Origin of the sequence: Curtobacterium sp. Leaf261, assembly GCF_001422205.1 — a bacterium.
Classification (GTDB): Bacteria; Actinomycetota; Actinomycetes; order Actinomycetales; family Microbacteriaceae; genus Curtobacterium.
Genome location: NZ_LMMJ01000009.1, coordinates 1 through 461373 on the forward strand (window position 1 = coordinate 1; position 461373 = coordinate 461373).

Here is a 461373-nt window from a genome sequence, read left to right on the forward strand (position 1 = left end):
ACGACTCCCCCAACCGAAAAGATCAGGATCATCGCACGAGGTCAATAAATTGGCATTGACAATGTGCACGCTGTTGAGTTCTCAAGGACCAGACGCGCTCGGTCTTCCACCCGAAGGTTTCCAACCGAGGCTGAGTTCCGTCATCCCTGTCCGCCCCGTCACCGGGTCAGACTCTGAGATGGTCCCGCTTGAGGGTCCGACGGGGGTCTGGACTGCACCTGATGCGAACATCAGACCGTCTCAGCCGCTCCGCCGCCCTGTGGGGTGACGAGGGATTACTTTACGCAGGCCGACGCCGACGTGCCAAACCAGGCGACCGCCGGGCGTGTCGCGGTCTGCGAGACGGGAGCACCGCCTCCAGTCCGTCGGCGACCGTGATGTCCGGCGGACGGTTCGCGCTCGTCCGCCGGATGCAGCAGCAGCCCGGCTCCCTGGGGAACCGGGCCGCACGACGCCGACGTCATCGACGTGCAAGCACCGGGTTTGTGAGGGAGCCGATCCCCGTGACGTTGACCTCGACGACCTCGCCGTCGTGGATCTCGCCGACACCCGCGGGGGTCCCCGTGAGGATGACGTCTCCGGGGAGCAGGGTCCAGATGGAGGACGCGAACTCGATGAGCGTCGGGATGTCGTGGATCATCTCCGAGGTCGATGCGGCCTGACGGAGTTCGCCATCGACGCGGGTCTCGATCCGGACGTCCGACGGATCGAGATCGGTCTCGATGACCGGCCCGAGCGGGCAGAACGTGTCGAACCCCTTGGCCCGCGCCCACTGACCGTCCCGCTGCTGCAGATCGCGCGCGGTCACGTCGTTCGCGATCGTGTAGCCGAGGATGACGTCCGCGAAGTCCTCACGCCGCACGTTCTTCGCGATCGAGCCGATGACGACCGCCAGCTCCCCCTCGAAGTCGACCCGCCCGACGTCCTGCGGGATGCGGATCGGGTCACCGGGACCGACGACCGCGGTGTTCGGCTTCAGGAACAGCACCGGGTCGTCGGTGGTGGCCTCGTCCATCTCGGCGACGTGGTCCGAGTAGTTGAGTCCGACGCCCACGACCTTGGACCGCGGGATCACCGGGGCGAGCAGCGTGACCCCCCGGCGGTCGACGCGCTCCCCGGTGGGTTCGAAGCCCTGGTAGAGCGGATCGCCCGCGAGCACCACGATGCCCTGGTCGTCGAGGATGCCGTAGCGGGGGTCTTCGCCCTGGGAACTGAACCGTGCGATCTTCACCGTCCGAGCCTAGCGACCGAGCGCGGCGTCGCTCGCGCCTGAGTCCGCTGCGATACCCGCGTCCGCGTCTGCGTCCAGCGCGGTCGTCGGATCGGCATCGGTCAGCTGCACCATCCAGCCGTGCGGATCGGGCCGACGGCCGTACTGGATGTCGGTCAGCTCGTTCCGGAGCGACATCGTCAGCTCTCCCGGGCCCGCTGTCGGTGAACCGATCGTGAAGCCCTCACCGCGGAGCTCCGCGATCGGGGTGACCACGGCCGCGGTCCCGCAGGCGAAGGCCTCGACGATCGAGCCGTCCGCGACACCGTCACGCCACTCGTCGAGCGTCACGCGGCGCTTCTCGACGCGGAGGCCCCGGTCCTCGGCGAGCTGCAGGATCGAGTCCCGGGTGATCCCCTCGAGGATGCTGTCCGAGTCCGGGGTGACGAGGGTGCCGTCGGAGCGGACGAGCACCACGTTCATGCCGCCGAGCTCCTCGAGGTACCGGCCCTCGACCGGGTCGAGGAACATCACCTGCTGGCACCCGTGCTCGTATGCCTCCTGCTGCGGCAGGAGCGACGCGGCGTAGTTGCCGCCCGTCTTCGCGGCGCCGGTACCGCCCTTGCCCGCGCGGCCGTACTCGGTCGACAACCAGATCGACACCGGCTGTGGTCCTGACGAGAAGTACGCGCCCGCCGGGCTCGCGATGACGTGGAACGCTGCCTCGTGCGCGGCACGCACCCCGAGGAACGACTCCGTCGCGATCATGAACGGGCGGAGGTAGAGGCTCGTCTCGTCGGCGCTCGGGACCCAGGCCACGTCGGTGCCGACGAGCTGCCGGATCGCCTCGACGAATATCTCCGTCGGGAGTTCCGGGAGCGCCAGCCGACGGGCGGAACGCTGGAACCGTGCGGCGTTCGACTCCGGACGGAACGTCCACACCGAGCCGTCGCCGTGCCGGTACGCCTTCAGGCCCTCGAAGATCTCCTGCGCGTAGTGCAACACGCTCGCGCTCGGCTGGAGTGTGATCGGACCGTACGGGTGGATCGACGCGTCGTGCCACCCGGCGTCGATCGACCACGACACGGTGGCCATGTGGTCGGTGAAGTACTTGCCGAACCCCGGGTCGCTCAGGATCGTCTCGCGCTCGGCCTCCGCGCGGAGCTCCTGCGACGGCGTCGTGGTGAAGCCCGCGCCGAACGCGGTCGTGCTGTCAGTGGTGGTCACTGCTGGACTCCTGTCGAACGATGACGGTCTGGCCGTCCCTCGAGGGAACGGCCCGGTGCGGGAACGGTCCCGGTGGGGCGGTGGGGCGGTGGGGCGACGGGCCCGGTGCGGCGACGGCCCCATGGTGCGGGGACGTCTTCCTGGAGAGCCTACGACCCCGACCCGGAACGGACCGCGGCAGCGATCGCGTCGCCGATCTCCGCCGTGCTCCGCGAGGTGGCTCCCCGACCCGCGAGGTCCGCCTCCACCGCGCGAGTGACCATCGCTGCCTCGGCACGCCGACCGCGGGAGTCGAGGAGCAGGGCCACGGACAGGATCGCGGCCGTCGGATCGGCCTTCTGCTGACCCGCGATGTCCGGCGCGGACCCGTGCACCGGCTCGAACATGCTCGGGAAGGTGCCGTCCGGGTTGATGTTGCCCGAGGCCGCCAGACCGATGCCGCCGCTGATCGCGCCGGCGAGGTCGGTGATGATGTCGCCGAAGAGGTTGTCCGTGACGATGACGTCGAACACACCCGGGTTCCGCACCATGTGGATGGTCACGGCGTCGACGTGCTGGTAGTCGACCTGCACCTCCGGGTAGTCGGCCCCGACGCTCGCGACGATCCGCTGCCAGAGGTCGCCGGCATGTACGAGGACGTTGCTCTTGTGCACGAGTGTCAGACGCCGCCTCGGCCGCGTGCGAGCGAGGTCGAACGCGTACCGCACGACGCGTTCCACGCCGAACGCGGTGTTCAGCGAGACCTCGGTCGCGATCTCGTGGGGGGTGCCCTTCCGGATGACGCCGCCGTTCCCGACGTACGGGCCCTCGGTGCCCTCGCGGACGACGATGAAGTCGACCTCCCCGGGATCGGCGAGCGGGGACCGGACGTCGGGGTACACCCGCGTCGGTCGGAGGTTGACGTAGTGGTCGAAGGCGAAGCGGAGCTTCAGGAGCAGGCCGCGCTCGATGATGCCGCCGGCGAGCCGGGGGTCGCGCGGGTCGCCCCCGACGGCGCCGAGGAGGATCGCGTCGTGCCCGGCGATCGACGCCATGTCGTCGTCGGTCAGGATGTCGCCGGTCTCGAGGTACCGACCGGCGCCCAGTGTGTAGTCGGTCGTCGTGACGGTCAGGTCGCCGGAGGACGTCGCGGCGTGGAGCACCTTCAGCGCCTCGTCGACGACCTCTGGGCCGATGCCGTCGCCGCGGATGACCGCGAGGTCGAGCGTGGAACCGAGATCAGCGCTCGAGACGTCTTCCGTGCGTGCAGCGTCCGTGCCCGCAGCGTCCGTGGTCACAGCGTCACGTCGATCTCGCGGAGGGACTCGGCGTCGATCGAGGACCGGACCTTCTCGAGCAGCTCGGAGGGTGCCGGCGAGTCGACGGTCAGGACGCTGAGCGCCTGACCACCGGCGGCACGACGGGCGATCTGCATGGCGGCGATGTTGATGCCGGCGTCGCCGAACTCACGACCGTAGACCGCCACGATCCCCGGACGGTCCGTGTAGACCATCACGATGTGGTGCCGGTCGAGCGGGACCTCGACGTCGTAGCCGTTGATCTCGACGATCTTCTCGACCTGCTTCGGCCCGGTGAGCGTACCGGAGACGCTGATCGTCGGCCCGTCCGACTGTGCGCCGCGGATCCTCAGTACGTTCCGGTACTCGGGGCTCTCGTCGTCGCTGATGAGCCGCACCGTGACCCCGCGCTGCTCGGCGAGGAGCGGCGCGTTGACGTAGCTGACCTGCTCGCTCACCACGTCCGTGAACAGGCCCTTGAGCGCCGCGAGCTTCAGCACGCTGACGTCGTACCTGCTCAGCTCGCCGTGCACCTCGACGTCGACGTTCGTCACCGACGACTCGGCGAGGGACGCGAACACCTGGCCGAGCTTCTCCATGAGCGGGATGCCGGGACGGACGTACGGGTCGATGACCCCACCGGCGACGTTCACCGCGTCCGGCACGAGCTCGCCGCCGAGCGCCAACCGGACGCTCTTGGCGACCGAGACACCGGCCTTCTCCTGCGCCTCGTCCGTCGAGGCACCGAGGTGCGGGGTCACGACGACGTTCGGCAGGCTGGTGAGCGCGTCGGAGGTCGGCGGCTCGGACACGAAGACGTCGAGTCCCGCGCCCGCGATCTCGCCCGACCGCAGCGCCCGGGCGAGGGCGTCCTCGTCGATCAGTCCACCGCGGGCGACGTTGACGATGAACGCGGTCGGCTTCATGATCGCGAACTGGTCGTCGGAGATCATCCCGAGCGTCTCCGGGGTCTTCGGCATGTGGATCGTCACGAAGTCCGCGCGGCGGAGCAGGTCGTCGAGGGAGACGAGCTCGACCCCGAGCTGCTGCGCGCGGGCCGGCGTGACGTAGGGGTCGTAGGCCACGACCTTGACCCCGAAGGCCTGCAGGCGCGCCGTGATGAGCGCACCGATGCGACCGAGCCCGATGATGCCGAGCGTCTTCTCGTAGAGCTCGACACCGGTGTACTGCGATCGCTTCCACGCGCCGGCCGCGAGTGATGCGTGCGCGGCCGGGATGTGCCTGGCGAGGCTCAGGATGTGGCCGACGGTCAGCTCCGCGGCGGAGATGATGTTCGACGTCGGCGCGTTGACGACCATGACCCCGGCGGTCGTCGCGGCCTTGATGTCGACGTTGTCGAGGCCGACACCCGCGCGGGCGATGACCTGGAGCGACGGGGCGGCGGCGATCGCCTCGGCGTCGACCTTCGTCGCGGACCGGACGAGGATCGCGTTCGCCTCGGACAGCGCGGCGAGGAGCGCCGGCCGGTCGGTCCCGTCCACGTTCCGGACGTCGAAGTCCGGCCCGAGGGCGTCGACGGTCGCGGGTGAGAGTTCTTCGGCGATCAGGACGACCGGCTTGGCCACAGGTGGGGTTCCTAACGAGAGGGGTCACGAGACCCGACCATGCTACCGACGCGACGGGTCGCGTTACGGCGCGCGACCGCGATGCGGACGGGAGGCACGGGGCGGCCTGGCACCGTGCCTCCTGTCCGTCTCCTACAGGTTCAGCAGGGTCGGCACGTAGAGCTGGAGGTCGAGCCACACGACGCCCGCGGCTGCGAACGCGACGAAGAAGACGCCGACGGTCCGACCGAGCGACAGCCGGCGCGTCAGGAGCCACGCGACGGCGAACGTGAGCGGCGCGACCAGGACGTCGAGCACGAGCCACGTCCACGGCACGCTCCGGGTGAGTGCCGCTCCCCCGTTCGTCGCCACGAAGTCGTTGAACGCGTGCACGCTCTGGACCACGGAGACGAGGTTGCCGATGCTCTGCCACAGGACGTAGGCGCTGAGGAGGCCGAAGACCGCCCACACGACCGACCGTCCGACGAGGTCGTCCCGACGCGCGACACCGGGCTCGCCCGATGCCGACGGATCCGCCGCGCTCACCCGAAGCTCCTCGTCATGATGAAGGGCCACGGGATGAGCACGACGAGCCCGAGGAGGAGCCAGAGGAACCGCGTCCTGGTCCGGCTGGTGGCACCGACCCAGAGCGTGACGAGGAACCATGCGGCCGGAGCGACGATGGCGATGATCCGGAGGACGTCCACCGCCACGGTCAGCAGGCCGTTCGCACCCGTGACGTACTGGGTCGAGGCGGTGATGAGCCACGCCACCGTGTAGAGCAGGTAGACGGCGCCGATCACGCCCATGCCGACGAGCGACCCGGACCCGGTGGGGGCGTCCGGGTCCCGCTCCCGGCGCGCTCTGGTCGTGACGGCGTTCTCGGACGCATCGACGTACGTCGCGTCGTGCTCGTCGCCCCACGACAGGGCGGCATCGTCGGCGTCGTGCCGGCCGTCCGCGTCGTGCCGGCCGTCCGCGTCGTGCCGGCCGTCCGCGTCGTGCTCGGCCTCCGGCGGGGACGCTGCGTCGTTCACGCCGGACATGCTGTGGTCCTCATCGCTCCAGTGTAGAAGCGACGACCGTGCGGACCGCCGGGAACAGCGGGTGGCTCTCCATGAGCCCGGTGAGGATCTCGGTGAGCGCGTGCGCCGTGGCACCGGAGCGGAGCAGCGCGTGCAGCTCGAACGACTCGGGGTCGTCCTGGTCGTCGAACTCGAGTGCGACGCGGACCGCGCCGAGGAGGTGGTCGACGGGGAGCCCGCGCTCGGCGAGCTGCGCTGCGGGTCCGATGAACCGCTCGCGGCGGCCGAGCTTCCGGAGGGGGTTCCGCCCGACCCGCGCTGTCGTGTCCGGCAGCAGCGGGTTCGCGATCCGGGCGAGGTTCGCCTCGACGTACCGCGCGTGCTCCTGTGGATCGAAGCCGTGCTTCGCGACGAGGAGCGCCGTGGTCTCGGCGAGCACGCCGTCGACCTCGGGGCGGACGTTCTCGTCCTCGAGGGCTTCGCGGATGAGCCGGATGCCGCGGACGAAGCCGTGGTACGCCGCGGTGGCGTGCGCCGTGTTCACGGTGTAGAGCTTCCGCTCGACGAACGGCTGCAGGTCGTCGACCCAGGTCACGCCGTCGATCTCCGGGTGCTCGAGACCGACGCGCAGGAACGGGGTGCGCTCGATGACCCACTCGTAGAACGGCTCGAGGACGACGTCGAGGCCGTTCGCCTGCCCGATGACGCCGATCTGCTCCGGCACGATCCGGTCGATCGCGCAGTTCGCGAAGACCGCCTCGATCTCACGGTCCTCGAGGATCGGAGCCCGGCGGATGCTCGCGTGCAGTGCATCCGTGGCGTTCAGCGCGTTCTCGCAGGCGACGATCGTGACGAGTCCGGCGTCCGCAGACCTGGCGGCGAGCCCCTCGGCGATGACGGGCGCGACGAGCGGCAGCGTCCTGGCACCGACGGCCGTCGTGACGACGTCGGCCTCCGCGATCGCACGGATCACGTTCTGCCGGTCGGTCTTGCTGTTCCTGGCGCGGAACCCGGAGACGATGTGGTCGACCGGGACGTCCCCGACCTCGTGGACGACGAAACGTCCCGCGTCGTTCAGCGCGCTGACCACGCGGTCGTCGACGTCGACGAAGGTGAGGTCGTACCCGCTCGCCGCGAGGAACTGGCCCACGAATCCGCGGCCGATCTTGCCGGCGCCGATGTGGACCGCTCGTCTCCCTACCGCCATTCGACGATCCTCCCACGGCCCGAGGGCCGCTCCGGACGTCCCGGGGCCGTCGCGCATCGCGACACTGCGCGCGGTTCGGACATCGCGCGCGACCGGGTCGCCGAAGTCGCCGTGGACACGGGCATCACGGCGTCGAGGAGCGTTCGGTTCTGCTGCATAACGTTCGGGTCACATCGCGAAGCGGCGGTGCGGGTGCACCGCCGCTTCGTCATCGAAGGGTGACTGTGACTCTAGCGGGCCGCGGAACCGTCGACGTAGTCCGAGTCGGTCTGCTTCCATGCGAAGAGCTTGCGCAGCTCACGGCCGGTGGCCTCGATCGGGTGGCCCTCGCCCTTCTCGCGAAGTGCCGTGAACTCGGGTGCTCCGGCGTCCTGGTCGTCGATGAAGCGCTTCGCGAACGCACCCGACTGGATGTCGTCGAGGACGGCCTTCATGTTGTCCTTGACATGCGGGTCGATGACGCGCGGGCCGGAGACGTAGTCACCGAACTCGGCCGTGTCGGAGATCGACCAGCGCTGCTTGGTGAGGCCACCCTCCCAGATCAGGTCGACGATGAGCTTCAGCTCGTGCAGGACCTCGAAGTAGGCGATCTGCGGCTGGTACCCCGCCTCGACGAGGGTCTCGAAGCCGTACTGGATGAGCTGCGAGGTCCCGCCGCAGAGCACGGCCTGCTCGCCGAACAGGTCGGTCTCGGTCTCCTCGGTGAAGGTGGTCTTGATGCCACCGGAACGGAGGCCGCCGATCGCCTTGGAGTAGCTCCATGCGAGGTCCCAGGCGCTGCCTGAGGCATCGACCTCGACCGCGACGATGACGGGCACGCCACGGCCGGCCTCGTACTCGCGACGGACCGTGTGGCCGGGGCCCTTCGGCGCGACGAGCACGACGTCGACGCCCTCCGGGGCCTCGATGTAGCCGAAGCGGATGTTGAAGCCGTGCCCGAAGACGAGCGCCTTGCCCTCGCCGATGTTCGGCTGGATCTCGTCCTTGTAGACGTGGCGCTGGACCTGGTCCGGCGTGAGGATGACGATGACGTCGGCCCACGCGGTGGCCTCGGCGGGGGTCTGGACGGTGAAGCCCGCCTCCTCTGCCTTGACGCGGCTCTTCGAACCCTCCTGGAGCCCGACGACGACCTCGACACCGGAGTCACGGAGGTTCAGCGCGTGCGCGTGGCCCTGCGAGCCGTAGCCGATGACGGCGACCTTCTTGCCCTGGATGATCGACAGGTCGGCGTCGGCGTCGTACACGATGTCAGTCACGGTGGTGGTTCTCCTTGGTTGTTCGTTGTCTTGTGCGTGTTCGGATCGAGCCCTGCCTGGTCAGCGGGACACCCGGTCTCTCAGCGAGTTGCTGCGGATCGAGCCCCGCCCTGTCAGCGGGACACTCTGTCCGTGATGCTCTTCGGGCCACGGCCCATGCCGAGGAGTCCCGCACGTGCGAGCTCCTTGACGCCGTAGGGTTCGAGGACCCGGAGGATGGCCTGGATCTTGCCGGGGTCGCCGGTGACCTCGACGATGAGCGAGTCCGACGCGACGTCGACGACGCTCGCGCGGAACAGGTTCACCGCCTCGAGCACCTGGGACCTGGTCTGGTTGTCGACGCGCACCTTGATGAGCATGTGCTCGCGCTGCACCGACTGGGAGAAGTCGAGCTCGACGATCTTGATGACGTTGATCAGCTTGTTCAGCTGCTTCGTCACCTGCTCGAGCGGCAGGTCCTCGACGTCGACGACGACCGTGATCCGGGACAGGCCCTCGACCTCGGTCGTCCCGACGGCGAGCGACTCGATGTTGAAGCCGCGACGGGCGAAGAGCCCGGCGACGCGGGTCAGCAGACCCGGCTTGTCCTCGACGAGGAGGGACAGGACGTGGCTCATGCGGGCCTCCCGGTCATGTCGGCGTCCTCGTCGTCCCAGCTGGGGGCGAGGGCGCGGGCGTGCTGGATCGCGGAGTTCGAGACACCCTGCGGGACCATCGGCCAGACCATCGAGTCGCGGCTCACCACGAAGTCGATGACGACGGGCCGGTCGTTCGTGGCGAGGGCCAGGTTGATCGCGTCGTCGATCTCGGACTCCTTCGTGACGCGGATGCCGAGTGCCCCGTACGCGTCGGCGAGCTTCACGAAGTCCGGGACCATCCGGGAGCCGTGTCCGGTGTTCAGGTCGGTGAACGAATGGCGGCCGTCGTAGAACAGCGTCTGCCACTGGCGCACCATGCCGAGCGAGGAGTTGTTGATGATCGCGACCTTGATCGGGATGTCGTTGATGACGCAGGTCGCGAGCTCCTGGTTCGTCATCTGGAAACAGCCGTCGCCGTCGATCGCCCAGACCACGCGGTCGGGCTGCCCGACCTTCGCCCCCATCGCCGCCGGGACCGAGTACCCCATGGTGCCCGCGCCGCCGGAGTTCAACCATGCGTTCGGTCGCTCGTACTTGATGAACTGCGCCGACCACATCTGGTGCTGGCCGACCCCGGACGCGTACACGCCCTCGGGCCCCGTGAGCTCGCCGATGCGCTTGATGACGGCCTGCGGCGCGAGGAGTCCGTCGTCGGGCTCCGCGTACCCGAGCGGGAACTCCTCGCGGATGCCGTTCAACCGGGCCCACCACTCGGAGGTGTCGGCGCGGTCGGCGGCGGGGATGTCCGTCCACGCCGCGACGAGGTCGGTGATGACCTCTTTCGCGTCGCCGACGATCGGGACGTCGGCGAACCGGATCTTGGAGATCTCGGCCGGGTCGATGTCGACGTGGACGACCTTGGCGTCCGGCGCGAACTCGTCGACCTTGCCCGTCACCCGGTCGTCGAACCGCGCCCCGATCGCGACGATGAGGTCGCTCTCCTGGAGGCCGAGGACCGCCGGGACGGTGCCGTGCATCCCGGGCATCCCGAGGTGCTGCTGGTGCGAGTCGGGGAACGCCCCGCGCGCCATGAGCGTCGTGACGACGGGGACGCCGGTGGCCTCGGCGAGGCGGAGGAGCTCCGCCGACGCACCGGATCGGATGACGCCGCCGCCGACGTAGAAGACCGGGCGCTCGGCGTCTGCCAGGAGCTGCGCGGCCGCGGTGATCTGCTTGCCGTGCGCCTTGGTCACCGGGCGGTACCCGGGGAGGTCGACCTTCGGTGGCCACGAGAACGGCGCCGACTTCTGCTGTGCGTCCTTGGTGATGTCGACGAGCACGGGGCCGGGGCGGCCGGTCGTCGCGATCTGGTATGCCGCCGCCAGGGTCGCGGGGACCTCCGCCGGGTCGGTGACCAGGAACGAGTGCTTGGTGATCGGCATCGTGATGCCGACGATGTCCGCCTCTTGGAAGGCGTCCGTGCCCATGAGCGTCGAGAACACCTGACCGGTGATCGCGATGAACGGCACCGAGTCCATGTACGCGTCGGCGATCGCGGTGACGAGGTTCGTCGCACCGGGACCCGACGTGGCGATCGCGACCCCGACGCGGCCGGACGCTGCCGCGTAGCCCTCGGCTGCGTGGCCGGCGCCCTGCTCGTGTCGGACCAGGATGTGCCGGATGGTGGTCGACGCCATCAGTTCGTCGTAGAACGGGATGATCGCACCGCCCGGGAGCCCGAAGACGTCGGTGATCCCGAGGTGTTCGAGCGAGCGCAGGACGGCGCCGGACCCGGTGAGGATCTCGGGAGCGCGCCTGGCACCCGCGGCGGACAGCGGAGTTGCTTCCGGAGGCATGGGGTTCCTAGCCGTAGATGGTGGATCGAGCCGGACCCGTGCGGACACGGATCCCGGACCGCTCAGCTTGTGACCGCTCAGCTCGAGACAGCCCAGCTCGAGACAGCTCAGCCTGTGACTGCGCCGTTGGCGGCGGACTGCACGAGCTTCGCGTACTTCGCGAGGACTCCGCGGGTGTACCGCGGGGGCAGCGGAGCCCAGCCGGTACGGCGGGCTTCCAGCTCGGCCGGGTCGACCAGTAGGTCGAGCGTGCGAGCGGCGATGTCGACCCGAATCTGGTCACCATCGCGCACGAAGGCGACTGGACCTGCGTCCACTGCCTCCGGTGCTATGTGGCCGATGCACAGGCCGGTTGTGCCGCCTGAGAATCGTCCGTCGGTCAAGAGTAGTACATCCTTGCCGAGGCCGGCGCCCTTGATGGCCGCCGTGATCGCGAGCATCTCGCGCATGCCCGGCCCGCCCTTCGGGCCCTCGTACCGGATGACCACGACGTCGCCCTTCTGGACGCGCCCCTCGGTCAGGGCGTCCATGGCGGCGCGCTCGCGGTCGAAGACCCGGGCCGGACCCTGGAACACCTCGGCGTCGAACCCGGCGGTCTTGACGACGGCGCCCTCCGGCGCGAACGTCCCCTGCAGGATCGTGAGCCCGCCGGTGGCGTGGATCGGGTCGTCGAGCTTCCGCATGACCTTGCCGTCGAGCTCCGGCGGATCGATCGCCGCGAGGTTCTCGGCGACGGTCCCGCCGGTGACCGTCAGGCAGTCGCCGTGCAGGAGCCCGGCGTCGAGGAGCGCCTTCATGACGACGGGGATGCCGCCGTTCCGGTCCACGTCGACCATGACGTACTGCCCGAACGGCTTCATGTCGGCGATGTGCGGGACTTTCGAGCCGATGCGGTTGAAGTCGTCGAGGGTGAGCTCGACCTCTGCTTCGTGCGCGATCGCGAGCAGGTGCAGCACCGCGTTCGTGGAACCGCCGAGGGCCATGAGAACGGTGATCGCGTTCTCGAAGGCCTCCCGCGTGAGGATCTGGCGCGCGGTGATGCCCTTGCGGAGCATGTTCACCACGGCCTCGCCGGAGCGGTGCGCGTAGTAGTCGCGGCGACGGTCCGCCGACGGCGGGGCCGCCGAGCCCGGGAGGCTCATGCCGAGGGCCTCCGCGAGGGACGCCATCGTGTTCGCGGTGTACATGCCGCCGCAGGCACCTTCGCCCGGGACGATCGCACACTCGATCTTCTTGAGCTCCTCCTCGGTCATCGTGCCCGCCTTGCAGGCACCCACGCCCTCGAACGAGTCGATGATCGTGACCTGCTTCTCGGTGCCGTCCGGCTGCTTGACGTAGCCGGGCATCACCGAGCCGGCGTAGAGGAACACGCTCGCGAGGTCGAGCCGCGCGGCCGCCATGAGCATGCCCGGCAGCGACTTGTCACACCCGGCGAGGAGCACGGAGCCGTCGAGGCGCTCGGCCATCATCACGGTCTCGACGCTGTCGGCGATGACCTCGCGCGAGACGAGCGAGAAGTGCATGCCCTCGTGGCCCATCGAGATGCCGTCGGACACGGAGATCGTGCCGAACTGGAGGGGGTACCCCCCGCCGGAGTGCACGCCCTCCTTCGCGCCCTGTGCGAGGCGGTCGAGCGACAGGTTGCACGGCGTGATCTCGTTCCACGACGACGCGATGCCGATCTGCGGCTTGTCCCAGTCCTCGTCGCCCATGCCGACGGCACGGAGCATTCCTCGGGAGGTGGTCGCTTCGATCCCGTCGGTGACGACTCGTGACCGGGGCTTGACGTCGATATCAGGCATGCGCCGAGTCTACGACGAAGTGGGATACCAGCCACGCACCTTCATGCGAACGCATCTTCAGCGGGTGGCCCGGAGGCGCGCCAGGGCCTTGAGCACGTCCGTGAGTCCGGCCGGGTCCTCGACCCGGTACCGCGCCGCGGTGTCCCCGGGACCCACCTTGACGCCGAGGTCGGCGGCGTCCTGGTCGAGGACGGCGAAGCCGTCCTCGTCGGTCGTGTCGTCGCCGGCGAACACCACGGCGTCGGCCTGGAGGATCGTCCGCAGTCGCGAGATCGCGTCGCCCTTCGTGACGTGGCGGATCGAGAACTCGAGGATGTCCTTGCCGGCGCGGACGTGCACGTCCGGGTGGGCGGCGGACACCGAGGCGCGCGCGTCGTCGTCTGCCGCGCGTGCGGCATCAGCGGACACCCTGCGCGTGTGCACGCCGTGACCGGCGGGCTTGTGCTCGATGACGACACCGGGGTGCCGCGCACCGACCTCGTCGAGGATCGCACCGACGGCGTCGACCGCGGCGCGCTCGTCGTCGGACAGCGCCTCGGACGGCTGACCGTCGACGCGCCACTCGACCCCGTGCGACCCGACGAGGGACATGCTCGGCGGTGCCTGCGTGACGCGCTCGAGGCTCTCCAGCGAGCGCCCGGAGACGAGGACGACGTGGGTGTCCCGAGCCCGGTCGAGCGTCAGCACCGCGGCCCATGATCCCGGGAGCGCCCCGACCTGTCCCGGGTCGTCGGCGAAGGGTGCGAGGGTGCCGTCGAAGTCGAGCGCGACGAGGAGCGTGTCCGCCGCGGCGGTCCGCGCCACCGCGGCGGTGATCGCGGTCTCGTCGTCGGTCGTTCCGCCGACCACGTCGGTTCCGGTGCCGGTCTGCTCGGCCATGTCGTTCCTCCAGTGCGATGCGGATGATGCGCGGGTCGGGACGTGTCCCGGTCACTCAGGCGTCGCGTGCCTCGACGGAGACGGTGTCCGACTGGTCGGCCGCGTGCTCGTCGCCGGGGTCGACCGACTCCGGGTCGATCCCCGGACCCGTCGTGTGCCGGTCGAGCGCCTCGATGAAGAGCCGCGACCAGCGCGCGACGTCGTTGTCCTTGACGCGCTTCCGGAGCGCGCGCATGCGGGTCGAGCGCTCTCGCCGGGGCATCTCCATGCCGCGGGTGATCGTGACCTTGAGCGCCTCGATGTCGTGCGGGTTGATGAGGAGCGCCTGCCGGAGCTCGTCGGCCGCGCCCGCGAACTCGGAGAGGACGAGGACGCCGTCGTTGTCGAACCGGCTCGCGACGTACTCCTTCGCGACGAGGTTCATGCCGTCGCGGAGTGCCGTCACGAGCATGATGTCCGCCGCGAGGTAGAGCGCGACCATCTCCTCGCGCGGGTAGCCGTGGTGGAGGTACGCGATCGGCTGGTGGCTGATGGTGCCGAGGTCGCCGTTGATCCGACCGACCATCAGCTCGATGTCGTCGCGGAGGGTCATGTAGGTGTCGACGCGCTCCCGGCTCGGGCTCGCGACCTGCACGAGGGTGGCGTCCTCGACGTCGACGGTGCCGTCCTCGATGAGCTCGCCGAACGCCTTGATCCGGTGCCGGATGCCCTTGGTGTAGTCCAGCCGGTCCACCCCGAGCAGCACCGTGTCCGGGTTGCCGAGGCCCTCGCGGATCTCCCGGGCGCGGGCCTGGACCTCCGGACGGCGCGCGATCTCCTCGTAGCTGTCGGCGTCGATCGAGATCGGGAAGTGTCTCGCCTCCACCTGCCGGACCGAGATCCCCCGACGGCTGCGCGGTGCGTCCGGGTCGTCGACCGGGACGTTCACCATGCTGCCCTTGGTCGTGTAGCCCTTGATGTGCCGGACGGCCCGCAGGAAGTTCGAGGCGTCGTCATGCCGTTGGAAGCCGATGACGTCGGCCCCGAGCAGCCCGTCGATGATCTGCGCGCGCCACGGGAGCTGCGCGTAGATGCCGACCGCCGGGAACGGGATGTGGTTGAAGAAGCCGATCGTGACGTCCGGGCGGAGCTCGCGGATCAGTCGGGGCACGAGCTGCAGCTGGTAGTCCTGCACCCAGACGACGCCGTTCTCCTCGGTGACGGCCGCCGCGGCCTCCGCGAAGCGCTGGTTCACCCGCTTGTACGCGTTCCACCAGTCCCGGTGGTAGGTCGGCTGCTCGATGACGTCGTGGTAGAGCGGCCAGAGCGTGTCGTTGCTGAAACCCTCGTAGTAGTCGCGCAGCTCGTCCTCGGACAGCGGGACGGGCACGATGTGGATGCCGTCGTTGTCGAACGGGTCGACGCTGACGTCCGCCTGCCCTGCCCACCCGACCCACGCGCCGTCGTTGGCACGCATGACGGGTTCGAGCGCGGTGACGAGCCCGCCGGGTGAGTGGCGCCACCCCTCGGTGCCGTCGTCGGCGACGACGCGGTCGACCGGGAGTCGGTTCGAGACGACCACGAAGCCGTACTGCTCGCGATCCGCGGTCGTCGTCGGGGTGTCCGTGGTGGGCTGTGCCGGTGCGTCTTCGGGCATGTGGTGCGGGTTCTCCGATCGGTCGCCGACGCGATCCGAGGAGGTCTCGCGAGGCGGGGCCAGGCTACCAGCGGCCTGACGGGGCGGCCTCGTCATGTGTGGGCGCGTGCGCCTGCCGTCCGGAGGCGGGCGCGTGCGCCTGCCGACCGGGAGGCACGGGTAGCGTTCCGGGAATGGCTCGCACCCGCATGTGGCAGAACGGTTCGATCGGCGCTGAGGACTTCCCGGTCGAGGACGTCTCCGACCACCTGGCCGAGCCGGACCGCGTCGTCTGGGTCGACTTCACCGATCCGACCGCGGCGGACCTCGCGCTGGTCGAGGACGAGCTCGGCGTGCACGAGCTCGCGAGCGAGGACGCGCTCGAACCCGGGCAGCGCGCGAAGCTCGACCGGTACCGGCACGGGATGTTCCTCGTCGTCTGGGACATCACCTGTCCCGGGGGTGGGAGCGAGCTCGTCACGCACGAGGTCAAGGCGTTCATCACCAAGCAGGCGATCGTCACCATGCACGGCACCGACTTCGACATGTCCGAGATCGTGACGCGGTGGGACGCGAACCCGGAACTCGCGTCGCACGGGGTGCCGTTCCTCATGTGGGGGCTGTTCGACGTGGTCGCCGACCATGCGACGGCCACCACGGAGCGGATCGAGGAGCTCATCGACACGCTCGAGGAGGACCTGTTCGACGCCGACGAGGGCACCGGGTCCGGCTCGGGGTCGGGGTCCGGCTCGGGATCGGGGTCCGGGTCCGGCTCGCGCTCCGGGTCGGGGTCCATCCAGCGCCGGTCGTTCGCCCTGCGGAAGTCGCTCGGCACCATCCGCCGGCTCGTCGTCCCCATGCGCGACGTCGTGCAGTCGATCCTCCGCGGGGACGCCGCCGACGTGTCCGACGGCATCCGCCCCTACTTCCGCGACGTCGCAGACCACGTCAACAGCGTCGCCGACCAGTCCGACTCGCTCCGGGACGCCGTGTCGAGCGTGCTCGAGACGAACCTCAACCTGGCCTCGAACCGGCAGAACCTCGTGATGAAGAAGGTGACGAGCTGGGCCGCCATCATCGCGATCCCGACGGCGATCACGGGGTTCTTCGGTCAGAACGTGAAGTTCCCGGGCGAGGGCGCGTGGACGGGCCTCCTCGCGAGCCTGGTGCTCATCGTGGCGACGAGCACCGTGCTCTACGGGGTGTTCAAGCGGCGCGACTGGCTGTAGCGCGCGGGCGGGAGCGCGATCGGCAGCGGTTCATGCTCGCGCATCGGGCGACATGTCCTCGCGGATGCGACGTCGCTCCCGCCCGGTGATGTCGCACGATGCACGCGCACATGATGCGTGCGCATGGTGCGACACCCGCACCGGTTCACGACGTCGCTCCCGCCCGGTGATGTCGCACGATGCACGTGCATGGACCGACGCCGACCGCTCCCGGACGGCCAGCCGACGCCGCCGGGTACACGCGACACGCGCCAGGGGCGGTCGGACCGCACCGGACGGGAGGTGCGGTGCCAGGCCGACCCGTGCCTCCCGGCCGGTGGGTGGGCGCGTCCGACGGCTTGCGGCCAAACCGACTGGACCACGCCGAACACCCCGTGATTCTGTCGCTTCGCGGCCGAACCGACAGCCGCGCCAGGCCGACCCGTGCCTCCCGGCCGGTGGGCCGGTGGGTGGGCGCGCCCGACGGCTTGCGGCCAAACCGACCGGACAGCGCCGAACATCTCGCGATCCTGTCGCTTTGCGGCCGAACCGACAGCCGCGCGAGGCCGCAGGCACCCACACCCGCACCCGCACCCGCCTGCAGCCGCGCACCCGCGCCCGCCTGCACCCGCGCACGCCCGCACCCGCGCGCCCGCCCTAGAGCAGCAGCGCCGCCACACCCGCCACGACCGTGAGCGGCGCGACGATGCACCCGAGCAGCATGTAGCGCCCCCAGGAGAGCTCCACGCCCTCGGCCCGGAGCCGCGCGTGCCAGAGCAGCGTCGCCAGCGAGGCCCACGGCGTGATGAGGCAGCCGGCGTTCACCCCGACGAGGAGCGCCGCGTACCGCAGAGGCTCCCCCGCAGCCGCGGGCTCGAGCACCAGGTACGCCGGCAGGTTGTCGATCGCGTTCGAGGCCACCCCGCCGGCACCGCCGAGGGCGAGCAGGTCCCCGAACGACGTCCCGCCGGAGCCGCCGCCCCGGATCGCGGACACCAGCGGGTCGGTCAGCCCCGTCGCGTGCAGGGTCTCGACGACCACGAACAGCCCCGCGGCGAGCAGGAGCGGCTGCCACGGCACCCGGCTCACCCGGAGCGAGGACGGCTGGCGGACCGCCGCGACGGCCACGAGCACCACCGCGGCGGCGATCGCGGCGATCCACACCGTGACGCCGGCCGTGAGCGCGACGACGAGCGCGAGCAGGACGACGACGGCCGCCAGGAAGAACCCGCGGTCCGCCGGGACCCGGATCCCCGACGGCTCGTACCGCCCGAACAGCTGCTTCCGGAACACCACGAGGAGCACCGCGCACGGCACGACCACCCCGGCGAGCGCCGCCCAGACCATGAGGCCGGCGAACGGCAGGGGGCCGTCGAGCCCGATCTTCGTCACCGCGAGGAGGTTGGTCAGGTTGGACACCGGCAGCAGGAGCGACGCGGTGTTCGCGAGCCACACCGTCGTGAGCGCGAACGGCATGGGCGGCAGCCCGACGCGCCGCGCGAGCGTGATCACGATCGGGGTGAGGAGCACGGCGGTCGTGTCGATCGACAGGAACACCGTGCAGAGGACCGCGAGGACCACGACGGCACCCCACAGCCCGATCGTCCGCCCGCCGCCCACCCGCGCGGCGAGGTCGGCGAGCCGGTCGAAGACCCCGGCGTCGGACGCGAGCTCGGCGACGATGGTCAGCCCGAGGACGAACGCGAGGACCGGGATGACACGGTCGGCGAGCTCGACGAGGGTCGGGACGGGGAGCAGTCCCGTGGCGACGGCGATCCCGCCGAGCACGAGCAGTCCTGCACCGATGGCGGCTTGACGCACGGGTCCTCCTCGACCGCGACGGACCGACGGAGGGGCCGGCCCGGACCGAACCGGTGGGGGAACCGGTCCGTGACGGCGGTCCGACAGGGAGATCGGCCCGCACCGTGCGCGCTGCGACCGGCGCTCCAATGTACCCGCGGGTACGGTTGCCCACGAACGACATCAGGAGGCACAGTGCGCAAGTTCTTGTTCAACGGAGCGGTGTTGAGCTCCATCTTCAGCGGGTACAGCGTCCTGCAGACCACCAGGAGGGGGCCCCGCGACTGGCGGCTCACCCTGACGTGGGTGGCCTGGCTCGCGACGACCATCGTCGCGATCGGGACGGTCGTCGAGGACGACCGGCACATCAAGGCCAAGCAGTAGCGTCGCGACCCGTCACGACGCAACCACCGGTCTGGAGGGACGGTGCAGGTGATCCTGCACCGTCCCTCCCGTCTGTGGGGACGTCCGGAGCGTGTGACCATCCTGTTACGGATCGCGCCCCTCGTGCGGGGGTCATCGCCTCTGGGCGGATTCACATGTAGCGTGTCGCGAATGACAGCCCAGGACGAAGCCGGTGTGGGAACGAAACCGGCGAACGACTTCTCTCATGAGCAGGAGGGCTTCCAGCACGGACTGAAGCCCCGCCAGCTCCAGATGATCGCGATCGGTGGTGCGATCGGGACAGGTCTGTTCCTCGGCGCCGGTGGGCGTCTGCACTCTGCGGGGCCGGCGCTCGCCGTCGTCTACCTGATCGCCGGCATCTTCGCGTTCTTCATCCTCCGCGCACTCGGCGAGCTCGTGCTGCACCGTCCGTCCTCGGGGTCGTTCATCTCGTACGCCCGCGAGTTCTACGGCGAGAAGTTCGCCTACGCCGCGGGGTGGATGTACTTCCTGAACTGGGCGATGACGTCCATCGTCGACACGACGGCCGTCGCGCTGTACCTGCACTACTGGGCCGGTACGCGGGCGATCCCGCAGTGGGCCCTCGCCCTCGCGGCGCTGCTCGTGGTCCTCGCGGCGAACCTCGTCGCCGTCAAGGTGTTCGGCGAGCTCGAGTTCTGGTTCGCGATCATCAAGGTCGCCGCACTCGTCGGGTTCCTCGTCGTCGCGCTCATCTGGCTCTTCTTCGCCTTCCCCGTGGAGTCCGGCGGGCAGACGGTGCAGACCGGGTTCTCGATCTGGGCGGACAACGGCGGCATCCTGCCGACCGGCATCCTGCCGGCGGTCCTCGTCGTGCAGGGCGTCGTGTTCGCGTACGCGGCGATCGAGCTCGTCGGCACCGCGTCCGGCGAGACGCAGAACGCCGAGAAGGTCGTCCCCCGCGCGATCAACTCCGTCGTCCTCCGCATCGCGGTGTTCTACGTCGGCAGTGTCGTGCTCCTCTCGCTGCTGCTCCCCTACACGTCGTACAAGGACGGTGTCAGCCCGTTCGTGACCTTCTTCTCGTCGATCGGCAACCCCGCGGTCGGCCAGATCATGGGCTCGGTGATGAACTTCGTCGTCCTGACGGCGGCGCTCTCCTCGCTGAACGCCGGGCTCTACTCCACCGGCCGTGCCCTGCACTCGATGGGCATGAACGGCTCGGCCCCGAAGTGGACGACGCGCATGTCCAAGGGCGGCGTCCCGTTCATGGGCATCCTGCTCACGGCGTGCTTCACGCTCCTCGGCGTGGTGCTCAACCTGTTCGTCCCCGCGCAGGCGTTCGAGATCGTCCTGAACGTCGCGGCACTCGGCATCGTGACCGCCTGGGGCACGATCATGCTCTGCCAGATGCGGCTGCGGTCCTGGGCGAAGAAGGGCCTCGCGAAGGAGCCGACGTTCAAGCTCCCCGGTGCGCCGGTCACCTCGTGGCTGACGCTCGCGTTCCTGGTGTCGGTGCTCGTGCTCATGGCGATCGACTGGCCGATCGGCACCCTGACGATCGCCTCGCTCGTGATCATCATCCCGCTGCTCGTCGTCGGGTGGTTCCTGCAGCGTGACCGCATCCTCCGCATCGCCTCCCTCCGCGAGGGCGTCACCGGGCCGTACCCGATCACCGGTCGCGACCCCGCGAACCAGGTGCGTCGCGGCGACCACGACGGGGACGACACCCCGTAGCGGAGCGCCCCGACGCAGATCTGTCCGCGGACCGCACTCCTCGACACCCCGGTGTCGGGGGGTGCGTTCTGCGTCTGGACCGGCCGGTACGATCGCTGGGTGCCAGACCCCACACTCGATCTGCAACTCACCTGGCGTGGCACCTTCGGCCGCGTCCGGGTCTTCGCCGACCACGTGCAGGCGGAGACGAGCTACGAACGGTCCGAGCTGACCACCGTGCCGATGGACACCGTCCGCGGCTGGCGGATGGAACCGTGCGACTTCGATGCGGTGTGCGTCGAGTTCGTGACGCCCGACGACACCTTCCGGGTGCTCCTCGACACCTCGGACGAGGGTGTCACGCACCACGCGCTCGTCCGGGTGCTCGGCGACCCGCTGCCCAGCCAGTCCTGAGCGCCTGCGGGGCCCACGGCGGGCCCGGCACTGCTCGACCGTGCGGGGTGGCGGACGCCACCCCGTTCGGACTGGAGGGACGGTGCGGGCTGGCACCGTCCCTCCAGTCCGGCGGTCGGCGGGTCAGCGACCCGCGAGCTCGTACGCCTTCGCCGGGATCTGGGTCGCGAGCTTGCCTCCGCTGACGTCGACGAGCGCGCCGGTGATGTAGGACGCACGGTCGCTCGCCAGGAAGCACAGCAGGTCGGCGACGTCGTCGGGGGTCTCCCACCGGCGGAGCGACAGCATGTCGAGGAGCAGGTCCTGTGCGGGCTGGTCCATCGTCGCGAAGCCGTTCATCGCCGTCGGCACCATGCCGGGCGCGTAGGCGTTCACGGTGATCCCCCACGGCCCGAGCTCGCTCGCGAGGACCCGGGTGAGCTGCACCACGGCTGCCTTGGACGACGCGTAGGCCGCACTGCCGACGCTCGGGACGATCGCGGCGAAGGACGCTGCGTTGATGATCCGGTGTCCGTCGGTGCCGGAGGCCTTCATGACCTCGGCCACGGCCTTGGACATCAGGAAGACCCCGCCGACGTTGACGTCGAAGCAGCGCTGCCAGCTCCGCCAGTCGAGGTCGGACACCGGTCCGTCGACGTTGATGCCCGCGTTGTTGACGAGGACGTCCACTGTGCCGAACCGCCCGACGACCGCATCGACGGCCGCCTGGACGGAGTCCGGGTCACTGACGTCGCACGGGAACTCCTCGAGCGTGCCGACCCGAGCGGTGCCCGTCGGGTCAGCCGCCTCGTCCACATCCGGGTCCGCATCCGGGTCCGCATCCGGGAACGCGAGGTCGAGCGCTGCGACACGGCAGCCCTCGGCCACGAACCGCTCCGCGAGGGTCCGTCCGATCCCCCGTGCCGCCCCGGTCACGATCACCACACGGTCTCGCAGGTCGATCTCCATCGTCTGTCCCTCCTCGTTGAGCCACACTCGCAATGAACATACTATTGGCGCCATGAGTGCGACGGAGCAGCGAGTCCTGTGGGTGACCGGTGGTGGGAGCGGCATGGGGGCCGCGGTGGCGAGGAGCGCCGCGGCCGCCGGATGGGCCGTGGTGGTGAGCGGTCGTCGCGCCGATGCGCTGGACTCCGTGGTGTCCGATGTCGAGGCGGGTGGCGGCACCGCACTCGCGCTGCCGCTCGACGTGCAGGACGGCGGAGCGGTCGCCACGGCACGGGCCGCGGTCGTGGAGCGGTTCGGTCGGATCGACGGCCTCGTGCTCGCCGCGGGTCGGAACACGCCCGAGCGACGATGGGCCGACCAGGACGTCGACGTGTTCGACGACGTCGTGTCGACGAACCTCGTCGCGACGGTCCGGGTGCTCGATGCGGCGCTCCCGGACCTCCGGGGCAGCGGCGGGGTCGTCGTCGTGATCTCGTCCTACGCGGGCTGGTCGTACCAGCCCGGTGCCGGTGTGGCCTACAGCGCGAGCAAGACGGCACTCGGCTCGGTGGTCAGGACGCTCAACGACCAGGAGGCCGGGTCCGGCGTCCGGGCCTGCCACCTCTGTCCCGGCGACGTCGCGACGGACTTCCTCGCCCAGCGGCCGACCGTGCCCGACGCGGCGGCACGCGCGGTGATGCTGACGGCGGAGGACATCGCCTCGGCCGTGCAGTTCGTCCTCGACGCGCCGACGCACATGCGCGTCGACGAGCTCGTCGTGTCGCCGGTGTCCCAGCGGTGACCGTCGGGACCCGGACGGCCGTGTCGGCGTTCGACCGGGTGCTCGACGACATCGGCACCGCGATCGTCCGGAGCGAGCTGCCGGCCGGTCACCGCGACACCGTCGAGGGACTGGAACGCCGCACCGGCACCTCCCGCAGCATCGTCCGCGAGGCGATCCGCGTCCTGACGGCGCTCGGGATGCTGAGTGCCGGACGCCGGGTCGGCCTCCGGGTGCTCCCCCGCGACTCGTGGAACGTCCTCGACCCGCTCGTCATCCACTGGCGGCTCGCGAGTGCGGACCGGCCCGCGCAGCTCGAGGAGCTCCGCGCACTCCGGCTCGCCGTGGAACCGGAGGCCGCGCGGCTGGCGGCCGAGCGGATCGACCGGGAGGGACGGATCGCCCTGGCAGGAACGGCACACGACCTCGATGCGGCCGGGACGGAACGGGCTTGGGCGGACGCGGACCGCGCGCTGCACGGTCTCGTCCTCCGCCTGTCCGGGAACGCGATGTTCATCCGCCTGGAGTCGGTGGTCGACGCCGCGCTGCACGAGCGGGAGTCCCTGCCGGTCGACCCGCACGCACTCGCACAGCACCGTGGGGTCGCGACGGCGATCGGTGCCGGCGACGGCGACCGGGCGGCATCGCTCATGCGGCGGATCGTCGCGGACACGCACGCCTGAGCCGCGGCACGCGCCGGTCTCGGCACGGCCGGCGCCGGTCTCGGCACGGCCGGCGCCGGTCAGATCCCGCGGACCGTCAGGTGCACCGCGTAGAGCGACATGCTGGCCGCCATGAACAGCCTCGTGCCGGCGCGCCCGCCGAAGGTCACGTTGGCACACGGCTCGGGCAGGTCGATCGCACCGAGCGGCGTGCCGTCGTCGGCGAAGACCCGGACACCGTGCGCGTCGGGCTCGTACCCGTTCCACCCGCACCACAGGTTGCCGTGCTCGTCGATCCGGAAGCCGTCCGGACCGCCGTCCACACCGTCCACGAGGAGCCGTCGTCGACCGAGTCCGGTGCCGTTCGCGACGACGTCGAGCACCCAGATCGCGGGGTTCGCGCGGCCGTCCGGTCCCTCGGCCCCGGTGGACTCGACGACGTACAGCAGCGAGCCGTCGGGCGAGAACGCGAGTCCGTTCGGGTCGTTGAACTCGCTCGACACCACGCTGACCGCGCCCGAGCCGGGGTCGATGCGGTAGACGTCGGGGTGCGTCTCCGGCGTGGCACGGTGGCCCTCGTAGTCGCTGAGGATGCCGAACCGCGGGTCCGTGAACCAGACGGCACCGTCTGGTGCGATCGCGACGTCGTTCGGGGAGTTCAACCGGGGGCCGGACGCACCCCCGGCACGGTCGGCGAGCACCGTGATCGTGCCGTCGTGCTCGGTCCTCGTGACGCGCCGAGCGCCGTGCTCGCACGTGACGAGTCGCCCCTGGTGGTCGCGCGTGTTGCCGTTCGCGAACCCGGACGGTTCGCGGAACACCGACGTCGTGCCGGTCTGCTCGTCCCAGCGGAGCATCCGGTCGTTCGGGATGTCGCTCCACACGAGCTGCCGGTGGTCACCGAACCACACCGGACCCTCCGCCCAGCGGCAGCCGCCCGCCAGACGTTCGACGGCGGCGTTGAACGGGACGTACGACGCGAAGCGCGGGTCGAACGTGCGGATCCGCGGATCGGGGTAGACCGTCGAGAGGGGGCCGGAACGGAACAGGGGACCGTCGACGTCGTTGTGCGCTGGCATGCCCTCGATCATGCCGCAGGCGGTGCCGGACCGCGTGCCCGGACCCGCACGCGAGTCTGTCGCTTTGGCGGGGAAGCGACCGATCGGCCGGGATACGCGCGCGATTCTGTCGCTTTGGCGGGGAAGCGACCGATCCGCGCGAGTACGCCCGCAGCGCGAACGCGTGCCCGGACCCGCACGCGAGTCTGTCGTTTTGGCCGCACAGCGACCGATCGGCCGGGATACGCGCGCGATTCTGTCGCTCAGGCGGGGAAGCGACCGATCCGCGCGAGTACGCCCGCAGCGCGAACGCGTGCCCGGACCCGCACGCGAGTCTGTCGCGTTGGCCGCAGAGCGACCGATCGGCGGGAATACGCGCGCGAGTCGGTCGCTCAGGCGGGGAAGCGACTGATCCGCGCGATGACGCGCGTGATACCGGCGGTGTTGCGGGAGCGCGACTGGCGCACGCGCGCACCCGCCGGCCGGGAGGCGCGGGGCGGCCTGGCACCGTGCCTCCCGTCCGATGCGGTGCGGTGCGGTGCGGTGCGGCGCGGTGCGGCGGTCCGGTCCGGTCCGGTCCGGTCGGGCGGGCGGGCGCGCGCGCAGCGGACCGTGTCAGGCGTGTCGCGCGCGGCGACGCGTGATCGCGACGGCGGTGACATCCTGGTCGACCGAACGCCGCGTCGCCTGCTCCGCGACCTGCGCGAAGAACGCACCGAAGTCCCCGACCGAGTGCAGCCGACGCCCGGCCATCACCAGGGTCTCGAGCGAGTCGTCGTGCAGCCGGAGCAGGCCGTCACTGCCGATGAGCAGGGACTCCCCCGGCGCGAGCTCGACGGCGTCCGACACGAAGGGCTCGTCCGTCGGCTGCAGCCCGAACGGCAGGTTCCGACCGCGGACCACGCGCTGGTCGCCGTCGTTCGTCGCGTGCACCACGAGCCCGAGCCCGGCGTCGACGAACTCGACGCGGCCGCTCCCCTCCTCGACCCTGGCGGTGAACACCCGTGCGTGGGCGGACGTGGCCGCGAGCTCCGGCACCACCTGGGCCGCGACGTCCCGCACCGCCTCGCCCAGCGGCCGGTCGGCACGGGCACGGAGGGCGCTCCGCAGACTGGCCGCGAGCACGGTGGCGCCGGCGGACGAGCCGCTGACCCCGGCCACCGTGACGACCACGCCCGTGGGGGTGCGGTGCCAGTCGTGGAACCGTCCGGCGACCTCGTCCGGCCGTGTCGTCGCACCGTCGATCGACCACCCGGGGATCGTCAGCGCCCCGGGCCGGAAGGCACCGGCGACGGCGCGGACGTCATCGGCACGCCGACCCTCCGCGAGCACCCGCTCCGCCCACCGCGCGAGGTCGGCGAGGAGCTCCAGCTCGCGGTCGTCGAACTCGCGCGGCTCGGAGTCCATGATGCAGAGGGTGCCGACCGTGGTCCCGCCGGGGGTGGTGATCGGCGCGCCGGCGTAGAACCGCACGCGTGCCTCGCCGACGACCGGCGGGAGTGTCCGGAACCGCGCGTCCTCGAGCGTGTCCCGCACGACGAGCGGCGTGCCGGTCGCGATCGGGACCTTGCAGAACGCGTCGGCGAGGGGGATCGACCGCGCCGGGTCCGACGCCGGCGACACCGCGTGGAGGTCAGCCGCGTCCGCGAGGTTGAGGTACGACAGCGAGACCCCGAACAGGTCCGTCGCCATGCGCGTGATCCGGTCGAAGCGCTCCTGGGGCGGTCCGCCGACGATGCTCAGCGCACCGATGACCGCCGATCTGCGGTGTGCGCTGCGATCGTCCGTGACGCCGAGGTCCGTCGCCCCGCTGGTGTCGCCGATGTCCGTGGTGGGGTCGTGCATGGTCCTGATCTCCCTCTCGCGTCCGGGTCCCTGTTCCCGGACGTCGCAGGCGTCGCGGGGTGGTGAGTCCCGGTGAGCGTCCGCCGACAACGCTACGGGCCGTCCTGCCGCACGGCCAAGGAGGAACGCACCCCCCTTCCGGGGCCGCGGGCGCCCACCGGGGCCGAGCCGTGCCTCCAGGCCGACCGGCGGGTCCCGGATCGCGAGACGGCGCATCTGCGACGCCTCGATCTCCGAGGGCCGCGGATGCGCCGTCTGGGCACGCCAGGCCTGCGAGTCAGGCCGCGCTGGGTCAGAACCCGCGGTCCACGCGGTGCCAGACCTGCTGTGCGCGCACCTGCTCGCGGAAGCCGGCGGTGGTGGTCGCGCCGTCGATGACCAGGAACTCCGTGCCGATCATCGTCGCGAAGCGCTCCACGACGTCGAGCCCGACCGCGTTCGTCATGACGGTGTGGTGCGCTGCGCCCGCGGTCAGCCAGGCCTCGGCGGCGACCGCGAACGACGGCCGCGGCTCCCACACCGCGCGACCGACCGGCAGCTTCGGGAGCGGTGCGTCCGGCGCGACGACGTCGACGACGTTCGCGGTGAGCCGGAAGCCGTCGCGCACGTCGGACAGCGCGACGACGACCGCCTCGCCGGGGTCGGCCGTGAACACCAGGCGCACCGGGTCGTCCTTGCCGCCGATGCCGAGCGGGTGGATCTCGAGCGTCGGCGTCGTGGCGGTCAGGGTCGGGGACACCTCGAGCATGTGCGCGCCGAGGATCTTCTCGTTCCCGGGCGTCAGGTCGTAGGTGTAGTCCTCCATGAGCGACGCACCGCCAGGGAGCCCCGCGCCGGCGACGTTCATCGCCCGGACGAGGACCGCCGTCTTCCAGTCGCCCTCGGCGCCGAAGCCGTAGCCGTCGGCCATCAGACGCTGCACGGCGAGTCCGGGGAGCTGCCTCAGGGACCCGAGGTCCTCGAAGTTCGTCGTGAACGCGCCGAAGCCGCCCTCCTCGAGGAACGAGCGGAGCCCGAGCTCGATCGCCGCGCCGTCACGGAGGGACTGGTGCCGCTCGCCACCGGCCCGGAGCTCCGGCGCGACGTCGTACTGCTCCTCGTAGACCCGGACGAGCGCGTCGACGCTCGCCGTGTCCGTGGCCGCGGTGTCGACCGCATCCGCGAGCTCGTTGACACCCCAGGTGTTGACCTGCACGCCGAGCTCGATCTCCGCCTCGGTCTTGTCGCCCTCGGTGACGGCGACGAAGCGCATGTTGTCGCCGAAGCGCGCGAGCTTCAGGGACCGCACCGCAGCCGCGGCGGCCGCGGCGCGCACCCACGACGCCACGGATGCCACGACCCGGTCGTCCGAGACGTGCCCGATCGTGGTCGCGTGCCGGACCCCGAGCCGGCTCAGGATGTACCCGAACTCCCGGTCGCCGTGGGCGGCCTGGTTGAGGTTCATGAAGTCGAAGTCGATCTCGGCGTACGGCAGTGCGACGTTCGCCTGCGTGTGCAGGTGCAGGAGGGGCTTCGTGAGTGCCTGGAGGCCGCCGATCCACATCTTCGCGGGGCTGAACGTGTGCATCCACGTCGTGACGCCGATCACGCGGTCGTCCGCGGAGGCGTCCACGAGCGCACGACGGATGCCGTCCGGCTCGGTGAGCACGGGCTTCCAGACGAGCGTGACGGGCAAGCCCGTCGCGGTGAGCGCCGCGGCCAGCTCGGCGTGCACCGCCTGGCTCTGGTCGGCGACCTGGCGGAGGGTCTCGTCGCCGTAGAGCGACTGGGAGCCGGTCAGGAACCAGACCTCGTAGCCCTCGAGCGTGGTGGTCGGGTCGATGCTGCTCGGTGTGCTGGTCATCGCATGGCTCCTGCCGGGTCTTGTCCGTAGACGTTCTGGTAGCGGTCGAACAGTCGGTCGATGTCGGCCTGGGGAATCGGGACGGGCTCACCGAGCTGCCGCGAGATGTGCACCGTCCGGGCGACGTCCTCGGTCATCACGGCGGCCTTGACGGCGTCCTTGGCGTCCTTGCCGATCGTGAACACGCCGTGGTTCTGCATGAGCACCGCTCGGGAGCGGTGCCCGGTGAGGGTCGCCACGACGCCGCGGCCGATCGAGTCGTCGCCGATGATCGCGAACGGGCCGACCGGGATCGGACCGCCGAACTCGTCCGCCATCGCGGTGATGACGCACGGGATCGCCTCGGCGCGTGCGGCCCAGGCCGTGGCGTACGTGGAATGGGTGTGCACGACGCCGCCGACCTCGGGCATCTCGCGGTAGACGTGGGCGTGGGCGGCGGTGTCGCTCGACGGACCGTGCGCGTTGCCCCAGCCGTCGACCGGGACGCCGTCGAGGTCGCAGACGACCTGGTTCCCGGGGGTGAGGTCGTCGTAGGACACCCCCGACGGCTTGATCACGAAGAGGTCGGCACCCGGCACCCGGCCGGAGACGTTGCCGCCGGTCCAGACGACGAGGCCGTTCCGGACGAGCTCGGCGTGCAGGGCGGCGACGTCGGCGCGGGTGGCCGCGACGGCGTCGCGGAGCGCGGCGGTGCTGTCCGGCGTCGCGGTGCTGTCCGGCGTCGCGGTGCTGTCCGGCGTCGCGGTGCTGTCCGGCGTCGTCTCGGACTGGAGGGACGGGTCGGCGGGGCTCATTCGGTCACCTTTTCCTGTGGTCGGGTGGAGTCGGGTCCTGCGGGCGTGGCTGCCGCCGCGGCGGCCTGGAGCGGCAGCGCGCGACGGTACCGATCGAGGTAGGCCGCGAACCCCGCGAGGTCGTCGGCGTCGGGCCGGGCCACCGACACATCGGCGTCGACGAACACGCGCGTGTCGAGGTACTCGGTGAGCGAATGCTCCCCCGCGGTGTCGAGGTACGCGGCGAGCACGGCGGCTCCCCACGCGCCGCCCTCCCCGGCGGTCTCCCCGACGGCCACGGGCACGCGGAGCGCCGCGGCGAGCAGCTGCTGGGCGGCGCCGGGGGTCCGGAACAGCCCGCCGTGCGCGAACAGCTGGTCGACCGCGACCCGCTCCTCGGCGAGTACCTCCATGCCGATGCTCAGCGTCGCGAACGCCGCGTACACCTCGGCGCGGACGAGGTTCCCGAGCGTGAACCGGCTCGACGGTGGTCGGACGAGGAGCGGCCGCCCCTCCTCGACACCGGTCACCGGCTCGCCGGACAGGTAGTTGGAGGCGAGCAGTCCACCCGCGTCGGTGTCGCTCGCGAGGGCTTCGGTGAGCATCGTCGCGTACACGGCGTCCGCGTCCATCCGTGTGCCCGCGGCCTCGGCGAACCGCCCGAAGACCCGCGCCCACGCGGCCAGCTCGCTCGCGCCGTTGTTGCAGTGCACCATCGCGACGGCGTCACCCGCGGGGGTGGTGACGATGTCGAGCTCGGCGTGCACCGTCGACAGCGGGTGCTCCAGGACGACCATCGCGAAGATGCTCGTGCCGACACTGACGTTCCCGGTCCGGGGCGCCACGGCGTTCGTCGCGACCATGCCCGTCCCGGCGTCACCCTCCGGCGGGCAGAACGGGATGCCGGGGCGCAGCGATCCCGACGGGTCGAGGCGCGCGGCCCCGTCCTCGGTCAGCCGGCCGGCCTCCTGCCCCGCGACGAGGACGTCCGGCAGCACGTTCCGGACGTCGAGCGACGGAGCATGCTCGGCGACCATGGCCTGCGTCGTCGCGAGCATCGCCCGGTCGTAGTCGTGCGTCGCCGGGTCGATCGGGAACACGCCGGACGCGTCACCGACCCCGAGGACGTCCGTGCCGGTCAACTGCTCGTGCACGTAGCCGGCGAGCGTGGTGACGCGGGCGATGCGTCCGACGTGCTCCTCGCCGTCGAGCACGGCCTGGTACAGGTGCGCGATCGACCACCGGAGCGGCACGGCGAAGTCGAGCGCCTCGCCGAGCGCCGCCGAGGCCGCACCGGTCGAGGTGTTCCGCCACGTCCGGAACGGCACGAGCAGCTCGCCGTCCGCGTCGAAGGCCAGGTAGCCGTGCATCATCGCCGACACCCCGATCGCCCGGAACCGCTCGGGGGTGGTGCCGTGGCGCTGCCGGGTGTCGGCGACGAGGTCGGCGTAGCAGGCGCGGAGGCCGTCCCACACGGCATCGATCGGGTACGTCCAGCGCCCGTCCACGAGTTCGTTCTCCCACTCGTGGCTGCCGGAGGCCAGGGTCTGCAGGTCCTCGTCGAGGAGGACCGCCTTGATGCGAGTCGACCCCAGTTCGATGCCGAGTGTCGCACGACCGGCCCGGATCTGTTCAGCGCGATGGTTGGTGTCGGACATGCGTGCTCCTCGTCGTCGATGACGTGGACATGGTGTCATGTGAGCGCTCACTCTGACAACCTCGACGCGCCCACGCGCCCCCGCGCCCCCGCGATCGACCCGCGATCGACCCGCGATCCTACGGGGTGCCGAACGTCCAGAGCACTGGACAGAGGACGAACTGCGCGACCACCGCGACGCCGAGCACGACCCCGAAGCGCGTCCTCGTCGCGGTGACGAGCGGGTGTCCGGAGATCGGCGCGAGCGGCATGAGCAGTCGGAGCGTGCTCGTCTGCGGCAGGAACACCGCGAGGAGGTAGACGACGTACGCGACGCAGTAGGCACCGAACGGGAGCCCGAGCCGACGTGTCCCGCGGACGGCCAGCACGGCGACCACCAGGACCACCACCCCGACCGCGACCACACCGATCCAGTCGAACTGCCGGTCCGCCTGTCGGAACGCCGCGGCGAACGGCACGAACCGCTCCCCCGCCGCGAACCTCCACCACGCCATCTCGGTGTCGACGTAGGCCGACGGACGCCCGGTCGCGATCCCGGCGACGATCGGCCACGCGACGCCGGCGGCCGCCCCGAGGAGTCCCGTGACCACCATCGTCACCGCCTCCGGCCACCGGACCCGCCGCTGCACGAGCCGCACGACGAGCACGACGGCGAGCGCCGCCGGGAGTGCCACGGCGCCGGGGCGGGTGAACGACGCGAGGACCACGACGGCGAGCAGCAGCCAGTACCGGCGACGGAGCAGGAACAGCACACCGAGCGCCATGAGCGCCAGGAAGGTCGACTCGGCGTAGGCCACCTGGAACAGGAACGCGAGCGGGGCGAACGCGATGAGCACGGCGCCCCGTCCCGCAGCCACGTCCCCGAACACCCGGCGCATCACGGCGTGGCACGCGACGACGGCGCCGAACCCCGCGACGACGCTGACACCGATGGCGGCGCCGTCGAACGGGATGCCGATCGCCATCAGGGCCCGACAGATCATCGGGTACACGGGCAGGAACGCCCACGCGTTCTGGGTGACGGCACCGTCCGGTCCGATCGGCAGCGCGAGCGGGTAGCCGGTCTCGGCGATCTGGCGGTAGTACCCGCCGTCCCAGGTCGTCATGAAGCCGAGGAACCCCTGGTCGAGGCGCAGGATCGGCGCGTGTCCGACTCGGAGCCCGACGAGGTACGCGACGCCGAGCGCGGCGAGCGACACGATCCGCCCGGCGAGGTACACGATTGCGAGCCGCAGCAGGAGTGACCGGAGGAGCAGGGACCGCAGTGGCGCGATGCGCCGGAGGAGCGTGGATCGCCCGAGCACGGCGGACCGGCCGTCCGGAGCCGGGCGCGGGTCGTCGGCATCGGGACCGGGGGTCGGGCTGTCAGCAGCCTCGCTCGTGCGCATCGATCGCCGGTCCGCCCTACGCCGAGGCCCGCACGACGAGCGTCGGCTGCAGCACGGTGTCGTCCGGCGGGGTGCCCGCGAGCATGCCGTCCAGCACCGCGAGGACCCGGCCGCCGAGCGCCTCGAAGTCCTGCCGCACGGTCGTCAGCGCGGGCGTGAAGTACGCCGCCTCCGGGATGTCGTCGAACCCCACGAGTGCGATGTCCTCGGGGACGGACACGCCACGTCCGGCGAACGCCGACAGCACGCCGAGCGCCATCTGGTCGTTCCCGCAGAACAGTGCATCCACGCTCCCCGGGTCGAGCGACGACGCCGCGGCGAAGCCGCTCCCCGGGGTCCAGTCACCCTCGATGACGACGGGCTCGAGCCCTGCCGCGCGCATCGCATCGAGGTACCCGTCGCGACGGAGCGCCGCCTCCTGCGACACCAGCGGTCCCGCGAGGTGCACGATCCGGCGTCGTCCGATCCCCAGGAGGTGCTCGACCGCGAGCGTGGCGCCCCGGACCTGGTCGATCGCCACCGCGGTGCCGGCACCGGGCTGCCCCGGGAGGCCGTTCGCGGTGAGGAGCGGCACCGGCACAGGGACGGGCAGCGCGTCGAGGGCGGCGAGGGCCGAGGTGTCCGCGGCGACGAGCACGATCGCGGCGACGTCCTGGCTGAGGAGCGTCTCCACGGCCTCGCGCATCGAGTCCGGCTGCGGGTCGTCGAGCGCCGCCATGAGCACGTGGTAGCCGGCCCGTCGTGCCGCCTGGTTGAACCCGAGCCCGGTGCTCATCGGCCCGTGCAGGGTGCCACCGGTCGTCACCAGCCCGAGTGCACGGTTCGTGCGGCTGGCGAGAGCACGGGCGGCGGCGCGGGGCCGGTACCCGAGGGCGACGACCGCCGCGTCGACCTTCTCGCGCATCCCCGGTCGGACGGTCGGGTCGTCGTTGATCACGCGGGAGACGGTCTGGTGCGACACGCCGGCACGCTCGGCGACGTCGAAGATCGTCGGAGCGCGGCCTGCGCGCCGATCCGGGGATGCTGGCACCCCTGAACCGTATCGCCCACCGCCAGCAGATCCGCGCAGTGCGAGCCCACCGAGCCGCACCGGTGTCCCGAACCGGTCCGGCAGGACCCGCACTCCCGCACCACGGACGGGAGGCGCGGTGCGAGTCGGACTCGCACCGTGCCTCCCGTCCGTGGTCGCGCCCGGCAGGTCCTGCCCCAGGGAGCGTCAACGCACCGAGGGAGTCCCTGGCACAGTTGACGCTCCCTGTGACAGAACCGATGCCGGTCAGCCGAGCAGGTCCCGGAGGAACGCGTTCCGGAACCGCCCGCCCGGGTCGACCCGGTCGGCGACCGCGGTGAAGTCCGCGAGCTTCGGGTAGACCTCGTGCAGTCGTCCGGACGTCATCGACGTCACCTTGCCCCAGTGCGGCCGGGCATCGAACGGGGCGAGTGCCTCGTCGATGAGCGGCAGCACCGCCGCCACGCCCTCGGTGTCCCGGCGGAAGGTGAAGTGGAACGCCACGGAGTCCCGCCCGCTGCTCGGGGCGAGCCACGCGGTGTCGGCGGCGATGCGCCGGATCTCGGACACGAAGAGCACCGGGGCGAGCCGGTCGGCGATCGCGCGGAGTGCGTGGATCGCCGGCACGGCGTCGGCCACCGGGAGCAGGTACTCACACTGGATCTCGGCGCCGTTGCTCGGGGTGAACGACGACCGGAAGTGCGGGAGTCGCTCGAACCAGGGTCCGGGGACGCCGCCCTGTTCGGTGACACCGGCAGCCTCGGAGCCCGGGACGGGGTGGAGCGGGCTGGTGGACGGCCGGGCACCGAGGGCCTCGAGGTCGACCACGGGGTCGTCCCGGTCCGTCCGGCGCTTCGTCCAGACCTGCCGGATGCCGTCGTCGGTGAACCCGGTGAACATGCTGACGCTGTAGCCGGCCGACATGATGTCCTCGAACCCGGCGTCCACGGCGTCCCACGAGAGCCCGGTGTGGATGGTCTGCGCGACCTCGAAGCTCGGTTCGACGGCCAGGTGCACGGCGGTCACGATGCCGAGCGCACCGATGCCGACGCGGTGGGCGTCGAGCTCGTCCGAGGGACCGGCCGAACCGTCTCGCTCGGCGTGACCGCCCGCGGTGTCGCCGACCACGTCGAGGGTGCCGTCCGCGCGGACGATCTCGAGCCCGACGACGCTCGACGCGAGCGACGGGTTCCGGACTCCGGACCCGTGGGTGCCGGTCTGCACGGCGCCGGCGACGGAGATGTGCGGCAGCGACGCGAGGTTCGGCAGTGCGTACCCCGCGGCGTCGAGGGCGGCTGCCACCCGGGCGTGGGTGAGGCCGGCGGCCACGCGAGCGACCGAGCGCTCGCCGTCGACGTCGACCGTGCCGGGCATCCGGGCCAGCGAGACCTGCACGGCGTCGGTGTCCGCGATCCGGTTGAACGAGTGTCGCGACCCGAGTGCGGTCACCTGGGGGTGGGCCGTGACCGCCGCGCGCAGCTCGTCGACGCTCGTCGGTTCGAGCAGCTCGCGCGCCGCGTACTCGACGTTGCCGGCCCAGTTTGTCCCGACGGTACCGGGTGTCTCGGTCGTGGTCATGATGATGTCCGCTCCTTCGCGGTCACGGTGCGCCGCCGGCCCCTGTGGCCCGCCGCCGAGCGCTGCGGCCCCGCCGTCCGTCGTGGTCGGACGCGGGAGTGAGCGCTCACCTCGATCCGACACTAGCGCGCCCGGCTGACGGACGCAGCCGCCGATAAGCTCGTTCCACATGCGCGCCACCGTGCGGGACGTGGCCACTCTCGCCGGGGTGTCCCCGAAGACCGTCTCCAACGTCATCAACGGTGTCGTCCCCGTGCGCCCGGCGACCCGGGAGCGGGTCGAGGCGGCGCTGCGGGAACTGGACTACGTGCCGAACCTCTCGGCGCGCGGACTCCGGAACGGCAGGACCGGCGTGATCGCCCTCGCCCTCCCCGACCTCGCCACGGCGTACTCCGCCGAGCTCGCGAAGGAGTTCGTCGAGGCCGCGCACGAGCGTGGCTGGGCGGTCCAGATCGAGCAGTCGGGCGCGAATGCCGAGCGCGAGCTCGAGCTGATCTCCCGCGCCAGGACGCATCTCGTCGACGGACTCGTGCTGAACCCGACGACCCTCGTGGGCAGCGGCGTGGAGGGCGACCACGGACCCCTGCCGCCGACCGTGGTCATCGGTGAGGTCGAGCCCCGCGGCGTCGACCAGGTGCACGTCGACAGTCGTCGAGCCGCCCGCGAGATGACCGAGCACCTGCTCGAACTCGGACACCGGAGGATCGCGATCATCGGCGCCTCGGACGACGCTGTCTTCCGGAGTGCCACGAGCGAGCTCCGGCAGGCCGGCTACGAGGACGCCCTCGCGGCCGCCGGCATCGCGGAGGACCCGGCGCTCTGCATCGCCGTCGCGGAGTGGGCCCCCGGACCTGCCGCGGCGGCGCTCGCGGAGCACCTCGACCGCCACGAGGCCCCGGACGCGGTGTTCTGCTTCACCGACGCGATGGCGATCGGTGCCATGTCGGCCCTCGCGGGTCGGGGCCTCGACGTCCCCGGGGACGTCTCGGTCGCGGGATTCGACGACATCCAGGGTGCGGCGTTCGTCGTGCCGGCGCTCACGAGCGTGTCGTTCGACAAGCGGGCGATCGCGCTCGCGGCCCTCACCGCGCTCGAGCGCCGGATCGAGGACGGCGCGGCCCCGCGCAAGGTCGCCATCATCCCCCACACCATCGTCACCCGGGCGAGCACCGCGCCGCGCGGCTGACGCGCACCCGCGCGGCCCGGCGCCGCGCGGCGCGGCGCGGCGCGGCGCGGCGCGGCGCGGACGTGCGTGTTCCGAACACCGCCGTCCGGCGTGAACACGGGGACGCGGGTGTTCAGCGTGGACGCGCGTGTTCAGAACACCCGGTACCCGGGCACCACCACGACACGGCACGACCCGGATGGCGCGGCCCGGACGTGCGTGTTCCGAACACCGCCGTCCGGCGTGAACACGGGGACGCGGGTGTTCAGCGTGGACGCGCGTGTTCAGAACACGACGCCGCGGGCGGCGCAGCGACGACGGACGGGAGGCACGGTGCCAGCTGGCACCGTGCCTCCCGTCCGCCGGATGGCTGCGTCCGCAGCCCCGTGCGCGTCAGCCCTTCAGACCGCTGCCCGTCACGCCCTCGACGATCTGCCGCTGGAAGATCAGGTAGAGGATGATCAGCGGGAGCGCGGCCAGCAGCGCACCGGCCTGGATGTCGGCGTAGCGCTGCCCGAACGAACCCTGCACCGTGGCGAGCCCGACCGGGATGGTCATGAGGTTCGGGTTCGACAGCACGAACAGTGGGAGCAGCAGGTTGTTCCAGACCCCGACGAACGTCAGGATCGTGACGGCCGCGATCACCGGACGGGACAGCGGGAGGATGACCGACCAGTACACCTTCCAGTAGCCGGCGCCGTCGATGCGTGCCGCCTCCTCGAGTTCCTTGGGGATCCCGTCGAAGAACTGCTTGAAGATGAACACCGCGATGACGGCGGGCACCTGCGGGAAGATCACCGACCAGTAGGTGTTCAGGAGGTTGATCGCGCCGAGCTCCTGGAAGATCGGGATGATGAGCACCTGGCCGGGGATCATCAGGCCCACGATGATGAGCAGGAACACGATGTTCTGCCCGCGGAACTGCAGGCGGGACAGTGCGTAGGCCGCCATCGATGCGAAGAACACCGTCAGGACCGCGGTGATGACGCTCGTGACACCGCTGGCGAGGTACCAGTTCCAGATGTCGCCCGCCTGGAACAGCGTCGCGTAGGAGTGCAGTGTCGGGTTCCAGTTCGACAGGATCGACGTCGCGCCGAGTGCCGCGGTGCCGTTGTCGGACAGCGAGGTCTTGAGCGCGAACAGGCTCGGGATGAGCCACACGATCGCGAACACGACGAGGACGATCCCGGCGATGATGTTGAACCGCCGTCCGCTCACCCCGGTCGATGCCGCGGACTGCCGGCGCTGCGGTGCAGCTGCGGAGATCGGCGACTTCATGCTGGGGCGCGGAGCCGTGGTCGTTCCGGCCATGATCAGGCCTCCTTCCGCGCTGCGGCGCGCTCGACGAGCTGACGGATGATCGCGATGATCAGGATGACGATGAACAGGAGCACCGACGCCGCCGACGCCGCACCGAGGCGGTTGTCGGTGAACCCGGTGTTCGTCACGAGGCCGAGGGCGACCTGCGTGGAGATGCCGGGGCCACCGGCGGTCATCAGGTAGACCTGGTCGAAGATCTTCAGGCTCGCGATGATTTGCAGCAGGATCACGAGCGTCGTGGTCCGGCTGAGGAGCGGCAGGGTGATGTAGCGGATCTGGTCCCAGGTGGAGGCACCGTCGACCGCTGCGGCCTCGTACAGCTCCCGCGGGATCTCCTGGAGACCCGCGAGGTAGAGCACGAAGTTGAACCCGAGGGTCCACCACACCGTCGCGATGGCGATGCCGATCATCGCGGTGTTCGGGCTGGCGAGCACACCGGCACCGGGGGTGATCCCGAACAGGCTCTGCGCCGACGCCCAGAGGCCGGACCCCGGCGTGAAGATGAAGATCCAGATGAGGGAGATCGTCGCCGACGGCAGGATGTACGGCAGGAAGAACGCCAGGCGGAAGAACCACTGTCCGCGGCGGATCCGGTTCGTGAGGATCGCCAGCGCGAACGCCAGGATCACGAGCGGCGGGGTCGTGTAGAGCGTGAACTGCAGCGTGTGCCACATCGCGCTCCAGAAGTCCGCGCGGGTGAGCATCTCGGAGTAGTTCGCGAACCCGGCGAAGGAGCCGAGCCCGGTGCGCACCGTCGACGTGTTGAAGAAGCTCGAGATGAGCATCCAGATCGTCGGACCGATGAGGAACGCGAGGTAGAAGAGCCCGAACGGCAGGAGGAACAGCCACGCTGGGCGGGAGTCACCCCGCCGGAGCGGCGATCGGCGCTGCGAGGACAGGTCCTTCGGGCGGGCCGCCGCCGGGCGGCGGGCGAGGGCTGGTGCGGCGGTCACGACGTTGTACCTCCGGTGTGGGGGATGAGCGAGTGGGGGTCGTACACGGGGATCAGAGGGGGCTCGGGGTGTTGAGGTAGACCGCGAGCTGGTCCTTGATCGCGGAGAGCGCCTGCGCGGGACTCGCCGCGAGCTGCTGCACGAGGCCGAGCTGCGCGCCGACGGTGTTCTCGAACGTCGAGCCGGACCCGCCGTACCACGCCGGATCGTCGTACACCGCGTACTTGGCGGCCGAGGCGTAGTCGGCCTGGGGCTCGAGCTGCTCGTACTTCTTCGAGTCGAGCGTCGGCAGGTACGCCGGGACGTGTCCGCCCTGCGCCCACGTGAAGCTCTGGTCGAGCATCGACTTGATGAAGCCCATCGCCTGCTTGCGCTGCTCGGGGCTGCGGTCCTTCCGCGGGAGCACGAACGTGTGGGAGTCGGCCTGCGCTGCGGGCTTGTCGTAGATGTTCGGGATCGGCACCATGCCGAACTTCAGCCCCTTGACGGACTGGGCGGTGGTGATCTCCCACTCCCCCTCGAGGTAGAACCCGGCCTTGCCGGTGAACATCTGCGTCTGCGCGCCGGCGTAGTCGAGGCCCTTGTTGAGCCAGCCGTTCTTCACCCAGGTCTGGATCCGCTCGGTGACCTTCATGAAGGCGTCCTCGTCGACGGTCAGCTTCGAGCCGTTGTCCGAGATGAACGGCGTCACCCCGTTGATCTGGTGGTAGAAGGTCGTGAACACGCGCCACGGGGTGGCGTTCTCGCTCACGTTGCCGACCGTGATGGCGGTCCCGCCGGTGACCTTGCTGATCGCGGCGAGCGCGGCCTCGAAGGTGTCGAGCCCGGTGAGGTCCTTGAGCTTGCCGTCGCTGTCGAGCAGCCCGGCCTTCTTGATGACGTCCTCGTTGTAGAACATCACGAGGGGGTGCGTGTCGAGCGGGATGGCGATGTTGTTGCCGTCGGTCTTCTGGGCGGCCCAGGACTTCGGATTGAACGACCCCGCGGAGAGTCCGACGGATGCCAGGTCGGCGTCCGTGATCGGCTCGAGGACGTTGCCGTCGTACAGCGGCTTCGCTCGGGTCAGGTGCGCCACCGCGACGTCCGGCGGCTTGTTCCCGACGGTCGCGATGGTCAGCTTGGAGTAGTACGGGTTGCCCCAGGCGAACACCGTCGCCTGCAGCGAGGAGTTCCCGCCGTGCGCCTTCGCGTAGCCGGCCTCCATGGTCTGCATCCGGCTGCCGTCACCGCCGCCGAACAGGTTCCAGAAGATGAGCTGGTCGGGGTTGAGCTGGCTGCCCACGAGCCCGGCACCGATCGGGCTGCTCGCGCACCCCGCGAGTGCCACGGTTCCCGCGGCTGCGACACCCGCGCCCAGGAACCCGCGTCTCGTCAATGAACTCGCCATGTTCGACCTCCTCGTCGATCTGACAGGTTGATGATGCGGAGCCGTCAGGGAGGGCGGCACCGCGATGTGTTGCGCTGACTTTACATCGATGGAATGGCCGCGCAACACCTCATCGAGTGAACGCTCACTATGTCGTGACCTCCGATGTCCGCAAGGCGCTCCACCGACGGGCCACCAGACGCCCCGCCACCCCGGCACCGAGCACCGGCCGGCCCGGCGCGCCGCGCTTGCGGACGCGTTACAACGATGTAAGGATTTCGGCACGCGCCATCGAGGCGGAGCACGTCGACACCGGACGTCGCCGCCCCACGAGACAGCGTTCCCCGCGAGGCTGCGGGCGGAGGACCCGCCCGGGCAACCGCATCCCCCGAGCACGACGAGCAGGAGCACCATGACCACCGCCCACATCACCGTCGATCGTGAGTTCACCATCGGACCGGTGCCGCGCCGCCTGTTCGGCTCCTTCGTGGAGCACATGGGCCGCTGCGTCTACACCGGCATCTACGAGCCGGGCCACCCCGAGGCCGACGAGAACGGCTACCGCCAGGACGTCCTCGCGCTGACCCGCGACATGGGCGTGTCGATCGTCCGCTACCCGGGCGGCAACTTCGTCTCCGGGTACATGTGGGAGGACGGCATCGGCCCGGTGGAGGACCGCCCGCGACGCATCGACGGCGCCTGGCACACCATCGAGACCAACGCGTTCGGGCTGCACGAGTTCGCCGGCTGGGCGAAGCAGGCGAACGTCGAGATCCAGGAGGCGATCAACCTCGGTACGGCCGGCGTCGAGGAGGCCCGCGCCATCGTCGAGTACGCGAACCACCCCGGTGGCACCGCGTGGAGCGACAAGCGCCGCGCGAACGGCGCCGAGGACCCGTTCGGCATCAAGGTCTGGAACCTCGGCAACGAGCTCGACGGTCCGTGGCAGATCGGCCACAAGACCGCCGACGAGTACGGCCGGATCGCGCAGGAGGCCGGCAAGGCCATGAAGCTCGTCGACCCGTCGATCGAGCTCATCGCGGTCGGGTCCTCGAGCGCGCACATGCCGACCTTCGGCGAGTGGGAGTACGACGTCCTGTCGCACGCGTACGACGAGGTCGACTACATCTCGCTGCACGCCTACTACCAGGAGCACGACGACGACGCCAAGTCGTTCCTGGCGAGCGCGAACGACATGGACTACTTCATCGAGTCGGTCATCTCCACCGTCGACGCGGTCAAGGCGAAGCGCCAGACGAAGAAGCAGATCAACCTCTCCTTCGACGAGTGGAACGTCTGGTACCAGCAGCGCGGCGACGCCGAGGACCAGCTGCACGTGATCACCGAGAAGGCGCAGTGGCAGGAGCACCCGCGACTGATCGAGGACACCTACAACGTCACCGACGCCGTCGTGGTCGGCACGTACCTGAACTCGCTCCTCCGCCACGGCGACCGGGTCACGATCGCGAACCAGGCGCAGCTCGTCAACGTCATCGCCCCGATCCGGAGCGAGGCGAACGGGCCCGCGTGGCGCCAGACGATCTACTGGCCGTTCGCACGCACGGCCGAGCTCGCCCGCGGTGAGATCCTCCGCACCGTGGCCTCCGGCGACCAGTTCGAGTCGAAGCTGTACGGCGACGCCGACCTCGTCGACGCGAGCGTCACGTACGACGCCGAGCGGGGCCGGGTCGCGGTGTTCTTCGCGAACCGCGGTCTCGACGAGTCGGCCGACGTCACCGTGAGCCTCCGCGGGTTCACCGCCGGACGCATCACGCGCGCCGAGGTCCTCACCGTCCCCGAGTCCGGTGACCGCTTCACCGCGAACACCGAGCACGAGCAGGACGTCGTCGGGCTCGTGAAGCTCGACGCAGCGGCCGTGTACGAGGGCGAGCTCAAGGTCACGCTCCCGGCGCTGTCGTGGGCCGTCGTCGAGGTCGAGGTCACCGAGGCCTGACGGCCGAGACGACGCGGACGAGCGCGACGACGCCGACCAGCGAGACGACGCTGACCAGCGCGAGCGCGGTCCGGACGGGAGGCACGGTGCCAGCTGGCACCGTGCCTCCCGTCTGCACGCGGTCCGGACCGGAGGGACGGGGCGGCCCGGTGCCGTCCCTCCCGTCCGCGCGTGGTGCGGCAGCGTCGCCCGGGTGGCCGTCCTGCGCCGCCCGCCGACGCACGACGGGTGCGGCCGGTAGCGTGTGGGCACCATCCCCCGACCCCGAGGAGCCCCGGCTTGACGACCGCCACGATCGCCGCCCCCCGCGCGCAGCAGCAGCGCCGCCGGGTCCCGCTCTGGGACACGGCGCGCTTCGTCGCGGTGATCCTCGTCGTGATCGGGCACTCGACGCTCAAGCTCATCTCCGGCTCGGACCCGTCGTACGCGCTCTACCTGTTCGTCTACGCGTTCCACATCCCGGTGTTCGTGCTCATCAGCGGGTACTTCGCCCGGGCGGAGCAGGGGGTCCGGAAGCTCCGGGCGACGATGACCACCGTGATCATCCCCTACCTCGTGTTCCAGACCATCTGGAGCCTGGTGCACTGGGGGCTCGACGGCGAGCTGAAGCTCGACTACTCGAGTGCCTGGTGGACCCTCTGGTTCCTCGTCGCCCTCGCCATCTGGCGGATCGCCCTCCCGTACCTGGCGATCCTGCGCTTCCCGATCACCATCAGCCTCGTGCTCTCGATCGGCATCGGGTACGTCTCGACGATCGACGACACGTTCGCGGCCGCGCGCGTCGTCGGACTGCTGCCCTTCTTCGTGATCGGGTGGCGCCTCAAGCAGTGGAAGGTCGCGGACCGATGGATGGACCTCGGACCCCGGGACGTCCTCCGGATCCGGCTGGCGGCGGTCGCGGTGTTCGTCGTCGTCGCCGTGCTCCTCGGAGTGTTCATCGACGTGTGGCGGGACGTCCTGCTCCGCCGGTTCCTGCTCTACGACGAGTCGTACACGAGCTTCGGGTACGACGCCTGGTGGGCCGGGGCGATCCGCATCGCCACGATCGCCGTCGCACTGCTGCTCAGCGCCGCGTTCCTCGTGCTCATGCCCCGGCGACAGACCGCGCTCACCGCGTTCGGACAGCGGACCCTCTACGTGTACCTGCTGCACAGCTTCCTGCTCTACCCGCTCCGGGAGTCCGGGCTCCTCGACGGCCACCACTCGGTGTGGGTGCTCGTCGCGGTCGTGCTGCTGTCCGTCGGGATCGCGGTGCTCCTCGGGCTGCCGTTCGTCAAGACGGTGTTCCGGCCGCTCGTCGAGCCGCGCCTCGACTGGCTGTTCGTGCTCTCGCGGAAGCAGCAGCGGGGTGGGAAGCGGCCGGGCGACCCCGCGGCGCCGGACCCGGTGCAGGAGCCGATCGCCGGGGTGGGCGCGGCCGAGTAGCGGCGTCGCGGCGGCGGTTGCGGCGGTTGCGGACGGTCGGTTTGCGGCGGCGGTTACGGACGGTCGGTTTGCGGCGGCGGTTACGGCGGCGGTTGCGGACGGTCGGTTTGCGGGCAAAGCGACCGACGTGCGCGATCTTCGTGGCTACTCAGTCGGATTCCGGCCAAAGCGACAGTTCCGCGCGCTCGCTGCCGGAGCTGCCGGAGCGGCCGGAGCTGCCGGAGCGGCCGGAGCGACAGCCGTTTGCGGGAAGAGCGACAGATCGGCGCGATGTTTCGGGCCCGTCTGTCGTTCCCCACGCAGAACGACAGACCCGCACACCGCGCCGCCAGCACCTCACCCCTCGGACGAGCGCAACCCCACGCTGACGATGCGGTCGTCACCCGCGGCCGGGTCGCCGCGCCCGTCGGTGTTGTTCGTGACGAACCAGAGGTCCCCGCCCGGCCCCGCGAGCACCGTGCGGATCCGCCCGTACTCCCCCGCGAAGTACTCGTGCGCCCCGGACGGGTCCGCGACCGGGATCCCCCGCACCACGCGGCCCTGCAGGTTCGCGACGAACACCGTGTCGCCGACCACCGCGAGTCCGCTCGGGCTCGCGTCGTCCGTCCGCCACTGCTGCACCGGGTCGACGAACCCCGAGCCGCCGCCCTTCCCCTCGACCTCGGGCCAGCCGTAGTCCGCCCCGGGCTCGATCACGTTCAGCTCGTCCCAGGTGTCCTGTCCGAACTCGGACGCGAACATCGTGCCGTCGGCGGCCCATCCGAGGCCCTGCACGTTGCGGTGCCCGAGGCTCCACACGAGCGAGTCGTCGAACGGGTTGTCGGCGGGCACGTCGCCGTCCGGGGTCATCCGGAGGATCTTGCCCGCGAGCGAGGAACGGTCCTGCGCGTCGTCACCGTCCCCGGCGTCCCCGACACTCGCGTAGAGCATGCCGTCGGGGCCGAGCGCGATCCGCCCGCCGTTGTGGAAGCTGTTCGCCGGCAGCCCGTCGAGGATCGTCGTCCGGGCACCGAGCGTGTACGACCCCGGGTCGCCGCGGAGTGCGTACCGCTCGATCCGGTTGCCGTCCGCGGTGGTCGAGTACGTGTAGAGCCGAGGCGCGTCCGGGTCGGTGTCGTCGACCGCGAGGCCGAGGAGCCCGCCCTCGCCGCCGTGCTGCACCCCGTCGATCCGCCCGACCGTCCGGGTGGCGCCGTCCCGCAGCTCGAGGACGTCCGCGGAGTCCCGCTCGCTGACGAGCACCGATCCGTCGGAGCCGGAACCCGAACCGACCACGACGACGGACCACGGCGCGTCGAGGCCCGTGACGACGTCCGTGGCCGTCCCGCTCGGTGCGACCTCGTCCGCGGCGAGGTCCGACGGCACCCGCGAGACGGACCCGCCGGCGTCGGACCCGGCGTCCCCGCCGTCCCGGTCCCGTGCGCTGGAGGCGTCGGTGCAGGCCGTGAGCACGAGGCACACGGCCGCGAGCATCGTCACCGCGGTCGTCCGGAGCATGCGTTCCATGGGCCGACGGTACGTCGGTGTCCCGTGCGTCACCGCAGAGTGTGCGGCGCGCCACCTGGACGCGGCGCACAGCCCGGCCGTGGCGCTCGGCATCTGATCGTCGGACTGGAGGGACGGCGCGGCCCCGACCCGTGCCTGGCGGTCCGGTGGACCTGGCGGACCGGTGGACCTGGCGGACCAGTGGACCTGCCGGACCGGTGGGACGGTGCCGACCCGACCCGTCCCTCCAGTCCGGCAGGCGGCGCCGCGGTCCGTCGCGTAGCGTGGTGGCATGAGCGCCCCCGGCATCGACGTGCAGGTGGACGTGGGCGGCACCGACGTCCACGACCTGCTGTGCGGCGCGCCGTTGCGGAGCGTGTACGTGCGCCAGTGGGTGACGTTCACGGTGTTCGCCCTCGTGCTCCTCGGGACCGCGGTCCGCCTGCCCGCCGCGAACGCGCTGGAGCGGTACCTGCTCTCGCCCCTGGCCCTCGTCGCACTCGCGTTCACGGTGCTCTCGCTGTTCATCGTCCGCGGCACCGTCGCCATCCGTCGTCGCGAGGGCTTGAAGAAGCTCGGCGCGGCGCTCGTGGAGCACGGGATCGTCCGACTCGACGAGGTCGAGGCCGTGCGGAACGACGTGCGCCTCGACCGCCCCGGCCTCGCGACGTCCGGTGCGTCCGGAACGGTCGACGCGGCCGGGTCCGCAGGCTCGACCGCGTGGGTGGCGTCCACGGTGATCGAGCGTGACGGCAGCGAGTACGACCTGGTGGTCGAGGGTGATGCATCCGACGAGGCCCGCGTCCGCCTCTCCCCGCGCCGGGCCTGAACCTCTCCACAGCCAGCGCTCCCCGGCGGGCGGGCGGTGCAATGCTGAGGTGCGCCGGGACGGTCCGGCGCGGAACAGCGTACGGGGGTGCTCATGTCGGACTGGGTGGACGGTCTCCCGCCGGCGGCGCACGCGCGAGCTGCACGGCAGCGAGCGAGCGGTGTCGCCGGGTCGCTGCTCTCCGCACCCGGGGCCGCCGCGATCCGCGCCGTCGCACTCCAGCCCGTGGGCGAGGTCTTCGGCAGCGTCGTCATGCAGCTCGGCTGGACCGGTGGCGGCTGCGGGTTCTGGGGCGTCAACGCGTTCGGGACGACGGGCTTCGGCGCGGTGTCGAACGGCGGTGGAACGGCAGCCCTGACCGGCGGCGTCTTCAGCGGCGGCTTCCTCGGGACGGGTGGTGGCCGCGGCCCGCTCGGTGGCGCGTTCGGCACCTGGACGACCCCGGTCCTCACCACCGGCGGCGGTGGCGGGCGGAACGCGGTGTTCGGGTCCTACGTCCAGGCCTTCGGCCGCGCCTGGCACGGGGCGCATGACCGGATGACCGCTGAGGCCACGATGCTCGGCGCCGACGGCGTGGTCGACGTGCACATCCGCCGGGAGCGGCTCGAGGGCCAGATCTGGGAGTACACCGCGACCGGGACGGCCGTGCGCTCCCTCGACACGTCGATCAGCCCGAGCGCAGGACGCGGCACCCCGTGGACCGCCGGCTTCTCCGCCGAGCACACCACCGTCCTCCTGCAGTCCGGGTACGTGCCGCGCGGGATGGCACTCGGGCTGTCGGTGTCGACCAAGCACGAGGACCCGGTCCTCAAGCAGCAGCGGTCGATGTGGGCCGACAACACCGAGATCGACGGGCTGACCGAGCTCCTCGAGGCCGCCCGCGACGACGCCAGGACGCAGCTCGCGCGTCGAGCAGCTCCGCTCCGCGGCTCGGACCTCGTCGTCACGGGGAACTCGGTCGCCGAGTTCGAGACGCCCTGCGGCGAGGAGGTCGACCTGCACGCCGAGGCGGTCTTCGTCGCGACCGTCATCGCCCCGGGGCCGATGCACGCGTTCCGGAACACCTCGGAGACCGCGAAGGCCCGGCGCGACGTCACGACGGTGATCCCCCTGACCGACCCCGGCGTCCGATCCGCGACGAGACACCTGTGATCCCGGCCCACGCCGAGGCCCAGGCCCAGGCCCCGGCGGCACGCTCCCACCCCACACCCCTGAGGACTGAACGATGAGCACACCCGACCTCGGCGGCATCCCGCTCCCGAAGGACGCCCAGGCCCGCCTCGACGACGGTCGGAACCGGCTGTTCACGTCCGACCTGTCGGTCAACGAGTTCCTGCTCGTCCGGCAGGCCGGCTTCCGCCCCGTCGGACTCGTCCTCGGGTCGAGCGTCTACCACGTGGGCATCCAGAACGGGCGCTGGAGCAAGAACATGGAGCTCGACAAGCTCAGCCAGGCGATGTACCACGCCCGCGAGCTCGCGATGACCCGGATGGAGGCCGAGGCGGACCGGCTCGGCGCGGACGGCATCGTCGGCGTCCGTCTCGAGATCGAGTTCAAGGAGTACGGCAACGACCTCGCCGAGTTCATCGCGATCGGGACCGCAGTCGTCGCCGACGCTCCGCCGCCCACCGGCAAGTGGCGGAACTCGCGGAGCCTGCCGTTCACGTCCGACCTCTCCGGCCAGGACTTCTGGACGCTCATCCAGGCCGGGTACGCGCCGCTCGGACTCACGATGGGCACCTGCGTGTACCACATCGCCCACCGCGGGATGATGGCGTCGATGTCGACGTTCGGGACGAACACCGAGATCACGACCTACACCGAGGCGCTCTACGACGCTCGGGAGCTCGCGATGGGGCGGATGCAGACCGAGGCCGAGCACCTCGAGGCCGAAGGCATCGTCGGCGTGCAGCTCCTCTCGCTCCCGCACCGCTGGGGTGGCCACACCACGGAGTTCTTCGCGATCGGCACGGCGGTCCGCTCACTCCGCCCGGACCACGTCATCCAGACCCCGAACCTCGTCCTGCCGCTCACCGATCGATGAGCGACGCCCCACGCTCCGGCCCAGCGCCCGTCGACCGGATCGACGCGACCGCCGACCCCCGGACGCTGCTCGACACGCTCGCGACGGCCGCCGGACGCGCTCTGCCCGCGTCGGTCGTCGACACGGTGCTGTCCGTCGAGCGGCACCGGTCGATCGCGGACCGGATGGCCGGGAGGCCCGGTACCGTGCGCTCCGTCCGCCTCACCGGGGTCGAGGAGACGCTCACCCTCGCCGAGGACGACGGTCGGCTCACCACCGAGGCGGCGCGCGTCTCCGGCGGCGTCACGATCGCACGTCGGCAGCCCCCGGTGGGCCAGTGGCTCGCCCTGTTCGCCGGCGAGGTCGCCGCGGTCGCCACCGACGCCGCGGGTGACGCCGCCGAGGTGTCCGCATCGCTCGGGAGGCTCGGGGTCCGGACCGCGGACCCGTTCCGTGTCACGGACGCGGACGTCCCCGCAGGTCTCGCCGCCCTGACCGCGACCGCGCAGTCCCGACTCACCACGGAGGACGGCGCCACCGTCGGCCGCATCACCGCCCTGCTCGTCGACGCGCTCCCCCGCGTCGCAGGGTCCGGCGAGCCCGAGATCGTCGTGCGGAGGACGGCGACGAGCTACCTGCCGGACACACTGCGGGCGTTCACGGCGCTCCCCGCGGACTGGGCGGCGACGCACCGTCTGGCGAACGGGTCGACGCCTGCGGAGGCGCTCCGCGACCAGCTCGCCGCCCTCGAGGCCGCAGCGGTCCGCATGCGCGACGCCGCGGTCGGTCGCGACGCGACGGAGGTCCTCGTCAACGGGCGGTTCCTCGACGACCGGTTCCGGGCCTCCAGTCTGGATCTCGGCGACTGAGGTCCCGGACCGCGCCGTCCACGGGGCGTCGCGCTGCTCCGTCCTAGCGGGCGTCGCGCTGCTCGGTCTCACGGTGCGAGCGGTCGAGCGCGCCGTGTGCGCGGGTGACCTGCGTCTCGAGCGCGTCGACGGTCTCGGCCATCGCGCCGACCGCCTGCGCGCGGTAGGAGTCCACCGCGTCGATCGTCGCGAGGACGTCGTCGAACGCCTTCTGGAGCGTGGCGACGCTCACGCCCGAGGACACCGCTTGGTCGTGCACCGTCGCGGTCTGCTGGCGGAGGAGGTCGCCGGTCCGGGCGATCATCGCGTCCGTCGTCTCGTTCAGGGCACTGATCTGCTGCAGGACGAGCTTCTGCTGCCCGAGCGCCTCGGACACGACGACGGCCGTCCGGAGTGCTGCCACGGTCGTCGTCCGAGCGCGGTCGACGCCCGTGATGAGCTCGACGTTGTTCTTCCGGACGAGGTCGAGTGCCAGGTAGCCCTGCACGGACACCGCGATCTGGGTGAGCAGGTCCTGCCGCCGCTGTCGGATGGGGAACAGGGCGTCGGACACCAGTCCGTCCGCCGCGCGGGGGTCCGTCGGTCGGAGCTCGGCGGCCTTGCCCTCGACGGCGCCGTCGAGTGCCCTGGCCAGCGTCTCGTACTCGGCGAGCTTGCCCATGGTCGTCCAGAGGGCGGCGCGCTCCTCGTCGATCGCGGCGTTGTCCCTGCGGAGGGAGTCCTGCCCGGACACCAGCGCGCCGATGATCGCGTCGAGCTGCTGCTGCGACGTCTCGAACCGGTGGAAGTACCGCGTGATGTGGGAGGCGCCGGGGATCATCCCGAGGAGTTTCCGGGCACCGGTCAGATCGGCCTTGCCGGGGTCGAGGTCCGAAACCGTCTCGCGCAGGTCCTGGAGCGTCTTCGCGACCTGGGCCTGCGGGGCGGCAGCGTCACCACGCCCACGGGTGGCCGCGAGCGAGGTGCTCGGACGGTCGAGGAGCCGACTCGAGGTCTGGGCCGAGCGCTCCACGTCCTGCTGGCCCATCCGGACGATGTCGCCCACGCGGCGGGTGAACTCGGGGCTCCCCGGCTGCTCGGCGGCGAGGGCGTCCGCGAACACCTGCGCCGTGGCCTGCAGCTGGGACCGACGTTCCGCGGGGACCGGGACCATGCCCGCGGCCCGCTCCTCGGGGACCTCGTGCACGGGCTCCGGGGGCTGGAGTCGGAGTTCCGTGCCGGTCGGCGGCTGGAGGACGTCGTCGGACGCTCCCCCGAGGTCAAGCTCGGACACGGTGCGCCTCCCCACGGCTCCGGGCGTCGGGGCCTCTCGTCACCCTAGAGCGTCGGGCCGCGGCCGGTGGCGCGGCTGAGGGGCTTCACATGGTGGACGGGGTTCTGCTGCGGGGGTGGGCGGGGGTTGGTGCGGGGGCGGGTGCGGTGCTGCGGGGCGGGTGCGGGGCTGTGCGGGGCTGTGCGGGCACACCGGTTCGAGACACCCGCCCCAGGAACGAACCCTGCCTCCTGTCCCGAACCGGTCGGCCCGCCGCCTGTCCCGAACCGGTCGGCCCGCGCGGCGCCCCGGACGCACGAAAAAGCCCCCCGCTGAGCGGAGGGCGTTTCGATGATGGGTGGTGCACCCCCTCGGACTTGAACCGAGAACCCACTGATTAAGAGTCAGTTGCTCTGCCAATTGAGCTAGAGGTGCATCGCTGCGGGCGACCCGCAACGGAGAACAACAATAGCATGGGATCGAGCCCGCCCACGACCACGGGCACCACCACGAGCGGTTCGACGGGTCACCCCCGGAGACCGTCCCGAGAGCCGAGGAGCGCCCTCCATGACCGACCGCCTCACCGCTGGCACCGTCGCCCCTGACTTCACCCTGCCGAACGAGCAGGGCGTCGCCACGAGCCTGCACGACTTCCGTGGCCAGAAGGTGATCGTGTACTTCTACCCCGCCGCGTCGACCCCGGGCTGCACCACCGAGGCCTGCGACTTCCGCGACAACATGTCCTCGCTGCAGGCCGCCGGCTACACCGTGCTCGGTGTGTCGAAGGACACCCTGCCGGCGATCGAGCGGTTCCACCAGGAGCAGGCGCTGACCTTCCCGCTCCTCAGCGACCCCGACCTCGTGGTGCACCAGGAGTACGGCGCCTACGGTGAGAAGAACAACTACGGCAAGGTCGTCACGGGCACGATCCGCTCCACGATCGTCGTCGACGAAGAGGGCGTCGTGCAGCTCCCCCTGTACAACGTCAAGGCCACAGGACACGTCGCGTCGCTCCGGAAGAAGCTCGGCGTGGCCTGACGGCCGGCGACACGCACTGGAGGCCCGGTGCCGGTCCCTGGGACCGGCACCGGGCCTCCAGTGCGGTGCCGACGATGTCCGCGGACTCTTCAGTGCGCGTCGGGGCGGGCGAGCAGCGTCGTGACGGACTTCGAGAACACGAGCGCGAGCGCCACGAGCGCCGGCGCGAGGAGCGCCCAGCCGATCGCCGGTTCACGGAAGACGCCCTGGAAGGCCCCGACGGCGATCGCGATCTGCAGGATCTGCCAGACGATGATCCCGCTCCGGACCCAGGGCCGCCCGCGGAGGAGCCCCACGACCATCGCGCCGAGCCACAGGGCCGCGATCGCCGCGAGGACGATGAGCGCGAGGCCGTTCACGAGCACGGCTGGAGGGGCGACGAGCAGGTCGACGAGCAGCACGACCGTGATCGCGGCCACCGCGAGGAACTCGAGCGCGACGACGACGGTCAGGACGAGCACCGCTCGCGAACGGCGCGGGCTCGGGCTCGGGCTCGGCGGACGTGGTTCCCGACGGTCCGATCCAGGACGTGGTGCGTCCGACACAGGCATCCTCCAGCTCGCAACCCTTGATTTGGCCATACCAGTATGGAACGATGTTGGAGGTCGTTCGGACGCCACGATGAAGTGGGCGTCTCCCGGGTAACGATCGCGTGAACATCTTGTTTCGCGACCGCCCTCATGCTGGGCATGCTCGGGCTTCAGACTCTCTCGAGCTTTTCCCGCTCCCGATCATGCCATCCCCACGGTGGCACCGAGGAACGAGAATCCCCCGCTGGTGCCCCGCTCGGGCGTCAGCATGCTGAGAATCACCCCACCGCGGCGTCCAGCCGTGCGATTCGCGATTGCAAAAGGAGCATCACTACATGGACTGGCGCGACAAGGCAGCTTGCCTCACCGCAGACCCCGAGCTCTTCTTCCCGGTCGGCAACACCGGCCCCGCGGTCGACCAGATCGACAAGGCGAAGTCCGTGTGCGCTCGATGCACCGTGACCGAGATGTGCCTCCAGTACGCCCTCGAGAACTCGCAGGACTCGGGCGTCTGGGGTGGGCTCAGCGAGGACGAGCGTCGGGCGCTCAAGCGCCGCGCCGCCCGCGCCCGCCGCGCCTCCTAGCGCCGACCGCCCTCCCGGCGGCCACTGCACCACCGCGACGGCGTCCGGTCCCCCGCTGGGATCGGGCGCCGTTCGCGTGCCCGCCGGCCGCGTGCCGCGCCGGACCGGTGTGTGTTCTGAACACGGGCCTCCAGGCCGAACACCGGTATCCGCGTGTTCCGCACGGACGCGCGTGTTCAGAACACGCAGACGCGGCCGGACACGCAGACGCAGACGCGGCCGGAGCCCGGCCGACGGCGGCGGCCGGGCTACCCCTGCTCCCACCGGAACGGGATGCCGATCGTGACCTCGGTGCCGCTCCCGACCATCGTGTGCCAGTCGATCGTGCCGCCGAGTTCGCCCTGGATGAGCGTCCGGACGATCTGCGTCCCGAGCCCCGACCCGACCTTGCCCTCGGGCAGACCGACCCCGTCGTCGCGGACCTTCACCTCGAGGTGGTCGTCGTAGCGGTCCGCGACGATCTCGACCTCGCCGTCACGTCCGTCGAGTCCGTGCTCCACCGCGTTCGTGACGAGCTCCGTGAGTCCGAGCGCGAGGGGGGTCGCCGCCTCGCTCGGGAGGGTCCCGAACTGCCCGGTCTTCTTCGGCCGCACCGTGGTGTTGTGGCTCGCGGCGACCTCGGTCACGAGCATCAGCACCCGGTCGAACACGTCGTCGAAGTCCACGATCTGCGCGAGACCCGTCGAGAGCGTGTCGTGGACCACCGCGATGGCGGCGACACGTCGCTGCGCCTGGTTGAGGGCCTCGCGGGCCTCCTCGGAGTGCGTGCGACGCGCCTGGATGCGGAGGAGCGACGCCACCGTCTGCAGGTTGTTCTTCACGCGGTGGTGGATCTCGCGGATCGTCGCGTCCTTGGTGATGAGCTCGCGCTCCTGGTGACGCATCTCAGAGACGTCGCGGACGAGCACGATCGCGCCGATGCGGTTGCCGTGGTCGCGGAGCGGGATCGAGCGGAGCGTCACGGTGACGCCCTTCGCCTCGATGTCGGTGCGCCACGGTGCACGCCCGGTGACGACGAGGGGCAGCGACTCGTCGACCACGAGCTGTCCGCCGAGGAGCGTGGTCGTGACCTCGGCCAGGGACTGCCGCTCGAGCTCGCCGTCGAACCCCATGCGGTTGAACGCGCTGAGCCCGTTCGGACTCGCGAACGTGACGGTGCCGTCGACGTCGAGGCGCAGCAGCCCGTCGGACGCCCGCGGCGCGCCACGACGAGGACCTGACGGCGCCCCGATGTCCGGGAAGTCCCCCGAGGCGATCATGCCGAACAGGTCGTTCGCGCTCGTGTTGAAGATGAGTTCCTGGCGGCTCGGTGTGCGCTGCTCGTCCACGTTGGAGTGTCGCGTGACGACCGCGATCGGCGCGTCGGTCGTCTTCGCGCTCTGTGCGGACAGCCGACGGAGCACCGGGATCGCGCGGACGCGGGTCGGGGTGTCCTCGTACCAGTCGGGCTCGGCGGAGTCGACGACCTCGCCGCGGTCGAACGCCTGGCGGATCTGGTCGTCCCACTCCGGTCGGGCGGTGTGCCCGACGATGTCGCGGTAGAACAGCGTCGCCGCACTCGACGGGCGTGCGTGTGCGACCGCGATGAACGTGCCGTCCGCCGAGGGGACCCAGAGCACGATGTCCGCGAACGACAGATCGGCGAGGAGCTGCCAGTCGCCGACGAGCAGGTGCATCCACTCGACGTCGGCGTCGGACGATCGGCCTTGGGCCAGAACGAGGTCACTGAGGGTCGACACCCGTCAAGTCTAGGTCGCGCCGGATGGTCGTCCGGCGCGCGTGACGGAACGCCCGCGGTCACGCTCATCCGTCTCTGGAACGACCTGTCCACAGGCCGTCAGCGAATTAAATGTCATATTCCTCTGCTCAATACCATCGGGGGTCGCGGCCGCGGGGCCGCCACGCCGACGATGCGGAGGGGCACATGAACCACGGGGCGACACTGCGTGCGGACGATCGACCGTGCGGGGACGACACCGACACCGAGGCCGACCAGGATGTCGGTCCGGACCCGGTGGTCGCCTGGGCCGAAGGCACGGGCGGCGCCTCCGAACCCGACGGGGGCGTTGATCGTCGCGGTGACGGTCCGGTGGGCGACCGCATCCGGACTGGAGGGACGGTGCAGCACCTCCGGTCGGCCCCACCCCGGCGGACGGGCACCACGACCCGGCAGATCGCCGGCTCCCGGCAGACGGGCATCGGTCCCCGGCAGGCGGACACCGGTGTCCGGCACGCGGGCGCGGGTCCGCGGCAGACGCTCGCCATCGTGGAGGACGTCTTCGCGGTGCAGTCGACGCCGAGGACCGACCTGCCGGATCCCCGTCAGGTTGCGAAGGACCTGGCCCGCTGTGTCGTCGAGGTCCTCGCCGGTGCCCGGGAGCTCGACCAGATCGGCCGCTGGTTGAGCGACGAGGTCCATCGCAACCTGCAGGCGCGTGTGTCGATCGCCGCACGTGCGCGGGCCGTGCAGCGTCGAGCGGCCACGCGGCCGGTGTTCCGGATCGGCTCGGTGCTCGTCAGTGAACCGGCGAGCGGGATCGCCGAGGCGACGGTCATCGTGCACGCCAAGGCACGGACCCGCGCGGTCGCGATCCGGCTCGAGGGGCTCGACGGCCGATGGCGGGCGACGGCGATCAGCGTGTTGTGAGGCGTCCCCTGCTCAGCGCGGCCGGATCCACGGCCGAGCGCAGCCGGGCCCCCGACCCAGCGCGGCACGACCGGACCGCCGGCCCAGCGCGGCCGGACGGATGACCAATGAGAAGTGCCCATGTGTCGACCCGGATGACTCCGGGCGACACATGGGCACTTCTCGGCACGGCGATCGCCGTGACGGTTACTTCTTGCGACGATCCGCCCGGTTGGTCGGTGCATCGCCCTGCCCGAACGAGCCCTTCTGCCCGGACGCCGTCGCCTTGTTCCCGAAGGAGGAGCCCTTCTCGGGTCCGGCCGCGACCTGGGCTGCTTCCTGCTCGGCCTGCTGCTTCTGCGCCAGGGCAGTGGCAGCCTGCTCGAGACGTCCACGCTCGTCGCGCACCTCGACCTCGCCGTCGATCGACGGTGCCGAGTACTCCAGCCCGTTGTTCTCGCCCTCGTCACCAAGACCGCGGGCCTCGATGGTCGAGGTCTCGCCGTCGGACTGCACCTGCACCTCGAGGTTGAACAGGAACCCGACGGACTCCTCGCGGATCTGGCCCATCATGCTCTGGAACAGCGCGTAGCCCTCGCGCTGGTACTCGACCAGCGGGTCGCGCTGGGCCATCGCGCGGAGGCCGATGCCGTCCTTCAGGTAGTCCATCTCGTAGAGGTGGTCGCGCCAGCGGCGGTCGATCACCGAGAGGACGACACGACGCTCGAGTTCGCGCATCGCCTCGTCGCCGAGGGTCTCTTCTCGAGCGTCGTAGGCGACCTTCGCGTCGGAGAGGATCTCGCGGCCGAGGAACTCCCGCGAGGTCTTGCCCCGCGAGCCGGCCTCGGTGATGACCTCGTCGATGCTGATCGAGATCGGGTAGATCGTGCCGAGTTCGGTCCACATGGCGTCGAGATTCCAGTCGTCCGGCGACCCCTCGGACGTGTGCGTGTCGATGATCTCGTCGACGACGCTCGACAGGAACGCCTGCGACCGGTCCTGCAGGTCGTCACCCTCGAGGATGTGACGCCGGTCGCTGTAGATCGCCTCGCGCTGGCGGTTCAGGACGTCGTCGTACTTCAGGACGTTCTTGCGGATCTCCGCGTTGCGCGACTCGACCTGCGACTGCGCGGACCGGATCGCACGGCCGACCAGCTTGTTCTCGATGGCGAGGTCGTCCGGGACGTTCGAGCGGCCCATGAGGCTCTCGGCGGCACCGGAGTTGAACAGGCGCATCAGGTCGTCGGTGAGCGACAGGTAGAACCGGCTCTCGCCCGGGTCACCCTGACGGCCGGAACGACCACGGAGCTGGTTGTCGATGCGGCGGGACTCGTGCCGCTCGGTGCCGAGGACGTACAGCCCGCCGGCCTCGCGGACCTCGTCGGCCTCGGCCTTGAGCTCCTCCTTGACGCGGTCGAACACACCGTCCCACTCGGCCTCGTACTCGTCGGGGGTCTCGGCCGGCGAGAGTCCCTTGGCGTGCATCTCGGCGACCGCGATGAACTCGGCGTTGCCGCCGAGCATGATGTCTGTTCCACGACCGGCCATGTTCGTGGCGACCGTGACCGCACCGAGTCGACCCGCCTGGGCGACGATCGCGGCTTCGCGGGCGTGGTTCTTGGCGTTCAGGACCTCGTGCTTCACACCGCGCTTGGCGAGGAGCTTGGAGAGGTACTCGGACTTCTCGACGGAGGTCGTCCCCACCAGGACCGGCTGGCCCTTCTCGTGGCGCGCCTCGATGTCCTCGGCGACCTGCTCGAACTTGGCCTGCTCGTTCTTGTAGACGAGGTCGGTCTGGTCGAGCCGCTTGACCGGCTGGTTCGTCGGGATGGGGACGACGCCGAGCTTGTAGGTCGACATGAACTCGGCGGCCTCGGTCTCGGCCGTACCGGTCATGCCGGAGAGCTTCTTGTAGAGGCGGAAGTAGTTCTGCAGGGTGATCGTGGCGAGGGTCTGGTTCTCGGCCTTGACCTCGACACCCTCCTTGGCCTCGATCGCCTGGTGGATGCCCTCGTTGTAGCGACGCCCCATCAGGATGCGGCCGGTGTGCTCGTCGACGATGAGCACCTCGCCGTTCATGACGACGTAGTCCTTGTCGCGCTTGAACAGCGACGCAGCCTTGATCGAGTTGTTCAGGAACGAGATGAGCGGGGTGTTCGCCGCCTCGTACAGGTTGTCGATGCCGAGGTAGTCCTCGACCTTCTCGATGCCGGGCTCGAGCACGCCGACGGTGCGCTTCTTCTCGTCGACCTCGTAGTCCTCGCCCGCGGTCAGACGCGTGGCGAGGGACGCGAACTCGGTGAACCAGCGGTTCGCCTCCCCCGATGCCGGGCCGGAGATGATGAGCGGCGTCCGCGCCTCATCGATGAGGATCGAGTCGACCTCGTCGACCACGGCGAAGAAGTGGCCGCGCTGGACCATCTCCGAGGCCTGCCACGCCATGTTGTCGCGGAGGTAGTCGAAGCCGAACTCGTTGTTCGTGCCGTAGGTGACGTCGGCGGCGTACTGCTCGCGACGCTCCGCCGGGGTCTGTCCGGCGAGGATGCACCCGGTCGTCATGCCGAGGGCGCGGAACACACGGCCCATGAGCTCGGACTGGTAGCTCGCGAGGAAGTCGTTGACCGTGATGATGTGCACACCGCGCGACGCGATCGCATTGAGGTACGCGGCCGTCGTGGCGACGAGGGTCTTGCCCTCACCGGTCTTCATCTCGGCGATGTTCCCGAGGTGCAGGGCCGCGCCGCCCATCAGCTGGACGTCGAAGTGCCGCATGCCGAGCGTCCGCTTGGCGGCTTCGCGCACGGCCGCGAACGACTCCGGGAGCAGGTCGTCGAGCGACTCCCCGTTGGCGTACCGCTCGCGGAGTTCGGTGGTCTCTTCGCGGAGCTCGTCGTCGGACAGACTCGCGAAGTCGTCCTCGAGGTCGTTGATCGCCTCGGCGTAGGCCTTGAGGCGGCGGAGGGTCTTTCCTTCACCGAAGCGGAGGACCTTCTCCAGCACGTTCGTCACTCTGCGACTCCTTCAAGACAGTTCGACACGCGGACCGCTGGACCCACCCGACGGGCGGACGCATGCGTTCGATCAGCGGTCAATGCTAGCAACCCGTCGGACGACCAGGCTGAGAGAGGGGGCAGACCCGCCGCGACGTCCCCGGTCGGAGCGACTCCGACCGGGGACGGATCGACGGTCCGCGCGAGGCACGGACCGTCGGACGCAGCGACCTCAGGTGACCAGACCGGCCCGCTCGGCCGTGCGCTGCTCCTGCTGCTCGGACGCCTGGTCGTCGAGGCCGATGACGCCGTAGTCCCAGCCCTTCCGCCGGTAGACGACACTCGGTCGCTCGGTCTCCTCGTCGATGAAGAGGTAGAAGTCGTGCCCGACGAGCTCCATGTAGTAGAGCGCGTCGTCGACCGTCATCGGCGTCGACGCGAACACCTTCTTGCGGATGACGACCGGGCAGTACGCCTCCTCGAGCTCGGCCTCGTCGATCGGCTCCTCGATGGTCGCGAGGGCACCCGTGGCGACGTTCTCGATCAGCCCGCCGTCCGCGGGGACGACACCCATGCTGGCGAAGGACTCCCCCGCCGCCTGCGAGACCGAGGTCGGACGGTGCCGGCCCCGGTGCACCTTCTTGCGGTCCTTCGCCCTGCGGAGGCGCTCCATGATCCTGGCGTAGGCCAGGTCGAACGCGGCGTACTTGTCGGATGCGGTCGACTCCGCGCGGACGAGCGGCCCGGGGCCGATGAGGGTGAGCTCGACGCGGTCGTCGCCGTTCGCCCCCGAGCTCTTCTCGTGGTGTCGACTGACCCGCACCTCGAACGCGAGGGCTCGGTCGGCGAGCGCGTCGATCTTGGCGGACTTCTCCTCGGCGTAGGCGCGGAAACGATCGGTGATCCCGACGTTCCTGCCCGTGATCGTGGTGTCCATGGCGGCTCCCATCCAGACTCGGCGTGTCGCCTCCATCCGGCGAACTCGCAACGCCTTTCGGGACACCGTAGACCCGCGCCCGGTGGTCGGCACCCGATCCCGGCGTGTTGCACGGAACGCGGAACGCTTCCACAGGGCGCTCACGGTTCCACGCTCGCCGTCGCGACGCAGCGGACCACCGTGCCACCGGCGGCACGGACGGCACGGATGCTCTCGGCCATCGTCACGCCGGTCGTCACGACGTCGTCGACGAGGACCACGGGGCGCCCGCCGACCCCGACGGCCCGGAGCGACCCCACCGTCGCCGCGACCCGCTCGATCGCGGTCCGGGACTTCTGCGACCCCGCGGCACCCGGCGCGTCCCGGCCGCGCGCCCGGACCCGACGGAGCCGGCCGGGGACCCGCACCCCGCCGCGACCGAGGAGCAGGACGACCGGGTCGAACCCACGCCGACGCTGTCCGGCTGCCGATGAGGGAACACGGAGCACGACGGCTCCCGGTGCAGACCGACACGCTCGTCGGAGCACGCGGACGGTGGGTGCACCGAGGGTCCTGGCGACGTCGAGGCGGCCGTGCACCTTGACCGCGAGGACCAGGGTCCTGGCGATGCCGGTGTACTCGAACGCCGCGTCGAGTCGGACCCCGGCGACGAGCCTGGTGCACGGCGGTGTCGCGGCGAGCTCCGCGCGGCACCCGGCACACACCGCGCGGTCGTCGGCTCCGCACCCGGCGCACTCGACGGGGAGCAGGATGCCGAGGGCCTCTGCCGCGGCGTCTCGCCAGGGTGTCGTGGTGATCGTCTCCATGGCCACGACCCTGCCCGACCGGCCGTCTGCGGTGCGGTGATCGGAGACGGACTGTGGACGATCCTCCCGTCCGTACCGGGTGGGGAGGACGGGCCGCGCCCGGCCCACCGGACGCAGCCGAGCCCTGCGCCACGCAACCGAGCCACGCGCCACGCAACAGCGCCGCGCGCCGCGCCACCCGCCCGCCCGCCCGCCCGCGACCGTCAGCGCTGCGTCCCGAGCACCTTCGCGGTCACGCCCGTGTCGTCCCACCCGCCGCCGCTCTCGGAGAGCACCCGCCCGTCCGACACGCGCAGGAGCAGCGCGCCGGCACTCCCGCCGACGATGTCCGTGCCGTCACCACTCGGCCGACTGAGGGTCTCCGACTGCCCTCCGATCGTCGACGTGGTCACGCTCGATCCCGTCGAGGTCTCCCCGAGCGTCGCGACCTCGAGGTCACTCGCCCACGTGGCGTCCACGGGGTCCCCGGTCGCCGCCTGGACCCGGATCGGTGTGCCGAAGGACGTCGGTGCCTTCTGCGCGTCGCGGATGATCGCCATGACGTACAGCGCCGCTCCCGAGTCGGTCTCGATGAGTGCGAGCGCGCGCGCCGAGTCACGCGACACCTCGAACGAGACGAGCTGACCGGGCGGCAGGGTGGACGCCACCGTGTGCGTGTCGCCACCGGCGCCGAACGCGGTGATCGACCGCGGATCCGACGCCTGCCCGGACCAGACGAAACCCTGGTCGTCGATCGACGGGGCGACGAGGCCCGTCCGGGCGTCGAGTCGCAGTGGCGCCGCCGACCCGGACCGCACGCCGAACACCCCGTCGCGGTTGCCGACCGCCGCCTCGGAGCCGCTCGTGGAGACCTCGAACGACGTCGGGGCGAGGGCGGCGATCTTGTCGCCGATGCTCGGCAGCGCGCTGAGCGAGGACGCCGTCGCGTTCCCGACGCCGCGGTCGCCGTACACGAGCGGTCGAGGGTCGACGTCCGGATCGCGTTCGGCGCTCGTGCCGCTCGAATCCGGCACGCTGAGACCGGTCCCCTCGACGGTGATGCTCACCGACGAGATCGACGCGACGGTGGACAGGCTCGAGGTGAGCTGCTCGCGCATCCGCACCTTCTCGAGCGTGCTGGCCTTCAGGGCGTCGCTCGTCAGGTCCACCTGCGCCGATCCGTTGTCCACCGTCACGGCGTTCAACGAGAGCTGCGTGCCCTCCGGGAAGGCCGACACGACCGCCCCCTTCAGCCAGTCGCTCGGGCCGGCCAGCAGCGCGCTCGCGATCCGGGTGCTCGTGGAGGAGCGCGCCAGGAACCATCGCTCATCGGGTACCAGGTACTTGTAGGTGGGGTCGTAGAAGTAGAGCGCGTGCGCCTGGAACACCGACTCGAAGTTCGCCGGGTTCAGGATGATGCCGTCCGGTGCGTAGCTGATCCGCCACTGCCCCGACTGCTTCGTGAACTGGAACGTCAGGGTCGAGCTCGTCGGCCGGACCGCCTGGGTGTACTCGCCCGCTGCGTCGACCGTCGCGCTCGCCGTCAGCGTGTAGCTCAGCCGCCGTTCGGTCGTCCGCGTGATGCCACCGCCACTCTGCCGGATGGTGACGCTCTGCCGCGGGTTCCACTTCTGCGCGAACCCGTCGCTCAGGAACTCCCGGGCGATGGCGTAGTTGTCCTGGGGCCCGGTCGCCGCCCGGATGAAGTCCTGCAGGATCGTCTCCTGGTCACTGCCCTTGACCGGCCCGTCTGGGCGGTAGTCGAGGCCGGACTGCGTGTCGTCCTGCACCTTGCTGCCGCGCTGCACCGGACCGGTGGTGGGAATGGCCGCGCACGCGGTCAGGGCGACGAGGGCGAGACCGGCGAGCAGCGCGGCCGCGCCGCGGCGGAGGCGGGAGCCGGACGGGAGGCCCGTGGTGCGTGTCATCGGTCGTCCTCCGTCCGGCGGGTGCCCGGGCCGGTGCCGGTGCTGGCCCGGGTGCCGGTGCTGGCGCTGGTGCTGGTGCTGGTGCTCGTGCGTGCGGCGGCGCTGGTGCTGGTGCTGGTGCTGGGGGCGGCGCCGTGCCAGCTCGGCTCCGGGCTCGTGGTCGTCCCTGTCGGCGTGCTCGTGCTCGTGCTCGTGCTCGTACTGTCGTCGTGGTCGTGGCGCGGGCCGTCGTACGGCTCGTCGCTCGGCGGGAGCGGGATCGCCGAGCCGGTCAGCTCGCCGGCACCGCGCCGCCGCGGCAGCGTCAGCACGAAGACCGACCCCTCGCCGCGCTGCGACCACACGTCGATCCGCCCACCGTGGAGATGGGCGTCCTCGAGGCTGATCGCCAAGCCGAGCCCCGTGCCGCCGATCGTGCGCTGCCTGGACGGGTCGGCCCTCCAGAAGCGGTCGAAGACCCGGTCGGCGTCCTGCGGCGGCATGCCCACACCGGAGTCGCGGACCGCGATCGCGACGGTCTCGCGGTCGCTGTCGACCACGACCTGCACCGGACGCGCCTCGCCGTGCTCGATCGCGTTCCCGACGAGGTTCCGGAGGACCCGGCGGATGCGTCGCCCGTCGACGTCCGTGGCGACGTGCCCGCCGGGGGTCGCGAGCTGGAGCTCGACCCCCGCGGACTCGGCCAGGGGACGGAACTCGTCGACGATGTCCGTGGCGAGGGCCGCCAGCACCACCGGCTCCGTCTCGAGCTGGACCGCCTGGGCGTCGTAGCGGGAGATCTCGAGGAGGTCGGCGAGGAGCAGCTCGAAGCGCTCGACCTGGGCGTGCAGGAGCTCGGCGGACCGACCGATCGCGGGCTCGAAGGAGTGTCGTGCGTCGAAGATGACGTCGCCGGCCAGCCGGATGGTGGTGAGGGGGGTCCGCAGTTCGTGCGAGACGTCGGACACGAACCGCTGCTGCACCCGGGAGAGCTCCGCGAGCTGTGTGATCTGCCGGCTCATGACGTCGGCCATGCCGTTGAAGCTCGTCGCGAGGATCGCGATGTCGTCCTCGCCCCGGACCGGGATGCGCTCCTCGAGCCGGCCGGCCGCGATCTTGCGGCTCGTCGCAGCGGCGACGCGGACCGGGACGACGACGAGCCGCACGACGAGGCTCGTGACGAGTCCGATGAGCACCACCAGTGCCACGCCGCCGATCGAGAGGGTCTGCGACACGAAGTCGAGGGTCTTCTGGGCGTCGCTGAGGTCGTAGACGAGGTACAGCTCGTACTGCCCCGCGCTCGGGATCTGCAGGGTCGACCCGACGGCGAGCCCCGGGTTGACGCGCCCCCGGTCGTCGAGGGACACCGGCTGCAGGCTGAGCTGCCCGGCGTTCTTCGCGACCGTCTTCCGCAGGGAGGAGCTGATCACGGCGTCCGGGAAGTCCTGGCTCGCGATGTTCTGCAGCGACTGCGTCGTGTTCTGCCCGGGGGTCCTGAGGATCGCGATGTCCGTGCCGCCCGGGCTCGTGGTGGTCGACAGGATGGAGCGCTGCGCCTCGTTCTGCAGCGTCTCCAGCTCCACCTGGTTGTTGTCCTCGGCAGCCGTCGCCGCGTCGAAGATGTTCTGGGCGAGGATCGTCGCGCGCTCGGACTCCGCCTCGATCTGGTCGCGCCGCTGGTTGTAGACGTTGTTCGAGATGCTCAGCATGATGGCCGTGCCGATCACGGTCACCGCGAGTCCCGTCGTGAGCACGGTGATCGCCACCGCGCGGAACATCAGGGAGCGTCGCCAGAGGAACGCCAGCGCGCGGAGCCCGCTGCGCAACCAGCCGGACACACGGCGGCGGACGTCGCGGACCGTGGTCACCGGGCCGCGCCTCGCCGGACCGCCCGGAGCCGTGGACATGACGGGCTAGGCCCCGGCGCCCGCCCGGTACCCGACGCCGCGGACGGTCGTCACGATGCGGGGGTTGTCCGGGTCGTGCTCGATCTTGGCGCGGAGCCGCTGCACGTGCACGTTCACCAGGCGCGTGTCCGCCTTGTAGTGGTAGCCCCACACCTGCTCGAGCAGCATCTCGCGGGTGAACACCTGGTTCGGCTTCTCGGCGAGCGCCCGGAGCAGGTCGAACTCGAGCGGGGTGAGCGAGATCGGGGCGTCACCGCGACGGACCTCGTGCCCCGGGACGTCGACCGTGACGTCGCCGACGGTCAGCACGGCGGCATCGCTCGCCACGGGCCTGAGGCGCGTGCGGATCCGGGCGACGAGCTCCTTCGGGTTGAAGGGCTTGACCACGTAGTCGTCGGCGCCGGACTCGAGTCCGACGACGACGTCTGAGGTGTCGCCGCGGGCGGTCAGCATGATGATCGGCGTGCCGCTCTCCGCACGGATCCGGCGGCAGACCTCGATGCCGTCGATCCCCGGGAGCATCACGTCGAGGAGGACGAGGTCGGGACGGGTGGTCTGGAACGCCTCGAGGGCGTCGGTGCCGTCCGCACTGAAGTCGAGCTCGAACCCCTCGGATCGCAGGACGATGCCGATCATCTCGCTGAGGGCGGGATCGTCGTCGACGACGAGGATGCGCGGGTTCATGTCCTTCTCCGGCGGGGTCGATGGCGCGCGGGCACGCACCTGTCTGTCCGGCCACCATAGTCGAGGCGCAGCGCGCGCACGGTGTGCCCCGCTGCTCGGCGACCGGTGCGGCGAGTTCTCCACATTCCGGTCGCCCGCTGGTCCGCGGACGCTCCCGTCCGACAGAATCGACGGAGCGCGCCCCGAGGACGGGGTGCACACGGTGGGTGGCGAGGGGGAACGCATGACGAACGGCGACGGCTGGCAGGTGCCGGGCAGCAGCGACCGGTCGACGCCACCACCACAGCCTGGAGGACCGTGGCAGCATGGCCCGGACCGCTCCGGTCCGGCAGGTCCGCCCGGTCGCGTCTCCGCGCTGCCGCTCCGGCCGCTCGGGTTCGGCGACGTCCTCGGGGGCGCCTTCGGGATCTTCCGTCGGAACGTCCGCGTCCTGCTCGTCTACGGGCTCCTGCTGAGCGGTGTCGCGACGATCGTCTCGCTGCTCGTGTCGCGGGGGTTCTCCTCCGACTACCTCACCCGGGTCGCATCGGCGAGTTCGGCGGACTCGCCGACGGTCCTCGCCGGTGCGTACACGCTGCAGCTCGTCGGATCCGTCGTCGCACTCGTGATCGGCGTCGTGGCGCGCGCACTCCTCCAGGCCCCGGTCGCCGTGGAGACCGCGCAGCAGGCCCTCGGTCGCCGGGCGAGTGCAGCGGGCATCAACGCGCTCCTCCGCGGGCGCCGACTCGCCGTCGTGTGGTGGGCGCTCCTCGTCGCCGCCGCGATCGTCGTCGGAGGCGGCGTCACGGTCGTCGTGTTCGCCGCGACGGTGGCGGGCATCGGCGGGACGGGCGGGTTCCTCGCCGGGATCGGCGTGCTCTTCGGCGTCGGCCTCCTGTTCGGCGTGCTCGCCGCGTGGCTCGCCGTCAAGTTCTCGCTCGTCGTCCCCGGCATCGCGCTCGAGGGGCTCGGACCCATCGCCGCCGCGCGGAACTCGTGGCGGCTCGTCCGCGGTGCCTACTGGCGGACGTTCGGCATCGAGCTGCTCGTGCGGGTCATGTTCAACGTCGCGGTGAGCATCGCGAGCATCCCACTGTCGATCGTCCTGGCGTTCGCGTCCGGGGTCTTCTCACCACTCGGAGCACGCGGGAGCGGTGCCACGGGCTTCTCCCCCGTGTCCGTCATCGTGATCGTGGTCGGCGGTGCGCTGGCCGTCGCGGTCACGGCGATCACCGACGTGGTCGCCGCCGCCACGACGACCCTGCTCTACATCGACCGGCGGTTCCGGACCGAGGGGCTCGACGGCAGGATCGCTTCGTCGCTGGAGACGGGGATCCCGGCCGATCCCTTCGCGACCGTCGCACCGGCCGAGCGCCGTCCGGACCCGTGGGGTGGCGCGAGCGGACCCCGGGGTCGGACACCGGCCGGTCCCGGTGCGGGCCCTCAGGGACAGTGGGGCCCCGGGCCGTGGGGTCCCGGGCAGCAGCAGGCACCCGGACCGTGGGGTCCCGCGCAGCAGCAGGCACCAGGGCCGTGGGGTCCCGCGCAGCAGCAGGCACCAGGGCCGCAGTGGGGAGCCGCCCCGCAGTGGGGTCCCGGTTCGCAGACTCGTCCGGGATCACCGCGGGACGACGGCGATCCACGGCAGACGCCACCCGGCCCGCCGTCGGAGGGTCCTCGATGACACCAGGTGCGACCGTCGGTCTGCTCGTCGGCAGGATGCTGACGGTGTCTCCGCGTCCCGCTGTGTCCCCGGGAGATGCTCGCCGCCTGCTGCAGGACGAGCTCCGCGACCGTGCGTACGACGCCGCACGACCGACGTGGTGGGACCGCGTGTCCAAGTCCTTCCTCGACTGGATCGGCTCGTTCCGCATCGGCGGCGACGCGGGAGTCGACCGCATCCTGCTCGTCGTCGGCATCGTCGTCGTGCTGGCCGTCGTGGTGCTGCTCGTCGTCGTCGTCGGGCTGCCCCGTCGACGGGCGGTCCAGCGCGGTGCCTCCGGGTCGGTCTTCGACGCGGACGACCGCCGCGACGCACGAGCGCTCAGCGCCGCGGCCGCCGCGGCCGCGGCCCGTGGCGACTGGGACCAGGCGGTCGTCGACGCGTTCCGGGCGCTGGTCCGCGGACTCGCCGAACGCGATCTCGTCCCGGACGTCCCCGGTGCCACGGCCAGGACCATCGCGACCGATGCCGGAGCCTCGTTCCCGGGGTCGGCGTCCGCCCTGACCGAGTCCGCGCGGCGGTTCGACGCCGTCCGGTACGCGGGGGTCGACGCCGACGAGTCCGACTACCGCGTGGTGACCGACACCGACACGGCGGTCCGCCGGGTTCGTCCGGTCGAGCAGATCGCGGTCCCGGCGTGAGCGCGACCACGCTGACGACATCGACCGGGACCCGATCCGACGTCCCAGTAGGACCGGGAGCGGCGCCAGAGCGACCGGAACGGCGACGGCGGTTCGCGGGCTGGGGGGCCCTCGTGCTCATCGGTGTCGTGCTCGCCGTCGGCGCGGGCATCGCGGGCATGGACACCTCCTCGGAGCCGGTCCAGCTCGATCCCACGTCGGCGACCCCGACCGGGACACGGGCGCTCGTCCATGTCCTGGAACAGCGCGGCACGCGCGTCGACATCGTGCACGATGCGCCCGCGGCCACGGAGTCGGCGAGTGTCGGGGGCACCGTCTTCGTCGACGACAGCGCCGGAGCACTCTCCGCACGGTCTGCACGGCAGCTGAAGCACTCCGCCCACCGGGTGGTCCTCGTCACCTCGGACACCCGGGTGCTCGAGGCATTCGGACTCCGGGCGACGGCCGCCGCCGAGGTCAGCGCGACGACGCCGGTCGACACCTCGACGTGCGCCGTCCCGGCGGCGGCTGCTGCCAGGACCCTCACGGCGACCGGCACCGGGTTCGACGCTCCGGCCAGCATGGTCCGGTGCCTGCCGTCGGACGACTCCGGTGCACGCACCTGGGGGCTGGTGCGCACCGGGATCCCGAACGGCACCGTGACGCTCCTCGGTGCGACATCGGTGCTGCAGAACGGCTCGATCACGAGCGCCGGGAACGCCTCCTTCGCGCTGAACCTGCTCGGCACCACCGATCGGGCCGACGGTCGGACGGCCGACGACGACGCGGTGCACGGTGCGTCCTCCGCGCGGCTCACCTGGTTCGTGCCGACGGCCAGCTCGGACGGCGCGGCACCGTCACTCGCCGACCTGGCCCCGGGGTGGATCACACCGGTGCTCCTCGTCGGGGCGCTGGTCGGGCTCGCGGCCGCGTTCTGGCGCGGACGGCGGCTCGGCCCCCTCGTCGTCGAACGGCTGCCGGTGGTGGTCCGCGCGGCCGAGACCGCCGAGGGCCGAGCGCGCCTCTACTCCAGGACCCGTGACCGGACCCATGCGCTCGACACCCTCCGGATCGCCGCGGTCCGGAGGATCGGGCGCCGACTCGGACTCGCGCGGGGAACGCACGTCGATCTGGTCGTCGCAGCCGCAGCGGTCGCGACCGGGCGACCGGCGGCGTCGGTCGGGGCCGTGCTCGTCGGGGGCCGGACCCACGACGACGCCACCCTCGTGGCCGGAGCGGACGCCGTCGTCGAGCTCGAACGGGCGGTGATCGCGAGCACGAGCGGTCGGACCCCGACCCCGAGCGCCCGTGCCGACGGCGGCGGCGTCAGTGCCCCGGCCGCCAGCGACGAGACCACCGGCACCGCCACCCCGACCAGCACCAGCACCAGCACCAGCACCAGCACCAGCACCAGCACCAGCACCACGATGCCCGACCACGGAGGACGCCCATGACGACCGAACACCCGGGTGCAGGACCCGCCATCGACGACGGGCCGAGCGGACAGCGGCCCGCCGGTCCGATCGACGGCACCGATCTCCGAGCCGTGTTCGGCGCGGTGCGTGCCGAGGTCGCCAAGGCCGTCGTCGGACAGGAGGGCGCCGTCTCGGGGATGATGGTCGGCGTCCTCGCCCAGGGCCACGTGCTGCTCGAGGGCGTGCCCGGTGTGGCCAAGACGCTGCTCGTGCGGAGCCTCGCGGCCGCGATGTCCCTGGACACCAAGCGCATCCAGTTCACGCCGGACCTGATGCCCGGCGACGTGACCGGGTCGCTCGTGTACGACGCCTCGACCGGGACGTTCCCGTTCCGTGAGGGCCCGGTGTTCACGAACGTGCTGCTCGCCGACGAGATCAACCGGACTCCGCCGAAGACGCAGTCCGCCCTGCTCGAGGCCATGGAGGAGCGTCAGGTGAGCGTCGACGGCGGCGCGCACCCGCTCCCGGACCCGTTCTTCGTCGCCGCGACCATGAACCCGATCGAGTTCGAGGGGACCTACACGCTCCCCGAGGCCCAGCTCGACCGGTTCCTGATGAAGCTCACGATGGACATCCCGCCGCGCGACGTCGAGTTCCAGGTGCTCCGACGCCATGCCGACGGGTTCGTCGCCAGGGACGTCTCCTCGGCCGGCATCGTGCCGGTCGTCGACCGCTCCCAGGTCCTCGCGGCGCAGCGGGCGGTCCGTGGTGTGGCCGCGCGGGACGACGTCCTCGCGTACGTCGTGGACCTGGCTCGGGCGACCCGTGCGGCGCCGTCCGTCCGGGTCGGGGTGAGCCCCCGCGGCGCGACCGCGCTCCTCGCGGCGGCGAAGGCCTGGGCGTGGATGACCGGAGCGGACGCGATCACCCCGGACCACGTGCAGGCCATGCTCGTCCCCGTGTGGCGGCATCGGCTGCGCGTCGCGCCGGACGCCGAACTCGAGGGCGTCGGGGCCGATGCGGTCCTCCGCCAGGTGCTCCAGCAGGTCAGGGTGCCGATCTAGTGGTCGTCACCGGGCGGTTCGTCGCGCTCCTCGCCGTCGCGGTGGTCCCGACGGTGCTCCTCGACTCCGGATGGGGCGCGCTCGCGTGGATCGGCGTGCTGGTCGTCGCAGCGGCCGTCGACGTCGCGCTCGCGGCAGACCTCCTGGCCGTCCGCGTGGAGCGACGCCTGCCGAGGGCGATCCGTCGCGGCGCCCACGCGGACGGCGTCCTGGTGCTCACGAACGGCGGTGCACGGCGGCTCAGGGGCCAGGCCCGCGATCTCTGGGAGCCGTCGGCGGTGGTGAGCCCGCGCCGCGCACCGCTCGACGTCCCACCCGGTGAGCGTCAGAGGGTCCAGCTCCGTCTCGAGCCGTTCCGCCGCGGACGACGACGGACCGCGGGCGTCGCCGTCCGGGCCGTCGGGCCGCTCGGTCTCGCGGGACGCCAGCGTGTCGTCCCGGCACCGGAGGACCTGGTGGTGACGCCCCCGTTCCTCGCGCGGCGACATCTCGCGTCGCGGCTCGTCCGGCTCCGCGAGCTCGACGGCGAGTCCACGGTGCAGCTCCGCGGGCATGGGACCGAGTTCGACTCCCTCCGCGACTACGTGCGTGGCGACGACGTCCGGTCGATCGACTGGCGGGCGACGGCGCGTCGACAGGACCTCGTGGTGCGCACCTGGCGGCCGGAGCGTGACCGTCGCGTCGTGGTGGTCGTCGACACCGGCCGGGCATCGGCCGCGCGGATCGGCGACGAACCCCGGCTGGACACGTTCATCGAGTCCGCCCTCCTGGTCGCGGCACTCGCCGCGGCCGCCGGCGACCGGGTCGACCTCGTGGTGCTCGACGACGCCGTCCGCGGTCGTGTCCACGGTGCCACCCGCGCCGACGTCCTGCAGCGGTTCGGCGAGGTCCTCGCCGAGGCCGTGCCGACCCTCGCCGCGACCGACTTCGCCGGGTTGTCCGGGGTGCTCGACGGGATCACGACCTCGCGAGCCTTCGTGGTCATCGCCACGACGCTCGACTCGCTCGGCGCCTCCGCCGACGTCCTCACCGCGCTCCCCGCCATCACCAGGCGGCACACGGTGGTCGTCAGCGCGATCACGGACCCGGCGGTCGTCGCGATGGCCGCGCCGACGGTCCCCGCCGTCCGTCGCCCCACCCCGAACGGTCAGCAGGCACGCCCCACCCACGTCGATCGGGAGGCACGCCCCACCCGCTCCGCGCCCGTCGCGACCCGACCCGCGCCCGTCGCGACCCGACTTCGGTGGGCCGCAGCGGGCCTCCAGACCGGGACGACGCCGCGGCAGCAGCAGCAGCAGACCGACGTCTACCGTCGTGCCGCCGCGGAACGGACGCTGCTCGACGCCGACGGCGTCGTGGAGGCAGCACGCCGGCTGGGCGCCGAGGTCGTGGTCGGCGAACCGGAAGCGGTGCCGCCGATGCTCGCGGACGCCTACCTCCGCGCGAAGGCGACCGGGCGGCTCTGACACCGCCCCGCACCTCGGTCGGACCCTCGACCGGTCCCGGTGTCGGTGTCGGTGTCGGTGTCGGTGTCGGGCGCTCAGCCCGCGACGAGCACCGTCGCGCCGCGGTCGAACTCCTCGACGTCCCCGCGGGCACCCGCGCGGTACGCACGCCCACCGACCACCCACTGGTACACGAGCACCGCGGCGAGGGCGACCGACCCGATGCCGATCTTCACCGCCCACGGCCACGGTTGCCGCGTCACGGTCCCCTCGACGATCCCGGAGAGCAGCAGCGTCAGGACCAGCCCGATCGCCACGACGACGAGTGCCCGACCGTCCTCCGCGAGCGCCTGGCCCCGCGTCCGCTCCCCCGGGACGAGCCACGACCAGAAGATCATCAGCCCCGCGGCGCCGGCCATGAACACCGAGTAGAGCTCGAGCTGCCCGTGGGGGGCGATGTACAGGAAGAAGTCGCCGAGCCGCCCCTGCGAGTGCATGATCGCCGACGAGACCCCGAGGTTCACGGCGTTCCCCATGATCGAGTACGGCACGAAGAGCCCCGTGACGCCGAACGCGACCATCTCGGCGGCGATGAAGGCGTTGTTCGTCCAGACCTTGCCGGTGAAGCCCGCCAGCGAGTGGTCCGAGTAGTAGTCGATGAAGTCCTGGGTGGCGTACCGGTGCAGGGCCGCCTGTGAGCCGAAGGTGCTGACGAGCTGCGGGTCCGAGGAGATCCACACCCCGCTGACGACGGCGATGACGGCGGTCACGGCGGCGAGGGTGAGGCTCAGCCAGCGGATCCGGTAGAGCGCCGACGGGAGCTGCACGGCGAAGAAGGTCGTCACCGTCTCGAGGGTCCCGCGCGGCGTGCCGGTGAACCGCAGTCGTGCGCGGAACAGCGTCAGCGACAGTGAATCGCCGGTCCGGGAGCGTCGGACGGTGCCGCGGATGCGTGCGAGGTCGGTCGCGCCGGACTGGTAGAGCGTGAGCAGGCGGTCGACGTCCGCGCCCGAGGCATGACGACGACGAGCGAGACGATCGAGTTCGTCCCACCGCTCGCGGTTGACCGCACCGTGCGCTTCGAGGTCCATGACTGCTTGAATGATGGCATGTCGGAGGAGCGCGCGCACCGGTCGGCCCAGGACGACCTCGTCGGCCGGGGTCTGCTCCGCGCACTCGACGATGACGCCCCCGCCCTCGTCGTCGGCGAGGCGGTCGCGCTCGACGTCCAACCCGCGAGCATCGCGCTCCGACTCGCGGCGGGCCTCATCGACGCCGTGGTGATCGTCGTGGCGTACCTCGCGCTGCTCCTCGGCGGCCTCTTGGCACTCCGGGGCGCCCGCGACGACGCATGGGTCTCGGTCTGGTCGATCGTCGCAGTCGTGCTCGCGGTCGTCGTCCTGCCCACCGTGCTCGAGGTCGTGTCGCGCGGCCGGAGCGTCGGCCGGTGGGCGGTGGGCACACGCGTGGTGCGGATGGACGGCGGATCCGTCGGGTTCCGGCAGGCGTTCGTCCGCGCCCTCGTCGGGGTCCTCGAGCTCGTCGCGACTGCCGGCTCGCTGGCGCTCGTCGTCGCGCTGTTCGGCTCGCGGCCCCGTCGTCTCGGTGATCTCATGGCCGGCACGTTCGTGCAACAGGAGCGCATCCCGAAGGGTGTCGACCCGGTCGTCGTCCTGCCGGCCGACCTCGTCGGATGGGCGGCGATCGCGAACGTCTCACGGTTGCCGCAGCGGCTCGAGAACCGGCTCGCCACGTACTTCCGGAGTGCGGCGACCCTCCGCCCCGAGCTGCGTTTCGCGACCGCGGTCGCCCTCGCGGAGGAGGTCGCGCGGTTCGCCCGGCCGGTGCCGCCCGTCGACCCCGAACGCTACCTCGCCGGAGTGGTGGCCCTCCGCCGGGAGCGGGACGTCCGTGCCCTCAGCGCACGCGCGCAGACGCTCGCGGGGCTCGGCGAGGTCGCGTCGGCACGTCCGGCCGGGTTCCCGGAACGCTGACCGCCGGACTGGAGGCGCGCCTCCAGTCCGATGCGCAGCCCGCGGACCGCGGGCGGCGACGGACCGCAGGCGGCGCCGGACCGAGGACGGCGGTCGGACGACACGCGCCGCCCGACCGCGGTCGCCTCAGTACCGGTAGGTCTCGGGCTTGTACGGCCCCGCCACCGTCACGCCGATGTACGACGCCTGCTCGGGCCGGAGCGTGGTCAGCCGCACACCGAGCGCGTCGAGGTGCAGGCGCGCGACCTTCTCGTCGAGCTGCTTCGGGAGCACGTAGACGCCCACCGGGTACTCCTCCGGCTTCGTCCAGAGCTCGATCTGGGCGAGCACCTGGTTCGTGAACGAGTTGCTCATCACGAAGGACGGGTGTCCGGTGGCGTTGCCGAGGTTCATGAGCCGGCCCTCGGACAGGACGAGGATGCTCCGACCCGTCGGCAGGCGCCACTCATGGACCTGCGGCTTGATCTCGACGCGCTCGGCACCGGCGAGCTGCTCGAGCCCGGCCATGTCGATCTCGTTGTCGAAGTGCCCGACGTTCGCGACGACCGCGAGGTGCTTCATACCGAGCATGTCGTCGACGGTCACGACGTCCACGTTGCCAGTGCACGTGACGACGATGTCGACCTCGCCGATCACGGACTGCAGGGTCGCGACCTGGTAGCCGTCCATCGCGGCCTGGAGCGCGCAGATCGGGTCGACCTCGGACACGATGACGCGGGCGCCCTGGCCGCGGAGGGCCTCGGCCGCGCCCTTGCCGACGTCGCCGTACCCGACCACGAACGCGACCTTGCCGCCGATCAGCACGTCGGTCGCGCGGTTGAGGCCGTCCGGCAGGGAGTGACGGATGCCGTACTTGTTGTCGAACTTGCTCTTCGTGACGGAGTCGTTGACGTTGATCGCGGGGAACGCGAGCTCACCGGTGCGGGCGAGCTCGACGAGGCGGTGCACGCCGGTCGTGGTCTCCTCGGTGACGCCGCGGACGTCGGCAGCGATGCGGGTGAAACGGTCCGAGCTCGTCTCGAGGGACTCGGCGATGGTGCGGAGCACGACGCGGTACTCGGCGGAGTCACCCTCCGACGCGGCCGGTGCGACCCCGGCGGCCTCGGCAGCAGCGGCCTGGTGCACGAGCATCGTGGCGTCGCCGCCGTCGTCGAGGATCATGTTCGGACCCGACCAGGCGGCGTCCTCGCCGGCGGCCCGGGCGGTGGCGGCCTCGGTCGACCAGTCGAAGATCCGCGTCGCGCACCACCAGTACTCGTCGAGGGTCTCGCCCTTCCACGCGAACACGGGGACGCCGGCGGGGGCGTCCGGGGTGCCGGTGGGGCCGACGGCGATCGCGGCGGCGGCCTCGTCCTGCGTGGAGAAGATGTTGCAGCTGGCCCAGCGGACCTCGGCGCCGAGCGCGGTCAGCGTCTCGATGAGCACCGCGGTCTGCACCGTCATGTGGAGGGACCCGGCGATGCGCGCGCCGCGGAGGGGCTGGGATGCGCCGAACTCCTCGCGGAGGGACATGAGGCCCGGCATCTCGTTCTCGGCGAGGCGGATCTGGTGGCGTCCCGCCTCGGCGAGCGTCAGGTCTCGGACGCGGAACTGCTCGGAGGTCTGCTGCGTGTCGGTCGGCATGCAGCCAGTGTCCCACGCGCGGTCGCGGTGATGCCCAGCGTGCGGCGGCCTGTCCGCCCAGCGTGCGCGGCCTGTCCGCCGGGCGTGCGGCGGCCCGTCCTCCGGGCGCTCAGTCGCGCGCGATCGGGAGCTGCCGCACGACCTGCCAGCCCTGCGGGACCCGGAGCCCCGCGGCGTGCCGACCGCAGAGGTCGTACCCGTGCGGCTCGACCCGGACCGAGAGCGGCCCGACGACGACCATGGAGTCCGCGTAGTCGTAGGTCAGGGTCGCGACGGCACGCGCCGCGCACGCGACCTTGCTGCAGATCCTGACGTCCATCCCACGGACAACCTACCGGGTCCGCCGCACGACGCCGCCCGGTGCACCCGACGGGGACCACCCGCGGGGGTCCGCCCGGCGACGACGCGCGCGACGTCCACCCGACGACCACCCGCGCAGTACGATTGCCCGCATGGTCGGACGTCACCACACGGTCTCCCCCGTCGGTCGCGCCCGGGGTCGCTCGCGACACGGCCGCGGCGGGCGATCGTCGGTCACGGGTCCGGAGCTCGCGCCGATCGTCACGCGCGCCGAGTCGTTCGACCGGATCGTCGCCGACGCCGCGCACTACCTCGTCGACCTCTGGCCGGACGAACTCCAGGGCGTCGCCTTCCAGGTCGCCGACATGCCGTCCGACCCGGTGACCGGACCCGAGGCCTCGCTGCCTCGCTGGAAGCTCGAGCGCTCCCCGGACCGCGTGACCCTGTTCCGGATCCCCGTCGAGCGGCTCACCCGCCTGCCGGAGAAGGACGATCAGGACAAGCGCGTCGTCGTCGAGGCCGCGGTGTTCCGCGCCGTCGGCGAACTCATCGACAAGGACCCCTGGGACCTCGCGCCCGACCGGTACCGCCACTTCTGAGCACCGGCCGCTCGCGCGGACCGGACGGGAGCGGAACGGACAGGACGGCAGCGGAGCGGACTGGACGGCAGCGGAGCGGAGCGGACGGGAGGCAGGGCAGACCCCGTACCGCGACCCGCGTTCCGGGGTCTCCCGTCCCTCCAGACCGCAGCCGTCCCGCCAGACCGCAGCCGCGCCTCGGAGCGCAACCGGCGACCCGCGGTCTCCCGCGTCTCCGGACCGCAGCCGACGCACCGCGGTCTCCCGTGCCTCCAGACCGCAGCCGGCGTCCCGCGAACGCTACGGGTAGACCGTGACCGGCGACGACGCCGTGGCACCCGGGCGGAGCGGGAAGCCCGCGATGCCCTGGTCCCCGCGGTAGACGATCCCCGCGGTCAGTCCCTGCGCCCCGCGGATCGTCACCGCGCGCGAGGTCGGGAACGACGTGCTCGCGGTCGTGCCGGCGGCGACCAGGATCTTCTTCGTGGAACCACTCGTGACGAGCGACACCGTCGCGTCCCGCGTCGTCGCGTTGACGAGGTTGACGGTCGCGTTCGGTCCGTCCACGACGTCCACGAGTGTCGACCGGCCGAGCGTCGGGGCCGAGGCGAACCAGCCGAGGTCTGCCTGGCCGTCCTTGGTCGGGGTGCTGGTCCGCACACCGGCGACCACCGGCACCGTCGAGCTGACCGCGATCGAGTACTGCCCGTCCGGGAAGTCGTCGAGCGGCACGTCCGTGACCACCCCGCCGTCGGCCGTGGCGGTCACCGTGGTGCCCGCGCCGTCGGCCGTCGTGATCGACATGGTGAGGTCGGCGGTCGCGGTCCCGGGGACGAAGACCCGGACGATCGGTGCCGCGTCGGCGGTGTCGTCGCCGGACTGGGCCTTCTCGGTGTCCCGGAGCACGACCCCCGGGACCGTCTGGGCTCGGGACGGTGCGGCGGCGCCCTGCACGATGTCGACGCCGCCGGGGGTGAGCGTCCGGACGACGCTCTCCTGCATCGCGGCGACGATCTGCCCGCCGGACGACGTGACGTGCACGACCGGTGACGGGGCGTCCGAGACGAACCCGGCGAGGGGGACGACCTTCTGCGTGTTCGGCGCGACCACGATCCCGGTCGTGCCGGGGGCCTGGACCTTGCCGGACGTGGTGTAGACGTCGAGGTCGACGGTCGCGTTCACGTCGGTCGGGTTGGAGAGGGTGATGAGGCTCGTCCGCCCCGTCTCGGTCGAGCCGCCGACGAGCCAGGTGGACGTGCTCGGGTCGTCGCAGGACGCGGCCGCGAGCCCGGAGAGGTCGCCGCGGTCGACCTCCTGGATGCCGCTGCCGGCGACGCTCGGGGTCGTCGTCCCGGCGGCAGCGGTGACCACCGTCGGGTCCGACCCACCGCTCGTGGACTCGTCGAGCGAACCGCGGTCGACATCACCCGTGCTCGACGCGGCGGCGACGGTCTGCTGCCCGATGCGTCGCGCCGTCGTGGCGTCGGCACCGGTGTCGTCGGAGAGCTGCAGGAGGCTCCCTGCGCAGACCCGCTGGGCATCCGCCGGGACCGGCGTGACGGTCCGCCCCGCGGGACGGTCGACGATCGCCGGGGCATCCACGAGGTGCGCGGCGCCGATGGTGCCCACCGCGACGACGATCGCGACGGCGGTGGCACCCCCGCGGACGATCCACCGGCGGGCCGTCTGCTGGCTCATTCGCGCTCCTCGTCGAAGGTGGTGGCGGGTTCGTCGGCCTCGAGGACGTTCGACACCGCGCGACGACGGCGCGGTGCGGTCGGGATCGCGAGGAGCGCCGTCGCCCCGAACACGATGCCGAGTCCGACGAGCACGAGCGTGTGGGTCGTCGCCACGGCGGCGGACCCGGTGCCGGGCCGGTCGACCTTCCCCTCGTAGTGCCAGAGCACCCCGTTGTTCGTGTCGCCGATGCTCTTGAAGAGCGCGTTCTGCCCGATCGACCCGACGGCACGCGCGTGCACCGACCGCGCCGGTCCGCTGTCGGGGCCGTCGCCGAGCAGGATGAAGCTCACGCCGAGCCGCCGGAGGTCCGGCCGGGGATCGAACCCGCTCCGGCTCGCGAGGTTGCCGGCGAGCGTCGTGAGGGCGCGTCCGGACGGGCTGAGGTCGAGGGCCGTCGCGTCGAGGGTGGACTGGTCGTCGAGCGTGGAGCCCTGGCCGCGCTCGAGCGAGACCGCGAGTGACCCGTCGAGCTCCGGGACGATCACGAGGGTGCCGACGTCGGGGTTCGCCTGCGCCTCGGCGTTGACGTAGGCGCTGATCACCCGGCCGTCCGTCGGCACGATGTCGGCCGTCTGCAGGTACATGCCGGCGAAGGTCGGCGCGACCGCGACGCCGAGGAGCCCCGCGGCGAGGACGCCGAGGCCCGGCGCGAGCCTCGGCAGCGTGTCGAGGCCGACCGCCGCGGCGACGACGAGCGCGAACCAGTACACGGTGAGGGCGGAACCCGGCCAGATGACGGTGGTGGTCGAGCCGACGCCGGAGAGGGCGATGTGGGTCGCCGCGAACGCGGTGAGGAACGCGAGGAGGGCGAACCCGAGCGCCGTCGCGGCCAGGTGCCAGCGCCGGCCGAGGAGCGCGCCGATCGCGGTGATCCCCACCGGGAGCACGAGCACCGCGAGCGCGACCGGCAGGATCGTCGCCGCGATCCCGAGCGCGTCGGTCGCGGCGAGCCAGCCGTTCCAGTCCGGCAGCGGGGACCCGATCGCGAGCTGCAGCGCGGACGGCGCCCTGGTGGCGGACGGCACCCCCGGGTCGGCGAGGATCGCGAGCGGCGTCCCCCGACCGACCTGGCTGATCACGAGCGGCGCGAACAGGGCGATGGCCGGCAGCGGGATCGCGATGCGGCGGTGGGCGTGCCGCCATCCGACGGCGAGCGACACGAGCCACGCGACGAGCATGAGCGGGATGAGCGACGGTGCGCTCGCGACGATGGCCGCGAAGAGCAGCGCTGCCCCGGCCGACGACGCCCATGAGCGGTGCGCGCCGAGGACCGTCAGGAAGAACCACGGGAGCAGCACGTGCGCGATGACCGCGCCGAGGTGTCCGCTCATCACACCGGACACGAGCGACGGCGCGAGCGTGTACAGCGCCGCACCCACGACGGGCACCCAGACCCTGGTGGTGACGCGGCGGATCGCGAACCAGGAACCGAGGGCGGCGAGCGGGAAGGACAGCAGCATCGCGAGCACCACGGACGTCGACGGCGACCAGAACGTGATCGTCCCGAGCAGCGCGACGACGGCCGCGAACGGGTCGGAGGCGCCGGCGAACCCCGTGCCGAGCGTGTGCCACCCGAAGCCGACGTTCTGCCAGAGCCGTGCGACGCCGGTGCCGAGCGGCAGGAGTCCCCCGCCGGTCAGCGCGGGGCTGCCGAGCAGCGCGACGAGCATCACGACGCTCACGAGCGCCGCCGCGAGCACGACCCACAGCCCGCCGTCACCGAGGAACGACGCCCGCGGGACGGCCGCGTCCTCGACGTGCGCGATCTCGACGTCGCGCGAGGTGATGCGCCGTTCGAGCACACGACGCCAGCTCACCCGGAGCGGCTCGACAGCGGCCCACCCGACCTGCCGGTTCCGCGCGAGGACCGTTCGTGCCTTCGCCGACCCGCCGCCGAACGCGACCGCGAACGCGGCGCCGAGCTCGCCGCCGACGGCACCGGGGTGCTTCGTGGCGAGGTGACCGATCGAGCGGCCGATCGCGAACGGCACGAGCGTCAGCCAGTGCAGCCAGAGGATGCCGCCGGGCGCGTAGGTCATCCGGCGGTGCAGCTGCGCCTGCCGGCGGAGTCGAACGCGGCGTGCCTCGTGGAGCTCGTGCTTCCGACCGAAGTCCTCCGGCGCGCCGGCGGTGGTCACCCTGGCCTCGGGGACGACGCTGACGCGGTGGCCGGCGAGCCGCGCACGGACGCAGAAGTCGAGCGAGGCGTCGACGTGCGGCAGCGCTGGGTCGAACCCGCCGAGCGCGACCCAGACGGACCGCCGGACGATCATCCCGCCCGCCGCGACCGCGAGGACGTCGGCGTGGTTGTCGTGCTGGCCCTGGTCGAGTTCGTCGGCGACGAGGGTCATGGAGCGGCCGAACCGCGTCATGCTCTCGCCGAAGGCCTCGATCTTCGTCGGCTGGTCGACCGCCATGAGCTTCGGACCGGCGATCGCGACGGACGGCGCGATCTCCACCGCTCCGAGGAGCTCGGCGAGGGCGTCGGGGGCCGGCGCGTTGTCGTGGCCGATGAGCCAGAGCCACTCGTCGACGGCGTCCTCGGCGTCGGCACGGGGTGCCAGCCGTTCGCCGTGCGACACGGCCTCGCCGAACGGTCGCCCGGCCGGGATGCGGCTGATCTGCGCCGCGCCGCCGAACGAGAGCTCGTTGGTCGACCCGTCGGTCGATCCGACGTCCACGACGACGAGGTTCTCCGGCGGCCTGGTCTGGGACGCGAGCGCGTCGAGGGTCCGGTCGAGGAGGCCTGCGCCGTTGGCGCAGACGAGGATCGCGGTGACCCTGCGCTGGAGAGTGTGGCTCGGCTGCATGACGCGCGTCACTCTACGAGAGCGGTGCTGCTCCGGACTGGAGGCACGGGGCGCGTCGGCAACCTGTGGCCACCCTTTGAGATGGCTGGGTTCCGGAGCCTTCGTCGCAGGCTCCTCAGGGGCGCAGCCGCGCATCGCTGGCGCGATGCTCTGAGCGGAGCTACGCCCGCTTCCGCAGCTTGCGGCGCTCGCGCTCGCTCATGCCGCCCCAGATGCCGAACCGCTCGTCGTTGAGCAGCGCGTACTCGAGGCACTGGGCGCGGACCTCGCACGAGACGCAGATCTTCTTCGCCTCGCGCGTGGATCCGCCCTTCTCGGGGAAGAACGCCTCGGGGTCGGTCTGCGCACAGAGCGAGTCGGCCTGCCACGAGAGCGGGTTCTCGCCCCCGTCCTCCGAGGGACGTCGGACTCCGGGGACACCGAGGTCGACGGGGTCGACGTGCCAGTCGTCCGGGACGCCGGACCGGGAATCGGAAGCGTTCACGCTGTCACCCCTTGCTGCACCGCGGACGGCTGAGATCTGATGCTGCCGTCCCCCTGCGAGACGGGCTCACGGCGACTGCCGCTGCCCTAATTACACAGGTGTGATTCCCCGAGGTCAAGTCGGGGCATCATAAAAGGCTCAACCGCATCTCGAGGGTCATACCCCCCGTTCGGGCGTGTCGCGAGCCGACCCGGGCGTGTCCGGCGCCCGTCAGGAAGCGCTCTGGCGCGCCTCCCATGCGCTCGTCACCATCTCGTCGAGCGTGAACCGCATCGCCCACTCGAGATCGCGTGCGGCGAGCTCGCCGGTCGCCACGATCCTGGCCGGGTCACCGGGGCGACGCGCCGTCACCTCCGGCGTGAAGTCGATGCCGGTGCCGGACGCCATCGCCGTCATGATCTCGCGCACCGAGACGCCGTCCCCGCTCCCCAGGTTGTAGGCCCGCTCCACCGGCTCCCCCGCGTCGAGACGTCGTGCGGCGACGGCGTGCGAGTGCGCGAGGTCGGCGACGTGCACGTAGTCGCGGACGCAGGTGCCGTCGGGGGTGTCGTAGTCGTCGCCGTTGATCTTCGGGGTGCGGCCGGCGAGGAGCGCGTCGAACACCAGCGGGAACAGGTTGTGCGGGCTCGCGTCGTAGAGGTCCGGCTCGCCCGACCCGACGACGTTGAAGTACCGCAGGCTCGTCGTGCGGAAGTCCTTGGCGACCTCGAGGTCCCGCAGGAGCCACTCGCCGATGAGCTTCGACTCGCCGTACGGCGACTCCGGGTTCTTCGGGGTGTCCTCGACGACGGTCTCGACGTCGGGGGTGCCGTACACCGCGGCACTCGAGGAGAACACGATGCGGTCGACGCCCTGCTCGGCCATCACGCCGAGGAGCGTCGCCATGCCGGTGACGTTCTGCTCGTAGGTGTGCAGGGGCCGCTGCACCGAGACGCCGGCATACTTGAAGCCCGCGACGTGCACCACCCCGGTGACGCCGTGCTCCCGGACCGTGCTCGTGAGGAGCTCCCGGTCGAGGATCGTGCCCTCGACGAACGGGACGCCCTCCGGCACGAACTGCCGGAACCCGCTCGACAGGTCGTCGTACGCGACCACGTCCTTGCCTGCTGACCGCAGTGCCCGGACGACGTGGGACCCGATGTACCCGGCCGCGCCGGTGACCAACCAACTCATGTCCGCCACGCTACCGGGCCGGGAACCGGACGGACGGGAGGCGCGGTGCGGGCCCGTCCCGTGCCTCCCGTCCGGAGCCGGTCGCGTCGGTTTCCCCGGAAAGCGACCGATCCGGGCGTCTTCGGCACCGGTCTCGTCGTTTTCCCCGGAAAGCGACCGATTCGCGATGAGCGGTGCGGGCGGGTCAGGCGCCCGTCGCCAGGAAGACGGTCGCCGTCGTGCCGACGGCGGCGTCGGACTCGACCGTCACGTCGCCCTCGTCGGGCGTGATGTAGCAGGACTCGCCGCGGCGGAGCATCGTCGCGGAGTGTGCGCCGACGAGCGTCGCCGCGCCGTCCGTGCAGATCGCGATGGTCGGTCCGCCGAGGGGTGCGACACCGCCGGTGCCGAACCCGACGGGCTCCCCCTCGCCGGACACCCGGACGAGTGCGAACCCGGTGCCGGCCGGCGCGAACCGGTCGACGCCGGGGGCGAGTTCGGTCGGCTCCAGGTAGGGCTCCGGGTGCGCCGTGAAGTCGAGCACGTCGAGGAGCTCCGGGACGTCGATGTGCTTCGGGGTGAGGCCGCCGCGCATCACGTTGTCGGACGGCGCCATCAGCTCGATGCCGAGGCCCTCGAGGTAGGCGTGGATGTTGCCCGCCGGCAGGTACAGGCACTCGCCGCGGCGGAGCGACAGGCGGTGCATGAGGAGGGAGATCACGACACCGGGGTCGCCGGGGGCGCTCGCGGCGAGGTCGACGACGGTGGCCACGTTCCTCGTCGGGGCGTCGACGGCGGCAGCGAGCTCCGACGCCGCAGCGATCACGGCGCGCGCCGCGTCGTCGGGCTCGATGAGCCAGCGGAACGTGTCCTCGAGACCCTGCCCCAGGTGGGCGACGAGCGGGCCGAGCCGCCCGGACCCGGCGTCGATCGTCGCAACATCGGCGAGCGCCTCCTCGGCCGGTCGGAAACCGCTCAGCGCCTCGAACCGCTCGCTGAGCGCGACGATGAGCTCCGGCTTCGGGAACGGGTCCTTGAAGTTCCGCTCGGGCGCGTCGATCGGGATGCCGGCGGCGTTCTCACGCGCGAAACCCGCTCGCGCCTGCTCGGGGGTGGGGTGTGCCTGCAGCGAGAGGGGCGCGGCCGCGGCGAGCACCTTGAGGAGGAACGGCAGGACCGGGGCTCCGGACGAGGTCGAGACCGCCCCGGCCGAGGAGCCGAGCGCCTCGCGTGGCTCGTCGGCGATCCAGTCCGCGAGGGTGTCGGCACCACCGACCATGGCCGGGTTCACGACGACGCTCGGGCTCCCCGGGTGCGCGCCGAGCCAGAGCTCCGCCTGCGGCTGGCCCGTGACGGTGCGGCCGAGGAGCTCGGGGATGGCGGTGGTGGAACCCCAGGCGTAGTCGCGCGGGGTGTTCGTGATGCCGAGGAACATGCTCGAACCCTACTGGCAGGACCTGCCCCGCCGATCGGTGCCGCCCGGTCCCGGTACTCTGCTGAGGTGACGAACACCTGGCCGCTGGCACGACGCCGTGTCCCCGAGCGGGAGGCGTTCGCGTTCGGCGCGTCCGTCCTCTTCGTCCTCTTCGCCGGAGACGGCATCCCCAACCTCATCACCTGGTACGGCTGGGCAGCACTCCTCGCAGCCCTCGCGGCCTGGGGCGTCACGATGCTCCTGCGCGCACGTCCGACGCTCCGGCACACGCCCCCGAGCCTCTGGATCCTGCTCGGGTGGTGCCTCGTCTCGCTGATCTGGTCGCACTGGCGCATCGCGACGCTGCCGAGCATCGTGGCGCAGGTGATCTGCGTGTTCATCGCGATCCTCATTGCCTCGACGCTGTCGTGGCGGCGGCTCGTCGATGCGATGAGTCTGGCGTTCCGGTGGGTCCTGTCGCTCTCCCTGGTCTTCGAGTTCGTCGTCGCGGTGGTCGTCCGACACCCGATCGCCCCGGTGTGGACCGACTACGGCGACCGGAAGGTCCCCGACGCGTTCTACTTCTCCCGTGCCGAGCTGTTCACCGGCGGGCGGATCCAGGGGCTCCCCGGGAACGCGAACCTCCTCGCGATGGTGACGCTCCTCGCCGCGATCGCCGTCGGGATCCAGCTCGCCGAGCACCGCATGAAGCGGGTCCGGGCGACCGGGTGGCTCGTCGTCGCGGGGATCGTGTTCGTGCTCACGAGGTCCTCCACCGTCATCGTCGCGGCGCTCGTCGTCGCGGTCGTGCTGTTCGCCGCGCTCGCGATCCGACGTGTCCCGACCGAACGACGGACGCCGCGGTACCTGCTCGGACTCGCCGGGGCGGTCGTGGTGGCCGGGGTCGTCATCGTCGCGTGGAGGCCGATCACGGGACTCCTCGGCAAGAGCTCGGACCTCACCGGGCGCGGGGACATCTGGCACGCCGTGTGGGGCCTCGTCGAGCAACACCCGGTCGTCGGCTGGGGCTGGATCGGCTACTGGTGGCCGGCGATCTCCCCGCTCAACGAACTCGCGGTCCGCAAGGGCGTGACCTACCTGCAGGCGCACGACGCGTACCTCGACATGTGGATGCAGGTCGGCGCGATCGGCCTCGCGCTCTTCCTGGTCTACGTCCTCGGCACACTCGTCCGCTCGTGGTGGAACGCGACGTCGATCGCGTACGACGCCGCGCTCCGCCCTAGGTCGTTCGACCCGGTGTCCCTCGCAGCACTCCTCGTCCTGACGGCGCTCCTGGTGCAGTCCGTCGCGGAGTCGCGGCTGCTCTACGAGGGCAACTGGGTCCTGCTCGCCGTCATCGCCGTCAAGACGCGGACGGTGTTCGTCGGCGAGGAGCCATGGTCCGTCGGCGACGGGCCCCGGACGCCGATGGCGCGTCGCGAGTTCCGACGGCGCGATCGGGCCCGCGGTGCCGCGTCCGACGCCGTGTCGAGCGAGGCCGCCGGATGAGGCGCCGTCCACTCTCGGTGCTCGAGCGCGTCCTCATGTGCGTCGTGGCGGTCGTCCTGACGTGCGCGAGCGCCGCCCACAAGCTGACGTGCTCGATCATGCTCACGAACCCGGACGGCTCCGAGGTCGGGACCCTGACGCGCGTGACACGGTACGGGTGCTACTCGGACCTGCAGGCGCTCTGGGGCCGACGCACCCTCGAGGACCACCTGTTCCCCTACGTGGCCGGCACGTACGGCGGCACCCCGCCGGACCTCGGCGGCGGGACCGTGGAGTACCCGACGCTCACGGGGCTCTGGGTCTGGCTCAGCGCGCTCCCGGTGTCCACCTTCCCGGGGTTCATCGTCGCCACCGCGCTGACCTTCGTCCCGGTCGTGGTGGTGATCGTCCTCTGCCTCCAGGGGATCGCCGGTCGACGGGCATGGATCTTCGCGGCGACCCCACCCCTCGCCGTCTACGCCCTGTACAACTGGGACCTGCTGCCGGTCATGATGACGGCGATCGGTCTCGCGCTCGTCCTCGTGGGACCGCGGCGGTGGCGGCCCTCGACCCGGGTCGTCCTCGCCGCGCTCGCGTTCGGCATCGGCGCCGCGTTCAAGCTCTACCCGGCCATGTTCGTGCTGCCACTCGTGCTCGCCGTCCTGCTCGACCGGGGTCCGACGCCGCTCGCCGCTCGTGTGCGGACGGCGGGTGCTGCGGTCCTGGCGTCCATCGCGGCGGTCGCGGCGGCGAACGTGCCGTTCATGATCGTGAACTTCACCGGGTGGGCCTCGGTGTTCCGGTTCCAGGCGGCCCGGGTCATCGACCAGTCGACGATGTCGATCTGGTGGTGGGGCTTCCTGCCGTGGTCGAACACGAGCGACCCCGACCGTCAGCACCTCATGATGCTCGCGGCGACGGTGTCCACCGCGGTCGGACTGGTCATCGTGGTCGTCGCGGGCGTCATCGTCGGCCGTCGGACGGGCAGGATGCCGTGGGTGCAGACCTCGGCCGCGATGCTCTGCGTGTACATGCTCTGCAACAAGGTCGACTCGCTCCAGTACGTCCTCTGGCTCCTGCCGTTCTTCGTCGTGCTGCGCGTCCGGACCGGGTGGATCGTCGGCTACCTGCTCGCCGACCTCGCGACGTTCGTGGGCTGGTACCGGTCGCTGTTCTACAAGTCGATCGGGAACGTCGAGACGACCTGGGCGGACCAGGCGCTCACGGTGGGCGTCTGGGGCCGCGCGGTCCTCCTGGCACTGCTCGCGGTGACGTTCCTCCGTGCGCGGGTCGTCGACGGGCAGCGGGCGCAGGTCGACGCAGCGCCGGCGGGCCAACTCGACGACGCGGCACCGTCCGAGCTCGACCGTGCTCCCTCGGCCGAGTTCGGCGTCGCACCACCGGCGGACCCTCCCTCCGTTGAGCTCGACGCCGCTTCCCCGGGAGACGCTGCTCCGGGAGACGCGCCTCCGGCGGAGCCCGAGCGCGTCACCCTGCGCGACCGATCGAACCGCCGTGCGAAATACGATGTTCCGTAACCGAAACTGAGTATTCTGGCGGCGTGTCAGCACCGCTCGCCGATCACCCGTCCGTCGAACCCGCCAGGTTGGTCCTCGGTCGGCTGGTCCGCGGTCGACTCGCCGCCGGTCGACGCGTCCCCGGTCCGCACGCGAGCAACCTGGCGGACCGTCTCCGGCCGTGGCTCGTCGCCGCCGTGGGCTCGATCGCACTGTGGGCGGTCTCGCGCGCGCTCGTCATGACGATCGCGGCGCTGTCCCTGCAGCTCGACCGGGGGTCGCTGCTCGGCGGTCGCCCGCGGTCGGCACTGCTGGCGCACTGGGACTCGGCGCACTTCACCACGATCGCCGAGCGGGGGTACTTCCCGGCCGCGATCGCCGACCCGGGGCTGCCAGCGTTCTTCCCGGGGTACCCGATGCTCGTGCGAGCCCTCGCGACCGTCATCGGACCGGGCGACGTCGTCGCGGCGATCCCGCTGGCACTCGAGATCGTCGCCGCGGTCGGAGCCGTCGTCGCGGGGACGATCCTGTGGCGCTCGGCTGCGGGGACCGCCGTCGCTGCGGATGCCGGACGTGCCGCACGGCGACGGTCACCCGGCGACCAGGCCGGGCTCGCGGCGACGACGCTGCTCTTCCTCGGCCCGTACGCGCTCTTCCTGCACGCGTCCTACTCGGAGTCGACGTTCCTGGCGTTCGCCGTCGGCGCCTGGCACGCCGCGCGGACCCGACACTGGCTGACCGCCGGTCTGCTCTGCGCCGGGGCCGGGCTCGTCCGCGCCAACGGCATGTTCCTGCTGGCGGCGCTCGTCGTCGTCTACGTGCTGTCTCGACGACGCGACGGTCTCCGGGTCCTGGCACCGGGCCTCCCGGCCGTCCTGGTGGGCGCCTGCGGGACCGTCGCCTACTTCGTGTACCTGTGGGCCGAGACCGGTCGCGTCGACGCGTGGTCGCACGCGCAGACGGTCGGGTGGGGGCGTGCACTCAGCGCACCGCTGGCCGCACTGCGCGAATCCGTGTCGCTGGTGCACGTGCACCCGAACGAGTCGGCGCGGATCCAGTTCGTGTTCGACATCGGGTTCGCCGCACTGCTGGTGCTCGCGGTGACCTGGTTCGTCGTGCGCCGCGCATGGCCCGAGGCCGTCTACCTCGGGCTGACGGCGCTCTCGCTCGTGACGAGCGTGTCCTTCGTGTCGCTCGCGCGGAACACCCTCACGCTGTTCCCGATCGTCGTCGCGGTCGGCAGGGGCGCCGAGCGGAGCATGGCCGGGCGGGTGCTCTGGACCGCGATGCTGGCGGTCGGGCTCGCCCTGCTCACGTTCAACACGCACCAGTTCGCCCTCGGTCTCTGGGCGGACTGACCGGATGGCCGCCCGGCGGTCTCGCGGTCTCGCGGTCTCGCGGTCTCGCGGTCTCGCGGGATGCTCAGGCGCGTCGGCCCCGCCCGAACCTGCGCGCAATCCCCCACTGCGTGACGCGCCACATGGCCTCGAGCACGATCGCCCGGGACATCTTGGACGTCCCGAGCACGCGGTCGCGGAACTCGATCGGCCGCTCGACGATCGTGCCGCCGGCATCGTGCACACGGAGGGTCATGTCGACCTGGAAGCAGTAGCCCTTCGAGTCGACGGAGTCGAGGTCCATCCGGGCGATGGTCTCCGAGCGGTACACCCGGAACCCCGCCGTGATGTCGGCGACGTCGAGCCGCAGCATCCGCTTGGCGTACCAGTTGCCACCGCGGCTCAGGAGCTCGCGGCTCCGCGGCCAGTCGACGACCGAGCCGCCATCGACCCACCGCGACCCGATGGCGAGTGCGACGGGAGCGTCCGACGGCGCGTCGGCGACCGTGGCGATGAGGCCCGGCAGCGCGGAGGCCGGATGCGACCCGTCCGCGTCCATCTCGATGAGGAACCCGTAGCCGTGCTCGATGCCCCACCGGAAGCCGGCGACGTACGCGGTCCCGAGGCCGAGCTTGCCGCTGCGTCGGAGGAGGTGCACCCGGTCGTCGGTGGCGGCGAGGCCCTCGACGATCTCGGCCGTGCCGTCCGGGCTCCCGTCGTCGACGACGAGGAGGTGGGCGTCCGGGACCGTCCGGAGGACGACATCGACGACGGTGCGGATGTTCTCCGCCTCGTCGTAGGTGGGGACGATGACGAGCGGACGAGGCCGAGGATCGGACATGCGCGTGGGGAACTCCGGGGTCGTGACGATGGCGTTCGAGCCTATCCCGTCCCGCGGGACCGGTCGATGCACGACAAACCGGTCGATGCACGACAATGGGAGGGTGAGCGCTGAGCCGGGACGCCGTGTCGTGACGCGCCGGTACCTCTCGGCGTGGATCGGGTTCTCCGCCGGCGGCCGTTTCGCGCAGGCGCTCTCCACCGTGATCGTCCTCTTCGCGTTCGCCGCGCCCACGGTGCACGTGCTCGTCGGGACACCGGGCGTCTGGGCGATCCTCGGGTCCCTGGTCGTCCTCGCCGGGCTGAGCCTGCTCGGCCAGCGCTACCGGATCGAGTGGCACGGCGTGCTCCCGCTCAGTCTCATGGGGCTCGTCCTCTACATGGCGCTCAGCGTGCTGTGGAGCACCTACTCGTGGGCGTCCCTCCGCGGGTTCACCGGAACCGTCTGCTTCATCGCGCTCGGGCTCTACCTGGCGCTCGGCCGCGACCTCGTGCAGCTCGTCCGGGCGTGCGGCGATGCGTTCCGGATCATCATCGTCACGTCGCTCGGCCTCGAGATCCTCTCCGGACTCGTCATCGACGTCCCGATCTCGAGCCTCGGCATCCAGGGCGACATCGCCTACGGCGGCCCGATCCAGGGCGTCGGCGGGACCCGGAACTTCATGGGGTTCATCGCCGGGATGGCCCTCGTGACCTTCGTGGTCGAGGCGCTGACCCGGAGTGTGACGCGCTGGCGGGCGATCGGCTCCGTCGCGATCGCACTCATCACGCTCATGCTCGTACAGTCCCCGATCACGAGCATCGCGATGGTCGGGCTGGTCATCGCCGCGCTCGCGCTCGTGGTCCTCCGGAGGACGGCTCCCGAGCGTCGACCACTCATCAACACCGCGCTCGGGGTGGTCCTCGGCGCGGGGGCGATCGTCGCCTTCGTGTTCCGCAGTCGACTGCTCGACGAGATCGGCGCCGCGGGGGGCACGGCCGTGCGGCTGGACCTCTGGCAGCGGATCCGGGTCCTCGTCGAGTCCTACCCGATCCAGGGCTGGGGGTGGGTCGGGACGTGGCCCACGGACGTGTTCCCGTTCAACACCCTGCTCACCGACAGCGGCCGGCCGTACACGTCCGGACTCAACGCCGTTGTCGACGCCTGGCTGCAGATCGGGTTCGCCGGTGCGCTCATCCTCGTCGTCACCGCGCTGCTGGCGTTCGCGCGGGCCTGGGTCACCGCGACGACGTTCCCCGGGGTCGCGTACGTCTGGCCGGCGGTGGTGCTCGTGCTCATCGGGATCACGAGTGCCGCGGAGAGCTACCTGCTGCACGGGGCGGGGCTGATGATGTTCGTCGCGGTCCTGGTGATCGCGGCACGGCGACGCTCCTGGCGGTCGAAGCTCCGGCGGGTCTGAGCCGCACCGGGGAGCACCCGGACCAGGCGACGCCCGCTACCCGCTACCCGCTACGGGAAGCGGCGGTCCCCGTCGATGTCCGCACAGGACAGCGAGACGCCCCAGCCACTCGGGGCACCCTCGATCCGCTGTCGCCCGACACCACCGACCGACGCGCACGCCTGCTCCGCGGTCCGGACCGACGTGCGCCAGTCCGGTCCCCCGGACCGCGACGTCGAAAGGGGCTCGTAGGCCGTGGTCAGCCCACCCGCCAGCCCGACGAGCACCAGCACACCGACGACCCGCAGCGCGACCGCGCCGCCACGGACACCCTCCCCCACGGCGAGGCGCCCGTCCGCACCCGAAGCGAGGCGCCCGTCCCCGCCCACGGCGAGGCACCGGCCCCCGCCCGCGGCGAGGAGCCGGTCCGCGCCGACGACGAGCAGCGCCGCCAGGAACATCGACGGCACGAGCGCGTAGCGGACGAACCCCTCCGCCGCGAGGACCGCCCACCCCCGAGCGCTGAACTCCAGCAGCCCGTTCGGGTTCAGGAGGACGTCCGCGAACCAGACGGCCACCGCCCCGACCGCGAGCACGACCGCGAGCAGCGAGCGACCGCTCCACCGGGCGGCGACCGCCGCGACGAGGGCGACGGCGAACGGCGCGAACGCGGCGGCGAGCACCGGGACGCCGTGCTGCGCGAGCAGGGTCGCCGCCCGAGGACCGTCGTGGACCCACAGGCTGAGTGACGGCTCGGCGAAGAACCCCCGCACCGCATCGGCCAGCAGGACGGGCGTCTCCTCGGACCGGACGCGCGGTGTGGTCAGGAGCGCGCCGAACTGGCCTGCGAGTCCGACGAGGTACGCGATGCCCACCGACCAGACCCGACGCCGACGGAGCATGAGCGCGAGCAGGGGGACGAAGACGACGGTCTGGATCTCGGTGCCGGCGACGAGCAGCACGAGCACCGTCTGGAACACCGCCCGTGTCCGGGTCGCCGGGCGGTGGAGCAGGATGAAGGGAGCGAGGTACAGCGCGAACCAGTGCAGGTTCGCCAGGTTCCCGAGCGCCTCGTTCGCCGAGATGGGCAGGAGGACGGGGATGAGTGCGAGGGCGATCCGCGCCGTCCGCGTCCGCACCAGGCCGGCGGAGAACGCGAACGTCGCCGCCGCGGTGAGGCCGACGGCCGCGAGCGCCAGCAGGGTCACCGTCATCGCGTACCGCTCGATCGGCGCCACGAGCACGGCCGTGTCCGTGAGGATCCGCGGCACGAGGTGCTGGTACCCGTCGTAGGGCTGGACCAGCGACGCCCACGGCCCGAGCACGATCCGCTGGTGCAGGAAGAGCCGCACGTCTTCGGCCCACATCGTGTCCCGCGTGATCGCCGGCAGCCGGAACCACCCGAGCACCACCGTCACGAGGCCGACGAGCATCGCGATGCCGACACCGGCGACGGGCAGACGGCCGGTCCGCTGCCGGACTTCGGCGCGCGATCGCGCGTCACCGACCGGACTGGAGGCGGTGGTGACGGCCGTCGGATCGGCGCGCCGTGCCTCCCGTCCGGTCACGACCGGCCTGCCGGGCTCGATCGGATGGCCGGTCACGACCGGTCCGTCGGTCGCGCTCCGGTCACCGGCCGCGCTCGGATCAGGCGCGTCGGTCACCGGTTCCCGCCGACACGTCGGCGGTCTGCGCGGACTGATCGGTCAGCGTGGACGCGTCGGCGTCCTCCGACGGCTCGGCGAGCCCCGACTCGGCACCGTGCGCGGACCCGTCGGTCCGGTCCACGATCTGGGCGTACGACGACTCGCCGATCTCGGTGGGAGCGTCCCAGGCGAGGCGGACACCGGGGCTGTTCGGCGCGGCGTACATCAGGTAGGTCAGACGGCTCGATTCACGGCGCGAGCGTGTGATCCCGTCGAGGACGAACCCGACGAGCCAGGTGAAGAACGCGATCACCATGAGGAGTCCGGCGAGGATCGCGGTCGGGAACCGCGGGACGAGTCCGGTCTCGCCGAACTCGACGAACAGCGGGATGGCGAGGATGACCGCGATGATCGCGAACACGCCGCCGAGGATCCCGTGGAACGACAGCGGACGCTCGTACCGGATCAGGTGCGCGATGAGCGAGAGGATCTTGAGGCCGTCCTTGACCGTCGAGAGCTTGGACTCGCTCCCCTCCGGTCGGTCGCGGAAGCCGACCGGGACCTCGGTCTGCGGGATGCGGAGGTTCATCGTGTGGACGGTGAGCTCCGTCTCGATCTCGAACTCCTTGCTGAGCGCCGGGAACGACTTCACGAACCGGCGCGAGAAGATCCGGTACCCGCTCAGCATGTCCGAGACCGGCAGACCGAAGAGCTTGCCGACGAGCGTGTTGAAGGCGCGGTTGCCCGCAGCGTGACCCGGCCGGTACGCGGTCGCGTCGGGGTCGTCCTGCCGGACGCCGAGGATGTGGTCGTACGGACCCTCGAGCAGCGTGCGGATCATGTCGGGCGCCGCGAAGGCGTCGTACGTGTCGTCGCCGTCGATGAGCAGGTACACGTCGGCGTCGATGTCGCCGAACGCGCGACGGATGACGTTGCCCTTGCCCTTGCGGTTCTCGTACCGGACGGTCGCGCCGGCCGCTCGCGCGATCTCGTCGGTGCCGTCGGAGCTGTTGTTGTCGTACACGAACACGTGGATGCCCGGCACCGCCTCGAGCAGATCGGACACCACCTTGCCGACGGCGGCTGCCTCGTTGTAGCAGGGCACGATTGCGGCAATGACGAGGTCGTCGTCGGTCACGATAAGGTCCTTCAGGTCGGGCGCCGCGCGGAGCGGCGTTCGGGTTCGCGGCGCGTCTTGATCTCGCTGCACACGACGGGCGGCGATTTCCCACCCGCCAGAACGGTACCAGGGGCTCGGCGATCACCCGGCCCCGACGAGAGGAATCGAACGTGTCGACTGCAGCATCCCCCGGCATCGGCGCGTGGCTGTCGGGGCACCTCCGACGCGGTGGGTCGTTCCTCGTCGTCGGCGGGATCGGGTTCCTGGTCGACGCGGCGATCTACAACGCGCTCGCGTTCTGGGGCGGTCACGGGCCGCTGTTCTCGCTCCCCCTCCTCGCGAAGATCATCGCCATCGCCGGGGCGAGCGTGGTCACCTACTTCGGCAGTCGGCTCTGGACCTACCGAGACAGGGCGGCCGAGCCGCGCCGCGGGGCCTTCTGGATCTTCGTCCTGCTCAACGTGATCGCGATCCTCCTGCAGCTCGCCTGCCTGGGGTTCTCCCGCTACGTGCTCGGGCTGCACTCGCCGCTCTCCGACAACGTGTCCGGCACGCTCGTCGGGCAGGCGATCGCCACCGTGTTCCGGTACTGGGCCTACGGGCGCTGGGTGTTCCCGCCGTCCACCCGGACCGACGGGACCCTTCCCGCGCGCTGACCCGGACAGCCGGACCCGGAGCGCGAACGGTGCGGGGCTGATCCGGTTCTGCCCCAGCGAGCGTCAACTGGCCGAGGGACTCCCTGGCGCAGTTGACGCTCGCTGGCACAGAACGTGTCCGATCAGCCGATCGAGGGACCGGTGCCGTCCCGTAGCCCGGTCTTCCAGTCCTGCACGACGGTGTCGCCGACGGTCCAGAGCGACCCGGTGTTGACCTGGACGGCGACCTCGTAGCCCTTCGGCACCTGCGTGATCGACGGCGAGGTCCCGGGTCGCATGCCGACGTCCCAGGCCTTGTTGACGGCGCCGACGGTCCACAGGGTGTGCCCGTTGGTCTGCGCAGCGGTCTCGGTGCGGCCGTCGGACAGGGTCGTGATGCTCGGGCTCGTCGAGCGGTCCATGCCGAGCTTCCAGTCCGTGTCCCCGCCGGCACCGACGGTCCAGAGGACTCCTCCGTTGGTCTGTGCCGCGATCTGGACGCCGCCGTCCACGGTCGTGATGGACGGGCTCGTGCCGGTCATCATGCCGAGATTCCAGTCCTTGTTGCCGGCGTCACCGACCATCCAGAGCGATCCGGTGTTCGTCTGCGCCGCGACCTCGAACCCGCTGCCGTACGCGGTGATGGACGGGCTCGTGCCGGCCTTCATGCCGAGGTTCCAGTCCCGGTAGCCGGCATCACCGACGGTCCAGAGCGACCCGGCGTTCGTCTGCACCGCGACCTGGAAGCCCCCGTTCCCGAGCGCCGTGATCGACGGAGAGGTCCCGGCCTTCATCCCGAGGTCCCACTTCTTGGTGCCGAGTGTGCCGCCGGTCCAGAGGCTGCCGTCGGAGAGCTGCGCCGCGATCTGGTACCCGCCCGGGACCATCGCGATGTCCGGGCTGGTCCCGGGGGCGAGCTGGACGCCCCAGTCCTTGTTCTCGATCTGGCCGATCGACTGGAGCCGGCCGGTGTTGATCTGGACCGCCGTCTCGAACGCGTCGGACCTGCCCCCGGGGAAGCCCGGGAAGCTCCACGGGATCGCCGTGCCCTGGGTGACGGACCTGCCGCAGCTGAAGTAGTCGCTGAGGCCGGACTGGGACGTCCCGCCGACACGCACCTCGAAGTGCAGGTGGTTCCCCGTCGAGTGACCGGTGCTCCCGACGGAGCCGATCCGCTGGCCCTTCGACACGGTCTGGCCTTCACGGACCGTCGGCGATCCGTTGATCATGTGTCCGTACTGCGTCGTGTAGCCGCTCCCGTGGTCGATGACGACCTGCGTGCCGAAGCCGGTCGTCGCGCTGCTGTTGACGACACGGATGACGGTGCCCGCCGCCCCGGCGACGATCGACGATCCGGAGCCCGCGGCGATGTCGATGCCGGTGTGCGCGCTCCCGTCCGAGCAGTGACCGCTCTTCAGGTTGCCGGTGACCGTGCCCGACGTCGGGACGATCACGTCCCCGACCGCTCGCGTCTGCGCCGGTGCCGCTGACGCCACGGCGCCGCCGGTCACGATCAGCGCGAGTGCCGCGGCGACCCCGATCGCCGTGCTGGTGATTGTTCGTTGCATGGTGTGGAACGTTCCCCTCGCTCGTCTCCACGGCCTCCTTGGACCGCAAAGCACGTCAACGTTGACGTGGAACGATCGTTCCATGCTGATTCCCTGAATGCAACATGAGAATGTGAACAGATTCCCACGGGCAGGTGGCTCATCACCTCACGCGGTAGATGAAGAAGTCGCTCGCTCCCTGTCGGGCGTCCTCGACGAGGGACAGGCAGGAGTTCTGCACCGGGTCCTGCGAGAGGACGTAGTCGACGTGCCGCTGCGCGAAGCGGCTGCACCCGTCGAAGGTCACCTGGATCTGGTCCCGCTGCGGGTTCGACACCGTCGGGGCACCGCTGGACGCGACCCACGACACGTTCGCCAGACGGTTCCAGGCGTCCTCGTACCGGCCACTCGGGTCGATCTGCTTCCACATCTCCTCGGGCGGGTAGGTCTGCACGCCGTTGTAGGCGACCACACCCGACTCGACGAGGAGCGGCGTCGAGTACGGGCTCCCGAGGCCGACCCATGTCGTGTCGGGGTCCTCGGCCTCGATCGCGGCGATGTCCTTGCCCGCACGGGTGTCGTTGAGGTCGTACACCCCGCGGTAGAGCGGGTTCACCTGCAACCCGACGATCGCCGCCGCGACGAGCAGGAACACCGCGCCCGTCGTCGCCCACCGCCGGAGCACGAGCAGGACGCCGACGGCGATGAGCGCGGTCACGACCGGCCATGCACGCGACGCGCTCAGGACCGACGACCCCTCGACGCGGAGCATCACGTACACGAGTGCGACGGAACCCACGACGAGACCCGGACCCCAGAGCGCGGTCGACCACGACGGACGTTCCCGGTCCTCGTCGATCCGCCGGACCGTGATCGCGAGGGCGATCGGCGCCAGCACGTCGAACACGAGCCGCATCCGCGCAACGCTGCTGCGGTCGAGCAGGAGCAGGTGTGCGAGCTGGTCCCAGTGCGGGATGCTGAGGAAGGCGAGGGCGACGCCCATCGTCACGATCACGCCGACCGCCGGCCAGTCGAGACGTCGACGCCGTGCGGCCCGGGCGATGCACCAGATGAGCCCCGGCAGCAGGAACAGCGCGGTCATGATCGGGACGGACGCCTCTGATTCGTTCGGCGCGAGGCCCGCGACGCTCCCGGACTGCGACGCGCGCATCATCGGCCCGGCGAACAGCGCGACGGACAGCGTGAAGCCCGCTCCGCCGGTCTCCTGCAGGCGGTGGCCGGGGTAGACCGTGCCGAGGACGGCTTCGATCGTGGCCGTCCGGGTCAGGATCCAGAGCACGAGCACGATCCCCGCACCGACCACGGCTCCGATGAGCGGCACGATCGCGCGGACGGTCCGGACCGTGGCACGCCCTCCGGCCACGCCGTCGTCGACGACGAGCGCCCTGGCGTGCGCGACGAGGAACGCGACACCGACGATGCCGACGGCGAGGGCTGCGGGCACCATGAACGGCACGTAGATGCTCATGACCATCGTGACCGTGAGGTAGGCGGCGATCGCAGAGACCACCCACCGGGCCCAGGTCCGTCCCGACCGGAGGCACCAGAGGATCGCGGTGAGCGCGGCGAAGGCCCACGCCACCGGCCAGATCGTCGTCGGCAGGAACCACCACTGGATCAGCGGCGACAGTGCCACTGCGATCGCCACGGCCGCGGCGAACACGGGGCGGCGCGGGACGAGCGTGACGACGAACGCGTGGATCGCGATGACGACCGTGATGATCGGGAGCCACCAGCGCACCGCCATCCCCTGGTCGAGCGGGAGCACCAGGAAGCCGAGGACGTGCGGCCGGAAGATGCTCGACCAGTCCCACGAGGGCAGGTCGTTCTGGATCGTGGCGTCCATCCCGCCGGGGAGCGTGTGGTTGAGCGCCGGGAACCCCTGCTGCACCTGCGAGACGATCCACGTCGACTGCACGAGCCACTCGTCGCTCCGGATGCCGCGCGGCATGCCTGCGAGCAGGTCGGCGTCATGACCGGTGCCGAACTCGTTCCAGTACTGGCCGGTGGACGACCCCGAGATGCCGAGCCCCACGAGCACCACACCGATGACCACGACGACCGCCGGGAAGGCCAGGAGCACGAGCAGGTTCGGGAGACCCGAGGCGCGTGGAGCCGTCAGACGGATCCAGGCCAGGGTGATGTCCTCGACCACCTTCGGCGTGGTGGTTCGTTCTCGGGTGGTGGATGTCACGGAGCGCTCGGTCCCTCGTTCGGCTGCTGTGCGGGCCGCCCTCCGGCACCGCCCGGACCACAGTAGGCCCGCCGGGACCCCGGCCCGGGGAACGCCGCGCGACGGCGGGCCGCGCGACGACGACGGGCCGCTACGGGACGACGACGGTCCTGCAGCCGAGACTCGGGTTCGTGCCGCCGGTGCTGTCGATCGCGGTCGCGCACACCGTGTGCGTCCCGCGAGCCGCAGCGATCGTCGACGACCATCCGTGGGAGTCGCCGAACCCGGGGTGTGCCCGCCCGACGTCGGCGCGCTTCGTGTTCGCCGTCAGCGACGTCGGCGTGGCGTCGACCGCGACCGTCACCGCGATCGATGCGGTCGTGTCCGGGTCGATCGCCCATCCGTTCACCGCGATGCCGCCGGTCGTCGCCGTCGCGCCGTCGAACGAGCCGATCGGGGTCGTGTTCGACCGGGTGACGGTGGCGCACCGGAGCTGCGTGCTCGCCCCCTTGGTGCCCACCGCGGTCACGCACACCGAGTGCGCGCCGTACCCGAGTTCGTACGACGTGGTGAAGCCGTGCGCCGGTCCCCAGCCCGGGTAGGAGCGACCGACGTCCGCGCGGGTGCCGGTCGCGGCGAACGACCTCGTCGAACCGTCGACGGTGACCTTCATCGTGACCGGCCCGACGTCGCTGCCGTCGAGCGCCCACCCGCCGACCGTCAGCGTCGACCCGGACAGTCGCATCGTGTCGACCGAGCCGAAGACGTCGCGGGTCGGGACGCCGACGGTCCGGCACGGGCTGATGAGCCCGTCCGCGCCCTTCGGTCCGACGTTCACACCGGTCAGGCACACCGTGTGGTTGCCGGGGGCGGCTGCGAGCGTGGTCGAGAAGCCGTGGTTCGGTCCGCTCGCGGGGTAGGCGCGGCCCACGTCGGCCCGGGCGTTCCCCGCGGTGACGGAGGTCGCCGCGCCGTCGACGGTCGCGCGGATCGTCAGCGGGTTCGCCGTCTCCGCGTCGATCGCCCAGCCGGAGACCTGGATGCCGCCCGGCACCGCGCGCATCGTGTCGACGGAGCCGAACGGCGTCCCGCTCTGGATGTACACGCTGCGGCACCCGAGCGTCGCGTTCCGCTGGCCGTCCGCGCTGACGGCGTAGACGCACACCTGGTGCGAGCCGGTTGCTGCGGGGAACGTGTCGTCGAACCCGTGCAGCGCACCACGGCCGGGGTAGGCGCGCTCGACGTCCGGACGGGAGTCGTTCGCGCTGAGCCGTGTCCCACGGTCGTCGACGTAGACGTCCACGAAGGTCGAGGTGTTCGCGGTGCCGTCCATCGCCCAGCCCCGCACGGAGAGCTGTTCGACACCCGCGGTGAGTCCGTCGAGGCTGCCGATCGGGGTGCTCCGCCCGCTCGGGTCCCCGAACCAGTCGCTGTACATCCGCCAGAAGTTCCGGTTGCCGTAGGCGGAGCAGGAGTCCCCGGTGCCGTAGAGGTTGTTCAGTGCCGCGGTGTTCGGCGTGTACGGCGTGTAGTAGTACAGCGCGGCGGTGGCCTTGTTCGCGACGGTCACGGTCTTGGTGCCGCAGGACGTCGGCACGTTGTACTGGATCTGGTGCGTGCCCGGGTTGAACCAGGTGAAGTACGCGCTGGTGCCCGCGGGGTTGCCGTAGCGCTTCCACTGCCAGGCCGACCAGTACATCTGGTTGCCGACACCCGCGTAGGCCGGGTCGCACCCGTTGCCGGTGTCGGGGCAGGCGTACCCCATCGCCTTCTGCAGCGTGGCCGCCGACGGGTTCGTCGCCGTGACGAGCCCCTGCTCCTTCTGCAGCGTCACGAGCATCACCTTCGGGCTGATGCCGCACGCCGACGCGACCTGCGAGATGATCTGCGCGGTGCTGAGCCCGGACCCACCGGCGACCGCCGAGCACATCGCGTCCCCACCGCGTGCGTTCATCGAGAACCGTCCGTTGCTGAGGCAGGAGTTCGACCGGCAGGTCCCGCCCTGCGCGCTCAGGAACGACTGGATCGCAGCGGTCGACAGCGACCCGCCGTCGTAGAAGTTGGCGTCCGAGATGATGTTCCCCGCGTCGAACGAGGACCCGCTGAGCGCCTGGGCCGGCTGCTCGGACGAGGAGTGCGCGAGCGAGAGCCCGACGAGGACCGACGCCACCGCCAGGACGGCGGTGAGCATGGCCAGGATCTTCTTCACGATGGAGGTCCTCGGGTCGGGGAGGGGGACACGTGCGGACACAGTGTTCCGTCGAGGTTACTTCAGTCCCTCCCGTCACACAGCCTGTCGGCTGACCCCCGATCGGGAGGCGCGGTGCGGCCCCGATGCGCACGTCCGCGCCTACCGACGCGCGAGCAGCGCCTCGACCCGGCGGCGGTCCGCGGGGGCGAACCCGTCCGCGCGCCGGGCGCGACGGGCGTGCCGGACGATGCCCCGGGCCTCCAGTCCGAATCGTCGCCACTGGGACGGCGCGAGCTGCGCGCCGTCCGGACGGGCGACGTCCCGCGCCCACCGCAGCACGGTCCTGGCCACCACCCGCAGGACGAGCCGGGTCGACCCGTCGCGGAGCACCACCGCCAGCCGGTTGCGGAGGCTCTGGTACCGGACCAGTGGGGAGTCGCTCCCGGAGCTCCCCGCGTGCCGGTGCACCACGACGGCGTGCGGAGCGTGGCCGACCTCGAAGCCGGCGAGTCGGAACCGCCAGGACAGGTCGACGTCCTCGTAGTACATGAAGAGGGACTCGTCGAAGCCGCCGACCGCGTCGAGCGCGCTTCGCCGGACGAAGGCCGCACCGCCGGAGAACCCGAAGAGCGCCGTCGTCTCACGAGCACCCTCGATCGGCGTCAGCCAGTCGCGGTCGCGGCCGTTGCCGTCGACCGTCAGGACCACACCGGTGCCGTTCACGAGCGCCACGCCGGGGCTGTCCCGCCGCCACCGCGTCCCGTCGGCGGCGACGAGGTCGTCGGGCAGGTCGGCGCCGGTCGCTCGGACGAAGGTCCCCTCGAGCACGGCGGTCCCGGCGACCGCCGCCGTCCCGGGGCCCGCGGCGGTCAACGCGGCGAGTCCGGCGTCCACGAACCCGTTGTCGGCGACCGCGTCGTTGTTGAGGAGCACGACGACCTCGCCCGTGGCGGCGGCGATCCCCCGGGTCACGCCGCCCGCGAACCCCTCGTTCCTCGTGACCGGCACGACCACGGCCCGCGGGTGGTCGGCGCGGAACCGGGCGACGTCGCCGGGGTCGGCCTCGTTCACCACGAGCACGAGCTCGACGTCGTGGTCGGTCCGCTGCGCGAGGACCGACCGGACGGCGCGGTCCGTCAGGTCGGCGCGCTTCCAGTCGACGATGATGACGGATGCGAGCATCGGACCATCATGGCAGCGCCGCTCGGCGCCGCCCACCGCTCGGCGCCGCCCGCCGCCTGCGCGCGGGTCGCCGAGCCGACGACCTCCCGGCCGTGTCGAGGAGTGCTGGCTACACTGTCCTCGGCCCGAGCGCCGCCGACCATCATCGAACTCTCCAGGAGATCACGTCTTGACCGTCACCACCCCGGGCACCGTTTCCGTCGTCATCATCAACTACCGCGGGACCGACGACACTCTCGAGTGCGTCGCGCGGCTCAACGAGGTGGACTGGCCGACGAAGCAGCTCGAGATCGTCGTGGTCGAGAACGGCTCCGGCGACGACAGCGAGAGCCGGCTCCGCGCGGCGATCGGCGACCAGGAGAACGTCAAGCTCGTCGTCTCCACCGAGAACCTCGGGTTCACGGGTGGGTCGAACCTCGGCGCGAACGAGGCGTCCGGCGAGTTCGTCGCGTTCCTCAACAACGACGCCAAGCCCGACCGCAACTGGATCCGGGCGGGCCTCACCGGCTTCGCCGAGAGCCCCCGGGTGGCCGCCGTCGCGAGCAAGGTCCTCGACTGGGACGGCAAAGCCATCGACTTCGTCGAGTCCGGTCTCAGCTGGTTCGGCATGGGCTACAAGGCGCACGTGACCGAGATCGACGACGGCACGCACGACGAGGAGAAGGACCTGCTCTTCGGCACCGGGTCCGCGCTGTTCGTCCGCCGCTCGGTGTTCCTCGAGGTCGGCGGGTTCGACGAGGGCCTGTTCATGTTCTACGACGACGTGGACCTCGGATGGCGCCTCAACCTGCTCGGCTACCGGGTCCGGTACGTCCCGACGTCGGTCGTGTTCCACAAGCACCACGGCTCGATGAAGTCCTTCGGCGAGTACCGCGAGATGTACCTGCTCGAGCGGAACGCGCTGCACCTGCTCTACAAGAACCTCTCCGACGACAGCCTCGGCACCTACCTGCCGGCGGCCCTCGCGCTGCTGGCCCGTCGCGCCGTGGCCAAGAGCGGGCTCGACTCGACGGCGTTCGACATCCGGAAGTTCGTCGGCGCAGAGGACGAGTTCGACAGCACCACCCCGGTCGCGAAGGACACCGTCGCCGGTCTGTTCGCCCTCGACCAGTTCGTCGCGGACCTGCCGCGGCTGCAGGAGGAGCGGCGCCGCATCCAGAGCGCGCGCGTCCGCACCGACACCGAGATCTTCCCGCTGTTCGGGAACGCCTTCCACCCGCTGTTCGAGGACCCGTACTACCTCGAGGGCTTCGAGGGCATCAGCAACGCGTTCCAGGTCGAGCAGCCGATGGAGCGCAAGCGGGTCCTCGTGATCACCGGCGACGCCCTCGGCGAGAAGATGGCCGGCCCCGGGATGCGCGCCTGGAAGATCGCCGAGGCACTGAGTGCGAACAACGACGTGCGCCTCCTCACCTGGAACGTGGCGAACCGCAAGTCGGACAAGTTCCTCGTCGAGCGTGTCCCCCTGCAGCACGAGCGCCACATGAAGTCCCACGAGGAGTGGGCCGACGTCATCTTCTTCCAGGGGTACGCGCTCCACCACTTCCAGACGCTGCAGCGCTCGAACAAGATCATGGTCGTCGACCTGTACGACCCGATGCACCTCGAGCAGCTCGAGCAGGCCAGGGACAACGGCGACTCCGGCTGGAAGGCCCAGGTCGAGGCCACGACGGGCGTCGTGAACGCCCAGCTCGAGCGCGGCGACTTCTTCCTGTGCGCCTCCGAGCGGCAGCGCCTGTTCTGGCTCGGGCAGCTCGCGGCGCTCGGGCGCGTCAACCCGGCGAACTACCTCGCCGACGAGAACCTCGGCAAGCTCATCGCCATCGCACCGTTCGGCATGGACTCCACCCCGCCGCAGCACACCCGCAAGGCGATCCGCGGCGTGGTCCCGGGCATCGGCGAGGACGACAAGGTGATCATCTGGGGCGGTGGCATCTACAACTGGTTCGACACCCCGACCCTCGTCCGTGCCGTCGCGCAGGTCGCCGAGCGCCACGACGACGTCAAGCTCTTCTTCCTGGGCGTCGCACACCCGAACCCGGACGTGCCCGAGATGGCGATCGTGGCGAAGACCCGCGAGCTCAGCGCGCAGCTCGGCCTCACCGGCAAGCACGTGTTCTTCAACGAGCAGTGGGTCGCCCTCGACGACCGGCAGAACTACCTCACCGAGGCCAACGTCGGGGTCAGTACACACTTCGCGCACATCGAGACCACGTTCTCGTTCCGCACGCGCATCCTCGACTACATGTGGGCGAACCTGCCGATCGTGACGACCGGCGGCGACAGCTTCGGTGACCTCGTCGCGGCCGAAGGCATGGGCGTCGCGGTCCAGGAGCGCGACGTCGACGCCCTCGCGGCAGCACTCGAGTCGATGCTCTACGACGACGAGGCAGCCGGACGCGCCCGCCGCGCCGTCCAGCGCGTGCGCGAGGAGTTCACCTGGGAGCGCGCACTCGCGCCGCTCGTCGAGTTCTGCAAGGACCCGTACCCGGCGGCGGACCGCGCGGACGACGCGGCACTGCCGGCCGGCGCGTCTGCCGGGGCGGTCCGCGAGCGCATCGCGATGAGCCCCGTCCGTCAGCGCGAACTGCGGTTCCACCAGATCGCGAACAGCCGCCACGGCATCCGGCGCGACGTGCTGCTCGCCCGTCACTACCTGCAGGACGTCGGGGTCTCCGGGCTCCGCGACAAGGTGCAGAACCGGGTCAGGACCATGCGGGAGAGCAAGAACGGGCGCTGACGCCGGGGGTCCGGCCCGTGTCCGGCGCCCCGAGGTATAGTTTCCTGTTCGTCCGACGAGTGAGGTTCCACTGATGACAATCGTGTCCGACAGATTCGAGCGACTCCGCGAGGAACCGCTCGTCCCGGCCGGCCGCCCCGCCGGCGGCACCTGGGGTTCGCTCCGCGAGATCTTCGGGCAGCGTCAGCTCCTCGACCTCCTCATCCGCCGCGACCTCAAGTCCCGGTACAAGGACAGCGCGCTCGGGTTCGCCTGGACGCTCATCCGCCCGCTCGTGCAGCTCGGCATCTACTGGCTCATCCTCGGCAAGATCCTCGGGTCGTCGCGGGCGATCCCCGAGTTCGCGATCTACATCTTCGCCGGACTGACGCTCTACGGGCTGTTCAGCGAGATCCTCTCCGGCGCGACCGGGTCGATCGTCGCCAACGCCGGGCTCCTCAAGAAGGTCTACGTCCCGCGCGAGATCTACCCGCTGTCCGCGGTCGGCGGCGCGCTGTTCAACTTCGCGATCCAGCTCGTCATCCTGCTGATCGCCACAGCCGCGTTCGGCGAGTTCCCCTGGAACGCCTCGATCCTGTACTTCTTCCCGGCGACCATCGTCGTGCTGGTCTGGGCCACCGCGGTCGGCGTGCTCTTCTCCGCGCTGAACGTCTACCTCCGCGACATGGCGTACCTCGTCGAGGTGCTCATGATGCTCCTCATGTGGGCGTCCCCGATCGTCTACTCCTGGAAGATGGTCCACGACCGCGCGATCGGCGCCGGGATCAGCTGGATCCTGCCGATCTACGAGAACAACCCCGTGACCCTCGCGGTCCTCGGGTTCCACCGGGCGTTCTGGATGGCGGGCGGACCCGAGGAGTACCCGGAGAACATGCTGCTCCGCCTCGTGATCGCCATCGTCATCGGGCTCGTCGCGCTCTTCTTCTGCCAGCGGGTGTTCGCCCGCCTGCAGGGCAACTTCGCGCAGGAGATCTGAGCGGTGCGGAACACAGGCACGACGCAGGACCGCACCACAGGGCAGGAGAGGTCATGACCATGTCGATCGACAACGACATCATCGTCCCGACGGACGCCGCGGGCGAGGAGTTCGAGAACGCCCCGACCGTCGTCAGCATCAAGGACGTCTCCAAGCGGTTCGTCATCCGCAAGGACAACTCCCTCAAGGAGCGGATCGTCACGCTCGGTCGGGCAGGTCGCCGCAACAGCGAGGACTTCTGGGCGCTCCGGGACGTCAACCTCGAGATCAAGGCCGGCACGACCGTCGGACTCCTCGGACCGAACGGCTCCGGCAAGTCGACGCTGCTCAAGGTCATCGGCGGGATCCTCGAGCCCACGACGGGGTCGGTCGCACGCCGCGGCCGCCTCGCGGCACTCATCGAGCTCGGCGCCGGCATGCACCCGGACCTCACCGGCCGCGAGAACGTCTTCCTGAACGCGGCGATCCTCGGGCTCACCCAAGAGGAGGCCGAGGAGAAGTTCGACGACATCCTCGCCTTCTCGGGCATCGGCGACTTCATCGACACCCAGGTGAAGTTCTACAGCTCCGGCATGTACGTCCGGCTCGCCTTCGCGGTGGCGATCCACACCGACCCCGACGTGCTCCTCGTCGACGAGGTGCTCGCGGTGGGCGACGAGCAGTTCCAGAAGAAGTGCCTCGACAAGATCCGCGAGTTCCAGCAGCAGGGCCGCACCATCGTCCTCGTCAGCCACGCGCTCGGACAGGTGCAGGAGCTGTGCGACCAGGCCGTCGTCCTGCACCACGGCGAGGTGAAGTTCCAGGGGTCCGCACGACTCGCGGTCAAGAACTTCCGCGAGATCCTCGAGGGTCGGCGCATCGCCGAGGCCGAGGCCGCCGGCGACGAGCCGGAAGAGGTCACGCCCGGGTCGGTCGACGCCGTGACGATCGAGTCCCCCGGCCGTGCCCCCGGCGAGGAGCTCCAGCCGGGTGACGACCTGATCATCCGGATGACCCTCTCGCACACGACGCCGCTCGAGCGTTGGAGCTCCGGGTTCAAGATCGAGAACCAGTTCGGCCACCTGGTCTACGGCACGGACAGCCGGAAGATCGGCTACTGGGGCGACCCGCTCGTCGGCTCGACGACCGTCGAGTACCGGCTCGAGGACCTGCGGTTCGGCCCCGGCCCGTACTTCATCCACGCGTTCCTCGCGGAGCCGACCGGTGAGCACATCGCGATCATGCGCGACTCCGCGCGGTTCGTGATGTCGGACGATCCCAAGCACCTCGGGATGCACCGCGTCACGACGTCCGCCCGCGAGCTCTCCGCTTGACGGAGCTGCCGGTGCTCGTCGACGCCACCTCGATCCCGGCGAACCGAGGTGGCGTCGCACGGTACATCGCGGGCCTGCTCGCCGGTCTCCGTGCGGAAGACCGTTCGGTGACGGTGGTCGTGAAGCGTGCGGACCTCGACTGGCTCCGCACCGAGGCCCCCGGCCACAGGTACGTACTGGCCCCACGGTACGTCTCCGCTCGCCCGCTCCGGCTCGTGTGGGAGCAGCTCGTCCTGCCGCTCGTCGTCCTCACGCTCCGTGCCCGCACCCTGCACAGCCCGCACTACACGTTCCCGTTGGTCAGCGCGGGGCGCACGGTGGTCACGCTGCACGACGCGACCTTCTTCAGCGACCCGTCCGCACACGGCCGCCTGAAGCGCACGTTCTTCCGGGTCTGGACCCGTGCGGCCCGGGCCCGAGCGGCGGCGACCGTCACCCCGAGCGCGGCCACCGCGTCCGAGATCGCCCGGTTCGTCCCCGATCATCGGTCCCCCGCCGTGCCGAACGTCGTCGCGCACCTCGGCGTCGACAGCACCGTCTTCCACCGCCCGTCGGAGAGCGACCTGGCCCGCTTCCGGCAGGCGCACCAGTTGGACGGTCGGGAGGCATGGGTCGCCTTCCTCGGCACCGTCGAGCCCCGCAAGCGGGTCGCCTCCCTCATCGCCGCGCACGCCGCGCTCACGCCCGGTTCCGCCGGCGAGCCGGTGCCGACGCTGCTCGTGGCCGGTGGCATCGGCTGGGACGACGACGCCCGTGCCGCGCTGGAGACCGCCGGTGACCGCCCCGGGTCACCCGTCCGGTACCTCGGGTACCTGCCGGTCGACGAGCTGCGGAGCCTCCTCGGCGGCGCCGAGGTCGTCGCCTACCCGAGCATCGGCGAGGGCTTCGGCCTGCCGGTGCTCGAGGCGATGGCGTGCGCCTCGGCCGTGCTCACGACGGCGCGGCTGGCGATCCCCGAGGTCGGTGGTGACGCGGTGCGGTACGTCGAGCCGACGGTCGAGGGCATCCGCGACGGGCTCGCCGGGCTCCTCGACGACGACGACGAGCGGCGGCGACTCGGCCGTGCCGGTGTCGACCGTGCGGCGACGTTCGACTGGGCCGCATGCGCGCGCAGACACATCGAGGTGTATGACCGGTGACCACGCACGACTCCGGAACGCCGTCACCCCGTGTCGGCATCGTCACCGTGAGCTACAACTCCGGGCGGTACCTCTCCGACTTCCTCGCGTCCGTGGCGCTCGCGTCGACGACCGACACCCCGGTCGTGGTCGCGGACAACCGGTCCACCGACCCCGACGCGCTCCGGGCGGCGACCGAGTCGGCCGGCGGCACCTTCCTGGAGCTCGAACGCAACGCCGGCTACGGGACCGCGATCAACCGCGGGGTGGCGGCGCTCCCGGATGACGTCGGATGGGTCCTCGTGTCGAACCCCGACGTGGTGCTCGACCCGGGCAGCATCGACGTCCTCTTCGCGACGGCGACGGCGACGGCGGCCGAGGACGGGACCGGGGCCGTGGCCGTGGCGACGACCGGGGCCGAGCCCGCGGCGCGCGAGGTCGGCGCCGTCGGTCCGGCGATCGTCGAGCTCGACGGCACCGTCTACCCCTCCGCCCGGCGGATCCCCTCGCTCAGGACCGGCCTCGGGCACGCGCTCTTCGCGAACGTCTGGCCGTCGAACCCGTGGACGAAGGCCTACCACAGCGATCGCGACGGGTCGTCCCGTCGCGACGTCGGGTGGCTCTCCGGTGCCTGCCTGCTCGTCCGACGGACCGCGTTCACCGAGATCAACGGGTTCGACGAGCGCTACTTCATGTACTTCGAGGACGTCGACCTCGGGTACCGGCTCGGGGGCGCCGGGTACCGGAACGTCTACGAACCGGCCGCGCGGGTCGTGCACGTCGGTGCCCACTCGACACGGGGTGCCTCGGACAGCATGCGACGAGCACACCACCGGAGTGCGTACCGCTTCCTGGCGGCGAAGTACGACGGGTGGTACCTGTGGCCCCTCCGCGTGGCACTCCGCGTCGCGCTCGGTGTCCGAGGCAGACTTCCTGGTCGGACGCTGTAGCACCGTTCCTCCCGAACCCCCGAGATCAGGATCCCGAATGAAACTTGCAGTGACCCTCATGGTCCGCGACGAAGCGGACATCATCGTGCAGTGGTTGGACCACCACGTCGCGCAGGGCGTCGACGTGATGATCATCACCGACAACGGCTCCGTGGACGGCACGCGCGAGGTGCTCGAGGAGTTCGCCGCGTCGGGTCGGGTCGAGGTCGATCTCCGGCACGATCCGGAGCACCGCAAGCAGCAGAGCCAGACGGTGACCCGGATGGCGAGGGACGCGGCCACCGAGCACGGCGCGGACTGGGTGGTGAACGCCGACGCGGACGAGTTCCTCATCGCGAAGGACCGCTCCCTGACGCTGCACGACGTCTTCGAGCGGCTGGACCCGGCGATCGGCGCGTTCGTCGTGCCCGTCGTCAACATGGTCGGTCCGATGGCGACGCACGGTGCCGGGATCGGTCGTCTGGTCTGGCGGGACGAGCGGTCACCGGAAGCGCTGGCAGCTGTCGGGCTCATCGCCCAACCGTCCTCGAACGCGGTGCACGTCGGTACCCCGGACGTCACGGTCGTCCAGGGCAACCACCAGGTCAGCGTGGCGAACGGCGCTCCCGTGCCCGAGGAACTGGAACTCGAGGTGCTGCACTTCCCGTGGCGGTCGCTCGACCAGTACGTGCAGCGCGTCGAGGCCACCGGACGGGCGTACGAGGCGAACCCGGACCTGACCCCGAGCCCGAACCACCACGGCATGCGCGACTACCGCCGGCTGCAGCTCGGTCTGCTGCCCGCCTACTACTCCCTCCGGCACGTCTCCGACGCGGACGCCGAGCACGGTGGGTTCCGACGCGACGACGCCCTCGTCGAGTTCTTCGCGAGCATCGACCGGCCGCTCGACGACACGGCAGGTGTCGCGATGGACCCGGCCGAGGTCCGCCGACTCACCGACGTGGGCCGTGCCCTGATCGAGCGTGACCGACTTCTCGAGACGCTCCACGCCGAGCTCGACACCGCGACCACCGCCCTTGAGTCATCGACCGCGAGCGAACGTCGGCTCGGGCTCCGCGTCGCCGCACTCGAGACGCTCGCGAGTGCCCGCGAGCACGAGATCCGTGCGCTCCGCGCGCGCAAGGTGGTCCGTCTGGCAGACCGCGCCGGTGACACCGTCCGGCAGATCAGGGCCAGGATCCGCAGCTGAACCCACCCGCGCAGTCGCGCGGTCACCACCCGTGGAGACGGACGGGAGGCCCGGATCACGCGACCTGTGTCGGTCACGTGATCCGGGCCTCCCGTCCGGCACTGCTGCGGGTCACCGCGTCGGCGGACGCGGTCACCCCGTGGGTTACGCGTCCAGCAGGCGCTGCAGGTAGACGCCGTAGCCGCTCTTGGCGAGCGGTGCTGCGAGCGCGGCCAGCGCGTCGTCGTCGATCCAGCCGTTCCGCCAGGCGATCTCCTCGATGCAGCCGATCTTGTGGCCCTGCCGGTCCTCGATCACGCGGACGTACTCGGACGCCTGCATCATCGACTCGAACGTGCCGGTGTCGAGCCACGCGGTCCCGCGGTCGAGGACCTGGACCTGCAGGTCGCCCTGCTCGAGGTACCGCTCGTTCACCGTCGAGATCTCGAGCTCGCCCCGCGCGCTCGGCTCGATGGTCTTCGCGATCTCGACGATGTGGTTGTCGTAGAAGTACAGGCCGGGGACCGCGTAGTTCGACTTCGGCTCCTTCGGCTTCTCCTCGATCGAGACCGCCTTGAAGTCGTCGTCGAACTCCACGACGCCGTACGCCTTCGGGTCGGACACGTGGTACGCGAAGATCGTCGCCCCGGCCACCTCGGCGTTCTTCCGGAGGTTCGACCCGAGGCCGACGCCGTGGAAGATGTTGTCGCCGAGGACGAGCGCCACACTGTCGTCGCCGATGAAGTCCTCGCCGATGATGAACGCCTGCGCGAGGCCGTCCGGCGAGGGCTGCACGGCGTAGCTGATCTCCATGCCGAGGGCCGAACCGTCACCGAGAAGCGCCCGGAACTGGTCGTTGTACTCCGGGGTCGTGATGACGAGGACCTCGCGGATGCCGGCCATCATGAGCGTCGACAGCGGGTAGTAGACCATCGGCTTGTCGTAGATCGGCATCAGCTGCTTGGAGATGCCCTTGGTGATCGGCCAGAGCCGCGTGCCGGAGCCCCCGGCGAGGATGATGCCCTTCATCGTGCTGCCCCCTTCGTGCGCAGAGACTCGGTGTAGGCGACGGCCTCGTCGTAGGTCGGCAGCAACCCGAGCTCGGCGGCCTGCTCGAGGGTCGGGGCGTCGGTGTCCTTCGGCGACAGCACGAGTTCGCCGATGTCGTCCGGCAGCTCCAGCCCGACCGTGGCGTCGAGGATGCTGATCCCCTTCTCGCGCTCGGGGTCGTAGTGCGCGCTGACCAGGTAGTTGACGGTGCTCGCGTCCTCGAGTGCCACGATCGCGTGGCCGAGGCCCTCGGACAGGTACACGGCCCGGCGGTCGACGTCGTCGATGCGCACCGAGTCCCACTGGCCGAAGGTCGGGGACCCGACCCGGATGTCGACGATGTAGTCGATGAACGCCCCGCGCACCGCGGTGACGTACTTGGCCTGGCTCGGCGCGACGAGGGCGTAGTGGATGCCCCGCGCGACACCGCGCGAGGAGATCGACATGTTCACCTGGCGGAGGTCGAGCGGGTGCCCGACCGTCTGCTCGAGCACGTCGGCCCGGTACGCCTCGAGGAACGCCCCGCGGGCGTCGCCGTGCTGGACGGGCGTGAACTCCCACGCTCCGGGGATCTTCAGTTCGCGGATCTGCACCCCGAGAGCCTAGCGCGGACGCCGGGAACGGGGTGTCGACTCACGCGAGGACCGGCAGGATCGCGTTGTAGAACCGGAGATCGATCGTCACGAGCGCGGCGAGCACCGACACCGCGGACGCCGCGAAGACGTAGACCCACACGTGCTTCTGCCGCACGACGCGGTTGCCGACGAACAGCAGCATCAGCGCCACGAGCACCGGCAGGAAGTACCGACCCTGGAGTCCCATCAGCACCGTCCCGTAGGTCGGCGTGTAGTAGATGTACAGCGCGGCGGCGACGGCACCGACGACGATGACGACCGTCACGGCGACACCGACGCGCCAGAGGACGCCGTGGCGGAGACGCGCGATGTCGGCCCGTTCCCGCGGCTCGACCACGAGCATCGACAGGACGAGTCCGACGGTCAGGAGCAGGACGAACAGCATCGGGAGCGGTGCGCGGAGCCAGGCGAAGTCCCCGAAGACGCCTCGCCAGATCTCGCCCTTCTGGTCCGTGAGCCCGGTCGGGCCGTCGAGCACCACGCTCTTGATGAACGCCTTCACCAGGGCGAGCGGGTGATGGAGGACGTAGGTCTTCTGCAGCGCGGGGTCGTTGGCGGGGTTCACGCCCGCGGAGACCCATGACGTGAGGTGGAGCCAGAGGAGCGTGAGGCCGCCGGCCACAGCGACGACGGCGGCGGTGCTCACCAGCGCCCAGATCCGACGGGCGTGGACGTTCAGCACCGGGATGACGACCGCGATGACCGCGAGCGGGGCGTAGGTGGGCTTCACGAACGCGATCGCCGCGAACACGACGGCGAGGGCGATCCACCCGCGGGCGCCGACCGGGGCCCGCCGCAGGGCGTACCGCAGCACGAGCGTCGTCGCGAACACCGACAGCGCTATGGTGACCCCGTCCGCGCTGAACGCCGCCGCCTGCCCGATGGTGGAGGGCAGGAGGCCGACGGCGAAGACGGCGAGACGGCCCACCGGGGTGATCTTGGCAGCCGCGAAGAGGAGTCCCGCGACCGACAGGAGCCCGAACACCCGGCCGAGCTCGATCATGGCGAGGACCGGCAAGTGCAGTGCGTCGGAGACCCAGATCGCGACGACCTGCGGGACGTAGGCCACCGGTGGGTACTGCACGGTGTTCGTGAACGTCGCCCACGAGCGACTGCCGTCGTCGGTGATCGTGCCGAGCTTGGCCCAGTCGATGTCGTTGAACAGCGCCGTCTCGTCGAACCCGCGATTGACCTGGGCGCCCTCGAAGAACTCGTTGAGCGCCGAGGACACCATGCCGCCCGCGGTGCCGTCGCGGACGTCGGGGACGTTCTCCGCCTCGGTCGACACCAGACCACCGTGGGCGACCTGCCACGCGCGGAGGACGTGCGTCGGCTCGTCGGAGTTCTGGCCGGGGGGCGTCGCCGCGATGAAGGCTGCTCCCCCGAGCAGGAAGATGACGAGGAAGGCGACGAACTGCACGACGGACCGGGTGCGGGGCCGGGCGCGCCGCTGCCGCAGGGTCGTCGGGTGCTCCGGCGCAGGGTGCTCGGCCACGGCGTGCTCCGCCGCAGGGTGCTCGGCCACGGCGTGCTCCGCCGCGGGGTGCTCGGCCGTGGCCGTCGGGAGGTGCGCGCTGCCGACGTCGTCGGAGCCGCCCGCTGTGCTGGTGCCGGTCTCGTCGTGGAGGGTCCGGTCCGGGTCCTGACCCGACGAAGCGTCGGGGTCCGGCTCGGTGTTCACGGTCACGTGGTCTCCCCAGGGACGTCGTCGGGCGTGCATGTCAGCGTCGGCCGAGATCGGGTTCGGCCGGAACAGCTTATGCGCGGGAGGCCGCTCACGCAGGCGGACCCACCGCGACCGGCACGGCCGCGGTGTGCATAGACTTCTCGGGACTCGAGCGTCCGACCGACGTTCCCCGACGACCGTCGACGAGACCTCCAGGACCCCCATCCCGTGAAACTGTTCGTGCAGATCCCCTGTCTCAACGAGGAGGCGACACTCGCCTCCGTCATCGAGACGATCCCCACCTCGATCGACGGCATCGACGAGATCGAGATCCTCGTCATCGATGACGGGTCCTCCGACCGGACGCGGGAGGTCGCCGAGGCCCTCGGGGTCCGGCACTTCGTGCGGCACACCAGGAACATGGGACTCGCCCGGTCCTTCCGCGACGGGGTCGACTACGCGCTGCTGCACGGCGCCGACATCGTCGTGAACACCGACGGCGACAACCAGTACCCGCAGGAGTCGATCGCCGAGCTCGTGCAGCCGATCGTCGCCGGGCAGGCCGACATCGTCATCGGGGACCGCCAGACGCGCACGATCGAGCACTTCTCCCGGTTCAAGCGCAGCATGCAGGCCCTCGGGAGTCGCGCGGCGAGCATCGCGGCGGGCGTGGACCTGCCGGACGCGGCGAGCGGGTTCCGCGCCTACTCCAAGTACGCGTTGATCCGCCTGAACATCGTGACCCGCTTCAGCTACTGCATGGAGACCATCGTGCAGGCCGGCTACAAGCGGCTGGCGGTGACGAGCATCCCGATCCGGACGAACCCGAAGACCCGCGAGTCCCGACTGTTCAGCAACATCTGGCAGCACATGTTCCAGTCCGGTTCGGCGATCGTGCGGGTCTACCTGATGTACCGGCCGATCGCGCTGTTCGCCTGGATCAGCACACTGCTCGCGATCGGCGGGCTCGTGCCGTTCGTGCGGTACCTCATCCTCCGCGAGACGGACGCCGGCGGGGACCACGTGCAGTCCCTCCTGCTCGGCGTCGTCCTCGTCATCACCGCGCTCCTGGCGATGGTGATCGGCGTCGTCGCCGACCTCACCAGGCTGAACCGGACCCTGGCGGAGGACACCCTCGACCTCCAGAAGCTCCTCAGGTACGGCGATTGAGCAGCCGGCTCGATCCGTCGGTGCGCCGGTCGAGCCGGGGCGAGCGTCTGCTCGTCGCGCTCCTCACCGCGGCGTTCGTGCTCCTCGGGGCCACATCGGCACTCCTGGTACCGGTGCTGCAGGCGCCGGACGAGACCGCCCACATCGACACCGCGCTGCACCTGGCGCTCGGTGACGGGTACGTCGCACCCGCCGAGGAGCGCGTGCTCGCCGCCGTGCAAGAGGCCGAGTCGAGTGCGGCCTCGACGCCCGCCGCGGACCGACCCACCTGGGGCGAGCTGCTGCGCGACCACCCGGGCGAGACCACACGCGTCGACCAGATGACGCAGCACCCGCCGACCTGGTACCTCATCGCGGCCGGTGTGCTCCGCGCGGTCGGGTTCGAGCACGTGCGCTGGGACCTCACGGTGCTCATGCTCCGTCTCCTCGGGGTCGGGTTCGTCGCGCCGGTGCCGCTCCTGACGTGGATGACGCTCCGGCGCCTGCTCGGGTCCCCCCGGATCGCGATCGTCGGCGCGATCGCCGTCCTCGCGGTGCCGCAGGTGGTGCACATCGGCGCCTCGGTGTCGAACGACCCCCCGGTGATCCTCCTCGGCGCCGTCGTGACATGGCTCGTCGCCCGGGTGCTGACCGGCGAGCGCCGCCTCCCGACGCTCCTCGGACTCGGTGTTGCCGCCGGACTCGCCGCCTGGTTCAAGGGCACCGGCCTCCCGGCGGTCCCGTTCGCCGCGATCGCGACGCTCGTCGCCGCCCCGCTCGCGGGCCGGACGCCGCAGCTCCGTCGGCGGCTGCTCGACACGCTCCTGGTGCTCGCAACCGCCGGTCTCGTCGGCGCCTGGTGGTGGGTGCGGAACCTCGTCGTCCACCGCACGCTGCAGCCGGAGGGCCTCCCCCGCGCCGCCGTGCCGTGGGACCCGGGAACCGGTCCGGACCTCGGGTACTTCGTCAACCACGAGTGGGACGGCGTGACGGCGAGCTTCTGGGGGTACTTCGGCAAGCTGCAGTACCCGATGTCCCCGATCCTGACCGACCTGCTCTCCTTCGCCGTGCTCGTCGCCGTCGCAGCGTCCTTCGCGCGCGGACCGCACCGACGGACCGCGCTCGTCCTCGCCGTGTTCCCGGTGGTCCCCGCGCTGCTGCTGCTCCGGACGAACTGGTCGGCGTACGACGCCCTGCACCAGATCGCGGCCGCGCAGGGTCGGTACCTGTTCGTCGCGCTCGTCCCCGTCGTGGCGCTGTGCGTGATCGGGTGTCTGCGGCTCACCGACCGGTCACCGGTCCTCCGGCGTCGCCTCGGACTCGCGGTGGTCGTCGGTGCCCCCGTCGTCGCGCTCTACGGGCTGAGCATCGCCTACCGCGGGTTCTGGGAGGGCGCGCACACCACGATCACGAGGACCGGGCTCGCGCACCTGGCGTCACTGACGCCCGGTGGACGGGGGGCGCTCGCGGTCGTCGTCGTCCTGATGCTCGTGTCGCTGGTCGCCCTCGTCGTCGCGAGTTGGCGCTCCGTGCGCGACAGAGCGACACCGGAAGCCACTCACTAGACTGTCCGGCGACTGTGTCAACGGCCACGTAAAGGAACGCAAACAGTGAAGATCCTCGTCACCGGAGGAGCCGGGTTCATCGGCTCGAACTTCGTCCGCCGCACGCTCCAGGACGCCTACCCCGGGCTCGAGGGGGCCGACGTCGTGGTCTACGACGCACTGACCTACTCGGGGAACCTCGAGAACCTGCGCCCGGTCGCCGACTCCCCCCGGTACACCTTCGTGCAGGGTGACATCACCGACGCGGACAAGCTCGACGAGGTGCTGCCGGGTGTCGACGCGATCGTGCACTTCGCCGCCGAGTCCCACGTCGACCGCTCGGTCCGTGACTCCGGGATCTTCGTCGAGACCAATGTGCTCGGCACCCAGCGCCTGCTCGATGCGGCGCTCCGCAACCAGACCAAGCGCTTCGTGCACGTGTCGACCGACGAGGTCTACGGCTCGATCAGCGAGGGCTCGTGGGCCGAGGACCGCCCCCTGGAGCCGAACTCCCCCTACTCGGCGTCCAAGGCCGGCAGCGACCTCCTGGCGCGGAGCTACCACCGCACGCACGGCATGGACCTCTCGATCACGCGCTGCTCGAACAACTACGGGCCGTACCACTTCCCCGAGAAGGTCATCCCGCTGTTCGTCACGAACCTCATCGACGACAAGCACGTCCCCCTCTACGGCGAGGGCAACAACATCCGCGACTGGCTGCACGTCGATGACCACACCCGTGGCATCGCGATGGTGCTGACCCGCGGTCGCGCGGGCGAGGTCTACAACATCGGCGGCGGCACCGAGCTCACGAACAAGGAGCTCACGCAGATGCTCCTCGACGCGACCGGCAAGGACTGGTCCTCCGTCGACCGCGTCGCCGACCGCCTGGGCCACGACCTCCGCTACTCGGTCGACATCTCCAAGATCCAGGCCGAGCTCGGCTACGAGCCGCAGGTGCCGTTCGAGCAGGGTCTCGCCGAGGTCGTGCAGTGGTACCGGGACAACCGCGCGTGGTGGGAGCCGCTCAAGGAGCGCGCGGCGCTGGTCTGAGCGCGACGATGACCCGCTACCTCATCACCGGAGCCGCCGGCATGCTCGGCCAGGATCTCCGGCACGCCCTCGCCGACCGCGACGTCACGGCGCTCTCCCGCGCCGAGCTCGACATCACGGACGCCAGCGCCGTCGAGCGGGCGGTCGCCGGCCACGACGTCGTCATCAACTCCGCCGCCTACACGAAGGTCGACGACGCCGAGACGAACGAGGCCGAGGCGCACCGCGTCAACGCCGACGGTCCCGCGGTCCTCGCGAGGGCGAGCGTGCAGGCCGGCGCGAAGCTCGTCACCGTGTCGACGGACTACGTCTTCGACGGCAACGGCACGGCGCCCTACGCCGAGGACGCGCCGACCGACCCGCTCAACGCCTACGGGCGCTCCAAGGCGGCCGGCGAGGCGCTCGTCCGCTCGATCGCTCCGGACTCGTCGTACATCGTGCGCACCGCGTGGATCTACGGCGCGCACGGGCCGAACTTCGCGAAGACGATGCTCCGGCTCGCCGGGTCGCACGAGACCGTCAGCGTCGTCGTCGACCAGGTCGGACAGCCGACGTGGACGGGCGACCTCGCGGCGCAGATAGTCGCGCTGCTCGACGCCGACGCCCCGGCGGGGATCTACCACGGGACGAACAGCGGTCAGGGCTCGTGGTTCGACTTCACCCGGGCGATCTTCAGCGAGGCCGGGCTCGACCCCGAGCGCGTGCAGCCCACCGACAGCGGTGCGTTCGTCCGTCCCGCGCCGCGGCCCGCCTACAGCGTGCTCGGCCACGACGCCTGGTCGCGCGCCGGTCTCGCCCCGATGCGCGACTGGCGGGAGGCACTGCACGCCGCCGCCGAGGCGGGTGTCCTGAGCGCGTGACCCGGGCCACAGCCCTCGTGGTGGGCGGCGGCGGGTTCCTCGGGCGAGCCGTCGCCGGCGCGCTCCGGGCGGCGGGCACCGAGGTGTCGGTCCCGACCGTGCCGTGGGCGTCCCCGGCGGACGCGGCAGCGACGCTCGTCGAGGCCGTCCGCGCGATCCGGTCCCACGGGTCCCCGTGGCGCCTCGTCTGGTGCGCGGGCGTCGGCATCGTGGACACCGGGGCCGACGCGTTCGAGGCCGAGGCGGCCCTGCTCGACGAGGTCCTCGACGCCACGTCGATGCCGGCGGGTGGCCCGGACTCCGACGGGGTCGTGTTCTTCGCGTCCTCGGCCGGAGCCGTCTACGCGGGATCAGCCGAAGCGCCGTTCGACGAGTCGACGACCCCGGTGCCCCTCGCCCCGTACGGACGCACCAGGCTCCGCGCCGAGGAACGGTTCGCGACCTGGTGCACCGAGACCGGAGCCGCGCTCCTCGTCGGACGGATCGCGAACCTCTACGGCCCGGGGGCGAACCTGTCGAAGCCGCAGGGCCTCGTCTCCCAGCTCGCGCTCGCCCACGTCGAGCACCGTCCGTTCACCGTCTGGGTCCCACCGGAGACCACGCGCGACTACCTCTACATCGACGACGCGGCCGCCATGGTCGTCGCGGCGATCGACATGGTGGCGCGTCGCCGCGACCACACCCCGACCACGAAGATCTTCGCGGCGCAGCAGGGTCGGACGATCACGGACGTCGTCGACGCCGTCACCCGGGCCGTCGGGGCCCCACTCGACGTCCGGACGGGCACCAGCGCGACCGCCTCGGTGCACGGTCGCGATCTGCGGTTCCGTTCCACGATCCTCCCGGCCGTCGACGACCGCACGCTCGTCGCGTTCGATGACGGCGTCCGCCGGACGGTCGACGCGATCCGCGCGAGGCACGTCCGATGACCACCCCGACACGAGGAGCCGAGATGCCCGGACCGAGCCGGCGCGACCGCATCACCGGCTGGCTCGGTGCGCACCCGTGGTTGTCCGTGACCGTCGTGAGCGCCGTGCTGTTCGTGCTCGCCGCCTCGATCGCGCGCGCCTTCACCTACCCGCCCCTCAACGGCGGCGACGAGCCGGCGCACTTCGACTACGTAATCTCCGTGTGGCACGGACACCTGCCGGTGTTCGAGAACGGTCTGACCTACCGGGCGCCGTTCGGTGCGTCGACGCCCGTGCAGTGGGTCTCGCAGCACCCGCCGCTGTACTACCTGGTGCTCGCACCGGTCGTCGCGCCGCTCTTCGACAGCGGCCATGCACTCCTGGCGGTGATGGCCGGTCGCGGCATGAGTGCGCTGATGACGGGCGGCGTCGTGCTCGCGTCGGCGTGGGCCGCATGGCGCTGCTTCCCCGGTCACCGGCGTCTGCCCGGCGGTGTCGCGATCGTGACCGCGCTGGCCGGGATGGTCATCCAACAGGGCGGTTCGATCTACAACGACGTGCTGTTCGTGCTGTTCTCGGTCCTGGCGTGCGGGATCGCCGGTGCCGCGATCCGTTCGGGGATGGGCGGCGGGCTCTTCATCGGGGCCGTGCTCGTCTGCGCCGGCGGCATGACCACGCGGCTCTCGTTCGCACTCTGGATGGTCGCGCTGCTCGTCGCGATCGTCCTCGCGCGGCGCGTCCGTCTCTGGCGACTGTCGGGTGTCCGCGCCCGGATCGTCGCGGTCCTCGGCCCGGTCGTCGCCGCGGGTGCGGCGTCCGGGTGGTTCTACCTGCACAACAAGGCGACGGCGGGGAACTTCAGCGGCCGACACGCTGAGTGGGGCCTCGAGCACATGGGCCGCGTCGTGCGCCCGCGCCTCGACGTCGCGTTCGACGGCACCTTCTGGACCGGGCTGTACGGCGTCTACCGCGGTGTGCTCCCCCAGACCGACCTCACGCAGTGGTTCATCATGCTCGTCCCGATGGCGCTCGCGGCTGCCGCCGGTGTCTGGGTCCTGCTCCGTCGCCGGCGGACCGCCGAGCATCCGAGCCGTCGTGCGGACGGCCGCGAGCAGCGGCTGCACCGGCTCCGCACCGCCCTCGTGGTCGCGATGCTGGTCGCCGTCACGATCCTGCTCAGTGTGATCGAGATCGGCTACGTGCACGGGGGCGGCGCTCCGAACACCCGGTACGCGCTGACCGTGATGATCGTGATCGCGATGGTGATGGCTGCCGGACTGACCGCCGTCCGCCGCGCGTCGGGCGTCCTGCTGACGCTCTGGATCGCCGCGGCGTTCATCCCGTACCTGTCGCTCGTCGACCTGCACGTCGTCGGCATCGTGCCGCACGCCGCTCGGGTCGTCCAGTTCATGGTGGCGCTGTCCGTCGTCGCGGCGGTCGGGTGCGTCGTCGGGGCGTTCCTCGACGCACGCCGAGCGGCCGGGCCGGACGCCCACCGAGCCGGGCCGGAGGCTCGCCGAGACGGGCCAGACGCCCACCGAGCCGGGCCGGAGGCTCGCCAAGACGGGGCGGAGGCTCGCCGAGACGGGGCGGAGGCTCGCCGAGACGGGGCGGAGGCTCGCCAGCCGGGTGCGGGCTCAGGCGCGGCGGGCGGCGTCGAGCAGCAGGCGGTACCGATCGCCGACCGCCTCGACGGTGTGTGACGCGGCGGTGATCGCCGCGGCACGGCCGAGCCGGTCCCCGAGCTCCAGATCGGCGACGAGCCGGTCCACGGCCGCGGCGAGCGCGTCGGGGTCACCGGGTGCGACGAGGAGTCCGTTGACGCCGTCCTCGATGACGTCGACGATCCCGGGCACCGCTGAGGCGACGATCGCGCACCCGGCCGACATCGCCTCGAGGAGCGCGACCGGCAGCCCGTCGCGGTCGCCGTTCCTCGCCGGAACCGACGGGTAGAGCGCGACACTCGCGCGGGCGTACTCCGCCGCCAGGGCCTCCTTGCCGAGCGCACCCCGGAACACGACGGTGTCACCGGCCCGCCGTTCCAGGTCTGCCCGGAGCGGTCCGTCGCCGACGACCACGACCGACGAGCGCTCCACGGTCCGGTCGAGCGCATCGAGGAGGACCGCCGCACCCTTCTTCTCGACGAGCCGTCCGACGAAGAGCACCCGGCCTGGCACCCGGGTCTCGGTCGCCACCGCCCGCGAGATCGGCTCGAGGTCGACCCCCATCGGCACCACGTGGACCTGGTCCGGTCGCGCCCCGAGGGCCGCGAGTTCCCGCGCCATGTCGGTGCTCATGCACGTCACGGACGCAGCGCTCCGGATCACGGCGCGTTTGACGGCCTGGAGGATCGGGGCGCGCAGTGCGTAGAGGTCACCACCCAGCGTCGTCACGACACGCGGCAGGTCACCGAGGACGAGCCGCCCGACAGCCCCCTGCGGGATGATCCAGTGCAGGAGCGCGACGTCGGGATGCGACCGCCGCTGCTCGCGGCGGAGCGCCACGGCCATCGCCCCGAAGAAGAACGGCACCTGCAGCCAGCGCTTCCGGTCCGCGCGGAGGTTGTCGACGATCGCGCCGTCGGCGAGGTCCCGCCAGCGCTCAGGGAAGTAGCGGAACCTCCGGACCTCGACGCCGCCGATCGACTGATGCCGACGGGCGCCCCTCGTCATCGGTGCGACGACGACGACCCGGTGGTCCCGGGACAGTGCGATCGCCAGGTCGAGGACGAACCCCGGCGTGCCGTCCCCCGCCTCGGCCGGGAACGTCGACGCCGCGACGAGCACGGTCGGACGGGCGGAATCGGGCTGCATGCGGCGGGCTCGCTTAGAGTTGTCGGTCGATGGACGCACAGCAGCCTACGGGGTCCGCGCCGACGCCCCCGCCGAGGCCCGAACACGCCGACGAGCAGGCAGCGCACGCCGACGAGCGGGCGTCGAGCGTCGCCGGGGACCCCTCGGACGACGCCGCCTCGCCGAGGTCCGGGCGTGAGCGGGTCCTGACGGTCGTCAAGTGGCTCGCCGCGGTCGTCGCGGTCGTGCTGCTCGTGGTCGGCGTGGTCGGCCAGTGGGACCGGATCGTCGCGGACTTCGCCCGCCTCGACGCGCGCACCGTGCTGCTCGGCATCGCGTGCACCCTCGCCGCACTCGTGGCCAACATGCTCTCCTGGCGCGCGATGATGGCCGCGACCGGCGCCAGGGTCCGCGTCGCTGCGGCAGCGTCCATCTTCTTCGTCGGCCAGCTCGGCAAGTACATCCCCGGCGGGGTCTGGTCGATCGCCGCGCAGTCCGAACTCGGTCGGGCCCACGGACTCGCCCGGACCGGGAGCGCAGTCGCGTCGCTCGCATCGATGCTCGTCAGCATGGTCACGGCAGCGCTCGTCGGACTCGTCGGTCTGCTGCTGTCCTCCGGCGACGGTCTCCGGACCTTCTGGTGGCTCGTCCTCGTGGTGGTCGTCGGTCTCGTCGCGCTCACCCCGACCTTCCTCGGTCGCCTCATTGCGCTCGCCTTCCGTGTGCTCCGACGACCGCCCCAGGACATCCGCCTGACCTGGTCCGGGACGATCTGGTCGATCGTCTGGTCGATCGTGATGTGGCTCGCGTACGGCGTCCAGGCGACCCTGGTGCTCCGGGCCTTCGGTGTCGAGACCGCGGCGCTCTTCCCGATCGCCGCCGGTGCCTACGCGGTCGCCTGGCTCGTCGGGTTCGTGGTCGTCATCGCCCCGGCCGGCCTCGGACCGCGCGAGGGCGTACTGGTCCTGCTGCTCGGCGCGGCCGCCGGCGCGAGCGGCGCACTCGCCCTCGCGGTGGTCAGCCGCGCGTTCATGACGCTCGGCGACGCCGTCCTCGCCGGTGTCGGGTCCGCACTCGCGGTCCGGCACCGTCGACGCGCGGCCCGGGCACCAGAGCGGCCCTGACCAAGAACCCCGGCCCAGGAACCCCGGCCCGGGTCCCCGCGTCGCCCGCACCCGACAGGCACCCGGTGACGCGGTGCGCCGGAGCGGAATTGCCGGTGGGCACTGATACTGTCGGGCAGCCCGGACGGGGAGGCGCTCGCGCCTCGGTATCCCGTCGGACGAGCACCCGAGCCAGACCAGGAGAGTACCCACCGAGATGACCACCCTGCGCGTGATCGTCGACCAGACCGTCGCCCCCGTCCCGGGTGGCATCGGTCGGTACGCTGAGGAACTCACGCGCGAGCTCATCGCGACCGCTCCCGCCGGCTGCGACGTCGCGGGCATCGTCTCCGCGACGACGCCGGCCGACCTCGCCCACCTCAGGATGCTCCTGCCGGGCCTCGTCGAGCTCGAGCGGTTGGCGCTCCCCCGTCGCGAACTCTCGCTCGCCTGGGAAGCCGGGTTCGGCAAGCACGCCAGCAAGGGCATGGTCCACTCGCCGAGCGTGCTCGGCCCCCTCGTCAAGCACAACCGCTTCATGGAACCCGGACACCAGACGGTCATCACGGTCCACGACGTCGTGCCATGGACGCACCCCAAGACCCTCACCGCGCGCGGTGTGCACTTCCACAAGGCCATGGTGAAGCGAGCCTGGAAGCACGCGGACGCGGTCGTCGTGCCCACGCACGCGGTCGCGGCGCAGCTCAACGAGATCCACCGCTTCGACGAGCGGCTCCGTGTCATCGGCGGCGCACCGAGCGGACGGCTCCGCGTCCCCGTCGACGCGGACGTCCGGGCCGAGCGTCTCGGGCTGCCCGAGCGGTACGTCCTCGCCATCGGGACCCTCGAGCCCCGCAAGGGCCTGCAGTACCTCATCGAGGCGATGGCGCACCCGGACGCGCCGGCGGACATCCCCCTCGTCATCGGCGGCCCCGACGGCTGGGGCGACGTGGACGTCGTGGGGACCGCCGAGCGTGCCGGTCTGGCACCGGGGCGGGTCAAGGTCCTCGGGCGCGTCGACGACGCCGACCTCGCGGTGGCGTACTCACGCGCGTCGGTCTTCGTGTTCCCGAGCCTCGCCGAGGGCTTCGGGCTGCCCGTGATCGAGGCGATGAGCCTCGGGACCCCGGTCATCCACTCCGACGCTCCCGCGGTGCGCGAGGTCGCCTCCGACGCTGCGGTCATGGTCGAGACGAGTCCGCTCGAGAGCTACCCGGAGCGACTCGCACACGCGATCTTCCAGGTCACGAGCGACTCCACGCTCGCCGAGCAGCTGACGTTCGCCGGTCCGGACCGCGCCCGGATGTTCGACTGGCGTGACTCCGCGAACGAGGTCTGGCAGCTGCACGCCGACCTCTGACACGAGGCCAGTCCTGCGCCGCCGACTTCTCCACGGCCCGTCCTGCGCCAGGGAGCGTCAACTGCGCCAGGGATCACCTCGGGGCGTTGACGCTCCCTGAGGCAGAACAGAACAGGACTGGGCGGGACGGGACGGGACAGGTCAGAACAGGGCAGAACGAGACAGGACGGGCGGCTGCGGCGATCGGCGCCGAGAGCGCCTAGAGCGCCTCGCGGAGCGCGGCGGCCTTCTGCTCGACCAAGGCCTCGAGTCCGTCGGCGTACGCGGCGAGTCGGGCGGACACCCCGGCGTCGGCCGTCCCGATGATCCTGGCGGCGAGGAGTCCGGCGTTCGCGGCACCGTTGATCGCCATGGTCGCGACCGGGATCCCGGCGGGCATCTGCACGATCGACAGGAGCGAGTCGAGGCCGTCGAGCCGCGCGAGCTGCACCGGGACGCCGATCACGGGCAGCGTCGTCACCGCTGCGAGCATCCCCGGCAGGTGCGCGGCTCCCCCGGCGCCGGCGATGACGACCCGGATGCCACGGGCTGCCGCACCGCGTCCGAACCGCATCATCTTGTCGGGGGTGCGGTGCGCCGAGACGACGTCCGCCTCGAACGGGATGCCGAGTTCGGTGAGCATGTCGGCCGCCGGGCGCATCGTCGGCCAGTCCGAGTCGGACCCCATCACGACGGAGACGAGCGGCTGTGGGTCGGTGCTGTCGGTCACGCCACGATCGTACCGGGGCCGGGGCGCGTCACCCGCGGGTACCCGACGACCAGACCGCGGTGGAGTTCTTGTAGAGCACGAGGTTGCCGTCCGGCTGGATGACGAGTCGCATGCCGGACCCGCCGAGGCGCGACGTCCCGGACGACCACAGCGCCGTACCCGACCTGGCGTACAGCACGAGGTTGCCGTCGGCCTGCATGCGGAGCGTGGCACCGGGCGACCGGCTCGTGCCGGTCGACCAGACGCCGCGGGTGCCGATGTACACGACGAGGTTGCCGTCGGCCTGCATCACGAGACGCCGGACGCCGTTCGGCCGGGCGATCGACTGCCCGGTCGTGAGGGACGAGACCGGCCGCATCGTGTCGCTGACCGCTGGCGCGGGTGCACTCGGGGACGGCGTCGCCGACGGCTTCGGACTCGCAGTCGGCGCAGCGGTCGCGGTCGGCTTCGCCGTCGGCGCAGCAGTCGGAGCGGCAGTCGGGGTCGCCCCCTGGTCCGCCACCGGCGAGGTCGTCGCCGGCGCCGTCGCCGGCGCCGGCGCGCGGTTCGCGACGAGGCCCTGCGCGTACGACGCGAACCACGCGCCGGCCACCGGTCCGCCGTTGCACGTGCCGTCGCTCGCCCCCGGTGTCTTGATCCAGAGCCGGGCATCGAGCGCGGTCGACCCGTCGGCGACGGCCGGCGGCGTGCCGAGGCCGGCGCCGGGCGGGTTGCACCACGTCCCGCGCCATCCCTGCCCGTTCCGCGAGGTGTCGATCACGTAGTGCGAGCCACCGGTCATCGCGGAGACCCGGTCGGCGTACGCCTGCTCGGTCGCCGTCGGGTAGTAGTTCGAGACGTTCGTGGCGAACCCCCTGGCGGAGTCGACCCCGGCCTTGACGAGCCGCGCGGCCATCTCCGCGGGCGGCACCCAGTTCGAGTTGCCGGCGTCGATGTAGGACGGGACCCCGGCCGCCGCGAGGGCCCGCACCTCGTGCTGCAGCAGGGTGTACCGGGTGGCGGCCTCCGCGGGGCAGTTGCTGAGCGCCGCGAGGGCGTCCGGCTCGACCACGACCACGGCGCGCTGTCCGCGGAGGGTCGTCGCGATGCGGTCCGTCCACGCCTCGTACGCGGTGGCCGTCATGCCGCCCGCGGAGTACCCACCGCAGTCCCGGTTCGGGATCGCGTACGTCACGTACACGGGCGTCGTCCCGGCCGCGGCCGCGGCCGTCTGCGTGCTCGTCAGGAGCTGGGTCAGCTGGGCATCCGAGTACCAGTCACCGAGCCAGATGGCGATCGGGTACCGCGCGATCGTCGCCGCGGCGGCCGACCCCGCGCTGTCCCCTGATGCCGCGAGCGAGGCCGCGTACCGCGCGGGGGTGGAACTCGGCTGCAGGTACGGTCCGCCGCTGAACACGGTGGACGCCGACGCCGTGCGGATGGTGGCGCCCGTGACCGGCGCGGCAGCGGCCGCCGGTGCGGCACCCGCCGGAGCGGCGACGGCCGGGAGGATCGTGGCTGCGACGACCGCGACGGCGAGCGCCACGAGGACGGTCGCGCGGGTCATCCACGCCGTGGACGGTGTGTCGAGAGTGCGGGGCATCGGCGTTCCTGGCGGTGATGAGCGGGCATCGAGGAGCGTGCATCGGGTCGCACAGTCGAGCGCACGGAGGATCGTGCGCGCGAGGGTCGTTCGTCGTCGATCACACCAGCTCCGCCGGTCGTCGACCAGCCGCCAGTCCGGGTGCCACCCGCCCTGGGGACGCGGCCCGGGCCTCCAGGCAGGTCAGCCGTCGGCGGCTCAGCCGTCAGGCCCGGCCAGCCGGGCCGGGTCAGTCGTCGAAGTGCGCTGCCGCCGCCCGCGCGCGGAACACGACGTCCTCGACGTCATCGCCCGTCACGGTCACGTGACCGACCTTGCGCCCGGGGCGGGGTGCCTTGCCGTAGAAGTGGAACTTGGCGTCGGGGAACTCCGCGAGCGCCGCCGGGTACCGGGCCGCGAGGTCGCCGTCGGACGGCCCGCCGAGCACGTTGATCATCACGCTGACCTCGTCGTGCATGCCGGTGGCCCCGAGCGGCAGGTCGAGGACCGCTCGGAGGTGCTGCTCGAACTGGCTCGTCGTCGCACCGTCGATCGACCAGTGCCCGGTGTTGTGCGGACGCATCGCGAGCTCGTTGATGAGGATCCGCTCGTCGTCGGTCTGGAACAGCTCGACCGCGAGCACACCGGTGACCCCGAGCTCCTCGGCCACGCGGACGGCGATCGACTCCGCCATGTCCGCGACCCGACCGGCGCTGCCCGGTGCGGGGGCGATGACCTCGGCGCAGACTCCGTCCGCCTGCACGCTCTCGACGACCGGCCACGCGACGATCTCGCCCGAGGGCCGTCGCGCGACGGACTGCGCGAGCTCCCGGGTGAAGGACACGAGCTCCTCGGCGAGGAGCGCGTCTCCGGTGTCCGCGGAACGGGCCGTGTCCGCGGAGCGAGTGGCGTCGGCGCCGAGCTCGGCCAGCGCGATGAACCAGTCCTCGACCTGATCGGGGCTGTCGACGACGCGGACGCCCTTGCCGTCGTAGCCGCCCCGCGCGGTCTTCACGACGACGCGACCGCCGTGGGCGTCGAGGAACTGCTGGAGCTCGTCGGCGTCGCGCACCGCAGCCCAGTCCGGGACCGGGAGCCCGAGCTCGGCGAGGCGGGTGCGCATCACGATCTTGTCCTGCGCGACCGCGAGGGCGTCCGGGCCGGGGTGCACCTGGACACCGGCCTCGACGAGTGCGCGGAGGACGTGCTGCGGGACGTGCTCGTGGTCGAAGGTGACGACGTCGACGGTCTCCGCGAAGGCGAGGACGGTCGCGGTGTCGTGGTAGTCGCCCTCGGCGGTGGCCGCGATCGACGCGGACATGTCCGGCCCCTCGGCGAGCACGCGGATGTCGATGCCCAGCTCGATCGCCGCGGGGACCATCATCCGCGCCAGCTGTCCGCCACCGATCACTCCGACTCGCAACGCCATGGCTGCAGTCTATTGGCCGTCCATCACGGTTTCGGATCGCTTTCCGCGACGCACCCACCGCCGGGCGGGTGCTCCCCCGCACGCCCTGGCATGATCACCGAGCACGCCGTCCTGTCCGGTCCGGAGCAGTCCGGCCCTGTCCGTCCTCGAGGAGGACCCCATGTCCCCGAAGTCCGTCCGCCGCATCGAGCTCCGCTCGCGGGCCGTCCCCGCACTCGTCGCGATCGGGCTCGGGAGCGCTCTGGTGCTCGCCGGATGCAGCACGGGCGACGACACGGTGCCGAGTCCGACACGGTCGCACACGCGGTCCTCGACACCTTCCCCGAGCACGAGTCCGGCCGCCGACGACGAGGCCACGACGGGTACCGGTGGATCGACCGGCACCGGAACGGGCGACACCGGCGCCGCGGGCGGGAGCGGCTCCTCGGACGGGGCCGGCGACGACGGCGGGACCGGCGACGGCACGGGTGGGAACGGTACGGGCGGGAGCGACTCCGGCTCCGCGTCGGCACTGTCCGACGCACAGCTCGGCACCATCGGCACGCAGGCGATCGCCGCCGCGGGGGCGACCGGCTCGGGCGGCGCGGCGACCGTCCTCTCCGCCACCGGGTCGAGCGACGAGTGGACCGTCGTGACGGCGGGCGCCGACGGGTCCGAGACCCAGTCCGTCGTCTCCCTCGCCCTCGGCCGTGTGAGTTCCGGCCCGTTCCCGAAGTCCGTCGACGCCGCGACCCAGTCGGCGAACAGAGCGCTCACCGCCGCGGCGAGCACCGGCTTCCAGGCCGCCGCGGCCGCCGCACAGGGCGCCGTGCCGAGGGGCACCCTCACCGCGATCCAGCTCGGCGGGTCCGCGAGCACACCGCGGTGGACGGCGACGGTCTCCGCGAGCGGCGCGGCGCACACCGTGGTGGTGGACGCGGCGAGCGGCAGGGTGCTCTCGACGAGCTGACCCCCCGCAGGACCGCCCGGGTGCCTAGCGCCCCATGCCGCGGTACGTGAACCCCGCGTCCCGCCACGCCACGGGGTCGAGGCAGTTCCGGCCGTCGAGCACCACGCGGTCCGTGACGACGGATGCGACCTCGAACGGGTCGAGGTCGCGGAACTCCTGCCACTCCGTCAGCACGAGCACGACGTCCGCCGCCGCCAGGGCCTCGCGAGCACTGCCGACGTACGTCAGTGTCGGACGGACACGTCGGGAGGTCTCGTTCGCCTCGGGGTCGAACGCCAGGACCTCGGCCCCCGCGTCGTGCAGCCGGATCGCGATGTCGAGCGCCGGGGAGTCCCGGACGTCGTCCGAGTTCGGCTTGAACGCGAGCCCGAGCACGGCGATCCGCTTGCCGACGACCGACCCGCCGAGGAGCTCGGTCGCGGCCTCCACCGCCCGGTCGCGACGTCGGAGGTTGATCGCGTCCACGTCGTCCAGGAAGTCGAGCGTGTGCGGGAGTCCGAGCTCGACGGACCGCGCGCGGAAGGCCCGGATGTCCTTCGGCAGGCAGCCGCCGCCGAACCCGAGTCCGGCGTTCAGGAACTTCCGCCCGATCCGGGCATCGAGGCCGATCGCGTCCGCGAGTGCCGTGACGTCGGCCCCGGTGACCTCCGCGATCTCCGCCATCGCGTTGATGAACGAGATCTTCGTGGCGAGGAACGCGTTCGCGCTGACCTTGACGAGCTCGGCCGTCGCGTGGCCGACGACGAGCCGGGGCGTGCCGGCTGCGATCGCGCCCGCGTAGACCTCGTCGAGCACCGCGACGGCGTGCGCCCCGGCTTCCTCGTCCGGCGCACCCGCGTCGCCGCCGGGGACCCCGTACACGAGTCGGTCCGGGGCGATGGTGTCCTGGACGGCGAACCCCTCGCGGAGGAACTCCGGGTTCCAGACCAGCACGGCGCCGGGCACCGCGGCGGTCAGCTCCGCGGCGAGCCGAGCCGCGGTCCCCACGGGCACGGTCGACTTGCCGACGACGAGGTCTCCCGGACGGACGTACCGCGTCAGCTCGGTGAACGCGGCGTCGACGTACCGCAGGTCCGCGGCACCGTCAGCGCCCTGCGGCGTCCCGACGGCGATGAAGTGCACGCGGGCACCGGCGACCTCGGACATGTCGGTGGTGAACCGGATCCGTCCGGTCGCGGTCGCCGCCGCGAGGGTCTCGGGGAGCTCCGGCTCGAAGAACGGCGCCTCCCCCCGCGACAGGGCGGCGATGCGCTCCGGGTCGACGTCGACCGCGACGACGTCGTGTCCCACCTTGGCCATGGACGCGGCGTGCACGGCACCGAGGTACCCGCACCCGATCACGGAGATCTGCATGCCTGTGAAAATATCAGAACGGCCGGCCCGGTCCGCCACCGATGATGTCGTCCCAGCGTGGTCCGGAGCGCGGTCGAGGCCGGTCGTGCGCCTCGACGAGGTCGTGCAGCACCGCGACGACGAGGTCCGCGGACGGCACGTCGGCGATGACGAGGGGACGGTCCTCGCCGGGGAACACCAGCACGTCGCCGGTGCGGAACACGCCCTGGAGCCCGGTGCGTCGGACCGTGACGTCGTACCCGCGCGAGTGCAGCAGTTCGTGTCGGTGCCGGACGACCAGCCCGCTCGTGATCACGAGCCGCCGCGTCGTCACGAGCGTGCGGTGCCCGAGCCACCGCACCAGCGGGGCGACGGAGCCGATCAGCAGCAGCAGGAGGGTCAGACCAGCGACGACCAGGTTCACCCAGGCCCACTCCGCCCGGAACACCCCGAGCCCGAATCCGCCGCCGACACCGACCACGAACGCCCAGACGACGGGCCAGAACAGCCGGCGGGCGTGCGGACGGAAGCGCGCGATGACCCGCTCGGGCTCGCGCTCGTCTGCGCCCGGACCGGCGTCGTCCCGCGAGAGGCCCTCGTCGTCGCGCGACGAGCGCGGCGAGCGCGGCGAGCCCGCCGAGGCCGCCGAGCCCGCCGGAGCAGCGGAGTCCCACGTCGGACGCGCAGGAGCGGCGTCGGCCCACGTCGGGCGTGTCGGAGTGGCGGTGTCGTCGGGGAACCGGCCCCGGGCCTCCAGTCCGGATGCGGGGCGCGTGTCGTCGCGGTGACCGTCCGGCTGCTCACCCGGCCATCCGTCGCCGAGGGGCCAGCGGTCAGTCATGGCGGAGGTGGGTGACGTCGCCGACCGCGATCGCGGACTCGACGCCGTCGTCGCCGCGCACCAGGAGCCGCCCGGCGGTGTCGAGACCGACGGCGTCGGCGAGCACGACCGCGCCGTCCGGGAGCTCGAGGCGGACGCGGCGCCCGATCGTCCCGCATGCCGCGCGGGTCGCGGCGAGGACGCCGGCCGCGGCCGGACCACCTCCGGCGAGCGCCCGGACAGCGTCCCGGAGCGCGGTCCACCAGACCGTGAGCACGGCGTCGGCGAGGTCGGCCGCGGTGCCGACGGCACCCTCGACCAGGAGGGACGTGGCGGTCGGCGTGGGCAGGTCCGGCTCGGCGATCGTCAGGTTCACACCGCTGCCGACGACGACGGAGCCGTCGGCGGCGATCTGGGCGAGGATGCCGCAGACCTTCCGCTCGGCCGTGGACGGGCCGCCGATGAGCACGTCGTTCGGCCACTTCACGAGCACCGGCGCGTCGGGCAGCACCGTCTCGATCGCCGTCCGCATCGCGGCTCCGGCGACGAGCGGCAGCCACCCGCGGACCTCGTCCGGCAGCGGGGTCCGCACGAGCACGCTCATCGCGAGCATCTGGCCCGCGGGCGCCTGCCACACGCGGTCGAGTCGTCCGCGCCCGGATGTCTGCCCGAGGGTGGCGAGGACGGCGAGGTCCGGCAGCGGGGCTGGTCCGTCCGTCGCACGGAGCATGTCCGCGTTCGTCGAGCCGGTCGACGCGACGGCCGTCACCGGGACCCCTGCGGCACGCGCACGGGTGAACGGCGGGACGTCAGGTGCGGCGGCGGGGTCGGAGGACATGTCCGTCAATCTACGGCCGGAACCGTGGAGACCCGTCGGCGGCTCGGCGAGGACCGGCCGGTAGGGTGTCTGGGTGACCTCAAGCACCCCCGCCGCCGGCGACCGCTCCGCCCCCGACCTCTCGACGACCGCGGGACGCCTCGCGGACCTCAGGGACCGCTACCACGAGGCCGTCACGGCCGCGGGTGAGAGCGCGATCGCCAAGCAGCACAGCAAGGGCAAGATGACGGCGCGCGAGCGCATCGCCGAGCTCCTCGACGAGAACTCCTTCGTCGAGCTCGACGAGTTCGTCCGGCACCGCACGCACGCGTTCGGCATGGACGCCAAGCGCCCCTACGGCGACGCGGTCGTCACCGGCATGGGCACCATCCACGGACGCCAGGTCGCGGTGTACGCGCAGGACTTCACCGTCTTCGGGGGATCCCTCGGCGAGGTCGCCGGCGAGAAGATCATCAAGGTGATGGAGCTCGCGATGAAGACCGGGGTCCCGATCCTCGGCATCCTCGACTCCGGCGGCGCCCGTATCCAGGAGGGCGTCGTGGCCCTCGGCAAGTACGGCGAGATCTTCCGCCTCAACACCGCGGCGTCGGGTGTCATCCCGCAGATCTCCATCATCATGGGCCCGGCCGCCGGCGGTGCGGTGTACTCCCCCGCGCTCACCGACTTCGTGATCATGGTCGACAAGACGAGCCACATGTTCGTCACGGGTCCGGACGTCATCAAGACCGTCACAGGCGAGGACGTCGGCTTCGAGGAACTCGGGGGCGCGCACACGCACAACGCCGTCTCCGGCGTGTCCCACTACCTCGCCGACGACGAGCACGACGCGCTCGACTACGCCCGGTCGCTCGTCGGGTTCCTGCCGGACAACAACCTCGCCGACCCGCCGGTGTACGAGTCCGCCCCCGAGCTCGAGACGACCGACGCGGACCGCGAGCTCGACGTCGTCATCCCGGACTCGACGAACCAGCCGTACGACGTCATGACGGTCATCGAGCACCTGGTCGACGACGGCGACTTCCTCGAGGTCCAGCCGCTCTTCGCCCCGAACATCGTCATCGGGTTCGGCCGCATCGACGGTCACACCGTGGGCGTCATCGCGAACCAGCCGTCCGCGATGGCCGGCACGCTGAACATCGACGCCGGCGAGAAGGCGTCTCGCTTCGTGCGGTTCTGCGACGCCTTCTCGATCCCGATCCTCACCCTGGTGGACGTCCCCGGGTACCTCCCCGGCACCGACCAGGAGTGGACCGGCGTCATCCGGCGCGGAGCGAAGCTGCTGTATGCCTACGCCGAGGCCACGGTCCCCCTCGTCACCGTCATCACCCGCAAGGCCTACGGCGGCGCGTACATCGTGATGGGCTCGAAGCAGCTCGGCGCGGACATCAACCTCGCCTGGCCGACCGCCGAGATCGCGGTGATGGGCGGCCAGGGTGCCGTCAACATCCTCTACCGCGCCGAGATCAAGAAGGCGGAGGAGGCCGGCGAGGACGTCGCCGCCGTCCGCACCCGCCTGGCGAACGAGTACACCTACAACGTCGCGTCGCCGTACCTGGCGGCCGAGCGGGGCGAGCTCGACGGGATCATCCAGCCGCACGCCACGCGCGTCGCGGTGATCAAGTCGCTCCGGGCGCTCCGCGGCAAGCGCGCGCAGCTCCCGCCGAAGAAGCACGGGAACATCCCGCTGTGACCGGTCACGAGTCGGCCGAGGACCGGCCTGGAGGCACGGCTGACGAATCGCAGGTCGCCCCCGGCATGCGCGTCGTCGCCGGGGCACCGACGCCGGAGGAGCTCGCCGCCGTCGCGGCGGTGCTCCAGGCCGCCGCGGTCGAGGCCGCAGCAGCCGGACGCGCGGTCGTGTCCGACACCCCGCGATCGGCGTGGAACGCGAGTGCCAGGGGCCTCCGGAAGCCCGTGGTCCGCGGCGGCGCGGGGTGGCGCGAGTCCCTCCGCTGAGCTGTACCCCGCGCTCGATGCCCCGGAACAGGGAGCGATGCGTCGCGCCGAGTGCTGATCGGCACACGGGTGCGGTGCGCGGCCCTCGAACGAGGGGCGTTCCACCACAGATGTCGTCTGGACTGTCCCCCTAAATGACGACTGTCGGACTGGTGGAAACACGGCATCATTGAACATGTTCGGTGCTTCTCACAGTCGCATCGCCGGACGGTGGCCGACTAGGGTACGACGCCACCGGACGGATGAGAGTCAGGGCGATATTCGGGTTACCGCTCTGACTCGGAACGTTGAACGGGGCCGGTCGCGAAAGCGCCGGCCCCTCTTCCGTTCCCGGCCCGGATCGCGTCTCGGGACGCCGCCACCTCGTCGGGCGTGGTCAGGCCGGTCGCTCATCCCGGCACGGTGTCGCTGTACGCACACGCACCGGATGCGGTCGCATCGAGCGACATCGAGGCCCGAAAACGACGTCGGAACTCCTGCACGGTGTCGCCGTATGCTCACGCACCGGATGCGGTCGCATCGAGCGACATCGCGGCCCGGAAACGACGTCGGAACTCCGGCGCGGTGTCGCCGTATGCCCACGCATGCCGAGCCGCCCCGCGAGCTCGGGGACCATGCGGAGGCACCGCGCACGCTCTGCGGCGGAGAGGTCGCCGACGGCACCCCGACCGATCCACCCGGGCGACGCGCTGCCCACGGCTGCGACGGACACCACCATCCGCGCGCTGACGCGCTGGACCCCGCCGGACGGGAGGCACGGTGCCAGCCCGCACCGTGCCTCCCGTCCGCATGGTGGAACGTCCGCAACCGCACCCCGCGGCATCCGCGTGCTCGGCGGCCGCATCGCGGGCGGTCGCGGTCAGGCGACCGGGCTCCCGGAGCGTTCGATCTGGACCCAGAGGACGACCGAGTCGTCCTCCTCGTCGTCGTCGCCGGAGTCCATGCCGAGCGCCGTGAACTCGCTCGCCTGGGTGTCGAGGCGGAGTCCGACGACCGTGACGGCCGTCTCGGTCCCCTCGGCGACGGTCCGGACGATGACCGAGTCCGACCCGGCCGCACGACGGAGTGCGTCCGCGAGCTCGCTGTGGACCCGGTCGCGTTCGACGGTGTCGAGGTCGTCCAGCCCGCCCTCGTCGAGCAGCTGCACGCTGGCGCCCTGCCGCCGGAGCACCATCACCTCGTGCCGGACATCGTCGGAGAGCAGGCTCCGTCCGCGGATCTCGTCACGGATCGCGCCCTCGAGGTGCAGGCACTCGGCACGCTCCGCCTCGGTGAGGTTCCCGCAGGACGCGATGACCCGCTCGAGCATCGGCAGCGCCATCCGCGTGGTCTGCTGCAGGCGGAACTGCCGCTCGTACACGTGCGCGTCCTGGGCGGCCTGCCAGTCGGCGGTCTCCTGCTCGGCACGGACGAAGTCGCGCGTCGCCCTGGTGGCCGTGTTCACCGAGTTGGAGAACATCGTCGACACGAGCACCCAGGTCAGGTCGCCGATCACCCCGGTGGACGCGAGTGCCCCCGGTCCGAGCACGAGCACGGTCTGGACGGCCAGGAACCCGACACCGACCCAGCCGAAGACGATCCGGCCCCTGACCGTCAGGATCACCATCAGCGTGCCGATCGCGGCGACGTACCAGGTGGCGTACCCGGCGTTCGCGGCCCCGTTCGGCAGCTGTGGGGTGATGACGATCGGCATGACGCAGACCGTGGCGAGCGCGAAGCACGACGCCCAGATCGGCACGACGGCGCCGCGGGCCAACAGTGCGGCCGCGGTCGCGGCGGCGTACAGGATCATGCACGCGATCACGGGTGCGATCGCGGTGACCGTCCCGAGGCTCGTCACGCCGAGGAGCAGGTGGTACATCGAGAAGATGGCGGCGAGCGCGTTCGCGATCTTTGCCGGGACAGAGACCCTCACGGGGTGCTCCACCCGAGCCGGACGCGCGTCCCGGCTCCGGGCGCACTGGTCAGTTCGACCTCGCCACCCACCATCGTGACGCGTTCGAGGATCGACCGGCGGACCCCGAGACGCTCCGCGGGCACCGTGTCGATGTCGAACCCGGCACCGTCGTCCACGACCTCGACCCGCACGCCGTGCTGTTCGACCACGCTGACGGTGATCCGGCGCGACACGGAGGCGTCGCCGGCGTGCTGGACACTGTTCACGGCGGCCTGGATCGCGGCGGACGCCAGGGCGTCGGCGACGGCGGCAGGCACGCTGAGCGCGGTCCGTGGCGCGTTCTCGACCGGACCCACGACGACCGGTGCCACGAATCCCTCGACGGCGACTGCGATGCGTTCGCGGAGCAACTGCACGGTCACGGGTGGCATGTCGGATTCCAGGCGACCCGATGCCGTGGCGAGGTGGGTGATCGCGTTCTGCGCCATGCTCGCTGCGAGCGCCTTGTCCGCCGCGGTGTCGGTCCGTGCCGCCGAGAGCAGTGTCGTCAGGACGCTGTCATGCACGATCGCGTCGACCTGGACGCGCTCGAGCTCCGTCGCGTGCGCGTGGATGGCACGGGCGTACCGGGCCACAGCGGTCGCCTGCGCGGCATCGACCCCGGCCGCCGTCCGCCGCACGACCGTGATGAGCGCGAGGCCGGCACCGCCGAGGATCAGGATGTACACGCCGTCGAGCGCCGCCTGCTCGAACGAGGCCCCGCCGCCCTGCGGCGTCATCCGGATGGCGGCGTACGCCACCGGGACGAGCACCGTGTAGACGATGGCCCGCCAGGTCGCGAACCCGAGCGCGGCGGCCTGGGTGGCGACGTTGCAGAGCCACCACGGCCACGGGAGCTGACCGTCGGGCAGGGTCCCGTGCACCGTGAGCGGCCAGGTGACGAGCGCGACGAGGAACACGAGCGCGACGGCCACCTGGGCACCGCGCGCGATCCGGTACACGATGCCGGAGAGCCCGACCACGAGGATCGCGAGTCCCATCGCACTCGCCATCACGGTGCCCCAGAAGGGGTCGAGCCGCGGGAGCTGTGCGGTGATCGCGCCGAGGTTGGTCGCGGCGAAGCCGATGCCACCGACGGCCATGATGATCGAGAACGCCCGCTCGACGGACGAGGCGTTGATCGTCGCCCGGACCCCGCGCGACGGGTCGGGACCGAACGCCGGCAGACCCGTCACGCTGCCGGGTGCCGCGCCGGGACCGGCCACGGCGGACGACACCGGGCCGGACGACGCCGAGGTCTCAGCGACCATCGCCGTCCGCGTCGAGCCCCGGCAGGATGCCGTCCTCGACCGCACGGCGCAGCAGGTCGACCTTCGTCGGTGCCGGGCGACCGACCTCGACGTACTTCACACGGATGCGGTCGAGGTACTCGCGCGCGGTGGAGTACCCGATCCCGAGCTGCTGGGCGGCGAGCTTGAGCGGCAGCCCCGATGCATAGAGGTGCAGGATCTCGCGCTCGCGACGCCCGAGCTGGGCCTTGGCGAAGTCGCGGTCGGCGTCGATCGCGCTCGCCCACTCGAGGTTGTTGAGCACGTCGCCACGGGCCACCGTCGCGACCGCGGCCATGACCGTCTTGGTCGCCGAGGACTTCGGGATGACCCCAGCGGCACCGGCGGCGAGCGCCTCGCGGACGCTGGCGACCCGGTCGGCGATGCTGTGCACGAGGACCGCCGAGCCGGTGCCCTGGACGTTCTTCACGTTCTCGGTGACACTCGTGCCGTCGCCGAGGGACAGGTCGAGGACGACGACGTCGACTTCTCGGTGGTCGAGCCGGTCGACGTAGTCCGGGACGCTCGCGGCGGTGAGGACGACCTCGAAGCCCTCGTTCTGGCACGCCGCCTGGATCCCGAGCCGCACGGACTCGTGGTCGTCGACGATCGCGACCCGGACGGGCCGCGTCGCCAGTCCGGTCGCTGTTCCGCTGGTGGTCGTGTCTGCTGCCACGGTGCCCTCTCAAGGTCCGGTCGGGACACGGGTCCTGATCCCCGTGTCGCCACTGCAATGGTACCCAGGTTCTGTTCAGCATCACGGAGCGGTCGTGTCCGCGATTCGGCGGACTCCACGATGTGAGCTGTTCGGAGCCCTGCCTCGATCGGATGGGTCCGTCCGGGAGATTCCCGGAGGACGGCGACCGGACGGTCAGGACGCCGGGACGAGGCGCGCGACGGCCTCCACGTGGTGCGTGTGCGGGAACAGGTCGAACGCGGACAGGGCGTCGAGCCGGTAGCCGAGGTCGCGGAACGTCGCGACGTCGCGCGCCAGGGCGACCGGGTCGCACGCCACGTAGACCACCTGTGCCGGCGCGAGTGCCGCCACCGACTCGACGACGTCGCGCCCGGCACCGCTCCTCGGCGGGTCGAGGACGATCGTCCCCGCCGCGAGACGGGACCGCTCGGCGCTCGACGACTGCTCGATCGTCCGACGGAGCCACCGGTCGACGCGGCCGGTCTCGGCACGGGCACCGAGCCACTCCGCGAGGTTCTCCTGCGCGTGCTCGGTCGCCGGCCCGGAGCTCTCCACGCTCGTGACCCGGAACCCGGTGCCGACGACGTCGCCGAGCGCGGCCGCCAGGAGTCCGACCCCGCCGTAGAGGTCGAGATGCTGCGCGCCCGGGTCGAGGCGCCCGGGGTCCACCGCGGCCTGGACGGCACGGGTCAACACGTCCGGAGCCGCACGGTGCACCTGCCAGAACCCGGTGTCGTCGAGGCGGAACTCGCGGTCGCCGACGCGCTCGGTGATGACGCTCGGCTTCTGTGCGTCGATGACGAGCCGTGCGCCGTCGCCGCTGCCGCCGGTCGGCGCGATGACGTCGACCGTCTCCGAGCCCGGCATCGCGCCGTGGCCGAGCGGGGCGGCGTCTGCGATGCTCCTGGTCGCGAGCGGCAGGTCGTCCACGGCGACGACGTGGTGCGACCGGCTGGCGAACGGCCCCGCGGTCCCCGCCTCGTCGACGTGCAGCCGGACGCGGGTGCGCCAGCCGAGTCCGTCGGCGGCCTCGTCACCGGGGGCGGCCTCGACGACGACCGAACCGACGAGTGCCCCCGGTCCGTCGGCGTCGCTGATGTCCACACCGGCGAACCGCCCGAACGCGTCCACGAGCACCTCGCGCTTGAGGGCGCGCTGGTGGGCGAGGTCGATGTGCCCGAACTCCGCTCCGCCGGCGCGCTCGTCGGGGTCGCGGTCGATCGATGCCGCGTTCCAGACGTGGTCCCGCCGGTGCTCGGACGGGGTCGTCACCGACACCGTGTCCGCGCGCCAGAACGACTTCTTGCGGTCCTCGGAGACCCGGGCGACGACCCGCTCCCCCGGGATGGCGTCCGTGACGAAGACCACCCGGCCGTCGTGCCGCGCGACGGTGATGCCGCCGTGCGCGATCCCCGTGACGTCGAGTTCGAGCAGTGTGCCGAGATGTTCACCCATGGAACGATGGTCCCATGCCGACGCGCCTCTACTTAGCGAGCACCTCCCCCGCACGCCGATCGCTGCTCGCGCAGTCCGGCATCGAGCCGGTGCTCGTCGCGCCGGGGGTCGACGAGGACGCCGTGGCGACCGCGGAGTCGGAGCGACTCGGCCGCGCGCTGACCGGCCCCGAGCTCGTCGCGCTCCTCGCGGTGGCGAAGGCCCGCGCGGTCGCCGGCTCCGACGACGCCCCGGGATCGGTCGCCGGAGAGCGGATCGACGGCGTCGTGTTCGGCGGGGACTCCGCGTTCGAGGTCGACGGCGTCCTGTACGGCAAGCCGCACGACCCCGGTGTCGCCCGCGACCGGTGGCGCGGGATGCTCGCCGCCGGCGGCGGCACCCTGTGGTCCGGTCACTGCATCATCGACCGGCGCGCAGACGGTGACCGCGTTCCGGACGGGAGGGACGGGTCGGCGCCGCACCCCGGGCTCGCAGGCTCGCCCGGCGCGTTCCGCGAATCGCTGGCGCGATTCCGCCGAGCGGAACGCGCCAGTCCGTCCGTCGTCACCACCGGCATCACGCGACCCGCTCCGGAAACGGTCGTCGCGGTCGACTCCGCGGTCCTGACCTTCGCCGCGGACATGTCCGCCGACGAGATCGACGCCTACGTCGCGACCGGCGAGCCGCTCGAGGTCGCCGGCGCGTTCACCATCGACGGACGCGCTGCGGCCTACATCGCGAGGATCGACGGGTCGCCGAGCGCCGTCGTCGGGCTGTCGCTGCCGATGCTCCGCGCGATGCTCCTCGAGGGCTTCGGCATTCCGTGGCACGACCTCTGGAACGGTCCGGGCACGTTGTAGGGAACGTCCAGTGGCGGTGTGCCTTTCTTGTGCACGCCACTCAAAACGGGGGTCTCGGGCACGAATAGCCTTGTCTGTCATGCCCCGTATCAGCAAGGTCCTCATCGCCAACCGTGGCGAGATCGCGGTCCGGATCATCCGAGCCGCCCGAGATGCGGGCAAGTCCTCGGTCGCGGTGTACGCCGACCAGGACCGCGACGCCCTGCATGCACGCCTCGCCGACGAGGCCTACGCGCTGCACGGCACCACGAGCGCCGAGACCTACCTGGTCATCGACAAGATCATCTCCGTTGCCCGACGGTCCGGCGCCGACGCCGTGCACCCGGGGTACGGGTTCCTCGCCGAGAACGCCGAGTTCGCCCGCGCCGTCATCGACGCCGGCCTCATCTGGATCGGTCCCTCGCCGGACTCCATCGACCTGCTCGGCGACAAGGTGTCCGCGCGCCACGTCGCCGAGAAGGTCGGGGCGCCGCTCGCCCCCGGCACCATCGAGCCCGTCAAGGACGTGTCCGAGGTGATCGACTTCGCAGACGAGGTCGGACTCCCCGTCGCGATCAAGGCCGCGTTCGGTGGCGGTGGCCGGGGTCTCAAGGTCGCACGCACCCGCGAGGAGATCCCGGAGCTGTTCGAGTCCGCCACGCGCGAGGCCGTCGCCGCGTTCGGCCGGGGCGAGTGCTTCGTCGAGAAGTTCCTCGACCGCCCGCGCCATGTCGAGACCCAGTGCCTCGCGGACGCCGCGGGCAACGTCGTCGTCGTGTCGACGCGCGACTGCTCGCTGCAGCGTCGGCACCAGAAGCTCGTCGAGGAGGCCCCGGCCCCGTACCTGACCGACGCCCAGACCACGCTGCTGTACGACGCGTCGAAGGCGATCCTCCGCGAGGTCGGGTACCTCGGCGCCGGCACGTGCGAGTTCCTCATCGGCGCGGACGGCACCGTGTCCTTCCTCGAGGTGAACACGCGGCTCCAGGTCGAGCACTGCGTCTCGGAGGAGGTCACCGGCATCGACCTCGTCCGCGAGCAGTTCCGGATCGCTGAGGGCGGCACCCTCGACTACGCCGACCCCGAGCCCCGCGGGCACTCGTTCGAGTTCCGGATCAACGGCGAGGACCCCGGACGCAACTTCTTCCCGGCACCAGGTCCGGTGCACGTGTTCACTGCACCGTCGGGTCCCGGAGTCCGGGTCGACTCCGGCGTGCAGTCCGGCGACGTCGTCTCCGGGTCGTTCGACTCGCTCCTCGCGAAGCTCGTCGTGACCGGGGCGACCCGCACCGAGGCCCTCGAGCGGGCCCGCCGCGCCCTCGCCGAGTTCGAGGTCGCCGGGCTCCCGACCGTCCTGCCGTTCCACCGCGCCGTGGTGTCCGACCCCGCGTTCGCGACGGGCGACGACGAGCCGTTCTCGGTCTACACGCAGTGGATCGAGACGGACTTCCACAACGACATCCCCGCCTGGTCGGGGTCGCCCGAGGAGCTCCCGTCGCCGGCGGCCAGGTCGAGCGTCGTCGTCGAGGTCGAGGGCAAGCGCATCGAGGTCACGATGCCGAGCATCGTCGGTGCGTCGACGCGGCACGTCGCACCCCCGAAGCGGCGCGGCGGCGGTGTCCGCGGAGGTGCGGCGTCGACGGGGGCGAGCGTCGTGTCGCCGATGCAGGCGACCGTCGTGAAGCTCGCGGTCGAGGACGGGCAGGCCGTCGTCAAGGGCGACCTGCTGGTGGTGCTCGAGGCGATGAAGATGGAGCAGCCCGTCGCGGCGCACAAGGACGGCACCGTGCGGTCGGTGAACGCACCCGTCGGGCAGACGGTGTCGTCGGGGCACGTGCTGCTCGAGCTCGCCTAGCGGGCGCGCGCTCGTACAGCGACGCTGGTCGCTCGTCCTGCTTGCTGGTCGCTCGTCCTGCGACGCTGGCCGCTCGTCCTGCACAGGCCGGGAGGCGCGGGTCGTTCCCCACAGGAACGGCGCGTGCCGTCCCTCCCGTCCGCGTCTGCCTGAATAGGCTGTCGGCATGACCGATGCACCTGTCCCCTCGCCTGCGGCGAACCCGCTCAATGATCCTGCCGTCGACCCGTTCGACGTCGCCCGCGACGCCGCTGCCGTCATCGCGGCGCAGTCCGGGATCGAGCGGCACGACATCGCACTGACGCTCGGCAGCGGGTGGGCGAAGGCCGCCGACCTCATCGGCGAGACCGTGTCCGAGATCCCGGCCACCGACGTCCCGGGGTTCAGCGCGTCCGCCGTCGTGGGGCACACCGGCTCGCTGCGCTCGGTCCGGATGCCCGACGGCCGACACGCGCTCGTCATCGGCGCCCGCACGCACTACTACGAGGGCCACGGGGTCCGCCGCGTCGTGCACAGCGTCCGCACCGCGGCGGCGACCGGGGCGTCGATCATGGTGCTCACGAACGGGGCCGGCGGCATCCGCGAGACCTGGACGCCCGGGACCCCTGTGCTCATCAGCGACCACATCAACCTGACCGCCGACAGTCCGCTCGAGGGTGCGACGTTCATCGACCTGACGGACCTGTACTCCGCCAGGCTCCGGGCGATCGCGCACGGCATCGACCCGACGCTCGACGAGGGCGTCTACACGCAGTTCCGGGGCCCGCACTACGAGACCTGGGCCGAGGTCCAGATGGCGAAGACCATCGGCGGCGACATCGTCGGCATGTCCACCGCGCTCGAGGCGATCGCGGCACGACAGGCCGGGATGGAGGTGCTCGGGTTCTCGCTCATCACGAACCTCGCGGCGGGTATCCAGAAGGAGCCGCTGTCGCACGCCGAGGTCCTGCAGGCCGGCAAGGACGCCGAGCCGGTCCTCGCCGACCTCCTCGCGCGGGTGGTGGCAGCGCTGTGAGCGGCTTCGAGGGCGGCGGCCTCGTCTCGGGGGGACTCGGGACCGCGCTCGACGACGCCGTGACCGCTGCGCGGGCCTGGATGGCGCAGGACCCGGACGAGGACACCCGCGCCGAGCTCTCCGTGCTGCTCGGTGCGGCGACCGGTGGCGACACCGACGCCCTGGCCGAGATCACGGCGCTGTTCTCGGGACGACTCGCGTTCGGCACCGCCGGGCTCCGCGGCGAACTCGGACCGGGGCCGCTCCGGATGAACCGGGTGCTCGTCACGCAGGCCGCGGCGGGTCTCGGGCAGTTCCTCCTCGACACCGGGCGGACCGCGAGCGTCGTCATCGGGTACGACGGCCGGGTCAACTCCGACGTCTTCGCACGGGACTCCGCAGAGGTGCTCGCGGGGCTCGGGATCGACGTCACGCTGCTGCCCTCGGCGCTCCCCACGCCGGTGCTGGCGTTCGCCGTGCGGCACCTCGACGCCGGTGCCGGGGTCATGGTCACGGCGTCGCACAACCCGCCGCGGGACAACGGCTACAAGGTCTACCTCGGGCAGGACGACGACGGCTCGCAGATCGTGCCGCCGGTCGACGCCACGATCGCCGAGGCCATCGACGCGATCGCCGCCGGGTCGATCACCGACCTCGCTCGGTCCTCCGAGTACGCCGTGGCCGGGCCCTCGCTCGTGCAGGCGTACGTCGAGGCCACCGCGGCCCTCGTCGACTTCCCGGAGATCGTGCCCGACGACCAGCCGAAGGTCGTCTACACGGCGATGCACGGCGTCGGATGGGCGACGGCGCGCGCGGTGTTCGAGCACGCCGGGTTCCGGATCCCGGACGTGGTCCCCGAGCAGATCGAGCCCGACGGCGCGTTCCCGACGGTGCCGTTCCCGAACCCCGAGGAGCCGGGGGCGATGGACCTCGCGATCGCGCGGGGCATCGCCGTCGGCGCGGACCTCGTCATCGCGAACGACCCCGATGCGGACCGGCTCGCGCTGGCGATCCCGAGCGTCGGTGCGGACGGTGCACGGTCGTTCCGCCAGCTGTCCGGGAACGAGGTCGGCTGGCTGCTCGGGTGGCGCGCGGCTGAGCGGGCGACGATGGACGGGCCGACGTCCGACCTCGATGAGAGCTCGCTCGACCCCGGGTCCGCCGTGGAGCCGGGTGTCGTGGGCTCCGGCGACGGGGCGGACGCTGCCACGGGCCTCCCGGACGGATCGTCGACCGCGGTGCTCGCCGCGAGCATCGTCAGCTCCCCCGCGCTCCGGCGCGTCGCCGAACGCTACGGTCTCGGCTACCGGGACACCCTGACGGGGTTCAAGTGGGTGTCGCGTGTCCCGGGGCTCGTGTTCGGGTACGAGGAGGCGCTCGGCTACCTCGTCGACCCCGAGGTCGTCCGCGACAAGGACGGCATCTCGGCGGCGCTCGATCTGCTCTCGCTCGCGACCGAACTCGCCGCACGGGGCCGGACGATCGCTGACCGCCTCGACGAGTTCGCCGCGACGTTCGGTGCGTTCGCGTCCGGTCAGGTCGCCACGCGCGTCGACGACCTCGCACGCATCGACACGATCATGGCGGCGCTCCGGGCGACCCCGCCGACCACCCTCGGAGGGGTCGGGGTGCTCGCGGTGACGGACTTCCTCGACGGCGTCGAGGGCTTCCCCCCGAACGACATCCTCCGGTGGGACCTCGAGGGCGACGGGCGCGTCATCGTGCGCCCGAGCGGCACCGAGCCGAAGGTCAAGGTGTACCTCGACACGGTCGCCGAGTCGTCCGCCAAGGCCGAGGCGCTCGTGGCGCGCCTGGCAGACGCGGTGCGTCCGCTGGTGTCGTAGCGCGGCCGTGCCCCCCGCGCGCGCACTGCGTGTTCTGAACACCGACGTCCGGCCGGAACACCCTCATCCGGGTGTTCCGGCCGGACTCGCGTGTTCAGAACACTGACGGGCGTGGGTGCCCCGGTCCTCCACAGGACGGGCGTCGGTCGCCTCTGTCCACAGGCGTCGCCGGGGGCGTGCGCCACGACGCCGGATCAGCGACGATCGGGCCATGACACGGCTTCACCTCCTGCACGGCGGGACGCTCGACGGCTCGGGTCGCCGTGGTGTCGCCCTCCTCGACGACCTCGCGGCTGGGATCGTCGTCCGGATCGCGCCGGGCACGTTCGTCGACATCAGGTCCTGGCAGCGAGCCACACCGGGTGAGCGTCACGTCGCCCGGATGGAGGCCGTCCTGGCGCGGACGTCGCCACGCCTCATCGTCGCCGGTCCCTCCGCGGCTGCCGCCCACGGCCTGCCATGGCGGGGAGAGTTCCCGGAGTTCGTCACGGTGATCGACCCCGAGCGTGCGACCGGCCAACGCCGACCGGGTCTGCTGAAGCTCGCCGGCCGCGGACGATCAGACAGCACGCTCCCACTCGGCCGACGCTCGGTCACCGCCGTCGCCGACACCGCGATCGACGTCGCTCTCCGCTTCCCGATGCACACGTCCGTGCCGCTGTTGGACGCTGTCCTCGCATCGCGCCGGGTCGACCGGCTCGACCTGCTCGACGTGCTCCAGCGGCGGGGCACCCGACCGGGCTCGCATCGAGCTCGAGCGGCGGTCGACTTCGCCGACTGCCGGTCGGGGTCGCCGGGTGAGAGCCTTGCGCGGCTCGTGATGGCGGACGTCGGTGCGCCGACACCGGTCCTGCAGCAGGAGTTCCACGATGCCGACGGCCTCATCGGGTTCGTCGACTTCTGGTTCCCGGAGCAGGGATGGATCGTCGAGTTCGACGGTCACGCGAAGTACACAGAGGATCGGTTCCGGGCCGGACGTTCCCCGGCCGAGGTCGTGATCGACGAGAAGCGCCGGGAAGACCGGTTGCGCGCCACGGAACCGGTCCGCGGGGTGACACGACTGGAGTGGCGCGACATCATCCGACCGGAGCGGGTGACCAGCCGGCTGCACGCCGCTGCCATCCCGCTCGTGCCCGTGCGCCACCGGACCGTCCGGTGATGCTCGTGTTCAGAACACTCGCGTCCGCTCTGAACACTCGGATGCGGGTGTTCTGGGTGGACGACGGTGTTCAGAACACCCGCCGCCGCGCAGCCGCACGCGCGCCGCGTGCACGGGCGCACGCGCCGCGCGCCGCGCTACCCAAGCGCCCGCTCGACCGCGTCCGTGATCTCCTGCTGGTCGAAGTGGTTGCGGATGACGATCACGTCGGCGTAGGTCGTGCCGATCGCGTCGACGAACTCCGCGCTCGTCAGGATCACCTGCGCGTCGTCGGCGATGTCCCGCACCGACGCGACGTCCGCCGCGACGACCTCCGCCTCGAGCCCGAGCTTGGACAGCGCCCGCTCGGCGTTCACCTTGAGGATCCCGCTCGCGCCGATGCCGGCACCGCAGATCGTCACGATCTTCATGAGGAGACCTCCTTCTTCGTCGACTGCATCACGACGAGACCTCGAGGATCGCCCGGATCTCGTCCGCGGACGTTGCCGCAGCGAGCCGTGAGGTCGCCGTCGGGTCGTTGAACACGTTCGCGAGCGCCCCGATCGACTCCAGATGGGTCCCCACCTCCGCCACGGCGAGCCCGAGGACCACATGGACCGGGTCGTTGTGCGGGCTGCCGAACGAGACCGGCGTCGCGAGCGTCACGACCGCGAGCCCGTCCCCGAGCACGGTCGTGCCGGGCCGGGCATGCGCGAGCGCGAGCCCGGGCGAGATCACGATGTACGGACCGTGTTCCTCCACCATGGCGATCATCGCGTCCGTGTACGCCGGCGTCGTGACACCGGACGCGACGAGCGCGTCCCCGACGACCCGGAGCACACCGCGCCAGTCGTCAGCGGCGGACACCGAGGCCCCGAGGACGACCGCCGTGTCAGGAAGTGGAGGAAGCGCCATGCTCAGGCCTCGGCGTACCCGGCGGTGATCATGGCGATGATCTCCTCCCGGTCCTCGAGCGGCAGGAACGACCCGAGTGCGGCGTTGATCTGGAACGCCGCGAGGTCCTCGAGGTCGTACCCGAACGTCGCCGCGAGGAGGGCCAGCTCCTTGGACAGGGAGGTGTTGCTCATGAGCCGGTTGTCGGTGTTCACCGTCACACGGAACCCGAGCTGGTACAGCGTGTCGAACGGGTGGTCGGCGAGGTCGTCGCCCCACGCCGCGATCGCGCCCGTCTGCAGGTTCGACTGCGGGGCCACCTCGAGCGGGATCTCGCGGTCGCGCACCCATGCGGCGACCTCACCGAGGGAGGCCAGGGCGGAACCGTCGTCCGCGGTGTGGGTGATCTCGACGTCCTCGAAGATCCGGACGCCGTGCCCGAGCCGGAGCGCGCGGCCGTCGAACAGCGCCGATCGGATGGACTCGACGCCGTCCGCCTCGCCCGCATGCACCGTGACGGGCATGTACTGCTGCGCGAGGTAGTCGAACGCCGCGCGGTGGTTCGACGCGGGGAACCCCGCTTCCGCGCCGGCGATGTCGAACCCGACGACGCCGCGATCGCGGTGGCGGACGGCGAGCTCGGCGATCTCGACCCCTCGGTCCGCGTGGCGCATCGCGGTGACGAGCTGGCCGACACGGATCGCACCGTCAGCCGCGTTGACCGCGTCCTCGATGCCCTGCTGCACGGCCTCGACAGCCTGGTCGAGCGTCAGTCCGCGCTGCAGGTGCTGCTCGGGCGCCCACCGCACCTCGCCGTAGACGACACCGTCCGCCACGAGGTCCTCGACGAAGTCCCGGGCCACGCGGGTCAGCCCCGCAGCGGTCTGCATCACGGCCGTGGTGACGTCGAACGTCTTGAGGTACTCCACGAGCGATCCCGAGTTCGACTGGTCGGCGAACCACGTCGCGAGCTCGTCCGGGTCGGTGGTCGGCAGGTCGACGCCGTCGGTGGCGGCGAGTTCGATGATCGTGGAGGGGCGGAGTCCGCCGTCGAGGTGGTCGTGCAACGACACCTTGGGCAGGTCGTTGATCACCGCCCCGCCGTCGGGGAGCCGGTAGGTCTGGTCTGGCGCGCTCATGCCGTTCAGGCTACCGTCGCCGGACACCCAGACGCTGTGCCGCCACCACGAAGTCGGCTCGGTCCACCTGTGGAGACCGTCACACGGGAGGGACGGTGCAGCCCCGTCCCGCCGGTCCCGTCATCGGCAGCCCGGCACCCCGGCGTGCGATCGCGACGGACGCACGCTGACGCACCGCACGGTCCGCCCGGAGCGGGGCTCAGGCGATGCGCTCGGCGACGATCGGACTGCGCACCGGCACCGAGCCGTCGTCACCGATGGTCCACGCACCCTCGACCGACTCGAGCGCCCGCGGGAACCGGGCGGCCTCGTCGGTGTGCAGCGTGAAGAGCGGTTGGCCCTCGACCACGCGGTCACCCGGTTTGGCGTGCAATTCGACCCCAGCGCCCGCCTGGACCGGGTCGGACGCGCGCGCTCGACCGGCACCGAGCCTCCAGGCCGCGACTCCGAACGGGAGCGCATCCTGCGTCGCGAGCACGCCGGACCGCGGCGCCGTCACGACATGGGTCTCGGAGGCGACGGGCAGGGCGGCCCGGGGGTCGCCGCCCTGCGCCTCGATCATCCGGTTCCAGGTGTCCATCGCGCGGCCGTCGGCGAGCGCCGCAGCCGGATCGGCGTCGGGCAGTCCGGCCGCCCGCAGCATCTCGGTCGCGAGCGCGATGGTGAGCGCGACGACGTCCTCGGGGCCGCCGCCGGCGAGGACCTCGACGGACTCCCGGACCTCGAGGGCGTTGCCGATCGTCAGGCCGAGCGGCACGTTCATGTCGGTGAGGAGCGCCGACGTCGTGACGCCCGCGTCGTTCCCGAGGTCGACCATCGTCCGGGCGAGCAGCCGGGACTGCTCGATGTCCTGCATGAACGCACCCGACCCGAACTTGACGTCGAGGACCAGCGCACCGGTGCCCTCCGCGATCTTCTTGCTCATGATGCTCGACGCGATGAGGGGGATGCACTCGACGGTGCCGGTGATGTCACGGAGCGCGTAGAGCTTCTTGTCCGCGGGAGCGAGACCGGACCCGGCGGCACACACCACCGCGCCGACGTCCCGCAGGATCGCGTGCATCCGGTCGTTCGTCAGCGACGCCTGCCAGCCCGGTATCGACTCGAGCTTGTCGAGCGTGCCACCCGTGTGTCCCAGACCGCGTCCGGAGAGCTGGGGCACGGCGACACCGAACGACGCCACGAGGGGCGCGAGCGGCAGCGTGATCTTGTCCCCGACGCCACCGGTGGAGTGCTTGTCGACCGTGGTCTTGCCGAGGCCCTCGAACGACATCGTCTCGCCGGAGGCGATCATCGCGAGGGTGAGGTCACGGACCTCGCGGCGTTCCATGCCGTTCAGGAAGACGGCCATCGCGAGGGCGGCCATCTGCTCGTCACCGACGTAGCCCCGCGTGTAGGCGTCGATGAGCCAGTCGATCTCCGCCGTGCTCAGCGTGCCCGACCCGCGCTTCGTCCGGATGAGGTCGACGGTGTCGAACGGCTCGACGGCGCTCATGCGCGATCCACCGACCCCGACGACGGCCCCGACCCCGACCCCGACCCCGTGGACGCGTACTCGACGAGCGTCCGCGGACCGAACGCGTCCGGGAGGACCTCGTCGATCGTCCGGAACCCGGAGACCGTCTCGAGGACCATGCCGGGTGCGGAGTGCTCGAACAACAGCTGTCGGCAGCGCCCGCAGGGCATGAGCGTCGCGCCGGTGCCGTCGACACAGGTGAACGCGACGAGACGCCCGCCGCCCGTCATGTGGAGCTGCGACACGAGCGAGCACTCCGCGCAGAGCGTCACCCCGTAGGAGGCGTTCTCGACGTTGCACCCGGAGACGAGCCGGCCGTCCTCGGTGATCGCCGCGGCGCCGACCGGGAACGACGAGTAGGGCGCGTACGCATGCCGCATCGCGTCGGTCGCGGCTCGGCGGAGCGCGTCCCAGTCGACGGCGGTGCCGTCCGGCGCAGCCGGCCCGGCGCTCGAGGGAGCCACCGTTCCGGACGGGAGGCCCGTGGCCGAGCCCGCCCCACCGCCAGCGTGGTCCTGCGTTCCGGACGGGAGGCCCGTGGCCGAGCCCGCCCCACCGCCAGCGTGGTCCTGCGTTCCGGACGTCATCCGTGCCTCCAGTTCGTCGTCGGGTCGTGCGCTCGCGCCGTCGTGCGGCGCTGGGGTCGGTGTTCTGAACACGCTCGTCCACTCCGAACACCGCGATCCGCGTGTTCAGCACAGACGCGGGTGTTCAGAACACCCGCGCTAACTCTTGATGTACGGCTTGCCCGATGCCGCCGGCCCTCGCGACTGCCCGACGAGCCCGGCCACGGCGAAGACCGTCACGATGTAGGGCAGCATGAGCAGGAACTCGCTCGGGACCGGGGAGTTGATCGCCCCGAGGACGTTCTGCAGGTTCGACGCGAACCCGAACAGCAGTGCTGCGAGCGTCGCCTTGATCGGGTCCCAGCGGCCGAAGATGACGGCCGCGAGGGCGATGTACCCGGCGCCGGCGGTCATGTCCTTCGCGAACGGACCGACGGACCCGAGGGTGAAGAACGCGCCACCGAGGCCCGCGATCGCCCCGGCGAGGGACACGTTCCAGAACCGCGTCGACGTGACGTTGATCCCGACGGTGTCGGCCGCCTGCGGGTGTTCGCCGACCGCGCGGAGCCGGAGCCCCCACCGGGTCGTGAACAGCCCGACCGTGACCGCGGCGACGGCGATGTACATGAGGTACACGATGACCGACTGGTCGAAGAAGACCGGGCCGATGATCGGGATCTTCGACAGACCGGGGATCGCCAGGTTGTCGAACCGGATGCCCTTGTTGAGTGTGGCTTCGTTCGGCGAGAGCACCTGCGAGTAGAGGAACCCGGTGAGGCCCGACACGAATGCGTTGATCACGACTCCGACGATCACCTGGTCGACGAGGTACTTGATGCTGAACGCCGCGAGGACGAACGACACGAGCACGCCGGCGACGACCGCCGCGACGAGTCCGACCCATGCGGAGCCGGTCAGGGACGCGAGCATGGCGGAGGCGAACGCACCGGCGAGGAACTGCCCCTCGATCGCGATGTTCACGACGCCGACGCGCTCGGAGATCACGCCGCCGAGCGAGCCGAAGATCAGCGGGGCGGAGAGGCCGAGCGCGCCGACGAGGAGCCCGGGGACCGGGATGGTCGCACCGGCACCCGACCATGCCAGGAACCCGACGACGGCCACGATCGCGAACACCGCGGTGACCCAGGTCGGGACCCTCCGGCGGTTCGCGGCGAGGAACGCGACGTAGGCGGTGGCGATCGCCATGACCGCGATGACGACGATGCCGGTGCCGAGCACGTCGAGCGGCACGGTCGGGAGCTGCACGAAGTCGCTTGCCGACGCGAGTCGGAACGACGCGGTCCCGGTGTGGTGGAACACCCCGAGGAGCAGGATCGCGAGCACGGTGAACACGCCGAACCCAACGGGTGCCTTCCAGCTGCGGACACTCGTGACCGGCCGGTCGCCGACGGGCGAGCTCGGCGCGGTGGCGTTGGGTGCGAGGACGCTCACGCTGCGACCGCCTTCCGGTTGCGGGGCTGCTTGGTGCGACGACGTGCGCCCGGCTGCGGGATCCGGAAGATCGCGCGGACGAGCGGCGGGGCCGCGATGAAGAGGACGATGAGCGCCTGGATGACTCCGACGATGTCGATCGGCACGCCGTTCGCGGCCTGCATCGCGTACCCGCCGGACTTCAGCGCTCCGAACAGCAGCGCTGCCCAGAACACCCCCCACGGCTTCGAGCGACCGAGGAGCGCCACCGTGATGGCGTCGAACCCGATCCCCGCGTCGATGTTCGAGGTGAAGCCCGTGGTGAGCGCGCCCTGGACCTGGTACGACCCGGCGATGCCGACGAGCGCGCCCGAGATGACGAGCGACCAGATGGTGAGGTTCGGCACGCTCATGCCCGCGACGCGAGCAGCGCGGGGGTTCTCCCCCACCGTGCGGAACTTGAAGCCGAGCGTCGAACGGTTCATGAGCCACCACACGACGACGACCGCGATGATCGCGACGACGAACCCGAGGTTGATGCCGTACCGGTCGCCGAACAGGTTCGGCAGGATCGCCGAGTCGCGCGTCGGGCCCGACTCCGGATTCGCGCTCCCGGGCGCCTGCAGGAGGCCCTGGGTCCGGAGCATGTAGCTCAGCAGGTAGAACGCGACGTAGTTGAGCATGATCGTGACGATCACCTCGTGCGCACCGGTCCTGGCCTTGAGCACGCCGACGATCCCAGCCCAGATCGCGCCTCCGGCGATGCCGGCGAGGATGGCGAGCGGGATGTGCACGATCGCTGGCGCCTGCACGTTGATGCCCACCCACCCGGCGGCGGCGGCCCCCATCAGGATCTGCCCCTGCCCACCGATGTTGAACAGTCCGGCGCGGAACGACACCGCGACACCGAGCCCCGCCGCGATCAGTGGCACGGCGTAGGTGATCGTCTGCGTCAGCGGCACGATGCCGTTCGCGAACCCCGGGCGCAGGAAGTTGTACACCGACCCCTGGAACAGGCTGGCGTACGCACCGCCGACGACCTGGCCGATCGCGGAGAACGTGTCGCCCGGTCGGGCGAAGAAGTACCCGGACGCCTTCTGGACGGTCGGGTCGGTGACGGCGATGAGGATGCCGCACGCGACGAGCGCGAGCACGACCGCGAGCACCGTGACGAGCACGGAGCCGTTCAGGATGCTCTGCAGCGCTGCGCTCCACCGGTCGGCCGGCTTCGCGGACTCCGCCGCGGACTCCGTCGTGAGGGTCGCGCCCGCCGCCGGGCTCGCGTCCTGCAGCCGGTCATCGGTCGGGAGGCCCGTGGCCTGGTCCGCCCCGACCGTCGCGTCGGGCTCGGAGCGGCTCTCCACCGCCGTGTCGGTCTCGGACCGGCTCTGCACCGCCGCGTCGGACTCAGAGCGGCCCGGTGCCGCCGCGTCCGTCTGGTGCTCCACGGCCGCCTGCTGCTCGTGGGCCTGGTCGGGTGTGTCGTCCGCGGTCATGCCGCCAGTTCCGTTCCTGCGGGGAGCTCCCCCGCCATCATGAGGCCGAGCACGTCACGCGGGGTGTCCGCGGGGACGATGCCGATGATCGTGCCGCGGTACATCACGGCGATGCGGTCGGCGAGTGCCGTGACCTCGTCGAGCTCCGTGGAGACGACGATGACCGGGACACCGGTGTCACGGGTGTCGACGATGCGCTTGTGGATGAACTCGATCGACCCGACGTCCACGCCGCGGGTGGGCTGCGCGGCGACGAACAACCGGAGGTCGCGGCTCAGCTCGCGCGCCAGGACGACCTTCTGCTGGTTGCCGCCCGAGAGCCGCCCGACCGCGGTGGTCCGCGAGGGCGTCCGGATGTCGAACTCGGCGATCTTGTGGTCCGCGAACGCGTCCCGCGCGCCGCCGAGCACTGAACCGGCACGCGCGAACTCCCCCGTGCTCGAGCGGTCGAGCATGAGGTTCTCCGCGATGGAGAACTCGCCGACCAGTCCGTCTTCCTGACGGTCCTCCGGCACGAAGCCGACCCCGGCGTCGAGCACACGCTTGACGCTCGCGGCGGTGATGTCGTGGCCGTCGAGGACGATGCGGCCGGCGTGCACCGGCTCGAGCCCGAGGATGGCCTCGGTCAGCTCGGTCTGCCCGTTGCCCTGCACACCCGCGATCGCGACGATCTCCCCGCGGCGGACCGTGAACGAGACGTCGTCGACGAGCACGTGGCCGGCCGCGTCCGTCACGGTGAGGTCCTGCACGACGAGGGCGTCCTCGCCCGGGGTCGCCTCGGTCTTGGCGACGGTGAGCTCCACCGCACGCCCGACCATGAGCGCCGCGAGCTCGACGTTGGACGCGGTCGGCTCGGCCTCGCCGACGACCTTGCCGAGGCGGATGACCGTGATCCGGTCGGCGACCTCGCGGACCTCGCGCAGCTTGTGGGTGATGAAGACGATCGCGGTGCCGGCCTCGCGCAGCTGCCGCATGATGTTCATCAGCTCGTCGGTCTCCTGCGGGGTGAGCACCGCAGTCGGCTCGTCGAACACGAGCACCGAGGCGTTCCTGGAGAGCGCCTTGATGATCTCGACGCGCTGCTGCACCCCGACCGGGAGGTCCTCGACGATCGCGTCCGGGTCGACGTCGAACCCGAAGCGGTCGGAGATGTCCCGCACGCGCTGCCGGGCTCCAGCGAGGTCGAGCCGCCCGCCGAACATCGTCGGCTCGTGGCCGAGCATGACGTTCTCGGCCACGGAGAACACCGGGACGAGCATGAAGTGCTGGTGCACCATGCCGATGCCCGCGCGCATGGCGTCACCGGGCCCGTTGAAGTGCTGCTCGACATCGTCGAGGAGGATCGAGCCCTCTTCCGCCTGGTACAGGCCGTAGAGGACGTTCATCAGCGTCGACTTGCCCGCGCCGTTCTCACCGAGGAGGGCGTGGACCTCCCCCGGTTCGACGGTCAGTGAGATGCGGTCGTTCGCGACGAGCGGGCCGAACCGCTTCGTGATGCCGCGGAGTTCGAGCTTCATGGTCGGGAGTCTATTTCTCTGGAGGGGTGGGTCGGGGTCCCGCCATCCGTGCTGTGGATGGATCCGGCCTGTGGACGACGGTGTCCACGGTCGTCGCTGCGGCGAGCCGCGGTCGGGCACACGGACGCGGGCGGAGGCCTGATGCCTTCCGCCCGCGTCCGACGGTGCTACTTGGCCTTCGTCGCGACCGTGATCGAGCCGTCGATGATGCCGGCCTTGATCGTGTCGAGCTCGCCCTGGAGACCCGAGTCGACCTTCGACTCGTAGTCGTGGAACGGGGCGATGCTGACGCCCTCGTTCTTCAGCGTGCCGACGTACGGCGTCTTCGAGAAGTTGCCCTTCTCGGCCTGCTCCACGACGTCCTTGGTGGCGGGGCGCATGCCCTTCTCGACGGACGTGAGCGCGAGGTCCTTGTAGCGCGGGTCGGCCTCGTAGAGGTCACTGTCCGCACCGATCATGACGGTGCCGTTGTCGGCGTCCTTGATCGCCTCTGCCGCCGACTGGTAGATCGGGCCACCGACGGGGAGGATGACGTCCGCGTTCTGCTGGATGAGCGTCTGCGCGCTGGCCTTGGCCTGCGTGCCGGCCTCGAAGGCACCGACGAACGTGCCCTTCTGGGCCTTCTCGTCCCAGCCGACGACCTTGACGTCCTTGCTCTTCTTCTCGTTGTAGTACGCCACGCCGTCCGCGAAGCCGTCCATGAAGATGGTGACGGTCGGGATCTGCATACCGCCGAAGGTGCCGACGACACCCGTCTTGGAGTACGACGCCGCCGCGTAGCCGGCGAGGAACGCGGCCTGCGAGGTGTCGAACGTGATCGGCTTGACGTTCTTCGCGTTGATCGAGTTGTCGTCGATGATCGCGAAGTCGGTGTCCGGGTTGGCCTTGGCCTGCTTCTTCGTGGCGGCGGCGAGGTTGAACCCGACGGTGACGATGAGGTTGCAGTTCTGGTTGACGAGACCGGTGATGTTCGAGTCGTAGACGGTGGAGTCCTTCGACTCCACGTCCTTGTACTGCGAACCGATGTCCGATGCCGCGTCCTTCAGTCCCTCGAAGCCGAGCTGGTTGAACGACTTGTCGTCGAACCCGCCGGAGTCGGAGACCATGCACGGCAGGAACTTCGAACCGGACGCCGAGCCGGAGTTCGACGACGGGGCCGACGAGCAGCCGGCGAGCATCGCGACGGTGCCGAGCAGGGCGAGTCCGCCGAGTGCGGCCTTACGGGTACTGAATGTCACGGGGGTGTCCTCCACGGGGTGCGAGCCCGGCTGCTGCACCGGGCGATCGGAAGGAACTTACACGACAGTCCGGGCGGTGCAGTACCCCCCGTGGGACGACCGCGCATCGGTTACCCGATCGGGACGCGCTCGTAATGCGTTCGTAATGCTGGTACCCCGAACCGGGCCGACGGGGTACCGCCGGAGGGAGGTACTACAGGACGTCGTCGCGACCGCTGATCTTCAGCGCGTCGACCACGCCCTTGACCCGCTGCGCGTTCTGGCTCGTGGTGACGAGCAGCGCGTCCGGCGTGTCCACGACCACGATGTCCTCGACCCCGATGAGCGAGATGAGCCGGTTGCTGTGGCTCACCACGATGCCGCTCGAGGAGTCCGCGAGGATCCGGGCGTTGTCGCCGAGGACCGCGAGGTTGTGCGGCCGGCCACCCGACTGCAGTTTGGCGAGCGACGCGAAGTCCCCGACGTCGTCCCAGTCGAAGTCCCCGGGGACGACGGCCATCCGCCCGGCGGCGGCAGCCGGTTCGGCGACGGTGTAGTCGATCGCGATCTTCTTCAGGGACGGCCAGACCTGGTCGACGACGGCGCCGCGCGCGGGGGTGTCCCACGCGTCGGCGAGCTGCTCGAGACCGGCGAGGAGCTCCGGTTCACTCCGGCCGATCTCCTCGAGCAGCTTGTCCGCACGGGCGATGAACATGCCGGCGTTCCAGAGGTACGAGCCGTCCTCGACGTAGCGCTGCGCGGTCGCGAGGTCCGGCTTCTCGACGAACTCGCGGACCTCGTGCACGTTGGCGGCACCGTCCACGACGATCCGTTCACCGGCGCGCATGTACCCGAACCCGATGGCCGGCTCCGTGGGGGTGATGCCGATGGTCGTGATGTACCCGGCGCGCGCCGCGATGACCGCCTCGCGCACGGATCGCTGGAACCCGCGGGTGTCGCCGATCACGTGGTCGGCGGCGAACGAGCCGATGACGACGTCCGGTTCGCGGCGGTGCAGGATCGCAGCGGCGAGACCGACGGCCGCGGTGGAGTCCTTCGGCTCGCTCTCGAGCACGACGTTGCGGTCGGCGAGCCCGGGGAGCTGCGACTCGACGGCGGCGCGGTGCGCGCGCCCCGTGACGACCATGATCCGCTGGTCACCCGCGATGGGGGCGAGACGGTCCCACGTCGCGCGGAGGAGCGATGTCCCCGCGCCGGTCAGGTCGTGCAGGAACTTCGGCGCGTCGGCGCGCGACAGGGGCCAGAGACGGGATCCGATCCCGCCGGCCGGGATGATCGCGTGGAAGTCTCCGAGGTCGTCGCTCATGGCGCCACCCTAGCGATGCGAGCTGTCCGGTCGACGCCGCTCGGTCCGGCCTGTGGAGAACTGCGCGGTACCCCGCACCGGTGCGGGACACGGACGGGAGGCACGGCGAGCGTCCGTCCCGCGGCATGCGTCGTTCACGCAGCCGTCGTCGACCGGTCACGCGGGGTGCGCGCGACCGTCATGTCGGTCGTCGACCATCGAGGCCGAGATGAACGCTCACGAAGCACGACGTGCGGTCGAGGTCGGTGGTCCCCGGACCGTCGCCGTCGTGACCGAGAGTTTCCTCCCGACGCTGAACGGCGTCACGACGAGCGTCCTGGCGGTGCTCGACCACCTCGAACGTCGCGGCCACCGCGCCGTCGTCATCGCCCCCGCGACACCGGGCACCGCCGACCACCGGAGTCGGCGGGAGCTCGAGCGGTACCGCGGGTTCGACGTGCACCGCGTGCCGGCCATCGCCTACCGGCAGTTCCCGGTCGGTCTCCCGCACCCGGTCCTCGACACGATCCTCGCCACCTCGGGAGCGGACGTGCTGCACGCGGCCAGCCCGTTCCTCCTCGGCGGCCGAGCGGTGTCCGCGGCCGCCCGGCTCGGGATCCCCTCGGTCGCGGTGTTCCAGACCGACGTCGCCGGGTTCGTCCGGCGGAACGGATTCCCCGGCGCCGCGCCCCTGGCGTGGCGGGTCCTCGCGCGGATCCACGCCGGAGCCTCCCTGACGCTGGCACCGTCGACCGCGACGGCGACGATGCTCGCCGACGCGGGCGTCCAGCGCGTGGCGCGGTGGGGACGCGGCGTGGACGCGACCCTCTTCGACCCCGCGCGCCGTGCCTCCAGTGCGGTCCGTGCGATCCGGCGGCGGATCGCTCCGCGCGGCGAGACCATCGTCGGCTACGTGGGCCGACTGGCCGCGGAGAAGGAGGTCGAGCGGCTCGCCGAGCTCGGCGGGATCCCCGGTCTCCGTGTCGTCGTGGCCGGCGGCGGGCCGTCACGCGCGGCGCTCGAGCGTCGGCTCAGGCACCTCGATGTGACGTTCACCGGGCCCCTCCGCGGCGACGCGCTCGCGGACGTCTACGCCGCACTCGACGTGTTCGTGCACACCGGACCCGCGGAGACCTTCGGGCAGACCCTGCAGGAGGCGCACGCCTCCGGGGTGCCGGTGATCGCGCCGGCGCGGGGTGGGCCGCTCGACCTCGTCACCCCGGGCGTCGACGGCGAGCTCTTCGACCCGGACGACCCGCAGTCCCTGCGGCGCGCGGTCCTCGCGATGCACGAGGACCGCGTCGCCGCCGCCCGGCGGGGAGCCGCGGGTCGACGTCGGGTCGAGGACACCACGTGGGAACGGGTCGGGGACGAGCTCCTCGCGCACCACGACACCGCCCGGCGGATCGGGGTCCGACCCGAGGCGCTCCGCGGCGTGCTCACCGGCTGGAACGAGAAGGTCGGTGCTCGGACGTAGGATGGACCGTGTTCCGTGAACCACACGAACACGTACGGCAACGGTCGCCGAACTGCGCGGCCGTCCGAGTCCTAATTGGGAGGGCGAGCTCATGGCCGAGCAGACCGCAGCACAGTCGGGAGCGGCGCGTCCGAGCGGCGCCACAGCCGTCGCGAGCCCGCCGACGCCGGAGGCACCTCGGACGCGGATCGCGTCCGGAACGGTGTACCGCGGCGGGACCGGCATGTGGTCGTGGGTGCTGCACCGCATCACCGGTGTCGCGATCTACTTCTTCCTGCTCGTGCACATCCTCGACACGGCGCTCGTCCGGGTCTCCCCCGAGGCCTACAACGCGGTCATCGGCACGTACAAGACGCCGATCATGAACCTCGGCGAGACGGCGCTCGTGATCGCCATCGTGTTCCACGCCTTCAACGGCCTGCGGATCATCCTCGTGGACTTCTGGAGCAAGGGCCCGAAGTACCAGCGCCTCATGTCGTGGGTCGTCGTCGCCCTCTGGGTGATCACGATCGCGGGCTTCCTGCCGCGCCAGCTCACGAACCTCTTCGCCGACTTCCACTGATCCAGGAGCACTGATGACAACGCAACTCGTCCAGCCGCCCCGTTCGGCGGCAGCAGCGAAGAAGACCACCAACTGGGAGAAGTGGGGGTGGATCTACATGCGCGGGTCGGGCGTCGTGCTCCTCGTGCTGATCTTCGGCCACCTCTTCATCAACATGGTCGCTGGCAAGGGCGTCCAGCAGATCGACTTCGCGTTCGTCGCCGGCAAGTGGGCGAGCCCGTTCTGGCAGATCTGGGACTCCCTGATGCTCGTGCTCGCCATGGTGCACGGCTCGAACGGCATGCGGACCATCGTGAACGACTACGTGTCGCGTCCGGGCATCAGGAAGACGCTGCTCGGGGCGATCCTCGGCGTCTGCATCGTGCTCGTCGTGCTCGGCATCCTCGTCTGCTGGACCTTCGATCCCTGCCCGGCGGGTGCCGCTGCCGCCGACCTGCCCTCGTTCTGCCCCGCGCCCTGACACCCCGGGTCCTGACACCCCGGGTCCTGACACCCCGGTCCTGACCCGCGACGCCCTGACCACTCGCACCCGGAGCCCCGCGGCGCGGGTCGTCCAGACCGATTGGTCCGGGCCGTCCTCCCCCCGGGAGCCCTGCGCGTGTCGAGCCAGCACCCCGCGACGAACCACCTCCGACGTCCGCCTCATCGAAAGCACTCTGTGACCGACACCGCCACCTCCGAGAGCACCGTCATCGACGGCGTTCACCACCACCAGTTCGACATCGTGATCATCGGTGCGGGCGGCGCCGGCATGCGCGCCGCCATCGAGGCCGGTCCGAAGGCGAACACCGCCGTGATCTCCAAGCTCTACCCGACCCGGTCGCACACCGGCGCCGCGCAGGGCGGCATGGCCGCCGCGCTGGCGAACGTCGAGGAGGACTCCTGGGAGTGGCACACCTTCGACACGATCAAGGGCGGTGACTACCTGGTCGACCAGGACGCCGCGGAGATCCTGGCGAAGGAGGCGATCGACGCCGTCATCGACCTCGAGAACATGGGCCTGCCGTTCAACCGCACGCCCGAGGGCAAGATCGACCAGCGCCGGTTCGGCGGCCACACCCGCGACCACGGCAAGTCCCCGGTCCGCCGGGCGTGCTACGCCGCGGACCGCACCGGCCACATGATCCTGCAGACGCTGTTCCAGAACTGCGTGAAGCTCGGCGTGAACTTCTTCAACGAGTTCTACGCGCTCGACCTCGTCATGGCGGACGTCGTCGGCGACGACGGCGTGAGTCGCCCGCAGCCGGTCGGCGTCGTCGCGTTCGAGCTCTCCACGGGCGAGCTGCACGTGTTCCACGCGAAGGCCTTCATCTTCGCGACCGGCGGCTTCGGCAAGATCTACAAGACCACCTCGAACGCGCACACCCTGACCGGCGACGGCGTCGGCATCGTGTGGCGCTCGAAGCTCCCGCTCGAGGACATGGAGTTCTTCCAGTTCCACCCGACCGGGCTGGCGGGTCTCGGCATCCTGCTCACGGAGGGCGCCCGCGGTGAGGGCGCGATCCTCCGGAACGCCTCGGGCGAACGGTTCATGGAGCGGTACGCCCCGACGATCAAGGACCTCGCCCCGCGTGACATCGTCGCCCGGTGCATGGTGCAGGAGGTCGCCGAGGGTCGCGGTGCCGGTCCGAACAAGGACTACGTCCTGCTCGACTGCACGCACCTGGGGGCCGAGGTCCTCGAGACCAAGCTCCCCGACATCACCGAGTTCGCACGCACCTACCTCGGCGTCGACCCGGTGACGGAGCCCGTGCCGGTCATGCCGACGGCGCACTACGCCATGGGTGGCATCCCGACGAACGTCCAGGGCGAGGTGCTCCGCGACAACACCAACGTCGTCCCCGGCATGTACGCCGCTGGCGAGTGTGCCTGCGTCTCCGTGCACGGCTCGAACCGCCTCGGCACGAACTCGCTGCTCGACATCAACGTGTTCGGCAAGCGCTCGGGCAACGCGGCCGCCGACTTCGTCAAGACCGTCGACTTCGTCCCGCTGCCGGACGACCCGGCGGCGAACGTCCGGAACATGCTCGACCAGCTCCGCGCCTCGACCGGCACCGAGCGGGTCGCCAGCCTCCGCAAGGAGCTGCAGGAGCAGATGGACGTCAACGCCCAGGTGTTCCGCACCGACGAGTCGCTCGCCAGCGTCACGAAGACCATCCACGAGCTCCGCGACCGGTACCTCAAGATCTCCGTGCAGGACAAGGGCAAGCGGTTCAACACCGACCTCCTCGAGGCCGTCGAGCTCGGCTTCCTGCTCGACCTGGCCGAGGTCGTGGTGTTCTCCGCACGGAACCGCAAGGAGTCCCGCGGCGGACACATGCGCGACGACTACCCCAAGCGCGACGACGAGAACTACATGAAGCACACGATGGCGTACCTGACGGGCGACCCGCACTCGTCACTCGCCGATGACCACATCTCACTCGACTGGAAACCGGTCGTCGTGACGAGGTACCAGCCGATGGAGAGGAAGTACTGAGATGACCGACACCCTGGTCCCCGATGCACCAGCCACGCAGGACAGTGACCGGACGGCGCCTCCTGGGTCCTTCCCCGTCACCGTCATGGTCCGGCGGTTCGACCCGGACGTCGACACCGAGCCGCACTGGCAGGAGTTCACGGTGTCGATGCTCTCGACCGACCGGGTCCTCGACGCCCTGCACCAGATCAAGTGGGACCAGGACGGCTCCCTGACGTTCCGTCGTTCCTGCGCCCACGGCGTCTGCGGTTCTGACGCCATGCGCATCAACGGCCGGAACCGTCTCGCGTGCAAGACCCTGATCAAGGACCTCGACGTGTCCAAGCCGGTCTACGTCGAGGCCATCAAGGGGCTCCCCCTCGAGAAGGACCTCGTCGTCGACATGGAGCCGTTCTTCGCGTCCTACCGCGAGGTCCAGCCCTTCCTGCAGTCGAAGAGCGCCCCGGAGAAGGGCAAGGAGCGCGTGCAGTCCGTCGCCGACCGCGCTCGCTTCGACGACACGACCAAGTGCATCCTCTGCGCCGCGTGCACGTCCTCGTGCCCGGTGTTCTGGACCGACGGCCAGTACTTCGGCCCGGCGGCGATCGTCAACGCGCACCGGTTCATCTTCGACTCCCGCGACGACGAGGCGAAGGTCCGCCTCGACATCCTCAACGACAAGGAGGGCGTCTGGCGCTGCCGGACGACCTTCAACTGCACCGACGCCTGCCCCCGCGGCATCCAGGTCACGCAGGCGATCGCCGAGGTCAAGCAGGCACTCGTCCGAGGCCACGCATAGGTCCGGATCGATAGGCTGCTGCCATGACCATCGCCGACGTCCGTCCGACGCTCGACCAGCTCGGATACACCAACCGTTTCGTGCAGCTCCCCGGCGAGCAGCAGCACGAGCCACCGGTGGAGGGTGCACTCCGCATCGTCCCCGTGGACGCGCAGGCGATGCAGGGACAGGACTGGGCGCTCGAGGTCGTCGACTACGGCGCACCCCGGCGGCTCGCGGTCGCCCGGACCGAGGACGAGGCGGTCGAGATGCTACGTCGGTTCCTCAACCGTCCGTTCCCCGCGGCGCACGACATCAGTCGGCACGAGCTCGAGGGGCTCCGCGAACGTGCGGCCGGTTCCTACCCGCAGCTCGCGCAGCAGGTGCAGAACGCCGGACCCGCCGGACTCACGATCCAGATCCCTGCGGACGTCCCGGTGGACCGCCTCGGCGGACCGGACGGCTACCTGCTCCACCCCCTCGACACGCCGTTCCCGGCCCGGTCGCTCCCGCCGACGGCACTCGCCGACACCGACGTGCACCGCTACGTGGTGAGCCGGCCGTTCCTCGTGACGGTCCGGTTCGTGCAGCCCTGGTTCGAACAGCCTGGAGGCGCGCTCCGGTTCGCCATCGCAGATCCGTCGCTGACGGTGCGCGACCTCGTGGTCGACGGGTCGTTGACCCGCCTCCGCCTCGTCTGACGTCCGCAGCAGGACGCAGGCGCCCCGACACGACGACGGCCCCGGACAGCGTCCGGGGCCTTCGTCGTGCACTCAGGAGTTGGGCTGGTCGAACCGTCGCCCCTCGGGGTTCGACGGCAGGATCGTCATGACGAGCAGCACCAGCGGGCCGAGGATCGGGATGATGTTCAGCAGGACGAACCACCCGCGGAAGTTCGCATCGTGCAGACGCCGGATCTGCAACGCGAGACTCGGGATGACGAACACCAGGAACACGATGAGTCCGAGCAGGCCCGGGACCGGAGAGCTGCTCGCGGTGTAGAACCCCATCTGGCTGCCGGAGGACTGCGTCGTCGTCGTGCCGGTCGCCGCGGTGATGAGGCCGGAGATGAGCCCCAGGACGAACCCGATGATGACGGTCCAGAGGTACCACCACCAGTACTCGCTGCGGCTCGCCCGCCCCGAGAACGTCGCGTACTTCTTCCAGAAGCGGGTGAACGCCTTCGGGAACGAGATGCCGTACCAGGGGGCCCAGATCGGCGGTTCGCCGTTCGGACCCTGCGGTGCGCCGTACTGGGGCGATCCGTACTGCGGCTGCGGCGTGCCGTACGGCGAATCGCCGTACTGCTGCTGGCCCGGCTGCTGCCCGTACTGCTGACCGGGCTGCTGGCCGGGCTGCTGGCCAGGCTGCTGCCCGTACGGCTGGCCGGGCTGCTGCCCGTTCGGGTCCTGCGGCGGGTAGTCGTTGCTCACGGATTGTCCCCTCGTCGTCGAATGATGCTGCCGGGTCATCCTCCCAGAAAGCACGAACCTTGGTGAGTTCTCGTCACTCGGTGACGGGTGACCGGTGACCGGCGGCCGACCTCGCTGACCCGCACCGTCCCTCCAGACCGGTCGCGGATCCGGTCGCGGACCCGGTCGCGGACCCGGTCGCGGACCTGGTCACGGCTCCAGCGCGAGCTTGCCGCCGGGGTGGCCGGACTCCAGGAGCTCGAGCGCCGCGCGCGCCTCGGACAGCGGGAAGGTCCGGGCGACCGGCACGACGAGTTCGCCCGCCGCAGCGAGGTCGACGAGCCGCTGCCGGACGGAGTCCCGGAACCGAGCGCTCTCCGGGTCGTTGCCGGCGACGGTCCTGACGCCCTCGCGGCGGCCGCGTGACGCGTTGGCGATCGTGACGATGCGTCCGCGATCCGCGACGAGTTCGAGCGAGACGTCCATCGCCTCATCGGTCCCGACGCAGTCGAATGCGGCATCGACGCCACCGCCGCCGGTCATGGCGCGGACGCGGTCCGCGAGATCGTCCCCGTAGACGACCGGCTCACCGCCGAAGCGTCGGACGACGTCGCCGTTCGCCGCGGAGGCGGTCCCGATCACCCGGGCTCCGAGCCGCGCAGCCTGCTGCAGGACGCTCACCCCGACCGCACCCGACGCGCCGTGCACGAGGACACGGTCCCCCTCACCGACGCCGGTGACCCGGAGCATGTCGGCCGCGGTCGACCCCGCCAGGAACAGGTTCGCGGCTTCGGGGAAGGTCAGTGTCGGCGGCTTCGCGAAGACGTCCGCAGCGGGGACGGTGATCTCGGTGGCGTATCCACCGCTGACGCGGAACGCGATCACCTCGTCCCCGACGGCACCACCCCCGGACGCGATCTCGGTCCGGGCCCCAGCGTCGGACGCGGCGCCCCCGGACGCGGCACCCTCGGACGCGGCACCCTCGGACGCGGCGCCCCCGGACGCGGCGTCATCGCCGGGAGCCGCGCCGATCGCCGTCAGGACCCCGGCCACCTCGTACCCGATCGCGATCGGGAGTCGCGAGGGATCGTCACCGGCCGCGGCCGTCGTGTGCTTCGAGTCCGCCGGGTTCATGCCCGCGGCGCGGACCGCGATCGTCACCTCGCCCGGTGCCGGCGCGGGGACGTCCGTCTCGACGTACTCGAAGACCTCGCTCCCGCCGAACCTCGGTGCGATCCAGTGCATGGCCATGACGGCTCCTCCCGCTGACGTCGGGTCGCGCCGGAGGGACCGGCACCCGCACGTCGAGTGAACGCGCGGTGGCTCCAGGACAGCCGAACGCCGCACCGAGGCCCGCGGTACCCCGTTCTGGGAGTGCGTCGACGCGCGTCGAACCGGTACCGTCGACTGGCCGAGGACACCACCCGGCGACACCGACGAGGACCGGAGCCACGTGACGTACTGGACGGACGAGCGGATCGGACCCAGCGCGCGGCCGCCGACCCGACGCCGAGACCACCTCCGCCTCTGGATCGTGCTCGCGGTGGTCGTCGGCCTCGTCCTCGGCACGGTCGCCGGTGCCGTCACCACCGCTGACCGGAGTCCCGCGACGCTCCTCGACCGGTTCACGGCGCCGATCTCCTGGAGCTCGTGCGGCGGCGGCTTCCGCTGCGCCAGCGTCGACGCGCCCCTCGACTGGGGCGATGCGGGATCGAGCAGCATCCACCTGGCACTCATCCAGCACCGTGCCACGGGCAAGCGTCTGGGATCGCTGCTCGTGAACCCCGGTGGGCCCGGCGGATCCGGCATCGACCTCGTCGGGTCCGGTGCCGAGAACGCGGTCACCCCGGACGTCGCCGAGCGCTACGACGTGATCGGATTCGATCCGCGCGGCGTCGGCTACTCGAGCCGGGTCCGCTGCGGCGGGGCTGCGGAGCTCGACCGCTACCTCTACCCCGACCTGCCCGGCGACATCGGGTCCGCCGAGTGGCTCGCAGCCGACCGGAAGGCCGCCGACCGGTTCGCGGACGCCTGCGCCGAGCACACCGGCAAGCTCCTGGCGCACGTCGACACCACGAGTGCGGCGCGCGACATGGAACTGATCCGCGCAGACCTCGGCGAGGCGAAGCTCAACTACCTCGGGTACTCCTACGGCACAGCGCTCGGTTCGGTGTACGCCGGGCTCTACCCGAAGCACGTCGGCCGCTTCGTGCTCGACGGTGCCGAGGACCTCTGGTCCACGAGCGACACCGACGCCAGCACCGCGCAGGCGGCGGCGTTCGAGGGCGACCTCCGCGCGTGGATGCGGGCCTGCCTCGCGGGCAAGAAGGCCGCGACGGGCAGCCGTTCCTGCCCGTTCGACGATTCGCTCGACGGCAGCATGTCGCGACTCAAGGCGCTGCTCGACGACACGGAGGCCACGCCGCTCCGTACCGCCGACGGTCGGGAGCTCACCGGTGCCGTCCTCGCGACCGCGATCGCCGCGACCCTGTACAGCACCTCGACCTGGTCCGACCTGACGGCGATGCTCACCGCGACGCTCGCCGGCAACCCCAAGCCCGCGATGAAGCTCGCCGACCAGTACAACGGTCGACGATCGAACGGCAAGTACTCCGGCAACGAGACCGAGGCGTTCACGGCGATCGGCTGCCTGGACTTCGGGGCGGACGACGACACCGGCGACATGCGCGCGGACGCCCGTCGTCTCGCGAAGGCCGCGCCCGTCCTCGGTCCGTACCAGTCGTACGGCTCGGTCACCTGCGGCGCGTGGAAGTACGGCCCGGTCGACTACCCGGCCCCGGTGACCGCCCCGGGGGCGGATCCGATCATCGTCGTCGGCACCACCGGCGACCCCGCGACGCCGTACGCGGACGCCGAGTCCCTGGCTGCGCGGCTCGACTCGGGCCACCTCGTCACGAAGGTGGGACAGGGCCACACCGCGTACGACCTCGGGAACACATGCATCGACGACACCGTGGACGCGTACCTGCTGCGCGGCACCGTCCCGACGAAGGACCCGCGCTGCCGGTAGGCGCGCGACCGCGCGTCACGCAGTGATCCGTTCCGGACGGGAGGCGCGGCACCGGCCCGCACCGTGCCTCCCGTCCGGCCACTGCGTACCGTGCCTCCCGTCCGGCCACTGGTCGCGTCGTGAGGCCGACCCTGCGGTGGATCGATGCGGGCCGTCGTCCGTGGCGTCGGTAGCCTTGCGCGATGGACACCTCACCGACACCGCAGTCGCTCGTCCTCAGCATCCGCCACGACGGCCGCGTGCTGTTCGAACTCCTCGCCGACTGGTACACGGCGCTCGACGTGACCGAGGTCGACGCACACGACACCGAACGGATCAGCGCAACGATCCGCTACTGGGCGGCCCAGCGAACGTGGACGGCGACGCATCGTGGGACGGCGAGGAGCGCGCACGGAACCGGCTATAACCGCACCGTCGTCGTCGTCATCTCCGCACGACCGGGGATCGCGTTCCGGAGATTCAGCACCGCGCCGGATGCGATGGCAGCCCGGTTCGCGGCGGTGTTCGGCGCCGGGCCGCTCGATCCGACCTCGCAGGAGGTCGCCGATCTCGCCCGCACGATCGCGGCAGACACGCGCCAGTTCTTCCGACGGTCGCAGCGTCGCGCGGAGGTCCGGATCGCCGGCGGACAGTACCTGGCGATCATGGAGGGCTACATCGCGGAGATGCGCGCGATGACCGACATGCGCGACCAGGACTTCGCGTACGAGTCCGTCCGCGCGGGGATCGGCGCGATCATGGACGACGAGGACTACCTGCTCCTCGCGGAGGACGAGCGTGCCCGCGCGCTGTACGGCGAGTTCCTCGACCAGCAGTCGGAGCTCTACAACTGGCACATGGACATCGCCAAGGGCGGCGTGGTCAGGCCGAGGTGACCTGGTCGGCGCCGGCGCCGTCCGCGATCGCGACCACACGGTCACGGATCGCCCGAAGTGTCTCGTCGCGCTGGCTGGCGAACGCGGCGGCGTCCCGCTCCGCGAACGGCGTGTGGAAGGTCGCTCGGTGGACGGCGATGTCCCCGCCGTCGCCGTCGCCGTCGCCGTCGCCGTCGCGCCAGGTGATGACGCAGGCACGGCCGACCATCTCGGACCGCACCGTCCCGGGGACGACTGACTCCCAGAGCTTCGCCGTGCGCGGACGGCCGCGATCCGCCGCGAGCCCGATCCGCTCGCGCAGGATCACCCACCGCAGAGCGTCGTCCCGTGTCGTGAACGAGGCCTCGACACCCTCTCGTGCCGAACGGGACCAGCTCACGACGACGAAACCAGGGTCCGCGTCTTCGAGGGTGAACGCCACGTCGGCGCGCCTCCCCTCCATCAGCGGCGCGATCTGGACCGTGACGGAGTCGTACCCGACGTCGTCGCGGAGGAACGCGACCACGTCCACGATCATGCGATGACCCCCCGGTCGCGGACGTCCTTCGAGCTGCGCAGGATCAGGATGAACCGGTCGAGTGCCTCCGTCTCGTCGTCGAAGACGAGTTCCGGCGGGTCCTGCCGGTGTGGGGCGCTGTCGATGTCGTCATCCGTCACGGAGGACATCCAACCACCCCGGTAGGCTGGCTCGATGCAGTTCGCGGCGGCCCGGGAGACCCTCGATGGTCTCGGTTTCACCACCCAGTTCGTCATCCTCCCCGGTGAGGTCCCGGATCGCCCGCCACTCGAGGGCGTGCTGCGCCTCTCCGCCGGTGACGGCCGGTTCCTGCTCGAATGCGTCGACTACGGGCAGCCGAGGACCCTCGCGACCCTCACTGACGAGCACCAGGCGGTCGAACGGGTGATGACGTACCTCGAGCAGCCACTCCCGGCACCGCGCGTCGTGAACCGTGCCGAACTCGACCAGCTGTCCACCGCGTCGCGCGAATCGACGCCGGTCCTCCGGACACAGGTGGCCGGCGCTCCCGGCGGTGAGTTGCTCGTGGACGTGCCGGTCGGCACGGCGCTCGATCGGATCGGCGGACCCGACGGGTGGATGGTGAACCCCCTCGGTGCCTCGTTCGAGAGCCGCGCGCTGCCACCGTTCGCACTGCAGGAGCCGTCGACGGTGCATCAGTTCATCGTGAGCGAGTCCGTGCTGATGCGTGTTCAGGTCGTCCGGCCGTGGTTCGGGCAGCCGGGTGGAACACTCCGGTTCGTCATCGCCGATGACGGGATCGGGCTCCGGGACCTCGTGTCGAGCGGCGTCCTGACGCAACTCGTGCTGGGCGTCTGACGCGCACGTGGAGCTGCTCGCCGGGGGCTCGTCAGTCGCGGGCGCTGGCGAGTGCTGCCGGAGCATCGGGCGAGGTCAGCGCGGCGATCAGCACCGGGACCGGCACGGTGCACACCTCGGCGAACTCGTAGGCGAGGGTCTCGGAACGGTGGTCGGTGAACCGCGCGCTCCGATCCGGGGCGATCTGCACGATCCAGCCGTCGTCACGGCGGTGCATCTCGACGCCGGGAGCGGTGTCCGGGGGCTGCTGGGCACCGGCCCACGGGTCGGGTGAGCCGGTTCCGCGGAGCAACGAGCCGGCCTGCAGCAGGAGGATGATCCGGACGACGTCCTCGCCGTCACGGCACACCGCGACCGGATCCTCTTCGGATCCGCGCTGGAACGAGTGCACCGTGAACACCGAGCCGTCGTGCGTGACCTCCACCTCCCAGTCGAGATCGCCGTAGATGAGGGAGCGATCACTCGTGGGGTAGGCCCGCACCTCGGTTGCGATGCCGTACTCCGGGTTCGAGAGCACTGCGGCGAGGTCATCCGAGAACGGCAGCGCCGGCGCAGCCACCGGGCCGCCGGGGCCGACGCTCACTTGACCACCAGGACCGAGCGGAGCGCCGGCGTCTTGCCGAGCCCCGGACGGAGCATGTCCTCGACGCTCAGGGGCTTGACCCCGTCGAGCAACCGGACCTGCAGCCCGCCTCCCGGTTGCCCGAGCGCGGGAGCGACACGGCTCACCTCGATCGTCCATCCGTTCGCCTTCGCCGCATCGAGGTCGATCGAGTACTGGTGGTAGTCCTGACGGAGGCTGCCCGGAGCGATCGCACGCTCCTCGAACGACGTCCCGGGGAACGACAGGAACGAACCGTTCTCGCCGCCGAACCGATCGATCGTCGTCGAGTAGTGCTCGCCGAACCTGGTCGGGTCGGTGAAGTCGATCCGCTCACCCAGGGCCGCTCCCGCGTCACCCGGGTACCTGACCCAGCCACGCGTGGGGTCCTTCGGGTCCTGGACGACGTAGCGCTCTTCCCATTCCTGTCGGGTGAGCGCGTGGCCGTCGTGGACGTCGTGGCCGTAGTAGCCGTCGGGGCCGGGATCGCTCGTCAGGAGTTCGCGAGCCATGGGGTTCATGTCGTCGACACCGGCGCCCGTCAGCGTCGAGTCACCCGGGGCCCGGTACGCCGCACCGAGGACACTGGAGTCCGGCTGGACGTCACCGTACGTCGGCAGGAGCGGATCGCCGCGGACGCCGTGGGTCTTGTCCCATCCCGGCCCGTGGTCCGCGGTCGACTGGGTCGGGTCGTCGTGCAGCGGACCGCCACCGGGGCCCGAGTGCTCATCGCCGAACGCGGTGTGTCCCCCGGTACCGCCCGCGCCCGATCCAGCGTGGTTCCCGCCGTTCGCGTCGTCCCCGGTGTTCCCGTCATGCCCGTCGGACGGGCCGTCACCGTGGTCGGAGACGTTCCCGTTGCCGTCGGTCGATCCGTCGCCGTGGTCAGATGCGTTCCCGGACCCGCCGTGCTCCGAGCCACTACCGGACCCGCCGTGGTCCGACCCGCTGCCGGACCCGCCGTGCTCCGAGCCGCCGTGTTCCGAGCCGCCACCGTGGGTGACGGTCACCGGCTCCTGGACCGGCGCATGGGAGCCGGTGCCGGCGTCGTCACGGACCGGCGGCACGTCGACGTCGGTGTGCGCGTGCGAGTTGAAATGGAACTCGCCGGACTTGAAGTGCGGCATGTGGTCCATCGTGAAGTGGAACCCGCTCTTGACGGCGGCACCGATCGCGCTCTCGATCTCCGAGAGCTTCGGGAGCACCAGGTGCAGCCCCTTCGACACCCAGGTCCCGAGGTCGAGCAGGTCGAGCACCCTGCCCGTCTTCGCCGCCCCCTCCGCGACGACCTCGCCGACCTTGCCGAGCTTGCCCGCCTTGCCGACCGCGCCGACACCACCGAGGAACAGCGAACCGATGTTCCACACCGTCTGACCAGCGGCGGTGCCGGGGTCCTTCGACCACTCGTCCCAGGCGATGGTGTCCTTGCCGAGCGCCGTCCAGGTCGCTCCGGCGTTGCCCCAGTCACCCCACTTGCCCGTCTGCGGGTTGTAGGAGATCAGCGACCCCATGCCGCTCCATGCCTGCCCCGCGGCGTCCCAGTCGCCGAACCCCTTGCCGGTGATCCCGACGAGCTGCCCGAGACCCTTCACGGTGCCCCAGATGCCGTCGACGACGACGCCCTTCAGCAGGTTCGGCACGAACATGCCGGTCTTCTCGGCGCAGGACTCCTTGCGTGCCTCCGCCGTTCCCCAGGGCAGCTTCGTTCCCATCGGGAGCTCGCTGTAGCCGTACCCGAGCGGGTCGTCGTCCCCGGTGATCGCGTGGAGCGGGGGCAGACAGGAGATGGCCCGGATCGTGTTCGAGCACGTCCGTTCGGCCGCCTGGTACGCGACGACCTGGTTCGCGACGCCGTTGATGATGTCGTTGTTCTCGCCGTTGAGCGTCTCGTCCTGGTCCCACGACTCGGTGGTCGTGACCGGCCCGTCCATGGTCTGCGTGGTCTCGGGCGAGAAGTTCGCCACGTCGGCGTGCAGCTGTGTGGCGCGCGTGACGTACGACTTGAGCTTCGCGACGATCGGTGTGACCTCGGTGACGAAGTCGTCGAGTGCCTTCGCCACGATGTCGAGGTTGTCGCCGAACGAGGTGCCCTGCGGCCCGATCGGTGTCATCGCGTCGTAGAGGTCCTGATCGCCGGGGCCCTCGTAGACCCCCGAGATCGGTGTCCACGCGGTGACCACGTCCGCCGTGCCGTCACGAACGCCGGACGCCACGGTCCGGAGCGAGCTCGCCCCGGCGCTGACACCGCCCAGATCCACATCGGTGTAGGGGATCGCCCCTGTGTTGACCAACCCGCTCACGGTCTGTCGTCCCCCTGGTTCGCCGCGCCGTTCGGTACGGACGCGGATGTCGCGGTGCTGCTGCTGCTGTCACCCGTCGGGTGACGGGCTCCCGGAACGACGATCAGGGCTGGCTCTCGAGCGCCGTGAAGTCCCCGCTCGAGGCCGCCGCGACGGCCATCGCCTGTGTCTTGCCGGCCATGTCGTCGTCGCCGTCGATCACGGCCTGAGTCGCGCCGGACGCGCCCATGAGCGACGCCCGGATGCGGTCCGTGATACCGCTGAGGACCGGCTTCTGATGCTCGAAGAACCCGATGATCGACTCTCCGATCACCTGGGACTGCGCCGCCGTCGCGGCATCCTGGACGATCGTGTCCACGCCCGCGACCGAACCGTCTTCCGTGCCGCCCAAGGCCGAGCTGATCTGCTCGGCCTTGGCGGTCACGGAGTTCAGGACACCTTCGACCCCGGACGGGTCGACGCGCCACCCATCGACCACGGTCGACTAACCGATGTTGCCGACGGCCGACTTGGCCTTGCTGATCGCGCCCTGCGCCGACTCGTCGTTCGACTGCAGCGACGAGCGGAGCGTGGTGATGATCGACCGGACCTCTGCCGCCACCGTGTTCCAGCGCTGTTCCTTGGCGTGGTACTCGTCCGACACCCCGTCGGCCTGGTAGTCGGCCATCGCGGCCTTGACGTCGCTGTCGCGCTGCGAGATCAGCGACTCGAGCTGTGCTGCCACCGCGTTGAAGTTGTCCTGCGCGTTCTGCGATGCCGCGACGTCGTAGTCGCGACGGTCTGCCTGGTTGCCACCTGTGCTCATGATGGTTCTCCCTTCCCGAGTTCCGTCAGGAGCGGGCGCCGAAGCGCGCCGCGTCGAAGTTGGAGCTGCCCTCGAAGGACCGCGTGGACTCGGACATGTCCTGGTCACCCTCGGCGAAGGAACGGTCCATGCCCGAGATGCCCTGCAGCACGCTCGAGAGCGCGCCGTTCAGCTCGTTGGCGATCGAGTCGGTCTCCGACTTGAACTTGTCGAACGCCGCGCGACCGGCGCCGTTGAACTTGCCCTGCAGCGGCTCGGCCGAGTCGGCGAGCCGGCGGACCAGCGTGCCGAGGTCTCCGGACGCGTTGGACGTCTGCTTGGTGAGGTTCGTCAGAACCTGCGCCCCCATGGCGAACTTCATGTCGTCTGCTTCCTTTCGTTCCCCGCCCCAGAACGGGTGACAGATGTTGCCGACAAGCCTAACCCCCGAGGTGCCGCCACGTCACGGGTCCATACGGGCGTATCCACCGAGCCCGCGATGACGGTCCTCTCGGCCATACTTGGACTGCCGAGGGGAGGTGTGGCATGACGACGACAGCGCTCGAGACGATGGTGCCGATCCTGACGTGCGGGGCGTGCGGTGCACCCACGACGTCGGGACAACGGTTCTGCACCGACTGCGGCGTGCTCCTCGGACGAGCAGCACTGGTCGCCGACGTCGACCTCCTCCGCGGCGTCGTCCCTGCACACGGGGGCCGAGTGAGCCTCGCCCGCCTCGTCGACACCGTGGTCTGCCTCGTCGCCGGCGGTGTCGCTGCGCTCCTCCTGCTCATGTGGCAGTCCAGTGCCCCCGGTCGGCCGCACCCGGTCACGGCCGCGATCGTCGGCGCAGTCCTCGGCATCGTGGTCGGCGCGATCTCGATCGCCGTCGGCGCGCGCCGCTCGGGTCGTGGTCCGGGTGGACTGCTCGTCGGGACGCGCGCCGTCGACGCCACCACGGGCCTCCCGGCCGGACCGTTCCGAGCCGTGCACGCGCTCGTCACCCCCAGCCTCCGCGCACCCCGCACCGTGCTGCCGTTCCGCGGACCGTGGGCACGCGCGACGGGGACCATGACCGCGAGTCTCCGCGACGGCGGTCGCGACCCCCTGGCGCCGGCGAGCGCACCGCTCGGTGTCACGTACGGGGCCGCCGCTGCATCCGGTGTCCGGCCCCGCATGGGCGGCACCGCACCGGGGTCGATGGCACACGGCACCGGGTCCGATGCCGGTGACCTCGCCGGCTCGGAGGCGACGCGCATCGGCTCCGCCGCCGTCGGCGCCGTCGCGCACGCGCCGCTGCCGGCCGACGCCGACGTGCCGGAGGGAGCGGCCGTCATCACGTTCGACTCCGGAGCGGTGCACTGGTTCACGACCACGTGCGTGATCGGCCGGAACCCCGGAGGCGAGGACGGCGTGACCGTCATCGCGGTCCCCGACCTCTCGCGGACGCTGTCCAAGACGCACGTCGCGCTGGTCCGCGGCGACCGGTTCGTCACGGTGCGCGACCTCGGCTCGACGAACGGCACGTCGCTCGTCCACCCGGACGGCCACGTCCAGGAGCTCCTGCCCGACGTCGACGTCGACGTCCCCCCGACCACGACCGTCCGGATCGGCGACCACGCGTTCCGACTCGACCGGACGGCGGGGGCGGCGCCGCGTGACGACGACGCCGCCGTCTCCGGGACCCGCCCCGCCGGCGACGTCGTCTCGTCCGGTGCCCACGGCGGCATCGCCCCGACAGACGGGGCGGGGCGATGAGCGATCCGCAGCAGAACGAGCTCCCCGCGAAGCACCCGCTCTCCGACTCGGAGGGCGACGGCTCCGTGCGGACCGAGAGCCGCGCGCGGATCGTGCACCTGAGCTCCGGTCGCCTCGACCTGCTCGGCAAGGTCGCCCGCGCGGGGGGACGGACGATCCTCGTCACCGACGGGTTGTCGCGGATCACCGAACCGTTCCGCGCCCAGCTCGAGGAGCTCGGCGGTCGCTGGGTCGTGCGCGGGCTCGACGAGCTCCGGAACGGGCTCACCGGTCGGCACCTCGACACGTTCCCGGACGCGATCCACGTCGGCCCGCCGGAGGGTGTCGACGACATCGCGCTGGCCTACCTCCGGACCGAACCGCCCGAGGTCACGCAGCTCGTCTTCTCCGCGTCCGTGCGACACCGAGCAGCAGACGAGACCCTGCTCGGCGGCACGCTCGAGGTCCTCGCGACCGCGATCGGCGGGGCGACGCCGACCGGCTGGGGTACACACGAGCCCGCGGGCCGACCATGGGACCGAGCGGCAATGACCGCGTTCGCCCGGGAGCGGATGCCGGGCACGTCACGGCTCGTCGCCACCGGCAGCCGCGACGCACCGCTCGCCGCGACCGTCACGGTGCAGCGCACGGACCACGGTGTCGAGGAGCTCGTCACCGGACTGGCGTCGCTCGGGCCGATCGACGCGAACACGACCGTCGACCGTGTGACGGCGCTCCCGGATGCCCTGACGCGGCTCGCCGCCGCGCAGCTCCCCCTCTTCGCGCTGCTGCTCACACGCCCCGGTCGAGCCGACCTGCTCCACACCGCGCTCCTGCCGGCCCCGCCAGCCCCGGTCGCGATGCTGATCGGCGCACCCGCCGTCCGGGAGCTCGGCCTCGAGCCGGCCCGGTTCGTCCAGGAGTTCGGTGCCGTCGTCGCCGGTCGCCCGCGCATCCCGGCGCTCGTGTTCCCGTTCCGCGGGTCGGCGGCACGACAGGTCTCGTCCCTCGGCGAGGTCCTCCGGTCGATCGGCGTCGACCGGGTCGCAGCCGCCACCGGCATGCCGGAGTCCGCACACCAGGAGGTGCGCCGTGCCGCACAACAGTGACGCCGTCCTGCTCGAGAGCGTCTCGACGCATCGACGCCGACTCCGCCAGGCCTTCCTGCTCGGGCGTCTCGCCGACCGGCGCCAGGTGAACGACAACGTAAAGCGACTCATCGGGAGCATCGTGCTCGCGGCCGTGGCGGGTGTCGGGTGCCTCGGGTACTCCTTCGTGACGACGACGCTCGCCAAGCAGGCCGCAGCGACGGCGGCCACGAGCAGCCCGTTCCCCGCGCCGACCACGAACGGGACACCCGCCACGAACGGGACGCCCGCCGCGAACCGGACGCCGACCACGATCTACACGCCGGGCAGCACCCCCGGTGGCGACTCCACCCGAGCCCCGGAGGGCAAGTGACCGACTTCACCCGCGTGACCGTCGTCGGGACGGACCGCCGCGCCGACGTCGTCGTCGCGTCCGACGAGCCGTTCGCCGGACTCCTGCCACGCTTCCTCGAGATCCTCGGCGAGCGGATCGCCGACTCCGCGCACCCGTTGACGCTCGTGCGGGTGACCGGCGAGGAGCTCGACCTCGCGGCGGGCTCGTCGGCGCAGACCCTCGCCGACGGCGAGATCCTGCATCTCGTGCGCCGTGCGGACGCTCCACCGCCGCCGGAGGTCTCCGACGTCACGGACGCCGTGGCCGAGTCGCTGGCACGCCGATCCGACACGTGGGGCGATGCGCCGCGGCAGGCGGTCGGCGCGACCCTCGTCGGCGCAGTGTCGCTCATCGGCGGGCTGCTGGCGACACCGCTGCTCACGGCGACCTCCCGTGTCCGGGACACCGCCGATGCGGCGACCTCGCCCACGATCGTGCCGGTGGGCCTGCTCGTCGCCGGTGTGGTGCTCGCCCTGGCCGCGCTGGTGCTCGGTCGAGCGGGTGCCAGGTGGACGGCCATCGCCTGCACTGCGGCCGCCACGGGACTCGCGCTGCCGATCGGCGTCGCCCTGGCCGTGCTCTCCCCGAGCGACGGCATCCCGATGGCCGCCACCATCACCGTGCTCTGGGCGTGGATCGCGCTCGGCGTCGGACTCGGCATCGGTCTCCGGATGCGCTCGGCTGCGGTGGCGTCGGTGGTCGGCGGGGTCCTGGCTGCGATCGCCGTCGTGATGTGGCTCACGCCGTCACCGGTGCCGGCCGGATGGGGCGTCGTCGCGGTCGCCGCCGTCGTCGCGTGCGGTCTGCTCCCCTGGTACGCCATGTCGGCTGCGGGCCTGACCGGACTCGACGACCAGGTGTCCGCCGGCGGCCTCGTCCCGCGGGAGCGCGTCGCCGGATCGCTCGCAGATGCCTACCGTGCTCTCGGGTGGACGACGGCCGCGGTCGCCGTCCCGCTCGCACTCGCCGCGTCGGCACTGCTCGCGTCGGACGACGGCTGGTCCATCGCGCTCGGTGCCGTCACGGTCCTGGTCACGGCGCTCCGCACCCGCTCGTTCCCCCTCGCGGTCCAGGGCGTCTTCCTCTGGGCGGCCGCCGGGATCGCCGTCGTCTCGGGGATCGTCGCGCACGCGACCGACCTCGGGTGGACCGCGATCATCGGGGTCGTCGTCGTCGGGGTCGTCGCGGCGCTGCTCGCCGGGATCCGGCCAGCCGCCCATCAGCGGGCCCGGCTCCGTTCCCTCGGCAACGCCCTCGAGACCATCGCGGTGATCGCGATGCTGCCGGTCCTGCTCGGCAGCTTCGAGCTCTACGCTCGACTGCTGGAGACGTTCTGACCATGGTGGACCTCCGCGAGGCGCTCCCAGCCCTCGGTCGAGCACTCTTCGGCAGCACCGCCGGTGGCGCCACGGAGCTCGACGACGCCGACCGCACCATCCGTCAGGGTGTCCCGACGAGCCGCCGCATGGGCTTCACGAGCCTGCACGGCGGAACCGGTTGCTCGACGGTGGCCGCAGCGGTCGCCTCCGTCCTCGCGAGTCGTCGTCCGGGGCGGGTCCTCGGCGTGGACGGTGCCGCGGGTCCCCGACCGTTCGTCCTCCTCGCCGGCGCCTCGACCCCCGGACCCACCACGCGGTCGTCCCGCAGGGAGGCAGCGAGGACCTCGTGGGACGCCACGGACGGTCTGGAGCGAGCGTCCACGGGGCTGCACCTGCTCCGTCTCGGTGCGCCGTCCCTCCCGGACCGTCCCGCGTCACCCGCCGACTGGGCCGACGCGACCGAACCGATCGCGCGGTTCTTCGACGTCGTCGTCGGCGACTGGGGGCGACGCTCCCCGTTCGTCGACCTCGGCGCGGTCGCCGACGACTCGCACGTCGTCGCGCTCGTCGCCGGCCCGGACCGCGGCGCGGTCGAGGAGGCCGTCAGCCACGCCGGCGCCATCGAACGGCACGCCGCGGGGACGCGGGTCGTCGTCGTCGCGGTCGACACCGTGGGCATCGGCGACGCCGCCGCCCGGGTCGCCGCGACCTGGGGCCGGGTCCCGGTACTGCGCGTGCCGTCCGATCCCTCGCTCGCGGATCCTCGACGGTCCCGCCCGGCGCGGGTCCGCGCGGCGTACATCACGCTGACCGCTGAGCTCATGCGGTCAGCGCTCGGGACCGGTGACCCGGCACCCCTGCCGACCCCCGGAGAGGCGCGCGCATGAGGACCGTCGTCCACCGTCCGACCCGGATCACCACACCGGTCACGCGACCGGACTCCGAGCAGCTGGCACCGCCCCCGCAGCTGCCGGAGGGTCCCGCCGGCGGGATCCCCCTGCAGTCGCTGCTCCCCGTCGTCGGCGCGATCTCCTCCGTCGTGATGATGGTCGTCCTCCGCGGCAACAACCCGGTCCTCATGGTCGTCGCGGCACTCGTCTTCGTCGTCGCGCTCGTCGGCGGCCTCGGCATGGCGTTCACCCAGCGCGGCAACGCGGCGAGGAACCGGCGGACCCAGCGCGAGCGCTACCTCGACTACCTCGAGGAGCTCCGCGAGGACCTCCGGGAGCGCACCGCCACGATCCGCGCGGGCGCCGAACTCGTCGACCCGGCACCGGAGGTCCTGACACGCCTCGTCGCGGACCCCGCCCGGCTCTGGGAGCGCCGACGGTCGCACGGCGACTTCCTGCGCGTGCGCGTCGGGACCGGTGACGTCGGCTGGGTGCCGCTGACGCTCCCGACCGACCAGAACCCGGTCCAGCCGCTCGACCCGCTCATGCTCGGCGAGCTCGAGCAGGTCGCCGCGCACTACGGCACCGTCCGCTCGATGCCGGTCTCGGTGGCGCTCGACGGGGCCGGTGACGTCGCGGTCGTCGGTGACCGCCAGGCGGTGCTCGCCGTCGCCCGGTCGCTCATCGCGCAGATCGTCGCGCTGCACTCCCCCGACGACGTCCAGGTCGCGGCGGCGTTCCGCGACGAGGCCGCGGCCGACTGGGCCGGGTTCGACCTGCTCCCACACGCGCAGATGGACCGCACGTTCGATGGTCCGGTGCACGCTCGCCGTGTCGCGCAGGACACCCGGTCGCTCGCGCGAGTGCTCAGTGCCGAGCTCGGCGAGCGTGCCCGGACCGCGGCCACCTGGCGGCGGAGCGGGGACAACAGCACGAGGAACGACATGCCGCGGCTCGTGGTGTTCGTCGACGACCACGGGTCGGTCGCCGCGCCGCTGCCCCTCCCCGAGGGCGAGACACGCCCGGAAGACCTCCGGATCACCGTCGTGCACCTCGTGGCCGACCGCCTGCACGAGCCGAGCGACGTGCGGGTCCGGATCACCGCGCGGGCGTCGAACACTGCCGCCGTGCCGGGGAGCCCGAACCCCGCGGCCGCGCCGCAGGGCCCGAACGCGGCCGCCGTGCCGCAGGGCCCGAACACCGCGGCCGCGCCGCCCGCCCTCGTCGTCACCGATGCCCGCGACGCCCTCGACGAGGGACAGCCGGTCCCGGAACAGCACCTGACGTGCGACGATGTCGCACCGAGCACCTTCGCCGCCCTCGCGAGGATGCTCGCGCCGCTCCGGCTCTCCCTCACCGCGGACGAGCGCGTCGAGAGCGCTGAGGCGATCGGTGCCACCGAGCTCCTCGGGATCGCCGACGTCACCACCCTCGACCCGGACCTGACGTGGCGACCGCGCGCGGCGCGGGACTTCTTGCGCGTGCCGATCGGCGTCGACGACTTCGGTGCGCCGCTGCTCCTCGACCTCAAGGAGTCGGCACAGCTCGGCATGGGACCGCACGGCATCTGCATCGGCGCGACCGGTTCGGGCAAGAGCGAGATGCTCCGCACACTCGTGCTCGGGCTCGCGATCTCGCACCCGCCCGAGGACCTGTCGATGATCCTCGTCGACTACAAGGGCGGCGCCGCGTTCGCACCGTTCGCCCGGCTGCCGCACGTCGCCGGCCTCATCGACAACCTGGCGGACGACCCGCAGCTCACCCGGCGGGCCCGGGAGAGCATCGCGGGCGAGGTCCGGCGGCGTCAGGAGCTGCTCCGCGACGCCGACTCCTCGCCGTCGATCACGCACTACCGGGAGCTCCGCAGCCGCCGCCCCGAACTGCCGCCGATGCCGCACCTGGTGCTCATCATCGACGAGTTCGGCGAGCTCCTGACCGCCGAGCCGGACTTCGTCGACCTGCTCCTGATGATCGGGCGCATCGGCCGGTCCATCGGCGTGCACCTCCTGCTCTCGAGTCAGCGCATCGAGGCCGGCAAGCTCCGCGGTCTCGACACGTACCTGTCGTACCGGATCGGGCTCAGGACGTTCTCCGAGGCCGAGAGCCAGGTCGTGCTCGACACCGGCGACGCCTTCCACCTGCCGGCCGTGCCCGGGTACGGGTACCTCAAGGTCGACACGAGCGTCTACACGCGGTTCCGCGCCGGCTACGTGTCCGGGCCGGTGGACGCGGCACCCGAGGTCGACCCCGAGGCCGAGGTCCCCGAGCCGTTCGTGCTGCCCGTCTTCAACACCGTCGCCGCCCCGGACGACGAGACCGTCGAAGCGACGCTCGACGCCCCGGACGTCGGCCGGAGCGTGGTCGACGAGGCCGTCGACCGACTCGGGCACGGCGATCGAGCGACGGCCCCCGTGTGGCTGCCGCCGCTCCCGACCCGACTCGCCCTGGGCGGCGTGCTCGACCCCGCCGCGGCGGCCGGTCGCTCCGGGCTCACCGTACCGATCGGGCTCCTCGACGACCCGGTGCACCAGCGCCAGGCGCCGTGGCTCCTCGACCTGACGGTCGGCGGCGGGCACGCCGCGGTGATCGGTGCGCCGCAGTCCGGGCGGACGACGTTCCTGCGGACGATCGCCGCATCGATCGCGTTGACGAGGACCCCGCGGCAGGTCAGCATCTACGGCATGGACCTCGCCGGTGGAGGTCTCTCGCGGATCGAGGGGTTCCCGCACGTCGGCGGGGTCGCCACGCGGGCCGATCGGGCCCGGCTGCGGAGGCTGATCGAGGAGCTGCAGGCCATGGTGCGGCTCCGTGAGTCGGTGTTCCGCGACCACGACATCGACTCGTTGCCGATGCTCAGGGCCCGGCACGCCCAGGGGCGCGTGCCGGAGCTGCAGTCCGCGGACGTCGTGCTCCTCGTGGACGGCTTCAGCGCGATGCGCACCGAGTTCGAGGAGCTCGAGGACTCGTTCGGCGACCTCCTGCAACGCGGTGGCAGCTTCGGTGTCCACGTGGTCGTCGCGCTCACCCGCTGGAACGAACTGCGGCTCGCGAGCCAGCCGCTCATCGGACAGCGGTTCGAGCTCCGCCTGAACGACCCGGCCGACTCGACCATCGGACGCGCACCGGCGGCCACCCTCAAGGCGGGTGAGCCCGGCCGCGCACTCACCGGGGACTCGCTCTTCGGCCAGGTCGCGCTCCCGGTGCTGGACGACACCGACGACGAGGCGCTCGGCGATGCCCTCGACGCGCTCGCCCGGCGTTCTGCGGCGAGCTGGGAGGGGCCGTCCGCGGCACCGATCCGGCTGCTCCCGGAGTCGTTCGACCCGTCCGAGCTCCCCGACCCCCTGGACACCCCGGACACGGTGCCGTTCGGACTCCGGCAGGACACGATGGACTTCGTCGCGTTCGACCCGGCGCAGGACCAGCACCTGCTCGTGTTCGGCGACACCGCGAGCGGCAAGACGGCCCTGCTGCGGGGTCTCGCGAACGGGTTCATGGACCGTGCGACCCCGGACGAGCTCGTGCTCGCGGTCATGGACGTCCGCGGCGGTGCGGCGGCGGGGATCCCGGACGAGTACCTGGGTGGACACGCGTCGAACGGGCCCGACGCCCGCGGACTCGCCGTGGCGATCGCCGCCGAGCTCCAGACTCGTGCCGCCGGGACGTCCACGGGTCCCCGCCCGCGGATCGTGGTGCTCGTCGACGACTACGACATCGTCGCGTCCGCCGGGACCGATCCGTTGAAGCCCCTCATGCCGTACCTGCCGTCCGCGCGCGACCTCGGCCTCCACGTCGTGCTGACCCGCCCCGTCGCCGGTGCTGCCCGCGCGATGTACGACACCGTCCTGCAGTCGCTCCGGGACTCCGGCGCGGCCGGGTTCGTGATGCGCGGCGAACGGAGCGAGGGTCAGATCTACCCCAAGGTGTACGCAGAGCAGTTCCCCGCGGGACGAGGGCGACTCGTCCGACGTGGAGCCGCACCCCGCATCGTGCAGGTCGCACACTTCGCGTCGGCGGAGACGTCGACCGAGGCGACCACGGTGCTCGACCCCCGAGGAGCCCCCGGTGCCCCGTGACGTCCTGATCCTGACGAAGGAAGCCCCCCGACCCGAGGAGCTCGTGCACGCCGGTGTCGCGATCGACGGCGGTCTCGGGATGCGGACCCTCGACGACGAGGCAGTCACCGAGATCATCGACGAGGACGGCCTCGCGGTGCTGAGCGTCGGTCGCCCGGAACTCGTCGAGGTGCAGGACGAGGTGCTGCGTCTCGCCCCGGGTCTCGCCGATCGCATCTCGGCGCCGGTGTGGTGGACCGAGGCGTGGGTGCCGTGGGGTGCCGCCGGTGACCGAGGCATGGCGATCGCGCTGCAGTTCGCGGCGCGCCTCGACGGTCTGTGCTCCGTGGAGGACGGGTCGTGACCGACCACGACAGCCGGGCCCCCACCGGGGATCCTCGGAACCCCGTCCCCACCGGGCATCCTCGAGACCCGGGCGGCCGCGGTCCCACCATCCCACCGATGCCCGGGTCAGCCCCGATGCCGGCGTCCACCCCGATGCCGACGCCGACGCCAGCACCCGCCTCGTCCCCGGTACCCGCCTCCGCACCGGCACCGTCCAGCAGACGTTCGGCAGCCGGTGCCCGTTCCGGCGACGGACGCGCCAGGACCGTCATCGTCGTCGGGGCAGCGGGTGGCGTCGGGACCACGACCCTCGCCGCGCTCGTGGCCGACGCGGTGGGGTTCCGCCTCGGCGTCGTCGTCCAGGCGAGTGACCACTCGACGGGCGACCTCGCAGCGCGCCTCCCCCGGCTCGAACCGGCGACGTCCCGTGTCGGGGTGCACGACGCGGGCGCGCACGCACGGGCTGTCGGACCGCTCGCGACACCACCGGAGAACGCGGTCGTGCTCGTGGCGTCCGCGACGACGTCCGGAGTGCTCGACGCGGCATCGGCACTCACCGCACTCGCGGGATCGGCGGACGTCGACCTGCTGGCGCGCACCGTGATCGTGCTCGTCGATCGCGGGCGTCGTCCGGCGGCGGTCGACACCGGTCCGCTACGGGCGTTCGGCCTGCTCGGCATCGTGTCACTCCCCCGAGACGGCGCGCTCGTCGTGCCTGGTCCGATCGTCGTCGGTCACTGCATGCCGACCACGACGTCGGCTGTCACGTCGGTGGTCTCGCTCCTCGGCTGGTGATCCGCCGGTCGTCGCGCTGACGTCCGCGCCCTGGCCCACGTCATCGAGACCGGCACCGATCCGGACAGGAGGAACGGTGCAGGCTGGCACCGCGCCTCCAGTCCGGACCTGCACCGATCCGGACGGGAGGGACGGTGCGAGCTGGCACCGCGCCTCCAGTCCGCTGCCCGTAGCCCGCTGCCCGTAGCCCGCAGCCCGTAGCCCGTCAGGCGTCGGGTGTGAGCCGCTCGTGCAGGAACGCCACGACGCGCTCGCGAGCCGCGAGCGCCGGGTGCCCGGGGACGTCGCGGACCTCGCCCGTCAGCACCGAGTGGGCGCCCTTCGGGAACCCGGTCGTGTTGCCGGGAGCCGAGTCGAGTTCGATCACCTCGAACGCGTCGCCGAGCTTGTCGCGGATGGCTGCGAACCGCTCGGGCGGAACCACACCGTCCTGGCTGAACCGCAGGCCGATCGCGCAGACGTGGCCGGCGTCCGCGCGAGCGGCGACACGGTCGAACTCGGCAGCCGACATCGCCGGGTCTGCTCGCCGAGCCGCGCCGAGCGGGAACGGCACACCGGGCTGGCTGAGGACCGACGCGCGCACGGAGTCGTCGACCGCCGCGGCGAGGGCGAACCCACCCGTGAAGCACATGCCGATCACGCCGACACCGCTCCCCGGGGTCCGAGCGGCGAGGTCGGCGGCCACGGTGCGGAGGAACGCGGTGATCGGGCGCGACGCGTTCGCCGCGAACGCTCGGAACTCCGCCTGCACGCACAGGCGCGAGACGACGCGGATCGCGTACCCGGCACTCGCGGGACGACCGGGCTCCCCGAACGGCGACGGCACGACGACCGTGAACCCGGCGTCGACGAGATGGTCGGCGAGGCCGAGGACCTCCGGGGTGATGCCGGGCACCTCCGGGATGAGGACGACGCCCGGTCCCGAGCCCTTCTCGTAGCAGTCGTGCGTCAGGCCGCCGCCGGTGAAGGGCGAGACCGCCCAGCCGTCGAGGGTCGATGTCGGGGCACTGCCAGGCTGTCCAGCCACGGTGATCTCCGTTCGTCGGTGGGGCGAGCTTACGCAGTCGCGGGCCGGCCCGTGTCCGCTCCGGTCTGCCGGGTCCGCCCCGATCCGGTTGTGCCCCAGCGAGCGTCAACTCGCGCAGGAACTCCCTGGCGCAATTGACGCTCCCTGGTACAGAACGAGACCCGCCCGCCGCCGACCGCCGGACCACGTCGGCCAGGAGTCCCACCGCGCGACGCCTGGCACCTGACGCCTGGCGCCTGTGGACAATTCCAGCGCCGTGCCGCGAGATCGGCCAGGCTGCCGTCGTGCACCTCGACCTCCCCGCTGCCCCGATCTTCCGCTCGACGGCCCACGTGTCACGGTGGGACGCTCGCGACCTCCAACGTCGCTCGCACGGCACCCCGTCGAGACCGCCTGAGCTGCAACGCCTGATCCGCGGGGCGTTCACGACCGTCGAGGCGTGGGCGACGCTCTCCGAACGGCAGCGTCACGTGCTACTGGTCCTGGCTGCCCTCCCGAGGCTGCCCGGCGGCGCGGTCGTCTCGCATCTGTCCGCCGCGGCAGTCATGGGCTGGCCGCACGCCGGCTCCTGGCCCACGAAGGTGCACGCCCACGACCCGACCAGGCGACGTCTCGACGACAACGCCCACACCGTCCTGCATCCCGTCCCGCCGGACATGGTGACCGTGGCCGGCACCGGCGGCTCCGTCGCGATGTGCCTGACCAGCCCTGCGATGACGGCGGCGGCGGTCGCGCGCACGCTCCCGTTCGGACACGCCGTCGTCATGGTCGACCATGCGTTGCGTTCCGGCTGCGACCGGGCGGAGATCGCCCGACACGTCGAGTCGATCGGTCATCGTGGAGCAGCCCGCGGGCACCGTGTCGTCGCGTTCGCGTCCCCGCTCGCAGCCTCGCCGGGCGAGTCGCTCACACGGGCACTGCTCCGGACCCTCGGCGCACGGACACCGGTGCTGCAGCAGCGCTTCTCGGGGCCGGAAGGGCAGGTGGCGGAGGTGGACTTCTGGTTCCCGAGCGAGGGTGTCATCGTCGAGTTCGACGGCGAGGTGAAGTACCGCGACCCCGCGATGCTCCGCGGGCGCACCCCGCTGCAGGCCGTCATCGACGAGAAACGCCGGGAGGACTGGCTCCGAGCGCTTCCCCAGGTCCGCGGTGTCGTCCGACTGCGGTGGGCAGACCTGTTCCGCCCCGACGTCGTGGCGATGCGGCTCCGTGCCGCCGGGCTGTCCCTGCCCGCCTGACGACCGGAGCGGCGCTGAACGGTTCTGCGCCAGGGAGCGTCAACTGCGCCAGGGAGTCCCTCGGCCAGTTGACGCTCGCTGGGACAGAACCGGTTGGGCGGGGACGGGAGGCCCGGTACCAGCTGGTACCGGGCCTCCCGTCCGGCCGTGGTGCCGACCGTCTACGCGGCCCGCGCGCTCGCGATCCGTGCGGTGAACGGGACGAGCAGGGGGTGACCCGCCTCGAGACCGGTGATCTGCGTCGCGACGTCGGCGTCCGACGCGTCCGATGCGAGGAGCGCCTGCAGCTCGACACTCTGCTCGTCGTCCTCGACGTCGAAGTGGAGTGCGGCACCCATCGCGTCGAGGAGCGCCGTCGGCTCGGTCCCGCCCTCGGCGATGGCGGCCGCCGGCGAGACGAACCGCTCGTCACGGGACAGCTTGCGGAGCGGCTGCCGCCCGACGCGGGTCACGGTGTCGGGCAGGTGCGGGTTCTCGAACCGGGCGATGATCGCCTGCACGTAGGCACGGTGCACCTCCGGGTCGAGCTCGTGGCGCTCGATGAGCAACTCGCTCGTCTCGGCGAGCACGGCCTCGAGGGCGCTCCGGACGACGGGCAGGGCGACTGCGTCCGAGATCTTGTCGGCCCCGGCGACGAACCCCTGGTAGGCGACCGTCGCGTGCCCGGTGTTCACCGTGAACAGCTTGCGCTCGATCGATGCCGCGAGGCCGTCGACGTAGTGCGCACCCGGGAGGGTCGGCTCGCTGCCGTGGAACGGCGTCCGGTCGACGGCCCACTCGTAGTAGGTCTCGACCGTGACGTCGAGGCCCTGGCCCGGAGCCTGCGCCGGCACGATCCGGTCGACCGCGGTGTTCGCGAACACGGCCTTCGCGAGGGCTGCCTCGCGCTGGTCATCCGGGAGCTGCGCCTCGATGAACTCACGGAGCCGATCGGTGGCGTTGAGGGCGTTCTCGCAGGCCATCACCGCGAGCGGGGCCGCATCGGCCGACCGCTCGACGAGACCGCGCGCGATCACCGGGGCGATGAACTTGAGGACGGTCGGCCCGACGGCACACGTCACGATGGACGCACTGGCGACCTCGTCGACGGCGGCCTGTTCGTCCGTGGCGCTGTTCACCGCACGGAAGTTCGTGACCTCGTGGTCGACCGCGCCGGCTCCGACCTCGTGCACCGTGTACGAGTCGGCGGCCGCAAGGGCGTCGATGAGCGGTGCCGCGACGTCGGCGAAGACGACCTCGTACCCGGCGTCGTGGAGCAGGAGCCCGACGAAGCCGCGTCCGATGTTGCCCGCACCGAAGTGCACGGCGGTGCCGACGGAGTCGCTCACTCGTTGACCTCGGACAGGATCGCGTAGATCGCCGACTCGTCCGTGGCGTCCGTGAGCGCCTGGACCTGGTCGTCGTCGGAGAAGACGATCGCGATCTTCGACAGGATGTCGAGGTGCTGGTTCTCGATCCCGGCGATCCCCACCACGAACCGGACGGGGTTGCCGTCCCAGTCGATGGGGGTGCTGTACCGGACGAACGACAGCGCCGAGGCCTTGATGGCCTCCTTGGCGTCGTTCGTGCCGTGCGGGATCGCGAGGAAGTTGCCCATGTAGGTCGAGACGGTCTTCTCGCGCTCGATCATGGCGGGCAGGTAGTCAGCGGTGACCGCCCCCGCCTCCACGAGGATCTCGTGTGCCTCGCGCATCGCCTCCATCTTCGTGGTGGCGGTGCCTTCGGCACGGATCTGGGACTCCTGGAGGACGGGAGCGGTCATCGGTGGTTCTCCTTCGTTGCCTGGTGCTACTGCTGGGACTTGAGCTGCTCGACGACCTGGTCGTACTGCGGCGCATTCATGAAGTTACCCACCGACACGTGCTGCGCGTTCGGCGTCTTCTGGGTTGCGCGCTCCGTGAGCTGCTCCTGCGTGATCACGAGGTCCTCGTCACCGGAGAGGTTCGCGATGGCCTTGTTGACCACCGTGACCCCCTCGATGCCGGCCTTCTTGATCTTGTTGCGGAGGACGCTGGCGCCCATCGCACTCGATCCCATGCCGGCGTCGCAGGCGAACACGATGTTCTCGACGCGGGTCTGCGTCGCCGTGGCGCTCGCGGATCCGACACCGCCGAAGGAGGACTCGGCCTCTTCCTCCGACGCCGGGGCGTTGGTGCCGAAGAGACCGGCCGTCGCGGCGTTGGCGTCGCGGCCCTTGGTGGCCTGCATCTTCGCGAGGGCGTCGGACATGTCGCCGCCGCCGTTCGCGAGGTCGCGCTTGCGGCTCGCGATGAGGAAGAACGACGCGACGACGCCGGACACTGCGGCCGACAGGATCACCGAGAGGATGACGCCGACGTAGCTGTCACGCGAGGTGTTCGCGAGGACGGCGATGATCGACCCGGGCGATGCCGGAGCGGTCAGACCCGAGTTGAACAGCGCGTTCGTGCCGACACCCGTGGCACCACCGAGGATGACGGCGATGAACAGGACCGGCTTCTGCAGCACGTAGGGGAAGTAGATCTCGTGGATGCCGCCGAAGAACTGGATGAGGATCGCACCGGGAGCGGTCGAGCGGGCCGCACCGACACCGAAGAAGGTGAAGGCGAGGAGGATGCCGAGACCGGGGCCGGGGTTCGCCTCGAGCAGGAAGAGGATCGACTTGCCGGACTCCTGGACCTGCTGCGCGCCGAGCTGGTCGAGCACACCGTGGTTGATCGCGTTGTTGAGGAACACGACCTTGGCCGGCTCGATGATGATGCTGGCGAGGGGCAGGAGGTGCGCGTTGACGAGCGCCTCGACACCCTTGCCGAGGCCGGTCGCGATGATCTTGAAGATCGGGGCGAAGACGAAGAACCCGACGAGCGCGAGGATGAAGCCGAGGATGCCGGCCGCGTAGTTGTTGACCAGCATCTCGAAGCCGGGCTTGATCTTGCCGTCCCAGATGCGGTCGATCTTCTTGATCAGCCACGCACCGAGGGGTCCGCAGACCATCGCACCGAGGATCATGATCGTGCCGTTGGCGCCGATGATGACGCCCATGGCGAAGATCGAGCCGACGACCGCACCGCGGGTCTCGTAGACCATCCGGCCGCCCTGGAACGCGATCGCCAGGGGGATCAGGTAGGTCAGGATCGGGCCGACGAGGCCGATGTTCGCGACGCCGTCGGTCGTGCCGAAGCCGCCGAGGACGCCGACCGGGGTCCACCCGGTCTGGATGAAGAAGGCGGTGATGAAGCCCCACGCGATGAAGATCGCGATGTTGGGCATCACCATGCCGGAGAGGAACGTGCCGAACTTCTGGATGCGGACGCGGCCGCCTCCCCGTGACTTCGGGGCGTCGGTCGCTGCAACGGACGACGATGTCATGTGCGGATCTTTCTGTGAAGGAGGACTGCTGAGGGGTTCGGGTTGGTGCGTGTGGGGGCTGGTCACGCGACGTGCACAGCTGCCGCCGCGGCCTTGGCGGACCGGGCGGTGGTGGCTGCGAGCGCTGCGGTGGCCATCTCACGGGCCTGGTCGATGGTGTACTTGCCGAGTTCGGCACGCACGTCGGCCAGGGCGGCGGGAGTCATGGAGAGCGTCGTCGCCCCGAGTCCGACGAGCACGACCGCGAGGAGCGGGTCGGCTGCGGCCTCACCGCAGATCCCGACCCCCTTCGACACGGACGCGCCGGCGGAGCCGAGCTGGGCGATGAGGCGGAGGACCGCGGGGTGCCACGGGTCCTGGTAGCTGCCGACGGTGCCGAGGAGTCGGTCGGCGGCGAGCGTGTACTGGGTGAGGTCGTTCGTGCCGATGGACACGAAGTCGGCCTCGGCGAACACCTGGTCCGCGAGGAGGGCGAGGGACGGGATCTCCGCCATCACGCCGGCGGTGCGGATACCGAGCTCGCGGGCGAGTCCGACGAAGTACGCCGTCTCCTCCGCGTCGGCGACCATCGGCGCCATCACCCAGAGGTCCGCCTCGGTCTCGGCGTCGGCCTCGGCGAGCGCGGTGAGCTGGTCGCGGAGGATCTCCTCGTGGTGCCGGAGCGCCCGGAGTCCACGACGGCCGAGCGCGGGGTTCTCCTCGCCCTTGTCCGTGAGGAACGGCAGGGGCTTGTCGGCACCGGCGTCGAGCGCACGGACGACGACCTTCTTGCCCGGGAACGCCTGGAGCAGCGCGACGTAGGACGCCTTCTGCGACTCGACGGTCGGTGCGGACGGGGAGTCGAGGAAGAGGAACTCGGTGCGGAACAGCCCGACGCCCTCGGCGCCCAGCTCGACCGCGCCCGCGGCGTCGGCGGGGCTTCCGAGGTTCGCGAGGAGCGGCACGGCGGTGCCGTCGGCGAGCGCACCCGGTGTCACCGGAGCGGACAGGGCGGCGGCGCGCTCGGCGACACGGGCCTTCGCCTCGTCGACCTGCGAGGCCGAGGGATCGGTCGTCACGGTGCCGGCGACCGCGTCGACGATGACCTCGTCGCCGTCAGCAAGGTCCGCTGCGCCGTCGACGCCGACGATCGCCGTGATGCCCTTCGCCCGGGCGAGGATCGCGGTGTGCGAGGTCGGGCCGCCGTCGCTCGTCACGAGGGCGAGGACCTTCTCGAGGTCGAGGAGCGCGGTGTCGGCGGGCGCGAGGTCCCGGGCGACGAGGATGAACGGCGTCGCGGACTCCGGGACACCGGGGGCCGGGACGCCGCGGAGCTTCGCGATGATGCGCTGGGCGACGTCACCGAGGTCGGCCGCGCGCTCCCCCATGTAGCCGCCCATGCCGGCGAGGATCTCCTGGAAGGCCGCGAACGCCTCGTGCACCGCACGCTCGGGGTTCGTCCCCCCGTCGATACGTGCGTGCACGTCGTCGATGAGCGTCGGGTCCTGCGCCATGAGCGCCTGCGCTTCGAGCACCGCCTGGGCGTCGCCGCCCGCGAGGGCCCCGCGCTTGGTCAGATCGTCCGCCACCGCGGCGAGCGCGTCGTGCACGGCGGTCTTCGCGCTGTCCGCAGGTCCGTCGAGCGGTGTCGTCGCCGGTTCGCCGAGTGGGTCCGCCATGCGCAGGACGGGGCCGGAGGCAACGCCTCGGCCGACTCCGATTCCGGGCAGTTCGGACATCCAGAGACTCCTTCATCTCAACGCGCACGGTGGCACGGGCAGGGCACAGATCACTGCGCACCGGGTGCGCTGCGACGACCATACATCGATCTCGGTTGACAAACAAACAAATCCGGCGATAAAACTACAGAAACAGACGCCCGTTTGCGTCTGACACCGAACGAGCTCCCGGATCGATGCCCGATTGCATCGTTTCGTGCCCGCTCGTCCGCACGTTCCACCCGGTATGCACGACAACGAGGTCCGATGTACGCACCAGAACGCCACCAGCGCATCGTCGAGCAGGCGAGACAGCACGGCAGAGTCGACGTCAAGGACCTCGCCGAGCTCCTCGCCGTCACGCCGGAGACCATCCGCCGCGACCTGACGAGCCTCGAGCGCCGCGGCCTCGTCCGTCGCGCACACGGCGGCGCGATCCCGGTCGAGCGGATCACCATCCACGCCGGTGTCGGCGACCGCGGCGGGATCAACACCACGGAGAAGATGGTCATCGCCGAGGCCGCCCTCGACGAGCTCCCGGAGAACGGCTCGATCATCATCGACGCCGGCACCTCGACGATCTGCCTCGCCGAGATGCTCCCGACCGACCGGGGGCTCACCGTCGTGACGCACTCGCTCCCGGTCGCGATGGCCGTCGCGAACCGCCCGGGCATCGACCTGCACTTCCTGGGCGGGAACATCCGGAACGACTCGCTCGCCGGGGTCGGCACCTGGACGCACCAGCTCGTCGGCATGGTGAGCGTCGACGTCGCCTTCATCAGCATCAACGGGATCACGCCGGAGCGCGGGCTGACGACCCACAACATCGCCGAGGCCGCCGTCAAGTCCGCGCTGATCAAGGCGGCGCGTCGGAGCATCCTGCTCGCCGACCACACGAAGTTCGGCCGCGAGGAGTTCGGGCGGGTCGCACCGCTCGCCGCGATCGACACGATCATCACCGATCCGGCCGTCAACCTCGACCTCGTCCGCGAGGTCGAGGGCGCGGGGACCGAGGTGTTCTGGCCCGGACGGGTCTGACCGACCGCCTCGCGTCCACCGCTCCCCCAGCACCGCGCTCGCTACCATGAGGGCGCACACCGACAGGGCCCGATTGGCCCGACCACCGACAGGAGTCCCGATGTCCGAAGCCACCCGCACCGTCACCGTCGCCAGCGCGTCCGGCCTGCATGCCCGCCCCGCCTCCCTCTTCGTCCAGACCATCACCGCGTCCGGACACCAGGTCACCATCGCCAAGGGCGACAAGACGGCCAACGCGGGCAGCATCCTCGGCCTGCTGGGGCTCGGCGTCGAGACGGGCAACGAGGTCGTCCTCACCGTGACCGGCGACGACGCCGAGAAGGTCGCCGACGACCTCGTCACGTTCCTGCAGACGGACCACGACGCGGCGTAGCCCCCCCCCAACCGGAATGGAGGGACGGTGCCAGCCCGCACCGTCCCTCCAGTCCGTCTCGGGTCGCGTCCGCGGCCGTCGGCCGCCCTGGATAGGGTTGGTGGCATGTCACGCCTGCGCCTCGCGACCGTCAACGTCAACGGCATCCGTGCCGCCTTCCGCAAGGGCATGGGCGACTGGCTCGCCACCCGCGACGTCGACGTCCTCGCGATGCAGGAGGTCCGCGCGTCCGACGAGGACATCCAGGGGCTCCTCGGCGACGACTGGACCGTGCTGCACGACCCCGCCACCGCGAAGGGCCGAGCGGGCGTCGCGATCGCGATCCGGGTCGGCGGACACGTGAGGCATGCGGACGTCCACCGCGTCGCCCTCGGCCCGGACGACTTCGACTCCGCCGGCCGCTGGCTCGAGGCAGACCTCGACGTCGACGGCACGCTCGTCACGGTCGTCAGCACCTACGTCCACTCCGGCGTCGCGGACACCCCGAAGCAGGACGAGAAGTGGAAGTTCCTCGACGCGATGACCGAGCGACTGCCCGAGCTCCGGGCGCACAACCCGCTCGCGGTGATCGTCGGCGACCTCAACGTCGGGCACGACCAGCGCGACATCAAGAACTGGAAGGGCAACGTCAAGCGCGCCGGGTTCCTGCCGCGTGAGCGCGCCTACCTCGACCGGTTCCTCGGCGCGGACGGCGAGCAGGTCGAGGCCGTGGACGGCTCCACGGGCACCGGTCTCGGCTGGGTCGACGTCGGTCGCGAGCAGGCCGGCGACGTCGACGGGCCGTACACGTGGTGGTCGTGGCGCGGTCAGGCGTTCGACAATGACTCCGGCTGGCGCATCGACTACCAGATGGCCACCCCGGAGCTCGCCACGAAGGTCAGCACGTACGCCGTCGACCGCGCCTCGGCGTACGACACCCGATGGTCGGACCACACGCCGGTGGTCGTCGACTACGAGCTCTGACCCCTCCCACACTCCCGACCGACACACCGCCTCCGGGCCGTGTCGTCCCGGTCACACGCAAGGACTCCCCATGACCAAGACACGCATCTTCTCCGGCATCCAGCCCTCGGCCGGGTCGCTCCACCTCGGCAACTACATCGGCGCGCTCATGCAGTGGAGGGCACTGCAGGACGACTACGACGCGATCTTCTGCGTCGTCGACATGCACGCGATCACCGCCCCGCAGGACCCCGCGGTGCTCCGCGAGAACACCCGGCGGACGGTCGCGCAGTACATCGCCGCCGGCATCGACCCGACGAAGTCGACGCTCTTCATCCAGTCGCACGTGCCGGCACACGCCGAGCTCGCGTGGGTCCTCAACACGCTCACCGGGTTCGGCGAGGCGAGTCGGATGACCCAGTTCAAGGACAAGTCGGCGCGGGCCGGCGCCGAGTCCGCATCCGTCGGGCTCTTCACCTACCCGATGCTCATGGCGGCGGACATCCTGCTGTACGACACGGCGCTCGTGCCCGTCGGTGACGACCAGCGGCAGCACGTCGAGCTCACCCGCGACCTCGCCGGCCGGTTCAACTCGCGCTTCGGCGACACGTTCGTCCTGCCGAAGGCCCAGATCCTCGCCGACACCGCACGGATCTACGACCTCCAGAACCCCACCGCCAAGATGTCCAAGTCGGCGCCGACCGACGCAGGGCTCGTGCAGCTCCTCGACGACCCGAAGCGCACCACCAAGAAGATCAGGTCGGCCGTGACGGACACCGAGCGCGACATCGTCGCCGACCGCGAGCGGAAGCCCGGCATCACGAACCTCCTCGCGATCATGTCCGCGTTCACCGGGACCCCGATCCCCGAGCTCGAGACCTCGTTCGCGGGCAAGGGCTACGGGGACCTCAAGGGCGCCGTGGCCGATGTCGTCGTCGCCGAGCTCGAACCCGTCCGCGCACGGACGCTCGAGCTGCTCGACGACCCGGCGGAACTCGACCGTCTGCTGCTCGTCGGGGCGGACCGTGCGGAGTCGATCGCGACCGAGACCCTCGCGAAGGTCTACGACCGCATCGGGTTCGTCCCGCGGCAGCGCCGGTAGCGACGGGACCGCGCCGTGCTGCCCGTCACCCTGTCATCGCCGGTGGTCCGGCTCGACATGCCGACGCGCGCGGACACCGTGGCGATCACCGAGGCCTGCGCCGACCCCGCCATCCAGCGGTTCACGACGGTCCCGAGTCCGTACCGCCCGCAGGACGCCCATGCGTTCATCGACGCCCTCGTCGGACCCGGCTGGGCCTCCGACCGCGAGTACACCTGGGCGATCCGGCGTCCGCACTCGACCTGGCTCGAGGGGGTCATCGCGTTCCGGACCGCCCACCGCGACCTGGGGTTCTGGCTCGCACCGTCGGCCAGGGGCTCGGGGATGATGACCGCCGCCGTCGGACTCGTCGTCGACTGGGCGTTCTCCCGCGGGAATGCCGACGTCTACTGGGAGTGCTTCGTGGGGAACACCGGGTCGGCGGGGGTCGCCCGTCGCGCGGGCTTCTCGTACACCGGCACCGGGCCGGGGCTCATCCCCGGGCGCGACGGGCGCGACGTCGAGTGCTGGAAGGGACTGCGCCGGGCGGACGGAGTACCGGCAACGGACAGACCATGGCCAGAGGCCGCTGCTCCGACGTAGAGTCTGTGTGGAAGCGATGACGATTCCGGGAGTGGACTCCGCCCTTCCTCAGTCATCGCCTCCGGAGTCCATGGTCCCGGTGACCGACCCGATCCGGAACCATGAACCACACCATCGAATTCGTCACACGCGACCACAGCGGGATCACCACCCTCGTCACGACGACCGGCGTCATCGACGTCGACTCGGCCATCGACGAGATCAAGTCGGGATCGACGTACTTCGCAGGTCCCTCGTCGTTCGACCGGGCGCGCGTCCGGATCATGACCGCACTCGGTGTCGCCTACCTCTCGGCGAACTGGGACGGCTCGAAGCGGAACAACCTGCATGACCTGGCGCAGCAGATGACGCGCCCCGTGCCGACGATCGCCCGGCCACGTCCGGCATCGCGAACGGTCGGCGCACTCTGGACCGCGGTCGCCGCGCTCCGCGGCCGTGGGCAGGGCCGCACCGACTCCTGAGGTCTCCAGGCGGATCGGTCCGTGCTCGTCGATATGCTCGATCGGTGCGCACCGCCAACAGCTCTGAGCCCTCCGGGCCGGTCTCCGCCGCAGAGGAACGAGCGATGCGTCGCGCGTTCACGCTCGCGGCCGAGGGGCCGCGCGTGGGCGACCACGCCCGGGTCGGCGCCGTGATCCTCGCCCCCGACGGTACCGTCCTCGCCGAGGGCCACCACCGCGGTGCCGGGACCCCGCATGCCGAGGTCGACGCCCTCATGGACCTCCCCGCCGGCGGTGCTGCCGGAGCGACCGCCGTCGTGACGCTCGAGCCCTGCAACCACCACGGTCGGACGGGACCGTGTTCGCTCGCGCTCGTCGAGGCCGGCATCGCACGGGTGGTCTACGCGATCGACGACCCAAACGACACCGTGCACGGTGGCGGCGATCGACTCCGCGATGCGGGGGTCGAGGTCGTCTCCGGGCTCCTCGCCGACGAGGCCGAGGCGTTCCTCGAACGGTGGCTGCACTCGATCCGCACCGGGCGACCGTGGGTGACCGTGAAGTGGGCCGCGAGCCTCGACGGGCGTGCCGCGGCGGCCGACGGGTCGAGCCGGTGGATCACGGGCGCTGCGGCACGACAGCACGTCCACGAGCAGCGCGCCGACCACGACGCGATCCTCGTCGGGACCGGGACGGTGCTCGCCGACGACCCCGGGCTCACCGCGCGGGGCGACGGCGGGGAGCTCCTCCGGACGCAGCCGCTCCCCGTCGTCGTCGGCGACCGCGAGGTCCCGGAGTCCGCCGTGGTCAGGTCGCATCCCCGCGGTCTCGTCACGGTCCCGGGCCACGACCTCGACGCCGCGCTCCGGTCACTCCGTCCGCACGGGGTGCACTCGGTGTTCGTCGAGGGTGGCCCGACCGTCGCGAGCGCGATGATCGCCGCCGGCCTGGCCGACGAGCTGCTCGTGTACCTCGCCCCGGTGCTGCTCGGCGGCCCCGGGCTCGCCCTGGGCGACCTCGGGGTGGGAAGCATGAACGAACGTCTGCGGTTGGACGTACTATCGACCACCGAACTCGGCCCGGACCTCCTGATCCGCGCCCGTCCCTCCCGGAGCACACCATGACCGACGCCCTGACCTCCCCCACCCCCGGGAGTCCCGTGCGGTTCGAGGTCGCCACGAACGTCCCGACGGTGCACGGCTCGTTCGAGATGCGCGCGTACCGCGACCTCGTGACCGGCGCCGAGCACGTCGCCGTGGTCGGCACCGCGCCGGACGGATCGGCGCCGACCGACGGCGCCCTCGTCCGGGTGCACTCGGAGTGCCTGACCGGCGAGGCGTTCGGATCCTTGAAGTGCGAGTGCGGCCCGCAGCTCGACGCCGCACTCGACACGATCGCGACGGAGGGCGGGGTCGTCGTCTACCTCCGTGGCCACGAGGGTCGCGGCATCGGCCTCGTCAACAAGCTCCGCGCCTACCGCCTGCAGGAGGACGGCCTCGACACGCTCGACGCGAACCTCGCGCTCGGGCTCCCCGGCGACGCCCGCGAGTACGGTGCCGCGGCGGGCATCCTCGCCGACCTCGGCATGACGCGGATCCGGCTGCTGTCGAACAACCCCGAGAAGCAGCGACAGCTCGAGGAGCACGGCATCGAGGTGCAGGCGCTCGTGCCGCTGGTGGTGGGCGTGTCCATGCAGAACGAGGGCTACCTCGCGACCAAGCGTGAGCGGATGGGACACGCGCTCCCGGAGCACCTCCGAACATGACGGTCACTCGACGACAGGTGTTGGTATCCCACCCTCTGGGCGGATTCGCAGGATCGCTGGATCCCGCGTAGACTCGGGCACACCCGCCACAAGCGGGGTCCGCCACGAGCGGAACCCATCCGGACAGACGCACTCGACCGGCGCCGCGCCACCTGCGCGAACCGACTGACGACCGCGACGTCCGACGATTCCTCCGCGCCGCATGTCGGTGCGATCCCCACGGAGTTGATCCAGCATGTCCGCATCGACATCGACACCCGCCGCCCCCGCGGTGAACCCACGATCCCGCGTGGTCATCGCGAGCCTCGTCGGGACCTCCATCGAGTTCTACGACTTCTACGTGTACGCGACCGCCGCGGTGCTCGTGTTCCCGGCCCTGTTCTTCCCGAACGAGAGCGCCGTCGCCTCGCAGCTGTCGTCGTTCGTGACCTTCGCGCTCGCGTTCTTCGCGCGGCCCGTCGGCTCGATCATCTTCGGGCACTTCGGCGACCGGATCGGCCGCAAGGCGACCCTCGTCGCGTCACTCATCGTGATGGGTGCGGCGACGTTCCTCATCGGCTGCCTGCCGACCTTCGCCACGATCGGTGTGTGGGCGCCGGTGCTGCTCGCGGTCATGCGGTTCTGCCAGGGTGTCGGGCTCGGTGGCGAGTGGAGCGGTGCGGCGCTCCTCGCGACCGAGAACGCACCGCGGGCGAAGCGGGGGGTGTTCGGATCGCTCCCGCAGCTCGGCGCGCCGATCGGATTCCTCATCGCGAACGGCGTGTTCATCATCATCAACGCGGCCATGCCCGCCGGCCCCGGTGAGACGTCGTCGGCGGCGTTCCAGGCCTACGGGTGGCGGATCCCGTTCCTCCTCAGCGCCGTGCTGGTGATCGTCGGCCTGTACGTGCGGTTCAAGCTCATCGAGTCCCCGGTGTTCACCGGTGTCGTCAAGTCCGGGTCGGTCGCCAAGGTGCCGCTCGCCCGGGTGTTCAGGACCTCGTGGCGGCGGCTCATCGTCGGGACGCTCGTCATGGTCGCGACCTACGTGCTCTTCTACTTCATGACGACGTTCACGCTGACGTACGGCACCGCCCCCGCGGTCGCGACCGAGGGCGCGAAGATCGGCCTCGGCTACTCCCGCGGCGAGTTCCTCGGACTGCTCATGATCGGCGTGGTGTTCTTCGGCATCCTGACCCCGATCGCGGGCATGCTCGCGGACCGGTTCGGGCGGAAGCCGACACTCATCGCCACGACCGTCGGGATCATCCTGTTCGGCCTGACGTTCCAGATCTGGTTCGCATCGGCCTCCGGGCCGATCGGGGTCGTCACGTTCCTCATCGTCGGGCTGTCCCTGATGGGGCTGACGTTCGGACCGATGGGTGCCCTGCTCCCGGAGCTGTTCCCGACGAACGTCCGGTACACCGGGTCCGCGATCGCCTACAACGTCGCGAGCATCCTCGGTGCGTCGCTCGCGCCCACCGTGGCGATCGCCCTGTGGAGCGCGCAGGGGAACATCACGCTGGTCGGGCTGTACCTGACGGGGGCCGCTGTCCTGACCCTCGTCGCGCTGTTCTTCGTCAAGGAGACGCGTGGGAGCGACTTCGGCGAGGCGGACGCGGCCGCCGCAGCCGCCGACGAGCCGGTGCTCGCGCCGTAGCCCCGCGTCGGGCGGCCGCGCGCCGCGCGCCCGCGCCCGCCGCGCGCCCCGCTCCCGTGAGAAGTGCCCATCTGTCGCCTGCCGTCCGGCTGGCGACAGATGGGCACTTCTCATCAGTGCCAGGAGTGGTCCCGCGTCCGTGTGCGGCGGACCCAGCGGGACGACGTACCGTTGGAGGAGAGACGAAACCCTGACCGAGTCCGAGAAGGAACGATGAGCAACTTCCTGAGCCGCCGCCGCAAGCAACCGGACGGCCCCCGCGCGACGTTCGGCACGCTGCTGCCGTACCTGTTCGAGAACCGCCGGGTGATGGGCTTCATCATCTTCCTGAGCGTCATCGGCGCAGCGACCTCGCTCGCGCAGCCGCTGCTCATCCGCGAGGTCATCACCGCCGTCCAGAAGCACGAGACCGTCGCGAGCCTCGTGGCGCTCCTCGCCGTCCTCGTCGTCGTGTCGGGCCTCCTCAGCGGGTTCCAGCACTTCCTCCTCCAGCGCGCCGGCGAGGGTGTCGTGCTCTCGAGCCGCCGCCGGCTCGTCGCCAAGATCCTGCACCTGCCGATCTCCGAGTTCGACGTCCGGCGGACGGGCGACCTGGTCTCCCGAATCGGCAGCGACACGACGCTGCTCCGCGCGGTCCTCACGCAGGGGCTGATCGAGGCGATCGGCGGTGCGCTGACGTTCATCGGCGCGGTCGTCGTGATGGCGGTCATCGACCCGCTCCTCCTCGGCATCACCGTCGTGATCATCGCGCTGTCGATCGTGTTCGTCGGAGCCCTGAGCCGTCGGATCCGCGTCGCGAGCAAGCGCGCCCAGGAGAAGGTCGGCGACCTCACATCCGCGGTCGAGCGCGGCATCAGTGCCGTCCGGACGATCCGCGCCGCAGGAGCCACCGAGCGCGAGGTCGCCGAGATCGACGGCCACGCGACGGAGGCCTACCGTCGCGGCCTCGACATCGCGAAGATGTCCGCCTTCGTCGTGCCGGTGTCCTTCATCGCGCTGCAGGTCTCGTTCATCGTCGTGATCGGCGTCGGCGGCGCCCAGGTCGCCGCCGGCACCGTGTCGATCGCCACCCTCGTCACCTTCATCCTGCTGCTCTTCATGATGATCACCCCGCTCGGCCAGGCGATGGGTGCCGCCATCGCGGTGAACCAGGCACTCGGAGCGCTCGGACGGATCCAGGAGATCCTCGACCTGCCGGACGAGGACCACGACGACGCCGCATTCTCCGCCGCCCCGGCCGTCGCGACCCAGGACGCGATCACGTTCGACCACGTGTCGTTCCGCTACCGCGAGGACGCCCTCGTCACCACCGGGTCGCCGGACGGGGCCGACGGCGCGACCGCGACCGGCGGGGCGGACGCGATCCGTGCCTCCCGTCCGTCCGGTTCCGGTCCGGTGGGCACCGCCGGACTGCCGGGAGGCACGGCTGGCGTCACCGACGCCGACGCACGCCCGCAGGACCCGACCGTCCTGCACGACGTCTCGTTCAGCGTCCCGCGCGGCAGTCGCGTCGCCCTCGTCGGGCCCTCCGGCGCCGGGAAGAGCACCACCCTCGCGCTGATCGAGCGCTTCTACGACCCGACCGACGGGGTCATCCGGCTCGGCGGCATCGACGTCCGCGGGCTCGACCGCGCCGAGCTGCGTGCCCAGATCGGCTACGTCGAACAGGATGCTCCGGTGCTGGCCGGCACGATCCGCGCGAACCTGCTCCTCGGCTCACCGACCGCGACCGAGGAGGAGTGCGTCCGCGTGCTCGAGGCGGTGAACCTGACCGAGGTACTCGAGCGCGACGAACGGGGGCTCGACGCCCAGGTCGGCGAGGACGGTGTGATGCTCTCCGGGGGTGAACGGCAGCGGCTCGCGATCGCGCGGACCCTGCTCGCGGCTCCCCCGATCCTGCTGCTCGACGAGTCGACCTCGAGCCTCGACGGCATTAACGAGCAGCGGCTCCGCCTGGCGATCGACGCCGTGGCCGAGAACCGGACGCTCATCGTCATCGCGCACCGGCTGTCCACCGTGGTCGACTCCGACGTCATCGTCGTGCTCGAGCACGGGCGGGTCGTCGGTGTCGGGACGCACTCGGAGCTGGTGCAGACGACGCCGCTCTACCGGGACCTGGCGAAGCACCAGCTCCTCGTCTGACCCAGCGTCCCCGTCCGACGCCCAGTCCGAGTCCCGTCCGCAAAACACCAGGTCGGCGGCTTCTCGCAGGGCAATACCTTTGCGAGACCCGGCCAACTCGGTGTTTTGCGGGAGGCGGGGGGGTCAGACGCTGAACGGGTCCGGCGTCAGCATGTAGACCGTCTCCAGGTACTCCTCGATGCCCTCGTGGGCGCCCTCGCGCCCGAGGCCCGAGGACTTCACGCCGCCGAACGGGGCGCTCGCGTTCGAGATGACACCCATGTTCACGCCGAGCATCCCGGACTCCAGGCGCTCCGCGAGCCGCTGCGCACGTGCGAGGTCCTTGGTGAACGCGTACGACACGAGGCCGAACTCGGTGTCGTTCGCGAGGCGGATCCCTTCTTCCTCGGTGCTGAAGCGGGTGATCGACACCACCGGCGCGAAGATCTCGGTCGTGAGGATCCGCGAGCCGGGCTGGACGTCATCGAGGATCGTCGGCGCGAAGTAGGTCCCGGGGCGGTCCACGGGCTCACCCCCGACGACGAGCCGGGCACCCCGCGTCACCGCGTCGTCCACGAGGTCGGACGCCTTGCCGACGGCCTTGGCGTCGATGAGCGGCCCCATCGTGGTGCCGTCCTCGCGCCCCCGGCCGATCACGAACCCACGGACCCGCTCGGTGAGGCGTGCCGTGAACTCGTCCGCGATGCCGTCCTGCACGAAGAACCGGTTCGCGGCCGTGCAGGCCTCGCCGACGTTCCGGAACTTCGCGAGCATCGCCGCGGTCACCGCGGTGTCGACGTCGGCGTCGTCGAAGACCAGGAGCGGGGCGTTCCCGCCGAGCTCCATGCTGGTCTTCAGGACGTTGTCCGCGGCGAGCTTGAGGAGCGCCGAGCCGACGGGAGTCGATCCGGTGAAGGTGAGCTTCCGGAGCCGCGGGTCGGCGAGCAGCGGACCGGACTGACCGGGAGCGTCCGAGGTCGGGACGACGTTCAGCACACCCGCGGGCAGTCCGGCCTCGACGAAGAGCTGCGCGAGGTACAGGGTCGTCAGCGGCGTCAGGTCCGCCGGCTTCACGACGATGGTGCACCCGGCGGCGAGTGCCGGGGCGATCTTCCGGGTGGCCATCGCCAGGGGGAAGTTCCACGGGGTGATCGCGTACACCGGACCGACCGGACGCTTCAGCACGACCGCGCGACCAGTGCCCTCGGGGTTGGTCGAGTAGCCGCCGGTGATCCGCACAGCCTCCTCACTGAACCACCGGAGGAACTCCGCCCCGTAGGTGACCTCGCCCCGCGACTCGGCGAGGGGCTTGCCCATCTCGAGCGTCATGAGCGCGGCCATGTCCTCGGCGTGCTCGTGGACGAGGTCGAACGCGCGACGGAGCACGTCGGACCGCTGCCTCGGCGGCGTGGACGCCCAAGCCTCCTGGGCCGCGACGGCTGCGTCGAGGGCGGCCATGGCGTCGGCCGGGGTGCCGTCGGCGACCGACGCGATGACCTCGCCCGTGGAGGGGTCGCGCACGTCGAAGGTCGCGCCGGAACCCGAGGAGCGCCAGGTGCCGTCGACGAACACGCCGGTCGGTACCCCGTGGATCGTGACGACCCCGTCCGTGATCGTGGTCATCGTGGTCGTGGTGGACGTCGTGTCGGTCATCGTTCCTCCTGCTCGGTCGGTTCTGCGGTCGCCGCGGCCGCCGCTGTCGCCGCTGTCACTGCTGTCGCTGCGGTCGCCGCTGTCGCTGGGGTCGCCGCGGTCGCTGTGGTCCCTCTGGCGCTCGGCACGACCGTCGCACCGGCGGCACGCACCTCGACGAGGGCCGCCGCACTCGAGTCGGGGGCGACCCCGGCGACGAGGTCGTCGAACACCCGGACGTCGAACCCCGCGGCGATCCCGTCGAGCGCGGTGGCCCGGACGCAGTGGTCGGTCGCGATGCCGACGATGTCGATGGCGTTCACGGCGGCCTCGGACAGGACCGCGCGGAGCGTCCGGCCGGTGTCGTCGGTGCCCTCGAACGCCGAGTACGCGGGCTCGCCCTGTCCCTTCCGGACGTGCACGTCGAAGCCGGTCGTGTCGAGCGCCGGGTGGTACTCGGCACCGGGGGTCCCGCCGACGCAGTGCACCGGCCAGGTCGTCACGAAGTCCGGCTCGGGGGCGAAGTGCCCGCCGTTGTCATCGTCGCCGTGGTGCCAGTCGCGCGAGCCGACGACGAGGTCGTACTCGGGGCCGTGTGCTGCGAGGAAGCGAGTGATGCGCTCCGCCGTGGCGATCCCGCCCTGGACCCCGAGCGCGCCACCCTCCGTGAAGTCGTTCTGGACGTCGACGATCAGGAGCGCGCGGGTCATGGACCCATCCTGGCCCAGCAGCCCGAGGACGCGCTGGTGCCCGGACCCGGGGTCACCCGTTCGACAGGTTGTTCCCGCAGCGGTAGACGGCGGCGGTGATCGCGTCGAGCGCCGGCAGGGCCGCGGCCCGCGAGGAGCCGAGTGCGTAGAACCCGAAGGTCAGGCGGGTGCCGTCGGCGGCGTCGATGTAGCCCCCGAGCGTGTTCGCGGTGTCGATCCACCCCGTCTTCGCGTGCACCTTGCCCCGCGCCACGGCGCTCGCGCCGGTGAACCGCGATGACAGCGTCCCCGACACCCCCGCGACGGGCAGCGACTGCGCGAGCGTCCCGAGGCCCTTCTCGCCGGCGGCGACCTTGACCATGAGCTGCGACACCAGGGCGGGCGACACGGCGTTGTCACCGCTCTCGCCGGAACCGTCCTTGATCACGATGCCCGAGGCGTTCAGCCCGTAGGCGCCGAGCGCCTTCTGGTAGACGCCGGTCAGCGAGGCGGCGGACCCGTCCGAGCCGGACTGCTTCGACGAGATCCGCGCCAGCATCTCGGCGAGGGTGTTGTCGGAGTTCGGGATCATCTGCCCGATGAGCGTCGAGACCGGCTGCGACTGCACCTGGGCGATGGTGTCCGAGCCGGTCGTGGCGCGCTTGGTGATCGTCGCCGAGCCGGCCCCGACCACACCGGCGTTCGCGAGTGCCGAGCGGAACGCGGCGCCCGCACGGCCGACGGGGTCGGTGGACCGTGGCGACGTCGCCGCGGCGGGGTTCGCCCGGTCGCCGTCGACCATGAGCGCCATCACCTCGGGCTGGTACCCGATGGTCCGCTCGCTCACCGGCCACGACGGGTCCCACGCGTCGGCGTCGTTCCAGTAGGTGTCGTCGGTGACGATCGTGCCCACGGGCGTGTCGCCGAGCCGCGCCTTGACCTGCTGCGCCAGGTCCGCGAGGGTCGGCGCCCCCGGGTACACCGTGCCGCCGCCGGCGCTGAGCGTCGGGTCGCCGTGTCCGACGATCGCGATCGTGCCGGCACCTTCGGACACCACGGTCGTCGGGATCCGGTAGTCACCCCCGAGGTCGGTCAGCGCGGTCGCGGTGGTGAGCGTCTTCATCACACTGCCGGTCCGGGCCGGGGTCTGACCGTTCCGGTCGAAGAGGGTCTCGCCGGTGCTGGCGTTCATCACGAAGCCCTCGAACTGGCCGAGCCCCGCGGCACCGGCTGGACCGGCGACCGAGCACGTCCGGAGCGCACTCGGGCCGGCGACGTCGGCGGGGACGGAGCGGGCCGGAGCCGTCGGGGTGGCGCTGGCCGACGGGGCTGCGGACGACGAGGACGACGGACGGGAGGCAGTGCTCACCGGACCGGGGCCGGCCGCGGTCGACGACGGGGTCGGCATGGTCGCCGCGGCCATCGCGACGGCGCCACCGGAACCGACCATGAGGATGGCGGCGAAGCCACCGATCGCCCATGCGACCGGCTTCCGCGCGACGGACCGGCGGATGCCTGCGAGGGCCGACCCGAGCCTCCCGTCCGACGGAGCGCTCGCAGTCTCCGGACTGTCGCCGGCGTCGTCGCCAGGCGTGGACGAGGCGGCGGGCGCGGCAGGCTCGTCGGAGGTGGCGGGCTCGTCGGGGCGGTCGGTGGCGTCGGACATTGCCGACGATTCTACGGCGAGCCCACCGACATGCCTAGGCCCCCGTCACCATCGCGGCCCGGTTCTCCGTCAGAGCGCCGCGGAACGCCGTCCGGTCGACGCGGTCCCCTCGCTCGGGTAGCGCACGCCGACCTGACGACGCGCCTCGTCCATCACCGCCATGATGGCGACCGACTGCTCGGCGTCCATCGGGCCGCCGTCGTGCTCCCCGGACTCGATCATCCGCTCGAACGCCCGCGCCTCGTGGTGGTATCCCGCGAGTTCCTCACGCCCGTCGAACTCCTCCACGACCGCACCGTCGCGGTCGCGGAGCCGGAACGTCGTCGGCGTGAAGAACGTGGCGTCGACGTCGATCCGACCGTCGTCGCCGATGATCGACGCGGTGTTCGGCGACCGCACGTCGAGGGCGAAGTGGAGCATCGACTGGGCGCCGCCCGCGTGGGTCATCACGAGGCCCATCTGCGTGTCGACCCCCTGCTCGCTCAGGGTCCCGCTCGCGATGACGCTCTCCGGCACTCCGAGGGCGTCGACCGCGAACGAGATCGGGTAGATGCCGAGGTCGAGGATCGCGCCGCCACCGAGCGCCGGGTCGTTCAACCGGTGCCGGGGATCGGTCGGCAGGGCCTGGTGGTGTGTCGCCTCGACGAGACGGGGGCGGCCGATCCTGCCGTCCTGCACGAGCCGGCGGATCATGGCACTCTGCGGCAGGAACCGCGTCCACATCGCCTCGGTGATCGCGACGCCCCGCTCGCGGGCGGCGTCGACGATGGTCCTGGCCTCCGGCGCGTTGAGCGTGAAGGCCTTCTCGACGAGCACGTGCTTGCCGGCGCCGATCGCACGGAGCGCGTCCTCGGCGTGCATCGGGTGCGGGGTCGCGACGTAGACCGCGTCCACGGTGTCGTCCGCCACGAGGTCGTCGTAGGACCCGTGCGCGTGTGGGATGTCGTACTCGGCGGCGAACGCGGCCGCGCTGTCCGCCGTCCGCGACCCGACCGCCGAGAACACCACACCGGCCGCACGGCAGGCGCGCACGAACGAGTGGGCGATGCCGCCGGTGCCGAGGACACCCCATCGAATGGTCATGGCTCCTGTCTACCCGAGTGCACGGGCCCGTGGGGGCGGCGGGTCCCCGCCTGTGGAGAAGTCGATCCCCCTCCGGACGCCGATGACGCCCTGTGGATGGACATCGACTCCATGGTCGATTCCCAGCTAAGGTGCTGCCGTACCCCCGATCGGGGGCCACCAGCTCCCGATGGAACGCCGGGGGCCGAACCCGCCCGACGAAACGGTGACACGTGATCAGACGCACCATCTCCTCCCCGCTCCGGCTCCTCGCGGTCGGGGCCACCACGGCGGCCCTGGTACTCGGCTCGACCCTCGTCGGCACGACGACCGCGTCCGCGCACGGCTGGCCGGGGCACGGTGGCGGTGGATGGCACGGGCCGGGATCCGGCCAGGACGCCGGGTTGACCCCGCGGACGCAGTTCACGATGGCCGCCGACGGGAGCTCTGGAGCGACCCAGGGCGGCGAGGGCATCCCGAACATCGACTCCGACAAGAAGACCATCGCGACCTACTACGGCGATCCGGGCACGGGCATCGCGAACAAGACGACCTCGCCGTACATCAGCGAGATGGCCTCGATCGTGTCGAGGCAGACCGCTGGCCTCCGCGCGCAGTACGACGCCGCGGTCGCGAAGGGCCAGAAGCCGGCGATCGTGCTCGACAGCGACGACACGACGCTGTTCACCTACGACATGGAGGTCGGGGACATGCACTTCACGTTCTCCCCCGCCGAGCAGGACGTCTGGGTGCAGGACCAGCGGTTCCCTGCGACGCCGAGCATGGTGTCGTTCTTGAACGCCGCGGAGGCCATGGGCTTCACGATCTTCGGCGTGACCGGTCGGAACGACGACCAGAAGACAGCGACACTCGCCAATCTGACGAAGGTCGGGTACCAGGGCTTCGCAGCGGACGACTTCTTCACGAAGTGGACCGGTACGGGTACCAGCACGCAGCCGTCGTACGTCACGTGCGTGTCGACCTGTACGACGGTCGAGTTCAAGGCGGGCACCCGCAAGCACATCGAGCAGGACCTCGGTTACACGATCACGCTCAACGTCGGCGACCAGTGGTCCGACCTGCAGGGCGGCTACGCGGAGAACACCCTGAAGCTCCCGAACCCTACGTACTACCTCCCCTCAGCAGACCTGCCGGGCGTCTCCGAGCCGCAGTTCGCCCCGCGCACGCACTTCACCATGGCGGCCGACGGTTCCTCGGGCACCACCCAGGGCGGTGAGGGCATCCCGAACATCGACTCCGTCAAGAAGACGATCGCGACCTACTACGGCGACCCCGGCACGGGCATCGCGAACAAGGCGGACAGCCCCTACATCCGCGAGATGCGCGCGATCGTCGCCCGGCAGATCCCCGAGGTCGCAGCACGCTGCTTCGTCGCGCAGAAGACCCACCGGAACCCTGCGATCGTCCTCGACGCCGACGACACGACCCTCTGGACCTACGACATGGAGGTGGCGGACATGCACTTCACGTTCTCCCCCGCCGAGCAGGACGTCTGGGTGCAGGACCAGCGGTTCCCCGCGACGCCGTCGATGACCTCGCTCGTCCAGGTCGCCGAGCGGTCCGGCTGTACCGTGATCGGACTCACCGGTCGGAACGACGACCAGAAGACCGCGACGATCGCGAACCTGCACAAGGTCGGGTTCCCGCAGTTCGAGGCCACCGGCCGGTCCTCCGCCACGCGCTCGACGATCCCGACCTACTACACCAAGTGGACCGGGGTCGGGGTGTCGCAGCAGCCGTCGTACGTGACCTGCGCGACGGCCAAGTGCTCCACCGTCGAGTACAAGTCGCAGACCCGTGCGCACATCGAATCGCGTGACGGAGGACGGTACGACATCGTCGCGAACTACGGCGACCAGTTCAGCGACCTCATCGGCGGATCGGCCGACCAGTCCGTGAAACTGCCGAACCCGACGTACTACCTGCCGTAGGCATCCGTAGGTTCGACGTGAGCATCTGACGGTCTGGAGGGACGGTGCCAGCTGGCACCGTCCCTCCCCTCCGTCCCGCGTCCCGTCGCGAACCGGCGGCCGGACGCACGACGCAAGGAGGCGTGCCCGTGCCCGCAGGAGTCCCGACCCAGCCAGCGTGGTGGACGAAGGCCGTCGTCTACCAGATCTACCCGCGGAGCTTCGCGGACGCGAGCGGCGACGGGGTCGGCGACCTCGGTGGGATCCGGCAGCACCTCGACCACATCGCGGACCTCGGCGTCGACGTCGTCTGGCTGTCCCCGATCTACCGGTCACCGCAGGCGGACAACGGCTACGACATCAGCGACTACGAGGACATCGACCCGCTGTTCGGCACGCTCGACGAGTTCGACGCCCTGCTCGGCGAGGTGCACCAGCGTGGGATGAAGCTCGTGATGGACCTCGTCGTGAACCACTCGTCCGACGAACACCCGTGGTTCCAGGCGTCTCGCGCGTCCACCACGTGCCCGAAACGCGACTGGTACATCTGGCGCGACCCGGTCGACGGCCACGAGCCCAACGGCTGGCGCGGCGCGTTCGGCGGACCCGCGTGGACGCTCGACGACACGACCGGGCAGTACTACCTGCACATGTTCGCCCCGGAGCAGCCCGACCTCAACTGGGACGACGCGGACATGCGCGACGCCGTGTACTCGATGATGAACCACTGGCTCGACCGTGGTGTCGACGGCTTCCGGATGGACGTCATCAACCACATCGCGAAGAACCCGGACGACCTGGTCGGCGACAGCACCGGGTACGTGATGGCTCCGCGTATCCACGAGCACCTGCAGGAGATGCACCGCAGGGTGTTCGCCGACCGACCGGACGCACTGCTGACCGTCGGCGAGATGCCCGGCGTCACGGTCGAGGACGCCGTGCTCTTCACCGATCCGGACCGGCACGAGCTCGACATGGTCTTCCAGTTCGAGCACGTCGGGCTCGACCACGGCCCGGCGTCGAAGTTCGACACCCGGGCCCTGTCGCTCCCCGCGCTCAAGCGCTCGCTCGCCCGCTGGCAGGACGGGCTCGCGGAGCGGGGCTGGAACTCGCTGTACACGGCGAACCACGACCAGCCGCGGACGGTGTCCCGGTTCGGGTCGGAGTCGTACCGGATCGAGTCGGCGACACTCCTCGCGACCGTGCTGCACCTGCACCGAGGAACGCCCTACGTGTACCAGGGCGACGAGATCGGGATGGTGAACGCCGGGTTCCGCACCATCGAGCAGTACCGCGACATCGAGTCGCTGAACCGGTACCGCTCTGAGGTCGACGACGGCGCGGACCCGTCCCCGGTGCTCGACTCGCTCGTGTCCCGGAGCCGGGACAACGCCAGGACCCCGATCCCGTGGACCGCCGCCGAGCCCTCCGGCGGATTCTCGTCGACCGAAGCGTGGATCGGCATGGGCGTCGGCTGGCCCGACATCACGGTGGAGGCGGACCGTGCGGCCGGCGACCGGTCCGTGTTCGAGCACTTTCGACGGCTCGTCGCGCTGCGACACGAGTCCGCGGTGGTGCAGCTCGGGGCGTTCGCGCTCCTGGAACCGGATCACCCGACGCTGTGGGCGTTCACGCGGACGCTCGACGACGAGGCGCTCGTCGTGGTCGCGAACCTGTCCTCGTCGGCGCTGGCGCTCCCCCAGGACGTCCTCGGGCTGCTCGGAGCGGTTGTGCTCCGGAACCCCGCCGGCGGGGACGACGGTCCGTCGCTCGCGCCGTGGGAGGCGCGGATCCACCGGAGGGTGTGAGGCCGGGGGCGGGTGTGCGCGGTCCGCGCGTACCGGTGCGGCCGGCGCGGGTGTGGCGGGTGCGGCCGGTGCGGGTGTGCCCGGACGACGAAGGCCCCCGAGTGACCGGGGGCCTTCGTCGTGCTGTGGAGCCGCCTATCAGAATCGAACTGATGACCTATTCATTACGAGTGAATCGCTCTACCGACTGAGCTAAGGCGGCGGACGCTCCGACATCGTCGCAGCGGCACGAGAAACTACTGTAGCGGATCAAGCACGCGCACGCGAAACGAGCGCGCCGAGGTCCGCGAACGACGCGCGGAGGCAGTCCACGAGACGCCCGTCGCCCTCGAGCGCCGACCACTCCCACCACGCGTGACGCACCGTCGCCATCGCGACGAGTGACGCCAGACGGGCGCGCCGTTCGAGCTCGGTGCCACCGGCGCGCGGGACGGACGACCGGTCGGCTTCGGCGGCGTCTCCGGGTTCGGAGGCGTCCCCGGGTTCGGAGGCGTCCCCCGATCCGGAGCGCTGGTCGGGATCCGTGAGCGTGAGACGGCGCATGATGACCGCCGCGAGCTGGGCCTGGAACTCCTTCATCGACGCCATCCGCTGCCCGAACAACTGCGGGTTCTCCTTGAGGACCTGCTGTCGCTCCGGCATGAGGTCGCGGTCCTCGATGAGCTCCTGGGTCGAGTGCGCGAGGAGCTCACCGATGTCGGACATCAGCTCGCCGCTCGGGAGTCCGGCAACGAACGCGTCCACCGCCTCGTCGGTCGGCAGGGTCGGGTCCTCGCCGAGGAGCGCCTGGTCCTTGCTCGCGAAGTAGTTGAAGAAGGTCCGCGGGGAGACGTCGGCGCGCCGGGAGATCTCGTCGACCGTGACCGCGCCGAGCCCCTCGTCGATCGCGATCCGCAGTGCTGCCTGCTGGATCGCCGCCTTGGTGGCACGGCGCTTCCGCTCACGCAGGCCGAGTTCGGGTTCGGTGACGCTCATGCCTCGATCATTGCACACCATGCAAATTTGCAGTGCTTCGGCGACGAGTGGTGCGCGTTCTGGGCAGTGGCGACCGGCGAGCGTCGGGACGGCGCGTCAATGGGACCGCGGTGTGTCAGTGCGTCAGCGGACCGCACGCGCGACGGTGACGAGCAGTGCCTCGAGTGCGAGCAGCGCGGCCACGTTCGCGGCGATCCGACGCCGTGCGAGTCCGACGGCGTCGAGGACCTCGAGTGCGGACGCGGGCGGGACCATCGGCAGGGCCCGGTCGAGCTGGTCACGCATCGAGAGGTTCACCGGCTCGGTCGCCGCCCCGAGGCCCATGAGCAGGAGGTCGCGGTACAGCGACATGACGTCGACGAGGATGCGGTCGAGGCCGTCGCGGAGGCTCCGCGTCGCCCGTCGCTTCTGGTCCTCCTCGAGCACGCGGAGCTGCGATCGGAGCGCCGGGGGCACCGTGCCACCCGGCTCGACACCGAGCGACCGGAGGGCTGCGTCGCGCTCCTCCGCGTCCCGCTCCTGGGTGATCGACTTGGCGTCCTCGTCCGCGACCGCCATGAGCTCCGCCGCCGCGAGCACCGCATCGCCGACGCTCCGGATCCGGAGCACGGTGTCGAGCGTCCGCCGCCGACGATCCCGGGCGTTTGGGCTGGTCGCGAGCCGCTGCGCCATGCCGATGTGGCTCTGTGCCTGCCGTGCCGCGTCGAGGGCGAGTGCACGGTCCACGCCGCTCCGGGCCACGAGGAGATCCGCGACCGACTCGATGTCCGGCACACGGAGGCGGACCGACCGGACGCGCGAGCGGATCGTCGGGATGAGGTCGGCTTCGCTCGGCGCGCAGAGGATCCACACGGTGCGCTCCGGGGGTTCCTCGAGGGCCTTGAGGAGGAGGTTCGACGTGCGCTCGGTCATGCGGTCGGCGTCCTCGACGATCACGACGCGGTAGCGCCCGACCGACGGTGAGTAGTACGACCCCGTGACGAGGGTACGGATCTCGTCGATGGTGATGATCACGCGCTGCGTCGTGAGCACGGCGACGTCCGGGTGCGTCCGCGCGGTGACCTGCGCCAGGGCACGCTCGTCGTCCGACCCGCCGCTGACCAGTGCTGCGGCGAACGCCAGCGCGACGTTCGACCGACCGGACCCGGGTGGACCGGTGATCAGCCATGAGTGCGTCATGCTCCCGCTGCCGTCCGGGGCCTCTGCGGCCGCCCGGAGACTCGCCACCGCCTCGGCCTGCCCGGTCAGCCCGTCCCACACGCTCACGCCGCGACTCCGAGGAGGACGCCGACCCGGGTCCGGATGCGGTCGGCGATGTCGTCCGGCACCGCTGTCGCGTCGACCACGAGGAACCGGTCTGGTTCGGCACCGGCCATGCCGAGGAACGACTGTCGGACGGTCTCGTGGAAGGTGGACGCCTCGGCCTCGAGGCGGTCGAAGACCCCCCGCGCAGCAGCGACCCGCGCTCGTCCGACGGCGACGTCGAGGTCGAGCAGGACCGTCAGGTCGGGGACGAGCCCGTCCGCGGCCCAGTCGGACACCGACCGGATGTGATCGGCCCCGAGTCCGCGCGCGGCACCCTGGTAGGCGACCGACGAGTCGATGTACCGGTCCTGCACGACGACGTCCCCGCGGTCGAGCGCCGGGCGGACGAGCGTCTCGACGTGGTGTGCGCGGTCCGCGGCGTAGAGGAGCGCCTCGGCACGTGGCGCGATGTGTCCGCGCTCGTGCAACACCATCTCGCGGATGCGGCCGCCGAGCTCGGTACCGCCGGGTTCGCGCGTGCGCACCACGGTCCTCCCGACCGTCTGCAACCACTCTTCGAGTCGCGCTGCCTGTGTCGTCTTGCCCGCGCCGTCGCCGCCCTCGAACGTGATGAACCGTCCGAGGGGCACCGGTGCCGCGTCGGTCACTTCTTCTTCGCCGGGGCCTTGCGGGTCGTGGTCCGCTTGGCCTTCGGCTTGGCGGGACCCTTCGCGCGCTTGTCGGCGATGAGCTGCACCGCACGCTCGAAGTCGACCTCGTCGATGTCCTCGCCGCGCGGGATGGTCGCGTTCGTCTCGCCGTCGGTGACGTACGGCCCGAAACGGCCGTCCTTCATCTTGATCGGCTTGCCGCTCACGGGGTCCGCTTCGAACTCCTTGAGCGCGCTCGACGCCTGGCGACCGCCGTACTTCGGCTGCGCGAACAGCTCGGTGGCACCGGCGAGGTCGATGTCGAAGATCGCGTCCTCGCCCGGTAGCGTCCGGGTGTCCGTGCCCTTCTTGAGGTACGGACCGTAGCGGCCGTTCGCCGCGAAGATCTCGTTGCCGGTCTCCGGGTCCGTCCCGACGAGGCGGGGCAGGTCGAGCAACTTGAGGGCGGTCTCGAGGTCGACGGTCATCGGGTCCATGGACTTGAAGAGGGATGCGGTGCGCTCCTTGGGAGCCGCCGCCTTCTTCACGGGCTTCTTCTTCGCCGGTGCCTCGGGCTCCCCCGCGGCGGCCTTCGAGGCTTTCGTCGTCCGGGTGGCGGTCTTCGTGGCCGTCGCGGTCGCTGTCGCTGCGGCCGACGTGCCTGCGGCCGACGCGGTCGTGGCATCGGCCGCAGCCGTCTCGAGCACCTCACCGGTCGCCGGGTCCACGGTGGGCTCCGGCTCGGGAGTCCGCTCGGTCACGTAGGGACCGAACCGGCCGTCCTTGGCCAGGACCTCCTTGCCGGTCGCGGGGTTGACGCCGACGACGCGATCGCCGACCACGGGAGCATCGACGAGCTCCCGCGCCTTGTCCACCGTGAGCTCGTCCGGTGCGAGGTCCTCGGGGACGTTCACCCGACGCGGGGTCTCCGGATCGTCGCTCGGTGTCTCGATGTACGGGCCGTACTTGCCGATGCGGAGCACCAGCCCGGGCGCGAGCTCGACGGAGTTGATCTCCCTGGCGTCGATCTCGCCGAGGTTGTCGATCACCCCGCGGAGTCCGCGCTGGTCGTCGTTGCCGAAGTAGAAGCCGTTCAGCCAGTCGACGCGATCCGCCTCGCCACCGGCGATGCGGTCGAGGTCGTCCTCCATGCCCGCCGTGAAGTCGTACTCCACGAGGTCGTGGAAGTACTCCTCGAGAAGTCGGACCACGCTGAACGCGATCCAGTTCGGGACGAGCGCCGTGCCTCGGGGCGTGACGTAGCCGCGGTCCACGATGGTCGAGATGATCGCGGCGTAGGTCGACGGGCGACCGATGCCGAGTTCCTCGAGGGTCTTCACGAGGCTCGCTTCGGTGTAGCGCGGCGGTGCGGAGGTGTCGTGCCCCTTCGCCTCGATCTCCTCGACCGAGAGGCGGTCGCGCTCGGCCATCTGCGGGAGCGTCGTGTCGGCCTGCTCGGAGGACTCGTGCCGGTCCTCGTCCTTGCCTTCTTCGTACGCGTTGAGGAACCCGCGGAAGGTGATCACCGTGCCTGACGCGGTGAACTCCGCATCCGTGCCGGAGGCGGTGACGGCGAGACCCTCGACGGGCTCCGGCGACGCGATGCCGATGACGACCGAGGCGGTGGAGCCCTTGGCGTCGGCCATCTGCGAGGCCACGGTGCGCTTCCAGATGAGGTCGTAGAGCTTCCAGTCGTTGCCCCGGATGACGTTCTGCATCTGGGACGGCGTCTTGAAGGTGTCGCCCGCGGGGCGAATCGCCTCGTGGGCCTCCTGCGCGTTCTTGCTCTTGCCGGCGTAGGACCGGGGCTTGTCCGGGACCGTGTCGGCGCCGTACAGATCGGACGCCTGCTTGCGCGCCGCGGAGACGGCCTGCTGCGAGAGCGACGCAGAGTCCGTTCGCATGTAGGTGATGTGGCCGTTCTCGTACAGCGACTGCGCGACGCTCATCGTCTGCCGTGCCGAGAACCGCAGCTTGCGGGCCGCCTCCTGCTGGAGGGTCGAGGTCGTGAACGGCGCAGCAGGTCGACGCGTGTAGGGCTTGGACTCGACGCTCCGGACGACGGCACCGTCCGCGCGACGGAGCACCGCCGACAGCGCGTGCGCCGACGCGTCGTCGAGCCGGACGGCGTCGCCCTTGGCGTTCCCCCGGTCGTCGAAGTCACGGCCGGACGCGACACGCGTCCCGCCGAGCCTGGCGAGGCGAGCGGTGAAGGGCGAGGTGGCGTCGGGCTTCGCGAACCGCGCGGTGAGGTCCCAGTAGTTGACCGACACGAAGGCGAGGCGTTCGCGCTCACGATCGACCACGAGGCGCGTCGCCGCGGACTGGACCCGACCTGCTGAGAGTCCGGGGCCGACCTTGCGCCAGAGCACCGGCGAGATCTCGTACCCGTAGAGACGGTCGAGGATCCGGCGGGTCTCCTGCGCATCGACGAGCGCGGTGTCGAGCTCGCGAGTGGCGTCCTTCGCGCGCTGGATCGCCTCCTTCGTGATCTCGTGGAACACCATGCGGTGCACGGGGACCTTGGGCTTCAGGACCTGGAGCAGGTGCCACGCGATGGCTTCGCCCTCGCGGTCCTCATCTGTCGCGAGGAAGAGCTCGTCGGCGTCCTTGAGCGCGCGCTTGAGGTCGGCGACCGTCTTCTTCTTGGCGTCCGAGACGACGTAGTACGGCTCGAACCCGTTCTCGACGTCCACCGAGAACTTGCCGAGGGAGCCCTTCTTGAGCTCAGCGGGCAGGTTCTTCGGCTCGACGAGGTCCCTGATGTGGCCGACGGAGGCCTGGACCTCGTAGCCGTCTCCGAGGTACTGGGCGATCGTCTTGGCCTTCGCGGGGCTCTCGACGATCACGAGCTTTTTCGTGCCTGGCACGTGACTCCTTGATCGATGGTGCAGACGGTGACCGGACGCAGATCGCGTCGATCGACCGGAGGTGTCGGGCGGCGGTGGACCGACAGGCACACCATACACACGGTGTCCCGACGCTCCACTATCGGATCCGCTCCTATATATCGCCGGATCGTCATCCGGACCGGCCCGTGACGTGGCGCCCACAGCGAACACACCGGAGACGACCACTGCTCGTACGGTCACCGTCGCGTCGTCGACCACGCACGCGTCGAGCCGGGCACCCGATCGGACGGCGACATCCGCCGCCCGGACGCACGGGGGTCCGGCGACGAGTCCGACCGCCGAGGCCGCGCCGGCGATCGCAGCGGAGTCCGCCACGGTCGCTGCCCGGACGAGGTCGACCTGCACGCGTACGGCAGCGCCGAGCACGCTGACGCCGAGCACGACCGCTGCGATGACGCCGACGAGGACCACCGAGGTGCTCCCCCGGGTGTCCTGGAACCGCGTCACCGGCCACCGTTCGCCGCACAGACCGTCGCGGTGGCGGGCAGCCGGACGGCTCCGAGCACCGGCACCGGGGCCGATGCCGTGGCGCACACCACGGAACCGCTCATGATGGTCCTGACCGTGCCACCGGGCGCGAGTTCAGCCGCCAGCGCCGTCGCACTCGCGGAGTCACCGCGGCCGACCGCGCGAGCGACGGCCGCACCGGCGACCTGGAGCCGGATCTCCATCGCCGCACCGGCGACGAGCCCGGCTGCGAGTCCGACCACCACGACGACCGCGGGGAGCACCACGGCGAACTCGACGGTGACCGAGCCGCGCGCATCGCCCAGCTGCGCCGTCCTGCCGCGAGCACCCACATCGACGCTCGCGGCAGCGCCCGGTCCGGCGCCGGAGCCAGATCCGGGCCCAGAGCCGGAGCCCGAGCCACTGCTCAGGCCGGGGCCCCTGTCCTGGCGGAGCCCAGCAACCACGGCGCGCGCACGCCGGACCAGGACGGGCCCGCCGGTCACAACGACAGCGCCCCGCGAACGATCCCGACGAGGAGCGCCTGCACCTCACCAGACCGCATCACCGCGACCAGGACCCCGGCGAACGCGACCGCGGCCAGGATCACCACCGCGTACTCGGCCGTCGCCGACCCGGTGTCGTCGACGACGATCCGGCCGAGAGCACCGGAACGCCGGCCGGCCACGCGCGACCCGCCGGCAGCCCGACCCACCGACCACCCGCTCCGACCTGCCCCACCCACGGCCGCATCCGCTCCACCCACGGCCGCATCCGCTCCGCACACAGCCGGATCCGCCCCGCCCACAGCCGCATCTGCTCCGCCCACAGCCGGATCCGCCCCGCCCCCGACTGGATCTGCTCCGGCCACCGCTCTGCTCGCTCCCATGGTGAGTCCCCCTCCGTCCGGCCCGGTGATTCCGCGCCCCTGGTTCCCATCGTCGCGGCCGCACCGGGAGCTCACGCCGGATCGGAGTGGCGCTGTGGACGGTCACCGCAATCCCGCGATGGTGGAGGACAGGATCCCCGCGATCACCGGCACGATCCCCACGAGGACGAACGCGGGCAGCAGGCACACACCGAGCGGCAGCACCAGGAGCACCCCGAGCCGCTCGGCCGCCGCGAGCTGGTCCGCAGCGGTGTCCCGACGAACGTCCGTCGCCGCGGCCCGGAGCAGTCCCGCTGCGGGCACGCCGACCGCGTCCGCCAGCTCGAGCGTGGCGGTGATCGCGGTTCGTTCCGCCTCGGGCAGCGCACGGTCCCCCGCGGCCTCGGCGACGACACGGGACGCCGCCGACCGGGCGCCCCCGGACGACAGCGCGACCGCCCAGAGTTCGAGGCCGAGCCCGGGAACCGGGCCGGACGGATCCGCGCGTGCGACGAGGCGTCGTGTCCAGTGTCCGGCGCACAGCACGAGGCCGCCCGCGAGCACCAGGCAGCCCCATCCGAGGACGCTCGCGAACAGGAACCGCACGGACTCGATCCCCCACATGAGCCCGAAGAGCACGCCGACCACCGGGAGCGCGAGGACCACACGGCCGCTCGCCCGCGGCCCGGCCAGTGCGACCTCGACGGCGCGATCGGCGTCGGCGCGTTCCCGGAGCGCCGCCGCCAGTGCGTCGAGCGTCGGTGCGACGGGCGATCCGGTCCGTTCGGCCACCGCCCAGAGGACCGCGACGTCCTGCCACACCGCCTGGCCGGTCCCGCGCACCCGGCAGAGGCCCTCCGCGACGGTCGCGCCCGCGGCGATCGACCGTGCGACGGGCAGGAGTGCCGGCTCCCGCTCCGCGACCACCGTCCACGCTCGGCGGGCCGTGATCCCCGCCCGGACGAGCGTGGCGACGCGGTCGAGTGTCCGCGCGGCCGATGCGGACTCAGCGGCCTGCCGACGCATGACCCGTCCGGTCGAAGGCCACGGCCGGATGCGTGCCGTCGGTGACCCGGCCCTCCGTCGTCGGGCGCTCCTCGGCCACCACGAGACGGTCCCGACCGTCCAGCGCGAGCCGGCCCACGGCAGCTAACCCGCGCCTCCCGTCCGTGCGATCGAGGTGCAGGACCAGGTCGAACGCGCTCACCGCCTGCCGTGCCAACGGCTCTGCGCCGAGCCCGGCGAGCGCCCCGAGCGCCTCGAGCCGGGTCGCCACGTCCTGGACGCTGTTCGCGTGGACCGTCCCCGCCCCACCGTCGTGGCCGGTGTTGAGCGCGGCCATGAGCACCCGCACCTCGGCTCCTCGGCACTCGCCCACGACGACGCGGTCCGGACGCATCCGGAGCGCCTCCCGCACCAGTCGCTCGAGGCCGATCGATCCGACGCGCTCCGCGTTCGCCTGCCGTGCCTGCAGTCGGACGACGTGCGGATGGTCGATCCGGAGCTCCGCGACGTCCTCCACCGTCACGATGCGCTCGTCGTGCGGCACCAGCTGGAGCATCGCGCCGAGCAGCGTCGTCTTGCCGCTGCCGGTCGCACCGCTCACGAGCACGTTCCGCCGTGCGACGACGGCCGCCTCGACGAGATCGCGTGGGATCCGCTCGAAGAACCCTCGACGATCGAGGTCGTCGAGTCCGAGGCCGACGGTGCTCGGGAGCCGGATCGAGATCGCTGTGCCGGACTGCGAGATGGGCGCCAGCACGACGTGCACCCGGATGCCCCCGCCGTGGTGGACGTCGGCGCAGGGGGTCGCCTCGTCGACATGACGCCCGGCGATCTCGACCAGCCTCGTACCGAGCTGCTGGGTCCGCGGTTCCGAGAGGAGCATGGACGTCCGGCGCAGTCCGGCACCCTCGTCGACCCACACGCCGCGGTCTCCGAGCACGAGGACGTCGGTGATGCCCGGGGCGCGCACGAACGGCAACAGCTCCTCGAACTCGACGAGGTCGGGACCGGCACGATCCGGATCCGCGACCCCGGTCCCGGACACATCGACGCGCTCCCCTCCGACGACCGGGACGAACAGCGCGGACGAGGACAGCGCGGACGAGGACAGCGCAGACGAGGACGAGAACGATGAGAACGGACTGTGGACCATGCTCGAGGACCGTAGGGAGCCCTCCACCGGCATCAGCGAAGGACCGACCGTTCTGGGGACCGACGAGGCCGACACCGCGCTGGGGAGGACGAGCGACAGCGTCACTGTTTGTACCCCGAACAGCCGTACGTACCCCACTCGGGCACAGTGTGGTCACGACGAGGTGGAACACGCCCGCACACCTCCGGAGTGCGGAACACGCGATGATCCGGTGCCCCACAGCTCGCCCAGAGAATCCCGGCCACACTGCGGAGCGCCCCGCCGATCGGCGATCTCGGACCAGGCGGACGGTTCTGTCCACCCGTTCGTCCAGAGCGCCGGAAGCGCGCGGATCGCACCATGCCGCGCCGACTTCGCGATCGACGACGTCGGCCGGACAGCCGCGGGGATGAGCCCGGAAACGAGACGATCGTCCCGACAACGAGAAAGGGCGGCACCTGTTGGGGGGAACGGGTGCCGCCACGGCAACGGAGGATTGGGGGGAATCCGGTCCGCTGCCGCCGGAACAAGTCCGGCATGGTCAAGTGTACCCCATGTGTCGCCCGCAGATCACGTGCGGGAGACAATTCATCGCATGTGACATGCACGGCACACATCACCGGCGTCGCACCGCCAGACGTCATCCGGCACGCGAGCGCGGTAATGTCCGACACGACCGCCGACCTGATCGCGGACGCCACCGGAGCGGTGTGGCGCCCGTGGACGACGGCGGCAACCGCAACGACGCGAGAGGACGCTGATGACCACACCCACCGAAGCGCACGCACGACCCGGCCGGTCCGACGCCAGCGGGTCCACCGCACCGTCCGGCGACGGGAGCGTCGACGGCGGGCGGACGAGCTACCCGCCGTCGGCGGCGTTCGTCGCCGGTGCGGTCGCGCACGAGGACCTGCACCACGCGGCCGAGGCCGACCGCCTGCAGTTCTGGGCCGACCAGTCCCGCGAGCTGCTCGACTGGCGGACGCCCTTCACCCGGACGCTCGACTTCGACGACGCACCGTTCGCGAAGTGGTTCGACGACGGCACGCTGAACGTCGCCGAGAACTGCCTCGACCGTCACGTGCGGAACGGCCTCGGCGACCGGGTCGCCATCCACTTCGAGGGTGAGCCGGGCGACACACGGACGATCACCTACGCGGAGCTCACCGCCGACGTGCAGCGTGCCGCGAACATGCTCAGCGATCTCGGCGTCGTCGCCGGCGACCGGGTCGTCGTCTACATGCCGCTCATCCCCGAGGCCGTCGTCGCGATGCTCGCGGTCGCCCGGCTCGGCGCCATCCACTCCGTCGTCTTCGGCGGTTTCAGCGCCGAGAGCCTCCGTGCCCGCATCGAGGACGCCGGCGCGAAGCTCGTCGTGACGGCGGACGGCGGCTGGCGGAAGGGCGCGGTCGCCCCGCTGAAGCCCGCCGTCGACGAGGCGCTCGAGGGCGAGGGCACCGACAGCATCGAGCACGTGCTGGTCGTCCGGCGCGGTGGCAACGACGTCACCTGGAACGAGCGCGACCTCTGGTGGCATGACGAGATGGCGAAGGCCGCCCCCGAGCACGAGGCCCGGGCCTTCCCGTCCGAGCAACCCCTCTTCATCCTCTACACCTCGGGCACGACCGGGAAGCCGAAGGGGATCGTGCACACCTCGGGCGGCTACCTGACCCAGGCCGCGTTCACCCACCGGAACGTGTTCGACATGCACCCGGAGACCGACGTGTACTGGTGCACGGCCGACATCGGCTGGATCACCGGGCACAGCTACGTGGTCTACGGCCCGCTGGCGAACGGCGTCACGCAGGTCCTCTACGAGGGCACGCCGGACGTCCCTGAGCCCGGCCGCTGGTGGGACCTCGTCGACAAGTACGGCGTGACGGTGCTCTACACGGCGCCGACCGCGGTCCGCTCGGCGATGAAGGCCGGCCGCCAGATCCCGGACGCCCGCGATCTGTCGTCCCTGCGACTGCTCGGGTCGGTCGGCGAACCGATCAACCCCGAGGCGTGGCACTGGTTCCGCCAGGTGATCGGTCACGACCGCACCCCGGTGGTCGACACGTGGTGGCAGACCGAGACCGGTGCGATCATGGTGTCCGCGCTCCCCGGGGTCACACAGCTCAAGCCGGGGGCCGCGCAGTGTCCGATCCCCGGGATCCTCGCCGAGGTCGTTGACGAGGACGGCAACCGGGTCGAACCGGGAGCGAGCGGGCTGCTCACGATCGCGGAGCCGTGGCCGTCCATGGCCCGCGGCATCTGGCACGATCCGGACCGCTTCATCGAGACCTACTGGTCGAAGTTCCCCGGCCGGTACTTCGCCGGCGACGGTGCACGGCTGGACGGCGAGGGCGACATCTGGCTCCTCGGACGGGTCGACGACGTCATGAACGTCTCCGGACACCGGCTCTCGACCGCGGAGATCGAGTCAGCACTCGTCGAGCACGACGGGGTCGCGGAGGCCGCGGTCGTCGGTGCCGACGACAAGACGACCGGGCAGGCGATCGTCGCCTTCGTCATCCTCACCGCAGCCGCGGCGGACGGTGTCGACCGCGCTGCGGTGAGCGAGGAGCTCCGCCAGTTCGTCGGGCAGCGCATCGGCGCGATCGCCAGGCCCCGGCAGGTGGTCATCGTGCCGGAGCTGCCGAAGACCCGCTCCGGCAAGATCATGCGGCGCCTGCTCCGCGACGCCGCAGAGGGCCGGACGGTCGGCGACACCACGACGCTCGCCGACGGCGGCATCATGGCCCAGATAACGGAACTGATGTGATCACGGAACTGATGTAGGTCGGCTCGGCTCCGGAACGAGCCACACAACGGACTGGAGGGACGGTGCCAACTGGCACCGTCCCTCCAGTCCGTCATCCGGTGACGCTGGTCAGTCCGTGATCTCGACCACGATCTCGACCTCGACCGGGGCGTCGAGCGGCAGGGCCGCGACGCCCACGGCGCTCCGCGCGTGGACTCCGGCGTCGCCGAAGACCTGGCCGAGGAGCTCGGAGGCTCCGTTGACGACCCCGGGCTGCCCGGTGAACGACGGATCGGACGCGACGAACCCGGTGACCTTGACGATCCGGGCGACGCGGTCGAGTGACCCGACGACCGACTGCACGGCGGCGATGGCGTTCAACGCGCACTGCCGCGCCTGGGCCTGTGCGACGGCGGCGTCGACCGTTCCGCCGACCTTGCCGGTCACCGGGAGAGCGCCGTCGACGAAGGGCAGCTGACCCGACGTGAACACGTGGTGCCCGGAGATCACCGCGGGGACGTAGCTGGCGACGGGCGCCGCGACCTCCGGGACCGTGATCCCGAGTTCGGTCAGGCGGTCCGCGACACTCACGCCTCGGCCTTCGGGCGCTTGAGGTAGGCGACGAGTCCGCCCTCGGGGCCCTGGATCACCTGCACGAGCTCCCACCCCTCATCACCGAAGTTGTTGAGGATCGCGGTGGTGTTGTGGATGATCAGCGGGGTGGTGAGGTACTCCCAGCGAGGCATGCGGCTCCTTGTCAGCTCGACAGTCGGTCGAATCATTTAGGCTGCATCCTATGTCTGCCCAGAAGACGAAGCCCGTCTCCGCCGTTGGTGCCTTCATCGGCTTCGTCGGCTTCAGCGCGCTCGCCGGTCTGCTCGTGACGATCGGGGTCACTCCCGCGATCGCCGTCGCCGGAGTCACCACCACCTCCACCATCGGCGTGTTCGAGTCACTCCCCGAGTACATCGAGATCGGTGACCTGCCGCAGCGCAACGAGCTCTTCGCGTACCAGGGCGGTCAGCCCGTGCAGTTCGCGACGGTCTACGACCAGAACCGTCAGGAACTCACGTTCGACCAGATCTCGCCGATGCTCAAGGACGCCGCCATCGACGGCGAGGACCGCCGGTTCTACGAGCACGGCGGTGTCGACGTCCCGTCCCTCGTCCGCGCCGGACTCGGCAGTGTCGCCGGTGGTGGCCTCGGTGACTCCGGTGGAGCCTCGACGCTGACGATGCAACTCGTCCGCAACATCAAGATGCAGCAGGCCCTCGAGAAGCCGACCAAGGAAGAACAGGTCAAGGCGTACAACGACGCCGTCGAGCAGACCATCCCCCGGAAGCTCGAGGAGATGAAGCTCGCGATCGGCCTCGCGAAGAAGTACACCAAGAAGCAGATCCTCACGGCGTACCTGAACATCGCGTTCTTCGGGGACAACACCTACGGCGTGCAGGCGGCAGCGCAGCACTACTACGGCAAGGACGCCACGAACCTCGATGCGAAGGAGGCGGCGTCGATCCTCGCGATCGTGCAGTCGCCCAACACGCGGAACCTCTCCGACGCCAAGTACTACGACGCCAACAAGGGTCGCCGCGACGTCATCCTCAAGGCGATGTACGCCGAGAAGCACATCGACAAGCCGACGCTCGACGCCGCGCTTGCGACGAACCCCGGGGACTACGTGCACCTGACCCCGGCCACCGAGGGGTGTCAGGCCGCCGCCGGCAACGGGTCGCAGTTCTTCTGCGACTACGCGGTCAAGATCGTCAAGGAGATGGACCAGCTCGGGTCCACGGACAAGGAGCGCGCGGCCGCCTGGCGGACCGGCGGGTACAAGATCCAGACCACGCTCGACCTCGACCTGAACGGCGCGCAGAAGGACATCCTCAACCGGTACGACCGGAACACCGAGACGCGGCTGTCGCTCGGCGCGGTCGCCGACTCGCTCGAGTCCTCGACCGGGCGCATCCTGACGATGGCGCAGAACAAGGACTACGACCAGTCGCAGACCTCGCCGCCCACGTCGACGTCGATCAACTACAGCGTCGACAGCAAGTACGGCGGCGGTATCGGGTTCCAGACCGGATCGACCTACAAGCTGTTCACCCTGCTCGACTGGCTCGAGAACGGGCACGGCCTGAACGAGGTCGTGAACGGCACACCACACGCGCAGACCATCTGGAAGCACTGCGGTGAGACCTATCGCGGGAACTGGGCTCCGAAGAACGACTCCATCGGGGAACGCGGTAACTTCTCCGTGATCAACGCGACGGCAGAGTCCGTCAATGCGGCGTTCGCCTCGATGGCCGCCAAGCTCGACCTGTGTGACATCCGCGACAACGCCAAGAAGCTCGGTGTCCACGTCGCACGCGGAACGCAGGAGCTCGACTCCTACCCGTCGTCGGTCCTCGGGACCAACAACATCGCGCCCATGACGATGGCAGCTGCATACGCGACGGTCGCGAACAACGGCATCTATTGCAAGCCGATCGCGATCGACAACATCACCGACGCAGACGGCAAGTCGCTCGGGGGTCAGACCAAGGAATGCAACCAGGTCATCGACCCGACGGTGGCCCAGTCCGCCGTGTACGCACTGAAGCGGACGATCACGGGCGGAACCGCAGTCGGCGCGCAGACGGCCGACGGGATGCAGATGTTCGGCAAGACCGGCACGACCGACAACGCGGACCAGATCTGGCTCGTCGGCGGTACTTCCCGCGTCACGACCGCGTACTGGCAGGGCAACACCGACGGCAAGCTGCTGAACCTCCGTCACTACTCGAACGGCGTCACCAACACCTACGCCGGTGCTCGGGCGAATGTCTTCAAGCAGCTCCAGGCGCCGTTGAACTCGCAGTACCCGGCGGGTCCGTTCACCAACCCGTCGTCCTCCGCGATCAACGGGAACACTGTGGCCGTCCCCAACGTCGCCGGGAAGACCACGGCCGAGGCCCAGGCTGCCCTGGCGGCTGCCGGCTTCCGGTTCGTCGACGGCGGCACGCAGGCCGGCGGCGGCACCGCCGGCACGGTCTCGTCGACATCGCCCGCCAGCGGATCGCTCCTGTCGAAGGGCTCGAGCGTCACGGTGTACACCACCGACGGCTCGCAGTCGTCGGTGCCCAACGTGGCTGGACAGACCGTCAAGGACGCGGCGAAGTCGCTCAACGGAGCCGGGTTCGCGTCGGTGCAGCTGAGCGGGCAGTTCCAGAAGGGGGCGAACGGCCAGGCCTGCAAGGTGGTCTCGACCGATCCCGCCGCGGGGACCGCCACCGCGAAGAGCAGCACGGTGACGATCACCGCGTACGGCACCCCTGACGGCAAGGACCCGGGGAACTGTTCGTGAGCCAGGGCCGTGGCGGCGGTGCCCTCGGCGTCATCGCCGCGGGCGCTCTGCTCGGGGCGGGGGCAGCAGCATGGGGAACCATCGTCGAGCGACGACGCTTCTCACTGCGGTGGGAGACGGTCCCGGTGCTCCCGCCTGGATCGCGCGATCTGACGGTCCTGCACCTGTCCGACATCCACATGGCACCGTGGCAGTCGGACAAGCAGCAGTGGCTGCGTGACCTGAGCCTCGTCGAGCCCGACTTCATCGTCAATACCGGCGACAACCTGGGGCATGCCACAGCGAACGCGGCGGTCGAGTACGCGCTCGAGCCGTTCCGGGGCATCCCCGGTGCGTTCGTGTACGGCTCGAATGACTACTACGGGCCCTCTCCGCGCAACCCGCTGAAGTACTTCGGCGGACCGAGTTCCATGCACGGTGTGCAGCAGGTCGACCTCGACATCGAGCGGCAGACCGCGTACTTCGAGTCGCTCGGCTGGCTCGACCTCAACGACCATGCCCGTGCCGTCGAGGTCAAGGGATCACGCCTGGAGCTCTTCGGGACCTCGGACGCACACCGCGGCTGGGATCGACTGGACCTGCTGCCGAACCACGTCGACGAGCTGCGCGAAGAAGTGCCGTGGAACGACGAGCCCGGCCCCGACCCCGTCTCCATCGGTGTCACGCACGCGCCGTACCAGCGGGTGCTCAACGCCTTCGTGTCGCAGGGTGCCGACGTGATCTTTGCCGGCCACACCCACGGCGGCCAGGTGGCCGTCCCCGGCTACGGCGCACTCGTCACGAACTGCGACCTCCCCCGCGAGTATGCGAGCGGCCTGCACCGCTGGCAGAACCGGACGCACTGGTCCTGGCTCAACGTCTCCGCGGGAATCGGCACGTCGATCTACTCCCCCGTGCGCTTCGCGTGCCGTCCCGAGGCGGTCGTCGTGACGCTCACCGCCCGAACCGCGTAGCGACGGCGCGACTCGCCCGGGCGGGTGCGCGATGGTGCGGAGCACCCGTTTGCATCGGGTAGACTTCCATGGTTGCTTCGATTCGAAGTGACCACACCGCGGGGTGTGGCGCAGCTTGGTAGCGCGCGTCGTTCGGGACGACGAGGTCGCAGGTTCAAATCCTGTCACCCCGACAGCAGGCCCTGAACTCCCCTGGAGTTCAGGGCCTTCCTGATTGACCCGGGCCTTCCGGGTTGGCCGGGATGGTGTACGCCTTCGGGCACATTCATTCCGAGCAACGGCATCCGCTCTGCATCGAGGCGCTAGCGTTCCGAGCACTGTGCAGACCAACTCAGAACACCATCGCAGTCGGAGCACGCCCCCGCGCATGGAAGCCGTCAGTCTCAGGCCCACCGCGCTGCCACCGGGGGCGGTCGCCGCAGCGAGCCCATCCGAGCGACGGTGGCAGGCTCGATGAACACCGTCGCGCGGGTGATCGCGTCCATCGCCGTGCCGATCCTGCCCGTGGCCATGGTGATCATCGAATTCCTCGCCTGGATTCGTTTCGGTGACTGGCTGACGCGCAATGCTCCCGCGTCGTTCGTGCCGTACATGTTGTACGGATCAGGCTGCGCTGTAGGCATTCTCGCGTTCGGCCTGATCGCCTTGTGGGCGCGCCCTCGGGTCGGCGACATCTCACGCGATTACGGCCTCATCATCGGATGGTCCATCCTCGCGATGCTCGTTCTCGTCAGCCTGTCCACCGGTTTCCTGCCGGGCCACGCGCCTTGGGAGGGTGATCTCGCTCTGAGGGCGATCGAGGTGCTCCTGGGCCTCCACATCTGGTTCGGCTGCTCCATGACTGCGTTCACGATCGCTCTGCGACCGCGGCGGGTTCAGCGGCGCAAACCGCTGATGGTGTCGTGTGCAGTGGCACCGCTGGTCGTGCTCATCCCCCTCGCCATCCTCGATGATCGCCTGAACTGGCCTTGGTGCTAGCGCTGCCGCGGACGGCTCCCGCTGGGCTGGTAGAGCGGCTGGGGAGGGTGCGTCTCGATGGGCGGCGCCGGTCGCGAGTGCGCTACGGTCGTGGAGCAATGCAGAACATCACATCCGCAGCCGACCTCCTCCCGCAACTGATCGACGCGCTCGAGCCCGACGCCCTCCACCCCGACCTGATCGAGAGCCTGGCCGAGAACGTCCGCTCGATGATCGAGGAAGCGCACGCTCGCTGGACGACGGGCGATCTGCGCGCGTGGACGTCAGACACCGAGCTGGCGGAGACCCACCTCGCGACCGGGGCCCTGCACGCTGAGCACCTGCAGCATCCCGCCGATGCGCTCATCGCCGCCGAGATGCTGTTCGACGCCTACCTCCCGGTGTTCATCGACGAGGTCGGAGCGTCCACGACGAGCGAGGTGATCCGCGCCACCAAAGCCCTGCACGCGGGGATCTGGAGTCGTTTCCCGGCGGGTGCCGTCGCGTACACCGCGGCGCTCCGCAGCCGTGTGACGACCGCGAACCTCGACTCGCGGACCCAGATCGCGCGGGACCTGCACGATCGGATCGCGCCGGGCGTGCTCGCAGGCATCCAGCGCGTGGACCTGGCCCTCGTCACGGACCCCACGCCCCTCGAGCTGAAGCTGCTCCTGCAGGAGACGACGGACCTGCTGCGCACGGCCATGCGTGATCTGCAGAGCGTCGCAGTCTCGCTGCACGCACGGGTCGGCGACCAGACGATCGACGTCGCGGTCGCCCGTTCCGCACGAGACCTGTTCCCGACCGACGAGCGGATCTGCGTGCGCACGCACGGGACGCCCGAGCCGATCGCCCCCTGGCGTGCCGAGGAAGCGTTGACCATCGTCCTCGAGGCACTCGTCAACTGCCACAAGCACGCCCCGGGAGCCCCCGTCGTCGTGGAGTTCCGGTGGTGCGGCAAGGATCTCGTCATCACGGTCTCGGACGAGGGGCCAGGCTTCGACACGCGATCAGCCGCCACGGGCCGACTCGGTCAGCACACGATGCGCGAACGAGCGGACCTCATCGGTGGCGCGCTCGACATCGAGAGCGCTCCGGGCGCAGGGACTGTGGTCAGGCTGGCCATACCGCGGGACCACGGATGAACGACCCCACTCGTGGACTCGTCCACGTGGCGCTCGTGGACGACCATCGACTCTTCCGAGAGGGGCTCGCGACGCTCCTCTCGACGGTCCCCACGATGCGTGTCGTCGCGCACGCCGCACGGCCGAGCGACGTCCTGGACTCCCCCGAGGCCCGCGCGATCGACGTGCTGCTCCTGGACGTCGAGCTCGACGGTCCGCCGGCTCGCACGACGATCGCCGCCCTCCGGCGAACCCATCCGGCGATCGCGGTCGTGATCCTCACCATGCACCGCGATGCCGTGCTCCAGCGATCACTCCTCGAAGCCGGGGCGAGGGACTTCCTGACGAAGGACACCCCGTTCCAGGAGCTCTGCGCGCGGATCGCTGCGGCCGCAGACCCGCGGTCGTCTCCCCCGTCGCTCAGGTCCGCCCCACCGGGAGCCGCACGCACGACACTCAGCCCGCGCGAACAAGAGGTGCTCCGGCTTGTCGCCGCGGCCCTGACGAACACCGAGATTGCGGCCGAACTGCACATCGCCCCCGGCACCGCGAAACGACACGTGTTCAACATCTTCCGGAAGCTCGACGTCTCGTCCCGGATCGCGGCCGTCGACAGCGCACGTCGCCTCGGCATCCTGCGCTGACGCGCACCGACGGACTGGAGGGACGGTGCGGGGCCGGACCGCGCCTCCCGTCCGGACTGCGGAGCCGGCCACGCGACGGACTTGAGGGACGGTGCGGTGCCGGACCGCGCCTCCCGTCCGCAACGCCGTAGCGGCGCCGCAGCAGCACCGCAGCGGCGCTGCGCGCCCCTCAGGACCCGTCGAGGGTCCCGCCGGACTCGGTGAGGTAGCAGACCGCACAGAGCGACTCGTAGGTGACGGCGGCGCCGTCGATCGCGACCTGCGAACCGTCGAAGACGAACACGCCGTCGACCTTCCGCGCGTTGAAGACCGCCTTGCGACCGCAGCGGCAGATGGTCTTGAGCTCCTCGAGCGAGTGCGCGACCTCGAGGAGGCGTCGGCTGCCCGGGAACGCCTCCGTCCGGAAGTCCGTGCGGATGCCGTACGCGAGCACCGGGACGTCGTCGAGGACGGCGATGCGGAGGAGGTCGTCGACCTGCCGGGGTGTCAGGAACTGCGCCTCGTCGACCAGCACGCAGCTGACACGCCGCGACATGCCGTCGAGCTCAGTACGTTCCGGATCGGTGGGAGCGGCAGCCGAGACCGCGGCACGGACGTCGTCCCCCGGGGTGAACACCAGGTCGACGTCGCGGGTGACACCGAGCCGCGAGACGATCGACCGGTCCCCCTTCGTGTCGACCGACGGCTTGGCGAGCAGGACCCGCTGGCCGCGTTCCTCGTAGTTGAAGGCGGCCTGCAGGAGCGCCGTGCTCTTGCCGCTGTTCATCGCCCCGTAGCGGAAGTACAGCTTCGCCACTACTGCAGGTACCCGTCCTCGGCAGCCCGTCGGATCAGGTCGCTCTTCTTGGATGCCGGACGACCGACCTTGCCGTACTTCTCCCGCACGCGACGGAGGTAGGTCTTGGCCGTCTCGTACTGCACGTTCATCTGGGCGGCGACCTCGTTGGTCGAGAACCCGGAGACGTAGAGCCGGAGGGCTTCTTCCTCGCCGTGGCTCAACTTCGGGCGCTGGTGACCAGCCGCACCGGTCGGGAGCGGACGCCAGTCGCGCTGCGGCGCGGACTCGCGGGCGACACCCATGACCTCGCGCGCGACGTCCATCACCTCGCGCATAGGCAGCGACTTCGAGAGGAACGCGGCAGCACCGGCCTGCACGGCACGGTCGCGCGACTCGCGGGTGTCGACGCTCGAGAGCACGATCACCTTGGCTCCGGCGGCGCGACAGGTGCGGACGCGGGCCTCGATCGACACCGGCTCCTTGAGCTGGAAGTCGAGGAACACGAGGTCGGTCGGGAAGCTGTCGCTGTGCACCATCTCGACCCAGGTATGTGCCGTGAGCGCCAGGTCGAAGTCGTACGCGTTGACCGCGATCCAGCTCGACAGGCTGTCCAGGAGCACCTCGTGGTCGTCGAGGATGGCGAGGCGGACGCGGCGGGTCTGGCCGTTCGCGTCGGTCGGGCCGTTCGCGTCGGTCGTCCTGTTCGCGTCGGTCGTCCTGTTCGCGTCGGTCGGGCCGTTCTGTGCGCCGAGACTCGCCGAGGGTGTCGCCCCAGCGTCCGGCGAGATCCGACGGTCGGCGCCGGCGAACCCCGCGGGGCCACCGTTCGTCAGCCTGTTCGGGTCAGTGCTGGTCATAAGAGAACCTTAGTGCGAGCGACGACGGACGCACCGCGACGTCGAGGTCGGGGAACGTCACCCGGAGGACGGCGAGGTAGGCGTCGAAGCTCCGGTGGATGCCGACGTCAGAGTCGGCCACGGACATCTGCACGTCGAAGCAGGTCCGGGACGGGTCCTCGGCGTGCGGCTCGACCAGCAGCCGGACCCCGGCGGGATCGACGGCCGGTGCGGCCAGCGCGGCACGCAGGAACGTCCGGACGACGGTGCGCTGATCGACGTCCATGCCGCGGATCGCACCGTCCGGGTCCGTCACGACGGTGCGCTCCCCGCCATCCGCCAGGACCGCCTGTTCGAGCCAGGTCCGGTCGGCGTCGGCGACCATCACCCGACGGATCCCGTCCGAGATCTGCCTCGCGCGCTCGCGGTCAGCGTCACCGATCGACTCGCGCGTCCGGAGCTCCTCGAAGAACGGGGCGACGTCGCGGGTGAGGATCGTCACCCGGTCCTGCTGCACGCTCCGCGCGATGCCGTCGCGGTCCGCGCGCTCGACCGAGTACGACCCGGCGCGGATCTGCACCCGTTCGGCGAGGCGGACGAACGTCGCGGCGTACACGGTCGCGGCGGTGGTGAGCACCACGGTGGGCGCGCTCGCGAGCAGCACGACGACCGCCACGGGGACCGACGTCGGGAAGGCGGCGGCGGCGATGCCCCAGACGACACCGTTCACGACGGCGAACGCGATCCCGGCGAGCAGCACCTCGCGCCACGGTCGGTACGGGCCGAGCACGAGTACCCCCACGGCCGTGACCAGCGCCATGAAGTCGTTCTGGGCATTCGTGTCCGGGCCCCACTGCGCGGCGACGCTCGTGACGGTCGCGAGTCCGAGGAGCACGACGAACGACACGGCTGCAGGGCGCGAGAAGGGCGCACGGAACGGGCTCGTGCTGAACGCCACGACCCCCGCGGCGGCGGCCACGAGGAGCACCGTCATGGCACTCATCGTCGGGCTCCCACCCACGTCGCGCGAGAACACCGACACGAGGATCGCCCAGAGCACCGAGCCGAAGACCGCGAGGGCCACCAGGGACCGAACACCCTGCGCGCCGAGCGGGTCGTACTGCTGTGCGGCGCGCTGTGGCGTCCGCCGCGCGCCGCGCTGTGCTGTGCCGGGCCCGGTGTCGAACCGCCGTGCGCCCGGACGGTCCGGACCGCCTCGTCGAGGGGCTGCGCTCACGACGCCCGCTCCAGGCGGCCGACCTCCGGCACGTCGGCCGGTGTCGTCGGGAACGGCACGGTCATCATCACGCTCGTCCCCGTGCCGGGCGAGGACCACACCTGGACGCTGCCGCCGACACGCTCGACGCGCTGGCGGACCGAGTTCTTGAGTCCGAGACGGTCCGCGGCGGTGGCGGACTCCTCGAACCCGCGGCCGTCGTCGACCACCATGACGGTGCACGTCGATTCGTCGTCGAAGACACTCACCTCGGCGCAGTCCGTCTCGGCGTGCTTCTGCACGTTCGCCAGGCACTGCGCCACTGCCCGTGCGAGTGCCGTGCCCGTCTCCGGGTCGAGCCGCGCGATCGCCGACGTGTTCCCGGTCAGATCGACGTCGAACTCGGCCGATCGTGCCGCCTCCACCACCGCCGTCAGTGCATCGCCGCCGCATGATGCAGCCGCGGGACCGTCCGGGATCGAACGGTCGGCACCGGCGAAGCCGGCCCCCGTGGACGAACCGCGTGGGCTGGTGTCGGCACCCGGGACGAGCCATTCGCGGCTGACGAGCATCGACACGTCGGCGTCGACGGCGCGCGCCAGGTGGTCGTCCATCGGGCCGGACGGTGCGACCGCGATCGCGTTCAGGTGGTTGAGCACGGTGTCATGCAGGATCGCTGCTGCCTCGAGTTCCATCCGCTGGCGGTACGCGGCGACGTGCTCTTCACGGGCAGACCGGAGGAACTCGGGCTGGATGCGTTGCAGCCGTGCCGTGACCCGGGTACCGAATCCCACGATCCCGATCACGAGCACCATCGTGAGCCAGGCGAGCACGGCAGGCTCGACCCGGCCTCCGACGAGCTCCGCACCGATCACGGTGGCCACTCGACCGACCGCGAACCCGACGACCGACCACGCGATCACCCTGCCCGGCCGGGCCCCGGCGCCGCCGACGAGCACGAGCGGGATGATCGCGAGGGACACCAGGTAGGACACGACGTAGTCGGCGTCCCCGAGCTGGGATTCGACGACCGCCGCGAACCACACGGCAGACACGCCCCCGACGAGCAGGAACGCCGCCGCCGAACGCCAGGTGCCGAACCGGGCGTGCACGCCCATCATGACGGCAGTCGGCACGAGCGCGAGCAGGCCGGGAACGACGTGCACCGACGGCATGGCCAGGCCGTAGACGACCAGGAGGCCGGCGGAGACCGCGAGCGAGGCCACCGCAGCAGCGTGGAAGGAGCGGATCAGCGACCACGCGTTCACCCGCGGCGCGAGATGCGTGGGAATGCCGAGCACCTGGACCGCCCTTCCGCGAAACTCGCAACGACGTCCGCCATTCAACCACCGCGACACTGAACGTGTACCCCGAAGCCCGCTTCGATGCGGTGCCGAGACGACCTCGGCGGGCGCATCTCGTCCTGGTTGTCCCCCGAATCCGGTTCGAAGCACCGCCTGAGGCTCACCACGGCAGTACGTCAGAAGAGCGGTGCCAGGAGCGGCTCCTTCTCTGCCGTGGGCGCCGCGGGCATGCGACGCGCCGTCCGGAGCGGGTCGGCACGCTGCAGCGGCGACGCGGTCCCCGGGATCGCACCCTCGCGCCCCGCGATGCGTCCCTGTGCCACCGCACCGTCACCGCGGAAGCCCATCGATCCGGTGGCGGGATCGACCCGACCGATCTCGAGCCGGTGCTCGCGCAGGATCGGGGCGATGCGGTCCGCGAGCCACCGCCGGTAGTCCTTCGGGGCGTAGGCGTTGTCGAGGTACATCTGTCGGTAGCGGGGCACGAGATCGGGGTTCGTCCGACCGAGCCACTCCATGAACCACGGCTTCACCCCGGGCCGCAGGTGCAGCGCCGAGTACATCACGCTCGTCGCCCCGGCGGCGGCCGACTGCTCGATCGCGCGCGTCAGGTGGGCTCGGGTGTCCGTGATGTACGGCACGATCGGCATGAGGAACACCGAGCAGTCGAGCCCGGCGTCGCGGACAGCCCTGACCGTGGCCAGTCGCGCTGCGGTGGTCGGGGTCCCCGGTTCGACGGACTGCTGCAGCGCGTCGTCATACACCGCGATCGACATCGCCAGGTCGACCGGCACCCGTTCCGCGGCCGATGCGAGCAGGGGGATGTCCCGCCGGAGCAGCGTGCCCTTGGTCAGGATGCTGAACGGGGTGCCCGAGTCCGCCAACGCCTCGATGATGCCCGGCATGAGGCGGTACCTGCCCTCGGCCCGTTGGTAGGGATCGGTGTTCGTGCCGAGCGCCACCGGGTGTCGGTCCCAGCCGGGCCTCGCGAGTTCGCGCCGCAGCACGTCCGCCACGTTGGTCTTCACGACGATCTGCTGGTCGAAGTCCGCGCCGGCGTCGAACTCGAGGTACGTGTGCGTCGGCCGCGCGAAGCAGTACACGCACGCATGACTGCAGCCCCGGTACGGGTTGATCGTCACCCCGTAGAGGTCGTTCGCCGCCCCGACCCGGTTGAGCGCCGACTTCGCGAGGACCTCGTGGAACGTGACCCCGGCGAACTCCGGGGTCGTGACGCTCCGCACGAACCCCGCGTTCGACGACAACCCGGGCAGCATGGCGTCGTCGTCGGCATCGAGTGCCTGCTTGTTCCATCGCATGAGCCCATTCGAACATGTGTTCGAACGATGGTCAAGCACCCGCGAGCCAGGTGCGCAGCCCGCGGAACGCTCAGTGCTGCAGGTGGAGCACTCCCGCGGTCCGCTCGAGGGTTGCGTCCGCGAGTGCCGCGTCGCCGCCGAGGTCCTTGCCGTAGGTCGGGACCATCGTCCGGATGGCCTCCGCCCACTTCGCACGGTGGTCCGGGAAGCACTTGTCGATGAGGCCGAGCATGATCGGCACGGCGGTCGATGCACCCGGGGAGGCTCCGAGGAGACCGGCGATGGAGCCGTCGGCGCTCGTGATGACCTCGGTCCCGAACTGCAGGACCCCGCCCTTGTCGGCATCGGGCTTGATGACCTGCACCCGCTGGCCCGCGACGATCTTGTGCCAGTCCCCCGGCTCGGCGGTCGGCATGAACTCCCGCAGCGCGTCGAACTTCTCGGTCCGGCTCGCAGCGAGCTGCCCGATGAGGTACTTGAGCAGGTCGAAGTTCGAGAGTGCGACACTCAGCATCGGCCGGATGTTGTGCAACCGGATCGATGCGAACAGGTCGAGCATCGACCCCTGCTTGAGGAACTTCGGGCTGAACCCGGCGTACGGCCCGAACATGAGCGAGGCGTCGCCGTCGACGATCCGGGTGTCGAGGTGCGGCACGGACATGGGCGGCGCACCGACCGACGCCTTGCCGTAGACCTTCGCAGCGTGCTTGCCGACGACGTGCGGGTCGTCCGACCGGAGGAACTCGCCGGAGACCGGAAAGCCCCCGAACCCGCGGATCTCGGGGATGCCGGTCTTCTGGAGCAGCCGCAGCGCACCACCGCCGGCACCGACGAACACGAACTTGGCCGCGATGTCGGTCACCGTCTGACCGACCTCGCTCTTGACCTTGATCCGCCAGAGCCCGTCCTCCCAGCGCCTGATGGTCTTGACGCGATTGTTCGGCATGAACTCGACGCCCTCGGCCTGGAGGCCCTCGACGAGCTGCCGGGTGATCGACCCGAAGTCGACGTCCGAGCCCGCGGCCGAGTAGGTCGCGGCGATCGGCTGGTCCTTCTTGCGGCCGGGGATGAGCGCCGGTGCCCACTCCCGGATCTGTGCCGCGTCCTCGCTGTACTCGATGCCGGCGAACAGGGGGTGGTCCTTCATCGCCTCGTAGCGCGCACGCATGTAGGCGACGTTCTTCTCGCCCCAGACGAAGCTGATGTGCGGTGTCGGGTTGATGAACGACTCCGGTTCGGCGAGGCCACCAGTCTCGACGAGGTACGACCAGAACTGCCGCGAGACCTGGAACTGCTCGTTGACGCCGACCGCCTTGCTGATGTCGACGGTTCCGTCCGGACGCTCCGGCGTGTAGTTCAGCTCGCAGAGCGCAGAGTGTCCCGTCCCGGCGTTGTTCCACGGGTTCGACGACTCCTCGGCGACACCACCGAGCTGCTCGTAGATCCGGATGGACCAATCGGGCTCGAGGCGGTGCAGGATCGCTGCGAGCGTCGCACTCATGACTCCGCCGCCGATCATGACGACGTCGAGGGGCTTCACTGACTTCTCTGACGGCACCCCACGATCCTACAAGCGCCTGCTGGCGAGGTTCACGGCTGCCGCGCATCGCGGACTCGAATGCGGACAGGTGAGAGTCAATCCGATATTCAGGATATTGGTAGGGTTCCGTGCACCTGTTCCTCCACCGAAAGACCCTTCGTGTCACCCCTCACCACACCCCGCGCACCCCAGGCCGGCCTTCCGACAGCCAACCGCACGACAGCCAGCCGCACGACAGCCAGCCGCACGACAGCCAGCCGCACGACAGCCAGCCGCGCGACAGCCGGACGCACGACAGCCAGCCGCTCAGCGACCATCGCCGCCCGCACCGCCGTCACGGCCGCCACCTCGGCCGCCCTCCTCCTCATGCTCTCCGACGTCGCCCAGGCCGCGGCACCCACCGGCACCCCGCACAGCCCAGCGGCCCATGGACCGGACACCCGCGAAGCAGGCACCCTCGCGACGCAGTCGCTCCGGGTGGCAGGATCGACCACGTTCGTCGGGAACGCGTCGGCCGACGGCGCGACGTTCTGGTCCGACGTCGCCGCGTCCGCCGAAGCGTCCTCCATCCCCGCGACCGGCACGACCGGCCCGCTCGTCATCGGCGGTACCTGTCTGCCGAAGATCGCCTCGCCGATCCTGCCGTTCGCCCCCACGGTCCCGGCGACGGACGAGGACGACTGCCTGACCTTCGCCGCCGTCGACCAGGCGGGCTCCGTCCGGTTCCGGGTCGACGACGCTGCCGCCGCCCCGGACACCGACGGCGCCTGGCTCGCGACCACGGCCGCGACCCGTCTCACCCTGGCGACGGAGGGGACCGACTTCGAGCGGCTGGCAGCACCGGGCGCACCGACCGTCACGACCGAACTGATGGCGACGTCGCGCGGTCCGATCGAGGGCACCACCGACCCGGGTACGACCGTCACGGTGCACGCCGACGACGGCACCGTCCTGTGCGACACGGTGGTCCCGAACGCCGCCGGCGAGTGGTCCTGCACCCTCGCGTCCGCGCTCACCCCGGGCGCGCACGACATCGCGGTCATCGCCACCGACGCCGCCGGACAGCTCTCCCCCGTCACCGAGACCACCGTCCTCACGCCGCTGGTCGAGACGCCGGAGCCGCCCGTCATCGACGCGACGGAGGTGGTCGTCGGGGCGGCGATCGTCGGCACCGCGACGCCGGGCACACTGGTCACGATCCGCGACACCGAAGGCGCCGTCATCTGCTTCGCCGCACCCGCCGACGAGAACGGCGCCTGGACCTGCGAGCCCGCCGAACCCCTCGCGATCGGATCCCACGAACTGACCGCGACCGCGCGGTTCCCCGGTGGTTCGGAGAGCGCGCTCCGCACGTTCACGATCGAGATCACGGACGCCGCAGTCGACCCGGTCGACCCGGTGGACCCGGTCGACCCCGTGGACCCGGTCGACCCGACGGACCCGGTCGTGATCGTCGACCCGATCGGCACACCCGACGCCGGCGACGGCCACGGAACGACCACGACGCCGACCCACGGCGCGGAACTCGCCTTCACCGGCGCACCCGTCGCTGTCGCACTCACGCTCGGCGGCCTGCTGCTCGCCGCCGGCGCGGCTGTCGTCATGATCGTGAGGCGCCGCCGAGCCTGACCGCGCCCTGCCGGACGCGATCCGACGCCGGACTGGAGGCGCGGTGCCACCCCGCACCGTCCCTCCAGTCCGGAACGGCCCCAGTACCGGACGGGAGTCGCGGTGCCACCCCGCACCGTCCCTCCAGTCCGGAACGGTCCGGGTGACCACCCTCATCCGCCCTGAACACGCGGATCCGTGTGTTCGGGACGGACGCAGGTGTGCAGGGCGCGAGTGCGAGCGGACGTCAGGCCGTGACTGCGGCCTCGCGACGCGCCACGACGACCTCGGCGATCTGCACCGCGTTGAGCGCAGCACCCTTCCGCAGGTTGTCGTTGCTGACGAACAGCGCGAGCCCGCGGCCCTCCGGTGCGGACTGGTCCTCGCGGATGCGTCCCACGAACGTCGGGTCGGCGCCGGCGGCCTGGAGCGGCGTCGGCACCTCGGCGAGCTCGACACCCGGGGCCGCCGCGAGCACCGCACGAGCACGGTCCGGCGAGATCGGACGGGCGAACTCGGCGTTCACCGAGATCGAGTGACCGGTGAACACCGGGACGCGGACACAGGTCCCCGCGACGAGCAGGTCGGGGAGCTCGAGGATCTTCCGGCTCTCGTTGCGGAGCTTCTTCTCCTCGTCGGTCTCGTTCGAGCCGTCCTCGACGAGGTTGCCGGCGAACGGGATGACGTCGAACGCGATCGGCGCGACGTACTTCTGCGGCTCTGGGAACGTCACCGCGGATCCGTCGTGGGTGAGCGCGGCTGCGTCCTGTTCGAGCGCTGCCCTGGCCTGGTCGAGCAGCTCCTCGACGCCCGCGAGCCCACTGCCCGAGACCGCCTGGTAGGTCGTCGCGATGAGGCGCGTCAGACCGGCCTCGGCGTCGAGGACCTTGAGCACCGGCATGATCGCCATCGTCGTGCAGTTCGGGTTCGCGATGATGCCCTTCGTCGCCGAGTCGATGGCGTGTGGGTTGACCTCGCTGACGACGAGCGGCACGTCCGGGTCCATCCGCCAGGCACTCGAGTTGTCGATGACCACGGCCCCGGCCGCGGCGAACTTCGGCGCGAGCGCGCGGGAGCCCGTGGCGCCCGCCGAGAAGAGCGCGATGTCGACGCCGGTCGGGTCGGCGGTCGCGGAGTCCTCGACGACGATGTCCTGGCCACGGAACGGCAGGGTGGTGCCCGCGGACCGGGCGGTCGCGAAGAACCGGACGGTCGTCGCCGGGAAGTCCCGCTCCTCGAGGAGGCGGCGCATGACCTTGCCGACCTGGCCGGTGGCACCGACGACGGCGATGGTGAGCTCTGTCATGGTGCGCTACCTCCCGGTGCCGGCGTAGACGACGGCGTCGGTGTCGGCGTCGAGGCCGAACGCGCTGTGCACGACGCGGAGCGCCTCGTTCAGGGTGTCCGCCCGGGTCACGACGGAGATCCGGATCTCACTCGTCGAGATCATCTCGATGTTGATCGAGGCCTCGTGCAGGGCGCGGAAGAGCTGTGCCGAGACGCCGGCGTTCGTCCGCATGCCGGCCCCGACGAGTACGAGCTTGCCGATCTGGTCGTCGTACTGCACGGTCTCGTAGCCGATCTCGGGTTTGGAGGCCTCGAGCGCCGTGAGCACACCGGTGCCCTGCGACTTCGGGAGTGTGAACGAGATGTCGGTACGACCGGTCGCCGCGGCGGACACGTTCTGCACGATCATGTCGATGTTTGCGCCGGCCCTGGCCACGATCGTGAAGATCTCGGCCGCCTTGCCCGGCTGGTCGGGGACACCGACGACGGTGATCTTGCCCTCGGAGAGGTCTCCGGCGATGCCGGTGATGATCGGTTCTTCCACGGTTTCCCCCTCGGCAGGGTTGTAGACGATGGTGCCCTCGGCGTTGTTGAACGAGGACCGGACGTGCAGGGTGACGCCGTGGCGCCTGGCGTACTCGACGGCGCGGATGTAGAGGACCTTGGCACCCGCGGCTGCGAGTTCGAGCATCTCCTCGCTCGTGATCCGGTCGATCTTGTGCGCCTTGGGGACGACGCGGGGGTCGGCGCTGTAGATGCCGTCGACGTCGGTGTAGATCTCGCAGACGTCGGCGTCGAGCGCTGCCGCCAGGGCGACGGCCGTCGTGTCGGATCCGCCGCGCCCGAGCGTGGTGATCTCGCCGGTCGTCCGGTTGAAGCCCTGGAACCCCGCGACGATCGCGACGTGTCCCTGGTCGAGCGCCTCGCGCACGCGCTTCGGGGTGACGTCGACGATGCGTGCGCGACCGTGCTGGGCGTCGGTGAGCATGCCCGCCTGGCTGCCGGTGTACGACGACGCCTCGACCCCGAGGCTCTTGATCGCCATCGCGAGGAGCGCCATCGAGATGCGCTCCCCCGCCGTGAGCAGCATGTCGAGTTCGCGGCCGGCGGGCAGCGGGCTCACCCGGTTCGCCAGGTCGAGGAGTTCATCGGTCGTGTCGCCCATCGCGGAGACCGCGACCACGACGTCGTTGCCGGCCTTCTTCGTCTCGACGATCCGCTTGGCCACGCGCTTGATGCTCTCGGCGTCCGCGACGGACGATCCACCGAACTTCTGCACGATCAGGGCCACGTGTTCACTCCTGGGGCTGGGCGCCGCGCCGAACGGACGCGGTCCGAGAATTCTACCGGGGGTTTCCGGATCGTTGCGTCGTCGGCGGCGGCACGCAACGATCGAGCGTGACGCTCGCGCCGCGTCCGGGGACCGTCCGGACTGGAGGGACGGTGCGGGCTGGAACCGCGCCTCCCGTCCGGCAGTCGCGACGGGAGGGACGGTGCGGGCTGGAGCCGCGCCTGGACACGGCGGTCAGCCGCCGACGAGCCGCCGGCCCTCGAAGGCGCGGCCGAGCGTGACCTCGTCCGCGTACTCCAGGTCGCCGCCCACCGGCAGACCGGACGCGAGACGCGTCGTCCTGATGCCCATCGGCACGAGGAGGCGACTCAGGTAGGTGGCCGTGGCCTCGCCCTCGAGGTTTGGGTCGGTGGCGATGATGACCTCGTCGACGGTGCCGTCCGCGAGCCGCGTCATGAGGCTCTGGATCCGCAGGTCGTCCGGGCCGACGCCGTCGATCGGGCTGATCGCACCACCGAGGACGTGGTACAGCCCGCGGAACTCCCGGGTGCGTTCGATCGCCGCGACGTCCTTGGCCTCCTCGACCACGCAGATCGTGGCGGGGGAACGCCGGGGATCGCGGCAGATGCTGCAGCGCTCGGACTCGGTTACGTTGCCACAGACCTCGCAGAAGCGCACCTTCTCCTTGACCGTCATGAGGAGCTCGGCGAGCCGGGTCGGGTCGAACGACTCGGTCTGGAGGATGTGGAACGCGATGCGCTGTGCCGACTTCGGGCCGATCCCGGGCAGCCTGCCGAACTCGTCGATGATGTCCTGGACGATGCCGTCGTACATGGTCAGATCCCTCCGCGTCCGCTGTCGTCGAGCGCGGTCTCCTCGATGAACTGGGCGCCGAGGATCTCACGGACGACCGCCTCGCCGTACCGGCCGGGGACGGGCGTGCGGCGGACCGATGGTGTGGTCTGCTGCTGGGCCTGGCGGACCGGGGCGGCCTGCTGCTGTGTGGTCTGCTGCGGCTGCGCCGTCGTCTGCTGCGGTGCCGTCGGCTGCCGGGGCGCGGTCGGCTGTTGCGGGGCCGAGCGGTTCGGCGCGGGTGCGCCTCCGCCGAAGCCCGGGTCCGGGAAGGGCGCACCGTCGTCGTACGGGGCATCGTCGAGCGGGTAGTCGTCGATCGGCAGGTCGTCCGCGGACCCCTGCTCACGAGCGGGGGTCCCGCGCGGGTCTTCGGGGTCCGCGCCGGCGGGGACCTCCCGCGTGGAGGCGGTCTCGGGCCCGGACGCAGCACTGGGCCGGGTGGCCGGTCCGGGTGCCGAGGCCGGTCCGGGCTGCGAGGTCGACTCGTGCTCGTCGCCGGGCTCCGGCCTGCTGGTGTCGGGGGTGGGGGCCGCTGGCGCTCCGGCGTCCTGGACCTCCGGTGCCGCGGCGTCGGCGGCTGCCGGTGCCACCGATCCTGACGCCGTCGGTGCGGACGCCGGTGCCGGTGCCGGTGCCGGTGCGGACATGGCGTCCATCGCGGCGCGGAGTTCGTCCGGCGTGAGCTTGGTCGGCGGGGTCGACTCCGCTGAGGAACCGTCCGGGGTCGAGCCGAACTGCGGTGCCCACGCGGAGCCGTCCTCGGACACGGGCGGGCCGGGATCCATGGTCGGGATCGTCGCGACGGCCCAGTCGGTCACCGGCCCACTCGGGACCGGGGCAGGCTGCGCGGGAGTCTGCGCCGCCGGGGTCCGCGGCTCCGGGTTCTCGGTTCCCGAGTCCGGCATCCCCGTGTTCCGCGGTGCCGGGTTCCGGGACGCCGAGTCCTGGGTCACAGTGTTCTGAGGTGCCGTGTTCTGCGGCGCCGTGTTCTGCGGCGCCGTGTTCTGCGGCGCACGAGCCTGACGGTCCGATGCCCGCTCGGTGTCCTGGCGGTCGGGAGTCGCGGAAGCCGGGGGCTGCTCGCCTGTCGGGGACTGCTGGACTGTCGGGGGCTGCTCGACTGTCGGAGGCTGCTGGACTGTCGGAGGCTGCTGGGCAGCCGGGGACTGCTGGGCAGCCGGGGGCTGGGACGCGCGGGGGCCCCTCGCCACGAACTTCACCCGGACGCCGAGGAGGTCGAGGATCGCCGCGCGGACGTACTCGCTGACCGAGGAGTGCTCGCCGTCCGCCGGCTGCTTGAAGGACGCCACGTCCTGGGCGCTCGGGAACGTCAGGGTGAGGACGTCGTCGGCGAACCCGGTCACCTGGGCGGTCACGACGACCGTCCACGCGGAGCGCCTGGCGTGCTGCACGTGGTCGAGGACCTGCGGCCAGCTGTCGCGCATCTGCTGGACGCCGACGGTGCCGATCGGCGGGGTGGGCTCGACCGCCTCGACCGCGGGAGCCGCACCGACGACCTCTCCGATGCCGGTCGACGACGACGAGGCCGGGGTCGCACCAGCCGGAGCGTCCTCGCCGGAACGCTGCCGCTGCTCGGACCGGACAGCATCCTCTGCTCCGTCGGACCCGGCGGGCCCTGAAGCAGCACGCCCCGGACCGGCGGACTCCGGAGCGGAGGCCCCGGAGTCCGCCGGAGGGGTCCCCCAGGCTGCCGCTGCCGCGGACGCGACATCGGGCGCGGTCTCGTGCTGCGGCGCGCCCGCGGCACGTGCTGCGTCGGCTCCGCCGGTGGTGGACGGGGCGCCGTCGGAAGCGCGGTCCGGCCGCGCCGAGGAGCGCGAGGCCGACGACGGTGCAGCCGGGGCCTCAGCCGCGGTCGACGTCCCCGGTGCCGACGAACCGGATGCCGCTGCTCCCGATGCCGACGAACCGGATGCCGCTGCTCCCGATGCCGACGCACCGGAGGCCGACACGGCGGGTGCCGAGCCGACCGACCGACGATCGGTGACGGGCGAGGCGGGCTGCTGGCGGCCCTCCCGTCCGGATCCGGGACCGTCCGCCGGACCGGCGGCCGGCGCTGCCGTCGCCTGGTGTCCACCCGCGTCGCCGACGCCCACGCGGCGCTCGAGCCGCTCGACGCGTGCGAGGGCGCCCCGCCCGGAGTCGTCGGTCTCGGGCACGAGCATCCGCGCGACCATCAGCTCGAGGTGCAGGCGCGGCGAGGTGGCACCGGTCATCTCGGTGAGGGCGGCGTTCGCGATGTCGGCCGACCGGGACAGTGCCGCGGCGCCGAACATGCCGGCCTGCCGGGTCATGGTGTCGAGCTCTTCCGGGGACACGCCACGGAGGACGGCCGAGGCGCCCTCGTTCGTCGCGGCGACCACGATGAGGTCCCTGACGCGCTCGAGGAGGTCCTCGACGAAGCGGCGCGGGTCCTGCCCGGTCTGGACGACACGGTCGACGGCGGTGAACACGGAGGGCGGGTCCGCGACGGCGAGCGCGTCGACGACGTCGTCGAGGAGGGCGGCGTCGGTGTAGCCGAGCAGCGCGACGGCGCGGTCGTACGCGATCGCCCGGTCTTCGGACCCGGCCATCAGCTGGTCGAGCAGCGAGAGGGTGTCGCGGACGGAACCCCCGCCGGCACGGACCACCAGGGGGAGCACGCCCGGCGCGACCGTGACGCTCTCCGCGGTGCAGAGCTGGTCGATGTACTCGAGCATGACCGCCGGCGGCACGAGTCGGAACGGGTAGTGGTGTGTCCGCGAGCGGATCGTGCCGATCACCTTCTCCGGCTCGGTCGTGGCGAAGATGAACTTGACGTGCTCCGGCGGCTCCTCGACCAGCTTGAGGAGCGCGTTGAAGCCCTGCGGCGTGACCATGTGGGCCTCGTCGAGGATGAAGATCTTGTAGCGGTCACGCGCGGGGGCGAAGATCGCTCGGTCGCGGAGGTCGCGCGCGTCGTCGACGCCGTTGTGGCTCGCGGCGTCGATCTCGATGACGTCGAGCGACCCGCTGCCGTCGCGCGCCAGCTCGACGCAGCTGGGGCAGACACCGCACGGGGTGTCCGTCGGGCCCTCCGCGCAGTTGAGACAGCGCGCGAGGATCCGGGCCGAGGTGGTCTTGCCGCAGCCGCGTGGGCCGCTGAACAGGTAGGCGTGGTTGACACGGTTCGTCCGGAGCGCCGTCCGGAGCGGATCGGTCACCTGCGACTGACCGATCAGTTCGGCGAAGTTCTCGGGCCGGTAACGGCGATACAGGGCGGTGACCACGGGTCCAGGGTAGCCGTCGCCGCCGACACCGCGGGCAACCGTCCACAGGCCGTGACACCGGCGCGACAGCGGGTGCGAGCGGGCGTTCCTGAGAGAAACGGCGAGGGGGGATGACGCCGTCCCCCCTGGGCGGTATGGTCTCGGTAACCAACCCGCTGCGGGGCGACTGACCATCGCGCAACCAGCCCGCGGCACCAACGGATCAGGATCAGGAGTCCCGCTCATGAGCGGACAGACGTCGCTTCGGCGACCCGGGAAATGGACACGATCGGCTCGCGTGCGGGCCGGACTCGCACTCGGTGCGGTCGTCGGCATCGGCACCGTCGCGACCCTCGCGGCGTGGAGCGACACCGTCACGGCGACCGGCACGTTCAGCACCGGGACACTCGACCTCAAGCTGAACGACCAGGACACCACGACGGCGCTGACCTCGCTCGCGATGACCGCCGCGAAGCCGGGCGACGCGACCTACGCGCTGCTCACGGTCCGGAACGCCGGGACGGTGGGCTTCGGCTACACGTGGACCACCGCGAGCACGAACACCGGGACCGGGACCCCGGCACTGAACACGGTGCTGACCCTCGGTGTCGCGAGCATCGGCACGGCGGCGTACCCGGACACCGGGACGGTCCCGACGTGCAACGCGACGACCTACGCGGCCGGCACCTCCGTCCAGGGCGACGCGGCGCTCAGCACGAACCCCGCCCCGGCCACCGCCAGACCGCTCGGCACAGCCAGGCTCGAGTACCTCTGCGTCAAGGCGGCGCTGCCCACGTCGGCCCCGAGCGGTGTCCAGGGGCAGACGTCCACGGCGACACTCACCGTGACGGCGACGAACTCCTAGTCGTCACGGCCGCCGGCCGGCGATCCGCCGACCGGCCACACAGACCCCCGGGCGCGGGAACGCCCGGGGAAACGGAACGGTGGGGACGATGTTCGGGTCATTGTCCACCAGCGCTCCACACGCGGGGCGACGGGCGCAGATGATCGGGTCATCCGCGGCCGTCGCCCCGACACCTCCCGGCGACACCGGGCGGCCGTCCCTCCCCCGTGGCGTCGTGGTCGCGCGGACCCTGCGCGAGGTCGTGCTGTGGGTCGCCGCCGCCATCGGGGTGCTCTGCCTCCTCGTCGCCGCGGCCGCCGTCCTGCTCCACGTCACACCCCTCGTGTTCCGATCGGGGTCGATGGGGCCCGGCATCCCCACGGGGTCCGTCGGACTCGCGCAGCCGATCCCCCCGACGATGGTCCGGGTCGGACAGATCGTCTCGGTGGTGCTCCCGGACGGCACGCGGGTGACGCACCGGGTCCACGACGTCGTGATGCAGGGCGACGCCGCGCGCATCACGCTGAAGGGCGACGCGAACGCGCACCCCGATCCGGTGCCCGTCGTCACGACCTCGGTCGACCGGGTGTTCTGGTCGACGCCCGGGCTCGGGTACCTGCTCGAGGGGGCGGCCAGACCCGCGGTCGTCTTCGTCGGCGGCGCGCTCATCGGCATGATCGCCATGTGGGGGTTCCGTCGCCCGACGCCCCTGCCGGGCGAGATCGACGACCAGGCGCCGTCGGACGACGAGTCGGGTCCCGTCGACGGGATGCCCACCGACACCGGCCGGGAGGCCCGCGGCCGGGTCCCCGCATCGGCTCGCGTCGCACACGCCGGCGGTCCCCGACACGCCGTGGCCGATGCCCGCCGGCCACGGCGGCATCCCGTCGAGCGCGGTGAGCACGGGGGCGGGCACGTCGCGGCCCTGATCGCCGGCGGCGTGGTCGTCGCACTCGGCGCGACCATCGCGGTCGGTGCCGATCCCGCGGCGGCGGCGCCGTGGACCGACCAGGTGACGGCGACGTCGCCGACGCTACAGGCCGGGAGCATGCTCCCCCCGGTGTCGTTCACGTGCAGTGCCACGAACGGGATCACCCTGACGTGGCAACCCCCGGCGACCGGTTCGGTGCCCGTCCAGTCCTACCGGATCGACGTGGCCAACGCCGGCCTCGGGGCGAACCTGCCGAGCTCCGGGGCCCTGCCGTCGACGGCGACCAGCTACAACTACTCGTCGGCGGCGATCTCGCTGCTCACGGTCGGGAACACGTACACGTTCACCCTGTCGGCGTCGAACGGCAACTGGACCGCCTCGACCACGAGGTCCGCGACGGTGCTGCTCTCCATCGTCCGCTGCAACTGAGCGTCAGCCGGATCCGGTCGGTCGGTCGGGCCCGCGCCGACCGCGCACGCGGTCGCGGCGCGGGACCGTGCGCGCGAGGACCCCGATCATCGCGAGGAGGCCGCCGAGCCCGACGCCCACGATGAGCGGGACCACGGTGCCGGTCCATGCCAGCGCGCCCCCGATCCTCCCGTCCGGATGCGCGCGGCCCGCACGACCGGCGCCCGCGTCGTCCGGTCCTGGACTGTCCGTCGACGCGCTCCCGTCCGCGGTCCCGCTCCCGTCCCCGGTCTCGTTCTCGTTCTCGTTCTCGTTCTCGTTCGACGGTTGGTTCGACGACCCGCCGACCGCACCGACCGCGCCGAAGGTCAGGTCGACCGTGGCGGTCACCACCGGGGCGTTCGGTGGGGCGGTCGCCGTCCGGACCGCCGCGAGGAGGTGCACGCCACGTCCCGCTCGCACGTGTCCGAGGGGGAAGGACGCGTTCGCGACGTCGGCGAGCGGACGGTTCGCGCTGACCGTCGCGATGCTGCCGTCGCAGGTCGCCACGGCGTGGTCGATGCGCCAGCCCCCGGAGCACCGGCGGATCTCGAGCCACAGACCGTCGGCTCCTGCGGAGAGGTCTCCCGACGCCCGGACCCGGACGCTGACGTCGGCATCGGCCGTGGGGGTGCCGGTGACCCGCCACTCGGCGGGTTCGCCGGGAACGATGCCCTGCGCGGTGAACCCGGGGACCTTGTCGGACACCACGGTGATCGCGCCGTCGTCGACGGGGTCGGCGGGGTCGGCGGGGTCGGCGGGATCGGCCGGCAGCGCGACAGCCACGGTCGCGGGCGGTGCCGCCGCGGCCAGGGGCGGTGCCGCCGCGGCCGGGAGCGGTGCCGCCGCGGCCGGGGGAGGAACGGAGGAGAGCGTGACGACCGCGGCGAGGCCGACGACGACCATCGTCGTCGTCGGCCAGGCCGGGGTCATCGCCGTGACCGCCGGCGGACCGACGCGGCGAACCGGGACAGTCCGAGCATCAGGAACCCGAGCAGCAGGATCCCGAGTCCGGAGGCCGTGATCGGGAGCACCTCCGAGCCCGTGAAGGCGAGTCCACCGGTGCGCGGCCCCGACCCGGTGGCGGTGCCGACGCCGATCAGCGTTCCCGTCCCGGGGGCGCCGACGCCGGGGGTGCCCGGCGTCCCGGGGAGACCCGGTGTGCCCGGCGTCCCCGGCGTGCCCGGAGTCCCAGGCGTGCCCGGTGTGCCGGGAGTGCCGGGGTTGCCCGGTGTCGTGTCGGCCGCGGTCACGACGACCACGATGGACTGCGGCGCCGTCGTCGCCCCGTCGACCGTCTCCGTGACGGCGACCACGTGCGTCCCGACGCCCAGGCCCGGGACCGTCACCGACCATGCCCCGGTCACCGGGTCGGCCGTCACCGTGACGGGAGTCCGCCCGTCGACGGAGATCGACACGGTCGCGCCCGGCTGGGCGGTCCCGCTCATCGGCCAGTCCGTGGACCCGTCCGCGTTCGCCTGCCGTGTCGCGCCGTTCGCCGGTGAGACGATCTCGACGGGCGCCACCGCCATGAGCGCGACCGTCTGCGGGACCGCCGAGGACGTCCGTCCGTCCACCTCCTGCGTCGCCGTGATCACGTAGCGACCGACGACGAGGTTCCGGAACGTCACGGTCCAGCGCCCGGAGGCAGCCGCACGGGTCGTGATCGAGTCGCCGTTCGAGAGCGTCACCGTCACGAGTGCACCCGGTGTTGCGAGACCGCTCACGACCAGGTCCTGCCTGCCGTCCATCCCGGTGTCGGGGATGAGCTCGTCCGGGGTCGGCGAGGTGATGGTGATCGTCCCCGCCGGTGCCGCTGTGGACACCGTGAAGGTCGTCGATGCGGGATCGGAGACCGAACCGTCGACCGTCTGCGTCGCGACGACCCGGTGCGGACCCACCTCGAGGCCGTTCGCCGGCACCGACCAGACCCCGTCGAACCCGGCCGTGACCGTCACCGGTGTGCGACCGTCGATGCTGACCGACACCGTGGCGAGGGGTGCCGCGGTGCCCCGGATCGGGACGTCCGCCGTGCCGTCGGGACCGGACGGGCCGCCCGTGCCCGCGGGGATCGTGGCGCCGTTGGTCGGGCTCGTGATCACCGGTGCTGCCGTCGGACGGACCACGAAGGTGGTCCCGACCGCAGCCGAGGTCCCGCCGCCGACCGTCTGGGTCGCAGATGCCGTGTGGCTCCCGACACCGACGGCGGGCACGGTCACGGACCATGCTCCGGACGGCCCGGCGGTGCTCGTCCTGGCAGTCCCGCCGTCGACCCGCACCGTGACGGTGGCGTTCGCCGCAGCGGACCCGGACAGGATCACCGGGGTGGTGTCCGTGCGCGTCCCCACCGTGTACGGCGCACCGCCGTTCGGCGTGGCGATCGTGATCGGTGCGGCCGGCCCGACCGTCACCGGCTGGAGCACCGGGGCGCTGGTCGCACCCGAGACCGTCTCGGTGACCGAGACGACACCGACGCCGGACGGGACGCCGGGGACGTCGACGGACCAGTTGCCGTCGCCGCCCGCGGTCGTCGTCACGCTGTGTCCGTCGCCGAGGTCGACGGTGACCGACGCCCCCGGCTCCGCGGTCCCCGCGACCGGCACCGTCGCGGTGCCGTCCGGGGCCGCGGTGAGCACCGGGGTGCCCCCCGTCGGCGCCGTGACGGTCACGCCGTCGGCGACCACGACCGTGACGACACGGGTCTCCGGGTCCGACGTGACCCCGCCGGTGGTCTGCGTGACGGACACGGTGTGTGCGCCGTCACCGACCCCGGGGACCGAGACGGACCATCCGCCGTCGTCCCCGGCGGTCGTCGTGACCGGTGTCGTCCCGGTCCCGAGGTCGACCGTCACCGTCGCACCGGGCTCCGCGGTCCCGGCGACCGGGACGGTGACCGTCGTCGCCGGCCCGAACGCGACCGGTGTGGCTCCGTCGGCAGGCGTGTCGATGACGACCGGCGCGGCCTGTCGGACCGTGAGGTCGACCTCCGTCGCCGCGGAGACGACACCACCGACGTCCTCGGTGACCTTCGCCGTGAAGGTGCCCGTCGGGACACCGGGGACCGTGAGGCTCCAGGTGCCGTCCGGGGCCACGACGGAGGCGGTGAGTCCGCCGCCGAGGTCGACCGTCACGACCGCGCCGGGTTCGGCGGTCCCGCGGAACGGGACCGCGAGCGTGTCGCCGCCGTCCACGATCGTGAGGCGTGCACCGTCGGCGGGGCTCGACACCGTCACCGTCGCGGCCTGCCGGATCCGGAAGGTCGTCGCCGCGGCGGACGACGTGGAGTCGTCGACGGTCTGCGTGGCGTGCACCGTGTAGCTGTCCACGCCGAGCGCCCGGAACGTGACCGTCCAGGAGCCGTCCGCCGGATCCGCGGTGGTCGTCTCGGCCTGCCCACCGACGTCGACCGACACGGCCGCACGCGGGTCGGCGACACCGGACACCACGACGTCACGCGTCCCGGATGCACCGACCACCGTGTACGCGGTGCCCGACGGCGGCGTCTGCACGACGATGCCGTCGACCCCGTCCACCCGGAAGTCGCGGGTCTCGGCCGTCGAGGTCGTCCCCTGCACCGTCTGGGTGACCGATGCGGTCTGCGGGCCGACCGGCACGCCGCCGATCTGGACGCTCCACGCGCCACCGGGGCCCGCCGTGGTCCGGGCGGTGCGGCCGGAGCCGAGGTCGACCGAGATCGCCGCCAGCGGTTCGGCGGATCCGGCGACGACCACCGTGGCCGTCCCGTCGGATCCGGCGACCACGATCCGCGCACCGTCACCCGGGGTCCGGATGACCACGGGAGCAGCTGCGGCGACCACGACCTGCCGGGTCGAGGCGTCCGAGGTCGTCGCGCCGACCGTCTGGGTCACGCTGATCGTCTGCGTGCCGACCCCGACACCGGGCACCGACACCGACCACGCCCCCGATCCGTCCGCCGTCCTGGTCACGGTCGCGCCCGCCCCGAGGGTGACGGAGATCGTCGCCCCGGGTGCGGCCGTACCGGACACCGGGACCGTCGTGGTCTGACCGTCGTCGGCGACGGTGATCGTCGTGCCGGTCGCCGGCGTGACGATGGTGACACCGGCCGCGGCCGCGACGGTCACGCTCCTGGTGTCGGGGGCCGACGTCGTGCCGGCGACGGTCTGCGTCGTCGTCACGGTGTGCTGCCCGACGGGGACGGCGTCGACCGTGATTGTGAACCGGCCGTCGTCGCCCGCCGTCGCCTGACCGGACAGGCCGTCACCGAGCGTGGTGTCGACGCGTGCACCCGGTTCGGCGCTGCCCGTCACGGTGACCGTGGCGGTGCCGTCCGGACCGACGCCCGCGAGCGTCGTGCCGTCCGCCGGAGCATCCACCCCGAGTGCCGCGGCGACGTCGATCGTCACGTCGCGGGTGGCCGGGGCCGAGGTCGTCCCGGCGACGACCTGCGAGACCGACGCCGTGTACGAGCCCTCCGGCACGCCGGCGACGGTCACCGACCACGCACCCGACGCGTCGGCGCGGGTCGTCGCCGTGTGGCCGAACCCGAGGTCGACCTCGACGACGGCCCGAGGCTCCGCGGTGCCGCTGACGGGGACGTCCGCGGTGGTCGCCGGCGCGAAGACCGTCGTGGTCGTGCCGGACCTCGGTGAGTCGATCGTCACGACCGCGGCCGCCACGACCGTGATCGGGCGTTCGACCGGATCCGAGAGGACACCCCCGACGGTCTCCGTGACCGAGACGGTGTGATCGCCGACCGCGACGCCCGTGACCGAGCCGGACCAGGAGCCCGACGCGTCCGCGGTGGCGGTCGTGGTGCGGCCGCCGATCGCGATCGCGACGGTCGCCCCGGGCTCGGCGGTGCCGGACACGGGGACGGTCGCCGTCTGGTCGCGGTCCGCGACCCGAACGGTCGTGCCGGACGCCGGGGTCGTGATCACGACGTCCTCCGCGGCCCGGATCGAGAAGGTGGTCGCCGGTGCGTCGGCAGTGGTGCCGCCGACGTCCTGGGTGGCCCGGACGGTGTACCCGTCGACACCGAGACCGGTGAAGGTGACCGACCACGTGCCGGTCGAGCCGTCCGCGGTGGTCTGCTCGGTGTCGCCGCCGGTCCGGACCGTGACGCCGGCGCCCGGTTCGGCGACACCGGACACGACCACGTCGCGGGTCCCGTCGGCGCCGACCACGGAGTACGTCGTGCCGGTGGCGGGGGTCTGGACGACGATGCCCTCGCCCGCGGCCACCGAGAACGGGTGCTCGACCGCGGCGGAGGTGGTCCCGCCGACCGACTGGGTCACCGACGCCGTGTACGCGCCGACGTGGACGCCGTCGACGGTGACCGACCACACGCCCCCCGGGCCTGCCGTGGTCGTGGCCGTGCCGGCCGCGCCGAGGTCGACGGTGATCGTGGCGCCCGGCTCCGCGGAGCCGCTCACCACGACGGACGCGACGGCCGTCGGTCCGGCGACCACCACGGTGGATCCGGACGCCGGCGTGCGGACGACGAGCTCTGCACCCGGGGCGACCGTGACCGGCCGGGTGACCGGTTCGGACACACCACCGCCGACGGTCTGCGTCGCGACGATGGTCCGGTCGCCGACGGGCACCCCGGGGATCGTGACCGACCACGTGCCGTTCGCCGCGACCGTCGTCGTCGCGGAGCGGCCGGAGCCGATCGCGACGTCGATCGTGGCACCGGACTGTGCGCTGCCGGAGACCCGGATGGTCGCGGTCTGGTCGGCATCCGCGACGGTGATCGTCGCACCGGTGTCCGGGCTCGTGATCGCGAGGGCGGTCGCCGGTCGGACGGACAGGGTCTGCGTGACCGGCGACGACGTGGTGTCGCCGACGGTCTGGGTGACCGAGATCGAGTGCGCGCCGACGGCGACACCGGGGACCGACGTCGCCCAGCGGCCGTCACCGCCCGCGGTCGTGGTCACCGGGGTGTTCCCGCTGATGGTCACGACGACCGCAGCCCCCGCCTGGGCAGAGCCGGAGACCGGGATGGAGGCGGTGGTGCCGGCATCGACGACGGTGACCGTGGCGCCGGGGGTCGGCGCGGCGATCGACAGCGCATCCCCCGGTGCGACGGTGAACGTGGTCGTGACGGCGGCGGAGGTCGACCCCGCGACCGTCTGGGTCGCGGAGGCGCGGTGGTTCCCGACTGCGACACCGGTGAAGTCGGCGCTCCATGCACCGTCCCTCCCGGCCGTGACGGTCTGCGCCGTCCCGTCGTCGAGCGTGACGCGGACGGCTGCGGCCGCCTCCGCGGCCCCGCTGACGGTCACGGTCGTGGCCGAGTCGCCCTGGGCGACCGCGATCGTCGAGCCGTCACCCGGCCGCGCGATCGAGATCGGGTCGGCGACACCGACGCGGATCGGCACGTCGACGGCCGTCGAGACGGTGTCGCCGACGCGCTGGGTGACGCGCACCACCTGGTCGCCGGCGGTGACGCCGGCCACGTCCACGCTCCATGCGCCGTCGCGGTCCGCCTGCACCGAGGCCGAGTGGTCGCCACCGAGCTCGACCACGACGGTCGCGGTGGGCTCGGCGGTACCGGAGACCGTGACGGTCGTCGAGCTCGTGTCGTCCGCGACGGTGTACGCCTGGTTCCGCGCGGGAGCGGCGACGACGAGCGATGCACCGGCCGCGACGGTGAAGGTGGACCGGACGACCGACGAGGTCGACCCGTCGACGGTCTGGGTCGCGGCGAGGCGGTGGTCGCCGGTGCCGAGGCCCGGCACCTGGACGGACCAGCTGCCGCCGGCGTCCGCAGACGTCGTGACGGGGGTGCCGCCGTCGACCGTCAGCGTGACGGTCGCACCCGGCGCGGCGTCACCGGCCACGGTGGCCGTCGTCGTCGAGGAGTCCTCCGCCACGGTGATCGTGCTGCCGCCGGCGGGCTGGCGGACGTCGAGCGCCGGGGCGGCGATGATCGTCACGGTCCGGGCGACGGCGGTGCTCGTCGTGCCGCCGATCGACTGCACGACGGTCCCGACGTGTCGGCCGACCGGGACGCCGGGAACGCTCGTCGACCATGCGCCGTCACCGTCGACGGTCGCCGTCGCGGTGAGACCGGACCCGAGGTCGACCCGGACGAGTGCGCCGACCTGTCCCGTCCCGGAGAAGGGCACGTCGCGCGTGGCGTCGACGTCGGCGACGGTGCGGGACACGTCCCCGGCGGGGTCGGTCACGACGAGCGGGGAGCCGGCCGTCACGGTCACCGTGCGCGTCACCGCCCGCCCGATGAGACCGTCGACGGTCTGCGTCGCGCTCACGGAGTACTCCCCGACCGGCAGACCGGCGAACGAGGTCGTCCAGGTCCCGTCGGTCGCGGTGACCGTCCGGGACGCACCGGTCGACAGCGTCACGGTGACGCTCGCCCCGACGGCGGCCGTGCCGGACACCGGGAGGTCGACGCTCGACGCGGTGTCCGCGACGACGACGTCGGTGACGGGCTGCGCCGGGTCGGTGACGGCGAGCGGCGCGCTCGCGGCGACCGTGAGCGGCTGGTCCGGACTGGAGGCCGTGGTGCCGTTCACCGTCTGGGTCGCCGAGAGCGTGTGGGGACCGACGCCGACACCGACGAAGGTGACGGCCCAGGCGCCGTCCGGCGACGAGGTCGTCGAGCGGGTCGTGCCGTCGAGGGCGACCGTGACGGGGACGTTCGCCGCGCCGGTGCCCGTGACGACGACCGGGCGGGTGCCGTCGGCGTCCGGTACGGGCAGCGTGTCGCCGCTCGCGGGTGTGGTGATCCGGACGGAGGTGGCGGCCACGATCGAGAAGGTCCTCGTGGCAGGCGTGGCCGAGGTCTGGCCGCCGAGCGTCTGCGTGGCGCTGACCGTGTGCTGACCGACACCGAGTGCGGGGACGGTGACCGTCCACGTGCCGTCGTCGCCCGCCGTCGTGCGCTGCGGAGCGGCACCCGGGGTCGTGACGTCCACGATCGCGCCCGGCGCCGCGGTCCCCGTGACGGGGACGTCGACCGCGGTGAGCGGTCCGGCGACCTGGATGGGCGGCGTGGTCGTCGGCCGCGTGATCGCGACGGGTGCCGCTGCCACGACGACGAAGGTCGTCGGGAGCGCGTTCGTGACGTCGCCGTCGACGTCCTGGGACGCACGGACGGTGTAGTCACCGGTGCCGACGGCGGGGAACGTCACCGTCCAGGTGCCGTCGGTCGCCGTCGTGGTCCTGGTCGTCCCGCCGGTGATCGTCACGGTCACCGGCGCGCCGACGGCCGCGGTACCGGTCACGACGACCGGGGTCGTGCCGTCGCCGTCGACCACGGTGTACCGCGCACCCGTCGGGGGCAGATCGATCGCCACCGCACGGCCGGCGACCACGGCGAAGTCCCGGGTCACGGTGGCGGAGGTCGTGCCGTTCACGGTCTGCGTGGCGGTGACGCGGTGCGGACCGACGGCGAGTGCCACGGTCCCGCCCGCCGGAGCCGTCCAGCCACCGCGGGAGTCCGCGGTCACGAGCACCGGGGCGCCCTGGTCGAAGGAGACCGACACCGCGGCGCCGGGCTGTGCCGTGCCGCTCGTGACCACGTTCGCACTGCCGTTCGAGGCTGCGGGGATCTGCTGGTCGGCGGTCGGGGTCGTGATCGCGAGCGATGCACCCGCCGCGACCGTGAACCCCCGGTCGATCGCGTCGGACGCCGCACCGGCCACGACCTGGGTCACGCGTGCGGTGTGCGCGCCGACGCCGACGCCGACGAGGTCGATCGACCAGGTGCCGTCACCGGCCGCGGTCGTCGTCACCGGGGAGCCGCCGTCGAGCGCGACCCGCACGGTGGCGGACGACTGCGCGGTCCCGGAGACCGTGACCGTCGCCGTCGAGGTGCTCTCGGCGACCGCGATGGTGCTGCCCTGGACCGGGGCGGTCACGGCGAGCGGAGCACCCGCGTCGACGGTGATCGACCGCGTCTGGACCGGCGAGACCGTCCCGCCGACCGTCTGCGTGACGGACAGGGTGCGCGTCCCGACCGGGACACCACTGATCGAGGTCGACCACGCGCCGGTCGTACCGTCCGCGGGGACGGAGCTGACGAATGCGCCGCCGAGCGAGACGAGTACGTCGGCCCCGGGCTGCGCGGTGCCGGTCACCGTGACCGAGGCGGTGGCGTCCCGGTCGACGACGATGACCGTGCTGCCGTCGGTCGGCGCGGTGACGACGAGCGGAGCTCCCGCCGAGACGCTGAACGCGGCGGTGACCGGCGCCGAGGTGGTCCCCGCGACGGTCTGGGTCGCGGTGGCCGTCCGGGCACCGACGGGCACACCTGCGAAGGTCGTCGTCCAGGCGCCGTCGAAGCCCGCCGTCACGGTCGCGGCGAACGACCCGCCGATCGACACGTCGACGGTGGCGTTCGGAGCTGCGGTGCCACTGACCGTCACGGGGACGGTCGACCCGGCGTCGGCGACGGTGTAGGCGGTCCCCGGAGTCGGGGTCGTGATGCGGAGCGCGGCGCCCGGCGTCACGGAGACGGTGCGGGTGACCGGGGTCGAGACGACACCGCCGACGGTCTGGGTGACCGATGCGGTGCGGCTCCCGACGGGGACGCTCCGCACCGTGGCGGACCAGGAGCCGTCGCCGGCTGCGGTCGTCGTCGCGGTGAGGCCGGTCCCGAGGTCGACGGTCACGGTCGCACCCGGCTGCGCGCTGCCGGTGACGGGCACGTCCCGGGTGCCGGAGGCGTCGGCGACCGGGTAGTCGGTGCCGTTCGCGGGCGAGGTCACGGTGAGTGCTGCTGCGGCCGCGACCGAGAACGCACGGGTCACCGGCGCCGACGTGGTGTCGCCGACGGTCTGCGTGACGCTCGCCGTGGCGGGTCCGACCGGGACGTTCGCCACGACGATGCTGTACGTGCCGTCGGAGGCCGCGGTGCCGGTCCCCGTGCGGCCGCCGCCGAGGTCGACCACGACGGTCGAGTTCGCCGTCGCCGTCCCGGTGACGGTGATCGGGGTGGTCGCTCCCGGTGTGATCACCGTGAAGGTCTGGCCGACGCTCGGGCTCGTGATCGTGAGCACCGCCTGGGCCACGACGGAGAAGGGCTGTGTCGCCGTGCCAGCGGCCTGCCCGCCGATGGTCTGGGTCGCGGTCGCCGTGAACGAACCGACCGGGACGCCGCCGATCGACGTCGTCCACCGACCGTTCGCCGCGACGGTCGCGGTTCCCGTGCGGCCGGCGCCGATCGTGACGGAGATCTGCGCACCCGGCTCTCCCGCGCCGCCGATCGTCACGGAGCGCGTCGAGGAGGCACCCGGCACGCTGAAGGGCTGGTTCGCGGTCGGCGTCGTGATGGTCGGGGCGACGAAGGTCGTGGCGCGGACCGTCGAGGTGCCGAGGTCGACCGTGGCGACGTTCGCGCCGGGCAGGATCGCGAGTCGGAGCGCGTGCACGCTGGTGGCACCGGCGTCGGTGCCCCTGGGGTCCCGGAACCCGGTCGAGGTGTCCTGCGCGTTCACGGTGACGTCGATGACCTGTCGGAGGATCGACGTGATCGGTGTGGTCGTCGTGACGAGCGTGTCGACCGCGGTCGTGACGGTGGTGAGCGTCGTCCCGAGGGTCGTCAGCGCAGCCGGCCCCGCGACGGGGCTGAGCACGCCCCGGACGGTCGTCAGGAGGCCGGGCACGACGTCGCGGGTGACCGCCGTGAGTGCACTCGACAGCAGTGCGCCCGTGAGTCCGAGGCCGCTCAGGGAGACCGTCGGTGCGGCGGCGCCCTGGACACCGAGGATGCCACCGACGGAGGTCCCGACGGTGACGGTGAGCGGCGCGAGCGGGATGCCGGCGAGTCGCGCGGTCGCGGTGACCTTGAGCGTGACCGTCGTGGCGTTGACCGCGGTCGTGATCGCGGCACGGAGGGTGTTCGGTACGTCGTCCGTGAGGATCTTCGTGATCGCGGTGTTGATCGTCGTGACGGCTCCGGTGGTCAGGACCGAGGTGTTCGGGTCCTTGCCGTTCAGGTCGGAGATCTTGCCCAGGTCGATCACGACGCTGCCGGTCGAGGGCACGATCGTCACCGGGCCCTCGGTGTACGACGCGGCGAGGGTCGAGGTCAGCACGGGGGCGAGATCGACGTTCGCCGTCCCCGTCACCTGGGTCCCGGAGAGGCTGAGCACCCCGCCGAGGATCGGCCCGAGCGCCTGTTCGAGCGGACCCTGCACGGAGGCACCGGCACCCGCGATGGTGCCGTTCAGCGCGCTGTTCACCCCCGTCTGGAGCTGCGTGACCGACGGCCGGAGGCTCGTGGAGAGTCCCGCGACGGCCGGGCTCTGGAGCCGGAGCTTGGCACTCGCGATCTGGTAGGACGTCGCCGTCGAGACGGTCGCGCCCCGCGTGGCGGTGATCGAGGACCCGAGTGCGCCGACCTGGAGCTGCCCCGTGCCGAGCACGGCGGACGCCCCGGGAACCGTCGCGAGCAGCGGGCCGAGGTCCAGCGTCGCGCCCTCGCCGTCGGTGCCGTTCCCGACGCCGAGCGCACCGTTCGCGCCGAGGGTGCCCGAGGACGCCGTCGCCCCGGTCGAGGAGGAGTTCGCGTACTGGCCGGCCGCGCCGAGGGTCAGGATGCCGTTCGCACCGAGGAGGGAGATGTCGTTGCCGAGACGGAGCGTGATCGCGTTGACGACGGCGAGCGACAGCGGGTCGTCCACGGCGCCACCCGCGTCCGTGCCACCCGAGCCGGAGTACGCGGTGCCGAGCTGTGCGATGCCGTCGAGTCCGACGAGGCCGGTGCCGCTCAGCAGTGAGCCCTCCGCCTCCGTCGTGTCCATCGTGGCCGCCTGCGCGGGCGTGGTGACGAAGAACGCGGAGACGAGCGCGGCCACCACGGACACGGCGCCGATGCGGAGCGCTCCGGAGCGGTACCGGTCGTGCGGGCGACGAGGGGTCGTGGAGGCGTTCGGGTTCGTCGAACGGGCGATGCGTCCCGTCGACGTCACATGGCTGCGCATGTGCGTCTCTTTTCCTGGCGAGCACGCTCGCCACCTGATCCATGGACTCCCCCGGTGGTTGGCCGGAGGAGCGGGCTGTGTTCGGTTGTGCGATCGGTGCCGGTGCGGGGTGGTGGTCCGCGAGCCGGCGCTGATCGGTTCGAGCTGGTGAGGCTCGGGGAACCGTGGTTGGGGGTTCCTGGGTCAGATACTGACACATGTTCAGGGGCAGCGGTGCTCCCGGCACGAAGATCGCACACACCCCGTTCGAGGGGCATCGCGACCGCGGACGTCGTCGTCGGCGGTGTCGGCCCGGGGTCCCGACGTCCGGTAGACTTTCGGCGGCTCCTCACGTGACGCCATCCAGGCCAACTCCCCCAGGGCGGAAACGCAGCAAGGGTAACCGGGCTCTGGCGGGTGCGTGAGGAGTCTTCTTCGTTCCGGCGGCCAACCGGGGCTGCCATCGCCCAGCGGCCCCGAGTTGACTGGCCGCCATGAAGATCGCCATCGCCGGTGGACACGGCCAGATCGCCCTGCTGCTCACCCGCCTCATCACGGATGCCGGCCACGATGCCGTCGGCATCGTCCGGAACCCGAGCCACGTCGGCGACGTCGAGACCGCGGGCGGCACCGCCCTCGTCATCGACCTCGAGCAGATGGACGACGACGACCTCGCCCTGCGGCTCCGCGGCGTCGACGCCGTAGTGTTCGCCGCGGGTGGCGGCCCGAACAGCGGCGCGGACCGGAAGCTGTCCGTCGACCGGGACGGCGCGATCCTCCTCGCCGACGCCGCCGAGCGCATGGGCATCCGCCGCTACGTGATGATCTCCGCGATGGCTGCCGACACCTACGACCCCGAGCTCGCCCAGCTCCCCGCGAAGAACGAGGACGCGGTCTTCCAGATCTACCTCCGCGCCAAGTCCGAGGCCGACGCGAACATCCGCGCCCGCTCCCTTCGCTGGACCATCGTCCGCCCGGGTGCGCTCCTCGACACCCCGCCCCAGGGCACCGTCGTCGTCGGGCGCACGGTCCCCCGGGGCTCGATCCCACGGGCGGACGTCGCTGCCGTCGTGCTGGATGCCCTCGTCAACGACTCCGCGATCGGCCGGCAGTTCGAGGTCACGAGCGGCAGCACCCCGATCCCGGCAGCCCTGGCCGCCCTGGGCTGACCCCCGGCCCTCGCCCCGCCGCAGAACACCAGGTTGGCCGCTTCTCGCAGGGACATTCCTCTGCGAGAAGCGGCCGACTTCGTGTTCCGCGGAAGGAGACGACGGCGCCTACAGTGCGACCGCGGCCGACTGCCGGGCGATCTCGAGCTCCTCGTTCGTCGGGATGACGAGGACCGCCACGCGCGACCCGTCCGTCGAGATCCGACGGGCTCCGCGCGACGACAGCTCGTTCCGGTCGGCGTCGACCTCGATCCCGAGGTGTTCGAGTCCCGCGAGCACCCGCCGCCGCAGCAGCGCGTTGTTCTCACCGACACCGGCCGTGAACACGACGGCGTCGAGCCCGCCGAGCTGCGCCGTGTACGCCCCGACGTAGCGGCGGATCCGGTGGCGGTACACGGCGAGCGCCGCGTCGGCCACGTCGTCGCCGTCGGACGCCTGCTGCTGCACGTCCCGCATGTCGCCGCTCCCGGTCAGCCCGAGGAGCCCGGACCGCTTGTTGAGCATGGTGTCGAGGTCGTCGAAGGACATGCCGGCCTCGCGGTGCAGGTGCACGAGGATCGCGGGGTCGAGGTCACCGGACCGCGTCCCCATCACGAGCCCCTCGAGCGGCGTGAGCCCCATGGACGTCTCGATGCTCCTCCCGCCGTCGATGGCCGCCGCGGACGCCCCGTTGCCGAGGTGCAGCACGATGGTCTTCAGCGACTCCAGCGGCCGCTCCAGGAACAGGGCGGTCTGCTCGGACACGTACTTGTGCGAGGTCCCGTGCGCCCCGTAGCGACGGATGGCGAACCGCGAGGCGAGGTCGGCCGGGATCGCGTACGTGTATGCCTCGGGCGGCATGGTCTGGTGGAACGCGGTGTCGAACACGGCGACGTGCGGCACGGCGTCGAACACCTTCTTCGCCGCGCGGATGCCCTCGAGGTTCGCCGGGTTGTGCAGCGGCGCGAGGCTCGAGAGGTCGTCGATCTGCTGCTCGACCTCGGGCGTGATCACCGTCGCGGTGTCGAACAGGGTCCCGCCGTGCACCACCCGGTGCCCGACGACGGCGGGCGGGTGCTCGTCGAACGACGGCCCGACCGAGTCGAACGCGTCGAGCATCGCCTGGAACCCGGCCGCGTGGTCGGGGACGTCGGCGTGGTCGCTCGACGAGGACTCCCCCGTGATCGCGTTGGTGTGCTTCCACGCGCCGGTGTCCTCGCCGATGCGCTCGACGAGTCCCGACGCGAGCTCGCGCTCGCTCTCGAGCTCGATGAGCTGGTACTTGAACGAGCTGGATCCGGAGTTGACGACGAGTGCGGCGGGCACGGTTCCCTGCTTTCGGTCTGGAGGCACGACCCGCCTCGATCGGTCGGGTCGCGGTGCGGAGATGGTCGGGTGAGCGCCGGACGGCGCGATGGTCGAGGCGGGGCCGAGCCGCGCCTCCCCACCGGATCAGGCGGACGGTGCCGGTGTGGCGGCGGTGCCCGCCTGGATGGCGGTGATCGCGACGGTGTTCACGATGTCACTGACGAGCGCGCCCCGCGAGAGGTCGTTGATCGGCTTCCGAAGTCCCTGCAGGACCGGGCCGATCGCGACCGCACCGGCCGAGCGCTGGACGGCCTTGTACGTGTTGTTGCCGGTGTTGAGGTCCGGGAAGATGAAGACCGTCGCGTGGCCGGCGACCGGCGAGTCGGGCATCTTCGTGCTCGCGACCGTCGGGTCGGCCGCAGCGTCGTACTGGATCGGCCCCTCGACGAGCAGGTCCGGACGACGCTCCCGGACGAAGGCGGTGCCGGCGCGGACCTTGTCGACGTCCGCTCCCGAGCCGCTGTCGCCGGTCGAGTAGCTGAGCATCGCGATCCGCGGGTCGATGCCGAACTGGGTCGCGGTCTCGGCGGACGAGATCGCGATGTCCGCCAGCTGCTCGCTCGTCGGGTCCGGGATGACCGCGCAGTCGCCGTAGACGAGGACCCGGTCGGCGAGCGCCATCAGGAACACGCTCGACACGACGGAGGTGTCCGGACGGGTCTTGATGATCTCGAACGACGGCCGGATCGTGTGCGCCGTGGTGTGCTTCGCGCCGGAGACCATGCCGTCGGCGATCCCGAGGTGCACCATCATCGTGCCGAAGTAGGACACGTCGGTGACCATGTCCCGCGCGAGCTCGACGGTCATGCCCTTGTGCGCGCGGACCTGCGCGTACTCCACGGCGAAGCGCTCGCGGAGGGCCTCGTCGAAGGGGCTCACGACGTCCGCGGCGTCGAGGTCGAGTCCGAGTTCCACACCGCGCGCGCGGACGGCGGCGGGGTCGCCGAGGATCGTCAGCGCGCAGACGTCGCGCTGCAGGAGTGTCGACGCCGCGCGGAGGATGCGGTCGTCGTCGCCCTCCGGCAGGACGATGCGCTTGCGGGTCTCACGGGCGCGGTCGAGCAGCAGGTGCTCGAACATCAGCGGGGTGACGACACCGGACGGGCTGACCTGCAGCCGTTCGAGCAGGGCTGCACCGTCGACGTGCTTCTCGAACAGGGACAGCGCCAGGTCGTACTTCCGCGGGGAGTCCGCCGCGAGCCGTCCGCGGGTCTGGGTGATCCGGAGCGCCGTGTCGTACGTGCCGAGGTCGCTCGTCGCGATCGGCAGGGTGCTCGACAGACCGTCGAGGAGGCGGGAGATCTGCGGCAGCATCTCGAACCCGCCGTTGAGGATGACGCCGGCGACCGACGGGAACGTGTCGGAGTCGTTCGCGAGCAGGGTGGCGATGAGGACGTCGTTCCGGTCCCCGGGCACGACGACGATCCCGCCCTCGATGAGCCGGGGCAGCACGTTCTCCATGCTCATGCCGGCGACGACGGTGCCGAGCGCCTCACGGTCGAGCAGGGCGTCGTCGCCACGCACCAGCGTGGCGTTCGTCGCCTGGAGCAGCGCGCGGACGGTCGGTGCGACGAGCACGGCGTCCTCGGGGATCGCCCAGACCGGCGTCTCGGGGTGACTGTCGTGCACGGCGTGCTCCACACGTTCGACGATCTCCGGCAGGGCTGCGGGGTCGGCACGGTTCACGACGACACCGACCAGGGCCGCGTGCGCCGCTCGGAGCTCGCTCGTGGTGAGCTCGGCGACCTGGCCCATGTCCTCCGGTGACCGCGCGGCACGGTCGGCGCTGTTCCGGCCGCCGAGGACGAGGAGTACCGGGGCGCCGAGGTTCGCGGCGACCCTGGCGTTGAAGGACAGCTCCGTCGGGCTCCCGACGTCGGTGTAGTCCGAGCCGACGATGACGACGGCGTCGCACTGCCGCTCGACGTGCGCGAACCGGTTCACGATGCTCGACAGTGCGGCGTCCGGGTCGCCGTGCAGGTCGTCGTACGTGACGCCGATGCAGTCCTCGTACGGGATGTCCGCGACGCTCTGCTCCAGGATGAGGTCGAGGACGTAGTCGCGCTCGGTCGTCGAGCGCGCGATCGGGCGGAACACCCCCACCCGGCCGACGGTGCGCGCGAGGGTCTCGAGGACCCCGAGGGCGACGGTGCTCTTGCCGGTGTGTCCTTCTGCTGACGTGATGTAGATGCGGGTCGACACGACTCCGAGCGTAGCCCGGGCCGTCCGACGGAAGCTGGGCGGGCCGGCTGTCCGAGGGCTGTCCGTGCCTGTCGGGGGTGGGGCGTGCCTCCCGTCCGGAGCGGACGGTCGTGAGCATGCGCCGCGACCTGTACCATTGGGTGTCGCCATCCCCGGATGGCGATCCGGAGGATTCGCCTAGTGGCCTATGGCGCACGCTTGGAAAGCGTGTTGGGTGCAAGCCCTCAGGGGTTCGAATCCCCTATCCTCCGCCGACAGGCCCTCGGGTCTCCACCGACAGGCCCTCGGGTCTCCACCGACAGGCCCTCGGGTCTCCGCCAGCAGGCCCTCGGGTCTCCACCAGCAAGCCCCCCGCCTCGCCGGGGGGCTTCCTCGTCGGCACGAACGGTCGTTCCACCCGGGGTCCCCCTTGTGCCGGACACCCCTGAACCCCGCCGATGTCGGCTCGCCGTGAGCGCTGTTCCGGACCCGCTCCGGTGTCCTATGCTGACCCCAGGAACGACCGGTCCACCCGGTTCGTCCCAGGTGTGACACGCGGCAGGGGCGCCGCGGGAGGATCCGATCGCGCAGCCGTCGGACCGCTGCACCGTTGATCGCGAGGAGACCTGCCGTGGGGGGAACGACGGCACGAGCACGGCCGGTGGCGGCCGCCTACGACCTCGTGGTGCGCCCGCGCACGACGCTGCTCCGGAGCACCGCGCTCAGCATCGCCTTCTCCGCAGCCCCCCTCGCCGTCGCGCTCATGTGGGTCTCGCTCCCGCCGCGCCTGTGGGCCCTCGTCGCCTCCGTCGTCGTCGTGCTCGCCCTCGCGACGACCGTGGTGCTCGTGCGCCTCGGGACGGCGTTCGTCGGGATCGGACCGGAGCGCTTCGACCTCCGTCGGGTGATGAGCCCGAACGTGACGCTCGACCGCTCCGACGTCGACCGGATCGTCCTCGCCACGACGTACGGCGGGTCGGTCGACCGGACGACCAGGGAGCTGGTGGCGCTGTCGACCTCCGGGACGGTGCTCTTCCGGATGCGGAGCGACCTCTGGGACGAGACGACCATCGCGCGCGTGGCGAACGTGTTCGGGGTGCAGATCACGGAGCTCCGCAAGCCGATGCCGATCCGTGCGTTCGCGCGACGGTTCCCGACCGGGCGGGCCTGGCACGAGGGACGTCGCGGCCTCGTCGCCGTCGGCACGATCGCCGCCGTGTTCGTGCTCGGTGTGCTCATCGCGGAGACGACCGGCCTGCTCGTCGGATGATCGCGCGAGGCGCCGCGGGCTGGTCCTGCGGCGCCGCGGGCTGATCCCGGGGCGCCGGAGCTGATCGCGAGGCGCCGCGGTCAGCGCCGCCGCAGCGTCGAGAAGATCCCCTTCACGACCTCCTTGGCGATGGTGCCGCCGAGCCCGCCGCCGAGCATGTCCGACAGCGCGTCGCCCCCGCCGCGCGAGCTGCGGGTGGTCCGCGTCGTGCGCGTCGACGTCGTCCGTGACCGCTTGGCCTCCGCCGCCCGCTCGGCCTTCTCGAACTCGCGCTGGGTCCGCTCGTACTCGCGCTGCGCCGCGGCCCGCTCGCGCTCCTCGGTCTTGGCGTCACGCGCCGCAGCCGCAGCCGCCTCCTTCGCCTGCTTGGCTGCCGCGACCTCCGCATCGGCCTGTCGCGCCGCCGCCTCCTCCTCCGCCGCTGCCGCGTTCGCGGAGGCAGCCGCCGCCTCGAGCTTCCGCGCGAGGATCTCGTGCGCCGAGTCCGGGTCGACGGGCGTCCCGTAGGTCGCGAAGAGCGGGGAGGCCTCGACCGCCGCGCTCATCGCCGCCGCGGGCATCGGGTCCATCGAGCCCCGGGGTGCCCGGAGCCGGGTCCACGCGACGGGCGTCGGCGCACCCTTCTCGTTCATCACGGTGACGATCGCCTCCCCGGTGGCCAGGGAGGTCAGCACCTCGCCCAGGTCGTACTCGCTCGTCGGGTAGGTCGACACGGTCGCCCGGAGCGCCTTCGCGTCGTCCGGGGTGTGCGCACGGAGCTGGTGCTGGATGCGCGAGCCGAGCTGCGCCAGGACGTCGTTCGGCACGTCCTTCGGGGTCTGCGTCACGAAGAACACCCCGACGCCCTTCGACCGGATGAGCCGGACCGTCCGCGTGATCTGCTCGAGGAAGTCCTTCGACGCGCCGCTGAAGAGCAGGTGCGCCTCGTCGAAGAAGAACACGAGCTTCGGCTTGTCCTGGTCACCCACCTCGGGGAGCTCGTTGAACAGGTCGGCGAGCATCCACATCAGGAAGGTGGAGAACACCGCGGGCTTGTCCTGCACACCGGGGACCTCGAGGAGGCTGACGATGCCGGTGCCGTCCGCGGCAGTGCGGAGGAACGCCTGCGTGTCGATCTCGGGCACCCCGAAGAACGTGTCCGCACCCTGGTCGGCGAACGTGATGAGCTCACGGAGGATCACCCCGACGGTCTGCTTGCTGAGACCACCGAGGTCCGCGAGCTCGCCCTTGCCGGCGTCCGAGGTGAGGTAGGTGAGCACGCTCCGGAGGTCCGTGAGGTCGACGAGCGGGAGCCCGGCCTGTTCGGCGTAGTGGAACACGAGGCCGAGCGAGGACTCCTGGGTGTCGTTGAGGCCGAGGACCTTCGCCATCAGGAGCGGGCCGAACCCGGACACCGTCGCGCGGACGGGCACGCCGGTCCCGGTCCCGCCGAGGGAGAAGAACTCCGTCGTGCTCGCGGCCGGGGTCCAGTCCTGGCCGATCCCCTCGGTACGGGCGAGCAGTTTGGGGTTGGCGCTCCCCGCCACGGCGAGCCCGGAGAGGTCGCCCTTGACGTCGGCGGCGAACACCGGGACACCGGCCGCGGCGATCTGTTCGGCCAGCACCTGCAGCGTCTTCGTCTTGCCGGTCCCGGTCGCCCCGGCGACGAGCCCGTGGCGGTTGAGCATGCCGAGCGGGATCCGGACCTGCACGTCGGGCAGGGCCTCGCCGTTGACGAGGGCCCCGACCTCGACGGCGGTCCCCTCGACGGCGTAGCCGGTGCGGACGGCGTCGACGCCGGTCGCGCTGAGCGGCCCGGCGGGCGTCGGCCCGGCGGGCGTCGGAGCGGTGGGTGTCGGAGCGGCGGGCGTCGGCCCGGCGCCGTCAGCCGGGTTCCCGTCGGTCGCGCCCTCGGCGGGCCGGTCGGGAGGCACGGTGCCGGTGCCCGTGTCGGCTGTCGGGACCGACGTGGTCGCCTCGGCAGGCCCCGTCGGAGCCGAGTCCTCGGCGACCGCGGGCTCCGTGGCGGGCGCGGGCGGTGCCTCCCGGCCGGCCGCAGGCTCACCCGAGGTGACCGTCTCGGCGACCGCGGGCTCCGTGGCGGGCGCGGGCGGTGCCTCCCGGCCGACTGGTGAGGCCGTGTCGGGCGCGGGCGGTGCGGCGGCGGCCTGTGTGGCGACGGCCTGCGCCTCGAGCGCGTCGGCGAGCACTTCGGCGCGGGCGGCGGCCTCGTCCGCGAGGCGCCGGGCCTCGTCAGCGGCGGTGCGGGCTGCTGCGGCAGCGGCGCGGGCTTCCTCGACGGGATCCGACATGTGCTCAGCCTAGAGACCGGGCGGCCTCGTGGGGAGTCCTCGGCCGCCGGGTGTCGCTCCATGCTCCCGCATCAGGCGACACCCCTCGTGCGAAACGACGTCGCGAACCGCTCGTGACGTCGCTCGATGCCCTCGCATCGGATGCGTGGGCATCGGACGACGACTTTCGCGCGAGACGACGTCGCGAACCGGCGGGGTTGTCGCTCCATGCGAGCGAACAGAATTACATCGCCGGCCGGGACAGCCGACGCGACCGACCGCGCGAGCCGAGACCCGTCCGCCAGCCGAGGCCCGTCCGCCAGGGACCAGGCCCGTCCGCCAGGGACCAGGCGCGTCAGTGCGTCAGTGCGGGCACGGACCTCGGGCGCACCACGAACCACAGCAGCAGGATCGCCACCGCCGCCGTGCACGCCATCACGGCAGCCATCGGTGTCGCGCTCGACACCCCGATGATCCCGACGACGGGCGAGATGATCCCCGCGACCCCGAAGTTGAGCGCGCCGAGGAGCGATGCGGCGGTCCCGGCCTCTTTCCCGTGCGCCGCGAGCCCGAGCACCTGCACGAGCGGGAACCCGAACCCGCACGCCGCGATGAAGAACCACAGCGGGACGAGCACCCCCGCGAGGCCGCCGATGTGCAGCGTGTCGAGCGTCATGATCGTCAGCGCGGACAGCAGGAGCACGGCCGTCGAGCAGGCGAGGATCCACTGCGGACCGACGCGCCTGGCGAGCCGCGACGAGATCTGCACCCCGACCACGACACCGACCGAGTTCACCGCGAAGAGCAGCCCGTACGCCTGGGTCGACAGGCCGTAGACCTGCTGGAAGAGGAACGGCGAGCTCGACAGGTACGAGAACAGCCCGCTGAACGTCATCGCACCGATCAGGGCCACCCCCACGAACACCCGGTCCGAGAACAGTGCCTTGTACCGTGCCCGGATCGTCGAGTGCCCCGCTTCGTGGCGTCGTGCCGGCGGGAGCGTCTCGACGATCAGGGTGAACGCCGCGACGACCACGAACGCGCCGTAGCAGGCCAGGAACACGAAGATGCCGCGCCAGTCGACGAACCGGAGCATCTGCGATCCGATCAGCGGGGCGAGGATCGGCGCGAGTCCGTTCACCATCGCGAGTCGCGACAGCATCCGGACGAGCGGGATCCCACCGAACAGGTCGCGGACCATCGCCATCGCGACGACACCGCCCGCCGCGGCACCCATGCCCTGCAGGAACCGGAACAGCCCGAGGACCTCGACGTTCGGTGCCAGCGCGGCCGAGACCGACGCGATGACGTGCAGCGTGGTGGCGAGGATGAGCGGCAGGCGGCGCCCGACCTTGTCGCTCCACGGTCCGACGAGCAGCTGTCCGACCGCGAAACCGATCGTCGTCGCGGTGAGGGTCAGCTGCACCGTGCTGGCCTGCACGCCGAGGTCGTTCTCGAGCGACGGGAACGCCGGCAGGTAGAGGTCGATGGTGAACGGGCCGAGCGCCGTGAGCATCCCGAGCACGAGGACGTAGACGAGGCGCTGGCGACGGGTGAGCGAGTCACCCGGGTGGACGATGACGGTGAGCGAACCGGTGGTCGCGGGGGCGGACACGTCGTGGGGCCCTTCGGAGAGGAGGCGGGAGCGGAATCGGGAGCGTGGTCGAATCGATTCGGGTCGAGGTGTCAATGCTACGGGACCTCGCACCTCCACGACACCCGTCGGCCCGTCGTCTCCGCCCGGTCCCTGCTCCGCGTCCGCGTCCGCTCCGGCGACTGGTACCTTCGTGGTGTTCCACACAAGGGGTGAGTTCCATGGTCGATGCGCGGATCCTGCACACGACTGCGGCGCTGCGCGAAGCGATCCTCCGTCTGGCAGCCGACCGACCCGTCTCCGCGATCACGGTCGCCGACGTCACCCGCGCGGCCGGCATCAACCGCGCGACCTTCTACTCGCACGCGGTGTCGCCGGGGTCGCTCCTCGCGGACGTCCTCACCCCGGAACTCGACCGCATCCGCGAGGACGACGCCGAGCTCCGGAGGACACCGGGGACCGCCGACCCGCTGTCGATCACGCGCAAGGGCATCGACGCCGTCGTCGACCACGTCGTCGCGCACCGGGCGATCTACCGCAACGCGCTCCCGGACAGCGAGGACGCGTCCCTGCACCGTCTGCTCGTCGACCACTTCACCGTCTCCAGCCTCGCGCACATCGCGCACATGGACCCGGGGCAGCGTCCGGACGTGCTCGACGACGTCGCTGCGGGATTCGTGGCACAGGGCCTGCTCGGAGCGATCGAGGCGTGGCTCGCCGGGCCCCGGCGGTCCCGCAGGGCGCTCGTCGACACCATCGCGACGACGTTCCCCGCGTGGTGGCACTGAGCCGCCTGCCTCCGCGCGTGGAGCCCACGCCCGCAGCAACTGTCGCTCTGCCCGCACACCGACAGCGAGGTCCCCGACTTCGCGGGCATCCTGTCGCTTCGGGCGCGAACCGACAGACGCAGGCCCTGAACTGCGCGGGCTGACCGCAGACCGCAGACCGCGGCCCGAGCAGGACGCCGCGAGTGCGGACCGCACGGACAGACGGACGGGAGGCCCGTGGCGAACTCCGCCACGGGCCTCCCGTCCGTCATCCGGTGCGCTGGCTACCGGTGGCTCGCCACCGCGGACAGGGCACTGAACGACACCGCACCGAGCCCGGTCACGTCGTCGTAGCCGACGGCCGTCGTGAGCGACGTGTCCGTGTTCGTCGTGACGAGGTAGGACTTGCCGGACACGGCACCCGTGTACGCCAAGGCGACCGGGGACGCGGGCGGGACGACGTCGCTGAACGCCGACGGCGCCGCCTTGTCCACGGCGTACAGCGTCGGGTTCGCGAACCCGATCGTGGACTTCGTGGACTGCTGGACGAGGGCCATGAGGCCGGCCGTGATCGGCGACGCCAGCGAGGTGCCGCCGTACGTCTCGGTCTGGTACTCACCCGCCGCGAGCGTCGTGTCGTCCTTGATCGGACGGATGCCGATCGAGAACCCGGTGTACGGGTCCGCGAGGGCCGCGAGGTCCGGCGAGACGCGCTTGCCGGCCGCCGCGAGGTTCGCCGGGACGACGCCCTTCTGGTACGAGGGCTCGGCGAAGTACGTGCTCACGCCACCGCCGGCGCCACCGCCGTAGATCGTGCCCGGGAGCGGCGAGGTGTAGACGTTCCGGCCGGTGCCCTGGACGATCTGGTCGAGGGTGTCGCCCCAGCCCGTCTCGAAGGTCTTCTTGCCGTCCTTGCCGATCCCGAGGCTCGTGCCGCCGACGGCCGTCACCCACGGGGACGACGCCGGGTAGTCCGGCTCGGCGCTGCCGAGGTTGACCGACTCGTCGCCGGAGTCCCCGCTCGAGAAGTACAGGCCGATGCCGGTGCCGGCCGCCTGGATGTGCAGGTTCTCGTCGCCCTGGATCGTGGCGAACGGGACGTCCTCGCCGACGTTGCCGTAGCTGTTGCTGACGATGTTCGCCAGGCCACCGTCGAGCACCTTGGACAGCGCGACGTCGAGGCCGCCACCGCAGTTCGTGCCGCCGACGTAGAGGATCGACGCTGCCGGGGCAACCGCGTGCACGGACTGCACGTCGAGGGTCTCCTCGCCCTGCCATCCGCTCGGGTACTGGCAGGCCGCCTCGTCGGTGAACTGCGAGGACGCCGGGATCTTCTGCGAGAAGGTCGCGCTCGTCAGCTGCGGCTCACCGTGGCTCGCGGAGTAGGTGTTCGTGTCGTGGATGATCGTCGGCGAGGCGTAGGCGTCGATGATCGCGACCTTCTGCCCCTGCCCCTGGACCCCGGACGCGGCGAGCTTGTCGACGCCGTACGCGGACCGGAGCTGCGACGGGACGTACCCGCAGTTGAACGTCGGCACGGAGGTGGTGCCGTAGGCCTGCGGCACGGTCCCGAGGTGCTCACCCGTGTAGTTCGAGCAGGGGTAGTTCACCGCGGCGGGTGCCGCGGTCGTGGTCTTCTGCAGCGCGTGCGTCGGGGTCTGCACCGTCGGCGTCTGCCCCTGCAGGACGTTGTCCGGCCGGGTCTGCAGACGGCTCTGGTCGATGCTGACGCCGGACACCTTCGCCGCGATGTCCGCCGGCAGCGTCGGGGTCGACGACGGTCCGATGAGCGTCCGGCTGTCGTGCCGGTAGGCGTGCAGCGGCGTGCCGAGGACCCCGGAGACGACCGATGCGTCCCCGCGGAACACGACGTACTCGTGGCTCGCCGGGACGGCCGTGATGGTCAGTCCGTGCGCCCGGAGGTACCCGGTGACCTGGTCGGCGTCGGCCTTCGTCGGGGCGTACTTCGCGATCCACGCCGCGGGCGTCAGGGGGTGCCGGTACTGCGACGTGCCGGGCGTGGAGACCGCCGTGGCGAGCGCGGTGGCACCCGCCTGGTCGCGGAGCGGGAGGTAGATCTCGCCCTCGACGCTCGTGTCGGCGGGCGCGGCACCGGCGTCGTTCGCGGCGGTGGCCCACGCGGGGACGGAGCCCGACAGGGCCTGGGCGGGCACGGCGGCGTTCGCGGGGGCGACCACGAACGCACTCGTGCCGACGACGCAGGCCGCGGCGGCGATGGTCACGGCGACGCGGCGCCGACTGAGGAGGAGCTTGGGACGTGGCTGCACTGGGAGTCCTCTCGCGATGACACCCGTGCGCTCCGCCCGGGGACGAGGTTCAGGGAACGACGTGGTCCGGGGAACGCAGGGGCGGTGGTGAGGCGACAGTAGTGAGCGGCGAGGACCGTGGGACAGTCAGCGAAAGCACCCACTCGGCACGTCCCCCGTTCGAGGGACAGGGGCTGAGTGTCCACTCACCCGCGGATCGGCATGGTTACGGGTCGGAACCCCCCGGGGACTGCACCGTTCTGGGGATCGCCCGACAATCGACGCGCCGCGACCACGGGCCCGTCAGAGTCCGGACGGCCGTTTCCCGCGCTGCAGGTCGTCCACGACGCCGAGCGCATCGGACACGAGCGTGGCGTCGGACTCCCCGGCGGAGTCGTCGAGTCGGTAGTCCGCGCCGGTGCGCTGCTCGCCCGTTCCGGGGATCGCGGTGCCGAGCGCGACGACGATCGCCCCGGCGTCGTGTGCGTACCGGATCTGCGCGGTGATCCCCTCCGGGTCGACCGCCTGGACGAAGACGACCTTCGCCCCGGCCTTGACGACGTCGTGGATGGCGCCCTGCTGGCTGGCCACGGGTGTCGCGGCGTCGGTCACGCGGACCTCGGGCATGTACCCGGCGGCGCTGATCGCGCTCCGGAACCGGACGTCGAGCGCCTGCGACGGTGTCTCGACGTGGCCGGGAGCGACCGGTGTCCCGGTCTTCACGGCACCGGATCCGGAGCCGTCGACGGGGGCCAGCACGACACCGATGACGGCCTGCTCGTCGAACCCGCCGTCCGAGCTCGTGAGGTCGGAGCTCCGCACCGGGGTGGGCGCCGGGGTGGTCGAGCCGCCGGAACACCCGGCGATCCCGAGCACGGCGGTGCCGAGGATCGCGGCCGCGGTGAGCGCGGCGAGCCGGTTCCGGAGCACGGTTCCCCTTCTGGTTGTCGGTCTGCCACGGTACACGCGCGACTCGCGGGGGTGCCGGACGCGGCGGTGCCGGACGCGGCGGTGCCGGACGGGAGGCGCGGGTCGGCCTGGCACCGTCCCTCCCGTCCGACGGCGGCGCGAGCACGTCAGCGCAGCCGTGCGGGCGCGTCAGCCCAGCCGTGCGGGCGCGTCAGCTCCGCGGCGCGGGGATCGGGCCGAGCCGCCGGACGAGCAACAGCCCGAGCACCGCGACGACCGTCATGGCCGCGAACACCACGGCGAACGACACCGTCGCGTCCTTGCCGCCGAAGGCCGCGAACACGATGCCGGTGACCGCGAGGCCGATCACCGTCCCGGAGGAGTCCGCGATCGTCAGCGCCGAACTCGCGAACCCCTGGTCCGCCTCGTCGCTCAGCCGCAGCGTCAGCATCGACGTCCGCGGGAACACGATGCCCATCCCACCACCCGCGACCATCCACCCGATGATCATGATCGCCGGCGATGCCGTGGTCGCCGCCACGAACAGCGCCGACAGGAGCCCGACGACGACGAGTGCGAACCCGATCGAGAACGTCCGCCGCGCGGTGAGGACCGTCTCCGGCAACCGACCGTGCAGCCAACTCGCCGCAGCCCAGCTGATCGCAGCGGTCGTCAGCGTGATCCCGGCGAACGCGGCGCTGAACCCGTGGTGTGCCTGCAGGAGGTAGGGCAGGTAGACCTCGCTCCCGAGGAACGCCGCACCCGAGACGGCGCGGATGATGACGACGACCGGGAGGCCCGGTGCGGCTCGGAAGGTCCCCTGCGGCAGGAGCGGACGGAGCGCGATCCCCGCGGCGACGAGCCCGACGACGAGCAGGGCGACCCCGGCTGCGAGTGGCAGGTCCGGCGCGAGGTTCAGCACGAGCACCGCAACCGCCGCGAGCGCCGACCACGCGATGCGTCTGGTCTGCCACGCGGGTCGCGACGCCGGCGCCGGGACGGGCAGTCGGGCGAGGCTCGGCAGCAGGACGAGGAACGCACCGACGGCGATGACGACGGCGCCGACGAACACCCAGTGCCAGCTCCACGTGTCGGTGACGATGCCCGCGATCGCCGGTCCGACGAGCCCCGGGACGACCCAGGCGGCCGCGAACCCGGCGAAGATCGAGCCGTGCAGGTGCTCGGGGTAGATCCGCGACACGATGACGTAGAGGACGACCGTGACGGCGCCGGCGCCGAAGCCCTCGACGAGACGGCCGACGAGGAACACCGGCATGGTCCACGCGACCGCGACGAGGACGGTGCCGAGCGCGAAGCAGATGGTGCTCGCCCAGGTGACGACGCGAGGGCCGGCACGGTCGGCCCAGTTGCCCGCGAGCACCATGCCCGGCACGCCGGCGGCGAGCGGTGCCGCGAAGGCCAGCGAGTACAGGGTCTCGCCGTCGAGGTCCTCGCTGATCTCCGGCATGATCGTGGCCATCGCGAGGTTCTGGAACGCCGCGACCGCCACGATCGCGACCATGCCGATCGTGGCGAGCAGGTACCCCCGGCCGAGCACGCCCGTCCGGGCTGCCGACCCGGGGGCGGCGCTCACCGGGTCAGCGCCTGTTCGACGTCGGCGACGAGGTCACCGGCGTCCTCGATGCCGACTGACAGCCGGACGACGTTCTCCGGCACCGCGAGCTCGGTGCCCTTGACGGACGCGTGGGTCATCTCGGACGGGTAGCCGATGAGGGACTCGACGCCGCCGAGCGACTCCGCGAGCGCGAAGATCTCTGTGGACTCGGCGAAGGACCGCGCGGCTGCCGGACCGCCCGCGAGCGCGACGGAGAGCATGCCGCCGAACGACCGCATCTGGCGCTGGGCGATGTCGTGGCCGGGGTGCTCCGGGAGTCCCGGGTAGTACACGCGCTCGACGGCGGGGTGTCCGACGAGTGCCTCGGCGACCCGCTGGGCGTTCGCGGAGTGCCGCTCCATCCGGACGGCGAGGGTCTTGATCCCCCGGACCGTCAGCCACGCGTCGAGCGGGCCGGAGACCGCTCCGGCGGAGTTCTGCAGGAACTGGACGTCCGCGGCGACCTGCTCGTCCTGCACCACGAGTGCGCCGCCGACGACGTCGGAGTGGCCGCCGAGGTACTTCGTCGTGGAGTAGACGACGACGTCGGCACCGAGCGACAGGGGCTGCTGGAGGTAGGGCGAGGCGAAGGTGTTGTCCACGACGACGAGGGCGCCGGCGGCGTGGCCGATCTCGGCGAGCGCGGCGATGTCGACGATCTTCATGAGGGGGTTCGTCGGCGTCTCGATCCAGAGCACGGTCTTCGCGGCGGCGGCGGCGTCGGTGCTCCCGCCGGTCCCGGTGCTGCTGCCGGACCGGGTGCTGCTGCCGGACCGGGTGCTGCTGCCGGACCGGGTCTGGGCAAGCGCCGCCCGCACGGCGTCGAGGTCACTCATCTCCACAGTGCTGAGCCGGACGCCCCACGGCACGTGGACCTTGCTCGCGAGCCGGTACGTCCCGCCGTAGACGTCGTTGCCCATCACGATCGACGCACCGGGTGCGAGGTACGAGCGGAGCAGGACGTCCTCGGCGGCGAGCCCCGATGCGAACGAGAACGCCGCGCGACCGCCGTCGAGGTCAGCGAGGAGCTCCTGGAGCGAGTCCCGCGTCGGGTTCGCCGACCGGGAGTACTCGTACCCGTTCCGCATCCCGCCGATGCCGTCCTGGATGTAGGTGGACGTCAGGTACAACGGGGGCACGACGGCACCGGTCGTGGCGTCGGGAGCCTGCCCGGAGTGGATCGCGCGGGTGGGGAACTCGGCCATGGGGATGTCTCCTGGTGGTGGGTGGATCAGGTCCGACGGTGCTGTTCTGACCGCGTCACTCGGACAGGAACGCGAGCAGGTCGTGCCGGGCGACGACCGTCACGGGCTTGCCGTCCTCGACGACGAGCAGGGCGTTCGCCGTCTCGAGGGACCGGCGGGCGGCGGAGACGGACTCCCCCATGCCGACGAGCGGCAGGGGGTCGCCGACGAACGACGCGAGCGAGTCGGTCATCTTCGCGGCCCCGGTGAAGACGGCCTCGAGGAGTTCCTTCTCCTCGATCGCGCCGACGACCTCGCCGATGACGACGGGCGGCTCGGCGGAGAGCACCGGCATCTGCGAGACGCCGTAGGTCTTCATGATCTCGATGACGTCGCGCACGGTGTCAGACGGGTGCGCGTGCACGAGGTCCGGCAGCGAGCCGTCCTTGCCGGCGATGAGCGACCCGACAGTCCTGGCGTTGTCGTCCGCGTTCTCGAGGAACCCGTAGGACCGCATCCAGCGCTCGTTGAAGATCTTGCCGAGGTACCCGCGACCGCCGTCCGGCAGGAGCACCACGACGGTGTCGTCCGGGCCGAGCGTCTTCGCGTGCTCCAGGGCCGCGACGACCGCCATCCCGCTCGAGCCGCCGACGAGGAGACCCTCCTCCCGCGCCAGCCGCCGGGTCATCGCGAAGGACTCGGCGTCCGTCACGGCGATGATCTCGTCGACGACGCTGCCGTCGTACGCGGCCGGCCAGAAGTCCTCGCCGACGCCCTCGACGAGGTACGGACGACCGGACCCGCCCGAGTAGACACTGCCCTCGGGGTCGGCGCCGACGATGCGGACCGCGCCGTCGGAGACCTCCTTGAGGTACCTGCCGACGCCGGAGATCGTCCCGCCGGTGCCGACGCCCGCGACGAACGTGGTCAACCCGCCGTCGGTGTCGCGCCAGATCTCCGGACCGGTGGTCTCGTAGTGGCTCCGCGGTCCGTTCGGGTTCGCGTACTGGTTCGGCTTGAAGGCGCCGGGGATCTCGGTGACGAGGCGGTCGGACACCGAGTAGTAGGACTCCGGGTGCTCCGGCGGCACCGCGGTCGGCGTGACGACGATCTCGGCGCCGTAGGCCGTGAGGACGTTCCGCTTGTCCTCGCCGACCTTGTCCGGCAGGACGAAGACGCAGCGGTACCCGCGCTGCTGGGCGACGAGGGCGAGGCCGACGCCGGTGTTGCCGCTCGTCGGTTCGACGATCGTGCCGCCCGGTCGGAGCTGCCCCTTCGCCTCGGCGTCGTCGATGATCCGCGTGGCGATCCGGTCCTTGGAGGACCCACCGGGGTTCAGGTACTCGACCTTGACGAGGACCGTGGCCTCGATGCCCTCGGTGACGGCGTTCAGCCGGACGAGCGGGGTGTTGCCGACCAGGTCGATGACGGAGTTCGCGTAGCGCACGGTCGATGAGTCTACGTTGCGACCACCGACATCACCCCGGGTGACAGCGCCCCGGGTGACGCGCCCCGGGTGACGTCATCCCGGATGATCCGCGCATCCCACGGTCGCGGGACGGTGCGGGAGACGGACGGGAGGCGCGGTGCGGGGCTGCACCGTGCCTCCCGTCCGTCAGGTGGTCACGCAGTGACCGCGCTCAGGACCGGACCGCGAGCGTCGACTGCGCGGTGACGACCTCGGTGATCTCGGACCGTCGGCGTTCGATGACGTCCCCGATGTCCCGCGCGAGCTTCGGCGACCGGCGCACGATCGCGTCGAGCACGTCGACCGGCACGACGAGCACCGCGACCTCGGTGAGGGCGTGCGCCGAGGTCATCAGCGCCTCGCGCGTGAGCGCGGTCTGTCCGACGTAGTCGCCGGCCTCCACACGGCCGACCGGCAGCGCTGCGTCGTCGAGCGGCACACGGAGCTCGACGCTGCCGGCGAGCACGAACCGGACCGCGTTGGGGATGTTCCCCACGCGGATGATCGTCTCGCCCGCCGCGTAGCGCTCGAGGCGCACGACCGGTTCGAGCGCCGAGGCGTCGTCACCGGTGAGGTACAGCGTCGGTGCCACCGCGGCCACCGAGGCGCTGATCCGCTCCGGGGTGATGAAGTCGTCGGTGGTGTCGCCGTCGAGGCCGAGGCCGGCGCGACGGGCGGCGTACCAGAGCCACAGGCGGAAGGTGGCGAGCGCGTCGGCCTCGATCGCGGGGCCGCGCACCTCGAAGGTCAGCTCGAAGGTCGGACCCCCGACGGGCACCGCGGTCGGCGTCGTCCCCGGGTAGCGCTGCGGGAGCTCGTTCGCGACGCGCTGCAGGAGTGCGATCACGGCGGCCGGCGGGTCGTCGGTGGTGAACGTCACGCTCGTCGTGACCGAGAACGTCCCACCGCCGCGGCTGAGGTTGGTGAACGATGCCCCGGCGAGCGAGGAGTTCGGCATGATCAGGATGCCGTTGCCGGTGTCGATGTGCACGGCACGCCAGTTCACCTCGACGACCCGGCCGCGCGCGCCGCCGGCGTCGAGCCAGTCACCGAGTCGGAACGGCTGCTCGAACAGCAGGAAGAGCCCGGCGATGACGGGACCCACGGCGGACTGCAGCGCGAGACCGATGACGAGCGACCCGACCCCGAGCGCCGTGAAGATCCCGCCGACGTCGGCGCCCCACACGAGCTTGAAGACGAGCGCCAGGCCGAGCGCGATGAGCACGATGCGGCCGATGTCGACGAAGATCGACGGCAGCTTCTCGCGCCAGGACCCCTGTCGGGCGTTCGTGAACAGCGCCACGTTGACACCGTTCAGCACGAACACGATCACCAGGAAGCCGAGCACCGTCGCGATGATCTGGCTCACCACGGGCTGCTTCGGCTGGACCGCCTGGGTGACCTGGACGCTCAGGATGAGGATCGCGACGAGCGGCACGATCATGTTCCGGAGCAGGCTGATGATCTTCCAGACGGCGTTGCCGCGGCGCTGGAGGTTCGACTGCAGCTCGGTGAGGACGAGCAGGACGACCGGCAGGCCGATGACGACGATGAGCGCCGGCCAGAACCAGGACTGCTGCCAGAACGGGGTCATGATGCCCGCCGATCGAGCTTCCACACGCGCTGCGGACCGCCCTGCGTCTCGACGGTGCCCTCCTCGTGCATCGGGACGGTGTCGCCGAGCTGGTCGACGACCCGCTGCGTCGCGAACACCCCCGGTGTCGGCGCGATGCCCTGCACCCGGTAGGCGAGGTTCACCGCGTCGCCCCACATGTCGTAGACCGCACGCGAGGGGCCGACGAGGCCGCTCGTGACCCGACCGGTGTCGAGGCCGGCGCGGAGACCGACCGAGGAACCGTGCTGGGCGTTGAAACGCTCGAGGATCGTCTGCAGCTCGTTCGTGAACTCGACCATCCTCCGGGCGTAGTCGACCCTCGGGACCGTCAGCCCACAGCTCGCGAGGTACCCGCTCCTGGTGGACCGGACCCGCTCGATGCCGATGCGGGCGGCGGCCTCGTCGAACGACCGCCAGATGCCGTTCACCAGCTGCAGACCGTCGGACGCCCCGAAGCCCTTCGAGAAGTCGTCGATCCCGATGATGTCGGCGAAGATCACCGCCACGTCCTGGTGCTCCTCGGCGATGTTCTCGTCGCCCTGCTTGTACCGCTTCGCGACCTCCACGGGCATCATCGTCAGCAGCAGCTGGTCGTTCTGCCGACGCTGGTCGTCGAGCAGGTCCTGCTTGATCTTCAGGCTGCGGCTCATGTCGTTGAACGCGAGGCCGAGGTCGCCGATCTCGTCGCCCGGCTTGGCCGCCACCTCGACCCCGATGTCGCCCGCGGACACCCGGTTGACCGCGGTCTGCAGCCGTCGGATCGGTCGCACGAACACCTGGGCGAGCAGGAGTGCGAGCAGACAGACGAGCACGATGATGCCGACGAGCGACAGCCCGAGGGTCCTGGTGAACGTGTCCACCGGCTGGAACGCCTCGCTCGTGTCGACCTGCGCGACGATCACCCAGTGCAGGCCGTCGACCTCGACCGGGGCGTACGCCGACAGCGTCTCCCTGCCGCGGTAGTCCGACGTGATGACGGTGCCGGTCTTCCCCTGCAGTGCCCTCGTGACCGGCGTCGTGGTGACCGACTGCCGGAGGATGCTGCTCTTGTCGCGCACCTGTTCACGGGCGTCCGCCGGGGCCTCCCCCGCGCTGATGACGTCCTGCTGGTACTGCTTCGGGTGCTCGACGAGCTGGCGCGACGTCGACCGCATCGTGCGGTCGCGGCCGACCAGGTAGGACTCGCCGGTGTTGCCGAGCCCGTCGGACTTCCACCCCTGGTTCCCGGTCATCACCGCGTTGATGGTCTCTGTCGGGACCTGCACCGCCAGCACGCCGATGATCTGCCCGTTGTCGCCCACCGGCGAGAACACCCAGGCGGTCGGGGCCCCGAGCGACGGGGTGTACGCCTCGAAGTCGGTCGCGGCGTAGGCGTCCGTGCTCGTCAGCTGCAGTGCCTTCTGGTAGCCGGACGCCAGGTTCGAGTCCCGGTAGGGCCCGGTCTCCACGTTCGTGCCGAGGTCGGGGCCGGAGTACGCCGAGTAGACCACGTCACCGGTGGTGTTGAGGAGCAGGACGTCCTCGTAGCCGAGCTGATCGACCTGCTCCCGGAAGTAGTCCTGGTACTCCGCGTGCGCTGCGGACCACGCGCTGCCGTCTCCGGCGTCGTCGGTCGCGAGGGACTTGTCGTAGTCGTCGAACGGCGCGGTGTACTTGCTCTGCAGGTAGGTCTGGGCGTTCGAGGTCGGGGTGAACTGCTTCGGGTCGGCGGTCGAGGCGGTCGCCTTGTCGAGCTGCGGGACGAACTGGTCCGAGTAGTAGTTCGCGACGCTGCGTTGCTCGGCGGCCGTCGGGTTCTCGTCCTGCAGCGCGGCGAACCCGCTCGTGAACGCCTTCGTCGCACCGATCGCGGACTGGTTGCGGCTGTCGAGCACGATCGCGCCGCTGATGTCCGAGAAGGTGCGCTCGATCTCGCGCGCCCGGGACTCGCGGAGGCTCGTGACCTGCTGGAACGCCGCGTCCTGCAGGGAGTTGCGGCCGTTGACGTAGCCCACCGCACCGACGACGAGTGCCGCGAGGATGCTCACCGCCAGGAGCATGATCAGGAGCTTCGACTGGATGTCGAGCACGCCGGTCGTCCGGAACGCACGCCAGCGGCCGGTGCGGCGCGGTGCGTCCTCGATGACCCGGGGGCCGGACTGCTGTCCGTCAGAGCCGGATGTGGGCGGGATGGGGTCGGTCTGGCCGACCGCGGTGCGGAGGTCGTCGCCTCCCGGTGCTGGTGCGGGACCGGAGGCGGGCTGGTGTTGCGGCTGCTGCGGGGGGACGGTCACGGGAGCTCCCGATCTCGGGCACGGAGTGCGGTCGGACCAAAGACGCGCCTCGGGTGGCGTTGCACCACAGTAATCACACTTGCATCGTCTGCAACAGAGGGAGTCTCGGGATTTCACATCACCGTGACACAGCCTGTGACCGTTCGGTGCTGCGAGCAGCTCCGTCCGCGGGCAGCTCGGTCCCGCAGGCAGCTCGGTCCCGCAGGCAGCTCGGTCCCGCAGGCAGCTCGGTCCCGCGGGCAGCTCGGTCCCGCAGGCAGCTCGGTCCCGCGCGCAGTTCGGTCCCGCAGGCAGTTTCGTCCTTGGGTCAGCGGCAGTGCCTCGGTCTCGCGGCCGCCTCAGACGCCCAAGCTCCCCGCGCTCTCGGCCGGCACGTTCTGCTGTCGATGGAGCGACGCGTAGACCCCGTCGAGCGACAGCAGCTCCCCGTGTGTTCCCCGCTCCACGATCCGACCACGATCCACCACGAAGATGACGTCCGCATCCCGGACCGTCGAGAGGCGATGCGCGATCGAGATCGTCGTCCGACCACGTGAGGCTTCGTCGAGCGCGTCCTGCACCACGCGCTCCGAGATCGAGTCCAAAGCACTCGTGGCCTCGTCGAGGATGAGCACCGGCGGGTCCTTCAGCATCACCCTGGCGATCGCGATGCGCTGTTTCTCACCGCCGGACAGTCGGTAACCACGCTCGCCGACCACGGTGTCGTACCCCTCGGGGAACGATGCGATGGTGGCGTGGATGTTCGCCGCACGGGCCGCTGCCTCGAGCTCCGCATCGGTCGCGCCGGGCTTGGCGTACCGGAGGTTCTCGCCGATCGTGGCGTGGAAGAGGTACGTCTCCTGGCTGACGATCCCGATGTGCGCGACGAGGTCGTCCTGCGTGAGGTCCCGGACGTCCGTGCCGGCGAACCGGACCGTGCCGCTCGTCGCCTCGTACAGGCGGGGCACCAGGTAGGAGACCGTCGTCTTGCCCGCGCCCGAGGGTCCGACGAACGCGCCGAACTGTCCGGGCTCGAGACGGAAGTCCATGCCGCGGAGCGTCGGCTTGTCGGGCTCGCCGTCCGGGTAGACGAAGGTGACGTCCTCGAACGAGACCTGCCCGACCTTCCGCTCGTCCACCGGGACCGCGTCCGGCGAGTCCTTGATCGCCGGGTCGAGGTCCAGGTACTCGAAGATCCTGGCGAACAGCGCCCCGGACGTCTGGAGGTCGAGCACGACCCGCAGGAGCCCCACGGTCGGGAACAGCAACCGCGACTGCACCGTGGTGAAGGCGACGATCGTTCCGGCCGTGATGTCGACACCGCCGCGGATCAGGTACGCGGCGACGAGGTAGATGATCGCCGGGATGATCGACAGGAAGATCTGCACGATCGCGAAGAACCACTGTCCGGACATCTGCTGCTTGACCTGGAGCCGGATCTGGTTCCGGTTCTCTGCGCTGTAGCGGTCGACCTCGGCCCGCTGCTGGTTGAAGCTCTTCGCGAGCAGGATGCCGGACACGCTCAGCGTCTCCTGCGTGATCGCCGTCATGTCCGACAGCGACTCCTGCGTCTCGCCCGCGATCTTCGCCCGCACGCGCCCCACCCGACGCTGCGCGATGACGAGCAGCGGGAGCAGCACCACCGCGACGATCGTCATCTGCCAGCTGAGCAGCAGCATCGCGACGACCGCGGCGATCACGGTGACGGTGTTGCCGAGCACCGAGGAGATGGTGTTGTTAAGGACGCTCGCGACGCCCCCGACGTCGTTCTGGAGTCGCGACTGGATGATGCCGGTCTTGGTGCGGGTGAAGAAGGCGAGCTCCATGCGCTGGAGGTGGCCGAACAGCCGCATCCGCATGGCTCCCATGACCTTGTTGCCGACGGTGGCCGTCAGGTAGGTCTGCCAGACACCCACACCCGCTGACGCGATCCACAGCCCGACCATCGCCCCGACGAGCACGAAGAGCACCGGGAGGTCGGGTCCGCCGGACTTCGGGAAGAGTCCCTGGTCGAAGGCCCGCTGGGTGAGGAGCGGCGGGATGACGCTGATGGCCGCACCGACGAGGACGAGGACCATCGTGACGATGATCGCGTTCCGGTGTGGGGAGAAGAGCCCGGAGATCCGCCGCACCAGGTGCGGGATCTTCGGCGCGTCGGCGTTCGCTGCCTTCTGGGCGTCCGTGTCGGCGCTCGAGATGCGGCCGCCGCGACCCCCGCCACCACCACCGCCCCGCATGCCGCCGCCACTCGCGACCGAGTCCATCCTGCTCATGACCGTCAGGCTAGCCCGCGGGGAGCGCCGGCGGCAGACCCGGGACGCACCTGTGGAGAACGTGCCCGCTGCCGGTTTGACCGGGCCGCGGCGGCCCTGCCACCATGATCCGTCCGCCATCTCGACGACCGTACCGACCTCTGGAGGTCTCCATGTCCGCGCCGACGCCCACCCGGCCCGCAACCCTCGGAGCGCAACTCGCGCGCCGGAAGCCGGTGGAGCGCCTCCAGGCCGAGGCCGCGGAAGGTGTGGACGGGACGCCGTTGCGTCGATCGCTCGGTGTCTGGCAGCTGACCATGATCAGCGTCGGGGCGACGCTCGGGACCGGCATCCTGGTGGTCCTCGGGACCGCGGTGCCGCTCGCCGGGCCGGCGGTCTGGATCGCGTTCGTGCTCGCCGGTGTCGCGGCGCTGCTGTCCGCGCTCTCCTACGCCGAGATGGCCGGCGCGGTGCCGACGTCCGGGTCGAGCTACTCCTACGCCTACGCCACGATGGGCGAGGGGATCGCCTGGGTCTGCGGCTGGTGCCTCGTGCTGGAGTACGCCGTGTCCGTCGCCGCGGTCGCGGTCGGGGCCGGGCAGTACGTCGACGAGACCCTCCGGGTGTTCGGACTGCATCTGCCCGAGGCCATCGCCGCACCGCCGGGAGCCGGCGGGCTGGTCAACCTCCCCGCGGCGGTCATCGTCGTCGTCGCGACGCTCGTGCTCGTCCCGGGTGCGAAGGAGAGCGCGTGGGTGAACACCGCGATGGTCGTGGTGAAGATCGCCCTGCTCGTCTTCTTCGTGGTCGTCGCGTTCACGGCGTTCAGCACGCAGCACTTCTCGCCGCTCGCACCCATGGGCGCCGCCGGGGTGAGTGCCGCCGCTTCGAGGCTGTTCTTCTCGTACATCGGGTTCGACGCCGCGTCCACGGCCGGCGAAGAGGCGAAGGACCCCCGACGGGACCTCCCGCGCGCGATCATCGGCTCCATCGCGATCATCACTGTGCTCTACATCCTGGTGGCCGTGGCGGCCATCGGCGCTCGTCCATGGGAGCGGTTCTCCGCCGATGAGGCCTCGCTCGTGCGGATCGTGACCCAGGTGACCGGGCAGCCGTGGCTCGCCGTGGTGTTCTCGGTCGGTGCGGTGATCGCGATCGCGAGCGTCGTCCTCACGGTCCTGTACGGCCAGACGCGGATCCTCCTCACGATGGCGCGCGACGGACTCGTGCCCCGGATGTTCGGGCGGGTCTCCCCTCGGACCGGGACCCCGGTGGTCGGGACCCTGGTCGTCGGGGGTGTCGTGGCCGTCGCCGCGGCGCTCGTCCCGCTCGGAGCGCTCGCGGACGCCACGAGCATCGGCACCCTGGTGGCGTTCGCGCTCGTCAACGCGTCCGTGATCGTCCTCCGGCGGTCCCGCCCCGATCTCGAGCGTTCCTACCGGGTGCCGCTGTACCCGGTCACGCCGCTGCTCGGCATCGCGTTCTGCCTGTACCTCGTCGCCTCGCTCGGGTGGATCACGTGGCTCGCGTTCGGCATCTGGATGGCCGTCGGCATCGCGCTCTACCTGCTCTGGGGACGTCGACACAGCGCACTCGCCTGAGTCCACTCCGCGCGACGGCTCCCCGGTCGCATCCACCTGTCGCTTCCACGGCAAACCGACCGATTCCTGCCCACAACACGGGCACCCCGTGCTCACGGAAAGGCGCCTGGCTCCTCACCGCGTCACGGGCACGCCGTGCTCGCGGAAGAGCGCCCGGAGCCGATCGGGGTCGACGAGATGCCACCACCGCACCCGGATGACCCCGCACACGTCGGGGTGAGCGCGGAGACGGTCCTCGCGACGCTTCTCGTCCCACAGCACGTCCGCCCCGCTCCGCCCGTGTCGCATCGCAGGGTCGACGTACTTCTGTCGGCCATCGAACTCGACCACGACGCCGAACTCGGGCAGCCAGAAATCCACACGGTCGACGGTGCCGTCGGCAGAACGGAACTCGTGCTGCTCCTCGAACCTCGGCGCACCGATCTCGATCATCCGTGCCGCCGCGAAGGACTCCCCCACCGACTCCCGGCGGCCGCTCGCCCGCAGGACTGCGAGTTCGGCCGTTCCGCGACCCCTCGCTGAGCTCCACGCCACCCTCTCGACGAGTCGGTCGAGCGTCGTGATTCCGGACCGGAGGACATGGTCGAGGATCACGAGTGCTTGTGAGAACGGCACGGTCCGGGCAGTCTCCACCGCTGTGGCTGTCGGCGGGAGCACCATCCGACCCTCGAACACGTGGGTCGCTGGCTCGACCGGACCGTCGAGCGATCGGTGCAGCGTCACGGCGTCCCGATGGATCTCACGAGACGCGGCGGTGTCGACGGCATGGACTCGACTCGGCCATGCTCCGATGTGCGGCCACCCGTACAGAGCCACCGCGGAGAGGTGCGACAGCATGCTGGTCGACGGGGTCTTCGGGAGGGCCGCACGGATCGCGAGGACGTGGCGGCCGCGCAGGTCGAGACCCGCAACGGCAGCGGTGTCGGCGAACACCCCCGGTCGGATGCGCGAGAGGGTGCCGGTCTGCGCCAGTCTCTGGAGCGCACGTGCCTCGGCCCGGGTCGACGAACTCGTCCGTGACAGCGGGATGTCTTCTGCGCGACTGCTCATCGGCCGAGCATCCCGGATCGATGAACTCAGCGGCGCACCGCCGGACGACCTGTGGAGAGCAGCCGCGGGTGTGCTCGTTGTGCAGGACGGATCATCCTGCGGTACGGGGTCGTTGCGCGCGCATGGGGCGACGTTCCCGGGCGAACACGACGTCGCTTCCGCGGTGCTTCGTCGCTCTGTGCGCACGTACTGGGTGCAAGGGCATCATGCGACGGAGCGCGCGGTCTACGACGGCGCAAACTCCCGGAGATGTCGCTCCATGCGTGCTCATGAGGCGACGCACGATGGACCCACGGGGAAAGCGCCGCCACCACACCCACACGCACACCCACACGCACACCCACACGCACGCGCGCTCACGAACCGCCGCCGGGCACCCACCGCGCACGACGAAGGCCACCGCCGCCGGGCACCCACCGCGCACGACGAAGGCCGCCGCCCCGAGGGGCGACGGCCTTCGACCAGTACAGGGGTACTTACTTGACGGTGACGGTGGCACCGGCGCCCTTGAGCGCGTCGGCAGCCTTGTCAGCGGTCTCCTTGTTGACACCCTCGAGGACGTTCGCCGGGGCGCCGTCCACGAGTGCCTTCGCCTCACCGAGGCCGAGCGAGGTGAGACCACGCACCTCCTTGATGACCTGGATCTTCTTGTCACCGGCGGACTCGAGCACGACGTCGAACTCGGTCTGCTCCTCGACCTCTTCGGCCGGGGCGGCGGGGCCAGCGGCACCGGCAGCGGCCACGGGGGCAGCAGCGGTGACCTCGAAGACCTCCTCGAACTTCTTCACGAAGTCCGAGAGCTCGATGAGCGTGAGCTCCTTGAACGCGTCGATGAGCTCGTCCTGCGACAGCTTTGCCATGATGTTCTCCTTGTTGCTAGATGATGCAGTGCTGAGTGTTGGGGGGTGTCACCGCGAGCCGGTTCAGGCTGCGGAGGACTGCTTCTCGCGGAGGGCTTCGACCGTGCGGACGGCCTGCGAGAGGGGTGCGTTGAACAGGTACGCGGCACCGAACAGCGAGGCCTTGAAGGCGCCGGCCAGCTTGCCGAGCAGCACCTCCCGGGACTCGAGGTCGGCGAGCTTGTCCACCTCGGTCGCGGAGAGCGGGTTACCGTCGAAGTAACCGCCCTTCACCACGAGCTGGGGGTTCACCTTGGCGAATGCACGCATGGACTTCGCGACGGCGACGGGGTCACCGTGCACGAAGGCGATCGCAGACGGGCCGGCGAGCTCGTCGTCGAACGACGAGATGCCTGCCTCGTTGGCAGCGATCTTGGTCAGCGTGTTCTTCACCACGGCGTACGTTGCGTGCTCACGGATGTCGTTGCGCAGCGTCTTGAGCTGCGCAACCGTGAGACCGCGGTACTCGGTCAGCAGGACGGCGTTCGAGTTGCGGAATGAATCCGTCAGCTCGGCGACCGCAGCTTCCTTGTTCGCCATGGTTCTCCTTGTGGGTCGTGTGCCGGGTGCCCCCGGTCCACACACGAAAAAAGCTCCGGCGCAGAGGCTCGGAGCTGACCCACGACCATCACGGTCTGGAACGATCTGAACACCTGCGCGGGCTGCCTCGTGATGAGGACCTTCGGACTGCACGCAAGCGCGCAGTCGACCGGCGGTCTTTGGCTCCGAGAACCATAGCAGCCCGACCCGGCGTCCGGCAAACCGAACCGATCGGACGGGAGGCACGGCGCGCGCCCGCCTCAGGAACGCGCGTCGACCTGTGGGTCGCGACCCACGGCCTCCAGTCCGGTCGCGTCGCCCGCCTGCGCGAGGAGCGCCCGCGCGGGCAGGTGCACCGTGAACACCGTGTTCCCCGGCGCACTCGCCACCGACACCGATCCGCCGTGCGCCTGCACGACCGCGTCGACGATCGCGAGCCCGAGCCCCGTCGACCCCGCGGTCCGCGACCGCGAACTGTCCGCCCGGGCGAACCGCTCGAACAGCTTCGGCAGGAACTCGGCGGGGATCCCCTGCCCGGTGTCCGCGACGACGAGGTCCACGCTCCGCCCGTCGGGAGCCCGGCCGATCCCGACCCGGATGCGCGTGCCGTCCGGGGTGTGCGTCCGCGCGTTCGTGACGAGGTTGACGATGACCTGGTGGAGCCTCGCGGCGTCCCCGACGACCACGACGGGCTCCGAGGGCACGTCCACTTCGATGGGGTGCTCGGGGCTCGCGGCGTGCGCGTCGTTCACCGCGTCGAACACCAGCCCCGTCAGGTCGACGTCGGCGAGCTGGATCTCGCGGCCCTCGTCGAGTCGTGCCAGGAGCAGCAGGTCCTCGACCATCCCGGTCATCCGCACCGACTCCGCCTCGACACGGCCCATCGCGTAGACGACGTCCTCGGGCAGGTCGAGGTTCATCCGGCGCGTGAGCTCGGCGTACCCGCGGATCGAGGCGAGGGGCGTCCGCAGCTCGTGCGAGGCGTCGGCGACGAACTGCCGCACCTTCTCCTCGCTCCTGGCGCGGGCTCGCATGGCCTCGCCGATGTGTCCGAGCATCCGGTTGAACGCGGCGCCGACGCGACCGACCTCGGTGCGCGGGTCGGTGTCCTCCGCCGGGACCCGCACGTCCGCGAGGGCGTCTCCGCGTTCGAGGGGCATCCGGGCGACGGCAGTGGCGGTCTCCGCGACGCGCTCGAGCGGCCGGAGGGAGCGTCGGACGGCGAGCGCGGCGACGATGGACGCGGCGAGCAGCGCCACGAGCATCACGACGACGACGACCCAGACGAGGTTCCAGACGCTCGCGTAGACGGACGCCATCGGCAGTCCGACCACGAGCACGCCGACGGAGGTGGCGACGGCGGCGACCCGGTAGTCGCCGGCCGCCCCGCCGAGGTGCACGGTCTGCGCGCCGGTGCCGACGGTCGCCTGTCCGAGGACCTGGGCCTGCGACGTCGTGATCTGCCCGAGCGACCCGTCATCGTGCAGGATCGTCCCGGTGACCCGGTTGCCGCTGATGAAGTAGGCGGTCAGCGTCCCGGCACCCTGCCCCGCCGGGCGGCCGAGGTCGTCGCCGGGGCTGCTGCCGAACCCGGGGCGCTTCAGGTAGTCCTGTGCCCGGTTGGTCGCGTTCTCGAGCTGCCCGTCGATGCTGGTCGTCTGGATCGAGGCGAGCGCGATGATGCTGCCCGCGCCGATCACCGCGCTGACGGCGACGACGAGCGCGACGATGCTCAGGACGAGACGGCGGCGGAGCGTCATGGAGCGACTCCAGGGGGTCGGGACGAGGCGGGTGGAACGGACGCGACGGGCGTCAGGAGGTGGGCTTGATGACGTAGCCGACGCCGCGCACGGTGTGGATCATCGGATCCTCGCCGGCGTCGATCTTCTTGCGCAGGTACGAGATGTAGATCTCCACGACACTCGACTTGCCGCCGAAGTCGTAGCTCCAGACCCGGTCGAGGATCTGCGCCTTCGACAGGACACGGCGCGGGTTCCGCATCAGGAACCGGAGGAGCTCGAACTCGGTCGCGGTGAGCTCGATCGACCGGCCGGCGCGGTGCACCTCGTACGACTCCTCGTCGAGCACGAGGTCGCCGACGGTGATCCGCGAGTCGCCGGCCTCGGAGACGCTGATCTGGGAGCGGCGGATGAGCCCGCGGAGTCGCGCCACCACCTCCTCGAGCGAGAACGGCTTGGTGACGTAGTCGTCGCCGCCGGCGGTGAGCCCGGTGACGCGGTCCTCGACGCTGTCCTTCGCGGTGAGGAACAGCACGGGGGTGTCGTCGTTGTTCTGTCGGAGCCTGCTGAGCACCTGCAGGCCGTCGAGGTCGGGCATCATCACGTCGAGGACCATGGCGTCGGGCTTGAACTCCCTGGCCTTCGCGAGGGCGTCCTGCCCGCCGTTGGCGCTCTTGACCTCCCAGCCCTCGTAGCGGAGCGCCATCGAGAGCAGGTCGGTGAGGCTGGCCTCGTCGTCGACGACCAGGATGCGGAGGGGCGTGCCGTCGGCGCGGGTGAGACGCGGTGCGGTGGAGGTCTGGGAGATGGTCACGTCTTCGAGTATCGAGACTTTCCTATGAGCCGTCTGAGCAATGCCGAAGCGACGTCTGTGGAAGATCGATCCGTCGACCGTGCAGGGCCACGGTGCGGACACGGGACACCCTGTGCGGTGGGCGGCGGCGCGTCCGTAGGTTGGCGGCATGCTCGCCTCCCCCGCATGGCCGCCGTCGACGACGGACGTCGCGTTCCACGAACTCGCGGACACGGCCGGGAGGGTCGGTGCGGCCCCGGTGGACCGCCTCGCCTTCGCGACGTGGCTGGGCGGGCACACCGCGCGGCTCGCTCCGGGGACGGCCGGGGCGTTCCTCGCGACGCTCGTCGCGGTCGGTGACGTCGACGTCGCCCTGGCGCGGACGGTCGAGCCACACCTCGACGCACTCGGCATCCTGGCGCAGGCGGGCGTGCACGTCCCCGCGGACGCGGTGCTCGGGGTGTTCGCGGCCGAGGCGCCCGGACTGGCCCTCACCGCGACCGCCGTCGACGGCGCGACGGGCGCGGACGACGCGACCCCGGTCCTCCTGGCCGGGACGAAACCGTGGTGTTCGCTGGCCTCGTCGTTGACGCACGCCCTCGTCACGGCACACGTGGGTTCGGCGGGCGGTGCCGCTCGCGGGTTGTTCCTCGTCGACCTCCGGCACCCCGGCGTGACCACGCACGACGACCGCTGGGTCGCACGCGGCATGCCGGACGTGCCGAGCGCGCCGGTGGACTTCGACGACGTCCCCGCGACCCCGGTCGGGGACCCCGGTTGGTACCTGTCGCGGCCGGGCTTCGCGTGGGGCGGCATCGGGGTCGCCGCGTGCTGGTACGGCGGTGCGCTCGGGCTCGCCCGGACGCTCCGGACCTGGGCAGCGGCGCACGCCGACTCCGAGCTCGCGCAGCACGCACTCGGGGCGACAGTGCTCGACCTGCAGGACGCCGAGGACGCCCTCGCCGGCGCGGCCGCACTGATCGACGGCCACGCGGATGCCGGGACCGGGGCTGGGGCTGGGGCCGAGGTGGACTGGTCGCTCGTCGCGCAGACGGTCCGGTCGCGGGTCCGTGCCGCATGTGACCGGATCCGCACCCGAACGGTGTCGACCATCGGTCCCGCGCCCCTCACAACCGACCCCGTCGTCGCCGCCCGCGTCGCCGACCTCGAGCTCTACCTGCTGCAGGACCACGGCGACCGTGACGTCGCGCGCGTCGGCCGCATCGTCCTCGATCGTGGCGGTCTCGCGTGGTGACCTTCGACCACCGCGAGCCGGGCACCGACCCCGACGCGTGGACCGTGTTCCTGGGACAGCTCGACGCCCCCGACCTCGACCCGACGGTCTTCGGGTCGGTCGTCGTCGTGAGTCCCCATCCCGACGACGAGACCCTGGCGGCCGGCGGGTTGATCGCGCGCGCGGCCGACGCCGGCGTGCCGGTCCGGCTCGTGCTCGCCACCGACGGCGAGAACTCCCACGCGGGCTCCCCCACCGTGTCCCCGGCCCGCATGGCGGCCCTCCGCGAGACCGAGACCGTCGCGGCGATGTACAGCCTGCACGCCGCCATCACGACGACGCGGCTCAGGATCCCGGACGGCGGGCTGCGCGAGCACCGGGACGCGCTGACCACCGGTCTCGTCGAGGTCCTCACCGCGATGCCGTCGCCCGTGCTGCTCGTCGCGCCGTGGGCCGGCGACGGACACCGGGACCACCGCATCGCCGGCGAGGTGGCCCGCGAGATCGCCGTCCGCAGCGCGACCGCGGACGCGCACGCGGACGCGGACGTCACGCTCGCCGAGTACCCGATCTGGCTCTGGCACTGGGGGACCCCCGGCGCTGCCGATGCGCCCTGGGACCGCGCCCGCGCCGTGCACCTGACGACGGAGGTCCGGGAACGGCGGTCCCGGGCGCTCGACGCCTACCGGTCGCAGCTCGAACCGCTGTCCGGTGCCCCCGGGGACGAACCCGTCGTCGATGCCCGGCACCGACGGCACTTCGAGCGGCCCGTCGAGCTCTTCTTCACCGGCGGGACACCTCCGGCGACGTCCGCGCAGGCGCGCGAGGACTCCTCGCGCACCCGGGAGTCCTTCGACGCGCACTACGCCAGGAAGCCCGGCGGCTGGGACTTCGAGGGCAGCTGGTACGAGCAGCGGAAGCGGGCCGTCACGGTGTCGGCGCTCCCGAGGGCTCGGTTCCGGTCCGCGCTCGAACTCGGCTGCGCGACGGGCGTGCTGACGAGGGCGATCACCGAGCGCGCCGACCACGTGCTCGGCATCGACATCGCCGAGGCGCCACTCGACGCGGCCCGGGCGAACGCCCCCGCCGCGACCTTCGCCCGGATGACCGTGCCCGACGAATGGCCCACCGGGACCTTCGAGCTCGTCGTGCTCTCCGAGATCGGCTACTACCTGTCCCCCGACGACCTCGACCGGACGATCGACCGGATCGCCACGTCGCTCGACCCGGACGGCGTGCTCCTCGCCTGCCACTGGCGGCACCCCGACACCGAGGCGGTCTCGTCGGGCGACGCGGTGCACGCCCGTCTGCGCGAACGGTGGCCGCGCGGCGCGACGGTGACCCACGTCGAGGAGGACTTCGTGCTCGAGGTGTTCCCCGGCCCGGCCGCCGCCTCGGTCGCGCACGAGACCGGACTGCTCGGATGACCGCGCCCGGCGACGGCACCGGACCGCGGGTCGACGTGGTCGTGCCGGCGCGGAACGAGGCGGACCTGCTCCTCCGGTGTCTCGAGGCGCTCGCGACGGCGGAACGCGTGCTCCACCGCGAACGACCGTCGGTCGCGCTCGGCATCGTCCTCGTCGTCGACGACGGCGGCGAGGGGCACGGGGACGGGACCCTCGCCATCGCGACGGCCGCGGCCCGCGAGCAGCGTTCGCTCGTCGTCCTGGAGGCGCGGCTCGGCGCCGTCGGACCGGCTCGCGCACTCGGCGTGCGGACCGCGCTCGACCTGGCCCCGATCCTCCCGGCCGCGGAACGGTGGATCGCGAACACGGACGCGGACTCGCAGGTCGACCCGCGGTGGCTCGTCCAGCAGGCGGACGCCCTGGCGTCCGGCGCGGACGTCCTCGTCGGTGCGGTCGTCCCCGATCCGGACGACCTGGCGCCCGACGTCCTCGACCGGTGGCGACGTGCGCACCCCGCCGGGGCGACCCTCGGGCACGTGCACGGCGCGAACCTCGGGATCCGGGCAGACGCGTACCTGGCCCTCGGCGGGTTCGCCGCGGTGCCCGAGCACGAGGACGTGCTGCTCGTCGAGCGGGCGCGTGACACGGGGCTCGTGGTCGAGGAGACCGAGGAGCTGCCGGTCACGACGAGCGGGCGGTTCGTCGGACGGACCCCGGGCGGGTACGCCGAGCACCTCCGGGCGACGTACGCCGAGGGTCCCGTCGCGCCGGTCGAGCCCTCCCGCATCGCATAGGGAGCTCATGGGCGCCCCAGACGATCGCCACTGGAAGCGTTCGTAGTTTCTCCTCGTCGGCCCCGTCGTGTCCCCTGCACGGCGGCGACCACCAGCCGGCCGCAGCAGAGGAGAACCATGTTCCTGACCTATCTCAGGCGCGAGTTGACGAACCGGAAGAAGCAGTCCGTCATCATCGCCATCGGCATGGGGCTGGCGATCGCGCTGGTCATCATCGTGTCGTCGATCTCGAGCGGTGTGAAGTCCGCGCAGTCCACCGTCCTCCAGTCGGTCTACGGCGTCGGGACGGACATCACCGTCACGAAGGCCGCGGCGGCCGGCGCTGGCGGTCGGCCGAACTTCGACTTCGGCGGCTCGGACTCCGGGAGCGCGGACGGCAGCGGGTCGACCGACCTCTCGCAGTCGCGGCTCTCCGTCGCCAGGGGGTCCTCGACGCTCGCGTCCTCCGCACTCGCGAAGGTCACCGCGACCGACGGCGTCTCCGCGGCCACCGGCGTCCTCACGCTGAGCAACAGCACGTTCTCCGGGACGGTGCAGCAGGGGTCCGGGACGTCCGGGTCCGGGTCCTCCGGGTCCGGGACGTCCGGGACCGACTCCGGGACTTCCGGGACTTCGGAAACTTCCGGGACTTCCGGGACTTCCGGGACTTCCGGAACTTCCGGAACTTCCGGGACTTCCGGGACGCAGCAGGCTCCGGGGCAGGGCGGCGGCGGCTTCGGCGGCGGCAACTTCAGCGTCGACGAGTTCTCGGTGACCGGCATCCCGGTGTCCGGCGATGCGGTCGGTCCGCTGACGAGCGCCGAGCTGACGAAGGGCCGGAGCTTCACGTCGGCCGACAGCGGCAAGGACGTCGTCGTGCTCGACAAGTCCTACGCCAAGAGCGAGTCGAAGGCCGTCGGTGACACCGTCTCGATCGGCGGGAAGGACTTCACCGTGATCGGCATCGTCGCGTCGACGTCGTCCGACTCCAGCACGGCCTCGAACACCTACATCCCGCTCGACACCGCCCAGACGCTCGCCGACCTGGACGGCAAGGTCACCTCGATCTACGTCTCCGCGACCTCCTCCTCCGACGTCGACACGATCAAGACGGCACTCGAGCAGAAGCTCTCCGGAGCCACCGTGTCCACCGAGGCCGACCTCGCGTCGAGCGTCTCCGGATCCCTGTCGACGGCGTCCTCGCTCGTGTCGAACCTCGGCACGTGGCTCTCGATCCTCGTCCTCGCAGCGGCGTTCCTCATCGCCATCCTGTTCACGATCTCGGGCGTCTCCCGACGGACCCGGGAGTTCGGCACCCTCAAGGCGATCGGCTGGTCGAACGGCAGGATCACCCGACAGGTCGCCGGCGAGTCCCTCGTGCAGGGCGTCATCGGCGGCATCGTGGGTGCGGCCGCGGGGCTCATCGGCATCCTCGTGATCAACGTCATCGCGCCGACGATCTCCGCGAGTGCGACCACTGCGAACGGTGGCGGTGCGGGTGGGCCCGGTGGCACGGGCGGGGCCCCGGGGGCTGCGGCGAGCGCGGCGGCCGGCAGTGCGGCGAGCAGTGCTGCGCAGGCCGGGTCGGCCGCGGCCGGCGGTGCGGCGCCCGGCGGGTTCGGTGCGCAGGCGGCGGCCACGACGACCGACGTGGTGCTGCACGCCCCCGTCACGGTCGAGATCATCCTCGTGGCGATCGGCCTCGCGATCGTCGGTGGGCTCCTGGCCGGCGCCCTCGGCGGTTGGCGCGCGTCGCGGCTCCGTCCGGCCGAGGCCCTGCGGAGTGTCGCCTGATGCCCGCCACGACCGGGTCGGTCCCTCCGGGCACACCAGCGATCCCCGACCCCGTGTCCGACGGCTCCCTCGATCCCAGGACCCCCGCTCCCTCACACTCCGAATCCCACTCGCTCTCCCCGAACGGAACGGCAGCGCCCATGTCCACCACAGCACCGACCACCCGCGCCATCGACGGAGGGTCAGCCTCCACCCCGATGTACCGCCTCAGCGGGGTCACGAAGACCTACGCGCAGAAGAACCGCGAGGTCACGGCCCTCGGCGGCATCGACCTCGAGATCCCGTCCGGGCAGCTCGTCGCGGTCCAGGGCCCGACCGGTGGCGGCAAGTCGACCCTCCTCCAGATGCTCGGGGCCCTCGACCGGCCGTCGTCCGGGTCGATCTCGCTCGGCGACCACGACATCACCAGGCTCGGCGATCGTGCGCTCACCGACATCCGCGCGACCGAAATCGGCTTCGTGTTCCAGAGCTTCAACCTCATCCCGACGCTCACCGCGCTCGAGAACGTCGAGACGGCGTTCAGCGGCACGCTCGCGAACCGGACCCGCGAGGAGCTCGTCCGCCGCTCGACCGAGGCACTGGAGTCCGTCGGCCTCGGCGAGCGGCTCGACCACCTGCCGGCAGAACTGTCGGGCGGGCAGCAGCAGCGCGTCGCGATCGCCCGCGCCCTCGTCAAGAACCCGAGCGTCCTGCTCGCCGACGAACCGACCGGGGCGCTCGACGAGTCCACCCGCGACGAGATCATGACGATCATCGAGCGGCAGTGGCAGGACCGCGGTCTGACGGTCGTCATCGTGACGCACGACTCCTGGGTGGCGAAGCGTGCCGAGCGCCGCCTGCACATCAAGCAGGGCCAGGTGCAGGAGATGTAGGCCGGCGCCCCGGGCGTCCGCGTCGCTGGTGGCCGGCGCACCGGGCGTCCGCGTCGCTGGTTGCCGGCGCCCCGGGCGTCCGCGTCGCGCGTCAGGCTCCCTGGCGCGGGCGGGATCCGTGGCCGGCGTCCTCCACCACGGGGTAGTCGCACCACGCGAACCAGCGGCTGTCCGGGCTCCACGGCGGCACGTTGATCGTGCCCTGGCCACCCACCTCGATCGTCACGAGGGTCTCCGGCATCGGCGTCATCCGGGCCCCGCGGACGAGGGACCCCTGGAGCAGCCGCAGCTCGACCGGCTGGTCGGCCGGGTGCCCCTGCACGCCCGGCTCGAAGGACAGGTACAGCAGCCATGACCCGTCCGGCGACAGGTGCGGGAACCAGTTGACCCGCTCGTCGTTCGTCAGGCGCACCGGGTCCGTGCCCAGGTCCGGCCGCAGCACGGCGAGCTGCGCGGTACCCGGGGAGAACCGCTCGGTGTTGAACACCAGCACCGACCCGTCCGGGCCGAACGCGCAGCCGTCGTCGGCGTGCTCGTCCCGGGTCAGGAACGTCGGCTCCCCCGTCGCCGGGTCGACCAGCGCGACGTCGGTCGTCCAGACGTCGTCCGCGGACAGCTCGCCGACGATCGCCGCGAGCGATGAGGCGTCCGGTGCGATCCCGTGCAGGTAGTACTTACGGGCGACCGGGGCGACGGTCGCGTCGGTCACCCGGACAGCGGGCGCGACGTCTGTCCCGTCGGGCATCGGGACGCGGTACAGGTCGCCGTCCCGGGCCGAGACGACGATCGCGGTGCCGGAGGGCTCGAGCACGTGGTCGTTGTTGATCTCCGGGACGCCCTCGAGCGGCACGCGGACGAGGTCCGTCTCCGATGCGACGGTCCCGGCGGGCGGCACGGTCAGCAGGAACAGGTCGCCGTCGCCGTTCAGGACGAGCCGGCCGTCCGGGAGCACGTTCGGCGCCTCGACGAGGACCGAGGCACTCTCGAACACGAGGCGGGATCTCCTCGCCTCGAGGTCGTACACGTGCACGCGGCTCGTCTGGCCGGGTCGGAGCTGTCTGCCACGCTGGTCCGTCATGCCCTCATCCTGGCCCGTGCGGCTCGTGCGCTGCCAGTGTTCAGAACACGGGCGTCCGCCCTGAACACCCGGATCAGGGTGTTCAGGGCGGTCGAGCGTGTTCTGAACACGCCGCCGGCGCGGCTCCGGCAGGTGCGGCCTACTTGACGGCACCCGCCGTCAAACCCGCGACGAACTGCCGCTGCACGATGAGGAACGCGACCACGACCGGGATCGAGACCACGAGCGACGCGGCCATGATCTGGTTCCAGTACACGTTCGTCTGCGTGGAGTACTGCTGCAGCCCGATCGCGAGCGTCTGCGAGTTGCCGTTCGTCAGCACCGAGGCGAAGAGCACCTCGCCCCAGCTCGTCATGAACGAGTAGATCCCGACGGCGACGATCCCGGGGCGAGCGGCGGGCAGGATCACCCGGAAGAGCGCTCCCATCGGGCCGGAGCCGTCGACCATCGCGGCCTCGTCGAGCTCGCGCGGGATGCTCTCGAAGTACCCCGCGAGCATCCAGATGGAGAACGGCAACACGAACGTCAGGTACGTGATGACGAGGCCGAGCTGGGTGCCGACGAGCTGGATGCCGAGCAGCTGGTCGAGGTTCACGAAGATGAGGTACAGCGGCAGCAGGAACAGCACGCCGGGGAACATCTGGGTCGACAGGATCGCGTTCGTGAACACGTTGCGCCCGCGGAACTTCCAGCGGGACACCGCGTACGCCGCGAGGATCGCGATGACGAGCGACAGCACGGTGGCGATGGTGCACACCACGAGGCTGTTCAGGAAGTACGTCGCGAGGGGGACGGTCTTCCAGATGTCGATGAACGGCTGGATGGTGAGGTTCCGCGGGATCCACGTGAACGGACCCTGCACGTCGCCGAGGTTCTTCAGCGACGAGGTGATCATCACGTAGAGCGGGACCACCGTGAAGAGCGTCAGCAGGACGATCGTGATGACGCGGAAGGACTTGGAGCCGGTTGTCTCACGCACGGACGGACCTCCGGTTGGTGAAGAGCAGGTACGCGCCCGTCACGACGAGCAGGAAGACGAGGAGCATGACGCTCATCGCGGCACCGGAGCCGAAGTTCCAGGTGATGAAGGACGCGTTGTAGATGTGGAACGAGATGAGGTCCGCGGCCGGGGGCTGTGCGGTCGACCCGAACATCACGTAGGGGGTGTTGAAGTCGTTGAACGTCCACAGGAACATGACGAGCACGAGCGTGACGTTGACCGAGCGCACCATGGGGAGCGTGATGCTCCGCCACTGCCGGAACGGGCGGGCGCCGTCGACGGCCGAGGCCTCGTAGACCTCCGCCGGCACCGACTGCAGCCCGGCCATGAGCATGAGGAACGCGAACGGCCAGAGTCGCCAGATCGCGACGACGACGATCGCCACGAAGGCGTTGTTGCCGATGAGCCAGAACGGCGCGTTGTTCGTCAGGTGCAGCTGGTCGACCAGGATGTGGTTGATGGCACCCGTGTCGCGCTGGAACATGAACTTCCAGGCGATGATGCCGGCGTAGAGCGGCAGGGCGTACGGCACGAGGAACAGCGTGCGGAAGATGCCCTGTCCGCGGAACGGTCGCTGCAGTGCGACCGCGGCCGCCATGCCGAAGACCCAGGACAGACCGACGACGAGCACCGTGAAGGCGAGCGTCACGAGGAACGAGTTGAGGAGGCCCTTGCCGATGGCCTGGTTGAAGTCGAGCGCGACGCTGTAGTTCCGGAACCCGGCCCACGGAGCGGCCGACCAGTTCGCGATGAAGTACTTGGTGAGCTGGACCAGGCTGATCCAGATGCCGGTGAGCATCGGGACGATGTGGATGAGCAGCTCGAACACGATGGCCGGCGCGAGGAGCACGTACGGCAGCCACTGGACGGGGCGTCGGCGTTTCGGGGGCTTCCCGGCGGGCGTGGACCTGGTGTCGGTCGTCAGCTCGCCGGCCCGAGATGTCTCGGGGAGGACCGTCGTTGACATGGGGGTGGACCTTCCGGCAGATGCGGAACTACAGCGGGGTACGGGGTGGAGTGATGACGGGCGGCGGCCGGAGTCCGGCCGCCGCCCGCCCTGTGGTCAGCTGGCGCTGATCAACCGTTCGCCTGGGACACCTGGTCCTGGGCGGTCTGCAGTGCGGTCTTGATGTCGCTCGTCGAGACCGTGCCACCGGTGGCGATCTTGGCGAACATGTCGTTCATCGCCTTGCCGACGGTCGACTCGAACTGGTCCTCGGCAGGGACGAGGGGCAGCGGCTTGGACTGCTCGTTGTAGATCTTGAGGAACGTCTTGGTCTCCTCGGACTGGCCGGACGTGTCCGACGCGGCGCTCTGCAGCACCGGGAGGGCCTTGTACGGGTCGTCCAGGGTCTTCTGCGTGTCAGCGCTCGTCATGTACTTGACGAACTTGAGCGCGCCGGCCTGGTTCTTCGTGTTCTTCATGATCGACAGGTTGATGCCGGCGACGTGGCTGGCGACCTGCTTGCCACCCTCGGGAGCCGGGAAGGGGACGACGCCGTACTCGTCGGCGGACATGCCGTTCGACTGGATGGACGCGTCGGCGTTGTTCTGCGACAGGATCATCGCGGCCTGCTTCTTGGCGAAGACGGCGATGGCCTGCGTGCCGTTGTCGAACTGAGCGTTCGACGGGTTGACGGCCTTCTGGGTCTGCATGAGGTCGAGGTAACGCTTGATGCCGTCGACGTTCGCGGACGAGGTGAAGGTCGGGTCGCCCTTGCTGTTGAACCAGGAGCCGCCGTTCTGCGCGGAGTTGATGAACGCGAAGTGCGCGTTCTCCGTGTACGAACCCGCTGCGAGCGAGAAGCCGTAGTTGCCACCGGTGGTGAGCTTCTGCGCGTCGGTCTCCAGCTGCTCCCACGTGGTGGGCGGGGTGAGGCCGGCGTCGGAGAACATCTGCTTGTTGTAGTACAGGCCGTACGCGAGGCCGTAGAGCGGGACGCTCGTCACGGTCTTGCCGGGCGCACCACCCGTGGCGAGGGCCGTCTCGACGAACTTGTCCTTGCCGCCGATCGCCTTCATCGCGGAGGCGTCGAACGGCAGGAACGCGCCGGTCGCCTGGAGCGAGGGTGCCCAGGTGTTGCCGATGTTCAGGACGTCGGGTCCCTGGCCGGAGGTGACCGCCGTCTGGATCTTCGTCTGGAGGTCGTTCCACCCGATGACCTGGAGGTTGACCTTGATCCCGGTCTGGTCGGTGAACTTCTTGAGGACGGGGGTCAGCACCTCCTTGTCGTTCTGCAGGCTGGTCCCCTGGTTGCTGGCCCAGTAGGTGAGGGTCTTGGAGTCCCCGGATGATCCGGAGGACCCCGAGGAGCATGCCGCCAGGCCGGTGACCGCCAGGCCTGCTGCTGCCACGATGGCGAGTGCGCGGAATGAGGTGCGCATGACGCTCTACTTTCTCGTCGTTGAGAGTGGTGATTTGTGGTGGGAGGGAGTGCTGCTGCGGGGTGCGGGCGACGACGCTACGAGAGCGTCGACTCCGCGGGGTCCCAGCCCTCGGGGAGGGTCGGGCTCGGCGCGACGGTGCTCTCGACGAGCACCGCCTCGCCACGTTCGGCGGCCTCGGTGATCGAGACCATGACGTCGAGCACGTGGAAGGCGAGTTCGCCGGGGACGCGCTCGGGGACGTCGGCACGGATCGCACGAGCGAGCTCGACGACGCCGGTGCCGCGCGTGTAGGTGGAGCCGACCGCGTCGATCTCGACGCCGCCGTCCGGGTTGTTCGCCGTGTGGAGCGTGCTCGGGCCCTCGAAGTTGTTCGGGTCCGGGAACACGATGGTCCCCTTCTCGCCGGCGATCTCGACGAACCCGGCACGCTTCAGCTGCGACTCGAACGAGAACACCGTCTGCGCGCTCCCGCCGTCCTCGAACTCGATGAGCGCCGAGTAGTGCGTCGGGACCTCGACCGGGAACTCGGTGCCGGCCTTCGGGCCCGAGCCGATCGTGCGGGTGGAGAACGCCGTCGACGAGGTGGCACTGACGCGGGACACCGCACCGAAGGTCTGCACGAGGGTGGTCAGGTAGTACGGGCCGATGTCGAAGAGCGGGCCGCCGCCGAACGCGAACAGGAACTCCGGGCTCGGGTGCCAGGACTCCGGGCCAGGGCTCTGCAGCATCGCGATCGCGTTGAGCGGCGTTCCGATCGAGCCGTCGCCGATGGTGCGGAGTGCGGTCTGGAGCCCGGCACCGAGGAAGGTGTCCGGGGCGACGCAGACGCGCTTGCCCGCTGCCGCAGCCGCGTCGAGCAGCTTCTGCCCGGACGCCCGGTCGAGCGCGTAGGGCTTCTCGCCCCAGACGTGCTTGCCCGCGGCGACGGCCTGCAGCGCGACGTCGACGTGCGCCGCAGGGATCGTCAGGTTGATGACGATCTCGACCTCGTCGTCCGCGAGCAGCTCGGCGACCGAGCCTGAGCGCGGCACGTCCCACTTCGCGGCCTGGGCGGCGGCGCGGGGCTCGTCGAGGTCCGCGATGAACAGCACCCGGACGTCCGGGAACACCGTGAGGTTCGAGAGGTACTGGTCGGAGATGACCCCGGCACCGATGACGCCGATGCCGACGGGACCCGAGCCGGTCATGCGCGCACCCCGTTCAGGAACGCGTAGGACTCGGTGACGGCCTGGAAGACGTCGCCGTCGTGGTCGTCGAGCTCGATGACCCGGAGGGCGTTCGGCGCGGCGGCGAGGATCTCCTCGATCGGCATCGCACCGGCACCGACGGCCGTCTGCTCCTTGTCGTCCTTGGTCTTCGGCCCGTCCTTGACGTGCAGGAACTGCACGCGGTCGCCGAGGAGCTCGAGGAACGCCGCGGCGGGGACGCCACCGACCTCGGCCCAGTAGGTGTCGAGCTCGATGACGACGTCGTCGTGCAGCGCGTCGGCGAACACCTGGAGCGCGGGGACGCCGTCGATGCGGTTCTCCAGCTCGAACGCGTGGTTGTGGTACCCGACCGCGAGCCCGTGGTCCGCGGCGCGGGTCGCGACGGCGGAGAGTTCGCGGGCGATCGCCTCGACGTCGGCGCGGGTGATCCAGCGCTCCTCGTCGATGTGCGGGTCGATCACGGTGCCCATGCCGAGCGAGGCGGAGGCGGTGAGGATCTGCTCGACGTCGGTCCCGATGAGCTTCGCGTGGCCGCTCGGCGCCGTGAGTCCGGCGTCGGCGAGGGCGGTGACGTACTCGTCCGCACGGTCCGTGTAGCCGAACAGCTCGACCTGCTCGAACCCGATGTCCCGCAGACGCCGCAGCGTCCCCGGGAGATCGGCCGCGATCGCGTCGCGGACGGTGTACAGCTGGACAGAAATCTGTGATGCCACGGTTCTCCTCGTCGAGTGGTGCAGGTGCCCTGGCGGCACGACCCCTGAACGGGAGCGGTCGCCGTCGGCCGAACGTCACACTACGAGCACTTCTGCCGAGCGTCAAGCAGAAGATGTCCCCGAATCGACAGACTTCATTGCCTCGGCCGACGGATGTGTGGTTCACTCCACACCATGGTCGACTTGACACGTGCGGCAGCGCCGCCTACGGTCGGGGCGAGCGAGCTCTTCCAGATCCTCCGCGACGGCGTCCCCCGCACCCGTGCCGAACTCGCGACGACGACCGGACTCTCCCGCTCCACCGTCTCAGTGCGCCTCGACGCGCTCCTCGAGATCGGCCTCGTCGGCCCCGTCGAGACCGCCGCCTCCACCGGAGGACGGCCGCCGGCACAGGTGGCCCTCCGCCCGACCGCCCGGATCGTGGTCGCCGCGGACATCGGCGCCTCGCACGGTCGCGTCGCGGTCACCGACCTCACCGGCACGCGGCTCGCGATGGCCGAGGCGAGGATCGAGATCGCCGAGGGTCCGGTCCCGATCCTCGAGTGGCTCATCGAGCGGGTCGACGAACTCCTCGTCGAGATCGGCCGGCACCGGGACGACGTCGTCGCGATCGGCATCGGCCTGCCGGGTCCCGTCGAGTTCTCCACAGGACGTCCGGCGAACCCCCCGATCATGCGCGGATGGGACGGCTTCGACGTCCCCGCGTGGATCCACCAGCACATCGAGGCGCACGTCCTCGTCGACAACGACGTCAACATCGCGGCCCTCGGCGAGCGGGAGCACGCCTGGCAGCACGTCGACCACCTGCTCTTCGTCAAGGTCGCCACCGGCATCGGGTCCGGCATCGTCTCCGAGGGGCGGCTGCAGCGCGGCGCCCAGGGCACGGCGGGCGACATCGGCCACGTCCGGGTCTCGAGCGCCGGCGACGTGCCGTGCCACTGCGGGAACACCGGCTGTCTCGAGGCCGTGGCCTCCGGCCCCGCGATCGCCCGGCGGCTCCGCGAGCGCGGTCACGACGTGCACTCGAGCGAGGACATCCTGGAGCTCGTCGCCCGGAGCGACATCGACGCCATCGGGGCCGTGCGGCAGGCCGGTCGGGACATCGGCGAGGTCCTCGCGACCTGCGTGTCCCTGATGAACCCGTCCGTGATCGCCCTCGGTGGGTCGATCGCGCAGGTCGGGGAGCACCTGCTGGCCGGCGTCCGCGAGGTCGTGTACTCCCGCTCGATGCCGCTCGCGACCGAGCACCTCGTCATCGCACAGTCCCGGGCGGGTTCCGCGGCCGCACTCCACGGGGCCTCCGCGCTGGCGATCGACTACGCGCTCTCACCCGCCGGCATCGACGAGATGGTCGCGATGTCGGACGAACGGCGGCTCGTCGTCTCCTGATGTCGCCCGGGTGGGAGACAATCGACGGGTGACCATCGTGCAGCCGACGCTCTCCCTGTGGGGGGACGACTCCCCCGGCTGGGACGACGACGCCGCGAGCACGCCGGCCGCGAGCAGCGCCACGCGCGCATCGAACGGACTGGAGGGACGGGGCGGCGCCGCACCGCGCCTCCCGTCCGGATCGGGTCAGGTGGGCACCCGCCGGGCCGGGTCCGACGCGTTCGTCGCGCTCCGCGCGCACACCGAGCGGATCCTCGCGCGGAGCGAGGACCGGGTCGCGTGGCTCCGCGCCCGCGCCATGGGGATCACCGCCACCGACGTCGCACGGCTCGCGTCCCTGCACGCGGTCGAGGCCGTCGTCACCGACAAGCGGTACGGCTCGCGGTTCAGCGGGAACGCGTACACCGAGCACGGCAAGGACCGCGAACCCGTGATCGCCGCGTGGGTCGCAGCGACCCACGGCATCCAGCCCTCGGACGCGCTGTTCCACGCGTCGACGAACCGGGCGCACCTCGCCACCCCGGACGGTGTCGGCCACGACGCCTCCGGTCGCCTGGTCCTCGCGGAGATCAAGACGACGGGGTCGACGTGGCGTCGGATCCCCCGGCACTACCTGCGGCAGATGTGGTGGCAGCAGTACGTGCTCGGCGCGGAGCGGACGCTGTTCGTCTGGGAGCGGCACGACGGGTTCGTCCCGGTCGCCGATGAGCCCGAGTGCCGCTGGGTCGAGCGCGACGACGACCAGATCCGCGGGCTCATCGTCCTCGCCGACATGGTCCTCGACAAGCTGCGCGGCTTCCGCCAGGGCTGACGCGCCCGCCGGCGGGGCCGCAGGCGCCTGCCCCGGTACGAACCACACCGGTTCGGGACATCCGACGCCGGTCGTTCGCCCCCGTGGTGTCCCGAACCGGTATGACCGCCGCGCATCGGCCGCCTAGACCTTGACGAGCCGGAGCCTGCTGAACCAGATCACCACGATGCTCAGCAGGGCGAAGAACACCGCGACCCCGACGCAGTACAGCGCGACCACGCCGTACCCGAGCGACGGGTCGAGGAACGGGTAGGGCACGAACCCGTCGGTGGCCCCGCGGATGAGGATCACGATCGTCCAGACGATCGGGTAGACCAGGAAGATCCAGATGCGCGACATCGTCAGACGGCCACGGTCCGAGAACAGCAGCCAGTCGAGGATCAGGTAGACCGGGCCGATCCGGTGCAGGATGTCGTTCGACCACTGGACGTTGAACGAGTTGTCCACCGTCCCGCCGACCAGCAGCGTGTTGTAGACCACGCCCGTGACGCCCATGTAGACCGTCGCCGCACCCCGCAGGAGCACCGTCCAGTCGGCCGATCCCCGACTCTGGCGGCGGCGTATCCCGACCACGACGGCCACCAGCAGCGCGACCGCGGCGATGATGTTCGACTGGATCGTGAAGTACCCGAAGAAGTTGAAGAAGTTGTACAGCGGGGACTGGACGGATCGGGCCCACTGCGCCGCGATCGCGATGATGATCGCGATGGCGACCACGAGCCGGAGGACGTTCACGACGGTGCGCACGGGCCAACAGTAACCGCACCCGGAAACACAGGAGGCCCGCACCGCCGAAGCGGTACGGGCCTGCCGTGGTGCGGTTGTCCGCCGCGCGGTGTCGAGCTGGTGCTAGCCGATGACGTTGACGTCGAGCGGGATGCCCGGGCCGAACGTGGTCGAGATGGCGCCCTTCATGACGTAGCGACCCTTCGAGGCGCTCGGCTTGAGGCGGACGACCTCGTCGAGTGCAGCGGTGAGGTTCTCGTCGAGCTGCTCCTCGGAGAACGAGGCCTTGCCCACGACGAAGTGCACGTTGGAGTGCTTGTCGACGCGGAACTCGATCTTGCCGCCCTTGATGTCGTTCACGGCCTGCGCGACGTTCGGGGTGACGGTGCCGGTCTTCGGGTTCGGCATGAGACCACGCGGGCCGAGGACCTTGCCGAGACGGCCGACCTTGCCCATGAGCTCCGGCGTCGAGACAGCCGAGTCGAAGGACGTGTAGCCGCCCGCGACCTTCTCGATGAGCTCGTCGCCACCGACCTCGTCGGCGCCGGCAGCGATCGCTGCCTCTGCCGCGGGGCCCGTCGCGAAGACGATGACACGGGCGGTCTTGCCGGTGCCGTGCGGGAGGATGACCGTGCCACGGACCATCTGGTCCGCCTTGCGCGGGTCGACGCCGAGCTTCAGTGCGACCTCGATGGTCGAGTCGAACTTGGCCGAACCCGTCTCGCGGGCCAGGTGCACGGCATCGGTCGGGGTGTAGAACGTGTCAGCCGCGATCTTCGCGGCCGCGGCCTGGTAGGCCTTGGACTTCTTCGCCATGGTGTCTCCTAAACGAGAGTGTGGTTGACGAGCCGGCGAGGCTCTCCCACAGAAGGAAGTGGAGGTCGCGCTTACGCTTCGACGGTGATGCCCATGGAACGGGCGGTGCCGGCGATGATCTTCGCCGCGGCGTCGATGTCGTTGGCGTTGAGGTCGGCCTGCTTGGTCTCGGCGATCTGACGGACCTGGTCCATCGAGATCTTGGCGACCTTGACCGTGTGGGGCGTGCCGGAGCCCTTCTGGACACCGGCGGCCTTCTTGATGAGCTCCGCGGCGGGCGGGGTCTTGAGGATGAACGTGAACGAACGGTCCTCGTAGACGGTGATCTCGACCGGGATGACGTTGCCGCGCTGGGCCTCGGTCGCGGCGTTGTACGCCTTGCAGAACTCCATGATGTTGACGCCGTGCTGACCGAGCGCGGGGCCGATCGGCGGTGCGGGGTTCGCGGCGCCGGCCTGGATCTGCAGCTTGATCAGACCCGTGACCTTCTTCTTCGCTGCCATGTCTCTTCCTCACTTCTGGTGATCGAACGCACGGGGACCCGTGCACTCTCCCGCTCGCCGGGGGCCCCGGACGGCGGTGACGAGCCGCGCGCGCCGAAGCGTGCGGACCCAAACTCGAGAATCTTACTACAGCTTGGTGACCTGGTCGAAGCTGAGCTCGACCGGGGTCTCACGCTCGAACAGCGACACGAGCACGGTGAGCTTGCCGCTCTCCGGCTTGATCTCCGAGATCGACCCGGGGAGACCCGCGAACGAGCCCTCCTTGATCGTGATCGTCTCGCCGACCTCGAAGTCGACCTCGGCCGGGGTGACGCGCTGTGCGGTCGCCCCGCCCTTGGCGCCGCCCTTGACCGGTGCCGGCTCGGCGACCTGGACGAGGGACTTCAGCATGCCGAACGCCTCGTCGAAGCGGAGCGGCGTCGGGTTGTGCGCGTTGCCCACGAAGCCCGTGACTCCGGGCGTGTGGCGGACGACCGACCAGCTGTCCTCGTTGAGGTCCATGCGGACGAGCACGTACCCGGGGATCCGGACGCGCGTGACGAGCTTGCGCTGCCCGTTCTTGATCTCGACGACGTCCTCCATCGGGACCTCGACCTGGTAGATGTAGTCCTCCATCGTGAGCGAGACCATCCGGTTCTCGATGTTGGACTTCACGCGGCGCTCGAAGCCCGCGTACGAGTGGATGACGTACCACTTGCCGGGCTTCATGCGGAGCTCGACCTTGAAGGCGTCGTACGGGTCGGCCTCGGGGGCGTCCTCGTCCTCGCCGACGACGTGCTCGACGACGGTCTGGCCCTCGGACAGGACGGTCTCGTCCTCGGGGGCGATCGCACCGGCGGGGGTGTCCTCGACCGGCTCGCCCACGGCGTCGAACGCGACGGGCCCGTCCTCGGTCGCCACGGCACCGACGGCGTCGTCGAGCTCGGTGGCGTCCTCGTCGTCGAGCTCGGTGGTTCCGGCGGAGTCCGCGTCGTCGTCCAGGGCGTCCGCGGCCTCGTCGGCGGCGATGTCGGCGTCGGCGGCTGCTGCGTCGCCGTCGACCTGCTCCTGCTCGACCTCGAGCTCGTCCTCGTCCTCGACGGCCTCGACCGCGGCCTCCGCCTCGTCGGCGGTGTCGATCTCGAGGGCGTCGTCCACGATCGCGTCGGCCTCCGGGTCGTTCGACTCGGCGAGAGCGTCGAGCGTGGCGTCGAGGTCGTCGTCGCCGGAGGAGTCGGACTCGATGCCCATGGCGCGCTCCTCGGCCGACTCGACCGAGCGCTCGTCACCGGTCTCGACGTCGCCCTCCTGGTTCTCCTCGACCTCGGAGGACTGTTCTGCAGCGGTCGCGAGGTCGATGTCGTCGCGGGAGGTGTCAGACACTGTCGGTACTTTCCGTTCGGTGTGGCGGTTCGGGCTGTCGGGTGAGATGGAGTCGGCCCCTGTCAGCACGCAGCGCCTCGGTCGAGGTCGGCGGGCTGCGCGCGGCCGGACGTCAGGAGGTCGGGCCGTTGCCGAACACGTAGCCGACGCCGAGCCCGAACACGAAGTCGAGGACGGACACGAGCAGCATCATCACGAGGACGAACACCAGCACGACGCCCGTGTAGCTGAAGAGCTCCTTGCGCGTCGGCGTCACGACCTTGCGGAGTTCGCCGAGCACCTGGCGGATGAACAGCACGATCCCGGCGAACGGGCCACGACGCTTGTCACGGTCCTGCTTCGCCTGGGCGACGACGTCATCAGCCGTCGTCTCCATGTCTCGTCTCGCCACAACATGCCTTTCGTCGGCAGGAGATCTGCCATTCAGCAGGGCGGCCCGCACGGGTTCGTGCGGGCCGAGCTGCAGGGCGGACAGGACTTGAACCTGCAACCTGCGGTTTTGGAGACCGCTGCTCTACCAATTGAGCCACCGCCCTTCGGGAGACGATCCGGCCTGCGTGAGCCGAACCTGTGTTCCCAGGGTGGGTGTGAAGCCCATCCCCGTCGGCGAACTAGCGCGCGACGACACGGCGGACTTCGACCACCGCAGATCAGTGTACGGGAGGGCGCGTGATGGTGTCCACTTGACGGACTGTCGCGTGTCCCGACCGGGCCTGTCGTGCCTCCAGTCCGCTTCGCTAGGCTGGCGGGCGTGAACCGAGAAGCCGCCTCGTCAGCCCGAATCGCCCGCCGCATCGCCGCCATCGCGGAGTCCGCCACCCTCAAGGTGGACGCGAAGGCCAAGGCGCTCAAGGCGGACGGGCGCGCGATCGTGTCGTTCGCGGCCGGTGAGCCCGACTTCGCGACCCCGGACCACGTGGTCGAGGCCGCCGTCTCGGCGGCCCGCGACCCGAAGAACCACCACTACACGCCGGCCGTCGGGCTCCCCGAGCTCCGACAGGCCATCGCGGACAAGACCGCCAGGGTGAGCGGTGCGACCGTCGAGCCCTCGCAGGTCATCGTCACCAACGGCGGCAAGCAGGCGGTCTACGAGGCCTTCGCCACGATCGTCGACGAGGGCGACGAGGTCCTCCTCCCCGCGCCGTACTGGACGACCTACCCCGAGGCCATCCGGCTCGCGGGCGGCTCCCCCGTCGAGGTCTTCGCCGGCAGCGACCAGGGCTACCTCGTCACGGTCGAGCAGCTCGAGGCCGCCCGCACCCCGCGGACCAAGGCGCTGCTGTTCTGCTCGCCATCGAACCCGACCGGGGCGGTGTACTCCCCCGAGCAGACGAAGGCCATCGGCGAGTGGGCGCTCGAGCACGGCATCTGGGTGATCAGCGACGAGATCTACCAGGACCTCGTGTACGACGGCGTCGTCGCGACGGGCATCCTGGCCGCCGTCCCGGAGCTCGCGGACACGACGATCCTCGTCAACGGTGTGGCGAAGACCTACGCGATGACCGGCTGGCGCGTCGGGTGGTTCATCGGCCCGGCGGACGCCGTCGCCGCCGCGTCGAACCTGCAGTCGCACCTGTCGTCGAACGTGTCGAACGTGTCGCAGCGCGCCGCCATCGCCGCCCTGACCGGTCCGCAGGAGCCCGTCCTCGCGATGCGGGAGGCCTTCGACCGCCGTCGCAAGCTCATCGTCGAGGGCCTCAACGCGATCCCCGGGTTCGTCACACCGACGCCCGAGGGTGCCTTCTACGTCTACCCCGACGTCACGGCGCTGCTCGGCCGCGAGTGGAAGGGCCGGCAGGTCGACACGTCGCTCGAGCTCGCGGACCTGATCCTCGAGGAGGCCGAGGTCGCTGCGGTCCCCGGCGAGGCGTTCGGCCCGAGCGGGTACCTGCGGTTCTCGTACGCCCTGGGCGACGACGACATCCGCGAGGGCGTCGCGCGCCTGCAGCGCCTGTTCGGCTGACCCCGTTCCCTCGTTGGGGTGTTCTGAACACGGCGGTCCAGTGCGAACACGCGGATGTGGGTGTTCCGGATGGACGCGCGTGTGCAGGACACGGCGCGTGTGCGGGACACGGACTGGAGGCGCGGCGCGGGTCCGCCCCGCCGGCCCGGCCGGGCGCGTGTGCAGGACACGAACGGGAGGCTCGGCCCGGGTCCGCCTCGCAGGCCCGGCTCCGCAGTCGGCCCGGCCCGGCGCGGCCCGATGCATGTGCAGGGCCCGCGCGGGTCAGGCGCTGAAGTCGCCGACCAGGACCGGCTCCGGCACGAGGCTCACGCCGAAGCGGCTCAGCACCATCGCCTGCACGTAGCGGGCGAGCTCGGCGACCTCGGCCGCCGTGGCACCCCCGCGGTTCGTGAGCGCGAGGGTGTGCTTCGACGAGATCGCGGCGTGCGACCCCGCGACGGCGTACCCGCGATGGACACCGGCGTGCTCGATGAGCCACGCTGCGCTCAGCTTCACGAGGTCGTCCTCGGGTGCGACGGGGGCGGGGGGTGCGGCCGGTGTGGTGCCGAGCGGGACGACGGACGGCGCTGCCTCCGGTCCGATCGGCCACTGCGGCGCCTCGGCCGGCAGGGTCGCGGCGAACGGCCTCGACACGATCGGGTTCGTGAAGAACGACCCGGCGCTCGAGGTGTCGGAATCGTCGGGGTCGAGGACCATGCCCTTCGACGCCCGGAGCGTGAGGACTGCTCGTCGGACGTCCTCCGGCGGCACCAGCGCACCGAGTTCGACCCCGAGCGATGACGCGAGCTGCGCGTAGCGGACCGGGACGCCGGCGCCGGCAGTGGTGCGACCGAGGGTGAACTCGACCGTGAGCACGACCCCGCGTCGACCGTGCTTCAGCGTGCTCGTGCGGTACCCGAGCTCGAGGTCGGTCGCCGGCAGCCAGGCGCGGACGCCCGTCTCGGCGTCGAGGAACTCGACCGCCGTCAGGACGTCGGCGACCTCGGCGCCGTAGGCACCGATGTTCTGGACCGGGCTGGCACCGGTGCTTCCCGGGATGCCGGCCAGGGCCTCCAGTCCGGTCCATCCGTTCCGGACGGTCGTCGTGACCAGACCGTCCCAGGGTTCGCCGGCGGCGACGTGCACGCGGACCTCGTCCGCGGTCTCGGCGACCACGTCGATGCCACGGGTGCGGACGAGCACCGCGGCCCCGTCGAAGCCGTCGTCCGCGACGAGGAGGTTGCTCCCGCCACCGACGACCATCCAGTCCTCGCCGCCGGCCCAGAGGTCCTGCAGCACGGCGACGAGGTCGTCGGTGGATGCCGGGACGAGCACGCGGGCCGCCGGGCCGCCGACGCGGAGGGTCGTCAGGTCCGCGAAGGTCGGGGCGGTTGTCGGACCGGTGTCGGTTCCCGGATCGCTCCCCGGATGCGGGGCCGGACCGCGCTCTGGCGTGCTCACGCGGTGCGGAACCGGACCGTGACCTGGGCCTTGCCGAGCACCGTCTGGTCGGCGGCCTTGACGGTCAGGTCGATCCGCTCGGGGACGCCGTCGTCGCGGACGGTGCCGACCTTGGCGGAGACGGACACGGTCGCGCCGTGCTCGGGGTCGACGACCACGGGACGGGTGAAGCGCACGCCGTACTCGCTGACGAACCCGTCGGCGCCGAGCCAGTCCGCGACCGGCTGGACCGCGAGGCCCATCGTGAGCATCCCGTGCGCGAGGACGCCGGGGAGACCGACCGACCGGGCGACGTCGTCGCGGTAGTGGATCGGGTTGAAGTCGCCGGACGCCCCCGCGTAGCGGACGAGGGAGTCGCGGGTCAGGTGGACCTCACGCTCCGCGATGACGGTGCCGACGGCGAGCGGTGTGCCGGCGGTGTCGGTGGCGGTGGCGGTGTCGGCGGGAGCGGACGTGCCCGCGGGGACCTGTGACGCGCTCATGCTGCTGCCTCGTCGTCGTCGGCCCGCACGACCAGGGTGGAGACGGCGGTGACGACGTGCGCACCGTCCGCGTCGACGATCTCCGACTCCGCGGTCACCATCGCGTTGCCGCCGAGGGTCTTCACGCCGGTCACCGTGAGGGTCGCGGTGAGCTCGTCACCGGCGACGATCGGACGGTCGTAGCGGAACCGCTGCTCGCCGTGGACCACACGTGCGAAGTCGATCCCGGCGCTCGGCTCGGCGAGGAGCTGCGCGAGGGTCGCCTCCTGCACGACGACCGCGAACGTCGACGGCGCGACGACGTCGGCGTGGCCCGCGGCGCGAGCGGCCTCCGGGTCGAGGTGGACGGGGTTGGTCGCGAAGACGGCCGCGGCGAACTCGCGGACCTTCTCTCGACCGACGAGGTACGGTGCGGTCGGCGGGAACGTCCTGCCGACGAGCTCGGGGTTCACTGACACGACAGGCAGTCTAGCGAGCGGGACCCGGCGGAGGACGGTCGGACCGGCGCCGCCGCGATCGTTCCTTGCCTGAGTGGGGCCTCCCCCTGCTACGGTCATTTCCCTGAGAAAAGGTCGGCTATGCTCGGGGGTCACCGACGTCGTGGGGGCATCGGGCGAGGCGAGGGGGCGCGCGGTGCAGGTCGTGGACTTCGTGGTGCACGGGAACTCGTCCGACGACGCCGTCCGGACCGCCCGCGCGATCCTCGCCGGACACGGGTTCTCGGTCGCCGGGACACCGGCGGGGCTGGTCGTCGCGACGCGCGGGAACCGCATGCTCACCGTGGCCCTCGGTGCGTTCGTCCCTGCTGACCGGCACTGGCAGCGGCTGATCCTGGAGCGCGTCGGGCCGGACCCTGTGGGCACGGCTCCGGGACGACACACGGTCACGCTCCGGCTCCGGGCGCACCACGGTGGCGCTGCCGTTGCGGCGGGGTCGGTGCAGCGCTCGCGGACCTCGAGCGTGTTCCGGCAGGTGGCCGACCGCATCGCGACGACCCTCATCGCCGGCGGGCAGCTCGTCGCGCGGCACGACCAGCACTGAGCGGGCCCGGGCGCGGGCGGCCGCGGGTGTCCGTTTGCCCGCAGAGCGACAAACTCGCGGTCAATCACCCCCGGATCGGTCGGTTCACGGCCAAACCGACAGCCCCATGCCGGGCGGGCTCGGCCGGGCGGGCTCGGCCGGGGCGGGCTCGGCCGGGGCGGGCAGAGCAGCCGGGGCCGTTTGCCGGCAAAGCGACGAGATCACGGGGAAACGCGCGCCAAACGGTCGCTTTGCGGGCAAAGCGACAAACCCGGGGCGAGCGCGTGGGTGGGCGGGTGGGTGAGCCGGCAGGGAGTGGGCAGGCGGACAGGCGCCCACCCGGCCAGCCCTCACGACCGGGCGCGCACCCTCGGGTCGATCACGCCGTACACCAGGTCCACGAGCACGTTCGCGGTGACGATGAGGAACGCCGAGAACAGCGTGAACCCGACGACGACCTGCAGGTCGAGCGAGTGCACCGCATCGATGAGCAGCGCACCGAGTCCCTGCATCGAGAACACCTTCTCGGTGATGACCGCCCCGCCGAGCAGACTGCCGAGGTCGAGCCCGAAGAGGGTCACCACCGGGAGCAGCGCCGTGCGGAGACCGTGACGGACGACGACCCTGGACTCCGTGAGCCCCTTGGCCCGCGCCGTCCGGATGTAGTCCTGACCCATCACCTCGAGCATCTCGCCCCGCGTGAGCCTGGCGTAGATCGCCGCGCTGATGAACGCGAGCACGCACCACGGCAGGACCAGGTGCAGCAGCCACTGCACGGGGTCGTCCGTGAACGCGACGTACCCGCCCGTCGGCAGGATCTTCAGGACGAAGCCGAAGAGCAGGATCCCGAGGAGCCCGACGAGGTAGGACGGCGCCGAGACACCGGCGACCGCGACCGTCATCACGCCCCGGTCGAGCAGCGATCCGCGACGGAGCGCCGACGCGGTCCCGCCCGCGACGCCGGCGACGAGCCACAGCACCGCGGCACCGATGGCGATGGACGCCGTGACGGGGAGCCGGGAGAGGATCAGCGTCGTGACGCTCTCGTGCAGCTGGAACGAGTAGCCGAAGCACGGTGCCGCGCACTCGATCGCGGTCGACCCGCTGCCGAACGAGCGCCCGGCGAAGATGCCTCCGAGGTACCCGGCGAACTGCTGCCACCAGGGAAGGTTCGTGCCGATGAACGCCTTCACCTGGTCGAGACGCTCGGGCGTGCACGGCTTGTCGCACATCGAGCGCGCGGCGTTCGTCGGCAGGAGGGTGAAGAGCGCGTAGGTGATCGCGGCGACCACGAAGAGCACGACGACCGCGCCGAGCACGCGGAGCAGCACGAAGCGGGTGGTCCTCATCGGCCAGCCTCCTTCGACGCCGCGGCGCGAGCACCACCCGGCTTCGACGAGGCAGCCCGCCCCGGCCGCGCACTGTCCGCACGACGGGGGTCCAGCGCATCGCGGAGTGCGTCCCCGAGCAGGTTGAAGGCGAGGGTGATGACGAAGAGCGCCGCCCCGGGGAACACGAGGTACATCGGGTCGGTCTGCACCCACCCGACGGCGTCGCCGATCGTCCGGCCCCACGACGGCGTCGGCGGCGTGACCCCGACGCTCAGGAACGACAGCGCGGCCTCGGCCCCGATCATCGACGGGATCGAGATCGTCGCGTAGACGCTGATCGTCGCCGCCAGGTTCGGGAGCAGCTGCCGGACGATGACGTGCCAGGATCCGCCACCCATCGCCGTGGAGGCGACGACGAAGTTCCGCTGCCGGAGCGACAGGGTCTGCCCGCGGATGACCCGGGCGACGGAGGGCCACCCGAAGAACCCGATGACCAGGACGACGAGCACGGGCTTCGGGAACCCACCCGGCACGATCGCGGTGAGGGCGATCATGAACACCAGCGACGGGAACCCGAACATCACGTCGATGACCCGGCTCATCCCGCGGTCGTACCAACCGCCGAAGAACCCGGTGGTGACGCCGACGAGCACCCCGATGGCGATCGACATGACGGTGGCGGCGAGCCCGATGCCGAGCGAGGTCCGGGCGCCGTACGTCACGATCGCGAAGAGGTCGCGCCCGGTCAGCGGCTCGACCCCGAACCAGTGCGTGCCGCTGATCCCGCCACCGGTGCCCTTCGGCGCCCCGAAGCCGTTCAGGGTGCCGAGGTGGTAGGTGTACGGGTCCTGGCCGCTCAGTCCGGCGACGAGCGGCGCACCGACGGCGACCACCGCGAACAGCACGATCGCGACGGCACTCGCCACCGCGGCACGGTCGCCGCGCACACGGCGGACGACGGCACGGAACCCGGTCGACCTCGGCGACGACGCGACGGGTCGGTCGATCACGTTCGCGGTCATGCTGATGCCTCCGGGCGGTCGTCCTGCGCGGTCACCAGCGAGCGCCAGACGCGCCGCCGCTCGGCCTGTCGGACCGGGTCGGCGACGGGTGCGGCCGCGAGCAGCATGCGCGTGTACGGATCGGTCGGCGCGTGCAGCACCTGCTCGGCGGGCCCGCGCTCCACGACGTGGCCGGCGCGGAGCACCACGACCTCGTCGGCGAGCTGTCGGACGACCGCGAGGTCGTGGCTGACGAGCAGGCACGCGAACCCGAACTCCTGCTGCAGTGTCGACAGCAGCTCGAGCACCGTGCGCTGCACCGTGACGTCGAGGGCGCTCGTCGGCTCGTCCGCGATGAGCAGTACCGGTCGGAGCGCGAGGGCCCTCGCGACCGCGACGCGCTGTCGCTGCCCACCGGAGAGCTGGTGCGGGAACCGCTCGGCGAGCGACGGGTCGAGACGCACCGCTTCGAGGAGCTCCGACACCCTGGCGCTCCGGGCGTCCTCGTCGAGATCGGTGTGCAGGCGGAGCGGTTCGCCGATGCTCCACCCGACGCTCGCCCGCGGGTTGAGCGACGACGCCGGGTCCTGGAACACGTACCCGATGCGGGAGCGGATCGCGCGGAGTCGGCGGCGGCCGGCGTGCCGCAGGTCGGTCCCGGAGACTTCGACGGTCCCGGCGACGACCGGGACGAGGCCCGCGAGCGCCCGCCCGATGGTCGACTTGCCCGAACCGGACTCGCCGACGAGCCCGAGCACCTGGCCGGCACGGATCTCGAGGTCGATCCCCGACACCGCGGGACTCCCCCGCCGTCCGGCGTACGAGATGGCGACGTCCGACATCCGGACGACGACGTCGCCGGTCGCGACCGCCTGTGGGTCGGCATCCGACCGGGAGGCGCGGCCACGGTCCTCCAGTCCGGTCGCGACCACCTGTGGGTCGGCATCCGACCGGGAGGCGCGGCCACGGTCCTCCAGTCCGGGAACCGCGTCCAGGAGCTCGCGTGTGTACGCCTCGCGCGGCGACGCGAAGAGGTCGGGGGCGCTCCGCGCCTCGACCGCGACGCCCCGGCGCATGACGAGGACGTCGTCGGCGACGTCCGCGACCACGCCCATGTCGTGGGTGATGAGGAGCACGGCGACGCCGCGGTCGCGGCACAGGGTCCGCAGCAGGTCGAGGATGCCGGCCTGCACCGTGACGTCGAGCGCGGTCGTCGGCTCGTCCGCGATGAGCGCGACCGGGTCGTCCGACAGTGCCATCGCGATCATCGCGCGCTGGAGCTGCCCGCCGGAGAGCTCGTGCGGGAACGCCCGGGCGATCCGCTCGGGGTCGTCGATGCCGGCCGCCGTGAGCAGCTCCGCGGTCCGCGCCGCGACCTGCCTCGTGGGGATGCGGCCGTGATGGGTCCGCACCGCCTCGCCGATCTGCGCGCCGATGCGGAGGACCGGGTTGAACGACCCCATCGGCTCCTGGAACACGGTGCCGATGCCGGCTCCACGGATGCCCCGGAGCGTGTCGTCGTCGGCGCCGACGAGCTCGACCCCGACGGCACTGTCCCCGTCGGCCTTGTCCGCGCCGCCCGTGTCCGCGCCGCGGCGGAACCGGATGCTCCCGGTGACCGTCGCCGTCGCCGGGAGGAGCCCCAGCACGCTCATCGCGGACACGGACTTGCCGGAGCCGGACTCCCCCACGAGCGCGAGCACCCGCCCGGGGACCAGGTCGAACGAGACGTCGTCGACCACGGGCTCGGCATCGCCGAACGCCACGACGAGGTTCCTGACCTCGAGGACGGCGGGCCGGTGACCTCGTTCGTCGTCGCGTTCCACGGTGTCAGTCTGCCCTGCACCGCCTGTCACTTGGCCAGCGAGACCTTGAGGTAGTTCGGGTACGCCGGGAAGTCGGCGATCCGGAAGTTCTCGACGTTCGAGCCGTGCAGGAAGGACTGCTTGGCGTAGGTGAGGGGCACGACCGGTGCGTCCTGCATGATCCGCTTGTCGACCTGCGCCCAGAGCGCCTGGGCGTCCGACGTGTCGACGGTCGCCGTGGCCTTCGCGATGAGGGAATCGACGTCCGCGTTGGAGTAGTGCGAGACGTTGTTGCCACCGCTGCCGATCTGCGACGAGGCGAAGAGCGGCTGGATGTTGGCGTTCGCGCTCGGGAAGTCCGGCTGCCAGCTGTACAGCACGAGGTCGTAGGAGTCGTCGTTCGTGGCGTCGGTGTAGAACGAGTCGGCGTCCTCGGGCTTCAACGTGACGGTGATGCCCGCGCGCTTCAGACCCTGCTGGATCGCCTGCGCCTGCGCGAGGTAGGACGGGTCGTTCTGGGTGAGGAGCGTCAGGCTCAGGTCGTCCGCGTGCCCGGCGTCCTCCAGGAGGGACTCGGCCTTCTTCACGTTCCCGGACGCGGGGGCGTCGTAGAGGTCGTAGGACTTCCGGCCGGCGATCCCCGGGGTGATGAGCGTCGAGGCGTAGGTGCCGGCGAGCGCACCACCGGAGGCGATCCGGAACGCACGCTTGTCCGTGGCGTACTCGATCGCCTGACGCACCTTGAGGTCCGCGAGCGCACCCTTCTGCGTGTTCATCGCGAGGTAGCTGAGCGGCCCGGCCTTGCTCGTCGCCACGCGGTCGGCCGCGGACGGGTTCTGGCGGACCTGATTCAGTTCGGCCGCGCCGAGGTACGTCGCGGAGAAGGAGTCCTTGGCGTCGCCGGAGTCGGCGATGAGCGTCTGCGTGACGGTCGAGGAGTCCTGGCCCTCCTTGAACACGATCTTCGCGGGGCCGGCGGTCCGGACTGCGTCGGTCTTCGCGCTCCAGTGCTCGTTCCGCACCAGGGTGAGCTGGGAGCCCTGCTGGTTCGACTGCACCTGGTACGGGCCGGACGACACCGGGTCCTTGTCGTAGGTGTTCGGGTCGCCCTTGCCCTCCGGCACCGGTGCGAACGCCGGCATCGACGCGATCCACGGCCAGTCGCCGTACGCCGCGTTCAGGTGGAAGACGATCGTGGAGGCGTCCGGCGTCTCGATGCTGTCGAGCTGCTTGCCGTCGAACGGACCCTGGTACGAGTCGCCGCCGACGAGCAGGGACTTGTGGTAGCTGAGGCCCCCGGTGAGCGTCGGTGCGAAGGACCGCTCGATGCCGTACTTGATGTCCTTCGTCGTGATGGCGGTGCCGTCCTGGAACTCGACGCCGGACTTCAGGTGGTACGTCCAGGTCTTCCCGCCGTCGCTCGGCGTCCCGGTGTTCGTCGCGAGGTCCGGGACCACCTTGGCGGCCTTGCCCGGCTGGATCTGCCACGTGGTGAGACGGCGGACGATGAGCCCGAGCGTCGTCGTCGAGAGGTTCTGGCTCGTCGCCGGGTCGAGGTGCACCGGCGAGGCCGTGGTGAGGATCGAGAGCGTGCCACCCTTGGCGGTCGCGGCGGAGCTGTCGTCCCCGCTGCTCGATGCCCCGCTGCACCCCGTCAGGGCGAGTGCGAGGGCTGCGGAGGCAGCGACGACGGTTGCGATTCTCAGGCGGAGCATGTGGTTCCCTTGCTGGTTTCCCGGACTTCCGAGCAACCCCATGCTGGCACCGGCTATTCCCGCTGTGCGATTTCCGTTGCGCCGTGTGTCAGGGCACGATGGCCGGGTGGTGGACCGAGGACCGGACGATCCTGCGTCCGCAGGGGGCCGGACGGCGGCAGCGGGTCGCAGCGCGCCAGCGGGCCGGACGGCACTGCTGCTGCGGTCCGTCGCACTGATCGCACTGCTGGCGTCGACGTGGATCGTGGTGACGCTGTCGCTGGCCGGGGCCGACACGGCCGTGGTGTCCGCCGGGCGCAGCGGGTTCACGGTGCTCGGGCTCCTCGCGCTCACGACGTGGTCGTCCGGCTCGGCGCGGGTCGCGGGCCGGACACGCATCGGCGCCGGCGTCGGCACCGGCAACGGCACCAACACCGGCACCGGCACCGACACCGACACCGGAACCGGCACCGGCTCCGGTTCGGCCTTGCCACTCCGTGCGCGGCAGCTCGTGGTGCTCGCCGGCTCGGGGGTGACGCTCTACACGGTGTGCTCCACGGTGGCGATCGCCCTGGCCGGGCCGGTCCTGCCCGCGCTGGTCATCGCCATGACCCCGGCGGTCGTGCTCCTCGCGGAGAGCCTGATGAACCGGGTCATCCCACCGGTCGTCACCCTGCTCGGGACCGGCGTCGCCATCGTCGGAGCGCTGCTGTTCGTCGTGCCCCGGCTCGGTGGGACATCCGGCCCCGACGTGGTGCTCGGCACGCTGTTCGCCGTCCTCGCGATGGCCGCGACGGCGTTCTACGGCATCGCGTTCGCGCGGATGAACCGGGCGTACCGCGGCCCGATGGCGTCACGGATCCTGCCGGTCTTCGCGCTCGGTGCCGTGCCCCTGGTGCTGTGGGCAGTGGTGTCCGTCTGGTCGGGGGCAGCCGTCACCTGGTCCACCGTGGGCCTCCTCGCGGTGCTCGGCATCGTGATCTACGTGCCGGTGTACCTCCTGCAGCACCGCATCCTGCTGACGGCGGGCGCGTCCTACACGGCGCTCCTCGGGCTCGGGGTCCCGCCCCTCGTCGGGCTCGTCTCGGCCGTCACGGGCCTCGCCACCGTGCCGGTACCGCTCCAGGTCGTCGGGATCGCGGGCACCGTCCTCGGCATGGCGATCGTCATCGGCGGGACGCTCCGGCGCACTTCCGACGTCCAGCGCTGAGCGACGCGGCCATACTGAGCGCATGACCCGTGCGCTGCTCCTCATCGACATCCAGCTCGACTACTTCCCGGGTGGAGCGTTCCCGCTCGTCGGTCCGGAGCCCGCAGCCGCCGCCGCCAGGACCGTCCTCGACGCGTTCCGTGCCGCCGGTGAGCCGGTCGTGCACGTGTTCCACGTGGCCGCGGAGGACGACGCGACCTTCTTCGTCGCGGGGACACCCGGTGTGGCGTTCCACCCGGACGTGGAGCCGGTCGCGGGCGAGACCGTGCTCGAGAAGCACGAACCGAACAGCTTCATCGGCACCGGGCTGCACGAGCGTCTCACCGCGGACGGTGTGACCGACCTAGTCGTCGTCGGGATGATGAGCAGCATGTGCGTGGACTCGACCACCCGTGCGGCCGCGGAGCTCGGGTACACGGTCATGGTCGTCGCCGATGCCTGCGCCGCGCCCGACCTGACCCTCGGCGACGTCACGGTGCCGGGTGCGACCGTGCACGCGGCGTTCATGGCGGCCCTCGACGGCAGCTTCGCGACGGTCGTCCCGAGCTCGGTGCTCCTGGCAGCCTGACCGGGCGGAGCAGGTACTCGTCGCACGCCGCAGGCCGTACGCGCACGCGCGAAGGGCCCCGCCGGCGGTCGGCATGACCACAGTCCTGACGCATGGCACCACGTGTCACCGGTGGTGCCATGCGCCGACAGGGGTGCCACGCGCCGTCGGTGGTGCGATGCGCCGACAGGGGTGCCACGCGCCGTCGATGGTGCGGCACCGAGGAAGCCCACGAGACGGACCCGCACCGCACCGGACTGGAGGCGCGGGGCGGCCCGGCACCGTCCCTCCAGTCCGGAACGCGGCCGGCGAGCCAGGCCACCTGCGGTGACACCACCTCCGGGGCATGGCATCGTCATCGGCGCATGGCACCACCGGCGACAGGTGGTGTCACGCGCCGAGGTTGGTGTGACACCTCCCTGGCCTGCCGTCAGGTGACACGTCCCTGGCCTGCCGTCAGGGCGTGAGCGCCACGTAGGCGAGCCCACTCGTCGCCTCGGCACGCGCCAGGACCGCTCCGGGGTCGTCGAGGCCGGCGGTCGTGACCTCGAGTGCGGACAGGTCGAGCACCCCCGCCTCGACCTGCCGCCAGACCGAGTACACCGTCTCGTTGGACGCCATCCACGAGCCCCGCAGCGTGATCCTCCGGTGCATGAGGTCGCCGTACGGGATCGGCAGCGTCTGCCGGACTCCCCCGACGAGCACCAGGGTGCCGTCCGTCCGCAGCGCGTCGTAGCCGGCCATGGTGAGGTCGGCGGTCGGTGCCGGTCCGAGCGCGTCGATGGCGACGTCGGCCTCGCCCCCGAGCGCCTCGACGACCGCTGCGGCGTCCTCGGTCCGATCACCGACGGACCGGACGGGGACGACCCGCGGGTCGAGGGCGGCGAGCCGATCGAGGCTCGCGCGGTTCCGGCCGATCGCTGCGATCCGTCCGGCACCCCGGGCGAGCGCGAGGAGCACCGTCGCGCCACCGAGCTGGCCGGACGCCCCGGTCACGGCGAGCCGATCGCCGGGAGCGAGGCCGCTGCGCTCGACGGCACCGGCAGCGATCGCCAGCCAGGGCAGGAACGCGAGCCGTGCCGTGTCGCCGTGGTGTTCGGCGCCCGGCAGCGCGACGAGCGTCGACCCCGGCATGAGCGCCCGTTCCGCGAAGGTCCCGGTCCGCCACACCCGACGCATCCCGTCGGTGGCCGCCGAGGGGATGCCGCGGCCACCGATGCCGGTCCACCCGAGCAGCACCTCCTCCGGCTCGGCGACTCGACCCGTCCCGAGGAACCCGGTGCTCACCACGACGTCGCCAGGCCGGACGGAGTGCACGTCGTCGGCGACGGACTCCACCCGGCCGATTCCGCCGACACCCAGCACGGTCGGGGTCGCGATCCCGCCGCGGCCACCGGTGGTGAGCACGCGCGTGTAGGCGGGCACCTGGACGGCCAACATGCGGAGCACCGCGCCACCGCCCCGGAGCTCGGGGTCGGGCACCTCCTGGAGCTGGAGTGGGGAACCGGTCGTGTCGAGTGTCCATGCCTTCATGACCCCAGTGTCGGACGGAACCACCCTGGTATCCAGAGCCGGTCCATACTGGTACCCGTACTGCCAGGAGGGTCACCATGGGCGACGACACACGCGAGCGACGACATGAGCTCGGACTGTTCCTCCGCGCGCGTCGGCAGCGCACCGCACCCGAGGACATCGGGCTCGTCGGCTCCGGACGACGTCGCACGCCGGGCCTCCGCCGCGAGGAGCTCGCCGCGGCCGCCGGGATCAGCACCACCTGGTACACCTTCCTCGAGCAGGGCCGGGACGTCCGCGCGTCCGACCAGGTGCTCACGGCGATCGCGAACGCGCTCCGCCTGGACGACGCGGAGCGTGCACACCTCGTCGCGATCTCGACCGACGACCGCGTCGACACGCTGGACTTCGAGTACGTCGCGCCCGATGTCGCCGACGTCCCCGACCTGCTCGACCCGAACCCGGCCTACGTCACGGGCAGCAGCTACGACCTCCTCGCAGCCAACCGATCCGCGGTCGAGCTCTTCCCGGGTGCGTTCGGCGAGCCGCGTCCGAACCTCGCGCGCTGGGTGTTCACCGAGCCGATCGCCCGCGAGGTCCTCGTGGACTGGTCGGACGTCGCGCAGGGTCTCCTCGCTCGGCTGCGCGCCAATGCCGGACGCCACCCGGGGTCCGCTCGGTTCGCGGCCCTCGAGCGCGAGCTCCGCGGGGCCAGCGCCGAGGCGGACGCCTGGTGGGCGCGGTACGACATCGCGGCGAGCAGCCACGGCGTGAAGCGCGTCCGGACCCGGTCCGGCGAGGAGCGGATCCTCACGCACGTGTCGTTCCAGGTGGCCGACCAGCCGGACCAGGTGCTCACCGTGTACCGCGACGCGGTGCGTCGCTGACCCGCGTGCCCGCGACCCACCGGACTGGAGGCGCGGGGCGGCCTGGTACCGTCCCTCCAGTCCGGAACGCGGCCGGCGGGCCAAGCCACCTGCGACGGCACCAACTCCGGGGCATGGCACCGCCATCGACGCGTGACACCACCGGCGACAGGTGGTGTCAAGCGCCGATCGTGGTGCGACACCGGAGGAGCGGGCCTCTGCTCGGCGCTCAGCCCAGGGCGTCGAGCAGCGCGCGCCCCGTCGCGACGTCGGTCACGAGCTCGTTGACGAGCCGCCCGCGGACCGCGCCGACGATGCTCGGGACCTTCGTGACGCCGACCGCCACGCCGACCGCGTGCGCGATCCCGGCGAGGGTCTCCCGCGAGGTCCGCACCATCCGGTCGCTCCCGGGGAACTCGACCGCCGAGCCGTCCGCGGTGAAGAAGTTGAGGCACACGTCGCCGGCCGCGTCGTCGAAGACGTCGTCGTCGACCGGGATGCCCCTGGCGAGTGAATCGCGGATCGCGGGCGGGGCTCCGATGCCGAGCAGGGCGCCCTTCGCGCTCCCCCAGAGCCCGACGACGTGCTGGAACTCCGGGTCCTCGTCGAGGGAGTCCCGCATCCGCGCACTCGGGATCGCCTGCGCGAAGAGGAACGACGGGATCGCCCCGGAGTGCTCGGCCGCCGTCCGGGTGATCTCGTTGGTCTGGAACCACGGCATCGGGTCGGCCTGGCCGCCGACCGTCGGGGCGAGCTGCACCCCGGCGAGTGCGGGCATCCCGTGGCGGGCGATCTCGTAGGTGGTGCGCCCGGACGACAGGAGCATTGCGTCGCCCCGTCCGAGGTCCATGCCCTGGATCGCCCGGGCGACGGGCACGGCGAGGTCGGCACCGAGCGTCGTGGCGTGCGTGACGGCGGCGAGGTGGACCGCCTGCAGGCCGAGGGCCTCCCGCACCTGTTCGGCGACGGCGACGGTCTCGTCCTCGAACGGGTCGGCGACCTCGATGCGCACGAGTCCGGCTCGTCGGGCCTCGGCCACGAGGCGGCTCACGGTCGGGCGCGACACGTCGAGCCTGGCGGCGATCTCGACCTGGGTGGCGTCCTCGAGGTAGTACATCCGGGCGGCCTGGTAGACGAGGCGGAGCGGGAACCGGCCCTGGTGGGACGCCGAGGGACCGACGGTGTCGTCCGCGTCACGCATGCGGTGTCCTCTCGTCGTGCGACTCCGCCCCCGGGGTCTGTGGCAATCGTATCCGGGCCGATGCGCGGACACCGGCGTCCGGACCAGCGCCGCCGGGGCGGTCCTCGACGGACCGGCCCCGACGGCGATGGTGGTGCTGCTGCTGGTGCTGCTGTTGCTGTTACTGCTTGAGCGTGAAGGGCGCCGTGAAGTCGTCCACGTTGTCCTTCGTGACGAGGATGCAGTCGAACGACTGCTTCTCCTGCGAGACGCCGGTCTTGCCGGTGCGGATGTAGCTGTCCGCCTCCTGCACGGCCTTCTTGGCGAACGTCGCGACGGGCTGCAGGACGGTGTACTGCAGCTCACCCGCCTTGATGGCGTCGGCCGCGTCGGGCGAACCGTCGAAGCCGCCGACCTTCACCTGGTCGAGCTTGCCGGACTCCTTGAGCGCAGCGATCGCACCGAGGGCCATCTCGTCGTTGCCGGCGATGATCCCCTTGATGTCCGGGTTCGCCTGCAGGATCGACTGGGTCTTGTCGTGACCCTGCGTGCGGTCCCAGTTCGCGACCTGCTTCGCCACCTCCTTGAGGTTCGGGTACTGGCTCAGCACGGTCTTGTAGCCGTTCGACCGGGTCTGCGCGTTGTTGTCCGACGGTGCGCCGAAGAGCTCGGCGTAGTTGCCCGAGTCGCCGACGTCCTTGACCCACTGCTGCGCGCCGATGGCGGCACCCTGGGCGTTGTTCGACACGAGCTGCGCCTTGGCGAGTCCGGTCTGGTTGATCTCGGCGTTCACGAGGATCACCGGGATGCCCGCGGCATCGGCCTTCTTGACGGCACCGATCGAGCCGGATGCGTTCGCCGGGTCGAGGATGATCGCGACGGACTTGTTCGTGATCGCGGTGTCGATGAGGTTGCTCTCGGTGTTCGTGTCGCCCTTGGACGCCGACACGTTCGACTTGTAGCCGAGGGACTTGGCCTCGGCCGAAGCGACCTTGCCCTCGGTCTGCCAGTAGGGGTTCGAGGGGTCGTTGACGATGATCGAGATCAGGCCACCCTTCTTCCCGGAGCCGGACGAGCCGGAGCCCGAGCCCGAGCCTCCGGCCGAGCAGCCAGTGAGAGCGAGGCTGATGCCCACGCCCGCGGCGAGCACCATTGCCAGCTTGCGGTTCATGTCGGTGTTTCCTTTCGCTGTGTTCCGGCTGACGGGGGTCAGTCGGTGGTCTTCTCGGTGGTGGCCGACCGGGGTCAGCCGGCAGCCTTCTCGGTGACGGCGGCAGAGGGGGTCTGCGTGTCGACGCTCGGAGAAGAGGATGTGGGGCCCTGGCCGTTCTTGCGGCTGCGTGCGCGCCCGCGGTACTGGACGGCGTTCAGGAGGACGGCGAAGACGATGACCGCGCCGGTGAACACCGTCTGCCAGTACGCGGAGACGCCGATGATGACGAGTCCGTCGGACAGGAAGCCGATGACGAAGGCGCCGAGGAGCGTCCCGCGGATGTTGCCGACGCCGCCGGAGAGTGCCGCGCCGCCGATGACGACCGCGGCGATGGCGGTCAGCTCGTACGAGTTGCCGGCGGTCGGGCTGGCGCTCGTGAGCTCCGAGGACAGGATCAGGCCCGCGATCGCGGCGCAGAGGCCGGAGATGACGTAGACGCGGATCTTCACCTGGCGGACCGGCACACCGGACAGCTCCGCGGCACGCTCGTTGCCACCGGAGGCGTAGAGCCACCGGCCGAAGACGGTGCGGTTGAGCAGGAGGCTCGCGACGATCGCGACGACGATCATCACGATGACGCCGATCGGCAGGCCGAGGAGCCGGTTGAACCCGAGCCAGTCGAAGCCGGTGTTGCCGAGCGCCTGGCTGCCCTCGAGGTTGTTGTACGTCAGGCCGTTCGTCATGAGCAGCCCGATGCCGCGGACGACGTAGAGCATGCCGAGTGTGGCGACGAAGGGTGCGACCTTGAACCGCGCCACGAGGATGCCGTTCACGAACCCGATGAACGCCCCGGCGGCACAGGCCAGGATCACGACCACCCAGACCTTCGGGTAGAGCGTTGCCCCGCCGATCGCGACGCCCTTCATGAGGAACCCGGCGATGACGCCGGAGAACCCGAGCGTCGAACCGACGGACAGGTCGATGCCACCGTTCAGGATGACGAGCAGCATGCCGATCGAGAGGATCGCGTACACCGCCACGTGCGAGGCCATGGTGAGCAGGTTGCTCACCGTGAAGTAGTTCGGGGACAGGATCGAGAAGACGATGATGATCGCGATGAGGGCGAAGAACGCCCGACCCTGCAGGAGCAGCCGGCCGAGGTCGAATCCGCCCGAGAACATCGCGGGGCGACGGCTGGTCGTGGTGCTGGTCATGGTGTTCCGTTCCGTGGAGGTCATGCGATCACTGCCTCGCCGGAGGCGGCCATGATCTTTTCCTTGGTGGTGTCGGCGCCGAACTCGGCGGAGATCCGCCCGCGGCTCATCACGACGATGCGGTGGGCGATGCTCAGGCACTCCCCCACCTCGGAGGTCGAGTAGACGACCGCGAGCCCGTTCTGGGCACGCTCGGCGAGCAGCTTGAAGACCTCGGCCTTCGCGCCGATGTCGATCCCCCGACTCGGTTCGTCGAGCAGGATCACGTCCGGTCGGGTCGCGAGCATCTTGCCGATGACGACCTTCTGCTGGTTGCCGCCGGACAGCGAGCCGATCGGGGCCGCACCGCCGGACGTCTTCACGTGCACGGTCTGGATCGAGTCCGTGACGAGGTCGACCTCCTTGCGGCCGGACATGAACAGCCCCTTGACGAACGAGCTGATGCTCGCGAGCGACATGTTCGTGCCGACCGTCATGGTCTGCACGAGGCCGTCGCGCTGCCGGTCCTCGGGGACGAGCCCGAGCCCGGTCTCGATGCGCTCGGCGATCGACATGCCGGCGAGGTCCCGGTCGCCCTTGAGCACCCGGCCACCGGTGAGCGGCACGCGACCGGCGACGGCCTCGAGGAGCTCGGTGCGTCCGGCGCCCATCAGCCCGTAGATGCAGACGATCTCCCCGGCGCGGACGTCGAGCGAGAGTCGGTCGACGACGCTGCGCTCGCGGTTCTCGACGTCGGCGACGCTGACGTCCTGGATCGAGAGTGCGACGTCGCCGAACTCGTACCCGGTGGGCGGGCTGCCGAGGTCGAACCCCTCGCCGACCATCGCACGGACGACCCACTCGAGGTCGATGTCCGCGGCGAGCGCGGTCGCGGTGATCGAACCGTCCCGGAGCACGACCGCGTGGTCGGTGATCTCGAGCGCCTCCTCGAGGTGGTGGGAGATGTAGACGATCGAGACGCCGCGGGCGGTGAGGTCGTGGATGACCCCGAACAGGACCTCGACCTCGGAGGCGCTCAGTGCGCTCGTCGGCTCGTCCATGATCAGGATGCGCGCGTCGACGCTCAGCGCGCGGGCGATCTCGACGACCTGCTGCTGGCCGAGCCGGAGGTCGGCGACCTTGGTCATCGGGTCGAAGTCCTCGCCGAGCTCCTCGAGCACCGCCTTCGCCTGCCGTGCCTCCTCGGCGTAGTCGACACCGGTCGGACCGGTGAGCTCGCGTCCCATGAAGATGTTGTCGCGGACCGACAGGTTGGGCGCGAGGCTCAGCTCCTGGTGGATGATCGACACCCCGTGCTCGCGGGCGTCGACGGTGTCGGTGAACGAGACCGGCTCGCCGTAGAGCGTCAGCTCGCCGGACGTCGGCTGCTCGACCCCGGACAGGATCTTCATGAGCGTGGACTTGCCGGCGCCGTTCTCGCCGAAGAGCGTCGTGACCTGCCCGCGGTGGATCGAGAAGTTGACGCCCTTGAGGGCGCGGGTCGCACCGTACGTCTTCACGACGTCGGTCGCGTTCAGCACGACCTCACCGATGCGCGGATCCGGACTGGAGGCGCGGCTCGCGTCGTTCCCGTCGCCGGCGCTGGCGATCGGGTCGGCCCCGGTGCTCACTGGGCCTCCAGCTGGGAGGGCGTGACGAGCCAGCCCTTCGGGTTGACGAGCTGGAACGCACCGGTCACGGTGACGGTCTTGCCCTCGAGCGAGCCGACGTCCGTCTTCGCCAGGACCTGCTTCTTCAGCTGGTTGTTCAGCGCGGAGGCGGCGTTCTGGTAGTCGATCTGGTTCGTGAACTGCCCGTACTTGATCGTCCCCGGCGCGTCCCGGAGATCGGTGCCGTTGATCGCCGGTCCGGTCTGGATCCGGATGACCAGGTCGCTCGGCACACCGCTCACCGTGACGGGGTAGATGCCGTCCTGCGCCGCGCCGACCGTGCCGGTGAAGGTGGTCGTGAACTCGGGCCCGGTGCCGGCGTCGACGCCGTACTTCTCGGCGGCTGCGGTCTGGTCCGCGGTGATCGCGGTGGCGAGCGTCGCGGCCGGGGTGGCCTTCTTCGCGATGGCCTTCTGCACCTTCGGGAAGTTCGTCTTGCCCCACGCGGAGGCGGAGAACGCGGTGGGGCCGGCACCGAGGTCGGAGCCCTTCGGCACGATCTTCGTGGACAGCGCCATGAGGATCAGGACGACCACGATCACGACCGCGGTGACGATGCGGCCGGTGCGTCGGCGGTTCTTCGGCCGAGCAGCGGTGGCGGCCGTCATCGGGTGGTTCCCGCTGCGGCCGGGGAGGTCAGGTGCACATCACGCTTCATCGCGGACGCTCCGTTCATGGGTTCGGGGTCGAGTGAGAAATTATGTTCTAAACGTCTGTTCCGCAAGTCCAGCCGCAAAAAAAGTTCTCCGGGCGTGTCGGAGTGCGCCGGACGGCTGCTCAGAAATTCTGTTCTCGACTTCTGTTCCGAGAGGTGTATCGTCACTCACGTCGCGAGGACGCGACAGCCGTGTTCGTCGCGATGCAGCGACCCCGCGGCAGGACGAGACCAACGGAGGCCTGACCCATGTCCACGACCATCTCCCCCACGCCCTCGGGCACGGACACGATCCCCACCACGATGCGCGCGGTCGTCGTCCACGGCCCCGAGGACTACCGCCTCGAGGAGCGTCCGGTCCCGGTCCCCGGCCCGGGCGAGCTGCTGCTCAAGACCGACGCGGTCGGTGTCTGCGCCAGCGACCTGAAGTGCTACCACGGTGCCGCGAAGTTCTGGGGCGACGAGAACCGCCCCGCCTGGGCCGAGAAGGACCGCATCCCCGGTCACGAGTTCGTCGGCACGGTCGTCTCCGCCGGAGACGGTGCACTCGACAAGCGCGGCCTCGCGATCGGCGACCGGATCGCCTGCGAGCAGATCGTGCCGTGCTGGGAGTGCCGCTACTGCCTCGAGGGCGCGTACTGGATGTGCGCCGTGCACGACATGTTCGGGTTCAAGGGCTACGACGGCGCCATGGCCGAGTACGTCCTCGTCCCGACGCAGGCCCTGACCCACCCGGTCAAGCGCGACCTCCCCGGCCACGTCGCCGCGTTCGCCGAGCCGCTCTCCTGCGCCTTCCACGCCGTCGAGCGCGCCGAGATCAAGTTCAACGACGTCGTCGTGATCGCCGGCGCCGGGCCGATCGGCCTCAGCGCCATCGCCGGTGCCCGCCAGAAGAACCCGCTCAAGATCATCGCGCTCGACGTCGTCCCGGAGAAGCTCGCCCTCGCCGAGAAGGTCGGCGCCGACATGACGATCAACATCGCCGAGCAGGACGCGGTGTCGATCATCAAGGAGATGACCGGTGGCTACGGCGCCGACGTCTACATCGAGGCGACCGGGCACCCGTCCGCCGTCCCGCAGGGCCTCAACCTGCTCCGGAAGCTCGGCACGTTCGTCGAGTACTCGGTGTTCAAGGACGCCGTCTCCGTCGACTGGTCGATCATCTCCGACGACAAGGAGCTCGACATCCGCGGCGCGCACCTCGGCCCGCACACCTGGCCGGCCGCGATCAAGCTCCTCGAGGCGGGCACCCTGCCGATGGACGAGATCTGCACGCACCAGTTCCCGCTCGAGCAGTTCCAGGAGGCGCTCGACCTGGTCGGCGACTCGTCGGGCGGGTCGGTCAAGGTGTCGATCATCCCGAGCATGAGCGCCCGATGACGACGATCCACGACGACCCGGAGGACTTCGCCGACGACCAGTTCGCCGGATGGCTCGCGCTGTACGCCGACCGGGTCCGCGGGGTCCACGGTGGTGCCGTCGCACTCCGCACCGCCGACGCCGCACCGCAGGTCGCCGTCGTGATCGGCGGCGGCTCCGGCCACTACCCCGCGTTCTGCGGCACGGTCGGGCCGGGGTTCGCCACCGGCGCGGTCGTCGGCAACGTGTTCACCTCGCCGTCCGCGGCGCAGGTGTACTCGGTCGCCAAGGCCGCCGACCAGGGCCGGGGCGTCGTCCTGAGCTTCGGCAACTACGCGGGCGACACGATGAACTTCGGGCTCGCGGCCGAACGGCTGAACGCCGAGGGCATCGACACCCGCATCGTCATCGTCACCGACGACATCGCGTCCTCGGACGACGAGTCGAAGCGCCGCGGGATCGCCGGGGACTTCTCGGTGTTCAAGGCCATGGGCGCGGCCGCAGCGGAGGGCGTCGACCTCGACGAGGTCGAGCGGATCGGGAACGCCTCGAACACCGCGACCCGCACGCTCGGCGTCGCGTTCTCCGGGTGCACCATGCCCGGCGCGGACACCCCGCTGTTCAGCGTGCCGGAGGGTCATCTCGGGCTCGGGCTCGGCATCCACGGCGAACCGGGCATCGAGGACGTCCCGATGCTCCGCGCGAAGGACCTCGCCGACCTGTTCGTCGACCGGCTGCTCGCCGACCGGCCCGCGAACGCCGGCACTAGGGTCGCGCCGATCCTGAACGGGCTCGGCGACACGAAGTACGAGGAGCTCTTCCTGCTCTGGCGCCACGTGGCCGCGCGGCTCGCCGACGCGGGCATCACGACCGTCGAGCCCGAGGTCGGCGAGATCGTCACGAGCCTCGACATGGGCGGCTGCTCACTGACGCTGCAGTGGCTCGACGACGAGCTCGAGCGGCTCTGGCGTGCGGACGCGTACACGCCCGCCTACCGCAAGGCCGCAGCCCCCGTCGCCGCGCTGGTCGTGCCGAGCGACGACGACCTCGCCGACGACGCCGAGGACACCGTCCCCGACGCCACTGACGCGGCCCGGCACGCGGCCGACACCGCCCGCGCCGTCCTCGCCGCGATGCACACGCTCCTCCGCGAGAACGAGGAGGAGCTCGGCCGGATCGACGCGGTCGCCGGCGACGGTGACCACGGACGCGGGATGCTCAAGGGCATCGGCGCGGCCACCAAGCGCGTCGACCGGATCGGCACCGAAGCCGGGGTCGCCTTCGTGCTCGGCCGTGCGGGCGACGCGTGGGCCGAGTACGCCGGTGGCACCTCCGGCGTCCTGTGGGGCGCCGCACTCGAGTCGTTCGGGCGCTCGCTCGGGGACTCGCGTGACGAGTACACGGCGGCCGACGTGGCGGACGCTGCGACGGCGTTCGCGGATGCGATCCAGCACCTCGGTGGCGCGGGGCGCGGCGACAAGACGCTGCTCGACGCGCTCCTGCCGTTCGTCGACGAGCTGCACCAGCGTGTCGGGGCCGGGGAGGGCCTCCCGTCCGCCTGGAAGGCCGCCGCGGAGGTCGCGACCCGCGAGGCGGAGGCGACCAGGGAGCTCCGCCCGAAGGTCGGGCGCGCCCGACCGCTCGCCGAGAAGAGCATCGGGACGCCGGATGCCGGTGCCACCTCGATGGGCATGATCCTCACCACCATCGGCGACGTCCTCGCCGACCGTACCGAAGGGACACACGCATGAGCGACACCACCTACCGCGTGATCGTCGGATCCGACGACGCCGGCTTCGAGTACAAGGAGGCGATCAAGGCCGACCTCCTGCAGGACCCGCGCGTGTCGAGCGTCGTGGACGTCGGCGTCGACGCGGACGGCCACACCGCCTACCCGCACATCGCCGTCGACGCCGGTCGGAAGATCATCGCCGGCGAGGCCGACCGGGCCATCCTGATCTGCGGCACCGGGCTCGGTGTGGCGATCTCGGCGAACAAGGTCCCCGGGATCCGCGCCGCGACCGCGCACGACTCGTTCTCGGTCGAGCGGAGCGTCCTGTCGAACGACTGCCAGGTCCTCTGCATGGGCCAGCGTGTCGTGGGCATCGAGGTCGCCCGCCGCATGGCCAAGGAGTGGCTCGGGTACGAGTTCGACCCGACGAGCCACTCGAAGGAGAAGGTCGACGCGATCTGCGCGTACGACGGCAGCGCACCCGTGGGGACCGACGCGGCCTGACCCGCAGCGTGCCGGTGGCCGTCGGCCGGTCGGGGAGGTGTCGTCCGCCTCCTCGACCGCCCGGCGGCCATCGTCATGCCCGCCCGGCGATCATGCCCGCCCGGCGATCATGCCCGCCCGGCGATCATGCCCGCCCGGCGATCATGCCCGCCCGGCGGCCGTCGTCACGTCCGCTCGGCCAGCCGGTGCACGACGTCCGCGGTGTCCCGGTAGAGCTGCCGGAAGTCCCGGTACCCCTGCTCGTACGCGGCCGTCGTGGTCGGGTCCGGCACCAGGACCTCGGCCGTCGGGTTCCACTCCGGGAGCGAGACCGGCTCGACGAGCGCCGCCGCGAGGAACGCCGACCCGAACGCCGCCCCGACCGTGACCGACGGGATCGTCTGGGGCAGACCGCAGACGTCGGTGACGATCTGCGGCCAGAGCCGACCGAGCAGCCCCCCACCGGCGCCGACGAGCGACCCGACGTGCACCCCGGACGCCGCGAGGACCTCGAGGTTGTGCCGGACCGCGAACGCCGTCGCCTCGAGCACCGCACGGTAGATGTCGCCCCGCGTGTGTCGGATGGTCAGCCCGGCGATCACGCCGCGGGCGTCCGGGTCCGCGATGGGCGTGCGCTCCCCCGCGAAGTACGGCAGGACCGCGAGTCCCTCGGCCCCGACGCCGGACGCGGCTGCCTCGTCGAGCAGCTCCGACCACGTTGCGCCGGTCAGTCGCTTCAGCCAGTCGGTGATGGCGCCGGACGTCGCCATGCCGCCGGCGACGCTCGCGTGCCCCGGCGAGGTGCTCGCGGTCGTCCACATGCCGGGGACGTGGTGCGGCTCCGCGATCGGCACGATCATGAAGGTGGTCGACCCGTACTGCAGGAACATCCGGCCGGGCTGCTCGACGCCGACGCTGACGCCCTCCGCCCAGGCGTCGATGGTCCCGGCTGCCACCGGGATGCCGGCCGGGAGGCCCGTGGCCGCGGCCGCCGCGTCCGTCACGACACCGGCGCACTCACCGGACCACAGGAGCCGCGGGAGGGCGAGCCCCGGCGCGAGGGTCTCGGCCCACGGCGCGATCCAGTCGTTCTCGGTCAGGTCGTACAGCGGCGTGCACTGGCTCGCCGAGTGGTGGTCGAGCACGTACTCGCCGGTCAGGCACTCGACGATGCGGGACGACGGCATCGTGAAGCGCGACGCCCGTGCCCAGACGTCCGGCTCGTTCCTGGCCACCCAGGCGAGCTTCACGCCCGCGGCCTGCGTGCTGAGGTCGGAGCCGCACCGGGCGCGGACGGCCTCGATGCCGCCGAGCTCCGCCGTGACCTCGTCGAGCATGTCCGCGGTGCGGGTGTCGACGCCGTAGAGGATCGCCGGGCGGACCGGACGGCCGGCATCGTCGCTGAGCAGGACGCACGGCCCGATGCCGCTCACCCCGACCGAGCAGACCTCGGCGTCCGGTGCGAGCGTCAGGAGCTCGTGCGCGAGCACGACGAACTCGTCCCACCAGAGGTCGCCGTCCATCTCGACGAGGCCCTGCGCCGGACGGTCGACGTCGTGCGGGCGGGTCGACTCGGCGACGACCGTGCCGTCGAACGCGACGAGGAGCGCCTTCGTGCTCGAGGTCCCGACGTCGAACCCGAGCGCCACACGCATCCGCCAGCCTTCCCTCGGTGAATGTCCGATCCTACGCGCGGGGTCGCCCGGGTCTATCGTCGGGCCGGATGAGCGACGACGCCCCGCCCTCCTCCGCCGAGGGCGCACCGGACCCGCGGACCGCGTGGACCAGGCGCCGCGGTCCCCTGCTGACGCTGGCGCTCATCGTCGGGATCTCGCCGTTCGCGACCGACCTCTACATCCCCGGCCTGCCGGCGATCGCGGACGACCTCGGTGCGTCGACCGCGTCGGTGCAGCTGACGCTCACGGCCTTCCTCGTGGCGTTCGCGGTGGGGCAGTTCGTCGTGGGTCCGATCAGCGACGGCGTCGGACGTCGGCGCATCCTGCTGGGCGGGACCGTCGTCTTCACGCTCGCGAGCATCGTCTGCGCACTCGCCCCCGACGTCGGGACGCTCGTCGCGGCCCGCATCGTGCAGGGTCTCGGCGGTGCGGCCGCCGCGGTGTCCGGACGGGCGATGGTCGGCGACGCCGCCACCGGGACGGTGCGGAGTCGGCTCTACGCGACGCTCGCCGTGGTGAACTCCGTCGGCCCGGTGGTCGCGCCGCTCGTCGGTGGTCTGGTGCTGTCGTTCTCGTCCTGGCGCGCAGCGTTCGTCGTGCTCGCCCTGCTCGGTCTCGTGCTCACCCTGGCGGCCGCCCGCCAGCTGCCCGAGACCCTCGTGGCCCGGACCCCGGGCGGGAGCCGTCCCCGGATGGTCGTCGGTCGGATGGCTGAGCTCCTGCGGATCCCCCGGTTCCGCTGGTACCTGGTCACGGGATGCACGGCGACGATCGGCTTCTTCTCGTACATCGCGACGTCGTCGTTCGTGTTCCAGCAGCAGTACGGCTTCGGGGAGGGCCTGTACACGCTCGTCTTCGCCTCGAACGCGTCGTGCATGATCGTCTCGACCCTGGTCTTCCGTCGGATCGTCGGCCGGTTCGACGAGGACCGTCTCTACACGATCGGGCTCACCGTCTGCACCCTCGGGTCGGTGCTCGTGCTGGTCGGTGCGACGACCGGGGTCGGTCCGGCCCTGGTGTGGCCCGCGCTGGCCGCCGTGACCGCGGGCTGGGGCTGGGTGATCCCCGGTTCCGTCACGCTCACGCAGGCGCTCGGGCACCGACACCCCGGGACCGCGTCGGCCCTGGTCGGCGGGCTGCAGTTCGGGCTCGGCGGGCTCGCCACCCCGCTCGCCGGAGCGCTCGGCGGGACCGCGACCGCGATGGGGGCGCTCATGCTCGGGTTCCTGGCGGCCGGTCTCGTCGCCCAGCTGTGGGCGTCGCGGCCACGGGGTGGCGACCTGGTCACCGGCGGTCCGCTCCCCCGGTGAACCCCGCCGCACGTCGGCCGGAGCCGCCCGTCAGCGGAAGCCGCACGTCGGCCGGAGCCGCCCGTCAGCGGAAGTCGATGGCTGTGCCGACCGGCAGCTGCGCGAGCGCGTCCGTCATGGCGGCGGACACCCGGACGCATCCGTGGGAGCTCCCCGTCGGGTCCGGGTAGAAGTGCAGCGCCGTGAGTGCCGCGTTCCCGCCGTAGGACGGGATCCGCGACGAGTGCGCACCCGTGAGCGCGATCGGGTGGCCCTCGGTGTACCCGATCGTCGGGTCGACGTACGAGGCCTCGAGGTAGGTGGAGGTCGCCGCGGGTGTCGGGTCGTCCGGGGTCCCGAGTCGCGCGCTCTCGGTGGTGCGGACGGCGCCGTCGCGTCCGACGATCGACACGGTCGAGGCGGCGACGTCGACGTGGACCATCTCGGTGACCGCCGTCAGGGTGAAGTCCGCAGCGCGGGCCCATGCGAACGTGGCACTCGGGGCGTCCGCGACCCCGCCGTCGCCCGGCGTGCGGTTCCGTGCGGGGGTGGACACCAGGACCATGCCGCCGTCCGCGCCGTCCGACACACCCCAGACCGCCGTCGCCGCCGGTCGGTTGATGGTCGCGACGGTCGAGGCGAGGGTCGCGACGGGAGCGGCGTCGGCCGCGGGTGACGCGAACAGGGCGACGAGCGGTGCGCGCGGTGTCGCGATCTCCCACTGGTTCGCGGGCTGCACCGTCGTCCCGTCGAGCAGCTGCGGCACGACGGCGTCGTGGTAGGCCAGCGGCAGCGTGGCGAGCGCCTCGGCCGAGGGCGCCGCCGGGATCGCGGCCGGTGGCGGCGTCGTCCGCGTGGCCGTCGGTGACGGTGTCCGATCGGGTGCCGCGGTGCCGGCCGCCCGCGGGGGCGCTGCCGAGGCGTGCACCACGACGAGCACGATCACGACGACGGCCACGAGCAGGATCGCGCCCGCCGACCAGAGCCATGTCCGCTGCGTCCGCGTCATCCCCACCTCCGTCGTCTCGTCAACGCTATCCCGCCGGCCATGCCCACCGCCGCCGATCCCCTAGGTTCGGAGGATGGAGCGACGGCTGCGGCGGGGTGAGTGGGTCGGACTCATCGCCATGGCGGTCGCCGGCGGTCTGATCCTGTTCTGGCCGACACCGGTGGACGCCTCGGTCGACCCGGTCCTGGAGCGCGTGCTGGCCGCGCTCCATCGGCACGGGGTCCCGGGGTGGTTCGACTACGACGTCGTGGAGTTCAGCGCCAACGTGCTGCTCTTCGTCCCGCTCGGGGCCTTCGTCACGTCGGTGCTCGGCCGACCACTCTGGTGGGCGGGCGGTGTCGTGGGACTCGCAGCGTCCCTCCTGGTCGAGTTCACGCAGGCGGTGTGGCTCACCGGCCGCACCGCGTCGGCGGCCGACGTCCTGGCGAACACGCTCGGTGCGCTGCTCGGCGGCGCACTCGTCACCGTCGCGCTGCGACGGCGCCGCCCCCGGACATGACGAGACCCCCTGGCCGATGGCCAGGGGGTCTCGAGGAGTGGTGCTACGCGGCGTTCCGCTGGCGGCGGACGAGGCCCATGACGACCATGAGCGCGACGCCGAGGGCGATCGCTCCGCCGGCTGCCCAGCCGACGAGCGCCGGCACGGTCGAGCCGGTGAAGGCGAGGCCGGTGCCGGGGTTGGTGGCCGAGGCGGCTGCGCCACCGGCGGCCGAGGGGACGACGGTCAGCGCCGTGGTCGCGACGTTGCCGGAGGTCGCACCGGTCGCGGTGAGCGAGTAGGTGCCCGAGCCGCCGACGGGGGGCGTGACCGCGATGGCCAGCGAACCGTTCGAGGACGCGGTCTTGGTCGCGCGGACCGTGGTGGTCGGCAGTGCGCCGATCGTCGCGGCTCCGGCACCGGTGACCGTGATGTTCACGGTCTCGTTGCCGACGAACGCGCCCGCTGCGATGTTGACGGTGGTCGTGCCACCGGCGACGACCGAGTTCGACACGGTGACCGAGCCGGTCGGCACGTAGCCGGCGGCGTTGGCGGCCGTCGGAACGGCGATGAGTGCGGCCGCGGCGATCACGACAGCGGTGATGAGCTTCTTCATGAATGTCCCCAGAGGTGAGTGCCAAGGCCGCCGGACGACCCCTGTCGGTCGGCGACGCGAATAGCGAAGTGCTCTCAGGTTACTGGTCATTCACAGGACAGTGCCAGGGGTTTTGTAACATTCGCGTGAACTCCGGGCGTCGACTCGACGCTCACGGTGGACTTGGCGGCGCGCACCGGACCGAGGTACTGGATTCGAACGGTCGTGCTTTCCCCCGGTGAGAGGCGGGTTTGGAGCTGCACGACCGGGTACTTGCCGTCGGTGGCCGTCTGCGGTGCGGCCGGCTGTCCGTCCCGGGTCGCGCTGAGGAACACCCCTGAAGTGGGGGCATAGACCAACAGGTTCGTCTGCACCTGGCCGGGAGGGACGCCGAACGCACCACCGCCGGTCACGTACTCGGGGAGGCTGGTTCCGGCATCCGCCGGTGCGGTGTTCTGCAGGGTCACGTCGACCGTCCAGGTCGGCCGCCCGTCGGCGCGGCACACCTGGCTGCCGACGGCGATCTGCTCGGTGAGGTAGTAGTCCATCTTCGCGCCGGTCGCGTCGTTCAGGTAGACGCCGAAGCGGGACTCGGCGTCCGTGCTGGTCGGCAGCTCGCCCGCGATGGCGGTGCCGCTGATGGTCCGCTGCTCCGCCGGGTCGGCACTCCAGAGCAGCACGCGGCGCTCGTCCACGCCCGTCGTCAGGGCACCGATGAAGGCCTTCGGGTCGAAGTCGCCGGACGCGACCTTGGTGAACACGGCGCCGGCGGCGCTCGCGAAGAAGGCGTCCTGCACCGTTGGGTCCGGGTACTTGGCGTACGCCTCGCTCAGCAGGAGCGACGCCGCGTTGTCGGCGGTGAGCGTGTCGCCGGTGGGCAGCGTGACGGGACCGGTGGCCTTGAGGATGTAGCCGAGGGTCACGGGGTCGAGCGTCAGGACGCCGTCGACCTCCTGCCCGTACTTCCGCTTCCACATCTCGCGGGCGAGCTTCGCACTGAGGTCGAAGCGCGGCGTGAGGGTGACGTCCTGCATGTACTGGCCGGTGATGTCGCCGTAGAGGCCGCGGGTGTCGGTGGAGAGCGGGAGGACCGAGGGGTCGAACATGCCGATCCCCGCGCCGGACGACTGCTGCTGCAGTTGGAGCGATCCGTCCTCCGCGTGCACGTACGCCACGGCGCCGGGGATGCCACCGCCCGCGCGCAGCTCGGCGTTGTTCTGGAACAGCAGCAGGTAGTTCTTCGGGCCGTCCGCGCCGAGCATCGCCGGCGCGAGGTCGACGGCCTTGTCCGCGACGACCGCCTGCCGGCTCGTCGTGGTGAGCGTCGCCACGAGCTGCCCGACCGCGTCGTTGACCGCGCCCACCGTGCCGGAGGTGTCGATGTCGGAGGCGTCCTGCAGCGCGCGGTCGAGCGTCCTGGTCGCCCGGTCGACCGGCTTCTGTGCGCGCACCAGCGGCTGCAGGTCGATCTTGCCGCCGGTGGGTCTGAACTGGGACACGTCGACGTCGTCCAGGACTCCGACGGCAGGCTGCACCGCGTTGTCCGACACGTCCGCCACCACCGCGGCGACCTGTCGGACGGCCCGGAGGTTGGGGCCGGCGAGCGGGACGAACTCGACCATCCGCCAGACCGGGTCGCTCGTCAGGTGTTCGGCTGAGGTCGCCCGATCGCGGAGCTGTCGGACGGTCGACGTCGCAGCGGCGGTGTCGCCGTGGGTGATCTGCGTCCGCACGGTCGAGACGAGCGCGACAGACTGCTTGAGGTCGCGGGCGGCCATCGCACCCCGGACACCCACCCACAGCACGGCTGCGACGACGAGGAGCACGAGCACGAGGACGGCCCAGAGCACCGGCCTCGTGCGGGTCCGAGACTGCGACTGCGAGCGTCCCGACTCCGGGAGGTCGGACATGTGCTCATCTTATGGGGGTGGTGATCGCGGTCGCGATCACTCCCGGAGGTGTGCCGAGTTCTCCCGGTACCACTCGATCGTCGAGCGGAGACCGTCCTCGAGCCCGATCTGCGACGTCCACCCCGCGTCGGCGAGCTTGGTCACGTCGAGGAGCTTCTGCGGTGTGCCGTCCGGCTTCGACGAGTCCCACTTCGTCTCGCCCTCGAAGCCGACCACGGACGCGATCGTCTCCGCGATCTCCTTGATCGTGACGTCCGTCCCGGTGCCGACGTTGACCTGGGCGGGACCGTCGTGGTGCTCCATCAGGTGCAGCACCGCGGCGGCCAGGTCGTCGACGTGCAGGAACTCGCGACGGGGTGCGCCGGTGCCCCAGTTCTCGACCGTCGACGCGCCGTTCTGCACGGCCTCGTCGTAACGGCGGATGAGTGCCGGGAGGACGTGCGAGCCCTTCGGCGAGAAGTTGTCGCCCGGTCCGTAGAGGTTCGTCGGCATCGCGGAGATCCACGGGAGCCCGTACTGGCGTCGGACGGACTGGACGTGCATGATCCCGGCGATCTTCGCGATCGCGTAGGCGTCGTTCGTGGGCTCCAGATGCCCCGTCAGCAGGGAGTCCTCGCGGATCGGCTGCTCCGCGAACTTCGGGTAGATGCACGACGAGCCGAGGAACATCAGGCGCTCGACCCCGGCGTCGACCGCGGCGTCCATCACGTTGACCTGGATCTGCAGGTTGTCGGTCAGGAAATCGACGGGGTAGGTGTCGTTCGCCAGGATGCCGCCGACCTTGGCCGCGGCGAGCACGACGTAGCGCGGCTTCGTCTCGGCGAGGAACGCGGCGACCGCGGCGCGGTCCTTGAGGTCGAGCTCCGCCGACGTGCGGCCGACGAGCCCCGTGAACCCGAGGGACTCGAGGTGACGCCAGATCGCCGACCCGACGAGGCCGCGGTGCCCGGCGACGTAGAACGTCGCGTCACGGTCGAGCGGACCGGCGGTGAAGTCGACCGACTCGGCGCTCACTTGGTGCCCCAGCTCTCGAGCTCGACCTTGTCGATCCACGGACGACCAGCGGACTCGAGCGCTTCGATGTCGGCGTCCACCATGATCCGGGCGAGTTCGGCGGTGTCGACGGTCGCCTTCCAGCCGAGCTTCTCCTCGGCCTTCGAGGCGTCCCCGACGAGCGCGTCGACCTCGGATGGACGCAGGTACCGCTCGTCGAACTTGGCGTGCTCCTGCCAGTCGAGCCCGGCGTGCTGGAACGCCGTCTCCAGGAAGTCGCGCACCGTGAAGTTCCCACCGGTCGCGAGCACGAAGTCGTCCGGCTCGTCGACCTGGAGCATCCGCCACATGCCCTCGACGTACTCGGCGGCGTACCCCCAGTCGCGGACGGAGTCGAGGTTGCCGAGGTAGACGTCGTCCTGCCGACCGGCCTTGATCGCGGCGACCGCGCGGGTGATCTTGCGTGTCACGAACGTCTCGCCACGGCGGGGTGACTCGTGGTTGAACAGGATCCCGTTCACGGCGAACATGCCGTACGCCTCGCGGTAGTTCCGGGTCACCCAGTAGCTGTAGACCTTGGCGGCACCGTACGGCGAGCGCGGCCAGAACGGCGTGTCCTCGTTCTGCGGTGGCGGGGTCGCGCCGAACATCTCCGACGACGACGCCTGGTAGAAGCGCGTGTGGATCCCGGACATCCGGACGGCCTCGAGCATCCGCATCGCGCCGACGCCCGTGGTGTCGCCGGTGTGCTCGGGCTCGTCGAACGACACCCGGACGTGCGACTGCGCGGCGAGGTTGTAGACCTCGTCCGGCTTGAGCTCGCCGAGCAGGCTCACGAGCCGCGCACCGTCGCTGAGGTCGCCGTAGTGCAGGAACAGCTTGGCGGTCGGGTCGTGCGGGTCGACGTACAGGTGGTCGATCCGCGACGTGTTGAACGTCGAGGCCCGACGGATCAGGCCGTGCACCTCGTACCCCTTGCGGAGCAGGAGTTCGGCGAGGTAGGAGCCGTCCTGGCCGGTGATGCCCGTGATGAAGGCGCGCTTGGTCATTGGTTCCCCAGAGTGCGAGAGGTGGAGGTCCGTCCCGAGGGCCGAGCGGCGCCGGAACGGAGATCGGCGAGGATCTGAGCATATCGATCCATCGCGGCCCCCTCGGAGAGGTGCTCGCGGCGGAACGCGAGCCCTGCGCGCCCGAGCGAGTCCGCCCGGGCGTGGTCTGCTCCGAGCTGTTCGGCCGCGTCGACCAGCGCTGCGGGGTCCCCGGCGGGCACGACAACTCCCCCGCCGGCGCGGAGCACCTCGCTCTCGGTGACGCTCCCGGGGTCCGTCGCGGCCAGGACCGGGCGACCGGCGTTGAAGTACGACGTGAGCTTGCTCGGGACGGCCATGCCGGCCACGCCCGGCTTCTCGTTGACCAGCAGCACGTCGGCGGCCTGCAACACCGCCTGGAAGTCCTCGTCGGGGAGCGAGTCGACGATCTCGATGGTCGGGATGCCCATCGAGCTGCCGACGAGCGCCTCGCGCTGACTCCCGCCGCCGATCATGACGAACCGGACCCGACTCGACCGGAAGTCAGCGAGCTTCGCCGCCTCGATGACGTTCGAGAGCCCCTGCTTCACGCCCATCGCCCCCGCGTGCACCACGACGATGTCCGAGTCGGTCCAGCGGAAGCGCGCGCGGACGGCGGCACGGTTGATCGAGGGCCGGTCCTGCAGGTGGGTCCAGTTCCGGACGACGACGGTGGAGTCCTCCGACCCGCCGAGGTCCGCGAGCACGTGGCTCCGGAACCGGTCGTGGATGACGGCGACGACGTCCGAGTGCCTGATCGTCCAGGCCTCCACGCGTGCCATGACCGCGGCCACTCGGCTCGAGCCCTGCCCGGTCTCGGTGATCCCCAGCGAGTAGAGGTCCTGGATCCACGTGAGCACCGGCGTCCGGCGTCCGGTGAGCCGCAACCGCATGATCGTCATCGCGCTCGCGAACAGGCTCGGGGAGACGAGCACGATGACGTCCGCTCTCCCCCACCAGGCCGCCACGGCTCGGAGCCCGAAGCTGATCTCCGACAGCAGCCGCAGGACGCCCCGCGGCCGCTGCGGCACGAAGTGTCGCCTCCGGGAGACCCGCACTCCGTCGACAACGCGGGTGTCCGACCACTTGGCGCCGAACGGCAACGTCCAGCTCGGGTAGTGCGGATGCGTCGTGATGACCCTGGTGCGCCAACCCCGCGCAACGAGGCCACGGGCGAACGCTGTCGTGTACGGAGCGATGCCGGTCGTCTCGGGCGCGTAGTTCAGACCAACGATGACGATGGTCCCTCGGGTTTCCACCCGGGCGACGATAACAGGGCGGGACGACGATGAGGGCGCTGTCCTCCGGGGCGGAACAGGCGGGATCCCGGACCCGAGTCGGTCGCGCTGAGCATTCTCACAGTTGTGGGTGGATACGGTCCTCCCAACCGAACGGGGTGTGAGCAACGTGGCTCGAGTGACGATCGTGCAGCCGTACGTGCCCCAGTACCGGGTGGCGCTGTTCGAGCTCGTGAGTGCAGGGCTCCGCCGACACGGACACGAGTTGTCCATCGTCACCGGGACGCCGGACGGAACACAGGCTTCGCGCGCAGACGGCGCCATGATGTCCGAGCAGCGGTCGTCCACGCGCGAGCACTCGTATCGACTCGGTGCTCGACACATCAGATCGGTCACGACCCGGGCCGACCTCCGTGACGCCGATGCGCTGGTCGTCGAACTCGCAGCCGGATCCCTCGACACTCTCCGCGCGCTGCTTCCCCCGCACCGCGCTCCCGTTGCGGTCTGGGGTCATGTGGGCGACTACGTGGTGCCCGGTTCCCGCATCGGCCGAGCCGCCAAGCAGTGGCAGGTGCGAACAGCTGACCACGTCTTCGCCTACACCGAGTCGGGGGCGGCGCAGGCCGTGGCGTGGGGCGCTCGGTCCGACGCCGTGTCCACGCTGAACAACACGGTGGACCTGACCGCGCTGAGCACGGCGGTCACCGAGGTCCGCGCCGTCGCGGCGAGCGTGGTCCGTCGCGAGCTGGAGGCACCGGACCGCCCGACCTTCGCGTTCATCGGAGGGGTCGACTCGGTCAAGCGAGTCGACATCCTGGCGGAGGCGCTCCAGCTCCTCCATGACCAGGGAGAGCAGGTCCATGTCCTCGTGGCCGGGGAGGGGAACGAGGATCATCTCCTCGCACCCGCGGTCCACCGGGGCCAGGTGACCATGCTGGGTCGTGCCGATGACGACTGCAAGGCCCGGATGGCGCGGATCTCCCTCGCACTCCTGAACCCGGGGCGGGTGGGCCTGATCGCCCCCGAGTCGTTCGTCCTCGGCCTGCCGATCATCACGACGACCGGCGCTCGACATGCTCCGGAGTGGGACTACCTGGAGATCGGTGTCGACAGCGACATGGTCGCCGGGAACGGTGCGGCGTTCGCAGCGGCCGTGCGGCGACTCGTCCGGGAGCCAGAGCGCACCGCCCGCATGCAGCACGCCGCGCTGGCGAAGGCCGGCATGCCCTCACTCACTGCGATGGCAGACACGTTCGTGCAAGGCGTCGTGACGATGCTCGACACGCGTCCCTCGACCTCTCCGCACTGAAGCAGGCTCATCTAAGCTGCTCCCATCGCGCACCGTTCTCGGTCGCGGATCAGCAGCCCACACCGGGCAGCATCAGGGGAGACCGTGGATCAGGACGACACCCGTATGCCAGAAGTGCCGGTCGTCAGCCTCGCCGATGCGCCGGGGGAACGCCGGTCATGGGACCGCCCCGTCGCCGTCGTCTACCTCTGGTCGATCGTCGAGCTCCTGCTGGTCACGAACCCGTGGCAGATCAGCTCCTCCTTGCGTGTCCGCGCGCTCCGGTGGTTCGGTGCGGACATCGGCGACCACGTCACGTTCCGGCCACGAACCAGGGTCCGGTTCCCGTGGAAGCTGCACATCGGTGCGAACTCGTGGATCGGCGAGGGCGTCTGGTTCCACAACCAGGACCACGTCCACATCGGCCATGACGTCGTGATCTCGCAGGAGACGTTCCTCACCACGGGGAGTCACGCCCACCGACACGACATGTCGCTGATCACCCGACCGATCAGGATCGACGACGGCGTCTGGGTGACGTCGCGGTGCATCGTGCTCGGCGGAACACACATGGGCCGCTCCTCGCTTGCCCGGCCGATGTCCCGCGTGAGCGGCGACGTCCCGCCGAACACCGTGGTCGACGGCGTGCCGGCGCTTCCGGTCGGCACGCGGTTCCCCGCCGAGGACCGGCGTCACCGACGATGAGGATCGTCCAGTTCGTCTCCTACGTCTCCGCCGACGGAGCGTTCGGCGGACCAGTCGCGGTCGCTGTCGCCCAGGCACGCGAGCTGGCGCGCCGCGGTCACGACGTCGTGTTGCTCGCCGGGTGGGACGGGGGCGCCGAGCTCCGGGTCCCCGGCGTCAAGGTCGTGCTGGCGCGAGTCCAACGCATCCCTGGTCTCGGGTTCAGCGGACTGCGGTCCCGCGGAGTCCGGACCTGGCTGGCCGACAACGCTGACCAGATCGACGTCCTCCATGTCCACGCCGGTCGCCACCTGATCGATCTCGAGGTCGCACTCGCCGCTCGTCGTCTGGGCATCCGGTACGTCCTGCAGACCCACGGCATGGTGATGCCCGGCGGCGGTCCGCTCCCCCGGGTCGTCGACGTCGCGTTGACCGCCAGAGCGATCGACGGAGCGGCAGTCGTCCTCGCGCTCACCGACGCCGAGGACCACGCGTTGCGCACACAGTTCGAGCACGCCGCGGTCGCCCGGATCCGGAACGGTGTGGAGGCCCGCGAGTCGGACATGTGGATCCCGTCTGCAGACCGGCAGGACGAAGTGGTGTTCCTGGCACGCCTCCATCCCCGGAAGCGAGTCCTCGCGTTCGCCGAGATGGCGGCGTCCGTCAGCGCCGAGCGGCCCGGAACCCGGTTCGTCGTCATCGGCCCGGACGAGGGCGATCTCGAGGCACTGCGGTCGTACATCACCGAGCACCCCGACGTCCCGATCTCCTACGAGGGGGCGCTCGCACCCGGTGCCGCCGCCGAGCGCCTGTCGACCGCGGCGGTCTTCGTCCTCCCGAGCTTCGGCGAGGTCTTCCCGATGACGGTCCTCGAAGCCATGTCTGCCGGTACACCGGTGGTGCTCACCGAGGACTGCGGCATCGCCGACGAGCTGCGTGGGCTCGACGCCGCGCTGGTCACCGACGGGTCCCCCGAGGACCTCGCTCGGGCTGTCCGGTCCGTGCTCTCGAGCGGCGACGCCCGCAGTCGGCTCGAACGAGGGATGCGGAACGCACTGGCCGGCGCGTTCTCTGTGGCAGCTGTCGTCGACACGCTCCTGCAGCACTACAGCCCGGGAGCGCACCGCCCCCGGCGTCCGTCCGTCGTGTGGCTGACCAATGCTGCGCCCCCGTACCGCGTGCCGGTCTGGAACGCTCTCGCGCAGGACACCGACCTCGATGTCTGGCTCCTGGAGACGGACGAACACCTGCAGCGCGACGACAACAACCGTGGCGACGACTGGGCCGTCGGCGATCGCGAGTCCCCGTACACGACCACGTTCCTCCGGAGCCACGTCGTCCGCCGAGGCGAAGCACGTCACTACGTCACGGGTTGGATCCGCCCGTCCGCCCTCCGCGGCAGGGACGCGATCCTCATCGGTGGGTGGGACTCCCCCGCCTACTGGATCGCTTCGTGGTCCGCCAAGCTCGCCGGCGTGCGTCGCGTCGGCTTCTACGAATCCCACCGGCTCTCGCAACAGCACACCGGCGGGATCGTCGCGCGCGTCCGGCGGGCGTTCTTCCGGAGCATGGACGGGGTGGTGGTCCCCGGGATCGCCGCACGGGATACGCTCCTCGCCGAGGGCGTCGACCCGGATCGCATCAGCGTCGGCTTCAACGCCGTCGACGTCCAGACGATCCACGATCGCACGTCGGCCGCGCGCGCCCGTGTTGTCGAGCCCACCGGCCCGGTGGGCCGCCGTCTGCTGTGCATCGGGCAGCTGATCCCCCGGAAGAACGTTGCCAGCCTCATCGAGGCGCTGGCTGCGCCAGAGCTCGAGGAGGCGACCCTGACCGTGATCGGGACGGGTCCCGACCGTGAGCCGCTCGAGCGCCTGGTCGCGCGCCTCGGACTGGAGGAACGGATCACGTTCGCCGGGTACGTCCCGTCGTCAGCGCTGCCCGACTTCTTCGCAGTCCACGACGTGCTCGTACATCCCGCACTCCAGGAGGTCTGGGGACTCACCGTCAACGAAGCCCTGGCCGCAGGTCTGACCGTCGTGGTCGGGGAGCACGCCGGCGTCACCCCGTCTGTTCGCGGGATGCGCGGTGTCCACACGACCGGGGTGTCGGCATCCGAGCTCCGCCGCGCCGTCCTCGGAGCCATTCCCGCAGAGCCAGTGAACAACCCAGAGATGCTCCGGCATACGCCCGAGGTCTTCGCGGATATGTTCTTACGGTCGATGCTGATCACCCGCTTTGATAGCCCATACCATCCCGCCGATCTACGCAGAATGGTAATAGTCCGAAATCACGGTCACCAGACCTGCAGCAACGATTCCGGTTCAGCAGCCCCCGTCTAGGACATAATGTCTTCCGCCCCGGATACCACCGCGAGATAGAAACCAGATGGCACCCCTAACAACCGCCAGTTCGCTCACAAAAATGGTTGAGTTCACGAAGAAGCCTGCCGGGAAGATCGCGATCGACAGCGCGATCACAGCCGGAATCAACGCCGCTCTACTCATTGTGGGTTCTCGGTTCTTAAAATCGGCCGACCTGGGGCCGCTCACAATGATGCAGCTTTTCGCGTCGTCAGCAGTTATCCTTCAACGTTCCACACTTCTTTCGCCGGGACTTTCGGCTCGTCGTGCGCTCGGAGCAGAAGCCATAATTCCGCTGCGATGGGCTGTGGCATCCGTGCCCATTCTTACTTTGGTTGTCGTGTCGATCGCGCCATTGGCCATGAACGCCACCCAACCTCGTTGGCAGGTGCTACTGGTCTGCGCAGCATTCACCGCATCCTTGCTCTTTCAAGATTTTGTCAGATACGTGTTCATCTCCCATGACTCTGCAGGATTAGCGATTCGCATGGACTTTACATGGTTGGTATCAACCGCATGCCTCGTAGCCGTACCACTGCTACACCCGTCTTGGATGCTGCTCTCCACAACATGGGCAACTGCAGCCATCTCGTCCGCGGTACTCGCCGCTGCGACAGCGCACAGACGATTACGGACACCTCGGCTTGCCGTGAGGCTACGTGACACTCTCAAACTCGGTCGCTGGGGTGGTCTTGACAACCTTATGTCGATCATCGCGAATCTCGCCCCGATGGTCGTGACAACCTTGGTCCTCGCTACTCCCCTTGCCGCCTCGTACCGAATTCTCCAAACAGCGCTCGGGCCACTCAACATCATCAACACTACGTTGATCGTGACATTTGGCCTCGACAGCTACAAACTCACATCTGTGAATGAACTGAAAACTCTTGATCGCCGCGTGCGCAAGTCTGCGACCTACTTAGCCATTGGATCCGTGATCTACACCTCAGTAGCCTTTTTCCTAATTTCCAGCCTCGCGGGTATTGATTACAAAACCGCCGTTCGTGTAGGTGTGGTCCTAGCCATCGCTGCGCTTCTCGGCGCCGCAACAACCCCAGCAACTGCGGCCGCGTCCGCTCTTGGATACCAGGCAATCGGTGTAGCAATCAGGGTATTCGTCGTTGCAGCTTCTCTTCTAATCAGCTGGGCCGCAGCAATCGGCGGACCGATCCCTTGGGATGATCCAATCGGCGCCGTTTCAATTCTTGCGGCGACCCTCGGTCTCGCCGGATGGGGAACCGGTTATATATTTGCTGCTCGACGGGAAAGGCTGCTGCTCACATGACCAAACTCCCGCAGTTCGGTCTCATATCAGCACTGGCTGTATTGGTCGCTACGGTTACGATGCTCGTGATCTCGATCGCCGACAGTTCGCCTCCAAGCGGCCAGGCGGCCCTCATTGGCATTTTGGGCGTGACGGTCGGACTCGTCATAGTCTTTATTATGCAGGTCCGATTTCCCCCACTCGGATCTTTTGCCATATATCTCTACTCGCATACCGCGATCTTCGTCATGCGCCCAGGTTACAATTCAATCTGGCAGGACGGCCGAAATATATTCGACCGATCGCAGACTGGGGAACCGATGATCAACGCAGGCCTGATCGGAGCATTCGGCTTCATTTGCGTAAGCCTCGGCTATGCTCTGAATGCGCCCGCTCGTCGCGCCGAGCGTTGGAAATCGACGGATTCGAACGTGGCCTCGTCCAAACACCAGTTTGAATGGGAGCCGCTGCACAAGAAACGAGAACACGCACTCGTTATCTTATGCGTGCTGACCTTTATCGCCGGTGTCTCGCTATATCTGCAGTACATTCAGCAGATCGGCGGGTTTCGAAGCTTTTTATCGATTAACGCCGGCCGCTCAGCCGAATTGACGCAAGCATTGGCAAGCTCGTCCGGGTATTTAGTGTCGGGGTTACTTTTAACTCTGGGCACGTCACTACTGCTGTTTACATACGGCTTGGCGCAGAAGCGCCGGCCATATGTCGTGACAGGCGGACTTTTCTTACTAATTGCAACGCTTCCGCAGCTGATGACGGGTAGCCGTTCAGTATTCGTACCATTAGCACTCTCGCTTTTGCTCATAATAATGCGTACTAGGCCACGACTCATCACGTGGCCCCGGGCTCTGTTATTTGGATTTCCCGCGTTTGTCCTTCTTTTTGTCGCTCCACGAATACTTCGAAGCGAAGTCACCGCATCGAACACGTTCTTGGATGCGCTGAGAGAATCGTTCTCGGTCAGAGCAATCATGGACGGATTTTTCGGTGGGTTTGATACCGCCATGATCGATGCATTCGCATTACAGATCGGCGCTCAATCGTCGGGCCGGATCCCATTCGCCGGAGGTTCGACCTATCTCGCAGCGATCCTCGCGTTCGTTCCACGGAACTTCTGGCCAGCAAAGCCACTCGCTGTTGATACCATCCTGAACCAGACTCTTTTCCCGGACACCGCAGCGAAGCACATCGGATTTTCGTTCGGCATATATAGCGAGCCGTACTTCAACTGGGGAATCATCGGAGTCGTACTGGTTGCGATCATCTTTGGTATTTCGTTAGGTAAGCTAGATAGATGGCTGACCAGTACGTCGTCCATCATCATATTTGTCGCAGTTGCTCTCTTCGCTGGTCAGGTTTTTACGTTAGTTCGAGGTAGTCTTTCTTTTGACTTGCAGCGGGTTCTCGTACCCCTAATTCCACTGTGCCTAATTTGGTTTATGGCCAAGGTGCTGACTCCGGGATCTGGGGACGCGCATCTCAATAGGATAACTAGGACTGACTTACAAGAAGAGCTGAGTTCATGATACGTGAGATCCCGAGTGTTGCGGTCTACAACTCCGGCACGCACCCAGAGCCGCCGTACTGGGCGGCTGCCGCAAATCATGCAGGCCTACGTTGCGCTTATCTGACGTCGACGTCGTTCAAGTCGTCTTCTGCACTTATGCGCTTGGCGCGCTCCTCCCTTATGGCTAGGACTCCAATTGGCGCAACAGTTCTTCGGCGAACGCTCCCGGTTTCTATGGACGGTTGCGAGGTGGTCGGCGTTAGCCGGATGCGAGCGCTGTCCGAACAGCTCCGCCAGGCCTTCGGAGCGGAGGGGGACGATCTAGTAGATGCGCGGATGACCGCGTTTCGGCGCTCCTCAGCACGTTGGACTCAGCGGAACGGTCCGAATATTATAGTTGCACAATACACTTCAGCGCTGGGCGCATTTGAATCGCAACCAGGCACGCGCAGAGTTCTGTTGTATCCGATCGCTCACCACGACTGGATGGCCGATGAGCTTGAGATCGAGGCACAGCGCAATCCTTCCTGGAGGGAGTTTCTGCAGGGTCGATATTCGCCACCAGCGAAGAAGTCTCTTTTAGATCGAGAAATTGAGTTAGCATCATCGATTGTCGTTCCTAGTAATTTTGCGAAGCAAAGTTTCATCGAGCGCGGCGTTGATCCATCGCGCTTGCACGTCATTAGTTTGGGAGCTACATCGGTAGATCCTGCCTTGCATGACCGGCCGGGCGGATTTCGACCATCGCAAAAGCGAGGATCTGCTTTGAGGGTGTTGTTTGCTGGTCAGGTCAATCAACGTAAAGGTATCTCGTATCTCCTCGAGGCCGTCGCGAACCTGGGTAAACACGTCGCTGAGCTTGAAATAATTGGACCATCTACGGAACGTATGCGAGAACGTTTGCAGGCCTACCGTGAGAACGTGGTTCTTTCTTCGCCGGTGCCGCGCAGACAATTGATGCAGGCGATGGGACACGCGGATGTGCTTGTCCTACCCAGTCTCGCGGAGGGCTTTGGGCTAGTAGCCTTGGAGGCAATGGCAATGGGCACACCCGCCGTCGTGACTGAGAGGACCTTCGGGACTGACGTGATCACCTCCGGAATCGATGGTTGGGTGGTCGAATCCGGGTCAGCACAAGCCCTGGTGAAAGTTCTTCAAAGCCTGGCCGACGACCGTACTCTGCTCGCTGCCGCAGGTGTGGCTGCGAAGTCGACCGCCACTCGATTCACGTGGGACCGGTATGCCCGCAGCGCGGGTGAGTTCCTCATGACGCCGTAGGGACGAATTGCTTTGCCGAGGAAGCTAGGCAGGTCCCGCGCGTTCTAACAAAGTGATTCCGGACCGCAGCTCATCGAACCGAAACCCAGCCTCGACACCGCGTCAGTATGCCCCACTTGATCGTGCGACTGCCTTTGCAGTCCGCCACAGGATGATCAGGTCTGACGTCATCGACCAGTTCTCCACGTAGTACAGGTCGAGGCGCACGGAGTCCTCCCACGACAGGTCGGACCGCCCGCTGACCTGCCAGAGCCCGGTCATCCCCGGCTTCACGAGGAACCGACGGTGCACGTGCAGGTCGTACCGCTCCACCTCGCGCTGCAACGGCGGCCGGGGCCCCACGAGGGACATGCTCCCCGCCAGAACGTTGAACAGCTGAGGCACCTCGTCGAGGCTAAACCGGCGCATGAAGCCGCCGATCCGCGTCACGCGGGGGTCGTCCCGCATCTTGAAGAGCACGTCGTTCCCCTCGGCCCGGTCGAGCGTGCTGACCTCCTGCAGGCGGTCCTCGGCGTCGACGACCATCGAGCGGAACTTGATCATCCGGAACGGCTTGCCGTTGAGGCCGACGCGGGGCTGCAGGAACAGGACGGGTCCGCGGGAGCCGAAACGGATCGCCAACGCGAGGACGAGTAGCAGCGGTGAGAGGACGACGACGAGCACGCCGGCGCCGACGACGTCGAACGACCGCTTGACGTAGAGCTTCCGTCCGTCGTAAGTCGGGGTCTCGACGTGGATGAGCGGAAGGCCCTGCACGGGCCTGGTGTGGATGCGGGGACCGCCGATGTCGGTCAGGCTCGGCGCGACAACCAGGTGCTGCCGTCCGGGCTCGAGCGCCCAGCTGAGCTCCCGGACCCGGTCGGGCGGCAGGTCGTCGGAGCTCGTGATGACCACGGTGTCGGCACCGGAGCGCTCGAGCGCCGACGGGATCTCGCCGAACCCACCGAAGAACACGAGCCCCTCGTCGAGCTCCGCGGCGCGGGACGCCGGCACCGCAGCCCCGACGACGCGGTAGCCGGCCTCGGGCTGGCGGGCGAGCTGCCGCGCGAGGTGACGGACGGTGTCCACCGAACCGACGAGCAGCACCTTGGCCGAGTACCGGCCGTTCATGCGCTGGACGACGAGCCACTGCCGCCACATCCACCGCGAGAACAGCAGGACGGCGATGCCGAGGGGGAACGCGATGAGGACGTACCCGCGGGCGAGCTCGACGTGGAACAGGAACGCCAGGATCGCGAGCAGTCCGAACACCCGTCCGCTGGCGTCCGCGACGAGCCGGTACTCGGAGCTGCCGACACCGATCACCCGGTCACCACGGGTGTTGTAGTAGCCGAGCGCCGCCATCCACAGCAGGATCACCGCGAGCGAGACCGCGGTGTAGCTGATGGTCGCGTCGTTCGGGTTCGTGTCGCTGTTGGTCGCAAGGTTCGACCAGAGGCCGAGCCAGGCGATCTGCACGCCGAAGACGACCCAGACGATCACGAGCAGATCGGTGACGACGAGCCGTCGCGAGTACGCCGTGCTCCACCCGAGGGTGGACGGGTTCGCGCCCTCCGACCGGCGCCCCGAGACGGCCGCGGTCATCGTCGTGCCGTCCCCGGAGCGGTCACCACGTGGCACCGCCGTCCTTGGACACGAGCACCTGGTCGCCGCTCCACACCCACATGGACTTGCCGTCCTGCCCGACGGCGACCGCCCCGCTCGTGGTGGTCGCCGGCGCACAGCCGACCGCCGTGGGGGTGCTGCTGCGGGTGATGCTGCCGGCGTCCAGGGTCTCGATCGCGATGCCGTCGCACCCCGCCTGGCCGACCCGTGCGACGGTGTACTCCGTCCCGCTCGTCGCGACCGCGCGGAGCCCCGTCATCGGGACCATGACCCAGGGACCGGAACCGTCCCTCCAGGCCAGTACGTCGGCGCAGACGACGGCGGTGCCGTCGTCACCGTCCACCACCTGCCGGGGTGTCGTGCACGGCGCGTCGGCGGTGGTGCCGTCGCCGAAGCGGATGCCCTGGTCGGTCAGCGTCGCCGGCGCGGCGCCCGCATCCGCCGCCCAGAACCGGCCCGACGTGAACGACGCGATGCCGGTGGGCGTGCAGGACGCGCCGACACCGCCGTGCACCGTGGTCTTCGTGCTCCCGGCCGAGAGTGCGCTGACGCTCCGCAGGTCGAACGACCCGAAGTCGACCGCCTTCCAGGTGTCCCCGCCGTCGGTCGACCGCTCGACGGACGCCGCGGCGTCGGAGCAGGAGCCGGCCGTGGCACGCCACGCGGTGGTGCCGTCGACGACGGACAGGAACCGGCGCTCGTCCGCGGTGACGGCGGACGTGTCGCCGCCGGCAGCACCCGGGAACGACGTCGCGGTCGGGGACGGCGTCGCGGCCGCCGAGGCGGTCCCGCTCGGCGTCGGGCCGCTCGTGAAGGTCGGCACCGGACCCGGCGTGCCGTGGTCGGCGGGCGCGGTCCGTCCGACCGCCACCGCCACGAGCACCACGTCGACGACGATCAGCACGACGACCACGATCGCGACCCAGAGGAGCGTCCGGCCGGTCAGGGCACCACCGAGGGTGCGCCACCGGTCCCGCGCGCTCACGACCGGTCCCCCTGCCGCGCGACGGCGCTCCGGACCGCGTCCGCGATGACGTCGACCGCTTGGGCGATCTCGTCCGCGACGCGCTGGTGCGTCTCGGCCGACCGACGGTACGGGTCCTGCACGTCGTCCGCGTCCTCGTTCGCGACCGGCGGCACGTAGGAGCGCGCGATCGCCATCGCGCCGACGAGCGTCGGCAGGTCGGTCACGCGCACGCGGTCCCGCTCCTCGAGACCGATGATCAGGCGTGCCGCCTGCCGGACGGTGAACGTCGTCCTGGAGGCACGGGGCAGCATCCGCACGACGGCCGCACGGTGGGAGCGCTCCGCAGTGAGCACGAGATCCGCCGAGGCGACGAGCGCCTCCGTCAGGGGTGTCGAGCCGTGCGCGGACGGGTCCGCGCCGAGCCGGGTGGACTGCGTCGCCGCGTCGTGGTCCATCGGCGCACCGTGCTCGGCCTGGGTGCCGGCGGACCGGATGGTGATGCTGCGCAGCGCGGTTGCGGCGTCTGAGTCACGACCGGCGTCTGCGGCGGTGGCGGCGTCGGTCAGTCGGGCCCGGAGCAGCTGCTCAGCGAGCGGGGAGCGGCAGATGTTCCCGGTGCAGACGAACAGGATCGTGGACGCCGGGGGCACGCCAGGTCCCGTCGTGGTCATCGAGTCGCTCGTCGCATCGGCCCGAAGCCGCTGGGCTTCTTGGGCGTCTCGACCTCGTTCTCGTCGTTGTTCTCGTCGAGCCCGTACCCGTAGGCGTAGCCGTAGCGCCCGTACCCGTAGGCCCCGGGGCCCTTGGTCGGCATCATCGTGAGCACGAAGCCGGCGACCGGCGCACCGATGTTCTCGAGCGCGCTGACCGCGCCGGCGAGCTGGTTCCGGTGGGTCTTGCCGGCGGCGACGACGACGAGCGCCCCGCTCGCCTTCTTCGCGAGGATCGCGCCGTCCGTGACGGGCAGCAGGGGCGGTGCGTCGAAGAGGACGAAGTCGTACTCGGTCTCGAGCTGCTCGATGAGGAGCTGCATCGTCCGGGAGCCGAGGAGCTCGGACGGGTTCGGCGGGATCTTGCCGGCGGGGAGCACCCGCATGGTGCCGCGTCCCCACGGCTGCGCCGCGTCCTCGATGACCGCGCGGCCGATGAGCACGTCGGTGAGGCCGACGGCACCCTCGATGTTCATGTACGTCGCGATCTTCGGGCGGCGGAGGTCCGCGTCGATGAGGATCACCTTGTAGCCGGCACTGTCGAGCGCGATGGCCAGGTTCGCGACCGTGGTGCTCTTGCCCTCGGACTCGACCGACGACGTCATCACGAAGGTGCGGGCGGAACTGGCCTCGAGGTCGAGGAACTGCAGGTTCGTACGGAGGGTCCGGAACGACTCGGCCCGGGGGCTCCGGGGGTCGGCCTGCACGATGAGCGGCCGGACCGACGCCTTGCTGTCGAACGCGATCCCGCCGACGATCGGTGCGTCGCTGATCCGCTCGACGTCCTGCTCGGTGCGGACCCGGTTGTCGAGTGTCTCGCGGAGCACCGCGATCCCGACGCCGAGCGCGAGCCCGACGAGGAGCCCGAGGATGACGTTCACCGGGACGTTCGGGCTGACCGGCGCCGATGGCACCTGCGCCTCCTGCACCCGGGTGAGCTTGACGGTCGAGCCGCCGTTCTCGCTGGTCGACTCGATGTTCTGCACCACGTTCGTGAGGCTCTGCGAGGTCGCGTTCGCGATGTCGGCCGCCTGCACGGGATCGGTGTCCGTGACGTTGATCGTGATCAGCGTCGTGTTGAGCGGGGCATCCGCGGAGACGAGCGTGGCGAGCTCCCCCGCCGTCATGTCGAGCTTGAGGCTCGAGATCACCGGCAGGAGCACGATCGGCGTCGTCACCAGGTTCGAGTACGTCAGGACGCGCTGCTGGGTGAAGGTGTTGCCCTGCGCGAGGTCGGCGGCGCTCCCGCTCGTCTCGGTGGACACGAAGACCTGCGCGGACGCGGCGTACTCCGGCTGTTTGACGATGGAGTAGCCGGCCGCGGCTGCGACTCCGACGAGTGCGAGCACGAGGATGAGAACCCATCCCTTGCGCAGCACTGTGATGTAGTCGCGAAGCTCCACAGCTCCATGCCTTCCCCGAGATGTCCGTTGCGCCGAGGCCCTTGATCGATCCCTGGGATCGCACTCAGCAGGGAAATACTGCCACACGCGTGAGTCACGCTCGTTTCGACGCGGCCGTCGAACCCTCTACGGTGTGAGCATGACCGGCGCCGACGGCTCTCCTCGTCCAGACCCAGTGCCGCCGTCGTCCGCGGAGCAGCGCGACCAGCGCGGGCTCGGCCCTGCGCTCGGGCTCGGTCCCGCGCTCGCTCCCGCGCTCGTGATCGCCGTCTCGCTCGTCGTCACCGTCGTGCTCGCCCGGATCGTCGCGGGGGCAGCCCGGACCGGTGTCGTCACCGACCCGCTGGTGCAGGTGCTCCTGGCCGACGTCGCCGTCTGGATCCCGCTCCTCGCGGCGGTCTGGTGGACGGTGCGCGGACTCCCCCGGTCGGATGTCGTGCTCCGACTCGGGCTCCGGTTCCGCGTGGTCGACGTGTTCTGGGCCGTCGCGATCGCGGTCTTCGCGCGGGCGATGGACGCCCTCCTCAACCTCGGGGTGTTCGGCGTGACCGGACTCGGGCCGCAGCTCGTGCTCGGCGACGGGCCCTCGCCGGCGCTCCTCGTGCTGATGGTCGCCGGGCCGGTCCTGGTGTCGCCGGTCGTCGAGGAGCTGTTCTTCCGGGGGGTGCTCCAGCGCTCACTCGTGCGGTGGTTCGGCGGGTCGGATGCTCGGCCCGGCGTCCTGGCGATCGCCGTCGGGGTACTCGTCAGCGCGCTCGTGTTCGCCGCGATGCACCTGCTGATCGGGTCGTTGACACCGGCGTCGGGGCTCGTCACCTTCGGTTCGACGTTCCTGCTCGGCGTGCTCGTCGGGACGCTCGCGGCCACCACCGGGCGCATCGGCGGCGCGATCCTGGCGCACGTGCTGTTCAACGCGATCGCGGTGGTGCTGACCTGGTCGTCCTGAGCGCGAGGCAGGCCGCGCTGCGGACGAGGTTCATCGTCGGTCGGCGTACTGCCCGCGGCCGTGTCGGTGGTCAGACGTGACGGTTCACTACCAGTTCTTCCGGATGAGCTCCAGGCGCCGCTGCACCTGTTCGTGGCGTCCGTCGAGCACGAGCGTCACCGCCAGACCGAGCAGCGCCAGGGCGAACAGGACGTTGAACAGCACCGCAACCCCCATCGGCACGGGAACCAGCTGGAATAGCGTGGACGCGAGCAGGACGAACGCCGTCACGGTGAGCATCAGCTGGGTCGAGCGATCTGCCGATCGAGCTCGCGTCACCGCCGCCGCCGCGACGAACCCCGCGACGACGACGACGATCCGGATGACGACCAAGATCGTCGAACGGACGACAGGATGACCATCGGTCAACGCGGACACGATCATGCCGAGGGCCGTGACAGCGCCGAAGACGATGAGCGCGGCGGGACCGTACGGGGCGGTGCCCGTCACCCGCGTGCCACGCCGACGTCCCGATGCCATCACAATGAACCCGACGAGGAGGACGATTCCCGTGACAGCCCTCGCGATCGTCCCCCACAGCGGGAACGAGTAGGTGTCGTCGATGGCGATCGACGTCCCGGCGCGGTCGAACAGCATCGACACCGCTGCCACACCGATCAACACGCCTCCCCAGAGCGTGGAACGCCCGATCTGTGCACTGCTGGACCCGGTCATGAGAACCTTCCTCGGTGGTCTTCGCTGACCAACCCACCGTAGCGCTGGGAGCGCATTCCATCCCCCTGTGACTTCGGCCGCCTACGCCACCGGCAACTGCCGTGGGGAGCAACATCGTCTACGACCACAGCACGGACGAAGCCGGGCTCGGGCGCGGACGAACAAGGCACTCGAGAATCTGACCGATCCAGCACCGACAACGAGTCAAGGAGCCATTCCCATGTCTGACACCACCAGCACCGACCAGCACCACGTCGCCGAACTCGTCAAGGACGCCAAGGTCGCGATGCTCACGACCATGACCGAGGACGGCAAGCACGTCAGCCGCCCGATGGCACTGCAGGAGGTCGAGTTCGACGGCGACCTGTGGTTCTTCGCCTACGACAACTCCGCCAAGGCGCAGCAGATCGGGGTGCACGCCGAGGTGAACGTGTCCTTCTCGGACACCAAGGGACACTCGTGGACGTCGCTGGCCGGTACGGCGAGCATCGTCCACGACCGTCAGAAGGCCGAGCAGCTGTGGGCGAAGCCGCTGCAGGCCTGGTTCCCGGACGGCCTCGACACGGACGGCCTCGCGCTGATCAAGGTCGAGGCGGAATCGGCCGAGTACTGGGAGGGCCCGAGCAGCACGGTCGCCTACATCGCCCAGGTGGCTCGCGCGGCCGTGACCCGCAACTCCGACCACGACCCCATCAAGAACGACACCGTCGAGATGTGACCGTCGTCCCCTTTGCGTCCCAGTCGACGGCGTACGTCAGCGCCGTGCCTGCCGGCGGGGTCACGAAGACCCGTGCCGATCCGGCACTGCTCCACCCGCGGAACGCCAGGAACTCCAGCGCTGCGCGGTAGTCGCCGCCACCCGATGTCGGTCCAGCGTGGGTCCGACCGTGCAGAAGGCCCGCATCCAGATCCGGAGGCGGGCCTTCCTCACGGGCGGAACACGTCAGCGGCGCTGGCGTCTCCGGGACTCGTACCAAGCCACGAGCGCGGCGATGAGCATCATCTCGATGAAGAAGTAGGTCGACGCATTCCCGAATGCTGCTGCAAGCGGGGTGAAGACCGCGAGGCCGAGGACGATCAGCGCCACGACTCCCCAGCGGAACATCGTCAGGTCGCGCTTCGGAGTTGCACTGCTCATGATTGCCTCCTCAGGGCTACTTGCCACTGAACGCCGCTGTAGGCGAACGGGTTCCACTCCGTCAGCGGCGGCGGCGTGGTCGTGGAGAAGATGCCCACGCATCCGTTGCCCACGGCGTGTCGACGTAGTTCAGCAGATGACCGTCAGCGTCGGTGATGATGACGGCGCAGACGTCCGATGTCCATCGGATCCCCCTTCGTTGCGATGCGATGTCGGTTGAACACTGCCTCTCCAGGCTTGCACGACCCCCGTTCGGGTGTCAGTCGCCAGTCCGGGGGACGGAATCTGTACCCCGGCGGGGGTCGACGAGGGACCCGGAAGGCGAGCCCCGGTCAGGTGAGGGTCCCGATCACGCCACCGACCGTGGCGGACCTGTGCCGTGCCTCCCGTCCGACCGGGTCGGATCCGTGCGCCGGTCTGCGCGAGCCGCCGCGCTCGATCCGGACGGCCATCGGGTGAGGACGCGGGACGCGGACTGCGATCGGCTACCGGGCACCGCTCCCGTCGGGACGAGGCTCTTCGAGCTGGGCGGCGAAGAAGCCGGTGAGCCGGTCGAGCGTGTCGACGACGACCTGCTGATCGCGGCCGGCGACGAAGCCGTGGTCAGAGCCGGGGAACACGTGGTGTTCCGTCCGGACCCCTCCCGCGCGGAGGCGTGCGGCGAGCGCAGCGCCCTCCGGTGCGAGGGTGTCGTTCCCGCCGGTGAGCACCAGGGTCGGCGGCATGCTCGCGGCCAGCGTTGCGTCCCGGTCCGGGGATGCGAGCGGTTCTCGACGACGGGCGACCTCGGGGAAGTAGGCCCACCCGACGAACCGCTGCACGAACGGACTGATGGCCGGACGAGGGATTCCCGACGTCCGGTCCGTGCGGACCACGTCCGTCACGGGGACGATGAGCGCAACGGCCACCGGCGCCGGGAGCGACGCGGTGCGGAGCTGCTGACAGGTGTTGATCGCGAGCTTCGCACCGGCGCTCACGCCGCTGAGCAGGAGCCGTTCCCCGGACCACCCCGCCCCGGTCTCGGCCCGGAGCCACCGAGCGACGTCGAAGGCCTCCTCTTCGGCAACCGGGTACTGCACGCGTGGGCCGGTGTCGTAGTCGGGCAGCACCACGACGGCACCGAGCCGACCGGCCATGGCCCGAGCGATGTGCAGGTCCTGCTCCGGGTACCGGTTGACGAAACCGCCGCCGTGCAGGTGCATCACGACCGGAGCGTCGGGGTCGTCCCCAGCCGGGCGCTGCACGACCGCTCGGACCGGACCGTGTCGCGTCGGGATGTGCACGGTGGTCGGGGCGGGGAGCGGGGTGCTCGGCTCCGGGAGTCCGCGCGGCGATCCGGCGCGCACGCGCGAACCGAGCTGCGCGAGGACCCAGAAGAGCGGGCTGACGGGACGGCGCACACGCACGCTCAGCGTCCGTCTCGTTGCGGGGACGGCTGGGTGGACTCGGTGTTCGATGATCGTCGACGTCTCTGGAGGAGGTCGGCCGTCCGCACGAGGCGCAGTGCCGTGACGAGCACGACGCCGCCGAGCACGTTGCAGACCAGCGTGGGCCCGAACCAGCCGAGCCACTGTCCGAGGGTGATCGGGACGCCGGACTGGACGGCGCCGAAGACGAGCAACGAGTCGAGGATCGAGTGGAACAGCTGGAGGCCGGAGAGCAGGAACCCGCCGATCATCGCGGCGATGATCTTGGCCGGGTCGGAGTCGGTGCCCTGCTGCATCCGGGTGACGAGGGTGATCGTGCTGCCGCCGAGGACCGCGAGCGCGGCGGCCTGGAGTCCGAACGGCATGTCGACGTAGTACCGGGCGGACTCCTCGAGGTCGTCGTGCCACTGCGGGAACGCCTGCACGACGAGCCACATGAACACCCACCCGCCCGCGAGGTTGCTGACGAGCGTCCCGATCCACAGCCGGGCGAGCTGTCCGACCGTGCCCTCGCGTGCGATCAGCGCCGTGATGGGCAGCAGGAAGTTCTCGGTGAAGAGTTCGCTGTGCGCGAGGTAGAGGGCGACCAGTCCGATGCCGAACGCGAGTCCCGCGAGCAGGTGGTTGCCGGTCTCGTGGAGGACCGCGAGGTAGCCCATCACGCCGATGCCGATCTCGAGGCCGCCGGCGAACCCGGTGGTGAGCACGACCCGCCAGGTGCGCTGCAGCCGTTCGGCACCCTCCTCGACCACGGCGTGGAAGGACTCGTGGATCTCGTCCTCGACGGGAGCGTCGCTGTCACCGAGTTCTCGGCGTCGGTCATCGGTCACCGGTCCGACGCTATCCGAGTTGGCGGCCGGTCGCCGACCGGTGACGTGGGCCGGGTCTCGCGCGGTGGACCGCATGCGAGCACGAAGAAGGCCCCCTGCCTGGAGGACGTCCAGATCAGAGGGCCTTGCGTGTAGCGAGGGCGGGACTTGAACCCGCGACACCACGATTATGAGCCGTGTGCTCTAACCAACTGAGCTACCCCGCCATGGACATCGGAACCCCGTGTCACTGCACACAGCCGCTCCGCGTCGGAGCCCCGAGTCAGGATTGAACTGACGACCCCCTCCTTACCATGGAGGTGCTCTACCACTGAGCTATCGGGGCGGAACCAGATCTGTACCCACCGGACCAGGTCCGGCGCAGTACCGCGATCGGCACCGTACGAGGATAGCAGAGCCGAGACGGTGGTCATGCACTGTGGCCGACTCCCGGGCGCGGCGTCTGCGCTCCTCGGAACGCGATCAGTTCGCGTTCGCCTTGAGCCACGCGAGCGGGTCCACCGGGACGTCGTTCACGTGGATCTCGAGGTGCAGGTGGGGACCGGTCGAGTTGCCGGTGCTGCCGACCTCGCCGAGCTCCTGGCCGACGGTCACCGTCTGGCCCTGGACGACCTTGAACGAGCCGTCCTTCATGTGGCCGTAGACGCTGACGAACTGCTCGCCGTCCACGTCGTGCTGGACCCAGACGTCGTTGCCGTAGCCGCCGTCGTCCGCCTTGACCTTGATGACCGTGCCCGCGGCGACCGAGCCGATGGGCGTGCCCTGGCCCGGGGCGAAGTCGATGCCCTCGTGGAAGGTCGAGCAGAACGAGCAGCCCGCGACGTTCCGCGCGCCGAACCCGCTCGAGATCGGGACGCCGACCGGGAACGGCCACTGGATGGTGCCGTTCGGGTCGTTCGTGAAGGTGCCGCTGGTGTTCTGGGGGATGACCACGGCATCGGTCACCGAGTAGCCGTCGCGGTTCGCCACGGCATCGGCACCCTCGCCGCTCGCGCCGACCTTGAGGGACTGGTCATCGACCGCCGCTGCGGCGGCACGGAGGCCCGGAGACTGGGGCGGCGTGTAGAACGCCTGCGCCGGGACCGAGGTACCGACGACGAGGCCGGCGACGACGAGGAGCACGGCTCCGCCGGAGAACGCCGAGGCGCGACGACGGAACGAGGACCCGGAACGCGTCGGGCGCGTCGCCGAACGGTCGGCGACACGCTGTACGCGCCGGACGGTGCGCTCGGTGGCGCGTCGTGCTGCGGGCGACTGCGCGGCGACCGGGGCCGACACCGAGAACGCGGCGGGCGCGGGCTCGACGACAGGCGCCGCGACGACCGCGGGAGCCGCCTCGACGACGGGTGCGGGCTCGACGACGGGTGCGGACTCGACGGGCTCCACGATGATCGTCTCGGCGACGGTCGGCACCGCTGCCACCACGTCCGGCGAGCTCGGTGCCGGTGCGTCGAACACCGACGTCGACTGCTCCGGCGGCATCGCGACCGAGACGTCGGGCGACATCGGCGCGCCGTCGGCATCGACCGGCATCGCGACACCCGGACCGGGCGCGACGACGGCCGGAGCGGCCAGCGTCATGGCGTCTGCAGCGATCGCCCTGGGGGCGAGTCCGGCGGCGAGCCGTTCCGCTGCGATCCGCTCACGGCGGGTCATCGGAGTCGGCGGGGTCACGGCCGGGCCGGAGTTCGGCTGCGGGAGGACGGGAGCGTCTGTGGCGTCAAGGGGCATAGCGTGGAGTGCGGAGTCCTCATCGGGGCGTGGCGCGCTCGTTGCGGGTAACGAGCAGATAACGGTCTCGAGAACGGTAGCAGCGATCCCCCGTAGTCGCCAGTCGTCGGTACTCAGGCTGGACGCCCCAGTCCGGGTGACCGGACACCCCGTACCCAGACGCTGCACAGCGGCGGTTCAGACCCCGGACTCGAGCGCCCAGACCCGTTCGACGAGCGCCGCCGCGATGCTCGGAGCGGCCACGACGTAGGTGCGCGCGTCGCCCGAGGTCCAGCTCTCGACGACCGCCCCGGCCTCCTCGGCGACGATCGCACCGGCGGCCATGTCCCACGGGTTGATCCCGCGCTCGAAGTACGCGTCGACCATGCCGGTCGCGACGGCACACAGGTCGAGCGACGCGGCCCCCATCCGTCGGATGTCCCGGATCTCGGTGATGAGCCCGCCGAGCACCTGGATCTGCGATGACCGTCGCTCCACGGTGTAGCCGAACCCCGTGGCGACGAGGGACTCGGCGAGGCTCCGCGGTCCGTCGACGTGCAGGCGCTCCCCGTTCAGCGTTGCGCCGTTCCCGTGCTCGGCGCGGAACACGTCGCCGGTCGCGGGTGCGACCACGACACCGGCCACGGGTGCCCAGGTGCCCGGGTCCGGTTCACCCTCGACGACGGCGATGCTGATGCCGTACATCGGGTTGCCGTAGAGGTAGTTGACCGTGCCGTCGATCGGGTCGACCACCCAGGTCAGACCCGACGAGCCCGACTCCGCTCCGGACTCCTCGCCGAGGAACCCGTCGTACGGCCGGTGCTCCGCGATCCGTGCCCGGACGAGCGCCTCGACCTCGCGGTCCGCGGCCGTGACGACGTCGACGATGCTCGACTTCCGGTCGGCGACCTCGACGCCCTCACGACGGCGCCGGGCGGCGAGTTCCGCGGCCTCGAGCGCGATCGACTCGGCGAGCGCGGCGAGGGCGCCCCGCTCGGCCGGCGGGATGGAGGTGGTGGACACGAGGTCGTCCTTCCGTCGGTACCCGCCCCGGCAGCGACAGGTCAGCACCCGCCCCGACAACGACAGAAGGCCCGACGATCTGGACGAACCGGACCGACGGACCTCGTCGCATGCTGGCGAGAGCATGGTGGCAAGTGAGGGATTCGAACCCCCGAAGGCGAAGCCGTCTGATTTACAGTCAGATCCCTTTGGCCGCTAGGGTAACTTGCCATTTGCGCACCCAGCCGGTGTGATCACCGACCGAAGGCGCGTCAGAAAGCATAGCGGATCGGTCGGCCTCCGGAGACCACCTGCGGCCCGGCGGGCGGCGACCACACATCGGTGGGGAGGTGCAGTGCCGGTCCCGCACCGTCCCTCCGGCCCGTCACGGTGACCGCCTGCCGGACGGGAGGCGCGCCGCGGCCTGGCACCGTCCCTCCAGTCCGGCATCCGCGCACCGACGCTGCCCGCGCGACCGGTTCTGTCCCAGGGAGCGTCAACTGCCCCAGGGGATGCCTCGGGCCGTTGACGCTCGCAGGCACAGAACGCGGTGCGGCTACCCGGCGGCGAGCTCCTCGCGGATCGCCTCGACGCCCGCGGCGACCTCGGCGAACGTGGTGCTGAGCGGCGACAGGCCGATGCGAAGCCCGTCCGGGTTCCGGAAGTCCGGCACGACCCCGCGATCCCAGAGCCCGGCGACGACACGGCGGAACTCCGCGTGCCGGATCATCACGTGACTCCCCCGGACGGCGGCGTCCCGCGGGCTCGCGACCTGCACGCCGAGCGGCACGAGGTGCTCGTCCACGAGCCGGAGCGCGTACTCCGTGAGTGCGGTCGACTTGTTGCGGACGGCCTCGATCCCGGCGCCCTCGATCGCGTCGAGCATGTCCTGCATGGCGAGCATCCCGGTGATCGGGGGTGTCCCGCTGACGAACCGACGGATGCTCGGGGCGGGCCGGTACCCGTCGGCCATCGCGAAGACGTCCTCCGCACCCATCCACCCCTGGATCGGTGGCGTGAGCTCGGCGTGCAGGACCCCTCGCGCGTAGAGGAACGCGGGCGCACCGGGTCCGCCGTTCAGGAACTTGTAGGTGCACCCCACCGCCAGGTCGACCTGCCAGGCATCGAGCTGCATCGGGACGACGCCGGCCGAATGGCAGAGGTCCCAGACGACGAGGCCGCCGACCTCGTGCACGAGTGCGGTGATCCCGGGCATGTCCGCGATGTACGCCGACCGGTACGACACGTGGTTGACGAGGACGACGGCGGTCCTCGGTCCGACGACCGTACGCAGGTCGTCGACCGTCACGCCGAGCGCTGGGTCGACGTGGACCCAGCGGACCGTCGCACCGTGTTCGGCGGCGATGCCCTCGACGACGAACCGGTCCGTCGGGAACTGGTCGTCGTCGATGACGATCTCGTCGCGGTCCGGTCGCGCACGGAGGGCGGACCGGATCGCCTTGTAGAGGAGGACCGTGGTCGAGTCCGCGACGACGGTCTGCCCCGCTGCCGCTCCGAGGGTGATGGCGCCGATCCGGTCACCGATGGCGGTCGGCAGGTCCATCCACTGCTCGTCCCAGGAGCGGATGAGCCGGGCGCCCCAGTCCTCCGCGAGGAAGCGGCGGAACCGGTCGGCGGTGGCGGTCATCGGGCGGCCGAGGGAGTTGCCGTCGAGGTACGCCAGGACGTCGTCGGACCGGACGAAGTGCGACGTCCACGCGGCGAGCGGGTCGGCGGCGTCGAGTGCGGCGGGGTCGGGTGCGGCGGGGTCGGGTGCGGCGGGGTCGAGTGTCGTCATGCGTCGGGTCCGTTCGGTCGTGGTGCGTCCCACCGCTCTCGGGGCGAGACACCGCTCTCGGGGGCGGTGTCCAGTTCGGAGGGCGGTGTTTCGTCCTCGGGGCTGGGTTCAGGGCGAGACCGGGGGCCGGGCTCGGGGGCCTGCTCGACACGCGCTCCGGCGAGCCACGCGGCCACCTCGGCCACCGAGGTCGTCGGCATCGGGCCGCGGAGCACGCTCGTCAGCCCGTCCGGCTCGGGGAACGGCTCCCATCGTCCGCGGGTGCCGGTGGTGAGTGCGCGGACGAGGTCCTCCGCGCCGAGTCCCGCGTCGGCGAGCGCCAGGAGCTCCCGGACGTTCACCCCGACCGGGAGCGGCCCGTTGCCGAGGTCGGTGCCGTACCGGACGTCGCCGCCGGCCGCGTGGAACCGCCGGAGGTTGTCGACCGCGACCCGGTGCGCGCGACTCCGCCGCCCGTACCCGTGGATGTCGAGCGTGCTGATCCAGGTGGTCCGGCCGGCGAGCTCCGCGACGAGGGCGTCGTCCAGCCGCTCGCTCCACGGGGTGTGCGCGAGGATGTCGACCCCGGCAGCCGCGACCCGCTCGACCTGCCCGCGGCCCTGGACGTGTGCGGCGACGGGGAGTCCGTGCTCGTGGGCGATCCCCACGACGGTCGCGAGGAGCCGGTCGTCCCACACCGGACCCGCGTCGGTGTTGACGGTGACCTTGACCACCCGCGCTCCGAGCGCTGCCATGGTGCGCACCGCCTCCAGTCCGGATGCGGCGTCGGCGACGGGGACGGCCGCGGCAGTGGGGGCCCAGCCGGCCCTGGACGGGTAGCCGCCGGGGGCACCGAGGAGTCCGCCTGCGACCGCGATCAGCGGAAGCGCTGCCGGCGCGTCGCTCGCGTCCGGCGCGTCGCTCGCGTCCGGCGCGTGTCGGGGATCCGGACGGGAGGCCCGCACCCACTCCGCCACGAGCGCCGGGTCCCAGCCGAGGTCGACCACGCGCGCGACCCCACCGGCTCGGACTGCCGCGGCATCGACCAGCCCGAGGTGCACGTGCGCGTCCGTGAACCCCGCGAGCACGGTCTCGTCCCGCCGCGTCTCGTCCTGCACAGCACCGGCCACACCCCGAGGGTATCCACAGCGACTGCGCAGCGATCCAGCCCCCGCGCCCGCCGGATAAGCTGTCCGGCATGGCAGACAGTTCCTTCGACGTGGTCAGCAAGGTCGACAAGATGGAGGCGGAGAACGCCCTCAACCAGGCCGCCAAGGAGATCGAGCAGCGCTACGACTTCAAGGGCGTCGGCGCTTCGGTAGAGTGGAGCGGCGAGGACGTCCTCATCAAGGCGTCCTCCGAGGAGCGCGCGAAGGCCGTCCTCGACGTCTTCGAGTCCAAGCTCATCAAGCGTGGCATCAGCCTGAAGAGCCTCGACACCGGTGAGCCGTTCGCCTCCGGCAAGGAGTTCCGCATCGAGGCGAAGCTCAAGAACGGCATCGAGCAGGACGTCGCGAAGAAGATCGGCGCGCTCATCCGCAGTGACGCTCCGAAGACCGTGAAGAGCCAGATCCAGGGCGACGAACTCCGGGTCTCCTCGAAGAGCCGCGACGACCTGCAGTCCACGATGGCGCTCCTCAAGGGCGGCGACTTCGAGGTGCCGCTGCAGTTCGTCAACTTCCGGTAGCCCGCGAGCGCCCGCCCCTGAGCGCCCGAGTTCGGTGCGCCCGATCCCGCCGCGCCCGACCCCCGGCGCCGCACGACCCCGAGACCGGAGACCGCCGTGGAGCACTGGCTCGGCATCACCATCACCGTCCTGCTCATCCTGCTCGACCTCGCCATCCGCGCGTTCTCGATCATCTACGTGCCGATCGACCGGAAGCCGCAGACCGCGACGGGGTGGTTGCTCGCGATCTTCCTGATCCCCTACATCGGGTTCATCGTCTTCCTCATCATCGGCTCGACGAAGCTCCCGAAGGCCCGCCGCGAGAAGCAGTCCGAGATCAACGACTACATCCTCGACCAGACCGAGGGCATGGACCGGGTCAAGACCGACGAGACGTGGCCGAAGTGGCTGAACAGCGTCGTCCAGCTCAACCGGGGGCTCGGTGCGATGCCCCTCGTCGGTGGGAACACGGCGGAGCTGTACCCGGACTCGGTCGAGTCGATCGCGGCGATGACCCGGGCCGTCGACGAGGCCGAGCGGTTCGTGCACGTCGAGTTCTACATCGCGACGATCGACCCCACCACGAAGCCGTTCTTCGACGCGCTCGAGCGGGCGGTCGAGCGCGGGGTCAGCGTGAAGTTCCTGATGGACCACATCGCCAGCCGCGGATACCCCGGGTACAAGGCGACCAAGGCGCGGCTCGACGACATGGGCGCCGAGTGGCACCTCATGCTGCCGATCCTCCCGCTGCAGGGCAAGTTCCAGCGACCGGACCTCCGCAACCACCGCAAGATCCTGGTCGTCGACGGCCGGGTCGGGTTCACCGGCTCGCAGAACCTCATCGACGACAGCTACGACGTCAAGGCACACGTCGAGAAGGGGCTCCGGTACAAGGACCTCATGGCCCGCTTCGAGGGGCCGATCGTCGCCGGGATCAACGCGCTGTTCATCACCGACTGGTACAGCGAGACGGACGAGCTCCTCCGCGAGCGCGAGCCGGTCCAGCGCGCGGAACCGCACCCGGAGATGCTCGACGCGCAGGTGGTGCCGTCCGGTCCGGGGTTCGACGGCGAGAACAACCTGCGCCTCTTCAACGCGCTGCTCTACGCCGCCCAGGACCGGGTGTCGATCACGAGTCCGTACTTCGTCCCCGACGAGTCGATGCTCTACGCGATCACGACCACCGCGCAGCGCGGCGTCGCGGTCGAGCTGTTCGTCGGCGAGATCGGCGACCACACCATGACCTGGCACGCGCAGCGCTCCTACTACGAGGCGCTCCTGCGGGCCGGCGTCCGGATCTTCCTCTACAAGCAGCCGACGATCCTGCACGCCAAGCACTTCACGATCGACGACTCCGTGTCGGTGATCGGGTCGAGCAACATGGACATGCGCTCGTTCAGCCTGAACCTCGAGATCACCGTGATGGTCCGCGGCCGGAAGTTCGTCGACCAGCTCCGGCAGGTGCAGGACGACTACCGCGCCGAGAGCTTCGAGATCACCCTCGACGAGTGGGTGCAGCGGCCGACCCGGTCGCAGGTCCTCGACAACGTCGCGCGACTGACCGCCGCGCTGCAGTAGCGCCGCGAGGCCGGGAGACACGGCCGGGAGGCACGGCCGGGGTCCGGTGGGCGCCTCCCGGCCGTCAGACTCCCCGGCTGGGCGGCAGGCTCGCGCCAGCTAGGGCCCGGCAGGCTCCCCGGCTGGGCGGCAGGCTTGCGCCAGCTAGGGCCCGGCAGGCTCCTCCGGCTCCGCGGGCTCCGCAGCCGGCGGTGCGGACGGCACGGGTCGTCGGCCGACACCGCTCGTCAGTCTGCTGAGACCGGCCTCGAGCGGACCGCGCCCGATGAACCGCGACCAGAGCAGTGCGAAGACGGTCGACCCGAGCACGAAGCCCCACACCGTCTTCGCGCCGTAGTCGAGACCCTCGGGACGCGCCAGCAGCAGCGCGAGCACGACGATGTGCAGGGCGTAGATCGACAGCGGCATGCTCCCGACGGCCGCGAACGGTCGCGCGACGATCCGCGCCACGACGCCCCGACGCTCGGTGAACAGGAGGGAGCACAGCCCGATCACCGCGATCGAGACGCCGATGCTCCCGAGCATGTCGACGATGGACGCCGAGTGACCGCGGGGCGACAGCCACTCCGCGAGCACGCGTCCGCCCGCGGTCTTCGCGCCCTCCATCGCGGGGACCCCCGGGTAGGCGAACGCCTTGGGGTCGACCGGGGCCAGGAGCTCCCCCACCGTGTACGCCACGATCGCCATCGCGCTGCCCAGCCAGAGCAGCGTCGTCTGGACGGCCCGCGATGCGAGGTCGCTCCGCCCGACCGCGAGCCCGACGAGCAGGTACCCGAGGAACGTCACCGGCGGGTAGATGAGGCCGAGCTGGTTCGTGTATTCGGAGGTGTTGAAGTAGACCTCGGCAGCGACGGTCGCGACGGGGATCGAGAGCGCCACCGTGAGCCCGGCGACCGCGAGCAGCCAGCGCCGACGCCAGCGGAGCACCGGGAGCGACAGGAGGAACAGCACACCGTAGGTCGGCAGGATCACCGCGACGGGCGTGCCGAGTGCCATCAGGAGGAACCCGACGGCGATCAGGACCACGGCGCGGATGGTCAGGCGGACCCGTGCCCGGCCGAGTGCCGCGCCGGCGACGGGTGTGCTCCGACCGGTCACGATGGCGATCGAGACCCCGGCGAGGATCGCGAAGAGGGTCGACGAGCGGCCGTCCACGATCCCCATCCAGGTACCAGGCTGCCCCCAGTCGATGACCGAGGGGACGGCACCGACGTGTGCGACGATCATGCCGAACAGCGCGAGGGAACGGGCGACGTCGATGCCGACGAGCCGAGACGTGCTCGGTGCGACGGAGGCGGCGGAGGTGGCGGGCGCGACGTGAGTCGGGGAGATGAGCGGCTCGGGTCGCCGCGTGGTGTCCATTGCGACACCATACGTCGCGCCCCCGCTCGGCGACAGTGTGGAACCGAGCGACCGTCGTGCGACAGGGCCGAGGGTCCCGCGACGTGACGGATGCCGGGCTCGGTCCCGGTGGGTCAGCCCTGGTGTGCGCCGGTGCGGCCGAGCGAGACGTCCACCATCTCCTGGCGCGCGACGACCTTGATCCGCGCGCGTCCGTGCGGCTCGCCGAGTCCGATCTCGTGCGTGTCGAGTGCGTGCCACCCGTCGAGGTCGGTGTACTCGACCCCGCGCTCGGCGAGGAGCGCCGGGATCGCGGCCGCGGACGGGTCGGCCGGCGTCCACCAGCTCGCCTGGTCGGTCATCAGGTGCTGGACGGTCTCCATGGCGTCGGACTTGGTGTGGCCGATCAGCCCCACCGGACCGCGCTTGATCCACCCGGTGGCGTACAGCCCGGGGATCTGCTGGTTGTCGTCGTCGAGGACCTGGCCCTCGTGGTTCGGGATGACCCCGTGTCGCTCGTCGAACGGCACGCCGGGCAGCGCGGACCCGAAGTACCCGACCGCACGGTAGATCGCCTGGATCGCGATCTCGCGGACCTCGCCGGTGCTCTCGACGCCGCCCTGGCCGTTCGGACGCGTGCGCTCGTACCGGATGGCGGACACGTGGCCGTCGGTCCCGACGATCTCGATCGGCTTCGCGTAGAAGTGCAGGTGCAGCCGGCGCGACGCGGTCCCCGGCCCACGCTTCCGCCACTGCTGGAGGACCCGGTCGATGACCATGACCTGCTTGTTCGTCGCGATCGCGGTCTTCGACGCCTCGTCGTGGTCGAAGTCCTCGTCGTAGACGACGACGTCGACGTCGGGGACCTCACCCAGCTCGCGGAGTTCCAGCGGCGTGAACTTCACCTGGGCGGGACCGCGACGACCGAACACGTGCACATCGGTCACAGGCGATGCGGTCAGGCCCTCGTGGACGTTCGCGGGGATCTCGGTCGGCAGCAGGTCGTCGGCGTGCTTCGCGAGGATGCGCGAGACGTCGAGCGCCACGTTGCCGTTCCCGATCACCGCGACGCTCTCGGCCTCGAGCGGCCACGTGCGCGGCACGTCGGGGTGACCGTCGAACCAGCTGACGAACTCCGCCGCGCCGTAGGACCCCTCGAGCTCCACGCCCGGCACGTCGAGGTCGGCGTCCTTGATCGCGCCCGTCGAGAAGACCACGGCGTTGTAGTGCTGCTTGAGGTCGTCGAGCGTGATGTCCCGGCCGAACGTGACGTTGCCGAAGATCCGGATGTCACCGCGGTCGAGCACGTCGCGCAGCGCGTTGATGATGCCCTTGATGCGCGGGTGGTCCGGAGCCACGCCGTACCGTACGAGCCCGTACGGCGCGGGGAGCTGCTCGAACAGGTCGATCGACACGTCGAAACCACGCGCCTCCTTGAGGAGGATGTCCGCGGCGTAGATCCCGGCGGGCCCGGCGCCGACGATGGCGAGTCGGAGAGTGGTCACCTGGTTGACTCCAGTTCTTCGGCGCCCTGATCGGCGCGGTGCTTCGGTGGCTGCGCCGGACGGACCGGCGTCGGGGTCGGCGGACCGGTCAGCGCGTGCGGTCGACGACGGACTCGGCGAACCGGGTCAGCGCGCGCTTGACGGAGCCAGACGGCAGCGGTCCGAGTGCGGCGACGGCCTCGTCGGCCCACTGCGCGGCGAGTGACCGCGTCGTCGCGGTGGCCTCGTGGTCGCGGAGCTCCGCGACGGCCGACTCGTAGGGCGCCCCGGTCACGGCGTCGTCCGGCGCACCGGCGACGTCGTGCTCGATCCGCGCGAGCAGTGCCGCCGACGCCTGGTCGGTGGCCGCGGCACGCCGGAGGTGCAGGAGCGGCAGGGTCTCGACGCCCGCGCGCAGGTCGTTCCCGGCGATCTTGCCGGTGTGGTCCCCCGCCGGCGCGAGGTCGATGACGTCGTCGACGAGCTGGAACGCGACGCCGACCTTCTCGCCGAACTCCGCGACGGCCGGCAGGTACGCGCGGTCCGCGCCGGAGAACATCACGCCGGCACGTGCGGCCGTGGCGATGAGCGAGCCGGTCTTGTCGCCGAGGACACCGAGGTAGTGCTCGATGACGTCGTCACCGGGTCCGGGGCCCATCGTCTCGTGCAGCTGCCCGAGGCAGAGTCGCTCGAACGTCTCCGCCTGCATGCGGATGCCCTCTGGTCCGAGCTCGCTCGTGATGAGGCTCGCGCGGGCGAAGAGCAGGTCGCCGGTCAGGATCGCCACGTTGTTGCCGTAGGTCACGTGGGCACTCGGCACCCCGCGTCGGACGGGCGCCTCGTCCATCACGTCGTCGTGGTAGAGCGACGCCAGGTGCGTCATCTCGATGCTCACGGCGGCACGGACGACCTGCGGGGTGACACCGTCGCCGAGCTGCGCGATGAGGAGCGTCAGCGTCGGGCGGATGCGCTTGCCACCCGCGGCGAGCAGGTAGCGCGTCGTGGTGTCCGCGAGCTGGTCGGCGGAGTGCATGGCCTCGTCGAGGCCCTGCTCGACGAGCTCGAGGCCGTCGTCGATCCGGCCGACGAAGCGGCGTTCGGTCGGCGTGGCGAACATGCGCTCCCCGACCCCGAGGGAGGCACGGAGACTCGGGGCCCGCCGGACGACCGGAGCGCTGGCGTTCACGGGGTGTCCGTGCCGTCGGCGACCGGCGGCGACGTGTCCGAGGACGCGACGACGTCCGGCTGCTCGCCGGTGGTCTGGTGCGCACGCCTGGCCTCGGCCCGGCGTGCGGCCGAGGCACGGACGGCACCGGTCATCGGCTTCCGGCCGCGGTGCAGTGCGACGATGCCGGCCGTGAGGTTCCGGTACGCGACGACCGTGAACCCGACGCCGCGGAGCCACTGGCTGAGCACCTGCTGTTCCGGCCACGCCGCGATCGACTCGCCGAGGTAGCGGTAGGCGGCAGGGTTGCTGCTCGAGAGCTTGGCGATGCCGGGGAGCACGCGCTTCAGGTAGGACAGGTACCCGAAGCGGAGCAGTGCCATCGGCGGGGTGGAGAACTCGCAGATCACGACGCGGCCGCCGGGCTTCATGACGCGGTACATCTCGGCCAGCGCCGCCATCGGGTCGTTGACGTTGCGGAGTCCGAACGAGATCGTCACCGCGTCGAAGGTGTCGTCCTCGAAGGGCAGGTGTTCGGCGTCGCCGTGCACGAACGTGATCTCGGGGTGACGGCCCCGACCGACCTCGATCATCCCCGTGGACAGGTCGAGTGCCGTGACGTCGGCGCCCTTCTTCGCGAAGGCGGCGGAGCTCGTGCCGGTGCCGGCGGCCAGGTCGAGGATCTTCTCGCCGGGCTGCGGGTCGACGGCCTTGACGGTCGCGACACGCCACAGCGGGGCGTTCCCCGCGGACAGGATGTCGTTGGTGAGGTCGTACTTCTCCGCGACGTCATCGAACATGGCCGCCACCTCGTCCGGCCGCTTGGACATGTCCGCTCTGCTCACAGGATCCATCCTAGGTGGTCGTCCCTCAGCATTCCCGAGTGGCGGCGACGCGTAGCATCGGAACGTGTCACTGACCGCCGTCGAGACCCCGCACCTCACCGTGTCGACCCGCATGCTCGACGACCCGGGAGACGTGCTCCGGCACACCCTGGCGGATCGACCGCTCGCGTTCGTCCGTCGCGGGGACGGCATCATCGGCGTCGGTGAGGCGCTCCGGTACGTGTTCCGCGGACCCGATCGGATGCGCGATGCGGCCACCGCGTGGCGGTCGCTCGTCGCGAACGCCACGGTGGACGACGCGCTCCGGGTCCGAGGGACCGGGCTCGTCGCGTTCGGGGCCTTCGCGTTCGCGGACGACTCCGCCGCCGAGAGCGTGCTCATCGTGCCGCGGATCGTCATCGGACGCCGACACGGCCGCGCCTGGCTGACCGCCGTCGACACCACCGCGAACCCGGCGATGCTCGGGCCGTCCACGCTGTCCGACCCCACGCCCGCGGTCGCCGGACACGTGTCGGCCGCGTTCGGCCCGGGGCAGATCGACGCCGACGCCTACGCCGCGTCGGTGGAACAGGCCGTCGCCGCGATCCGTGCGGGCGAGGCGCGGAAGATCGTCCTCGCACGTGACCGCGTCGCGACCCTCCCGCCGCACGCCGACCGTCGCGCAGTCCTCCTCGACCTCGCCACGAGCTACCCGGACTGCGTGACGTTCGCGGTCGACGGCCTCGTGGGCGCGACCCCGGAGACCCTCGCGCGCACCGACGGCACCGCCCTGAGCGCCCGCGTGCTCGCCGGCAGCGCCGCCCGTGGGACCGACCACACGTCGGACCGGCTCGCGGCCGACGCACTCGCGTCGAGCGCCAAGGACCTCGAGGAGCACGACTTCGCACTCGCGAGCCTCGTCGAGGCGCTCCGTCCCATCGCCACGGACATCCGCGCCGACACCGCGCCGTTCCGACTGCAGCTCCCGAACCTCTGGCACCTCGCGAGCGACGTGTCCGCCCTGCTCCCCCGCGGGACGACCTCGCTCGACGTCGCGGACGCCCTGCACCCGACGGCGGCGGTGGCCGGGACGCCGACGGACGCTGCGGTCCGCCTGATCGCCGGACTGGAGGCGGTGGACCGCGGCCGGTACGCCGGCCCCGTCGGGTGGATGGGTGCGTCCGGCGACGGCGAGTGGATGCTCGCCCTCCGCAGTGCCGAGATCAGCGACGACGGCACCGTCCGGGCATGGGCCGGCGCGGGGATCGTCGAGGGCTCGGACCCCGACCGCGAGGTCGCCGAGACCGCGCTGAAGTTCCGCCCGATCGCCGAGGCCCTCGCCTAGTCCCGTCAGCCCGTCCCGGCAGCCCGTCCCGGCCCGGCTCGGCTCGGCCTGGACGCCCGTGTTCCGAACACCGTCGTCCGGCGTGCACACGGGGATACGGGTGTTCGGCGTGGACGCGCGTGTTCGGAACACCCGGGTGCACCGGCGGCGCGGCGTGGACGCGCGTGTTCGGAACACGCGGGTGCACCGGGGACGCGCCCTCGGGGCGGGGGCGCACCGTCCCTCCAGTCCGTCGGTGGGCGGAGGTCCACGGTCAGACGGCCAGCGGGACCTCGATGACCACCCGCTCAGCGGGGTCCGTCAGGACCTTCTCGAGGTCGCCCCAGGTGGACGCGCGGCGGTAGGTCCAGCCGAGCGCCGTGACGAGCTGCTCGACGTCGACCGTCTGCGGCGTGGACATGAGTCGCCGCATGTCGGCCGGGTCGGTCGACCCCGCGACCTCGAGACCGTCGAAGATCGCGCCACCGCCGTCGTTGCCGACGATCACCTGGAGCCGGTACGCCGGTTCGAGTGCGCCGGAGACGAGTCCGCCGATGTCGTGGAGGAACGTGAGGTCCCCCACGAGGACGCGTGTCGTCCCACCCCGGCCGTCCTCGGCGGCCTGCGCTGCGGAGATGCCGAGCGCCGTCGAGATCGTGCCGTCGATGCCCGCGAGGCCACGGTTCGCGTGTGCCACGACCTTCTTGCCCTGGACACGCTGGTCGGCGACCCGGATGAGCGTCGAGGCACCGAGGACGAGGCGGTCGTGCGGCCAGGTCGCGCCCCAGACGGCGTCGACGAGGAGCTCGCGCCCGACGGGACGGCGCTGGATCGCCACCTCGTCGCGGAAGAACTGGGCACGCTCGCGGCGGTCCTCGCTCCGCTTGGCGTCGAGGTCCGGGCCGGCGTCGCCCTCGCCGAGCACAGTCCTGCTCGCCGCGACCCACCGGCCGACCCAGGCGCGGTGCTCGGGGCCCGGGCGGCCGGTGACCCGGACACCGGCGACGACCGTGGCACCGTGGGCCGCTCCGAGCGCGCGACCGGGGTCGTACGCCTCACCGGCGACGCCCCGGACGACGATGGTCTCGACGTCGTCGCGTTGCAGGATCGTCGGCACCTCGCGGCTGAGCGTCGGGTGCCCGAGGACCACCGCGCGCCGGACCGTGCCGCCGAACGCCGGGTCCGCGAGCAGCTCGCGGTAGGCCACGACGAGGTTCCGACCGAAGTGTGCGCCGCTCGTGACCTCGGCGACGAGGGGTGCGCCGAGCTCCCACGCGATGCGCTCGGCGTCGTCGGTGGCGTCGTGGCCGGCGATGACGACGGTCCCGGGCACCTCGTCGACGGCGAGGTCGACGTCCGGCTCGCCGACCGGGCGGATCCGTCGGACCGCGAATGCCGGGTCGACGTCGTCCTCGGCGACGGGCTCGACCACGCCCGCACCGGCCGAGAGCGGTTCGCGGAAGCCGATGTCGAGCTGCACCGGCCCGGGAGTCCCCTGGTGCCCGGCTGCCGCGGCGACCGCTCGGCGCGCGAGAGCACGGACCGCGTCGGCGGCCTCCGGGTCGACGGCCGGGTCGCCCACGCCGTCGAGGGTCGGTGCCTCGACGTCGACGAGCAGGCGGAGTGCGGTCCCGAAGATGCCGGACTGCACGGTGGTCTGGTTGCTGCCGATCCCGCGGAGCTCGGCCGGCCGGTCCGCACTCAGCACGATCATCGGGACACCGGAGTGGTGCGCCTCCAGCACGGCGGGGTGCAGGTTCGCGACCGCGGTGCCCGAGGTCGTCACGACGAGCGCGGGACGCCCGGACTCGACGGCGAGGCCGAGCGCGAAGAACGCGGCCGTCCGCTCGTCGAGGCGCACGTGCACGCGGATCGACCCGGCGCGCTCGGTCGCTGCGGCGGCGAGGGCGAGGGCCTGCGACCGCGACCCGGGGCTGACGACGACGTCGGTCACGCCGACGCGGACGAACTCGCGGAGCAGCGCGATCGAGAAGTCGGTCGCGGGAGAGCCCGACCCGGTCCGACCACCCGAGCCGGTCCGACCGTCAGTCCCGGTCCGACCGTCAGTCCCGGTCCGACCGTCAGTCCCGGTCCGACCGTCAGGGGCGGTCCGACCGTCAGGGGCGGTCCGACCGTCAGGGGCGGCGGGGTCCGGCACCGGCGTCGTCGTCGGGCTCTGCGAGCTGCTGTTCGAGGTTCCGGATGGTTGCGTCGCTCTGTTCCTTCTCGCTCGCGGCCATGCCGTGGTGCGTCGCACCGAGGAAGTCCGGGTCGTCATCGGGTCCGAGGTACCTGGACGCCGGGGCACGCGACGCCGGCGCACGGCCGAGCACGAACCAGAGCAGGCCGCCGAGCACGGGGAGCACGACGATGAGGAGGACCCAGACGGCCTTGTTCAGGGACCGCACCCGCGGCCGGGGCATCGTCGCGCAGTCGATCACGGCATAGACCATGAACGCGACCGCGGCCACGACAGCCACCACGATGAACCGGACCATGCGGCCGAGTCTAGGCAGGCCACCTGTGATGCACCGGGGACCGGACGCAGCTCCGGCGGCCGCCTGAGAGCATCCGCGACCGGGCCGCGGACGCTCGGGCTGCTCCCACCTCGGCAGTCCGTAGACTTGCCGCGTGAAAGCCTGGCTGACGTACACCCTGGCGCGACTCGGGATCTTCGCGGCGGTGCTCGCGATCCTCCTGGTGATCGGCGTGCAGTGGGCCTTCGCCACGATCGGGGCCGCGCTCATCTCGCTCCTGGTGTCGTACATCGCGCTGCCGAAGCTCCGGTGGCAGGTGGCGACGAGCCTCGCGGAGCGTCGCCAGGCCCCGGAGCACGACGAGGACGCGGACTACGAGGACGACTTCGTCGACGCGGAGGACACCCCCGGTCAGCAAGCCGCACCGCGGCAGGCCGCACCGCAGCAAGCCGCACCGCAGCCGTCCGCGCCGCAGCAGGCCGCACCGCGCCCGACGACGCCAGCGACGCCGGACGAGCCGTCCCGCCCCTGAGTCCTTGACCTCGGCGACGCGGCTCCTGTCTCGCGACCCCGACGGCGCTACGGCTGGATCGCGAGCGCGACGGCCAGCACGATCCCGAAGGCGAGCGCTGAGAACGAGGACAGCTGCAGCGCGGTGATCAGCTCCCGCGGCTTCGTCGAGGTCGCACCGATGATCGCGGCCGGCAGCGCCATGAGCAACGTGAAGTACGTGTACCCGGTCCGGAAGTACAGCAGGACGAACCAGATGAGCGCCACGTACGGGAGCAGCAGGAACACCACGTACAGCGTCCGGGCGGCCCCCTGTCCGAGGACGACCGCCAGGGTGCGCTTGCCGGCGCGGGTGTCCTCGTCGATGTCCCGGATGTTGTTCACCATGAGGACCGCGCACGAGAAGAACCCGGCCATCAGCGCGGCCACGAGACCGTTCAGGCTGACCCGGCCGATCTGCACGAACTCGGTCCCGAGCACGGCGACCAGGCCGAAGAACACGAAGACGAACACCTCACCGAGCGCGTTGTACCCGTACGGCTTCTTGCCCCCGGTGTAGAACCAGGCGGCGACGATGGCGGCAGCCCCGACAGCGAGCAGCCACCAGGTCCCGGTGAGCACGACGATCACGATGCCGGCCACCGCGGCGAGCCCGAAGAACGTCAGTGCGACGGTCAGGACGGTCCGGGGCTTCGCGATCCCGGCACCGGTGAGCCGCGCGGGTCCGACCCGGAACTCGTCGGTCCCGCGGACGCCGTCCGAGTAGTCGTTGCTGTAGTTCACGCCGACCTGCAGGAACACCGCGACCGCGAGTGCCAGCAGCGCGATCCCGAGGTCCCACCCACCGTCGAGGTACGCCACCGCCGTCCCGAGCAGCACCGGCACGACACCGAGCGTCAGGGTGCGGAGGCGCGCCCCGCCGATCCAGTCGCGCGCGGTCGCCTTCCGGGGACGCCCCTGGGGTCGTCCGCCTGGTCGGCCACCGGGTCGTCCGGAGCGCTGCTTGGTCTTCCTGCCACCGTTCGCCACGAGGATCGATCGTATCGGCACCGCGTGTGCGGTCGGGACGGATCCGGACTGGAGGCACGGCTGGCGTCCGCCCCGCCGGTTCCGCTCAGCGCGCTGCGGCCTCGACTGCCCGCCGATCGGGTTTGCCGGACGCGAGCATCGGGACCGCCGCGAGCACCACGACGTCGACCGGACGAGCGGCGCGGCCGAGCACGGCGCCGACCGTCGCACGCACGAGCTCGAGCGGTACGGCGACACTCGTCACGACCACCGGGACCTCGCCCCATTCCGCGTCGCTCCGCCGGGTGACGACCGCCCCGTCCTGCCCGGGGAGCTCCCGGACGACGCGTTCGACGGCTCCGAGCGGGACCTTCTCGCCGCCGGAGATGATGACGTCGTCGAGCCGCCCGAGCACCCGCACCCGACCGTCCCCGTCGATCGAGGCGGCGTCGTTCGTCCGGTACCAGCGATGTCCGGCGTCCTCGACGAACGTCGCTCCGGTGCGCTCGGGATCGGCGAGGTACCCCTCGGCGAGCATCGGCCCCGACAGCTGCAGCTCCCCGTCGACCAGTCGCGTCCTGACCGACCCGAACGGCACGCCGTCGTACACGCAGCCACCGCTCGTCTCGCTCGCACCGTAGGTCGTCACGACTCGCACCCCGGCCCGCCGAGCACGGTCGAGGAGTGCAATAGGGGTCGCCTGCCCACCGACGAGGACGGCGTCGAACGTCGTGAGGGCCGCTGCCGCCCGCGCGTCCTCGAGCACCCGCGAGAGCTGCGCCGGGACGAGCGAGGTGTACCGGCGGTCCGCGACGAGCCCCTCGGCAGCGACCGCGAACGCCCTGGCGTCGAAGTGCCCGACCGGGAGCATCACGGGCGTGGTCCCCGCGGCGATCGACCGGGTCAGGACGTTGAGGCCCGCGATGTAGTGCGTCGGCAGCGCGAGCACCCAGCCGCCGGGTCCCCCGAGCGCACCGTCGGCGGCGGCGGCGCCGGCGAGGAGCGCCTCGGAGGAGAGCGCGACACGCTTCCCCGTGCCGGTCGATCCGCTCGTCTCGACGACCAGCGCGACCCGGCGCTCGACGTCGGCCGGTGCGGGGGTCGGCAGCGACGGACCGTCAGCGGCGACCGGCAGGAGTGCGTCGCCGCCGGTGAGGGCCGCCTCCAGTCCGCGGAGCACCGCCGCCGGGTCACCGGCGCCGACCTGCCGGAGCCGCCTCGTCATCGGGGCGCGTCGGAGCGTCGCGCGGACCGCGGAGCGGGACGTGTCAGAAGTGCCACGGGAAGTCGCCCCACGTCGGTGCCCGCTTCTCGAGGAACGCATCGCGACCCTCGACGGCCTCGTCCGAGGCGTAGGCGAGGCGGGTGGCCTCCCCCGCGAAGACCTGCTGCCCCACGAGGCCGTCGTCCACCGCGTTGAACGAGTACTTGAGCATCCGGATCGCCGTCGGGGACTTGCCGAGGATGATCTGCCCCCACTCGATCGCGGTGGTCTCGAGCTCCGCGTGCGGGACGACGAGGTTCACGGCACCCATCTCGTAGGCGCGCTGCGCGGAGTACTCCTGGGCGAGGAAGAAGACCTCGCGGGCGGCCTTCTGGCCGATCTGCTTGGCGTAGTAGGCGCTGCCGTACCCACCGTCGAACGAACCCACGTCGGCATCGGTCTGCTTGAACCGGCCGTGCTCGGCGCTCGCGATCGTCAGGTCGCACACCGCGTGCAGCGAGTGTCCGCCGCCCGCTGCCCACCCGGGGACCACCGCGATGACGACCTTCGGCATCATCCGGATGAGGCGCTGGACCTCGAGGATGTGCAGTCGTCCCATCGATGCCTGCGCGGCCGCGGGGTCGACGCCCTCGGGTGGTGCACCCTCGTCGCCGACGTACTCGTACCCGCTCCGTCCGCGGATGCGCTGGTCACCGCCGGAGCAGAAGGCCCACCCGCCGTCCTTCGGGCTCGGGCCGTTGCCGGTGAGGAGCACGCAGCCGACCCGGGGGTCCTGCCGGGCGTCGTCGAGGGCGCGGTACAGCTCGTCGACGGTGCGCGGGCGGAACGCGTTGCGGACCTCGGGGCGATCGAACGCGATGCGGACGATGCCCCCGGAGACGTGCTTGTGGTACGTGATGTCCGTGAACGCCGCGGCGGCCGGGGCCACCGTCCAGACGTCCGGATCGAAGATGTCGGAGACCGGCGATGCCATGGTCCGAGCCTAGCCGCGGGCGGGGCTCGGAGGCCGGAGGTCGCTCTGTCGCCACCCGGGGCTGGCGGGCTGGCGGGCTGGGCCTCCCGGTTCGGGACATCCGGCCAGACCCACCGGTTCGGGACATCCGGCCCGGGAACGAACCACGTCGACTGTCCCGAACCCGTCTCGACAGGCGGGCAGGGTCAGGACCCGCTCCCCGGCCCCATCTGCGCCGCGGCCTCCGGCGCGAGGACCGCGAGGGCGATGACGAGGATCACGGGATTGCCGAGGAAGGCGAGCACGACCGCGAGCACGCCGTACCAGCGGCCGAGCCCACCGACCGCGGCGACGAACCCGAGCACCGCGGCGATCAGGGTCAGGAACACGACGACGAAGCACATGCCCGTCGCGAAGCGCATCTCGCCGCCCATGAGGACCGCGAACGCGCTGGCGTCCACCGCGAGGCAGACGACCGCCAGACCGAACGCGATCTTGCCGACGATCGGGTTCCGGCGCCGCCGGCGGGTGCCGCCGGGGCGAGCGGAGACGTCGACGGTGTTCGCCCACATGAGCGTGGAGAACTCGTCAGCCCCAGACCCAGACCCAGACCCAGACCCCGACCCCGACCCAGCCCCAGACCGGTTCGCGCGTGCGGACGATGCCCGTCCTGCAGTCTGGCGCGCGGCTGGACTGGCCGCACGTGACACCGTCGACCGAGTACCGGTCGACCGTCCTGCCGGGTGTCCCCCGGTGTCGAGCGGGCTGGAGGAACGTGGACTGGAGGAACGCGGCACGGGCCGAGTTGCCTTCCGTTCCGGCGACCCTTCCCGCATGTGCCTTCCGGCCTCTCCCCGTGCTGACGTCGGGCCCCCTGGAAGACCTCGGCCGAGCCCGTTGCGGCCCGACCCGAGGATGCTAGCGCCCGGAACTGAGGCTCGACTCCGAAGGAGCGCTGTGACTCCTGGACGGCTGCCGAACGGCACCGATGTGTGCTCTGCGATGATCGGTCCGTGCCGCTCCCGACCTCCGCAGCCCTCCCCGACCTCGCCGACCTGCTCGCCGACGCGCACGTCGTCGCCCTGCCGATGCGGGTGCGGTTCCGCGGCATCACCGTCCGCGAGGCGCTCGTCCTGCGCGGACCGGAGGGCTGGACCGAGTTCTCCCCGTTCGTCGAGTACGACGACGCCGAGGCCGCGGCGTGGCTCCGCGCGACCATCGACTTCGGCTGGACCTCGCACGAGCCCACGGCGGACTCGGTCCCCGTCAACGCGACGGTGCCGGCGGTCCGCGCGCACGACGTGGCCGACGTCCTCGCCCGCTACCCGGGGTGCACGACGGCCAAGGTGAAGGTCGCCGAACCGGGGACGGTCGTCGCCGACGACGTCGCCCGCGTCGCGGAGGTCCGACGGGTGATGGGTGAGGACGCCGCGATCCGGGTCGACGCGAACATGCTGTGGTCGGTGGACGAGGCCGAGCGCGCGCTCACCGAACTCGCACCGTTCCGCCTGCAGTACGCCGAGCAGCCGTGCCGCACCGTCGCCGAACTCGCGGAGCTCCGGTCGCGCATCGCCGGACTCGGCGTGCCCGTGGCCGCCGACGAGAGCGTCCGGAAGGCGGCCGATCCCCTCGCCGTCGCCCGGGCCGGTGCTGCCGACGTCCTCGTGGTCAAGGCGCAACCGCTCGGTGGGATCACCGCAGCCCGACGCGTGGTGGGTGAGGCGGGCCTCCCGTGCGTCGTCTCCAGCGCACTCGAGACGTCCGTCGGCATCGCGATGGGCGCGTTCCTCGCGGCGTCGGCCGCGGCCGACGGCTACGCCTCGGGCCTCGGGACGGCCGCCATGTTCCAGGGGGACGTCACCTCGGACCCGATCCTGCCGTCGGACGGGAGGGTCGGCGTCCGCCGCGTCGACGTCTCACCCGACCTGGTGGGCCGGTTCCGTGCGGCTCCGGAGCGCGAGGAGTGGTGGCTCGCACGCCTCCGGCGCGTGCACGCAGTGCTGACTGCCTGATCGGTCGGTATGTCTGTCGGTCTGTCCGATCCGGCCCGGCCCGGCCCGGCCCGGCCCGGCCTGCCCGCAAAACACGAAGTTGGCCGCTTCTCGCAGAGGAATACCCCCGCGCGAAGCGGCCAACCTGGTGTTCCGCGGAGGGCTCAGAGCCCCGAGTAGCTGTGCAGCCCCTTGAAGAACAGGTTCACCACGGAGAAGTTGAACATCACGGCAGCGAAGCCGACGAGCGCCAGCCAGGAGCTCCGGGCACCACGCCACCCGCGGGTCGCACGGGCGTGGATGTACCCGGCGTAGATGACCCAGATGATGAAGGTCCAGACCTCTTTCGTGTCCCAGCCCCAGTACCGGCCCCACGCACGCTCGGCCCAGATCGCACCGGCGATGAGCGTGAACGTCCAGAGCACGAACCCCACGAGGATCACGCGGTAGGTGAGCGTCTCGAGGCGGTCGGAGTCCGGGAGCGTCTCCATGAACCGGAGCGCCTTGACGTCGGTACGACCGGCGCGGTACGTCTGGACGAGCTGCGACACCGCGAGCCCGGCGCCGAGGGCGAAGAACCCCGTGCCACAGATCGCCACGAACACGTGCAGCACGAGCCAGTAGGACTGCAGTGCCGGCGGGAGCGGGACCACGTCGACGTAGAAGTTGACGGTGGCGATGCCGAGCAGGATCAGGATGAGGCCGCTGACGAACACCCCGAGGAACTTGAGGTTCTGCCAGGCCTGCACACCGAGGAAGATCGCCACGATGATCGCGGTGCCGGTGAGCGAGAACTCGAACATGTTCGCCCACGGGACCCGGTGCGCAGCGACGCCGCGGAGGACGATCGAGCCGACGTGCAGCACGAGCGCGAAGACCATCATCGCCATCGCGACGCGCTCGAACCGGCTGCTCCGGTGCCCGGGCTTGACCGGCGGCGCGACGATCTTCTCGAGGACCACGGTGCCGCCCTGGACGGTCGCGACGGTCTTGGTGGCGGCCTGCTGGCGGACGGCGGCAGCACCGGACTGCTGGGCCTGCACGTCACCCGATCGCTTCGCGACGTCGAGGACGAAGCAGATGAACGCGATGAGGTAGATCGCCATCGCCGAGTAGACGAGCACGACCGAGTACTCGGCGAGGTTGGAGGTCATGTCGTTCACTGTGTGATCCTAACTCCGAGCACTGACACGTGGCGCTTCGCGATGTCCTCGACGGCACGCTCGAGGTTGGGGTCCTCACCACGGGCGAGCCCCGCGTACTCGAGGCTGAACCCGCCGTCGCCGTCGTTGCCGTCGCCGTCGTCGGGCCGGCTGTTCCGGACGACCTTGACCCACACGCGACGGCGCGGGACGAACAGCGACGTCAGCAGCCCGAGGACCGAGAGCAGCGCGAAGGCCGCGACCCAGAGCTGCGACCCGTCGTGGTGCACGTCGAGCGAGACGTACCGCTTGACACCGTCGAACGTGATCGAGCCGGCACCCTTCGGCAGCGTCTTCGTCTGCCCGGGCTTCAGTTCGATCGACTTGTCCGCGGCCGTCCGCCCGGCGATCTGCGTCAGACCGACCGTGGAGAGCTGGTACACGCTCCGCGGGACCCCGTCGTCGAGCCCGAGGTCGCCGGTGTAGACCTGCAGCGTCAGCAGGGGGTTCTCGTCGTCCGGGTAGTTCGACGCATAGGCACCCGAGGCCTGCTTGACCGCCGTCGGGTAGAAGAACCCGACCATGCCGAGCTGGTCCGGTTCGGCGTCCGGGACCTTGATGACGCCCGTCGAGGTGTAGTTCGCGTCCGCCGGCAGGAACGGGACGTCGTCCTCGAATGCCACGTTGCCGTCGCCGTCGCGGACGGTGACGTGCATGGCGTACCCGTTGCCGAGCAGGTACACGTTGGTGCCGCCGATCGACAGCGGGTCGTTCACCTTGATGACGTCACGCTGCGCCGCCCCGCCCTTGGTGCGCGCGGTGACGGTGGCCTTGTAGTCCGTCGCCTGGCCGAGCGCGTTGAGGTTCTTCTGCTCGTACGTCGTGACGAAGTCGTCGAGGGTCAGGTTGTATCCCTGCAGCTGTGACTGGCTGAACCAGCGCCCCGGGATGAAGGAGTCGTACGAGCCGAGCACGTTCGAGAACGTCTGCCCCTCCACCAAGAGCCGCTGCCCGGTGTAGCTGAACCCACCACCGACACCGACGGCCAGGAGCACGCCGACGAGGGCCGTGTGGAACACCAGGTTCCCGGTCTCGCGGAGGTAGCCGCGCTCCGCGCTGACGGAGTCGCCGAACCGCTGGACGCGGTACCCGGACCGCTTGAGGAGCGTCACCGCACCGCCGACGGCGTCCTCGACGGACGGGAGGCCCGTGGCACCGTCCGCGAGCGTGTCCGGTCCGACGACGACACGCCGGAACCCCGCGAGCCGACCGAGCCGGGCGGGGGTGCGCGGCGGCTTGGTCCGGAGGGACTGCCAGTGGTGCTTCGACCGCGGGATGATGCAGCCGATGAGCGACACGAAGAGCAGCAGGTAGATCGCGGAGAACCACACCGACGTGTAGGTGTCGAACACCTGCAGCTTGTCGAGCACCGGGAAGAGCTGCGGGTGGTCGACCTGGTACTGGGTGACGCCGTTCGGGTCGGCGGTGCGCTGCGGCACGAGCGAACCCGGGATCGCGGCGAGGGCGAGCAGCATGAGCAGGAAGAGCGCCGTGCGCATGCTCGTGAGCTGCCGCCAGAAGAACCGGATGTACCCGACCACTCCGAGGGCGGGCTGGTTGACGTCGTCGCCACGGTCACCCGACGCGGCCGCCGGGGTCCCGTCCATGTGGTCGGACGGGCGCAGCGGGGCGCCGACGGCGGTCTCGCGGTCGTCGGCAGCGTCCCGCACCGCAGCGTCCCGCTCCGCGGCGTCCTGCGGGTCATCGGACGGTGCCGCGGCGTCCTGCGCGGCTTCGGACGGTGCCGACGTGTCGGACGTGCCCCGTGCCTCCAGGCCGTCCTGTGCGTCGGCGCGCGTGCGCGCCTCGGTGTCGTCAGACGAGCGGGACATAGCTCTGGATCACCGCCCCGACACTCGACATGATGGTCGACCAGAGCCCGGTGACCATGAGCAGACCGATGACGATCAGGATCGCTCCTCCGATGATGTTGACGACGCGCATGTGTCGCTTGACGACGCGGATGGCGCCGGTGGCCCACCCCGCTCCGAGTGCGACGAGCAGGAACGGGATGCCGAGGCCGATGCAGTACGCGACCCCGAGCCACATGCCCTGCCACGCGCTGCCGGACTGCACGCTGAGCAGGTTGATCGCCGCGAGGGTCGGACCGAGGCACGGGGTCCAGCCGAGGCCGAAGACGATGCCGAGGAGCGGTGCCCCGACGAGACCGGTCGCCGGGGTCCACCCGGGCTTGACGGTCCGCTGCATGAACGTGAACCGCCCGACGAAGACGAGTCCCATCAGGATGACGACGACACCGAGCACCTGGGTGATGAGGTCCCGCCACCGCACCAGCCAGAACCCGAGCGCCCCGAACACCGTGGTGTACGCGACGAACACGATGGTGAACCCGAGGACGAAGAGCAGCACCCCGAGCACCACGCGGCTGCGCTTCCGCCCGCTCTCGGCGACCCCGCCGACGTACCCGAGGTAGCCCGGCACGAGCGGCAGGACGCACGGCGACAGGAACGACACCAGCCCGGCCAGGAGCGCGACCGGCACCGCCACGGCCATCTGACCGCTCAGGATCGCGTCGGAGAAGGGGTTGCCGCCCACGGGGATCAGGCGCTCCCGGAGAGTTCGTCGCTGACGAGGGTGTCGAGGATGCTCGGCGAGTCGACCGCGCCGAGGATCCTCGCCGCGACTCGGCCCTGCTTGTCGAGGACGATCGTGGTCGGGACCGAGTTCGGGGCGATCGTGCCGGAGAGCGCCAGCTGCATGGTGCCCTCGTCGGCGTCGAGCACCGTCGGGTAGTCGACCCCGAAGGTGCGCTCGAAGGCCTCGGCGGTGGCCTTCTTGTCGCGGACGTTCACGCCGACGAACGCGACGTCGTCGGCCGCGTGCGACGAGGCGACCTTGTTGAGGTTCTTCGCCTCGGCACGGCACGGCGGGCAGCCCGCGTACCAGAAGTTGAGCACGACGACCTTGCCGCGGAGGGCCTTGCTCGACACGGTGTCGCCGTCGGTGTCCTTCGCCGAGAAGTCCACCGGGGCCTCACGCTTGTCCGCAGCGACCTCGGTCACCGCGCCGTCGCCGGAGATGTAGTTCTGCGTCGTGCCGCCCTTGTACTGCGAGGCGAGGTCGTCGTTGCCCGACGAGCAGCCGGCGAGCGCGATCGCGGTGACGATGCCGGCCGTGATGACGACGGCGGCGCGAGAACGGATCCGGGACGTGTTCACACTGCTCCAAGGTCGATGGCGCCCTCGAGGAGGGGGCCGGCGGGGTCGGCGTACCCGACCTCGACGAACGCGCCCGACGGCTGTCCAGGCGCGTTGCGGTGCTCCAGGGTGGTGATGCTCGACAGCGCACATCGGCGCTGGCGCGGGTCGTGCCAGAGGTGCTCGCCCGCGAGGCGTCGGTGCACCATCCAGATCGGCAGCTGGTGGCTCACGAGGACGACATCGCCGTCGTCGACGCTCCGCCATGCGGTGTCCACGGCCGCGAGCATCCGGTTCGCGATGGCGTCGTACGCCTCGCCCCAGCTCGGGCGCATCGGGTTCGCGATCCACGGCCACTCCGACGGGCGACGGAGCGAGCGCTTCGTGAACCCGGGGGGCTGCCCCTCGTACCGGTTCGTCGGTTCGATGAGCCGCTCGTCCGTGTCGACGTCGAGCCCGTAGACGGCGGACCACGGCGCAGCGGACTCCTGGGTGCGCTGGAGTGGGGAGGCGACGATCCGGCGGACGTCGACGCCGGTGTCCTTCCAGGTGTTCGCGGAGGCAGCGGCCATCCGGGTGCCGAGTTCGCTCAGCCGGAACCCGGGGAGTCGCCCGTAGAGGACCCCGTCCGGGTTGTGCACCTCGCCGTGGCGGACGAGGTGGATTCGGGTGGCTGGCATGGCTTCCAGTGTAGGTCGGCGGACTGTGTCCACCTCCCCCTCAGGTTTCTCGACGGGATGTGGATCGGCTCAGGTCGGGTGGGTCGGGCGCCCGATCTGGACTGGAGGGACGGGTCGGCCCCGACCCGTCCCTCCAGTCCGGCGTCAACCCAGGTGACCGGACAGTCGGCTGTGCAGGCGGATGGACCCGGTGTTGAGGTTCAGGACCTCGACCTCGATGCCGTGCTGGCGGTAGCGGAGCTCGACCGCGTCGAGGGCGGCGACGGTGCTCGCGTCCCAGATGTGCGCCTCGGACATGTCGATCTCGACGCGGACCGTGCCGGCGAGGCGGTCCTCCGGGTACGAGAACCGCGTCACGAGGTCGCTGGACGACGCGAAGAACAGGGCACCCCGGACCCGGTACCGGACGACGGACGCCGCTCCGGGGTCTGCTCCGGGCGTCGCTCCGGGGCCCGCTCCGGACGCCGCTCCGGACTGCACGGTGCGCTCGACGTCCACCACGTGGGACACCCGCCTGGCGAAGACGAGGGCGGCCAGGACGACCCCGACGAGCACGCCGGTGGCGAGGTTGTCCGTGAAGACGACGACCACGACGGTGATGATCATGATGACCGTCTCGCCGAGGGGCATCCGACGCAGGGTGTTCGGCCGGATGCTGTGCCAGTCGAAGGTCGCGACGCACACCATGATCATCACCGCGGTGAGTGCGGCCATCGGGATCTCGGCCACCACGTCACGGAGGCTCACCGTGAGCACGAGGACCGCGACACCGGCCACGAACGTCGAGATGCGTGTGCGCGCGCCGGCCGTCTTCACGTTGATGACGGTCTGCCCGATCATGGCGCAGCCACCGGTCCCGCCGAAGAACGCGCTGACGACGTTCGCGACGCCCTGCCCCCACGACTCCCGCCACTTGCTCGAGCCGGTGTCGGTGATGGCGTCGACGAGCTGCGCGGTGAGGAGCGTCTCGATGAGCCCGACGATCGCCATGCCGAAGGCGTACGGGGCGATGATCCCGAGTGTGTCGAGATCGAGGGGCACCTGGATGCCGGAGAAGCCCGGAAGCGAGTCCGGCAGCGACCCCTTGTCCCCGACGGTCGGGACGTCGAGGCCCGCGACGAGGGTGATGACCGTCACGACGACCACGGCGATGAGCGGAGCCGGGACGGCCTTCGTGACGAACGGGAAGAACACGATGATCGCGATGCCGAGGGCTGTCAGCGGCCACACGATCGCCGGGACGTCGCGCCCGAAGAGGTTCGGGAGCTGTGCGGTGAAGATGAGGATCGCGAGGGCGTTCACGAACGCGACGTTGACGCTCCGCGGGATGAACCGCATGAGTCGTGAGACGCCCATGAACCCGAGGACGAGCTGGAACACCCCGCCGAGGACGATCGTCGGGACGAGGTACTCGATGCCGTGGTCGCGGACCATCGGTGCAATGACGAGCGCGACGGAACCCGCGGCGGCCGACACCATCGCCGGTCGACCGCCGACGAACGCGATCACGACGGCGATCACGAACGAGGAGAACAACCCGACGGCAGGGTCGACCCCGGCGACGATCGAGAACGAGATCGCCTCCGGGATGAGCGCGAGTGCGGTAACGACGCCCGCCAGGACCTCTCGTGTGAGGAGCCTCGGTGATCGCAGGGCGCTGAGGACGGTCGGGACGGCGGGTGTCGACGGGAGAACTGCTGCAGAGGTCATCGTCGGGAACTCTACCCTCACGTGAGGGTAGAGTTCCACGCGTGACGACACCGGACACCGACCTGACACCAGATCCAGACGACCTCGGCACCCCCGGACTCTCCGGCGGTGCGGGCGCCGGCGGCGGGACGATGCACATCGGGGAGCTCGCCGAACGCGCCGGCATGTCCCTGCGCACGATCCGCCACTACGACGAAGTCGGGCTCCTCGTCCCGAGTGGGCGGACGGCCGGCGGCTTCCGGACCTACACCGACCAGGACCTCGATCGGCTGCTCGTGATCCGGCGGATGAAGCCGCTCGGGTTCTCACTCGACGAGATGGCCGACCTGCTCACGGTCGTCGACGGGCTGCGCGGCTCGGCCGGCGAGCCCACCACGGACGGCGACCGCGGACTGCTCGCCGCTCGGCTCGACAGCTTCATCGAGGACGCCCAGGCCCGGCACGAGGGCCTCCTCGAACGCGTCGCGATGGCCGAGGAGTTCCTCGGCACGCTGCAGACCCTGCGCGCCTCAGCCCCCTGACTGCCTGCGTTCAGCATCCTGGCGCGCGATTGCGCGTGACTCCGCGACGAGCGCATCGACCTCAGCGCGCTCTGCAGCCCATGCTTCCGGACCCAACTCCGCCTCGAACCGACGCATCATGTCGGCGAGGATCGCCCGCGACAGCGGGGTGAGTCGGCCCTCAGTGCTGGGTGTGGTCATGGTGGTCCCCGTCCTCCCGCTCGGCCCACGTCGATTCGGCGAGCTCGAGCACCTTTCTAGCCATTGCCCTGTCCTGAGCCGTCAATCCCGGTATGTCGTACATCGACCGTGTGCAGACAAGTCCGATCTCAGCTCGTCTCGGCTCGGCGCTCGCGACCATCTCCAACGACCACGTGAGTCGATCCCACTGGTGCTGGCGCCGTCGGTGGCGACCATCGGACCAACGTCGAGTCAGCGTCGCGAGCCCTGTCACGAGTGCGATCCCGAGACCGCACACTCCCGTGACGACGGCCGCGATCACGGTCGCGGGAGCACCACCCGGCCAACGCTCCACATCGATCTGCATCCGATCCCCTCCATCTCGATCCGCTCATCCGTCGACGACGCTAGAGGCCCGCCGGACCGCACCCGCGCCTCCCGTCCGCATCTGTGCACGGATCGACGCACGACCGCCCTGTGGAGGACCAGCGGCCGGAGGCTCGCGTGCCGCACCGCGCCACGCGGCCGTGCTGCCGGCCTGGCATGCCCCCGACCGACCGTGTCGACGCCGGTTGTCCACAGGGCCACCGGCCCGACGCGGTCCGACCGGTAGACTCGCTCTCCGTGATCGAACGCACCCGCATCGCCGACCTTGCCGCCCTCCCCGACGGCCCCGTTTCCGTGGCCGGATGGGTCGAGACCGTCCGTGATCAGAAGAAGGTGCAGTTCGTCGTCCTCCGCGACGAGTCCGGCGCCGTCCAGATCGTCAACCCCGCGACGCGCGAGACCGTCGAGGGCGATGACGACTCGGCCGCCAGGGTCACCACGACGGAGCAGATCTCCGGCCTCGCACACGGCACGTTCATCCACGTGTCCGGCGAACTGAAGCACGACGAGCGCGTCAAGCTCGGCGGACTCGAGGTCAAGCTGGGCGCGCTGACGGTCGTGTCCACGGCGATCCCGGAGACCCCGATCGCCGACGACTCCTCGCTCGACAAGCGGCTCGACTGGCGCTTCCTCGACCTCCGGAACCGCAAGCAGAACCTGATCTTCCGCATCCAGACGACGCTCGAGCACGCCTTCCGTCAGTACTGGATCGACCGCGACTTCATCGAGATCCACACGCCCAAGCTCATGGCGTCGGCGTCCGAGTCCCGCGCGGAGCTCTTCGAGCTGCCGTACTTCGAGACGACGGCGTACCTCGCCCAGAGCCCGCAGAACTTCAAGCAGATGGCGCAGCCGGCAGGGTTCGGGGCGGTCTTCGAGATCGCGGACGCCTTCCGCGCGGACCCGTCCTTCACGAGCCGCCACGCCACCGAGTTCACGAGCGTGGACGCCGAGTTCTCCTGGGTCGAGTCCCACGAGGACGTCATGGCGATGCACGAGGAGCTCCTCGTCGCCGGCATCACGGCGGTCCAGGCCAAGTACGGCGAGGCGATCGCCGAGGTCTTCGGCTTCGAGCTGCAGATCCCGACCGCGCCGTTCCCCCGCATCCCGCTCGCCGAGGTCCGTCGCATCGTCGCCGAGGGCGGGTACGAGAGCCCCCGCACGGACGGCGACCTCGACCCCGAGAGCGAGCGCCGCATCTCCGCGCACGTCAAGGAGCACCTCGGTTCGGACTTCGTGTTCGTCACCGACTACGACGCCTCGATCCGGCCGTACTACCACATGCGCCACGAGGACGACCCGACGCTCACCAAGAGCTACGACCTCATCTACAACGGTGCGGAGATCTCGACCGGCGCCCAGCGTGAGCACCGCGTCGACGTCCTGACCGAGCAGGCCGTCGCGAAGGGCATGGACCCGGCGGAGATCGACTGGTACCTCGACTTCTTCCGGTACGGCGTTCCGCCGCACGGTGGGTTCGGGATGGGTCTTGCCCGCGTCCTCATGCTCATGCTGGGTGAGGCGTCGATCCGCGAGGTCACCTACCTCTTCCGCGGTCCGACGCGGCTGCAGCCCTAGCGCGGCCGCACAGGCGCTGCACCGCTGCCCGCGGCGCAGCCTCGCGGAATCGCACCACGAACGACGCATGGCCCCATCCGAGATCGGTGGGGCCATGCGTCGTTCATGTCGCGATGCGGTCCCCGACGTGCTCGGGCGAGCAGGCGGGCACGGGCCCTACAGTCACCGCAGAGCTGCAGGAAGCACAGGTGGTCAGCTCAGCCCAGCCTGGAGGCGCGGCTCACGCCTCCCAGTCGATGGCCGTCCGCCCCGTGACGAGTCCGCGGATCTCCGCCGCTGCGGCCTGGTGGTCCGGGTGCACCTGGTACTCGTCGAGCCCGGTGAGGTCGTCGAACTGCGCGACGACGGCCACGTCGGCGTTCCGGTCCGGGTAGGCCGCGTTCTCGACGACGGCGATGGACCGGATCGAGGACACGACACCCCGAAGTCCTTCGAGCAGCTCACGGATCCGGGAGATCGACTGCTGGCGGTCGAGGTCCTCGCGGAGTGACCAGGCGACGACGTGGTGGATCATGCGGAGACCTCTTCTGCTCTCGTGATGGCCTGGTCGAGGCGGGCTGCGTCGACGTGCCAGTTGCTGTGCACGCGGCCGTCGACGAGGACCACGGGGATGTCCTCGGCGTACTCCTCGCGGAGGGCGTCGTCGTCGAGGATGGAGCGCTCGACGAACGTCACACCGGGGTGGTCCGCCACGACGCCTTCCACGATGGGACGGGCGTCGTCGCAGAGATGACATCCGGGCTTGGTCAGGAGCGTCACGGTCGGCACCCCGCCAGCGTACTGCCGGGCATCTGCGCGGGGAGCACGTTGCGAGGCCGCGCGCCGGCGCCGCCCGGTGTTCAGAACACCCCCGTCCGGCGCGAACACCCGGATCCGCGTGTTCGCGCTGGACGCGCGTGTGCAGGACGCACGCTGCGGCGGCGCGCGGCGGGGCACCGGCACCGCGCGGACGGCGGTGTTCAGAACACCCCCGTCCGCACTGAACACCTGCATCCGCGTGTTCAGCGTGGATCCGCGTGTGCGGGACGCGGGACGCGGGACGCAGGACGCGGGGCCGGTAGCCCGGGCCGGAACGCCCGCACCCGCAACGCCCGCACCCGGCACGCCCGCACCCGGCACACCCGCACCCGGCACGCCCGCGCCTGGCACGCAAAAAGCCCCGACCGGCAGGTCGAGGCTTTCACGCGTGAAGCAGTTCCCGGAGGACCTACTTCTTGTTGCGACGCTGGTGACGCGTCTTGCGAAGCAGCTTGCGGTGCTTCTTCTTCGCCATGCGCTTGCGACGCTTCTTGATGACAGAACCCATACGGACCTCACTGACGACTGATGTGGACACCGGGTCGGAGTAGACCGCGGAAAATTTGCCTCGGGCGAGTCTACCGGAGTGCGACGGGCAAGTCGAACCGAGCCGGCATGGATGTCGGGCCGAAGGCGCAACGCCGAGAGCGGAGTGGGGACTCAGCCGACGTCGGCGACGCCGCCGCGGAGCATCTCCGCGACCGCGGACTCCGGCACCCGGAAGGACCGACCGAAGCGGATCGCGGGGAGCTCCCCCGCATGCACCATCCGGTACACCGTCATCTTCGAGACGCGCATCATCTCAGCGACCTCAGCGACGGTGAGGAACCGCACGTCGTCGAAACTGCCGGTCATGCGCTGCTGCTTTCGGGAGGGATCCGGATCAGACGAGACGAGTGCCCGGAGCATTGGTGGGACCTGAGTGGTCTCTGGCAACTGTAGGGGCGGGTGATACGGCATGTCCACCCCCGTCTCACCCCGCGAACCGGGGTGGGAACCTGAGCGCGGACCGGCCTACTCCCCGCCGTCCTCCGGGCGCCGCGTGAGCCGCCGCCGAACGGGCTCGACGACCCGCCCCCACCCGGACTGCGCACCGCTCAGGGCCGAGGTCGCCCGGAAGGACGCCTCCGCCATCACCCGACCGAGCTCGGTGCCCACGTCGACGGTCGCTCGAGCACCCCCGCCCCGCCGACGGACGGACACCGCCTGCCCGTCCGGGGTCCACGACGTCGTCGCGGGAGCCCCGTCGGCATCCACCGCGCCGACGAACGGCACGACCCAGTCCTCGATGGCCAGGAGCGGCTCCGGGTCGAGACGGTAGTAGCGGTGCTGGCCCTCCTCGCGCGTCGAGACCAGGCCGGTGTCGCGGAGGACACGGAGGTGCTTCGACACGGTGGGCTGACTGATCCCGAGGCGGGTGACCATCTGGCCGACACTGAGCTCGCCGGCGGTGGCGTCGGACCCGTAGGCGGAGAGCAGTGCGGCCAGGAGCTGCCTCCGGGTGGGATCAGCGATGACGCTGAAGATGTCGGCCATGCGGCAAGGCTAACCGGCGTACACCGGATGTACCATGGCGTCCCGACCACGCGGGCGCTGCCCATGTCCCGGGAGGCATACGATGCCCGCACGTCCGACGCTCCGGCGCCGGGTCGTCGACCCGACCCGCACGATCCGGGGCCGCTTCACCACCGCGATCCGGCACTCCCCCTCACGCCTGGCGATCCTCGTCTTCTCCGCGCTGATCCTCGTGTTCACCGGCGTCTTCATGCTGCCGGTCACCGCTGCCGACGGCACCCCCACCTCGTTCGCCGACGCACTGTTCACCGCGGCGTCCGTGGTCTGTGTCACCGGGCTCTCCACGGTCGACATGGCCACGCACTGGTCGACGTTCGGCAACGTCGTCGTGGTCATCGGCACGCAGATCGGCGCACTCGGTGTCCTGACGCTCGCCTCGATCCTCGGCCTCGTCGTGACCCGCCGACTCGGACTCCGCGCCAAGCTCATCGCCGCCGGGGACTCGAACCCGCTCCGAGGCCACGCCGGCGCGGTGCCGGAGGGTCAGGCGGTCCGCCTCGGCGAGGTCGGCACGCTCCTCGCGACCGTCGCGATCAGCACGCTGTCGATCGAGATCGCACTCGGCGTGCTGCTGGTGCCGTCGGTGCTCGTCACCGGCGTCCCGTTCTGGACAGCGGTCGGCGACTCCTTCTACTACGCCGCCATGGCGTTCACGAACACCGGGTTCTCCCCGAACCCCGAGGGACTGGCCCCGTTCGAGCACGACTACTGGTTCCTGTCGCTCCTCATGCTCGGGGTCATCGCCGGGTCGATCGGGTTCCCGGTGATCAGGACCCTCACCACGCAGTGGCGGACCCCGCGGCGCTGGTCCATCCACGTCAAGCTGACCCTCGCCACGAGTGGCATCCTCCTCGCCGCGGGGACCGCCGCGTACATCGCGCTCGAGTCCTCGAACCACGCCACCTTCGGTCGGTTCGGTGCCGGCGACACGGTGTTCCAGTCGCTCTTCCTGTCGACGATGACCCGATCGGGTGGGTTCGCCACGGTCCCGGTCGACGACCTGCACGGCGCGAGCCTCCTCGTCACCGACATGCTCATGTTCATCGGCGGCGGGTCCGCGTCGACCGCCGGCGGCATCAAGGTCACGACGCTCGCGGTCCTGTTCCTGGCCGCCGTCGCCGAGGCCAGGGGCCGACGCAGCATGGAGGCCTTCGGCCGTCGCGTCCCGAGCGACGTCCTCCGCCTCGCGGTCGCCGTCGTGCTGTGGGGTGCGACGATCATCGCTCTGTCGACCGTCACGCTCCTGCAGATCACCCAGGACTCGCTCGACCACGTCCTGTTCGAGGTGATCTCGGCGTTCGCGACCTCCGGGCTGAGCTCCGGGGTGTCGGCGAGCGCGCCGGAGGCCGGCAAGTACGTGCTCGCGGCCACGATGTTCCTCGGGCGCGTTGGTACCGTGACCATCGCAGCGGCCCTCGCCGCGAGCCAGAGCAGACAGCTGTTCACCCGACCAGAGGAGAGGCCGATCGTTGGCTGACAGGAACCGCAGCGGGAGCATCACGAAGTCCGGCCGGATCTCGCACGACGCGCCGGTCCTCGTCGTCGGGCTCGGCCGGTTCGGTGCGGCCACCGCCGGGCAGCTCGAACGGCAGGACCGCGAGGTGCTCGTCGTCGACAGCGATCCGGCACTCGTCCAGAAGTGGTCCGACCGGGTGACCCACGCCGTGCAGGCGGACGCCACCGACATCGACGCGCTCCGGCAGATCGGCGCCCAGGACTTCGCGATCGCGGTCGTCGGCGTGGGCTCGCACCTGGAGTCGAGCGTCCTGATCACCGCCAACCTCGTCGACCTCGGGATCCCGCAGATCTGGGCGAAGGCGATCAGTCGTTCACACGGCACGATCCTGTCGCGCATCGGCGCGAACCACGTGGTCTACCCGGAGCGCGAGGCCGGCGAACGCACCGCGCACCTGGTGTCCGGGCGGATGCTCGACTTCATCGAGTTCGACGACGACTTCGCGGTCGTCAAGATGTACCCGCCCCGACCTGTGCGCGGCAAGGACCTCGGCACCACCGTCATCCGGACGCGGTTCGGCCTGACGGTGCTCGGTGTGAAGACCCCCGGCGGTGCGTTCACGGCCGCGACGCCGGACACGGTCGTCGGCGAGGACGACCTGATGATCGTCTCGGGGGCGACGGGCGACCTGGAGCGCTTCGCCGCGCTCGAGTAGCGCGTCGGACACCGGCCCGCGTCCTGTCGGACCGGACCGCGTCCTGTCGGACCGGACCGCGTCCTGTCGGACCGGACCGCGTTCCGGACTGGAGGGACGGTGCACGCCCGCACCGTCCCTCCAGTCCGCGTCCGGTCACCCCGGCAGGGTGCGGCCAGGCGGTCGGGCCGCGTCGACTACGACTCGGCGAGCTCCGTGGCGCGCGCGATCGCGGCGTCCGCCGCGCGACGGAGCGTCCCCTCGAGGTCGGCCTCCTGCAGGACCTCGATCGCCTTCTCGGTGGTCCCCTTCGGACTCGTCACGGCCTTGCGGAGCGCCTCGGGACCCTTGTCCGACGCGTCGAGGAGCGCGACGGCCCCGCGCACGGTGTTCTGCACCATGACCCGGGCCTGCTCGGGGTCGAACCCCAGGGACTCGGCCGCCCGCTGCCACTCCTCGACGAGCAGGAACACGTAGGCGGGGCCGGAGCCGGAGACCGCACTGAGTGCATCGAGCTTGGACTCGGGGACCTCGACGACCTCGCCCGACACCGAGAACAGCGACGCGGCGAGTGCTGTCGCCTCGGCGTCCGAGCGACTCCCGGGGCTGATGCCGGTCACGCCGTGCCCGACGCCGATCGGGGTGTTCGGGAGCGACCGGACGACGCGCACGGACCCGGGCAGGAGTGCCTCCATGGTCGCGCTCGTCACACCGACCGCGACGCTCACCACGAGGGCGCCCGGTTCGAGGTCGCCGGCGACGTCGCGGAGCAGATCCGCGACCATGAGCGGCTTCACGCCGATGACCACGATCTCGGCGCCACGGACGGCACGCCGGTTCGCCTCCGGGTCAGTCTCGAGTGCCGTCGCGTCGAGTCCGCGCTCGCGGAGCGCCGATGCCGAGCCCTCAGACCGGTTCGTGATCGCGAACCGGTCGGCGGGGACCCCGGCGGCGAGCAGTCCGTCGAGCACCGCCCCGGACATCGATCCGACGCCGAGCATGGCGGTGCGGGGCAGGTCGGCAGGGTTGTTCACATCTGCGGGCATGCCTCCATCGTAGGCAGGCGCATCGCCCTACAATCGGACAGCATGAGCGCATCCGGTGGGAACAAGGCGATCTTCGCGGCACTCGGCGCGAACGTCGGGATCGCGATCGTCAAGTTCATCGCGGCGGCGATCAGCGGGTCGGCGTCGATGCTCGCCGAGGGTGTCCACTCGCTCGCGGACTCCGTCAACCAGATCCTGCTGCTCCTCGGCGGTCGGAAGGCGAAGCGCCTCGCCGATGAAGAACACCCGTTCGGCTACGGACGCGAACGCTACGTGTACGCGTTCGTCGTGTCGATCATCCTGTTCTCGGTCGGTGGTGTCTTCTCGCTGTACGAGGGCATCGAGAAGCTCGAGCACCCGCATCCGCTCGAGAACTGGTGGCTGCCGATCCTGGTCCTCCTGATCTCCATCGGGCTCGAGGGCTTCTCGCTCCGGACCGCCCTGAAGGAAGCCCGGCCACACAAGGGCGGGCAGTCCTGGGTGCAGTTCGTGCGGCGGGCGAAGGCCCCTGAGCTCCCGGTCGTGATGCTCGAGGACACGGCAGCGCTCCTCGGTCTCGTGTTCGCCCTCTTCGGGGTCGGACTCACCGCGATCACCGGCAACGGGCTCTTCGACGCGATCGGCACCATCCTCATCGCGGCGCTGCTCATCGCGGTGGCCGTGATCCTCGGCATCGAGACCAAGAGCCTGCTGGTCGGCGAGGGCGCCAGCGAGGCGGACGTCACGGCGATCAAGCGTGCGGTGCTCGACGGGCCGGAGGTCGACTCGATCATCCACATGAAGACGCTCTACCTCGGGCCGGAGGAGCTCCTCGTCGCCGTCAAGGTCGCGGTGGACGCCGAGCGTCGGGTGGGTGACGTCGCAGCCGGGATCGACACGCTCGAGGCGCGGGTGCGTGCCGCGGTGCCGATCGCGCGGGTGATCTACGTCGAGCCGGACGTCCGGCACGACGGGGCCCGGCCGCCGACGGAGGCGATCATCATCCGCGCGGCCGACTGACCCGCATCGTCGCTGAACGGCACTCAGCGTCGCTCAGCGGCGCTCGGCGGCGCTCAGCGTCGCTCAGCGAAGAACGTGTCGAGCAGCTCGGCGCACTCCCGCTCGCGGACCCCTGCCACGACCTCGGTGCGGTGCGGCAGGCGGCGGTCCCTGGCGATGTCGTACACACTGCCGGACGCTCCCGCCTTCGGGTCCCACGCGCCGAACACCAGCCGTGGCACCCGTGCCGCGAGGACCGCACCGGCGCACATCGGACAGGGCTCGAGCGTGACCACGAGGGTGTGCTCGTCGAGGTGCCAGTCCCCCGTCGTGGCCGCGGCGGCGCGGAGGGCGAGGACCTCGGCGTGCGCGGTGGGGTCCTGCCGGGCCTCGCGTTCGTTGCGGCCGACGGCGACCACCGCGCCGCTCGCGTCGAGGACCACAGCGCCGACCGGGACGTCGCCGGTGCCGAGGCAGGCGCGTGCCTCGGCGAGTGCCAGCTCCATCGCTGCGAGCCACGGGCGGGCCGACGGGTGCTCCACGGGTCTCCTCCCGGTCTGACGGTACGGTCGAGCCTAGGCGCGTCCGTGCCCGCTCCCGGGAGCCTGAAGGCATGCGCGTCCGTGCCCGATCAGCGCAGCGCCGACCACCCGCTCCCGGTAGCCTGACGACATGCGCGTTCACGTTGCCGACCACCCGCTCATCACCCACAAGCTGTCGGTGCTCCGCGACAAGACCACCCCGTCACCGACCTTCCGTGCGCTGACCGAGGAGCTCGTCACCCTCCTCGCCTACGAGGCCACCCGGAACGTCCGCGTCACCGCGTCGCCGATCGAGACCCCGGTGGCACACACCATGGGCGTCTCGATCGCCAAGCCGCGTCCGCTCGTCGTGCCCATCCTCCGCGCGGGCCTCGGGATGCTCGAGGGCATGGTCAAGCTCGTCCCCACGGCGGAGGTCGGCTTCCTCGGCATGGCCCGCAACGAGGAGACCCTCCAGCCGCAGACCTACGCGGAGCGGCTCCCCGAGGACCTCTCGGGTCGCCAGTGCTTCGTGCTCGACCCGATGCTCGCGACGGGCGGTTCGCTGAACGCGGCGATCCAGTACCTGTTCGACCGTGGTGCCGACGACGTCACCGCGGTCTGCATCCTCGCCGCGCCGGAGGGCCTCGCCGCCGTGGAGCGCGAGACCGAGGGCAAGAACGTCACGGTCGTCCTCGGTGCGCTCGACGAGCGACTCGACGAGAACGGGTACATCGTCCCCGGCCTCGGCGACGCGGGCGACCGCCTGTACGGGCTCGCCGAGTAACGCCTCCGCGGCGCGCGACCGTGCGCGCACCTCGACGTCCCGTGGTTCGCCGGACGCCGTGCCGTCGCGCTGGCAGTGCCACCGCGGGTGCCGGACTGGAGGGACGGTGCAGCCGAGCCCGCCGGCCCGCGTCCGCCGTACCTCCAGTCCGTCTCGCGCACGTCGCGACCACCGTCGCGACGACCGTCGACTGCACCAGGCGGACGGTTGACAGCGCGTTGGTATACCGCCGATACTCGGTCCATGACTGATTCCGTGTCCACCCGCGTCCTCATCGAGGTCCAGGGGACTCCCGGCATGATGATGCCGGCCATGGCGGTCATGTGTTGTCGAATGTGTGCCTGACCGGTACCCGTTCCAGCCGGATCCTCCGCGGTGGCGACCCCGCCGCGCACACGATCCCCGGACGACTCCCCCGACGAGCACCTCCGTCGCGAGTCCCGTCCGTTCCCCTCGGCTCTGCGAGCCACCCGTGAGCACCAGCCCCGACCGTCCCGGATCGCATCCGTCGACGTCGCAGGGCCAGCGCACGGTCGCACCCGGGGACGACGCATTCGACGCACCGGCGCCCCGCGCCACTCTCCGAAGGACCATCATGTCGCTCACGATCGATCGCCCCCGTCCCGCAGCCGGCACGGCCGCCACAGCCCCGTCCGCACCCGTCCGGACCGCAGCCGTCCGGACCGACCTCGGTTCCGCGTCGCGCCCCGTCCCGGTCCAGCCGACCGCCGTCACGGACACCCTCCCGACCAGCCCGGTCGTGGCACCGATCCGGAACCGCGCACTCCCCGAGGGCACCGAGGCCCGCGGCTTCGCCCTGTACGTCGGTCTCGACGAGGCGACCGCAGCCGCCGCCGGCACCACCCTCGCCGCCGTCGTCGAGCAGCTCAGGGCCCTGACCGCGCAGCTCGTCCCGGCCACGGAGACCTACGCGGCGGTCGCGGTGGCAGCCGAGGGCTCCGGCGGCCGCGACGTCGACGTCGTCCGCCTCGCGCTGCAGGACCGCTCGGCCGTCGCCGCCCGCAAACTGGCCGTCACCGCCGAGCCCGAGGAGACCGGTGTCGTCATCGACATCTCCCGGAAGCGCGTGCTCCTCGACGGCGAACCGGCGGCGCTGACCTACAAGGAGTTCGAGCTGCTGCAGTTCCTCGTGCTCCGCGAGGGCCGCACCGTCGACCGCAGTGCCATCATCGAGGGCCTCTGGTCCGACGGCGACGACGAGATCCCGAACGAGCGGACCATCGACGTGCACGTCCGCCGGCTCCGTTCGAAGCTCGGTGCGTTCGAGGAGATCGTCCGGACCGTGCGGGGTGTCGGCTACCGGTTCGACCGGCACGCCGACGTGGCCGTCCGGTATGCGTCGACGCCGTCGCCCGACCTCTTCTGAGTCCGACCCGGGCTCCGCGCCGGACTCTCGCCGCCGTCGCACGCGGTCCGGCGCCCGACGCTCTTGGCGAGTTCCCAGGAAGACGACGTTCCGGTCACTATCGCTGCGTTACCATCTCGTTATATTCTTGCGGCGCGGACGTTGTTTGCTGTGGCGGCGTCCGCGGAATGTGATTGCAGGACACTCTTGGTGCAAGGGAAAGGGCCGGGCCGCGACGCCTCTCGCGGCCCGGCTCTTGTCACGCCGGGCCGATGTCCCCACCCGTCGGTAGCATTGTGGGATGCCGAGCGGGGAGGAGCACCAGTGAGCGACAAGGCCACGGCCGTTGCTGCGTGGGAGTCGCTCTTCCGGGCGCAGGTCACCGTCATGCGGACCCTCAACGCCGACTTCCCGTCGGCGGAGATCTCCTTCAACGAGTACGACGTCTGCTTCAACCTCTCGAAGCAGCCCGGACGCCGGCTGCGGATGCGCGACCTGACCGGCCACCTCCTCCTGACGCAACCGAGCATCAGCCGGCTCGTCGAGCGCCTCGCCGCGCGTGGCATCGTGGACAAGCAGCCTGACCCGACCGATGCCAGGGGGGTCATCGTGGCGCTCACGGCCCACGGCTTCGACCTGTACCGCAGGGTCGCGGTGCAACATGCCTCGACGATCGCCGACCAGCTCGGGGCCGGGCTCGACGACGACGAGCTGCGCACCCTCACCACGCTCTGCCGCAAGCTCCGGACCGCGAGCGCGGTCGCCGGCGCCGGCACATCGACCGATGTGGCCCCGGCATGAGCGGCACGATCGTCTGGCTCCGCGACGACCTCCGGCTCGCCGACAACCCCGCACTCCGCGCGGGCATCGACCACGGCGGCCCCCTCACCGTCGTGTACGTCCTCGACGAGGAGTCCGACGGCGTCCGGACCCTCGGCGCGGCCACACGATGGTGGCTGCACGGCTCGCTGACGAGCCTCGACACGGACCTCCACCAGCGCGGGTCCGGCCTGACGCTCCGCCGAGGTCAGGCGGCCACGGTCATCGCCGACCTCGTCGAGGAGACCGGCGCGGACGCGGTGTACTGGAACCGTCGGTACAGCCAGCAGGAGCGTGACCTCGACGCCGGGATCAAGCAGTCCCTGCACGACGACGGGGTCGAGGCCCACAGCTTCGCCGCGAACCTGCTCTGGGAGCCGTGGACCGTCCGCACCGGCCAGGGTGAGCCGTACAAGGTCTTCACGCCGTTCTGGCGCGCATGCCAGGCGATGCCGGAGCCGCGCCACCCGCTCCCGAAGCCCCGCGAGCTGCCCGACCGGCACCCGCACACCGCGACCGATGCGCTCGACGACTGGGGGCTCCTCCCGTCCGCTCCGGACTGGGCTGGCGGCCTGCGCGACGAGTGGACGCCGGGCGAAGCCGGCGCTGCCGAACGCCTCCGGCACTTCATCGCGAACGGTCTCGAGGACTACGACCAGCGCGATCAGCCGTCCGCCGACGCCGCGAGCGGGCTGAGCCCGCACCTCCGCTGGGGCGAGATCAGTCCGTACCAGGTGTGGCACCGCATGCACGGCGACCTCGAGCCAGAGCAGCGCAAGCAGGCACCGGCGTTCCTCCGACAGCTCGCCTGGCGCGAGTTCAACTGGAACGAGCGGTTCCACAGCGACCCCCTCGAGACGACGAACGTGCGCCGTGAGTTCGATGCGTTCCCGTGGCGCGAGGTGTCCGAGGACGAGCTCGACCGTTGGCGGTACGGCACCACGGGCATCGACCTCGTGGACGCCGGGATGCGCGAGCTCTGGGCCACCGGCACGATGCACAACCGTGTCCGCCTGGTGACGGCGAGCTTCCTCGTGAAGAACATGCTCGTCGACTGGCGCATCGGCGAGCAGTGGTTCTGGGACACGCTCGTGGACGCCGACACCGCGAACAACCCGGCCAACTGGCAGTGGGTCGCCGGGACGGGCTTCGACGCGGCGCCCTACTTCCGCGTGTTCAACCCGGACCTGCAGGCGCAGAAGTTCGACGGGCACCGCGCGTACATCGAGCAGTGGATCCCGGCCGACGAGCTCCGTCCGGACCCGATGGTCGACCTCAAGGAGAGCCGGAGGCGGGCACTCGACGCCTACGACCAGATGCGCCGGTCGTGAGCCCGGGGGGTCGGGTGTGACGGCGACGGGAACGACGGCCGCACACAGCGCCGACGGCTCCGGACGCGTTCCCGCCGAGCTCCTCGTCGCCGTCGACACGGTGTTCCGCGACCGCGTGGCAGCAGGCGTGGCCCCGAGCAGCGTCTGGGGGGTCTTCGATGCCGCAGGCCTCGTCGCGAGTGGCGGCCACGGCGACCGTGGTGACGGCCGGGCCCCGGACGCGGACACGGTGTACCGGATCGCATCCTGCACGAAGAGCGTCACGGCGGCGGCGCTGATGCTCCTCGTCGAGCGGGGTCTCGTGGACCTCGAGGCCCCGATCACCGACTTCGTCCCCGCGTTCCACGAGGTCCGCCTGCCCACCGCGGACTCCCCCGCGCCGACGCTCCGCATGCTCCTGACGATGTCGGCCGGGTTCCCGACGGACGATCCCTGGGCCGACCGTCAGGAGTCGATCACCGACGAGGCGCTCGACGACGTCCTCCGAGGTGGTCTGCTCTTCGACGCCACCCCCGGCACCAGGTACGCCTACTCGAACCTCGGGTACGCGCTCCTCGGCCGCGTGGTCGGTCGTGCGTCGGGCGTGGGCTTCCGCGAGTTCGCCACGTCGGCGGTGCTCGACCCCGTCGGGATGCCGTCGACCTCGTTCACGGCGCCGGGAGACGCCGGGTACGTGGTGCGCGGGGTCCGCCCGCACGACGGCGGCTGGGAGCAGCTGCCCCTGTCCGGACCCGGCGCGTTCTCGAGCATCGGCGGCCTGTTCTCCACGGTGACCGACCTGGCGCGCTGGGCGACGCACCTCTCCGGTGCGTTCCGCCCCGACGCGTCCGGCTCGGCCATGCCCGGCGGTGGGACCGGGCCACGGGCAGCGGGAACGGTCCCGAACTCGCCGGTGACCAGGGCACACCGTCGGCTCATGCAGCAGGCGCAGCGGTCGATCCCCGGACGTGGCCCGCGACCGACCGGGTACGGGTTCGGGCTGGTCGTCGAGGAGCACCCGGTCGTCGGGCCCGTCGCCTCGCACTCCGGCGGCTACCCGGGGTTCTCCGCGCACATGCGATGGAGCACCACGAGCGGCCTCGGGGTGGTCGCGTTCGAGAACGCGACGGCCGCCCGTGTGCCGGTCGCCGCGACAGCAGCGCACGACCTCCTGCTCGAGCGACTCCCCCGACACGGGGAACTGCCCGGTGCCGCGGCGACGGACCGGGTGCTTCCGGAGACGCGGGCAGCGCAGGGTGCCGTGACGCGCCTCCTGAGTGCGTGGCGGGACGACCTGGCGGACGCGACCTTCGCACCGAACGTCGACCTGGACGTGCCGCGCGATCGTCGGCGCGCGGCGCTCGGGGCCGCGATCACGACAGCGGGAGCGACACCGACCGACCGTCCGACCACCGAGTGGTCGGATGCGCCGACGCACCTCGGGTGGCGCATCCACGGCACCGCCGCCGACCTGCTCGTCGAGCTGCGGCTCGCACCGCTCGCGGCCGGCCTCGTGCAGACGCTGATCGTCCGGGTCGAGTCGCCGGAGACCGACGCGCGGCGCTGAGATCCGGCTCGGCTGGAGCGGCACGGGTGGAGCGGCCCACGGGTCCGAACGGTGCAGACGGCCGATCGGTGCAGACGGCCGAATGGCGAAGACGGGTGACCGGTGCGGTCAGGCGGTGGGCGCAGGCAGGCAGCCGCCGCAGGCAGGCAGCCGCCGCAGTCAGGCGGCCGGGCCTGTCGCTCACACGGGTGGTCGGCCGCCGATCACCGAGAGGGCACGCGCCGCGACGCGGGCGCCCTCCCGCGCCGCCGCCCCGACGCGGACCGGGTCGGTCGCCCATGCGCAGAGGAACCCGGCGGCGAACGCGTCCCCGGCGCCGAGTGAGTCCACGACCTCGACGTCGGGCGCAGCGACCCGCTGCGGGGTCCGCCCGGCGCGTGCGATGACGACGCCGGCGTCGCCGAGCGTCAGCACGACGAGCGGGACGTGCCGGGCGAGTGCTGCTGCGACGTCGTCCGGCGCATCCAGACCGGTGAGCGCGCGTCCCTCGGCGAGGTCCGGGAGCAGCAGGTCGGCACCGTCGATCGCGCGGAGGAACCGTTCGGGTCCGACGTCGAGGAGCTGTCCCGGCGAGGACGGGTCGATCGACACGCGCGCACCGCCGGCCTTCGCACGGTGCACGAGCCCGGCGAGGTGCTCCGGCGTCGTCGTGCCGAGCATCGCTGCGCCGGTGACGTGCACGACGTCGGCCTGCTCGACGAGGTCCGGGTCGACGTCGAGCGGATCGAGCGCTGCGCCGGCAGCCGGATCGGCCATCGCGACCCGACGCTCGCGGGTCTGGACGGACACCACCGCGCCGGTCGCGGCTCCGGCGTCGTAGCCGATGTGTGGTGTGACCCCGGCGTTCCGCAGGGACTGCTCGTGGCGGTGCACGTCGTCGACGCCGACCCTGCCGACGAAGTCCACCTCGGCGCCGAGCCACCCGAGCCACGCGGCGGTGTTCGCGCCGGAGCCGTCCGGACGCTGGCGGATCGTCGCCGCGAGGTCGTGGTCCGGTCCGGTCCGCGCGAGGTCGGTGACGACGATGATCGCGTCGAGCGCGTCGCCCACCACCAGGAAGCGCGTGCCCGCACCGCGGCGCCGTCGTCCGAGCCCTGCCGAGTGTGCCACGCGAGCAGGAGCCTGCCGCCCCCGGCCGGATCGGAGCGGAGTGGTGGTGGCGTCGGAACGGGGATCATCGCGAGACATCGCTGCCACGGTATCGATTGAACGCGAGGAAGTCTCCAGTCCCACGCCCCCAGAAGACGGGCGGTGCTCGTCCAGATGACGGGCGGTGCTCGTCCAGGAGACGGGCGGTGTTCGTTCGTCTCGCATCTGCCAGGCGATCTCTCAGTCGCAATAGTGCATTCATCCGGTAACATATTGAGTGCGACAAGAGTTCACAGTGCCCTCTGGCCCCCCGGCCGGGAACCACAGTCCGGTCGTGCAGTCCGGTCACACCGTCCGACGGTCCGTCCGCGCCCCTCGAGGCGCACCCCCGATCCTCCGAGGAGCCCCCATGCCCCGCAAGCCAGACCCGACGCTGAAGCCGGCGATCGTCGAGAAGGTCGCCGCGCACCTCCGGACGACCCCGGTCGAGGCCGTCTCGGTCCGCGGCCTCGGACGCGTCCTCGGCACGAGTGCCTACCCGATCGTGTACCACTTCGGGTCCCGCGAAGCCCTGCTCGACGCGGTGGTGGAGCATCTCGCCCAGAAGTCCGCCAGTGCCGAACTCGACCCCGACGCCGATGTCGACGCACTCGCGGGGTACCTCGTCGCCTGTTACGGCGGACTCGACGAGACCGATCGTGCCCTCGCGGCGCGCCTGACGTTCGAGCTCGGGTCGGTCGAGTCCCTCGGTGACCGGACGATGCACCGCGCGATGCACCAGCGTCAGGTCGAGGTCGTCGCCGCCTGGTGCAAGCACCACGGCGTCGAGCCGGCACAGGCGGAGCAGTCCGCGAACGACGCCGTCCTCGCCGCACGCGGCGTCCAGTGGGGGTGGCTCCTGGACCACGAGGAGCGGGTCGAGGACGCCCTCCGGCGCATCGCCGAACGGCTCGCCGCCCGCACGGCGCTGGTCGAGCGCTGACCGGCCGGCGACACCACTGCACGGGGCACTGACCCCGCGCACGACGAGGGCCGCCCCGCATCCCGAGCATGGCGAAGGCCGCTCCGGACCCCGAGCACGGCGAAGGCCGCCCCGGACACCGGGGCGGCCTTCGTCGTGCGGTCGTCAGACCGCAGGTCGGCTCAGAGCGTGACGAAGCTCAGAGCGTGACGAAGCTCTGGGTCTTGGCGTTGGCGAAGCGCGCCGCGACGTTCTCCCAGTCGACGATGTTCCAGACGGCCTTGACGTAGTCCGCCTTGACGTTCAGGTAGTCGAGGTAGAAGGCGTGCTCCCACATGTCGAGCATGAAGATCGGGACGAGCCCGAACGGGATGTTGCCCTGCTGGTCGAACAGCTGGAACGTGGTGAGCTTCTGCCCGACGACGTCCCATGCGAGCACGGACCAACCGGAGCCCTGGATGCCGTTCGCGACGGCGGCGAACTGCGCCTGGAACTTCTCGAAGGAGCCGAAGAACTCGTCGATCGCCGCCGCGAGCTCGCCCTCGGGGACCTTGGTGTCCGGGCCGAGGTTGGTCCAGAAGATCGAGTGGTTGACGTGTCCACCGAGGTGGAACGCCAGGTCCTTCTCGAGCTTGTTGATGGCACCGAAGTTGCCGGACTCACGAGCCTCGCCGAGCTGCTGGAGCGCGGTGTTCGCACCGGTCACGTAGGCCTGGTGGTGCTTGTCGTGGTGCAGCTGCATGATCTTGCCGCTGATGTGCGGCTCGAGTGCGGCGTAGTCGTACGGCAGTTCCGGCAGGGTGTACTCAGCCATCGGGTGTCCTTTCGTTGGGGTTGACGGGTGTGGTCCTCGACGGGCGCTATGCGAGTCGGGAACGATCGGTGAGGGAGTGGAATTCCCGGTTGTGGTAGACGAGGGGCTCCCCCTCGTCGAGGCCGACGACGATGTCGAGGACCTCTGCGACGACGACGGTCGAGCTGCCGATCGGCGTCGTGGACAGCGGACGGGCACGGAGCGCAGCGGCGGCGGACGGCAGGTACCAGTCCCCCGACGGCAGTCGGTCCCAGACTCCGGGCTCGTCGGTCGACGGGCTCCCGGTCGAGGCGAACCGCCGTGCCAGCGCCACCCCGCCGGTCCGCATGAGGTGCACGACGAAGACCGGGGCGCCGAGGATCGCGCCCGCCGATCCGGAGTTCGTGGACAGTGAGAACACGAGCACCGGCGGGTCGACCGCGACGGACGCCACGCTCGACGCCGTCAGGCCGGTCGGTCCGTCCTCGGTGTCGGCCGTGATCACCGCGACCCCGGCGGGATGTCCGCGGAACGCCGACTTGTAGGCGTCGGCGAGGTCGCGGGGATCGCCCGGTGTCGGGAGGGGGGCGTCGGGCATCGTTCTGGACTCGTCCTCTGCTGGCTTGGGGTGGCCCGATCCGGACCACGTCCCAACGTAGGACTTCAACCTAGGTTGAGGTCAACGATTCACAGGTTCGGGGTGTCGCCGAGCGACACGCACCCACTGTGCAGGAGACGGACGGGAGGCGCGGGGCGGGCGTGCACCGTCCCTCCAGTCCGGTGGGTGGCTGAGACCGGCCGGCGTCAGCGCTCGACACTGCGGAGCGAGAACCACGCGCCGACGGCGGCGAGCACCATCAGCACCGCGGCGACGCCGGAGGTCACCGTCACCCCCGAGTCGAACGCGGCGCGTGCCGAGTCGAGGAGCGCCGCACCCGCCGTACCACCGAGGTCCGCCGCAGCCGACACCGCACCGCCGAGGGTCTGCTCGGCTGCCGCGTGCGAGCCGGACGGCAGTCCGTCCGGCACCACGACGTGCGCGCGGTACGCCAGGCTCAGGACCGTCCCGAGCACCGCCGTGCCGAGCACCGCGCCGATCTCGTAGGCGGTCTCCGAGATGGCCGAGGCAGCCCCGGACTTCGCGGCGGGCACCGTCGAGACGATGAGGTCGTTCGTCACGGTCTCGGACGCGCCGATCCCGATCCCGAGCATCACGAACGCGATCGCGAGTGCCGCGATGGAGGCCCCGTGCCCGAGCACCGCGACCATCGTGTACGCCACGGCGGAGAACAGCAGCGCGACGCCGACGACCCATCGCGGAGCCACCCGCGCCACGATCGGCACGACGACGAGCCCGGCGACGATCGAGAGCACGGTGCCGGGCAGCAGCACGAGCCCGGCCGCGAACGGGTCGAGGCCGGCGACGAGCTGCAGGTGCTGCGAGATGAAGAACAGGAACCCGGTCAGGGAGAACATCGCGGTCATGTTCATCACGACACTCCCGCTGAACGGGACACTCCGGAACAACCGGACGTCGAGCATCGGGGTCCGCGCGCGGAGCTGCCGACGCACGAACGCGATCCCGCACACCACGCCGACCGCGACGGCGGCGATCGCCGCGCCGCGCTCGTCCGGGTGGACCATCGACTTGATCGCCCAGGCGGTCGGGGCGAGTGCCCCGAGCGACAGGAACATGCTGATGACGTCGACGGGTCCGGGGTGCGGGTCGCGGGACTCCGGCACGAGCAGGGGCGCCGCCACGAGCAGGAGCACGAGGATCGGCACGGCGAGCAGGAACACGCTGCCCCAGTGGAAGTGGGCGAGGAGCACACCGCCGACGAGCGGGCCGATCGCACCTCCGGCGGAGAACGTGCACGACCACACGGCGAGGGCGATCCGCCGTTCGGTCCGGTCCTCGAAGACGTTCCGGATGAGCGACAGCGTCGACGGCATGAGCATCGCGCCGAAGAGCCCCATCGCCACCCGGGCGGCGACGAGCATCCACGAGTCGGTGGCGAACGCCGCCGCGGCGGAGAACGCCGCGAAGCCGGTCGCGCCGATGAAGAGCATCCGGCGGCGGCCGAACCGGTCGCCGAGGCTCCCCATCACGACGAGGAGCCCGGCGAGCACGAGCGGGTAGGCGTCGACCATCCAGAGCAGCGTCGTCGCGCTCGGGTCGAGGTCGCGGGAGATCGCCGGCAGGGCGAAGCTCAGCACGGTGTTGTCGACGGCGATGAGCAGCACGGGCAGCATCAGGACCGCGAGCGCGGCGAAGCGTCGTGCTCGGGTGGTGGTGGCGGCGCGCGGGCGCGGAGGGGCGAGGAGCGTGGACATGGCGGTGCTTCCGGGTGGAACGGTGGTGCTGCGCAGGCGGCGGGGTGATCACGTCGCGGCGAGATGAACAGGATCTACTGTACCGTCTGGACGGTTGTGCGGCAAATCGTCACCAGGCCAGTGGAGCGGAGGGTGCCTAGCACTCCGCTCCCCCGGCGCTCACTACGATTGCGGCATGGCCAGTGCGCGCGACCGGATCCTCGACAGCTTCGTCGGCATCGTCTGCGAGGACGGCGAGCGCGTCGCCACGCTCGACGCCGTGGCCGCCAGGGCGGGCGTGTCCAAGGGCGGGCTCCTGTACCACTTCGGCTCGAAGGCAGCGCTCGTCACGGGCCTCTGCGAACGCCTGTCCGACCTCGCCGGCATCGACGTCGAACGCATGCGCGAGGCCGAGGAGGGTCCCGCCCGGTACTTCGTCCGCGGCAGCCAGTACATCGGGAGCGAACTCGACCTCGCACTCCTGGCGTCGGCGCGGCTCCAGCAGGCCGGGTACGAGGAGGCCAAGCGCACCCTCGACGAGACCGAGGACGCATGGCTCGAGACCCTGGTCGACGCCCTCGGCGACGTGCCGACCGCGCAGGCGATCAAGCTCATGGGTGACGGGCTGTACCACGCCGCCGCACTCGGCATCGCGGCGGGCGGGGATCCGGATGCGGCGGCAGGACGGCCCGAGGGTGTCGACATGGTGGCCCTGCTCGAGGTCGTCGACCGCGTCGTGGACGCCCGACCAACGGCCTGAGGTCAGGGGCCCGTCGGGCACCCCGCGGCACGTGACGTCCGACGTCCGCACCTCGGGATAGACTTGAGGTCAACACCCGCTCAGCACCGGAGGTATCACCGTGGGCCGCGTCATCGCAGCAGTTTTCTCGATCGCACTGCTCGTCGTTGCGATCTACCTCTTCGCCGTGGCGTTCCAGGCCGCTGCCGGTCTCCAGGCGTGGGTGTTCTTCGGCGGGATCGTGCTCATGTGCCTCTCGTTCGCACTGCCGATCCACGTGTTCTCCAAGCGTTAGGCGCACGGCGAACGGCCCCGCACCCTCGTGGTGCGGGGCCGTTCGTCGTTCGCGCTTGCGCCGTGCGCCGTTCGCGCCGAGGTGTTCTGAACACGGGTGTCCGGGCCGAACACGCGGATGCGCGTGTTCGGGCCGGACGAGGGTGTTCAGAGCGGTCGCCTCGTGGGGGTCGGGCGCGGGCGCGCAGGCGCGCGTCAGGCCGGACTGGAGGGACGGTGCCGGAGGGCGCGCAGGGTGACGGCCGTCGAGATGGCCGCGTGGGCAGCCTCGGCGCCCTTGTCCTCCTTCGACCCGGGGAGCCCCGCGCGGTCGATCCCCTGCTGCTCGTCGTCGAGGGTCAGGACCCCGAACCCGACGGGCTTGCCGGTGTCGAGTGCGACGCGGGTCAACCCCGAGGTCGCCGCGTCGGACACGAACTCGAAGTGCGGCGTCCCGCCGCGGATGATCACGCCGAGGGCCACCGCGGCGTCGAACCCGGACTCCAGTGCCGCCTTGGCGATGACCGGCAGCTCGAAGCTCCCCGGTGCGGGCAGCACCTCGGCCTCGGCCCCGAGGCGGGCCACCTCACGGAGGGCGCCCTGCAGCAGACCGTCCGCGATCGTGTCGTGCCACTGCCCGGCGACGATGGCCACACGGACCCCGCTGCCGTCGACGAGGTCGCGGTCCGCCGCGCCTGCTCCGCTCATGCCTGTTCTCCCTCTGTGCCGGTCGTCGGCACCGCTGTCGCTGTCGGTTCCTCGGTCGTTGCTGCTGGTCGAGCGGCCGCCACGTCGCGCTCGTCGAGCCACACGGCGAGCGCCGCGATGGTGATGACGGGCACGGACTCGTGCGCGCCGAGCTCCAGGAGTCGCGGGAGGCGCATCATCTCGCCGTCGTCGTCGACGATCTCGCAGATGGCCGCCGCCGGCCGGAGCCCCGCGGCGGTGACGAGGTCGATCGACGCCTCGGTGTGCCCCGGCCGCTCGCGGACCCCGCCCGGCCGGGCACGGAGCGGGACGACGTGGCCCGGTCGGTGCAGGTCGTCGCGCACCGAGCCCGGGTCGGCGAGCACCCGGAGGGTCCGCGCGCGGTCGTGGGCGCTGATGCCCGTCGTGACACCGATGGCCGCGTCGACCGTGACGGTGTAGGCGGTGCCCCGGACGTCCTCGTTGTGGCTGACCATCGGGGGCAGGTCGAGACGATCCGCGATCTCGGCGCTCACCGGCGCGCAGATGAACCCCGACGAGTGCGCGACGGTCCACGCGATCCACTCCGGACTCGCGAGCTCGGCGGCGAGCACGACGTCGCCCTCGTTCTCGCGGGACTCGTCGTCCGCGACGATGACCGGGCGCCCGGCGGCGATCGCCGCGAGGGCGTCCCCGATGGTGGACAGTCCCGGAGTCGCCGGCGCGGTGGTGACCGTCCGGTCGACAGGAGCGGCGTCGGCGACCATCACCGTCCCTCCAGTCCGGCCTCGTCGGCGACGGCACCCGCTCCGGGCGCGGTGACCGACGCTGACGCGGCGACCGACGCGGACGCGGCGACCGACGCGGACGCGGCGTCGAGCCGGAGCATCCGCCGGACGTGCCGAGCGAGGACGTCGGTCTCCACGTTGACGGCGTCTCCGGGGACGAGCGCGCCGAGGGTCGTGGCGGCCAGGGTCTCCGGGATGAGCGAGACCTCGAACCAGGCGGTGGCCGCGTCGACGGTCTCGTCCGACACCGCGCTCACGGTCAGACTCACCCCCGACAGCGCGACCGAGCCCTTGTCGACGACGAGCGGGCTGAGGGCCGGCGTCAGGGCGAACCGGACCCGGCGCCAGCCGTCGCCGTCCTCGGTGGAGAGGACCGTCGCGGTCCCGTCGACGTGCCCCTGGACGATGTGGCCGCCGAGCCGGTCGCCGACCCGGGCCGCGCGCTCGAGGTTCACCGTGTCGTCCACACGCAGCGCACCGTGCACGCTCATGTCGAGCGTCTGACGCATCACGAACGCGGTGAACGACTCCTCGTCGTGCTCCACCACCGTGAGACAGACCCCGCTCACCGAGATCGAGTCGCCGTGCTGCACGCCGTCGACCGCGAGGGGGCCGTGCACGGTGAGGGCGATGGAGTCGCCACGGTCGTCGATGCGGTCGACGCGGCCGAGTTCCTCGATGATGCCGGTGAACACTGGAGTCCTGTCTCTGATGGACTCCGGGGCGCGACGACGACAGCCGCGCAGACGGGACGACGGATCGTTCCCGCCCAGCGCGCCTCCCATCCGGACTCTCACCGTCGGTCCCGGAGTTCCGCCGGGTCAACCACGTCCGGACCGAGGCCCGCACGCAGCTCGTGGACTGTCACCACCGGTTCGGAATCCCACCGACCCCGGAGCGCTTTGCGTGCCGCCGACATTACCCCACGACGCTCGACCCGAGCCCGGCGGTGTCGCGGACCGTCATCGGCGTTCGCGGACGATCGACATCGCCTGCCCGAGCGACAGGCCCGGCAGGTACGTCCGCACGATCGCGATGCCGATCGTCGGCAGCGCGACCGGGTCCGGGTACGCCATCACGAGCGGGTGCAGGTCCGGTCCGAACTTCGCCTTGAACCGCAGGAGCGACCGGAACCCGTACACCGGCTCGAGGGCTCCCCCGACGACGTCGAGCACCGTCTCGACACCGCTCCGGTCCGCGCCGGACGGCTCCGCCGAGGACGCCAGCGGAGCCGCCGACAGACTGAGCCGTCCGACGCCGTCCTCGCGGGAACGGTCGGCGGCACTCGCGACGAGGAACTCCATCACGCCGTTCGGGGCGTCCGGCCGTCGGCGCATCACGTCGAGCGTCCAGCCGACGACGCGACCCTCGTGGAAGGACGGGAGCCAGCTCGTCACGGCCAGCACGGTCCCGTCCTCGGCGACCGCGGCGAGGGTCCTGACCATCGGGTCCCGCATCTCGTCGACGCCGCCGAGGGTGAAGCCCATCTCCGGGAGCTCGCGGCCGGCGACCCACTCCTCGGAGATGGCCTCGATCTGCCGCGCGACCGACGCGGGGAGTGAGGCCCAGTCCGACCAGAGCGCCGTGACGCCCTCGCGGGTGGCCCGGTTCACGGCGGTGCGGACGTCCTGCTTCTTCTTGCCCGTCGTGGTCCAGGTGCGCGGGTCGAAGTCCGCGTCCTCCGCCACGGGCAGCGTCTCCCAGCCGAGCGCGCCGAGGTGTCCGGCCAGCTGTGCGTCGATGCCGTAGAACACCGGCGTCCAGCCGTTGTCGTCGCACGATCGCGCGAAGCCCTCGAGTGCGGACGGTCTGGCGTCCTCGTACCCGAACGGTCCGCCGACGGTCACCGCGACACGACCCGTCCGCCGGAACGCGACCGCCGCGCGCCCGTCCTCGGCGAACCAGTAGTCGTTGCCCTGCCACGTCGTCATCCACCCGAAGGTGTCGCCGCCAGCCGCGACGAGCAGGGCGCGGGCGCGCACCCGGTCGGCGCTGTGCCCGTCGAGGTCGGCCTCGGGGGACGCCGCACCGGTCGGACGGATCGCGGCGAGGGCGACGACCAGCCACAGGAGTGGACCGGCGACACCGATCACGACACGGAGCACCGGCGCGCTCAGTGCCACGTGGTGGGGCAGTGTCACGGGGGCGATCGGCCCGAGGACCGTCAGGGCGAGCCGGAGCGGGTCGTGCACCGTGCGACCGGACACCGCGGCGACCGTGACGACGATCGCGGCGAGGACCGCGAAGGCGACGACGACGACCACGACGAAGCCGGCGATGCGCCGACGGCTCGTCCGGACCGGGAACTCCGCCCGCCGGACGACGAGCACCACCGCGGTGGCGAGCGGCACGACCACCGACGCGACGATGGACAGCGACACGGCCAGGTGGTCCGAGACCACGCGGCCGTCGACGTCCGTGCGGTGCATCGCGGGGACCAGGCCGTACGACACGGCGGCGGCGATCGCCGTGACGGTGTCGATGGTGACGACGAGCCAGAGCGCGAACCGGCTGCCCCGCCCGAGCCCGATCGCGCCGACGAGCAGGACGATGAGCGGCATCACGGCGAGGACGAGCGACAGGAACCCGTGCGGACGCGAAGCGGCCAGCCCGTCGACACACGCGTCGGTGATGCCGGAGACGGTGCAGTGCGGCGCAGCGGCGAGGGCGTTCGACCCGAGCACCTCGGCGAGCGGGGCGAGCAACCCGAACCGCGCGCCGGAGAGGAGCGCGATGACGGGGCCGACGGCGGACACCATGACCACCGTCGAGAGGAGGACCCGGACCTCGCGCGACGAGCTGCGCGTCCAGCCCCGGCGCACGGGCGTCCGGCGGAGGAGCGGTCCGAGCGCGAGCCCCGTCAGCGCCGCGAGCGTGGAGTAGAGGTCCGCCGCGTGTCCGGAGTACAGCAGGAGCGCACCGACGACGGCGAGGGCCGTCACCCGGATGCGGCGGCGCCACAGCGGACCTGCGAACGCGCTCGCGGTGAGCACCGTCCCCGCGATCGAGGTCCACGGCCCGTAGTTGCCGACGTGCAGGAGGAACGCGTGCCACGGATGACGGGTCGACCCGTCGAACAGCTGGAGCACTGCGCCGACGCCCGTTCCGAGCACCGTCGTGACGACGAACGCCAGCAGGGTGCGGCGCCATCCGAGCAGCCGCTCGGACCGGCCGACGAGGACCGCCACCGCGACGATCGTGACGACGGTCGCGAGCAGCCCGCTCGTCATGGCCACGACGCCGAACGGGCGGAGGTACCCGACCGAGACCAGCGGGTCGGAGCCGAACCGTGCCTCCCGGCCGGACGCGCGGACGATCGCGATCGCGACGCTGCCGACCAGCAGGAGCAGCGTGACGACGGCCGTGAAGGGCGTCCGACGGACGGCCGCGACGCATCGGGTGCGTGCGCGGGCCACCGCGGCACGACGCGCGTCCCTCCTGGCGTCCGCAGCCGCTCGGGCCTCGTCGGCGGGCGGACGGCGCCCGTCCGTGGGGGCGCTCACCGGAGACCCATGTGCGCGATGACCGCGGGCATGCCGTGCTGCAGCGAGTACCGCACGGTGTTCCAGTCGTGCGCCGTCCCCGGCGAGACGATCGTGGTCGTCCGCATGCCGGCGGCGATCGCACCGGCGCGGAGCAGCTTCGTCGACCTCGCGTACGGGGCGTCGTCGCTGCCGTAGGCGAACTCGGTGAAGTGGTCGGTGTACGGCGCGTTCCGGTGCATGATCGCGATCGGGGCGGCGGCGCGGTAGGCGGCGAGGGACCCGTGGAACGCGACGTCGGCGCTGTTCTGCACGCTGCCGGTGAACGGTGCGAGCTCGCTCGAGATCGCGAACGTCGTGCCGAACACCTCGGGGTACTCGCTCGAGAACTGCATCGCGCAGGTGGCGCCCTGCGAGAACCCGACGATGCCCCAGTCCGCCGGTGCTGCGCCGACGCTCAGGTGCGACCGGATCCACCGCGTCGTGTCCGTCATCACGTAGGTCGACGACCTGCCGAGCCGCCGGGAGTCGACGCACATCGGGTTCCGGTTCGGCGCCCCGAGCTGGTCGGGCGCGACGACGATCGGTGCGAGCCCGTGGTGCGCGGCGGCGAAGGCGTCCATCACGGCACCGAGTCGGCCGGCCTGGAACATGTCGCTCGGCTGCCCCGGCTGCCCGGACAGGCTGATGAGGACGGGCAGGACCGGCGGGTCGATCGTCCGCGCCGCCGGCGGCAGGTACACCACGGCACGACGCGCGTGGAAGTGCGAGGTCGTCGCCGGGATCCGGACGGAGACGATCTTGCCGTGCGTCGGCATCGTCGCGGGTGCGTACCACGTCTGCGGATCGACCACGGCGGCCGCGCTGCTGCCGATGCCGGTCTCGGCACCGAGCGTCGCGGACGGGTAGGGGTTCGTGGCGACGGCCTGCTCGATCGTCCGGTACGCACCGAAGTCGACGTTGATCCCGAGGGCCGCGGCGAACGCGACGCAGACGGTCGCCGCGACGGCGAGACCACGTCGACCGTTGCCGCCCTGGACGAGCCCCACGACGAGGAGGCCCACCGCAGCGAAGGTCAGGGCGACCCACATCCGCGTGACCGGTGTGAAGTCGACGCCGAACGCGTCCTGCACGTCGCCGATCCACCACACCGCGACGAGGCCGACGGCGGCGGCGACGAGCATCGCGCCGATGCGAACGGCGATCCGTCGCCACGGGCCGCGTCCGTTCTCGGTCGCGGCCGCGGTCCTGCCCTCGGTACCGGTGTCGGTCGCGGTCGCGACTGAGGGGTGTCGTTGCGGTGACGGAACGAGGACCGCGATGACGAGGAGCGCCGCGAGGACGTCCACCGGGACGAGGACCGACGGGGTGACGATCGGGATCCGGAGCAGGTCGTGGAACATGGTGCTTCTTTCGCCAGGGACGCACCAATCGTGGCCGAACATCGCTGCGAACCGGGGCCGTGGGCGCTGCCGCTTCTCACAGGCAGTACCTGCGCCGCACCCAGCAGGCATCCGGCGAACGGACAGCGGGCGGGCGCGGGTTCTGCTCTTCCCGGTGGGCGCGGGTTCTGCGCGTGCGGGTGGGCGCGGGTTCTGCGCGTGCGGACGACAAGTGCGCGCGCGTCCTCGCGAGCGCTTGTCGTCGGCGCGCGCACTTCCGGTAGGGCGCGACCGGGTGCGACCGGGCGCGACCGCCTGTCGGACTGGAGGCACGGTGCGGGTCGGAACCGCGCCTCCAGTCCGTCCCGGCATCCGCCCGCGCAGTCGTCCGCGATGACCACCGGGGTGCGGGCACGCCGAGGCCGCGGCGCGTGGCTGGTGACCACGCGCCGCGGCTGCGGTGTCCGCGAGCTCAGCTGCGGATCGTCTCCGTTCGCACCCCGACCGTCCGACGGGCCGCCGTGATGCGACGGGCCAGGAACAGTCCGAGACCCGCGAGGAGCAGCAGCAGGCCCGCGAGGAGCGCCGGTGTCGTATCCGCCCCGGTGTAGGCGAGCGAGGGGTTGCTCGTACCAGCTGCTGCGGCCGACGTGGCGACAGCGGGCATGGTCCGTGCGCTGACGGTCGCGGTCGTCCGGGCGGCGGGGGTGGTCACGACGTCAGCCGTGGTCGCGATGCCGGGACCCGTTCCGGGGTCGGCGACCGGGGTGGTGATGACGCCGGGCGTGGTGCCGGATCCGGGGTCGGTCGTCCCAGGGGTGGTGGTTCCCGGGTCAGTCGTCCCCGGAGTGGTGGTTCCCGGGTCAGTCGTGCCGGGGTCGGTCGTCCCCGGGGTGGCGGTTCCCGGGGTTGTGGTTCCCGGGTCAGTCACGGCCGAGCCTGTCGAGGTGCCGCCACCGATGATGCCGATGCCGTTCCCGCCGATGGTGACCGGTGCCGAGATGACCGGGATCACCTGGGTGCCCGAACCGATACCGTCCTGACCCGAGGTCGTCGACCCCGTGCCCGTGCCCGTGCCCGTGGCGGGGGTGGTCCCCGTCGTCGTGCCCGAGTTGGTGGAGGTGCCGTCACCGACGACGCCGATGCCGTTTCCACCGACCGTGACCGGTGCCGAGATGACCGGGATCACCTGCGTACCCGAACCGATGCCGTCCTGACCCGAGGTCGTCGACCCCGTGCCCGTGCCCGTGCCCGTGNGTGACCGGTGCCGAGATGACCGGGATCACCTGCGTACCCGAACCGATGCCGTCCTGACCCGAGGTCGTCGACCCCGTGCCCGTGCCCGTGCCCGTGCCCGTGGCGGGGGTGGTCCCCGTCGTCGTGCCCGAGTTGGTGGAGGTGCCGTCACCGACGATGCCGATGCCGTTTCCACCGACCGTGACCGGTGCCGAGATGACCGGGATCACCTGCGTACCCGAACCGATGCCGTCCTGACCCGAGGTCGTCGACCCCGTGCCCGTGCCCGTGCCCGTGNCTGCGTACCCGAACCGATGCCGTCCTGACCCGAGGTCGTCGACCCCGTGCCCGTGCCCGTGCCCGTGCCCGTGCCCGTGGCGGGGGTGGTCCCCGTCGTCGTGCCCGAGCTGGTGGAGGTGCCGTCACCGACGATGCCGATGCCGTTTCCACCGACCGTGACCGGTGCCGAGATGACCGGGATCACCTGCGTACCCGAACCGATGCCGTCCTGACCCGAGGTCGTCGACCCCGTGCCCGTGCCCGTGCCCGTGCCCGTGCCCGTGGCGGGGGTGGTCCCCGTCGCCGTGCCCGAGCTGATGGAGGTGCCGTCACCGATGATGCCGATGCCGTTCCCGCCGACCGTGACCGGCAGCGTGATGCCGCCGCCGACCTGCGTGCCGGAGAGCACCCCGTCCGACCCGGAGGACGTCGATGCCGATGCCGGTGCCGTGCCCGATGGTGCCGATGCCGTGACGCCTGATCCGGTCGCCGCGGTGCCGTCACCGATGAGGCCGATCCCGTTGCCCGCGACGGTCACCGGGATGGTGACGTCGGGAAGGACCTGCGTTCCGGAGCCGATGCCGTGCTCGCCCGAGGTGCTGCCGGACACCGGCTGAGCGGTGACCGGAGCGGTCGGAGCCGCGGATCCGGACGAGGCCGAGGTGCCGTCGCCGACGACCGCGATGCCGTTGTCGGCGATCGTGATCGGGACGCTGACGTGCGGGAGGACCTGCGTGCCCGAGAGGAGCCCGTCGAGCCCCGACGTCGACGCGACGGCAGGAGTCGACGCGGCGGGGGCGGGTGCGGGAGCTGCCGGAGCCGAAGCCGGAGCCGCAGGTGCCGATGCCGAGACGGCATCGCCCACGACCGCGACCGCGTTCGAGGCGACGTCGACCGGCGCAGTCACCGCCGGGGCGACCTGTGTGCCCGAGGCGATGCCATGGGCACCGGACGTGGTCGACGCCGGAGCCGCCGGAGCCGCCGGAGCGACGGGAGCCGGAGCGGCCGGGGCAGGAGCCGGGGCTGCCGGGGCAGGAGCCGGGGCGACCGCCGAGACCGCATTGCCGAGGATGCTCACGGCGTTGTCCGTGAGGTGGACGGGTGCATCCGCGGCCGCGCTGACCTGGGTGCCCGAGGCGATGCCGTCGGCGCCGGTCGTCTCGGCTGCGTGCGCCGCGACACCTCCGCCGAGAGTCATACCGCCGACGACGAGGGTGAACCACAGCCCTCTGGAGACGTACTTGTTCATGGGAATTGCTCCTGATCTGAGAATGGATGATCGCCGGGATCGGCGAATGCGCGTCCTGCCGATGGGCAGGTGCGACGTTCTCAGTCAGGTGCGACGTCGTGGTCCGCGACGACCGACGCGGGGAGCGTCGCGTCGTCAGCGGTCACGGTGGCGCCGATCGCGAGGGCGATCAGGCCGAAGGTGTCGGAGCCGGCGGCGACCGTCTGGCCGCCTGCCGATCCACCCGTGGATCCGGTGCCGGTGGCACCGTTCGGCACGGGAGCGTTGGGCACGGCCGGGAGGGGCGCGCCGGGTCCTACGGGCTGGCCGTCGGGACCGGGGGTGGTCACCGATCCAGTGTCGCCGACGAGCGTCGAGGTCCGCACGTGGAGGATCTGCGCGGGCACGACCGACACCGCGTCCGCCGGGGAGCTCGCCACCACGGCGGCCGATCCCGCAGTCGCTGCGGTGGTCGTCGTGGTCGCTGTGGGGAGCGAGATGGTGCCCGCGCCGGCTCCGTGACCCGCGGACGGAGCACCGGACCCCATGGCACCTGTGGGCGTCGTTGCGGGGGTGGTCGAGCCGGGGATCGTCGTACCGGGGATCGTCGTGCCCGGGAATCCGGGCAGTCCGCCGCCGAGCGGCGCGTCGCCCATCGGAGCGGGCAGCGCACCGACGACCACCGGCACGTCGCCGAGGGTCGATCCGACCGTGCCGAGGGCACCGTCGACGAGGCAGGTCACGGGAGCGGTCACCGTGCTGAGGACGTGGGTGCCGAGCACCGGACCGACGATCGGCAGGCTGCCCACGACGGTGTCGACGCCCTCCACGATCGGGGTGAGTGTCGACCCGACGATCGCATGCCCGGTGAGACCGGCGAGCGCGTCGGTGGTCGGACGGAGCGCGTCGGCGACGCTGGTCTGCGCCGCAGGTGCGGGAGCCGGGGTCTGCGCGACGGGTGCTGCTGTGGCGGGGGCGGGCGTGCCTCCAGGCCGGGTCGTCGGTGCGCTCACGACCGGAGCGGGCGCTGCCGCCGGAGCGGGCGCTGGAGCCGGCGCTGCCGCCGGAGCGGGCGCTGTCGCCGGAGCCGGTGCGACGTGCACGGGGGCCGGAGCGGGTGCGACCGGCCGTGGGGCAGGCGCTGGCGCTGCCGGAGCCGGAGCTGCCGGAGCTGGGGCTGGCGCTGCAGGAGCCACCGTGTGTGCCACCGAGTCGAGCGTCGATCCGACGCCGTTCACCACACCGTGCACGGTCGAACCGAGTGCCGCACCGAGCGACTGCTGCGACGCGGCCGGTGCCGGGACAGGCTCGACGGCCTGTGCCGCACGGCCTCCGAAGAGCAGCGACATCACGGTGAGCGCCCCCGCGACGACGACGCCGAGCAGGGCGATCCTGAGCAGTGCACGCCAGGGAGCGCGCAACGATGTGTTCATGCGCCGACCTCCTGATCTGGCTGCGCACGTAGAGTGGTTGGCCGAGACGATACCCCCGGCGTCGCTGTTGCGCCAGACCCCTCTCGTCCATCTCCCAGGAAGGACCAGCCGTGGCCTCGATCTTCAACGCCCCGACCCGCAACCTCGACGTCGTGACGCTCCACGAGATCCTCCGTCTCCGCCAGGAGGTCTTCGTGGTGGAGCAGGGCTGCGCCTACCCCGACATCGACGGCCGCGATCTCGAGCCCGCGACGGTCCAGTGGTGGACCGGCTCCGGCTCGGTGGACGCGACCCTCCGGGTGCTGCGCGAGGCTGACGGCACCGAGCGGATCGGTCGGGTCGCGACCGCGAGGAGCGCTCGGGGCGCCGGCCTCGGGGCAGACCTCATGCGCGGCGCGATCGCGTCGTGCCGGAGCGCGTCGATCGCGCTCGATGCGCAGGCGCACCTGCGGGACTGGTACGGGCGTTTCGGGTTCGTGCAGAGCGGGGACGAGTTCCTCGAGGACGAGATCCCGCACATCCCGATGACCCGGACGCGCTGACCGTCGGAGCTCCGTCAGCCAGCGCCGGAGCTCCGCCCGCCAGCGCCTGAGCTACGCCCTCCAGCGCCGCAGCTCCGCGTACGACCGCGCCTGGTCGGTCCGGTCGGCGACGAGCCGCTCGAACACGATGTTCGTCTGCGTCGTCGCGACCGATGGGTCCCCGCTCAGCTCGTCCGCGACGAAGTCCCGGAGCTGCTCGGTGGACGTGCACGCGATGTGCACGAGGAAGTCCTTGTCCCCCGCCAGGAACGACACGTCGAGCACCACAGGCACCCGGAGCAACCGCTTCGCGAACTCGCGGAGCTCCCGGCGGGCGGCGGCGTGCACCCGGACGGACACCATCGCCTCGATCGAGAACCCGAGTCGCGACGCGTCGATCGAGGCCGCGTAGCCACGGATCACACCCGCCTCCTCGAGTGCCCGCACCCGTGTCAGGCACGTCGATGGCGCGACCCCGACCATCGCCGCCAATCGGTTGTTCGGGATGCGCGCGTCAGCCGCGAGGACCCACAGGATCCGCTCGTCGACCTCGTCGATGCGCACGGTGGACGCGTCGATCTGGGATGGGTTCGCCGAATGATCGAGCAATGTCGAGCCTCCTGTCCGAAGGGTGTTCGGGCTCAGACTCTCACATCGCCAGCGTCATGCCCACGACGGCGACGGTCATCGCGAACACCTCTGCGCTCCGGACGGTCCGCCGATCGGCACGGTTCCACTCGTACCGGAGGAGCCATCCGCTGAACGCGCAGTACCCGATGACCCCGCCGCCGAGGACCGCTCCGAGGGCGACGCCGTGCGACATCGCATCGTGCGCCGAACCCCCGTTCACCGAGGCTGCCGTGGACGTCGCTGCCGCGGACGTCGCGGCGCTCATGAGGAGCATCCCCGCCATCACGACGGCGGACAGCGCGCGGTGCACGTCCATCGGCTCGGCCCGGAGACCGTCAGGACGACGACGCCGCATGACCGGGAGCGGCGCGACGAGCAGCAGGACGGTCGCCGCGAGCACGATGGTCCCCGGCCGCGCGTCGAAGGCCGGCAGCAGCATCGCGACGAGCATCACGGCCGCCGGGACGACCACGCCGGGCCGCGGACGGTAGCGATCACCGACGACGCAGCAGACGGATGCGAACTGCGGCACGACGAGCATCGCGTCGGTGACGGTGTCGTGCATCGGGGTGCGGTCCGGGGTCGAGGGGTCCGGTGGTGCGGGCTACTCGGCCGAGGCCTTGGCGGCGCGCTGCTCCTTGACGCGGACGTTCTCCGCGCGGACCTCCGCCTGGGTGGACCGCTCGGTGACGAGCCACGCCGGCATCTCGGTGAGGAGCGCCTTGATGTCCTCGGTCGTCATGGTGTCGTCGACACCCGCGCGGGCGAGACCGGAGATCGACACGCCGAGCTTGGCGGCGACCACGGGCCGGGGGTGCGGGCCGGTGCGACGGAGCTCGGCGAGCCACTCCGGCGGGTTCGCCTGGATCTCGTCGAACGCGGTCCGGGTGATCGGCTCGTTCCGGAACTCCTCCGGCGCGGCGGACAGCAGTATGCCGAGCTTCTTCGCGGCCGTCTCGGGCTTCATGATCTGTTCCTGCGCCATGTCCCCAAGGGTACGGGACTCCGCCCGACCCGGCGGCCGGGTGTGGAGAACGTCCGCGGAGCGCCCCCGGCCCGGCCGGTCGGACGTCCCCGGTACGGTTGCACCATGTCCGACACCCTCACCGTCGCCTTCGTGCCAGGGGTCTCCCCCGCCAAGTGGGTCAGGGTCTGGCGCGAACGGCTGCAGGACGCCGACCTGGTGCTGCGCGCGATCGGACACGACGACGTCTCGGCCGCACTCGACGGCGACGTCGACATGTGCTTCGCGCGGCTCCCCGTCGCGCCGGACCTGACCGCGATCCCGCTGTGGACCGAGACGCCGGTCGCCGCCGTCCCGAAGGACTCCGACCTCGCCCGCAACGACACCCTGACGACCGCCGACCTCGCCGGGCTGACACGGCTCGGCGAGGACCTGGTCCCGGAGGACGTCGATGCGCTCCTGGACCTCGTGGAGTCGGGCGTCGGCTACGCGGTCCTGCCGCACTCGCTGTTCCGCGCGGCGTCGCGCAAGGAGCTCGTCGGGCGGCCGCTCGTCGACGTCACGGGTACCCGCGTCGCGCTGGTCTGGCGTGCGCACGACGGCGAGTCCGAGCTGATCGAGGAGTTCATCGGCATCGTCCGGGGCCGATCGGTGAACAGCTCTCGAGGACGCGCCGAGCCCGAGGAAGCCCCTGCCCCGGCCCCCGAGAAGAAGCAGCCGACGCCCAAGCAGAAGCCGATCCCGGGTGGCCCGAACTCCCGCGGCGCCCAGCTCGCGAACGCCAGGTACAAGAGCGGCACACGGCGGACCGGCGGGAGCGGCCCCAAGGGCAAGAAGCGCCGCGGCTGACGCCGGGTCGGCCTGCGTGGCAGGCGCTCACCGCCACACGGCGCAGCGACGACGCGGCGACCACCGGACCGGGACGCGGTGACCACCGGACTGGAGGGACGGTGCCAGCCCGCACCGTCCCTCCAGTCCGATGCCGGTCACCGGACCGGAGGGTCGGTGCCAGCCCGCACCGTCCCTCCGGTCCGACGCCGGTCACCGCCCCCAGACCCCGGAACTCCCCCGACGGTGGCTGCCGAGCAGGTGGGTGTCGACGATGCCGAGTGCCTCCATCAGCGCGTACATCGTGGTCGGGCCGACGAACGCGAACCCGCGCTTCCGGAGCTCCTTGGACAGCGCCGTCGACTCGTCGGACTTGGTCGGGACCTCGGCGAGCGAGGTCGGCTCCGGCGTCGCCGACGGCTGGAACGACCACACGAGGTCCGCGAGGCCGCCGTCCGACCGGAGCGCGATCGTCGCGTGTGCGTTCGTGATCGTCGCCAGGATCTTCGCGCGGTTCCGGACGATCCCGGCATCGGCCATCAGGCGCTCGACGTCGGACTCGTCGAACCCCGCGACGGTGTCGGGGTCGAAGTCCGCGAACGCCCGGCGGAACGCGGGGCGCTTGGCGAGGATCGTCCGCCAGGACAGGCCGGACTGGAACGCCTCGAGGCTGAGCCGCTCGAACACCCCGCGCTCGTCGCGCACGGGCATGCCCCACTCGGTGTCGTAGTAGTCCCGGAGGAGCGCATCGCTCGACGCCCAGACCGGGCGGGCGAGGCCGTCGTCGCCGAGCACGAGGGCGGCGGAGGGCGCGGGGACGTCATCGACGGGCATGCTCCGATCCTGGTGCATCCGCCCGACAGTCGGTCCGCTCCCCGGTGGACACCGCGCTCCGGACACGGCACCGCCCTGCGCGGCGGTGTGTCGTGCAGAGAGCGGTGTCGTGGGGAGCCCGGGCGCGTGCACGCCTGCCGCTACGCTCGGGCCATGACCGACAGCGCCCGGATCCTCGTCCTCAACGGCCCGAACCTCGACATCCTCGGACGTCGCGACCCGGCGCAGTACGGCACCGTGACGCTCGGCGACATCGAGGACATCGTGCGTGGGGCGTGCGAGGACGCCGGGTTCGCGGTCGACTTCCGGCAGACCAACCGCGAGGGCGAGCTCGTGGAGTGGCTGCACGAGGCGCTCGACGACTTCGCCGGTGTCGTGATCAACCCGGCCGCCTACGCCCACACCTCGGTGGCGCTGCACGACGCGGTCGAGGCGCTCACGGTCCCGGTCGTCGAGGTGCACCTCTCGAACACGTGGAAGCGGGAGCCGTTCCGCCACGTCGACCACGTCGCGACGGCGGCGACCGCGGTGTTCGCCGGGGCCGGTGCCGACGGGTACCGGCTGGCGGTCCTGCACCTGGCGACCCTGCTCGGCTAGCCGTTCGGGCGGGTCGTGCGCCGGGCGTCGGGCGTCCGGCGTGCGTCCGGCGTCCGGCGTGCGTCCTTCGGCGAGCCGGCGCCGGTGAGAAGTGCCGAAGTGTCGGGTGCGAGACGTCAGGCGACAGTTGGGCACTTCTCGACCGTGGGTGACGGGCGCGGGCGACGGGCTCGAGCCGCGGTCAGAACTCGGCCGGCCGCCGGATCTCGTCGGCCCGGAGGTCTGCAGCCGCGACGAGTCCCCCGCGGATGATCGGCAGCGACCGACGGACTGCCTGGTCGATCCGCAGCTCGAGGTCGAGGCCCGCCAGGTCGTAGCCTCCCGCGCGCTTGGTGAAGTCCCGCTCGTTGCCGAACACCCCGATCGGCAGGGTCGTCGACTGGAAGAACCCGAAGAGCGGGCGCATCTGGTGCTCCACGAGCAGGGCGTGCCGATCGCTGCCGCCGGTCGCGGTGAGGAGCACAGGGGTGTCGACGAGCGCGTACTGGCCGACCCAGTCGAAGAAGAGCTTGAACGCGCCGGAGTACGCCGCGCGGAACGCCGGGCTCCCGACGACGAGGACGTCGGCGGTCTCCACGGCCTCGAGCGCGGCGCGGGTCGCGGGAGCCATGGCCTCCCGCACCGGGGACGCCCCGAGGTCGGGCAGGAGCCGGTTGACCTCCACCTGCTCGGTGACGGCGTCGTCGAACTCCTCCGCGAGGCGGGCGACCGTCGCGGCGACGAGGGTGGAGGTCCTGGATGGGTCCGACGGGCTGCCGCTGACCCCGACGATGCGGAAACCGGCGCGGGGCGTGCTGGTGCTCGTCATGCGATCGATGCTCACACGGGTTCCGAGGTCGAGCCCGCGATGTGACGACATGTGTCGCCCGGCCTCCCGCGGCAACGCCGCGCCCGACCGTCCGACCGTCCGACCGTCCGACCGTCCGACCGCGCGACCGCGCGACTCAGCGCCGGCGACCCCGCCGCGCCGCGTCGATCCGCAGGCCGAGCACGTCCGGGTCGAGCGCCCGCTCGATGCCGACCACCAGTCCGCCCGCGAGTCCCGAGTCCGCACCGAGCACCGGCGGGGACAGCGAGAGGTTCCGCGTCGCCAGGGGCAGCGCCCGCTGGTACACGACGGACCGGACGCCCGCGAGCAGGTCGTCCGACACCGTCGCGAGGGACCCGCCGACGACGACCCGCGCCGGGTTGACGAAGTGCACGAGGCTCGCGACGACCTCGCCGACGGCCACCGCACGCTCCCGCACGACCCGTACCGCCTCCGGGTCGCGCGCCGCGATGCGTGCGAGGACCCTGGCGTGCGCGTCGGCACCCCACTCGGCACCCGGCTCGAGCTCCCGGGTGATCGTCGCGAGGGACGCCACGGCCTCGAGGCATCCGACGTTCCCGCACACGCAGGTGACCGTGGCTCCGGCGACGCGCACGTGGCCGATGTCCCCCGCCGCGCCGTCCGCACCGAGGAGCAGCTGGCCGTCGGGGGTGACGAGCCCGCCGCCGATGCCGGTCCCGACCTTGACGTAGAGGAGGGGCCCGTCGACACGGTCCTGGGCGCGCATCTCGCCGAGGGCCCTGAGGTTGACGTCGTTCTCGAGCATCGCCAGGCACCCGAGAGCCGCGCCGAGCCGAGCCGCGACCGGAGCACCGTCCCACCCGGGCATGATCGGCGGTCGGACGACGGTGCCGTGCTGGGAGTCGACGGGCCCGGGGACGCCCATCACGGCGACCCGCGGGACGTCCGTCATGCCGAGCTCGTCGAGCAACCCGCGGAACGACGCGCACACCCGGTCGAGCACGACGTCCGGCCCCTCGTCCATCCGCATCTCGAGGTCCCGCACGGCGAGGAGCCGCTGTCCGAGGTCGAACACCGCGATGCGCCCGGAGATCGCACCGCAGTCGGCGACGAGCACCAGGCCGAACCCCGGGTCGAGCTCGAGTGTCTCCGCGGGACGGCCCCGGCCCTCGGAGGTCCGGAGCCCGCCGGAACGCACGACCCCGGCAGCCAGCAGTCCGGCGAGCGCCGCGTCCACCGTCGTCCTCGCGAGCCCGGTCGCCCGGACGAGTTCCGCCTTCGACGACGCGCTGCCGCTCGCGACGAGCTTCGCGACGGTCGCGGCGACGACGTCGCCGGACACCCTGGCTGAGAGCGGGGGCGTCGAGAGCCGGAGGGGCGCTGCCAGCCGTGCCGGACCGTCGCCGGCGGCGTGGGGGGTGACCGACGACATGCGCGACCTTCCTGTCCGCTGTTTTCGTGCCTCCAGGACGGTGTTCGGTCCTGTCGCGCGGTAATTCTGCACCACCGTAGCGCGTCGCGTCCGACGGTCGGTTGGTCACCGCGACTCGTCCGCGGGTAGCGTCGACGGTCCGGCCGACGCCGGGCGACCACCGGACGGGAGGCACGACACAGCCATGCAGACCTTCCTGCCCTTCGCGGACTTCCGCAGCTCCGCAGCCGCACTCGACGACCGACGACTCGGCAAGCAGCGCGTCGAGACGCTCCAGGTGATGCGTGCGCTGACCGTCCCCGGGTACGGATGGCAGCACCATCCGGTCACGGCCATGTGGCGCGGCTTCCGACCGGCGCTGATGGCGTACCAGGACGCGGTGTGCGAAGAGTGGACGGGTCGGGGGTTCGCCGACACCTGCCGCGCGAAGACCCTCGTCGACCTCGGCGCCGCGCCGGACGACCTGCTGGACTACGAACGGGGGACGTTCCCGCTCCCGCCGTGGATCGGCGACGAGGCGGTGCACCGTTCGCACCGGTCGAACCTCGTGCACAAGCAACCCGAGACCTACCGCGAGCGCTTCCCCGACGACCCGGACGACCTGCCGTACGTCTGGCCCGGTACCGTCGAGGGTCATGAGCACCCCTGAGGTCCGCCGACCCCGTCGCCACCGGCTCCGCACCGTCCTCGTGACGATCGTGACGGTCCTCGCGGTCCTCGTCGTGACGTTCCTCGTGTACGCGCACACGGTGCTGCCGGGCAGCAGGTCCGCGGCGCTCCGGGTCTGGCACGACGACCGTGTCGCGGTGCGGGACGTCGGCGACAGCATCGTGATGCGACCGACCGGCGCGGACGGCGGGCGTGCGGCGAACGGCGTCGGGATCGTGTTCATCCCCGGCGCGAAGGTCGACCCCTTCGCGTACATGGCGACGTTCCGCGGTGCCGTGGCGCACGGGACGACGGTGGTCATCACGAAGCCGACGCTCAACCTGGCGTTCTTCGACACCCGGCCGCTGTCGACGTTCGAGGCGCACGCACCCGGGGTCAGCACGTGGGCCGTCGGCGGACACTCGCTCGGCGGCGTGCGGGCGTGCCAGCTCGCCGACGACGCCTCGGGGCTGCTGCTGCTCGCGAGCTACTGCGCGAACGACCTCTCGGACAGTTCCGTCGACGTGCTGAGCCTCGCCGGGACACGCGACGGACTGTCCACCCCGGCCAAGGTGGACGCCGCCAGGGAACGACTCCCCCGGTCGGCCACGATGGTCGAGATCCGCGGGGCGAACCACGCGCGCTTCGGGGCGTACGGCGTCCAGCCGGGCGACGGCATCGCGACGGCGAGTCGCGCTGCGGTGGACGCGGAGATCACGCAGCGGGTCGATCGATGGGTCGCCACGCTCGGGTAGCGGCGCGTGGCGGTGTCAGCGGCGCGAGGCGGTGTTCTGAACACCCCCGTCCACTCGGCACACGCGGATCCCGGTGTTCCGGCAGGATCCGCGTGTTCGGGGCGGGATGCGGGACGCGCGGATCCCGGTGTTCGGGACCGCTACGGGACCGCTACGGGACTGCTGCGGACCCGCTCAGACCACGAAGTCGGCGGTGACGGACGCGGTGACCTCGATGTCGGCGGGCTTCAGTTCGAACGCCGCGTCCCCGCCGGACGGGCTCGCCATCATCCGCGCGGACATGGGCGAGCCACCACCGCTCGCGACGACGTCGGGCCGGAGTCCTGGCTCGTAGACCGCAACGAGCCGGGGAGCAGGTCGGTCGAGCGACGCGGCGTAGTCCGTCGCCCGGGTGAGCGCGTCCCGCACCGCGTCGACGCGTGCTCGGCGTTCGAGTTCGACGCGCCGCGACTCGGTCAGGGCCCAGGTCACCTGCACCGCGACGCCGTCGATCCCGCCGATCTCGAGGACCCAGTCCGCGAGCGCCCGGAAGTCGCGGAACTTCACCTCGACGCTCGCTCCCGCCCGGAACCGCGCGACGGGGACGTCCTTCTGGTAGTCCTGGTAGGACGAGAACGACACCTGGTCCGCACTCCACCACGTCGCGGCACCCCGCTGTTCGTGCGCCTTCGCGGCCGCGACGATCTGCTCGTGCACGACGGTCGTCGATCGCACGATCGTCTGGCGGTCCTTGCCGCGGAACCCGACGACGACCCGGACGGTGCCCCGCTCGGCCGGATGGTGGATCGTGGCGTCACCGTGCACGGCGAGGGTGATCGGCGCGGGACCGGGGTTCGGCCCGGTGCCTGGGGTCGGCGCGGTGCTGGCGTTCGGCGCGGTGGTCATCCTCCGATCATGCAGCACCGGGGCCCGGTCCTACGAGACCCGGACCCAGCGCCCTCCGTCGCGGCGGGTGACGTCCGCGGAACGGATCTCGACGTCGGGGCGCATCCCGGCGGTCACGTGGTCGGCGATCCCGGTCGCGACGCCGTCGTCCTCGGCCTCGTATCGCACGACGGCACGGGGTTCGCCGCGGACGAGCTGGACGTCCTGCGCCTCGACGACGGTGCGCTCGGCGGCGAGGGCGGCCGCGCGGGGCAGCACCTGTTCGGGGCCGGTCGTCGGCGCGAGCGCTCCGACGACGAGGGTGACGCGGTACGAGGGCATCCGTCGACCGTAGGTGACGGAGCCGGTCGGAGGCGGCACGGATCGAGATGCAGAGCCGATCGAGACACGAGCCAGCCGATGCACAGGGCCGATCGAGACACGAGCCAGCCGGGGTGCGGCGCCGGTCCCGCCGTGGAGCCGGTCCCGCCGTGAGTCAGGGGTTTCCGTCGAGCGCGCAGGGACGCGCACGACGGACCCACGGCGGGGACCGGTGAGCCACGGGACGCCGTTCAGGGGGCAGCGTCCCGGCCGGACAGACGCTGTCCGGCGCGTCCCGGACGGATCAGGGGGTCCGGGACGTGGTCTGGATGTGACGGGATCGGGTCAGCCGACCTCGGCGTGACGCGGTCGCAGCGTCGGCAGCAGGGCGCTCCCGATCGTCGCGAGCGTCCCGACGACGGCGATGACCGCGAGGTGCGTGGCACCGAGGTCGTGTCCGGCGGCGATCCCGAGAGCGACGACCGTGACCGGTGCCGGCAGGAGCTGGATGGCGCGGAACGGGGTGGTCCGCGCGGCGTCTCCGGCCGGGCTGGTGGTGGTCGCGTTCGTCATGTCCTCACTCTGGCGGACAAGCCGTGTCCGCAGAAGGGGGGACACGGCCCCAGACATGGAGTAGAACGTCTAGTACACCCCGAATGACCACGGGACGGATCGCCGAGGGCAGGCAGTCCCGGGGTCAGGCCATCCCGGGGTCAGGCGCCGAGCAGTCGGACCGCTGCGACGGCATCGGCGATGGAGGCCACCACGCGCGCGGCGTCCTCGGCCCCGAGCGAGTCGTCGAACGTGAACCGGACGGCGGTCCGCGCCAGGTCGTCCGGCAGCCCGATCGCGGTCAGCACGTGCGAGACCTCGGTGCTCCCCGCCGCGCAGGCGCTCCCCGACGACGACACGATCCCCCGCTGCTCCAGTTCGAGCAGCACCGTCTCGCCGTTCGTCCCCGGGAAACAGAACGACGCGTGCCCCGGGAGCCGGTGCTCGCGCGACCCGGTCAGCACCGCTCCCGGCACCCGGTCGAGCACACCCTGGATCACGATGTCTCGACTCGAGCACGCCACCGCGGCAGCCACGTCCCGCGTGGCCCCGACGAGGTCGAACGCGGTGGCGAGCGCGACCGCACCGGCGACGTTCTCGGTCCCCGACCGACTCCCGCGCTCCTGGCCGCCACCGTGCAGCAGGGGTTCGAGCGGGACGCGGGACCGGACGGCGAGCGCGCCGATGCCCTTCGGCGCGCCGAGCTTGTGCCCCGACACGCTCACGGCGTCGACACCGAGGACGTCGAGCCCGACCGGGAGCCACGGCGCGGACTGCACCGCGTCGGTGTGGAACGGCACCCCGGCCGCGTGGGCGACGGCGGCGAGCGCGGGGATGTCCTGCACCGTGCCGATCTCGTTGTCCGCGTGCGCGATGGAGACCAGCGCCGCCCCGCCCGTGAGCACCTCGGCGAGCGCGTCGGGATCGACCCGTCCGTCCGGCCCGACCGGCACCAGCTCCACCACGAACCCGTGCAGCCGCACGAGGTGGTCGCAGCTGGCGAGGACGGCCTCGTGCTCGATCGGCGTCGTGACGATGCGCCGCGGGATCCCCGGCAGCGCACCGAGCGGGGTCCCCGGCCGCGCACCGAGCGCGATCCCCTTCACGGCGAGGTTGTCGGCCTCCGTCCCGCCCGAGGTGAACACCACCTCGGCCGGCCGACACCCGAGCGCCGCCGCGACGCTCGCCCGGGCGTCCCGGAGTCCACGAGCCGCCTGGTCCCCGACCTCGTGCGTCGACGACGGGTTCCCGAACACGCCGGTCAGGTACGGCCACATCGCCTCGAGCACCTCGCGGCGGACCGGGGACGTCGCGGCGCGGTCGAGGTAGAACACGGACCGCTACGCCCCTGCGCTGAAGCCGGCGGTCGCCCGCTCGCGGACCACGACGTCGAGCCCGAGGTCGAGTGCCCGCGCGGAGTGCGTCAGGGCACCGACCGAGATCACGTCGACACCGGTGGCGGCGATCTCCGCGACGGTGTCGAGCGTCACCCCGCCCGAGGCCTCGACGAGCGCGCGGCCGGCGACGAGCGCGACCCCCTCGACGAGCATCGCGGGGCTGAAGTTGTCGAGCATGATCGTGTCGACCCCGGCGGACACCACGGGCTCGATCTGGTCGATGCGGTCGACCTCCACCTCGAGGTGGACGGTGTGCCCGAGGCGCTCCCGTGCGCTCCGGATCGCGTCCCCGATCGGCACGCCCCGCGCGGCGAGGACCGCCAGGTGGTTGTCCTTCGCGAGCACCGCGTCGGACAGCGACGTCCGGTGGTTGTGCGCGCCACCGGCTCGGACGGCGTGCCGCTCGAGCGCCCGGAGCCCCGGGGTCGTCTTCCGCGTGTCGACGATGCGGGCGGCGGTCCCCGCGACGGCGTCGACGTACGCGGCGGTCGTCGTCGCGATGCCGGACATCCGCTGGACCAGGTTCAGCGCGACCCGCTCGGCCCGGAGCACGGCGCGCGCGCAGCCCGAGACGGTCGCAAGGACGTCACCGGCCGCGAACACCGCCCCGTCCTCCACGGCGACGGACGCCTCGATCGCGGGATCGACGGCGTGCATGACGGCGACGAACACCTGCCCACCCGCGAGCACACCCGGCTCCCGGGCGGAGAGCGTGGCGGTGGCGACGGCGTCCGCGGGGATGAAGGCCTCGCTCGTCACGTCCCCCCACGGCGCGTCCTCCTCCAGTGCGGTCTCGATGACGCGCCGGAGGACGTGTGCGGGGATGGTGGAGTCGATCATGCGGGGACCCTGTCGTCTCGAGATGTGCTGGGGGCGGTGTCGGTGGTGTTCACGATGCGCGTGCTGGCGGCGACCCAGGCGAGCGGACGGGCCTGCGCCGGATCGGTCTCCGGGTGGTCGGTCCGCGCGTGCGCGCCCCGCGACTCGGTCCGGGTCTCGGCGGCGAGCGCGACGAGGCCGGCGAGCGTCAGCAGGTTCCGGTCCTCGTGCTCGCGGACGGACCAGCCGTCCGACGTGGGCACCGCGAGGTCGAGGAGCTCACGGCGTGCCGACTGCAGGCCGGCGGCGTCGCGGAGCAGGCCGACCCGGTCCTCCATGAGCGACTGCACGGCGGACCGGAGGCCGGTCCCGGGGACCGGCACCGTTCCTCCCGTCAGATCCGCAGCACCGGCCGGGCGCGACACGCGTTCCGGGGCGGTCCGGGAGGAACGGATCGCGTCCGGCGCGGCGGCGCGCGTCGCGACGGTGGTCGGCTCCCGCAGGGTCCCTCCACGGAGGGCGGGGGCGGCGGGCCCCGTCGTCCCGAGCGCGTCGGCGGCGCGGATGCCGAAGACGAGTCCCTCGAGGAGGGAGTTCGACGCGAGTCGGTTCGCCCCGTGCACACCGGTGTTCGCGACCTCGCCCACGGCCAGGAGCCCGGGGAGGCTGGTGCGTCCGTCGGCGTCGGTCGCGATCCCGCCCATGAAGTAGTGCGCCGCGGGCGCGACCGGGACGGCCTCGCGGGTCCAGTCGAAGCCGGCCGCGGTGGTGGCCGCGGTGAGTCCCGGGAAACGCGCCGTCAGGAACCGGGCGCCGAGCATCGTCGCGTCGAGCAGCACCGGGCGGTGGTCCTGGGCGCTCATCGCGGCCGCGATCCCCCGCGCCACGACGTCCCGCGGGGCGAGCTCCGCGTCCGGGTGCACGTCGGTCATGAACCGGCGCCCCGCGGCGTCGAGGAGCGTCGCACCCTCGCCACGGACCGCCTCGGAGACGAGCCCGCCACCGGGGACCGCGAGCCGCGTCGGGTGGAACTGCATGAACTCGAGGTCGGCGAGGACCGCTCCGGCACGCCAGGCCGCGGCGACACCGTCCCCGGTCGCGACGAGCGGGTTCGTGGTGGAGCGGTAGAGGTGTCCGGCCCCGCCCGAGGCGAGCACCACCGCGTCGGCGTCGATGCGGCGGGGGTCACCGAGCAGGTCGAGCACGTCGACCCCGACCACCACGCCGTCGCGGACCACGAGGTCGGTGAGGAAGGTCCGCTCGAGGATCGTGACGTGCTGACGGCGGAGCGCGGCGATGAGGGTGTCCTCGATCGCGGCGCCCGTCGAGTCGCCGCCCGCGTGGACGACGCGCCAGCGTGTGTGCGCTGCCTCGCGACCGCGGGCCAGGTCGTCCCCGTGGAGTTCGATGCTGCCGGCGTCGGTCGTCCGGTCGAACGGGACGCCGAGGGCCAGCAGGTCACGGACCCGGGCCGGGCCGTCGGCGCAGAGCACCTCGACCGCACGCGCGGCGTTCCCACCGGCGCCGGCGACGACGGTGTCCTCCATGTGCGCGAGGGTCGTGTCGTCCGCGCCGAGGGCCACCGCGACACCGCCCTGCGCGTACGCGGTGGCCGCGTCCGCGAGCGAGCCCTTGGACACGAGGGTGACGTCGTGCCGGGCGCTCGCACGGATCGCGGCGGTGAGGCCCGCGATCCCGGAGCCCACGATGACGACGTGCATCAGGCGCCGAGCGGTCGGGGCCGGGCCGCGAGCATCCGCTCGAGGGCGGTGCGGGCGTCGGCCTGGATCGCGTCGGGCACCCGGATCTCGTTGAGGACCTCGCCGCGGACGAGCGCCTCGAGGACCCATGCGAGGTAGCCGGGGTGGATGCGGTACATCGTCGAGCAGGGGCACACCACCGGGTCGAGGCAGAAGATCGTGTGCTCGGGGTACTGGGCGTGCAGCCGGTTCACCATGTTGATCTCGGTGCCGATCGCGAACGTCGTCGGTTCGGTGGCCGCCGCGACGGTCTTCTGGATGAGGTCCGTGCTGCCGGCGACGTCCGCGGCGTCGACGACCTCCATCGGGCACTCGGGGTGCACGATCACCCGCACGCCAGGGTGTTCCACGCGGGCCTGGTCGATCTGCGCGACCGTGAAACGGCGGTGCACCGAGCAGAACCCGTGCCAGAGCACCACCCTGGCGTCGGTCAGGGACTCGACGGTGTTGCCGCCGAGGGGCTGCCGCGGGTTCCACATCGGCATCAGGTCGGTCGGGATGCCCATCGCCTTCGCCGTGTTCCGCCCGAGGTGCTGGTCGGGGAAGAAGAGCACCCGCTGCCCGCGCTCGAACGCCCACTCGAGCACGGTGGCCGCGTTCGACGAGGTGCAGACGATGCCGCCGTGCCGTCCGCAGAACGCCTTGAGGTCCGCGGCGGAGTTCATGTAGGTGACGGGGATGAGCGGCACGCGGCCGTCGGCGTCCGGCTCGGTGCCGTAGACGCGCTCGAGGTCCGCCCACGCCGCCTCGACGCTGTCGATGTCGGCCATGTCCGCCATCGAGCACCCGGCCGCGAGGTTCGGCAGGATGACGCGCTGCTCCGGCCGGGCGAGGATGTCCGCGGTCTCGGCCATGAAGTGCACACCGCAGAACACGATCGCCTCGGCGTCCGGCTTCGTCAGGGCGGCGTTCGCGAGCTGGAACGAGTCGCCGAGGAAGTCCGCGTGCCGCACCACCTCGTCGCGCTGGTAGAAGTGCCCGAGGACGACGACACGGTCACCGAGCGTCGCCTTGGCCGCCTCGATCCGGGCGTGCAGCTCCTCGACCGGGGCGGACCGGTACTCCTCCGGGATCACGCCCTGCCGCGGGGCCGAGGTCGGGATGACGTCGCCCATGCTCGATCCGGGGCCGTAGCCGGGCACCTGGTCGAAGTCCCACGTCGGCTGGGCGAGGTCCGGCGTGCAGGTGCTGCCGGCGGCGCGCCCGTTCGAGATGCGTTCGATCGTCACAGCGATGGACATGTGGGTTCCTAACGGGTGGTGGCGCCGCACGGACCGAGCGGTCCGTTGTCGGCGAAGGCCAGGTCCGGGTTCGAGCGGTAGAGGCGGGCCGGTCGGTGTCGACCGCCCGAGGACGTCTCGTCGGTGGCGAGGATCGCGTCGGACTGGTTGATCTGGCGCCGGAAGTTCGCGGGGTCGAGTGCCCGACCGAGCACCGCCTCGTGCACCGCCCGGAGCTCCGCCAGCGTGAACCGGTCGCCGAGGAACGCCTGCGCGATCCGGGAGTAGGAGACCTTGTTCCGGAGCCGCCAGAGCGCGTACTCGAGGATCCGGTCGTGGTCGAACGCGAGCGCCGGGTGCTCGTCCACGAGGAACCAGCGGACGTTCCAGTCGTCGGGGACCGCGTTCGCCTCGTCGCTGTGCACGAGGGCCCAGTAGACGATCGACACCACCCGACTCGGGGACCGACCGACCTCACCGAACGCGTAGAGCTGCTCGAGGTAGCGCGGCTGCACCCTGGTCGTCTCCGCGAGCCTGGCCGCCGCGGACTCGTCGAGTCCCTCGTCCGGTCCGACCCAGCCACCCGGGAGCGCCCAGGCGTCGGCGAACGGCTCGGTGATGCGGCGGACGAGCGGGGTCCAGAGTGCCGGGGCGCCGGTGTCCGGGTGCGGGCGGAGCGCGACGATGACGGTCGACACGGCGACGCGGATGCCGCTGTCACTGTCCTCGGTCGTCGTCATGGGGTGCTCACCGTCGTCATGTTCAGGTCACGTGAACCTGAAGTGTAAGAGTCTGTATGACTCGAACTAAGCCCATCCAACACCGGATGATCCCGTTCCGCAAGTTCACGCGCCCGAAACACGGCGTGACCTGTCCGAAAACCCACCGTGACCGCCCCGAAACGACGGATCCGTAGGGTGGCCCCCATGACACCGATCACCAGGATGCACGCCGTCGTGTCTGGGTCGGTCCAGGGGGTCGGATTCCGGTACTGGACCGCGCGCAAGGCCGACGGGCTCGAGCTCACCGGGTACGCGAGGAACCTGTTCGACGGGACCGTCGAGGTCGAAGCGGAGGGACCCGAGGTCGCCGTCGACGCACTCATGGAGCTGCTGTGGTCCGGACCGCCCACCGCGACCGTCATGGACGTCACGATCCGCACGGTCTCGCCGCACCTCGACTCCGACGAGTTCGACATCCTGCACTGAACCCGGTCGGCGGCGTAGCGTCGATCCGGTGACCGTCGCCGCATCGTCCAGGAGGGCCGCTCCGACCATCGGCTTCGCCGCCGTCGTCTACGTCTTCGCGGTGGTGATGATGGGGACGACGCTGCCGACGCCGCTCTACCCGACCTACGAGGCGCGCTTCGGGTTCGGGAGCGCCACCACGACCGTGCTCTTCGCGATCTACGCCGCGGGGGTCATCCTGGCGCTCGTGCTCGTCGGGCGGCTCTCCGACGCCCTCGGGCGGCGGCCGGTGCTGCTCGCCGGTGTCGTGCTGTCCCTGCTGTCCGCGGTCGTGTTCGCGATCGGGTCACCCGAATGGCTCCTGTACGTCGGGCGGGTGCTGTCCGGGTTCTCCGCCGGGATCTTCACGTCGACCGCGACGGTCGCGGTGCTCGAGGCCGCGCCGGCGGGTCGGAAGCGGCTCGCCGGTGCGCTCGCCACGGCCGCGAACATCGGTGGGCTCGGGCTCGGCATGCTCATGTCGGGGCTCGTCGGGGCGTGGACGCCGTGGACGCTCCGCGCACCGTTCGTCGTGCACGCGGCGCTCCTCGTGGTGGCCGGGCTCGCGCTGCTCGTCGTGCGCGAGACCACGACGCCCGACCGAGCGGCGTTCCGGGTCCAGCTGCCGAGGGTCCCCGCCGAGTCACGGCGCGTCTTCGGGGCGGCGTCGATCGGTGCCGTCACCGGGTTCGCGGTGTGCGGACTGTTCTCGTCCGTCGCGCCGAACTTCATCGGGACCGTGATCGGGATCCACTCCCCCGCGGTCGTCGGGAGCGTGACGTCCCTGCTCTTCGCCGCGTCGGCCGTCGGGCAGATCGTCCTGCAGGGACTGCCCGACCGGGGCGCGATCGTCGTCGGGTCGCTCGCGCTGGTCGTCGGGATGGGTGTCCTCGTGGTGGCGCTGACGGCCGCCTCGCTCCCCGTGCTCATCGTGTCGGCGGTGCTGTCCGGCGTCGGTCAGGGCCTGCTGTTCATGACCGGGATGCGGGCGATCACCGCGGCCACGGACCCGGGGCACCGGACCGAGGCCACGACCACCTACTTCGTCATCGCGTACCTGGCGATCTCGGTGCCGGCGATCGCGGCGGGGTTCCTCGCGGCGGCGGTGGGACTCGCGTCCGCGGGGATCGTCTTCGCCGCGGTGGTGGCCCTCGTCACGCTCGTCGGGCTGACCCGGGCACGGGTGTTCGCCGGACGGGAATGAAGTCCGGACCTGTCGGTTGTCACAGGGTGTCGATAGCCTCGTCACAGCGACGCGGGATGACTCCGGCGTCCCCGTGACGACGAGGTCGACGGCACCGCTGACACCACGATCTCCCAGGAGCGCACCATGACCGACCAGGCGACGAGGCGGACGACCGCGACCGATCCGGCGGCCGGTGCTCCCGGCGCGGGTGCGGTGTCACCGGGCGGCAGGTCGGGCGCGGCCGGCAGCAACCGGCTCGTGATCGGGCTCCTCCTGGTCTCGGCGTTCGTGGTGATCCTCAACGAGACGATCATGGGCGTCGCCCTCCCGCGGCTGATGCGGGACCTCGACATCACCGCGACGACCGGTCAGTGGCTCACCACGGCGTTCATGCTCACCATGGCCGTCGTCATCCCGGTCACCGGGTTCCTGCTGCAGCGGTTCAACACCCGGCCGGTGTTCATGTGGGCGATGAGCCTCTTCTCCCTCGGCACGCTGATCTCCCTGCTCGCCCCGGGGTTCGCGATCCTGCTCGTCGGGCGGATCGTCCAGGCGAGCGGCACCGCGATCATGATGCCGCTGCTCATGACGACGGTCCTCACCCTCGTCGAGCCGTCACACCGCGGACGCGTGATGGGCAACATCTCCATCGTCATCTCGGTCGCCCCCGCGATCGGCCCGACGATCTCCGGGCTGATCCTCAACGTGTTCGACTGGCGCTTCCTGTTCGGCTTCGTGCTGCCGATCGCGATCGCCGCCCTCGTCCTCGGCATGGCGCGGATCCCCAACGTGACGAACCCGCGCCGCGTGCCGCTCGACGTGGTCTCGGTCATCCTCTCGGCCTTCGCGTTCGGTGGGATCGTCTACGGTCTCTCGAGCATCGCGACGGTCGCGACCGACGGGCCCCTCGTGTCGATCGTCTCGCTCGTCGTCGGGTTCGCAGCACTCGCGGCGTTCATCGTCCGGCAGACCCGGCTCCAGCGTGCCGACCGGGCGCTGCTCGACCTCCGGACCTTCCGGTTCCGGACGTTCTCGTTCGCGATCGTGGCGATGGCGCTGTCGATGATGGCGATGTTCGGCACCCTGATCCTGCTGCCGATCTACCTGGAGAACGTGCTCGGCCTCGACGTCCTGCACGTCGGGCTCCTGCTCCTGCCCGGAGGCCTGATCATGGGGCTGCTCTCGCCCCTCGTCGGAGCGGTGTACGACCGGCGCGGACCACGGGTGCTCGCGGTCCCCGGCGCGGTCATCGTCAGCGCCGTGCTCTGGGCGCTCACCACGGTCGGCACCGACACGAGCGTGTGGTTCGTCCTCGGCGCGCACATCGTGCTGAGCATCGGGCTCGCGCTGACGTTCACGCCCCTCTTCACGGCCGCGCTCGGCGGGCTGACCCCGAACCTGTACTCGCACGGCAGTGCCGTCGTCGGGACCGCCCAGCAGGTCGCGGGTGCCGCCGGGACCGCGCTCTTCGTGACGCTCATGGCGATCGGCACGGCGTCGGCCACCTCGGGTGGAGCCGGGGGCGGAACGGGTGCCGAGGACGCCGCCGCCGCGGGCGTGCGCCTCGCGTTCCTCTGCGGGGCGGTGATCTCGCTGGTCGGGATCGTGGCGACGCTCTTCGTCAGCAAGCCGGTGGAGCAGATCGAACCCGGGGCGCAGGTCGAGTCCGGCGCGCAGGTCCCGACGCACTGAGTTCGCCCGACGCACTGCGTCCTTCCGACGCAGGGCGTCCTTCCGACGCAGGGCGTCCGCCCGACGCAGGGCGTCCGCCCGACGCAGGGCGTCCGCGGGGGCCCGCTCCCACCCGCGCGTGGCAGGCTCGGACCATGCGCGACGAAGCGAGCACCCCGACCGACGGCACCGGCACCGGCGCCGACATCGACACCGGCACGGGCACGGACACCGACCGCTCGAACTGGGCGGGCACCTACACATACCGGGCGGCTCGGATCGAACGGCCGACGGACCTCGACGAACTCGCCGGGATCGTCGCCGGCTCGGACCGCGTCCGAGGCCTCGGGACCCGCCACTCGTTCACCGACGTCGCGGACGGCCCCGGGGTCCTCGTCGACATGACCGGCCTCCGCATGCCGCCCGTGGTCGCCGACGACCGGCGAAGTGTCACCCTCGGCGCGGGGACCCGGTACGGCGACGTCGCCCCGACGCTGGACGAGCAGGGCGTGGCGCTGCACACCATGGGCTCGCTCCCGCACATCTCGGTCGGCGGTGCGACGGCCACCGGCACCCACGGATCCGGCACCCGGCTCGGATCACTGTCCTCGGCCGTGTCCGCGCTCGAGTTCGTCGACGCGAGCGGCGCCCTCCGGACGGTGCGCCGCGGCGAGCCCGACTTCTCCGGCTCGGTCCTGCACCTCGGGCTGCTCGGCCTCGTCAGCCGCGTGACCGTCGATGTCGAGCCGACCTACCGCATGCGGCAGGACGCGTACGGGCCGCTGCCGTGGGCCACGTTCACCGCGAACGTCGCCGAGGTCTTCGCGGCCGGCACGACCGTCTGCTGCTTCACGAACTGGGACGGCGAGGTGCGCGAGATCCTCGTGAAGTCCCGGGTGCCCGCCGGGGCGGACGACGTCGAGGTCCCGGCGGACGTGCTCGGTGCGCCGAAGCTCCCGCCGGTCCCCGGCGACGGACTCCGCACGGCCCGGGACGGCTCCGTCGGACCGTGGTGGGACCGGATCCCGCACTTCACGATCGACTCGGTGCCCTCGGTCGGGTCGGAGATCCAGAGCGAGCACTTCGTCCCGCTGCGGTTCGCGGCCGAGGCGCTCGACGCGGTGCACGCCCTCGGCGACCGGCTCGCCCCCCACCTGCACGTCGCGGAGCTGCGGACGATGGCGGGCGACGACCTGCTCCTCGGCCCCACCGGCGGCGAGGACGTCCTCTGCATCGCGTTCACCTGGCGGAAGCACGTCGACGAGGTCGCGGCGCTCCTGCCGCACATCGAGTCGGCGCTCGCCCCGTTCGGCGGCCGGCCGCACTGGGGCAAGTCGACCTCGCTGGATGCCGAGCGCCTCGACGGGCTGTTCCCGGGGCTGCCGGCGTTCCGCGACCTCGTGCACCGGGTCGACCCGGAACGCAAGTTCACCTCGGGGTTCGCGGAACGACTGCTCGGCATCTGAACGCTGCCGCGCCGCGCGATCACGCGAGCGCCCGACCGCGTGACGCGCGCGGCGGACCCGCACCGGGCCTCCCGTCCGGATCCCCGGTCACGCCAGGTCGGTGACGGTCTTCGTCTCCCCATCCCAGAGCCGGATGCCGGCGACGCCCACCGTCTCCGGCATCGGGACCTCCGCGAGCGCGGTGAGCGCCGCACCGACCCGCTCCGGCGTCAACCGCCGCGAGATCGTCATGTGCGGTGTCCACCGACCGGGGAGGGTGCGCTCCTCACCGTCGGGGACGGCCCGGTGCACCGCCAGGTGGAACGCCGCCAGGTCGGCGTCCACCACGATCTGCCGTGCGAGCACGAAGCGCCCACGGCCGGCGTCGAACAGGACGGAGCCGCCGAACCGCAGGGATCGCGGTCGGTCGCCGACGACGGTCTGGAGGCGCGGTTCCGCTCCGGTCGTCGGCCAGGCCGCCACGGTCAGGTGCGGCCGGTTCGACGGGGCGTCGTGCATCGCGAGACTCGGGAGCCCGGCGTCGGCGAGCGCAGTCCACCAGGAGCGGACCGCCGCGTCCCCGGCCGGGTCGAGCGTCAGTTCGAGACTCCGCATCACGGGGCCATGCTCCCATGCCGGGTGTGCACCGGCCGGCTCAGGACGTGCGCGTGAGCTGGATCCAGTCGATCAGCATCCGCGACGTCGACGGTGTCGCGGACGTCGGGTTCCCCGGCCACTTCCCGCCGATCGCCAGGCTGAACAGGATGTTCATCGGCTGGTCGAACACCCAGTCGAGCGTCGGTGGAGCGGTGGCACGGTCGAGCTCGGCCGCGACATCTCCGTCGATGCGCATCGTGATGCTGTCCGCCGTCTTGGTGACGGAGAACACGTGAAAGCCCTCGCTGAGCTTCGGGTCGTGTGTGACGTCGGCGCTCACCGGGACGTCCTGCGATCCGAGGTACCGGTTCGGGCCGTGGATGTTGTGCGACGTCGACCCGGTGCCGTGCGGCGCCTCGACGATGTCGATCTCGCCGGCTCGCGGCCAGCCGACCTGACCGACGTCGGCGCCGAGCAGCCAGAACGCCGGCAGGAGCCCCGGACCGTCCGGGAGCTTGATCCGAGCCGAGAGCGTGCCGTTCGTGAACTCGTACTTGCCCTGCGTTGTGATCCTGCCGGACGTGTACGTCGGGGCCGATGCGGTCCCACCGATGTGCGCCGTGATCGCGAGGTGCCCCTTGCCGTCCAGCGCGACCGCGTCGCGGGTGTAGGTCTGGAGCTCCTCGTTGCCCCAGCCGCCCGCCCCGGTCTGCGCAGTCCAGACGGAGGCGTCGGGAGGGGTTCCCGCCTTCCCCGTGAAGTCGTCGCGCTCGGTGTCGGCGGACTGGGTGCCGGCGGTGCCGGACGGCGCACTCGATGCTCCGTCGGAAGACCGTGCGGGGTCGTCCCCGTCACCGGACCCGGATCCGCCGGCGGCTCCGGCTCCGGTGCACCCCGAGAGAGCGCCGATCACGGCGATCGCCGTCGCCCAGACTGCGGCGCGGCGGCCGAACCCGGCACGGCGGCCGGACCCGGCGCGCTCAGACCGTTCCACCGGCGCCGTCCTTGGCGGCATCGAGACCCTCGAGCACGTCCATCGGTGCGGACACCACGCGGTGCACGGCACGCTCGACGGCCTCGCGGCGGAAGACGTTGCCGTTGAACGACACCGTCAGCTGCAGCGCACGGTCGATGACGATCGCCTGGATGCCCAGGGTCTCGGGCCCGACCGGATGCATGGCGTACGCGGCTTCGTGCACCGGCGCGTCGGCCCACGGCAGGTTCTGCAGCGGACGGGAGAGCCCGATGTTGCTGAGCGAGATCCGGGCACGAGGGTACAGCGGCGCGAGGTCCGGCATGACGGCACCGATGCGATTGGGTCGCACGGACTCCCGCAGCACACCCGCGGCGAGTGCTGCGACGGGCCGCCCGGTCTCGAGTGTGCTGACCAGTTGGTCCTCGACGGCCTGCACGTCCTCGGCACCGTGGATCGGGATCCCCGTCACCAGGTTGCCGTTCGTCTGACCACCTTCCGGCAGGAACCGCCGGACGTCGTAGACCATGTCCGCGTCCGGTGCGACGGCGATGCCCTCGGCGTGGAACGCGGCACGGAGCATGACGAGGAGCACGGCGCCGAAGCTCAGGCGGGGGTCGGTCGCGCGGATCCATGCACGGACGTCGCGGAAGCCCGTCGGCTCGCCGCTCTCCCACACCACGTGCGTCGCGGGCCGCCACGGCACGCGCGGTGCGTCGGCGGCGGACTCCGGGGCGTCGACGAGCGCCGGGTACGCGCCAGGACGCCCGGCCACTTCGCGGTGCGACCGTCCCTCGTGGAGCGGGCGTCCCTCGGGGTGGCTCGTCGCCGCCGTCCTGAGGCGGGCCCCGAGGAGCGACAGCACGTTCCGTGGGTGCCGGACGAAGGTGTCCACGACAGCCGCGACGACCGGGCGGCGGAGCGTGGGGGCGGTGAGCCACTCGGGCACCGGTCCCCCGGCGGCCACGGTGAGCAGCGCACCCGGGAGCCCGAGCGTGAACCGTCCGTCGACCAGCGAGTGGTCGAACACCTGCAGCATGTACCGACCGGCGATGACGATCCGGACGGGGCACATCGGGTCGATCGAGGCGATGACCTCCGCCACAGCGTGGTCGAGGTCGTCGTCGGCCGGGACCTCGACGACCATCTGCTCGCAGCGGGCTCGGAGTCCCGCAGCGTCGAACCGCCAGGTCCGGCCGTCCGGCGCCGGCACGAGACCGATCCGGATCTGCGGACCGATGGACGCGATGCGGTACAGCGCGTCGACGATCGCAGCCCGCGAAGGCATGGTGAGCGGTCCGACGCGACTGATGACCGAACCGATGCGGCACAGCCGATCGGTCGCGGTCACCGGCAGCCTCGTCCCGCGTGCACCCGACCTCGGAACCGTGGCGGGCGCGGTCGCGGTCACCGCACCGTCCCCTTGAGGCGGTAGAGCTCGACGCCGGGCGCCGCGACTATCGACTCCCACCGCGAGTCACTGCCGACCTGCGAGGCGAACCGCTGGAGCGCGCCGGCGGGGTAGGTGCCGTGGTAGTCCGAGTCGGCGAACATCTGCTCGGTGAAGAGCATGTACACCGGACGGTCCGACTGCTGCAGGTCACTCGTGAGCTTCGTCTCGACGGCGGGGTTCCGGAACGACTGTCCGATCCACCCGGCCCAGGTGTCCATCGTCGAGTCGTACCCGGGGTCGATGCGCGCCTGGTCCACGTACTGCTCGGTCATCCGGCCGGCGCCGGCGCCGATCGGGCTGACCACCTGCGACGGCACCGGCATCGTCCGCAGCAGGTCGGTGCTCACCGAGAGCGACTGCGGCGTGACGAGGTTCGCGAACCAGGCTCCGTAGGTCGCCTGTGCGCTGAGCATCGACGCGAGGACCACGGCGAGCGCGCTGCCGGCGAGGGCGAGCCGTCCGCCGACCACCGCTGCGGTGCGGCGCGCAGGGCGCGCGGCGGAGGATCCGGACGGGAGGCCCACCATGCCCACGACGGGAGCGTCGCGGTCCGACGCGTCCCGGCCGGGCACCGTCTGGCCGTGCGGTCCGCTCGCGGGCTCCTGCTGGTCGCTCGCCGGCTCCAGCTGCTCGCTCGCCGGCTTCAGCTGCTCGCTCGCGGTGCGGCCCGCGCGGACGCAGCGCACCACGACGGGGGCGAGCAGGATCGCGCAGCCGGGCAGCGAGTAGAGGAAGACCCGGAAGATCGCCTCGCCGCCGTAGCTCTGCCCGGCGAGCAGTGCGAAGGGCGCGAAGGCGAGGATCGCCAGGCGGAGGGTCATCCAGCGCCGGATGCGGTTCCCACCGAAGCGGTTCGGACGCAGCCCGACGACGACGGTGACGAGCGTGGCACCCCACACGCCGGCGGTGAGGGCACGCGCCGCGTACGAGGTCACGGTCTGCCCGATGCTGCCGGTGCCGGTGACGATGGTCTGCGCGTTGGCCACGGGGTCGAACGCTGCACCCGTCGTGTACTGCTCGACGAGGTTCAGGTTCACGACGACCATGGCGAGCGCGATGGCGCCGAAGACGATCCCGATCCACCGCGGTCGGGCGGCACCGATGAGTCCGAAGCACACCGTGACGGCGATGAGCCAGTACGGCGTGAGCTGGTGCGAGACCGCGATTGCCCCGAACACCGGCACGCTGACCCACGCGAGCACCGGTCGTGTCCGGCTCCGGACGATGAGCACCACGACGACGATCCCGAGCAGGAACGCCACGGCCTGCGGCGACAGGTAGTCCTGCCCGACCCAGTTCGCGATGCCGGCGACGAAGGCTGCCGTGACCGCGGTGAGCCTCGTCGAGCCGAGCGACCGTGCGAGCGCACCGACCGCGATGACGAGCGCCAGGTTGACCCCGACCTCGAACCACTGCGCGATGAACGTCGGCGAGATGCCCGTGACGGTCGAGAACCACGCGATCGCGGCGAAGACGCCCGGCCAGCCGGAGTAGATGTCGACACCGGTGGCGACGTGGCCGTGGTGCTGGATCCAGTCGATGACGCCGAGGTGCTTGTACGTCCAGCTGTACATCGGGGCGCCGGCGCCGAGCGCGATCGGGAGGCGCATGCAGAGCACAGCCACGATCGTCGCCGCCCAGGCGTCCCGGGCGGCACCGGCACGGAGCGCGAGGACGAACGCGAGTCCGGCGACGGCGATGGAGATCGCGACCCCGGGGACGCCCGCGAAGAGGAGTCCGAGGGTCGTGCTGCTCGCGCCTGGGATGGTCGGCAGGGTCACGGCGCACACCACGGCCGCCACGACCATGGCGATCCTGGCGAGCGTCGTCAGCCGGGCACGGGACCGCAGGGCGAACCGCTCGCGCAGGACGTCGGGGCCGGCGATGGCGTCGTCGGGGGTCGACGTCCCCGGGCGGGTGAGGACTGCGCTCGCGGTGCTCATGAGGCCACCTTCCGCGGGGCACGCTTCGTGGTGTTCGACGTGGTGGTCGTCGCCGCGCCCTTGGCGGTGGTGCTCGACTCCGCGGAGGCGTCAGCAGTGGTGGTGTCGACCGGCGCCGGGACGGACGACGTGCGCTTCGTCCCGGGCTTCCTGGGGCTGGTGCTCCGGATCGCTGGTCGCTCGGCACGCTCCCCGCGCGAGGCCGAGACGGCGTCCGAGGCGGGCTTCGGCCGGGACTTGTCCCGCGGCAGGGTCGATCCTGTCGGCGCAGTGCCGCCGACGGCCACGGCAGCGGTGCCGGCGTCCGTGCTCCCGGCGGGGGACGGAGCGCCCTTCCGCTGCACGGACGACGCCCATCCGGCCCGGGTCCGCGGCAGAACGCGCTCCGGCTGCTCCCGCGGGGACGTGGCCGGCTTCGGAACGGTCCGGTCGCGGGCCACGACGACCGACGGGTCGGCGGGTGTCGAGCCGGTGGGCGACAGGTCGCTGCGCGTCGACGCCATGCCCTCGGCCGTGTCCGCCGATGCGCTCGACGGACGGCGTCGCGCGGACCACACGGCGATGGCTCGCTCGAACCTGGGGACCGGCGCACGGAACGCGGTCGTGCGGACCGCGGGCCGACCACCGAAGACGCGACGGTCGAGCCCGGTGACGGCCGTGAGCACGGCGACGAGCAGCACGGCTCCGGACGCACCCCACGCTCCGAGACCGGCCATTGCCGCCGTGACGAGGACCATCAGCGCGGCCCCGGTCGCCGGGACCGCCACGACGGTGGTCGACGGACGCATCGGCAGCCACGTGCGGAGCGCCATGCCGGGACCGATGAAGACGAGGAGCGCCAGGGCGATCCCCCGCCACCACTCGGGCAGGCTCGGGAAGATCGCGGTCACGCCGATGATCGCGACGAGCACGGCGACGATGCCGTGCCCGGTCGGGCGACGGACCCCGACGAGCGAGGCCGTGTCGGGTGCACCGGGATCGCTGATCGCGGACCGGGACGCGTGGTCGAGGATGCCGGCTCCGTTCCAGCGCATCCGGAGGAACCGGACCGGTCCGACGAGGACGCTGAACAGCTCCAGCCGTCCGACACGGCGCACCTCGCGCGCGAGTTCGGCGTGCGTGGGCAGGGCCGGCTGGGTCGGCGCGTCCGCCGACGGTGCGGTCTCCCTGAGAACCGCACCGCCGTCGGGTCCTGCGGAACCGGCGCCCCCAGCGGGGACACCGGGTCCCTCGGCGAGCTCGCCGGCGCCTTTGCCGACGAGCCGCACGAGAGCCTGGGGAGCGCGACGCAGCGCGCGGGATGCCATGCGCGGGTCGAGCGCGACCTTCGTCAGCCACGCTCCGAGTCCGACCCCGTAGCCCTTGCCCTGCGCACGCAGTGCAGCCAGGTCGGCCCGGTGCCGGTGCCAGACGATCGCGGACGGCTCGACGACGAGTGCGCCGCCGGCGAAAAGCACCCGCGTGAAGATGTCGAGGTCCTCGCCACCACCGGTCGGGGTGCCGGCACCGAACGCGGTGTCGAACCCGCCGAGCTCGAGCGCGGTGCGGCGTCGGAGCGCGAAGTTCGCACCCGTGCCGAACTCGCCGACCGAGAACGGGAACATCGGCAGGTCCGCCGGCTGCTCGTCGAGGCGGAACGTCCGGCTCGCGAGGTTCTTGGACCACGAGACACGGTCGTCGAAGTACCGCTGCACCGGGGTGCGGAGCTCGCCGCTCGGCACGAGGCCGGAGACGAGCTGCACGTCCGGAGCACTCGCGAACGCCCGTGCCAGTGCGGTGAGCCACCCCGGGTCCACCACGACGTCGTCGTCGGTGTAGGCGATGAGGTCGCCGGTCGCGTGCCGGAGGCCGGTGTTCCTGGCGCTCGAGAGTCCCGGGACGGACTCGGTGACGAGTCGCACGCGCCGGTCGTCGAACTCCGCCGCGACGAGGTCGGCGGATGCGGTCGTCGCCGGGGCGTTGTCGACGACGACGACGTCGAAGCCCGGGTGGTCGGACGCGAGGACGCTGGTCAGCGCCGCGCGGAGCATGTCTGCGCGGTCGCGGGTGCAGATCACGACGGTGATGCTGACCCCGCGCGTGTCCGGAGCCGAACGCTCGGCGGAGTCCGCGGCGGCGCGGTCGAAGCGGGCGGTCTCGGCGACGAGGTCCCCGAGGCTGGCGACGCCGTCGGCGACCGGCACCTCGACGAAACCGAGCACGGTGTCGCCGCGACGGACGAGCAGACGTGCACGCCGGTACCCGGCTGCGTCGCGCAGCCGCACGTCGGTGACACCGTCGGACGCGGCGTGGTCGATCGCGAGCAGGTCGACGTCGCCGACCCACAGGGCGCCGGTCCACTCGGGTGCGGACGGGCTGGTCATCGGACGACGGAGTTCGAGGACTCCCCCGGTGGCGCTGTTGGCGGTGCTCATGCGAGACCCCCTTCTGAGGTGGTGGCGTCGACGAAGGCGGACGCGGGTGCGCGGCGGGCACGGAGCAGCCCCACGAGCCCGACCACGAACAGGCCGGAGGTCATGGTGGCGAGGGCGAGGGCCCCGCCGAGTGCGCCGTGCAGGGAGATGCCGACGAAGGCCAGCGGCACGAGGACGACGGAGGACAGGGCACTGATCACGAGCACGGCGGTGGTGCGGTGCAGTGCGCGCTGCATGGAGCCCCACACCTCGAACGCGGTGCGGAGGAGCGAGCCGACGGCCAGGGTCCCGAGGACCGCGACACCGCCGGCATCGACGTAGAACGGACCGAGGAGACCGAGCACGAACGGTGCGATGGCGATGAGCGCAGCGACGCCGACGCCGACGACCGCCACGACGAGCAACCAGGTCTTGAACGCGATCGCGCCGGCCAGGTGCCGGTTCGTCGAGACGTGCGTGGCGAGCGAGGTGCCGATCGCGATGACGACGAGGTCGACCACCTGCCCTATCTGGAAGCACAGGGCGTAGAGCGCACCCTGCCGGCTCCCCGCGATGCTGGTGACGAGGAACGGCATGATCAGCACGCTCCCGAGGTAGAAGCCGTTCGCGACGCCCATCCGGGTCGCGAACGTGGCGAACCGGCGGAACGGACGCGACTCGGGCCTCCCGGCCGGAACGTCGGCGACGTCCGCCGACCGGTCGGCGTGACCGTGCTGTCCGGCCGCGTCGGTCGGGGCCGACGCGACGACCGGCACGGACGCGGTGATCGGGACGGACGCGGTGCCGACGTCGGCGACGACCGCCGGCACGACCACGTCGTCGTCCGCAGTGGAGCCGGTGACCGGGACGAACGTGCGCATCCGACGGGGGATCAGGAACCCGTAGGCGACGACGAGCGCCCCGGCCGCCGGGAGCACCGCGGCGATGATGACCGGGCTGCCGGTGGTCCCGAGCAGCATGACGAGGACCGGGACCAGCGCCAGCTTGACGACGTTGACCGGACCGTTCATGGTCAGGTTGAGCCGCGCCCCGCCGAGGGAGGTGAGGATCGGGTCCTTCAGCACGAAGAGCGTCCAGATGACGGCCGCGACCGCGACGCCGAGCACGACCGCCCAGGCCGGGGCCTCGGGGCGGACGAACGCGACCACCAGGAACCCCGCCACCACACCCGCGACCGCGGCCACGACCACGCCGGATGCGAGTCCGACCCGGAACAGGGGCTTCCGCCACCGGTCGAGACCGGGCAGCATCACGAGCAGGGCGTCGCCGATGCCGGACGCGGCGATGCCAGCGGCAGCGGTGAAGATCGAGTAGATGGCGGTGTCGACACCGAGCTGGTCCGCGGGGATGATGCGCGCGGCGACCACCCAGAAGACGAATCCGGTCCCGCTCGCGACGGCGTAGCCGGCGAGGATCCAGATGGAGTCCATCGTGACCCGCCGGCCGACCGTCTGCCGTGGCACGGGCGGCGCGACGGTGCCGGTCACGGGGTGCCCTCGCCCCTGGCGTCGACGGTCGGACGGGTGACGACGGTGGTCGCGGTGCCGGCGGCGATCGCGGACTTCGGGGTCGCACGCGCGGCCCTCGCGAAGCCGATGACCGTCGAGACCGTCATCAGCGCGATCGCGGCGATCCGGGTCGCGCCGCCGCGGCCGATCTGGCTCGCCTCGCGGACGAGCGCGACGGGCAGGACCTTCCTGGCGTAGGCGGACTCGCTCGACAGGGCGTCGCCGCGGCCGAGCTTCCGGCCGAGGATCGCCTTCGAGATGCCCTCGTGGTAGCCGCGGCTCCTGACGTACGACCACGTCGCGCGGTCGGCAGAGATCCGGTGCAGCACGACGGCCCGCGGGTCGAGGAGGATGCGAGCGCTCGGGTCGCGCTGACGGAGACGGATGCAGAGCTCGGTCTCCTCGCAGCCGAGCGGCACGGTGCCCACGCGACCGGTGTCGACGTCGAAGCCACCGGCGGCGAGCACGGGTGCGAGTCGGAACGCCATCGAGCAGCCGATGACGTTGCGGACCTCGGCGGGCTCCTCGGGCAGTCCCCGGTGTGAGCACCCGACGATCCAGAGGAGTTCCGGCGGGTACATCGCGCTCTTCGCGCCGACGGGCCAGACCGGGACGGCGGTGCCGCCGACGGCGATGACGCTCGGGTCCACGAACGGTTCCACGAGTCGCTGGAGCCACCCGGGTTCGGCGGTGGCGTCGTCGTCGAGGAACGCGACGACGTCACCCGAGGCCGCGGCCATGCCGGTGTTCCGACCACCGGACAGCCCCTGGGGGCCGTCGTTCGGGATCACCGTCAGGTCGGGCCAGCGCTCCGCGGACATCCGGAGGAGCTCGGGCTCGTGGTCGATGACGACGATGACCTCGGCAGCGACCGACTGGGCGCGGACCGACTCGACGGCGTCCTGCAGGTCACCCCACCGGCGCTGCGTGTACGCGCAGACGACGACGCTGACGGCGGGGTTCCACGAGGTCACGCGGCGTCCCGGTGCCCACGCACCGGGACGGCGATGGCTCCGCCAGCCGCGACCGTGGAGTGTCCCGCCTTCTTGGCGAGACGACGTCCGGCCAGACCGCGCGAACGCTCGTCGAGGATCGTCTTGAGGACGCGGAAGCCGTCGGAGACCGCGTTGAGGTTGCTCTCACCGTGGATCCGGAGCTTCTCGACGCTCGGGACCTCGACCACGTCGAGGTCGGCGAACGCGATCCGGCAGTTGATGATCGTCTCGATCTCGAAGCCGTCGCCCCAGAGCATCCGGCCGTCACGCGGCTGCGGGAGCGTCGTGTCGGGGAGGTCGAGGTGCGGCAGGATCGACCGGCGGAAGGCGTTGTAGCCATAGCAGAGGTCGGTGTAGCGCGTGCCGAGGAGGATGTTCGTCAGGAGGTTCAACCCGTGGTTGCCGAGGGCACGGAAGCGGGTGATGTCCTCGCTGCCGCCGCCCTTGCGGAACCGTGACCCCTTGGCCACGTGGGCGCCGGCGACCAGCGCCTCGATGTAGCGCGGGATCTCCTCGGGGTCGGCGGACCCGTCGGCGTCGAACATCACGATGACGTCGCCGGTCGCAGCGGCGAAACCGCAGGCGAGCGCGTTCCCCTTGCCACGACGTGTCTGGGACACGACGTGGATGTCGGGCATCAGGGCCTTGGCCGTGGCGACCGTGCCGTCGACGGAGTCGCCGTCGACGAGGATCACCTGGTGCACAGCGGGGAGCTGCGGCAGGACGAGCGCCAGGTTCTTGGCCTCGTTCCGTGCTGGGATGACGATCGTGACCGTCGGGTCGGTGAGGAACGTGTCGTTCTCGGGCGCAGTCAAGTTCGGGTTCATGCTGAGTCCATGTTCGATTACGGGATCGGGTAGCGACCGGTTCGGTGGGCCGGTCGGGCAGGAGCTGGGAGGGCTCCTCAATTGGGTGGGAAGCCACCGGTGGATCCGGAAGATTCCCTCGAAGGGCTGGGAAGGCCCCGACTACATCTTCGGGACCGAGCGACATCCGGATTGGGTGAATCATCCGGTGCTCACTACGGCGGGAGGTGTGTGTCGAACATACGCGTCCCCCCTGACGAGGGACAACCCCGACGCGCGAAACGGCGGTGTTCCGCAAGGTCGCCCGACACCCCGGCGTCCTGACACCCCGTTGGCCCGCTGTCCGGACACCCCGTCGGCCCGCCGTCCTGACACCCCGTCAGCCCGGCGCCCGGATGCCCCGGTGTCCCGTCGTCCGGGCGTCCGGCACCGGACGCGTCTGTCCCCCACCCGACATGGCGGCGGAGTGCGCTCCACGCCGTAGGATCGGTCTCGACGCACCAGCACGGACCGCGACGACACCGTCGACCGGGTCCGCCCACTCACCACGGGGAGCCCCATGGCACGCCGCACACCGGATCCACGCGAACGCTGCGAGTGCGGGCATGTCTGGGCGGCGCACGAGCACTACCGTCGCGGGACCGACTGCGCGATCTGCGCGACGGGCGACTGCACCGCGTTCCGACCCACCGGCGTGCTGGAGCCCGTCACACGCTGACGTCCTCTGGCGCGCACCACGGGCACTGCGGGCATCTCGGGCACTGCGCGCACCACGGGCACTGCGGGCACGTCGGGCACGTCGGGCACGTCGGGCACGTCGGGCACGTCGGGCACGTCGGGCACGCGAGATGTACCCCGTTGACGGCACCGTCCCCCCGCGGGCGGGTGCCACGCTGTCCGCGCGCGACACGCCGCGACGGCCGCGCGCGACACGCCTCGTCGTAACAGGGCGGAACGCGACTGGCACCCGCCCCGCGGGGTGGGCACACTCGGGGCACGACGATCCAGCACACCGCACACCGCACACAGCCCGCGGGGATCGTCCTCCCCCCACGAACCGTCTCCAGGAGTCCCGATGTCCGCAGCACCCTCCACCCCCGGCACGTCCGGACACCCCACTCTCGGGCCCACCCGGACCGGGTACCCCCTGACCACCCGCCGCCCCGCCGGATGGGTCGTCGCCGCGGTCGTCCTCGTCGCCGCGATCGCGGTGGCGGTCGTCGGCAGCGGCGCGCACCCGGCCTCGGCCGCGACGAAGACCGTCTCCATCGGCGTGGCGGACAAGTCGCTCCCGTACTGGAACACCTACGTCAAGCTCGCCAAGTCGAAGCTCGGCGTGACCGTCACGCTCGTGAACTTCTCCGACTACTCGCTGCCGAACCCGGCCCTCAAGCAGGGACAGGTCGACATCAACCAGTTCCAGCACATCCAGTACCTGGCGAACTACAACGTGTCCGCGGGCGACGACCTCCAGCCGATCGGCGCGACGGCGGTGTACCCGCTCCCGCTCTACTCGACCGAGGTCGCGAAGGTCTCCAAGTTCAAGTCCGGTGACAAGATCGCGATCCCGAACGACGCCATCAACGAGGCCCGCGCACTCCTCGTCCTGCAGTCCGCGAAGCTCCTGAAGCTCAAGAGCGGCGGCAACGCGTTCTCCACCACGAGCGACATCACCTCGCACAGGGTCGACGTGCAGCCGGTCGACGCCTCGCAGACCGCGAACGCGCTGCAGCAGGGCTCGGTGAAGGGCGCGATCGTCAACGTCAACTACGCCACGAGCGCCGGCCTCGACACGAAGGACGCGATCTACCAGGACGACCCGTCGTCGAAGTCCGCGGCCCCGTACGTGAACATCTTCGCGACCACCGACAACGACAAGAAGAACGCCACCTACCTGAAGCTCGCGAAGCTCTTCCAGGCCAAGGCCGTGCAGAAGGTCTTTGTCAAGGACTACCCGGACGCGGTCGTCAGGACGACGAGTGCTGCCACGCTCCAGAAGGAGCTCGCGAGCGTCGAGAAGGACGCGAAGAACGCGAGCAAGTGACCGTCGTGCCTGCCCTCGTCTCGCTCGAGTCCGTCGCGAAGCACTACGTCCGCGCGGACACCGCCGAACCGGTGGTGGCCGTCGACGACGTGTCCCTCGAGGTGCTCGAGGGCGAGGTCCTCAGCATCATCGGGTACTCGGGGGCGGGCAAGTCCACGCTCGTCCGGCTCATCAATGCGCTCGAGCTCCCGTCCGCCGGTCGGATCACCGTCGCGGGGCGGGAGCTCACCGCGCTGCCGGAACGCGAGCTCCGTGCTGCCCGGCGGAGCATCGGGATGATCTTCCAGCAGTTCAACCTCTTCCGCTCCCGGACGGTCGCGGGGAACGTCGCCTACCCCCTGCGCGTCGCGGGTGTCCCGAAGCAGGAGCGGGACCGCCGCGTCGCGGAGCTCCTGGACTTCGTCGGCCTCGGCGACCGGGCGAAGGCGTTCCCCGAGCAGCTCTCGGGCGGCCAGAAGCAGCGCGTCGGCATCGCCAGGGCACTCGCCACGAACCCGCCGCTGCTCCTCGCCGACGAGGCCACGAGCGCCCTCGACCCGGAGACCACGACCGAGGTCCTCAGCCTGCTCCGCCGGGTGAACCGGGAGCTCGGCGTCACGATCGTCGTCATCACTCACGAGATGGACGCCGTCCGGCAGATCGCGGACCGGGTCGCCGTCATGGAGCAGGGCCGGGTCGTCGAGATCGGCGACGTGTACGACGTGTTCTCCGCTCCGAAGACCGACGCCGCCCAGCGCTTCGTCCGCACCGCACTCCACGACCGACCCTCGGCGGAGACGCTCAGTCGGCTCCGCGTGCACCACCCCGGGCGGCTCGTCACCGTGCAGATCACCGACGAACAGGGGCTGCAGGCACGCATCGACCGCGCTTTCGCGAGCACCGGGGTCAGCGCCGAGCTCGTCTACGGCGGCGTCGGCGAGATCCGCGAACGCCGCATCGGATCGCTCACCTACGAGCTCGGCGGACCGCCGGACTCGGTGCAGCGTGCGGTCGAGGCCCTCCGCGCGGACGGCATCACCACCGACGACGAGGAGGAGGTCGCAGCATGAGCAACGGCATCCAGGGCTTCCTGAGCACCACGGACGTGTTCGTCCAGTCGATCCTCGACACCCTCGTCATGTCGCTCGTCTCGCTCGTGGTGGCCGGCGTGCTCGGACTCGCGCTCGGTCTGGCGCTCTACGCGTTCCGCCCGGGCAACCTGCTCGGCAACCGGACGGCGTTCACGGTCATCAACCTCGTCGTGAACATCGTCCGGCCGATCCCGTTCGTGATCTTCCTCGCCGCCATCGCTCCCCTGTCGCGTGTCGTCGTCCAGACGACGATCGGGGTCCCCGCGGTGACGTTCGCGATCTCCATCGCGGCGGCGTTCGCGGTCGCGCGCATCGTCGAGCAAAGCCTCGTGGGACTCGACCCCGGAGTCGTCGAGGCAGCTCGGGCAGCCGGAGCGCACCCGCTGTCGATCGTGCTCACGGTGCTCATCCCCGAGGGGCTCGGCCCGCTCGTCCTCGGGTACACCTTCATCTTCGTGGGCATCGTCGACATGACCGCGCAAGGGGCCCTGATCGGCGGCGGCGGACTCGGCGAGTACGCGATCACCTACGGCTCGCAGCGGTACAACTGGTGGATCGTCTACATCTCGGTGGCCACGATCGTCGTCATCGTGCAGCTCGGGCAGTTCGTGGGCAACCGTCTGGCGAGGGCGACGCTCCGCCGCTGACCCGCGTGGCCACACTCCTGACGCATGGCGGCAGGGATCGGTGCCGCAGTGCCACACCGCAGGTGCGGCACCACCACACTCCTGGCGCATGGCACCCCGGACCACCCGTGGTGCCACGCGCCAGGGATGCTGCGATGCACCAGGGATGCTGCGATGCACGAGGAGTGGTGCGATGCGTCATCGGTGGCCGACGGGCGGCGGGGCCGCGCCGCATCGGACTGGAGGCGCGGGACGAGCTGGCACCGTCCCTCCAGTCCGATGCGTGGTCGGGTCCCGCGGACCGCCGCCCAGCGCACACGACCACGATGGCGACACCATCCGCGCATGGCACCACAGACCGCCGCCGTGCCGCCGCACTGCAGATGGCGCATCACCACACTCCCGGCGCACGGCACCACCGACCACCCGTGGTGCCATGCGTCGGGAGTGGTGTCACACGCCGAGCAAGGGTGTCATGCGCCAGGAAAGGAGCCATGCGCCAGGAGCGGTGCCAGGCATCGGGTGGGGTGGCGCCCGACGCCAGCAGTGCAGCTGCGTCGCGAGCCGGCCTCAGGCGGCGGGTTCGGCCTGCTCGCCCCGTTCGGCCTGCTCGCCCTGCTCGCCCTGCTCTCCCTGCTCGCCCTGCGCCGACGCCGGGGCCTCGTACGTCGCCGTGACGAGGATCGGGCGGTGGTCCGAGATCCCGGCGGGCAGGGTCTCCACACCCATGATGTTGAGCCCGACACTCGTCGCGAAGTCGAAGTGCCCGGTGAACCGGCGGTAGCGGAGGTAGGTCGGCTGGTCGCTCAGCGAGAGTGCGAACCCGTGCTCCTCGATCTTCTTCCGGAGGTTCGTCTGGAACCACGGGTAGTTGAAGTCGCCGACCATGATCGCCGGAGCCTCGGCGGAGAGGTCGCGGACGAACTGGTGCGCCGCCTCGATCTGCTTGCGGCGCAGGCTGTTCGTGGCCGTCAACGGTGAGGCGTGGAACGAGGCGACGATGACCTCCGTCCCGTGCTCGAGGTCGTCGAGGTGCATCGCGATGAGCCGCTCGTGCGCCGGTGCGAGGACCCGGTCGTGCAGGGACTTCCGGAGCGAGTGGATGGTGAAGTCACGGACCCGGAAGCGGTCGCTCCGCACGTAGATCGCGAGGCCGAGCCGGTTCGTCTTCGTCGAGGCGGCGAGGGTCAGTCCTCCCACCGACTCGGCGAGGTCGTTGCTGTCGCACTCCTGCACGCAGAGCACGTCGGCTGCGCTGTCCTCGGCCAGGCCCGCCAGTTCACTGTTCGCGGTGTGCTCGCGCAGGTTGTAGCTCACCACGCGCAGCCCCGGATCCATGCCGTCCCGCATATCGCCTCGCTCCTGCTGTTCTCGGGTCGCCCGGCCCGGTGAACCGTGCCGACGGACGTCGTGGCGGAGGGCCGCGACGCCCCCGGTCACGGTACCCCCGGTCCACAGACGGTCCCTGAGACTGTATCCGGTCCGGTCGAGCCTGGGCCGCTGCCGTGAATCGGGACCGCCGTGTCCCGGGGTGCCTACCGTCCTCCGCATGAGCTACAGCCAGCCGGATCCGGCAGAAGAGACCACCCAGTCCGCACCACCCGAGCAGCCCGACACCGAGCGGCCCGACAGCGACGTCGTGCAGGAGCAGGAGGGCGACCAGCGCGAGGCGTCGGGCGACGACCTCCCCGAGGGCATCAGGGGCACGAACGACCACGCCGACCTCGGAGACGACGTCGACTCCGGGAGCCCCGCGAAGTAGCCCACGACCAGCGGCCGAGGGTGTCGACGGTACGGTCAGTCGTCCGTACCGACACCCGCGGCCGCTGCGTCGCGGACCCGCCTCCGGACCGGACGGATGCCCTCGCCTGCTGCCGGGTCGAGCAGGAACCCCTCGACGCAGGCCACGAGGATCAGCGCGGCCAGGACGGAGAAGGTCACCGCGTACGGCACGCCTGCTCCGGCCCCGCCGCCATCCGGGCCGACCGTGCCGTCCGGTCCGACCGCTCCGACCGCTCCACCGAGCGGCGCCGCGGCCCGGAGGACCACCGCGGCGAGGGCCACCCCGAACCCTGCAGCGGTCTGCTGCAGCGTCGACGACAGGGTGTTCGCGGGTGTCATCTCCGCCTGCTCGACGTCGGCGAACGCGATCGTGTTGTAGGCGGTGAACCCGACGGACCGCGCGGCACCCGAGACGACGAGCAGTGTGGCGATGACCCAGAACGGGGTCGAGGGCGTCAGGAGTGCCATGAGCGCGACGCTGACGGCCGCCACCCCGCTCGACACGATGATCACCCACCGGTAGCCGAACAGCCGGAGGAACGGCGTCGTCGCGGGCTTGATGCCGAGGTTGCCGACGAACACGAACAGCACCGCGGAGCCCGCCTGCACCGCCGACCACCCCCAGGCGTCCTGGAACAGCAGTGGCAGCACGAACGGGACACCGTTCACCGCGAGCCGGAACAGCGAGCCCCCGGCGTGGGACACCCGGAAGGTCTCGAGGCGGAACGCGGACAACCCGAGGATCGGGTGCGCGGCGCGACGGAAGTGTCGGACCCCGAGCCAGCAGCAGACCGCGCCGAGGACGCCCGCCACGACGGCCGGGAGCACGGGGACGACGTCGAGCGAGAGCAGTGCGGCCATCACGACGAGCGCGCCGAGTCCGACGCACGCCAGGAGCGACCCGATCCAGTCGAACGGGATGCGTTCGGGCGCGCGCTCCTGCGGCACGAGCAGCACCGCCGCGACGACCGCGACCACCCCGAGCGGCAGGTTGATCAGGAAGATCCAGTGCCACGAGAGTGCGTCGACGAGCACGCCGCCGATGAACGGCGCGACGACCGGGGCCGCGAGCGCCGGCCAGGTGAGGATCGCGATCGCGGTCACCAGGTTCGCCCGACCGGCACCTCGTAGCACCACGAGCCGCCCCACCGGCACCATGAGCGCACCGCCGACCCCCTGCAGGATCCGCCAGCCGGTCAGCTCGACCAGGGACCCTGACGCGGCGCAGAGTCCCGAGGTGACCGTGAAGACGACGATCGCTCCGACGAACACCGTCCTCGACCCGATGCGGTCGGTGAGCCACCCGCTGACCGGGATGAGCACGGCGAGCGTCACGAGGTACGCGGTGATGGCCACCCCGATCGCGGCCGAGTCGACGCCGAGGTCGCGGCCCATCGCCGGCGCCGCCGTCGCGACGATCGTTCCGTCGAGGAGCTCCATGAAGTACGTGCCGGCGACCAGGACGGCCACGGCCGTCCCCCGTCCGACCCGCCGGGTCCGTTCCGCGCTGTCGCTCATGTCAGCAGAACGCTAGCGCGCCGACGGACGGGAGGCACGCAGCCGTCCGCCCCGCGCGTAGCGTTGCGGACGTGGGAACGGGACCGACGGGACGCGCGCGGCGGGCGCGCACCGTGCCTCCCGGCCGGACCGGGGGTGCTCCCGACCCGGCCTCCGAGGCTGCCGAGCCCTCGGACTGGGTCGGGCACGACCGCGGGAGTCGCGAGTACCGACGGATCCTCGTCGCGCTCCTCGGAGCCGGCATCGCGACGTTCGCGCAGCTGTACTCGCCGCAGGGGATCCTGCCGGCGCTCGCGACGGACCTGCACGTCGATGCCTCCCGGTCGAGCCTCACGATCTCCGCGGCGACCATCGGCCTGGCGCTCGCGGTCCTGCCGTGGTCGATCGTCGCGGACCGGATCGGGCGGGTGCGCGCCATGCGGATCGCCCTCGTCGCGGCCGCGGTGCTCGGACTCCTCATGCCGTGGAGCCCGAGCTTCCCGGTGCTCATGGTCGTCCGCGTGCTCGAGGGGATCGCGCTCGGCGGTGTCCCCGCGATCGCCGTGACCTACCTCGGCGAGGAGGTCCGGGCGCGCCACGCCGCCCTCGCCGCCGGGACGTACGTCTCCGGGACGACCATCGGTGGGCTGCTCGGACGGCTCGTCGCGGGCCCCGTGGCGGACGTCGCCGGCTGGCGCGTCGGCACGTTCTCGGTCGCGGTCCTCGCCACGGTCGCGGCCGTGCTGTTCTTCCTGGTCGCCCCGGAGCCCCGCGGGTTCCGGGCTCGGCCGGTGTCGGTCCGTCGGGTCGTCGGTGCGGTCGGGCGGCACCTCCGGACGCCCAGCCTGCTCGTGCTCTACGCACAGGGGTTCCTGTTGATGGGCGGGTTCGTGGCGATGTACAACTACCTCGCGTTCCGCCTCGAGGCACCCCCGTTCGCGATGCCGGCGGCCCTCGCGAGCCTGCTCTTCCTGGCGTACCTGGCGGGCACGGTGTCGTCGCGTGCGGCCGGCGGGCTCGCGGACCGGGTCGGGCGGCGGCGGATCATGCTCGCGTCGACGGCGGTGATGGTGGTCGGCGCGCTCGTCACCCTGTCGACGTCGCTCGTCGTCGTGGTCGTCGGGCTCGTGGTGATGACGGCGGGGTTCTTCGGGGCGCACTCGATCGCGTCCGGGTGGTCCGGGGCGCGGGCGGAGGCGGACCGGGCCCAGTCGACGTCGCTCTACAACTTCTGGTACTACGCGGGATCGAGTGTCTTCGGGTTCCTCGGCGGGCTCGCGTTCGTGGGGATCGGGTGGAGCGGGGTCGTCGGCATGGTCGTGGTGCTGTGCGTCGTGGCGGGGGTGTGGGGCGCAGTCCGGCGGTGACCGCGTTCTGCGGTGCAGAATGGGGCGGTCGCGGCTGTTGTGCGTGGGAGGTGCGGTCCGCGAGCGTGGGGGGCACGGCCTCCAGACCGGAGGCGGTCCGCATCGCACCGGCGCGTGACGAGACGAGGAGGTCCGATGTCGGACGAACGCATCGCATCCGGAGCGCGGTCACGTGCTGCGGTACCGGCCGACGCACCGGCCGCCGTCCCGGCCACCGTCGTGGCGAAGGGTGCCTGGTCCCCCGGCACGGACACGCGCCACCACGTGCTGGGGGCGGGCGCACACCTGCCCGTGATGACCCTCCGCGAGTCCGCGATCGCCGGGAACATCGCCGTCATGCAGGCGTTCGTCGAGCAGCACGGCCTGGTGTTCGCCCCGCACATGAAGACCCACATGGCTCCGGCCCTCGCTGCACGGCAGATCGAGGCCGGTGCGTGGGGTGTGACGGTGGCATCGGTGCAGCAGGCGATGGTGGCGTGGGAGCACGGCATCCGGCACGTGCTCCTCGCGAACGAGGTGCTCGACCCCGCCGGACTGGCGTGGCTCGCGTCGCGCTCGCCCGACGACGGCGCGGACGTGCTCTGCTACGTCGACTCCCTCGCCGGGGTCGAGGCGGCGTCGGTGGCGGCGACCGCGGTGGGCGGCTCGCTCCCGATGCTCGTGGAGATCGGGTTCATCGGCGGCCGCACGGGCGTGCGGGGCGCCGAGACCGCACTCGAGGTCGGTCGTGCCGCCGCGGCAGCGCCCGGGCTCGTCCTCCGTGGCGTCTCCGGCTACGAGGGCGGGCTCCCCGACGTCGACACTGCGCGCGCGTACGTCACCCAGGTCCTCGCGATCGCGGCGTCCTTCCGGTCGTCCGGACTCATGGCCACCGACCGCTCGATCCTCAGCATGGGCGGGAGCGCGTACTTCGACGCGGTCGCAGATGCCCTGGCCGACCGACCGACCGACCTCGACGTGGTCCTCCGGTCCGGTGCGTACCTGACCCACGACGACGGCACCTACGAGCACAAGACACCGTTCCACCGCATCCCGGAACAGGGTTCGCTCCGCGCCGCGATCGAGGTCTGGGGCCGCGTCACGTCGACCCCGGAGCCCGGCCTCGCGCTCGCCGCGGTCGGCAAACGGGACGCCCCGTTCGACGAGGGACTGCCCGTCGTCCGACGACACGTCCCAGGGGGCGGTGCCGACGCCCCGCAGGCCGACGTGGCCACGGGGTCGCTGACCGTGACACGGATGGACGACCAGCACGCCTACCTGTCGGTCACGGACGGCGTCGAGATCACCCCGGGCGACGTGGTCGTGTTCGGCATCTCGCACCCGTGCACCGCGTTCGACAAGTGGCGGACGATCCACGTGATCGACGACGCGGACGTCGTCGTCGACAGCATCGCGACGTGGTTCTGATGGGGAGCGCCGTCGAGCCGGTCGCGTCCGACGACGGACTGGAGGCCGTGGTCGCCACCCAGCGGAACGCCGCGCTGTCACTGCGACGCGGGTTGCGCATCCTCGACCTCGTCGCCGATGCCACCCGCAACGGGACCGCGTCGACGAGCCTGACGACCCTCGCCACCGCACTCGGCACGAGCAAGTCGACCGTGCTCCGTCTGACCGCCCCGATGCTCGAGAACGAACTGCTCCGGCGGACCGAGGAGAGCGGGTTCACGCTCGGGCTCGGGTCGCAGCTGCTCGGCCAGTCGTACCTCGAGGGCATCGACCTGCGGACCGCCGCGGGGCCGTTCCTCCGGCGCGCCGCCGAGCAGACCGGATTGACCTGCCACCTCGTCGTGCCCGACGGGACGGACATCGTCTACGTCGACAAGGTCGAGACCCGCGGGACCGTCCGGATGGGCTCGCGCGTCGGCAACCGGCTCCCGATGCGGAACACCGCGTCGGGCAAGGCGATCGTGGCGTTCGGCGACCCCGACCTGATGACGCGGGTGCTCGCCACGCCGGTCCCTGCCGCGACCGCGCACACGATCGTCGACGACGACGCCTGGCGCCACGAGGTCGCGCGGACGCACGACCGCGGGTACGGCATCGACGACCGCGAGAACGAGCCGGACATCCGCTGCGTCGGAGCACCGATCCTCGGCCACGCGAACCAGGTCGTCGGCGCCATGAGCATCTCCGGGCTGACGACGCGTCTCACCGTGCCCGCGGTCCGCGAGCTCGGCGACGAGGTCGTCCGGATGGCGCTCGAGATCTCGGTCGCACTCGGCTCCGAGGCCGCCCGGCTCCTGCTCGCCCGTGGACAACGATGAGCACCGAGGGGGCCGGGCGTTCCGAGGGGGCCGGGCGTTCCGGCGTCGTCACGCTCGGCGAGACGATGGTGCTCCTCGTCGGCCACGGCGCCGGGAGCGTCAGTGACCTCGACGCGATGCGGGTGGACACGGGCGGCGCCGAGAGCAACACCGCGATCGCACTCGCCAGGCTCGGTGTCCCCGTGACGTGGGTCGGCCGCGTCGGGGCGGACCCCGCTGGTGACCGCGTGCTCCGCGACATCCGGGGCGAGGGCGTCACGGCGACCGCAACGACCGACCCGGACCGGTCCACGGGGCTCATGATGAAGGAACGCCTCGCCGACGGCCGCACCCGTGTGACCTACCACCGCCGGGGCAGCGCCGGCTCAGCCCTCCGACCCGCGGACGTCCCGGCGAGCCTCATCGAGCGATCCCTGCTGCTGCACCTCACCGGCATCACGTCCGCACTCTCCGACAGCGCGCACGAGACGGTGCTCGACGCGCTCGCCCGGGCGGAGTCGGCGGGTGTCCGGGTGTCCTTCGACGTGAACCACCGGCCGAAGCTCATCGACGCCGCCCGCGGACGGGCCCGGTACCAGGAGGTCGCCCGGCGGTCGTCCATCGTCTTCGCGGGTGACGACGAGGCCCGGCTCGTGCTCGACCGTCCGGAGCGTCCGGACGACGAGGAGGACCTCGCGCTCCGGCTCGCCGACCTCGCCCACGGCCGGGCGGTCGTCAAGCTCGGCTCGCGCGGAGCCGTCGCGGCCGTCGACGGACGGGTGTTCCGACGCGCGGCGACACCGGTCCGGGTCGTCGACCCCGTCGGTGCCGGCGACGCCTTCGTGGCGGCCTTCCTCGCGGCACGGCTCGCGGGCGAGGGGCCCGTCACCGCGCTCGACCTCGCCGCGGAGGCAGGGGCGCTCGCCTGCACGGTCGACGGCGACTGGCACAGCCTGCCGACGCGCGCAGCACTCGGGGGCGGACTCCCGGGGACCGACGACGCCGTGCACGACCGGGTCGATCGATGACCACCCGCTCCCGTTCCGAGAGGACCACACCATGACCGGCTCGACCACCCCCGCACGTCGTCCGCACACCGGGGGGACGACCATCGCGATCCTCCGCGGTGGGAACGGCCGGCACGTCGAACGCGCCACCGCGACACTCGTCGAGGCGGGGGTGCTCGGCATCGAGATCACGACGAACACCCCGGGCTGGCAGGACGGCATCCGCTGGGCGGCGGAGGCGTACGCGTCGGCCGACGCCGACGCCGACGCCGGCGCCGGGTCCATGTCCAGGCGCGGGTCCTCGTCTGCGGACGTCGTACCTCGGGCCTCGGTCGGGGTCGGCACGGTGCTCGACGTCGCGCAGCTCGAGGAGGCCGCTGCCGCCGGGGCGACGTTCGCCGTGAGCCCGCACCTGGACCCGGCGATCGGAGCCCGCGCGGCAGAGCTCGGACTCTCCTGGTACCCGGGGGCTGCGACCCCGACCGAGATCCTCACCGCGTGGCGCCTCGGGGCGACCGCGGTCAAGGTGTTCCCGGTCGCCCAGCTCGGCGGGCCGGCGTACCTCAGGCAGGTGCTGGCCCCGCTCGACTTCGTGCAGCTGATCCCCACCGGGGGCATCGGCGTCGAGAACGCCGCCGACTACCTGGCCGCCGGTGCGATCGCCGTCGGCCTCGGTTCCCCGCTGGTCGGGGATGCCCTGACGAGCGGGGACATGGCGGCCCTCGCGCACCGGGCACGGCGTCTCGTGGCCGGGCTCCCCCGTAGCGCACCGGTCGACCGGTGACCGGGTCGGACATCCACGAGGACGGCGGGTCCGTCCTCCTGCGCGGCGGCTCGGTCGTCGCACGCGACGGGTCCGCCCCGCGCGATCTGTCCGCCCTGCACGGCGGGTCCGCCACGCAGGGCCGGTCTCCGTTCGAACGAGCTGACGTCCTCGTCGAGCACGGTCGGATCACCGCGGTCGGAGCGGACCTCCCCGTCCCGGGCGGTGTCCGGACGATCGACTGCGCCGCCCGGGTCGTCATGCCGGGCTTCGTCGACGCGCACTCCCATGCCGGGTCGCTCGTCACCGAGCCCCAGATCCAGCTCGCCCTCCTCCGGCAGGGCGTCACGACGATCGTCTCCGGGCAGGACGGGGTGTCCCCCGCTCCGGGCGACGGGTCCTACGCGTCCGGGTACTTCGCGGCGATCGACGGCCCGCACCCCACCTACACCGGCGGCGGCGTCGAGGAGCTGCTCGCGCACGCCGACGGGACGAGCGCGGTCAACGTCGCGACGCTCGTCCCGGCCGGCACCGTGCGGCACGAGGTGATGGGGAACGATCCACGACCTGCGTCCCCGGACGAGATCGACGCGATGCGCGGGCTGGTCCGTGCGGAACTCGCCGCCGGGGCCGTCGGCCTCGCGACCGGTCTCGACTACGTCCCGGGGCTCTTCGCGGACGCGTCCGAGATCGGCGCGCTCTGTCGTGAGGTCGCAGCGGTCGACGGTCTCTACGTCACCCACATGCGCGGCGGGTACGAGGCGAACGCCAGGGCGGGCCTCGACGAGATCGCCGTGATCATCGCCGCGTCCGGGGTCCGCGCCCACGTCTCGCAC

General features: G+C 71.3%; 386 protein-coding genes, 8 tRNA genes, 1 other RNA gene, 2 pseudogenes and 1 riboswitch (1 of these 398 only partly in view). Of the genes and pseudogenes, 159 read left to right on the forward strand and 238 right to left on the reverse strand.

Annotated elements, in window-relative coordinates; translation table 11 throughout:
• Positions 1-460: 460 nt before the first annotated feature.
• From ASF23_RS11180 to ASF23_RS11240, 13 genes are all read right to left on the reverse strand, one after another.
• The gene (locus ASF23_RS11180; RefSeq protein WP_055953345.1) at positions 461-1231 is read right to left on the reverse strand and encodes a fumarylacetoacetate hydrolase family protein; all 771 of its coding nucleotides are present in this window, start codon (positions 1229-1231) and stop codon (positions 461-463) included.
• Between the two features lie 9 nt (positions 1232-1240).
• Complete coding sequence (locus tag ASF23_RS11185; protein ID WP_162236755.1) at positions 1241-2437, reverse strand: branched-chain amino acid aminotransferase; 1197 nt, start codon at positions 2435-2437, stop codon at positions 1241-1243.
• Between the two features lie 149 nt (positions 2438-2586).
• A complete protein-coding gene (locus tag ASF23_RS11190) occupies positions 2587-3714 on the reverse strand; it encodes a 3-isopropylmalate dehydrogenase (RefSeq protein ID WP_082474075.1) in 1128 nt (375 codons plus the stop codon).
• Positions 3711-5300, reverse strand: coding sequence for a phosphoglycerate dehydrogenase (gene serA, locus ASF23_RS11195; protein WP_055953348.1), 1590 nt, complete (start codon positions 5298-5300; stop codon positions 3711-3713). The genes ASF23_RS11190 and serA overlap by 4 nt, the downstream gene beginning before the upstream one ends.
• A gap of 132 nt (positions 5301-5432) precedes the next feature.
• Entirely contained in the window at positions 5433-5825 is a 393-nt protein-coding gene (locus tag ASF23_RS11200; protein WP_055953350.1) for a hypothetical protein, read from the reverse strand.
• Entirely contained in the window at positions 5822-6325 is a 504-nt protein-coding gene (locus tag ASF23_RS11205; protein ID WP_055953353.1) for a hypothetical protein, read from the reverse strand. The genes ASF23_RS11200 and ASF23_RS11205 overlap by 4 nt, the downstream gene beginning before the upstream one ends.
• Positions 6326-6335: 10 nt before the next feature.
• A complete protein-coding gene (locus ASF23_RS11210; protein WP_055953356.1) occupies positions 6336-7511 on the reverse strand; it encodes a mannitol-1-phosphate 5-dehydrogenase in 1176 nt (391 codons plus the stop codon).
• Positions 7512-7741: 230 nt separating this feature from the next.
• On the reverse strand, positions 7742-8767 hold the full coding sequence (gene ilvC, locus ASF23_RS11215) for a ketol-acid reductoisomerase (RefSeq protein ID WP_055953358.1): 1026 nt from the start codon (positions 8765-8767) through the stop codon (positions 7742-7744).
• 113 nt (positions 8768-8880) lie between these two features.
• Positions 8881-9384, reverse strand: coding sequence for an acetolactate synthase small subunit (ilvN, locus tag ASF23_RS11220; protein WP_055953360.1), 504 nt, complete (start codon positions 9382-9384; stop codon positions 8881-8883).
• Positions 9381-11201 carry an acetolactate synthase large subunit gene (locus tag ASF23_RS11225; protein ID WP_055953362.1) on the reverse strand — a complete coding sequence of 607 codons (1821 nt, stop codon included), beginning with the start codon at positions 11199-11201 and terminating at the stop codon, positions 9381-9383. The genes ilvN and ASF23_RS11225 overlap by 4 nt, the downstream gene beginning before the upstream one ends.
• 107 nt (positions 11202-11308) lie before the next feature.
• Positions 11309-13003, reverse strand: a complete 1695-nt coding sequence (gene ilvD, locus ASF23_RS11230) for a dihydroxy-acid dehydratase (protein WP_055953364.1) — start codon at positions 13001-13003, stop codon at positions 11309-11311.
• Positions 13004-13060: 57 nt separating this feature from the next.
• Positions 13061-13882 (reverse strand): trehalose-phosphatase, encoded by an 822-nt coding sequence (otsB, locus tag ASF23_RS11235; protein WP_055953367.1) that lies wholly within the window; start codon positions 13880-13882, stop codon positions 13061-13063.
• 55 nt (positions 13883-13937) lie between these two features.
• Positions 13938-15518 carry an alpha,alpha-trehalose-phosphate synthase (UDP-forming) gene (locus ASF23_RS11240; protein WP_055953369.1) on the reverse strand — a complete coding sequence of 527 codons (1581 nt, stop codon included), beginning with the start codon at positions 15516-15518 and terminating at the stop codon, positions 13938-13940.
• Between the two features lie 173 nt (positions 15519-15691).
• Here ASF23_RS11240 and ASF23_RS11245 point away from each other — a divergent pair, with 173 nt between their 5' ends.
• Entirely contained in the window at positions 15692-16726 is a 1035-nt protein-coding gene (locus tag ASF23_RS11245) for a magnesium transporter CorA family protein (RefSeq protein ID WP_055953372.1), read from the forward strand.
• 636 nt (positions 16727-17362) lie between these two features.
• On the opposite strand, the gene ASF23_RS11250 is transcribed toward ASF23_RS11245, so the two are convergent.
• The gene (locus ASF23_RS11250; RefSeq protein ID WP_055953375.1) at positions 17363-18526 is read right to left on the reverse strand and encodes an SLC13 family permease; all 1164 of its coding nucleotides are present in this window, start codon (positions 18524-18526) and stop codon (positions 17363-17365) included.
• Positions 18527-18700: 174 nt separating this feature from the next.
• Here ASF23_RS11250 and ASF23_RS11255 point away from each other — a divergent pair, with 174 nt between their 5' ends.
• From ASF23_RS11255 to ASF23_RS11265, 3 genes are all read left to right on the forward strand, one after another.
• Positions 18701-18889, forward strand: a complete 189-nt coding sequence (locus tag ASF23_RS11255; RefSeq protein WP_055953377.1) for a hypothetical protein — start codon at positions 18701-18703, stop codon at positions 18887-18889.
• Positions 18890-19060: 171 nt separating this feature from the next.
• Positions 19061-20605 carry an amino acid permease gene (locus ASF23_RS11260; protein WP_055953381.1) on the forward strand — a complete coding sequence of 515 codons (1545 nt, stop codon included), beginning with the start codon at positions 19061-19063 and terminating at the stop codon, positions 20603-20605.
• A 99-nt stretch (positions 20606-20704) separates the two neighbouring features.
• The gene (locus ASF23_RS11265; protein WP_156364475.1) at positions 20705-20998 is read left to right on the forward strand and encodes a hypothetical protein; all 294 of its coding nucleotides are present in this window, start codon (positions 20705-20707) and stop codon (positions 20996-20998) included.
• A 123-nt stretch (positions 20999-21121) separates the two neighbouring features.
• Here ASF23_RS11265 and ASF23_RS11270 read toward each other — a convergent pair whose 3' ends face one another.
• Entirely contained in the window at positions 21122-21946 is an 825-nt protein-coding gene (locus tag ASF23_RS11270) for an SDR family NAD(P)-dependent oxidoreductase (RefSeq protein ID WP_055953387.1), read from the reverse strand.
• Between the two features lie 52 nt (positions 21947-21998).
• Between ASF23_RS11270 and ASF23_RS11275 the strand changes: the two genes are divergently transcribed.
• Positions 21999-22727 carry an SDR family oxidoreductase gene (locus ASF23_RS11275; RefSeq protein WP_055953390.1) on the forward strand — a complete coding sequence of 243 codons (729 nt, stop codon included), beginning with the start codon at positions 21999-22001 and terminating at the stop codon, positions 22725-22727.
• Positions 22724-23389, forward strand: a complete 666-nt coding sequence (locus ASF23_RS11280; protein WP_055953393.1) for a FadR/GntR family transcriptional regulator — start codon at positions 22724-22726, stop codon at positions 23387-23389. The genes ASF23_RS11275 and ASF23_RS11280 overlap by 4 nt, the downstream gene beginning before the upstream one ends.
• A gap of 59 nt (positions 23390-23448) precedes the next feature.
• On the opposite strand, the gene ASF23_RS11285 is transcribed toward ASF23_RS11280, so the two are convergent.
• The 8 genes from ASF23_RS11285 to ASF23_RS11320 all read right to left on the reverse strand — a co-directional run bounded on the left by ASF23_RS11285 (position 23449) and on the right by ASF23_RS11320 (position 34519).
• Positions 23449-24447 (reverse strand): SMP-30/gluconolactonase/LRE family protein, encoded by a 999-nt coding sequence (locus ASF23_RS11285; RefSeq protein WP_055954322.1) that lies wholly within the window; start codon positions 24445-24447, stop codon positions 23449-23451.
• A 594-nt stretch (positions 24448-25041) separates the two neighbouring features.
• Positions 25042-26271, reverse strand: a complete 1230-nt coding sequence (locus tag ASF23_RS11290; protein ID WP_055953395.1) for a GAF domain-containing protein — start codon at positions 26269-26271, stop codon at positions 25042-25044.
• 292 nt (positions 26272-26563) lie between these two features.
• Positions 26564-28114, reverse strand: a complete 1551-nt coding sequence (gene araA / locus ASF23_RS11295; protein WP_055953398.1) for an L-arabinose isomerase — start codon at positions 28112-28114, stop codon at positions 26564-26566.
• A complete protein-coding gene (locus tag ASF23_RS11300; protein ID WP_082474077.1) occupies positions 28111-28908 on the reverse strand; it encodes an L-ribulose-5-phosphate 4-epimerase in 798 nt (265 codons plus the stop codon). Before ASF23_RS11300 ends, araA begins: the two co-directional genes overlap by 4 nt.
• Positions 28905-30545 carry a xylulokinase gene (locus tag ASF23_RS11305; protein ID WP_055953401.1) on the reverse strand — a complete coding sequence of 547 codons (1641 nt, stop codon included), beginning with the start codon at positions 30543-30545 and terminating at the stop codon, positions 28905-28907. Before ASF23_RS11305 ends, ASF23_RS11300 begins: the two co-directional genes overlap by 4 nt.
• 118 nt (positions 30546-30663) lie before the next feature.
• Entirely contained in the window at positions 30664-31932 is a 1269-nt protein-coding gene (locus ASF23_RS11310) for a hypothetical protein (protein WP_055953404.1), read from the reverse strand.
• A gap of 16 nt (positions 31933-31948) precedes the next feature.
• A complete protein-coding gene (locus tag ASF23_RS11315; protein WP_055953407.1) occupies positions 31949-32962 on the reverse strand; it encodes a LacI family DNA-binding transcriptional regulator in 1014 nt (337 codons plus the stop codon).
• A gap of 246 nt (positions 32963-33208) precedes the next feature.
• A complete protein-coding gene (locus ASF23_RS11320; protein ID WP_055953410.1) occupies positions 33209-34519 on the reverse strand; it encodes an FAD-binding protein in 1311 nt (436 codons plus the stop codon).
• Positions 34520-34709: 190 nt separating this feature from the next.
• On the opposite strand from ASF23_RS11320, the gene ASF23_RS11325 reads away from it, so the two are divergent.
• A complete protein-coding gene (locus ASF23_RS11325) occupies positions 34710-35705 on the forward strand; it encodes a LacI family DNA-binding transcriptional regulator (protein ID WP_326998998.1) in 996 nt (331 codons plus the stop codon).
• Positions 35706-36077: 372 nt separating this feature from the next.
• On the opposite strand, the gene ASF23_RS11330 is transcribed toward ASF23_RS11325, so the two are convergent.
• The 3 genes from ASF23_RS11330 to ASF23_RS11340 are packed head-to-tail and all read right to left on the reverse strand — an operon-like array spanning position 36078 to position 39344.
• The gene (locus ASF23_RS11330) at positions 36078-36995 is read right to left on the reverse strand and encodes a carbohydrate ABC transporter permease (protein ID WP_055953415.1); all 918 of its coding nucleotides are present in this window, start codon (positions 36993-36995) and stop codon (positions 36078-36080) included.
• A 2-nt stretch (positions 36996-36997) separates the two neighbouring features.
• Complete coding sequence (locus tag ASF23_RS11335; RefSeq protein WP_082474078.1) at positions 36998-37957, reverse strand: carbohydrate ABC transporter permease; 960 nt, start codon at positions 37955-37957, stop codon at positions 36998-37000.
• Positions 37958-38009: 52 nt separating this feature from the next.
• Positions 38010-39344 (reverse strand): extracellular solute-binding protein, encoded by a 1335-nt coding sequence (locus ASF23_RS11340; protein WP_055953418.1) that lies wholly within the window; start codon positions 39342-39344, stop codon positions 38010-38012.
• Positions 39345-39735: 391 nt separating this feature from the next.
• Between ASF23_RS11340 and arfA the strand changes: the two genes are divergently transcribed.
• Together arfA and ASF23_RS11355 are read left to right on the forward strand one after the other, a co-directional pair.
• Positions 39736-41277: an arabinosylfuranosidase ArfA gene (gene arfA, locus ASF23_RS11345; RefSeq protein WP_055953421.1), complete on the forward strand. Its 1542-nt coding sequence runs from the start codon at positions 39736-39738 to the stop codon at positions 41275-41277.
• 279 nt (positions 41278-41556) lie between these two features.
• Positions 41557-42702 (forward strand): acyltransferase family protein, encoded by a 1146-nt coding sequence (locus tag ASF23_RS11355; protein ID WP_162236757.1) that lies wholly within the window; start codon positions 41557-41559, stop codon positions 42700-42702.
• 336 nt (positions 42703-43038) lie between these two features.
• Here ASF23_RS11355 and ASF23_RS11360 read toward each other — a convergent pair whose 3' ends face one another.
• The gene (locus ASF23_RS11360; RefSeq protein ID WP_235510873.1) at positions 43039-44208 is read right to left on the reverse strand and encodes a PQQ-dependent sugar dehydrogenase; all 1170 of its coding nucleotides are present in this window, start codon (positions 44206-44208) and stop codon (positions 43039-43041) included.
• Positions 44209-44479: 271 nt separating this feature from the next.
• Here ASF23_RS11360 and ASF23_RS11365 point away from each other — a divergent pair, with 271 nt between their 5' ends.
• The 4 genes from ASF23_RS11365 (at position 44480) to ASF23_RS11380 (ending at position 47908) form a co-directional block, all read left to right on the forward strand.
• Entirely contained in the window at positions 44480-45016 is a 537-nt protein-coding gene (locus tag ASF23_RS11365) for a hypothetical protein (RefSeq protein WP_055953428.1), read from the forward strand.
• 93 nt (positions 45017-45109) lie between these two features.
• Entirely contained in the window at positions 45110-46168 is a 1059-nt protein-coding gene (locus tag ASF23_RS11370) for a heavy metal-binding domain-containing protein (RefSeq protein ID WP_235510889.1), read from the forward strand.
• A 73-nt stretch (positions 46169-46241) separates the two neighbouring features.
• Complete coding sequence (locus tag ASF23_RS11375) at positions 46242-47060, forward strand: heavy metal-binding domain-containing protein (protein ID WP_055953434.1); 819 nt, start codon at positions 46242-46244, stop codon at positions 47058-47060.
• Positions 47057-47908, forward strand: coding sequence for a hypothetical protein (locus ASF23_RS11380; protein WP_055953437.1), 852 nt, complete (start codon positions 47057-47059; stop codon positions 47906-47908). Before ASF23_RS11375 ends, ASF23_RS11380 begins: the two co-directional genes overlap by 4 nt.
• Positions 47909-47951: 43 nt before the next feature.
• Here the strand turns inward: ASF23_RS11380 and ASF23_RS11385 are convergent, their stop codons facing one another.
• Positions 47952-49181: a toxic anion resistance protein gene (locus ASF23_RS11385; RefSeq protein ID WP_055953440.1), complete on the reverse strand. Its 1230-nt coding sequence runs from the start codon at positions 49179-49181 to the stop codon at positions 47952-47954.
• Positions 49182-49519: 338 nt separating this feature from the next.
• Positions 49520-49595: transfer RNA gene (locus tag ASF23_RS11390), tRNA-Lys, on the reverse strand.
• Between the two features lie 132 nt (positions 49596-49727).
• Here ASF23_RS11390 and bcp point away from each other — a divergent pair.
• Entirely contained in the window at positions 49728-50198 is a 471-nt protein-coding gene (gene bcp, locus ASF23_RS11395) for a thioredoxin-dependent thiol peroxidase (protein ID WP_055953443.1), read from the forward strand.
• A gap of 89 nt (positions 50199-50287) precedes the next feature.
• Here bcp and ASF23_RS11400 read toward each other — a convergent pair whose 3' ends face one another.
• Positions 50288-50659 carry a hypothetical protein gene (locus ASF23_RS11400; RefSeq protein WP_055953446.1) on the reverse strand — a complete coding sequence of 124 codons (372 nt, stop codon included), beginning with the start codon at positions 50657-50659 and terminating at the stop codon, positions 50288-50290.
• Positions 50660-51063: 404 nt separating this feature from the next.
• Here ASF23_RS11400 and ASF23_RS11405 point away from each other — a divergent pair, with 404 nt between their 5' ends.
• Positions 51064-51312, forward strand: coding sequence for a WhiB family transcriptional regulator (locus ASF23_RS11405; protein ID WP_055953448.1), 249 nt, complete (start codon positions 51064-51066; stop codon positions 51310-51312).
• A gap of 248 nt (positions 51313-51560) precedes the next feature.
• Here the strand turns inward: ASF23_RS11405 and ASF23_RS11410 are convergent, their stop codons facing one another.
• Positions 51561-53051, reverse strand: a complete 1491-nt coding sequence (locus ASF23_RS11410; RefSeq protein WP_055953451.1) for a sensor histidine kinase — start codon at positions 53049-53051, stop codon at positions 51561-51563.
• A 185-nt stretch (positions 53052-53236) separates the two neighbouring features.
• Between ASF23_RS11410 and ASF23_RS18845 the strand changes: the two genes are divergently transcribed.
• On the forward strand, positions 53237-53959 hold the full coding sequence (locus ASF23_RS18845; protein WP_235510874.1) for an Rv3235 family protein: 723 nt from the start codon (positions 53237-53239) through the stop codon (positions 53957-53959).
• Between the two features lie 186 nt (positions 53960-54145).
• Here the strand turns inward: ASF23_RS18845 and secA are convergent, their stop codons facing one another.
• The 6 genes from secA to mtrA all read right to left on the reverse strand — a co-directional run bounded on the left by secA (position 54146) and on the right by mtrA (position 63148).
• Positions 54146-56947, reverse strand: coding sequence for a preprotein translocase subunit SecA (gene secA / locus ASF23_RS11420; protein ID WP_055953454.1), 2802 nt, complete (start codon positions 56945-56947; stop codon positions 54146-54148).
• A 213-nt stretch (positions 56948-57160) separates the two neighbouring features.
• Positions 57161-57865, reverse strand: a complete 705-nt coding sequence (hpf, locus tag ASF23_RS11425; protein ID WP_055953457.1) for a ribosome hibernation-promoting factor, HPF/YfiA family — start codon at positions 57863-57865, stop codon at positions 57161-57163.
• Positions 57866-58005: 140 nt separating this feature from the next.
• Entirely contained in the window at positions 58006-58671 is a 666-nt protein-coding gene (locus ASF23_RS11430; RefSeq protein WP_055953460.1) for a ComF family protein, read from the reverse strand.
• A 203-nt stretch (positions 58672-58874) separates the two neighbouring features.
• Positions 58875-60578, reverse strand: a complete 1704-nt coding sequence (locus tag ASF23_RS11435) for a GerMN domain-containing protein (protein WP_055953463.1) — start codon at positions 60576-60578, stop codon at positions 58875-58877.
• Entirely contained in the window at positions 60575-62425 is a 1851-nt protein-coding gene (mtrB, locus tag ASF23_RS11440; protein ID WP_235510875.1) for an MtrAB system histidine kinase MtrB, read from the reverse strand. Before mtrB ends, ASF23_RS11435 begins: the two co-directional genes overlap by 4 nt.
• A 45-nt stretch (positions 62426-62470) precedes the next feature.
• Positions 62471-63148 (reverse strand): MtrAB system response regulator MtrA, encoded by a 678-nt coding sequence (gene mtrA / locus ASF23_RS11445; protein WP_055953466.1) that lies wholly within the window; start codon positions 63146-63148, stop codon positions 62471-62473.
• A gap of 223 nt (positions 63149-63371) precedes the next feature.
• Between mtrA and ASF23_RS11450 the strand changes: the two genes are divergently transcribed.
• The 5 genes from ASF23_RS11450 to ASF23_RS11470 are packed head-to-tail and all read left to right on the forward strand — an operon-like array spanning position 63372 to position 69415.
• Entirely contained in the window at positions 63372-64811 is a 1440-nt protein-coding gene (locus ASF23_RS11450) for a proline-rich domain-containing protein (RefSeq protein ID WP_055953470.1), read from the forward strand.
• The gene (locus ASF23_RS11455; protein ID WP_055953473.1) at positions 64808-65491 is read left to right on the forward strand and encodes a DUF4129 domain-containing protein; all 684 of its coding nucleotides are present in this window, start codon (positions 64808-64810) and stop codon (positions 65489-65491) included. Before ASF23_RS11450 ends, ASF23_RS11455 begins: the two co-directional genes overlap by 4 nt.
• Positions 65488-66924, forward strand: coding sequence for a DUF4350 domain-containing protein (locus ASF23_RS11460; protein WP_156364476.1), 1437 nt, complete (start codon positions 65488-65490; stop codon positions 66922-66924). Before ASF23_RS11455 ends, ASF23_RS11460 begins: the two co-directional genes overlap by 4 nt.
• Complete coding sequence (locus tag ASF23_RS11465) at positions 66921-67949, forward strand: AAA family ATPase (RefSeq protein ID WP_082474081.1); 1029 nt, start codon at positions 66921-66923, stop codon at positions 67947-67949. The genes ASF23_RS11460 and ASF23_RS11465 overlap by 4 nt, the downstream gene beginning before the upstream one ends.
• Positions 67949-69415: a DUF58 domain-containing protein gene (locus tag ASF23_RS11470; protein ID WP_055953479.1), complete on the forward strand. Its 1467-nt coding sequence runs from the start codon at positions 67949-67951 to the stop codon at positions 69413-69415. The genes ASF23_RS11465 and ASF23_RS11470 overlap by 1 nt, the downstream gene beginning before the upstream one ends.
• 74 nt (positions 69416-69489) lie before the next feature.
• Here ASF23_RS11470 and ASF23_RS11475 read toward each other — a convergent pair whose 3' ends face one another.
• Complete coding sequence (locus tag ASF23_RS11475; protein ID WP_055953480.1) at positions 69490-70485, reverse strand: stage II sporulation protein M; 996 nt, start codon at positions 70483-70485, stop codon at positions 69490-69492.
• An 18-nt stretch (positions 70486-70503) separates the two neighbouring features.
• On the opposite strand from ASF23_RS11475, the gene ASF23_RS11480 reads away from it, so the two are divergent.
• Positions 70504-71388: an RDD family protein gene (locus tag ASF23_RS11480; RefSeq protein ID WP_082474082.1), complete on the forward strand. Its 885-nt coding sequence runs from the start codon at positions 70504-70506 to the stop codon at positions 71386-71388.
• A 126-nt stretch (positions 71389-71514) separates the two neighbouring features.
• Here the strand turns inward: ASF23_RS11480 and ahcY are convergent, their stop codons facing one another.
• Positions 71515-73011, reverse strand: a complete 1497-nt coding sequence (gene ahcY / locus ASF23_RS11485) for an adenosylhomocysteinase (protein WP_055953483.1) — start codon at positions 73009-73011, stop codon at positions 71515-71517.
• Between the two features lie 109 nt (positions 73012-73120).
• Entirely contained in the window at positions 73121-73330 is a 210-nt protein-coding gene (locus ASF23_RS11490; RefSeq protein WP_055953485.1) for a DUF3499 family protein, read from the reverse strand.
• A 133-nt stretch (positions 73331-73463) separates the two neighbouring features.
• On the opposite strand from ASF23_RS11490, the gene ASF23_RS11495 reads away from it, so the two are divergent.
• Complete coding sequence (locus ASF23_RS11495; protein ID WP_055953488.1) at positions 73464-73910, forward strand: metallopeptidase family protein; 447 nt, start codon at positions 73464-73466, stop codon at positions 73908-73910.
• Positions 73911-74189: 279 nt separating this feature from the next.
• Here the strand turns inward: ASF23_RS11495 and ASF23_RS11500 are convergent, their stop codons facing one another.
• The 5 genes from ASF23_RS11500 to manA all read right to left on the reverse strand — a co-directional run bounded on the left by ASF23_RS11500 (position 74190) and on the right by manA (position 81510).
• Positions 74190-75587, reverse strand: a complete 1398-nt coding sequence (locus ASF23_RS11500) for a DUF5719 family protein (RefSeq protein WP_055953491.1) — start codon at positions 75585-75587, stop codon at positions 74190-74192.
• Positions 75584-78439 carry a glycosyltransferase gene (locus tag ASF23_RS11505; protein WP_162236760.1) on the reverse strand — a complete coding sequence of 952 codons (2856 nt, stop codon included), beginning with the start codon at positions 78437-78439 and terminating at the stop codon, positions 75584-75586. The genes ASF23_RS11500 and ASF23_RS11505 overlap by 4 nt, the downstream gene beginning before the upstream one ends.
• Before the next feature lie 160 nt (positions 78440-78599).
• Positions 78600-78923, reverse strand: a complete 324-nt coding sequence (locus ASF23_RS11510; RefSeq protein WP_055953500.1) for a WhiB family transcriptional regulator — start codon at positions 78921-78923, stop codon at positions 78600-78602.
• Between the two features lie 210 nt (positions 78924-79133).
• Positions 79134-80096, reverse strand: coding sequence for a UDP-glucose 4-epimerase GalE (galE, locus tag ASF23_RS11515; protein WP_055954344.1), 963 nt, complete (start codon positions 80094-80096; stop codon positions 79134-79136).
• A 184-nt stretch (positions 80097-80280) separates the two neighbouring features.
• A complete protein-coding gene (manA, locus tag ASF23_RS11520) occupies positions 80281-81510 on the reverse strand; it encodes a mannose-6-phosphate isomerase, class I (protein WP_055953503.1) in 1230 nt (409 codons plus the stop codon).
• 66 nt (positions 81511-81576) lie between these two features.
• Here manA and ASF23_RS11525 point away from each other — a divergent pair, with 66 nt between their 5' ends.
• From ASF23_RS11525 to ASF23_RS11535, 3 genes are read left to right on the forward strand one after another with little or no spacing between them, the layout of a single operon-like run.
• Positions 81577-82998, forward strand: coding sequence for an O-antigen ligase family protein (locus tag ASF23_RS11525; protein WP_055953506.1), 1422 nt, complete (start codon positions 81577-81579; stop codon positions 82996-82998).
• On the forward strand, positions 82995-84515 hold the full coding sequence (locus ASF23_RS11530; protein WP_162236762.1) for a glycosyltransferase 87 family protein: 1521 nt from the start codon (positions 82995-82997) through the stop codon (positions 84513-84515). The genes ASF23_RS11525 and ASF23_RS11530 overlap by 4 nt, the downstream gene beginning before the upstream one ends.
• A gap of 23 nt (positions 84516-84538) precedes the next feature.
• Entirely contained in the window at positions 84539-85852 is a 1314-nt protein-coding gene (locus tag ASF23_RS11535; RefSeq protein WP_055953512.1) for a mannosyltransferase family protein, read from the forward strand.
• Positions 85853-85916: 64 nt separating this feature from the next.
• On the opposite strand, the gene ASF23_RS11540 is transcribed toward ASF23_RS11535, so the two are convergent.
• On the reverse strand, positions 85917-86672 hold the full coding sequence (locus ASF23_RS11540; protein ID WP_055954346.1) for a polyprenol monophosphomannose synthase: 756 nt from the start codon (positions 86670-86672) through the stop codon (positions 85917-85919).
• 103 nt (positions 86673-86775) lie between these two features.
• Between ASF23_RS11540 and ASF23_RS11545 the strand changes: the two genes are divergently transcribed.
• Complete coding sequence (locus ASF23_RS11545; protein ID WP_055953515.1) at positions 86776-88071, forward strand: O-antigen ligase family protein; 1296 nt, start codon at positions 86776-86778, stop codon at positions 88069-88071.
• Positions 88072-88121: 50 nt separating this feature from the next.
• Here the strand turns inward: ASF23_RS11545 and ASF23_RS11550 are convergent, their stop codons facing one another.
• A complete protein-coding gene (locus ASF23_RS11550; protein ID WP_156364479.1) occupies positions 88122-89654 on the reverse strand; it encodes a hypothetical protein in 1533 nt (510 codons plus the stop codon).
• Between the two features lie 43 nt (positions 89655-89697).
• Positions 89698-90834, reverse strand: coding sequence for a glycosyltransferase family 2 protein (locus tag ASF23_RS11555; RefSeq protein ID WP_082474084.1), 1137 nt, complete (start codon positions 90832-90834; stop codon positions 89698-89700).
• Between the two features lie 152 nt (positions 90835-90986).
• Here ASF23_RS11555 and ASF23_RS11560 point away from each other — a divergent pair, with 152 nt between their 5' ends.
• Positions 90987-91472 carry a GtrA family protein gene (locus tag ASF23_RS11560; RefSeq protein WP_082474085.1) on the forward strand — a complete coding sequence of 162 codons (486 nt, stop codon included), beginning with the start codon at positions 90987-90989 and terminating at the stop codon, positions 91470-91472.
• A 122-nt stretch (positions 91473-91594) separates the two neighbouring features.
• Here the strand turns inward: ASF23_RS11560 and ASF23_RS11565 are convergent, their stop codons facing one another.
• The 4 genes from ASF23_RS11565 to ASF23_RS11580 all read right to left on the reverse strand — a co-directional run bounded on the left by ASF23_RS11565 (position 91595) and on the right by ASF23_RS11580 (position 98565).
• The gene (locus tag ASF23_RS11565) at positions 91595-93019 is read right to left on the reverse strand and encodes a M23 family metallopeptidase (protein WP_055953521.1); all 1425 of its coding nucleotides are present in this window, start codon (positions 93017-93019) and stop codon (positions 91595-91597) included.
• A 142-nt stretch (positions 93020-93161) separates the two neighbouring features.
• Complete coding sequence (locus ASF23_RS11570; RefSeq protein ID WP_156364480.1) at positions 93162-95213, reverse strand: DUF7657 domain-containing protein; 2052 nt, start codon at positions 95211-95213, stop codon at positions 93162-93164.
• Positions 95214-95343: 130 nt separating this feature from the next.
• A complete protein-coding gene (locus tag ASF23_RS11575; RefSeq protein ID WP_156364481.1) occupies positions 95344-97401 on the reverse strand; it encodes a hypothetical protein in 2058 nt (685 codons plus the stop codon).
• A gap of 141 nt (positions 97402-97542) precedes the next feature.
• Positions 97543-98565: a glycosyltransferase family 2 protein gene (locus tag ASF23_RS11580; protein WP_055953531.1), complete on the reverse strand. Its 1023-nt coding sequence runs from the start codon at positions 98563-98565 to the stop codon at positions 97543-97545.
• 169 nt (positions 98566-98734) lie between these two features.
• On the opposite strand from ASF23_RS11580, the gene ASF23_RS11585 reads away from it, so the two are divergent.
• The 6 genes from ASF23_RS11585 to ASF23_RS11610 all read left to right on the forward strand — a co-directional run bounded on the left by ASF23_RS11585 (position 98735) and on the right by ASF23_RS11610 (position 106851).
• On the forward strand, positions 98735-101305 hold the full coding sequence (locus tag ASF23_RS11585; protein WP_055953534.1) for a glycosyltransferase: 2571 nt from the start codon (positions 98735-98737) through the stop codon (positions 101303-101305).
• A 73-nt stretch (positions 101306-101378) separates the two neighbouring features.
• Positions 101379-102281: an ABC transporter permease gene (locus tag ASF23_RS11590; protein WP_055953537.1), complete on the forward strand. Its 903-nt coding sequence runs from the start codon at positions 101379-101381 to the stop codon at positions 102279-102281.
• 59 nt (positions 102282-102340) lie between these two features.
• Positions 102341-103594 (forward strand): ABC transporter ATP-binding protein, encoded by a 1254-nt coding sequence (locus ASF23_RS11595; protein ID WP_055954355.1) that lies wholly within the window; start codon positions 102341-102343, stop codon positions 103592-103594.
• A complete protein-coding gene (locus ASF23_RS11600) occupies positions 103591-104733 on the forward strand; it encodes a glycosyltransferase family 4 protein (RefSeq protein WP_055953539.1) in 1143 nt (380 codons plus the stop codon). Before ASF23_RS11595 ends, ASF23_RS11600 begins: the two co-directional genes overlap by 4 nt.
• Complete coding sequence (locus ASF23_RS11605; protein WP_055953542.1) at positions 104730-105662, forward strand: glycosyltransferase family 2 protein; 933 nt, start codon at positions 104730-104732, stop codon at positions 105660-105662. The genes ASF23_RS11600 and ASF23_RS11605 overlap by 4 nt, the downstream gene beginning before the upstream one ends.
• Before the next feature lie 37 nt (positions 105663-105699).
• Positions 105700-106851, forward strand: coding sequence for a glycosyltransferase family 2 protein (locus ASF23_RS11610; protein ID WP_235510876.1), 1152 nt, complete (start codon positions 105700-105702; stop codon positions 106849-106851).
• Positions 106852-106995: 144 nt separating this feature from the next.
• On the opposite strand, the gene rfbA is transcribed toward ASF23_RS11610, so the two are convergent.
• From rfbA to ASF23_RS11625, 3 genes are read right to left on the reverse strand one after another with little or no spacing between them, the layout of a single operon-like run.
• Positions 106996-107859, reverse strand: a complete 864-nt coding sequence (gene rfbA / locus ASF23_RS11615; protein ID WP_055953549.1) for a glucose-1-phosphate thymidylyltransferase RfbA — start codon at positions 107857-107859, stop codon at positions 106996-106998.
• The gene (locus ASF23_RS11620) at positions 107856-108473 is read right to left on the reverse strand and encodes a dTDP-4-dehydrorhamnose 3,5-epimerase family protein (RefSeq protein WP_055953552.1); all 618 of its coding nucleotides are present in this window, start codon (positions 108471-108473) and stop codon (positions 107856-107858) included. Before ASF23_RS11620 ends, rfbA begins: the two co-directional genes overlap by 4 nt.
• Before the next feature lie 40 nt (positions 108474-108513).
• Positions 108514-110202, reverse strand: a complete 1689-nt coding sequence (locus ASF23_RS11625) for a DUF2142 domain-containing protein (RefSeq protein WP_055953556.1) — start codon at positions 110200-110202, stop codon at positions 108514-108516.
• Positions 110203-110409: 207 nt separating this feature from the next.
• Here ASF23_RS11625 and ASF23_RS11630 point away from each other — a divergent pair, with 207 nt between their 5' ends.
• From ASF23_RS11630 to ASF23_RS11655, 6 genes are read left to right on the forward strand one after another with little or no spacing between them, the layout of a single operon-like run.
• A complete protein-coding gene (locus tag ASF23_RS11630) occupies positions 110410-111351 on the forward strand; it encodes a glycosyltransferase family 2 protein (protein ID WP_055953558.1) in 942 nt (313 codons plus the stop codon).
• Positions 111348-112895, forward strand: a complete 1548-nt coding sequence (locus ASF23_RS11635; RefSeq protein ID WP_082474088.1) for a DUF2142 domain-containing protein — start codon at positions 111348-111350, stop codon at positions 112893-112895. The genes ASF23_RS11630 and ASF23_RS11635 overlap by 4 nt, the downstream gene beginning before the upstream one ends.
• Positions 112896-112940: 45 nt before the next feature.
• Positions 112941-113927, forward strand: coding sequence for a dTDP-glucose 4,6-dehydratase (gene rfbB, locus ASF23_RS11640; protein ID WP_055953564.1), 987 nt, complete (start codon positions 112941-112943; stop codon positions 113925-113927).
• Between the two features lie 8 nt (positions 113928-113935).
• Entirely contained in the window at positions 113936-114787 is an 852-nt protein-coding gene (gene rfbD, locus ASF23_RS11645) for a dTDP-4-dehydrorhamnose reductase (protein WP_055953567.1), read from the forward strand.
• The gene (locus ASF23_RS11650) at positions 114784-115716 is read left to right on the forward strand and encodes an NAD-dependent epimerase/dehydratase family protein (protein ID WP_055953569.1); all 933 of its coding nucleotides are present in this window, start codon (positions 114784-114786) and stop codon (positions 115714-115716) included. Before rfbD ends, ASF23_RS11650 begins: the two co-directional genes overlap by 4 nt.
• Before the next feature lie 23 nt (positions 115717-115739).
• Complete coding sequence (locus tag ASF23_RS11655) at positions 115740-117398, forward strand: ArnT family glycosyltransferase (protein ID WP_055953572.1); 1659 nt, start codon at positions 115740-115742, stop codon at positions 117396-117398.
• Here ASF23_RS11655 and ASF23_RS11660 read toward each other — a convergent pair.
• Complete coding sequence (locus ASF23_RS11660) at positions 117333-118508, reverse strand: glycosyltransferase (RefSeq protein ID WP_055953575.1); 1176 nt, start codon at positions 118506-118508, stop codon at positions 117333-117335. The two genes, ASF23_RS11655 and ASF23_RS11660, sit on opposite strands and share 66 nt — an antisense overlap.
• A 29-nt stretch (positions 118509-118537) precedes the next feature.
• On the opposite strand from ASF23_RS11660, the gene ASF23_RS11665 reads away from it, so the two are divergent.
• Together ASF23_RS11665 and ASF23_RS11670 are read left to right on the forward strand one after the other, a co-directional pair.
• A complete protein-coding gene (locus tag ASF23_RS11665) occupies positions 118538-119611 on the forward strand; it encodes a lysylphosphatidylglycerol synthase transmembrane domain-containing protein (protein ID WP_055953578.1) in 1074 nt (357 codons plus the stop codon).
• 196 nt (positions 119612-119807) lie between these two features.
• Complete coding sequence (locus ASF23_RS11670) at positions 119808-120950, forward strand: glycosyltransferase family 4 protein (RefSeq protein ID WP_055953581.1); 1143 nt, start codon at positions 119808-119810, stop codon at positions 120948-120950.
• Between the two features lie 199 nt (positions 120951-121149).
• Here ASF23_RS11670 and purE read toward each other — a convergent pair whose 3' ends face one another.
• The 3 genes from purE to ASF23_RS11685 form a co-directional block, all read right to left on the reverse strand.
• Complete coding sequence (gene purE, locus ASF23_RS11675; protein WP_055954358.1) at positions 121150-121617, reverse strand: 5-(carboxyamino)imidazole ribonucleotide mutase; 468 nt, start codon at positions 121615-121617, stop codon at positions 121150-121152.
• 70 nt (positions 121618-121687) lie between these two features.
• Entirely contained in the window at positions 121688-123241 is a 1554-nt protein-coding gene (locus tag ASF23_RS11680; RefSeq protein ID WP_055953584.1) for a glycoside hydrolase family 6 protein, read from the reverse strand.
• A 229-nt stretch (positions 123242-123470) separates the two neighbouring features.
• Positions 123471-124649 carry a 5-(carboxyamino)imidazole ribonucleotide synthase gene (locus tag ASF23_RS11685; RefSeq protein WP_055953587.1) on the reverse strand — a complete coding sequence of 393 codons (1179 nt, stop codon included), beginning with the start codon at positions 124647-124649 and terminating at the stop codon, positions 123471-123473.
• Positions 124650-124809: 160 nt separating this feature from the next.
• On the opposite strand from ASF23_RS11685, the gene ASF23_RS11690 reads away from it, so the two are divergent.
• Positions 124810-125598, forward strand: a complete 789-nt coding sequence (locus tag ASF23_RS11690) for a hypothetical protein (RefSeq protein WP_055953590.1) — start codon at positions 124810-124812, stop codon at positions 125596-125598.
• Positions 125599-125622: 24 nt separating this feature from the next.
• Here ASF23_RS11690 and ASF23_RS11695 read toward each other — a convergent pair whose 3' ends face one another.
• From ASF23_RS11695 to ASF23_RS11705, 3 genes are read right to left on the reverse strand one after another with little or no spacing between them, the layout of a single operon-like run.
• A complete protein-coding gene (locus ASF23_RS11695; protein ID WP_055953593.1) occupies positions 125623-126951 on the reverse strand; it encodes a UDP-glucose dehydrogenase family protein in 1329 nt (442 codons plus the stop codon).
• A 13-nt stretch (positions 126952-126964) separates the two neighbouring features.
• The gene (locus tag ASF23_RS11700) at positions 126965-127771 is read right to left on the reverse strand and encodes a PH domain-containing protein (protein WP_055953596.1); all 807 of its coding nucleotides are present in this window, start codon (positions 127769-127771) and stop codon (positions 126965-126967) included.
• Positions 127764-128588: a biotin--[acetyl-CoA-carboxylase] ligase gene (locus ASF23_RS11705; RefSeq protein ID WP_055953599.1), complete on the reverse strand. Its 825-nt coding sequence runs from the start codon at positions 128586-128588 to the stop codon at positions 127764-127766. Before ASF23_RS11705 ends, ASF23_RS11700 begins: the two co-directional genes overlap by 8 nt.
• 73 nt (positions 128589-128661) lie before the next feature.
• Between ASF23_RS11705 and ASF23_RS11710 the strand changes: the two genes are divergently transcribed.
• Both ASF23_RS11710 and ASF23_RS11715 read left to right on the forward strand, forming a co-directional pair.
• Entirely contained in the window at positions 128662-130278 is a 1617-nt protein-coding gene (locus ASF23_RS11710; protein ID WP_055953602.1) for an acyl-CoA carboxylase subunit beta, read from the forward strand.
• Positions 130275-130544, forward strand: coding sequence for an acyl-CoA carboxylase epsilon subunit (locus tag ASF23_RS11715; protein WP_055953605.1), 270 nt, complete (start codon positions 130275-130277; stop codon positions 130542-130544). The genes ASF23_RS11710 and ASF23_RS11715 overlap by 4 nt, the downstream gene beginning before the upstream one ends.
• An 859-nt stretch (positions 130545-131403) precedes the next feature.
• Here the strand turns inward: ASF23_RS11715 and ASF23_RS11720 are convergent.
• The 4 genes from ASF23_RS11720 to ASF23_RS11735 form a co-directional block, all read right to left on the reverse strand.
• The gene (locus ASF23_RS11720; RefSeq protein WP_235510877.1) at positions 131404-132459 is read right to left on the reverse strand and encodes a hypothetical protein; all 1056 of its coding nucleotides are present in this window, start codon (positions 132457-132459) and stop codon (positions 131404-131406) included.
• Positions 132456-133751: a sensor histidine kinase gene (locus ASF23_RS11725; protein ID WP_082474090.1), complete on the reverse strand. Its 1296-nt coding sequence runs from the start codon at positions 133749-133751 to the stop codon at positions 132456-132458. Before ASF23_RS11725 ends, ASF23_RS11720 begins: the two co-directional genes overlap by 4 nt.
• Complete coding sequence (locus tag ASF23_RS11730; RefSeq protein WP_055953611.1) at positions 133741-134445, reverse strand: response regulator transcription factor; 705 nt, start codon at positions 134443-134445, stop codon at positions 133741-133743. Before ASF23_RS11730 ends, ASF23_RS11725 begins: the two co-directional genes overlap by 11 nt.
• A gap of 195 nt (positions 134446-134640) precedes the next feature.
• Complete coding sequence (locus ASF23_RS11735; RefSeq protein WP_055953614.1) at positions 134641-135921, reverse strand: class I SAM-dependent RNA methyltransferase; 1281 nt, start codon at positions 135919-135921, stop codon at positions 134641-134643.
• 14 nt (positions 135922-135935) lie between these two features.
• On the opposite strand from ASF23_RS11735, the gene ASF23_RS11740 reads away from it, so the two are divergent.
• The 5 genes from ASF23_RS11740 to ASF23_RS11760 all read left to right on the forward strand — a co-directional run bounded on the left by ASF23_RS11740 (position 135936) and on the right by ASF23_RS11760 (position 142591).
• Positions 135936-136760, forward strand: coding sequence for a Maf family protein (locus ASF23_RS11740; RefSeq protein ID WP_055953616.1), 825 nt, complete (start codon positions 135936-135938; stop codon positions 136758-136760).
• Positions 136761-136839: 79 nt separating this feature from the next.
• Positions 136840-138594, forward strand: coding sequence for an acetyl/propionyl/methylcrotonyl-CoA carboxylase subunit alpha (locus ASF23_RS11745; RefSeq protein ID WP_055953619.1), 1755 nt, complete (start codon positions 136840-136842; stop codon positions 138592-138594).
• A 166-nt stretch (positions 138595-138760) separates the two neighbouring features.
• The gene (locus ASF23_RS11750; RefSeq protein WP_055953622.1) at positions 138761-139609 is read left to right on the forward strand and encodes a purine-nucleoside phosphorylase; all 849 of its coding nucleotides are present in this window, start codon (positions 138761-138763) and stop codon (positions 139607-139609) included.
• Positions 139610-139689: 80 nt separating this feature from the next.
• Positions 139690-141432: a phospho-sugar mutase gene (locus tag ASF23_RS11755; protein WP_055954364.1), complete on the forward strand. Its 1743-nt coding sequence runs from the start codon at positions 139690-139692 to the stop codon at positions 141430-141432.
• Between the two features lie 211 nt (positions 141433-141643).
• Positions 141644-142591 carry a hypothetical protein gene (locus tag ASF23_RS11760; protein ID WP_055953625.1) on the forward strand — a complete coding sequence of 316 codons (948 nt, stop codon included), beginning with the start codon at positions 141644-141646 and terminating at the stop codon, positions 142589-142591.
• Positions 142592-142728: 137 nt separating this feature from the next.
• Here the strand turns inward: ASF23_RS11760 and ASF23_RS11765 are convergent, their stop codons facing one another.
• The 10 genes from ASF23_RS11765 to ASF23_RS11810 all read right to left on the reverse strand — a co-directional run bounded on the left by ASF23_RS11765 (position 142729) and on the right by ASF23_RS11810 (position 153673).
• On the reverse strand, positions 142729-143001 hold the full coding sequence (locus ASF23_RS11765) for a PTS sugar transporter subunit IIB (RefSeq protein WP_055953628.1): 273 nt from the start codon (positions 142999-143001) through the stop codon (positions 142729-142731).
• A gap of 28 nt (positions 143002-143029) precedes the next feature.
• Positions 143030-143485, reverse strand: a complete 456-nt coding sequence (locus ASF23_RS11770; protein ID WP_055953632.1) for a PTS sugar transporter subunit IIA — start codon at positions 143483-143485, stop codon at positions 143030-143032.
• 2 nt (positions 143486-143487) lie between these two features.
• On the reverse strand, positions 143488-144603 hold the full coding sequence (locus ASF23_RS11775) for an adenosine deaminase (RefSeq protein WP_055954366.1): 1116 nt from the start codon (positions 144601-144603) through the stop codon (positions 143488-143490).
• 199 nt (positions 144604-144802) lie between these two features.
• Complete coding sequence (locus ASF23_RS11780; protein ID WP_055953635.1) at positions 144803-146098, reverse strand: thymidine phosphorylase; 1296 nt, start codon at positions 146096-146098, stop codon at positions 144803-144805.
• Positions 146095-146583, reverse strand: a complete 489-nt coding sequence (locus ASF23_RS11785) for a cytidine deaminase (RefSeq protein ID WP_055954369.1) — start codon at positions 146581-146583, stop codon at positions 146095-146097. Before ASF23_RS11785 ends, ASF23_RS11780 begins: the two co-directional genes overlap by 4 nt.
• Positions 146584-146844: 261 nt before the next feature.
• Positions 146845-148137, reverse strand: coding sequence for an ABC transporter permease (locus ASF23_RS11790; protein WP_055953638.1), 1293 nt, complete (start codon positions 148135-148137; stop codon positions 146845-146847).
• Complete coding sequence (locus tag ASF23_RS11795; protein ID WP_082474092.1) at positions 148134-149612, reverse strand: ABC transporter permease; 1479 nt, start codon at positions 149610-149612, stop codon at positions 148134-148136. Before ASF23_RS11795 ends, ASF23_RS11790 begins: the two co-directional genes overlap by 4 nt.
• Positions 149609-151129, reverse strand: coding sequence for an ABC transporter ATP-binding protein (locus tag ASF23_RS11800; RefSeq protein ID WP_055953641.1), 1521 nt, complete (start codon positions 151127-151129; stop codon positions 149609-149611). Before ASF23_RS11800 ends, ASF23_RS11795 begins: the two co-directional genes overlap by 4 nt.
• 167 nt (positions 151130-151296) lie before the next feature.
• Entirely contained in the window at positions 151297-152367 is a 1071-nt protein-coding gene (locus tag ASF23_RS11805; RefSeq protein WP_055954376.1) for a BMP family lipoprotein, read from the reverse strand.
• 193 nt (positions 152368-152560) lie between these two features.
• On the reverse strand, positions 152561-153673 hold the full coding sequence (locus ASF23_RS11810; protein ID WP_055953644.1) for a mannose-1-phosphate guanylyltransferase: 1113 nt from the start codon (positions 153671-153673) through the stop codon (positions 152561-152563).
• Between the two features lie 268 nt (positions 153674-153941).
• Between ASF23_RS11810 and ASF23_RS11815 the strand changes: the two genes are divergently transcribed.
• The 6 genes from ASF23_RS11815 (at position 153942) to ASF23_RS11840 (ending at position 159628) form a co-directional block, all read left to right on the forward strand.
• Positions 153942-155129, forward strand: a complete 1188-nt coding sequence (locus ASF23_RS11815; protein ID WP_235510878.1) for a glycosyltransferase family 4 protein — start codon at positions 153942-153944, stop codon at positions 155127-155129.
• Positions 155130-155220: 91 nt separating this feature from the next.
• Positions 155221-155691, forward strand: a complete 471-nt coding sequence (gene sdhC, locus ASF23_RS11820; protein ID WP_082474093.1) for a succinate dehydrogenase, cytochrome b556 subunit — start codon at positions 155221-155223, stop codon at positions 155689-155691.
• A 13-nt stretch (positions 155692-155704) separates the two neighbouring features.
• The gene (sdhD, locus tag ASF23_RS11825) at positions 155705-156151 is read left to right on the forward strand and encodes a succinate dehydrogenase, hydrophobic membrane anchor protein (RefSeq protein ID WP_055953647.1); all 447 of its coding nucleotides are present in this window, start codon (positions 155705-155707) and stop codon (positions 156149-156151) included.
• A 198-nt stretch (positions 156152-156349) separates the two neighbouring features.
• Positions 156350-158170 carry a succinate dehydrogenase flavoprotein subunit gene (sdhA, locus tag ASF23_RS11830; protein ID WP_055953650.1) on the forward strand — a complete coding sequence of 607 codons (1821 nt, stop codon included), beginning with the start codon at positions 156350-156352 and terminating at the stop codon, positions 158168-158170.
• Between the two features lies 1 nt (position 158171).
• Positions 158172-158948: a succinate dehydrogenase iron-sulfur subunit gene (locus ASF23_RS11835; protein ID WP_055953651.1), complete on the forward strand. Its 777-nt coding sequence runs from the start codon at positions 158172-158174 to the stop codon at positions 158946-158948.
• A gap of 23 nt (positions 158949-158971) precedes the next feature.
• Positions 158972-159628, forward strand: coding sequence for a TNT domain-containing protein (locus ASF23_RS11840; RefSeq protein ID WP_055953654.1), 657 nt, complete (start codon positions 158972-158974; stop codon positions 159626-159628).
• A gap of 72 nt (positions 159629-159700) precedes the next feature.
• Here the strand turns inward: ASF23_RS11840 and ASF23_RS18850 are convergent, their stop codons facing one another.
• Together ASF23_RS18850 and ASF23_RS11850 are read right to left on the reverse strand one after the other, a co-directional pair.
• Positions 159701-160360 (reverse strand): DUF805 domain-containing protein, encoded by a 660-nt coding sequence (locus tag ASF23_RS18850; RefSeq protein WP_326998999.1) that lies wholly within the window; start codon positions 160358-160360, stop codon positions 159701-159703.
• Between the two features lie 189 nt (positions 160361-160549).
• Positions 160550-161590, reverse strand: a complete 1041-nt coding sequence (locus tag ASF23_RS11850) for a quinone oxidoreductase family protein (RefSeq protein ID WP_055953657.1) — start codon at positions 161588-161590, stop codon at positions 160550-160552.
• A gap of 202 nt (positions 161591-161792) precedes the next feature.
• Here ASF23_RS11850 and ASF23_RS11855 point away from each other — a divergent pair, with 202 nt between their 5' ends.
• Positions 161793-163370, forward strand: coding sequence for an alpha/beta hydrolase (locus ASF23_RS11855; protein ID WP_055953660.1), 1578 nt, complete (start codon positions 161793-161795; stop codon positions 163368-163370).
• A gap of 182 nt (positions 163371-163552) precedes the next feature.
• Complete coding sequence (locus ASF23_RS11860; protein ID WP_055953663.1) at positions 163553-164245, forward strand: hypothetical protein; 693 nt, start codon at positions 163553-163555, stop codon at positions 164243-164245.
• Here ASF23_RS11860 and ASF23_RS11865 read toward each other — a convergent pair.
• Positions 164232-164762, reverse strand: a complete 531-nt coding sequence (locus ASF23_RS11865; protein ID WP_055953666.1) for a hypothetical protein — start codon at positions 164760-164762, stop codon at positions 164232-164234. The genes ASF23_RS11860 and ASF23_RS11865 overlap by 14 nt on opposite strands.
• Positions 164759-164902 carry a hypothetical protein gene (locus ASF23_RS18345; protein ID WP_156364483.1) on the reverse strand — a complete coding sequence of 48 codons (144 nt, stop codon included), beginning with the start codon at positions 164900-164902 and terminating at the stop codon, positions 164759-164761. Before ASF23_RS18345 ends, ASF23_RS11865 begins: the two co-directional genes overlap by 4 nt.
• A gap of 34 nt (positions 164903-164936) precedes the next feature.
• Between ASF23_RS18345 and ASF23_RS11870 the strand changes: the two genes are divergently transcribed.
• The gene (locus ASF23_RS11870; protein ID WP_055953669.1) at positions 164937-165581 is read left to right on the forward strand and encodes a TNT domain-containing protein; all 645 of its coding nucleotides are present in this window, start codon (positions 164937-164939) and stop codon (positions 165579-165581) included.
• Between the two features lie 31 nt (positions 165582-165612).
• Here the strand turns inward: ASF23_RS11870 and ASF23_RS11875 are convergent, their stop codons facing one another.
• From ASF23_RS11875 to ASF23_RS11895, 5 genes are all read right to left on the reverse strand, one after another.
• A complete protein-coding gene (locus ASF23_RS11875; protein WP_055953672.1) occupies positions 165613-166164 on the reverse strand; it encodes a hypothetical protein in 552 nt (183 codons plus the stop codon).
• The gene (locus ASF23_RS11880; protein WP_156364484.1) at positions 166161-168473 is read right to left on the reverse strand and encodes a TNT domain-containing protein; all 2313 of its coding nucleotides are present in this window, start codon (positions 168471-168473) and stop codon (positions 166161-166163) included. The genes ASF23_RS11875 and ASF23_RS11880 overlap by 4 nt, the downstream gene beginning before the upstream one ends.
• Before the next feature lie 112 nt (positions 168474-168585).
• Positions 168586-168960: a DUF6507 family protein gene (locus ASF23_RS11885; RefSeq protein ID WP_055953678.1), complete on the reverse strand. Its 375-nt coding sequence runs from the start codon at positions 168958-168960 to the stop codon at positions 168586-168588.
• 6 nt (positions 168961-168966) lie between these two features.
• Positions 168967-169287 carry a pore-forming ESAT-6 family protein gene (locus tag ASF23_RS11890; RefSeq protein ID WP_055953681.1) on the reverse strand — a complete coding sequence of 107 codons (321 nt, stop codon included), beginning with the start codon at positions 169285-169287 and terminating at the stop codon, positions 168967-168969.
• Between the two features lie 25 nt (positions 169288-169312).
• Positions 169313-169648 carry a WXG100 family type VII secretion target gene (locus tag ASF23_RS11895; RefSeq protein ID WP_055953684.1) on the reverse strand — a complete coding sequence of 112 codons (336 nt, stop codon included), beginning with the start codon at positions 169646-169648 and terminating at the stop codon, positions 169313-169315.
• A 164-nt stretch (positions 169649-169812) separates the two neighbouring features.
• Between ASF23_RS11895 and ASF23_RS11900 the strand changes: the two genes are divergently transcribed.
• The 8 genes from ASF23_RS11900 to ASF23_RS18700 all read left to right on the forward strand — a co-directional run bounded on the left by ASF23_RS11900 (position 169813) and on the right by ASF23_RS18700 (position 179889).
• Positions 169813-171024: an RDD family protein gene (locus tag ASF23_RS11900; RefSeq protein ID WP_055953687.1), complete on the forward strand. Its 1212-nt coding sequence runs from the start codon at positions 169813-169815 to the stop codon at positions 171022-171024.
• Entirely contained in the window at positions 171021-172112 is a 1092-nt protein-coding gene (locus ASF23_RS11905; RefSeq protein WP_055953690.1) for a DUF6177 family protein, read from the forward strand. The genes ASF23_RS11900 and ASF23_RS11905 overlap by 4 nt, the downstream gene beginning before the upstream one ends.
• Positions 172096-172464 (forward strand): hypothetical protein, encoded by a 369-nt coding sequence (locus ASF23_RS18695; RefSeq protein ID WP_200919349.1) that lies wholly within the window; start codon positions 172096-172098, stop codon positions 172462-172464. Before ASF23_RS11905 ends, ASF23_RS18695 begins: the two co-directional genes overlap by 17 nt.
• A complete protein-coding gene (locus ASF23_RS11915) occupies positions 172461-173822 on the forward strand; it encodes an EsaB/YukD family protein (protein WP_055953693.1) in 1362 nt (453 codons plus the stop codon). The genes ASF23_RS18695 and ASF23_RS11915 overlap by 4 nt, the downstream gene beginning before the upstream one ends.
• 2 nt (positions 173823-173824) lie before the next feature.
• Entirely contained in the window at positions 173825-174691 is an 867-nt protein-coding gene (locus ASF23_RS11920; RefSeq protein WP_055953695.1) for a hypothetical protein, read from the forward strand.
• A complete protein-coding gene (gene eccCa, locus ASF23_RS11925; protein ID WP_055953698.1) occupies positions 174688-178770 on the forward strand; it encodes a type VII secretion protein EccCa in 4083 nt (1360 codons plus the stop codon). Before ASF23_RS11920 ends, eccCa begins: the two co-directional genes overlap by 4 nt.
• Positions 178760-179113, forward strand: a complete 354-nt coding sequence (locus ASF23_RS11930) for a hypothetical protein (RefSeq protein ID WP_055953703.1) — start codon at positions 178760-178762, stop codon at positions 179111-179113. The genes eccCa and ASF23_RS11930 overlap by 11 nt, the downstream gene beginning before the upstream one ends.
• A 98-nt stretch (positions 179114-179211) precedes the next feature.
• Positions 179212-179889 carry a hypothetical protein gene (locus ASF23_RS18700; RefSeq protein WP_200919363.1) on the forward strand — a complete coding sequence of 226 codons (678 nt, stop codon included), beginning with the start codon at positions 179212-179214 and terminating at the stop codon, positions 179887-179889.
• 205 nt (positions 179890-180094) lie between these two features.
• Here the strand turns inward: ASF23_RS18700 and ASF23_RS11940 are convergent, their stop codons facing one another.
• Positions 180095-180916: a dienelactone hydrolase family protein gene (locus ASF23_RS11940; protein ID WP_055953709.1), complete on the reverse strand. Its 822-nt coding sequence runs from the start codon at positions 180914-180916 to the stop codon at positions 180095-180097.
• Between the two features lie 284 nt (positions 180917-181200).
• Here ASF23_RS11940 and ASF23_RS11945 point away from each other — a divergent pair, with 284 nt between their 5' ends.
• Positions 181201-182154 carry a hypothetical protein gene (locus ASF23_RS11945; RefSeq protein WP_055953712.1) on the forward strand — a complete coding sequence of 318 codons (954 nt, stop codon included), beginning with the start codon at positions 181201-181203 and terminating at the stop codon, positions 182152-182154.
• A gap of 161 nt (positions 182155-182315) precedes the next feature.
• Here ASF23_RS11945 and ASF23_RS11950 read toward each other — a convergent pair whose 3' ends face one another.
• The 4 genes from ASF23_RS11950 to ptsP form a co-directional block, all read right to left on the reverse strand.
• Positions 182316-183482 (reverse strand): mannitol-1-phosphate 5-dehydrogenase, encoded by a 1167-nt coding sequence (locus tag ASF23_RS11950; protein ID WP_055953714.1) that lies wholly within the window; start codon positions 183480-183482, stop codon positions 182316-182318.
• Positions 183479-183916, reverse strand: a complete 438-nt coding sequence (locus ASF23_RS11955) for a PTS sugar transporter subunit IIA (protein ID WP_055953719.1) — start codon at positions 183914-183916, stop codon at positions 183479-183481. The genes ASF23_RS11950 and ASF23_RS11955 overlap by 4 nt, the downstream gene beginning before the upstream one ends.
• Positions 183917-183942: 26 nt before the next feature.
• A complete protein-coding gene (locus ASF23_RS11960; RefSeq protein WP_055953721.1) occupies positions 183943-185502 on the reverse strand; it encodes a PTS mannitol transporter subunit IICB in 1560 nt (519 codons plus the stop codon).
• Between the two features lie 62 nt (positions 185503-185564).
• Positions 185565-187220, reverse strand: a complete 1656-nt coding sequence (gene ptsP, locus ASF23_RS11965) for a phosphoenolpyruvate--protein phosphotransferase (RefSeq protein ID WP_082474096.1) — start codon at positions 187218-187220, stop codon at positions 185565-185567.
• 246 nt (positions 187221-187466) lie between these two features.
• Here ptsP and ASF23_RS11970 point away from each other — a divergent pair, with 246 nt between their 5' ends.
• The 10 genes and pseudogenes from ASF23_RS11970 (at position 187467) to ASF23_RS12015 (ending at position 197222) form a co-directional block, all read left to right on the forward strand.
• Entirely contained in the window at positions 187467-188237 is a 771-nt protein-coding gene (locus ASF23_RS11970; RefSeq protein ID WP_055953727.1) for a DeoR/GlpR family DNA-binding transcription regulator, read from the forward strand.
• Positions 188238-188337: 100 nt separating this feature from the next.
• Positions 188338-188610, forward strand: coding sequence for an HPr family phosphocarrier protein (locus ASF23_RS11975; protein WP_055953730.1), 273 nt, complete (start codon positions 188338-188340; stop codon positions 188608-188610).
• Between the two features lie 105 nt (positions 188611-188715).
• The gene (locus ASF23_RS11980) at positions 188716-189573 is read left to right on the forward strand and encodes an exodeoxyribonuclease III (RefSeq protein ID WP_055953733.1); all 858 of its coding nucleotides are present in this window, start codon (positions 188716-188718) and stop codon (positions 189571-189573) included.
• A 70-nt stretch (positions 189574-189643) separates the two neighbouring features.
• Positions 189644-190654, forward strand: coding sequence for a tryptophan--tRNA ligase (gene trpS, locus ASF23_RS11985; RefSeq protein WP_055953736.1), 1011 nt, complete (start codon positions 189644-189646; stop codon positions 190652-190654).
• 15 nt (positions 190655-190669) lie between these two features.
• Positions 190670-191236 carry a GNAT family N-acetyltransferase gene (locus ASF23_RS11990; RefSeq protein ID WP_055953738.1) on the forward strand — a complete coding sequence of 189 codons (567 nt, stop codon included), beginning with the start codon at positions 190670-190672 and terminating at the stop codon, positions 191234-191236.
• 101 nt (positions 191237-191337) lie between these two features.
• Complete coding sequence (locus ASF23_RS11995) at positions 191338-191697, forward strand: DUF3892 domain-containing protein (protein WP_055953741.1); 360 nt, start codon at positions 191338-191340, stop codon at positions 191695-191697.
• A 104-nt stretch (positions 191698-191801) separates the two neighbouring features.
• Positions 191802-192800 carry a bifunctional diaminohydroxyphosphoribosylaminopyrimidine deaminase/5-amino-6-(5-phosphoribosylamino)uracil reductase RibD gene (ribD, locus tag ASF23_RS12000; protein WP_082474097.1) on the forward strand — a complete coding sequence of 333 codons (999 nt, stop codon included), beginning with the start codon at positions 191802-191804 and terminating at the stop codon, positions 192798-192800.
• A 29-nt stretch (positions 192801-192829) separates the two neighbouring features.
• Positions 192830-193441 (forward strand): annotated as a pseudogene (gene ribA / locus ASF23_RS12005) (GTP cyclohydrolase II); the annotation flags it as partial.
• 235 nt (positions 193442-193676) lie between these two features.
• On the forward strand, positions 193677-195080 hold the full coding sequence (locus ASF23_RS12010; RefSeq protein WP_055953749.1) for an MFS transporter: 1404 nt from the start codon (positions 193677-193679) through the stop codon (positions 195078-195080).
• 213 nt (positions 195081-195293) lie between these two features.
• The gene (locus ASF23_RS12015; RefSeq protein ID WP_055953752.1) at positions 195294-197222 is read left to right on the forward strand and encodes an ABC transporter ATP-binding protein; all 1929 of its coding nucleotides are present in this window, start codon (positions 195294-195296) and stop codon (positions 197220-197222) included.
• Between the two features lie 123 nt (positions 197223-197345).
• On the opposite strand, the gene ASF23_RS12020 is transcribed toward ASF23_RS12015, so the two are convergent.
• From ASF23_RS12020 to ASF23_RS12035, 4 genes are all read right to left on the reverse strand, one after another.
• Entirely contained in the window at positions 197346-198824 is a 1479-nt protein-coding gene (locus ASF23_RS12020; RefSeq protein WP_055954385.1) for an NAD-dependent succinate-semialdehyde dehydrogenase, read from the reverse strand.
• A gap of 26 nt (positions 198825-198850) precedes the next feature.
• A complete protein-coding gene (locus tag ASF23_RS12025) occupies positions 198851-199543 on the reverse strand; it encodes an isochorismatase family protein (protein ID WP_082474098.1) in 693 nt (230 codons plus the stop codon).
• A gap of 52 nt (positions 199544-199595) precedes the next feature.
• The gene (dacB, locus tag ASF23_RS12030) at positions 199596-201188 is read right to left on the reverse strand and encodes a D-alanyl-D-alanine carboxypeptidase/D-alanyl-D-alanine endopeptidase (protein WP_055953755.1); all 1593 of its coding nucleotides are present in this window, start codon (positions 201186-201188) and stop codon (positions 199596-199598) included.
• 69 nt (positions 201189-201257) lie between these two features.
• Entirely contained in the window at positions 201258-202271 is a 1014-nt protein-coding gene (locus ASF23_RS12035; RefSeq protein ID WP_055953758.1) for a Gfo/Idh/MocA family protein, read from the reverse strand.
• 212 nt (positions 202272-202483) lie between these two features.
• Between ASF23_RS12035 and ASF23_RS12040 the strand changes: the two genes are divergently transcribed.
• Positions 202484-204202 carry an HAD family acid phosphatase gene (locus ASF23_RS12040; RefSeq protein WP_235510879.1) on the forward strand — a complete coding sequence of 573 codons (1719 nt, stop codon included), beginning with the start codon at positions 202484-202486 and terminating at the stop codon, positions 204200-204202.
• Positions 204203-204330: 128 nt separating this feature from the next.
• A complete protein-coding gene (locus ASF23_RS12045) occupies positions 204331-205989 on the forward strand; it encodes a glycoside hydrolase family 13 protein (protein ID WP_055954391.1) in 1659 nt (552 codons plus the stop codon).
• A gap of 126 nt (positions 205990-206115) precedes the next feature.
• Here ASF23_RS12045 and ASF23_RS12050 read toward each other — a convergent pair.
• From ASF23_RS12050 to ASF23_RS12090, 9 genes are all read right to left on the reverse strand, one after another.
• Positions 206116-206191 (reverse strand) — tRNA-Thr (locus ASF23_RS12050).
• 47 nt (positions 206192-206238) lie between these two features.
• The gene (locus ASF23_RS12055) at positions 206239-206964 is read right to left on the reverse strand and encodes a TetR/AcrR family transcriptional regulator (protein ID WP_055953761.1); all 726 of its coding nucleotides are present in this window, start codon (positions 206962-206964) and stop codon (positions 206239-206241) included.
• A gap of 123 nt (positions 206965-207087) precedes the next feature.
• Entirely contained in the window at positions 207088-208230 is a 1143-nt protein-coding gene (locus ASF23_RS12060; RefSeq protein WP_055953764.1) for a DNA polymerase III subunit delta', read from the reverse strand.
• Positions 208227-208877, reverse strand: coding sequence for a dTMP kinase (tmk, locus tag ASF23_RS12065; protein WP_442855029.1), 651 nt, complete (start codon positions 208875-208877; stop codon positions 208227-208229). The genes ASF23_RS12060 and tmk overlap by 4 nt, the downstream gene beginning before the upstream one ends.
• A complete protein-coding gene (gene topA, locus ASF23_RS12070) occupies positions 208874-211729 on the reverse strand; it encodes a type I DNA topoisomerase (RefSeq protein WP_055954397.1) in 2856 nt (951 codons plus the stop codon). Before topA ends, tmk begins: the two co-directional genes overlap by 4 nt.
• Positions 211730-212214: 485 nt before the next feature.
• Positions 212215-212571: a hypothetical protein gene (locus tag ASF23_RS12075; protein ID WP_055953767.1), complete on the reverse strand. Its 357-nt coding sequence runs from the start codon at positions 212569-212571 to the stop codon at positions 212215-212217.
• A 149-nt stretch (positions 212572-212720) separates the two neighbouring features.
• Entirely contained in the window at positions 212721-212906 is a 186-nt protein-coding gene (locus ASF23_RS18360) for a DUF4244 domain-containing protein (protein ID WP_055954400.1), read from the reverse strand.
• Positions 212907-213209: 303 nt separating this feature from the next.
• Complete coding sequence (locus tag ASF23_RS12085; RefSeq protein ID WP_055953770.1) at positions 213210-214112, reverse strand: type II secretion system F family protein; 903 nt, start codon at positions 214110-214112, stop codon at positions 213210-213212.
• On the reverse strand, positions 214093-215244 hold the full coding sequence (locus ASF23_RS12090; protein WP_082474101.1) for a CpaF family protein: 1152 nt from the start codon (positions 215242-215244) through the stop codon (positions 214093-214095). Before ASF23_RS12090 ends, ASF23_RS12085 begins: the two co-directional genes overlap by 20 nt.
• A gap of 739 nt (positions 215245-215983) precedes the next feature.
• Between ASF23_RS12090 and acs the strand changes: the two genes are divergently transcribed.
• A complete protein-coding gene (gene acs, locus ASF23_RS12095; RefSeq protein WP_055953773.1) occupies positions 215984-217990 on the forward strand; it encodes an acetate--CoA ligase in 2007 nt (668 codons plus the stop codon).
• Between the two features lie 108 nt (positions 217991-218098).
• Here the strand turns inward: acs and ASF23_RS12100 are convergent, their stop codons facing one another.
• Both ASF23_RS12100 and ASF23_RS18705 read right to left on the reverse strand, forming a co-directional pair.
• On the reverse strand, positions 218099-218560 hold the full coding sequence (locus ASF23_RS12100; RefSeq protein WP_055953776.1) for a RidA family protein: 462 nt from the start codon (positions 218558-218560) through the stop codon (positions 218099-218101).
• A complete protein-coding gene (locus ASF23_RS18705; RefSeq protein ID WP_200919351.1) occupies positions 218557-218715 on the reverse strand; it encodes a hypothetical protein in 159 nt (52 codons plus the stop codon). Before ASF23_RS18705 ends, ASF23_RS12100 begins: the two co-directional genes overlap by 4 nt.
• 50 nt (positions 218716-218765) lie before the next feature.
• Here ASF23_RS18705 and ASF23_RS12105 point away from each other — a divergent pair, with 50 nt between their 5' ends.
• The 6 genes from ASF23_RS12105 to ASF23_RS12130 all read left to right on the forward strand — a co-directional run bounded on the left by ASF23_RS12105 (position 218766) and on the right by ASF23_RS12130 (position 224993).
• Positions 218766-221315 carry a transglycosylase domain-containing protein gene (locus tag ASF23_RS12105; RefSeq protein ID WP_055953779.1) on the forward strand — a complete coding sequence of 850 codons (2550 nt, stop codon included), beginning with the start codon at positions 218766-218768 and terminating at the stop codon, positions 221313-221315.
• On the forward strand, positions 221312-222268 hold the full coding sequence (locus ASF23_RS12110; RefSeq protein WP_055953782.1) for a metallophosphoesterase: 957 nt from the start codon (positions 221312-221314) through the stop codon (positions 222266-222268). The genes ASF23_RS12105 and ASF23_RS12110 overlap by 4 nt, the downstream gene beginning before the upstream one ends.
• A 99-nt stretch (positions 222269-222367) precedes the next feature.
• Positions 222368-222441 (forward strand) — tRNA-Pro (locus ASF23_RS12115).
• A gap of 280 nt (positions 222442-222721) precedes the next feature.
• Complete coding sequence (locus ASF23_RS12120; RefSeq protein WP_156364487.1) at positions 222722-223246, forward strand: hypothetical protein; 525 nt, start codon at positions 222722-222724, stop codon at positions 223244-223246.
• A gap of 98 nt (positions 223247-223344) precedes the next feature.
• On the forward strand, positions 223345-224370 hold the full coding sequence (locus tag ASF23_RS12125; protein WP_055953789.1) for a sensor histidine kinase: 1026 nt from the start codon (positions 223345-223347) through the stop codon (positions 224368-224370).
• Positions 224367-224993, forward strand: coding sequence for a response regulator transcription factor (locus ASF23_RS12130; RefSeq protein ID WP_082474103.1), 627 nt, complete (start codon positions 224367-224369; stop codon positions 224991-224993). Before ASF23_RS12125 ends, ASF23_RS12130 begins: the two co-directional genes overlap by 4 nt.
• 169 nt (positions 224994-225162) lie before the next feature.
• Here the strand turns inward: ASF23_RS12130 and ASF23_RS12135 are convergent, their stop codons facing one another.
• From ASF23_RS12135 to ASF23_RS12160, 6 genes are all read right to left on the reverse strand, one after another.
• Positions 225163-225789, reverse strand: a complete 627-nt coding sequence (locus ASF23_RS12135; protein ID WP_055953794.1) for a thymidine kinase — start codon at positions 225787-225789, stop codon at positions 225163-225165.
• Positions 225789-226628: a DNA-binding response regulator gene (locus ASF23_RS12140; RefSeq protein ID WP_235510880.1), complete on the reverse strand. Its 840-nt coding sequence runs from the start codon at positions 226626-226628 to the stop codon at positions 225789-225791. The genes ASF23_RS12135 and ASF23_RS12140 overlap by 1 nt, the downstream gene beginning before the upstream one ends.
• Entirely contained in the window at positions 226615-227844 is a 1230-nt protein-coding gene (locus ASF23_RS12145) for a hypothetical protein (protein WP_156364488.1), read from the reverse strand. The genes ASF23_RS12140 and ASF23_RS12145 overlap by 14 nt, the downstream gene beginning before the upstream one ends.
• Positions 227841-229124, reverse strand: coding sequence for an ATP-binding protein (locus ASF23_RS12150; protein ID WP_156364489.1), 1284 nt, complete (start codon positions 229122-229124; stop codon positions 227841-227843). The genes ASF23_RS12145 and ASF23_RS12150 overlap by 4 nt, the downstream gene beginning before the upstream one ends.
• A gap of 179 nt (positions 229125-229303) precedes the next feature.
• Positions 229304-230446, reverse strand: coding sequence for an Rv2578c family radical SAM protein (locus ASF23_RS12155; protein WP_082474104.1), 1143 nt, complete (start codon positions 230444-230446; stop codon positions 229304-229306).
• A 70-nt stretch (positions 230447-230516) separates the two neighbouring features.
• A complete protein-coding gene (locus ASF23_RS12160) occupies positions 230517-231965 on the reverse strand; it encodes a malate:quinone oxidoreductase (protein ID WP_055954405.1) in 1449 nt (482 codons plus the stop codon).
• A gap of 387 nt (positions 231966-232352) precedes the next feature.
• On the opposite strand from ASF23_RS12160, the gene ASF23_RS12170 reads away from it, so the two are divergent.
• Entirely contained in the window at positions 232353-233615 is a 1263-nt protein-coding gene (locus tag ASF23_RS12170; RefSeq protein ID WP_055953804.1) for an Ig-like domain-containing protein, read from the forward strand.
• A 226-nt stretch (positions 233616-233841) separates the two neighbouring features.
• On the opposite strand, the gene ASF23_RS12175 is transcribed toward ASF23_RS12170, so the two are convergent.
• The 4 genes from ASF23_RS12175 to ASF23_RS12190 all read right to left on the reverse strand — a co-directional run bounded on the left by ASF23_RS12175 (position 233842) and on the right by ASF23_RS12190 (position 240296).
• Positions 233842-234900, reverse strand: a complete 1059-nt coding sequence (locus ASF23_RS12175) for an aspartate-semialdehyde dehydrogenase (RefSeq protein ID WP_055953807.1) — start codon at positions 234898-234900, stop codon at positions 233842-233844.
• Positions 234901-234906: 6 nt separating this feature from the next.
• The gene (locus tag ASF23_RS12180; protein WP_055953810.1) at positions 234907-236172 is read right to left on the reverse strand and encodes an aspartate kinase; all 1266 of its coding nucleotides are present in this window, start codon (positions 236170-236172) and stop codon (positions 234907-234909) included.
• 234 nt (positions 236173-236406) lie between these two features.
• Positions 236407-237006 carry a recombination mediator RecR gene (gene recR / locus ASF23_RS12185; protein WP_055953813.1) on the reverse strand — a complete coding sequence of 200 codons (600 nt, stop codon included), beginning with the start codon at positions 237004-237006 and terminating at the stop codon, positions 236407-236409.
• 2 nt (positions 237007-237008) lie between these two features.
• Positions 237009-240296, reverse strand: coding sequence for a DNA polymerase III subunit gamma and tau (locus ASF23_RS12190; RefSeq protein WP_055953816.1), 3288 nt, complete (start codon positions 240294-240296; stop codon positions 237009-237011).
• A 277-nt stretch (positions 240297-240573) separates the two neighbouring features.
• Between ASF23_RS12190 and ASF23_RS12195 the strand changes: the two genes are divergently transcribed.
• Together ASF23_RS12195 and ASF23_RS12200 are read left to right on the forward strand one after the other, a co-directional pair.
• Positions 240574-241140, forward strand: a complete 567-nt coding sequence (locus ASF23_RS12195; protein WP_055953819.1) for a TasA family protein — start codon at positions 240574-240576, stop codon at positions 241138-241140.
• A gap of 139 nt (positions 241141-241279) precedes the next feature.
• Positions 241280-242479, forward strand: a complete 1200-nt coding sequence (locus ASF23_RS12200; RefSeq protein ID WP_055953821.1) for a signal peptidase I — start codon at positions 241280-241282, stop codon at positions 242477-242479.
• A gap of 3 nt (positions 242480-242482) precedes the next feature.
• On the opposite strand, the gene ASF23_RS12205 is transcribed toward ASF23_RS12200, so the two are convergent.
• Together ASF23_RS12205 and ASF23_RS12210 are read right to left on the reverse strand one after the other, a co-directional pair.
• Positions 242483-243430, reverse strand: coding sequence for a hypothetical protein (locus tag ASF23_RS12205; protein WP_055953824.1), 948 nt, complete (start codon positions 243428-243430; stop codon positions 242483-242485).
• Entirely contained in the window at positions 243427-254430 is an 11004-nt protein-coding gene (locus ASF23_RS12210; RefSeq protein WP_156364491.1) for a hypothetical protein, read from the reverse strand. Before ASF23_RS12210 ends, ASF23_RS12205 begins: the two co-directional genes overlap by 4 nt.
• A gap of 319 nt (positions 254431-254749) precedes the next feature.
• Between ASF23_RS12210 and ffs the strand changes: the two genes are divergently transcribed.
• Both ffs and ASF23_RS12215 read left to right on the forward strand, forming a co-directional pair.
• An RNA gene (gene ffs / locus ASF23_RS17880) (signal recognition particle sRNA small type) lies at positions 254750-254846 on the forward strand.
• Between the two features lie 57 nt (positions 254847-254903).
• The gene (locus ASF23_RS12215; RefSeq protein WP_055953831.1) at positions 254904-255578 is read left to right on the forward strand and encodes an SDR family oxidoreductase; all 675 of its coding nucleotides are present in this window, start codon (positions 254904-254906) and stop codon (positions 255576-255578) included.
• 108 nt (positions 255579-255686) lie between these two features.
• On the opposite strand, the gene ASF23_RS12220 is transcribed toward ASF23_RS12215, so the two are convergent.
• Positions 255687-256883, reverse strand: a complete 1197-nt coding sequence (locus ASF23_RS12220; RefSeq protein ID WP_055953834.1) for an acetate/propionate family kinase — start codon at positions 256881-256883, stop codon at positions 255687-255689.
• Between the two features lie 126 nt (positions 256884-257009).
• On the reverse strand, positions 257010-259127 hold the full coding sequence (pta, locus tag ASF23_RS12225) for a phosphate acetyltransferase (protein WP_055953837.1): 2118 nt from the start codon (positions 259125-259127) through the stop codon (positions 257010-257012).
• A 166-nt stretch (positions 259128-259293) separates the two neighbouring features.
• Between pta and ASF23_RS12230 the strand changes: the two genes are divergently transcribed.
• Both ASF23_RS12230 and ASF23_RS12235 read left to right on the forward strand, forming a co-directional pair.
• Positions 259294-259378: transfer RNA gene (locus ASF23_RS12230), tRNA-Ser, on the forward strand.
• A 359-nt stretch (positions 259379-259737) separates the two neighbouring features.
• Positions 259738-260376, forward strand: a complete 639-nt coding sequence (locus ASF23_RS12235) for a hypothetical protein (RefSeq protein WP_156364492.1) — start codon at positions 259738-259740, stop codon at positions 260374-260376.
• Positions 260377-260456: 80 nt separating this feature from the next.
• Here the strand turns inward: ASF23_RS12235 and ASF23_RS12240 are convergent, their stop codons facing one another.
• Together ASF23_RS12240 and ASF23_RS12245 are read right to left on the reverse strand one after the other, a co-directional pair.
• Positions 260457-262667, reverse strand: coding sequence for a helicase HerA-like domain-containing protein (locus ASF23_RS12240; protein ID WP_055953843.1), 2211 nt, complete (start codon positions 262665-262667; stop codon positions 260457-260459).
• A gap of 334 nt (positions 262668-263001) precedes the next feature.
• Entirely contained in the window at positions 263002-264261 is a 1260-nt protein-coding gene (locus ASF23_RS12245) for a multidrug effflux MFS transporter (RefSeq protein ID WP_055953846.1), read from the reverse strand.
• A gap of 200 nt (positions 264262-264461) precedes the next feature.
• Between ASF23_RS12245 and ASF23_RS12250 the strand changes: the two genes are divergently transcribed.
• A complete protein-coding gene (locus ASF23_RS12250) occupies positions 264462-265028 on the forward strand; it encodes a TetR/AcrR family transcriptional regulator (RefSeq protein ID WP_055953849.1) in 567 nt (188 codons plus the stop codon).
• 263 nt (positions 265029-265291) lie between these two features.
• Here ASF23_RS12250 and ASF23_RS12255 read toward each other — a convergent pair whose 3' ends face one another.
• The 8 genes from ASF23_RS12255 to ASF23_RS12290 form a co-directional block, all read right to left on the reverse strand.
• Positions 265292-267295 (reverse strand): S53 family peptidase, encoded by a 2004-nt coding sequence (locus tag ASF23_RS12255; RefSeq protein WP_235510881.1) that lies wholly within the window; start codon positions 267293-267295, stop codon positions 265292-265294.
• 282 nt (positions 267296-267577) lie between these two features.
• Positions 267578-268204 (reverse strand): hypothetical protein, encoded by a 627-nt coding sequence (locus ASF23_RS12260; RefSeq protein ID WP_055953851.1) that lies wholly within the window; start codon positions 268202-268204, stop codon positions 267578-267580.
• 190 nt (positions 268205-268394) lie between these two features.
• Positions 268395-269777 (reverse strand): MFS transporter, encoded by a 1383-nt coding sequence (locus ASF23_RS12265; protein ID WP_055953854.1) that lies wholly within the window; start codon positions 269775-269777, stop codon positions 268395-268397.
• Positions 269774-271003, reverse strand: a complete 1230-nt coding sequence (locus ASF23_RS12270; RefSeq protein WP_055953856.1) for a PLP-dependent transferase — start codon at positions 271001-271003, stop codon at positions 269774-269776. Before ASF23_RS12270 ends, ASF23_RS12265 begins: the two co-directional genes overlap by 4 nt.
• 55 nt (positions 271004-271058) lie before the next feature.
• Positions 271059-272429 (reverse strand): cystathionine beta-synthase, encoded by a 1371-nt coding sequence (locus tag ASF23_RS12275; protein ID WP_055953858.1) that lies wholly within the window; start codon positions 272427-272429, stop codon positions 271059-271061.
• A gap of 193 nt (positions 272430-272622) precedes the next feature.
• Positions 272623-274044, reverse strand: a complete 1422-nt coding sequence (locus ASF23_RS12280) for a mechanosensitive ion channel domain-containing protein (RefSeq protein ID WP_055953861.1) — start codon at positions 274042-274044, stop codon at positions 272623-272625.
• Positions 274041-276338, reverse strand: a complete 2298-nt coding sequence (locus ASF23_RS12285) for an adenylate/guanylate cyclase domain-containing protein (protein ID WP_055953863.1) — start codon at positions 276336-276338, stop codon at positions 274041-274043. Before ASF23_RS12285 ends, ASF23_RS12280 begins: the two co-directional genes overlap by 4 nt.
• A gap of 338 nt (positions 276339-276676) precedes the next feature.
• Positions 276677-278581 carry an ABC transporter ATP-binding protein gene (locus ASF23_RS12290; protein ID WP_055953865.1) on the reverse strand — a complete coding sequence of 635 codons (1905 nt, stop codon included), beginning with the start codon at positions 278579-278581 and terminating at the stop codon, positions 276677-276679.
• A 161-nt stretch (positions 278582-278742) separates the two neighbouring features.
• Here ASF23_RS12290 and ASF23_RS12295 point away from each other — a divergent pair, with 161 nt between their 5' ends.
• A complete protein-coding gene (locus tag ASF23_RS12295) occupies positions 278743-280170 on the forward strand; it encodes an APC family permease (protein WP_055953868.1) in 1428 nt (475 codons plus the stop codon).
• Between the two features lie 114 nt (positions 280171-280284).
• Here the strand turns inward: ASF23_RS12295 and ASF23_RS12300 are convergent, their stop codons facing one another.
• The 5 genes from ASF23_RS12300 to ASF23_RS12320 form a co-directional block, all read right to left on the reverse strand.
• A complete protein-coding gene (locus ASF23_RS12300; RefSeq protein ID WP_055953870.1) occupies positions 280285-281220 on the reverse strand; it encodes a hypothetical protein in 936 nt (311 codons plus the stop codon).
• A 476-nt stretch (positions 281221-281696) separates the two neighbouring features.
• Positions 281697-282080 (reverse strand): 50S ribosomal protein L7/L12, encoded by a 384-nt coding sequence (gene rplL / locus ASF23_RS12305; RefSeq protein ID WP_055953873.1) that lies wholly within the window; start codon positions 282078-282080, stop codon positions 281697-281699.
• 63 nt (positions 282081-282143) lie between these two features.
• A complete protein-coding gene (gene rplJ, locus ASF23_RS12310; protein ID WP_055953876.1) occupies positions 282144-282659 on the reverse strand; it encodes a 50S ribosomal protein L10 in 516 nt (171 codons plus the stop codon).
• Between the two features lie 260 nt (positions 282660-282919).
• Entirely contained in the window at positions 282920-284419 is a 1500-nt protein-coding gene (locus ASF23_RS12315) for a sensor histidine kinase (protein WP_082474108.1), read from the reverse strand.
• Positions 284420-284471: 52 nt separating this feature from the next.
• Positions 284472-285212 carry a response regulator transcription factor gene (locus ASF23_RS12320; protein ID WP_200919352.1) on the reverse strand — a complete coding sequence of 247 codons (741 nt, stop codon included), beginning with the start codon at positions 285210-285212 and terminating at the stop codon, positions 284472-284474.
• 148 nt (positions 285213-285360) lie between these two features.
• Between ASF23_RS12320 and ASF23_RS12325 the strand changes: the two genes are divergently transcribed.
• From ASF23_RS12325 to ASF23_RS12345, 5 genes are all read left to right on the forward strand, one after another.
• On the forward strand, positions 285361-286446 hold the full coding sequence (locus ASF23_RS12325; protein ID WP_055953879.1) for an acyl-CoA dehydrogenase family protein: 1086 nt from the start codon (positions 285361-285363) through the stop codon (positions 286444-286446).
• Entirely contained in the window at positions 286440-287852 is a 1413-nt protein-coding gene (locus ASF23_RS12330; RefSeq protein ID WP_055953882.1) for a PIG-L family deacetylase, read from the forward strand. Before ASF23_RS12325 ends, ASF23_RS12330 begins: the two co-directional genes overlap by 7 nt.
• Positions 287849-288625 carry a glycosyltransferase gene (locus tag ASF23_RS12335; protein ID WP_055953885.1) on the forward strand — a complete coding sequence of 259 codons (777 nt, stop codon included), beginning with the start codon at positions 287849-287851 and terminating at the stop codon, positions 288623-288625. Before ASF23_RS12330 ends, ASF23_RS12335 begins: the two co-directional genes overlap by 4 nt.
• Before the next feature lie 117 nt (positions 288626-288742).
• Positions 288743-290398, forward strand: a complete 1656-nt coding sequence (locus ASF23_RS12340) for an ABC transporter permease (RefSeq protein ID WP_055953887.1) — start codon at positions 288743-288745, stop codon at positions 290396-290398.
• Between the two features lie 197 nt (positions 290399-290595).
• Complete coding sequence (locus ASF23_RS12345; RefSeq protein ID WP_055954414.1) at positions 290596-291270, forward strand: ABC transporter ATP-binding protein; 675 nt, start codon at positions 290596-290598, stop codon at positions 291268-291270.
• 91 nt (positions 291271-291361) lie between these two features.
• On the opposite strand, the gene ASF23_RS12350 is transcribed toward ASF23_RS12345, so the two are convergent.
• From ASF23_RS12350 to ASF23_RS12375, 6 genes are all read right to left on the reverse strand, one after another.
• Entirely contained in the window at positions 291362-292348 is a 987-nt protein-coding gene (locus ASF23_RS12350; protein ID WP_055953890.1) for a TolB family protein, read from the reverse strand.
• Between the two features lie 139 nt (positions 292349-292487).
• A complete protein-coding gene (locus tag ASF23_RS12355; RefSeq protein WP_055953894.1) occupies positions 292488-293327 on the reverse strand; it encodes a carbohydrate ABC transporter permease in 840 nt (279 codons plus the stop codon).
• A complete protein-coding gene (locus ASF23_RS12360) occupies positions 293320-294315 on the reverse strand; it encodes a carbohydrate ABC transporter permease (protein WP_082474109.1) in 996 nt (331 codons plus the stop codon). Before ASF23_RS12360 ends, ASF23_RS12355 begins: the two co-directional genes overlap by 8 nt.
• A 110-nt stretch (positions 294316-294425) precedes the next feature.
• Positions 294426-295733, reverse strand: coding sequence for an ABC transporter substrate-binding protein (locus ASF23_RS12365; protein WP_055953896.1), 1308 nt, complete (start codon positions 295731-295733; stop codon positions 294426-294428).
• A gap of 77 nt (positions 295734-295810) precedes the next feature.
• Positions 295811-296923, reverse strand: coding sequence for a Gfo/Idh/MocA family protein (locus ASF23_RS12370; protein ID WP_055953899.1), 1113 nt, complete (start codon positions 296921-296923; stop codon positions 295811-295813).
• On the reverse strand, positions 296920-297657 hold the full coding sequence (locus tag ASF23_RS12375; RefSeq protein ID WP_156364494.1) for a sugar phosphate isomerase/epimerase family protein: 738 nt from the start codon (positions 297655-297657) through the stop codon (positions 296920-296922). Before ASF23_RS12375 ends, ASF23_RS12370 begins: the two co-directional genes overlap by 4 nt.
• Before the next feature lie 174 nt (positions 297658-297831).
• On the opposite strand from ASF23_RS12375, the gene ASF23_RS12380 reads away from it, so the two are divergent.
• Together ASF23_RS12380 and ASF23_RS12385 are read left to right on the forward strand one after the other, a co-directional pair.
• Positions 297832-299046, forward strand: coding sequence for an ROK family transcriptional regulator (locus ASF23_RS12380; RefSeq protein WP_055953902.1), 1215 nt, complete (start codon positions 297832-297834; stop codon positions 299044-299046).
• A gap of 28 nt (positions 299047-299074) precedes the next feature.
• On the forward strand, positions 299075-299857 hold the full coding sequence (locus ASF23_RS12385; RefSeq protein WP_442855031.1) for a YqaJ viral recombinase family protein: 783 nt from the start codon (positions 299075-299077) through the stop codon (positions 299855-299857).
• A 123-nt stretch (positions 299858-299980) separates the two neighbouring features.
• Here ASF23_RS12385 and ASF23_RS12390 read toward each other — a convergent pair whose 3' ends face one another.
• The 6 genes from ASF23_RS12390 to ASF23_RS12415 all read right to left on the reverse strand — a co-directional run bounded on the left by ASF23_RS12390 (position 299981) and on the right by ASF23_RS12415 (position 303800).
• Positions 299981-300604, reverse strand: a complete 624-nt coding sequence (locus ASF23_RS12390) for a Pr6Pr family membrane protein (protein WP_055953905.1) — start codon at positions 300602-300604, stop codon at positions 299981-299983.
• A 102-nt stretch (positions 300605-300706) separates the two neighbouring features.
• Positions 300707-301399: a 50S ribosomal protein L1 gene (gene rplA / locus ASF23_RS12395; protein ID WP_055953908.1), complete on the reverse strand. Its 693-nt coding sequence runs from the start codon at positions 301397-301399 to the stop codon at positions 300707-300709.
• 71 nt (positions 301400-301470) lie between these two features.
• Positions 301471-301902 carry a 50S ribosomal protein L11 gene (rplK, locus tag ASF23_RS12400; RefSeq protein ID WP_055953911.1) on the reverse strand — a complete coding sequence of 144 codons (432 nt, stop codon included), beginning with the start codon at positions 301900-301902 and terminating at the stop codon, positions 301471-301473.
• Between the two features lie 126 nt (positions 301903-302028).
• Positions 302029-303132 carry a transcription termination/antitermination protein NusG gene (gene nusG, locus ASF23_RS12405; protein WP_082474148.1) on the reverse strand — a complete coding sequence of 368 codons (1104 nt, stop codon included), beginning with the start codon at positions 303130-303132 and terminating at the stop codon, positions 302029-302031.
• Between the two features lie 244 nt (positions 303133-303376).
• Positions 303377-303640 carry a preprotein translocase subunit SecE gene (secE, locus tag ASF23_RS12410; RefSeq protein WP_200919353.1) on the reverse strand — a complete coding sequence of 88 codons (264 nt, stop codon included), beginning with the start codon at positions 303638-303640 and terminating at the stop codon, positions 303377-303379.
• A gap of 87 nt (positions 303641-303727) precedes the next feature.
• Positions 303728-303800 (reverse strand) — tRNA-Trp (locus tag ASF23_RS12415).
• A 215-nt stretch (positions 303801-304015) separates the two neighbouring features.
• Here ASF23_RS12415 and ASF23_RS12420 point away from each other — a divergent pair.
• Entirely contained in the window at positions 304016-305227 is a 1212-nt protein-coding gene (locus tag ASF23_RS12420) for a pyridoxal phosphate-dependent aminotransferase (protein ID WP_055953920.1), read from the forward strand.
• Between the two features lie 264 nt (positions 305228-305491).
• Here the strand turns inward: ASF23_RS12420 and ASF23_RS12425 are convergent, their stop codons facing one another.
• Genes ASF23_RS12425 through ASF23_RS12435 form a run of 3 tightly spaced genes read right to left on the reverse strand, consistent with a single transcriptional unit; the run spans position 305492 to position 307610 of the window.
• Positions 305492-306670 (reverse strand): UDP-N-acetylmuramate dehydrogenase, encoded by a 1179-nt coding sequence (locus ASF23_RS12425; RefSeq protein ID WP_082474110.1) that lies wholly within the window; start codon positions 306668-306670, stop codon positions 305492-305494.
• Positions 306667-307152, reverse strand: coding sequence for a MaoC/PaaZ C-terminal domain-containing protein (locus ASF23_RS12430; protein WP_082474111.1), 486 nt, complete (start codon positions 307150-307152; stop codon positions 306667-306669). Before ASF23_RS12430 ends, ASF23_RS12425 begins: the two co-directional genes overlap by 4 nt.
• On the reverse strand, positions 307149-307610 hold the full coding sequence (locus tag ASF23_RS12435) for an FAS1-like dehydratase domain-containing protein (protein ID WP_055953924.1): 462 nt from the start codon (positions 307608-307610) through the stop codon (positions 307149-307151). The genes ASF23_RS12430 and ASF23_RS12435 overlap by 4 nt, the downstream gene beginning before the upstream one ends.
• 175 nt (positions 307611-307785) lie before the next feature.
• Here ASF23_RS12435 and ASF23_RS12440 point away from each other — a divergent pair, with 175 nt between their 5' ends.
• Entirely contained in the window at positions 307786-308193 is a 408-nt protein-coding gene (locus ASF23_RS12440) for a hypothetical protein (RefSeq protein WP_055953927.1), read from the forward strand.
• A 329-nt stretch (positions 308194-308522) separates the two neighbouring features.
• Here the strand turns inward: ASF23_RS12440 and ASF23_RS12445 are convergent, their stop codons facing one another.
• From ASF23_RS12445 to ASF23_RS12460, 4 genes are read right to left on the reverse strand one after another with little or no spacing between them, the layout of a single operon-like run.
• Positions 308523-309521: an ABC transporter permease gene (locus ASF23_RS12445; protein ID WP_055953930.1), complete on the reverse strand. Its 999-nt coding sequence runs from the start codon at positions 309519-309521 to the stop codon at positions 308523-308525.
• Positions 309518-310525, reverse strand: a complete 1008-nt coding sequence (locus ASF23_RS12450) for an ABC transporter permease (protein ID WP_055953933.1) — start codon at positions 310523-310525, stop codon at positions 309518-309520. The genes ASF23_RS12445 and ASF23_RS12450 overlap by 4 nt, the downstream gene beginning before the upstream one ends.
• Positions 310522-312330: a dipeptide ABC transporter ATP-binding protein gene (locus ASF23_RS12455; RefSeq protein WP_055953936.1), complete on the reverse strand. Its 1809-nt coding sequence runs from the start codon at positions 312328-312330 to the stop codon at positions 310522-310524. The genes ASF23_RS12450 and ASF23_RS12455 overlap by 4 nt, the downstream gene beginning before the upstream one ends.
• Before the next feature lie 26 nt (positions 312331-312356).
• Positions 312357-314024: an ABC transporter substrate-binding protein gene (locus ASF23_RS12460; RefSeq protein WP_055953938.1), complete on the reverse strand. Its 1668-nt coding sequence runs from the start codon at positions 314022-314024 to the stop codon at positions 312357-312359.
• Between the two features lie 106 nt (positions 314025-314130).
• Between ASF23_RS12460 and ASF23_RS12465 the strand changes: the two genes are divergently transcribed.
• Together ASF23_RS12465 and ASF23_RS12470 are read left to right on the forward strand one after the other, a co-directional pair.
• A complete protein-coding gene (locus ASF23_RS12465) occupies positions 314131-315213 on the forward strand; it encodes a DMT family transporter (RefSeq protein WP_055953941.1) in 1083 nt (360 codons plus the stop codon).
• Positions 315214-315235: 22 nt separating this feature from the next.
• The gene (locus ASF23_RS12470) at positions 315236-315781 is read left to right on the forward strand and encodes a cysteine hydrolase family protein (RefSeq protein ID WP_055953944.1); all 546 of its coding nucleotides are present in this window, start codon (positions 315236-315238) and stop codon (positions 315779-315781) included.
• Between the two features lie 435 nt (positions 315782-316216).
• Here the strand turns inward: ASF23_RS12470 and ASF23_RS12475 are convergent, their stop codons facing one another.
• Positions 316217-317293: a zinc-binding dehydrogenase gene (locus tag ASF23_RS12475; RefSeq protein WP_055953947.1), complete on the reverse strand. Its 1077-nt coding sequence runs from the start codon at positions 317291-317293 to the stop codon at positions 316217-316219.
• Between the two features lie 77 nt (positions 317294-317370).
• Between ASF23_RS12475 and ASF23_RS12480 the strand changes: the two genes are divergently transcribed.
• Positions 317371-318159, forward strand: a complete 789-nt coding sequence (locus ASF23_RS12480) for a helix-turn-helix transcriptional regulator (protein WP_055953950.1) — start codon at positions 317371-317373, stop codon at positions 318157-318159.
• 208 nt (positions 318160-318367) lie between these two features.
• Here the strand turns inward: ASF23_RS12480 and ASF23_RS12485 are convergent, their stop codons facing one another.
• From ASF23_RS12485 to ASF23_RS12505, 5 genes are all read right to left on the reverse strand, one after another.
• Positions 318368-319339: a sugar-binding transcriptional regulator gene (locus tag ASF23_RS12485; protein WP_055953953.1), complete on the reverse strand. Its 972-nt coding sequence runs from the start codon at positions 319337-319339 to the stop codon at positions 318368-318370.
• A 160-nt stretch (positions 319340-319499) separates the two neighbouring features.
• Positions 319500-320489 carry a D-ribose ABC transporter substrate-binding protein gene (locus ASF23_RS12490; protein ID WP_082474112.1) on the reverse strand — a complete coding sequence of 330 codons (990 nt, stop codon included), beginning with the start codon at positions 320487-320489 and terminating at the stop codon, positions 319500-319502.
• Between the two features lie 74 nt (positions 320490-320563).
• Positions 320564-321709 (reverse strand): ABC transporter permease, encoded by a 1146-nt coding sequence (locus tag ASF23_RS12495; protein WP_055953956.1) that lies wholly within the window; start codon positions 321707-321709, stop codon positions 320564-320566.
• Entirely contained in the window at positions 321706-323295 is a 1590-nt protein-coding gene (locus tag ASF23_RS12500; protein ID WP_235510882.1) for a sugar ABC transporter ATP-binding protein, read from the reverse strand. Before ASF23_RS12500 ends, ASF23_RS12495 begins: the two co-directional genes overlap by 4 nt.
• A complete protein-coding gene (locus ASF23_RS12505) occupies positions 323292-323942 on the reverse strand; it encodes a DUF2291 family protein (protein WP_055953959.1) in 651 nt (216 codons plus the stop codon). Before ASF23_RS12505 ends, ASF23_RS12500 begins: the two co-directional genes overlap by 4 nt.
• Before the next feature lie 296 nt (positions 323943-324238).
• Between ASF23_RS12505 and ASF23_RS12510 the strand changes: the two genes are divergently transcribed.
• Genes ASF23_RS12510 through ASF23_RS12520 form a run of 3 tightly spaced genes read left to right on the forward strand, consistent with a single transcriptional unit; the run spans position 324239 to position 327584 of the window.
• The gene (locus tag ASF23_RS12510) at positions 324239-325369 is read left to right on the forward strand and encodes a zinc-binding dehydrogenase (protein ID WP_055953962.1); all 1131 of its coding nucleotides are present in this window, start codon (positions 324239-324241) and stop codon (positions 325367-325369) included.
• Positions 325366-327099 (forward strand): dihydroxyacetone kinase family protein, encoded by a 1734-nt coding sequence (locus tag ASF23_RS12515; RefSeq protein WP_055953964.1) that lies wholly within the window; start codon positions 325366-325368, stop codon positions 327097-327099. The genes ASF23_RS12510 and ASF23_RS12515 overlap by 4 nt, the downstream gene beginning before the upstream one ends.
• Positions 327096-327584: a ribose-5-phosphate isomerase gene (locus tag ASF23_RS12520; protein WP_055953967.1), complete on the forward strand. Its 489-nt coding sequence runs from the start codon at positions 327096-327098 to the stop codon at positions 327582-327584. The genes ASF23_RS12515 and ASF23_RS12520 overlap by 4 nt, the downstream gene beginning before the upstream one ends.
• Positions 327585-327748: 164 nt before the next feature.
• On the opposite strand, the gene ASF23_RS12525 is transcribed toward ASF23_RS12520, so the two are convergent.
• On the reverse strand, positions 327749-329218 hold the full coding sequence (locus tag ASF23_RS12525) for an FGGY family carbohydrate kinase (RefSeq protein ID WP_055953969.1): 1470 nt from the start codon (positions 329216-329218) through the stop codon (positions 327749-327751).
• Positions 329219-329286: 68 nt separating this feature from the next.
• Between ASF23_RS12525 and ASF23_RS12530 the strand changes: the two genes are divergently transcribed.
• Positions 329287-330549, forward strand: coding sequence for a multidrug effflux MFS transporter (locus ASF23_RS12530; protein ID WP_055953972.1), 1263 nt, complete (start codon positions 329287-329289; stop codon positions 330547-330549).
• Between the two features lie 64 nt (positions 330550-330613).
• Here ASF23_RS12530 and ASF23_RS12535 read toward each other — a convergent pair whose 3' ends face one another.
• Positions 330614-331537 carry a L,D-transpeptidase gene (locus tag ASF23_RS12535; protein ID WP_055953975.1) on the reverse strand — a complete coding sequence of 308 codons (924 nt, stop codon included), beginning with the start codon at positions 331535-331537 and terminating at the stop codon, positions 330614-330616.
• Between the two features lie 73 nt (positions 331538-331610).
• Between ASF23_RS12535 and ASF23_RS12540 the strand changes: the two genes are divergently transcribed.
• A complete protein-coding gene (locus tag ASF23_RS12540) occupies positions 331611-332036 on the forward strand; it encodes a VanZ family protein (RefSeq protein WP_055953978.1) in 426 nt (141 codons plus the stop codon).
• A 43-nt stretch (positions 332037-332079) separates the two neighbouring features.
• Here ASF23_RS12540 and ASF23_RS12545 read toward each other — a convergent pair whose 3' ends face one another.
• The 5 genes from ASF23_RS12545 to ASF23_RS12565 form a co-directional block, all read right to left on the reverse strand.
• Entirely contained in the window at positions 332080-332631 is a 552-nt protein-coding gene (locus ASF23_RS12545) for a hypothetical protein (protein ID WP_055953981.1), read from the reverse strand.
• Positions 332632-332717: 86 nt separating this feature from the next.
• A complete protein-coding gene (locus tag ASF23_RS12550; RefSeq protein ID WP_055953984.1) occupies positions 332718-334520 on the reverse strand; it encodes a DUF4012 domain-containing protein in 1803 nt (600 codons plus the stop codon).
• Positions 334521-334556: 36 nt separating this feature from the next.
• Positions 334557-335534: a GDP-L-fucose synthase family protein gene (locus ASF23_RS12555; protein WP_200919354.1), complete on the reverse strand. Its 978-nt coding sequence runs from the start codon at positions 335532-335534 to the stop codon at positions 334557-334559.
• Positions 335531-336562 carry a GDP-mannose 4,6-dehydratase gene (gene gmd, locus ASF23_RS12560; RefSeq protein ID WP_055953985.1) on the reverse strand — a complete coding sequence of 344 codons (1032 nt, stop codon included), beginning with the start codon at positions 336560-336562 and terminating at the stop codon, positions 335531-335533. Before gmd ends, ASF23_RS12555 begins: the two co-directional genes overlap by 4 nt.
• Positions 336559-337839, reverse strand: a complete 1281-nt coding sequence (locus ASF23_RS12565; RefSeq protein WP_055953988.1) for a glycosyltransferase family 4 protein — start codon at positions 337837-337839, stop codon at positions 336559-336561. Before ASF23_RS12565 ends, gmd begins: the two co-directional genes overlap by 4 nt.
• A 157-nt stretch (positions 337840-337996) precedes the next feature.
• Between ASF23_RS12565 and ASF23_RS12570 the strand changes: the two genes are divergently transcribed.
• From ASF23_RS12570 to ASF23_RS18575, 6 genes are all read left to right on the forward strand, one after another.
• The gene (locus ASF23_RS12570; protein WP_055953990.1) at positions 337997-339127 is read left to right on the forward strand and encodes a glycosyltransferase; all 1131 of its coding nucleotides are present in this window, start codon (positions 337997-337999) and stop codon (positions 339125-339127) included.
• A 105-nt stretch (positions 339128-339232) separates the two neighbouring features.
• Positions 339233-339811 carry an acetyltransferase gene (locus ASF23_RS12575; protein WP_055953993.1) on the forward strand — a complete coding sequence of 193 codons (579 nt, stop codon included), beginning with the start codon at positions 339233-339235 and terminating at the stop codon, positions 339809-339811.
• Complete coding sequence (locus tag ASF23_RS12580) at positions 339808-342132, forward strand: glycosyltransferase (RefSeq protein WP_055953996.1); 2325 nt, start codon at positions 339808-339810, stop codon at positions 342130-342132. The genes ASF23_RS12575 and ASF23_RS12580 overlap by 4 nt, the downstream gene beginning before the upstream one ends.
• 82 nt (positions 342133-342214) lie before the next feature.
• Positions 342215-343438, forward strand: coding sequence for a hypothetical protein (locus ASF23_RS18365; RefSeq protein ID WP_156364498.1), 1224 nt, complete (start codon positions 342215-342217; stop codon positions 343436-343438).
• Positions 343435-344961: an O-antigen polymerase gene (locus ASF23_RS17885; RefSeq protein WP_162236767.1), complete on the forward strand. Its 1527-nt coding sequence runs from the start codon at positions 343435-343437 to the stop codon at positions 344959-344961. The genes ASF23_RS18365 and ASF23_RS17885 overlap by 4 nt, the downstream gene beginning before the upstream one ends.
• 467 nt (positions 344962-345428) lie before the next feature.
• The gene (locus ASF23_RS18575; protein WP_162236769.1) at positions 345429-346220 is read left to right on the forward strand and encodes a glycosyltransferase family 4 protein; all 792 of its coding nucleotides are present in this window, start codon (positions 345429-345431) and stop codon (positions 346218-346220) included.
• 102 nt (positions 346221-346322) lie between these two features.
• Here the strand turns inward: ASF23_RS18575 and ASF23_RS12590 are convergent, their stop codons facing one another.
• From ASF23_RS12590 to ASF23_RS12605, 4 genes are read right to left on the reverse strand one after another with little or no spacing between them, the layout of a single operon-like run.
• Positions 346323-347840: a sugar transferase gene (locus tag ASF23_RS12590; RefSeq protein ID WP_235510883.1), complete on the reverse strand. Its 1518-nt coding sequence runs from the start codon at positions 347838-347840 to the stop codon at positions 346323-346325.
• Positions 347827-348810, reverse strand: coding sequence for a hypothetical protein (locus tag ASF23_RS12595; protein WP_055954002.1), 984 nt, complete (start codon positions 348808-348810; stop codon positions 347827-347829). Before ASF23_RS12595 ends, ASF23_RS12590 begins: the two co-directional genes overlap by 14 nt.
• Positions 348807-349463: an arsenate reductase/protein-tyrosine-phosphatase family protein gene (locus ASF23_RS12600; protein WP_055954006.1), complete on the reverse strand. Its 657-nt coding sequence runs from the start codon at positions 349461-349463 to the stop codon at positions 348807-348809. Before ASF23_RS12600 ends, ASF23_RS12595 begins: the two co-directional genes overlap by 4 nt.
• The gene (locus ASF23_RS12605) at positions 349460-350905 is read right to left on the reverse strand and encodes a polysaccharide biosynthesis tyrosine autokinase (protein ID WP_055954009.1); all 1446 of its coding nucleotides are present in this window, start codon (positions 350903-350905) and stop codon (positions 349460-349462) included. Before ASF23_RS12605 ends, ASF23_RS12600 begins: the two co-directional genes overlap by 4 nt.
• Before the next feature lie 139 nt (positions 350906-351044).
• Between ASF23_RS12605 and ASF23_RS12610 the strand changes: the two genes are divergently transcribed.
• Positions 351045-351851 (forward strand): CPBP family intramembrane glutamic endopeptidase, encoded by an 807-nt coding sequence (locus ASF23_RS12610; protein ID WP_156364499.1) that lies wholly within the window; start codon positions 351045-351047, stop codon positions 351849-351851.
• An 87-nt stretch (positions 351852-351938) separates the two neighbouring features.
• On the opposite strand, the gene ASF23_RS12615 is transcribed toward ASF23_RS12610, so the two are convergent.
• A complete protein-coding gene (locus ASF23_RS12615) occupies positions 351939-352565 on the reverse strand; it encodes a hypothetical protein (protein ID WP_055954016.1) in 627 nt (208 codons plus the stop codon).
• A 220-nt stretch (positions 352566-352785) separates the two neighbouring features.
• Here ASF23_RS12615 and ASF23_RS12620 point away from each other — a divergent pair, with 220 nt between their 5' ends.
• Together ASF23_RS12620 and ASF23_RS18965 are read left to right on the forward strand one after the other, a co-directional pair.
• Positions 352786-353283: a pyridoxamine 5'-phosphate oxidase family protein gene (locus ASF23_RS12620; RefSeq protein WP_055954018.1), complete on the forward strand. Its 498-nt coding sequence runs from the start codon at positions 352786-352788 to the stop codon at positions 353281-353283.
• Positions 353280-353414: a hypothetical protein gene (locus ASF23_RS18965; protein WP_268750859.1), complete on the forward strand. Its 135-nt coding sequence runs from the start codon at positions 353280-353282 to the stop codon at positions 353412-353414. Before ASF23_RS12620 ends, ASF23_RS18965 begins: the two co-directional genes overlap by 4 nt.
• A 94-nt stretch (positions 353415-353508) precedes the next feature.
• On the opposite strand, the gene ASF23_RS12625 is transcribed toward ASF23_RS18965, so the two are convergent.
• The 10 genes from ASF23_RS12625 to ASF23_RS12670 all read right to left on the reverse strand — a co-directional run bounded on the left by ASF23_RS12625 (position 353509) and on the right by ASF23_RS12670 (position 361579).
• Entirely contained in the window at positions 353509-353703 is a 195-nt protein-coding gene (locus tag ASF23_RS12625) for a hypothetical protein (RefSeq protein ID WP_055954020.1), read from the reverse strand.
• Positions 353704-354188: 485 nt separating this feature from the next.
• Positions 354189-355109 carry an alpha/beta hydrolase fold domain-containing protein gene (locus ASF23_RS12630; protein ID WP_055954024.1) on the reverse strand — a complete coding sequence of 307 codons (921 nt, stop codon included), beginning with the start codon at positions 355107-355109 and terminating at the stop codon, positions 354189-354191.
• A 2-nt stretch (positions 355110-355111) separates the two neighbouring features.
• Positions 355112-355960, reverse strand: coding sequence for a formate/nitrite transporter family protein (locus ASF23_RS12635; RefSeq protein WP_055954442.1), 849 nt, complete (start codon positions 355958-355960; stop codon positions 355112-355114).
• Positions 355961-356092: 132 nt separating this feature from the next.
• Positions 356093-356166: transfer RNA gene (locus ASF23_RS12640), tRNA-Met, on the reverse strand.
• 47 nt (positions 356167-356213) lie between these two features.
• Positions 356214-356285 (reverse strand) — tRNA-Thr (locus ASF23_RS12645).
• Between the two features lie 137 nt (positions 356286-356422).
• On the reverse strand, positions 356423-357691 hold the full coding sequence (locus ASF23_RS12650) for a M23 family metallopeptidase (RefSeq protein WP_082474115.1): 1269 nt from the start codon (positions 357689-357691) through the stop codon (positions 356423-356425).
• A 177-nt stretch (positions 357692-357868) separates the two neighbouring features.
• Positions 357869-358693 (reverse strand): inositol monophosphatase family protein, encoded by an 825-nt coding sequence (locus ASF23_RS12655; protein WP_235510884.1) that lies wholly within the window; start codon positions 358691-358693, stop codon positions 357869-357871.
• Between the two features lie 125 nt (positions 358694-358818).
• A tRNA-Tyr gene (locus ASF23_RS12660) sits at positions 358819-358903 on the reverse strand.
• A 325-nt stretch (positions 358904-359228) separates the two neighbouring features.
• Positions 359229-360470, reverse strand: coding sequence for a kynureninase (locus ASF23_RS12665; RefSeq protein ID WP_055954449.1), 1242 nt, complete (start codon positions 360468-360470; stop codon positions 359229-359231).
• Positions 360467-361579, reverse strand: a complete 1113-nt coding sequence (locus ASF23_RS12670; RefSeq protein WP_055954030.1) for a hypothetical protein — start codon at positions 361577-361579, stop codon at positions 360467-360469. The genes ASF23_RS12665 and ASF23_RS12670 overlap by 4 nt, the downstream gene beginning before the upstream one ends.
• Before the next feature lie 68 nt (positions 361580-361647).
• Between ASF23_RS12670 and ASF23_RS12675 the strand changes: the two genes are divergently transcribed.
• Together ASF23_RS12675 and cls are read left to right on the forward strand one after the other, a co-directional pair.
• A complete protein-coding gene (locus ASF23_RS12675; protein WP_055954033.1) occupies positions 361648-362136 on the forward strand; it encodes a YajQ family cyclic di-GMP-binding protein in 489 nt (162 codons plus the stop codon).
• 96 nt (positions 362137-362232) lie between these two features.
• Positions 362233-363693, forward strand: coding sequence for a cardiolipin synthase (gene cls, locus ASF23_RS12680; RefSeq protein ID WP_055954036.1), 1461 nt, complete (start codon positions 362233-362235; stop codon positions 363691-363693).
• Between the two features lie 144 nt (positions 363694-363837).
• On the opposite strand, the gene ASF23_RS12685 is transcribed toward cls, so the two are convergent.
• The 4 genes from ASF23_RS12685 to ASF23_RS12700 all read right to left on the reverse strand — a co-directional run bounded on the left by ASF23_RS12685 (position 363838) and on the right by ASF23_RS12700 (position 368528).
• On the reverse strand, positions 363838-365055 hold the full coding sequence (locus ASF23_RS12685; RefSeq protein WP_055954038.1) for a DUF418 domain-containing protein: 1218 nt from the start codon (positions 365053-365055) through the stop codon (positions 363838-363840).
• Between the two features lie 113 nt (positions 365056-365168).
• Positions 365169-366539, reverse strand: coding sequence for an FAD-dependent oxidoreductase (locus tag ASF23_RS12690; protein ID WP_055954041.1), 1371 nt, complete (start codon positions 366537-366539; stop codon positions 365169-365171).
• Between the two features lie 88 nt (positions 366540-366627).
• A complete protein-coding gene (locus ASF23_RS12695) occupies positions 366628-367704 on the reverse strand; it encodes a polyprenyl synthetase family protein (RefSeq protein ID WP_055954045.1) in 1077 nt (358 codons plus the stop codon).
• Complete coding sequence (locus tag ASF23_RS12700; protein ID WP_055954048.1) at positions 367701-368528, reverse strand: demethylmenaquinone methyltransferase; 828 nt, start codon at positions 368526-368528, stop codon at positions 367701-367703. The genes ASF23_RS12695 and ASF23_RS12700 overlap by 4 nt, the downstream gene beginning before the upstream one ends.
• 70 nt (positions 368529-368598) lie before the next feature.
• Between ASF23_RS12700 and ASF23_RS12705 the strand changes: the two genes are divergently transcribed.
• The gene (locus tag ASF23_RS12705) at positions 368599-369852 is read left to right on the forward strand and encodes an isochorismate synthase (protein ID WP_235510894.1); all 1254 of its coding nucleotides are present in this window, start codon (positions 368599-368601) and stop codon (positions 369850-369852) included.
• A gap of 253 nt (positions 369853-370105) precedes the next feature.
• Here the strand turns inward: ASF23_RS12705 and menD are convergent, their stop codons facing one another.
• Both menD and ASF23_RS18370 read right to left on the reverse strand, forming a co-directional pair.
• On the reverse strand, positions 370106-371989 hold the full coding sequence (gene menD, locus ASF23_RS12710; RefSeq protein ID WP_200919364.1) for a 2-succinyl-5-enolpyruvyl-6-hydroxy-3-cyclohexene-1-carboxylic-acid synthase: 1884 nt from the start codon (positions 371987-371989) through the stop codon (positions 370106-370108).
• Positions 371967-372329: a PLDc N-terminal domain-containing protein gene (locus tag ASF23_RS18370; RefSeq protein ID WP_055954051.1), complete on the reverse strand. Its 363-nt coding sequence runs from the start codon at positions 372327-372329 to the stop codon at positions 371967-371969. The genes menD and ASF23_RS18370 overlap by 23 nt, the downstream gene beginning before the upstream one ends.
• 133 nt (positions 372330-372462) lie before the next feature.
• On the opposite strand from ASF23_RS18370, the gene ASF23_RS12720 reads away from it, so the two are divergent.
• Entirely contained in the window at positions 372463-372840 is a 378-nt protein-coding gene (locus tag ASF23_RS12720) for a DUF4229 domain-containing protein (protein ID WP_055954054.1), read from the forward strand.
• 47 nt (positions 372841-372887) lie between these two features.
• Here the strand turns inward: ASF23_RS12720 and ASF23_RS12725 are convergent, their stop codons facing one another.
• From ASF23_RS12725 to ASF23_RS12740, 4 genes are all read right to left on the reverse strand, one after another.
• Positions 372888-373853 (reverse strand): 1,4-dihydroxy-2-naphthoate polyprenyltransferase, encoded by a 966-nt coding sequence (locus ASF23_RS12725; protein ID WP_082474152.1) that lies wholly within the window; start codon positions 373851-373853, stop codon positions 372888-372890.
• Between the two features lie 79 nt (positions 373854-373932).
• Positions 373933-375051: an AMP-binding protein gene (locus tag ASF23_RS12730; protein ID WP_055954059.1), complete on the reverse strand. Its 1119-nt coding sequence runs from the start codon at positions 375049-375051 to the stop codon at positions 373933-373935.
• A gap of 43 nt (positions 375052-375094) precedes the next feature.
• Positions 375095-376024: a 1,4-dihydroxy-2-naphthoyl-CoA synthase gene (locus ASF23_RS12735; RefSeq protein ID WP_055954062.1), complete on the reverse strand. Its 930-nt coding sequence runs from the start codon at positions 376022-376024 to the stop codon at positions 375095-375097.
• A 185-nt stretch (positions 376025-376209) separates the two neighbouring features.
• On the reverse strand, positions 376210-376575 hold the full coding sequence (locus ASF23_RS12740; RefSeq protein WP_055954064.1) for a hypothetical protein: 366 nt from the start codon (positions 376573-376575) through the stop codon (positions 376210-376212).
• 441 nt (positions 376576-377016) lie between these two features.
• Between ASF23_RS12740 and ASF23_RS12745 the strand changes: the two genes are divergently transcribed.
• Positions 377017-378015: an o-succinylbenzoate synthase gene (locus tag ASF23_RS12745; protein WP_082474153.1), complete on the forward strand. Its 999-nt coding sequence runs from the start codon at positions 377017-377019 to the stop codon at positions 378013-378015.
• A 143-nt stretch (positions 378016-378158) separates the two neighbouring features.
• Here ASF23_RS12745 and ccsB read toward each other — a convergent pair whose 3' ends face one another.
• The 6 genes from ccsB to ASF23_RS12775 all read right to left on the reverse strand — a co-directional run bounded on the left by ccsB (position 378159) and on the right by ASF23_RS12775 (position 384744).
• Positions 378159-379148, reverse strand: coding sequence for a c-type cytochrome biogenesis protein CcsB (gene ccsB, locus ASF23_RS12750; RefSeq protein ID WP_055954459.1), 990 nt, complete (start codon positions 379146-379148; stop codon positions 378159-378161).
• A 5-nt stretch (positions 379149-379153) separates the two neighbouring features.
• Positions 379154-380803 (reverse strand): cytochrome c biogenesis protein ResB, encoded by a 1650-nt coding sequence (gene resB, locus ASF23_RS12755; protein WP_055954462.1) that lies wholly within the window; start codon positions 380801-380803, stop codon positions 379154-379156.
• 208 nt (positions 380804-381011) lie between these two features.
• On the reverse strand, positions 381012-381710 hold the full coding sequence (locus ASF23_RS12760) for a cytochrome c biogenesis CcdA family protein (RefSeq protein WP_055954465.1): 699 nt from the start codon (positions 381708-381710) through the stop codon (positions 381012-381014).
• A 47-nt stretch (positions 381711-381757) separates the two neighbouring features.
• A complete protein-coding gene (locus tag ASF23_RS12765) occupies positions 381758-382375 on the reverse strand; it encodes a TlpA family protein disulfide reductase (RefSeq protein WP_055954066.1) in 618 nt (205 codons plus the stop codon).
• Positions 382372-383034 carry a histidine phosphatase family protein gene (locus ASF23_RS12770; protein WP_055954069.1) on the reverse strand — a complete coding sequence of 221 codons (663 nt, stop codon included), beginning with the start codon at positions 383032-383034 and terminating at the stop codon, positions 382372-382374. The genes ASF23_RS12765 and ASF23_RS12770 overlap by 4 nt, the downstream gene beginning before the upstream one ends.
• Positions 383035-383178: 144 nt before the next feature.
• Positions 383179-384744: a SulP family inorganic anion transporter gene (locus ASF23_RS12775; RefSeq protein ID WP_055954071.1), complete on the reverse strand. Its 1566-nt coding sequence runs from the start codon at positions 384742-384744 to the stop codon at positions 383179-383181.
• A gap of 131 nt (positions 384745-384875) precedes the next feature.
• On the opposite strand from ASF23_RS12775, the gene ASF23_RS12780 reads away from it, so the two are divergent.
• On the forward strand, positions 384876-385265 hold the full coding sequence (locus tag ASF23_RS12780; RefSeq protein ID WP_055954468.1) for a MerR family transcriptional regulator: 390 nt from the start codon (positions 384876-384878) through the stop codon (positions 385263-385265).
• A gap of 783 nt (positions 385266-386048) precedes the next feature.
• Entirely contained in the window at positions 386049-387389 is a 1341-nt protein-coding gene (gene aspS / locus ASF23_RS12790; protein ID WP_055954078.1) for an aspartate--tRNA(Asn) ligase, read from the forward strand.
• Positions 387390-387609: 220 nt separating this feature from the next.
• On the opposite strand, the gene ASF23_RS12795 is transcribed toward aspS, so the two are convergent.
• The 5 genes from ASF23_RS12795 to ASF23_RS19080 form a co-directional block, all read right to left on the reverse strand.
• Positions 387610-387903, reverse strand: a complete 294-nt coding sequence (locus ASF23_RS12795; RefSeq protein WP_055954082.1) for a Dabb family protein — start codon at positions 387901-387903, stop codon at positions 387610-387612.
• On the reverse strand, positions 387900-388157 hold the full coding sequence (locus ASF23_RS18855) for a glutaredoxin family protein (RefSeq protein ID WP_055954471.1): 258 nt from the start codon (positions 388155-388157) through the stop codon (positions 387900-387902). Before ASF23_RS18855 ends, ASF23_RS12795 begins: the two co-directional genes overlap by 4 nt.
• Before the next feature lie 439 nt (positions 388158-388596).
• Positions 388597-388695 carry a 30S ribosomal protein bS22 gene (locus ASF23_RS17910; RefSeq protein ID WP_003792170.1) on the reverse strand — a complete coding sequence of 33 codons (99 nt, stop codon included), beginning with the start codon at positions 388693-388695 and terminating at the stop codon, positions 388597-388599.
• Positions 388696-388847: 152 nt separating this feature from the next.
• The gene (locus ASF23_RS12805) at positions 388848-389042 is read right to left on the reverse strand and encodes a helix-turn-helix domain-containing protein (protein WP_055954473.1); all 195 of its coding nucleotides are present in this window, start codon (positions 389040-389042) and stop codon (positions 388848-388850) included.
• A 159-nt stretch (positions 389043-389201) separates the two neighbouring features.
• Complete coding sequence (locus ASF23_RS19080) at positions 389202-389723, reverse strand: ArsR/SmtB family transcription factor (RefSeq protein ID WP_055954084.1); 522 nt, start codon at positions 389721-389723, stop codon at positions 389202-389204.
• Between the two features lie 82 nt (positions 389724-389805).
• Here ASF23_RS19080 and ASF23_RS12815 point away from each other — a divergent pair, with 82 nt between their 5' ends.
• Together ASF23_RS12815 and ASF23_RS12820 are read left to right on the forward strand one after the other, a co-directional pair.
• Positions 389806-391239 (forward strand): TrkH family potassium uptake protein, encoded by a 1434-nt coding sequence (locus ASF23_RS12815; protein WP_055954087.1) that lies wholly within the window; start codon positions 389806-389808, stop codon positions 391237-391239.
• Positions 391232-391933 (forward strand): potassium channel family protein, encoded by a 702-nt coding sequence (locus ASF23_RS12820; protein WP_200919355.1) that lies wholly within the window; start codon positions 391232-391234, stop codon positions 391931-391933. The genes ASF23_RS12815 and ASF23_RS12820 overlap by 8 nt, the downstream gene beginning before the upstream one ends.
• 176 nt (positions 391934-392109) lie before the next feature.
• Here ASF23_RS12820 and proC read toward each other — a convergent pair whose 3' ends face one another.
• Complete coding sequence (proC, locus tag ASF23_RS12825) at positions 392110-392958, reverse strand: pyrroline-5-carboxylate reductase (RefSeq protein ID WP_055954090.1); 849 nt, start codon at positions 392956-392958, stop codon at positions 392110-392112.
• A gap of 42 nt (positions 392959-393000) precedes the next feature.
• Between proC and ASF23_RS12830 the strand changes: the two genes are divergently transcribed.
• On the forward strand, positions 393001-393957 hold the full coding sequence (locus ASF23_RS12830; protein WP_055954092.1) for a cation diffusion facilitator family transporter: 957 nt from the start codon (positions 393001-393003) through the stop codon (positions 393955-393957).
• A 53-nt stretch (positions 393958-394010) separates the two neighbouring features.
• Here ASF23_RS12830 and ASF23_RS12835 read toward each other — a convergent pair whose 3' ends face one another.
• Complete coding sequence (locus ASF23_RS12835) at positions 394011-394442, reverse strand: nucleoside deaminase (protein WP_055954479.1); 432 nt, start codon at positions 394440-394442, stop codon at positions 394011-394013.
• Between the two features lie 166 nt (positions 394443-394608).
• Here ASF23_RS12835 and upp point away from each other — a divergent pair, with 166 nt between their 5' ends.
• From upp to ASF23_RS12860, 5 genes are all read left to right on the forward strand, one after another.
• Complete coding sequence (upp, locus tag ASF23_RS12840) at positions 394609-395244, forward strand: uracil phosphoribosyltransferase (protein WP_055954094.1); 636 nt, start codon at positions 394609-394611, stop codon at positions 395242-395244.
• 595 nt (positions 395245-395839) lie between these two features.
• Complete coding sequence (locus tag ASF23_RS12845) at positions 395840-396631, forward strand: winged helix-turn-helix domain-containing protein (protein ID WP_055954098.1); 792 nt, start codon at positions 395840-395842, stop codon at positions 396629-396631.
• Between the two features lie 303 nt (positions 396632-396934).
• Positions 396935-397411 (forward strand): MarR family winged helix-turn-helix transcriptional regulator, encoded by a 477-nt coding sequence (locus tag ASF23_RS12850; protein ID WP_235510885.1) that lies wholly within the window; start codon positions 396935-396937, stop codon positions 397409-397411.
• Positions 397408-398760 carry a cryptochrome/photolyase family protein gene (locus ASF23_RS12855; protein WP_055954104.1) on the forward strand — a complete coding sequence of 451 codons (1353 nt, stop codon included), beginning with the start codon at positions 397408-397410 and terminating at the stop codon, positions 398758-398760. The genes ASF23_RS12850 and ASF23_RS12855 overlap by 4 nt, the downstream gene beginning before the upstream one ends.
• Before the next feature lie 16 nt (positions 398761-398776).
• Positions 398777-400306: a serine hydrolase domain-containing protein gene (locus ASF23_RS12860; RefSeq protein WP_055954106.1), complete on the forward strand. Its 1530-nt coding sequence runs from the start codon at positions 398777-398779 to the stop codon at positions 400304-400306.
• Positions 400307-400486: 180 nt separating this feature from the next.
• Here ASF23_RS12860 and ASF23_RS12865 read toward each other — a convergent pair whose 3' ends face one another.
• A complete protein-coding gene (locus tag ASF23_RS12865) occupies positions 400487-401416 on the reverse strand; it encodes a carbohydrate kinase family protein (protein ID WP_162236771.1) in 930 nt (309 codons plus the stop codon).
• Positions 401417-401804: 388 nt separating this feature from the next.
• Between ASF23_RS12865 and ASF23_RS12870 the strand changes: the two genes are divergently transcribed.
• Complete coding sequence (locus tag ASF23_RS12870; protein WP_055954112.1) at positions 401805-402377, forward strand: TetR/AcrR family transcriptional regulator; 573 nt, start codon at positions 401805-401807, stop codon at positions 402375-402377.
• A gap of 178 nt (positions 402378-402555) precedes the next feature.
• On the opposite strand, the gene ASF23_RS12875 is transcribed toward ASF23_RS12870, so the two are convergent.
• The 3 genes from ASF23_RS12875 to ASF23_RS12885 all read right to left on the reverse strand — a co-directional run bounded on the left by ASF23_RS12875 (position 402556) and on the right by ASF23_RS12885 (position 405483).
• On the reverse strand, positions 402556-403170 hold the full coding sequence (locus tag ASF23_RS12875) for a superoxide dismutase (RefSeq protein ID WP_055954115.1): 615 nt from the start codon (positions 403168-403170) through the stop codon (positions 402556-402558).
• 46 nt (positions 403171-403216) lie between these two features.
• Positions 403217-403747: a flavin reductase family protein gene (locus tag ASF23_RS12880; protein ID WP_055954117.1), complete on the reverse strand. Its 531-nt coding sequence runs from the start codon at positions 403745-403747 to the stop codon at positions 403217-403219.
• A 206-nt stretch (positions 403748-403953) separates the two neighbouring features.
• On the reverse strand, positions 403954-405483 hold the full coding sequence (locus tag ASF23_RS12885) for an MFS transporter (protein WP_055954120.1): 1530 nt from the start codon (positions 405481-405483) through the stop codon (positions 403954-403956).
• A 175-nt stretch (positions 405484-405658) separates the two neighbouring features.
• Between ASF23_RS12885 and ASF23_RS12890 the strand changes: the two genes are divergently transcribed.
• Together ASF23_RS12890 and ASF23_RS18375 are read left to right on the forward strand one after the other, a co-directional pair.
• A complete protein-coding gene (locus tag ASF23_RS12890) occupies positions 405659-406222 on the forward strand; it encodes a TetR/AcrR family transcriptional regulator (RefSeq protein ID WP_055954123.1) in 564 nt (187 codons plus the stop codon).
• 100 nt (positions 406223-406322) lie between these two features.
• The gene (locus ASF23_RS18375) at positions 406323-406496 is read left to right on the forward strand and encodes a hypothetical protein (RefSeq protein WP_156364501.1); all 174 of its coding nucleotides are present in this window, start codon (positions 406323-406325) and stop codon (positions 406494-406496) included.
• Positions 406497-406690: 194 nt separating this feature from the next.
• On the opposite strand, the gene ribH is transcribed toward ASF23_RS18375, so the two are convergent.
• The 6 genes and pseudogenes from ribH to ASF23_RS18710 form a co-directional block, all read right to left on the reverse strand.
• Positions 406691-407182 carry a 6,7-dimethyl-8-ribityllumazine synthase gene (gene ribH, locus ASF23_RS12895; RefSeq protein WP_055954126.1) on the reverse strand — a complete coding sequence of 164 codons (492 nt, stop codon included), beginning with the start codon at positions 407180-407182 and terminating at the stop codon, positions 406691-406693.
• A gap of 59 nt (positions 407183-407241) precedes the next feature.
• A pseudogene (gene ribB, locus ASF23_RS12900) lies at positions 407242-407928 on the reverse strand (3,4-dihydroxy-2-butanone-4-phosphate synthase); the annotation flags it as partial.
• Positions 407928-408644: a riboflavin synthase gene (locus ASF23_RS12905; RefSeq protein WP_055954129.1), complete on the reverse strand. Its 717-nt coding sequence runs from the start codon at positions 408642-408644 to the stop codon at positions 407928-407930. The pseudogene ribB and the gene ASF23_RS12905, both read right to left, overlap by 1 nt.
• Before the next feature lie 74 nt (positions 408645-408718).
• Positions 408719-408853, reverse strand: a riboswitch (FMN riboswitch).
• A gap of 58 nt (positions 408854-408911) precedes the next feature.
• Positions 408912-411452: a bifunctional lysylphosphatidylglycerol flippase/synthetase MprF gene (locus ASF23_RS18380; protein WP_156364502.1), complete on the reverse strand. Its 2541-nt coding sequence runs from the start codon at positions 411450-411452 to the stop codon at positions 408912-408914.
• Positions 411449-412834 carry an alpha/beta hydrolase gene (locus ASF23_RS12915; protein WP_055954135.1) on the reverse strand — a complete coding sequence of 462 codons (1386 nt, stop codon included), beginning with the start codon at positions 412832-412834 and terminating at the stop codon, positions 411449-411451. Before ASF23_RS12915 ends, ASF23_RS18380 begins: the two co-directional genes overlap by 4 nt.
• A gap of 2823 nt (positions 412835-415657) precedes the next feature.
• Positions 415658-416989 (reverse strand): hypothetical protein, encoded by a 1332-nt coding sequence (locus ASF23_RS18710; protein ID WP_055954147.1) that lies wholly within the window; start codon positions 416987-416989, stop codon positions 415658-415660.
• Positions 416990-417099: 110 nt separating this feature from the next.
• Here ASF23_RS18710 and ASF23_RS12940 point away from each other — a divergent pair, with 110 nt between their 5' ends.
• Positions 417100-417531: a GNAT family N-acetyltransferase gene (locus ASF23_RS12940; RefSeq protein WP_082474127.1), complete on the forward strand. Its 432-nt coding sequence runs from the start codon at positions 417100-417102 to the stop codon at positions 417529-417531.
• A gap of 51 nt (positions 417532-417582) precedes the next feature.
• Here ASF23_RS12940 and ASF23_RS12945 read toward each other — a convergent pair whose 3' ends face one another.
• From ASF23_RS12945 to ASF23_RS12955, 3 genes are read right to left on the reverse strand one after another with little or no spacing between them, the layout of a single operon-like run.
• Positions 417583-418119 carry an Lrp/AsnC family transcriptional regulator gene (locus ASF23_RS12945; RefSeq protein ID WP_055954149.1) on the reverse strand — a complete coding sequence of 179 codons (537 nt, stop codon included), beginning with the start codon at positions 418117-418119 and terminating at the stop codon, positions 417583-417585.
• 40 nt (positions 418120-418159) lie between these two features.
• Positions 418160-418705, reverse strand: coding sequence for a hypothetical protein (locus ASF23_RS12950; RefSeq protein ID WP_055954152.1), 546 nt, complete (start codon positions 418703-418705; stop codon positions 418160-418162).
• Between the two features lie 39 nt (positions 418706-418744).
• Positions 418745-419125: a DUF5997 family protein gene (locus ASF23_RS12955; protein WP_055954154.1), complete on the reverse strand. Its 381-nt coding sequence runs from the start codon at positions 419123-419125 to the stop codon at positions 418745-418747.
• Between the two features lie 105 nt (positions 419126-419230).
• Here ASF23_RS12955 and ASF23_RS12960 point away from each other — a divergent pair, with 105 nt between their 5' ends.
• The gene (locus ASF23_RS12960; RefSeq protein ID WP_055954157.1) at positions 419231-419953 is read left to right on the forward strand and encodes a LysR family transcriptional regulator substrate-binding protein; all 723 of its coding nucleotides are present in this window, start codon (positions 419231-419233) and stop codon (positions 419951-419953) included.
• A gap of 192 nt (positions 419954-420145) precedes the next feature.
• Here the strand turns inward: ASF23_RS12960 and ASF23_RS12965 are convergent, their stop codons facing one another.
• On the reverse strand, positions 420146-420766 hold the full coding sequence (locus ASF23_RS12965; protein WP_156364503.1) for a DNA-3-methyladenine glycosylase I: 621 nt from the start codon (positions 420764-420766) through the stop codon (positions 420146-420148).
• A gap of 153 nt (positions 420767-420919) precedes the next feature.
• Between ASF23_RS12965 and aroQ the strand changes: the two genes are divergently transcribed.
• A complete protein-coding gene (gene aroQ, locus ASF23_RS12970) occupies positions 420920-421363 on the forward strand; it encodes a type II 3-dehydroquinate dehydratase (RefSeq protein ID WP_055954163.1) in 444 nt (147 codons plus the stop codon).
• A gap of 181 nt (positions 421364-421544) precedes the next feature.
• Here the strand turns inward: aroQ and ASF23_RS12975 are convergent, their stop codons facing one another.
• The gene (locus ASF23_RS12975; RefSeq protein WP_082474156.1) at positions 421545-422171 is read right to left on the reverse strand and encodes an NAD(P)H-dependent oxidoreductase; all 627 of its coding nucleotides are present in this window, start codon (positions 422169-422171) and stop codon (positions 421545-421547) included.
• 136 nt (positions 422172-422307) lie between these two features.
• The gene (locus ASF23_RS12980; protein WP_055954166.1) at positions 422308-423585 is read right to left on the reverse strand and encodes an ROK family protein; all 1278 of its coding nucleotides are present in this window, start codon (positions 423583-423585) and stop codon (positions 422308-422310) included.
• Between the two features lie 184 nt (positions 423586-423769).
• Here ASF23_RS12980 and ASF23_RS12985 point away from each other — a divergent pair, with 184 nt between their 5' ends.
• Together ASF23_RS12985 and ASF23_RS12990 are read left to right on the forward strand one after the other, a co-directional pair.
• On the forward strand, positions 423770-424234 hold the full coding sequence (locus tag ASF23_RS12985) for an MSMEG_6728 family protein (protein ID WP_055954169.1): 465 nt from the start codon (positions 423770-423772) through the stop codon (positions 424232-424234).
• Positions 424221-424988, forward strand: a complete 768-nt coding sequence (locus ASF23_RS12990) for an alpha/beta hydrolase (RefSeq protein WP_055954172.1) — start codon at positions 424221-424223, stop codon at positions 424986-424988. Before ASF23_RS12985 ends, ASF23_RS12990 begins: the two co-directional genes overlap by 14 nt.
• 174 nt (positions 424989-425162) lie before the next feature.
• Here the strand turns inward: ASF23_RS12990 and ASF23_RS12995 are convergent, their stop codons facing one another.
• The 8 genes from ASF23_RS12995 to ASF23_RS13030 all read right to left on the reverse strand — a co-directional run bounded on the left by ASF23_RS12995 (position 425163) and on the right by ASF23_RS13030 (position 432661).
• Complete coding sequence (locus tag ASF23_RS12995; RefSeq protein WP_055954175.1) at positions 425163-425873, reverse strand: SIMPL domain-containing protein; 711 nt, start codon at positions 425871-425873, stop codon at positions 425163-425165.
• Positions 425874-425903: 30 nt separating this feature from the next.
• Entirely contained in the window at positions 425904-426194 is a 291-nt protein-coding gene (locus ASF23_RS13000) for a hypothetical protein (RefSeq protein WP_055954487.1), read from the reverse strand.
• Between the two features lie 324 nt (positions 426195-426518).
• Positions 426519-426746 carry a hypothetical protein gene (locus tag ASF23_RS13005; protein WP_055954178.1) on the reverse strand — a complete coding sequence of 76 codons (228 nt, stop codon included), beginning with the start codon at positions 426744-426746 and terminating at the stop codon, positions 426519-426521.
• Positions 426747-426886: 140 nt separating this feature from the next.
• A complete protein-coding gene (locus ASF23_RS13010) occupies positions 426887-428059 on the reverse strand; it encodes a cysteine desulfurase family protein (RefSeq protein ID WP_055954181.1) in 1173 nt (390 codons plus the stop codon).
• 6 nt (positions 428060-428065) lie between these two features.
• Entirely contained in the window at positions 428066-428962 is an 897-nt protein-coding gene (gene nadC / locus ASF23_RS13015; RefSeq protein ID WP_055954184.1) for a carboxylating nicotinate-nucleotide diphosphorylase, read from the reverse strand.
• Positions 428959-430662, reverse strand: a complete 1704-nt coding sequence (locus tag ASF23_RS13020) for an L-aspartate oxidase (protein ID WP_055954186.1) — start codon at positions 430660-430662, stop codon at positions 428959-428961. Before ASF23_RS13020 ends, nadC begins: the two co-directional genes overlap by 4 nt.
• Positions 430662-431942: a quinolinate synthase NadA gene (nadA, locus tag ASF23_RS13025; protein ID WP_055954188.1), complete on the reverse strand. Its 1281-nt coding sequence runs from the start codon at positions 431940-431942 to the stop codon at positions 430662-430664. Before nadA ends, ASF23_RS13020 begins: the two co-directional genes overlap by 1 nt.
• A gap of 8 nt (positions 431943-431950) precedes the next feature.
• Positions 431951-432661 carry an NUDIX hydrolase gene (locus ASF23_RS13030; protein WP_055954191.1) on the reverse strand — a complete coding sequence of 237 codons (711 nt, stop codon included), beginning with the start codon at positions 432659-432661 and terminating at the stop codon, positions 431951-431953.
• A 186-nt stretch (positions 432662-432847) separates the two neighbouring features.
• On the opposite strand from ASF23_RS13030, the gene ASF23_RS13035 reads away from it, so the two are divergent.
• The 4 genes from ASF23_RS13035 to ASF23_RS13050 all read left to right on the forward strand — a co-directional run bounded on the left by ASF23_RS13035 (position 432848) and on the right by ASF23_RS13050 (position 437470).
• Complete coding sequence (locus tag ASF23_RS13035; protein WP_235510886.1) at positions 432848-433129, forward strand: acylphosphatase; 282 nt, start codon at positions 432848-432850, stop codon at positions 433127-433129.
• 28 nt (positions 433130-433157) lie between these two features.
• A complete protein-coding gene (locus ASF23_RS13040; protein WP_055954194.1) occupies positions 433158-434351 on the forward strand; it encodes an MFS transporter in 1194 nt (397 codons plus the stop codon).
• Between the two features lie 126 nt (positions 434352-434477).
• Positions 434478-436025, forward strand: a complete 1548-nt coding sequence (locus ASF23_RS13045; protein WP_082474128.1) for a DHA2 family efflux MFS transporter permease subunit — start codon at positions 434478-434480, stop codon at positions 436023-436025.
• Between the two features lie 134 nt (positions 436026-436159).
• Positions 436160-437470 (forward strand): D-arabinono-1,4-lactone oxidase, encoded by a 1311-nt coding sequence (locus tag ASF23_RS13050; protein WP_082474129.1) that lies wholly within the window; start codon positions 436160-436162, stop codon positions 437468-437470.
• Between the two features lie 87 nt (positions 437471-437557).
• On the opposite strand, the gene ASF23_RS13055 is transcribed toward ASF23_RS13050, so the two are convergent.
• From ASF23_RS13055 to ASF23_RS13090, 8 genes are all read right to left on the reverse strand, one after another.
• Positions 437558-438064, reverse strand: a complete 507-nt coding sequence (locus tag ASF23_RS13055; RefSeq protein WP_055954197.1) for a 2'-5' RNA ligase family protein — start codon at positions 438062-438064, stop codon at positions 437558-437560.
• Positions 438065-438104: 40 nt separating this feature from the next.
• A complete protein-coding gene (locus ASF23_RS13060; RefSeq protein ID WP_055954200.1) occupies positions 438105-439040 on the reverse strand; it encodes a glycoside hydrolase family 16 protein in 936 nt (311 codons plus the stop codon).
• A complete protein-coding gene (locus tag ASF23_RS13065; RefSeq protein WP_156364504.1) occupies positions 439027-440307 on the reverse strand; it encodes a hypothetical protein in 1281 nt (426 codons plus the stop codon). The genes ASF23_RS13060 and ASF23_RS13065 overlap by 14 nt, the downstream gene beginning before the upstream one ends.
• Positions 440308-440426: 119 nt before the next feature.
• Positions 440427-442415, reverse strand: coding sequence for a hypothetical protein (locus ASF23_RS13070; protein ID WP_055954206.1), 1989 nt, complete (start codon positions 442413-442415; stop codon positions 440427-440429).
• Complete coding sequence (locus ASF23_RS13075; RefSeq protein ID WP_055954209.1) at positions 442412-444829, reverse strand: glycosyltransferase; 2418 nt, start codon at positions 444827-444829, stop codon at positions 442412-442414. The genes ASF23_RS13070 and ASF23_RS13075 overlap by 4 nt, the downstream gene beginning before the upstream one ends.
• Positions 444826-446316, reverse strand: coding sequence for a hypothetical protein (locus ASF23_RS13080; protein ID WP_055954212.1), 1491 nt, complete (start codon positions 446314-446316; stop codon positions 444826-444828). The genes ASF23_RS13075 and ASF23_RS13080 overlap by 4 nt, the downstream gene beginning before the upstream one ends.
• Entirely contained in the window at positions 446313-447311 is a 999-nt protein-coding gene (locus ASF23_RS13085; protein ID WP_055954215.1) for a glycosyltransferase family 2 protein, read from the reverse strand. Before ASF23_RS13085 ends, ASF23_RS13080 begins: the two co-directional genes overlap by 4 nt.
• Positions 447308-448159 (reverse strand): glycosyltransferase family 2 protein, encoded by an 852-nt coding sequence (locus ASF23_RS13090; protein WP_082474131.1) that lies wholly within the window; start codon positions 448157-448159, stop codon positions 447308-447310. The genes ASF23_RS13085 and ASF23_RS13090 overlap by 4 nt, the downstream gene beginning before the upstream one ends.
• Before the next feature lie 1054 nt (positions 448160-449213).
• Between ASF23_RS13090 and ASF23_RS13100 the strand changes: the two genes are divergently transcribed.
• The 3 genes from ASF23_RS13100 to ASF23_RS13110 are packed head-to-tail and all read left to right on the forward strand — an operon-like array spanning position 449214 to position 451899.
• Entirely contained in the window at positions 449214-450182 is a 969-nt protein-coding gene (locus ASF23_RS13100) for a MetQ/NlpA family ABC transporter substrate-binding protein (protein WP_082474132.1), read from the forward strand.
• On the forward strand, positions 450179-451231 hold the full coding sequence (locus tag ASF23_RS13105; RefSeq protein ID WP_055954221.1) for a methionine ABC transporter ATP-binding protein: 1053 nt from the start codon (positions 450179-450181) through the stop codon (positions 451229-451231). The genes ASF23_RS13100 and ASF23_RS13105 overlap by 4 nt, the downstream gene beginning before the upstream one ends.
• The gene (locus ASF23_RS13110) at positions 451228-451899 is read left to right on the forward strand and encodes a methionine ABC transporter permease (RefSeq protein WP_055954223.1); all 672 of its coding nucleotides are present in this window, start codon (positions 451228-451230) and stop codon (positions 451897-451899) included. Before ASF23_RS13105 ends, ASF23_RS13110 begins: the two co-directional genes overlap by 4 nt.
• A 549-nt stretch (positions 451900-452448) precedes the next feature.
• Here the strand turns inward: ASF23_RS13110 and ASF23_RS13115 are convergent.
• A complete protein-coding gene (locus ASF23_RS13115) occupies positions 452449-453216 on the reverse strand; it encodes an endonuclease/exonuclease/phosphatase family protein (protein WP_082474158.1) in 768 nt (255 codons plus the stop codon).
• 211 nt (positions 453217-453427) lie between these two features.
• Here ASF23_RS13115 and ASF23_RS13120 point away from each other — a divergent pair, with 211 nt between their 5' ends.
• Positions 453428-453640, forward strand: a complete 213-nt coding sequence (locus ASF23_RS13120; RefSeq protein WP_055954227.1) for a hypothetical protein — start codon at positions 453428-453430, stop codon at positions 453638-453640.
• Between the two features lie 35 nt (positions 453641-453675).
• Here the strand turns inward: ASF23_RS13120 and ASF23_RS13125 are convergent, their stop codons facing one another.
• Positions 453676-455178, reverse strand: a complete 1503-nt coding sequence (locus ASF23_RS13125; protein ID WP_055954230.1) for an MFS transporter — start codon at positions 455176-455178, stop codon at positions 453676-453678.
• Between the two features lie 71 nt (positions 455179-455249).
• Between ASF23_RS13125 and ASF23_RS13130 the strand changes: the two genes are divergently transcribed.
• The 6 genes from ASF23_RS13130 to ASF23_RS13155 all read left to right on the forward strand — a co-directional run.
• Positions 455250-456524 (forward strand): MFS transporter, encoded by a 1275-nt coding sequence (locus ASF23_RS13130; RefSeq protein WP_235510887.1) that lies wholly within the window; start codon positions 455250-455252, stop codon positions 456522-456524.
• A gap of 135 nt (positions 456525-456659) precedes the next feature.
• Positions 456660-457931: an alanine racemase gene (locus ASF23_RS13135; RefSeq protein ID WP_055954236.1), complete on the forward strand. Its 1272-nt coding sequence runs from the start codon at positions 456660-456662 to the stop codon at positions 457929-457931.
• A complete protein-coding gene (locus ASF23_RS13140) occupies positions 457931-458788 on the forward strand; it encodes an IclR family transcriptional regulator (RefSeq protein ID WP_055954239.1) in 858 nt (285 codons plus the stop codon). Before ASF23_RS13135 ends, ASF23_RS13140 begins: the two co-directional genes overlap by 1 nt.
• The gene (locus ASF23_RS13145; protein WP_055954242.1) at positions 458785-459795 is read left to right on the forward strand and encodes a sugar kinase; all 1011 of its coding nucleotides are present in this window, start codon (positions 458785-458787) and stop codon (positions 459793-459795) included. Before ASF23_RS13140 ends, ASF23_RS13145 begins: the two co-directional genes overlap by 4 nt.
• Before the next feature lie 31 nt (positions 459796-459826).
• Positions 459827-460558 carry a bifunctional 4-hydroxy-2-oxoglutarate aldolase/2-dehydro-3-deoxy-phosphogluconate aldolase gene (locus tag ASF23_RS13150; RefSeq protein ID WP_055954245.1) on the forward strand — a complete coding sequence of 244 codons (732 nt, stop codon included), beginning with the start codon at positions 459827-459829 and terminating at the stop codon, positions 460556-460558.
• Positions 460555-461373 carry the 5' portion of an N-acyl-D-amino-acid deacylase family protein gene (locus ASF23_RS13155; protein WP_055954249.1) on the forward strand. Its footprint extends 828 nt past the window's final position, so the window shows 819 of its 1647 coding nt (coding positions 1-819); it begins with the start codon at positions 460555-460557; the stop codon falls past the right edge of the window. Before ASF23_RS13150 ends, ASF23_RS13155 begins: the two co-directional genes overlap by 4 nt.

Excerpts from the sequence above, each read along its gene's own strand:
- ASF23_RS13035 (WP_235510886.1), top strand. The coding sequence starts at position 432,848 with ATGACACCGATCACCAGGATGCACGCCGTCGTGTCTGGGTCGGTCCAG.
- ASF23_RS12055 (WP_055953761.1), bottom strand. The coding sequence starts at position 206,964 with ATGAGCGTCACCGAACCCGAACTCGGCCTGCGTGAGCGGAAGCGCCGT.
- ASF23_RS11890 (WP_055953681.1), bottom strand. The coding sequence starts at position 169,287 with ATGAGCACAGGTGGCAACCAGGCAGACCGTCGCGACTACGACGTCGCG.
- ASF23_RS13050 (WP_082474129.1), top strand. The coding sequence starts at position 436,160 with ATGCGCGACGAAGCGAGCACCCCGACCGACGGCACCGGCACCGGCGCC.
- ASF23_RS11780 (WP_055953635.1), bottom strand. The coding sequence starts at position 146,098 with ATGAGCGCCGTCGAGCCGTTCGACACCGTCGACCTCATCCGGACGAAG.
- ASF23_RS12665 (WP_055954449.1), bottom strand. The coding sequence starts at position 360,470 with ATGACGACACTCGACCCCGCCGCACCCGACCCCGCCGCACCCGACCCC.
- ASF23_RS12105 (WP_055953779.1), top strand. The coding sequence starts at position 218,766 with ATGTCTGCCCAGAAGACGAAGCCCGTCTCCGCCGTTGGTGCCTTCATC.
- ASF23_RS11980 (WP_055953733.1), top strand. The coding sequence starts at position 188,716 with ATGTCACGCCTGCGCCTCGCGACCGTCAACGTCAACGGCATCCGTGCC.
- ASF23_RS12480 (WP_055953950.1), top strand. The coding sequence starts at position 317,371 with ATGGGCGACGACACACGCGAGCGACGACATGAGCTCGGACTGTTCCTC.
- ASF23_RS11695 (WP_055953593.1), bottom strand. The coding sequence starts at position 126,951 with ATGCAGATCTCCGTGATCGGGTGCGGGTACCTCGGTGCCGTGCACGCC.
- ASF23_RS13145 (WP_055954242.1), top strand. The coding sequence starts at position 458,785 with ATGAGCACCGAGGGGGCCGGGCGTTCCGAGGGGGCCGGGCGTTCCGGC.
- sdhD (WP_055953647.1), top strand. The coding sequence starts at position 155,705 with ATGACAACGCAACTCGTCCAGCCGCCCCGTTCGGCGGCAGCAGCGAAG.
- ASF23_RS18710 (WP_055954147.1), bottom strand. The coding sequence starts at position 416,989 with ATGAACACATCGTTGCGCGCTCCCTGGCGTGCACTGCTCAGGATCGCC.
- ASF23_RS11860 (WP_055953663.1), top strand. The coding sequence starts at position 163,553 with ATGGACACCTCACCGACACCGCAGTCGCTCGTCCTCAGCATCCGCCAC.
- ASF23_RS12125 (WP_055953789.1), top strand. The coding sequence starts at position 223,345 with ATGCAGAACATCACATCCGCAGCCGACCTCCTCCCGCAACTGATCGAC.
- ASF23_RS12120 (WP_156364487.1), top strand. The coding sequence starts at position 222,722 with ATGAACACCGTCGCGCGGGTGATCGCGTCCATCGCCGTGCCGATCCTG.
- ASF23_RS11480 (WP_082474082.1), top strand. The coding sequence starts at position 70,504 with ATGTCGGAGGAGCGCGCGCACCGGTCGGCCCAGGACGACCTCGTCGGC.
- ASF23_RS11330 (WP_055953415.1), bottom strand. The coding sequence starts at position 36,995 with ATGGCCGGAACGACCACGGCTCCGCGCCCCAGCATGAAGTCGCCGATC.
- ASF23_RS11740 (WP_055953616.1), top strand. The coding sequence starts at position 135,936 with ATGCCGACGCGCCTCTACTTAGCGAGCACCTCCCCCGCACGCCGATCG.
- ASF23_RS11205 (WP_055953353.1), bottom strand. The coding sequence starts at position 6,325 with ATGTCCGGCGTGAACGACGCAGCGTCCCCGCCGGAGGCCGAGCACGAC.
- ASF23_RS12855 (WP_055954104.1), top strand. The coding sequence starts at position 397,408 with ATGAGCGGCACGATCGTCTGGCTCCGCGACGACCTCCGGCTCGCCGAC.
- rfbA (WP_055953549.1), bottom strand. The coding sequence starts at position 107,859 with ATGAAGGGCATCATCCTCGCCGGGGGCTCCGGCACGCGGCTCTGGCCG.
- ASF23_RS12730 (WP_055954059.1), bottom strand. The coding sequence starts at position 375,051 with ATGACGAGGCGGCTCCGGCAGGTCGGCGCCGGTGACCCGGCGGCGGTG.
- ASF23_RS12520 (WP_055953967.1), top strand. The coding sequence starts at position 327,096 with ATGAGCGACACCACCTACCGCGTGATCGTCGGATCCGACGACGCCGGC.
- ASF23_RS18370 (WP_055954051.1), bottom strand. The coding sequence starts at position 372,329 with ATGGTCCGGTTCATCGTGGTGGCTGTCGTGGCCGCGGTCGCGTTCATG.
- ASF23_RS12915 (WP_055954135.1), bottom strand. The coding sequence starts at position 412,834 with ATGTTCCACGACCTGCTCCGGATCCCGATCGTCACCCCGTCGGTCCTC.
- ASF23_RS12885 (WP_055954120.1), bottom strand. The coding sequence starts at position 405,483 with ATGTCCACGCTCCTCGCCCCTCCGCGCCCGCGCGCCGCCACCACCACC.
- ASF23_RS11360 (WP_235510873.1), bottom strand. The coding sequence starts at position 44,208 with ATGGAACGCATGCTCCGGACGACCGCGGTGACGATGCTCGCGGCCGTG.
- ASF23_RS12325 (WP_055953879.1), top strand. The coding sequence starts at position 285,361 with ATGCTCGCCTCCCCCGCATGGCCGCCGTCGACGACGGACGTCGCGTTC.
- ASF23_RS11305 (WP_055953401.1), bottom strand. The coding sequence starts at position 30,545 with ATGTCCGACACCAACCATCGCGCTGAACAGATCCGGGCCGGTCGTGCG.
- ASF23_RS11580 (WP_055953531.1), bottom strand. The coding sequence starts at position 98,565 with ATGCTCGCATCCGTCATCATCGTCGACTGGAAGCGCGCCGACCTGACG.
- ASF23_RS12835 (WP_055954479.1), bottom strand. The coding sequence starts at position 394,442 with ATGGAGCTGGCACTCGCCGAGGCACGCGCCTGCCTCGGCACCGGCGAC.
- ASF23_RS11475 (WP_055953480.1), bottom strand. The coding sequence starts at position 70,485 with ATGGACCTCGAAGCGCACGGTGCGGTCAACCGCGAGCGGTGGGACGAA.
- ASF23_RS11275 (WP_055953390.1), top strand. The coding sequence starts at position 21,999 with ATGAGTGCGACGGAGCAGCGAGTCCTGTGGGTGACCGGTGGTGGGAGC.
- ASF23_RS12985 (WP_055954169.1), top strand. The coding sequence starts at position 423,770 with ATGCAGACCTTCCTGCCCTTCGCGGACTTCCGCAGCTCCGCAGCCGCA.
- ASF23_RS12140 (WP_235510880.1), bottom strand. The coding sequence starts at position 226,628 with ATGACCAGCACTGACCCGAACAGGCTGACGAACGGTGGCCCCGCGGGG.
- ASF23_RS12365 (WP_055953896.1), bottom strand. The coding sequence starts at position 295,733 with ATGCGCACCTCATTCCGCGCACTCGCCATCGTGGCAGCAGCAGGCCTG.
- ASF23_RS11745 (WP_055953619.1), top strand. The coding sequence starts at position 136,840 with ATGCCCCGTATCAGCAAGGTCCTCATCGCCAACCGTGGCGAGATCGCG.
- ASF23_RS12445 (WP_055953930.1), bottom strand. The coding sequence starts at position 309,521 with ATGAGGACCACCCGCTTCGTGCTGCTCCGCGTGCTCGGCGCGGTCGTC.
- ASF23_RS12995 (WP_055954175.1), bottom strand. The coding sequence starts at position 425,873 with ATGACCACCGCGCCGAACGCCAGCACCGCGCCGACCCCAGGCACCGGG.
- ASF23_RS11505 (WP_162236760.1), bottom strand. The coding sequence starts at position 78,439 with ATGCAGCCGAGCCACACTCTCCAGCGCAGGGTCACCGCGATCCTCGTC.
- ASF23_RS12035 (WP_055953758.1), bottom strand. The coding sequence starts at position 202,271 with ATGACCATTCGATGGGGTGTCCTCGGCACCGGCGGCATCGCCCACTCG.
- ASF23_RS11595 (WP_055954355.1), top strand. The coding sequence starts at position 102,341 with ATGTCGATCGACAACGACATCATCGTCCCGACGGACGCCGCGGGCGAG.
- nadA (WP_055954188.1), bottom strand. The coding sequence starts at position 431,942 with ATGTCCATCGCTGTGACGATCGAACGCATCTCGAACGGGCGCGCCGCC.
- nusG (WP_082474148.1), bottom strand. The coding sequence starts at position 303,132 with ATGGGCATCGAGTCCGACTCCTCCGGCGACGACGACCTCGACGCCACG.
- ASF23_RS12545 (WP_055953981.1), bottom strand. The coding sequence starts at position 332,631 with ATGAAGAAGCTCATCACCGCTGTCGTGATCGCCGCGGCCGCACTCATC.
- ASF23_RS18700 (WP_200919363.1), top strand. The coding sequence starts at position 179,212 with ATGCCCGGGTCAGCCCCGATGCCGGCGTCCACCCCGATGCCGACGCCG.
- ASF23_RS12485 (WP_055953953.1), bottom strand. The coding sequence starts at position 319,339 with ATGCGTGACGCGGACGACACCGTCGGTCCCTCGGCGTCCCACCAGGGC.
- ASF23_RS11685 (WP_055953587.1), bottom strand. The coding sequence starts at position 124,649 with ATGGCGTTGCGAGTCGGAGTGATCGGTGGCGGACAGCTGGCGCGGATG.
- ASF23_RS12200 (WP_055953821.1), top strand. The coding sequence starts at position 241,280 with ATGATCGGGTCATCCGCGGCCGTCGCCCCGACACCTCCCGGCGACACC.
- sdhC (WP_082474093.1), top strand. The coding sequence starts at position 155,221 with ATGGCCGAGCAGACCGCAGCACAGTCGGGAGCGGCGCGTCCGAGCGGC.
- ASF23_RS12740 (WP_055954064.1), bottom strand. The coding sequence starts at position 376,575 with ATGTGGGCGAACACCGTCGACGTCTCCGCTCGCCCCGGCGGCACCCGC.
- dacB (WP_055953755.1), bottom strand. The coding sequence starts at position 201,188 with ATGTCCGACGCCACCGACCGCCCCGACGAGCCCGCCACCTCCGACGAG.
- ribD (WP_082474097.1), top strand. The coding sequence starts at position 191,802 with ATGCGTCGCGCGTTCACGCTCGCGGCCGAGGGGCCGCGCGTGGGCGAC.
- ASF23_RS12450 (WP_055953933.1), bottom strand. The coding sequence starts at position 310,525 with ATGACCGCGAACGTGATCGACCGACCCGTCGCGTCGTCGCCGAGGTCG.
- ASF23_RS11800 (WP_055953641.1), bottom strand. The coding sequence starts at position 151,129 with ATGAAGCTCGAACTCCGCGGCATCACGAAGCGGTTCGGCCCGCTCGTC.
- secE (WP_200919353.1), bottom strand. The coding sequence starts at position 303,640 with ATGGAGACGACGGCTGATGACGTCGTCGCCCAGGCGAAGCAGGACCGT.
- ASF23_RS19080 (WP_055954084.1), bottom strand. The coding sequence starts at position 389,723 with ATGGCCGACATCTTCAGCGTCATCGCTGATCCCACCCGGAGGCAGCTC.
- ASF23_RS13110 (WP_055954223.1), top strand. The coding sequence starts at position 451,228 with ATGAGCAACGGCATCCAGGGCTTCCTGAGCACCACGGACGTGTTCGTC.
- ASF23_RS12360 (WP_082474109.1), bottom strand. The coding sequence starts at position 294,315 with ATGTCAACGACGGTCCTCCCCGAGACATCTCGGGCCGGCGAGCTGACG.
- ASF23_RS12845 (WP_055954098.1), top strand. The coding sequence starts at position 395,840 with ATGTCGCTCACGATCGATCGCCCCCGTCCCGCAGCCGGCACGGCCGCC.
- ASF23_RS11435 (WP_055953463.1), bottom strand. The coding sequence starts at position 60,578 with ATGACACGCACCACGGGCCTCCCGTCCGGCTCCCGCCTCCGCCGCGGC.
- ASF23_RS11770 (WP_055953632.1), bottom strand. The coding sequence starts at position 143,485 with ATGGCGCTTCCTCCACTTCCTGACACGGCGGTCGTCCTCGGGGCCTCG.
- upp (WP_055954094.1), top strand. The coding sequence starts at position 394,609 with ATGCGCGTTCACGTTGCCGACCACCCGCTCATCACCCACAAGCTGTCG.
- ASF23_RS13005 (WP_055954178.1), bottom strand. The coding sequence starts at position 426,746 with ATGACGAACGCGACCACCACCAGCCCGGCCGGAGACGCCGCGCGGACC.
- ASF23_RS11365 (WP_055953428.1), top strand. The coding sequence starts at position 44,480 with ATGAGCGCCCCCGGCATCGACGTGCAGGTGGACGTGGGCGGCACCGAC.
- ASF23_RS12280 (WP_055953861.1), bottom strand. The coding sequence starts at position 274,044 with ATGACCCCGTTCTGGCAGCAGTCCTGGTTCTGGCCGGCGCTCATCGTC.
- ASF23_RS12685 (WP_055954038.1), bottom strand. The coding sequence starts at position 365,055 with ATGGACACCACGCGGCGACCCGAGCCGCTCATCTCCCCGACTCACGTC.
- ASF23_RS12780 (WP_055954468.1), top strand. The coding sequence starts at position 384,876 with ATGCACATCGGGGAGCTCGCCGAACGCGCCGGCATGTCCCTGCGCACG.
- ASF23_RS11270 (WP_055953387.1), bottom strand. The coding sequence starts at position 21,946 with ATGGAGATCGACCTGCGAGACCGTGTGGTGATCGTGACCGGGGCGGCA.
- rfbD (WP_055953567.1), top strand. The coding sequence starts at position 113,936 with ATGACCCGCTACCTCATCACCGGAGCCGCCGGCATGCTCGGCCAGGAT.
- ASF23_RS12600 (WP_055954006.1), bottom strand. The coding sequence starts at position 349,463 with ATGACCACGACGGGACCTGGCGTGCCCCCGGCGTCCACGATCCTGTTC.
- ASF23_RS13140 (WP_055954239.1), top strand. The coding sequence starts at position 457,931 with ATGGGGAGCGCCGTCGAGCCGGTCGCGTCCGACGACGGACTGGAGGCC.
- ASF23_RS12530 (WP_055953972.1), top strand. The coding sequence starts at position 329,287 with ATGAGCGACGACGCCCCGCCCTCCTCCGCCGAGGGCGCACCGGACCCG.
- ASF23_RS11245 (WP_055953372.1), top strand. The coding sequence starts at position 15,692 with ATGGCTCGCACCCGCATGTGGCAGAACGGTTCGATCGGCGCTGAGGAC.
- ASF23_RS12290 (WP_055953865.1), bottom strand. The coding sequence starts at position 278,581 with ATGGACTCGGTCGCGAGTGGCGGCGGCATGCGGGGCGGTGGTGGTGGC.
- ASF23_RS11905 (WP_055953690.1), top strand. The coding sequence starts at position 171,021 with ATGAGCGATCCGCAGCAGAACGAGCTCCCCGCGAAGCACCCGCTCTCC.
- ASF23_RS11735 (WP_055953614.1), bottom strand. The coding sequence starts at position 135,921 with ATGGGTGAACATCTCGGCACACTGCTCGAACTCGACGTCACGGGGATC.
- ASF23_RS12805 (WP_055954473.1), bottom strand. The coding sequence starts at position 389,042 with ATGACCGGCAGTTTCGACGACGTGCGGTTCCTCACCGTCGCTGAGGTC.
- resB (WP_055954462.1), bottom strand. The coding sequence starts at position 380,803 with ATGGACGGGACCCCGGCGGCCGCGTCGGGTGACCGTGGCGACGACGTC.
- ASF23_RS11495 (WP_055953488.1), top strand. The coding sequence starts at position 73,464 with ATGGTCGGACGTCACCACACGGTCTCCCCCGTCGGTCGCGCCCGGGGT.
- manA (WP_055953503.1), bottom strand. The coding sequence starts at position 81,510 with ATGTTCCTCGGCATCACGAACACCCCGCGCGACTACGCCTGGGGTTCC.
- ASF23_RS11680 (WP_055953584.1), bottom strand. The coding sequence starts at position 123,241 with ATGCCCCGCACTCTCGACACACCGTCCACGGCGTGGATGACCCGCGCG.
- ASF23_RS12475 (WP_055953947.1), bottom strand. The coding sequence starts at position 317,293 with ATGAAGGCATGGACACTCGACACGACCGGTTCCCCACTCCAGCTCCAG.
- ASF23_RS13135 (WP_055954236.1), top strand. The coding sequence starts at position 456,660 with ATGTCGGACGAACGCATCGCATCCGGAGCGCGGTCACGTGCTGCGGTA.
- ASF23_RS11760 (WP_055953625.1), top strand. The coding sequence starts at position 141,644 with ATGACACGGCTTCACCTCCTGCACGGCGGGACGCTCGACGGCTCGGGT.
- ASF23_RS11655 (WP_055953572.1), top strand. The coding sequence starts at position 115,740 with ATGCCCGGACCGAGCCGGCGCGACCGCATCACCGGCTGGCTCGGTGCG.
- rplJ (WP_055953876.1), bottom strand. The coding sequence starts at position 282,659 with ATGGCGAACAAGGAAGCTGCGGTCGCCGAGCTGACGGATTCATTCCGC.
- ASF23_RS12250 (WP_055953849.1), top strand. The coding sequence starts at position 264,462 with ATGGTCGATGCGCGGATCCTGCACACGACTGCGGCGCTGCGCGAAGCG.
- ASF23_RS12775 (WP_055954071.1), bottom strand. The coding sequence starts at position 384,744 with ATGACCTCTGCAGCAGTTCTCCCGTCGACACCCGCCGTCCCGACCGTC.
- purE (WP_055954358.1), bottom strand. The coding sequence starts at position 121,617 with ATGGGGTCCGACTCGGACTGGCCGACGATGCGCCCGGCGGCCGACATG.
- galE (WP_055954344.1), bottom strand. The coding sequence starts at position 80,096 with ATGAGTTGGTTGGTCACCGGCGCGGCCGGGTACATCGGGTCCCACGTC.
- ASF23_RS11975 (WP_055953730.1), top strand. The coding sequence starts at position 188,338 with ATGTCCGAAGCCACCCGCACCGTCACCGTCGCCAGCGCGTCCGGCCTG.
- ASF23_RS11705 (WP_055953599.1), bottom strand. The coding sequence starts at position 128,588 with ATGTCCTCCGACCCCGCCGCCGCACCTGACGTCCCGCCGTTCACCCGT.
- ASF23_RS12525 (WP_055953969.1), bottom strand. The coding sequence starts at position 329,218 with ATGCGTGTGGCGCTCGGGTTCGACGTCGGGACCTCGAGCACGAAGGCG.
- ASF23_RS12160 (WP_055954405.1), bottom strand. The coding sequence starts at position 231,965 with ATGATCGGCGGCGGAGTCATGAGTGCGACGCTCGCAGCGATCCTGCAC.
- ASF23_RS12650 (WP_082474115.1), bottom strand. The coding sequence starts at position 357,691 with ATGCCCCTTGACGCCACAGACGCTCCCGTCCTCCCGCAGCCGAACTCC.
- ASF23_RS12270 (WP_055953856.1), bottom strand. The coding sequence starts at position 271,003 with ATGGCCGAGTTCCCCACCCGCGCGATCCACTCCGGGCAGGCTCCCGAC.
- ASF23_RS12315 (WP_082474108.1), bottom strand. The coding sequence starts at position 284,419 with ATGACGCTCCGCCGCCGTCTCGTCCTGAGCATCGTCGCGCTCGTCGTC.
- ASF23_RS12990 (WP_055954172.1), top strand. The coding sequence starts at position 424,221 with ATGAGCACCCCTGAGGTCCGCCGACCCCGTCGCCACCGGCTCCGCACC.
- ASF23_RS12205 (WP_055953824.1), bottom strand. The coding sequence starts at position 243,430 with ATGACCCCGGCCTGGCCGACGACGACGATGGTCGTCGTCGGCCTCGCC.
- ASF23_RS13030 (WP_055954191.1), bottom strand. The coding sequence starts at position 432,661 with ATGACGACGACCGAGGACAGTGACAGCGGCATCCGCGTCGCCGTGTCG.
- ASF23_RS12980 (WP_055954166.1), bottom strand. The coding sequence starts at position 423,585 with ATGTCGTCGGTCACCCCCCACGCCGCCGGCGACGGTCCGGCACGGCTG.
- ASF23_RS11835 (WP_055953651.1), top strand. The coding sequence starts at position 158,172 with ATGACCGACACCCTGGTCCCCGATGCACCAGCCACGCAGGACAGTGAC.
- ASF23_RS11920 (WP_055953695.1), top strand. The coding sequence starts at position 173,825 with ATGGTGGACCTCCGCGAGGCGCTCCCAGCCCTCGGTCGAGCACTCTTC.
- rplK (WP_055953911.1), bottom strand. The coding sequence starts at position 301,902 with ATGGCAGCGAAGAAGAAGGTCACGGGTCTGATCAAGCTGCAGATCCAG.
- araA (WP_055953398.1), bottom strand. The coding sequence starts at position 28,114 with ATGACCAGCACACCGAGCAGCATCGACCCGACCACCACGCTCGAGGGC.
- ASF23_RS12085 (WP_055953770.1), bottom strand. The coding sequence starts at position 214,112 with ATGCGTCGGCAGGCCGCTGAGTCCGCATCGGCCGCGCGGACACTCGAC.
- trpS (WP_055953736.1), top strand. The coding sequence starts at position 189,644 with ATGACCAAGACACGCATCTTCTCCGGCATCCAGCCCTCGGCCGGGTCG.
- ASF23_RS12510 (WP_055953962.1), top strand. The coding sequence starts at position 324,239 with ATGTCCACGACCATCTCCCCCACGCCCTCGGGCACGGACACGATCCCC.
- ASF23_RS11775 (WP_055954366.1), bottom strand. The coding sequence starts at position 144,603 with ATGAGCGCGCCAGACCAGACCTACCGGCTCCCCGACGGCGGGGCGGTG.
- ASF23_RS12975 (WP_082474156.1), bottom strand. The coding sequence starts at position 422,171 with ATGACGAGCACCAGCACGCCCCGCGCCGGTTTCCGCATCGTCGGGGTC.
- ASF23_RS11850 (WP_055953657.1), bottom strand. The coding sequence starts at position 161,590 with ATGGCCATGCACTGGATCGCACCGAGGTTCGGCGGGAGCGAGGTCTTC.
- ASF23_RS12015 (WP_055953752.1), top strand. The coding sequence starts at position 195,294 with ATGAGCAACTTCCTGAGCCGCCGCCGCAAGCAACCGGACGGCCCCCGC.
- ASF23_RS11310 (WP_055953404.1), bottom strand. The coding sequence starts at position 31,932 with ATGCGCACGAGCGAGGCTGCTGACAGCCCGACCCCCGGTCCCGATGCC.
- ASF23_RS11955 (WP_055953719.1), bottom strand. The coding sequence starts at position 183,916 with ATGACCGCTCCCGTCCTCCAGGAGTCCCAGATCCGTGCCGAAGGCACC.
- ASF23_RS12535 (WP_055953975.1), bottom strand. The coding sequence starts at position 331,537 with ATGACGCGGACGCAGCGGACATGGCTCTGGTCGGCGGGCGCGATCCTG.
- ASF23_RS12795 (WP_055954082.1), bottom strand. The coding sequence starts at position 387,903 with ATGATCCACCACGTCGTCGCCTGGTCACTCCGCGAGGACCTCGACCGC.
- ccsB (WP_055954459.1), bottom strand. The coding sequence starts at position 379,148 with ATGACCTCCAACCTCGCCGAGTACTCGGTCGTGCTCGTCTACTCGGCG.
- ASF23_RS17910 (WP_003792170.1), bottom strand. The coding sequence starts at position 388,695 with ATGGGTTCTGTCATCAAGAAGCGTCGCAAGCGCATGGCGAAGAAGAAG.
- ASF23_RS12370 (WP_055953899.1), bottom strand. The coding sequence starts at position 296,923 with ATGACCGGCTCGGGTCCCGTCGGCATCGGCGTCATCGGTGCCGGGGTC.
- ASF23_RS12340 (WP_055953887.1), top strand. The coding sequence starts at position 288,743 with ATGTTCCTGACCTATCTCAGGCGCGAGTTGACGAACCGGAAGAAGCAG.
- ASF23_RS12575 (WP_055953993.1), top strand. The coding sequence starts at position 339,233 with ATGCCAGAAGTGCCGGTCGTCAGCCTCGCCGATGCGCCGGGGGAACGC.
- ASF23_RS12760 (WP_055954465.1), bottom strand. The coding sequence starts at position 381,710 with ATGGCCGTGGCGGTGCCGGTCGCGCTCCTGGCCGGGCTGGTGTCGTTC.
- ASF23_RS12345 (WP_055954414.1), top strand. The coding sequence starts at position 290,596 with ATGTACCGCCTCAGCGGGGTCACGAAGACCTACGCGCAGAAGAACCGC.
- ASF23_RS11225 (WP_055953362.1), bottom strand. The coding sequence starts at position 11,201 with ATGCCTCCGGAAGCAACTCCGCTGTCCGCCGCGGGTGCCAGGCGCGCT.
- rplL (WP_055953873.1), bottom strand. The coding sequence starts at position 282,080 with ATGGCAAAGCTGTCGCAGGACGAGCTCATCGACGCGTTCAAGGAGCTC.
- ASF23_RS11490 (WP_055953485.1), bottom strand. The coding sequence starts at position 73,330 with ATGGACGTCAGGATCTGCAGCAAGGTCGCGTGCGCGGCGCGTGCCGTC.
- ASF23_RS12020 (WP_055954385.1), bottom strand. The coding sequence starts at position 198,824 with ATGACCACGATCACGGACGGGGTCGTCACGATCCACGGGGTACCGACC.
- proC (WP_055954090.1), bottom strand. The coding sequence starts at position 392,958 with ATGCCCGCAGATGTGAACAACCCTGCCGACCTGCCCCGCACCGCCATG.
- ASF23_RS11870 (WP_055953669.1), top strand. The coding sequence starts at position 164,937 with ATGCAGTTCGCGGCGGCCCGGGAGACCCTCGATGGTCTCGGTTTCACC.
- ASF23_RS13090 (WP_082474131.1), bottom strand. The coding sequence starts at position 448,159 with ATGAACCCGAACTTGACTGCGCCCGAGAACGACACGTTCCTCACCGAC.
- ASF23_RS13120 (WP_055954227.1), top strand. The coding sequence starts at position 453,428 with ATGAGCTACAGCCAGCCGGATCCGGCAGAAGAGACCACCCAGTCCGCA.
- ASF23_RS11500 (WP_055953491.1), bottom strand. The coding sequence starts at position 75,587 with ATGAGCCAGCAGACGGCCCGCCGGTGGATCGTCCGCGGGGGTGCCACC.
- ilvN (WP_055953360.1), bottom strand. The coding sequence starts at position 9,384 with ATGAGCCACGTCCTGTCCCTCCTCGTCGAGGACAAGCCGGGTCTGCTG.
- ASF23_RS11210 (WP_055953356.1), bottom strand. The coding sequence starts at position 7,511 with ATGGCGGTAGGGAGACGAGCGGTCCACATCGGCGCCGGCAAGATCGGC.
- ASF23_RS12955 (WP_055954154.1), bottom strand. The coding sequence starts at position 419,125 with ATGGCGCAGGAACAGATCATGAAGCCCGAGACGGCCGCGAAGAAGCTC.
- nadC (WP_055954184.1), bottom strand. The coding sequence starts at position 428,962 with ATGATCGACTCCACCATCCCCGCACACGTCCTCCGGCGCGTCATCGAG.
- ASF23_RS11540 (WP_055954346.1), bottom strand. The coding sequence starts at position 86,672 with ATGTCCGATCCTCGGCCTCGTCCGCTCGTCATCGTCCCCACCTACGAC.
- ASF23_RS18705 (WP_200919351.1), bottom strand. The coding sequence starts at position 218,715 with ATGCCTCGCTGGGAGTACCTCACCACCCCGCTGATCATCCACAACACC.
- ASF23_RS11285 (WP_055954322.1), bottom strand. The coding sequence starts at position 24,447 with ATGCCAGCGCACAACGACGTCGACGGTCCCCTGTTCCGTTCCGGCCCC.
- ASF23_RS11300 (WP_082474077.1), bottom strand. The coding sequence starts at position 28,908 with ATGAGCCCCGCCGACCCGTCCCTCCAGTCCGAGACGACGCCGGACAGC.
- ASF23_RS11465 (WP_082474081.1), top strand. The coding sequence starts at position 66,921 with ATGACGACCGAACACCCGGGTGCAGGACCCGCCATCGACGACGGGCCG.
- ASF23_RS11660 (WP_055953575.1), bottom strand. The coding sequence starts at position 118,508 with ATGCAGCCCGATTCCGCCCGTCCGACCGTGCTCGTCGCGGCGTCGACG.
- ASF23_RS11700 (WP_055953596.1), bottom strand. The coding sequence starts at position 127,771 with ATGACTGACCGCTGGCCCCTCGGCGACGGATGGCCGGGTGAGCAGCCG.
- ASF23_RS12830 (WP_055954092.1), top strand. The coding sequence starts at position 393,001 with ATGAGCGCATCCGGTGGGAACAAGGCGATCTTCGCGGCACTCGGCGCG.
- ASF23_RS12010 (WP_055953749.1), top strand. The coding sequence starts at position 193,677 with ATGTCCGCATCGACATCGACACCCGCCGCCCCCGCGGTGAACCCACGA.
- ASF23_RS18845 (WP_235510874.1), top strand. The coding sequence starts at position 53,237 with ATGAACCACGGGGCGACACTGCGTGCGGACGATCGACCGTGCGGGGAC.
- ASF23_RS12815 (WP_055954087.1), top strand. The coding sequence starts at position 389,806 with ATGCCCGCACGTCCGACGCTCCGGCGCCGGGTCGTCGACCCGACCCGC.
- ASF23_RS12880 (WP_055954117.1), bottom strand. The coding sequence starts at position 403,747 with ATGCCCGACGCCCCCCTCCCGACACCGGGCGATCCCCGCGACCTCGCC.
- ASF23_RS11690 (WP_055953590.1), top strand. The coding sequence starts at position 124,810 with ATGTCCCCGAAGTCCGTCCGCCGCATCGAGCTCCGCTCGCGGGCCGTC.
- ASF23_RS13000 (WP_055954487.1), bottom strand. The coding sequence starts at position 426,194 with ATGCCCTCGTACCGCGTCACCCTCGTCGTCGGAGCGCTCGCGCCGACG.
- arfA (WP_055953421.1), top strand. The coding sequence starts at position 39,736 with ATGACCACCGCCCACATCACCGTCGATCGTGAGTTCACCATCGGACCG.
- ASF23_RS12350 (WP_055953890.1), bottom strand. The coding sequence starts at position 292,348 with ATGACGGACCAGCGTGGCAGACAGCTCCGACCCGGCCAGACGAGCCGC.
- ASF23_RS18365 (WP_156364498.1), top strand. The coding sequence starts at position 342,215 with ATGGTTGAGTTCACGAAGAAGCCTGCCGGGAAGATCGCGATCGACAGC.
- ASF23_RS12025 (WP_082474098.1), bottom strand. The coding sequence starts at position 199,543 with ATGACCCGCGCGCTCCTGATCGTCGACGTCCAGAACGACTTCACGGAG.
- ASF23_RS12460 (WP_055953938.1), bottom strand. The coding sequence starts at position 314,024 with ATGCTCCGCCTGAGAATCGCAACCGTCGTCGCTGCCTCCGCAGCCCTC.
- ASF23_RS11380 (WP_055953437.1), top strand. The coding sequence starts at position 47,057 with ATGAGCGACGCCCCACGCTCCGGCCCAGCGCCCGTCGACCGGATCGAC.
- rplA (WP_055953908.1), bottom strand. The coding sequence starts at position 301,399 with ATGGCGAAGAAGTCCAAGGCCTACCAGGCCGCGGCCGCGAAGATCGCG.
- ASF23_RS11970 (WP_055953727.1), top strand. The coding sequence starts at position 187,467 with ATGTACGCACCAGAACGCCACCAGCGCATCGTCGAGCAGGCGAGACAG.
- ASF23_RS12620 (WP_055954018.1), top strand. The coding sequence starts at position 352,786 with ATGTCTGACACCACCAGCACCGACCAGCACCACGTCGCCGAACTCGTC.
- ASF23_RS13115 (WP_082474158.1), bottom strand. The coding sequence starts at position 453,216 with ATGGATCCGGGGCTGCGCGTGGTGAGCTACAACCTGCGCGAGCACACC.
- ASF23_RS13070 (WP_055954206.1), bottom strand. The coding sequence starts at position 442,415 with ATGAGCACCGCGAGCGCAGTCCTCACCCGCCCGGGGACGTCGACCCCC.
- ASF23_RS12430 (WP_082474111.1), bottom strand. The coding sequence starts at position 307,152 with ATGAGCGCGTCACAGGTCCCCGCGGGCACGTCCGCTCCCGCCGACACC.
- ASF23_RS12515 (WP_055953964.1), top strand. The coding sequence starts at position 325,366 with ATGACGACGATCCACGACGACCCGGAGGACTTCGCCGACGACCAGTTC.
- otsB (WP_055953367.1), bottom strand. The coding sequence starts at position 13,882 with ATGGCCGAGCAGACCGGCACCGGAACCGACGTGGTCGGCGGAACGACC.
- ASF23_RS11565 (WP_055953521.1), bottom strand. The coding sequence starts at position 93,019 with ATGCAACGAACAATCACCAGCACGGCGATCGGGGTCGCCGCGGCACTC.
- ASF23_RS12550 (WP_055953984.1), bottom strand. The coding sequence starts at position 334,520 with ATGTCCGACCTCCCGGAGTCGGGACGCTCGCAGTCGCAGTCTCGGACC.
- ASF23_RS12965 (WP_156364503.1), bottom strand. The coding sequence starts at position 420,766 with ATGCCCGTCGATGACGTCCCCGCGCCCTCCGCCGCCCTCGTGCTCGGC.
- bcp (WP_055953443.1), top strand. The coding sequence starts at position 49,728 with ATGACCGACCGCCTCACCGCTGGCACCGTCGCCCCTGACTTCACCCTG.
- ptsP (WP_082474096.1), bottom strand. The coding sequence starts at position 187,220 with ATGTCCGAACTGCCCGGAATCGGAGTCGGCCGAGGCGTTGCCTCCGGC.
- mtrA (WP_055953466.1), bottom strand. The coding sequence starts at position 63,148 with ATGAACCCGCGCATCCTCGTCGTCGACGACGATCCCGCCCTCAGCGAG.
- ASF23_RS12625 (WP_055954020.1), bottom strand. The coding sequence starts at position 353,703 with ATGAGCAGTGCAACTCCGAAGCGCGACCTGACGATGTTCCGCTGGGGA.
- ASF23_RS12130 (WP_082474103.1), top strand. The coding sequence starts at position 224,367 with ATGAACGACCCCACTCGTGGACTCGTCCACGTGGCGCTCGTGGACGAC.
- ASF23_RS11320 (WP_055953410.1), bottom strand. The coding sequence starts at position 34,519 with ATGACCACGACCGAGACACCCGGTACCGTCGGGACAAACTGGGCCGGC.
- ASF23_RS12170 (WP_055953804.1), top strand. The coding sequence starts at position 232,353 with ATGCTCTCCGACGTCGCCCAGGCCGCGGCACCCACCGGCACCCCGCAC.
- ASF23_RS12470 (WP_055953944.1), top strand. The coding sequence starts at position 315,236 with ATGACCCGTGCGCTGCTCCTCATCGACATCCAGCTCGACTACTTCCCG.
- ASF23_RS13055 (WP_055954197.1), bottom strand. The coding sequence starts at position 438,064 with ATGCGGAGTCTCGAACTGACGCTCGACCCGGCCGGGGACGCGGCGGTC.
- ASF23_RS12890 (WP_055954123.1), top strand. The coding sequence starts at position 405,659 with ATGGCCAGTGCGCGCGACCGGATCCTCGACAGCTTCGTCGGCATCGTC.
- hpf (WP_055953457.1), bottom strand. The coding sequence starts at position 57,865 with ATGGACACCACGATCACGGGCAGGAACGTCGGGATCACCGATCGTTTC.
- ASF23_RS11405 (WP_055953448.1), top strand. The coding sequence starts at position 51,064 with ATGGACTGGCGCGACAAGGCAGCTTGCCTCACCGCAGACCCCGAGCTC.
- ASF23_RS12215 (WP_055953831.1), top strand. The coding sequence starts at position 254,904 with ATGAAGATCGCCATCGCCGGTGGACACGGCCAGATCGCCCTGCTGCTC.
- ASF23_RS11795 (WP_082474092.1), bottom strand. The coding sequence starts at position 149,612 with ATGACCGCGGACGACACACCCGACCAGGCCCACGAGCAGCAGGCGGCC.
- ASF23_RS13065 (WP_156364504.1), bottom strand. The coding sequence starts at position 440,307 with ATGCCTTCGCGGGCTGCGATCGTCGACGCGCTGTACCGCATCGCGTCC.
- ASF23_RS12615 (WP_055954016.1), bottom strand. The coding sequence starts at position 352,565 with ATGACCGGGTCCAGCAGTGCACAGATCGGGCGTTCCACGCTCTGGGGA.
- ASF23_RS11995 (WP_055953741.1), top strand. The coding sequence starts at position 191,338 with ATGAACCACACCATCGAATTCGTCACACGCGACCACAGCGGGATCACC.
- ASF23_RS12335 (WP_055953885.1), top strand. The coding sequence starts at position 287,849 with ATGACCGCGCCCGGCGACGGCACCGGACCGCGGGTCGACGTGGTCGTG.
- ASF23_RS13075 (WP_055954209.1), bottom strand. The coding sequence starts at position 444,829 with ATGAGCACCGCCAACAGCGCCACCGGGGGAGTCCTCGAACTCCGTCGT.
- ASF23_RS13125 (WP_055954230.1), bottom strand. The coding sequence starts at position 455,178 with ATGAGCGACAGCGCGGAACGGACCCGGCGGGTCGGACGGGGGACGGCC.
- ASF23_RS12505 (WP_055953959.1), bottom strand. The coding sequence starts at position 323,942 with ATGACGGCCGCCACCGCTGCTCGGCCGAAGAACCGCCGACGCACCGGC.
- ahcY (WP_055953483.1), bottom strand. The coding sequence starts at position 73,011 with ATGCCGACCGACACGCAGCAGACCTCCGAGCAGTTCCGCGTCCGAGAC.
- ASF23_RS11840 (WP_055953654.1), top strand. The coding sequence starts at position 158,972 with ATGACCATCGCCGACGTCCGTCCGACGCTCGACCAGCTCGGATACACC.
- ASF23_RS12155 (WP_082474104.1), bottom strand. The coding sequence starts at position 230,446 with ATGCGATGGAACAAGCAGGCACTCGATGCCGACGACGACGCCATGCTG.
- ASF23_RS11665 (WP_055953578.1), top strand. The coding sequence starts at position 118,538 with ATGGACGCACAGCAGCCTACGGGGTCCGCGCCGACGCCCCCGCCGAGG.
- ASF23_RS12735 (WP_055954062.1), bottom strand. The coding sequence starts at position 376,024 with ATGGCATCGCCGGTCTCCGACATCTTCGATCCGGACGTCTGGACGGTG.
- ASF23_RS11895 (WP_055953684.1), bottom strand. The coding sequence starts at position 169,648 with ATGAAGTTCGCCATGGGGGCGCAGGTTCTGACGAACCTCACCAAGCAG.
- ASF23_RS11375 (WP_055953434.1), top strand. The coding sequence starts at position 46,242 with ATGAGCACACCCGACCTCGGCGGCATCCCGCTCCCGAAGGACGCCCAG.
- eccCa (WP_055953698.1), top strand. The coding sequence starts at position 174,688 with ATGAGGACCGTCGTCCACCGTCCGACCCGGATCACCACACCGGTCACG.
- ASF23_RS12875 (WP_055954115.1), bottom strand. The coding sequence starts at position 403,170 with ATGGCTGAGTACACCCTGCCGGAACTGCCGTACGACTACGCCGCACTC.
- ASF23_RS12675 (WP_055954033.1), top strand. The coding sequence starts at position 361,648 with ATGGCAGACAGTTCCTTCGACGTGGTCAGCAAGGTCGACAAGATGGAG.
- ASF23_RS11610 (WP_235510876.1), top strand. The coding sequence starts at position 105,700 with ATGAAACTTGCAGTGACCCTCATGGTCCGCGACGAAGCGGACATCATC.
- ASF23_RS12770 (WP_055954069.1), bottom strand. The coding sequence starts at position 383,034 with ATGCCAGCCACCCGAATCCACCTCGTCCGCCACGGCGAGGTGCACAAC.
- ASF23_RS12240 (WP_055953843.1), bottom strand. The coding sequence starts at position 262,667 with ATGTCGGATCCCGTCGAGGAAGCCCGCGCCGCTGCCGCAGCAGCCCGC.
- ASF23_RS12490 (WP_082474112.1), bottom strand. The coding sequence starts at position 320,489 with ATGAACCGCAAGCTGGCAATGGTGCTCGCCGCGGGCGTGGGCATCAGC.
- acs (WP_055953773.1), top strand. The coding sequence starts at position 215,984 with ATGACCACACCCACCGAAGCGCACGCACGACCCGGCCGGTCCGACGCC.
- ASF23_RS11450 (WP_055953470.1), top strand. The coding sequence starts at position 63,372 with ATGACGAACGGCGACGGCTGGCAGGTGCCGGGCAGCAGCGACCGGTCG.
- ASF23_RS13100 (WP_082474132.1), top strand. The coding sequence starts at position 449,214 with ATGTCCGCAGCACCCTCCACCCCCGGCACGTCCGGACACCCCACTCTC.
- ASF23_RS11765 (WP_055953628.1), bottom strand. The coding sequence starts at position 143,001 with ATGAAGATCGTGACGATCTGCGGTGCCGGCATCGGCGCGAGCGGGATC.
- ASF23_RS12495 (WP_055953956.1), bottom strand. The coding sequence starts at position 321,709 with ATGACCTCCACGGAACGGAACACCATGACCAGCACCACGACCAGCCGT.
- ASF23_RS12175 (WP_055953807.1), bottom strand. The coding sequence starts at position 234,900 with ATGACAGAGCTCACCATCGCCGTCGTCGGTGCCACCGGCCAGGTCGGC.
- ASF23_RS11455 (WP_055953473.1), top strand. The coding sequence starts at position 64,808 with ATGACACCAGGTGCGACCGTCGGTCTGCTCGTCGGCAGGATGCTGACG.
- ASF23_RS12950 (WP_055954152.1), bottom strand. The coding sequence starts at position 418,705 with ATGCACGACACCGTCACCGACGCGATGCTCGTCGTGCCGCAGTTCGCA.
- ASF23_RS11670 (WP_055953581.1), top strand. The coding sequence starts at position 119,808 with ATGACCACCCTGCGCGTGATCGTCGACCAGACCGTCGCCCCCGTCCCG.
- ASF23_RS12210 (WP_156364491.1), bottom strand. The coding sequence starts at position 254,430 with ATGCGCAGCCATGTGACGTCGACGGGACGCATCGCCCGTTCGACGAAC.
- ASF23_RS12295 (WP_055953868.1), top strand. The coding sequence starts at position 278,743 with ATGTCCGCGCCGACGCCCACCCGGCCCGCAACCCTCGGAGCGCAACTC.
- ASF23_RS11755 (WP_055954364.1), top strand. The coding sequence starts at position 139,690 with ATGGCGCAGGACCCGGACGAGGACACCCGCGCCGAGCTCTCCGTGCTG.
- ASF23_RS11960 (WP_055953721.1), bottom strand. The coding sequence starts at position 185,502 with ATGACATCGTCGTCCGTTGCAGCGACCGACGCCCCGAAGTCACGGGGA.
- ASF23_RS11810 (WP_055953644.1), bottom strand. The coding sequence starts at position 153,673 with ATGAGCGACGACCTCGGAGACTTCCACGCGATCATCCCGGCCGGCGGG.
- ASF23_RS11865 (WP_055953666.1), bottom strand. The coding sequence starts at position 164,762 with ATGATCGTGGACGTGGTCGCGTTCCTCCGCGACGACGTCGGGTACGAC.
- aroQ (WP_055954163.1), top strand. The coding sequence starts at position 420,920 with ATGACCGACAGCGCCCGGATCCTCGTCCTCAACGGCCCGAACCTCGAC.
- ASF23_RS11725 (WP_082474090.1), bottom strand. The coding sequence starts at position 133,751 with ATGGTCGCTGAGACCTCGGCGTCGTCCGGCCCGGTGTCGTCCGCCGTG.
- ASF23_RS12580 (WP_055953996.1), top strand. The coding sequence starts at position 339,808 with ATGAGGATCGTCCAGTTCGTCTCCTACGTCTCCGCCGACGGAGCGTTC.
- ASF23_RS11430 (WP_055953460.1), bottom strand. The coding sequence starts at position 58,671 with ATGGAGACGATCACCACGACACCCTGGCGAGACGCCGCGGCAGAGGCC.
- ASF23_RS11370 (WP_235510889.1), top strand. The coding sequence starts at position 45,110 with ATGTCGGACTGGGTGGACGGTCTCCCGCCGGCGGCGCACGCGCGAGCT.
- ASF23_RS12380 (WP_055953902.1), top strand. The coding sequence starts at position 297,832 with ATGGTCGACTTGACACGTGCGGCAGCGCCGCCTACGGTCGGGGCGAGC.
- ASF23_RS11240 (WP_055953369.1), bottom strand. The coding sequence starts at position 15,518 with ATGCCCGAAGACGCACCGGCACAGCCCACCACGGACACCCCGACGACG.
- ASF23_RS13045 (WP_082474128.1), top strand. The coding sequence starts at position 434,478 with ATGACCGACCAGGCGACGAGGCGGACGACCGCGACCGATCCGGCGGCC.
- ASF23_RS11290 (WP_055953395.1), bottom strand. The coding sequence starts at position 26,271 with ATGCACGACCCCACCACGGACATCGGCGACACCAGCGGGGCGACGGAC.
- ASF23_RS18575 (WP_162236769.1), top strand. The coding sequence starts at position 345,429 with ATGGCCGATGAGCTTGAGATCGAGGCACAGCGCAATCCTTCCTGGAGG.
- ASF23_RS12540 (WP_055953978.1), top strand. The coding sequence starts at position 331,611 with ATGGAGCGACGGCTGCGGCGGGGTGAGTGGGTCGGACTCATCGCCATG.
- ASF23_RS13020 (WP_055954186.1), bottom strand. The coding sequence starts at position 430,662 with ATGCACGTCGTCATCGTGGGCTCCGGGATCGCGGGCCTCACCGCCGCG.
- ASF23_RS11530 (WP_162236762.1), top strand. The coding sequence starts at position 82,995 with ATGAGGCGCCGTCCACTCTCGGTGCTCGAGCGCGTCCTCATGTGCGTC.
- ASF23_RS12870 (WP_055954112.1), top strand. The coding sequence starts at position 401,805 with ATGCCCCGCAAGCCAGACCCGACGCTGAAGCCGGCGATCGTCGAGAAG.
- gmd (WP_055953985.1), bottom strand. The coding sequence starts at position 336,562 with ATGACCAAGCGCGCCTTCATCACGGGCATCACCGGCCAGGACGGCTCC.
- ASF23_RS12090 (WP_082474101.1), bottom strand. The coding sequence starts at position 215,244 with ATGGTCCACAGTCCGTTCTCATCGTTCTCGTCCTCGTCTGCGCTGTCC.
- ASF23_RS17885 (WP_162236767.1), top strand. The coding sequence starts at position 343,435 with ATGACCAAACTCCCGCAGTTCGGTCTCATATCAGCACTGGCTGTATTG.
- ASF23_RS12610 (WP_156364499.1), top strand. The coding sequence starts at position 351,045 with ATGACCGGCGCCGACGGCTCTCCTCGTCCAGACCCAGTGCCGCCGTCG.
- recR (WP_055953813.1), bottom strand. The coding sequence starts at position 237,006 with ATGTACGACGGCATCGTCCAGGACATCATCGACGAGTTCGGCAGGCTG.
- ASF23_RS11750 (WP_055953622.1), top strand. The coding sequence starts at position 138,761 with ATGACCGATGCACCTGTCCCCTCGCCTGCGGCGAACCCGCTCAATGAT.
- ASF23_RS11590 (WP_055953537.1), top strand. The coding sequence starts at position 101,379 with ATGACAATCGTGTCCGACAGATTCGAGCGACTCCGCGAGGAACCGCTC.
- ASF23_RS11260 (WP_055953381.1), top strand. The coding sequence starts at position 19,061 with ATGACAGCCCAGGACGAAGCCGGTGTGGGAACGAAACCGGCGAACGAC.
- ASF23_RS12300 (WP_055953870.1), bottom strand. The coding sequence starts at position 281,220 with ATGAGCAGTCGCGCAGAAGACATCCCGCTGTCACGGACGAGTTCGTCG.
- ASF23_RS13150 (WP_055954245.1), top strand. The coding sequence starts at position 459,827 with ATGACCGGCTCGACCACCCCCGCACGTCGTCCGCACACCGGGGGGACG.
- ribH (WP_055954126.1), bottom strand. The coding sequence starts at position 407,182 with ATGAGCGGAGCAGGCGCGGCGGACCGCGACCTCGTCGACGGCAGCGGG.
- ASF23_RS11340 (WP_055953418.1), bottom strand. The coding sequence starts at position 39,344 with ATGGCGAGTTCATTGACGAGACGCGGGTTCCTGGGCGCGGGTGTCGCA.
- ASF23_RS11900 (WP_055953687.1), top strand. The coding sequence starts at position 169,813 with ATGACGACGACAGCGCTCGAGACGATGGTGCCGATCCTGACGTGCGGG.
- ASF23_RS12960 (WP_055954157.1), top strand. The coding sequence starts at position 419,231 with ATGTCCGACACCCTCACCGTCGCCTTCGTGCCAGGGGTCTCCCCCGCC.
- ilvD (WP_055953364.1), bottom strand. The coding sequence starts at position 13,003 with ATGCCTGATATCGACGTCAAGCCCCGGTCACGAGTCGTCACCGACGGG.